At 59.6% G+C, this 446566-nt stretch carries 459 protein-coding genes, 3 tRNA genes, 2 pseudogenes and 2 riboswitches (2 of these 466 only partly in view); of the genes and pseudogenes, 229 read left to right on the top strand and 235 right to left on the bottom strand.

The window, feature by feature from the left end:
- From Q1A52_RS08490 to Q1A52_RS08480, 3 genes are all read right to left on the bottom strand, one after another.
- On the bottom strand, window positions 1-548 hold the 5' end (the start) of the coding sequence (locus Q1A52_RS08490) for an NAD(P)/FAD-dependent oxidoreductase (RefSeq protein ID WP_300013531.1). It extends 799 nt beyond the left edge of the window; only the first 548 of its 1347 coding nucleotides appear in the window; it begins with the start codon at window positions 546-548; its stop codon lies off the left edge, out of view.
- Between the two features lie 53 nt (window positions 549-601).
- The gene (locus tag Q1A52_RS08485; protein WP_300013528.1) at window positions 602-2257 is read right to left on the bottom strand and encodes a pyridoxamine 5'-phosphate oxidase family protein; all 1656 of its coding nucleotides are present in this window, start codon (window positions 2255-2257) and stop codon (window positions 602-604) included.
- Window positions 2258-2344: 87 nt separating this feature from the next.
- Window positions 2345-2965 carry a glutathione S-transferase family protein gene (locus Q1A52_RS08480; RefSeq protein ID WP_300013525.1) on the bottom strand — a complete coding sequence of 207 codons (621 nt, stop codon included), beginning with the start codon at window positions 2963-2965 and terminating at the stop codon, window positions 2345-2347.
- A 163-nt stretch (window positions 2966-3128) separates the two neighbouring features.
- On the opposite strand from Q1A52_RS08480, the gene Q1A52_RS08475 reads away from it, so the two are divergent.
- Complete coding sequence (locus Q1A52_RS08475; RefSeq protein ID WP_300013522.1) at window positions 3129-4016, top strand: LysR family transcriptional regulator; 888 nt, start codon at window positions 3129-3131, stop codon at window positions 4014-4016.
- A gap of 398 nt (window positions 4017-4414) precedes the next feature.
- Here the strand turns inward: Q1A52_RS08475 and Q1A52_RS08470 are convergent, their stop codons facing one another.
- The 6 genes from Q1A52_RS08470 to Q1A52_RS08445 form a co-directional block, all read right to left on the bottom strand.
- The gene (locus Q1A52_RS08470) at window positions 4415-5440 is read right to left on the bottom strand and encodes a tyrosine-type recombinase/integrase (RefSeq protein WP_300013519.1); all 1026 of its coding nucleotides are present in this window, start codon (window positions 5438-5440) and stop codon (window positions 4415-4417) included.
- Window positions 5441-5550: 110 nt separating this feature from the next.
- A complete protein-coding gene (locus Q1A52_RS08465) occupies window positions 5551-5976 on the bottom strand; it encodes a helix-turn-helix domain-containing protein (protein ID WP_300013516.1) in 426 nt (141 codons plus the stop codon).
- The gene (locus tag Q1A52_RS08460) at window positions 5976-6188 is read right to left on the bottom strand and encodes a helix-turn-helix domain-containing protein (RefSeq protein WP_300013513.1); all 213 of its coding nucleotides are present in this window, start codon (window positions 6186-6188) and stop codon (window positions 5976-5978) included. The genes Q1A52_RS08465 and Q1A52_RS08460 overlap by 1 nt, the downstream gene beginning before the upstream one ends.
- 98 nt (window positions 6189-6286) lie before the next feature.
- Window positions 6287-7198, bottom strand: a complete 912-nt coding sequence (locus Q1A52_RS08455) for a hypothetical protein (RefSeq protein WP_300013510.1) — start codon at window positions 7196-7198, stop codon at window positions 6287-6289.
- Between the two features lie 12 nt (window positions 7199-7210).
- Window positions 7211-8431 carry a site-specific integrase gene (locus Q1A52_RS08450; RefSeq protein ID WP_300013507.1) on the bottom strand — a complete coding sequence of 407 codons (1221 nt, stop codon included), beginning with the start codon at window positions 8429-8431 and terminating at the stop codon, window positions 7211-7213.
- A 124-nt stretch (window positions 8432-8555) separates the two neighbouring features.
- Window positions 8556-8645: transfer RNA gene (locus Q1A52_RS08445), tRNA-Ser, on the bottom strand.
- 22 nt (window positions 8646-8667) lie between these two features.
- On the opposite strand from Q1A52_RS08445, the gene Q1A52_RS08440 reads away from it, so the two are divergent.
- From Q1A52_RS08440 to Q1A52_RS08405, 8 genes are all read left to right on the top strand, one after another.
- Window positions 8668-8856 (top strand): hypothetical protein, encoded by a 189-nt coding sequence (locus Q1A52_RS08440; RefSeq protein ID WP_300013504.1) that lies wholly within the window; start codon window positions 8668-8670, stop codon window positions 8854-8856.
- A 28-nt stretch (window positions 8857-8884) separates the two neighbouring features.
- On the top strand, window positions 8885-9730 hold the full coding sequence (locus tag Q1A52_RS08435; RefSeq protein WP_300013501.1) for an SPOR domain-containing protein: 846 nt from the start codon (window positions 8885-8887) through the stop codon (window positions 9728-9730).
- Between the two features lie 21 nt (window positions 9731-9751).
- Window positions 9752-10921, top strand: a complete 1170-nt coding sequence (locus Q1A52_RS08430; RefSeq protein ID WP_299777567.1) for a D-alanyl-D-alanine carboxypeptidase family protein — start codon at window positions 9752-9754, stop codon at window positions 10919-10921.
- On the top strand, window positions 10918-11556 hold the full coding sequence (tmk, locus tag Q1A52_RS08425; RefSeq protein ID WP_300013498.1) for a dTMP kinase: 639 nt from the start codon (window positions 10918-10920) through the stop codon (window positions 11554-11556). The genes Q1A52_RS08430 and tmk overlap by 4 nt, the downstream gene beginning before the upstream one ends.
- Window positions 11553-12659: a DNA polymerase III subunit delta' gene (locus Q1A52_RS08420; protein WP_300013495.1), complete on the top strand. Its 1107-nt coding sequence runs from the start codon at window positions 11553-11555 to the stop codon at window positions 12657-12659. The genes tmk and Q1A52_RS08420 overlap by 4 nt, the downstream gene beginning before the upstream one ends.
- Window positions 12660-12691: 32 nt before the next feature.
- Window positions 12692-13498 (top strand): TatD family hydrolase, encoded by an 807-nt coding sequence (locus tag Q1A52_RS08415; protein ID WP_300013492.1) that lies wholly within the window; start codon window positions 12692-12694, stop codon window positions 13496-13498.
- A complete protein-coding gene (locus Q1A52_RS08410) occupies window positions 13498-14298 on the top strand; it encodes an MBL fold metallo-hydrolase (protein ID WP_300013489.1) in 801 nt (266 codons plus the stop codon). Before Q1A52_RS08415 ends, Q1A52_RS08410 begins: the two co-directional genes overlap by 1 nt.
- A gap of 69 nt (window positions 14299-14367) precedes the next feature.
- Window positions 14368-15303, top strand: a complete 936-nt coding sequence (locus Q1A52_RS08405) for an AEC family transporter (protein WP_300013485.1) — start codon at window positions 14368-14370, stop codon at window positions 15301-15303.
- Here Q1A52_RS08405 and Q1A52_RS08400 read toward each other — a convergent pair.
- Window positions 15300-16754: an aldehyde dehydrogenase family protein gene (locus tag Q1A52_RS08400; RefSeq protein WP_300013482.1), complete on the bottom strand. Its 1455-nt coding sequence runs from the start codon at window positions 16752-16754 to the stop codon at window positions 15300-15302. The two genes, Q1A52_RS08405 and Q1A52_RS08400, sit on opposite strands and share 4 nt — an antisense overlap.
- A 144-nt stretch (window positions 16755-16898) precedes the next feature.
- Between Q1A52_RS08400 and Q1A52_RS08395 the strand changes: the two genes are divergently transcribed.
- Together Q1A52_RS08395 and Q1A52_RS08390 are read left to right on the top strand one after the other, a co-directional pair.
- Window positions 16899-17258: a hypothetical protein gene (locus tag Q1A52_RS08395; protein WP_300013479.1), complete on the top strand. Its 360-nt coding sequence runs from the start codon at window positions 16899-16901 to the stop codon at window positions 17256-17258.
- A gap of 61 nt (window positions 17259-17319) precedes the next feature.
- Entirely contained in the window at window positions 17320-17805 is a 486-nt protein-coding gene (locus Q1A52_RS08390; RefSeq protein ID WP_300013476.1) for a copper chaperone PCu(A)C, read from the top strand.
- 72 nt (window positions 17806-17877) lie between these two features.
- Here the strand turns inward: Q1A52_RS08390 and Q1A52_RS08385 are convergent, their stop codons facing one another.
- The 3 genes from Q1A52_RS08385 to Q1A52_RS08375 form a co-directional block, all read right to left on the bottom strand.
- Window positions 17878-21099, bottom strand: coding sequence for a 2Fe-2S iron-sulfur cluster-binding protein (locus Q1A52_RS08385; RefSeq protein WP_300013473.1), 3222 nt, complete (start codon window positions 21097-21099; stop codon window positions 17878-17880).
- 145 nt (window positions 21100-21244) lie between these two features.
- Window positions 21245-21330, bottom strand: a tRNA-Leu gene (locus Q1A52_RS08380).
- Window positions 21331-21453: 123 nt separating this feature from the next.
- On the bottom strand, window positions 21454-22728 hold the full coding sequence (locus tag Q1A52_RS08375; protein ID WP_300013470.1) for a peptidoglycan-binding domain-containing protein: 1275 nt from the start codon (window positions 22726-22728) through the stop codon (window positions 21454-21456).
- A 156-nt stretch (window positions 22729-22884) separates the two neighbouring features.
- On the opposite strand from Q1A52_RS08375, the gene Q1A52_RS08370 reads away from it, so the two are divergent.
- Window positions 22885-23553, top strand: coding sequence for a DsbA family oxidoreductase (locus tag Q1A52_RS08370; protein WP_300013467.1), 669 nt, complete (start codon window positions 22885-22887; stop codon window positions 23551-23553).
- Between the two features lie 41 nt (window positions 23554-23594).
- Window positions 23595-24293 carry a lipoyl(octanoyl) transferase LipB gene (gene lipB, locus Q1A52_RS08365; protein WP_300013464.1) on the top strand — a complete coding sequence of 233 codons (699 nt, stop codon included), beginning with the start codon at window positions 23595-23597 and terminating at the stop codon, window positions 24291-24293.
- Between the two features lie 35 nt (window positions 24294-24328).
- Here lipB and Q1A52_RS08360 read toward each other — a convergent pair whose 3' ends face one another.
- Both Q1A52_RS08360 and Q1A52_RS08355 read right to left on the bottom strand, forming a co-directional pair.
- The gene (locus Q1A52_RS08360; RefSeq protein ID WP_300013461.1) at window positions 24329-24760 is read right to left on the bottom strand and encodes a response regulator; all 432 of its coding nucleotides are present in this window, start codon (window positions 24758-24760) and stop codon (window positions 24329-24331) included.
- Complete coding sequence (locus tag Q1A52_RS08355; RefSeq protein ID WP_300013456.1) at window positions 24760-26007, bottom strand: PAS domain-containing sensor histidine kinase; 1248 nt, start codon at window positions 26005-26007, stop codon at window positions 24760-24762. Before Q1A52_RS08355 ends, Q1A52_RS08360 begins: the two co-directional genes overlap by 1 nt.
- A gap of 293 nt (window positions 26008-26300) precedes the next feature.
- On the opposite strand from Q1A52_RS08355, the gene ctaD reads away from it, so the two are divergent.
- Window positions 26301-27971, top strand: a complete 1671-nt coding sequence (ctaD, locus tag Q1A52_RS08350; RefSeq protein WP_299777598.1) for a cytochrome c oxidase subunit I — start codon at window positions 26301-26303, stop codon at window positions 27969-27971.
- 158 nt (window positions 27972-28129) lie between these two features.
- Here the strand turns inward: ctaD and Q1A52_RS08345 are convergent, their stop codons facing one another.
- Window positions 28130-28513: a hypothetical protein gene (locus Q1A52_RS08345; RefSeq protein ID WP_300013453.1), complete on the bottom strand. Its 384-nt coding sequence runs from the start codon at window positions 28511-28513 to the stop codon at window positions 28130-28132.
- A 205-nt stretch (window positions 28514-28718) separates the two neighbouring features.
- On the opposite strand from Q1A52_RS08345, the gene Q1A52_RS08340 reads away from it, so the two are divergent.
- The 3 genes from Q1A52_RS08340 to Q1A52_RS08330 all read left to right on the top strand — a co-directional run bounded on the left by Q1A52_RS08340 (window position 28719) and on the right by Q1A52_RS08330 (window position 31360).
- Window positions 28719-29789, top strand: a complete 1071-nt coding sequence (locus tag Q1A52_RS08340) for a hypothetical protein (protein ID WP_300013450.1) — start codon at window positions 28719-28721, stop codon at window positions 29787-29789.
- Window positions 29790-29953: 164 nt separating this feature from the next.
- A complete protein-coding gene (locus tag Q1A52_RS08335) occupies window positions 29954-30556 on the top strand; it encodes a peptidoglycan-binding domain-containing protein (RefSeq protein ID WP_300013447.1) in 603 nt (200 codons plus the stop codon).
- 303 nt (window positions 30557-30859) lie between these two features.
- Window positions 30860-31360 carry a DUF2244 domain-containing protein gene (locus tag Q1A52_RS08330; protein ID WP_299832393.1) on the top strand — a complete coding sequence of 167 codons (501 nt, stop codon included), beginning with the start codon at window positions 30860-30862 and terminating at the stop codon, window positions 31358-31360.
- A 24-nt stretch (window positions 31361-31384) separates the two neighbouring features.
- Here Q1A52_RS08330 and Q1A52_RS08325 read toward each other — a convergent pair whose 3' ends face one another.
- Window positions 31385-31843, bottom strand: a complete 459-nt coding sequence (locus tag Q1A52_RS08325; RefSeq protein WP_299777608.1) for a GatB/YqeY domain-containing protein — start codon at window positions 31841-31843, stop codon at window positions 31385-31387.
- A 224-nt stretch (window positions 31844-32067) separates the two neighbouring features.
- Here Q1A52_RS08325 and carA point away from each other — a divergent pair, with 224 nt between their 5' ends.
- Both carA and Q1A52_RS08315 read left to right on the top strand, forming a co-directional pair.
- Window positions 32068-33228: a glutamine-hydrolyzing carbamoyl-phosphate synthase small subunit gene (gene carA, locus Q1A52_RS08320; protein ID WP_300013443.1), complete on the top strand. Its 1161-nt coding sequence runs from the start codon at window positions 32068-32070 to the stop codon at window positions 33226-33228.
- Between the two features lie 102 nt (window positions 33229-33330).
- Window positions 33331-35226 (top strand): glycosyltransferase family 2 protein, encoded by a 1896-nt coding sequence (locus Q1A52_RS08315; RefSeq protein ID WP_300013440.1) that lies wholly within the window; start codon window positions 33331-33333, stop codon window positions 35224-35226.
- Here Q1A52_RS08315 and Q1A52_RS08310 read toward each other — a convergent pair.
- Window positions 35223-35876, bottom strand: a complete 654-nt coding sequence (locus Q1A52_RS08310; RefSeq protein WP_299832438.1) for a GntR family transcriptional regulator — start codon at window positions 35874-35876, stop codon at window positions 35223-35225. The two genes, Q1A52_RS08315 and Q1A52_RS08310, sit on opposite strands and share 4 nt — an antisense overlap.
- Window positions 35877-35981: 105 nt before the next feature.
- Between Q1A52_RS08310 and Q1A52_RS08305 the strand changes: the two genes are divergently transcribed.
- The 3 genes from Q1A52_RS08305 (at window position 35982) to Q1A52_RS08295 (ending at window position 38236) form a co-directional block, all read left to right on the top strand.
- Complete coding sequence (locus Q1A52_RS08305) at window positions 35982-36626, top strand: pyrimidine 5'-nucleotidase (RefSeq protein ID WP_300013437.1); 645 nt, start codon at window positions 35982-35984, stop codon at window positions 36624-36626.
- An 80-nt stretch (window positions 36627-36706) separates the two neighbouring features.
- Complete coding sequence (locus Q1A52_RS08300; RefSeq protein WP_195822338.1) at window positions 36707-36955, top strand: hypothetical protein; 249 nt, start codon at window positions 36707-36709, stop codon at window positions 36953-36955.
- Window positions 36956-37015: 60 nt separating this feature from the next.
- Window positions 37016-38236, top strand: coding sequence for a UbiH/UbiF family hydroxylase (locus Q1A52_RS08295; RefSeq protein WP_300013434.1), 1221 nt, complete (start codon window positions 37016-37018; stop codon window positions 38234-38236).
- Here Q1A52_RS08295 and Q1A52_RS08290 read toward each other — a convergent pair.
- From Q1A52_RS08290 to Q1A52_RS08280, 3 genes are all read right to left on the bottom strand, one after another.
- Window positions 38224-39351 (bottom strand): aminotransferase class V-fold PLP-dependent enzyme, encoded by a 1128-nt coding sequence (locus tag Q1A52_RS08290; protein WP_300013431.1) that lies wholly within the window; start codon window positions 39349-39351, stop codon window positions 38224-38226. The genes Q1A52_RS08295 and Q1A52_RS08290 overlap by 13 nt on opposite strands.
- A 126-nt stretch (window positions 39352-39477) precedes the next feature.
- Window positions 39478-39936 (bottom strand): Lrp/AsnC family transcriptional regulator, encoded by a 459-nt coding sequence (locus Q1A52_RS08285; protein WP_300013428.1) that lies wholly within the window; start codon window positions 39934-39936, stop codon window positions 39478-39480.
- Window positions 39933-40388, bottom strand: a complete 456-nt coding sequence (locus tag Q1A52_RS08280) for an Lrp/AsnC family transcriptional regulator (protein ID WP_300013425.1) — start codon at window positions 40386-40388, stop codon at window positions 39933-39935. Before Q1A52_RS08280 ends, Q1A52_RS08285 begins: the two co-directional genes overlap by 4 nt.
- Before the next feature lie 136 nt (window positions 40389-40524).
- On the opposite strand from Q1A52_RS08280, the gene ilvC reads away from it, so the two are divergent.
- Both ilvC and Q1A52_RS08270 read left to right on the top strand, forming a co-directional pair.
- Window positions 40525-41547, top strand: a complete 1023-nt coding sequence (gene ilvC, locus Q1A52_RS08275; RefSeq protein WP_299961679.1) for a ketol-acid reductoisomerase — start codon at window positions 40525-40527, stop codon at window positions 41545-41547.
- 91 nt (window positions 41548-41638) lie between these two features.
- A complete protein-coding gene (locus tag Q1A52_RS08270) occupies window positions 41639-42559 on the top strand; it encodes a DMT family transporter (RefSeq protein ID WP_300013420.1) in 921 nt (306 codons plus the stop codon).
- 8 nt (window positions 42560-42567) lie between these two features.
- Here Q1A52_RS08270 and glmM read toward each other — a convergent pair whose 3' ends face one another.
- The 9 genes from glmM to Q1A52_RS08225 form a co-directional block, all read right to left on the bottom strand.
- Complete coding sequence (glmM, locus tag Q1A52_RS08265) at window positions 42568-43914, bottom strand: phosphoglucosamine mutase (RefSeq protein ID WP_300013417.1); 1347 nt, start codon at window positions 43912-43914, stop codon at window positions 42568-42570.
- Window positions 43907-44920, bottom strand: a complete 1014-nt coding sequence (gene folP / locus Q1A52_RS08260; RefSeq protein WP_300013414.1) for a dihydropteroate synthase — start codon at window positions 44918-44920, stop codon at window positions 43907-43909. The genes glmM and folP overlap by 8 nt, the downstream gene beginning before the upstream one ends.
- A 3-nt stretch (window positions 44921-44923) precedes the next feature.
- Window positions 44924-45847 (bottom strand): dihydroneopterin aldolase, encoded by a 924-nt coding sequence (locus Q1A52_RS08255; protein WP_300013411.1) that lies wholly within the window; start codon window positions 45845-45847, stop codon window positions 44924-44926.
- Window positions 45848-45941: 94 nt separating this feature from the next.
- The gene (locus Q1A52_RS08250; protein ID WP_299777633.1) at window positions 45942-46538 is read right to left on the bottom strand and encodes a cell wall hydrolase; all 597 of its coding nucleotides are present in this window, start codon (window positions 46536-46538) and stop codon (window positions 45942-45944) included.
- Window positions 46539-46737: 199 nt separating this feature from the next.
- On the bottom strand, window positions 46738-49302 hold the full coding sequence (locus tag Q1A52_RS08245) for a putative PEP-binding protein (RefSeq protein ID WP_300013408.1): 2565 nt from the start codon (window positions 49300-49302) through the stop codon (window positions 46738-46740).
- 55 nt (window positions 49303-49357) lie between these two features.
- Window positions 49358-51586, bottom strand: coding sequence for a glycine--tRNA ligase subunit beta (gene glyS, locus Q1A52_RS08240; RefSeq protein WP_300013405.1), 2229 nt, complete (start codon window positions 51584-51586; stop codon window positions 49358-49360).
- Window positions 51586-52107 carry a DUF6446 family protein gene (locus Q1A52_RS08235; RefSeq protein WP_300013402.1) on the bottom strand — a complete coding sequence of 174 codons (522 nt, stop codon included), beginning with the start codon at window positions 52105-52107 and terminating at the stop codon, window positions 51586-51588. The genes glyS and Q1A52_RS08235 overlap by 1 nt, the downstream gene beginning before the upstream one ends.
- Window positions 52104-52463, bottom strand: coding sequence for a glyoxalase superfamily protein (locus Q1A52_RS08230; RefSeq protein WP_300013399.1), 360 nt, complete (start codon window positions 52461-52463; stop codon window positions 52104-52106). The genes Q1A52_RS08235 and Q1A52_RS08230 overlap by 4 nt, the downstream gene beginning before the upstream one ends.
- Complete coding sequence (locus Q1A52_RS08225) at window positions 52460-53401, bottom strand: glycine--tRNA ligase subunit alpha (RefSeq protein WP_300013396.1); 942 nt, start codon at window positions 53399-53401, stop codon at window positions 52460-52462. Before Q1A52_RS08225 ends, Q1A52_RS08230 begins: the two co-directional genes overlap by 4 nt.
- Window positions 53402-53566: 165 nt before the next feature.
- Here Q1A52_RS08225 and Q1A52_RS08220 point away from each other — a divergent pair, with 165 nt between their 5' ends.
- Together Q1A52_RS08220 and Q1A52_RS08215 are read left to right on the top strand one after the other, a co-directional pair.
- Window positions 53567-55342: a serine protease gene (locus Q1A52_RS08220; protein WP_367278013.1), complete on the top strand. Its 1776-nt coding sequence runs from the start codon at window positions 53567-53569 to the stop codon at window positions 55340-55342.
- Window positions 55343-55478: 136 nt separating this feature from the next.
- Entirely contained in the window at window positions 55479-55760 is a 282-nt protein-coding gene (locus Q1A52_RS08215; RefSeq protein ID WP_300013390.1) for a hypothetical protein, read from the top strand.
- A gap of 6 nt (window positions 55761-55766) precedes the next feature.
- Here the strand turns inward: Q1A52_RS08215 and Q1A52_RS08210 are convergent, their stop codons facing one another.
- From Q1A52_RS08210 to metZ, 5 genes are all read right to left on the bottom strand, one after another.
- On the bottom strand, window positions 55767-57359 hold the full coding sequence (locus Q1A52_RS08210) for a thiamine pyrophosphate-binding protein (RefSeq protein ID WP_300013387.1): 1593 nt from the start codon (window positions 57357-57359) through the stop codon (window positions 55767-55769).
- Window position 57360: 1 nt separating this feature from the next.
- The gene (locus Q1A52_RS08205; RefSeq protein WP_300013384.1) at window positions 57361-58809 is read right to left on the bottom strand and encodes a TrkH family potassium uptake protein; all 1449 of its coding nucleotides are present in this window, start codon (window positions 58807-58809) and stop codon (window positions 57361-57363) included.
- 60 nt (window positions 58810-58869) lie between these two features.
- Window positions 58870-59109, bottom strand: coding sequence for a hypothetical protein (locus Q1A52_RS08200; RefSeq protein WP_300013381.1), 240 nt, complete (start codon window positions 59107-59109; stop codon window positions 58870-58872).
- 167 nt (window positions 59110-59276) lie between these two features.
- On the bottom strand, window positions 59277-60380 hold the full coding sequence (gene folE2 / locus Q1A52_RS08195; RefSeq protein ID WP_300013378.1) for a GTP cyclohydrolase FolE2: 1104 nt from the start codon (window positions 60378-60380) through the stop codon (window positions 59277-59279).
- A gap of 154 nt (window positions 60381-60534) precedes the next feature.
- Entirely contained in the window at window positions 60535-61716 is a 1182-nt protein-coding gene (metZ, locus tag Q1A52_RS08190) for an O-succinylhomoserine sulfhydrylase (protein WP_300013375.1), read from the bottom strand.
- Between the two features lie 60 nt (window positions 61717-61776).
- Window positions 61777-61853, bottom strand: a riboswitch (SAM riboswitch).
- A gap of 116 nt (window positions 61854-61969) precedes the next feature.
- Here metZ and Q1A52_RS08185 point away from each other — a divergent pair.
- Window positions 61970-62968: an alpha/beta fold hydrolase gene (locus tag Q1A52_RS08185; RefSeq protein WP_300013372.1), complete on the top strand. Its 999-nt coding sequence runs from the start codon at window positions 61970-61972 to the stop codon at window positions 62966-62968.
- Between the two features lie 188 nt (window positions 62969-63156).
- Complete coding sequence (locus Q1A52_RS08180) at window positions 63157-63864, top strand: Crp/Fnr family transcriptional regulator (RefSeq protein WP_300013369.1); 708 nt, start codon at window positions 63157-63159, stop codon at window positions 63862-63864.
- Here the strand turns inward: Q1A52_RS08180 and Q1A52_RS08175 are convergent.
- From Q1A52_RS08175 to Q1A52_RS08160, 4 genes are all read right to left on the bottom strand, one after another.
- A complete protein-coding gene (locus Q1A52_RS08175) occupies window positions 63857-64471 on the bottom strand; it encodes an inner membrane-spanning protein YciB (RefSeq protein WP_300013366.1) in 615 nt (204 codons plus the stop codon). The two genes, Q1A52_RS08180 and Q1A52_RS08175, sit on opposite strands and share 8 nt — an antisense overlap.
- 9 nt (window positions 64472-64480) lie before the next feature.
- Window positions 64481-65383, bottom strand: a complete 903-nt coding sequence (locus tag Q1A52_RS08170; protein WP_300013363.1) for an EamA family transporter — start codon at window positions 65381-65383, stop codon at window positions 64481-64483.
- Between the two features lie 103 nt (window positions 65384-65486).
- Window positions 65487-66827, bottom strand: a complete 1341-nt coding sequence (gene ftsY / locus Q1A52_RS08165; protein WP_300013360.1) for a signal recognition particle-docking protein FtsY — start codon at window positions 66825-66827, stop codon at window positions 65487-65489.
- A 68-nt stretch (window positions 66828-66895) separates the two neighbouring features.
- Complete coding sequence (locus Q1A52_RS08160) at window positions 66896-68596, bottom strand: NAD(P)H-dependent oxidoreductase subunit E (RefSeq protein ID WP_300013357.1); 1701 nt, start codon at window positions 68594-68596, stop codon at window positions 66896-66898.
- A gap of 208 nt (window positions 68597-68804) precedes the next feature.
- On the opposite strand from Q1A52_RS08160, the gene Q1A52_RS08155 reads away from it, so the two are divergent.
- Window positions 68805-69905, top strand: coding sequence for an alkane 1-monooxygenase (locus Q1A52_RS08155; RefSeq protein ID WP_300013354.1), 1101 nt, complete (start codon window positions 68805-68807; stop codon window positions 69903-69905).
- A 4-nt stretch (window positions 69906-69909) separates the two neighbouring features.
- Window positions 69910-70323 (top strand): hypothetical protein, encoded by a 414-nt coding sequence (locus Q1A52_RS08150; RefSeq protein WP_300013351.1) that lies wholly within the window; start codon window positions 69910-69912, stop codon window positions 70321-70323.
- 7 nt (window positions 70324-70330) lie between these two features.
- Here Q1A52_RS08150 and xseA read toward each other — a convergent pair whose 3' ends face one another.
- The gene (gene xseA, locus Q1A52_RS08145) at window positions 70331-71872 is read right to left on the bottom strand and encodes an exodeoxyribonuclease VII large subunit (RefSeq protein ID WP_300013348.1); all 1542 of its coding nucleotides are present in this window, start codon (window positions 71870-71872) and stop codon (window positions 70331-70333) included.
- Between the two features lie 78 nt (window positions 71873-71950).
- Between xseA and purD the strand changes: the two genes are divergently transcribed.
- The gene (purD, locus tag Q1A52_RS08140; RefSeq protein ID WP_300013345.1) at window positions 71951-73222 is read left to right on the top strand and encodes a phosphoribosylamine--glycine ligase; all 1272 of its coding nucleotides are present in this window, start codon (window positions 71951-71953) and stop codon (window positions 73220-73222) included.
- 27 nt (window positions 73223-73249) lie between these two features.
- On the opposite strand, the gene Q1A52_RS08135 is transcribed toward purD, so the two are convergent.
- Complete coding sequence (locus Q1A52_RS08135; RefSeq protein WP_300013333.1) at window positions 73250-74002, bottom strand: VCBS repeat-containing protein; 753 nt, start codon at window positions 74000-74002, stop codon at window positions 73250-73252.
- Window positions 74002-74325 carry a 2Fe-2S iron-sulfur cluster-binding protein gene (locus Q1A52_RS08130; protein WP_195822416.1) on the bottom strand — a complete coding sequence of 108 codons (324 nt, stop codon included), beginning with the start codon at window positions 74323-74325 and terminating at the stop codon, window positions 74002-74004. The genes Q1A52_RS08135 and Q1A52_RS08130 overlap by 1 nt, the downstream gene beginning before the upstream one ends.
- Window positions 74326-74450: 125 nt before the next feature.
- On the opposite strand from Q1A52_RS08130, the gene Q1A52_RS08125 reads away from it, so the two are divergent.
- Window positions 74451-74837, top strand: coding sequence for an OB-fold nucleic acid binding domain-containing protein (locus tag Q1A52_RS08125; protein ID WP_300013330.1), 387 nt, complete (start codon window positions 74451-74453; stop codon window positions 74835-74837).
- 51 nt (window positions 74838-74888) lie between these two features.
- Here Q1A52_RS08125 and Q1A52_RS08120 read toward each other — a convergent pair whose 3' ends face one another.
- The 6 genes from Q1A52_RS08120 to rpiA all read right to left on the bottom strand — a co-directional run bounded on the left by Q1A52_RS08120 (window position 74889) and on the right by rpiA (window position 81234).
- Window positions 74889-76367: a Do family serine endopeptidase gene (locus Q1A52_RS08120; RefSeq protein ID WP_300013327.1), complete on the bottom strand. Its 1479-nt coding sequence runs from the start codon at window positions 76365-76367 to the stop codon at window positions 74889-74891.
- 187 nt (window positions 76368-76554) lie between these two features.
- Window positions 76555-76758 (bottom strand): DUF2065 domain-containing protein, encoded by a 204-nt coding sequence (locus Q1A52_RS08115; protein WP_195822370.1) that lies wholly within the window; start codon window positions 76756-76758, stop codon window positions 76555-76557.
- Window positions 76755-77654: a protease modulator HflC gene (gene hflC, locus Q1A52_RS08110; RefSeq protein ID WP_300013324.1), complete on the bottom strand. Its 900-nt coding sequence runs from the start codon at window positions 77652-77654 to the stop codon at window positions 76755-76757. The genes Q1A52_RS08115 and hflC overlap by 4 nt, the downstream gene beginning before the upstream one ends.
- The gene (gene hflK, locus Q1A52_RS08105) at window positions 77654-78808 is read right to left on the bottom strand and encodes an FtsH protease activity modulator HflK (protein ID WP_300013321.1); all 1155 of its coding nucleotides are present in this window, start codon (window positions 78806-78808) and stop codon (window positions 77654-77656) included. The genes hflC and hflK overlap by 1 nt, the downstream gene beginning before the upstream one ends.
- 75 nt (window positions 78809-78883) lie before the next feature.
- Window positions 78884-80347 (bottom strand): FAD-dependent oxidoreductase, encoded by a 1464-nt coding sequence (locus tag Q1A52_RS08100; protein WP_300013318.1) that lies wholly within the window; start codon window positions 80345-80347, stop codon window positions 78884-78886.
- A gap of 98 nt (window positions 80348-80445) precedes the next feature.
- Complete coding sequence (gene rpiA, locus Q1A52_RS08095) at window positions 80446-81234, bottom strand: ribose-5-phosphate isomerase RpiA (protein WP_299777692.1); 789 nt, start codon at window positions 81232-81234, stop codon at window positions 80446-80448.
- Between the two features lie 380 nt (window positions 81235-81614).
- Here rpiA and rsgA point away from each other — a divergent pair, with 380 nt between their 5' ends.
- From rsgA to Q1A52_RS08055, 8 genes are all read left to right on the top strand, one after another.
- The gene (rsgA, locus tag Q1A52_RS08090; protein ID WP_300013315.1) at window positions 81615-82697 is read left to right on the top strand and encodes a ribosome small subunit-dependent GTPase A; all 1083 of its coding nucleotides are present in this window, start codon (window positions 81615-81617) and stop codon (window positions 82695-82697) included.
- A 168-nt stretch (window positions 82698-82865) separates the two neighbouring features.
- Window positions 82866-83951: a bifunctional transcriptional activator/DNA repair enzyme AdaA gene (locus Q1A52_RS08085; RefSeq protein WP_300013312.1), complete on the top strand. Its 1086-nt coding sequence runs from the start codon at window positions 82866-82868 to the stop codon at window positions 83949-83951.
- Window positions 83938-84696, top strand: a complete 759-nt coding sequence (locus tag Q1A52_RS08080) for an isocitrate lyase/phosphoenolpyruvate mutase family protein (protein ID WP_300013309.1) — start codon at window positions 83938-83940, stop codon at window positions 84694-84696. The genes Q1A52_RS08085 and Q1A52_RS08080 overlap by 14 nt, the downstream gene beginning before the upstream one ends.
- Before the next feature lie 556 nt (window positions 84697-85252).
- On the top strand, window positions 85253-87649 hold the full coding sequence (locus tag Q1A52_RS08075) for a DUF2339 domain-containing protein (RefSeq protein WP_300013306.1): 2397 nt from the start codon (window positions 85253-85255) through the stop codon (window positions 87647-87649).
- A 184-nt stretch (window positions 87650-87833) separates the two neighbouring features.
- Entirely contained in the window at window positions 87834-88589 is a 756-nt protein-coding gene (locus tag Q1A52_RS08070) for an SDR family oxidoreductase (RefSeq protein ID WP_300013298.1), read from the top strand.
- 123 nt (window positions 88590-88712) lie between these two features.
- Window positions 88713-89405, top strand: coding sequence for a glutathione S-transferase family protein (locus tag Q1A52_RS08065; RefSeq protein ID WP_300013295.1), 693 nt, complete (start codon window positions 88713-88715; stop codon window positions 89403-89405).
- Window positions 89406-90779: an L-serine ammonia-lyase gene (locus Q1A52_RS08060; protein ID WP_300013292.1), complete on the top strand. Its 1374-nt coding sequence runs from the start codon at window positions 89406-89408 to the stop codon at window positions 90777-90779.
- Between the two features lie 61 nt (window positions 90780-90840).
- Window positions 90841-91770 (top strand): DMT family transporter, encoded by a 930-nt coding sequence (locus Q1A52_RS08055; protein WP_300013289.1) that lies wholly within the window; start codon window positions 90841-90843, stop codon window positions 91768-91770.
- Here Q1A52_RS08055 and Q1A52_RS08050 read toward each other — a convergent pair.
- Complete coding sequence (locus tag Q1A52_RS08050; RefSeq protein ID WP_300013286.1) at window positions 91676-92395, bottom strand: thiamine diphosphokinase; 720 nt, start codon at window positions 92393-92395, stop codon at window positions 91676-91678. The two genes, Q1A52_RS08055 and Q1A52_RS08050, sit on opposite strands and share 95 nt — an antisense overlap.
- Before the next feature lie 138 nt (window positions 92396-92533).
- On the opposite strand from Q1A52_RS08050, the gene Q1A52_RS08045 reads away from it, so the two are divergent.
- Window positions 92534-94726: a hypothetical protein gene (locus tag Q1A52_RS08045; protein WP_300013284.1), complete on the top strand. Its 2193-nt coding sequence runs from the start codon at window positions 92534-92536 to the stop codon at window positions 94724-94726.
- A 69-nt stretch (window positions 94727-94795) separates the two neighbouring features.
- On the opposite strand, the gene Q1A52_RS08040 is transcribed toward Q1A52_RS08045, so the two are convergent.
- Together Q1A52_RS08040 and Q1A52_RS08035 are read right to left on the bottom strand one after the other, a co-directional pair.
- On the bottom strand, window positions 94796-95020 hold the full coding sequence (locus tag Q1A52_RS08040) for a DUF2842 domain-containing protein (protein WP_300013281.1): 225 nt from the start codon (window positions 95018-95020) through the stop codon (window positions 94796-94798).
- Window positions 95021-95027: 7 nt separating this feature from the next.
- On the bottom strand, window positions 95028-96323 hold the full coding sequence (locus Q1A52_RS08035) for an adenylosuccinate synthase (RefSeq protein ID WP_300013278.1): 1296 nt from the start codon (window positions 96321-96323) through the stop codon (window positions 95028-95030).
- Window positions 96324-96500: 177 nt separating this feature from the next.
- On the opposite strand from Q1A52_RS08035, the gene Q1A52_RS08030 reads away from it, so the two are divergent.
- Together Q1A52_RS08030 and Q1A52_RS08025 are read left to right on the top strand one after the other, a co-directional pair.
- Entirely contained in the window at window positions 96501-96896 is a 396-nt protein-coding gene (locus Q1A52_RS08030) for a DUF6524 family protein (protein WP_300013275.1), read from the top strand.
- Between the two features lie 87 nt (window positions 96897-96983).
- Window positions 96984-97202, top strand: coding sequence for a hypothetical protein (locus Q1A52_RS08025; RefSeq protein WP_300013272.1), 219 nt, complete (start codon window positions 96984-96986; stop codon window positions 97200-97202).
- Window positions 97203-97218: 16 nt separating this feature from the next.
- Here the strand turns inward: Q1A52_RS08025 and Q1A52_RS08020 are convergent, their stop codons facing one another.
- The 3 genes from Q1A52_RS08020 to nthA are packed head-to-tail and all read right to left on the bottom strand — an operon-like array spanning window position 97219 to window position 98845.
- Window positions 97219-97554: a nitrile hydratase accessory protein gene (locus Q1A52_RS08020; RefSeq protein WP_300013269.1), complete on the bottom strand. Its 336-nt coding sequence runs from the start codon at window positions 97552-97554 to the stop codon at window positions 97219-97221.
- Window positions 97551-98222, bottom strand: coding sequence for a nitrile hydratase subunit beta (gene nthB, locus Q1A52_RS08015; RefSeq protein ID WP_300013265.1), 672 nt, complete (start codon window positions 98220-98222; stop codon window positions 97551-97553). Before nthB ends, Q1A52_RS08020 begins: the two co-directional genes overlap by 4 nt.
- Window positions 98219-98845, bottom strand: coding sequence for a nitrile hydratase subunit alpha (gene nthA, locus Q1A52_RS08010; RefSeq protein WP_300013262.1), 627 nt, complete (start codon window positions 98843-98845; stop codon window positions 98219-98221). The genes nthB and nthA overlap by 4 nt, the downstream gene beginning before the upstream one ends.
- A gap of 323 nt (window positions 98846-99168) precedes the next feature.
- On the opposite strand from nthA, the gene secG reads away from it, so the two are divergent.
- Together secG and Q1A52_RS08000 are read left to right on the top strand one after the other, a co-directional pair.
- Window positions 99169-99534 carry a preprotein translocase subunit SecG gene (gene secG / locus Q1A52_RS08005; protein ID WP_300013259.1) on the top strand — a complete coding sequence of 122 codons (366 nt, stop codon included), beginning with the start codon at window positions 99169-99171 and terminating at the stop codon, window positions 99532-99534.
- A 172-nt stretch (window positions 99535-99706) separates the two neighbouring features.
- A complete protein-coding gene (locus Q1A52_RS08000) occupies window positions 99707-101353 on the top strand; it encodes a CTP synthase (protein WP_300013256.1) in 1647 nt (548 codons plus the stop codon).
- A 6-nt stretch (window positions 101354-101359) separates the two neighbouring features.
- Here Q1A52_RS08000 and Q1A52_RS07995 read toward each other — a convergent pair whose 3' ends face one another.
- Window positions 101360-102046, bottom strand: a complete 687-nt coding sequence (locus Q1A52_RS07995; RefSeq protein WP_300013253.1) for a hypothetical protein — start codon at window positions 102044-102046, stop codon at window positions 101360-101362.
- Window positions 102047-102357: 311 nt separating this feature from the next.
- Between Q1A52_RS07995 and rlmJ the strand changes: the two genes are divergently transcribed.
- From rlmJ to Q1A52_RS07925, 14 genes are all read left to right on the top strand, one after another.
- Window positions 102358-103146, top strand: coding sequence for a 23S rRNA (adenine(2030)-N(6))-methyltransferase RlmJ (gene rlmJ, locus Q1A52_RS07990; protein WP_300013252.1), 789 nt, complete (start codon window positions 102358-102360; stop codon window positions 103144-103146).
- A 43-nt stretch (window positions 103147-103189) separates the two neighbouring features.
- Window positions 103190-103840 (top strand): hypothetical protein, encoded by a 651-nt coding sequence (locus tag Q1A52_RS07985; RefSeq protein ID WP_299777732.1) that lies wholly within the window; start codon window positions 103190-103192, stop codon window positions 103838-103840.
- Window positions 103841-103846: 6 nt separating this feature from the next.
- Window positions 103847-104284, top strand: a complete 438-nt coding sequence (locus Q1A52_RS07980; RefSeq protein ID WP_300013250.1) for a TerB family tellurite resistance protein — start codon at window positions 103847-103849, stop codon at window positions 104282-104284.
- A 37-nt stretch (window positions 104285-104321) separates the two neighbouring features.
- A complete protein-coding gene (locus Q1A52_RS07975; RefSeq protein ID WP_300013247.1) occupies window positions 104322-104762 on the top strand; it encodes a TerB family tellurite resistance protein in 441 nt (146 codons plus the stop codon).
- Window positions 104759-105499 carry a PhnD/SsuA/transferrin family substrate-binding protein gene (locus tag Q1A52_RS07970; RefSeq protein WP_300013245.1) on the top strand — a complete coding sequence of 247 codons (741 nt, stop codon included), beginning with the start codon at window positions 104759-104761 and terminating at the stop codon, window positions 105497-105499. The genes Q1A52_RS07975 and Q1A52_RS07970 overlap by 4 nt, the downstream gene beginning before the upstream one ends.
- A gap of 126 nt (window positions 105500-105625) precedes the next feature.
- Window positions 105626-106402 carry an ABC transporter ATP-binding protein gene (locus tag Q1A52_RS07965; protein WP_300013243.1) on the top strand — a complete coding sequence of 259 codons (777 nt, stop codon included), beginning with the start codon at window positions 105626-105628 and terminating at the stop codon, window positions 106400-106402.
- 28 nt (window positions 106403-106430) lie between these two features.
- A complete protein-coding gene (locus Q1A52_RS07960) occupies window positions 106431-107156 on the top strand; it encodes a transporter substrate-binding domain-containing protein (protein WP_299777738.1) in 726 nt (241 codons plus the stop codon).
- A gap of 53 nt (window positions 107157-107209) precedes the next feature.
- Window positions 107210-108094 (top strand): ABC transporter permease, encoded by an 885-nt coding sequence (locus Q1A52_RS07955; protein ID WP_300014941.1) that lies wholly within the window; start codon window positions 107210-107212, stop codon window positions 108092-108094.
- Window positions 108094-108900 (top strand): ABC transporter permease subunit, encoded by an 807-nt coding sequence (locus Q1A52_RS07950; RefSeq protein WP_300013241.1) that lies wholly within the window; start codon window positions 108094-108096, stop codon window positions 108898-108900. Before Q1A52_RS07955 ends, Q1A52_RS07950 begins: the two co-directional genes overlap by 1 nt.
- Before the next feature lie 87 nt (window positions 108901-108987).
- On the top strand, window positions 108988-110322 hold the full coding sequence (locus Q1A52_RS07945; protein WP_300013239.1) for a glutamine synthetase family protein: 1335 nt from the start codon (window positions 108988-108990) through the stop codon (window positions 110320-110322).
- A 7-nt stretch (window positions 110323-110329) separates the two neighbouring features.
- Window positions 110330-111007 (top strand): type 1 glutamine amidotransferase, encoded by a 678-nt coding sequence (locus tag Q1A52_RS07940; RefSeq protein WP_300013237.1) that lies wholly within the window; start codon window positions 110330-110332, stop codon window positions 111005-111007.
- A complete protein-coding gene (locus tag Q1A52_RS07935) occupies window positions 111007-112365 on the top strand; it encodes a glutamine synthetase family protein (protein ID WP_300013235.1) in 1359 nt (452 codons plus the stop codon). The genes Q1A52_RS07940 and Q1A52_RS07935 overlap by 1 nt, the downstream gene beginning before the upstream one ends.
- Before the next feature lie 32 nt (window positions 112366-112397).
- Window positions 112398-113702 (top strand): FAD-binding oxidoreductase, encoded by a 1305-nt coding sequence (locus Q1A52_RS07930; protein WP_300013233.1) that lies wholly within the window; start codon window positions 112398-112400, stop codon window positions 113700-113702.
- Between the two features lie 88 nt (window positions 113703-113790).
- Window positions 113791-114981 (top strand): aminotransferase class I/II-fold pyridoxal phosphate-dependent enzyme, encoded by a 1191-nt coding sequence (locus Q1A52_RS07925; protein WP_300013231.1) that lies wholly within the window; start codon window positions 113791-113793, stop codon window positions 114979-114981.
- Window positions 114982-114988: 7 nt separating this feature from the next.
- On the opposite strand, the gene phaR is transcribed toward Q1A52_RS07925, so the two are convergent.
- The 3 genes from phaR to Q1A52_RS07910 form a co-directional block, all read right to left on the bottom strand.
- Complete coding sequence (gene phaR, locus Q1A52_RS07920) at window positions 114989-115552, bottom strand: polyhydroxyalkanoate synthesis repressor PhaR (protein WP_300013229.1); 564 nt, start codon at window positions 115550-115552, stop codon at window positions 114989-114991.
- A gap of 135 nt (window positions 115553-115687) precedes the next feature.
- A complete protein-coding gene (locus Q1A52_RS07915; RefSeq protein WP_195822407.1) occupies window positions 115688-116134 on the bottom strand; it encodes a phasin family protein in 447 nt (148 codons plus the stop codon).
- A 140-nt stretch (window positions 116135-116274) separates the two neighbouring features.
- The gene (locus tag Q1A52_RS07910; RefSeq protein ID WP_300013227.1) at window positions 116275-118080 is read right to left on the bottom strand and encodes a class I poly(R)-hydroxyalkanoic acid synthase; all 1806 of its coding nucleotides are present in this window, start codon (window positions 118078-118080) and stop codon (window positions 116275-116277) included.
- Between the two features lie 109 nt (window positions 118081-118189).
- Between Q1A52_RS07910 and phaZ the strand changes: the two genes are divergently transcribed.
- Window positions 118190-119467: a polyhydroxyalkanoate depolymerase gene (gene phaZ, locus Q1A52_RS07905; protein ID WP_300013225.1), complete on the top strand. Its 1278-nt coding sequence runs from the start codon at window positions 118190-118192 to the stop codon at window positions 119465-119467.
- Window positions 119468-119479: 12 nt separating this feature from the next.
- On the opposite strand, the gene Q1A52_RS07900 is transcribed toward phaZ, so the two are convergent.
- The 6 genes from Q1A52_RS07900 to Q1A52_RS07875 form a co-directional block, all read right to left on the bottom strand.
- Entirely contained in the window at window positions 119480-120190 is a 711-nt protein-coding gene (locus tag Q1A52_RS07900; protein ID WP_300013223.1) for an alpha/beta fold hydrolase, read from the bottom strand.
- 128 nt (window positions 120191-120318) lie between these two features.
- Window positions 120319-121056, bottom strand: a complete 738-nt coding sequence (locus Q1A52_RS07895) for an ABC transporter substrate-binding protein (RefSeq protein ID WP_300013221.1) — start codon at window positions 121054-121056, stop codon at window positions 120319-120321.
- Window positions 121057-121124: 68 nt separating this feature from the next.
- Window positions 121125-122222 (bottom strand): transporter substrate-binding domain-containing protein, encoded by a 1098-nt coding sequence (locus Q1A52_RS07890; RefSeq protein WP_300013218.1) that lies wholly within the window; start codon window positions 122220-122222, stop codon window positions 121125-121127.
- 114 nt (window positions 122223-122336) lie between these two features.
- Complete coding sequence (locus tag Q1A52_RS07885) at window positions 122337-122951, bottom strand: hypothetical protein (protein WP_300014938.1); 615 nt, start codon at window positions 122949-122951, stop codon at window positions 122337-122339.
- Between the two features lie 17 nt (window positions 122952-122968).
- On the bottom strand, window positions 122969-123403 hold the full coding sequence (locus Q1A52_RS07880) for a VOC family protein (protein WP_300013216.1): 435 nt from the start codon (window positions 123401-123403) through the stop codon (window positions 122969-122971).
- A gap of 9 nt (window positions 123404-123412) precedes the next feature.
- Window positions 123413-124165, bottom strand: coding sequence for an alpha/beta hydrolase (locus Q1A52_RS07875; protein WP_300013214.1), 753 nt, complete (start codon window positions 124163-124165; stop codon window positions 123413-123415).
- Between the two features lie 117 nt (window positions 124166-124282).
- On the opposite strand from Q1A52_RS07875, the gene Q1A52_RS07870 reads away from it, so the two are divergent.
- Together Q1A52_RS07870 and Q1A52_RS07865 are read left to right on the top strand one after the other, a co-directional pair.
- Entirely contained in the window at window positions 124283-125041 is a 759-nt protein-coding gene (locus tag Q1A52_RS07870; RefSeq protein WP_300013211.1) for a helix-turn-helix domain-containing protein, read from the top strand.
- A 3-nt stretch (window positions 125042-125044) separates the two neighbouring features.
- Entirely contained in the window at window positions 125045-125458 is a 414-nt protein-coding gene (locus Q1A52_RS07865; RefSeq protein ID WP_300013208.1) for an MAPEG family protein, read from the top strand.
- Between the two features lie 21 nt (window positions 125459-125479).
- Here Q1A52_RS07865 and Q1A52_RS07860 read toward each other — a convergent pair whose 3' ends face one another.
- Window positions 125480-125725 carry a hypothetical protein gene (locus Q1A52_RS07860; protein WP_300013205.1) on the bottom strand — a complete coding sequence of 82 codons (246 nt, stop codon included), beginning with the start codon at window positions 125723-125725 and terminating at the stop codon, window positions 125480-125482.
- A gap of 193 nt (window positions 125726-125918) precedes the next feature.
- On the opposite strand from Q1A52_RS07860, the gene thrS reads away from it, so the two are divergent.
- The 5 genes from thrS to Q1A52_RS07835 all read left to right on the top strand — a co-directional run bounded on the left by thrS (window position 125919) and on the right by Q1A52_RS07835 (window position 130636).
- Window positions 125919-127877, top strand: coding sequence for a threonine--tRNA ligase (gene thrS, locus Q1A52_RS07855; protein WP_300013202.1), 1959 nt, complete (start codon window positions 125919-125921; stop codon window positions 127875-127877).
- Between the two features lie 206 nt (window positions 127878-128083).
- The gene (locus tag Q1A52_RS07850) at window positions 128084-128386 is read left to right on the top strand and encodes a DUF2282 domain-containing protein (protein ID WP_300013199.1); all 303 of its coding nucleotides are present in this window, start codon (window positions 128084-128086) and stop codon (window positions 128384-128386) included.
- A gap of 94 nt (window positions 128387-128480) precedes the next feature.
- Entirely contained in the window at window positions 128481-129335 is an 855-nt protein-coding gene (locus Q1A52_RS07845; protein ID WP_300013196.1) for a DUF692 domain-containing protein, read from the top strand.
- Window positions 129332-130087, top strand: a complete 756-nt coding sequence (locus Q1A52_RS07840) for a DNA-binding domain-containing protein (protein ID WP_300013193.1) — start codon at window positions 129332-129334, stop codon at window positions 130085-130087. Before Q1A52_RS07845 ends, Q1A52_RS07840 begins: the two co-directional genes overlap by 4 nt.
- Window positions 130088-130636: a DoxX family protein gene (locus Q1A52_RS07835; RefSeq protein WP_300013190.1), complete on the top strand. Its 549-nt coding sequence runs from the start codon at window positions 130088-130090 to the stop codon at window positions 130634-130636.
- A gap of 5 nt (window positions 130637-130641) precedes the next feature.
- Here Q1A52_RS07835 and Q1A52_RS07830 read toward each other — a convergent pair whose 3' ends face one another.
- The gene (locus tag Q1A52_RS07830; RefSeq protein WP_299777777.1) at window positions 130642-130959 is read right to left on the bottom strand and encodes an arsenate reductase family protein; all 318 of its coding nucleotides are present in this window, start codon (window positions 130957-130959) and stop codon (window positions 130642-130644) included.
- 190 nt (window positions 130960-131149) lie between these two features.
- On the opposite strand from Q1A52_RS07830, the gene Q1A52_RS07825 reads away from it, so the two are divergent.
- Together Q1A52_RS07825 and Q1A52_RS07820 are read left to right on the top strand one after the other, a co-directional pair.
- On the top strand, window positions 131150-131356 hold the full coding sequence (locus tag Q1A52_RS07825) for a cold-shock protein (protein WP_195820234.1): 207 nt from the start codon (window positions 131150-131152) through the stop codon (window positions 131354-131356).
- A gap of 117 nt (window positions 131357-131473) precedes the next feature.
- Window positions 131474-131716 (top strand): hypothetical protein, encoded by a 243-nt coding sequence (locus tag Q1A52_RS07820; RefSeq protein ID WP_300013187.1) that lies wholly within the window; start codon window positions 131474-131476, stop codon window positions 131714-131716.
- Here Q1A52_RS07820 and Q1A52_RS07815 read toward each other — a convergent pair.
- The 4 genes from Q1A52_RS07815 to thyX all read right to left on the bottom strand — a co-directional run bounded on the left by Q1A52_RS07815 (window position 131713) and on the right by thyX (window position 135017).
- Entirely contained in the window at window positions 131713-132003 is a 291-nt protein-coding gene (locus tag Q1A52_RS07815; RefSeq protein ID WP_300013184.1) for a hypothetical protein, read from the bottom strand. The two genes, Q1A52_RS07820 and Q1A52_RS07815, sit on opposite strands and share 4 nt — an antisense overlap.
- A gap of 60 nt (window positions 132004-132063) precedes the next feature.
- The gene (locus tag Q1A52_RS07810; RefSeq protein ID WP_300013181.1) at window positions 132064-133242 is read right to left on the bottom strand and encodes a cytochrome P450; all 1179 of its coding nucleotides are present in this window, start codon (window positions 133240-133242) and stop codon (window positions 132064-132066) included.
- Between the two features lie 246 nt (window positions 133243-133488).
- Window positions 133489-134049, bottom strand: a complete 561-nt coding sequence (locus Q1A52_RS07805; RefSeq protein WP_300013178.1) for a hypothetical protein — start codon at window positions 134047-134049, stop codon at window positions 133489-133491.
- Window positions 134050-134102: 53 nt separating this feature from the next.
- Window positions 134103-135017, bottom strand: a complete 915-nt coding sequence (thyX, locus tag Q1A52_RS07800; protein WP_300013175.1) for an FAD-dependent thymidylate synthase — start codon at window positions 135015-135017, stop codon at window positions 134103-134105.
- 183 nt (window positions 135018-135200) lie between these two features.
- On the opposite strand from thyX, the gene Q1A52_RS07795 reads away from it, so the two are divergent.
- The 3 genes from Q1A52_RS07795 to Q1A52_RS07785 are packed head-to-tail and all read left to right on the top strand — an operon-like array spanning window position 135201 to window position 137049.
- On the top strand, window positions 135201-135629 hold the full coding sequence (locus Q1A52_RS07795; protein ID WP_195820228.1) for a VOC family protein: 429 nt from the start codon (window positions 135201-135203) through the stop codon (window positions 135627-135629).
- Entirely contained in the window at window positions 135623-136336 is a 714-nt protein-coding gene (locus tag Q1A52_RS07790) for a DUF1194 domain-containing protein (RefSeq protein WP_300014935.1), read from the top strand. Before Q1A52_RS07795 ends, Q1A52_RS07790 begins: the two co-directional genes overlap by 7 nt.
- A complete protein-coding gene (locus tag Q1A52_RS07785) occupies window positions 136333-137049 on the top strand; it encodes a DUF1194 domain-containing protein (RefSeq protein ID WP_300013172.1) in 717 nt (238 codons plus the stop codon). Before Q1A52_RS07790 ends, Q1A52_RS07785 begins: the two co-directional genes overlap by 4 nt.
- On the opposite strand, the gene Q1A52_RS07780 is transcribed toward Q1A52_RS07785, so the two are convergent.
- From Q1A52_RS07780 to Q1A52_RS07770, 3 genes are all read right to left on the bottom strand, one after another.
- Window positions 137043-137555: a winged helix DNA-binding protein gene (locus Q1A52_RS07780; RefSeq protein ID WP_299777793.1), complete on the bottom strand. Its 513-nt coding sequence runs from the start codon at window positions 137553-137555 to the stop codon at window positions 137043-137045. The two genes, Q1A52_RS07785 and Q1A52_RS07780, sit on opposite strands and share 7 nt — an antisense overlap.
- 94 nt (window positions 137556-137649) lie before the next feature.
- Window positions 137650-137916, bottom strand: a complete 267-nt coding sequence (locus Q1A52_RS07775) for a succinate dehydrogenase assembly factor 2 (RefSeq protein WP_300013169.1) — start codon at window positions 137914-137916, stop codon at window positions 137650-137652.
- Window positions 137900-138307 carry a helix-turn-helix domain-containing protein gene (locus Q1A52_RS07770; protein ID WP_299777797.1) on the bottom strand — a complete coding sequence of 136 codons (408 nt, stop codon included), beginning with the start codon at window positions 138305-138307 and terminating at the stop codon, window positions 137900-137902. Before Q1A52_RS07770 ends, Q1A52_RS07775 begins: the two co-directional genes overlap by 17 nt.
- An 88-nt stretch (window positions 138308-138395) precedes the next feature.
- Between Q1A52_RS07770 and Q1A52_RS07765 the strand changes: the two genes are divergently transcribed.
- The 4 genes from Q1A52_RS07765 (at window position 138396) to Q1A52_RS07750 (ending at window position 144370) form a co-directional block, all read left to right on the top strand.
- Entirely contained in the window at window positions 138396-139598 is a 1203-nt protein-coding gene (locus tag Q1A52_RS07765; RefSeq protein ID WP_300014932.1) for a pyridoxal phosphate-dependent aminotransferase, read from the top strand.
- A gap of 13 nt (window positions 139599-139611) precedes the next feature.
- Window positions 139612-140019 (top strand): hypothetical protein, encoded by a 408-nt coding sequence (locus Q1A52_RS07760; RefSeq protein WP_300013166.1) that lies wholly within the window; start codon window positions 139612-139614, stop codon window positions 140017-140019.
- A 315-nt stretch (window positions 140020-140334) separates the two neighbouring features.
- Window positions 140335-141489, top strand: a complete 1155-nt coding sequence (locus Q1A52_RS07755; protein ID WP_299865118.1) for an ABC transporter substrate-binding protein — start codon at window positions 140335-140337, stop codon at window positions 141487-141489.
- A gap of 94 nt (window positions 141490-141583) precedes the next feature.
- Entirely contained in the window at window positions 141584-144370 is a 2787-nt protein-coding gene (locus tag Q1A52_RS07750; protein ID WP_300013163.1) for a HAMP domain-containing methyl-accepting chemotaxis protein, read from the top strand.
- Between the two features lie 157 nt (window positions 144371-144527).
- On the opposite strand, the gene ychF is transcribed toward Q1A52_RS07750, so the two are convergent.
- Both ychF and Q1A52_RS07740 read right to left on the bottom strand, forming a co-directional pair.
- Window positions 144528-145625, bottom strand: a complete 1098-nt coding sequence (ychF, locus tag Q1A52_RS07745; protein ID WP_300013160.1) for a redox-regulated ATPase YchF — start codon at window positions 145623-145625, stop codon at window positions 144528-144530.
- A gap of 59 nt (window positions 145626-145684) precedes the next feature.
- A complete protein-coding gene (locus Q1A52_RS07740) occupies window positions 145685-145876 on the bottom strand; it encodes a hypothetical protein (protein WP_195820218.1) in 192 nt (63 codons plus the stop codon).
- Between the two features lie 151 nt (window positions 145877-146027).
- Between Q1A52_RS07740 and trpA the strand changes: the two genes are divergently transcribed.
- A complete protein-coding gene (gene trpA, locus Q1A52_RS07735; protein ID WP_300013157.1) occupies window positions 146028-146819 on the top strand; it encodes a tryptophan synthase subunit alpha in 792 nt (263 codons plus the stop codon).
- Here trpA and Q1A52_RS07730 read toward each other — a convergent pair.
- Both Q1A52_RS07730 and Q1A52_RS07725 read right to left on the bottom strand, forming a co-directional pair.
- A complete protein-coding gene (locus Q1A52_RS07730; RefSeq protein WP_299777810.1) occupies window positions 146816-147277 on the bottom strand; it encodes a MarR family transcriptional regulator in 462 nt (153 codons plus the stop codon). The genes trpA and Q1A52_RS07730 overlap by 4 nt on opposite strands.
- Window positions 147270-148376, bottom strand: coding sequence for a twin-arginine translocation pathway signal protein (locus tag Q1A52_RS07725; RefSeq protein WP_300013154.1), 1107 nt, complete (start codon window positions 148374-148376; stop codon window positions 147270-147272). The genes Q1A52_RS07730 and Q1A52_RS07725 overlap by 8 nt, the downstream gene beginning before the upstream one ends.
- A 136-nt stretch (window positions 148377-148512) precedes the next feature.
- Here Q1A52_RS07725 and Q1A52_RS07720 point away from each other — a divergent pair, with 136 nt between their 5' ends.
- Entirely contained in the window at window positions 148513-149682 is a 1170-nt protein-coding gene (locus Q1A52_RS07720; RefSeq protein WP_300013151.1) for an alpha-hydroxy acid oxidase, read from the top strand.
- On the opposite strand, the gene Q1A52_RS07715 is transcribed toward Q1A52_RS07720, so the two are convergent.
- A complete protein-coding gene (locus Q1A52_RS07715; RefSeq protein WP_300013148.1) occupies window positions 149676-150842 on the bottom strand; it encodes an MFS transporter in 1167 nt (388 codons plus the stop codon). The genes Q1A52_RS07720 and Q1A52_RS07715 overlap by 7 nt on opposite strands.
- 149 nt (window positions 150843-150991) lie before the next feature.
- On the opposite strand from Q1A52_RS07715, the gene Q1A52_RS07710 reads away from it, so the two are divergent.
- From Q1A52_RS07710 to Q1A52_RS07690, 5 genes are all read left to right on the top strand, one after another.
- Complete coding sequence (locus tag Q1A52_RS07710) at window positions 150992-151663, top strand: 50S ribosomal protein L25/general stress protein Ctc (RefSeq protein ID WP_195820212.1); 672 nt, start codon at window positions 150992-150994, stop codon at window positions 151661-151663.
- Window positions 151664-151768: 105 nt separating this feature from the next.
- Entirely contained in the window at window positions 151769-152455 is a 687-nt protein-coding gene (gene pth / locus Q1A52_RS07705) for an aminoacyl-tRNA hydrolase (RefSeq protein ID WP_300013144.1), read from the top strand.
- The gene (locus Q1A52_RS07700) at window positions 152452-153501 is read left to right on the top strand and encodes a DUF2332 family protein (RefSeq protein WP_300013141.1); all 1050 of its coding nucleotides are present in this window, start codon (window positions 152452-152454) and stop codon (window positions 153499-153501) included. The genes pth and Q1A52_RS07700 overlap by 4 nt, the downstream gene beginning before the upstream one ends.
- Window positions 153502-153504: 3 nt before the next feature.
- The gene (locus tag Q1A52_RS07695; protein ID WP_300013138.1) at window positions 153505-154668 is read left to right on the top strand and encodes a serine hydrolase; all 1164 of its coding nucleotides are present in this window, start codon (window positions 153505-153507) and stop codon (window positions 154666-154668) included.
- A 10-nt stretch (window positions 154669-154678) separates the two neighbouring features.
- Window positions 154679-155053: a DUF2237 domain-containing protein gene (locus tag Q1A52_RS07690; protein ID WP_300013135.1), complete on the top strand. Its 375-nt coding sequence runs from the start codon at window positions 154679-154681 to the stop codon at window positions 155051-155053.
- Between the two features lie 85 nt (window positions 155054-155138).
- Here the strand turns inward: Q1A52_RS07690 and Q1A52_RS07685 are convergent, their stop codons facing one another.
- The 7 genes from Q1A52_RS07685 to ihfB form a co-directional block, all read right to left on the bottom strand.
- Window positions 155139-155726 (bottom strand): sulfotransferase family 2 domain-containing protein, encoded by a 588-nt coding sequence (locus tag Q1A52_RS07685; RefSeq protein ID WP_300013132.1) that lies wholly within the window; start codon window positions 155724-155726, stop codon window positions 155139-155141.
- A 188-nt stretch (window positions 155727-155914) separates the two neighbouring features.
- Window positions 155915-157144: a tryptophan synthase subunit beta gene (trpB, locus tag Q1A52_RS07680; RefSeq protein WP_300013129.1), complete on the bottom strand. Its 1230-nt coding sequence runs from the start codon at window positions 157142-157144 to the stop codon at window positions 155915-155917.
- 1 nt (window position 157145) lies between these two features.
- The gene (locus Q1A52_RS07675; RefSeq protein WP_300013126.1) at window positions 157146-157388 is read right to left on the bottom strand and encodes a hypothetical protein; all 243 of its coding nucleotides are present in this window, start codon (window positions 157386-157388) and stop codon (window positions 157146-157148) included.
- 51 nt (window positions 157389-157439) lie between these two features.
- Entirely contained in the window at window positions 157440-157889 is a 450-nt protein-coding gene (locus Q1A52_RS07670; protein WP_300013123.1) for a GNAT family N-acetyltransferase, read from the bottom strand.
- A complete protein-coding gene (locus Q1A52_RS07665) occupies window positions 157886-158530 on the bottom strand; it encodes a phosphoribosylanthranilate isomerase (protein ID WP_300013119.1) in 645 nt (214 codons plus the stop codon). Before Q1A52_RS07665 ends, Q1A52_RS07670 begins: the two co-directional genes overlap by 4 nt.
- Window positions 158531-158575: 45 nt before the next feature.
- On the bottom strand, window positions 158576-158926 hold the full coding sequence (locus Q1A52_RS07660) for a LapA family protein (RefSeq protein WP_195820205.1): 351 nt from the start codon (window positions 158924-158926) through the stop codon (window positions 158576-158578).
- On the bottom strand, window positions 158926-159210 hold the full coding sequence (ihfB, locus tag Q1A52_RS07655; protein ID WP_195820204.1) for an integration host factor subunit beta: 285 nt from the start codon (window positions 159208-159210) through the stop codon (window positions 158926-158928). Before ihfB ends, Q1A52_RS07660 begins: the two co-directional genes overlap by 1 nt.
- Before the next feature lie 469 nt (window positions 159211-159679).
- On the opposite strand from ihfB, the gene Q1A52_RS07650 reads away from it, so the two are divergent.
- Window positions 159680-161326 carry an NAD(P)-binding domain-containing protein gene (locus tag Q1A52_RS07650; RefSeq protein WP_300013116.1) on the top strand — a complete coding sequence of 549 codons (1647 nt, stop codon included), beginning with the start codon at window positions 159680-159682 and terminating at the stop codon, window positions 161324-161326.
- A 115-nt stretch (window positions 161327-161441) separates the two neighbouring features.
- On the opposite strand, the gene Q1A52_RS07645 is transcribed toward Q1A52_RS07650, so the two are convergent.
- From Q1A52_RS07645 to trmB, 9 genes are all read right to left on the bottom strand, one after another.
- A complete protein-coding gene (locus Q1A52_RS07645) occupies window positions 161442-161864 on the bottom strand; it encodes a DUF4437 domain-containing protein (protein WP_300013113.1) in 423 nt (140 codons plus the stop codon).
- Between the two features lie 125 nt (window positions 161865-161989).
- Complete coding sequence (locus Q1A52_RS07640) at window positions 161990-162256, bottom strand: hypothetical protein (RefSeq protein WP_300013110.1); 267 nt, start codon at window positions 162254-162256, stop codon at window positions 161990-161992.
- Window positions 162257-162333: 77 nt separating this feature from the next.
- Complete coding sequence (gene rpsA / locus Q1A52_RS07635; RefSeq protein WP_195820200.1) at window positions 162334-164010, bottom strand: 30S ribosomal protein S1; 1677 nt, start codon at window positions 164008-164010, stop codon at window positions 162334-162336.
- Between the two features lie 187 nt (window positions 164011-164197).
- Window positions 164198-164899, bottom strand: coding sequence for a VPLPA-CTERM sorting domain-containing protein (locus tag Q1A52_RS07630; RefSeq protein ID WP_300013107.1), 702 nt, complete (start codon window positions 164897-164899; stop codon window positions 164198-164200).
- Window positions 164896-165591, bottom strand: a complete 696-nt coding sequence (locus tag Q1A52_RS07625) for a VPLPA-CTERM sorting domain-containing protein (RefSeq protein ID WP_300013104.1) — start codon at window positions 165589-165591, stop codon at window positions 164896-164898. Before Q1A52_RS07625 ends, Q1A52_RS07630 begins: the two co-directional genes overlap by 4 nt.
- Before the next feature lie 332 nt (window positions 165592-165923).
- Complete coding sequence (locus Q1A52_RS07620) at window positions 165924-166469, bottom strand: hypothetical protein (protein ID WP_300013101.1); 546 nt, start codon at window positions 166467-166469, stop codon at window positions 165924-165926.
- A gap of 113 nt (window positions 166470-166582) precedes the next feature.
- Window positions 166583-167197, bottom strand: coding sequence for a d(CMP) kinase (locus Q1A52_RS07615; protein ID WP_300013098.1), 615 nt, complete (start codon window positions 167195-167197; stop codon window positions 166583-166585).
- Window positions 167194-168546, bottom strand: a complete 1353-nt coding sequence (aroA, locus tag Q1A52_RS07610) for a 3-phosphoshikimate 1-carboxyvinyltransferase (protein WP_300013095.1) — start codon at window positions 168544-168546, stop codon at window positions 167194-167196. The genes Q1A52_RS07615 and aroA overlap by 4 nt, the downstream gene beginning before the upstream one ends.
- Window positions 168547-168628: 82 nt before the next feature.
- Window positions 168629-169330: a tRNA (guanosine(46)-N7)-methyltransferase TrmB gene (gene trmB / locus Q1A52_RS07605; protein ID WP_300013092.1), complete on the bottom strand. Its 702-nt coding sequence runs from the start codon at window positions 169328-169330 to the stop codon at window positions 168629-168631.
- A 118-nt stretch (window positions 169331-169448) separates the two neighbouring features.
- Here trmB and Q1A52_RS07600 point away from each other — a divergent pair, with 118 nt between their 5' ends.
- Window positions 169449-170342: a PleD family two-component system response regulator gene (locus tag Q1A52_RS07600; protein WP_300013089.1), complete on the top strand. Its 894-nt coding sequence runs from the start codon at window positions 169449-169451 to the stop codon at window positions 170340-170342.
- 93 nt (window positions 170343-170435) lie between these two features.
- Here the strand turns inward: Q1A52_RS07600 and metK are convergent, their stop codons facing one another.
- From metK to miaB, 8 genes are all read right to left on the bottom strand, one after another.
- Window positions 170436-171617: a methionine adenosyltransferase gene (gene metK / locus Q1A52_RS07595; protein ID WP_300013086.1), complete on the bottom strand. Its 1182-nt coding sequence runs from the start codon at window positions 171615-171617 to the stop codon at window positions 170436-170438.
- A 4-nt stretch (window positions 171618-171621) separates the two neighbouring features.
- A riboswitch (SAM-SAH riboswitch) is annotated at window positions 171622-171670 on the bottom strand.
- 39 nt (window positions 171671-171709) lie between these two features.
- Window positions 171710-173245, bottom strand: coding sequence for an apolipoprotein N-acyltransferase (gene lnt, locus Q1A52_RS07590; RefSeq protein WP_300013083.1), 1536 nt, complete (start codon window positions 173243-173245; stop codon window positions 171710-171712).
- Window positions 173245-174141, bottom strand: coding sequence for a hemolysin family protein (locus Q1A52_RS07585; RefSeq protein WP_300013080.1), 897 nt, complete (start codon window positions 174139-174141; stop codon window positions 173245-173247). Before Q1A52_RS07585 ends, lnt begins: the two co-directional genes overlap by 1 nt.
- Window positions 174142-174178: 37 nt before the next feature.
- Window positions 174179-174676, bottom strand: coding sequence for an rRNA maturation RNase YbeY (gene ybeY, locus Q1A52_RS07580; RefSeq protein WP_300014929.1), 498 nt, complete (start codon window positions 174674-174676; stop codon window positions 174179-174181).
- Between the two features lie 55 nt (window positions 174677-174731).
- On the bottom strand, window positions 174732-175748 hold the full coding sequence (locus Q1A52_RS07575) for a PhoH family protein (protein WP_300013077.1): 1017 nt from the start codon (window positions 175746-175748) through the stop codon (window positions 174732-174734).
- A gap of 151 nt (window positions 175749-175899) precedes the next feature.
- Window positions 175900-176208 carry a hypothetical protein gene (locus Q1A52_RS07570; RefSeq protein WP_300013074.1) on the bottom strand — a complete coding sequence of 103 codons (309 nt, stop codon included), beginning with the start codon at window positions 176206-176208 and terminating at the stop codon, window positions 175900-175902.
- A 13-nt stretch (window positions 176209-176221) separates the two neighbouring features.
- Complete coding sequence (locus Q1A52_RS07565; protein WP_299779137.1) at window positions 176222-176713, bottom strand: OmpA family protein; 492 nt, start codon at window positions 176711-176713, stop codon at window positions 176222-176224.
- A 268-nt stretch (window positions 176714-176981) separates the two neighbouring features.
- Window positions 176982-178307, bottom strand: coding sequence for a tRNA (N6-isopentenyl adenosine(37)-C2)-methylthiotransferase MiaB (gene miaB, locus Q1A52_RS07560; protein ID WP_300013071.1), 1326 nt, complete (start codon window positions 178305-178307; stop codon window positions 176982-176984).
- Window positions 178308-178418: 111 nt separating this feature from the next.
- Here miaB and Q1A52_RS07555 point away from each other — a divergent pair, with 111 nt between their 5' ends.
- Window positions 178419-179288 (top strand): hypothetical protein, encoded by an 870-nt coding sequence (locus Q1A52_RS07555; RefSeq protein ID WP_300014926.1) that lies wholly within the window; start codon window positions 178419-178421, stop codon window positions 179286-179288.
- Between the two features lie 23 nt (window positions 179289-179311).
- On the opposite strand, the gene Q1A52_RS07550 is transcribed toward Q1A52_RS07555, so the two are convergent.
- Together Q1A52_RS07550 and irr are read right to left on the bottom strand one after the other, a co-directional pair.
- Window positions 179312-180121, bottom strand: a complete 810-nt coding sequence (locus tag Q1A52_RS07550) for a phytanoyl-CoA dioxygenase family protein (RefSeq protein ID WP_300013068.1) — start codon at window positions 180119-180121, stop codon at window positions 179312-179314.
- Window positions 180122-180169: 48 nt separating this feature from the next.
- Window positions 180170-180589: a Fur family transcriptional regulator Irr gene (gene irr, locus Q1A52_RS07545; protein ID WP_300013065.1), complete on the bottom strand. Its 420-nt coding sequence runs from the start codon at window positions 180587-180589 to the stop codon at window positions 180170-180172.
- A gap of 206 nt (window positions 180590-180795) precedes the next feature.
- Between irr and fabA the strand changes: the two genes are divergently transcribed.
- Genes fabA through Q1A52_RS07525 form a run of 4 tightly spaced genes read left to right on the top strand, consistent with a single transcriptional unit; the run spans window position 180796 to window position 183783 of the window.
- Complete coding sequence (gene fabA / locus Q1A52_RS07540) at window positions 180796-181305, top strand: bifunctional 3-hydroxydecanoyl-ACP dehydratase/trans-2-decenoyl-ACP isomerase (RefSeq protein WP_300013062.1); 510 nt, start codon at window positions 180796-180798, stop codon at window positions 181303-181305.
- Window positions 181306-181343: 38 nt separating this feature from the next.
- Window positions 181344-182573, top strand: a complete 1230-nt coding sequence (gene fabB, locus Q1A52_RS07535) for a beta-ketoacyl-ACP synthase I (protein ID WP_300013059.1) — start codon at window positions 181344-181346, stop codon at window positions 182571-182573.
- A gap of 9 nt (window positions 182574-182582) precedes the next feature.
- Window positions 182583-183374 carry an enoyl-ACP reductase gene (locus Q1A52_RS07530; RefSeq protein WP_300013056.1) on the top strand — a complete coding sequence of 264 codons (792 nt, stop codon included), beginning with the start codon at window positions 182583-182585 and terminating at the stop codon, window positions 183372-183374.
- Between the two features lie 22 nt (window positions 183375-183396).
- A complete protein-coding gene (locus Q1A52_RS07525) occupies window positions 183397-183783 on the top strand; it encodes a hypothetical protein (RefSeq protein ID WP_300013053.1) in 387 nt (128 codons plus the stop codon).
- A gap of 9 nt (window positions 183784-183792) precedes the next feature.
- Here the strand turns inward: Q1A52_RS07525 and Q1A52_RS07520 are convergent, their stop codons facing one another.
- The gene (locus tag Q1A52_RS07520) at window positions 183793-184221 is read right to left on the bottom strand and encodes a peptidylprolyl isomerase (protein WP_300013050.1); all 429 of its coding nucleotides are present in this window, start codon (window positions 184219-184221) and stop codon (window positions 183793-183795) included.
- A gap of 184 nt (window positions 184222-184405) precedes the next feature.
- Here Q1A52_RS07520 and Q1A52_RS07515 point away from each other — a divergent pair, with 184 nt between their 5' ends.
- From Q1A52_RS07515 to Q1A52_RS07480, 8 genes are all read left to right on the top strand, one after another.
- Window positions 184406-185092, top strand: a complete 687-nt coding sequence (locus Q1A52_RS07515; RefSeq protein WP_300013046.1) for a haloacid dehalogenase type II — start codon at window positions 184406-184408, stop codon at window positions 185090-185092.
- Window positions 185092-185916, top strand: a complete 825-nt coding sequence (locus tag Q1A52_RS07510) for an alpha/beta hydrolase (protein ID WP_300013042.1) — start codon at window positions 185092-185094, stop codon at window positions 185914-185916. The genes Q1A52_RS07515 and Q1A52_RS07510 overlap by 1 nt, the downstream gene beginning before the upstream one ends.
- A 10-nt stretch (window positions 185917-185926) precedes the next feature.
- Window positions 185927-186928, top strand: a complete 1002-nt coding sequence (locus Q1A52_RS07505; RefSeq protein WP_300013039.1) for a threonine/serine dehydratase — start codon at window positions 185927-185929, stop codon at window positions 186926-186928.
- Window positions 186925-187713, top strand: a complete 789-nt coding sequence (gene pcaD, locus Q1A52_RS07500) for a 3-oxoadipate enol-lactonase (RefSeq protein ID WP_300013036.1) — start codon at window positions 186925-186927, stop codon at window positions 187711-187713. Before Q1A52_RS07505 ends, pcaD begins: the two co-directional genes overlap by 4 nt.
- A gap of 28 nt (window positions 187714-187741) precedes the next feature.
- On the top strand, window positions 187742-189067 hold the full coding sequence (locus Q1A52_RS07495) for a lyase family protein (protein WP_300013034.1): 1326 nt from the start codon (window positions 187742-187744) through the stop codon (window positions 189065-189067).
- Window positions 189068-189070: 3 nt separating this feature from the next.
- On the top strand, window positions 189071-190288 hold the full coding sequence (locus Q1A52_RS07490) for a TCR/Tet family MFS transporter (protein WP_300013031.1): 1218 nt from the start codon (window positions 189071-189073) through the stop codon (window positions 190286-190288).
- A gap of 106 nt (window positions 190289-190394) precedes the next feature.
- Window positions 190395-191495, top strand: coding sequence for a Zn-dependent alcohol dehydrogenase (locus Q1A52_RS07485; protein WP_300013028.1), 1101 nt, complete (start codon window positions 190395-190397; stop codon window positions 191493-191495).
- A 47-nt stretch (window positions 191496-191542) separates the two neighbouring features.
- Window positions 191543-192775 carry a mandelate racemase/muconate lactonizing enzyme family protein gene (locus tag Q1A52_RS07480; protein ID WP_300013026.1) on the top strand — a complete coding sequence of 411 codons (1233 nt, stop codon included), beginning with the start codon at window positions 191543-191545 and terminating at the stop codon, window positions 192773-192775.
- Here the strand turns inward: Q1A52_RS07480 and Q1A52_RS07475 are convergent.
- The 16 genes from Q1A52_RS07475 to Q1A52_RS07400 form a co-directional block, all read right to left on the bottom strand.
- A complete protein-coding gene (locus Q1A52_RS07475) occupies window positions 192772-193293 on the bottom strand; it encodes a CIA30 family protein (protein WP_367278007.1) in 522 nt (173 codons plus the stop codon). The genes Q1A52_RS07480 and Q1A52_RS07475 overlap by 4 nt on opposite strands.
- Window positions 193290-193982, bottom strand: a complete 693-nt coding sequence (locus Q1A52_RS07470) for an RraA family protein (protein WP_300013024.1) — start codon at window positions 193980-193982, stop codon at window positions 193290-193292. Before Q1A52_RS07470 ends, Q1A52_RS07475 begins: the two co-directional genes overlap by 4 nt.
- A complete protein-coding gene (locus Q1A52_RS07465; protein WP_300013022.1) occupies window positions 193982-195109 on the bottom strand; it encodes a cobalamin-independent methionine synthase II family protein in 1128 nt (375 codons plus the stop codon). The genes Q1A52_RS07470 and Q1A52_RS07465 overlap by 1 nt, the downstream gene beginning before the upstream one ends.
- A gap of 11 nt (window positions 195110-195120) precedes the next feature.
- Window positions 195121-195723: a trans-aconitate 2-methyltransferase gene (locus Q1A52_RS07460; protein WP_195820168.1), complete on the bottom strand. Its 603-nt coding sequence runs from the start codon at window positions 195721-195723 to the stop codon at window positions 195121-195123.
- Window positions 195720-196685, bottom strand: coding sequence for a cupin domain-containing protein (locus Q1A52_RS07455; RefSeq protein ID WP_300013019.1), 966 nt, complete (start codon window positions 196683-196685; stop codon window positions 195720-195722). Before Q1A52_RS07455 ends, Q1A52_RS07460 begins: the two co-directional genes overlap by 4 nt.
- Window positions 196686-197315, bottom strand: a complete 630-nt coding sequence (locus tag Q1A52_RS07450; RefSeq protein WP_300013016.1) for a pyridoxamine 5'-phosphate oxidase family protein — start codon at window positions 197313-197315, stop codon at window positions 196686-196688. It abuts the gene before it with no gap.
- 74 nt (window positions 197316-197389) lie between these two features.
- Window positions 197390-198358, bottom strand: coding sequence for a nuclear transport factor 2 family protein (locus tag Q1A52_RS07445; protein WP_300013013.1), 969 nt, complete (start codon window positions 198356-198358; stop codon window positions 197390-197392).
- On the bottom strand, window positions 198355-199377 hold the full coding sequence (locus Q1A52_RS07440) for a LacI family DNA-binding transcriptional regulator (RefSeq protein WP_300013010.1): 1023 nt from the start codon (window positions 199375-199377) through the stop codon (window positions 198355-198357). The genes Q1A52_RS07445 and Q1A52_RS07440 overlap by 4 nt, the downstream gene beginning before the upstream one ends.
- A gap of 12 nt (window positions 199378-199389) precedes the next feature.
- A complete protein-coding gene (locus Q1A52_RS07435; RefSeq protein WP_300013007.1) occupies window positions 199390-200151 on the bottom strand; it encodes an SDR family oxidoreductase in 762 nt (253 codons plus the stop codon).
- Entirely contained in the window at window positions 200148-201194 is a 1047-nt protein-coding gene (locus Q1A52_RS07430; RefSeq protein WP_300013003.1) for an ester cyclase, read from the bottom strand. Before Q1A52_RS07430 ends, Q1A52_RS07435 begins: the two co-directional genes overlap by 4 nt.
- Window positions 201195-201256: 62 nt before the next feature.
- On the bottom strand, window positions 201257-202585 hold the full coding sequence (hisD, locus tag Q1A52_RS07425) for a histidinol dehydrogenase (RefSeq protein WP_300013000.1): 1329 nt from the start codon (window positions 202583-202585) through the stop codon (window positions 201257-201259).
- A gap of 12 nt (window positions 202586-202597) precedes the next feature.
- Window positions 202598-203128: an ester cyclase gene (locus Q1A52_RS07420; RefSeq protein WP_300012997.1), complete on the bottom strand. Its 531-nt coding sequence runs from the start codon at window positions 203126-203128 to the stop codon at window positions 202598-202600.
- 129 nt (window positions 203129-203257) lie between these two features.
- On the bottom strand, window positions 203258-204415 hold the full coding sequence (locus tag Q1A52_RS07415) for a carbohydrate ABC transporter permease (protein ID WP_300012994.1): 1158 nt from the start codon (window positions 204413-204415) through the stop codon (window positions 203258-203260).
- The gene (locus tag Q1A52_RS07410) at window positions 204415-205440 is read right to left on the bottom strand and encodes a carbohydrate ABC transporter permease (protein WP_299777921.1); all 1026 of its coding nucleotides are present in this window, start codon (window positions 205438-205440) and stop codon (window positions 204415-204417) included. The genes Q1A52_RS07415 and Q1A52_RS07410 overlap by 1 nt, the downstream gene beginning before the upstream one ends.
- Window positions 205441-205566: 126 nt before the next feature.
- On the bottom strand, window positions 205567-206784 hold the full coding sequence (locus Q1A52_RS07405; protein WP_300012991.1) for an ABC transporter substrate-binding protein: 1218 nt from the start codon (window positions 206782-206784) through the stop codon (window positions 205567-205569).
- A gap of 76 nt (window positions 206785-206860) precedes the next feature.
- Window positions 206861-207952 carry an ABC transporter ATP-binding protein gene (locus Q1A52_RS07400; RefSeq protein ID WP_300012988.1) on the bottom strand — a complete coding sequence of 364 codons (1092 nt, stop codon included), beginning with the start codon at window positions 207950-207952 and terminating at the stop codon, window positions 206861-206863.
- 126 nt (window positions 207953-208078) lie between these two features.
- On the opposite strand from Q1A52_RS07400, the gene Q1A52_RS07395 reads away from it, so the two are divergent.
- From Q1A52_RS07395 to Q1A52_RS07385, 3 genes are all read left to right on the top strand, one after another.
- A complete protein-coding gene (locus tag Q1A52_RS07395) occupies window positions 208079-208318 on the top strand; it encodes a hypothetical protein (protein ID WP_300012985.1) in 240 nt (79 codons plus the stop codon).
- A 213-nt stretch (window positions 208319-208531) separates the two neighbouring features.
- A complete protein-coding gene (locus tag Q1A52_RS07390) occupies window positions 208532-208723 on the top strand; it encodes a hypothetical protein (RefSeq protein WP_300012982.1) in 192 nt (63 codons plus the stop codon).
- A 12-nt stretch (window positions 208724-208735) separates the two neighbouring features.
- Window positions 208736-209071 carry an ester cyclase gene (locus Q1A52_RS07385; RefSeq protein WP_300014920.1) on the top strand — a complete coding sequence of 112 codons (336 nt, stop codon included), beginning with the start codon at window positions 208736-208738 and terminating at the stop codon, window positions 209069-209071.
- Here Q1A52_RS07385 and Q1A52_RS07380 read toward each other — a convergent pair.
- On the bottom strand, window positions 209060-211237 hold the full coding sequence (locus Q1A52_RS07380) for a thiamine pyrophosphate-dependent enzyme (protein ID WP_300012979.1): 2178 nt from the start codon (window positions 211235-211237) through the stop codon (window positions 209060-209062). The genes Q1A52_RS07385 and Q1A52_RS07380 overlap by 12 nt on opposite strands.
- Window positions 211238-211365: 128 nt before the next feature.
- Complete coding sequence (locus tag Q1A52_RS07375; protein ID WP_300012976.1) at window positions 211366-212589, bottom strand: acyl-CoA dehydrogenase; 1224 nt, start codon at window positions 212587-212589, stop codon at window positions 211366-211368.
- 108 nt (window positions 212590-212697) lie between these two features.
- Here Q1A52_RS07375 and Q1A52_RS07370 point away from each other — a divergent pair, with 108 nt between their 5' ends.
- Together Q1A52_RS07370 and Q1A52_RS07365 are read left to right on the top strand one after the other, a co-directional pair.
- On the top strand, window positions 212698-213588 hold the full coding sequence (locus Q1A52_RS07370; RefSeq protein WP_300014917.1) for a LysR substrate-binding domain-containing protein: 891 nt from the start codon (window positions 212698-212700) through the stop codon (window positions 213586-213588).
- A 232-nt stretch (window positions 213589-213820) separates the two neighbouring features.
- Complete coding sequence (locus tag Q1A52_RS07365) at window positions 213821-214135, top strand: hypothetical protein (RefSeq protein WP_299777927.1); 315 nt, start codon at window positions 213821-213823, stop codon at window positions 214133-214135.
- Window positions 214136-214163: 28 nt separating this feature from the next.
- Here Q1A52_RS07365 and Q1A52_RS07360 read toward each other — a convergent pair whose 3' ends face one another.
- Window positions 214164-214847, bottom strand: a complete 684-nt coding sequence (locus Q1A52_RS07360) for an SOS response-associated peptidase (protein WP_300012973.1) — start codon at window positions 214845-214847, stop codon at window positions 214164-214166.
- A 108-nt stretch (window positions 214848-214955) separates the two neighbouring features.
- Window positions 214956-216512: a bifunctional UDP-sugar hydrolase/5'-nucleotidase gene (locus tag Q1A52_RS07355; RefSeq protein WP_300012970.1), complete on the bottom strand. Its 1557-nt coding sequence runs from the start codon at window positions 216510-216512 to the stop codon at window positions 214956-214958.
- A 153-nt stretch (window positions 216513-216665) separates the two neighbouring features.
- On the opposite strand from Q1A52_RS07355, the gene Q1A52_RS07350 reads away from it, so the two are divergent.
- Complete coding sequence (locus Q1A52_RS07350) at window positions 216666-217016, top strand: DUF952 domain-containing protein (protein ID WP_300012967.1); 351 nt, start codon at window positions 216666-216668, stop codon at window positions 217014-217016.
- A gap of 13 nt (window positions 217017-217029) precedes the next feature.
- Window positions 217030-218073: a quinone-dependent dihydroorotate dehydrogenase gene (locus Q1A52_RS07345; protein WP_300014913.1), complete on the top strand. Its 1044-nt coding sequence runs from the start codon at window positions 217030-217032 to the stop codon at window positions 218071-218073.
- Here Q1A52_RS07345 and Q1A52_RS07340 read toward each other — a convergent pair whose 3' ends face one another.
- From Q1A52_RS07340 to Q1A52_RS07330, 3 genes are read right to left on the bottom strand one after another with little or no spacing between them, the layout of a single operon-like run.
- Window positions 218074-219408 carry an MATE family efflux transporter gene (locus Q1A52_RS07340; RefSeq protein WP_300012964.1) on the bottom strand — a complete coding sequence of 445 codons (1335 nt, stop codon included), beginning with the start codon at window positions 219406-219408 and terminating at the stop codon, window positions 218074-218076.
- Window positions 219401-219916 (bottom strand): PaaI family thioesterase, encoded by a 516-nt coding sequence (locus Q1A52_RS07335; RefSeq protein WP_195820149.1) that lies wholly within the window; start codon window positions 219914-219916, stop codon window positions 219401-219403. Before Q1A52_RS07335 ends, Q1A52_RS07340 begins: the two co-directional genes overlap by 8 nt.
- Window positions 219913-220335 (bottom strand): PaaI family thioesterase, encoded by a 423-nt coding sequence (locus tag Q1A52_RS07330; RefSeq protein WP_300012961.1) that lies wholly within the window; start codon window positions 220333-220335, stop codon window positions 219913-219915. Before Q1A52_RS07330 ends, Q1A52_RS07335 begins: the two co-directional genes overlap by 4 nt.
- A gap of 132 nt (window positions 220336-220467) precedes the next feature.
- Between Q1A52_RS07330 and Q1A52_RS07325 the strand changes: the two genes are divergently transcribed.
- The 9 genes from Q1A52_RS07325 (at window position 220468) to Q1A52_RS07285 (ending at window position 229808) form a co-directional block, all read left to right on the top strand.
- Entirely contained in the window at window positions 220468-220842 is a 375-nt protein-coding gene (locus tag Q1A52_RS07325; RefSeq protein ID WP_300012958.1) for a MerR family DNA-binding transcriptional regulator, read from the top strand.
- A 228-nt stretch (window positions 220843-221070) separates the two neighbouring features.
- Window positions 221071-221472, top strand: a complete 402-nt coding sequence (locus tag Q1A52_RS07320) for a MerR family DNA-binding transcriptional regulator (protein WP_299777941.1) — start codon at window positions 221071-221073, stop codon at window positions 221470-221472.
- A 38-nt stretch (window positions 221473-221510) separates the two neighbouring features.
- On the top strand, window positions 221511-223292 hold the full coding sequence (locus Q1A52_RS07315; protein WP_300012955.1) for an acyl-CoA dehydrogenase C-terminal domain-containing protein: 1782 nt from the start codon (window positions 221511-221513) through the stop codon (window positions 223290-223292).
- Between the two features lie 56 nt (window positions 223293-223348).
- Window positions 223349-223561 (top strand): hypothetical protein, encoded by a 213-nt coding sequence (locus tag Q1A52_RS07310; protein ID WP_299830132.1) that lies wholly within the window; start codon window positions 223349-223351, stop codon window positions 223559-223561.
- A 22-nt stretch (window positions 223562-223583) separates the two neighbouring features.
- The gene (locus tag Q1A52_RS07305; protein ID WP_300012952.1) at window positions 223584-224741 is read left to right on the top strand and encodes an acyl-CoA dehydrogenase family protein; all 1158 of its coding nucleotides are present in this window, start codon (window positions 223584-223586) and stop codon (window positions 224739-224741) included.
- On the top strand, window positions 224738-225376 hold the full coding sequence (locus Q1A52_RS07300; RefSeq protein ID WP_299958115.1) for a glutathione S-transferase family protein: 639 nt from the start codon (window positions 224738-224740) through the stop codon (window positions 225374-225376). The genes Q1A52_RS07305 and Q1A52_RS07300 overlap by 4 nt, the downstream gene beginning before the upstream one ends.
- Window positions 225377-225444: 68 nt before the next feature.
- The gene (locus Q1A52_RS07295; RefSeq protein ID WP_195820141.1) at window positions 225445-226656 is read left to right on the top strand and encodes an acetyl-CoA C-acetyltransferase; all 1212 of its coding nucleotides are present in this window, start codon (window positions 225445-225447) and stop codon (window positions 226654-226656) included.
- 3 nt (window positions 226657-226659) lie between these two features.
- Window positions 226660-227610 (top strand): hypothetical protein, encoded by a 951-nt coding sequence (locus Q1A52_RS07290; RefSeq protein WP_300012949.1) that lies wholly within the window; start codon window positions 226660-226662, stop codon window positions 227608-227610.
- Window positions 227607-229808, top strand: a complete 2202-nt coding sequence (locus tag Q1A52_RS07285; protein ID WP_300012945.1) for a 3-hydroxyacyl-CoA dehydrogenase NAD-binding domain-containing protein — start codon at window positions 227607-227609, stop codon at window positions 229806-229808. Before Q1A52_RS07290 ends, Q1A52_RS07285 begins: the two co-directional genes overlap by 4 nt.
- 82 nt (window positions 229809-229890) lie before the next feature.
- On the opposite strand, the gene Q1A52_RS07280 is transcribed toward Q1A52_RS07285, so the two are convergent.
- Window positions 229891-230577, bottom strand: a complete 687-nt coding sequence (locus Q1A52_RS07280; RefSeq protein ID WP_300012942.1) for a Hint domain-containing protein — start codon at window positions 230575-230577, stop codon at window positions 229891-229893.
- 243 nt (window positions 230578-230820) lie between these two features.
- Entirely contained in the window at window positions 230821-231477 is a 657-nt protein-coding gene (locus tag Q1A52_RS07275) for a sulfotransferase family 2 domain-containing protein (RefSeq protein WP_300012940.1), read from the bottom strand.
- Window positions 231478-231617: 140 nt separating this feature from the next.
- Here Q1A52_RS07275 and Q1A52_RS07270 point away from each other — a divergent pair, with 140 nt between their 5' ends.
- Together Q1A52_RS07270 and Q1A52_RS07265 are read left to right on the top strand one after the other, a co-directional pair.
- The gene (locus Q1A52_RS07270; protein ID WP_300012938.1) at window positions 231618-233249 is read left to right on the top strand and encodes an AMP-binding protein; all 1632 of its coding nucleotides are present in this window, start codon (window positions 231618-231620) and stop codon (window positions 233247-233249) included.
- A 105-nt stretch (window positions 233250-233354) separates the two neighbouring features.
- Window positions 233355-234368 carry a hypothetical protein gene (locus tag Q1A52_RS07265; protein ID WP_300012936.1) on the top strand — a complete coding sequence of 338 codons (1014 nt, stop codon included), beginning with the start codon at window positions 233355-233357 and terminating at the stop codon, window positions 234366-234368.
- Here Q1A52_RS07265 and Q1A52_RS07260 read toward each other — a convergent pair.
- From Q1A52_RS07260 to Q1A52_RS07235, 6 genes are all read right to left on the bottom strand, one after another.
- Window positions 234365-235006 (bottom strand): hypothetical protein, encoded by a 642-nt coding sequence (locus Q1A52_RS07260; RefSeq protein ID WP_300012934.1) that lies wholly within the window; start codon window positions 235004-235006, stop codon window positions 234365-234367. The genes Q1A52_RS07265 and Q1A52_RS07260 overlap by 4 nt on opposite strands.
- 91 nt (window positions 235007-235097) lie before the next feature.
- On the bottom strand, window positions 235098-235730 hold the full coding sequence (gene upp / locus Q1A52_RS07255; protein WP_300012931.1) for a uracil phosphoribosyltransferase: 633 nt from the start codon (window positions 235728-235730) through the stop codon (window positions 235098-235100).
- Between the two features lie 95 nt (window positions 235731-235825).
- Entirely contained in the window at window positions 235826-237022 is a 1197-nt protein-coding gene (locus Q1A52_RS07250) for a phosphopentomutase (RefSeq protein WP_300012928.1), read from the bottom strand.
- Window positions 237022-238326 (bottom strand): thymidine phosphorylase, encoded by a 1305-nt coding sequence (locus tag Q1A52_RS07245; protein WP_300014910.1) that lies wholly within the window; start codon window positions 238324-238326, stop codon window positions 237022-237024. Before Q1A52_RS07245 ends, Q1A52_RS07250 begins: the two co-directional genes overlap by 1 nt.
- Before the next feature lie 5 nt (window positions 238327-238331).
- Window positions 238332-238721: a cytidine deaminase gene (locus tag Q1A52_RS07240; RefSeq protein WP_300012925.1), complete on the bottom strand. Its 390-nt coding sequence runs from the start codon at window positions 238719-238721 to the stop codon at window positions 238332-238334.
- Window positions 238722-238806: 85 nt separating this feature from the next.
- Entirely contained in the window at window positions 238807-239892 is a 1086-nt protein-coding gene (locus tag Q1A52_RS07235; protein WP_300012922.1) for a cupin domain-containing protein, read from the bottom strand.
- Between the two features lie 196 nt (window positions 239893-240088).
- Here Q1A52_RS07235 and Q1A52_RS07230 point away from each other — a divergent pair, with 196 nt between their 5' ends.
- The 8 genes from Q1A52_RS07230 (at window position 240089) to Q1A52_RS07195 (ending at window position 250299) form a co-directional block, all read left to right on the top strand.
- Window positions 240089-242365 (top strand): NADP-dependent malic enzyme, encoded by a 2277-nt coding sequence (locus Q1A52_RS07230; RefSeq protein ID WP_300012919.1) that lies wholly within the window; start codon window positions 240089-240091, stop codon window positions 242363-242365.
- Window positions 242366-242484: 119 nt separating this feature from the next.
- Window positions 242485-242808, top strand: a complete 324-nt coding sequence (locus Q1A52_RS07225; RefSeq protein ID WP_300012915.1) for a hypothetical protein — start codon at window positions 242485-242487, stop codon at window positions 242806-242808.
- 174 nt (window positions 242809-242982) lie between these two features.
- Entirely contained in the window at window positions 242983-243258 is a 276-nt protein-coding gene (locus tag Q1A52_RS07220) for a hypothetical protein (protein WP_299830166.1), read from the top strand.
- 161 nt (window positions 243259-243419) lie between these two features.
- Window positions 243420-243737, top strand: a complete 318-nt coding sequence (locus tag Q1A52_RS07215; RefSeq protein WP_300012911.1) for a hypothetical protein — start codon at window positions 243420-243422, stop codon at window positions 243735-243737.
- A 74-nt stretch (window positions 243738-243811) separates the two neighbouring features.
- Window positions 243812-245704 carry a propionyl-CoA synthetase gene (locus Q1A52_RS07210; protein ID WP_300012908.1) on the top strand — a complete coding sequence of 631 codons (1893 nt, stop codon included), beginning with the start codon at window positions 243812-243814 and terminating at the stop codon, window positions 245702-245704.
- 60 nt (window positions 245705-245764) lie between these two features.
- A complete protein-coding gene (locus tag Q1A52_RS07205) occupies window positions 245765-247843 on the top strand; it encodes a hydantoinase/oxoprolinase family protein (protein ID WP_300012905.1) in 2079 nt (692 codons plus the stop codon).
- Between the two features lie 4 nt (window positions 247844-247847).
- The gene (locus Q1A52_RS07200; RefSeq protein ID WP_300012902.1) at window positions 247848-249554 is read left to right on the top strand and encodes a hydantoinase B/oxoprolinase family protein; all 1707 of its coding nucleotides are present in this window, start codon (window positions 247848-247850) and stop codon (window positions 249552-249554) included.
- A 37-nt stretch (window positions 249555-249591) separates the two neighbouring features.
- A complete protein-coding gene (locus Q1A52_RS07195; RefSeq protein WP_300012900.1) occupies window positions 249592-250299 on the top strand; it encodes an SDR family oxidoreductase in 708 nt (235 codons plus the stop codon).
- Between the two features lie 69 nt (window positions 250300-250368).
- On the opposite strand, the gene Q1A52_RS07190 is transcribed toward Q1A52_RS07195, so the two are convergent.
- The gene (locus Q1A52_RS07190) at window positions 250369-250578 is read right to left on the bottom strand and encodes a CsbD family protein (RefSeq protein ID WP_300012897.1); all 210 of its coding nucleotides are present in this window, start codon (window positions 250576-250578) and stop codon (window positions 250369-250371) included.
- Between the two features lie 184 nt (window positions 250579-250762).
- Here Q1A52_RS07190 and Q1A52_RS07185 point away from each other — a divergent pair, with 184 nt between their 5' ends.
- The 3 genes from Q1A52_RS07185 to Q1A52_RS07175 are packed head-to-tail and all read left to right on the top strand — an operon-like array spanning window position 250763 to window position 252326.
- Entirely contained in the window at window positions 250763-251206 is a 444-nt protein-coding gene (locus Q1A52_RS07185; RefSeq protein WP_300012894.1) for a hypothetical protein, read from the top strand.
- On the top strand, window positions 251206-251766 hold the full coding sequence (locus tag Q1A52_RS07180) for a hypothetical protein (RefSeq protein ID WP_300012891.1): 561 nt from the start codon (window positions 251206-251208) through the stop codon (window positions 251764-251766). Before Q1A52_RS07185 ends, Q1A52_RS07180 begins: the two co-directional genes overlap by 1 nt.
- Window positions 251766-252326 (top strand): SCO family protein, encoded by a 561-nt coding sequence (locus Q1A52_RS07175; protein ID WP_300012888.1) that lies wholly within the window; start codon window positions 251766-251768, stop codon window positions 252324-252326. Before Q1A52_RS07180 ends, Q1A52_RS07175 begins: the two co-directional genes overlap by 1 nt.
- A gap of 29 nt (window positions 252327-252355) precedes the next feature.
- Here Q1A52_RS07175 and Q1A52_RS07170 read toward each other — a convergent pair whose 3' ends face one another.
- Entirely contained in the window at window positions 252356-253585 is a 1230-nt protein-coding gene (locus Q1A52_RS07170; RefSeq protein WP_300012885.1) for a Coenzyme F420 hydrogenase/dehydrogenase, beta subunit C-terminal domain, read from the bottom strand.
- Window positions 253582-254385 carry an NAD kinase gene (locus tag Q1A52_RS07165; RefSeq protein ID WP_367278005.1) on the bottom strand — a complete coding sequence of 268 codons (804 nt, stop codon included), beginning with the start codon at window positions 254383-254385 and terminating at the stop codon, window positions 253582-253584. Before Q1A52_RS07165 ends, Q1A52_RS07170 begins: the two co-directional genes overlap by 4 nt.
- 177 nt (window positions 254386-254562) lie before the next feature.
- Here Q1A52_RS07165 and glyA point away from each other — a divergent pair, with 177 nt between their 5' ends.
- From glyA to Q1A52_RS07150, 3 genes are all read left to right on the top strand, one after another.
- Window positions 254563-255858: a serine hydroxymethyltransferase gene (glyA, locus tag Q1A52_RS07160; protein WP_300012879.1), complete on the top strand. Its 1296-nt coding sequence runs from the start codon at window positions 254563-254565 to the stop codon at window positions 255856-255858.
- A gap of 133 nt (window positions 255859-255991) precedes the next feature.
- Entirely contained in the window at window positions 255992-256402 is a 411-nt protein-coding gene (locus Q1A52_RS07155; protein WP_300012876.1) for a cupin domain-containing protein, read from the top strand.
- A 65-nt stretch (window positions 256403-256467) separates the two neighbouring features.
- Window positions 256468-257226, top strand: coding sequence for a YHYH protein (locus tag Q1A52_RS07150; RefSeq protein WP_300012873.1), 759 nt, complete (start codon window positions 256468-256470; stop codon window positions 257224-257226).
- Here Q1A52_RS07150 and Q1A52_RS07145 read toward each other — a convergent pair.
- Entirely contained in the window at window positions 257219-257584 is a 366-nt protein-coding gene (locus Q1A52_RS07145) for a hypothetical protein (protein WP_300012870.1), read from the bottom strand. The two genes, Q1A52_RS07150 and Q1A52_RS07145, sit on opposite strands and share 8 nt — an antisense overlap.
- A 78-nt stretch (window positions 257585-257662) precedes the next feature.
- Between Q1A52_RS07145 and Q1A52_RS07140 the strand changes: the two genes are divergently transcribed.
- The 3 genes from Q1A52_RS07140 to carB all read left to right on the top strand — a co-directional run bounded on the left by Q1A52_RS07140 (window position 257663) and on the right by carB (window position 262714).
- Window positions 257663-258421, top strand: a complete 759-nt coding sequence (locus Q1A52_RS07140; protein WP_300012867.1) for an alpha/beta fold hydrolase — start codon at window positions 257663-257665, stop codon at window positions 258419-258421.
- A 188-nt stretch (window positions 258422-258609) separates the two neighbouring features.
- Window positions 258610-259200 carry a VPLPA-CTERM sorting domain-containing protein gene (locus tag Q1A52_RS07135; protein WP_300012864.1) on the top strand — a complete coding sequence of 197 codons (591 nt, stop codon included), beginning with the start codon at window positions 258610-258612 and terminating at the stop codon, window positions 259198-259200.
- 181 nt (window positions 259201-259381) lie between these two features.
- Window positions 259382-262714 carry a carbamoyl-phosphate synthase large subunit gene (gene carB, locus Q1A52_RS07130; protein ID WP_300012861.1) on the top strand — a complete coding sequence of 1111 codons (3333 nt, stop codon included), beginning with the start codon at window positions 259382-259384 and terminating at the stop codon, window positions 262712-262714.
- A gap of 276 nt (window positions 262715-262990) precedes the next feature.
- Here carB and Q1A52_RS07125 read toward each other — a convergent pair whose 3' ends face one another.
- Window positions 262991-263365, bottom strand: coding sequence for a hypothetical protein (locus Q1A52_RS07125; RefSeq protein ID WP_300012859.1), 375 nt, complete (start codon window positions 263363-263365; stop codon window positions 262991-262993).
- 85 nt (window positions 263366-263450) lie between these two features.
- Between Q1A52_RS07125 and Q1A52_RS07120 the strand changes: the two genes are divergently transcribed.
- From Q1A52_RS07120 to Q1A52_RS07110, 3 genes are all read left to right on the top strand, one after another.
- Window positions 263451-264179, top strand: a complete 729-nt coding sequence (locus Q1A52_RS07120; protein WP_299778003.1) for a Crp/Fnr family transcriptional regulator — start codon at window positions 263451-263453, stop codon at window positions 264177-264179.
- Between the two features lie 76 nt (window positions 264180-264255).
- Complete coding sequence (locus Q1A52_RS07115) at window positions 264256-264543, top strand: hypothetical protein (protein WP_299778004.1); 288 nt, start codon at window positions 264256-264258, stop codon at window positions 264541-264543.
- 120 nt (window positions 264544-264663) lie between these two features.
- Entirely contained in the window at window positions 264664-265788 is a 1125-nt protein-coding gene (locus Q1A52_RS07110; RefSeq protein ID WP_300012856.1) for a beta-ketoacyl-ACP synthase III, read from the top strand.
- Window positions 265789-265797: 9 nt separating this feature from the next.
- Here Q1A52_RS07110 and Q1A52_RS07105 read toward each other — a convergent pair whose 3' ends face one another.
- Window positions 265798-266262 carry a hypothetical protein gene (locus tag Q1A52_RS07105; protein ID WP_299778006.1) on the bottom strand — a complete coding sequence of 155 codons (465 nt, stop codon included), beginning with the start codon at window positions 266260-266262 and terminating at the stop codon, window positions 265798-265800.
- Window positions 266263-266548: 286 nt separating this feature from the next.
- Here Q1A52_RS07105 and Q1A52_RS07100 point away from each other — a divergent pair, with 286 nt between their 5' ends.
- Complete coding sequence (locus Q1A52_RS07100) at window positions 266549-267130, top strand: thymidine kinase (RefSeq protein ID WP_300012852.1); 582 nt, start codon at window positions 266549-266551, stop codon at window positions 267128-267130.
- Window positions 267131-267134: 4 nt separating this feature from the next.
- On the opposite strand, the gene Q1A52_RS07095 is transcribed toward Q1A52_RS07100, so the two are convergent.
- The 5 genes from Q1A52_RS07095 to Q1A52_RS07075 form a co-directional block, all read right to left on the bottom strand.
- Complete coding sequence (locus Q1A52_RS07095) at window positions 267135-268088, bottom strand: D-glycerate dehydrogenase (protein WP_300012849.1); 954 nt, start codon at window positions 268086-268088, stop codon at window positions 267135-267137.
- Window positions 268085-268423 (bottom strand): tRNA-binding protein, encoded by a 339-nt coding sequence (locus tag Q1A52_RS07090; protein WP_299778009.1) that lies wholly within the window; start codon window positions 268421-268423, stop codon window positions 268085-268087. The genes Q1A52_RS07095 and Q1A52_RS07090 overlap by 4 nt, the downstream gene beginning before the upstream one ends.
- Window positions 268416-269231, bottom strand: coding sequence for a pyrroline-5-carboxylate reductase (gene proC, locus Q1A52_RS07085; RefSeq protein WP_300012846.1), 816 nt, complete (start codon window positions 269229-269231; stop codon window positions 268416-268418). Before proC ends, Q1A52_RS07090 begins: the two co-directional genes overlap by 8 nt.
- A 38-nt stretch (window positions 269232-269269) precedes the next feature.
- A complete protein-coding gene (locus tag Q1A52_RS07080) occupies window positions 269270-269770 on the bottom strand; it encodes a YbjN domain-containing protein (RefSeq protein WP_195820106.1) in 501 nt (166 codons plus the stop codon).
- Between the two features lie 294 nt (window positions 269771-270064).
- Window positions 270065-270307 carry an accessory factor UbiK family protein gene (locus Q1A52_RS07075; RefSeq protein WP_195820105.1) on the bottom strand — a complete coding sequence of 81 codons (243 nt, stop codon included), beginning with the start codon at window positions 270305-270307 and terminating at the stop codon, window positions 270065-270067.
- A 94-nt stretch (window positions 270308-270401) separates the two neighbouring features.
- On the opposite strand from Q1A52_RS07075, the gene lgt reads away from it, so the two are divergent.
- From lgt to Q1A52_RS07050, 5 genes are all read left to right on the top strand, one after another.
- Complete coding sequence (lgt, locus tag Q1A52_RS07070; protein WP_300012844.1) at window positions 270402-271286, top strand: prolipoprotein diacylglyceryl transferase; 885 nt, start codon at window positions 270402-270404, stop codon at window positions 271284-271286.
- Window positions 271283-272341 (top strand): SAM-dependent methyltransferase, encoded by a 1059-nt coding sequence (locus tag Q1A52_RS07065; protein WP_300012841.1) that lies wholly within the window; start codon window positions 271283-271285, stop codon window positions 272339-272341. Before lgt ends, Q1A52_RS07065 begins: the two co-directional genes overlap by 4 nt.
- Entirely contained in the window at window positions 272338-273093 is a 756-nt protein-coding gene (gene pgeF / locus Q1A52_RS07060) for a peptidoglycan editing factor PgeF (RefSeq protein ID WP_300012837.1), read from the top strand. The genes Q1A52_RS07065 and pgeF overlap by 4 nt, the downstream gene beginning before the upstream one ends.
- Before the next feature lie 296 nt (window positions 273094-273389).
- On the top strand, window positions 273390-273536 hold the full coding sequence (locus Q1A52_RS07055; RefSeq protein ID WP_300012834.1) for a hypothetical protein: 147 nt from the start codon (window positions 273390-273392) through the stop codon (window positions 273534-273536).
- A gap of 295 nt (window positions 273537-273831) precedes the next feature.
- Window positions 273832-274602: a Hint domain-containing protein gene (locus Q1A52_RS07050; protein ID WP_300012831.1), complete on the top strand. Its 771-nt coding sequence runs from the start codon at window positions 273832-273834 to the stop codon at window positions 274600-274602.
- A 9-nt stretch (window positions 274603-274611) separates the two neighbouring features.
- Here Q1A52_RS07050 and Q1A52_RS07045 read toward each other — a convergent pair whose 3' ends face one another.
- Window positions 274612-275112: an Lrp/AsnC family transcriptional regulator gene (locus Q1A52_RS07045; protein ID WP_299778023.1), complete on the bottom strand. Its 501-nt coding sequence runs from the start codon at window positions 275110-275112 to the stop codon at window positions 274612-274614.
- Window positions 275113-275310: 198 nt separating this feature from the next.
- Between Q1A52_RS07045 and trxB the strand changes: the two genes are divergently transcribed.
- The 3 genes from trxB to Q1A52_RS07030 all read left to right on the top strand — a co-directional run bounded on the left by trxB (window position 275311) and on the right by Q1A52_RS07030 (window position 279668).
- Window positions 275311-276312: a thioredoxin-disulfide reductase gene (gene trxB / locus Q1A52_RS07040; RefSeq protein ID WP_300012828.1), complete on the top strand. Its 1002-nt coding sequence runs from the start codon at window positions 275311-275313 to the stop codon at window positions 276310-276312.
- A 159-nt stretch (window positions 276313-276471) separates the two neighbouring features.
- Window positions 276472-277791 (top strand): cytochrome P450, encoded by a 1320-nt coding sequence (locus Q1A52_RS07035; protein WP_300012826.1) that lies wholly within the window; start codon window positions 276472-276474, stop codon window positions 277789-277791.
- 158 nt (window positions 277792-277949) lie between these two features.
- Window positions 277950-279668, top strand: a complete 1719-nt coding sequence (locus Q1A52_RS07030) for a bifunctional sulfate adenylyltransferase/adenylylsulfate kinase (RefSeq protein ID WP_300012823.1) — start codon at window positions 277950-277952, stop codon at window positions 279666-279668.
- 59 nt (window positions 279669-279727) lie between these two features.
- Here the strand turns inward: Q1A52_RS07030 and Q1A52_RS07025 are convergent, their stop codons facing one another.
- The 3 genes from Q1A52_RS07025 to Q1A52_RS07015 all read right to left on the bottom strand — a co-directional run bounded on the left by Q1A52_RS07025 (window position 279728) and on the right by Q1A52_RS07015 (window position 281327).
- Entirely contained in the window at window positions 279728-280609 is an 882-nt protein-coding gene (locus Q1A52_RS07025; RefSeq protein ID WP_300012820.1) for a PhzF family phenazine biosynthesis protein, read from the bottom strand.
- 75 nt (window positions 280610-280684) lie between these two features.
- Window positions 280685-280909: a DUF1150 family protein gene (locus tag Q1A52_RS07020; protein WP_195820094.1), complete on the bottom strand. Its 225-nt coding sequence runs from the start codon at window positions 280907-280909 to the stop codon at window positions 280685-280687.
- Between the two features lie 4 nt (window positions 280910-280913).
- The gene (locus Q1A52_RS07015) at window positions 280914-281327 is read right to left on the bottom strand and encodes an Hsp20 family protein (protein WP_300012817.1); all 414 of its coding nucleotides are present in this window, start codon (window positions 281325-281327) and stop codon (window positions 280914-280916) included.
- Window positions 281328-281493: 166 nt separating this feature from the next.
- On the opposite strand from Q1A52_RS07015, the gene Q1A52_RS07010 reads away from it, so the two are divergent.
- From Q1A52_RS07010 to Q1A52_RS07000, 3 genes are all read left to right on the top strand, one after another.
- On the top strand, window positions 281494-281718 hold the full coding sequence (locus Q1A52_RS07010) for a DUF465 domain-containing protein (RefSeq protein ID WP_299778036.1): 225 nt from the start codon (window positions 281494-281496) through the stop codon (window positions 281716-281718).
- 93 nt (window positions 281719-281811) lie between these two features.
- A complete protein-coding gene (gene purE / locus Q1A52_RS07005; protein WP_300012814.1) occupies window positions 281812-282300 on the top strand; it encodes a 5-(carboxyamino)imidazole ribonucleotide mutase in 489 nt (162 codons plus the stop codon).
- Window positions 282293-283360 carry a 5-(carboxyamino)imidazole ribonucleotide synthase gene (locus Q1A52_RS07000; protein WP_300012811.1) on the top strand — a complete coding sequence of 356 codons (1068 nt, stop codon included), beginning with the start codon at window positions 282293-282295 and terminating at the stop codon, window positions 283358-283360. Before purE ends, Q1A52_RS07000 begins: the two co-directional genes overlap by 8 nt.
- An 8-nt stretch (window positions 283361-283368) precedes the next feature.
- On the opposite strand, the gene Q1A52_RS06995 is transcribed toward Q1A52_RS07000, so the two are convergent.
- Window positions 283369-284514, bottom strand: a complete 1146-nt coding sequence (locus Q1A52_RS06995; RefSeq protein WP_300012808.1) for an alpha-D-ribose 1-methylphosphonate 5-triphosphate diphosphatase — start codon at window positions 284512-284514, stop codon at window positions 283369-283371.
- Complete coding sequence (locus tag Q1A52_RS06990; RefSeq protein ID WP_300012805.1) at window positions 284501-285292, bottom strand: alpha/beta fold hydrolase; 792 nt, start codon at window positions 285290-285292, stop codon at window positions 284501-284503. Before Q1A52_RS06990 ends, Q1A52_RS06995 begins: the two co-directional genes overlap by 14 nt.
- Before the next feature lie 71 nt (window positions 285293-285363).
- Here Q1A52_RS06990 and Q1A52_RS06985 point away from each other — a divergent pair, with 71 nt between their 5' ends.
- A complete protein-coding gene (locus Q1A52_RS06985) occupies window positions 285364-285819 on the top strand; it encodes an NUDIX domain-containing protein (protein WP_300012802.1) in 456 nt (151 codons plus the stop codon).
- On the opposite strand, the gene Q1A52_RS06980 is transcribed toward Q1A52_RS06985, so the two are convergent.
- From Q1A52_RS06980 to Q1A52_RS06970, 3 genes are all read right to left on the bottom strand, one after another.
- Complete coding sequence (locus tag Q1A52_RS06980; protein ID WP_300012799.1) at window positions 285785-286633, bottom strand: DMT family transporter; 849 nt, start codon at window positions 286631-286633, stop codon at window positions 285785-285787. The two genes, Q1A52_RS06985 and Q1A52_RS06980, sit on opposite strands and share 35 nt — an antisense overlap.
- Window positions 286634-287007: 374 nt before the next feature.
- Window positions 287008-287691 (bottom strand): ATP-binding protein, encoded by a 684-nt coding sequence (locus tag Q1A52_RS06975; protein ID WP_300012797.1) that lies wholly within the window; start codon window positions 287689-287691, stop codon window positions 287008-287010.
- A 126-nt stretch (window positions 287692-287817) separates the two neighbouring features.
- The gene (locus Q1A52_RS06970) at window positions 287818-289353 is read right to left on the bottom strand and encodes an extracellular solute-binding protein (protein WP_300012794.1); all 1536 of its coding nucleotides are present in this window, start codon (window positions 289351-289353) and stop codon (window positions 287818-287820) included.
- Window positions 289354-289471: 118 nt separating this feature from the next.
- On the opposite strand from Q1A52_RS06970, the gene Q1A52_RS06965 reads away from it, so the two are divergent.
- On the top strand, window positions 289472-291370 hold the full coding sequence (locus tag Q1A52_RS06965; RefSeq protein WP_300012791.1) for an ATP-binding protein: 1899 nt from the start codon (window positions 289472-289474) through the stop codon (window positions 291368-291370).
- 24 nt (window positions 291371-291394) lie between these two features.
- Window positions 291395-291832: a response regulator gene (locus Q1A52_RS06960; RefSeq protein ID WP_300012788.1), complete on the top strand. Its 438-nt coding sequence runs from the start codon at window positions 291395-291397 to the stop codon at window positions 291830-291832.
- A 161-nt stretch (window positions 291833-291993) separates the two neighbouring features.
- On the opposite strand, the gene groL is transcribed toward Q1A52_RS06960, so the two are convergent.
- From groL to Q1A52_RS06945, 3 genes are all read right to left on the bottom strand, one after another.
- The gene (gene groL / locus Q1A52_RS06955; RefSeq protein ID WP_300012785.1) at window positions 291994-293637 is read right to left on the bottom strand and encodes a chaperonin GroEL; all 1644 of its coding nucleotides are present in this window, start codon (window positions 293635-293637) and stop codon (window positions 291994-291996) included.
- A gap of 67 nt (window positions 293638-293704) precedes the next feature.
- On the bottom strand, window positions 293705-293992 hold the full coding sequence (gene groES, locus Q1A52_RS06950) for a co-chaperone GroES (protein WP_159980541.1): 288 nt from the start codon (window positions 293990-293992) through the stop codon (window positions 293705-293707).
- A gap of 195 nt (window positions 293993-294187) precedes the next feature.
- Window positions 294188-294868: a DUF2161 domain-containing phosphodiesterase gene (locus tag Q1A52_RS06945; RefSeq protein ID WP_300012782.1), complete on the bottom strand. Its 681-nt coding sequence runs from the start codon at window positions 294866-294868 to the stop codon at window positions 294188-294190.
- A gap of 137 nt (window positions 294869-295005) precedes the next feature.
- Here Q1A52_RS06945 and Q1A52_RS06940 point away from each other — a divergent pair, with 137 nt between their 5' ends.
- From Q1A52_RS06940 to Q1A52_RS06915, 6 genes are all read left to right on the top strand, one after another.
- Window positions 295006-295926, top strand: coding sequence for a manganese-dependent inorganic pyrophosphatase (locus tag Q1A52_RS06940; protein ID WP_300012779.1), 921 nt, complete (start codon window positions 295006-295008; stop codon window positions 295924-295926).
- A gap of 76 nt (window positions 295927-296002) precedes the next feature.
- Window positions 296003-296875 carry a TIGR01459 family HAD-type hydrolase gene (locus Q1A52_RS06935; protein WP_300012776.1) on the top strand — a complete coding sequence of 291 codons (873 nt, stop codon included), beginning with the start codon at window positions 296003-296005 and terminating at the stop codon, window positions 296873-296875.
- A 90-nt stretch (window positions 296876-296965) separates the two neighbouring features.
- A complete protein-coding gene (locus tag Q1A52_RS06930; RefSeq protein ID WP_195820077.1) occupies window positions 296966-297409 on the top strand; it encodes a MaoC family dehydratase in 444 nt (147 codons plus the stop codon).
- A 78-nt stretch (window positions 297410-297487) separates the two neighbouring features.
- On the top strand, window positions 297488-298420 hold the full coding sequence (locus tag Q1A52_RS06925) for a bifunctional riboflavin kinase/FAD synthetase (protein WP_300012773.1): 933 nt from the start codon (window positions 297488-297490) through the stop codon (window positions 298418-298420).
- Entirely contained in the window at window positions 298417-298887 is a 471-nt protein-coding gene (locus tag Q1A52_RS06920) for a YcgN family cysteine cluster protein (protein WP_300012770.1), read from the top strand. Before Q1A52_RS06925 ends, Q1A52_RS06920 begins: the two co-directional genes overlap by 4 nt.
- Window positions 298887-299933 carry a low specificity L-threonine aldolase gene (locus tag Q1A52_RS06915; protein WP_300012767.1) on the top strand — a complete coding sequence of 349 codons (1047 nt, stop codon included), beginning with the start codon at window positions 298887-298889 and terminating at the stop codon, window positions 299931-299933. The genes Q1A52_RS06920 and Q1A52_RS06915 overlap by 1 nt, the downstream gene beginning before the upstream one ends.
- On the opposite strand, the gene Q1A52_RS06910 is transcribed toward Q1A52_RS06915, so the two are convergent.
- Window positions 299910-300704 carry an alpha/beta hydrolase gene (locus tag Q1A52_RS06910; RefSeq protein ID WP_300012762.1) on the bottom strand — a complete coding sequence of 265 codons (795 nt, stop codon included), beginning with the start codon at window positions 300702-300704 and terminating at the stop codon, window positions 299910-299912. The two genes, Q1A52_RS06915 and Q1A52_RS06910, sit on opposite strands and share 24 nt — an antisense overlap.
- Window positions 300701-301300: a 2-hydroxychromene-2-carboxylate isomerase gene (locus Q1A52_RS06905; RefSeq protein WP_300012760.1), complete on the bottom strand. Its 600-nt coding sequence runs from the start codon at window positions 301298-301300 to the stop codon at window positions 300701-300703. The genes Q1A52_RS06910 and Q1A52_RS06905 overlap by 4 nt, the downstream gene beginning before the upstream one ends.
- A 116-nt stretch (window positions 301301-301416) precedes the next feature.
- Between Q1A52_RS06905 and Q1A52_RS06900 the strand changes: the two genes are divergently transcribed.
- The 4 genes from Q1A52_RS06900 to Q1A52_RS06885 all read left to right on the top strand — a co-directional run bounded on the left by Q1A52_RS06900 (window position 301417) and on the right by Q1A52_RS06885 (window position 305793).
- Window positions 301417-302436 (top strand): ribose-phosphate pyrophosphokinase, encoded by a 1020-nt coding sequence (locus Q1A52_RS06900; RefSeq protein ID WP_300012757.1) that lies wholly within the window; start codon window positions 301417-301419, stop codon window positions 302434-302436.
- 384 nt (window positions 302437-302820) lie between these two features.
- On the top strand, window positions 302821-303999 hold the full coding sequence (locus Q1A52_RS06895; RefSeq protein ID WP_299830436.1) for a PQQ-dependent sugar dehydrogenase: 1179 nt from the start codon (window positions 302821-302823) through the stop codon (window positions 303997-303999).
- Between the two features lie 17 nt (window positions 304000-304016).
- Window positions 304017-304571 carry a c-type cytochrome gene (locus Q1A52_RS06890; protein WP_300014906.1) on the top strand — a complete coding sequence of 185 codons (555 nt, stop codon included), beginning with the start codon at window positions 304017-304019 and terminating at the stop codon, window positions 304569-304571.
- 304 nt (window positions 304572-304875) lie between these two features.
- The gene (locus Q1A52_RS06885) at window positions 304876-305793 is read left to right on the top strand and encodes a LysR family transcriptional regulator (RefSeq protein WP_300012754.1); all 918 of its coding nucleotides are present in this window, start codon (window positions 304876-304878) and stop codon (window positions 305791-305793) included.
- Between the two features lie 20 nt (window positions 305794-305813).
- Here the strand turns inward: Q1A52_RS06885 and Q1A52_RS06880 are convergent, their stop codons facing one another.
- The 6 genes from Q1A52_RS06880 to Q1A52_RS06855 all read right to left on the bottom strand — a co-directional run bounded on the left by Q1A52_RS06880 (window position 305814) and on the right by Q1A52_RS06855 (window position 311721).
- Window positions 305814-306230 (bottom strand): F0F1 ATP synthase subunit epsilon, encoded by a 417-nt coding sequence (locus Q1A52_RS06880; RefSeq protein ID WP_299778082.1) that lies wholly within the window; start codon window positions 306228-306230, stop codon window positions 305814-305816.
- A gap of 10 nt (window positions 306231-306240) precedes the next feature.
- Complete coding sequence (atpD, locus tag Q1A52_RS06875; RefSeq protein ID WP_300012751.1) at window positions 306241-307665, bottom strand: F0F1 ATP synthase subunit beta; 1425 nt, start codon at window positions 307663-307665, stop codon at window positions 306241-306243.
- A gap of 20 nt (window positions 307666-307685) precedes the next feature.
- Complete coding sequence (locus Q1A52_RS06870; protein WP_300012748.1) at window positions 307686-308561, bottom strand: F0F1 ATP synthase subunit gamma; 876 nt, start codon at window positions 308559-308561, stop codon at window positions 307686-307688.
- A gap of 11 nt (window positions 308562-308572) precedes the next feature.
- On the bottom strand, window positions 308573-310111 hold the full coding sequence (gene atpA / locus Q1A52_RS06865) for a F0F1 ATP synthase subunit alpha (RefSeq protein WP_299830274.1): 1539 nt from the start codon (window positions 310109-310111) through the stop codon (window positions 308573-308575).
- Window positions 310112-310672, bottom strand: a complete 561-nt coding sequence (locus tag Q1A52_RS06860) for a F0F1 ATP synthase subunit delta (RefSeq protein WP_195820063.1) — start codon at window positions 310670-310672, stop codon at window positions 310112-310114. It abuts the gene before it with no gap.
- A 314-nt stretch (window positions 310673-310986) separates the two neighbouring features.
- On the bottom strand, window positions 310987-311721 hold the full coding sequence (locus Q1A52_RS06855; RefSeq protein ID WP_300014903.1) for a hypothetical protein: 735 nt from the start codon (window positions 311719-311721) through the stop codon (window positions 310987-310989).
- A 63-nt stretch (window positions 311722-311784) separates the two neighbouring features.
- Here Q1A52_RS06855 and gloB point away from each other — a divergent pair, with 63 nt between their 5' ends.
- Both gloB and clpA read left to right on the top strand, forming a co-directional pair.
- The gene (gene gloB / locus Q1A52_RS06850; protein WP_300012744.1) at window positions 311785-312552 is read left to right on the top strand and encodes a hydroxyacylglutathione hydrolase; all 768 of its coding nucleotides are present in this window, start codon (window positions 311785-311787) and stop codon (window positions 312550-312552) included.
- A gap of 175 nt (window positions 312553-312727) precedes the next feature.
- On the top strand, window positions 312728-315049 hold the full coding sequence (gene clpA, locus Q1A52_RS06845) for an ATP-dependent Clp protease ATP-binding subunit ClpA (RefSeq protein ID WP_195820061.1): 2322 nt from the start codon (window positions 312728-312730) through the stop codon (window positions 315047-315049).
- 194 nt (window positions 315050-315243) lie between these two features.
- On the opposite strand, the gene Q1A52_RS06840 is transcribed toward clpA, so the two are convergent.
- The 3 genes from Q1A52_RS06840 to Q1A52_RS06830 all read right to left on the bottom strand — a co-directional run bounded on the left by Q1A52_RS06840 (window position 315244) and on the right by Q1A52_RS06830 (window position 318882).
- Window positions 315244-317088: a peptidoglycan -binding protein gene (locus Q1A52_RS06840; protein WP_300012741.1), complete on the bottom strand. Its 1845-nt coding sequence runs from the start codon at window positions 317086-317088 to the stop codon at window positions 315244-315246.
- Between the two features lie 2 nt (window positions 317089-317090).
- Entirely contained in the window at window positions 317091-318275 is a 1185-nt protein-coding gene (locus tag Q1A52_RS06835) for a biopolymer transporter ExbB (RefSeq protein ID WP_300012738.1), read from the bottom strand.
- Window positions 318276-318351: 76 nt separating this feature from the next.
- Window positions 318352-318882 (bottom strand): gamma-glutamylcyclotransferase, encoded by a 531-nt coding sequence (locus Q1A52_RS06830; RefSeq protein ID WP_300012735.1) that lies wholly within the window; start codon window positions 318880-318882, stop codon window positions 318352-318354.
- Window positions 318883-318948: 66 nt separating this feature from the next.
- Here Q1A52_RS06830 and Q1A52_RS06825 point away from each other — a divergent pair, with 66 nt between their 5' ends.
- Window positions 318949-319953: a DUF2125 domain-containing protein gene (locus Q1A52_RS06825; RefSeq protein WP_300012732.1), complete on the top strand. Its 1005-nt coding sequence runs from the start codon at window positions 318949-318951 to the stop codon at window positions 319951-319953.
- Here Q1A52_RS06825 and Q1A52_RS06820 read toward each other — a convergent pair.
- The 4 genes from Q1A52_RS06820 to Q1A52_RS06805 all read right to left on the bottom strand — a co-directional run bounded on the left by Q1A52_RS06820 (window position 319950) and on the right by Q1A52_RS06805 (window position 323720).
- Entirely contained in the window at window positions 319950-320750 is an 801-nt protein-coding gene (locus Q1A52_RS06820; RefSeq protein WP_300012729.1) for an extensin family protein, read from the bottom strand. The genes Q1A52_RS06825 and Q1A52_RS06820 overlap by 4 nt on opposite strands.
- Window positions 320747-321667 carry a prephenate/arogenate dehydrogenase family protein gene (locus Q1A52_RS06815; protein WP_300012726.1) on the bottom strand — a complete coding sequence of 307 codons (921 nt, stop codon included), beginning with the start codon at window positions 321665-321667 and terminating at the stop codon, window positions 320747-320749. Before Q1A52_RS06815 ends, Q1A52_RS06820 begins: the two co-directional genes overlap by 4 nt.
- Window positions 321664-322749, bottom strand: a complete 1086-nt coding sequence (gene hisC, locus Q1A52_RS06810; RefSeq protein ID WP_300012724.1) for a histidinol-phosphate transaminase — start codon at window positions 322747-322749, stop codon at window positions 321664-321666. The genes Q1A52_RS06815 and hisC overlap by 4 nt, the downstream gene beginning before the upstream one ends.
- Before the next feature lie 239 nt (window positions 322750-322988).
- The gene (locus Q1A52_RS06805; protein ID WP_300012721.1) at window positions 322989-323720 is read right to left on the bottom strand and encodes a VPLPA-CTERM sorting domain-containing protein; all 732 of its coding nucleotides are present in this window, start codon (window positions 323718-323720) and stop codon (window positions 322989-322991) included.
- Between the two features lie 221 nt (window positions 323721-323941).
- On the opposite strand from Q1A52_RS06805, the gene Q1A52_RS06800 reads away from it, so the two are divergent.
- Window positions 323942-324562 (top strand): class I SAM-dependent methyltransferase, encoded by a 621-nt coding sequence (locus tag Q1A52_RS06800; protein WP_300012718.1) that lies wholly within the window; start codon window positions 323942-323944, stop codon window positions 324560-324562.
- A 56-nt stretch (window positions 324563-324618) separates the two neighbouring features.
- On the opposite strand, the gene rpsD is transcribed toward Q1A52_RS06800, so the two are convergent.
- Both rpsD and Q1A52_RS06790 read right to left on the bottom strand, forming a co-directional pair.
- On the bottom strand, window positions 324619-325239 hold the full coding sequence (gene rpsD / locus Q1A52_RS06795; RefSeq protein ID WP_195820052.1) for a 30S ribosomal protein S4: 621 nt from the start codon (window positions 325237-325239) through the stop codon (window positions 324619-324621).
- Between the two features lie 131 nt (window positions 325240-325370).
- Complete coding sequence (locus Q1A52_RS06790) at window positions 325371-325949, bottom strand: DNA-3-methyladenine glycosylase I (RefSeq protein WP_300012715.1); 579 nt, start codon at window positions 325947-325949, stop codon at window positions 325371-325373.
- A gap of 133 nt (window positions 325950-326082) precedes the next feature.
- On the opposite strand from Q1A52_RS06790, the gene Q1A52_RS06785 reads away from it, so the two are divergent.
- The 5 genes from Q1A52_RS06785 to Q1A52_RS06765 all read left to right on the top strand — a co-directional run bounded on the left by Q1A52_RS06785 (window position 326083) and on the right by Q1A52_RS06765 (window position 331262).
- Window positions 326083-326925 (top strand): EAL domain-containing protein, encoded by an 843-nt coding sequence (locus tag Q1A52_RS06785; protein ID WP_299779161.1) that lies wholly within the window; start codon window positions 326083-326085, stop codon window positions 326923-326925.
- 165 nt (window positions 326926-327090) lie between these two features.
- Entirely contained in the window at window positions 327091-328266 is a 1176-nt protein-coding gene (locus Q1A52_RS06780; RefSeq protein ID WP_300012712.1) for an acetyl-CoA C-acetyltransferase, read from the top strand.
- Between the two features lie 139 nt (window positions 328267-328405).
- Entirely contained in the window at window positions 328406-329128 is a 723-nt protein-coding gene (gene phbB, locus Q1A52_RS06775; RefSeq protein WP_299778117.1) for an acetoacetyl-CoA reductase, read from the top strand.
- 308 nt (window positions 329129-329436) lie between these two features.
- Entirely contained in the window at window positions 329437-330381 is a 945-nt protein-coding gene (locus tag Q1A52_RS06770) for a transcriptional regulator GcvA (protein ID WP_300012709.1), read from the top strand.
- The gene (locus Q1A52_RS06765) at window positions 330378-331262 is read left to right on the top strand and encodes an EamA family transporter (RefSeq protein WP_300012706.1); all 885 of its coding nucleotides are present in this window, start codon (window positions 330378-330380) and stop codon (window positions 331260-331262) included. The genes Q1A52_RS06770 and Q1A52_RS06765 overlap by 4 nt, the downstream gene beginning before the upstream one ends.
- Here the strand turns inward: Q1A52_RS06765 and Q1A52_RS06760 are convergent.
- From Q1A52_RS06760 to Q1A52_RS06750, 3 genes are all read right to left on the bottom strand, one after another.
- On the bottom strand, window positions 331243-331407 hold the full coding sequence (locus Q1A52_RS06760) for a DUF465 domain-containing protein (protein ID WP_195820045.1): 165 nt from the start codon (window positions 331405-331407) through the stop codon (window positions 331243-331245). The two genes, Q1A52_RS06765 and Q1A52_RS06760, sit on opposite strands and share 20 nt — an antisense overlap.
- A gap of 111 nt (window positions 331408-331518) precedes the next feature.
- Window positions 331519-332259 (bottom strand): methyltransferase, encoded by a 741-nt coding sequence (locus tag Q1A52_RS06755; RefSeq protein WP_300012704.1) that lies wholly within the window; start codon window positions 332257-332259, stop codon window positions 331519-331521.
- Entirely contained in the window at window positions 332256-332471 is a 216-nt protein-coding gene (locus Q1A52_RS06750) for a DUF2007 domain-containing protein (RefSeq protein WP_299778125.1), read from the bottom strand. The genes Q1A52_RS06755 and Q1A52_RS06750 overlap by 4 nt, the downstream gene beginning before the upstream one ends.
- A gap of 55 nt (window positions 332472-332526) precedes the next feature.
- Here Q1A52_RS06750 and Q1A52_RS06745 point away from each other — a divergent pair, with 55 nt between their 5' ends.
- Window positions 332527-333528 carry a polyprenyl synthetase family protein gene (locus tag Q1A52_RS06745; RefSeq protein WP_300012701.1) on the top strand — a complete coding sequence of 334 codons (1002 nt, stop codon included), beginning with the start codon at window positions 332527-332529 and terminating at the stop codon, window positions 333526-333528.
- Here Q1A52_RS06745 and Q1A52_RS06740 read toward each other — a convergent pair.
- From Q1A52_RS06740 to soxR, 4 genes are all read right to left on the bottom strand, one after another.
- The gene (locus tag Q1A52_RS06740) at window positions 333521-334348 is read right to left on the bottom strand and encodes a 4-(cytidine 5'-diphospho)-2-C-methyl-D-erythritol kinase (protein WP_367278003.1); all 828 of its coding nucleotides are present in this window, start codon (window positions 334346-334348) and stop codon (window positions 333521-333523) included. The two genes, Q1A52_RS06745 and Q1A52_RS06740, sit on opposite strands and share 8 nt — an antisense overlap.
- A 76-nt stretch (window positions 334349-334424) precedes the next feature.
- Complete coding sequence (locus Q1A52_RS06735; protein ID WP_300012698.1) at window positions 334425-336119, bottom strand: tetratricopeptide repeat protein; 1695 nt, start codon at window positions 336117-336119, stop codon at window positions 334425-334427.
- A 161-nt stretch (window positions 336120-336280) separates the two neighbouring features.
- A complete protein-coding gene (locus Q1A52_RS06730; protein ID WP_300012693.1) occupies window positions 336281-337930 on the bottom strand; it encodes an electron transfer flavoprotein-ubiquinone oxidoreductase in 1650 nt (549 codons plus the stop codon).
- A gap of 153 nt (window positions 337931-338083) precedes the next feature.
- Window positions 338084-338539, bottom strand: coding sequence for a redox-sensitive transcriptional activator SoxR (soxR, locus tag Q1A52_RS06725; protein ID WP_195820040.1), 456 nt, complete (start codon window positions 338537-338539; stop codon window positions 338084-338086).
- A gap of 76 nt (window positions 338540-338615) precedes the next feature.
- Here soxR and Q1A52_RS06720 point away from each other — a divergent pair, with 76 nt between their 5' ends.
- From Q1A52_RS06720 to Q1A52_RS06710, 3 genes are all read left to right on the top strand, one after another.
- The gene (locus tag Q1A52_RS06720; protein ID WP_300012690.1) at window positions 338616-338996 is read left to right on the top strand and encodes a VOC family protein; all 381 of its coding nucleotides are present in this window, start codon (window positions 338616-338618) and stop codon (window positions 338994-338996) included.
- 126 nt (window positions 338997-339122) lie between these two features.
- Window positions 339123-339593 carry a transcription elongation factor GreA gene (greA, locus tag Q1A52_RS06715; protein WP_300012687.1) on the top strand — a complete coding sequence of 157 codons (471 nt, stop codon included), beginning with the start codon at window positions 339123-339125 and terminating at the stop codon, window positions 339591-339593.
- Window positions 339594-339607: 14 nt separating this feature from the next.
- Window positions 339608-340654: a hypothetical protein gene (locus tag Q1A52_RS06710; protein ID WP_300012684.1), complete on the top strand. Its 1047-nt coding sequence runs from the start codon at window positions 339608-339610 to the stop codon at window positions 340652-340654.
- Between the two features lie 4 nt (window positions 340655-340658).
- Here the strand turns inward: Q1A52_RS06710 and Q1A52_RS06705 are convergent, their stop codons facing one another.
- From Q1A52_RS06705 to fdhD, 5 genes are all read right to left on the bottom strand, one after another.
- The gene (locus Q1A52_RS06705) at window positions 340659-341162 is read right to left on the bottom strand and encodes an aggregation factor core (RefSeq protein ID WP_300012681.1); all 504 of its coding nucleotides are present in this window, start codon (window positions 341160-341162) and stop codon (window positions 340659-340661) included.
- Between the two features lie 77 nt (window positions 341163-341239).
- On the bottom strand, window positions 341240-343288 hold the full coding sequence (gene glp, locus Q1A52_RS06700) for a gephyrin-like molybdotransferase Glp (protein ID WP_300014897.1): 2049 nt from the start codon (window positions 343286-343288) through the stop codon (window positions 341240-341242).
- 20 nt (window positions 343289-343308) lie between these two features.
- On the bottom strand, window positions 343309-343800 hold the full coding sequence (gene mobB / locus Q1A52_RS06695; RefSeq protein ID WP_300012678.1) for a molybdopterin-guanine dinucleotide biosynthesis protein B: 492 nt from the start codon (window positions 343798-343800) through the stop codon (window positions 343309-343311).
- Entirely contained in the window at window positions 343797-344405 is a 609-nt protein-coding gene (mobA, locus tag Q1A52_RS06690) for a molybdenum cofactor guanylyltransferase MobA (protein WP_300012675.1), read from the bottom strand. The genes mobB and mobA overlap by 4 nt, the downstream gene beginning before the upstream one ends.
- The gene (gene fdhD / locus Q1A52_RS06685) at window positions 344402-345289 is read right to left on the bottom strand and encodes a formate dehydrogenase accessory sulfurtransferase FdhD (protein ID WP_300012673.1); all 888 of its coding nucleotides are present in this window, start codon (window positions 345287-345289) and stop codon (window positions 344402-344404) included. The genes mobA and fdhD overlap by 4 nt, the downstream gene beginning before the upstream one ends.
- Before the next feature lie 48 nt (window positions 345290-345337).
- Between fdhD and Q1A52_RS06680 the strand changes: the two genes are divergently transcribed.
- Both Q1A52_RS06680 and Q1A52_RS06675 read left to right on the top strand, forming a co-directional pair.
- On the top strand, window positions 345338-346072 hold the full coding sequence (locus tag Q1A52_RS06680; protein WP_195820032.1) for an AzlC family ABC transporter permease: 735 nt from the start codon (window positions 345338-345340) through the stop codon (window positions 346070-346072).
- Window positions 346065-346394 carry an AzlD domain-containing protein gene (locus Q1A52_RS06675; protein WP_300012669.1) on the top strand — a complete coding sequence of 110 codons (330 nt, stop codon included), beginning with the start codon at window positions 346065-346067 and terminating at the stop codon, window positions 346392-346394. Before Q1A52_RS06680 ends, Q1A52_RS06675 begins: the two co-directional genes overlap by 8 nt.
- Window positions 346395-346401: 7 nt before the next feature.
- Here the strand turns inward: Q1A52_RS06675 and Q1A52_RS06670 are convergent, their stop codons facing one another.
- From Q1A52_RS06670 to Q1A52_RS06650, 5 genes are all read right to left on the bottom strand, one after another.
- Window positions 346402-346998, bottom strand: coding sequence for a hypothetical protein (locus Q1A52_RS06670; RefSeq protein ID WP_300012666.1), 597 nt, complete (start codon window positions 346996-346998; stop codon window positions 346402-346404).
- Between the two features lie 24 nt (window positions 346999-347022).
- Window positions 347023-347157 carry an aa3-type cytochrome c oxidase subunit IV gene (locus Q1A52_RS06665; protein WP_299778151.1) on the bottom strand — a complete coding sequence of 45 codons (135 nt, stop codon included), beginning with the start codon at window positions 347155-347157 and terminating at the stop codon, window positions 347023-347025.
- Between the two features lie 111 nt (window positions 347158-347268).
- Window positions 347269-347730 carry a DUF6173 family protein gene (locus tag Q1A52_RS06660; RefSeq protein WP_300012663.1) on the bottom strand — a complete coding sequence of 154 codons (462 nt, stop codon included), beginning with the start codon at window positions 347728-347730 and terminating at the stop codon, window positions 347269-347271.
- Between the two features lie 3 nt (window positions 347731-347733).
- Entirely contained in the window at window positions 347734-348780 is a 1047-nt protein-coding gene (locus Q1A52_RS06655) for an MBL fold metallo-hydrolase (protein ID WP_300012660.1), read from the bottom strand.
- Window positions 348780-350495, bottom strand: a complete 1716-nt coding sequence (locus Q1A52_RS06650; RefSeq protein ID WP_300012657.1) for an acyl-CoA dehydrogenase — start codon at window positions 350493-350495, stop codon at window positions 348780-348782. The genes Q1A52_RS06655 and Q1A52_RS06650 overlap by 1 nt, the downstream gene beginning before the upstream one ends.
- A gap of 126 nt (window positions 350496-350621) precedes the next feature.
- Between Q1A52_RS06650 and Q1A52_RS06645 the strand changes: the two genes are divergently transcribed.
- Window positions 350622-351596 carry an L-threonylcarbamoyladenylate synthase gene (locus Q1A52_RS06645; protein ID WP_300012654.1) on the top strand — a complete coding sequence of 325 codons (975 nt, stop codon included), beginning with the start codon at window positions 350622-350624 and terminating at the stop codon, window positions 351594-351596.
- Here the strand turns inward: Q1A52_RS06645 and Q1A52_RS06640 are convergent.
- Complete coding sequence (locus tag Q1A52_RS06640; RefSeq protein WP_300012651.1) at window positions 351593-352177, bottom strand: YqgE/AlgH family protein; 585 nt, start codon at window positions 352175-352177, stop codon at window positions 351593-351595. The two genes, Q1A52_RS06645 and Q1A52_RS06640, sit on opposite strands and share 4 nt — an antisense overlap.
- 117 nt (window positions 352178-352294) lie before the next feature.
- Between Q1A52_RS06640 and Q1A52_RS06635 the strand changes: the two genes are divergently transcribed.
- Window positions 352295-353101, top strand: a complete 807-nt coding sequence (locus Q1A52_RS06635) for a protein-disulfide reductase DsbD domain-containing protein (protein WP_300012648.1) — start codon at window positions 352295-352297, stop codon at window positions 353099-353101.
- On the opposite strand, the gene Q1A52_RS06630 is transcribed toward Q1A52_RS06635, so the two are convergent.
- The 5 genes from Q1A52_RS06630 to Q1A52_RS06610 all read right to left on the bottom strand — a co-directional run bounded on the left by Q1A52_RS06630 (window position 353098) and on the right by Q1A52_RS06610 (window position 359981).
- Entirely contained in the window at window positions 353098-356499 is a 3402-nt protein-coding gene (locus Q1A52_RS06630) for an efflux RND transporter permease subunit (protein WP_300012646.1), read from the bottom strand. The two genes, Q1A52_RS06635 and Q1A52_RS06630, sit on opposite strands and share 4 nt — an antisense overlap.
- Window positions 356500-356502: 3 nt before the next feature.
- Window positions 356503-357960 (bottom strand): HlyD family efflux transporter periplasmic adaptor subunit, encoded by a 1458-nt coding sequence (locus Q1A52_RS06625; protein WP_300012643.1) that lies wholly within the window; start codon window positions 357958-357960, stop codon window positions 356503-356505.
- 93 nt (window positions 357961-358053) lie between these two features.
- Window positions 358054-358596, bottom strand: coding sequence for a molybdenum cofactor biosynthesis protein B (moaB, locus tag Q1A52_RS06620; protein WP_300012640.1), 543 nt, complete (start codon window positions 358594-358596; stop codon window positions 358054-358056).
- Between the two features lies 1 nt (window position 358597).
- Window positions 358598-359209 carry a LysE family translocator gene (locus Q1A52_RS06615; protein WP_300012637.1) on the bottom strand — a complete coding sequence of 204 codons (612 nt, stop codon included), beginning with the start codon at window positions 359207-359209 and terminating at the stop codon, window positions 358598-358600.
- Complete coding sequence (locus tag Q1A52_RS06610) at window positions 359202-359981, bottom strand: uracil-DNA glycosylase (RefSeq protein WP_300012634.1); 780 nt, start codon at window positions 359979-359981, stop codon at window positions 359202-359204. The genes Q1A52_RS06615 and Q1A52_RS06610 overlap by 8 nt, the downstream gene beginning before the upstream one ends.
- A 107-nt stretch (window positions 359982-360088) precedes the next feature.
- Between Q1A52_RS06610 and Q1A52_RS06605 the strand changes: the two genes are divergently transcribed.
- The 5 genes from Q1A52_RS06605 to Q1A52_RS22850 all read left to right on the top strand — a co-directional run bounded on the left by Q1A52_RS06605 (window position 360089) and on the right by Q1A52_RS22850 (window position 363920).
- A complete protein-coding gene (locus Q1A52_RS06605; RefSeq protein ID WP_300012631.1) occupies window positions 360089-361036 on the top strand; it encodes an aspartate carbamoyltransferase catalytic subunit in 948 nt (315 codons plus the stop codon).
- Window positions 361033-361578, top strand: a complete 546-nt coding sequence (locus tag Q1A52_RS06600) for a hypothetical protein (protein WP_300012628.1) — start codon at window positions 361033-361035, stop codon at window positions 361576-361578. Before Q1A52_RS06605 ends, Q1A52_RS06600 begins: the two co-directional genes overlap by 4 nt.
- A gap of 173 nt (window positions 361579-361751) precedes the next feature.
- Complete coding sequence (gene pyrC / locus Q1A52_RS06595) at window positions 361752-363035, top strand: dihydroorotase (RefSeq protein WP_300012625.1); 1284 nt, start codon at window positions 361752-361754, stop codon at window positions 363033-363035.
- A complete protein-coding gene (gene plsY, locus Q1A52_RS06590; protein ID WP_300012623.1) occupies window positions 363035-363643 on the top strand; it encodes a glycerol-3-phosphate 1-O-acyltransferase PlsY in 609 nt (202 codons plus the stop codon). Before pyrC ends, plsY begins: the two co-directional genes overlap by 1 nt.
- 88 nt (window positions 363644-363731) lie before the next feature.
- A complete protein-coding gene (locus Q1A52_RS22850; protein WP_367278002.1) occupies window positions 363732-363920 on the top strand; it encodes a hypothetical protein in 189 nt (62 codons plus the stop codon).
- On the opposite strand, the gene Q1A52_RS06580 is transcribed toward Q1A52_RS22850, so the two are convergent.
- Complete coding sequence (locus tag Q1A52_RS06580; RefSeq protein ID WP_300012617.1) at window positions 363905-364291, bottom strand: ectoine synthase; 387 nt, start codon at window positions 364289-364291, stop codon at window positions 363905-363907. The two genes, Q1A52_RS22850 and Q1A52_RS06580, sit on opposite strands and share 16 nt — an antisense overlap.
- Window positions 364292-364364: 73 nt before the next feature.
- Between Q1A52_RS06580 and Q1A52_RS06575 the strand changes: the two genes are divergently transcribed.
- From Q1A52_RS06575 to Q1A52_RS06565, 3 genes are read left to right on the top strand one after another with little or no spacing between them, the layout of a single operon-like run.
- Window positions 364365-365303: an aldo/keto reductase gene (locus Q1A52_RS06575; protein ID WP_300012614.1), complete on the top strand. Its 939-nt coding sequence runs from the start codon at window positions 364365-364367 to the stop codon at window positions 365301-365303.
- Window positions 365300-366370 (top strand): FAD-binding oxidoreductase, encoded by a 1071-nt coding sequence (locus Q1A52_RS06570; protein WP_300012611.1) that lies wholly within the window; start codon window positions 365300-365302, stop codon window positions 366368-366370. Before Q1A52_RS06575 ends, Q1A52_RS06570 begins: the two co-directional genes overlap by 4 nt.
- Window positions 366367-367017 (top strand): DUF938 domain-containing protein, encoded by a 651-nt coding sequence (locus Q1A52_RS06565; protein ID WP_300012608.1) that lies wholly within the window; start codon window positions 366367-366369, stop codon window positions 367015-367017. Before Q1A52_RS06570 ends, Q1A52_RS06565 begins: the two co-directional genes overlap by 4 nt.
- A gap of 3 nt (window positions 367018-367020) precedes the next feature.
- Here the strand turns inward: Q1A52_RS06565 and Q1A52_RS06560 are convergent, their stop codons facing one another.
- The 4 genes from Q1A52_RS06560 to Q1A52_RS06545 form a co-directional block, all read right to left on the bottom strand.
- Window positions 367021-369513 (bottom strand): FAD-dependent oxidoreductase, encoded by a 2493-nt coding sequence (locus Q1A52_RS06560; protein WP_300012605.1) that lies wholly within the window; start codon window positions 369511-369513, stop codon window positions 367021-367023.
- 198 nt (window positions 369514-369711) lie between these two features.
- Window positions 369712-371109 (bottom strand): FAD-linked oxidase C-terminal domain-containing protein, encoded by a 1398-nt coding sequence (locus Q1A52_RS06555; protein WP_300012602.1) that lies wholly within the window; start codon window positions 371107-371109, stop codon window positions 369712-369714.
- A gap of 25 nt (window positions 371110-371134) precedes the next feature.
- Window positions 371135-372913 (bottom strand): gamma-glutamyltransferase, encoded by a 1779-nt coding sequence (ggt, locus tag Q1A52_RS06550; RefSeq protein ID WP_300012599.1) that lies wholly within the window; start codon window positions 372911-372913, stop codon window positions 371135-371137.
- 27 nt (window positions 372914-372940) lie between these two features.
- On the bottom strand, window positions 372941-373927 hold the full coding sequence (locus Q1A52_RS06545; protein ID WP_299778197.1) for a D-glycerate dehydrogenase: 987 nt from the start codon (window positions 373925-373927) through the stop codon (window positions 372941-372943).
- A gap of 169 nt (window positions 373928-374096) precedes the next feature.
- Here Q1A52_RS06545 and Q1A52_RS06540 point away from each other — a divergent pair, with 169 nt between their 5' ends.
- The 3 genes from Q1A52_RS06540 to Q1A52_RS06530 all read left to right on the top strand — a co-directional run bounded on the left by Q1A52_RS06540 (window position 374097) and on the right by Q1A52_RS06530 (window position 375883).
- Window positions 374097-374549: an SH3 domain-containing protein gene (locus Q1A52_RS06540; protein ID WP_300014894.1), complete on the top strand. Its 453-nt coding sequence runs from the start codon at window positions 374097-374099 to the stop codon at window positions 374547-374549.
- A gap of 88 nt (window positions 374550-374637) precedes the next feature.
- Window positions 374638-375630, top strand: coding sequence for an NADPH:quinone reductase (locus tag Q1A52_RS06535; protein WP_300012596.1), 993 nt, complete (start codon window positions 374638-374640; stop codon window positions 375628-375630).
- Window positions 375631-375808: 178 nt separating this feature from the next.
- Window positions 375809-375883: transfer RNA gene (locus tag Q1A52_RS06530), tRNA-Gln, on the top strand.
- A 591-nt stretch (window positions 375884-376474) separates the two neighbouring features.
- On the opposite strand, the gene Q1A52_RS06525 is transcribed toward Q1A52_RS06530, so the two are convergent.
- Together Q1A52_RS06525 and Q1A52_RS06520 are read right to left on the bottom strand one after the other, a co-directional pair.
- Window positions 376475-376972: a hypothetical protein gene (locus tag Q1A52_RS06525; RefSeq protein WP_300012593.1), complete on the bottom strand. Its 498-nt coding sequence runs from the start codon at window positions 376970-376972 to the stop codon at window positions 376475-376477.
- Between the two features lie 789 nt (window positions 376973-377761).
- On the bottom strand, window positions 377762-378748 hold the full coding sequence (locus tag Q1A52_RS06520) for a LacI family DNA-binding transcriptional regulator (RefSeq protein WP_300012590.1): 987 nt from the start codon (window positions 378746-378748) through the stop codon (window positions 377762-377764).
- Between the two features lie 165 nt (window positions 378749-378913).
- On the opposite strand from Q1A52_RS06520, the gene Q1A52_RS06515 reads away from it, so the two are divergent.
- The 8 genes from Q1A52_RS06515 (at window position 378914) to Q1A52_RS06480 (ending at window position 386817) form a co-directional block, all read left to right on the top strand.
- On the top strand, window positions 378914-379993 hold the full coding sequence (locus tag Q1A52_RS06515) for a sugar ABC transporter substrate-binding protein (protein WP_300012587.1): 1080 nt from the start codon (window positions 378914-378916) through the stop codon (window positions 379991-379993).
- A gap of 74 nt (window positions 379994-380067) precedes the next feature.
- Window positions 380068-381597 carry a sugar ABC transporter ATP-binding protein gene (locus Q1A52_RS06510; protein WP_300012584.1) on the top strand — a complete coding sequence of 510 codons (1530 nt, stop codon included), beginning with the start codon at window positions 380068-380070 and terminating at the stop codon, window positions 381595-381597.
- A complete protein-coding gene (locus tag Q1A52_RS06505) occupies window positions 381590-382555 on the top strand; it encodes an ABC transporter permease (protein WP_300012581.1) in 966 nt (321 codons plus the stop codon). The genes Q1A52_RS06510 and Q1A52_RS06505 overlap by 8 nt, the downstream gene beginning before the upstream one ends.
- Complete coding sequence (locus Q1A52_RS06500) at window positions 382552-383505, top strand: ABC transporter permease (protein ID WP_300012578.1); 954 nt, start codon at window positions 382552-382554, stop codon at window positions 383503-383505. The genes Q1A52_RS06505 and Q1A52_RS06500 overlap by 4 nt, the downstream gene beginning before the upstream one ends.
- Before the next feature lies 1 nt (window position 383506).
- Window positions 383507-384448, top strand: coding sequence for an SMP-30/gluconolactonase/LRE family protein (locus Q1A52_RS06495; RefSeq protein WP_300012575.1), 942 nt, complete (start codon window positions 383507-383509; stop codon window positions 384446-384448).
- Window positions 384449-384468: 20 nt separating this feature from the next.
- Window positions 384469-385365: an L-threonate dehydrogenase gene (ltnD, locus tag Q1A52_RS06490; protein ID WP_300012572.1), complete on the top strand. Its 897-nt coding sequence runs from the start codon at window positions 384469-384471 to the stop codon at window positions 385363-385365.
- Entirely contained in the window at window positions 385365-386615 is a 1251-nt protein-coding gene (gene otnK, locus Q1A52_RS06485) for a 3-oxo-tetronate kinase (protein ID WP_300012569.1), read from the top strand. Before ltnD ends, otnK begins: the two co-directional genes overlap by 1 nt.
- A complete protein-coding gene (locus Q1A52_RS06480) occupies window positions 386599-386817 on the top strand; it encodes a hypothetical protein (RefSeq protein ID WP_367278000.1) in 219 nt (72 codons plus the stop codon). The genes otnK and Q1A52_RS06480 overlap by 17 nt, the downstream gene beginning before the upstream one ends.
- A gap of 208 nt (window positions 386818-387025) precedes the next feature.
- Here the strand turns inward: Q1A52_RS06480 and Q1A52_RS06475 are convergent, their stop codons facing one another.
- Together Q1A52_RS06475 and Q1A52_RS06470 are read right to left on the bottom strand one after the other, a co-directional pair.
- Complete coding sequence (locus tag Q1A52_RS06475) at window positions 387026-388537, bottom strand: ABC-F family ATP-binding cassette domain-containing protein (RefSeq protein WP_300012566.1); 1512 nt, start codon at window positions 388535-388537, stop codon at window positions 387026-387028.
- A 458-nt stretch (window positions 388538-388995) separates the two neighbouring features.
- The gene (locus tag Q1A52_RS06470) at window positions 388996-389148 is read right to left on the bottom strand and encodes a hypothetical protein (RefSeq protein ID WP_300012563.1); all 153 of its coding nucleotides are present in this window, start codon (window positions 389146-389148) and stop codon (window positions 388996-388998) included.
- Window positions 389149-389160: 12 nt separating this feature from the next.
- Between Q1A52_RS06470 and Q1A52_RS06465 the strand changes: the two genes are divergently transcribed.
- Both Q1A52_RS06465 and Q1A52_RS06460 read left to right on the top strand, forming a co-directional pair.
- Complete coding sequence (locus Q1A52_RS06465; RefSeq protein WP_300012561.1) at window positions 389161-390141, top strand: LysR family transcriptional regulator; 981 nt, start codon at window positions 389161-389163, stop codon at window positions 390139-390141.
- 286 nt (window positions 390142-390427) lie between these two features.
- Window positions 390428-392635, top strand: coding sequence for a hypothetical protein (locus Q1A52_RS06460; RefSeq protein WP_300012558.1), 2208 nt, complete (start codon window positions 390428-390430; stop codon window positions 392633-392635).
- A gap of 305 nt (window positions 392636-392940) precedes the next feature.
- On the opposite strand, the gene Q1A52_RS06455 is transcribed toward Q1A52_RS06460, so the two are convergent.
- The 7 genes from Q1A52_RS06455 to Q1A52_RS06425 are packed head-to-tail and all read right to left on the bottom strand — an operon-like array spanning window position 392941 to window position 399025.
- Window positions 392941-394203 (bottom strand): ABC transporter substrate-binding protein, encoded by a 1263-nt coding sequence (locus Q1A52_RS06455; protein WP_300012555.1) that lies wholly within the window; start codon window positions 394201-394203, stop codon window positions 392941-392943.
- A gap of 2 nt (window positions 394204-394205) precedes the next feature.
- The gene (locus tag Q1A52_RS06450; RefSeq protein WP_300012552.1) at window positions 394206-395177 is read right to left on the bottom strand and encodes a branched-chain amino acid ABC transporter permease; all 972 of its coding nucleotides are present in this window, start codon (window positions 395175-395177) and stop codon (window positions 394206-394208) included.
- Window positions 395174-396088: a branched-chain amino acid ABC transporter permease gene (locus tag Q1A52_RS06445; RefSeq protein ID WP_300012549.1), complete on the bottom strand. Its 915-nt coding sequence runs from the start codon at window positions 396086-396088 to the stop codon at window positions 395174-395176. The genes Q1A52_RS06450 and Q1A52_RS06445 overlap by 4 nt, the downstream gene beginning before the upstream one ends.
- Window positions 396085-396816, bottom strand: coding sequence for an ABC transporter ATP-binding protein (locus Q1A52_RS06440; protein WP_300012547.1), 732 nt, complete (start codon window positions 396814-396816; stop codon window positions 396085-396087). The genes Q1A52_RS06445 and Q1A52_RS06440 overlap by 4 nt, the downstream gene beginning before the upstream one ends.
- A complete protein-coding gene (locus Q1A52_RS06435; RefSeq protein WP_300012544.1) occupies window positions 396809-397582 on the bottom strand; it encodes an ABC transporter ATP-binding protein in 774 nt (257 codons plus the stop codon). Before Q1A52_RS06435 ends, Q1A52_RS06440 begins: the two co-directional genes overlap by 8 nt.
- A complete protein-coding gene (locus Q1A52_RS06430; RefSeq protein WP_300012541.1) occupies window positions 397575-398651 on the bottom strand; it encodes an aldo/keto reductase in 1077 nt (358 codons plus the stop codon). Before Q1A52_RS06430 ends, Q1A52_RS06435 begins: the two co-directional genes overlap by 8 nt.
- Window positions 398648-399025, bottom strand: coding sequence for a TIGR04076 family protein (locus tag Q1A52_RS06425; protein WP_300012538.1), 378 nt, complete (start codon window positions 399023-399025; stop codon window positions 398648-398650). The genes Q1A52_RS06430 and Q1A52_RS06425 overlap by 4 nt, the downstream gene beginning before the upstream one ends.
- 116 nt (window positions 399026-399141) lie before the next feature.
- On the opposite strand from Q1A52_RS06425, the gene Q1A52_RS06420 reads away from it, so the two are divergent.
- On the top strand, window positions 399142-400632 hold the full coding sequence (locus Q1A52_RS06420) for an aldo/keto reductase (protein WP_300012535.1): 1491 nt from the start codon (window positions 399142-399144) through the stop codon (window positions 400630-400632).
- Window positions 400633-401096: 464 nt separating this feature from the next.
- On the opposite strand, the gene Q1A52_RS06415 is transcribed toward Q1A52_RS06420, so the two are convergent.
- Window positions 401097-401645 carry a hypothetical protein gene (locus Q1A52_RS06415; RefSeq protein ID WP_300012532.1) on the bottom strand — a complete coding sequence of 183 codons (549 nt, stop codon included), beginning with the start codon at window positions 401643-401645 and terminating at the stop codon, window positions 401097-401099.
- A gap of 188 nt (window positions 401646-401833) precedes the next feature.
- On the opposite strand from Q1A52_RS06415, the gene Q1A52_RS06410 reads away from it, so the two are divergent.
- Window positions 401834-402193 (top strand): hypothetical protein, encoded by a 360-nt coding sequence (locus Q1A52_RS06410; protein ID WP_300012529.1) that lies wholly within the window; start codon window positions 401834-401836, stop codon window positions 402191-402193.
- A 111-nt stretch (window positions 402194-402304) separates the two neighbouring features.
- On the opposite strand, the gene Q1A52_RS06405 is transcribed toward Q1A52_RS06410, so the two are convergent.
- The 4 genes from Q1A52_RS06405 to Q1A52_RS06390 all read right to left on the bottom strand — a co-directional run bounded on the left by Q1A52_RS06405 (window position 402305) and on the right by Q1A52_RS06390 (window position 404735).
- Entirely contained in the window at window positions 402305-403057 is a 753-nt protein-coding gene (locus tag Q1A52_RS06405; protein WP_300012526.1) for a dienelactone hydrolase family protein, read from the bottom strand.
- 39 nt (window positions 403058-403096) lie between these two features.
- Entirely contained in the window at window positions 403097-403456 is a 360-nt protein-coding gene (locus tag Q1A52_RS06400; RefSeq protein WP_300012523.1) for a hypothetical protein, read from the bottom strand.
- Window positions 403453-403767, bottom strand: coding sequence for a helix-turn-helix transcriptional regulator (locus tag Q1A52_RS06395; protein ID WP_300012520.1), 315 nt, complete (start codon window positions 403765-403767; stop codon window positions 403453-403455). Before Q1A52_RS06395 ends, Q1A52_RS06400 begins: the two co-directional genes overlap by 4 nt.
- Window positions 403768-404192: 425 nt before the next feature.
- Window positions 404193-404735 (bottom strand): hypothetical protein, encoded by a 543-nt coding sequence (locus tag Q1A52_RS06390; RefSeq protein WP_300012517.1) that lies wholly within the window; start codon window positions 404733-404735, stop codon window positions 404193-404195.
- Window positions 404736-404820: 85 nt separating this feature from the next.
- Between Q1A52_RS06390 and Q1A52_RS06385 the strand changes: the two genes are divergently transcribed.
- On the top strand, window positions 404821-405519 hold the full coding sequence (locus Q1A52_RS06385; protein ID WP_300012514.1) for a hypothetical protein: 699 nt from the start codon (window positions 404821-404823) through the stop codon (window positions 405517-405519).
- A gap of 491 nt (window positions 405520-406010) precedes the next feature.
- On the opposite strand, the gene Q1A52_RS06380 is transcribed toward Q1A52_RS06385, so the two are convergent.
- The gene (locus Q1A52_RS06380) at window positions 406011-406370 is read right to left on the bottom strand and encodes a DUF4112 domain-containing protein (RefSeq protein WP_300012511.1); all 360 of its coding nucleotides are present in this window, start codon (window positions 406368-406370) and stop codon (window positions 406011-406013) included.
- 5 nt (window positions 406371-406375) lie between these two features.
- On the bottom strand, window positions 406376-406534 hold the full coding sequence (locus Q1A52_RS06375; RefSeq protein ID WP_204417449.1) for a YqaE/Pmp3 family membrane protein: 159 nt from the start codon (window positions 406532-406534) through the stop codon (window positions 406376-406378).
- Between the two features lie 87 nt (window positions 406535-406621).
- Between Q1A52_RS06375 and Q1A52_RS06370 the strand changes: the two genes are divergently transcribed.
- Window positions 406622-407422, top strand: coding sequence for a Crp/Fnr family transcriptional regulator (locus Q1A52_RS06370; RefSeq protein WP_300012508.1), 801 nt, complete (start codon window positions 406622-406624; stop codon window positions 407420-407422).
- Window positions 407423-407425: 3 nt separating this feature from the next.
- On the opposite strand, the gene Q1A52_RS06365 is transcribed toward Q1A52_RS06370, so the two are convergent.
- Entirely contained in the window at window positions 407426-407923 is a 498-nt protein-coding gene (locus Q1A52_RS06365; RefSeq protein ID WP_300012505.1) for a ferritin-like domain-containing protein, read from the bottom strand.
- 282 nt (window positions 407924-408205) lie between these two features.
- On the opposite strand from Q1A52_RS06365, the gene Q1A52_RS06360 reads away from it, so the two are divergent.
- From Q1A52_RS06360 to Q1A52_RS06335, 6 genes are all read left to right on the top strand, one after another.
- A complete protein-coding gene (locus Q1A52_RS06360; RefSeq protein ID WP_300012502.1) occupies window positions 408206-408688 on the top strand; it encodes a hypothetical protein in 483 nt (160 codons plus the stop codon).
- The gene (locus Q1A52_RS06355; protein ID WP_300012499.1) at window positions 408685-409086 is read left to right on the top strand and encodes a phage holin family protein; all 402 of its coding nucleotides are present in this window, start codon (window positions 408685-408687) and stop codon (window positions 409084-409086) included. The genes Q1A52_RS06360 and Q1A52_RS06355 overlap by 4 nt, the downstream gene beginning before the upstream one ends.
- Window positions 409076-410194, top strand: a complete 1119-nt coding sequence (locus Q1A52_RS06350; RefSeq protein WP_300012496.1) for a DUF3618 domain-containing protein — start codon at window positions 409076-409078, stop codon at window positions 410192-410194. Before Q1A52_RS06355 ends, Q1A52_RS06350 begins: the two co-directional genes overlap by 11 nt.
- 64 nt (window positions 410195-410258) lie before the next feature.
- On the top strand, window positions 410259-411206 hold the full coding sequence (locus Q1A52_RS06345) for a YihY/virulence factor BrkB family protein (RefSeq protein ID WP_300012492.1): 948 nt from the start codon (window positions 410259-410261) through the stop codon (window positions 411204-411206).
- Between the two features lie 16 nt (window positions 411207-411222).
- On the top strand, window positions 411223-412200 hold the full coding sequence (locus tag Q1A52_RS06340) for an endonuclease/exonuclease/phosphatase family protein (protein ID WP_300012489.1): 978 nt from the start codon (window positions 411223-411225) through the stop codon (window positions 412198-412200).
- Entirely contained in the window at window positions 412190-413323 is a 1134-nt protein-coding gene (locus Q1A52_RS06335; protein WP_300012486.1) for an AI-2E family transporter, read from the top strand. Before Q1A52_RS06340 ends, Q1A52_RS06335 begins: the two co-directional genes overlap by 11 nt.
- A 38-nt stretch (window positions 413324-413361) precedes the next feature.
- Here Q1A52_RS06335 and Q1A52_RS06330 read toward each other — a convergent pair whose 3' ends face one another.
- On the bottom strand, window positions 413362-413616 hold the full coding sequence (locus Q1A52_RS06330) for a GlsB/YeaQ/YmgE family stress response membrane protein (protein ID WP_300012483.1): 255 nt from the start codon (window positions 413614-413616) through the stop codon (window positions 413362-413364).
- Window positions 413617-413786: 170 nt separating this feature from the next.
- Window positions 413787-414860 carry a PRC-barrel domain-containing protein gene (locus Q1A52_RS06325; RefSeq protein WP_300012480.1) on the bottom strand — a complete coding sequence of 358 codons (1074 nt, stop codon included), beginning with the start codon at window positions 414858-414860 and terminating at the stop codon, window positions 413787-413789.
- Between the two features lie 437 nt (window positions 414861-415297).
- Here Q1A52_RS06325 and Q1A52_RS06320 point away from each other — a divergent pair, with 437 nt between their 5' ends.
- From Q1A52_RS06320 to Q1A52_RS06295, 6 genes are all read left to right on the top strand, one after another.
- Window positions 415298-415717, top strand: a complete 420-nt coding sequence (locus Q1A52_RS06320; RefSeq protein WP_300012477.1) for a PRC-barrel domain-containing protein — start codon at window positions 415298-415300, stop codon at window positions 415715-415717.
- Between the two features lie 81 nt (window positions 415718-415798).
- Window positions 415799-416443, top strand: a complete 645-nt coding sequence (locus tag Q1A52_RS06315; RefSeq protein ID WP_367277997.1) for a DUF998 domain-containing protein — start codon at window positions 415799-415801, stop codon at window positions 416441-416443.
- Between the two features lie 252 nt (window positions 416444-416695).
- Window positions 416696-416893: a CsbD family protein gene (locus tag Q1A52_RS06310; RefSeq protein WP_299673325.1), complete on the top strand. Its 198-nt coding sequence runs from the start codon at window positions 416696-416698 to the stop codon at window positions 416891-416893.
- A 78-nt stretch (window positions 416894-416971) separates the two neighbouring features.
- Complete coding sequence (locus Q1A52_RS06305) at window positions 416972-417490, top strand: DUF421 domain-containing protein (RefSeq protein WP_300014888.1); 519 nt, start codon at window positions 416972-416974, stop codon at window positions 417488-417490.
- Between the two features lie 874 nt (window positions 417491-418364).
- Window positions 418365-418811 (top strand): aminoglycoside 6'-N-acetyltransferase, encoded by a 447-nt coding sequence (gene aac(6') / locus Q1A52_RS06300; RefSeq protein WP_300012473.1) that lies wholly within the window; start codon window positions 418365-418367, stop codon window positions 418809-418811.
- Window positions 418812-419196: 385 nt separating this feature from the next.
- Entirely contained in the window at window positions 419197-419610 is a 414-nt protein-coding gene (locus Q1A52_RS06295) for a hypothetical protein (RefSeq protein ID WP_300012471.1), read from the top strand.
- Window positions 419611-419789: 179 nt separating this feature from the next.
- On the opposite strand, the gene Q1A52_RS06290 is transcribed toward Q1A52_RS06295, so the two are convergent.
- Window positions 419790-420842, bottom strand: coding sequence for a hypothetical protein (locus Q1A52_RS06290; protein WP_300012468.1), 1053 nt, complete (start codon window positions 420840-420842; stop codon window positions 419790-419792).
- 148 nt (window positions 420843-420990) lie between these two features.
- On the opposite strand from Q1A52_RS06290, the gene Q1A52_RS06285 reads away from it, so the two are divergent.
- From Q1A52_RS06285 to Q1A52_RS06270, 4 genes are all read left to right on the top strand, one after another.
- Window positions 420991-422646, top strand: coding sequence for a YecA family protein (locus tag Q1A52_RS06285; protein ID WP_300012465.1), 1656 nt, complete (start codon window positions 420991-420993; stop codon window positions 422644-422646).
- Between the two features lie 225 nt (window positions 422647-422871).
- Window positions 422872-424461 (top strand): DUF5677 domain-containing protein, encoded by a 1590-nt coding sequence (locus tag Q1A52_RS06280; RefSeq protein ID WP_300012462.1) that lies wholly within the window; start codon window positions 422872-422874, stop codon window positions 424459-424461.
- A gap of 100 nt (window positions 424462-424561) precedes the next feature.
- Window positions 424562-425953, top strand: a complete 1392-nt coding sequence (locus Q1A52_RS06275) for a HEPN domain-containing protein (protein WP_300012459.1) — start codon at window positions 424562-424564, stop codon at window positions 425951-425953.
- A gap of 236 nt (window positions 425954-426189) precedes the next feature.
- Window positions 426190-426528: a hypothetical protein gene (locus tag Q1A52_RS06270; RefSeq protein WP_300012456.1), complete on the top strand. Its 339-nt coding sequence runs from the start codon at window positions 426190-426192 to the stop codon at window positions 426526-426528.
- Window positions 426529-426755: 227 nt separating this feature from the next.
- Here the strand turns inward: Q1A52_RS06270 and Q1A52_RS06265 are convergent, their stop codons facing one another.
- The 4 genes from Q1A52_RS06265 to Q1A52_RS06250 all read right to left on the bottom strand — a co-directional run bounded on the left by Q1A52_RS06265 (window position 426756) and on the right by Q1A52_RS06250 (window position 430233).
- A complete protein-coding gene (locus Q1A52_RS06265) occupies window positions 426756-427091 on the bottom strand; it encodes a DUF1992 domain-containing protein (RefSeq protein WP_300012453.1) in 336 nt (111 codons plus the stop codon).
- A gap of 184 nt (window positions 427092-427275) precedes the next feature.
- Window positions 427276-429078 carry a hypothetical protein gene (locus Q1A52_RS06260; RefSeq protein WP_300012450.1) on the bottom strand — a complete coding sequence of 601 codons (1803 nt, stop codon included), beginning with the start codon at window positions 429076-429078 and terminating at the stop codon, window positions 427276-427278.
- A 133-nt stretch (window positions 429079-429211) separates the two neighbouring features.
- Window positions 429212-429505 (bottom strand): hypothetical protein, encoded by a 294-nt coding sequence (locus Q1A52_RS06255; RefSeq protein WP_300012447.1) that lies wholly within the window; start codon window positions 429503-429505, stop codon window positions 429212-429214.
- Entirely contained in the window at window positions 429502-430233 is a 732-nt protein-coding gene (locus Q1A52_RS06250; protein ID WP_300012444.1) for a VPLPA-CTERM sorting domain-containing protein, read from the bottom strand. Before Q1A52_RS06250 ends, Q1A52_RS06255 begins: the two co-directional genes overlap by 4 nt.
- A gap of 160 nt (window positions 430234-430393) precedes the next feature.
- On the opposite strand from Q1A52_RS06250, the gene Q1A52_RS06245 reads away from it, so the two are divergent.
- Window positions 430394-430837 (top strand): MarR family transcriptional regulator, encoded by a 444-nt coding sequence (locus tag Q1A52_RS06245; protein WP_300012440.1) that lies wholly within the window; start codon window positions 430394-430396, stop codon window positions 430835-430837.
- Window positions 430838-431334: 497 nt separating this feature from the next.
- Here the strand turns inward: Q1A52_RS06245 and Q1A52_RS06240 are convergent.
- Window positions 431335-431655 (bottom strand): annotated as a pseudogene (locus Q1A52_RS06240) (tyrosine-type recombinase/integrase); the annotation flags it as partial.
- Between the two features lie 62 nt (window positions 431656-431717).
- Here Q1A52_RS06240 and Q1A52_RS06235 point away from each other — a divergent pair.
- The 8 genes and pseudogenes from Q1A52_RS06235 to Q1A52_RS06200 all read left to right on the top strand — a co-directional run bounded on the left by Q1A52_RS06235 (window position 431718) and on the right by Q1A52_RS06200 (window position 442601).
- Window positions 431718-432896: pseudogene (locus tag Q1A52_RS06235) on the top strand (IS3 family transposase).
- 834 nt (window positions 432897-433730) lie between these two features.
- The gene (locus tag Q1A52_RS06230; RefSeq protein ID WP_300012437.1) at window positions 433731-436640 is read left to right on the top strand and encodes a UvrD-helicase domain-containing protein; all 2910 of its coding nucleotides are present in this window, start codon (window positions 433731-433733) and stop codon (window positions 436638-436640) included.
- Between the two features lie 206 nt (window positions 436641-436846).
- Window positions 436847-438196 carry a hypothetical protein gene (locus Q1A52_RS06225; RefSeq protein WP_300012434.1) on the top strand — a complete coding sequence of 450 codons (1350 nt, stop codon included), beginning with the start codon at window positions 436847-436849 and terminating at the stop codon, window positions 438194-438196.
- Between the two features lie 101 nt (window positions 438197-438297).
- On the top strand, window positions 438298-439473 hold the full coding sequence (locus Q1A52_RS06220; RefSeq protein ID WP_300012431.1) for a site-specific integrase: 1176 nt from the start codon (window positions 438298-438300) through the stop codon (window positions 439471-439473).
- Complete coding sequence (locus tag Q1A52_RS06215) at window positions 439433-440038, top strand: hypothetical protein (protein ID WP_300012428.1); 606 nt, start codon at window positions 439433-439435, stop codon at window positions 440036-440038. Before Q1A52_RS06220 ends, Q1A52_RS06215 begins: the two co-directional genes overlap by 41 nt.
- A gap of 47 nt (window positions 440039-440085) precedes the next feature.
- A complete protein-coding gene (locus tag Q1A52_RS06210; protein ID WP_300012423.1) occupies window positions 440086-440334 on the top strand; it encodes an AlpA family transcriptional regulator in 249 nt (82 codons plus the stop codon).
- 327 nt (window positions 440335-440661) lie between these two features.
- A complete protein-coding gene (locus Q1A52_RS06205; protein ID WP_300012419.1) occupies window positions 440662-441621 on the top strand; it encodes a DNA-primase RepB domain-containing protein in 960 nt (319 codons plus the stop codon).
- A complete protein-coding gene (locus tag Q1A52_RS06200; protein WP_300012416.1) occupies window positions 441618-442601 on the top strand; it encodes an AAA family ATPase in 984 nt (327 codons plus the stop codon). Before Q1A52_RS06205 ends, Q1A52_RS06200 begins: the two co-directional genes overlap by 4 nt.
- Window positions 442602-443080: 479 nt before the next feature.
- Here Q1A52_RS06200 and Q1A52_RS06195 read toward each other — a convergent pair whose 3' ends face one another.
- Together Q1A52_RS06195 and Q1A52_RS06190 are read right to left on the bottom strand one after the other, a co-directional pair.
- Window positions 443081-443389 (bottom strand): hypothetical protein, encoded by a 309-nt coding sequence (locus Q1A52_RS06195; RefSeq protein ID WP_300012413.1) that lies wholly within the window; start codon window positions 443387-443389, stop codon window positions 443081-443083.
- A gap of 221 nt (window positions 443390-443610) precedes the next feature.
- Window positions 443611-443991: a hypothetical protein gene (locus tag Q1A52_RS06190; protein ID WP_300012410.1), complete on the bottom strand. Its 381-nt coding sequence runs from the start codon at window positions 443989-443991 to the stop codon at window positions 443611-443613.
- A 311-nt stretch (window positions 443992-444302) separates the two neighbouring features.
- Here Q1A52_RS06190 and Q1A52_RS06185 point away from each other — a divergent pair, with 311 nt between their 5' ends.
- Window positions 444303-444524, top strand: coding sequence for a hypothetical protein (locus Q1A52_RS06185; protein ID WP_300012407.1), 222 nt, complete (start codon window positions 444303-444305; stop codon window positions 444522-444524).
- On the opposite strand, the gene Q1A52_RS06180 is transcribed toward Q1A52_RS06185, so the two are convergent.
- A complete protein-coding gene (locus Q1A52_RS06180; RefSeq protein WP_300012405.1) occupies window positions 444521-445240 on the bottom strand; it encodes a hypothetical protein in 720 nt (239 codons plus the stop codon). The two genes, Q1A52_RS06185 and Q1A52_RS06180, sit on opposite strands and share 4 nt — an antisense overlap.
- 50 nt (window positions 445241-445290) lie before the next feature.
- Window positions 445291-446566 carry the 3' portion of a restriction endonuclease gene (locus tag Q1A52_RS06175; RefSeq protein ID WP_300012402.1) on the bottom strand. The gene runs 1400 nt beyond the window's last position, so only the last 1276 of its 2676 coding nucleotides appear in the window; the start codon falls outside the window, past its right edge — the gene reads right to left on this strand; its stop codon occupies window positions 445291-445293.

Below are 446566 nucleotides of genomic sequence, written 5' to 3'. Positions count from 1 at the left end.
ACATGGCTGAACTCCATCGCGATGACACCGCCGCCGATGAACACGACCTCGCCCGGCAGCGTCGGGTCCGACAGAACCTCGTCCGAGGTGATCATGTGTTCGGCGCCGGGGATCGGTAGCGGCCTGGGTCTTGATCCCGTCGCGATGACGATATCCTTGCCGGTGATGACCTGCCCGTCGACCTCGACGCTGTTAGGGCCGGTGAAACTGGCAAAACCGCGATAAACGTCGCCGCGCTTTTCGGCCAGGCCGAGCATGGCGTCCGGGATGAAGCCGATCAGGTCCTTTTCCCGCTCGATCAGCCGGGCCCAGTCGAGCCTTGGTTCGCCGACGTTAATGCCGTGCACCGGGGCCTGCTCGATCTCATGCAAGGCGTGGGCAGCGGCGACCAGCACTTTCTTAGGGGTGCAGCCGCGGTTGGGACAGGTGCCGCCGAAATCGCGCGCTTCGACAAAGGCGATGGACTTGCCCGCCTCGTGGGCGATGGCCGACACGCCGAACCTGGCATTGCCGCCACCGATAATCACAATATCATATGATTTAGCCATTTTCTTTTTCTCCTGGAGCTATGGCCCCGGCGGTCTTGGTTGATCGGGCGCGATCACCCCGCGGGGCCGAAACTTTCGGTGTGAATGTGTTCCGGGAGTACGCCCCGGCCTTGCAGATCCGCCTGCAATGTGCCCATAAATTTTGTGGGCCCGCAGATGAAGTAATGCGCGTCGACATTGTTGATCAGCCGCGCCAGCAGCGCTCCGTCAATGCGTCCGTGACTGTCATAATCGACCGCGATTTCGTCCTCCAGGCCGGGCTGGCTGTAGGCGACATGCACGGTGATGCCCGAGCGGCTAGACGCCAGGTCACGAACCTCCAGCGCCAGCGGGTGATGCTGTACGTCTCTTGCGCCATGCACGAACCAGACCGGGCGGTTGCCTCGCTCGCCCGCAACCGCCTGCAGGATGCTCATCATCGGCGTGACGCCGACGCCAGCGCTGACCAGAACCAGCGGGCACTTGTTGCAGGTCATTACGAAATCCCCCGCGGGCCGGCGGCTGTTGATGATCGCGCCCGGTTCGAGATGGTCATGCAGAAACCGGGAGGCGATGCCTTTCGGTTCGCGTTTCACGGTGATGCGGTAGCGATGTTCATTCGGCCCGTTGGACAGCGAATAGGTGCGGCTGACCGGTTCGCCGATCCCAGGAATGTCCAACTCGATCGGCAGGTGCTGACCCGGTTCGAACCCGGCCAGGGGTCCGCCGTCCCGCGCCTCGAAGACGAAAGAGGTGACATCGGCACTCTCGGGCGTCTTTTCGACAAGCCGGATTGAGCGGACCGAATCCGCGTCCGTTGCCCATCTGAGGCTGGCTGCCGATCGTGTCTCGACAACCTCGTCGATCTCCAGCGTCACCAGCCGGCGCGCGCCGGGAAACCGGGCGAGCGCACCGCTGTCCCAGTCGATCGAGGCTTTGCCGGTCAGTTGAAGAAAGCTGCCGCTTGCGAAATCGACGAACAGAAGCCCGGCCTTGGGATCAAGGAGAATATTGCCGATCGTGTTGAAATGGTTGTTGCCCGCGTAATCCGGAAACCGCAGCCGCCTGTCATCCGGCACCTCGACGAAACCCCGGTCGCCGCCGCGATGCGAGGCGTCCATCCCGAAGGTCGCGCTTTCACCCTCGCCGCGATAGCCGCTGGCGATGAAAAACGTGTCCGCGGACGCAATCCACCGGGCCTGCTCGGTCGTCAGCCGTCGGCCTCTTGTGGTTTGGCAGCGAACGGCACCTGCTTCACGGCGCCAGTTTCGTTCGCGAATGTATTGCGGGCAATTGCCGAAACTCTGGTCGACACGAAAATCGAACCCGGTGGCGGTGACCCCGGCCGCGCGGCCATTGACGCGGTTGCGGCGCCGGGTGGCCAGTTCGATGCCGAGAATGCCGATATCGCTGCCGGGCAGGATGCTGTCGTGCAACGCGTCACCCGGTCCGGGCAATGCGCCGATCGAAAGCGCCTGATTGTCGGGCGACGTGATAAATCCGTCGGGCCCTTCCAGCAAGGTGACCCAGGGTCGGTCCTGTCCGTCCCGCGCGGCAACGACCAGAAACGGCAAGGCGGTGTGAAACTCGCGGTGCTGTTCGGGCAGGTGATCGCGGACGACCTGTCGTGCCCAGTCTTCGATGCCGCGGACTCCCAGCCGTTCCTGAGCCAGGTGTTCGCCCTGGTGGAACGGGGACATGCTGATGTCGCTCTGAATGGTGTCAGGCATCGGAATTCTCCTTGCGCCGGGATGGCGATCTGGTGACTGCAGGCGGGTTAGACTGCGCCCGGTCATCGGACCGGGCGCATGGATTCCTCAGGCGGCCAGGCCGACCTTGGTGCCTTGCATGGGGACGAAACCCGGCAAGGCTTCGACACGGCTCAGCAACCCGCGGATATTGGGATAGTCGGCAAGCGAGACGTTCCCCTCGGGCGCATGCGCCGTGTAGCTGTAGATCGCGACATCGGCGATTGTCGGTGCGCCACCGACCAGCCAGTCGCGCCCTTCCAGATGCGCTTCGAGACGCGCGAAGGCGGCTTTGGCCACCGCCTTGGGGCGTTCGGCGTCCAGTTGGGCGCCAAAGACGGTGACCAGCCGCGCGGCTGCCGGGCCATGGGCGATATCGCCGGCAGCCAGAGACAGGAACTTCTGGATCTCGGCCTCGCGGATGGGTTCGGCGGGCAGCCAGTTGGGGGCATATTTCCGCGCGAGATAGACCAGTATGGCGTTGGAATCCGCAACGGTCACGTCCCCGTCTTCGATGACGGGAACCTGCCCGGCCGGATTGAGCGACAGAAATGGTTCCTTCTTGTGCTCGCCAGCCATCAGGTCGACATCGACCAGTTCATGATTGATGCCGCCGAGCTTGGCGAAAAGCTCGACCCGGTGCGAGTGGCCGGAAAGTGGATGACGGTGAATGCGGATGGCGTTTGGCATGGGTTTTACCTTTCGGAGGGGTTTCCTTGGCTGAGCACGGGTGAAGTACTCACAGGCAGAAACATGCCATATGGCCAATTCGTTGATAATCGCATATTTTATTCAATAACTATGAACAAATTGGGTATAATACACATCAACAGAACGACGAAGGAGCGTTGCAGTGGACACGATTGATACGATGCGCTCCTTTCTGGCCGTGGCGCAGGAGGGCTCGTTCACCGCCGCGGGCAAACGTCTTGGCCTCTCGACCAAGCTGGTCAGCAAATATGTGGCGCAGCTCGAGGGCAGGCTTTCGACCCAGTTATTCAACCGGACGACAAGAAGCGTCGCCCTCACGGATGTTGGGATCGCTTATCTTGAACGCTGCCGCCCGATCGTCGAACAGATCGACGAACTCGACGACTTGGTACAAGAAAGGCAATCCGCTCTGGCCGGCCCGATCCGCCTGACCGCACCGACCGGGTTCGGCAGCACCAATCTGACCCAGGCCCTCGCACCCTTCATGAAGGCGCATCCGGATGTCGACATCGATCTCAGGCTCTCGGATGCCAGGGTCGCCCTGGTGGAGGAGGGTTTTGACCTGGCCGTCAGGATCGGCGTGCTGCGGGATTCGACCCTGATCGCCAGGAAACTGGCGGATATGCCGCTGATAGTCTGCGCATCACCGGCCTACCTGGCCGCCAACGGCCATCCCGGCGATCCGATGGCGCTTGCCACCCATAGCTGCCTGATCGACGAAAACCCGGCGGATGCCACCGCCTGGTGGTTCCGCACCGGTGCCCGGGATTTTGTGGTCAAGACGGCCGGTGCCTTTCATGCCAACGCGCCGGCCGCGATTGCGAACATGGCGATTGCGGGGCTCGGCATCGCGCGCTGTCCGCAATATGCCATTGCCCGGAGTCTGGCGGACGGATCGCTGGAACAGCTTTTTCCCGAGTATGAGACAGAAATTTTCGGCCTTTACGCGCTTTATCCGCCCAATCGCCATCTGACCGCACGTGTACGAGCGCTAATAGATCATCTGGCAAGCCATTTCAGGTCCTATTGAGGAATAGGCGAAGTCACACCGCTTTGAAATAGGAGGTTTTTTCCACGTCTGCCGATGTTCACTGCAATCTCGTTCCCTGCAGTAAACAGTCATTGGGGTACTGGAGGCGAAAGCTAAATTTTCCCCCCTTATCAAATGTGTAATCCCTCGTAAATGCTGCACTTTGCACGAATGTCTGCAATGCGGAAGCCGCATCGCAGCGATCAATGGATCGGTGAAGGTCTCCTTTGGGCCGTTCTTAAAGCTTTGCAAAGTCCGCTTTCTGCGCATTGCGACCTTCTCGTGAAGCGCCGTGATGATCAGTTCACGCCCACAAGTCTTTGGTCACAAGCGCCGATCACTGGTGGCGACCGGCGTCTAGTTCTGGTGCCTTCACGCAAACATGTTTGCTTTGCCTTTCAATTGCCGTCTCCAAGTCCAAGGATTATCTCGCGCTGGGCGTCTGATGAAACGGGCATGTAGCTGGAAACGGTTGTGACGGCGCTGGAATGGACCATATTCTGCGACCATGCCTTGAAGGTTTCGCGCGTGGGGCAGAGTTTGTCGCCATGCAAGGCCAGCATATGCCGGAAGCTGTGCGGCGTGTAGGCGGGCAGTTGCACCAACGTGAAGGCTTCTTTCACGATTTCATTGAGCGGCCCCGTGCTGGCGAATGGCAGGCGGGAAAGCCCCGACGCCCGAAAACCGTTAGAGCCACACACAATTGCCGTCTTGGGGAAAAAGGCGTCTTCTGGCCCGAACATCAGGTCTTCGATCAGGTGAGTGTTATAATCCGCCAGCGCGGCAACATAGTCTTCACCCATAGGAAAAAACGTGGTGATCATGGTCTTGGCGTGTTTGGTTTCTACTTCGCGCGCGTCCTGAAACACGGTCCTGCGCTCAAGGTCGACATGTTTCACGCGCAAAGACGCGATAGCGCCAATTCGGGCACCTGTAAGAATCAGCAAGGCCATCAGGGCCTTGTCGCGCTTGTTTTGGCTCGTGACGCTGGGCATCGCGTCAAAGGCGCGTCGCACATGACCCACGGCGGGGACAAGGCGCGGCGTCGATGCTTGTGCCGCCCGAGCATCCTTGCGTGACGGTTTCAGATACCGCCAGTCGCTGCGCCCAATCGTACGTTTGTAGCCTTGCTGCGCGCCTGCCCATCGAAAGAACTCACGTACCGCACGCAGGGTCGTGCCGATGGTCGCCCTGGACAAGGGCTTGCCTGTGCGGCTGTTTTTCGCCGTGTCCAGCCAGTCCTTGAACGCTATCGCCTGTTCCTTGTTGAATCGTTTGAAAGACTTACAGCCCGTGCTTTGCTCGAACTGGCGCAATGCGGTCATGGCCTTGTCGATGGTCTTGTGGTCCAAGCCTTCACCGTGGCGCAGAACATCCTGGTATTCGAGCTTCAAACGCTCATTATCAGGGTCAAACTTTTTCATGTGCTCAAGTCCTTTCTTGAAGAGGTTTTTCAGTCCATGCAGCCTTGCGCAAAAGCCCGTCTGTTTGATGGCTCTAAACTGTGCGTTTAAGTGAGGGATGGCGGGTTAGTTTAGGCTTGTTTCCTGCCGTTGCGCGCAACAGGCCCGGAAAGGTCATAGCGGTCCCGCTCAGATGCGCTGCAAAACCGCCCCATCTTGGACGTGCAGACATTGCAAAGCGCGCTCAGACGCCCGGTGGAATTGGTTTGGGAGTGATACTGAATAGAGCCTTCCAAAGGCTTGCTTGGCCCCTTGCAGCGCATGCAGGCGAATTGATCCGGGGCCATCTGCCACCTGCTGCGTGCTTTGCGGCGCGCGAGGTAGTCGATGATATCCGCACCTCGCACCAGATGGGGGCGCTTGTCCTTGATCAGACGCAGCCCGTCCTTTGACCATTTCCTGAACGTCGGCTCAGAAACACCTACCAATCGCGCCGCCATTCTGACCACGTATACGCGATCCTTGCTGATCCCGCGCAGGTGTTTGGGACGCCCCATCACGCCGCCCCCTCTTTGCTGGGATCAACCCGGTTTGCTTCTGCCCATGCGTTGAGATCAGCACCGCGATAGATGATCTTGCGACCCAGCTTGTAGAACGCCGGGCCAATGCCCTTGTGACGCCACTGCGCCAGCTTGTCGCGATCTCCGATCAGTTCGAGTTCGGAATCGCCAAGAACGTAGTTTCGGTGTTGCTCGAATAGGTTTGCCATGTTTCCAATCCTGCTTTGTTAGATTGGTGGCATCTGAACACGTCAGAATTGCTTTGAGAACAAAACAGGAAAGTCGCAAACTCGGCCTTGTGAAGGTGTTAGGGATCAGACCTTTTGGCCAGCATTTCAGCGATCCGCTCCTTAGTCGACTTCGACGCAGAAAGCGGCTTCTGGTCGACACCGAGCCCAAAAAAACCTCCCAAGAGTGCGTTCGTTGGCGGGTTCCAATCGTCTTCGGTCAGTTGCCCAATCGCCCATTCTGCAGGGTTTCTGACTTTGGCCTTGATATTCAGTAACTGAAATACCCGCTCCAATGATCTACCGTAGTCAGTGGACGGGTGGTTGCCTTCGCGGGATGTGCCGAACGTCGGCTTGGACCGCGTCTCCTTTGCGTAGATGCGTGCAAACCGAAGTGCGATGGTTCGGGCATAATAGTTCGGCGGGCGACTACTAACGGTCCAATACTCTTTTTCTTGATCTTTCAACTCGTTAAGTCTCTGATTATAAACACTACTCAGATGAATCATGAAAATTAGTGAATTATAGTACAAACCGGTTTGCATGATGTTTTTCATGACCAGATCGCTTGCAGTCTCGATAGATTCCGGCTGTCCAATTGATTTGGCGAGCCGGTCCATCGCCGTCTGAACGCTGATCGTCATCTTGGAGTGTTCGGGGTCTCCCTTGTGCTGCGATCCGATGAACTGTTCTAGTACCGCCCTGATATTATCGTTTGCCTGTTCAATGGCATTCTTCTCGCGCAGGAATTCCTTTTTCGTATCGTGAAAATTCGGCTTCGAGATATCCAGACGCGGGCCGATAGGTGCCAGCGCATTTCCACTGCTGTATCCGAACAGGTCATCGGTAAAGGAATTCAGGGCATCGACTTGTTCTTGCGCTATAATAAAGGGTAGTATTGCACCCCCCTTAGTGCATTTCAACAATTGGCTTCGATGTTGCTGGATGGCACATGAGATCCAAAAGGTGGCCCGTGACACATCTTTGCGCATTTACTTTCATTGCTAACCACTGATCTGGATCACTTTTCCAGGCATATCCGCCACAAAAACCGACCACCGTTCCATCAAAACCCGTCGCTTCTCCAGCAGGTCAGATCGCGCGTAGGCGCGTTCCACGTCTGATCCGACTTGATGCGCTAAACTCATTTCCGCTACCTCACGAGGCGCGTTTGCCACCTCAGAGGCCCAATCGCGAAAGGTGGACCGGAATCCGTGGACCGTGACACCTTCGACTTGCATCCGGCGCAGGAGCATCAACATCGACATATTGGACAGCGGCTTGTGACGTTTCTGTCCTTCGAACACGTAGTCGGACTGCATCGCGCGAAGAGGCTCGATGATCGACAGCATTTCTTCTGTGAGCGGCACGCGGTGATCCGCGCCCGTTTTCATGCGGTCGGCAGGGCAGGTCCAGACGCGCGTCTCCAGATCGATCTCACCCCACTGCATGCCGAGCACTTCGCCCGTCCGCGACCCCGTCAGGCAGGTGAACATCAGCGCTTTTGCCGCCATAGCATTGCGGGCCTTCAGATCCGCATAGAAGGCGGGCACGTCGCGCCAGTGCATCGCCCTGTGGTGCTTGACCTTGGCCTTGACCTTGGGCAGCGCCTGCGCGTCCTTGATCGCCGTGACAGGGTTTTCGCCCGAACGGAACCCCTTGGACCGCGCCACATCCAGCACCGTCTTGATCCGCTGCGCCAGCCGTTTCGCAGTTTCGTGCTTTTCGGTCCAGATCGGGGCAAGACACATCATCACTTCGGGCTGTTCAACACTATCAATTGGCATGCGTCCAATCTTGGGGAAAGCATAGTCGCGCAATGTGTTGATCCACTGCTGACCATGCTTGGCGTTCTTCCACGTCGGCATCCGGTCGATATGGACCTGCTTGGCGAACTCTTCGAAGGTTGGAATGTCGCGTTTGGCATTGAAACGCGGATTCAGGCCGGTCTTGGCCATGCGCCGATATTCCAGCGCTCGCTCGCGCGCTTGGTTGATCGTGACGATATCAGCGCCACCCAAGCCAAAGTCCGTGCGCAGCGGTCCGCCTTTCTTGTTCTTCTGGCCTTTAACCACCACCCGCACGATCCAACGCCGCGCACCAGACGGATCGACGACAAGATACAACCCATTGCCATCCCCATGCCGACCGGGGCCAAGGTTTTCCACGAGTTTCTTTGTCAGCTTGCCGGATAGGGCCATTGAAAATACCACATTCTCTACCACTCAAGGAAAGAGTATAGGCACCATCGAAAGAAACTCAAGACAATGATGGAACAGCGCAACCTCCTGCCAAACCAAGAAAAAGGCCGCCCAAGGCGACCCAATCATATTTAGGAAAATATGATAGTGGCGGAGGAGGTGGGATTCGAACCCACGGTACGCTTTCACGCACGCCGGTTTTCAAGACCGGTGCATTCGACCACTCTGCCACTCCTCCGGCTGAACCGTCCTAAAGGTCCATGAACGATTCTGAAACCGGTAAAATCCATGTCTATTCTTTGGGGAATATCGCCGATTTGATGCGCAACATCTTCCCAGACCGTGCAAGCCAAGGTACACTCCCGCCAAAGAACCCTATTCAAGGGACAAAAAACGTGCCGGAAACCCGGAAAACAGGCAAGGACTATCATTATGGGCGGCGATATTAACCCCTTTCGAAATCCCGCATTTAAGGTCATGACAGGGCTTTTTGCCTTGAGCATATTGGCCGGTTGTGACGATGCTGGCTCCTTTAGCTTTAAAGATGTTTTTACCCCCAAACCGGAAGCGACCGAAGAGGCCGTGGAAGCTGGTCCGGCGGCAACAGTAATCGAACGCGATGTGGAAGCGCCTGAGGTGTTTTCAGCAACCGAAGCCGGCCTCTGGGACGGTCGCCCATCCTTGGGCGGTGTGTGGGTGGCGCATCCCGATGTGACCGAACCGGAACGCGTGATCATTCGCAATCAGACCAATGGCCAGTTCGTCGTGGGCGCTCTGTTCCGCCGCGAGCGTGACATCCCTGGCCCACGCCTGCAGATGTCTTCTGACGCCGCCGAAGCGCTTGGCGTGCTGGCTGGCGCGCCCGTTGAACTGGACGTGACGGCCCTGCGGAAGGAAGCCGTGGAACAAGCGCCGCCCATTGCGGAAGAACCCATCGCAGAACCAGCTGAAATCAGCGAAACTTCACTAGACCCAATCGCCGCCGCCGGGGCAGCGATTGACGCATCCGAACCGACACCAGTTACTCCCGCGGCAGCGGCTCCAGCCCCATCCGCACCGGTCATCGAATCCAGCCTGCCAAAATCCACATTGAAAAAACCCTTCATTCAGATTGGAATTTTCAGTCAGGAAGCAAATGCAGAACGCGCCGCCAAGCAGATGCGCGGCGCAGGTCTGATCCCCACGGTGAAGCAGCAGGAAGCCGGCGGGAAGCCATTCTGGCGCGTCGTTGTTGGACCAGCGACAACAGCGGCGGAGCAGAAAAAACTTCTGTCGACCATCAAGGGCGAAGGCTTCTCTGACGCCTACGCCGTGACAAACTAACTGATTGAGGAGCTTGTCGCCATGATCCGTCTTGCCGCAGCCCTTCTGGCTCTCAGCCTTTCGGCCACCACCACCGCCGCGTTTGATACGCGGGCCACTTCCGCCTTCGTCGTGGATCAGACAACTGGGACTGTTCTGCTCAACAAGAATGCAGATGACCCGCTGCCACCGGCGTCCATGTCCAAGCTGATGACGCTCTATATGGCGTTCGAAGCAATACGGCGCGGCAAGGCCGATGGCGGTCTGGATCTGAATGAGGAATTGCCGGTGTCCGAGCACGCGCAATCCTACGGCGGTTCCAGCATGTTCCTGCGGTCTGGCGAACGGGTATCCGTCGAAGACCTGATCCGCGGCATCATCGTTCTATCGGGAAATGATGCCTGCGTCGTGATTGCCGAGGCGCTGTCGCCGGACGGCACCGAATATGGCTTTGCCCGCCTGATGACCCAGCGTGCGCAACAGCTGGGTATGACCAATTCCACCTTCAGCAATGCAAGCGGCTGGCCGCAACCGGGTCACCTGATGTCGATGCGCGACCTGGCTCTATTGGCCAATCGTCTGATCACCGATTTTCCGGAATTCTACCCGCTTTTTGCCGAGACGGAATTTGAGTTCGACAACCGCGTGCCCAGCAACAAGCGCAACCGCAACCCTGTTCTGACCATGGGCATCGGTGCCGATGGGCTCAAGACCGGCCACACCGAAGAGGCGGGCTATGGTCTCACCGGGTCTGCGAAACAGGGCGACCGGCGGGTGATTTTCGTGATCTCCGGCCTCGACACGGTGCAGGCGCGCGCGCAGGAATCCCAGGCCATCGTGAACTGGGCCTTCCGCCAGTTTGCCATGCGTCCCCTGGCGACGGCGGGCGAGCAATTTGCCCAGGCCAATGTCTGGATGGGCAGCGAGCCCACGGTGGGCCTTGTTGCGGCTGAAGACATCAGCATCCTGATGCCGGCGCTGGCCGCCAACGAAATCGAGGGCGAAGTGGTTTATACCGGACCGGTGAATGCCCCGATTAAGGCCGGAGACCAACTGGCGGAGCTGGTGTTCACGCTGGAGGGCCTGCCGGAGACACGCTTGCCGCTGGTGGCGGACCGCGACATTGCGGCGGGCGGGTTTGTCAGCCGCGTCAGCACCGCAGCACTGGTGCTTTTCAAAAAGCTCGTTCAGGGACCTGAGGAGGCGACGTGAGCGCAGACACGCGCGCGACGGACAGGTTCATCACCTTCGAAGGCATCGACGGCTCCGGAAAATCCACGCAAATCAAGCGATTGGCCGCCCATCTGACCAAAGCCGGTCATGATGTCGTGGTCACGCGTGAGCCGGGCGGCTCCCCGGGCGCGGAGGAAATCCGCGCGCTGGTGTTGCAGGGCGATCCAGACCGCTGGTCGGCGGAGACGGAAATCCTGTTGTTCACTGCCGCCCGTCGGGACCACATGGAGCGCACCATCCTGCCCGCGCTAAAGGCCGGAAAAATCGTGCTCTGCGACCGGTTTGCAGACAGCACACGCATGTATCAGGGGCTGTCCCGGGGTGATCTGCGCGGCGTCGTGGATCAGCTGCACAGTCTGATGATCAAGCGGGAACCGGACCTGACCCTTCTGATCGACATGGACCCTGCGGTCGGCCTGTCCCGCGCCCTCTCGCGACAAACGGTGGATGAACGGTTCGAAGCCTTTGGCGAAGATCTGCAAACCGCCATGCGGCAGGGGTTTCTCGATCTGTCCAAGGAATTCGCAGACCGTTTCCGGATCATTGACGGCGCCCGCGATGTCGACGCCGTGGCACAAGACATCGCCACGCTGGTGGATGCGGAACTGGCATGAGCAGACCGGATCAGATCGAAGGTGCGCCGCATCCGCGCGACACGCCCACCCTCTTTGCTCAGGACGTGGCAGAGCAGACCTTTCTAGACGCCTTCACGACCGGGCGCTTGCATCACGCCTGGCTGCTGACCGGCCCGCGCGGCATCGGCAAGGCCACGCTGGCCTGGCGCATCGCGCGGTTCCTGCTGGCGACACCGCCGCTTGAGGACGATGGTCTCTTTGGTGCACCGCCGCCGCCGACATCGCTGGCGATTGACCCCGAACACCCTGTCGCCCGCCGCATCGCCGCCGGGGCAGAACCGGGTCTAAAGGCCATCACCCGCACGCCAAACCCGACGACCGACCGCATGCGCGACCAGATCGTCGTGGATGACATCCGCGCGCTGGCCGGGTTTTTCCAACTCTCGGCCACCGACGGCGGACGCCGCGTGGTGATTGTCGATGCGGCAGATGACATGAATACCTCTGCAGCAAACGCACTGCTCAAGATGCTCGAAGAGCCGCCTGAGAGGGCCACGCTTTTATTGATCAGCCACCAGCCTTCCGGCCTTCTGCCAACGATCCGCTCGCGCTGCCGGACTCTGCGGCTCAATACGCTGTCGGCGGAGGACATGGCACGGGCCTTTGATCAGGCCGGTATCGATGTGGGGGATGCCACCGGGGCGCTGGCAGAGCTCTCCGGCGGATCGGTTGGCGCGGCCATCCGGCTGTCCCTGCTTGACGGTCTGAAAACCTATGCCGATCTGGTCGCCCTGATCCAGACCCTGCCGCAATTCGACCGGGCCGCCGCCCTGAAGCTGGCCGAAGCAGCTGCGGCGCGCGGGGCAGACGCCAAACGGGATCTTCTTTTTGAGTTGATCGACCTGCTGCTGTCGCGCTTGGCCCGCACCGGTGCAACCGGCCTGGCACCGGGGATCGAAGCCGCCCCCGGGGAGGCTGCGACCCTTGCCCGGCTCGCCCCGGATCAGGCCGCGGGCCGTGCCTGGGCACAGATTGCTCAGGAGACCGGCGCGCGGGCGCGCCATGGGGTTGCAGTGAACCTTGACCCTGCCGCTCTGGTCCTAGATACCCTCATCAAGATTAGCCAAACCGCCACCGGGTAAGCTTTGCCCGGTCGCCGAACGACCGGACCGGCATGACCGACACGCCTCAGATCACCGACAGCCACTGTCATCTCGATTTCCCCGATTTCGACGGCCAGCATGACCAGATCGTCGTCCGCGCGGCAGAGGCGGGCGTGACCCGCATGGTCACCATCTGCACGAAGCTGAAAAACGAACCGGCTGTGCGCGCGATTGCCGAGGCGCATGCGCCGGTTTTCTATGCCGCAGGCACCCATCCGATGAGTGCCGCGACCGAGCCGATGGCAACGGTCGATCAGCTGATCGTCATGGCCCGGCATCCGAAATTCGTGGGCATCGGCGAGACGGGGCTGGACTACCACTACACGGCGGAAAGCGCTGAGGTGCAGCAAACCTCGCTGCGCGTTCACATCGAGGCCGCGCGTGCCACCGGCCTGCCGCTGATCATCCACGCCCGCGATGCGGACGACGACATGGCCCGCATCCTGAAAAAGGAACATCAGAACGGCGCATTCACCTGCGTGATGCACTGCTTTTCCTCCTCAGCCGCGCTTGCGCACGCCGCACTTGATCTGGGCTTCTACCTGTCGATGTCCGGCATCACCGCTTTTCCGAAATCCGGCGCGTTGCGCGAGATATTCGCCGCCGCGCCGCTGGAGCGCATTCTGGTCGAAACCGACGCGCCCTATCTTGCGCCACCCCCCTTCCGGGGCAAGCGCAATGAACCGGCCTACACCGCGCAAACGGCAAAGCGCGGTGCCGAAACAATGGGCATCAGCTACGGCGCATTCGCGGCCCACACACAGGCCAATTTCGATCGGCTCTTTTCCAAGGCAGCGCAATTCGGGATCCCTGCTTGATGGCTGACATGCGCGTGACCATCCTGGGCTGCGGATCCTCTGGCGGTGTGCCGCGTCTGGGCGGTCACTGGGGCGATTGCGATCCGTCGAACCCGAAAAACCGCCGCCAACGCTGTTCCCTGCTGGTGGAACGTCAGGACGCGGGCGGCACCACCACCGTGTTGATCGACACATCCCCCGATCTGCGCAACCAACTGCTGGCAGCTGAAGTCGGGCGGCTCGACGCCGTCATCTACACCCACGCCCATGCGGATCACGTGCACGGCATCGACGATCTGCGCATGATCGTTTTCAACATGCGCGCCCGGCTGCCGGTCTGGGCGGATGCGCCGACGCGGGATGCGCTGATGCAACGGTTCGATTACGCCTTCGTGCAGCCCGAAGGCTCGACCTATCCGCCCATCCTCGACATGAACCTGATTGACGGGGACGTGACCATCGAGGGCGCCGGCGGGGCCATCACCTTTAGACCGTTCGAAGTGGACCATGGCGGCATGGACGCGCTTGGCTTTCGCATTGGTGATCTGGCCTACCTGCCGGATGTCGCACAGATCCCGGACGCTGTATGGCCGATGCTGGATACGCTTGACTGCTGGATCGTAGACGCCCTGCGCCGGGATCCGCACCCGACGCACGCCCACCTCGCCCAGACGCTGGAATGGATTGATCATGTTCGGCCGAAACGCGCCGTGCTGACCAATATGCACATCGACCTCGACTACGACACGCTGATGGCCGAAACACCCGCTCATATCGAACCGGCCTATGACGGGCTGACCCTCACCTTCCCCGCGCCCTGATCTTCTTCTGGCGACAAATATCCCCGCCGGAGGCTCCCGCACTCTGCCGCCGCGCGCAAAGGCCCGCTCATGCAAACCCTGCTTGACGTCATCATCCCGGTCTTCCTGGTCATCGGCTTTGGGTATGTCGCCGTCTGGCGCAACCTCTTTACGGCGGAGGGTGTCGACGCGCTCATGCGGTTCACCCAGCATTTCGCGATCCCCTGCCTGCTCTTCCAGGCCATCGCCAAGATCGATCTTGGCAGCTCCTTTGACCCGGCCCTTTTGGGCAGTTTCTACGCCGGGGCCAGCATCTGTTTCACCGCAGGTTTCATCGGCGCACGCCTGTTCTTCGGGCGCGACTGGGAGGACTGTGTGGCCATCGGCTTTTGCTGTCTTTTCTCCAATTCCGTCCTGCTGGGCCTGCCCATCACCGAACGCGCCTACGGACCCGAAGCACTGACCGGGAATTTTGCCATCGTCGCGCTGCACTCGCCCTTCTGCTATGGCCTTGGGATCACCGCGATGGAAATCGTACGCAACCGTGGCCAGTCGGTGCTGGTGATGCTGCGCGGTGTGGCCCGGGCGATGTTCCGCAACGCCCTGGTGCTGGCCATCGGGCTGGGCTTCATCGTCAACCTCTCCGGTTTCGCGGTGCCGGATGTCGTCGACGACGCGCTCTCGCTTGTAGCCCGCGCCGCCCTGCCTGCAGCACTCTTCGCACTTGGCGGCGTGTTGGTACAATACCGACCCGAAGGCGACGGTCGCACGATCGCCATGGTCTGCGTGATCGCCCTTGCGCTGCACCCCGCACTGGTCTGGCTCTTTGGCAGTGCGCAGAACCTGCCCACCGACGGGTTCCGCTCCGGCGTGCTCACGGCAGCCATGGCGCCGGGGGTCAATTCGTATATTTTCGCCAATATGTACGGTCGTGCCAAACGGGTTGCGGCCTCTTCGGTGCTCATCGCCACCGGCGCCTCGGTGTTCACTGTCTGGCTCTGGCTCATGGCGCTTGCCACGCTCTAGCCGTGCAGGGCCGCCACTGTTTTGAGGGTGGAAAACCCATATAGCGCCTCGAACCCCTTTTCGCGCCCGTGCCCCGACAGTCCGGTACCGCCAAAGGGCAGCTCAACCCCGCCGCCTGCCCCGTAGTTGTTCAGGAATACCTGCCCTGCCCGCAACGCCTTGGCCAGCCGCATCTGCCGCGCGCCTTCCCGCGTCCAGACCGAGGCCACCAACCCGTAGGCGGTGCCATTCGCGATAGACAGGGCCTCGGCCTCATCGTCAAACGGGATGACGACCTGAACCGGGCCAAAGATTTCCTCCTGCGCCAGCCTGTGATTCTCTGAGGCTCCCGCAAACAGCGTCGGCGGCACATAGGTCCCGTTTTCGGGCAGGTCATCTGGCAAGATTGCGGCTCCCGCAATCTCCAGGTCAGCCCCCTGCGCCAGATACCCCTCGACGATATCTTTCTGCCGGGCAGAGATGAGTGGCCCCACGTCCAGATCGTGCATCGCAGGCCCGACCTGCAAGCCGCGGTAGCGGTCCGCCATCCGGCTCACCACCTGATCATAAACGCCACGCTGGACCAAGATACGCGACGCCGCAGAGCAGGTCTGCCCGGCATTCTGGATGCCCGCGTTGACCAGAAACGGCAGTGCCGCATCGATATCCGCATCCTCGAACACCAGTTGCGGGGATTTTCCACCAAGCTCCAGCGTCACCGGCACCACGTTCTGACCCGCCGCCTGCTGTACCGACCTGCCAACGCCCACAGAGCCTGTGAAGGAGATATGATGCACGCCCGGATGCGCCGCCAGCGCCGCCCCGGCTTCTGTCCCCAACCCCGGCACCACATTCAGAGCGCCATCAGGCAGACCGGCCTGCCGCGCCAGTTCGGCAAAAGCCAGCGCCGTCAGACAGGCCTCTTCCGCGGGTTTCAGCACCGCCGCATTGCCCATGGCCAAGGCCGCGCCCACCGACCGCCCGATGATCTGCATCGGATAGTTCCATGGCACGATATGGCCTGTCACCCCGTGGGCCTGGCGCAGGGTGTAGACCGTGTAGCCGTCCATGTAAGGGATCGTGCTGCCATGCACCTTGTCAGCAGCACCGGCGTAAAACTCCATGTAGCGGGCCAAAGCGATGACATCCACCCGCGCCTGTTTCAAGGGCTTGCCAACGTCACGTGCCTCAAGGGCTGCCAGCGCCTCCATCTGATCCAGCACAAGCTGCCCCAGACGCGCCAGCACCCTGCCACGTTCTACCGCCGTGGATCGCCCCCATTCCCCGTCCAGGGCCATCTGTGCTGCGGCCACGGCGCGATCCATATCCTCCGTCTGCCCCCGTGCGATCTCGCAGAGCGCTTCACCTGTCGACGGATCGGTCAGCGTGAGGGTCTCGCCCCTGGCGGCGGCCTGCCACCTGCCAGCAATGAAACACAAGGATGGATCAAGACCCAAGGGCTGTAGTGTCACGCTCTCTCTCCCTGTTCGTGCGACTGCACTGATCAGCGCATCGCAGGCGTCGCAGGTCAAGTCGCCTCATTGCGTCTTGCGACAGAGCTACGCAGCCGCGTATCCGGTCTGGACCCGCCTTAGCCAAGCCCCTAAGACAGGATCATGGTCCGCCGTCTTCTCTCCCGCGCCGGTTTCGTTGCGCTGCTCCTTGCGAGCCTTGCCATGACGGGCTCTGCCTTTGCGCACCGGGTGGCGAACGCGGACCGCTCGCCCGAATTGCTGAGCTATCTCAGCATGGGGGGCCTGCTGGAGGAGATCTGCGGCGAGAACGATGCCACACATGCGCTGAGTTCCTGCGCCGCCTGCATCATCAGCAGCAACGCCCTGACGCCCCAGCGCGTGGACATCGCAGTCCGCCGGCTGGATGCACAAGCTGCCGTGTTTGAGACCCAGGTACAGAAACCTTTCATCCATCGTGCGCCCGATCGCACCCACCCGACCCGAGCGCCGCCAACCGCGTGATCCCTTCCAAACCTGTCTTTACTCCGCGCTCTGAAGAGCGCAGCCTTCAAAGGATCACACCATGAAAACCCTGATGTTCGCGGCGACCGCCGCATTGCTTTCCCTGTCCACTGCCAGCTTTGCCCATGACTACACGATTGGCGATCTGGTGATCGACCACCCGATGGCCTTCAACACCGCCGCCACGGCCCAAACAGGTGGCGGCTATCTGACCATCACCAACACCGGCGAAAGCGCCGACCGCCTTGTGGGCGTCCGCGCTGACTTTCCGAAGGTCGAACTGCACACCACCGAGGAAAAGGACGGCGTTGCCCGCATGATGCATGTCGAAGGCATCGACGTTCCGCCCGGTGAAACCGTCCTGCTGCAGCCCGGTGGGTTCCACGTAATGTTCATGGGGCTGGGCGGCGATCCTTTCGAGGTGGGTGAAAAAATTCCAGCAACGCTGATTTTTGAAGAGGCCGGCGAGGTTGACGTCATGTTCAGCATCGAAGAACGCGGTGCCGCCGACAAGGTCGATCATTCAGACCACAAGATGTCGAACTAAAGCTGGCGCGGGGTCTGCGAATGGACCCCGCCGACCACCCGATGCCGGGATGATGCACGTCCACAAAGACGGCTAAAGATCGATCTCAATCACGCCGCCCGGTTTGGCAGCCCGGCTCTGGCACAGGATCACGGCGCCTTCCCGCTGTTTCCTGGACAAGACGAAATCCCGGTGCTCGACCTCCCCGGAAAGCAGCCCGCATTTGCAGACCCCGCAAATCCCGTCCGAACATTTCACGTCGATGGGAATGCCATTCTCGGCCAGCACATCGGTCGCGGATTTATCGGCAGGCACCTGCAGTTCTCGTCCGCTGCGCGCCAGCCGGAGCGTGAAATCATGATTTTCGTATTCCGGCAGTTCGGGCACAGAAAAGTACTCCACGTGGCACGCGTCCTCCGCGATGCCCTGCCGCGCGGCAGCATCCATCACGCTGGACATATAGACCTCGGGTCCGCAGGCGTAGACATGCGTGCCTGCCCCCTGCCCGGAGAGCACCGCGTCCAGATCGGCGCGGCTGCCCGCGTCCGAGATATGCACGGTGGCCTTTCCTGCCCAGGGCACGTGCTGCAGCGCGTCCACGAAGGCCGCCGAGGCTTGCGTGGATGCGGAATAGTGCAGCTCGAAATCTAGACCCCTTGCATGGCATTCATGGGCAAATGCCATCATCGGGGTCACCCCGATCCCACCACCCATCAGCATGTGCTTGGTCGCCTCTTCGGCCAGCGGGAAGTGGTTGATCGGCTTTGAGATAAACACCTTGCGGCCTTCGGTGAAAATCTTGTGCATCAGCTTCGAGCCGCCGCGTCCGGTGTCTTCGCGCAGCACCGCCACGCGGTAGCAGGTCCGATCCGCCGGATCCCCGCAAAGCGAAAACTGGCGGAAGAATTCCGGCGCCACCACGATGTCGATATGCGCCCCGGCGCGCCATTCCGGCAACAGACCACCGTCAAGCGCGCGCAGCTCATAAAGGGAGACATCGTCGCTCAACGGGGTGACTGTTGCAACCTCGACGCGTACCACCGGCGCGTCCCCTTCGCCCAGATAGGTGTGCGCCAATCCTTGCGTTTCGCCCCGGTCCAGACGCTCCTGATACTCCTCGGCGGTGATCAGCGCCTGATAGGCTTCGATCCCCTTTTCGCGATCCATCGGAAAGGGAAAAGGATGTGGTGGCGGCGCGAGATTTGCGGGATAGACCGCCAGGGTCTGATCCTCATAGTCGAGCTTCAGATCGGTCTGAAGTTCGCGGTAGTTCTTGGGCTCTTCCACCGGATCGAACCCGCCCCGATCATTGACCTTCAAATCCCACCACCAGCGCTTTTGCGGGTTGATCCGACCATTGCCGACCAGATCATCCGCCCGGGCCAATACCCCGGCCATCGCGGGCACATTCATCGCGATCCAGCGCAGAGGCTTTTCGTGCTGCAAGCCTTCCACGTTCCAGGGGCAGGTCTTCATGCAGCGCCCGCACATCGCCCCGCCCTTTTGCGTCAGCCGGTAGGTCAGGCATTTCTGGCTGTCAGATTTCCAGATTTCATAGCCGTTGAACATCAGCTTGGGTCCGGCGGTGATGGCGCCTGACGGGCATTCGCGGGCGCATTTGTTACAGGCCTCGCAGAACGCCTGCATGCCGAAATCGATGGGCTTGTCATGGGTAAGCGGCATGGTGGTGGTGATGCATCCCGACTTCAGGCGTGGCCCGAGGAAAGGGTTCACGATCACTTCGCCGATGCGACTGACTTCTCCCAATCCGGCCAGCAGCAGCAGTGGCGGCTGCAGCACCTCGCCGTCGAGGTTGGTATGCACGCGCGCCTCGTAGCCCAGATTGCGGATCTGCTTGCCGATCACCCCGCCGAGCAGCGAGAACCGCAGGTAAGCGCGCATGGATTGCGTCACCGCGATCCAGTCATCCCCCGAGGAGCCCTCCGTGGTCTCGAAGCCCTGATCGATGATCAGGCTGATGGCGTTGTCGTGGGTGGGTGTGATCGGCTCCCCCACGGCGTCATGTGAGTACCAAGCCCAGTCCGGGCAGCGCGATATGCCCACCGCATCCGCGCCCATGAAGTAGGCCGCAGCCTTGATCCCTTCCGCATTGCGGGCTGCATCCTCTGCCTGTGGCGCAACCGTCTCTGCCACCGGCCCTTGCTGCAACAGTAAAAGCGCGCCTGAGGGCCTGCGGATCGCATTGCTGATCGGCGCTTTCTGGGCAAAATACCCCCCCGTCGTCGCCTGCTGATTGGCCTTGCCCATGTCGCCGAACTGGGCACGCGCGAACATATCCGTGCGTTTGGGCACCCGCGCCACCCGCGCTTCATCAATGTAGGTTGTTGGGGTCTCTACCCGCTTGAGCGTCTCGAAAGGATGTGGTCCATCGGCGTAGCGGCGTTTGGCGTAAGGATCCAACGTGCGGGCGCTCTTCTGTGATCCCTTGCCCAGCTTCCAGGCCAGCCCCCGTGTCAGCGACCGGGGTTGTTCCGCGAGAGGCCGCAGGGGTTTGTCGGGCGCCATGGCGAAATCCGTGGTCACCGCCGATACCCGAAATCGGTCTTTCACAAAGGGGTTCACGAGTTGCCCGCTCTCGACGCTCGCCAGACCTGCACCGACCGCCAATTTGTTCAGATCAACATCCGTGGACGTGGTCGTATGCGCCTTTGCATCAAACCCAAGAACCCGCAGATACCCGGCGATGATGACAGCCGTCTCCGCCGCCCGCAGGCTGGCGCGCTGCGGATGGGCCTGTGCAATCCAGTCATATCCGGGTTCGTCCGGGGTGGGATCGCGGCTATAGTCATAGAGAAAGACAATCGTATGCGTATGGGCGTCGATGGTGCGCGGCGGTGCCGTCATGCTGTCCCGCAGATCCGCCATGATCGTATCGATCCCGGCAGCCAGCGTCTTGGTCTGTTTGGTCTTGAGGTCTTCCGCAAGACGGTCAATGCCCGGGTTGCGCAGAGGGGTGTTCAGAAGCTGTGAGCGATCAAACTGTCCGACGCCGACCATCGGCGCATCCTGAAAGTACCCAAAGGATTTCACGTGGCGCGCTCGCTCCGCCGGATCGGTTGGGCAGGTCGATGTCTCGCGGTTGATCAACCCGTCGCGGATCGCATCCAGCATGGCCTGATATTCGGCCATCGCGTTGACCAGCGAGGCGGGCATGTCGCCGCAATCAAAGGATACCGGCCGCAGGGGCGGAACAATCGTCAGATCTGGCGCCGTATCGATCCGTGCCAGGCGCTCCAACGGAAAGGGACCCAGATGAAACGGCCGATTTCGGGTCGAGAATATTCGAGCAGTCAAGACGTTTCCCTTTGCGCGCAACGATCACCCACACCTTGCAATGCCCGGCACGCAAGGGGATGTCAAAATGAATGCGGGATTCGAACAATCCGCAGCGCGCAGTTCAACCTGAGCAGCAAACCGGGCGGCGTTGAAGGAAAGGGGATGGTGCGGATGAGAAGACTCGAACTTCCACGGGTGTTACCCCACAGCGACCTCAACGCTGCGCGTCTACCATTCCGCCACATCCGCACGCTTAGGAACGATTGCGTCTTTAGCCTGCCCGCGACGCCTTGTGAAGAGCCATTTTAAGCAAATCGCCCCGGCACGCAAAAGCGGCCGGGGCGTAAAAGTCTGCGCTGTCACGTGCGTACGTTACTCGGTGACGGAAAACACCGGCAAGACACCAGCTTGCGCCGGAGCACCACCAGTCAATTGCAGCGAGGCCTTGCGCAACAAATCGGTGCGCTCAGGCTGACCCGGCACGAATACCGCATCCGCGCCCGCATCCGTCGCAGCAAGGGCCGCCTCGTACCATGTCCCGGCTGCCGCCACATTTTTCTGTGTGCCAAATCCCAATGCCAGGTGGTGACCCATCAGCTCGCCATAGACCGTCTCACCCAGCGCATAGAGAATCAGTGCGGAACCCAACGCTACATTCGTGTTGTCCGTGCGGTATCCCACGCCGAGACAGATCTTGGCTGTGCCGGACAGTTGTTGGGGTGTCGTTCCCGTGGACGCGACAAAACCCGACACCTCCTGCGCCACCACGTCGCGCGGCTTCTGCGACAGGCTGTTGACATAGGGCTGAACCACCGGTCCGAAACCATCGCACTGAGCTGCAACCTGCTGCGGCGTGAAGCCGTTGACCTGGCTGATCAATTCCTCGCTGCGCGCGATCGCATAGGTCCGTGCGAGGCAGAATTGTTCGTTCAGGGCGGCCGTCGGATCCGTCATAGAGGCCGCGGTCGTGTAACCGTTCGTGCTGGTGAGGAGCGACACAGTGTTACAGTGAGATGCCAAAGACGCCTCCGGCGCGCCGCTTTCAAAGAAGTTCGGCAAAGCCGCGTTCAACGTGGGTGCAGCAGTTGCAACCGGTGCGGCGGCAACGACGGACTGCGTCACAGGCGCGGGCTGCGGCGCTGCCACGACAACAGGGGCCTGCGCTTGCGGTACGACCTGACCGGCGAGTTCAGCTCGGTAGGTTTTCAAAAGCCCACGGGTGCCTTCGGGGTTTGCCGCAACCAACTGCGTCGTCTGATAACCACCGGCCTGGGCACGATTGTAGGACGTCACCAGCAGGTCCTGTTCAAATGCACTCAGCTGGCCCGTCGCAGGATAGCCCATGTAGGCCTGATATGACGAAATAGCATTGCGAGACTGACGCCCCAACTGGCCATCGACAGTGCCTGCATTGAACCCGAAGTAGTTCAGTGAAGACTGAATTTGACGACCTTGCTGCGTGGAGGGAATGCCTGACCGGTAGACGCGCTGCTTTTTCTTCTGGTTGTTCTTGGTCACAGCGTGACCCACAACTCCGCCAATCAGGGCGCCCGCAATAAAGTCGCCAGCATCGGCTGCAACACGTGACGCAGGCATAGCCGCAACAGAAGCGGCCAACGCTGCAGCAGTCAAACGTTTGGAAAACATGGAAAATCTCCGACATAAAATACAGATGCCTCTAGGCTATCACAGCTTTCGATTCGACCGAAGCCCCGGTCAAGCGGGCTTTTGCTTATTCCAACCTTGTCTTTTGGGCCGGAGCGTCCAACTTTGGGCACATCTCGTCCAACATGGATTTCTGCTATGGCCGCCTCTGACCTCACGTCCGAAACCGTGCAAATCGATATCGTCTCAGATGTTGTGTGTCCCTGGTGCATTGTCGGATACAGACAGCTTGAACAGGCACTGGAGATGACAGGCGTCACCGCCAAGCTGCGCTGGCATCCGTTTGAGCTCAACCCGTCTATGCCGCCGGACGGCCAAAACCTCATCGAGCATATGGCTGAGAAGTATGGCGCGAGTGCCATACAATCACTGGAAAATCGGGCGCGGTTGCAGCATTTGGGCGCGGATCTTGGAATTGCGTTCAATTTCACCGATCACAGCAAGATCGTGAATACATTTCAGGCTCATCAGCTTTTGGATTGGGCGGAAGAACACGGAAAGCAGCATCCCTTGAAACTGGCCCTGTTCGAAGCCTATTTCGGCGACGGACTCGATGTCTCGGATAGGGGTGTTTTAACCCAGGTTGCGCGCAGCGTCGGTCTTAATGCGGCGGATGCCAGCGAGGTCTTGACCAGCGGGGCGCATGCGCAGTCGGTCCGCGACAAGCAGCAATTCTGGACCAATCGCGGCATTTCCGGCGTGCCTGCAATGGTATTTGGCGAAAAATATCTGCTCACCGGGGCACAGGGCGCGCCAACATACGCGGACATCTTGCGCAAGGTGCAGGCTGAAACCGCCGCGGCCTGAGCAGGCTTTGCTTCGGTCCCGCGCTGGGATAGGGAACGGCCATGGTTGAATGGATTGTAACCGAAGGGCTAACCGACTACCGCACAGCAGAGGCGTGGATGGAAGCCCGTGCCGATGCCATTGCGCGGGGTGAGGCCGCCGAATGCATCTGGCTTGTTGAGCACCCCCCCCTCTATTCCGCCGGCACCAGCGCCAAGCCAGAGGATCTGACCGACCCGGATCGCTTTCCCGTCTATCCCACACGCCGCGGTGGACAATACACGTATCACGGCCCGGGTCAGCGCGTCGCTTACGTGATGCTGGATGTCGGGACGCGCGGACGCGATGTACGCCGCTTTGTTCAGGCTCTTGAAGCATGGGTAATCACCACACTTGAGACCTTCAACGTCACCGGCGTCATCCGAGAAGGGCGTGTTGGTGTGTGGGTAGAGAGACCTGGAAAGCCGCGTCAACCGGACGGAACCATAGCCGAAGACAAGATCGCCGCCATCGGCATCCGTTTGCGGAAATGGATCAGTTTTCACGGCATCTCGATCAATGTCGAGCCGGACTTGAGCCATTTTAACGGGATCGTGCCCTGCGGCATCCGCGCGCACGGGGTGACGAGCCTCGTCGATCTTGGACTTCCCGTGGATTTGCCGGATGTGGATGTGGCGCTGCGCGGCAGCTTTGCGAAGGTTTTCGGGGATAGCCCCGTTGAAGCGCCCGTCACGGAAGCGACCCCTGTCGTCACAACCTGAGGCACCCCTGACAAACGTCGGGTGGCGGTTTTGGGCTATCCTGCCAACCGCTCCTGATGACAGGCATGCACGAAGCCTGCGATGTCATCACTTTTCACCGGCTTGCTGACAAAGGCGTAGACATTCGGGTCCGCCTCCGCGCGATCATGATCAGCTCTGAGATCGGAAGTAGACAGCATGATGATCAAGGTACCGGATTTGCGTATCTGCTCCGGCAGGGCCGCATAGTTTTCCAGAAATTCAAAGCCATCCATCCGGGGCATGTTGATATCCAGCAAGATCAGTTCCGGCAGCGGATCACCGGCAGCGTCTTTTTCCTCAAGATATTCCAGCGCGGCGACGCCGTCCGTGGCCACATCAATCTGTTCAATCAATCCGGTGCGCTTGATCAGGCGCCCATGCATGAGATTGGTGACCTTGTCATCGTCCACCAGCAGAACCTTCTTGAGAGATGTTGCCGCGGGCATCAGGCGGCCCCGCGGTCAGGAAACCGCAGTGTGAAACAGCTGCCGTGTCCAGGTCTGCTGGTCACATCGATCGATCCGCCAACGCGTTCCAGTATGCGACGGATGGAATACAACGACACGCCGGCGCCTTCAGGCGTGCTGTGTGCCCGTTTGAAGAGCCCAAAAACCTTGTCCATGTCCTTGGGCAAATCCAACCCTGTGCCATTATCGCGGATGGAAATCTCTACGCTGCCGGATCGTCGCTCGGACAAAATGTTCACGCGCGGCCGCCGACCGGGTTCATGATACCTGATCGCATTGCCGATCATTGACTGCAGGATGTTCTCCATTTCCCGCGAAACAAACCACACCGTGTCCGCAGCAAAATCCGTCTTGATCACGGCACGCGCCTTACTGATCTGGAAATGCAGATTGACCAGCGCGCTTTCGGTCACCTGTGCCAGATCGACATGTTCAGAATCCGGGATATTGCCGGAATGGGCCTGTGCAACGCAGATCAAGGCGTCCAGCTTTTCGCTCGCCTGATCGCACACATCACGCATCCAGCCCAGCGTTTCCACATGTTCCGGCGGCAAATAGGGTTCAGCCTCGCTCAGCATATGCGTCAGGCTGCTCATGTTGTTGATTGGCCCCTTGAGATCATGGGTCGCCACGTAGGTCAAATCCTTCAGGTCCTGATTGATCTCGTTCAGCTCGGCGGTGCGTTGCGCCATACAGGTGCCCAGCTCTTTATTGAGCACTTCAAGCAGTATTGTGCGGGCCTTGACCCGCTCTTCGAGGTCTTCGTTGACTTCCCTGAGGCGCGCTTCGGCGGCTTTCTGCGTCGTGATGTCCAGCGCAACACCGATATGGCGTACAACATCGCCATCAGCACCTTTCTCAATCACGCTGTCGATGCTGCGCAGCCAGCGGATTTTCCCATCCTTGGCAAGCACGCGGTATTCGTGGCACGCTTCCTCCCCTTCTGACAGGTTGCCAAGCGCCTCCAGATATCCAAACAGCGCAGGCTGATCCTCGTCAACCACGACCGTTGTGAGCAGATTGGTTCCCATTTGAACTACTTCCTGGGGAGAATACCCCAGAAAATCCTGCAAAGACCGGTTCGCATACTCATTCGACATCGTCTTCTGGTTGAAAATATAGATGACGCCAGGCACCAGGTCAGCCATCCTCTCCCAGAACGCAAGGCTACTGGCGTCGGCGGAAACCGGCGTTTTTTCAGCGTGTTGCGGCGAGAACACCTGCATTTTTCTTTTAACTCCCACTCAGACACCCACCGGTCAGGGAAAAACCTGTGCTGATCGTGGATCAGGAGTGTTAAACCGGCGTAAATGAACATGGTGATAGATTAAATTGGCACTAATCTTTTCAACCGGAGCGGGATGATCCGATAAATGCAGGATTGGTGACGAAATTTTCTTAGCCTGCGTCAAATACGGACATTGCTCCCGCGGACAACTCCCTCTAAAACAACCGAGACTCTGTCGCCGGGCTTGGGAACCGTCCGGTAACGGCTAACACCAATGCAGGAGGCAAGAGCATGGCAGACGCAGCCATTCACGGCCACGAACACCATGACGAACGCGGGTTTTTCACCCGCTGGTTCATGTCCACAAATCACAAAGACATCGGCATTCTTTACCTGGTCTTCTCGGCCTTCGCTGGCTTCATCTCGGTCGCCTTCACCGTCTACATGCGGTTGGAACTGATGGATCCGGGCGTTCAATATATGTGCATGGAAGGCGCACGGCTCTTCGCAAACGGCGAAGCCTGTACTCCCAATGGGCATTTGTGGAACGTACTGATCACCGGCCACGGTATCCTGATGATGTTCTTTGTCGTGATCCCAGCGCTCTTCGGCGGATTTGGCAACTATTTCATGCCGTTGCAGATCGGCGCGCCCGATATGGCCTTCCCGCGCATGAACAACCTCAGCTTCTGGCTCTATGTCGCGGGCACCACTCTGGCGGTCTGCTCGGTGCTGGCACCGGGTGGCAACGACCAGTCTGGCTCCGGCGTGGGGTGGGTGCTTTATCCACCGCTCTCCACGCTTGAGGGCGGCTTCTCGATGGACCTCGCGATCTTCGCGGTACACGTCTCAGGGGCCTCCTCGATCCTTGGTGCAATCAACATGATCACCACCTTCCTGAACATGCGCGCCCCGGGAATGACGCTCTTCAAGGTGCCGCTGTTCAGCTGGTCGATCTTTGTCACGTCCTGGCTGATCCTGCTGTCCCTGCCGGTTCTGGCCGGTGCCATCACCATGCTGCTGATGGATCGTAACTTCGGCTTCACCTTCTTTGACCCTGCGGGCGGCGGCGACCCGGTGCTTTATCAGCACATCCTGTGGTTCTTCGGCCACCCCGAGGTCTACATCGTGATCCTGCCGGGCTTCGGCATCATCTCCCACGTGATCGCGACCTTCTCGCGCAAACCGATCTTCGGCTACCTGCCGATGGTCTGGGCGCTGATCGCCATCGGGGCACTGGGCTTCGTGGTCTGGGCGCACCATATGTACACCGTAGGCATGAGCCTCAACCAGCAGGCCTACTTCATGCTCGCCACCATGGTCATCGCGGTGCCCACCGGCGTCAAGATCTTCAGCTGGATCGCCACCATGTGGGGAGGCTCGGTTGAGTTCAAAACACCCATGCTCTGGGCCTTTGGCTTCCTCTTCCTCTTCACCGTGGGCGGCGTGACGGGCATCGTGCTCTCCCAGGCCGCCGTGGACCGTTACTACCACGACACCTATTACGTGGTCGCTCACTTCCACTATGTGATGAGCCTCGGCGCCGTATTTGCCATCTTCGCGGGGATCTACTTCTACTTCCCCAAGATGACCGGCAAGATGTACCCCGAATGGGCTGGCAAAGTGCACTTCTGGGCGTTCTTCATCGGTGCCAACCTGACGTTCTTCCCACAGCACTTCCTGGGCCGTCAGGGCATGCCACGCCGTTACATCGACTATCCGGATGCCTTCGCGTACTGGAACTGGTGGTCGAGCATCGGCGCCTTCATCAGCTTCGCCTCCTTCCTGTTCTTCTTCGGCGTGATGTTCTACGCCCTGCGCAAGGGCAAAGCCGCGACTGAGAGCAACCCGTGGAACGAATATGCGGACACGCTAGAATGGACCCTGCCCAGTCCGCCGCCCGAACACACGTTCGAGCAGCTGCCCAAGCAGGAAGACTGGGACAAGCACCCGGCCCACTAAGGCAAATGTCATCGCAAAAAAGGCCCCGGATCACCGCCGGGGCCTTTTTCGTTGCACGACCCAAACGCGCGCAGGGCTGCATTGATCCAGCGTCGCTGCCACACCCGATTGTCGCGCGTGGCACAACCTGCGCACAAAAAAGGTGGCGGACCCCGACCCTATCTTACGATAAAGAGTATGTCGTCGCCGAACACCTTCACGCGCTCGCGTCCCGGCGTCGTAGCGACGAAGATCAACTCCATCGCGGGCGTATCCCCATTGCATGACCCGCTGCGCCGCACGCCCGGTTTTCCGTATTGCACACGCCCCGTGGTCAGGGCGGCATTCACCCGTTCGGCCGATTTTTTCATCCGGGCCGCTGTCGGAAGCTGTCCGCAGTCTCCCCGATACCCATGCACGACCATTGCCTGGCCTACGTTCAACTTGACGCGCTGTTGGTATTTGATCCGGTTTGACGAATCCGCATAAGCAGCCACCACTGTCGACAGGACGAGCGCACCCGCCACAAGGCCCAATGGCAACTTTGATCTTCTGGTCTTCATTTACCATTCCTCTAATCTGTTCAAAGCATAAGGCGGCGACAGCGCCGCCTGTCCGACCATAGGCAAGCACACGCGCACTGCCCCCCTCAAACTTGATGGGTCACGGGGCGCAAATCGGACCTCGCCTCGCGGATGCGGCAAAAGACAGCCCCGCGTCGGTCTGCTACTCTACAGCAGGAATCAGATTGGATTTTTAACCATTTCATTGCACAGTGACATTGCAAATCTTTACAGCGCGGCCTTTGACGACGCCGCACTGGTCCGGGCGCTCCGGGCGCTCGAAAAGCACACGCATTCCAGCATCATCCACTTCCTCGCCTTCGACATACACACCCGCATGCCCGTTGCCGGTCTGGCCAGCGGCACACCGGAACAGGATTCGGAGTTTCGCAAGACCTGGGCCAGTATGGATGTCCGCATTGAGCGTGGTATGGCGCAGCCGCTGGACCAGACATGGCATCAGGCCGATCTCTATCGCGACAATGAGCGCGAGAGCTGCCCGGTCTATAACGAATGGCTCAAGACGAATGATGCGCAATCGGGATTGGGCGTCATGACGCGGGTCTCCAACAACCTGATCCTGTGCAGCGCGGCATTCCGTCCGGAGAGCCAAGGCCGCTATACCGATTGCGAAGCGGCGCTGTGGTCGGACATTCACCTGCATCTGCTTGGCATCGGACGCCTACGCCACCAGTATTTGGATCAGATATCCCACACTGGTAAGCCCGATGCCTTCACGCTCCATCTCGACGCGGCAGGCACCGTGCTGCACGCCTCGGCAGGTACGCGAAACCTGATCGCGCGCAACGACGGCATGTCTCTGCGGGCAGGCCATCTGACACTGGGCACACCGGCACGGACGCAGGCCTTTCATCGGCGTCTGCGCGCGGTCCTGGACGGAAAACCCGCGCCACCGGTACCGGTGGTCACCGCAGACGGTCGACCGGATCTGGTCCTGCACATCTGCCCCGCGTCCGCTGTTCCCTTCGAGACATTCGGCAAGAAGCCGGCCCGGGCGCTGGTCCTGATCCAGAAGCTGCAAGCTATGACGCCACCCGAACCGCAGATCGTGGCCGATGTCTTCGGGCTCACCCTGACCGAGGCCGAGGTCGCCTGCGCCATTGCCTCCGGTGCCACGGCCACCGACATCGCGCAGGCCCGTGGGCGGGCGCTCAGCACCATCCGGTGGACCATTCGCAATGTGCTGGACAAGATGGACCTCCACCGGCAGTCCGATCTGCGCGCGCTCGTCAGCGCGGCAAGCCCAAACCATTGAGCGCCGCCTGAGATCCGGATTTCAGGATAGCAGATTTCCGCTGGGCGATCAGATCACAGGGAACCTCCATTGCTGGAAAGAGTTGAACGACCAGAGATTCGGGTCTTGTTCGGATCTTTCAAATGCCGTGCCCGAACGCGGCCAGCATGTGAAAGGATGAGGTTATGATCACCAAGAGAACACATTTTGTGACAACGACCGCAGTAGCATTGGTTGCAGCTCTGAGCCTGGTGCCTGCGGGCTCTGCCAAAGCCGATGGCAAAGATTTCATCGCCGGCGCGCTGATCGGCGGTCTGGTCGGCTCTCAGGTCCAGAAAAACGTGGACCGCAACCGGGCTCAGCAACAACAAGTTTACCGGGCCCCTGCGCCACGCCACAGCACCACAACGAAAACACGCTCCTACCGGTCATCGATCCCTGCGACCCAGGAAGGGCGCCAGGTTCAGTCGTCGCTGAACTATTTTGGGTTCAATGCCGGAACCGTGGACGGCCAGCTGGGGCGTCAAAGCCGCAGTGCAATCTCCGACTATCAGAATTACATGGGGTATCAGGCAACCGGTCAATTGACAGGGTTTGAGCAAGAGCTGCTCCTGCGCTCCTACAATCGTGCGCAGGCCGGTGGCGATCAGACCTTTCGTCAAATCGCGGCGCACCCCGATGGCACGCGTGGACTGCTGAAGACTTACCGGTCCGAAATCGCCAATGGCGCATCCCAGACAGGGTATACGGCCAGCAACCAACAACCCATCTATAACGGTGGTTCCTGAGACGACCGGAGGTGCCACCTGCCGCGCTGATCTGCCTTTGGCGCGGCAACTTCGCTTTCAACATCCCGGCTCATTGACCACCGCATATCGACCGACAAAACGCGGCGGGCTTTTCGGTTTGGTAATCCGGCGGTTCGCAAGCACCCCATTTTACCGGCCTAGGTAGCAGCAAACGCATCAGGTACTTGAGGGTACCTCATGCTCCTGAGGCATTCTGCACGAGAAAAATCTGTCGGTATCGAGGTGGTGTGAAAGCCGACCTGTCGCATTGCCTCGGTCCGGATCACTGACTAGGATTTGGTCATGCCCTACCAATGGACATCCGAACCCGGAGAAAGCCCGCAAACGCTCAAGCTCTGGCCTCACAATTCGCTGCCTGTACGCGGCATGGCGGCATTTGTGCTGGCAACCTTCACGTTGATTCTGATCCCGGCTTTCCCACTGCTTGGCTCTCCTATCCTCTGGGGCCTCCTGCCCTTTCTGCTGGCAGCGGTCTGGGCCATCTACCACGCGCTGCAACGCAACTACCGGGCGCGGCAAATCACCGAAGTTCTGACACTGGACGAAGAAGACGCACATCTGCTGCGGCAGGAACCGACGGGTGTGGTGAAGGAATGGGACTGCAACCGCTATTGGACCACCATCACCAAATACGAATCCGACGGTCCCGTGCCGCATTACGTGACCCTCAAAGGCAAAGGCCGCGAGGTAGAGATCGGTGCGTTTCTCAGCGAAGAGGAACGCGTTTCCCTTTATGAGGAATTACAGATCGCCTGGCGGCGAAAGACGCCGCAACAGATATAGTCGCGGCCCTCCGGGCTGGCGCCTTCAGCTCAGGCGCTCTTTGACTTTCGGACCGACCGAGCCGAAGTCCATCTGGCCCGTGTATTTAGATTTCAGCACCGCCATCACCTTGCCCATGTCACGAATGCTGTCAGCACCCACTTCCGCAACAGCGGCAGAGACCGCCTTTTCCGCTTCGGCATCAGAGAGTTGCTGCGGCAGGAATTCTTCGATCACGCCGATCTCCGAACGCTCACGCTCCGCCAGATCGAGCCGTCCACCTTCCTCGTAGGCCCGCGCACTTTCAAGGCGCTGCTTAGACATCTTGCCAAGGATCGCAAGAACCTCTGCCTCGCCCACACCGTCTTCATTGCCCTCCGCCCGCGCGGCGATGTCCTTGTCCTTGATCGCGGCGTTGATCAGACGCAGGGTCGACAGCCGATCCGCCGCCTTGTCCTTCATTGCCTGCTTCAATGCGGCCGAGACTTTTGCGCGCAATTCCATGGCTGTGTATCCTCTACAACTGGCAGCGTGGGCACCGGCCCACGTGGGAACGTGTAAGCCTTGGACCTTATCCAAAGCGCTTCGGCACCGCAACACAATCCGCGACGTCACTTCCAGGTCTCCATCTTCGGCAATTGCACCCCATGATGCCCTTGACCCGCCCCGCGCCCGCGTCTAGATATCGCCAGATTTCAAAGCCGCCTGCCCGCCCGAAAGGATCGCCCATGCAGCCTTCTGCGTCCGACCGCCCAACCGCTTGTCTGGCGCTTGCTGATGGCACCGTCTTTTACGGAACCGGCTTTGGCGCCACCGGCCAGACCGTGGCCGAGCTCTGCTTCAACACGGCCATGACCGGTTATCAGGAAATCATGACCGACCCCTCCTACGCGGGCCAGATCGTGACCTTCACCTTCCCGCATGTCGGCAATGTGGGGGTGAACCCCGAGGATGATGAAACCGGTGATCCGGTGGCCGAGGGCATGATCGTGAAATGGATGCCCACCGACCCCTCCAACTGGCGAGCGGTGCAGGATCTGGACGCCTGGCTATCTTCGCGCGGCCGGATCGCGCTCGGCGGGGTGGATACGCGCCGCCTGACCCGCGCCATCCGCCAATCCGGCGCACCGCACGTGGCCCTCGCCCACGACCCAGAAGGCAATTTCGACGTCGCGGCGCTGGTGGCCGCAGCCCGGGCTTTCACCGGGCTGGAAGGTCTGGACCTCGCCAAGGAAGTGACCTGCGCGCAATCCTACCGCTGGAACGAGATGCGGTGGGCCTGGCCGGAAGGCTACGCGCCGCAGACGGACCCGAAGTACAAGGTTGTGGCAATCGATTATGGCGCAAAACGCAACATCCTGCGCTGCCTGGCCAGCGCGGGTTGCGATGTGACCGTCCTGCCGGCAACCGCGAGCTATGAAGACGTGATGGCGCATCAGCCGGACGGTGTTTTCCTGTCCAATGGTCCCGGCGATCCGGCGGCCACGGGTGCCTACGCGGTCCCGATGATCCAGTCGGTGCTGGACAAGACCGATCTGCCAGTCTTTGGCATCTGCCTCGGCCACCAGATGCTGGCCCTCGCCCTCGGCGCCCAGACCATCAAGATGAACCACGGCCACCACGGTGCGAACCATCCGGTCAAGGATCATGACACTGGCAAGGTTGAAATCACCTCGATGAACCACGGGTTTGCCGTCGATGCCCAAACCTTGCCAGACGGCGTGATCCAAACCCACACGTCGCTTTTTGACGGGTCGAACTGCGGCATTCGCGTGGATGGCCGTCCGGTCTGGTCGGTGCAGCACCACCCCGAGGCCAGCCCCGGTCCGCAGGACAGCTACTACCTCTTTGAACGTTTTGCGAAAGCCATGGCACATCGCGCAGCCTGAGTGGACTCAATACGCGCTTAGGTTGAAAAGTGTTAATTTAACACATCATTAACCCTGTTCTGACAGCTTGCCCTGCGTTGAGTTTATGCAAGGCATTTCAAGATGAACACCCTGCGGCTGGTTGTGTCGGACCCGGTGCCGGACCCGGATCTGTCAGCGCCCGCAATCACATATGAACCGATCGGCCGCATGCTTGTGGACCGGGGCAAGATTGCGCATAGCGATCTCGATCATGCGCTGAAAATCCAGGGCCATATCGATGCGCCGCTGGGTGAGATCATGGTGTCCGAAGGTCTGCTCAGCAAACGCGATGTGCTGGGCGCCTTGGCCGAGCAATGCCACGCGCGCGGGGCCGATCTCGACCTTGAGCCGCCGGACCCCAGGATGGCCAAGACCCTGCCCGCCGAGGTTTGCCTGCGGCACGGGGTCGTGCCGTGGAAGCGGGACGGCTTGCGGATTCTCGTCGCCACCAGCAGCCCCTCGGATTTCTCGGCGCTCTGTCAAACAATGAAGCGGCGCGGGTTGTCGCTGTTCCCGGTGATCGTTGATGAGCTGCAAATCCAGTCACATTTGAGCCGCCTCTACGGCGACGAACTGGCCCAGAAGGCGGAAACCCGGGTCGCCGAAGTCGAAAGCTGCCGCACCTGGGGGACGCAGACGCAACATCGCGCGCTCTGGGCGTCTGCGGTCTGTGGCGTGCTGGCCGCCCTCCTCCTCCTTGCCCCGGCCTGGACGGTCACCATCGGCGTGCTGTGGGCCGTGCTCACGCTGGCCATGACCACGGCGATGAAAGGCGCTGCCTTTTTCGCGCAGCTGACGCAAAAACCCGCCCGGCCCCGCGCCAACTATGATCTGAGTTCAGCAAAGTTCCGTCTGCCGCGCGTTTCCGTTCTTGTGCCCCTGCTCAAGGAAAAGGAAATCGCCGGGCAACTGATTGCGCGGCTCAGCCGTCTGACCTATCCCAAATCACTGCTGAACGTGGTGCTGGTGCTGGAAGAAGGCGACGAGACAACACGCGACACCATTGCCCGGACCGAATTGCCCGATTGGATGAGCGTGATCGAAGTGCCCGGTGCCGGGGGCCTCACCACCAAGCCCCGCGCCCTGAACTACGCGCTGGATTTCTGTCGTGGCAGTATCATCGGCGTCTGGGATGCCGAGGACTGGCCAGAAGCGGATCAGATCGAGCGCGTGGTGACGCGGTTCAGGGAAGCCCCCAAGAATGTCGTCTGCCTGCAGGGCGTTCTGGACTACTACAATTCGCGTACGAACTGGCTGTCGCGCTGTTTCACCATCGAATATGCAACATGGTGGCGGGTGATCCTGCCCGGTATCGCCAAGCTGGGGCTGGTATTGCCCCTGGGCGGCACCACGCTGTTTTTCCGCCGCGAGGCTCTGGAGGAACTGGGCGGCTGGGATGCGCATAACGTCACCGAAGACGCGGACCTGGGCGTGCGTCTCGCCCGGCATGGCTATATCACGGAACTGCTGCCGACGGTCACCCATGAGGAGGCGACCAGCCGCGCCTGGCCCTGGGTGCGGCAGCGCTCACGCTGGCTCAAAGGGTTCATGATCACCTATTTCGTGCACATGCGGCACCCGCGCCAGCTGTTGCGCGACCTCGGCCTCAAACGGTTTCTCGGGCTGCAGACCATCTTCCTCGCAACCTTTTCCCAGTTTGCGGCAGCACCGTTGCTGTGGTCCTTCTGGCTGACCTTTTTCGGCATGACCCACCCGGCCGAACTCACCCTTGGGACACAAGCGCTCTGGACCTTCGCAGGAATATTCATCCTGTCCGAAGTCCTGAGCCTGACGATGAGCGTCTATGCCGTGTCAGGCCGGGCGCATCGGCATCTGATCGGGTTCGTGCCCACCATGATGTTCTATTTCACGCTCGGGGCACTGGCCAGCTACAAGGCCTTGTGGGAAATGGTCCGCGATCCGTTCTTTTGGGACAAAACCCAGCACGGCGTCTCTCACCAGACCGATCCGCGCTAGGCCTCTTCTTCGCGCCGCGCCGCATCCTGCTTCAGCCGCGTCATGAAGGCAACCGAGATGTGTTCCCGCAACGCCTGATCAGCCCCCTCGGCGTCTTTCGTTTCGATCGCGCTGACAATCGCATCGTGTTCTGCCTGCGCAATCGCGCCGCGCCCGTCCACGGCCAGCGACGTGGTGGCCATCAGCGCCATGGTGCGGTGCACAAGGTCAAGCTGTTGCACCAGATAGCGGTTATGAGAGGCTAGGTGAATCTGCTTGTGAAAGCGCCGATTGGCGCGCGCCAGTGCTGCCGGGTTGTTGGTCAGCGCGTTGTCCGCCTCGACCATATCCCGCAGAATGCGCACTTCCTCATCCGTCGCATGCTGAGCGGCAAGCCGTGCAGCCAGCCCTTCCAGCTCACGCCGCACCACGTAAAGCTCGGCCATCTGGTTGTGATCCAGTGAGGCCACGATCAGGCTGCGCCCGTCCCGCGACAGCAGCGATTGTGTCTCCAGCCGTTGCAGGGCCTCGCGGATCGGGGTGCGCGAGACGCCGAACCGTTCCGCCAGCTCGCTTTCCACCAAGCGGTCACCGGGGCGATAGACGCCCAGATCGATGGCATCGAGGATCATTGAATATGCATCGGTCTGCTGTGCTTTCTGCAAGCCCATGTCGGCGGCCTTTTTCAAAGTCATTTCGCTACACTAACGACCCGGCGTAGTCCCGCGCAACCCCGCGCCCTTGTGTGCCGGTGAATGAGGTTCTAGGAAAGCGCCATGCCCAAAGCCGCCTTCACTAACGTTCAGACATGGGTCTTTGACCTCGACCACACGCTCTACCCGCCCTCGGCGCGGCTCTTCGATCTGATCGAAGTGCGCATGACGGCCTATGTGATGGAGGCGCTCAAGGTCGATCACGCCGAGGCGGACCGCCTGCGCAAACACTATTGGGCGACCCATGGCACCACTCTCGCCGGGCTGATGCGGGAACACGACTTGGATCCCGGCCCTTACCTCACGGACGTGCATAACATCCCGATGGACAGCCTGACCCCGGACCCGGTTCTGGCCGGACAGATCAGATCGCTTCCCGGTCGCCGGATCGTCTACACCAACGGCTGTGCCCCCTATGCGGAACGCGTTCTGGAAGCCCGCGGGCTGGACGGTATCTTTGACGCGGTCTACGGGGTCGAGCACGCAGACTTTCAGCCCAAGCCCGATCACGCGGCCTTTGACAAGGTGTTCCGCACGGATGGCCTGGTCCCGGAAAACGCCGCGATGTTCGAAGATGATGCACGCAATCTTAAGGTTCCCCATGCGATGGGTCTGCGCACGGTACACGTCGCAGAAACGCACGAACCAAGCGCGCATATACAGTTTCATACCGATGACCTGAGCGGTTTTCTCGCCCGCCTGATCTGAACGACCTGCGACAATCGGGCCCCTGTGAAAGCTGTCCCTGGCACCTATTTGTCCCCGTAACACCGATCAAGGAGCCTCATATGTCCGCTGCTGCCCACATCCACGCCCTGCCCTTCTGGCAACGGCTGTTTTTCAAAATTCCCGTGCTGGGCTGGGTGGCCCGCGATCTGCTCTTCGGTGACAAGAACAACGTCTGGTTTGCGCTGATTGGTTTTGTCAGCCTCTGGATGAGTTCGGCGCTGACCTTCGGCCTGCCGGGCCTCTACCTGCCAGCGGTCGCCATGGTCCCGGTGATCTTTGTGCTGCTTTTGTTGATCACCAAGGGCTGAACCGGCACTGGCCAATGCGGCCACTTGGACATAGTTTGCCACCGTGGGAGTGCAATACGCATGGCGGACCAACGATGTGACATCTTTATCTCTGGCGGCGGGATCGCCGGGCTGACGGCAGCCGCCGCTTTTGGCACCGCCGGTTTCGACGTCATCTGCATCGACCCGGCCCCCCCCGTGACAGAACGCGCGGCAAAGGGCGCAGACATGCGCACAACCGCGATGCTGCAACCCGCCCGCAGGGTTTTGCAAGCCGCTGGCCTCTGGGAAAAGCTGGAGCCCCATGCCTCCCCCCTTCGAATCATGCGCATCGTCGACGCGGGCGGCGCGGAACCGGAACCGCGGCTGACACGTGACTTCGACGCCGCCGATCTGTCTGACCAACCCTTTGGCTGGAACTTTCCCAACTGGCTGTTGCGGCGGGAGATCATGTCCCGCCTCGACGAGCTCCCGAATGTGCGTTTTCACGCAGGGCTTGGGGCCAAGACGCTGTTTACCCGCGAAAGCGAAGCCCGCGTGGGGCTAAGCGACGGATCACGCCTGCGCACCCGACTGGTGATCGCGGCAGATGGGCGGCATTCACCGATGCGGCAGGCCGCCGGGATCGACGTGCGCACCACCCGCTACGGGCAAAAGGCGCTTGCCTTTGCGGTGACCCACCCAATCCCGCATGAGAATGTCTCTACCGAAATTCACCGGACGGGTGGCCCCTTCACTCTGGTGCCGTTGCCGGATCAGCAGGGTCTGCCCTGCTCTGCCGTGGTCTGGATGGATGACGGGCCGCTGTCACAAGCGCGCCATGGCATGGACGTGGCGACCTTTGAGGCGGAGATGTCTGAACGCAGCTGCCATCTCTTTGGCCCGCTGACGCTGGCCTCGCCGCGCAGCATCTGGCCCATCATCAGCCAGCAGGCCACGCGCCTGTCCGGGGAACGTCTGGCGCTGATTGCGGAGGCCGCCCATGTCGTGCCCCCCATCGGCGCGCAGGGGCTGAACATGAGCCTTGCAGATACCGCAACGCTTCTGTCCCTTGCGCAGGAACGCCCCGAAGGTCTTGGTGACCGCCGGATGCTGGATGCCTATCACAAGGCCCGCTACAGTGACACTACGCTGCGGGTACAGGGGATCGATCTGCTGAACCGTGCCAGCCAGATGCGTGCGCCCCTGCTGCGCGACGCCCGGGCTGCGGGGCTGAACGCGCTTTATTCTCTGGCCCCGGTCCGCAAGACGCTGATGCAGATGGGGCTGGGTATAAAAGCCGCCAGCGCTCAGAGCACCTGATCGATCACACGTTTCAGGCGGCCAAGCGTGCCGTCCACATCATAGAGCTTATCCAACCCGAAGAGCCCGAGGCGGAAGGTTCTGAAATCCGCTGGCTCATCGCATTGCAGCGGCACCCCGGCGGCAATCTGCATGCCTTCGGCGGCGAATTTCTTGCCGTTGTGGATGTCCGGATCGCCGGTGTAGCTGACCACAACACCGGGCGCGCCATAGCCATCAGCAGCCACGGACACGACTCCCTTTTCCGCCAACATTGCACGCACAGAATCCCCCAGCCGCCATTGCGCCTCGCGCAGGCGGTCAAACCCGTATTCCCGGGTCTCCAGCATCGTGTCACGGAAAGCGCGCAATGCATCCGTCGGCATGGTCGCGTGATAGGCGTGGCCACCGTCTTCATAGGCCTTCATGATGCTGTGCCACTTGCCCAGATCAATCGCAAAACTGTCGGACTGGGTGTCGGCCAGACGGGCCTCTGCCCGCGCTGACATCATCACCAGCCCCGCAGAGGGGGACGCCGACCACCCCTTTTGCGGCGCGGAGATCAGCACATCGACACCCAGTTTGCGCATATCTACCCAGGCGCAGCCCGAGGCGATACAATCCAACACCATCAGCGCGCCAACCTCATGCGCGGCGGCGGCCATGGCGGCGATGTAGTCATCCGGCAGGATCACGCCCGCACTTGTCTCCACATGCGGGGCAAAAACCACATCCGGTTTCTGCGCGGCGATGGTTTCCACCACCTCCTCGATCGGGGCAGGCGTGAAAGGCGACGGCGTTGCATTGCCGGTCTGACGGGCTTTCAAAACGGTCGTATTCGCCGTCAGGCCGCCGGTTTCGAAGATCTGGCTCCAGCGGTAGGAGAACCAACCGTTGCGCACGACCACCACTTCGGCGTTGCGGGCAAATTGGCGCGCCACGGCCTCCATGCCATAGGTGCCGCCGCCGGGAATGATCGCAACCGCATCCGCCGCGTAGACCTCTTTCAACATCGACGAGATGTCGTTCATGACCTGCTGGAACGCCGCACTCATGGAGTTCAGCGACCTGTCGGTAAAAACCACCGAGAATTCTTCCAATCCCATCGGATCAACTGTGTCGAGCAGTGCTGCCATGATGATATCTCCCTAATCTGGCGTCAGACCTAGCCTGTCGCAGAGGGCTTGGCAAAGTCTACTTGGGTATACAAGCATGGCCTCCGGGCAGGGCCTGCAGCCAATCGGAAACCTGCGACGCCGACCTTAGGCAATCGGGCCCGCGCGCCGCTCTTCGCTGAGCAGCACATTCGCCTCGACCTCCCCCACGCCCGGCAAGGTCATGATCCGCCGCCGCAGCACCCGTTCGAAATCCGGTAGATCCCGCGCGACCACCCGAAGGCGGTAATCGTAGAGGCCAAGGATATGCTCCACCCGCTGCACTTCGGGAATGGCGCTGACGGCGCGCTCAAAATCCTCAAGGCTCACCCGGCCTTTTGTCGCCAGTTTCACGCCCAAGAACACCGTGACGCCAAACCCAAGCTTTTCTGCGTTCAGCCGAAGCCGCCGCCCGTTCAAGATACCGGCCATCTCCAGCTTTCGGATACGGCGCCAGGTTGCCGGTTGCGACAGGCCTAGCCTGCGCCCCAGCGCACCGGCACTTTGTGTCGCATCCCGCGTCAGGGCGCGCAGCAAGGCCCGGTCCAGATCATCCAGATCGATCATAGCGGCAGCGCCTCTTCATCCTTGATCTGCGCGATCTGCATCAACGCCTCGATATCGGCGATATGCGGCAAGGTCAGAACGCGGCGACGGTAGATGTCCTGATAGTGCGGCATGTCGCGGGCGATGATGTTCAGCCGCACGTCCACCCGGCCCAGGAAGGTCTGGATTTCGGTAACCTCGGGCACCGCGCGCGCGGCTTCGATGAAGTCGTCAAAGGCGCGGGCCTGTGTCTTGTCCAAGGTGATACGCAGCGAAACCTCAACCGCATATCCCAGCGCGGCCCAGTCGATCACAGCGCTGATACCTTCGATCACGCCGATCTCCTGCATCCGGGCCAGACGCCGGGCCGCTTTGCCGGAAGTAATCCCAACCCGCTCGGCCAGTTCGGCGGGACTGAGGCTGGCATCGGACTGCCAGTGGCGCAGGAGCCGTCTGTCAACATCGTCAAGCATGAATTTTACGCAGTTTCATTTTTTAAAGAATGAATTTTCCGAATAATCTGAAAATCATCGCCCCTGAATAGCTGTTTCTCTGCACCTCGGCCAGTACAGTGCCCGGCAGGAGAAATCAACTCAAAGGACCGCCGATATGCGCGTTTATTATGATCGCGATTGCGATGTGAACCTGATCAAGGACATGAAAGTGGCCATTCTGGGCTACGGCAGCCAGGGCCACGCGCATGCGCTGAACCTGCGCGACAGCGGCGCGAAGAACCTCGTCGTCGCCCTGCGCGACGGCTCGCCCTCCGCCGCCAAAGCCGAAGGCGAAGGCCTGAAGGTCATGGGCATCGCCGAAGCCGCCGCCTGGGCCGACCTGATCATGTTCACCATGCCCGACGAACTGCAGGCCGAAACCTACAAGAAATACGTGCACGACAACATCCGCGAAGGCGCAGCGATTGCTTTTGCCCATGGTCTGAACGTGCACTTTGGCCTGATCGAACCCAAAGAAGGCATCGACGTGGTCATGATGGCCCCCAAAGGCCCAGGCCACACCGTGCGCGGCGAATACACCAAAGGCGGCGGCGTGCCTTGCCTGGTTGCCGTGGACAAGGACAGCTCTGGCAAGGCATTGGAAATCGGCCTCTCCTACTGCTCCGCCATCGGCGGCGGTCGCTCCGGTATCATCGAGACCAACTTCCGTGAAGAATGCGAAACCGACCTCTTCGGGGAACAGGCCGTACTCTGCGGTGGTCTGGTCGAGCTGATCCGTATGGGGTTCGAGACACTGGTCGAGGCGGGCTATGCCCCCGAGATGGCCTATTTCGAGTGCCTGCATGAGGTGAAGCTGATCGTCGACCTGATCTACGAAGGCGGCATCGCCAACATGAACTATTCGATCTCGAATACCGCCGAGTACGGCGAATATGTCTCCGGCCCGCGTGTCCTGCCGTATGACGAAACCAAGGCGCGGATGAAAGCGATCCTGACCGACATCCAGACCGGCAAATTCGTGCGGGACTTCATGCAGGAAAACGCTGTGGGTCAGCCCTTCTTCAAAGGCACGCGTCGCATCAACGACGAGCACCAGATCGAAGCCACCGGCGAAACCCTGCGCGGCATGATGCCGTGGATTTCCGCTGGTAAAATGGTCGACAAGGCAAAGAACTGATCCTTCGATCTGGATCGAAACATACTCAGATCCAAATGCGCTGGTTTGAACGGGGCGGAGAATTTCGCCCCGTTTTTTTAGGAATACCCTTATGACCGCGCGCCCCGACATCACACTCAAAAGCTGGCTGATGGTCGGTATCCTGGGGTTCACCTGGGGTGGCACGTTTCTGGTGACCGAGATCGCGCTGGAAGGGGTGACACCCTTCTGGCTCGCAGCGGGGCGTATCGGCTTTGCGGCCCTGCTCATGACCGCCATCTGGGCAACCTTGGGTTTTCGCCTGTTCGACACCCCGGCGACGCGCGGCGATTGGGCGGCGGCAACGGTCATCGGAGGGCTTAGCTCTGCGGTGCCCTTCATGCTGCTGGCCTGGGGCCAGCAATTCGTAACCTCCGGGTTTGCGGGGGTCTCCATGGCTGCGGTCGCCCTGATCGTCCTGCCGCTGGCGCATTTTCTGGTGCCCGGTGAAGCGCTCACCCTGCGCAAGAGTCTGGGCTTCGTCATCGGGTTCGTCGGCGTCTGCGTGCTGATTGGCGCGCAGGCCTTCGAGACTACGGGCGCGTCAATGGAACCGGCAGGCAGGATGGCCTGCATCGGGGCCGCATCCTGTTACGCAGTGTGGTCAATCTTGATGCGTCGTTTGCCGCCGGTGGACACCATCGGGCTGTCAACGGTGCTCTTGTTGATCGGCGCCATGATCGTCTTGCCGATGGCCTGGATCGTGGAGGGGCCACCCCCCTTGCCGGATCGCAAGACGATCATCGTCGTCGTTTTGCTGGGTCTCATCCCGACCGCAGCGGCAAATTTGCTGCGCGTGCTTGTGGTGCGCGGGGCCGGGCCGGTGTTCATGTCGCTGACCAACTACCAAGTGCCCATCTGGTCGGTGGTCCTCGGCGCCCTGATCCTGGGCGAACCACTGCCACCATCGCTGTTGTGGGCCCTTGTGCTGATCCTGGCCGGCGTTGGATTGAGTCAATACGGTGCGCTCAGACGGCTTTTTTCAAAAAAGTAGGCCCTTTGCTAAACAGAGACGGCGTCTGCCACGGCTTCGACCACACGGTCAACGGCGCGTTCCATCAGGTCCGCGTCCTCATGTTCTGCCATGACCCGCACCAGGGGTTCCGTGCCCGATTTCCGGATCAACAAGCGCCCTCGTCCGGCCAAATCGGCCTCGGCCTGGGTGATTGCCGCTTTTACATTCTCAACTTCAAGCGGGGTTTGACCCACAGAAAACCGCACGTTCTTAAGCAATTGCGGGATCGGCTCAAAGTTATCCAGAAGGGCGCTAGCCGGCTGCCCGGAGCGCATCATTTCGCCCAGAAACTGCAAGCCAGCCATCAGGCCATCGCCCGTGGTCGCATAATCCGACATCACGATATGCCCGGATTGCTCGCCGCCGAGGTTGAACCCCCCCGTGCGCATGCGCTCTACCACGTAGCGATCCCCGACCGCCGTGCGTTCCAGCCGCAGCCCCTTGTCGGTCAAAAAATGCTCCAGCCCAAGGTTGGACATGACGGTTGCGACCAAGGCGTCATTGGCCAATCGGCCTTCAGCCGCCCATCGCGACGCCATAAGCGCCATGAATTGATCGCCGTCCCCCACCTTGCCACGCTCATCGAGCAGGATAACCCGATCCGCATCGCCATCGAGGCAAATGCCGACATCCGCGCCATGCGCTACAACCGTTTCCGCAGCCATCTGCGGATGTGTGGAGCCACAGCCATCGTTGATGTTGTGCCCATTGGGCGCCACACCCACTGGAATGACGGTCGCTCCCAACTCCCACAAGGCTTCCGGTGCGACGCGATATGCAGCCCCATTTGCGCAGTCTACAACAACTTTAAGACCGTCCAATAACTGCTGGCGAGGAAACGAAGATTTCACGCGCTCGATATAGCGGAAACGCCCGTCGTCGATCCGCTTCGCACGTCCGATATCGGAGGCTTCAGCGGAATTGACACCTTCGGCAATAATGCCCTCGATCTCCGCCTCCATCTGATCGGACAGCTTGTAGCCGTCCGGACCAAAGAACTTGATCCCGTTGTCGATGGCCGGATTATGGCTCGCCGAGATCATCACCCCAAGATCAGCCCGCATCGAACGTGTCAAAAGACCGACAGCCGGCGTTGGCACCGGTCCCAGGAGCAACACGTTCATACCCGTCGAGGTCAGACCCGCCGTCAGCGCGTTTTCAAACATGTAGCCTGACAGCCGCGTGTCCTTGCCAATCACCACCCGGTGAACGCTCGATCCATCCCGGCTGAAATAGCGCCCGACAGCGGCCCCAATGCGTAGGGCCATCTCCGCCGTCATCGGATACGTGTTGGCGGTGCCGCGCACCCCGTCTGTTCCAAAGAGTTTATCCATGCGCGCAACCTGCCATGCTCGCGCGCCAGAGTGCAATGGCCTGAACGGTCTCCGGCACGTCATGAACGCGCACAATTTGTGTCCCATGTTTCAACGCCGCGAGCGCAACAGCCAGCGATCCCGGCATCCGGTCCCCCGCCGCCTCCGCCTTTCCAATCGTGCCAATGAACCGTTTGCGCGATGCCCCCAGCAAAATCGGCACGCCCAGCCCGTGAAAGAGCGATAGCCGCGCCAGCAAGGTCAGATTGTGATCAAGCGTTTTGCCAAAACCGATGCCCGGGTCCGCGATGATTTGCGACCGCTGGACCCCTGCCCGCACCAGATTTGCAATCTGGTCATCGAGGAAGTCATAGACGTCCAGCAGTACGTTGTCGTACTGCGGGTCTTTCTGCATGGTGGCCGGATCGCCCTGTGCGTGCATCACGCAAACGGGCGCGCCGCGTTCCGCGCAGAGTGGTGCAAGGCCAGCGTCAAAGGTGAAACCGGACACGTCATTGACCACTGTAGCCCCTGCATCCAGCGCGGCGACGGCCACGGCAGCCTTTCGGGTGTCGATTGAAATCACCTGTGACACACCCGCTGCACGGATGGCCTCAATGGCCGGTGTGGTGCGCGCGATCTCTTCCTCTTCGGACACAAAGGCGGCGCCCGGCCGGGTGGATTCGCCACCGACATCAAGAATGTCAGCCTCTGTCATAGACAAAGCCCCGGCGCACGCCGCAGCAACGGAGTTATGCTTGCCACCGTCAGAAAAGCTGTCGGGCGTCGTGTTGAGAATACCCATGACGCGCGGACGATCCATGGTCAGCCCCGCAACAGGACCTCGTGGGGTGATCAGGGCATTAAGGGCATCCGCGTTAATATCGGTTGCGGGCAGTACGCGGGGCCCAGCGATGCGTGACAACACCTCGACGTCGGTAAACCAACCCCAGCCTCCCGCCAGATCAAATGCAGTTGAAGGTCGGGCGATATCTGTCTGAACTATAGGTCGAAAATACTCTTTCATAGCTCAGAGCGTGGCGTGCAGAGCGGAGATGGCGCGCAAGGGCACAGATGCCTCTTGCGGAAGGTCTGCGCCAATCACGATCATCTCGCCTGCGTCAAAAGTCGCCGCAAACCATGCGGCCAGGGCCACCGCGTCGCGCGGCTGTGCAGAGGGTCCGTCCACCGCATCCAGCACGATTTTCGACGGTGCCCAGACGCAGGTTTGTCCATTACGCATCGCCCAATCGAGTTCTGTCCGGGTATCCACAACCACGCAGCGGTCATCCTTGGAGGCCAGCACCCAGGCGTTTTGCTCGATGGCGAGCAGATCAATCCGGCGTTGGGCCATTCTATGCGCGACCTGCGGGGCGGCGGTGTCGGAGGCGCCGACGCAAAAGATCAGGGGTTTTCCACAGGCTTCCAGCTGGTCAATCCAGCCTTTGAGGTGATCCGATGCGATGGCGTCATTGCTGAGATAGACCAGTTCCGGTTGCGGGGCGGGCCCCTCTTCGACACGCGCCGGGGCGGTTTCCTGCCGCGCCCGCACGATTTCGACCCCAAGCGCACCGGAACCTCGGTCCAGTTTTTCGATCCGCACGAACGCCCGCATGGCCTGTGGCTCCAGCAGGATGCGTTCTGCCACCCGCTCGGCCAGCGTTTCCAGCAGGTTGAGCCGCTCATCCGACAACTCAAATGCAATCGCTTCGGTTACCTTGTCATAGCTGAGGATGCGATCCACATCGTCGTCAATGGGCGCATCCAATGGTTGAACCTCGACCACGACATTAAAACAAATGCGCTGCGTAACGCCCCGCTCGGCCTGAAAGGCACCGATTTCAACTTCGACGATGTAGTCACGCAGTGAGATACGGTCGAGCGGGCCGACATCCGCGGTCGCCTCCGACCGTTCGGAAGGATGCGCAAAGGCAAGTCTGATCTCGGAACTCATCGGACGGGCTTTCTGTTACATTCGGGCAGCCGTCACGATAGACGACGCCTGCCCTTTAACAGTCTTCAGAACGGCGCGCCAAGACCCGAAAGCGTCAATTGCTCGCCGTGCGCCACGTATGGCGGTAAAAGACGTGAACGCCGATGGCTGCGGTTTTTGTGTAAACACGGCTCCAGCGCGGGTTCACCGCCGTCGTGTGATAGTGTGTTGCCCCTTCGGTCAGCTCGGGTGCCACGCCGTCCAAAGCAGCGCGTGCCACTTTCGACACACGTTCATAGGCGCGCGGCTCGGAGATGACTTCCTTGTGGCCATCACATGTATAGGTGAACTGGCACTGGTACTTTTTGCCTGTGCCCTGATTGATCACACCACAGGCCGAGCTCGGAAAGCGGTCCGACTGCACCCGGTTGAGGATGACTTCGGCGACGGCAAACTGACCTTTGACAGTCTCGCCCCGTGCCTCGAAGTAAAGCGCCTCCGCCAAGCATTGCAATTCGTCACCGCCCCGCGCCTTGGGTTGTGCATCAACCCAGCTCTTCGAGAACTCCAGCGGATCCGATTTTCGTGTGGTCAAAGTGGTGTCCTGCATCCGGCGTACAGTCACCGCCTGCAAGTCAGCTTCAGATGATTTTTCAGATTGGTCACCCTGACGGGCAAGGCCCGGATCGGCCACAAAAAAGCCCAAAAGCAACCCTAATGACAACGATAAAATCGTTTTGCAGATAACACGCACGACGCGTCCCCCAACGGCATTTCAATGGGCGTGCTCTACAGATAATAAAAGTTGACGTAAAGTTTACGGCCGTAAAGATGGTTAACGTCGGCACGCAACCGCTCAACACGTCATCCTAGAAAACACTATATATTGAATATGTTAGAGGGCAAAAACACTACATATTGCTTGATATCGCAAGCTGTGCGGCAGCTAGTCGCGCCACCGGAACACGGAAGGGAGAACAGGAAACATAATCAAATCCCGCGTCTCGGCAGAATGCAATTGATTCGGGGTTGCCCCCATGCTCCCCGCAGATGGAGAGCGTGACATCAGGCTGTGCCGCCCGCCCTCTTTCTGCCCCAAGTTTGAGCAATTCGCCCACGCCTTCGGTATCCAGCACGTGGAATGGGTCCTCGGGAAAGACACCCTGCTGCACGTAGTCGGACATGAACCGCCCCGCGTCATCGCGCGACAAACCGTAGGCCATCTGGGTCAGGTCGTTTGTGCCAAAACTCAAGAATGCGCAATGCGGCGCAATATCGGCGGTGCGCAGTGCCGCACGCGGTGTTTCGACCATGACCCCAAGACGGTAGTTGAAATCCATGTCCGCTTCATTGCGCACAGCCGCCGCCACCGCGTCGATGAAGGTCTTGACCAGTTCCACCTCCCGCCGTGCCGACACGAGCGGGATCATGATCTCCGGCACCACTGCGGACCCTTCGACGCTGGCGGCAATCGTGGCCTCGAAAATCGCGCGGGCCTGCATTTCGTAGATTTCCGGCACGGTCACGCCGAGCCGTACGCCGCGCAGCCCGAGCATCGGGTTGTACTCCGACATCGCTTCGATGCGCTGCGTCACATGCGACAGGGGCAGGTCGAGCGCTTCGGCCAATTCACGCTGACCGGCGCGATCCGTCGGCAGGAATTCGTGCAGGGGCGGGTCGAACAGCCGGATGCATACCGGTTGCCCCTTCATGATCCGGAAGAGTTGTGTGAAATCGTCCCGCTGCATCGGCAACAAGCGCTCCAGCACCGCGCGGCGATCTTCGGAGGTCTCCGCAAAGATCATCTCGCGCATAACCGTCAGCCGCCCCGGTTCAAAAAACATATGTTCGGTCCGACACAGACCGATGCCTTGGGCGTTGAAGTTTCGTGCCGTCTGCGCGTCGGCAGGCGTGTCTGCATTGGCCCGAATGCCGATGTCACAGAAGGACGATGCCCAATCCATCAGCTTTTGAAAGCTTTCATCAAGCGCTGCCTCGCGCATCTCCGGCGCACCGGCCAGCACCTCGCCGCTGGAGCCGTCGACAGTGATGATCTCACCGGCATTGAACACGCGACCATCCTTGGTGATCAGCTGCTTCTTGCCGCGATTGAACCGCATGTTGGAGGCGCCCACCACGCAGGGCAGCCCAATACCACGCCCGATCACGGCGGCGTGGCTGGTGATCCCACCGCGCTCCGTCAGGACGGCGTGGGCGGCGTGCATCCCGCGAATGTCCTCAGGCGAGGTTTCCCGGCGCACCAGAATGCACGGGTCTCCCCGCGCCGCACTGGCCTGCGCATCTGCGGCGGTAAAGACGATCTGTCCGGTGGCGGCCCCCGGGCTCGCCGCAATGCCCCGCCCGATCACGTCGCGTTTCGCCAGCGGGCTGACCTGCCGGTGCAGCAATTCCGACAGCGTGCGGGGTTGGACCCGCATCAGGGCTTCGGCCTGCGGTATGATCTTGTCTTCGGCCAACTGAACCGCGATCCGCACGGCGGCCTGGCTGGACCGCGCCACGCGCACCCCGTCGAGGATGAAAAGCCGGCCGTTTTCGATCACGAATTCCACCTGCATCTCTTCGCGCAGCTTGTGACGCATCAGGGCCGCATGGGTTTTCAGCGCGGCAAAGGCATCGGGCGCCAGTTCTTCCAGCGACGGCCCCCGCGGATCGCGCCCGAGGTAAAGCGCCGCCGCATCGCCTTCCAGTGCATCGCGCCCCTGGCTCTGGCTCAGGTAGCGACCGGTGATCTGCGGCAACCCCGTCTCGCTATCGACCAGTTGCAGCACACCGGAGCCGCATTCCCCCTGCCCCAGCCCCAGCGCCATTTCCTGCACAACAAGGCCTAACCCGGCATCCACCGGCGCGCCCTTCGCCTGGCGCAACAGGCGCGCCGACGTCCCGTCCCAAGCGCGGGCCATCGATTTCAGAACAGCCGCCAGTTGCTCCGCAGGGTCGTTCGGAAACGGCTCTTCCAACTCCGCTTCATAGGCGCGCAGGGCTTCGGTCAACCCTTCACATCCTTCCCCCTGCACATCCTCGAACACATCCGGGTCCAGGCGCGCGACATCCACCGCGTAATTCTGCACGAACCGCGTGTAAATCGCGCGCGCAGCATCAGCGCCCAGGCGGCCTTTGAGCGCATCCAGCCGGGTTCTATTCATACCGATGTTCAGCACGGCCCCCGGCCCACCCCAGTCAGGGTCCTGAGACGAGGGGCGGACACAGAGCAAGGTACCGTCTGGAAACTGCGAGACAATCGCCGTGATGTCCGGCAACTCGCCCCGCGCGATCCGCTGCACCGCGTCAAAGGAGAGTGCCACGGTGCGCGGCACTGGCAGATCAAGCCGTACCAGCCGCTGCAAACACTTCGCCCGCCCACCATGCGTGGTGTTCGCGATGGGCGCCTTGGCGGTTACAAGCGTGGTGTTCGGATTATTCTGCACTGCAGCACCCTCATTGTTCCGGTGCAGCATAGGCCGTAATGATCGGCTGGCAAGGCTTTCCGCGCGCCGCTGGACGGGCCCGGTCTCAGCCCTCGATGCGCGTCAGATCGGCGACGGATGTGCAGAGCTTGGTGATCCGGCTCAGCAGGTTCAGCCGGTTGCGCCGCACGGTGGCGTTCTCGGTATTGATCATCACCGCCTCGAAAAACGCATCAATCGGGCCGCGCAGTCCTGCGAGTGCGGTCATGGCCGTGGCGAAATCCTGCTGTTGCAGCGCCGGTTCGATCTGTCCTTCGGCCTGATCCAACGCGGCAAAGAGCGCGCGTTCTTCGTCGGTCTCCGCGAACTTGACATCGGCGCCGTAGGAATACTCGACCCCATCCACCTCCTGCGCTTGCGTAAGAATGTTGTTGGCCCGTTTGAACCCCTGGATAAGGTTCTCCCCGTCCTCGGTTTTCAGCACCTCCAACAGCGCCCGCGCGCGCTTCGCGAGAAGCGTCAGATCGTCATTGCCCTCCATCGCGATGCAGGCGTCAATGATGTCATGCCAGATGCCTTGGTCTCGAAGGTAGACTTTGAGGCGGTCGTGTAGAAACGTGCCGAGTGCTTCAGTCTTCTCTTCAGTGAAGTGGAAAGAACGATCAGCAATCTCTTTTACATATTCGTCGGATAGGCTGTCGGTTTCGTCACGGATTCTTTTCACCAGCTCCGGATCGCCAATTAGCTGGGCGGCTGAAACTAGTTCGGCAGCATTGATCGCCTCGCGCTTGCCAACGGATCGACCTAGAAGTGTTGCGTAGGCGCTGAAGAAAACTGGCACGAATTTTAGCTCTTGTTCATTCTCAACGACTATTCGAATTAGCCCTAGCGCGGCTCTACGCAGCGCAAAGGGATCTTTGCTGCCGGTGGGCTTCTCATCAATCGCCCAGAAACCTGTGAGCGTGTCGATCTTGTCAGCCAACGCAACGGCCACCGAAACCGGTGCGGTCGGTACACCATCGGATGGACCAAGCGGCGAGTAGTGTTCTTCTGCCGCAGCGGCAACCGCCGCGCCTTCACCTAAAGCGTCGATGTAGTACCGCCCCATAAGCCCCTGAAGTTCTGGGAATTCATAAACCATCTCTGAGCTCAGATCAGCCTTGGCCAGACGCGCGGCGCGTTCGGTCTGATCTGCATCTGCCCCCACCATCGGGGCCAACTCGCGGGCAAGTGCCGCGATGCGGTCGATCCGCTCGGCCTGGGTGCCGAGCTTGGCGTGGAAGGTCACGTTCTTCAGTTGCTCCAGCCATGGCTCCATGCCCGCTTTGGCCACGCGCAGGTCGTTCTCCCAGAAGAATTTGGCATCCGCCAGCCGCGCCGACAGCACCTTTTCATTGCCCGCCAGGATGGTCGCCCCATTGTCGGCGGTCTCGCGGTTGGCCACGGTGATAAAGCGCTCGATCCGGCCCGTCTTGGGGTTGCGCACGGAAAAGAATTTCTGATGCTCCTTCATCGAGGTTTGCAGCACCTCCGGCGGCAGATCGAGAAAGTCATCCGCGATGCGTCCCATCAGCACGACAGGCCACTCCACAAGGCCCGCCACCTCGGCCAGAAGGCCTGCGTCCTCGACGACCTCCAGACCGTTCGCAAAGGCCATGTTGGTCGCCTCATGCCAGATTGCGTCCGCGCGCTCGGCGGGGTCGAGCACCACGTATGCCCGCTTGAGCTTTGCGGTATAATCCTCGAAGCTCACAACAGAAAATGCATCTGGAGCCATGAAGCGATGCCCCCGCGTCCGGTCGCCCGCCACGAGGCCGTCCACATCAAGCGGCACGACCTGCGCGCCCGCCTCGTCGCTCAGGATGCACAGGATCGACTGCAACGGCCGCACCCAGCGCAGCGACCCGGCGCCCCAGCGCATCGACTTCGGCCAGGGGAAGCCGCGGATGGTCTTGTCCAGCACCTCGCCGATGATCTCGGCAGCAGGACGACCCGGTTTTTCGATCCGCGCAAAGAGGACCGCCCCCTTGGGTGTGTCACGCGCTTCCACCTGGTCGCGAGTCAGCCCTGCACCGCGCAGGAACCCCTCGATGGCCTTCCCCGGCGCGTCCGCGCGCGGGCCCTTACGCTCTTCAACGGTGGCCGGGCTCGCGGCCAGCACCCCCTCGACCGTCAGCGTCAGGCGGCGCGGCGTCGAGAACGCCGCTGCCGAGGCATAGGTCAGCCCGGCCTCGACCAGACCGTCGGTCATCAGCTTTTTCAGATCTTCCCCCGCGCGGCGCTGCATGCGGGCCGGAATTTCCTCGGAAAAGAGTTCGATCAGCAGGTCGGGCATCAGGTGTCATCCAGTCTCGGGCATTCCTCGCCCACAATCGTTCCGTCATAGGCTTTTTCGCCGCAGTCATTCAGCTCGTGCCAGATGTAGCCGCGGCCATCGTCAGTTATCACCACGATCCGATCGACCCCGAAGGCCACGTTTTTCTGTCCCAGAAACGGCAGCGCGGTACCGGCCTGCATCTCTGCCGCGATGGCCGCGGCATCAAAGCAGTCGAACCAGTCGGGCGCGTTGCGCGGCGTGGCGCGCTCCAGTCCTACGTAGGTTTCCGTGAGCATCGCCAGACTAGACGGGGTCTGAAAACAGGCGCGGAACCGGATCGGCGAGCTGTCGGCATCGATGGCTTCGATGGCCTCGGTGCGGATCGGCTCTGGTACGCCCGACGTTAGCGAAACCAGTTGCACCTCCGTCATCTCGGCGGTGACTTCTTCATAGAAACCGTAGACCTGCAGGTAATAGAGCGCTGCCCCCGCAACGACGGCCGAGATCAGGATGACACTGCCCACGATCTTGCCGTTCATCCCGCGTCTTGCCCGAAGCACAGGACATTGCCGTCGGGGTCGGTCACCTCGATCTCGCGCATGCCGTATTCGGTCACCCGAGGCCCCTTGAACGCCTGCCCACGCGCCGTAAGATGCGCGACCAGACCATTGAAATCACGTGGATAAAAGTAGGCGCGCCACTTGTCATAGGCCGCCTCTGGCCCGTCCCAGGACACCAGGAAAACCTGTGCCTCTCCCGCGCGGAAAATGCCGAACCCGACCACCGGCTCGCCCGCCTCTTCCTTCGCCTCAAAGCCCAGCAGGTCGGTGTAGAAGGTTTTGGCGCGCGCATAGTCCGACACGCGGATCACGGGCGTTGCGTTGGAATAGCTCACGCGGCGCCCTCCGGCTGCCAGCCGCCTGCCGCCGTCTGCACGAAGGCATCGGCACACAGCTTGGCCAGCGCGCGTACCCGCCCGATGTAGGCCTGCCGCTCGGTGACCGAGATCACGCCACGCGCGTCCAGCAGGTTGAACAGATGGCTCGCCTTGATGCATTGATCGTAAGCGGGGTGCACCATGACGATGCGCTTGCCGGTCTTAGGGTCGTCGTGCGGCGCATCAAGGATTTCGCGGCAATGGGTCTCTGCCTCGTCGAAATGACGCAGCAAGACATCGGTGTCGGCCATGTCGAAATTCCAGCGCGCATATTCTTCTTCGGTCTGCTTGAAGACGTCGCCATAGGTCAAGGCAATTGGTGTCTGCGGGTCATTGAAGGGCATCGCCATCACGTGATCGACCCCCAGCACATACATCGCCAGCCGTTCGAGCCCGTAGGTCAGCTCGCCCGACACGGGGTGGCAGTCATGCCCGCCCACCTGTTGGAAATAGGTGAACTGGCTCACCTCCATCCCGTCGCACCAGACCTCCCAGCCCAAGCCCCAGGCGCCCAGCGTCGGGCTTTCCCAGTCGTCCTCGACAAAGCGGATGTCGTGCAGCGCCATGTCGATGCCAATGGCCTCCAGCGAGCCGAGATAAAGCTCCTGCAGGTCCGGCGGGCTGGGTTTGATCAGCACCTGATACTGGTAGTAGTGCTGCAGCCGGTTCGGGTTTTCGCCATAGCGCCCGTCGGTCGGTCGGCGCGAGGGTTGCACATAGGCCGCAGCCCAGGGCTGCGTGCCCAAAGACCGCAAGGTGGTCGCCGGGTGAAAGGTCCCTGCACCCACTTCCATGTCATAGGGTTGCAGCACCGCACAGCCCTTGGCCGCCCAGTAATTCTGGAGCCGCAGGATGATTTCCTGAAAGGATTTCGGCGCAGTGGTCGTATCGGACATGGGGGTGGAGCCTCGGGCTGGTCTTGCGCGCCTTTCCTACGTGTGTGTGCCGGGTGCGTCAATCGCGCCACGACTGATATTTCGGGCCTTCATCATATGGTAAACGGCGCGGTTTCCTGATTATCTATGCCGAATTTCCAAAGCCCAGAGGTGAGCGGTCTAATGATGCGGTTTTTGATGGTATGTGTGGCGCTTTTTGCCACGGTCGGACAGGACGCGCGCGCGCAATCCGCAGATGCGGTCGTTTGGGTGCAGATCGAAGCGCAGCCAAACCTGCAGGACGGGCTTGACCGGGCAGAGGACTACGCCCGCAGGCTTGAGGATGTGAACGGCTTTGCCCTGGGCGGCGGCTGGTTCGGCATCGTGCTGGGTCCCTATACTGCCGAAGATGCGCAGCAGGTCTTGCGCGTCTACCGCGCCGAAGGGCTGATCCCACGAGACAGTTACATCGCCTTCAGCACGTCGTTGCGTCAGCAATTCTATCCGCAGAATGCCGATCTGTTGCGGCGCGGCGCGCTGACGACGCCCGCACCGCAGGAAACCCCACAGATCACCCCTGAGGAGCAACCTGCCCCCACCGAAGAAACACCAGAAGTGCCGGAACAGGTCACAGCCCTACCGGATGAGACCCCCGCCGAGGCCCGCCGGAGCGAGCGGACCCTCACCGCAGCTGAACGGCGCGGGCTGCAGATCGCGTTGCAATGGGCCGGGTTTTACAATGGGGCGATTGATGGCGCCTTTGGCCGTGGCACGCGCAATTCGATGGCGGCCTGGCAGGCGGCAAATGGGTTTGAGGACACCGGCATTTTGACAACGGCGCAGCGCGCGGCTTTGATCGGACAGTACAACGCCGTGCTCGAAGGTCTGGACTTGCAGCGTGTGGCAGACAGCAAGACCGGTATCGAACTGTTGCTGCCCACCGCTCTCGTGGCGCTGGACCGTTACGAGCCGCCCTTTGCCCAGTTCAACGCAACGGGTGATGGTGTTGCGCGGGTCCTCCTGATCAGCCAGGAAGGTGACCGAAACACGCTCACCGGCCTCTACCAGATCCTGCAAACGCTGGAGATCGTGCCGCTGGAGGGCGAACGGTCGCTGGATCGCAACAGTTTTTTGATCATCGGGCGCAACGATGAGATCGTGAGCGAAACACGTGCCCGTCTCGAAGATGGCCAGATCAAAGGTTTTACCCTGATCTGGCCTGCGGGCGACGAGGAACGGCGGACGCGCGTTCTTGCCGAGATGCAGGCGAGCTTTACCCGGTTGCCCGGCGTTCTGGACGCGGCAGCAGGCGATGCATCGGGCCAGCAGATCGATCTGATCGCGGGCCTGCAAATCCGCAAACCGCGCCTGTCCCGGTCCGGATTTTACGTGGATGGACGTGGCGCGGTTGCCACCACATCCGATGCGGTGCAAAGTTGCACGAGGATCACGCTGGATGAGGAAATCGAGGCCGAGCTGAGTACGGTGGACGCCGGATTGGGCATAGCCATCCTGAAACCCGCCCAGACGCTTGCCCCGCCGCAGGTCGCGCAGTTCAGCCCGATTCCGCCACGGCTTCAGTCCGATGTTGCCGTTGCCGGCTATTCCTACGAAGGCATCCTCGAATCCCCCAGCATGACCTTCGGCACGCTCGCCGATCTCAAAGGGTTGCGCGGGGAGCAGGACCTGAGCCGTCTCAGCCTGACCAGCCTGCCCGGCGATGCCGGTGGCCCGGTCTTTGATGCGAACGGGAATGTGCTTGGCATGCTGCTGCCCCGGGGCGGCGGTGAACGGCGACTGCCCGAGGAAGTGACTTTTGCCCTCGCCGGGTCAGCCATCGCGCAGGTGATGGAAAAGGCCGGTCTGGTACCAGGGGCCCGTAGCGGCACAGAAGCTCTGGCACCCGAAGATATCACTACCCGCGCCGTAGGCATGACCGTGCTGGTCAGTTGCTGGGAATAAGCACAAAATCGTCTCAAATCTGCCCTAAAGAAAGGGTCCCCTCACCCCCATCATTTGCGATGCGTTAATCCCCGAACGCCATTCTCTGCTCGCGTGGGGGCGCATCGTATTTCGGTACGAGCATGGAGTGAGTGAGATGCTTAAACACTTTATGGCGCTGGCCCTCGGCTCAGCGCTTGCGCTACCAGTTTCCGCTGAAGGAATCTCGGCTGGTTCGACTAAAGCGACGATGGTGAACTACACGTCACCAATGATGCCGCCTGCAAACTACCGCGGGCAATGGTGGACGTCGCCGGACAATTGCCAGTATTCCCGCGCGGGCCGTCCGGGTGAAACCGTATGGTATCTGATCGTGAATACCGCACATGAAGGCTGCGCTCAGCGGCTTGTTCAACGCGCCTATTCCGACTATCAGTAACTGGCGCTACTCGGTCAGTTCCGGCGTGATGTAAATCAGCGTCGGGCCTTGGGCCGCAAAAGCTTCCGTGACGGCGTTCTGAAGAGCTTCAAAGCTCTTCGGAGCCGCCGCGCGGGCGCCAAACGCTTCCGCTAATTTGCAGAAATCCGGGTTTTGCGCGACCACAGCGTTCGGCGCGATTTGCGCACGGATCATGCTGTCCTCGATTTCCTTAAGTTTGCCGTTGTCCCACAGGATGATCGGGATAGGCAGGCCCAGTTCGACCGCCACACCCAACTCCTGCATCGTGTAATGGAACCCATAGTCCCCGATCATCGCCATCGTCGGCTTGCCACGTCGCGCGACAGCCCCACCAATGGCAGCAGGTGCGGCATAGCCCAGCGTGCCGAAGCCATAGGGGTGATGCCAGTGACCGGGACGATCCATGTCCCAGATCTCCTTGGCGACATAGGAAAGTTGGGTCATGTCGGAATAGATCATCGTATCCGCTGGCACGACGTCCCGCAGGGCGTCACAAATTGGCACGATGCCGGGCCGCTCCGCATCGGTTTCAGCCCGCAAGCGGGCGCGGGTGGCGGCGACATCATCGGCGCGCCAGTCGGTCGTTCCCGGCGCCGCCTCCAGCGCAACCGCAAGCGCGGTCAGCCAGCCAAGCGCGTCTGCCTGATGGGCATCATCTGCTGCCCCGGCCCGTACAAGCACCTGCGGATCGAGATTGACGTGAATGGCTGGACACGTGTGGCCAGGTTCCTCGCGCCACAAGTCCACTTCGGCCAGGTCCGTGCCGACAAAGATCACAAGATCGGCCTGGGCGAAGACATCAGCACTGCCCGGGCGCGCCAGGGAAGCACCAAAATGCAGCGGATCGTCGGGCGCGACGATCCCGCGCCCGGCGTAGCTGGTAAAGGATGCAGCTTTCGACCTCTCAAGAACCGCGCGCGCCGGACCGTCTTTGCCACCTGCCCGAACAGCACCACCCCCAAAGACAAAAAGCGGTCGCTGAGCATTGCCGATTTGCTTTGCGGAGGTCGCCACAGCGTCCTGATTGACGCCAGGCAGCCGCATGGCGCGCGGCGCGGGTGGTGCTGGATCGGCATCCGCAACCAGCTGTGCGATGGGTACCTGAATGTGCTTTGGCAGTGGGCTTTGCGTCTGAAATTCCGCAAAAGCGCGCGCCACCAAAGCATAGGCAGCATCAGACGTTTGCGCTTCCTCTGACCAGTCACAAACCGTCTCGGCTGCCGCGCGCTGGTCTTTCATCTGGTGCAGCTGCCCCTTGCGGGCAGCAACCTCGTCGAGGCAGCTGGAAATCACCAGCATCGGCACCGAATCCGAATAGGCCTGTCCCATTGGCGTCATGATGTTGCACAGCCCCGGCCCGGTGATCACATAGGCCACCCCGGGCTTGCCGGTTGCGCGCGCATAACCGTCCGCCATGAAACCCGCGCCCTGTTCGTGCCGCGCCAACACATGGGTGATGCCCGCCTCTTCGATCCCGCGGTACATTTCCTGATTGTGCACACCGGGAATGCCAAAGATCACATCGACGCCACGATCCTTGAGCATATGCGAAATCTGCGCGCCCAGCGGCCTTTGCATATCAGTCTCTCCAGAAGCTAACGGTCAGAATGGCGTAGACGGCCAGAAGTTCGAGGCGTCCCAGCAGCATGGCGAGAGACAACAGCCACTTGGCCGTATCGTTCAGGCCGGCAAAGTTACCGGCTGGTCCGATCCTGTCGCCCAGGCCCGGACCAACGTTCGACAGGGCCGTGGCGGCCCCGGACAGCGATGTGATGAAATCAAGGCCGGTCAGGCTGAGGGCGACGGCAAGAAGCCCCAGCGTCACCACGAAGAACATGAAAAAGGAGATCACCGAACTGAGGACATCCTCGCCCACGGGTCGTTTGTCATAGCGCACGACAAAGACGCCATTGGGCGAGCGGATACGCCGCAGCTGCATCTTGATGGAGGCAAAAAGCAGTTGGTAGCGAAAAACCTTGATCGAACAGGTGGTGGAGCCCGCGCAGCCCCCGATCAGGCCGATGAAAAAGAACATCGCAATCGGCAAGGCGCCCCATGTCATGTAGTTGGCCGATGCATAACCGGTGCCGGTAATGATCGAGGTCACGTTGAACAGCGCCTCGCGGGATGATCTGCCCCATTCCTGCGGAAACGTCTGGAACAGAACGGCCGACATGATGGCCACGATGACCAGCAGTGTCAGGACAAAGACCCGTATCTGGCTGTCCCGCCACAACGGTGCGGCCTGACCGTTGATCAGCTGCACGTAACGCACGAAAGGCAGGGCCGCGAGGATCATGAAAAACGCAGCCGCAATCTCCAGGTTGCCTTTGAAAACGCCAAAAGACGCGTCGTAATTTGCGAACCCACCCGTCGACACCGTGGTCAGCGCATGCACGGTTGCGTCAAAGGCGTTCATGCCAAGAACAAGATAGCTGAGCGCACAAACCATCGTCAGACCAAGGTAGATACTGGAAATCTGGCTGGCGATCTGTCCTGCGCGGGGCAGGATTTTCCCCATGGTATCAAAGGATTCGGATTTGAAAATCTGCATGCCGCCAACACGCAGTTCGGGCAGAAACACCATCGCCACAACGATGATGCCGATCCCGCCGAGCCACTGCAGAATGCCGCGCCAGAGCAGCAGCCCCTTAGGCAGGTCCTGCAGGCCTGAAAACACCGTGGAGCCCGTGGTGGTCAACCCCGACATCGCCTCGAAAAACGCATCCACAAAGCGGGCCTCGGTTGCGCCGAAGACAAAGGGCAAGGCGCCAAAAAGCGGCAGGGCCACCCAAACCCCGGTCGTGAGCAGAAAGGTCTGCTGGATCGTGAGGCCTTCCTTCACGCCATTGGCGCAGGCCAGCGCGATCAACCCGCCCGCCAGCATGGTGATCAGCGCCGACTGGATGAACACCGGCCAATGATCGCGGCCTTCCGCAATATCGACCAGCATCGGCAGCAACATCGCCGCGCCCAGCACGGCAACCAGCAGACCGATCACATATCCAACGGGGCGCAAGTCCAACATGCGCGCAGGGTTGGCTGCGCGCAGCGGCAGTGTCAAGCGGATGCGATAGAGACCCGCGCGTCAGATGTAATAGAGGTCGTGAAAGACGTGATGAACGATGTCGTCACGCTTGATGTTCATCGCCGCCAGCTCTTCATCGGATTTCGCCTGCAGCGCCTGCACCTTGTTGACACGCGCGGTGTAAGAGCTCGACACGATCATCGCTGTGCCGACGGATGACAGGAAACCGCGCACTGCGCCGTAGATACCGTGAAGTGCACGACCGAGACCACTGTCGATATGAGTAGATTGATACGCCATTGGAGATCCTTACTTAGTGTTAAATCTCCTCCCGTTGCGACTAACATAAGGGGTTGCTTCTCAAATGAGAATTGCAACTTCTGCATAGCCGCTATCGGATTATGCCGCGCCGCAGCAAAAAGCCGCACCAGAGAAGGGCGCGGCTTTACCGGTTCTCAAGAATTGCATCAACCGACGTGGAACAGCGTGTTGAAAAGCTTTGGATCAAAGCTTTCGGCAGCGAACGTGTCGCCTTCCACCAGAATGCTGACCGCGTCATGGCTGTGCAGGCTTTCCTGATGGCTGGCGATGATCCTGAAATCACCGACCCGCACGTCGGCCTGCATCTGTTCGCAGAAAAGCCGCGCCGCATCTTCGACAAAGATCGGGTTGGCCGCGTTCAGCTCTGCAAAGGCCTGTTCGTCCTCACGCTTGACCATGACCTGCGTTTCCGTGGGCACGGCGCGGCGGCAGGCTTCGATCAGATCTTCGAACCACAGGCATCCCGCGTTTTCATCGATCTCCACCGACACGCGCGCAACAGAGCGTTGCGAATGTGGCGTGGCAAGCTGCCCGCGGGTGGCGCGCGCGTGCTCAGACAGCTCCAGGGAACAGGGGCAGGTCGACGAATAGACATAGTCGAGGTGCATGATCTTCTTGCGCACGCCGCCCTGCTCCACCAATTCCAGCGCGATATCATAATACTGGTAGCCCGAAAGGCCGGACCGCAAGCTATCAACTTTCATCGGAAAGCTGAACCGCATCTGGATGCGTGCGTCAAAACTCTCCAGGTCGGTGATGTAATCGTCCAGCGCACCCTCGATCACCTCGAAACTGAAGGTCTCTTCGGCGTGCTTGTAGAAGGACCGCATGATCCGGGACATGTTGATGCCCTTCTTGTCGGCCTCAAGACTGACAGAACCGGTTACCGATGTCTCCAACGTCAGATCACCGTTATCCCGGGTATGGAACCGGATGGGCAGCCGAAAATTGGAAATGCCCACATGTTGAATTTGCTGTTTCGCGCCACGAATGAGGCTGGACGGCCCGTTCTGCAAATCAGGCAGCGTGGATTTATAGCCGTCATCGGTTGCGAAGTCTTCGGGGTAGTCCCGTGAAAACGCCGGATAGGCGACCGTATCGCTGCCCGGGATGAGCCGCGCAACCGACGGGTCCAGCTCAAGAATCTCAGTGGTCGTCGCGCCTTTTGCCCAGTTTCGCAGAACGGCGAGCGCTGTTTCTGCTTCCTCGCGATCCGGTGTGGCATCAAGTACGGGTGTGTGGATGTTCATCGCTATGTCCCTCATGACGGCGTCTGGCTTAAAGATAGGGCGCGCAGGCGGCCCGGCCAACTCTCCTCACAAATACGTCAGGATCAAGCAACAAGATCAGTTTTCACACAAAATTCCTGACAAGGGGAAAATCTGGCGCGCGTTGTCAGTTTCGTCAGGCCTTCTCCAGCGCTTGCAGAATGTCAGCCACCAGATCCTCGGGGTCCTCGATGCCAACGCTGATGCGCACCAGACCGTCGGTGATCCCCAAAGCATCCTTCTGATCCTGCGGCAGGCGCTGGTGGGTCGTGGTGGCCGGGTGGGTCATGATGGTTTTCGCATCGCCCAGATTGTTGGAGATCACACCAACCTCGATGGCGTTCAGAAAGCGAAAGGCCGCCTCCTTGCCCGCGTCCAGATCGATCGACAACACCGTGCCGCCCTGCCCCATCTGGCGCTGCACCAGATCACTTTGCGCGTGGCTGCTATGGCCGGGATAGATCACCCGTGAGAGTTTTGCGTGACCCTGCAGCGCCTCCGCGATAGCGGTTGCATTGGTGGTCTGGGCGCGGACCCGTAGATCGAGCGTCTCCAATCCCTTGAGCATCACCCAGGCCGTGAAGGGGCTCATCGATCCGCCCGTGTGCTTCATGTAGGGCTCAACGGTCTTGCGGATGAACTCCTGCGTGCCAAGGATCACGCCCCCCAGCGCGCGACCCTGCCCGTCAATGTGTTTGGTCGCGGAATAGATCACGACGTCTGCTCCCTGCACCACGGCATCTGACCAGACAGGCGTCGCAAAAACGTTATCAACCAGTACCTTGGCCCCTTTAGCGTGGGCAAGTGCGGCGACACCGGCGATGTCCACAACCTGCAGTGTCGGGTTGGAAATGGATTCGAAAAACACCGCTGCGGTGTCGTCCCGAATGGCTGCCTCCCATGCCGAAAGATCGGTGCCATCGACAAAACTCACCTCGACACCAAAGCGGGTCAGCACCTCTTCGAGGACATAGAGACAGGACCCGAACAAGGCGCGGGCGGACACGACATGATCGCCAGCCTTGAGCATCGATGTCAGCGCGCCCGACACCGCCGCCATGCCGGAGGCCGTGGCAAACGCATCTTCCGCCCCCTCCAGCGCGGCAATGCGTTCTTCGAACATCGCAACCGTCGGATTGCCGTAGCGGGCGTAGATAAACTCATCGGGTCCAGCCTCTAGAAACCGCGCTTCGGCGGCCTCGGCCGTGTCGTAGACAAACCCCTGTGTGAGAAAAATGGCCTCGGATACTTCGCCATATTGGCTGCGGCGCGTGCCGCTGTGGACGGCGCGGGAGCGTGGTTTCAAATCACGTGTCATGTCTTCATCTCCAGCCCTCATCGGGCACAAAAAAACCCCAGACGCGGTCAACGCGACGGGGTTCCCTCATCGGTGACCTTTTAGCGGAATGTTTAAAGTGGCCCGCAATCCGGTAACAAATCGCCACGCGGGCACAGCTAGAACAATGGGTGTTGCGCGTCAACACCGTCACGGTGCTGTAACAGTAATTTCATGCCCCTGTCGTATGCATTTGGGATAGCTCAACCACAACATCTTGTAGAAGGGGCAGGCCATGCCGTTGCTCAGGATCAACGCCCGTGCCGGGATGCTGACACTGCACCGTGGGGCGACACCGGTACCTGACGCAGTCCGGGCGACACGCGCGGCACCGGGCCCCGCGATCATCATGATCCACGGGTTTAAATACGCCCCGGAAAGTACAAACCACTGCCCTCACAAGAAAATATTTCGTGACAGCGCACACGGTTGGCCCGCGTCGCTGGGGTACAATACCGGTTTGCAAGAGGAAGGTCTGGGCATTGCCTTTGGCTGGTACGCGCGCGGCCCGCTTGCGCAGGTGCACTGCCGGGCGGCAGATCTCGGGCGGGCCCTTGCACAACTGGTGGAGGCTCTGAAAAGCGCAGCCCCCAAGAGGCCCGTTCACATCATCGCGCATTCCATGGGTGCGGAAATCGCGCTTTCCGCGCTTGGGCACCTGCCGTCGCAGGCCGTTCAGCGCATGGTGCTGCTGACCGGCGCAAGTTTTACCAGCCATGCGGAGACAATGCTGCGCACCCAGGCCGGACGCTCTGCGGAAGTCTTCAATGTCACGAGCCGGGAAAACGATCTTTTTGATCTGGCGTTTGAGCGTATGGTTGCCGCGCCTGCCAGACAAGACCGCGCCATCGGCCTCGGCATCGATCTGCCAAATGTCGTCAACCTGCAACTCGACTGCACGGACACGCTGTCCGGGCTCGCGACCCTGGGGCTGCCCATTGCGGCACCGGAACGACGCGTGTGTCACTGGTCCAGCTACCGGCGCCCGGGCGTTATGGCGCTCTACTCCCGGCTTTTGCGCGATCCGCACCGGCTGCCACAAGCGCAGCTGGCCGCGCTCCTGCCGGACACGCCGGAGCCCCGTTGGTCGCGCCTTGTCAGACCACCCGCACACACCTTGCCCAACGGCCTCGGCGCGGGTGCCTTTGCGGCGGCTGCGCAGGTTCTCCGCACCAGGGTCGGATTGTTTCAGACCACCCCGACGGGCGTCAAACCCAAAGAACCTGCGTACTGAACGCCCGAGCGAGGCGGTAACATCATGGCAAAGTGCGGTCTCAATACCCGCGCGCAATTTGCAACGCCACACCGCAAATTCTGCACTTTGGCGCACAAGGTGATGATTTTCTTTGCTTGAACGCGGGATTTTCGCGCAAACTCGCCAGATGTTTTTGGGGGTTGCCGAAATTGACCGTAAATGAATGGATGTATTCGCCTGGGATACTCGTCTATCTAGCGGGCGCGCTGTACGTGGCGGGGCTCATCACGATCAACCAGATCGTGCTGCGCCTTTTGATCCTGACCGGCACATCGGTTTACATCCTCTACTATGCGACCGTGGCCGCCACACCCTTGTGGGAGGCCATTTATGTCAGCGTAATGATCGGCACCGCAAACCTGATCGGCCTTACAAGCCTGCTGGCGCGCAGGTCCCGGTTGGCGATCCCGCGGGCGCATGCGGATATCTACCGGGACTTTCCGCCCCTGCCGCCGGGAGATTTCCGCAGCCTGATGAAACTGGCAAGCCGCTACAGGGTCGATGATGAACGGCAGGTCACAACGGAAGGGATGGCCGGTTCACGGCTCTACTACGTGATCTCCGGCGCAACGCGGGTGCAGAAGGGTGACAATGAGTTCATTCTGCCGCCCCAGTTCTTTCTGGGCGAGATTGCCTTTCTCATCGGACAACCCAGTTCGGCCTCCACCTGGTTGGAGCCGGGGGCCGAAGTGCTGGAATGGCGCTTCGATGATCTACGTCAGAAGTGCAAGCGCAGCTCACGGTTTCGCCTTGCCCTGGAGGCCGCGATTTCTGTTGATCTGGCTCGCAAGGTCGCGCGCGCCGTTGGTCCAAACTCGGTGCGTCCCCGCCCACCAGTCAAATCAATGGCTCCTGAGGAGTTGATGGTTAACTAGGGTCTTCGCTTTCATCTGTGATCAGATAGCTTTGTAGCGTTGTGAACTGCCACATCAGGAAAGCCATCAACGCCACGGGGAAGCCGAAGGTTTCGATCTTGACCCAGGCATCCGTGGACATCGTGCGCCAGACGATTTCGTTTGCCACCGCCAGTGCAGCAAAAGCCGCACAGAGCCTGCGGGTCAGGATCATCCAGCCCTGGTCCCGCATCGGCATCATTTCGTTCATCACGTAGGCCAGATAAGACTGCCCGCGCAGCAGCCCAATCCCGAGCAGTGCCGCAAACAATCCATAGACAATCGTGGTCTTCATCTTGAAGAAGCGTTCGTCGTTGAACCAGGCAGTCAACCCGCCGAAAAAGATCACCATGATCGCGGTAAAGACCTGCATCCGGCTCAGCTGTCCGGTTAATTTCCACAGAATCGCCATGGCCACCAGGAGGATCGGCACAAAGACCAGGGCAGCAATGATGAAGCCCGTATACTCGGTGCCGCCAATCACGAAGACGTCTTCCTTGATCCGCAGATAGATCAGGAAAAACAGAATCGTAGGCCCCAGTTCGAGCACTTGTTTCACAATCGGGTTCACCGGTTTCGTGTCTGACATCAATTCTTCCTATCCGCCCATCTCAACTATCACAGCGCCCAGCGCAATCAATGCCATCAAGGCAATTCGGCGCGGGCCGACGGTTTCCTTCAGGAACAGCCATCCGATGACGGCCGCAAAAACGGTCGAGGTCTCGCGCAGCACGGCAGCCTCACCGACCTTGTCGAGCCGCGTGGCCATCATCACCGCACCAAAGCTTAGCGGCGCGACCAACCCGCCCACCAAACCGCGCGCCATCAGCGGACCCAACGTCGGTCGGTCAGGCATCCGGAGCCAGCGCAAGGCCGCCACAAAGGGCATGAAAAACCCGTCAATCATGAAAAACCAGGCCAGAAAGGTAAAAGGATTCGCCGTCGCCCGGATACCGTAGGCGTCATAGGTCGTATAGAGCGCCACAAAGAGCCCGGTGAGGGCAGCAAGTCCCAAAGCAGCGTTCAGTGTCTCTCGCTCTGACACCAGGAACACCATGTTGTAGATCGCGAGACCAAAGATACCCGCCAGCAGAACGGCCACACCGATCCATTGGACGCCCGTGAAAGTCTCACCAAAGATGAGATAGGCGCCGATCACGGTAAAGAGCGGCCCGGTGCCACGCACCACCGGGTAGACGACCGTATAGGCCCCCTTGGTATAGGCCCAGGCCTGCAAGAGTTTATAGATCACGTGGATCACCCAGACAGCAGCAAAGATCGGCCACATATGCGGTTCCGGCCACGGCACAACGAAGAGGGCAAAGGGCACTGCCATGGCCATGTAGCAAAAATCAATGGCGCCGCGGGTCAGCCAGGGATCATGCCGACCCTTTTGCAGCGCGCCAAAGACCGCGTGCAGGAAGGCCGCCATCAAGGCAAGACCCAGAGCCACCTGATGACCGGTTTCGGTCCCTTCGATTGAAATCAGCCAGTCTGTCACCCTGCGTCCCTGCCAACCGGTGGCCTGAAGCCCACCTTACCTGCTGGGGTAGAGGGTCGTGACAGGCAGGTAGGGTGGGCTTCAGCCCACCGTTGCTTTGTGATCATGCGCGCTCAAGACCCATCAGGGCATCGGCAAAGTCTTCCGGATCAAAGGCATCCAGATCGTCGATCTGCTCCCCCACCCCGATCGCATGAATGGGCAGACCGAACTTGTCCGCCAGAGCCACCAGAACGCCGCCCTTGGCGGTGCCGTCCAGCTTCGTCATCACCAGGCCCGAAACGTCCGAGATATCGCGGAACACCTTCACCTGATTGAGCGCGTTCTGGCCGGTGGTGGCATCCAGCACCAGAAGCGTGTTGTGTGGCGCGGACTCGTCTTTCTTGCGGATCACCCGCACGATTTTGGCCAGCTCTTCCATCAGATCCGTTCGGTTCTGCAAACGGCCCGCCGTGTCGATCAGCAGCAAATCCGCGCCATCGGCCTGCGCCTGGGTCATTGCGTCAAACGCCAGGCTGGCAGGATCAGAGCCTTCGGGCGCCGTAAGCACAGGCACGCCAGCGCGCTCGCCCCAGACCTGCAACTGTTCGACCGCCGCCGCGCGGAACGTGTCACCCGCGGCGATCACGACCTTCTTGCCTGCTGCGCGGAATTGGCTGGCCAGTTTACCAATCGTTGTGGTTTTGCCGGACCCGTTGACGCCAACAACCAAGACCACCTGCGGTGTTCGGGGATAGAGCGGCAGGGGTTTGGCCACCGGATCCATGATCCGGGCGATCTCCGCCGCCATCAACTGCTTGATTTCCTGAACCGACAGTTTCCGGCCCAAATGCCCCTCTGCCATGTTCGCCACCACCCGCAGCGCCGTATCCACGCCCATGTCGGCGGTGATCAGCAATTCTTCCAATTGCTCCAGCATCGCATCGTCCAGCGTGCGACGTACCACGGTTTTGTCGCTGGACCGGCCCATCAACCGACCGAGAAGGCCGGGCTTTTTACCTGTCTCGGGCGGCGCGGTTTTTGTCAGCGCCTCGGCGACCGGCGCCGGATTGCGCGGCAGAACCGTGGGTTCGGGTTCGGGTTCGGGTTCGGGTTCGGGTTCGGGTTCGGGTTCGGGTTCAAAATCTTCCACAGTAGGGCGTGGGTCAACAGCTTCCTGCACCGCTTCCGATGTGGATTCTGTCAAGGCAGGCTCTGCTTCAGGTGTCGCAGACGACACTTCATCGGATGCAACGGTCTCACTGGCCGCTGTCTCCACTTGCGCGTCGATTGGCTGCGGCGCTTCTGTGGGACGTTCGGGGCCTTCCTGGGCGGGCTGCGTCTCCGGCACGTCGGGTGCGACCGCCTCTTCAACGCCGCCCTCTTCGACAATTGCCTCAAGCCCCTCGTCGATTTTCGACGACGACTTGAACAACCGATCCTTCAGCTTCTTGAAAAACGCCATGCCTGCCCCCGTAGCCTATGCCCTCATCTAAGGGGATTTTCCGCGGAGGGAAAGAGCCGCGCCCGCGCTCAGATTTCGTCCGGGAAATGCTTCATAACCAGCCGGATGGGATTCGGCGCAGCCTGCCCCAGACCACAGATGGAGGCATCCACCATGGCCGTGCTCAATTCCTCCAGCAGATCCTGATCCCAGCTGTCCTGCTGCATCAGTTTCACCGCCTTTTCGCAGCCCACCCGACAGGGGGTGCACTGGCCACAGCTTTCGTCTTCGAAAAATCGCAGCATGTTAAGTGCCGCAGCTCGCGCCGAATCGTGATCAGACAGAACGACAACCGCAGCGGACCCAATAAAGCTCCCCAAAGGCTGCAAGGTGTCGAAATCCAACGGCACGTCATCGATGGAGGCCGGCAACAATCCAGAGGACGGCCCGCCCGGCTGGTACGCCTTGAAAACATGGCCCTCTGCCATGCCGCCCGCGGCCTCAATGATGTCGGTGATCGTCGATCCGGCAGGCAGCAGGTAGACACCAGGCGCGGCAACACGGCCCGAAACGGAATAGCTGCGCAGGCCCTTGCGGCCATTTTTCTCCGTCGCGCTCAGCACCTCCGGCCCTTCTCGGCAGATGCGCGCGACCCAATGCAGGGTTTCCACATTGTGCAGCAGCGTCGGGCAGCCAAAGACACCAACCTGCGCCACAAACGGCGGGCGATGCCGGGGCATGCCGCGCTTGCCTTCGATGCTTTCGATCATCGCGCTCTCTTCGCCGCAGATATAGGCCCCGGCCCCCCGGCGCAGATCGATATAGCCGGGCTCCACGACACCGGCCTCTTCCAAGGCACCGATCTCGCGGCGCAATATCTCCAGCACGGCGGGGTATTCATCCCGCATGTAGATAAAGGCCGTCTCTGCCTCAACCGCCCAAGCGGCGATCAGCATGCCTTCAAGAAAAAGATGAGGAACGCGCTCTAAGTAGTAGCGATCCTTGAATGTTCCAGGCTCACCCTCATCGCCGTTCACGGCCAGATAGCGCGGTCCTTCGTTGGCCCGTACAAAGCCCCACTTCTTGCCGGATGGGAAGCCGGCACCCCCCAATCCGCGCAAGCCAGAGGCCAGAACCTCGTCCTGGACCGTTTCCCAATTGCCTTGCGCCCGCAAGTCTTTGAGCGTGGCATAGCCGCCTTCGGCCATATAGGCGGCATAGTCCTGATAGGCAGGCACATGGGCATGAGTGTCCCCAGCCGCAATCGCCGCCTCAACCTTTTCAGGCGTCGCGTGGTCGATATGGGCATGCCCCAGTTCCAGCACCGGGGCCGTGTCACAGCGCCCCATGCAGGGCGCTCGCAAAACCCGCACCTCAGCCGGATCGAGGCCGTCTTCCAGTGCCGCTTTCAGCGCCTGCGCACCCGCCAGTTCGCAGGACAGGGAATCGCACACGCGGATCGTCAGCGCGGGGGGCGGTACTTCGCCCTCTTTCACCACATCGAAATGGGCGTAGAAAGTGGCCACCTCGTAAACCTCAGCCATCGACATGCGCATTTCTTCCGCCAGAGCGCGCAGATGCGCCGCCGACAGATGGCCATAGTGGTCCTGAATCTTGTGCAGATGTTCGATCAGCAGATCGGCACGGCGCGGCGCATCACCCAACAGCGCCTTGACCTCATCCCACGCCTGATCCTGCAACTGACGGCCCTTGGTGTGACGGCGGCCTTTGCCCTTACCCGATTTCCACACGCCTTTCTTTGGGGATTTATCTGCCGTATCCAGTGCCATAGTTCGTCGTCTCCGTGCCCCGGATGTCCCCGGCGCAATTGCAAAAGCGTCATGTTGCGCGGACTCTATCAGCCCGATTTGCCACAAGATACTGCCAAACCCGCCGCCAGTGAGGGCCAGAAACGACACTCTGTGTCTGATCAGAAACTTCTGCTCTTAACCGGAACTGCGCAGACGCTTGGAGTGGTGGCGATATCAGGGTACATAAATGCCCAAGATGAACGCGCGCTTTTCTTCCCTTGGTTTTGCCTGCGCCAGCCTTGGCCCGGCCAATATTCTGGCGTTGGGCGCCCTTCTGGGGGGTGGCTGGCCCTATGCGGGCCTCTTCTGCATAACCCTGCTTGTGTTGCTCTTGGACCGGACGGAGATCGGCGAGATGGCCAGCGCCGATCAGGCGGAGTGGCTGCCCCGCGCCGTCGGGTTTGCGCATTTTGTTCTGCTGGGCCTTGGCCTCTGGGCTGTTGGCGCAACCGGCCACCTCGATACGAGCCAAAAAATCGCGCTTGTCGCCGGGCTGGGGCTCTACTTCGGACAGGTTTCAAACGCTTGCGCGCATGAGCTCATTCATCGCGGCGACCGCAGCATGCGCGCGCTGGGGACGGCGATCTACTGCTCCTTGCTCAATGGTCAACATGTCTCGGCACATATGCTGGTGCATCACGTGCATGCGGGCACGGCGCGGGATCCGAACTCTGCCCCCCTGGGCCGTGGCTTCTGGCGGTTTTTCGGGCGCGCCGTGGTGGATGAGTTTACCGCGGGGCTACAGGCGGAGAACCAACGCAGAAAGGGTCGCGCGCGGGGTCCCCACCCCTATGTCGTCTATCTCGGCGGGGCGGCGGCATCGCTGCTTGTGGCCTTCCTGCTCGGTGGAGGTCTGGCCGTGGTCGTTCTACTCATCCTGGCCCTGCACGCGCAGATGCAGCTGATGCTGTCGGACTACCTGCAACACTACGGGCTGCGCCGGGCCAGCGACGCTTCAGGGCGGGCAGAGCCGATGCGCGCCCATCACAGCTGGAACGCGCCACGAGGTTTCTCCGCCGCGCTGATGCTGAACGCGCCGCTGCACTCGGACCACCACATGAACCCCTCGCGCCCCTTTTCGGAGCTGAGGTTCGACGCGGAAGCGATGCCCACCCTGCCCCGCTCCGTGCCGGTCATGGGCGCGCTGGCACTGGTCCCGCCGCTCTGGCGCCGCGTCATGGACCCCCGTGTGCACATGTATCAGGCAAAGGCGCAGGAGGCTCACGGCAACGTCATGCCAAAAACGACCCTGCAGGCTGGCTCCCAGGCGTCAGGTCTGTCAGAGTAAAATGATGATCCGTTTGTCAGAAATCGCCGCGCTGACCGGGACGATCCTGTGCCTGCTCGCGGGCCCCAGTCTCGCGCAACCCCCGATGAACGCGCAGGAATTCGATGAATACACGCGCGGAAAAACCCTCTTTTACGGGGAAAACGGCGTGGCCTATGGGGCCGAGGAATACCTCGATAACCGTCGGGTGATCTGGTCCTTCCTGGACGGGGAATGCAAGTCCGGCACCTGGTACGAGCAGGCCGACCAGATTTGTTTTATCTACGAGGACAACCCCAATCCGCAATGCTGGACCTTCCACAAGGAAGAGGGTCGGCTGGTCGCACGCTTCCAGAACGCGCCCGGCATGACAGAGCTCTACGAAGCCGGGGATTTCGACGACGAGATGATCTGTCTGGGCCCCCGGATCGGCGTTTGAGGCACGTCTAGAAGAGCGAGCCTTGTTTCGGTGGTTTTGAGGACGCTCTGCGCGGGGTCGGCTTGCCCCCAACGGTGACCCGGCCATCGGCAAACTGAATTTCCAGTGAGGGCGCGGATTTGGCTGTCTTGCTGTCTGTCACAAGCTCTCCCGCACTGCGCACCACGGCAAACCCGCGTTCCAGCGTCGCCTCGTACCCCAGGGTCTGGCGCAGCCGTTCCACCGCGTCGATCTGGCTGCGCCAGGTTGCGATGTTGCGCTGACCGGCATCCGAGAGGCGTGTGACCAGACAGGTGAAGTCCCGCGCTTTCCTGTCACGGTCCTGTTGCAGCGTTGCCGGGCGGAAACGCCGGGCCTGTGCCGCCAGCTGTTCCTCCTTCACCGCCATGGCGCGGCGCAACGCCGGGGTAAGCCGCCCGGACAGTTCGCGCAGGCGTCTCTGTTCGACTAAAACACCGCGCGACAGGGTTGCGGGCCGCAGGGACCCGCTCATGTCCGCCAGCCGCAGTTTGCGTTTCTGCACGCCGGAGATCAGGGCCGGGCCAAGGCGTCCGCCGATCATATCGAGCCGCTGGCGGGGCGTCTCCAGCAGGCTTTCCGCACGTGGCAGCGCCCGCGCCATATCACGCAGGCGCTGATCGCGACGTGTCAGCCCCTGGCTCAGCGCCTGCCGCATGCGCGCGTCCTGACCATCCAGCCAGGCCATCAATTCATGGCGCACCGGCACCGCCAGTTCCGCCGCCGCCGTCGGGGTCGGCGCGCGTTTGTCGGACACATAGTCAATCAGCGTCGTATCCGTCTCATGCCCCACCGCCGAAATCAGCGGAATGTCGGAGGCCGCCGCGGCCCGCGCCACGCTTTCCTCGTTGAACCCCCAGAGGTCTTCGACAGAGCCGCCCCCCCGCGCCACGATCAGCAAATCGGGCCGGGGCAGCGCGCCGCCCGGTGTCATGGCATTGAACCCTTCAATCGCGCGGGTCACTTCAGGTGCACATTTCTCGCCCTGCACGGCCACCGGCCAGATCAGCACCTTGCGGGGAAACCTGTCGCGCAGACGGTGCAGGATGTCGCGGATCACGGCGCCGGAAGGTGAGGTCACCACGCCGATGACCTCCGGCAGGTAAGGCAAGGCGCGCTTGCGGGCCGGATCAAACAGCCCTTCCGCCTCCAGCATCTTCTTGCGTTTTTCCAGCAAAGCCATCAGCGCGCCCATGCCCGCCGGTTTGATATCTTCGATGACAATCTGATATTTCGACTGCCCGCCAAAGGTGGTCACCCGGCCCGTGGCGACAACCTCCATCCCTTCTTCGGGCTGGGTTTGCAGACGGGCGGAGACCCCTTTCCAGATCACACCGGAAATCACCGCGCGGTCGTCCTTGAGATCAAGGTAGATGTGCCCCGACCGCGGGCGCGACACGCGGCCCACTTCCCCCTTGATGCGCACGTGACCAAACTCGCCCTCAATCACGCGTTTGATCGCGCCAGAGAGCTCGGTAACGGTGAATTCGGGGCTGTTGAGCCCGTCGTCGGGGGCGTCGATCAGATCCATGAAACCTCTGGTGTTGTAACGCGGGTGCGTGCAGCTTAGAACGCCGGGAACCCGAGGCCAAGCAGATCAGGAGCCCCTATGAACATTCTCATCCTTGGCAGCGGCGGGCGCGAACACAGCCTCGCCTGGGCCGTCATGCAGAACCCCAAATGCGACAGGTTGATCGTGGCCCCGGGCAATGCCGGGATCGCGGAGATCGCCGATTGTGCCACACTGGACATCGAAGATGGCGGCGCGGTTGTGGGGTTTGCCGAGGAAAAAGCGATTGATTTCGTGATCGTCGGTCCCGAGGCACCCCTCGCCGCAGGCGTGTCTGATCGTCTGCGCGATGCGGGAATTTCGGTCTTTGGTCCCAGCGGTGCGGCAGCGCGACTGGAGGCCTCCAAGGCCTTTACAAAGCAGATATGCGACGCCGCAGGTGCCCCTACCGCCGCTTATGGTCATTTCACCGATGCCGATGCCGCCAAGGCCTATGTGGCGGCGCAGGGCGCGCCCATCGTGATCAAGGCCGACGGGCTGGCCGCCGGCAAGGGCGTGATCATCGCGGAGACCGAGGTTCAGGCGCTGGCAGCGGTGGATGACATGTTCTCCGGCGCCTTCGGCGAGGCGGGCGCGGAAGTGGTGATCGAAGAGTTCATGACCGGCGAGGAGGCCTCGTTCTTCGTGCTCTGCGACGGCGAAACCGTCCTGCCCATCGGCACGGCGCAGGATCACAAGCGGGTTGGCGAGGGCGACACCGGGCTGAACACCGGCGGCATGGGCGCCTATTCCCCGGCCCCGGTGATGACCGAGGCCGTGACCCGCAAGGCGCTGGACGAGATCGTGCGCCCCACCATGGCAGAGATGGTCCGTCAGGGCACGCCTTACCAGGGCGTTCTGTTTGTCGGCCTGATGATCCAGGACGGACAACCGCGCCTGGTCGAATACAACGTGCGCTTCGGCGACCCCGAGTGCCAGGTGCTGATGATGCGGCTCGGCGCGCAGGTGCTGGATCTGTTGCAGGCCTGTGCCGAGGGCCGTTTGGCCGAGGCGCAGGTTAACTGGGCGGCGGATCACGCCATGACGGTGGTTCTGGCGGCAAACGGGTATCCGGGAAGCTACGAAAAGGGCTCTGTTATCAATGTCCTTGAGAAGGTGCCCGAAGACAGCAGCCATATGGTATTTCATGCCGGGACCGGTCGGGATGCAGGCAAGTTTACAGCCCAGGGCGGGCGCGTTCTGGCCGTAACGGCCCGTGCAGGTACCCTGCAGGACGCCCGTGACACGGCATACAGGATGGTGGATCAGATCGACTGGCCCGAAGGCTTTTGTCGCCGTGATATCGGCTGGCGCGCATTGAAACCCGACTGAGGGCGCGCCTCACGTGCGACCACGAAACTAGGGCGCGCAGGCCATGGCGCGGGCAAACCCCGGCCCACTCGTGTCATCACCAAGTGTTTTCGTGATGAACTCGCCGTTCAGATAGGAGACCGAAACCAGCCGGGACCAGTTTGCCGACGCAACAATCATCTCCGCCACGCCAGCGCAGGTTCGAATGCCGCCTGCGATATCCGGCTCGCCGATGCGGTGGTTGGTGACACCCGGCAAGGCCGCCTGTTCCGACAGCACGCCGTTCTCATAGCGCCAAAGGCGCAGGGTCTTGGCCAGATGCGGGCGGTCAATATAGGCGATCTCCATCACGCCATCCCCATCCAGATCCGCAGCCCCCACTGGCGCCAGCCAGCGGAAACGCGTTCCAATGTGAGGGGTCGACGTGATCCGCCCGTCGGCACCATAAACCGCCAGACGCGCACCTTCCGTCTGGCTGCTCTCAACGGCAATGACTTCCGCCGCACCGTCAAAGTCGAGATCGACCAGCCGCGGCGCGGTGTCCTCAAAGACGAGATCATCAGGTAGAGAGAACCGGCGTTCCGTCCCATCGGCATAGCCCAGGACAAGGGTGGTGTGTTCGATGGCATCGCCAAGAACGGCATGTGCATAACGTGTCGTTGGACCCGCATAGCTGGCTGCGATGATTACCGGCTCAGCCGCAACCGCCTGCCCCCCTACCACCAGGCACAAGGCCAGCCGCGCGCGGCGGACGAAACGGTGCCATCCGCGCTCGGGCAGACGCCGCGCCCTGGCCCGCATCAGATCTGTTTTTCAGGCATCTGCACAACGAGACCGTCCAGCGCATCGGTCACCTTGATCTGACAGGTCAGGCGCGACCGGGCTGGATCAGGCTCATAGGCGAAATCGAGCATGTCTTCTTCCATGTCTTCCTTCGCAGGCAGCTTATCGGTCCAGGCCGGGTCCACATAGACGTGGCAGGTGGAACAGGCACAGGCCCCGCCGCAGTCGGCTTCGATGCCGGGGATGTTATTGTCCCGCGCACCTTCCATCACGGTAAGGCCATTGGCGACCTCCACCACATGTTCGGTGCCGCCGTGTTCGATATAGGTGATCTTGGCCACGTGTGTCGTTCCCTTCCTGATCCGTTTCCGCTTGTCTACCGGGGCGATATAGGGCGCGCCAGCCTCTTTTGCGACCCTGAAGGAACAGGCTTGCGACATCTCCAACTTGTTCTATATTTGTTCTTATGCGTGTGATGACTGCCCTCCCTGCTGACCGGCAACCGCAAACTGCGAAAGGGCACTGGCCACGCCCGCCCGCCTGTCTGGTGGCCGCAGATCTGCATCTGCCGCCGGTCAATGCGCGCATCACGGTGGCCGGGCTGGTGATCCTGCGCCAACGCCCGGGCACCGCCAAGGGCGTGATCTTCATCACCCTCGAAGATGAAACCGGGGTGGTGAACGTGATCATCTGGCGGCATATTTACGAGAAATTCCGCCGCGCCGTGATCGCGGGCCGCCTGCTGCGCGTCACTGGCCGTCTGCAGCGCGCCCATGCGGTCACCCATGTGCTGGCCGAAGATGTGGAGGATATCTCTCCCCTGCTCGACTCATTGGTAAACCCGGAAAGCTGAACAAAAAAAGAGCGCCCCGCAGGACGCTCTCTTGTCATTATTTTCAAGCGATTATTCTGCCAGTGACAGAGCCACGAAGCGCGGATCACCCGCGCGCCGTACCAGCAGCAGAAGCGACTTGCGCCCTGCTTCTTCGGCCGCTGCCACACGCTCTTCAAGCTCGGCAATGCTGGTGACCTTCTGCTGTCCGGCCTCCGTGATGATGTCGCCTGCCCGCAGACCTTTTTCAAAGGCCTCGGAAGTCTCATCAACCGCCGTTACAGCAAGCCCCTGCATGTTGGCTTCGGCGCCAAGCTCTTCACGCAGCTCATCCGTCAGCGTTGTCAGGGTCAGCCCCAGCAGGTCCTTGGTCACCGGATCATCACTCTCCTCAGGACCTGCTGCCACGGCTGGCACGGCACCTTCGGCTTCTTCCCGGCGGCCCAGGGTCACGCGCAGGGTCATCGATTTACCCTCCCGCATCACCGTGACACGCACGGTTTCACCCACCGGGCTGTTGCCCACCTGGCGGACCAGACCACGTGTATCCTCAACGGTTGTTCCAGCAAAACTGATGATCACATCACCCGCTTCCATGCCCGCTTCGCTTGCCGGGCCTTCGGGCACATCCGTGACCAAAGCGCCGGAGGCGGTTTCAAGCCCCATGGCTTCGGCCACGTCCTCAGTCACATCCTGAATGCGCACACCCAGCCAACCGCGGCGGGTTTCGCCAAATTCCTTCAGCTGATCCACCACGCGGGTCACCACGTTTGAGGCCATGGAAAAGCCAATCCCGATGGAGCCCCCGTTGGGCGACAGGATTGCAGTGTTCACACCGATCACTTCACCATCCATGTTGAAAAGCGGACCGCCTGAATTGCCCCGGTTGATCGCCGCATCCGTCTGAATATAGTCATCATAGGTACCGCTCAAAGCGCGATTGCGGGCCGACACGATGCCAGCGCTGACCGAGAAGCCCTGCCCCAGCGGGTTACCCATCGCCACAACCCAGTCGCCGACCCGCGACAGATCGCTGTCGGCGAAACTTACGAAGGGCAGCGGGCCGTCCGCTTCAACTTTCAGCAGGGCAATATCCGTATTCGGATCGGTGCCGACTACCTCGGCCTTGAGCTCACTGCCATTAAAGAATTCGATCAGGATCTCATCCGCGCCCTCGATCACGTGGTTGTTCGTCACCACATACCCGTCTTCCGAGATTACAAACCCGGACCCAAGGGCCGACGATCGGCGCGGCCGGTTGCCATCACCCTCGTTGTTGCGATCCTGAAATTCGCGAAAGAAGTCCTCAAAGGGCGATCCCTCGGGCACGATACCCTGGGGACCTGTACGCCCGGCCACGACCGTCGAGGTCGTGATATTCACCACGGAGGGGCTAATTTTTTCCGCCAACGGGGCCAGACTTTGCTGTTGCGCCAGCGCGCTCAGCGGCTGAACCAGCATGAATGCCAGTGTCAGAACCGCCAAGAGCAACAGGCGCATCTGGACGGGGATGAGGCTGATGTTGGACATGGATACTGCCTTGGGCTGCATGCGTCGTCTCCTGAAATCTCTTGTTTCGGGCTCAAATGCCCTCTTGCTCGTTATCTTTCGTGAATGCTCACAGACTGCATTTAGGGTGACCTTCGTGCAACATCAAAGATGTATCACTCTGTCACAGTTTCAACAGTGCGTTACCAAACTGTGAAGGCAAAGGCCGTTCCCGCCGGATGCGCAACACTTAGCCGATGCTGGCACCAAGCTGCCAGGCGAACCAGACCAGGATCAGCCCGCTGACCACGATCAGCAGCCCCAACTGGCGCACCGCAGCCTCGGGCAAGGCCCGCAGAGCTTCGAGCATCCGTTCAATAAGCGAAGGGGCCAGCGCATAGGCCAGCCCCTCGATAATCATCACGAGCCCGAGAGCCAGCAGCAGCGTGCTCACCGACGCTCGCCTTCATCAGACCGGTATCCCTGATCGGACCGGAGATAGTTGAAGAATTCGCTGTCGGGCGACAGGACCATCGTCGAGTTGCTGCCGCGCAACGACCTCTCGTAGGCTGTCATGGAGCGGTAGAATTCGAAGAACTCCGGGTCTGCACCAAAGGCATTGGCAAAGATCGAGTTACGTTCCGCATCTGCCTGACCGCGAATGATATCCGCTTCGCGGGTCGCATCCGAGGTCAGCTCGACCACCGTCCGGTCGGCAAGGGCGCGCACCCGCTGAGCGGCTTCCTCACCCCGGGCGATCTCGTCCGCGGCCTCACGTTCCCGCTCCGCCCGCATCCGCGCAAAGGTCGCATCAAGGTTCTGCTCGGGCAGGTTGGTCTGTTTCAGACGCACGTCCACCACTTCCAGCCCCAGCGGCAGGGCGCGCAGACGCGCCTGCTCGGTGATCCGCGCCATCAGTTCCGCCCGGTCCGCAGAGAGGATCGTGTTGGATGTCACCCCGTCCGAGCCGAGAACCGCCCGGATCGTCGGGTTCAGGATCCCTTCGAGACGATCCTCCGCTGCACGCATGCCACCGACGCCAACCGCTTGCCGGAACTGGGTCACATCCGCGATCCGGTAACGAGCGAAAGCATCGACAACCAGACGCCGGTCATCCGACGGTGTCACCTCGGTCACTTCGGTATCAAGCGACAGGATCCGGTCGTCATAACGCACGACCTCCTGGATCAGCGGAATTTTGAACGCCAGACCAGGGTCTTCCTTGACAGATTTGATCTGTCCGAACTGCAAAACCAGCGCTTTTTCACGCTCGTCCACAATGAAGACAGAACTCAGAACGCCGATGACGGCGATCACAACGATCGGAATAAGAAAATTGCCAGCGCGCATCAGTTGGTTCCTCCCGCAGCAGCGCCACGGCGCAGTTCATTCAAAGGCAGATAGGGAACGACACCCTGCCCGCCGTTGCCGCCCAGATCACTTTCAAGAATGATCTTGTCAACGTCGCCAAAGACACGCTCCATCGTCTCCAGATAGAGCCGCTTGCGCGTCACTTCCGGGGCCTTGGCATATTCTTCAAGTACGGAGGTGAAACGTGCCGCCTCACCCTGCGCTTCATTGACCTGTTGGGCGCGGTAGGCTTCCGCCTGCTCCAGTTGGCTTGCGGCTTCACCACGCGCGCCCGCTGTCACCCGGTTGGCGTAGGCATCCGCCTGACGCTCCAAACGGTCGCGTTCCTGCTCTGCCGCCTGCACTTCGCGGAAGCTGTCGATCACCTCGCGCGGCGGGTCCGCCTTGTCGAGGTTGAGACGCACGATGTTCACGCCGCTGTCATAGGCATCGAGCGTGCCCTGAATGAGCTGCTCCGCCTCATCCGCAATGACCTGACGGTCCCGGTTGAGGATCGGCGCCAGTTGGTTACGCGCGATGACTTCGCGCATCGCCGATTCAGACACGGCGCTGATGGTTTCGCGCGCCTCGGCAAGGTTAAAGAGATACTTCGCCGGATCATTGATGTTCCAAACCACCTGGAAATCGATGTCGATGATGTTTTCATCGGTGGTCAGCATCAGGCCGCTGTCCACGCGCGACCCGATATCTTCTGTCTGTTCTCGCGTCACCGGCAGGACCTCCGCCGTGACCAGCGGCCATGGGGCAAAGTTCAGACCGGGGTTGCCCGTGGCGTAATACTCACCCAGAAAGAGCTCAACCGACTGCTCTTCCGGTGCCACGGTGTAGAAGCTGGCAAGGCCCCAGGCGACCACTGCGCCGACCACGACCAGACCGATGGTGCCGCGCGTAAATGCGGGACCACCGCCACCGCCCGTGCCCCCATTGCCGGTGCCGCCACCTTTGCCGCCCATCAGGACGCGCAGACGCTCCTGGCCCTTTTTCACCAGCTCGTCGATTTCCGGGATTTGTGGCCCCTCACCGCCCGGTCCACGCGGACCGCCGCCGTTGTTGCCGCGGTTTCCACCGCGCGGCCTGTCATCATCAGAGTTTCCACCGCCGCCCCCCCAGGGGCCGCCATTATTCCCAGCCATTCAGTCTCTTTCCCTCCTAAATCGCGTGCAGATGCGATTAAATTCAAGCCATAGGTACGTAAGAATACGCGGAATTCAAGCCGTCCGCATCGGTGTTCGCATCGTGACAATCTCTTCCGACATCGTGGGGTGTACCGCCACCGTCCTGTCGAAATCTTCTTTGGTCGCACCCATTTTAACGGCGATGCCCGCCAGTTGGATCATTTCACCCGCGCCGGGTGCGACGATGTGGCAACCGAGCACCTTCCGTGTCTCCTTGGAGACGATCAGTTTCATCAGCACCCGGTCAGGCCGCCCGGCGAAAGCCGTCTGCATCGGGCGGAATGATGTGCAGTATACCTCAATTGCCTCCTGATCGCGCGCTTCTTCTTCGCTCAGGCCGACGGTGCCCATTTCAGGCTGCGTGAAAATGGCCGAGGGGATCAACTCGTGATCGACGGGCGTCGGGTTGCCTTTGAACACCGTCTCGACAAAAGCCATGCCTTCGCGAATGGCCACGGGCGTCAGGTTGACCCGGTCTGTCACATCGCCAATGGCATAGATCGACGGCACGGCGGTCTGGCTGTAGGCGTCCACCTCGATCTGGCCGCGACGGCCCAGTTTCACGCCGACCTTTTCAAGTCCCATGTCTTTCGAATTAGGGTCCCGCCCTGTGGCAAAAAGAACCATGTCAAAGACCTTTTCACCACCGTTGGTCGACTTGACCCAGATAGGTCCCTTTGCGTCCTTTGCACTTACCTGCATTTCCTGGCGTTGTTTGACATCCGCCCCCATGGCCGCGTCTGACGCGGTGCCCGCAGCGCTCATCATATGGTCTTCACTTGCGGGCGACATCTCCAGGATGTTTGCCCCGACACGCAGATCAATACCGCGTTCGCGCATGGATTCGGCGACCAGACCGCGCGCTTCTTCGTCGAAGCCACGCAGAATCTGCGCACCGCGATAATACTGCGTCACCTCGACACCAAGCCCGTTCATGATTCCCGCAAATTCACAAGCGATGTATCCACCGCCCACGATCAACAGGGATTTCGGCAGGTTCTCAAGGTGGAAGATGTCATCCGATACGATACCCAGATGCGCATTCGGCGTGTCAGGCCGCACGGGGTGTCCACCGGTGGCAATCAGGATGTGCTTGGCGCTTTTTGTCTCCCCCGTGGAGAGTTTGACCTCATGCGGTCCGGCCACCGAGGCCCGCGCATCGAAGGTATCGACACCTGAGCCCTTGAGCAGATTGCGATAGACCTGCTCCAGCCGGTCCAACTCGCCGTTCAGGCGGCTGCGGAACGATTGCCAGTCAAACGGTCCCTGCTTGAGGTCCCAGCCATAGGAGGCCGCGTCTTCAACCACCCCTGCATATTCACTGGCGAAAACCATGAGCTTCTTGGGCACGCACCCCCGGATCACGCAGGTACCGCCATAGCGGTCATCTTCTGCCAAGGCGACTTTCGCGCCCGCTTCTCCGGCAGCGACACGTGCGGCGCGCACGCCCCCCGAACCGCCACCGATCACAAAGAGATCGTAGTCAAAATCGCTCATCGCGGGGGCCTTTCCGGGTCTTTGGGTCTTGGAGGTCTGTATATATACTCGCGGCGCAGTATTACCACATCACGTCGCGGTTAGTCTGGCCGCAGCCGTCAGTCGGACAGGTCCGCAAAAAGATTGTCGCTCTCCACGAAATCCAGCTTGCCGGTTTCGACCGTGCCTTCATTGATGTCGCGCACCTCAACCTTGCCGTCACCATAGCCGATGATCACCCGGTCACAGATGTCGATGAAGAGGCCATTTTCGACCACGCCCGGCATCTGGTTGAGCACCAAGGCCAGTTGTCGCGCATTGCCGATCCGTTTCACGTGAAGATCAATGATGTGATTGCCTTCGTCGGTTAGAAAAGGCACCTGACCGTTCATACGCAACGTGCTTTCACGGCCCAGCACATCCATCGATACCAGTGTTTCCTCCACCAGCGCCTGGGTGGTCTGCCAGCCGAACGGGATGACTTCGATGGGCAGGGGGAACGCGCCCAGCGTCTCCACTTCCTTGCCCGCATCCGCGATGACCACCATCTGGTCAGAGGCCGTGGCCACGATCTTTTCCTGCAACAGGGCACCGCCCCCGCCCTTGATCAGGTTCAACTGCCCGTCGAATTCATCCGCGCCGTCGATGGTGATGTCCAGCCATTTGGCTTCATCGAGAGAGATCACCTCGATGCCCACATCGCGCGCCAGTTCCGCGGTGCGCGTGGATGTCGGCACCCCCTTGATGCGCAGGCCATCGTCTCGCACCATTTCGCCGAGGCAACGCACCAGCCAGGCGGCGGTTGATCCGGTCCCCAACCCCACGCGCATGCCGGTTTCCACCAATTGCGCGGCGCGCTTTGCCGCAACAAATTTGGCCTTGTCGATGGGAGAGAGGTCTGAAGACATGAGCAGATTCCTTCGCGCTAAGATCTCCGCCTTATAAGAAACAAGCGCGGCGGGCGCGAGACCTGAATCGGCCTCGACAAGGCGGAAGACGCAATCGGTGTGCCCGCATCACCATTTCCTGGGTCGATTATATGCAAATTGCGACTTTGTGCGGATGGATCACGCTTGAAACGGGTCTTGCATCCGCTTATCCTAACGGCGTCGAAACGGAGATTTCATGGCCCGGTAATGTGGGGAGGCAAACGTCCTCCCGATGCAAGATCAGCACTAGAAGCACGATGCTCGTTCTGCACGGGCGCGCCTGTTGACCTGCGATACCCACCCTACCGAAATCCGCGCCCGGGCAAACCCCGTGGCACCGACATGAAAGTCTGAACCCCATGACACGGGACTATTCCGAACTCTTTCCGCCAAACACAAAAAGCGGCACCACGAAACGTCCACTCTCCACCCGCGACAGCCTTGGCTGGCAGCCGTTTTTCGCACAGCAGATCAGTATTGAAGAGCTGACCGAGACACCGCCTGTCCGGGTCATCGAAGTGCACCGCAATGGCCTGCACGTTATGGGCGATGGTGTGGACACGACCCTTCCTCCCCGTCCCGATGTGACGGTGGGCGATTGGCTGCTGTTCGACCAGCAGGCTCCACAGCATAGCCGTCAGCTGGACCGCAAGAGCCTGATCAAGAGGCGCGCACCCGGCACCGACCGGCACATCCAGTTGATCGCTGCCAACATCGACACCGGGTTCATCGTGTCCTCTTGCAATCAGGATTTCAACATCGCACGGCTGGAACGCTATGTCGCCCTGGCCTTCGAGGCAGAAATTGCGCCGGTCATCATCCTGACCAAGGCCGATCTCTGTGACGATACGGGCGCTTATGTCGATGCCGCCCGCGCCATTTCCGAGATGGTGCCCGTTGTAACGTTGGATGCACGTGGCGACGCCCCACGCGAAAAGCTGGCTCCGTGGTGCAAGCAGGGCAAGACAGTCGCCTTTCTCGGGTCCTCCGGTGTCGGGAAATCGACACTCACCAATGCCCTCTCCGGTACACAACTGGCCGACACGAACACCATCCGCGAAGATGATGCAAAGGGTCGGCACACCACGACGCGGCGCCAGCTGCATGTGGTGCCCTCCGGCTGTATCGTGCTGGACACACCCGGGATGCGTGAGCTGCAGTTGACGGATGCCGCGTCCGGGATCAACGACGTCTTTGCGGACCTGCACGAATTGTCCCGACACTGCCGTTTCCGGGATTGCCAGCATGACACCGAACCCGGATGCGCCGTCCTTCAGGCCATTCAGGTGGGTGAGATCGAGGCCGCGCGTCTGACTCGGTGGAAGAAACTGCAAGCCGAAGAGGCGTTCAATTCCTCAACCCTTGCAGAGCGTAAATCGAAAGATAAACAGTTGGGCAAAACCATACGTTCGATCATGAAACACAAGAAGGGCCGGGGCTGACAGGACATCGACCCCAGTCGCATTTGCAAAGCCCTTCACCCGGCTTTGCAAAGTGACCTGTTGACGGAACCTGCGCCGTCACTCCCGAAAAACAATCGGGCGCGCTCAAAGGAAATACGCGCCCGATTTCCGGCGGACGGCGGTTTTGATCGATGCTAGACAAGTCGCATGCTCTTTGATCTGCCAGACCACGACACGCTCTACCGGGCGCTTCTCGACCGGGATGACCGATATGACGGGCAGGCCTATGTCTGCGTCGCCACCACGGGCATCTTCTGTCGTCTGACCTGTCCGGCCCGGAAACCAAAACCGGAGAATTGCGCGTTTCGGGCCACCATCGGCGAATGCATTGAGGCCGGGTTCCGACCCTGCAAGAGATGCCATCCCCTGCAGGCTGCCGCCCTTGCCGACCCCGCGATTGGTACACTGCTTGCCGCCCTGGATGAACGACCGGATATCCGCTGGTCCGAACAGCACATCACGCAGTTGGGGTTTGATCTTTCAACTGTGCGGCGCAGCTTCAAACGCCAGTTTGGCATGACCTTTCTCGAAATGGCGCGGCAACGGCGCCTGCGGGAAGGGTTTGAGACCCTGTCGGGCGGCGGCAAGGTGATCACCGCGCAATACGAGGCGGGGTTCGAGTCCCCCAGCGCGTTTCGCGCGGCCTTTGGGCGGCTTTTGGGCTGCGCGCCGGGCTGCCTGACCCGAGGCGGTTTGCTGCAGGCAAGCTGGATTGGCACGCCGCTTGGCGACATGATCGCGGTCAGCTGCAAAATGCATCTGCACCTGCTGGAATTCGTGGATCGCAAGGCCCTGCCCAATGAGCTCAAAAAACTTCAGAGACATGCAAAAGAACAGATCGGGATTGGCACGCCACCCGCAACGGAGCAGGCGCGCGCGGAACTGGATGCCTTCTTTGCCGGGCGAACAGCAGTGTTCCAAACGCCGCTGGCCTTTCACGGCAGCGCCTTCACGCGAAGGGTCTGGGAAGAACTTTTGACCATTCCTGCAGGTACCACGCGGAGCTATTCTGACATTGCGCGGCGCATTGGCAAACCGACTGCGACACAGGCCGTGGCGCGGGCGAACGGGGCCAATCAGATTGCCCTGATGGTCCCCTGTCACCGGGTCCTTGGCGTCGATGGCGCGCTGACGGGCTACGGGGGCGGGCTTTGGCGCAAACAGCGTCTGATCGAGATCGAACGACACTTCAAATCAAGTAAAAAGGAAACCGAAACACATGTCTCAGGCTGAAAAAGCGCTTCTGTTCAAAGGGTTGCACGTCGCCGGGCAACCGGTTGTTCTTTACAATATCTGGGATGCGGGCGGGGCCCACGCCCTGGACAAGGCCGGGGCAAAAGCCATCGCAACAGGCAGCTGGTCCGTTGCCGCCGCCCATGGATACAAAGACGGCGAAGCCATGCCGCTTGATTTCGCGCTGATGATCGTGGAGCGCATCGCCCAGAGTACTGATCTGCCGCTCACTGTTGATTTCGAAGGCGGCTACGCGGAAGACCCCGACCAGATTGAAAAAAACGTCAGCCGCGTGATTGCAGCAGGGGCTGTCGGGATCAATTTCGAGGACCAGATCGTGAAGGGGTCGGGTCTTTACGCCATTCCCGATCAGGTCGCACGGATCGAGGCGGCAAAGAGGGCCGCCGACACCGCTGGTATTCCGCTGTTTGTAAATGCCCGTACCGATGTGTTCCTCAAGGCGGGACCCGACGGGGTGCACGCCGATCTGATGGATGACGCACTGGCACGGCAGGCAGCCTATACTGCGGCAGGAGCCGACGGGATTTTTGTGCCCGGACTGACGGACGGCAGTCTGATCCGGACGATCTGCGAAGAGGCCAGTTTGCCTGTGAACGTCATGATGCGCGGGGCGCTCAAATCGGTAGAGGACGCCGCCCAGTTCGGCGTCGCGCGCGTCAGCTTTGGGCCCGGTCCATATGCAGCCGCCGTGGAAGATCTCACCGCTCGGTTCAACGCGATCTGAACCAGCAGGGCGGAGGCATCAACTCCGCTCTCATCGAAGCACTTCGGCGAACAGGCGGGCGCAGCGTTTTTCTAGGCTGCGCCTCTGCGACACAGACATGCACTGAGCCGCATGCGCGAAACCGCGGTACGAAACCACCTGCGTGGCCGACACCAAATCTGCGGGTGTCACAAGGTATATCTATGGCGGCGCACTGACTCTTATCGCACTGCCTTGAATTGCCTCAGAGTTCTGATATCGAGGCGTGAAATCACACCATTATCCGGATGGCCCCTTGGAATCCTTGTTTATTCTTGGCCTCTTGCTGGTCATCGCCCTGCCTGCTTCGATCGTTTACCTTCTTGTGTCGAACGCGAAGCTTAAAACCCGCGTATCCGCACTTGAGGCGCGTCTGCCCAGCAACAAAAAGTCAGTATCAGCGGCGCCCGCCCCGCGTACAAAGAGCACTGCGCCAAGCCCTTGGCCTCGCGCAACGCCAGAGACACCTGACACGAAAACGCCAGAAGAAACCCCGACGGACGCAGAGCTGCAGCCGCGCAAAACGGTTGTTCTGAACATGGGAAATTTACAGCGGCTGATCGGATGGATCACACAGAACTGGTTCTACGCCGTCTCTGCAGTATCCCTTGCGCTGGCCGGGATTTTTCTGGTGCTCTACGGTGTCGAACAAGGTCTTTTGCCGCCCTCCGTGCGCGTCATGGGGGCGCTCGTCTTCGGGATCGCCCTTGTTGCCGCCGGTGAATACATCCGTCGGACATACGGCGACTCAGAAAACAGCAGCACGGCCTATCTGCCATCGACCTTCTCTGGCGCCGGGATCGTGACGCTCTTTGGTGCCGTGGCTGCCGCGCGGTTGCTCTATGGGTTCATCGGGTCGGAAATTGCTCTCGCAGGTCTCGCATTGGTGGGCGCGTTGGCAATGATCCTGGGATGGTTTTATGGACCTTTGCTGGCTGCGGTCGGCGTGATCGGGGCCATGGCGGCGCCATTCATCATCGACGGGGCCTCTGACGATCCATCCTGGCTTCTGATCTACTTCGCCATTGTCACCATGGTGGGGCTGGCCATCGATACCCTGCGTCGGTGGGCGTGGGTTTCCGTCATTTCGCTGGCCATGGGCTATGGCGCAGGCCAGTTGTTGACGCTCGGGGCGGGTTGGCGCACGGAGCCATTTTTCGTCCTCTATTGCGCCCTGCTGGTGATAGTAGCCATCGCCATTCCCGCGCGCAGACTGCTGCCCGATCACGCCGGGACACCTTTGAGCCTCGGACTGTTTGCCCCCGACAAGGATCAACCCTGGCCAGAGTTCCCGACCCGGCTCGTAGGAGGCGCTGTGCTTGCGGCGAGCGGTTTGATCCTGTTGACAGTTTTTGGAACCGCCCGCGCAGATCTGTTCTGGACGGCTATCGTAGTCCTGACGGCGCTGGCTGTGGCCCTGTTGACCTGGGCGCGCAATGCCACGGCGCTGACCGAACTTGCGGTCCTTCCCGCCGTAAGCGTTATTGCGCTGGTCGCGGGCGCCCACCGGATTTGGGCCGTGCAGGAACGCGCCGCGACACAACCCGGTGCAAATATGACCCTGATGCCGAGTGCGCTCGTCGCAATCGGTCTGGTACTGTCCATCGTGGCCGCATGGCATTCTTTACGCGGCGGATCGGTTAAACTCCTCGTGGCAGCGGCGGCTGCGCTCTTTGCACCGGCAATGGCCATTGCAATCGAAGCATTCTGGAGCCCTGTTGAAACGCTTGGCCCCTACCCATGGGCCCTGCATGCCATGGCCATCGCAGGTGTCATGGTCGTCATGGCGGAACGTTTCGCCCGCGCGGACGGACCAGACGACAAACGGCGTGTTTCATTCGCGGTTCTTGCCGCACTGGCCTGTGTGGCCTTCGGGGTGACCATCCTTCTGACCTCTGCAGCACTGACCACAGCCTTCGCGGTTACCATCGTCGCAGCGGCATGGCTCGATCGGCAGTTCAATCTGCCGCTTATGGGGTTGTACATTTTGGCGGGCATTGCCACCGTGGGATACCGGTTGGTGGTCGATCCCGGCCTGATCTGGGCCATCGAGGCGCCCCTGCCCGCAATGCTCCTGTCACACGGGGGCGCCGCGCTGAGCTTTGCCCTCTCCTGGTTCATGGCAAGGGCTGCGAACCGACCACGCAGCCCTATCCTGCTGGAAAGTGCCGCGTTTTCCGCAGTTGGCCTTCTGATATCGCTGTTGCTACACCGAGCCATTTTACAATGGAGCAGCGCACCGGACACGTTGAGCCATTGGTCACTGGGCATCGGGGCAACCACATGGATTATCCTCGGGATGGCCCAGGTGGACAGGATGCAAATAGGTGGCCCACTCTCGGTACTGCGGTTAATCCTGAGCGTGGCCTTCCTGTCTTTCGGCGCTGTGCAGCTTGCGCTTGCTGTTTCGCTTTTCAACCCGCTCGTTGAGGTCTTTGGCACCCCAGTTCTGGGCCCCGTCGTTTTCAACACATTGATCCCGGCCTATCTGCTGCCTGCCCTGCTTCTTGCTTTTGGCGCCCTGCGTTTGCGCAATCTGGCGCGAAGCATCCGGATCGGGTTTGCCGTGGCATCTGGGGCACTGGCCAGCCTCTGGCTGGGATTGACAATCCGGCATTTCTGGCGCGACACCGAAAGTATGCATCTGCCAGAGATCGGACAGGCAGAACTCTATAGTTACACCGTCGCGCTTTTGCTGATTGGTGCTGGCATTTTCTACCAGTCATTGGCCCGCCCAAATGCCGCCTTGCGCAAGGCCGGACTGATTGTGATCGGCTTGGCAGTCGCAAAGGTGTTCATGGTGGATATCGGCGGCCTTGGCGGGCTGATCCGCGTATTTTCCCTGCTCTTCCTCGGGCTGGCGCTGGCCGGACTTGCCTGGCTCAACAGATGGGCCGCCGGACGGGATGACGCAGAGCAAGGACAAGGCGACTAAAGAAACGCGTGGCAGCGTCCCGCATCTCCTTCACAAACCCTCTGGACAGGTCACTCCCGTCACCTGTCACCGACCCGCATCCTGCGCATTGAGGCATTGTAGCATTCTAGGCGCAGGAAACGGATCGCTCCCCGTCACACGCAGACTGTATCCGCAGGGCATTCACAAACAGGAGTGCGACGTGATGGAATTACGCGGAAAGACAATCATCGTGACAGGGGCCAGCAGCGGGATAGGAGCCGCCGCAGCTTTGCTCTTTGCATCAGAGGGCGCGAATGTCGTCCTTGGCGCCCGTCGAAAGGAAGAGCTTGAGCATCTGGTTGGTCAGATCGTGCAGAGCAATGGCAAGGCCACCTGTCTGGCCGGGGACGTGACGGATGAGGGATATGCCAAGTCCCTTATGGATTTTGCCCGCGACCAATTCGGGACGGTGGACGGCGCCTTCAACAACGCGGGCACAATGGGGCAGATGGGCCCCGTCGGGCAGATGGAAACGGCCACTTGGGACAGGGTTATCGCGACGAACCTTACCAGCGCCTTTTACGCGGCCAGGGCACAGGTTCCCTTCTTTGCGGAAAAGGGCGGTGGCTCCATCGTATTCACCAGTTCATTCGTGGGCTACAGCAATGGCGGCATGCCCGGCATGGCGGCATATGCGGCGTCCAAAGCGGGCATGATCGGCCTCGCACAGTCGCTTGCGGCAGAACATGCAAGTGACGGCGTGCGGGTCAACGCCATTCTCCCCGGCGGCACGAAAACAGCAATGGCGGGCGACGATCCCGACACACATGACTTTGTCGCCAACCTGCACCCGATCAAGCGGCTGGCAGATCCACGAGAAATTGCACAATCCGCCCTCTACCTGTTGTCCGACCGGGCCAGCTTTGTGACGGGGACACCACTGATTGTGGACGGTGGTATGTCGGTTCGGCTGCTCTAACCCGATGCCGCCGGCTGGCAATCGGTCGGCGGCGTGACCGGGACCACGCTCTTTATGCTTCAAATTTCAAAAATGGGTCGTTTTCTGCCGCTCTGACCGCTGTATTTTGTACTAGCTGGACGTATGACATCGGAACCCTACACCCTGCACTATGCGCCAGATAACGCATCACTTGTCATCCGTCTGGCTTTGGAAGAACTGGACGTGCCCTATCGCACGCATCTGGTGGACCGCAGCATCAAGGCGCAGCGCGCACCAGAGCATCTGGCGCTCCACCCCGGCGGGTTGATCCCGGTACTGGAAACACCACAGGGTCCGATATTCGAAACTGGCGCTATTCTGCTCTGGCTTGCGGATCAGCATGGCAGGTTGGCCCCCGGACCGACCGCCACAGGCCGCGCGGACATGCTCAAATGGCTGTTCTACCTCTCCAATACCCTGCACGCCACGCTGCGGGTATTTTTCTATCCGTCGGCTTACGCAGGCTCGGATCTCCAAGACCAACGCCGTCTACAGGATCGGACGCGCAGCCATATCCTGCGCCATCTTGCAGTGCTTGACACGCATTGGCCAGCGCGCGAAACACCCTCGATCCTCGATCTGTACCTCGCCCCCATGCTGCGCTGGCTGCAGCTTTATCCTCGGGACAGCAACCACGACTGGTTTGACCTTTCCGCCTTCCCTGCCCTACACCGGATGACAACGACGCTGGAGCTGCGCGCAAGTGTGCAAGCAGCTCAAGCCGCAGAAGGTCTCGGCCCGACACCCTTTACCGCGCCACAGGCGCCACACCCTCCGGAAGGAAGCGCCCTTTAGATGTTCTTATCGGTTTTCGACATGTTCAAAGTGGGTATCGGTCCGTCGTCCTCGCATACGATGGGGCCGATGGTGGCTGCTGCACGTTTTCTCGATCTGATGCGCGCCTCTCCCTTTGCCTTTCACGGGCTGCGGGCCTCTTTGCACGGCTCGCTCGCCTTCACGGGCGTGGGGCACGCAACGGACCGCGCCACGATCCTTGGACTGGCCGGGTTCGTGCCGGATACCTATGACCGGGAGAAAGCGGATCTCGCGCTGGCGAAGATCAAGGCCAAGCGCACGATTCACCCGGACGGGCTGGGCACACTGTCCTTTGATCCGGCAACCGATCTGATTTTCGACTTCGACACCATTCTCGAGGGTCACGCCAACGGCATGATACTCATGGCCACGGATGCGCAGGGCGATGTGACCCTGCGCGAAACCTACTATTCCATCGGTGGTGGTTTCGTGATGACCGAAGCGGAACTGGCGGCGGGCAAGGACACCGATGAAGGTGCGCCCGTTCCTTTTCCTTTCAAAACAGCAGCACAAATGCTTGAGATGTCCACAGCTTCAGGCCGCTCAATTGCCGAAATGAAACGATCTAACGAATCTGCGCGGGGCGGTGTGGAGAACCTTAAAACCGGCACCAGGCGGCTTTGGCAAGTCATGAACGATTGCATCGACCGTGGCCTGACCTCCGAAGGCGTCCTGCCCGGTGGCCTGTCCGTCAAGCGACGCGCCAAGGGCATCCATGACAAGCTGATGCAGGAGCGGGGCATGAACCTCACGCCGCCGCACACGATCAATGACTGGATGAGCGTCTACGCCATGGCGGTCAACGAAGAGAACGCTGCCGGTGGGCGGGTCGTCACGGCCCCGACAAATGGCGCCGCAGGTGTGCTGCCCGCGACCCTGCGATACTATCTGGACCACGTGCCCGGCGCGTCCGAGGCCCATGTCGAGGATTTCCTGCTGACCGCCGCCGCCATTGGCGGGTTGGTGAAATACAATGCGTCCATTTCCGGTGCAGAAGCAGGCTGTCAGGCCGAGGTCGGCTCTGCTGCCGCAATGGCTGCTGCCGGTTTGTGCGCGGTGATGGGGGGCACACCGCAGCAGGTGGAGAATGCTGCCGAGATTGCGCTTGAACATCACCTCGGCATGACCTGCGACCCGGTCAAAGGCCTTGTGCAGGTGCCCTGCATTGAGCGTAACGGGCTCGGCGCGATCAAGGCCGTTTCCGCCGCCTCGCTGGCGTTGCGGGGGGACGGCACCCACCTGGTGCCACTGGACGCCTGCATCGAGACAATGCGCCAGACCGGTGCGGACATGTCAGAGAAGTACAAGGAGACATCGCTCGGTGGTTTGGCCGTCAACGTGCCAAACTGCTAAAAGTTGAACGCCCGCCCAAGCATTTCTTGCATTGATTGAGGGGCACATCTAGGTTCGTCCAATGAATCCTGACCGCCCCCTTCTTGGTATCATGCTCATGTTAGGATTTTGCATCCTGGCACCGGTGGGCGATGCCATTGCGAAGATTCTCGGAGAGACCGTGCCCGTCGGTCAGCTCGTTCTCGTGCGGTTCGCGGTTCAGGCCCTTTTGCTCATTCCGCTTGTACTGATCACCGGACGCAAGTGGCGCATGCGGGGACGTATTCTCACCCTCACCTTCGTGCGCACACTCCTGCATATCTTTGGGATTGGCGCGATGGTCACGGCCCTCAAGTATCTGCCCTTGGCCGACGCCGTCGCCATCGCTTTCGTGATGCCGTTCATCATGTTGATCCTCGGCAAGTACTTCCTGAAGGAAGAAGTAGGCTCGCGTCGCCTGATCGCCTGCCTTGTCGGCTTCCTCGGGACCTTGCTGGTTGTGCAGCCCAGCTTCAATGAAGTCGGCTGGCCTGCACTCCTGCCGGTAGTTGTTGCGATCAACTTTGCGTTCTTCATGCTACTGACGCGACAGATCGCCCGCGAAACCGACCCCATCGGCCTGCAGTCGGTCAGCGGCGTTATGGCAGTGGCTGTCATGGTGCCTGTCCTGCTGATGTTTCAGGGCAGTGACATCTGGAATCTGCAATTCATTTCTATCGACACGTACAACTGGACCCTGCTGCTCAGCATCGGATTGCTGGGAACGATCGCACATTTGTTGATGACCTGGTCACTGCGCTATGCGCCCTCGGCCACACTGGCACCCATGCAATATCTTGAAATCCCCTTCGCCACGATCATCGGCTTTATCGTTTTTGGCGATCTGCCCAACAACCTTGCAGCGGTGGGCATCCTGATCACGATTGCAGCGGGTCTCTATGTAGTCCTGCGCGAGCGGGCCACCGCGCGGACGCCGGCTGCGCCGCCAAACTCTCCGCAACCGCTGCCATAAATCGACGCGGCAGAATGCACAGCATCGCCGGTTGATCCATTTCCAGATGCAAATCACCCGTTGCCCGGTTGGACGTGCCGGACATCCCGTCCGGCGCGAAGCTCAATCCGTCAATGGGCCATTCCAACCCGGTGGATCGCCCCATTACAGGCCCCATTGGAAACAATGAGACCCGCGTTCCCGCAGCCATTGGCAGATCAAACCGGCGTGGGCAGACAAAGATGATGTCCTCCGCGCCGAGCATCAGGCAAGGCACATCGGGCCGCATCAGCAGCGTGTGCAACGCAGCCAATTGGTGATCGATGCGCAATCCGGAAAATCCGACGGCAATCACCAGCGGCGCAGAGATATTGCGCAGCGCCTTATCAAAATCCGTGCTCATCTGTTCCGGGATTTTATGCTGAATATCAACAGGAAGCCGGGATTGCGCCGCCGCTGATATGGAATCCATATCTCCAATGACCGCGGTCAGTTCGACGCCAGCGGCCAGCGCTGTATCCGCTCCGCTATCGGCAGCCACACAGGTCGGTGCCAACGCCAACGCCGCTTGCAAATCGCCCTCTCCGACCGCGCCGCCACCGACCAGCGTGACTGGATGCAATTTGTCTACAATTTTATTATTCACTGAAGTTTAATGTCCTTTTTGGAAACAGAACACAATCTCGCCACGAAATGATACGGTAATGAGCACAGATTCGCGCCGGTTTGGACTTTCCCCATATGGTAAACAGTTTGTTGAAATCACGCAGAGGACGAGCATCCGATGATGAATAACAACAAGATTTTGACAGTCTCTTATGGGACGTTTTCCTGCACGCTGGAAGGGTTCGACGACTCCTTCGACACGATGAAAGCCATTGCCGAGTATTTCCGCGACCTTGCGTCTGATGACCGGTATTTTGGCGCAGAGCCCCCACAGCCGGATGCCGAGATGCTCGCTCGGATTGCGGAACGTGAAGTGGCGCGGCGCGTGGAAGCGCGTGAAAACGACGGGCGTATTCTGCTGAAAGCGCATGATGATGAGGTGCAGCCGACCGCAAAGGCCGAGGCTCCCGCAGCTGCGGCTGCCGTCGCTGCTGCGGACCTCGCGGAGCCTCAAGAAGTGGCACCGGAAACGGCCCAGGAGACAGCATCTGAAGCAGAGACCGAGGCTGATGAACCAGAAGCCGTTGCTGAGCCTGTAGAAGAGGCAACTGAGGTCTTTGAGGCTGATGCTGATGCTGATGCTGATGAAGAATCTGCGGCTGAGGGCGAAAATAGTCTTGAAAACGCACTGGTGGAAGAGAGCGACGCAACCCCGGCAGACATCGAGACAACGTCTGACCTAGGGACTGCGGAGATCACAGACCCTGAAGTTGAGCCTGTCGCGGAGCCCATTGAGGCTGTTGAACGTCAAGAAAAATCACCTGAGATGGATTTCGTTGCGGAAGACACCAGCGCACAGCAAGCCTTCGATGAAGAAGTGCTGGAGCAGGATGTCGCTCTGAACGCGGAGGCATTTTTTGCTGACAGCCCGGCACCTTCGGACATCGATCCGGAGATCGAGGCAGAGATGGAGGTTCCATCGGAGTTTACCGCCTTCGAACCGGTGACCTCTTTTGAAGCCCCGGACACCGCCTCCGAAGCGGCTGCCGAAACTATCGCCGCTAAACTGCAACGCATTCGCGAAGTCGTGTCCCAGCAGGACGACGAGGCGTATGACGAGGAAGAGACATCTCCTTCAGATGAACCTGTCGATATCCTCGACATGCCTTTCGACGAGGCTGTTCAATCGCCGGAAGAGCACGCTGCTGAAGATACGACCGAAGAGGTCAACGCGGCATTGAACGAAGCGGCGCAGGATATCGAGGAAGCATTCGAGGTTGACGATCAGATTGCGTCGGAAACCGAAGACGCGCCGGAGGAAGAAGATGATCTTTCTGCCGTGTTGAGCCGTCTCGAGGCGGATCATGACGACGGCGAAGACAGCCTGTTGGGCACCGATGATGAGGAAGTTACGGCGCAAGACGCAGCGGAAAACCTCTTTGGAGATTCCGCTGAGACTGTGGAAGACGCGCAGGGCGAACGGCAGGAAGCTACCGAGGTGAAAGGCCGCGTGCTCAAAGTGGACCGTGCCGATCTGGAAGCTGCCCTTGAGGCCGGTGATCTGGAAGAATTTGACGGCGCGGACGCGGCAACACTTTCCGACGAGGAAGAGGCTGACTTGCAGCGCGAGCTTGATGCCGTGACAGCCGAAACTGACCAGCCGCAGGAAGACAAACCGGCAGCGCGTGACACCCTGCCCGCCATCGATTCCGGTACAGCAGAGGACGTTTCCCGCCTGATGGCCGAGGCCGATCAGCAGATGGAAGAGCCGGAAGGCGCAACGCGTCGCAGCGCGTTTGCCCATCTTCGCGCAGCGGTTGCCGCACGTTTTGCTGATAAAACAATGACCAAGGAAGAAACAGAGGAAGAAAATACCAAAGCGTACCGGAGCGATCTGGCGCAGGTCGTTAAGCCGCGTCGCCCAGTTGCTTCCGGCAATCGGACAGAGCGCCCGGCCGAGCCACGCCCGACGCCACTGAAACTGGTGGCCGAGCAGCGGATAGATGAAAACCTCACCGGTGCGGATCCCGTAACCCCTCGTCGCGTCGCTGCGACGCTGGAAGACGATATGGAGTTTGCCGAAGACACAGGTTTTGCCGAGTTCGCTGAACAGATGGGCGCAACCAAGCTGCCCGAAGTGCTGGAAGCTGCTGCTGCCTACCTCTCCTATGTGGAAGGTCACGATCAGTTCTCGCGCCCGCAGCTGATGACTCGCGTGCGTCAGGCAGATTGCGGTGAGTTCAGCCGTGAAGACGGGCTACGCTCTTTCGGTCAACTCTTGCGTGCAGGCAAGATCGAAAAAATCAAGGGCGGGCGCTTTGCGGCCTCCGATGCCATCGGGTTCAAACCGGATGAGCGCGCCGCAGGTTAAACTTATGAAAACGACACAAAAGGCAGGCCATTTTGGCTTGCCTTTTTGCATCTCGGATTCACATACAACTTAGCTGTCTGGCTTGTCCGGATCGGCTTGGCCGATGCCCTTGAAAATGAACTTGAACGGCAACGCCCAGACGACACCCAGCACGACATAGACCAGTAGTTCCACCAGGATCGACGGGCGATCCATGGAATTGATCACCGAAATAGCCACGACGATGTAGAGCGGCAGCCCCACCAGCAGGATCAGCAGGGACAGGCGGCGACGGGCTTTGTGGCTGATGGGCATGCTTGTCTCAATCGGCAAAAGGGTCCGTGACGAGGATGGTATCTTCGCGTTCCGGTGACGTAGAAAGTAGCGCGACCGGGCAGTTGATCAACTCCTCAACCCGCCGCACATATTTGATCGCGTTTGCGGGTAGCTCCGCCCAGCTGCGCGCGCCTTCCGTGGACTCCGACCAACCGGGCATTTCTTCGTAAATCGGGGTGCAGCGCGCCTGATGATCCGCCGCGGTGGGCAGGTAGTCCATGCGCACGCCGTCCAGGTCATATCCAACGCATATCTTCAACGTCTCGAACCCGTCCAGCACGTCCAGCTTGGTGAACGCGATCCCGTTCACGCCGGAGGTGGCACAGGTTTGACGCACCAGCACCGCGTCAAACCAGCCACAGCGCCGCTTGCGCCCCGTGACGGTGCCGAACTCGCGCCCGCGCTCACCCAACCGCTGACCATCGTCATCGTCCAGTTCCGTCGGGAAAGGACCCTCGCCGACCCGCGTTGTATAGGCTTTCACGATACCAAGCACGTAGTTGATCGACCCAGGGCCGATCCCGACGCCGGTCGCCGCCTGCCCCGCGATCACATTGGAGGATGTCACAAAAGGGTAGGTGCCGAAATCGATATCAAGCAAGGCGCCTTGCGCCCCTTCAAAAAGGATGCGTTTGCCCGCTTTGCGTTTGTCGTTCAGCACCTTCCACACTGGTGCCGCATATTGCAGGATCTCGGGTGCGATCTCGCGCAGCTGCGCCAGCAGCGCGTCGCGGTCCACGGGCTCGATGCCCAGGCCGCGGCGCAACGGGTCATGGTGTTGCAACGCCCGGTCCACACGCGCCTCCAGCGTCGCAGGATCCGCAAGATCCGCCACACGCACGGACCGCCGCCCCACCTTGTCCTCATAGGCCGGGCCGATGCCGCGCCCGGTGGTGCCGATCTTGGTACCTTTGCTTGCCGCCTCCTCGCGGGCGCGGTCGAGCTCACCATGGATGGGCAGGATCAGCGGCGTATTCTCCGCAATCATCAGGGTTTCGGGCGTGATTTCAACACCTTGCCCTTGGATCGTTTCGATCTCTTTCAACAGATGCCAAGGGTCCAGCACCACACCATTGCCAATAACGGACAGTTTGCCACCGCGCACCACACCGGACGGCAACGCATTCAACTTGTAGACCTTGCCGTCGATCACCAGCGTGTGGCCCGCGTTGTGACCGCCCTGGAAACGCGCGATCACATCCGCCCGTTCGGAAAGCCAGTCCACGATCTTGCCTTTTCCCTCATCGCCCCATTGCGCGCCGACAACAACGACATTTGCCATGGCTGGTCCCCTTTGGTGTGTTTCAAACCCGCGCCGGTATAGCGGCAGAGCCCAAGGGGCGAAAGGGCAAAAGAGGCGCCCTCGTGGGCCGCCGAACGCCTGCATTGACCATGGACTTTGCGCCGTGGGCAGGGATAGTTCTGGGCCAAAGACAACAAGACCGAGGACCAGGCGACGATGGGATTTTTCACCCGATGGTTTTTTGCCTTCGCGCTATTGGCGCTGACCTTTAACCCGACGCAATACAACTACATCAATTGGGTCCGCGACTATGGCCATATGAACCTGTCGATCGCGGTGCTGCTCGCGCTCTTACTGGCGATCGGCTACATCATCTACCTGCGCGCCACGCTTCGTTCCATCGGGGCGGCAGGCATGATCCTCGTGCTTGCCGTGGTGAGCGCCTTGGTTTGGGTACTTTACGATCTGGGTATCCTGCGGCTCGACAACTCCAGCCTGAACGTCTGGTTGGGACTTGGGGCGCTCTCGCTGGTGCTGGGCATCGGGCTCAGCTGGAGCCACGTGCGCCGCGCGCTGTCTGGACAGTCGGATGTAGATGACATTGATGACTAGGGCGGCGTGCTCCGCCGACAAAGGCGCCAATGTGATTGGCGCATGTTAGGTCTCAGCGCTAAACTGATCGGCAAAGGAGATCAGCCGATGCCCCGCACACCTGACAAACCCGAAGATTTTCAGAAGTTTTACTATGCCAAAGTCGGCCTCGGCGAAGGCTGCGGGTGCGCGGAACGGGTCATTGACATGCATGAATTTGATCGCCTCGCAGGCAAGCCAAAACTCCACCTGCCGCGATTGCCCCAAAGAGGCGCGTGGCGGCGGTTTCTCAACAAGGCAGGGCTGACCTCGCGGCCCAAAACCTGACACCAAGTCCAGCATCTCACCGCTTTTCGGACATTTCCTGTTCGAGTGTCACCGGCGCGCCATGCGGTGTGCTGAGATAAGCCCGTTCCCAGGCATTTTTTATCTCCGCAACATCCCGGAGATCAGCCAAGTCCTTGCTGGCCAAGAACTGCTCCAGCGTCTCCAGCCATGCTGTGAAGTAATCATCCCCGCCATCGAGTTCCTTGCTCAGCCCATTCTTTTTCAACGTCGCGCCAAAATGGCTTGCCCATTCCGGCCAGTCAAAATGACCCGCTTCGTTCAGATGCACGGTCAGGGCAAAGACCTGCGCATGCCAGGGTTCGGTGAAAACGGGGTCCGGCGCGTCCGTCATGCCGGGGCCAGATAGCTTTGCCATAGATCGAGAACAACCTCGTCACGAGGATGTTCGGGATGCGCCCAAAGCTCTGACGCCGGGAAGGCCACCGCGTAAAGCGGTTCCGCCGCATCTCCCAGCCGGTGCGCGGAGCTGTCCGGCAGGATGTGCGTGCCATGATACCGCACGACGTGTCCCGTGGCCCCTGCGGCATAGCGGGGCAACCGCGTGTGTCCACCATCGACCAGGGCATTGGCGGCAAGGCGGCGGGTGCGCACGGCATCTCCGGGTTGAAACTCTGGCGCAACATCGCTGGGGCGGTCGGCAGGACCACCGGCGGCCAAAACGGCCGGAACGGCAGCAGCCTTGAGCGTTTTATCGGCGCTGGGGCTTGGCGCGGGCGCTTGGCCGGCCAGTTCCTCACGGCTCACCAGCTTGGCCTCAACCAGCAGATCCGCCAGGCCCGCCATCCACTTTTCGTAGTAGGAAAACCGCGTGTAATCCATCGGCGCCAGTCGTTCACGCGCATGTCGTGACACGTCGATGTTCCACGCCCCATGTGCGGCAGACGCCAAGGTGATGGCCAGAGCGCGCTTGTGCCAGTCGGCATGGAATACGGTACCCTCCTCTTCGGGGACCACCGGCCCGTCACCGTAGCGCCCGCCCATGTCGTGCGGGCGGCTCATGGTGCGGACCGCTCAACTGGCAACGCAAGCCCGGTGCCGATCATGCTGTCGCGCGTGACCATATCCATCAGCGCCGCCTCGTCCATGCCATCGCTGTCTGCGGGACGCTCGGGGACCACCAGATACCGTACCTCTGCCGTCGAATCCCAGACCCGAACGGCGGTGTCCTCTGGCAGCGTCACCCCGAAATCGGCCAGTACGGCGCGCGGTTCGCGGACGGCACGCGCGCGATAAGCATCGGATTTATACCACCCCGGCGGAATGCCCAAAAGCGGCCACGGGTAACAGCTGCACAGGGTACAGACGACCATATTGTGCACATTAGCTGTGTTCTCCACCGCCACCATATGTTCGCCCTGACGACCATAGTATCCCAGCTCGGAGACAACCGCCGTCGCATCCTCCAGCAATGCGGCCTTGAACGCAGGATCACGCCACGCGCGGGCCACGACATGGGCGCCATTACGCGGACCGATCTTGTTTTCATAAGTGTCGATGATGACGTCGAGCGCGGCTGGATCAATCAACCCCTTTTGGGTCAAAATCGTCTCCAAAGCCTTGACGCGCAGCGCCGGATCCGGCGGCAACAGGCTATGCGGGTGGTCGGGATCATCATGAGGCATGGCGTGACTTTGGCCCCAGCCTCCGGCCTTGTCCAGCGCTTACCCGCCGGACTTATCCACAGGCCGGATTTTCACGGCGATTTTTCCCGCAAAACGTGTTATGTATTTTTTACGAAGTGAGTCTGCAGCGCCTCAATTCCAGGATAACCCTCTTAAAAGGTGCGCATGTGAGAACAGCTTCAGCGGACCGTCGCCCGGCGGATTGATCAGGCGGCGGTTTCGGCTTGTGGTCTGGACCTGTCCTCCCGGCAATCCTCCCTTGCGGGGGGGGCCAAACTTGCCTAGATACCCCGAAGGCAAAACCGAAACGCATTGAGACATTCATGGAAAACGTCGTTCTGATCGTCCACCTCATTCTGGCGCTTAGCCTGATTGCCGTTGTGCTCATGCAGCGCTCCGAAGGCGGTGGGCTGGGCATGGGCGGCGGTGGCGGCGGTGCCATGTCGGGTCGGGCTGCCGCAACGGCGCTTGGCAAAGTGACTTGGTTGCTGGCGATTGCCTTCATCTGCACCTCGATCACGCTGACGATTTTTGCCGCCGAAAACGCTTCCGGTTCCTCCGTTGTGGATCGCCTCGGCGTGACCCCACCGGCTTTGAACGAACCCGCCTCCCCTGCGGTGCCGGAAGGTGATTTGCTGCTGCCCCCCACGCCGGGCGACAATGCGCCCCTGGTTCCGACTGCCGATTAACGCCTAACTACAACCCCTTGCGGATGCGAGATGTTTTGCAACATCATGTTGCGGCACGTCTTGCCATCTGCGCCCGAATCCTGTTAGCCTTAAGTCCCGTGGACCTGCGACTTTCGCAGCTCGCCTGGATCGGCTTTTTTGACCGTAAAGATGCACGGGAGCATATCAGACCATGGCACGTTATATCTTTATCACCGGTGGTGTGGTGTCCTCCCTCGGCAAGGGGCTCTCCTCGGCGGCTCTGGGGGCCTTATTGCAGGCGCGCGGCTTTTCGGTGCGGCTGCGCAAGCTCGATCCCTATCTGAACGTCGATCCCGGCACGATGTCGCCTTTTGAGCACGGCGAGGTTTTCGTGACCGACGATGGCGCGGAAACCGACCTCGACCTTGGTCACTACGAGCGCTTCACCGGCGTGCCCGCGCGCAATACCGATTCCGTTTCCTCCGGGCGTATCTATTCTACCGTGCTCGAAAAGGAACGGCGCGGCGATTATCTCGGCAAGACCATTCAGGTGGTGCCGCATGTCACAAACGAGATCAAAGCCTTTCTGGACGTGGGCGATGACGAGGTTGATTTCATGCTCTGCGAGATCGGCGGCACCGTGGGCGATATCGAAGGGCTCCCGTTCTTCGAGGCGATCCGCCAATATGCCCATGACAAACCCCGCGGGCAGTGCATCTTCATGCATCTGACGCTACTGCCCTATCTCGCGGCCTCGGGTGAGTTGAAGACTAAGCCGACCCAGCACTCGGTGAAAGAATTGCAATCCATCGGCATTGCCCCGGATATTCTGGTCTGCCGCTCCGAACATCCGATCCCGGAAAAGGAACGTGAGAAGATCGCGCTCTTCTGCAACGTGCGCAAGGAGGCCGTGGTGGCCGCCTATGATCTCAAAACGATCTATGACGCACCGCTGGCCTACCACGAACAAGGGCTGGATCAGGCGGTGCTGGATGCCTTCGACATCTCGCCTGCTCCGCGTCCCGATCTGACCGTCTGGCAGGATGTCTCCGACCGGGTGCATAACCCCGAAGGCGAGGTTAAAGTCGCCATCGTCGGCAAGTACACGCAGCTTGAAGATGCCTACAAATCCATTGCCGAAGCGCTGAGCCACGGCGGCATGGCCAATCGCGTGAAGGTCAAGGTGGAGTGGGTGGACGCGGAAGTCTTCGACCAGGCCGATGACGTCGCACCGCATCTCGAAGGGTTCCACGCGATCCTCGTGCCCGGCGGCTTTGGCGAGCGCGGCACCGAGGGCAAGATCAAGGCGGCGGAATTCGCCCGCACCCGCAAAGTACCTTACCTGGGCATTTGCCTTGGCATGCAGATGGCGGTGATCGAGGCGGCGCGCAACGTGGCCGACATCAAGACGGCGGGCTCAGAGGAATTCGACCACGAATCCGGGAAGAAGCGTTTTGAACCGGTAGTTTACCACCTAAAGGAATGGGTGCAGGGCAACGCCAAGGTCAGCCGCAAGGTCGAGGATGATAAGGGCGGCACCATGCGACTGGGCGCCTATGACGCGGTGCTGACCGATGGGTCAAAGGTGGCCGAGGTTTACGGCACCACCACCATCGACGAAAGGCATCGCCACCGCTACGAGGTGGACATCAAGTATCGGGACAAGCTGGAAAAGGCGGGCCTGTGTTTCTCAGGCATGTCCCCCGATGGCAAGCTGCCCGAAATCGTGGAATGGCCGGACCACCCGTGGTTCATCGGCGTGCAGTTCCATCCCGAGCTGAAGTCGAAACCTTTCGATCCGCACCCATTATTTAAGGATTTTGTGCGGGCGGCCAAGGATATCAGCCGCCTCGTCTGAAATCGGTCAGGCCGCACCCAAAACGCGTCGCCTGACAGCGGCAAAGCCTAAACCGGCAAGCCCCACCAGAAGCAGCCACCCATTGGCCGGGAGCGGAACGGGTGTGATCTCGTTGTTAGTACCGGACGCTGCCCGTACGGAAGATGGCTCTACGACTGTGAAATAGTTGATCGCATCGAAGTAGAACAACGCCACGTCGTCCTTTTCCTGAAGAGAGCCGAATTCGTCCTTTGCGAACGTCAGTTGCACGGTATCGCCGACATTGGTCCCACCTGAAATCGACTGCGTCAGCCCCAGCATGATGGTAAAGGCCGCTTCAGAAAACGTGCCGAAAAATTCGCCCTCAGCGCTCGCGCTGTTACAATCGAAACCGCCAACAGAACAAGATTCGCTCGTTGCCTGTGTTGCGTCACCATCCGGCCCCGATGTTCCTTTGGCTGAAAAATTGATCAGACTGCCGACCTCGAGCCCCCTCAATCCGTTGTCGAAACCCCAGATATTTTCATCATCCGACATGAAGGGCTTATCAAGAAGCACATCACCGGTGTCGTTGTGGAGAACCGTGGCGTCAGAAAAACCGTAGGACTCAAACCGCAATGTCAGGTCGTACTCAAACATCGATGCGGCCTGCGCAGATGTCGAGAAGACGCAAAGAGCAGCAATCAAGGGAAGGCGCATAGGAATAATACTCACATTTACCAGTCGAAAGTCAGAATGGCGCGTCAGGCAAAACGCCGACCGCTCGTTAATTATGGTTAACGAGCGTGGTGCGGATCGCCTAGGCATTCTGAATGGATAGGCGCGTTTCCGACCAAATAGACGGATATGCGCGTAAAGTTGCGCAACAGTTTAAATTTCTACCTGAGATTATTCTTGAAACGCGAACAATAAGTCTGCAGCGCCTTTCGTCAATCGACTCAGGCCGTACTAGACCAAAGGGACGGAATCCTCTTTCCCATGTGATTGGCGTTGCGCGCGCCGGGTCATACGTTACACCGGCCTTCATGCTGAGCTATCAACATATTTATCACGCAGGCAATCTCGCAGATGTTCACAAGCATGGCTTGCTGGCGTGGATATTGAACTATCTGACGGCGAAGGCCAAACCGCTCACCTACATCGAAACCCATGCGGGTCGGGCGCTTTATGATCTGCAGGATGCGGCAGCGATCAAGACTGGCGAGGCGGCGGCGGGCATTGGCAAGGTGGCGTCCTGGTTTGACGATACACATCCGCTGACCGAAGTGCTGACGGCGGCGCGCGCCACCCACGGTCCGCATAGCTATGCAGGTTCGCCATTGATTGCCGCGCATCTGCTGCGACCTGATGACAGGATGCATCTGGCTGAGCTGCACCCAGGTGAACACGCCGCCCTCGACTTCGCGCTCTCCAGCTTCCCGGCAAAATGCTACCAGCAGGACGGTTTTGAACTGGCCCATTCGCTGATCCCCCCGACCCCTCGGCGCGGTTTTATGCTGATCGACCCCAGCTACGAAATCAAAAGGGACTATGAGGATATCCCACGGCATATCGCCGGTTTCGCGCGAGCATGGAATGTCGGAATCATTTGCCTCTGGTATCCGATACTGACCGCCCAAAGCCATTTGCCAATGCTCACCACGCTAGAGAAAGCACACCCGGGGGCGTTCCGGCACGAGGTTCGATTTCCACCTGCCCGCAAAGGTCATGGCATGATCGGTTCGGGCATGTTCGTAATCAACCCGCCCTACGGGCTTGAGACTGAAGCCGCCCGTGTCTCGGACCGCTTCGCAACTCTTACCGTAGATAGATGATTGCCCTCTAGGCAGGCCCGCGATTGCGTGCCAAGATATGCTTATGCGCTTGAGCCTAACGCTGACGTTCCTGACCTTTGGCCATATGGCGGCGGCCTGTGAAACGCCTGTCTGTCTGGTTGATCCGGACGCTCTTGCACTGACCCGCATCATCACCTTTGAAGACACCCAGTCCAGCCGTGGCCCCGGCCATCTGGTAAAGGACCTCCTCGTTTTGGAGGGAGCGACCTTCGGAGAGCGGTTCGCAGGGCAGATCCTGGCACCCGAGGGGGATCATGACCAGTTTACCGGCATCGTCCTGCCGCCGCTGACGGTGGTCGCTGGCGAAGCAGGGCAAAACCTCTCCGTCGTGTTCCTGCAAGGTAACAACGTGCTCAACGGCTACGGCGTGGCCGGTTACCCAAAACGGCACGCGCAGGGCGAAGGTGCCATCGCCTTTCTCTTCGACGATGATCAATCCGCCCTGTCGTTTCAGCTGCGTGGGGGCGAGGCCGGATCGGCCAGTGCCGTCTTCTATCACCGCAGCGGACAGGAAATCATGCGCATGGACCTGCCGCCCGTTGGCGAGAACGCCTTTGGCTTCATACGCGCCACCGGCGACGCCGATATCGCAGGCGTCGTCATCACCAACACCGATCCGCAGGGTCTGGCATTGGACAACATCCGCTTTGGAAAGAACCCGGAACTCAGCTGACCCCATATGTTTGAACGCCTCTTCCCCCGCAGAAAACCCGACCCGAAACCGCTGCCGCAGCCCAATGCACAACTTGCCTTGGGGGCCCTGCTGGTACGCGTTGCAATGGCGGATCATAACTATCAGGCCTCGGAAGTCGGGCAGATTGACAAGATCCTGTCCGCCACCTTCGATCTCAAACCGCTGGAGGCGGCCAAGCTGCGGGCCACCTGCGAGGCCCTTGAGCGACATGCGCCCGGCACACCCGAGTTTGCCCAGATACTGCGAGACGAGGTGGCCTATGACGACCGCAAGGCGCTGGCTGATGCGATGTGGTCCGTCGCACTGGCGGATGGGGAGCGCGATTTGGATGAAGAGGTTCAACTGATGGCCATCGAAACGGCTCTTGGTCTGACCGACGAGGATATCGCCGCGGCCCGCCAAAATGCCCTGACGCCAAAGTGATATTGGCAGTTGGGCGAAACCTGACTATATCGCGCTTATGTTTGGAGAACTCTTAAAGCGCTTGACGCAGCCCGGCGACGACGCGCTCCCCGATGAGGATGCGCGGCTGGCCCTGACCGCCCTGTTGGTCCGTGTTGCACGGTCCGACAATGATTACAGTGCAGGTGAAAAAGACCGGATCGACCAGATCATTGCACAGCGCTACGGGCTTGGCCCCGGGGCCACCTCTGCCCTGCGCTCCGAGGCGGAAGCGCTTGAAGCCGAAGCCCCCGATACCGTGCGCTTCACCCGTGCCATCAAGGACGCGGTGCCCTACGAGGAACGGCGCGCCGTGGTGCAGGCGCTCTGGCAGGTGGTGTTGGCCGATGGGTCCCGCGCGCAGGAAGAAGACGCGCTTGTGCGCATGGTCACCAATTTCCTCGGGATCAGTGATCGCGATTCCGCCCTGGCACGTCAGGCGGTTGACGGCGGCGCATGACCGCCAGCCTGCCCATGTATGATGTAGCCAGCACGCGGGCGGCCAATGACAGGCTCTGGACCGACATCCGCGCCCGCTATGGCGCCGGCCCGTTGACGCTCGACCGTACCACCGACCCGCATAAGACATGGCAAGACCCTGATCTTGTGTTGTCACAGACCTGCGGCCTGCCCTATCGCAGCGAGCTGCACGGGCGCGTCCAGCTGGTCGGCACGCCGGACTATGGCGTGTGCGGCTGCCCGCCGGGGTACTACAACTCCGTCATTGTGGTGCGCAAAGAGGACCCGCGCAATGATCTCGCCGAATTTGAAGGCGCGCGACTGGCGCGCAATGACGTGCGGTCGCAATCCGGCTGGGCCGCAGTTGAGGGGCATCTTGCGGAAAACGATCTTGGGTTCAGTTTCAGCGGCAATGCGCTCGATACCGGCGGCCATGCCCTCTCCGCCGAGGCCGTGGCCGAGGGCCAGGCCGATCTTGCGTCCCTCGACGCTGTCACCTGGGCTTTGATTAAACGCGAAACTTCCCTTGCTCCGCGGCTGCGGGTGTTGCTCACCACGCGACCGACACCGGGGCTGCCGCTGATCACGGCGCGGGAACGCGATCCAGACACGCTTTTCACCTGCGTGCAATCAGCCATCTCAGCACTCAGCACCCATGATCGCGCCCGGCTTTTGCTAAAGGGAATTGTTGCCATTCCGGCAACAGACTACCTGGCCGAACCGCTGCCCCCAGCGTGAAAGCAGGGTGTCCAGCCCAAAAATGTGCATTCTGACCTAGCGGAAACCATTGTTTACCGCTTTCCACGTTGCAAAAGTCGAGATTTTAACCCCTTATACCGCCTTGAATCATCACGAGGCTTCACGTTGACTGCTGCGCAACCGGTTATCGAAATCACCAATCTGCACAAGGCTTATGGTGCGCTGGAAGTGCTCAAGGGTGTTAGCATCACGGCGCAGAAGGGCCACGTGATCTCTCTGATCGGATCGTCTGGGTCCGGCAAGTCCACCTTGCTGCGTTGCTGCAACCTTCTGGAGGACAGCCAGGAGGGTGAGATCAGGTTCAAAGGCGAACCGGTCACCTGGAAAGGATCGGGCCACGGACGCCGCCCGGCAGATGCGGCCCAGGTGCTGCGGATACGCACGAACCTGTCGATGGTGTTCCAGCAGTTCAATCTCTGGGCGCATATGTCGATCCTGCAGAATGTGATGGAAGCGCCGCTGACCGTCCTGCGGCGGGACCGGGACGAGGTGGAAGAGGCCGCGCGTGGTTATCTTGCCAAGGTTGGCATTGGCGACAAATGCGACGTCTACCCCGCACAGCTGTCCGGCGGGCAGCAGCAGCGCGCGGCCATTGCGCGCGGGCTCTGCATGGAGCCCGAGGCGCTGCTCTTTGACGAACCCACCTCTGCGCTTGATCCGGAGCTGGAGCAGGAGGTGGTCCGGGTGATCAAGGATCTGGCCGCCGAAGGCCGCACCATGATCATCGTCACACATGATATGAAACTGGCTGCTGATGTATCGGACCACGTGGTCTTCCTGCATCAGGGGCTGATCGAAGAACAAGGGCCACCAGAGACACTCTTTGGTGCGCCCAAATCCGAACGATTGCGCGGGTTCCTATCGGCAACCCACGCAGCGTAACCCAAATAAAAAACAAGGGAGTAACAAGATGAAAAACCTTATCCTCACGACTGCTGTGCTGGCCCTCTCAGCTGGCATGGTGATGGCCGACGGCCATGGCAAAACCATCCGTCTGGGCACGGAAGGTGCCTACCCTCCGTACAACTTTCTCAATGACGCTGGCGAGGTTGCAGGCTTCGAGCGTGACCTTGGCGATGAGCTGTGCAAACGGGCAGAACTGACCTGCGAATGGGTCACCAACGAATGGGACAGCATCATCCCCAACCTCGTCTCCGGCAACTACGATGTCATCATCGCGGGCATGTCGATCACCGATGAGCGGGATGAAGTGATTGATTTCACACAGAATTACACGCTGCCCGATCCGTCGGCCTACATCGCCACTTCCGAAGATGCTGATCTGAAGGGTGGTGTTCTGGCCGCGCAGACCAATACCATTCAGGCTGCATTCATCGCGGAAAGCGGTGCGACACTGGTTGAGTTCGCAACGCCTGAAGAAACCATCGCCGCAGTCAAGAATGGCGAAGCTGACGCCGTTCTGGCGGACAAGGCCTTCCTCACACCCATTGCAGAGTCAGATGCAGATCTGATCATGCTAGAGCAGGAAGAGCTGCTGGGTGGCGGTATCGGCCTGGGTCTGCGGGAAAGTGACGGCGAGTTGAAAGAGAAATTCAACGCCGCCATCGCGACGATGAAAGAAGACGGATCCCTGAACGAATTGCTCACCAAGTGGGAAATTTCCGGGCAGTTCTGATCTGATACCAGGGGGCGGCAAGGTGCTGCCCCCTGATTTTTCAAGAGGTCATTATTTTCAGTTTTTGTACAGATCCCAGTACATTGCCAGACTGGCAGTGGATGGCGTGCTACCTGACCACGGGCAAGCACATGTCGATCTATACTTCCGTCCTGACCGTGTTGCTGCTGCTGGGGATTACGGCGCCCATCGCGCTGGCATTCGGTTTCGGCGGCGCCACTGCGGCACGGTCCCAGATCACCCCGCTCAGATGGTTCGGGAAGACCTACATCGCCCTTGTCCGCGGCGTGCCAGATATTGCCTTTTTCCTGTTTTTCGTGATCGCGCTGGATCAGGCGGTCGAATATCTGCGCCACAAGGTTCTGTGCCCCGGCTGGGAGGCGCCCATTCGCCAGGGCAACGATTTCGTCGTCTGTCAGGCGGCCAAGATGCCGCTGGGCAACGCGCCACAGTGGGTGCATGAAAGCTATGGGTTTGGCCTCGCCGTCCTGACATTTGCCATCGTGTTCGGCGCGTTTGCCGCCAATGTTCTGTTCGGCGCAATGCGCGCGGTGCCGCGCGCGCAACTGGAGACCGCAGAAGCTTACGGCATGAGCCAGCGCCAGACCTTTTGGCGCGTCCTTGTCCCGCAGATGTGGGTCTATGCCCTCCCCGGCCTCAGCAACCTCTGGATGGTTTTGATCAAAGCAACGCCGCTTCTGTTCCTGCTGGGCGTCGAAGACATCGTCTATTGGGCCCGTGAACTGGGGGGCACGAAAACGCCCCGCTTTACCGACTATCCGCATGGCGACTGGCGCATGTGGTACTTCCTTGCCCTGCTGGTTTTCTACCTGCTCTTCACCCGCGTTTCGGAAATCGTCATGGCGCGGATCATGTCACGCCTGACCCATGGTCAGGCCACGGCAGGCGGCGAAGCCCAACGCAAGGCTGCCGCCTGATGTCTTGTCTGCAAATCATCCAGGACTATAGCCTGCGCGCCGTCGGCATCGGTGAACGGCTGCTGCCGCGCGAGGATTTCACGCTCTGTCACCAGTTCACCCTGATCGGCTCCGGCATGATCTGGAATGTTTATTTCGGTCTGGTGGCCCTTACGCTGGGCTTCTTTCTCGCCACGGCGCTGGCGATGGGCAAGGCATCCTCGCGCACGCTCTTTCGCAAACCCAGCGAGTGGTTCATTTTCCTGTTTCGCGGATCGCCACTCTTTATCCAGTTCTTCTTCGCTTACTTCCTGTTTTTGAACCTGAAATCGGTCCACCCGTTTTTTGAACCCTTCACCGCTGCATGGCTTGGCGCGCTGGTCGTGCTGTTCTTCAATACCGCCGCCTATTCCGCTGAGATTTTCTATGGTGCCCTGCTGTCGATCCCAAAAGGAGACGTCGAGGCCGCCGACGCCTATGGTCTCTCCGGCTGGTCCCGGTTCAGGCGTGTGGTCTGGCCTACGATGCTGCGTCTGGCGTGGCCGGGCTATACGAACGAGGCGATCTTTCTGTTTCAATCCACGGCGCTGGTGTTTTTCTCGGGCTTTCCGGCATGGCAACAACGGGGGGACGCGCTTTATTACGCAAGCTACTTCGCCGACAAGACGTTCAACCCCTTTGTGCCCTACCCCATTCTGGCCTTCTATTTCATCCTGCTGACCCTCGTGGTGATCAGTGTTTTCGGGTTTGTGAACAAACGGCTGAACCGGCATTTGCCGCAAAACACACGACAGAAAATCAGGTTGCGCCCGAACCTGATCCGGTAGTATCCATAATTTGATCAAATTATCTGTGGCGCTGGCCATGGGGTCGGCTTTGCCGCCGCGCTCACCAGCCCACTGCATCGGTGACCTATGAAGAACTGGCTCCGCAAGAACCCGCAAGTCCGCACCATTCGGGTGGCGGCTGCCGACCTCAATGGCCAGGCCCGCGGCAAACGCATTCCCTCGCGCTATGCGGATAAGGCGGTGGAGGGCGGCACGCGGTTTCCCATGTCCGTACTCAACCTCGACATCTGGGGCGAGGACATCGACGACAGCCCGCTGGTGTTTGAAAGCGGCGACAAGGACGGCGTTCTGAAGCCGACCGAGCGGGGTTTCATGCCGATGCCCTGGCTTGAGGCGCCAACCGCCCTGCTGCCGATCTGGATGTTTCACGAGGACGGCAAACCCTACGAGGGGGATCCGCGCCACGCCCTGCGGGCCGTGCTGGACCGTTACACCGCGCGCGGGCTGACGCCCGTCTGTGCCATGGAGCTGGAGTTCTTCCTGATCGACGATTCAGGGCGCAATCTGCAGGTGCCCCCCTCCCCACGGTCGGGCAAGCGCCGGGTCGCCGGCGAAATCCTGTCCCTGCGCGCCCTAGACCAGTTCGACACCTTTTTCACCGATCTCTACGACGCCTGCGAAGAGATGGATATCCCCGCCGACACCGCCATCTCAGAGGCTGGTCTGGGCCAGTTCGAGATCAACCTGATGCATTGCGATGACGCGCTGCGGGCGGCTGATGATGCATGGCTCTTCAAGATGCTGGTCAAAGGGCTGGCGAGGCGTCACGGGTTTGCGGCCAGCTTCATGGCCAAACCTTACGAGGATTATTCCGGTTCTGGCCTGCATGTGCATTTCTCGGTACTGGACGCCGACGGGCATAACATCTTTGACAATGGCGGTCCCGAGGGCACGGATGTCTTGCGCCACGCCGTGGCGGGCTGCCTGGATGCGATGCAAAGCTCAGCGCTTGTCTTTGCACCACACGCCAACAGCTTTGACCGGATGGTGCCGGGCAATCATGCGCCCACCGGTGTCAGCTGGGCCTATGAGAACCGCACTTCGGCCATTCGCATCCCCTCGGGTCCCTCCGCCGCGCGCCGCATCGAACACCGGGTGGCGGGCGGGGACGTGAACCCCTACCTCGTGCTGGCGGCCGTTCTGGGCGCCGCGCTCAACGGGATCGAGGACGCAGAGGACCCGCCCGCCCCCATCACCGGCAATGCCTATGCCGCCGATCTGCCACAGATCCCCGCAGACTGGCGCTCCGCGATTGATGCCTTTGAGGCGAGCCCGCAGATGAAACGCATCTTTGCGCCGGACCTCATTCGCAACTATGTGCTGACCAAGCGGCAGGAGCTGCACTACATGCAGGAACTCTCGCCCGCTGAGCAAGTTACCATTTACCTCGACACGGTATGAGACGGTTATGAAAATCGGAATCCTGATCACCGGCCACCCGCCCGATACAATGATGCAGGGGGGGCTCTACGATCAGTATTTCGCCCGTCTGCTGGACGGGCACAGATTTACCTTTGAGGGCTGGGCGGTTTGCGACGGCACCTTTCCCGACAGCGTGGAGGCGGCTGATGGCTGGCTGGTCACCGGATCGAAACACGGCGCGTATGAGGATCACGACTGGATCCCGCCGCTGGAAGCGTTCATTCGCGCCGCACATGCTGCGCACAAGCCGATGATCGGCGTCTGTTTCGGGCATCAGATCATCGCACAGGCCATGGGGGGCCGCGTCGAGAAATTCGGAGGCGGATGGGCCGTGGGCGCAACCGACTATGAGCTGAACGGCACCACGACGACCATCAATGCCTGGCATCAGGATCAGATTGTCGCAAAGCCGGACAGCGCAGAAGTCTTTGCCAGTAATGCCTTTTGCCAATACGCAGGCCTGCTCTATGGTGACCTGATGTGGACGATCCAGCCGCACCCCGAATATGACGCGGATTTCATCGACGGGCTGATCAAAACCCGAGGCAAGGGGGTAGTGCCGGATGCGCTGCTGAATGAGGCTAGTGCCCGGCTGCAGGCCCCCACCGACCGGATGGATGTGGCCGAGATGATGGCCGCGTTTTTCAAGAAAGAGAGGGCCTGATGGCCGACTGGACGCAAGAACTGCCTGCCGCCGCGCAGATCTATCTGGAAGGGCGCAGGCTGGACGAGGTGGAATGCATCATTTCTGACCTGCCCGGAATTGCCCGAGGCAAGGCGGTGCCCGCCTCGAAATTTGCTCGGCAGGATTACTTCCACTTGCCCGACAGCATCTTCTACCAGACGATCACCGGCGACTGGGGCGAAGCGGCGGGCGAGGACGGATTCATCGAAAAGGACATGATCCTCAAACCCGATATGACCACGGCCACCGCCGCCCCCTGGACCGGCGACTGGACGCTTCAGGTGATCCATGACGCTTATGACCGGGCGAACGTGCCGGTGCCCTTCAGCCCGCGCAACGTGCTCAAACGGGTCTGCCAGCTTTACCGCGACAAGGGGTGGGAGCCGATCGTGGCCCCGGAGATGGAATTCTTTCTGGTCGCGCGCAACATCGACCCGGCCCATGACATCAAGCCGATGATGGGCCGCTCCGGTCGCCCCGCCGCTGCACGGCAGGCCTATTCGATGACGGCCGTGGACGAATTCGGCCCGGTGATCGATGACATCTATGATTTTGCCGAGGCCCAGGGGTTTGAGATCGACGGTATCACACAGGAAGGCGGGGCGGGACAGCTGGAGATCAACCTCCGCCACGGCGATCCGGTCAAGCTCGCCGACGAGGTGTTTTATTTCAAACGCCTGATCCGCGAAGCCGCGCTGCGCCACGATTGCTTTGCCACCTTTATGGCCAAGCCGATTGCGGATGAACCGGGCAGTGCCATGCATATTCACCACTCCGTGCTGGACAGCGAAACCGGGGCCAATGTCTTTTCCGACAAGGACGCGGGCGAGACCGATGCCTTCATGCATTTCATCGCCGGGCTGCAAAACCACATGCCCGCAGCGCTGGCGGTGATTGCACCCTATGTGAACAGCTACCGTCGCTATGTGAAAGACCACGCCGCCCCGATCAATCTCGACTGGGGGCGCGACAACCGCACCACCGGCATTCGCATTCCGCTGTCCGGTCCTGAAGCGCGTCGGGTCGAAAACCGCCTCGCCGGGATGGATTGCAACCCTTACCTCGGGATCGCGGCGAGCCTGGCCTGCGGCTACCTCGGGATGACCCAGGGCAAGATGCCCGCCGCGGAATTCAAGGGGGACGCCTATGACGGCGACGGGGATATTCCGCGCGTCCTGGGGTCTGCACTGGATTTATTCGAGCAGGCGACAGAGTTGCACGAGGTGCTTGGATCGGAGTTTGCACGCGTCTACTCCATCGTGAAACGGGCCGAGTATGACGAGTTCCTGCAGGTCATCTCTCCTTGGGAGCGTGAACACCTGCTGATGAACGTCTGATCGCAGGCGCATTTCAAGGAAAGGGTGGTCCCTTGAACCTGCTTTACGCAAACGACACACTCGGGACCTACCCTGCCAGCTGGTACGCGGCCAGCACCCCGGCGCCCGCGCCCTTTGACAGTCTCAAGGGCGAGGTCAAGGCGGATGTCTGCGTGGCCGGCGCGGGCTACACCGGGCTGTCAGCCGCGCTGCATCTGGCGCAGGCCGGACGGCGGGTCGTGGTGCTGGAAGCACACCGTGTGGGGTTCGGAGCCTCCGGGCGCAACGGTGGGCAATTGGGCAGCGGACAGCGCGTCGATCAGCACGGACTGGAAAGCATGGTGGGCGATACCCAGGCCCGCGCGCTGTGGGACCTAGGCGAAGAGGCCAAGGCGCTGGTCAAATCGCTGATCCGGGACAACGCGATTGACTGTCACCTGAAACCCGGCGTGGCGTGGACAGGCTCGACAAAATCAGACGTTGCGTATTTGCATGACTACGCCGCACTGCTGAATGACAAATATGGATATGACGCGGTCGAAGCGCTGGACGCAGAGGCCTGCCGGGCAATCTGCCCCTCGCCGGACTACAAGGGCGGCCTGTTGGATATGGGGGCAGCACATCTGCATCCGTTGGCCTTTGCATTCGGCCTGGCACATGCGGCGACGGCTGCGGGCGTGACAATTTACGAACGGTCCTGTGTGCACGGGCTGGAGCACGGGGCGCCGGCAACCCTCCGCACGGATGCCGGACGGGTTGTAGCGGATCACGTGATCCTGGCCTGCAATGGATATCTGTCGTCCCTCGCGCCTTCCGTCTCTGCCCGCGTCATGCCGATCAACAACTTCATCGTGGCCACCGAACCGCTGGGAGATCAGGCTCACCGGGTTTTGGCCCGGGATGTGGCTGTCGCCGACAGCCGGTTTGTGGTGAATTACTTCCGGCTCAGCCATGACGGCCGCCTGCTGTTCGGCGGTGGCGAAAGCTACGGGTACAAATTCCCGCGCGACATCGCCGCAACGGTGCGCAAACCGATGGAAACGGTCTTTCCGCATCTCAAGGGCGTCAAGGTGGATTACGCCTGGGGCGGCACGCTGGGGATCACGATGAAACGCTTTCCCTATCTGGCGCGGGTTGCGCCCAACATTCTGTCGGCCTCCGGATATTCCGGCCATGGCGTCGGGACCGCAACGCACGCAGGCAAGCTGATGGCGCAGACCATTGAGGGAGAGACGGACGGGTTTGACACGATGCGCAGTATCCCCACGCCTGCGTTCCCGGGCGGCGGAGCGTTGCGCACACCGCTGCTGGTGCTGGCCATGAGCTGGTACGCCCTTCGCGACCGGCTTGGTTTCTGACGCGGGGCGCGACTTTACAAACTATTTACTTGGCGTGGTGGATTGGTTGTTTTAGAATTTCCAAAAGTCACATTAAGGAAATCCGAATATGACGCTTCCTGACATGCACACTGCTGAACCCATTCCCGAAGCCGCCCGTGCGGAGATCGAGCGTTTGCTGCAAACCGGAGATCTCTTTCGCTACACTGCCGCCTCAGATGCCCCCGTGGCCCTGCTGGAGGCGGAGTTTGCCGCGCTGATGGGCAGCAAATATGCGCTGGCCGTGTCCTCCTGTTCGGCAGCCCTCTTCCTCTCCCTCAAAGCGCTGGATCTGCCTCGGAGCGCGCGGGTACTGATCCCCGGCTTTACCTTCGCCGCGGTGCCGTCTTCGGTCGTTCATGCGGACTGCACACCCGTGCTCTGCGAAGTCGGCGAAAACTATCGCATCGATCTTGCGGATTTCGAAGCAAAGCTGGCGGACGATATCAAGGCCGTCATCATCAGCCACATGCGGGGGCATACCTCGGACATGGACGCGATCATGAGGCTCTGCGCCGCAGCGGATATCCCCGTGATCGAAGACGCCGCGCACTCCCTTGGTACGCTCTGGCGCGGGCAGAAGATCGGCACCATCGGCAAGGTCGGCTGCTTTTCTTTTCAGTCCTACAAGATGGTCAACGCAGGTGAAGGCGGCATTCTGATCACCGATGACGCCGATCTTGTGGCCCGCGCGATCATCATGTCGGGCGCTTACGAACACAACTGGAAGAAACACCCTGTGCTGCTGGAAGCCTTTTCCCGCCATCAAAACAAGCTGCCGCTCTACAATCTGCGTCTGAACAACCTGTCAGCCGCGCTGATCCGCCCGCAACTGGATGCCCTGGCACAGCGGGTGCGAGATGGGCGGCGCAATCACGACTACGTGGCGGACCGGCTGAACCGCTCCCCCTTCATCGACGTGCCTGCGCCGCTGGAGGGCGAAGAGCGCGCGCCCGACAGCATTCAGTTCAACATGGTCGGTCTGGAGGACGCCACCATTGCCGCCTTTGCGCGCAGGGCTGAGGCCGCCGGGGTCAAAGTGCAGGTCTTCGGTCAGAGCGCGGACAATGCGCGGGCTTTCTGGAACTGGCAGTTCATCGAGGATCTGCCCGAGCTGCCGCGCACCCGTGCCATGCTGATGCGGGCCTGCGATGTCCGGTTGCCTGTTCGCTTGTCCCGCGCGGAACTGGATGCTGTCGCAGACGTGCTGCTGAACGCCATTGAGAGCGTTACGGCAGACGCGCAGCCCGCCGTGGCGTGATGATCGGTTACTTCAACTTGGAGAGTTTGTTCTGAAGCTCTGCCAGCTGCTGTTTGATCGCGTCGAGGTCTTCGCCCTTTTCAGGGTCTGATGACGCGGCATCCTCGTCCGGCGCCTTCCAGCCGCTGCCGCCGCCCAATCCCCCGGTCATCGCCTTCATGAAGGCCTGTTGTTGCGCCTGCATCAGTTCGAACCCCGGCATCTTAGCCATCGGGTTCATCGCGCTCATCTTGTCCATCATCTGGCTCTGACCGTCGCGCAGCATCTCAAAGGACGCCTGCAGGAATTGCGGCACAACGCTGGCACCCGGTGTCATGTAACTGCGCACCAGATCATTCAGCACATCCACCGGCAGGACACTTTCCCCGCGGCTTTCATGTTCGGCAATGATTTGAAGCAGGTACTGACGCGTCAGGTCGTCGCCCGACTTCAGATCGACGATCTGCACCTCCCGGCCCGCGCGGATCAGCGTGGCAATATCGTCCAATGTCACATAGTCGCTGGTTTCAGTGTTGTAGAGACGCCGGCTTGCGTATCGCTTGATCAGCAATGGTTTGTCTTTATCCGCCACACGACTTCTCCCTCATCCTGCGCTGCATTGCAGCTTAGGACACAGATTTGTAAAAAGAAAGGGCGGGCTCTTAAAAAGCCCGCCCTCAAAGTTTGCGCCATTCAGGGAGGAAGTTGGCGCTAACTGGGATACTACTTACTTCGCAGTTGCTGCTTTTTTGACCGCAGCTGTTGCCTCTTTGGTGGCTTTTTTCACGGCGGCAGACGCGTCTTCGCTCATGTCTTTGCCGGCAGCCATCATCAGTTCAACTGTTTCCATCTGCGCTTTTTTCGCAACTTCAGCGAACGCGGCCATGTGCTCAGCAGCTGTCTCGGAATATGCGGAAGCGAAATCGGTCATTGCTTTTGCATAGTCAACGGGCTCTGCTTTGGCTTTGGACATCTCTGCCAGTTTGGCCAGGGTGTCTTGGGTCCACTTGCTGGAGATTTCGGTGGATTTCTCTGCAGCTGTCAGGGCCACGCCGGACAGTTTTTCGTTCAGGCTGGCTGTTGTCTTGAACGCGTCTTCCATGGCTGCTGTGTCAACCGGGAATGCGCCCATAACGTCTTTGAGCATCGCTGTCATGTCAGGTGTCTTTGTCATTTCTACAATCCTTTGTCGCTTGCGGGATCATCCCCGCGTTTCTGCGTCTGCAACAGGATATATATGCCGCAACGCAGCATTTCAAGTGTTTTTTCTGCATTGCAGCATTTTAATTGACTTGGCGGAAACCGCTATTGAAATCAGAGAGTTGCCTTCTTGGCCACATAGGTTCCAGGCGCATCGCAGAGTACCGGATGGCTCGAATCTCCTGGTATGCGTGCGGGAATCATCTTGCCCGCGCGCTTTTTCAGCCAGCTTTCCCACCGCGGCCACCAGGACCCTTCGTGGAAATCGGCCCCCGCAAGCCAGTCCGCATAATCCAGCTTCAGATCAGGGTTGGTGTAGTGTCCGTACTTGTTCCGGGTCGGCGGGTTCACAATCCCGGCAATATGGCCCGATTGGGTCATGATGAAGGTCTTATCCTTTGACCCCATCTGTTGAATGCCGCGGTAGCTGTCTTTCCAGGCGGCGATGTGATCCGTCTCGCAGGCGATGGCACAGAGCGGGACATCGACATCGCCTAGGGTGAGCTTGTGCCCGAGCAGATCAAACCCACCCTGCGCCAGTTCATCCCGCTGGCACAACCCGCGCAGATATTGCATCGACATCTTGCCGGGCAGGTTGGCCCCGTCGCCGTTCCAATAGAGCAGATCGAACGCGGGTGGGGTCTCCCCCATCATATAGCTCTTGATCGCGGGGCCATAGATCAGATCATTGGATCGCAAAAAGGAAAACGTCCGCGCCATGATGACCGAGGGCAGCACGCCCTTGTCCTCGATCTCTTCTTCGATCCCGTCAATAAAGTCATTGGTCAGGAAGGGCGCGAATTCGCCCTGATCCGAAAAATCGGTCAGCGCCGTAAAAAAGGTCGCGGATTTGACGGATTTATCGCCGTTCTGCTTCAGCAGCGACAGGGTCAGCGCAAGTGTCGTACCGGCAATGCAATAACCGATGGCATTGACCTGCTTTTCGCCGGTGATGGCTTTGATTTCTGCAATCGCGGTCAAGTAGCCGTCTTCGATGTACTCTTCCATACCGATATCGCGATATGTGGGATCGGGATTGACCCAGGACACGACAAAGACAGTATGACCCTGATCCACCAGCCATTTCACAAGGCTGTTCTGCGCCTTGAGGTCGAGAATGTAGAATTTGTTGATCCAAGGCGGGAAGATCACCAGCGGCGTTTTATGGACCTCCTCGGTGCTGGCCGTGTATTGGATCAATTCCATCATCCGATTGCGGAACACCACCTTGCCCGGCGTCGTGGCAATGTTGCGTCCCAACTCAAAAGCGGTCTCATCCGCAAGCTTGACGACCAGTTCACCCTTGTTCGCCTCAAGATCATGGATCAGGTTTTCAAGACCCTGAACCAGGCTCTGCCCCTCTGTCTCCAACGCCTTTTCCAGCGCGTCCGGGTTCGTCGCCAGAAAATTGGTCGGCGACATCAGATCCACGATCTGTCGGGCGAAGTAGGTCAGCCGGTTTTTCTCCGACGGATCGAGGTCGGTCACGTCCTGTACGGCGGTCGTCAGCGCTTCGGCGTTAATGAGGTACTGTTTCTTGACGTAATTGAAGTAGGGATGCGTTTCCCAGAGCGGATTCGCAAAGCGTCTGTCCTTTGGGCCGGGGTCCTCCGGTGCCGTCAATTTGCCCTTGGCCAGTTCTTGCTGCGCCTGCACAAATTGTTTCATTGTATCGGCCCAATAGGTCATCTGGTGCTCAAAAACCTTCGCGGGATTGTTAACGGCCTCGGCCCAATAAGCCTGTGCCGCACGACCGAATAACTCTTGATTCGGCCCATCTAACGCTGGGTTATGGGTCTGACGGTTGGTTAACACCCGCTGCAATCGTTCCGACAGTTCCTCCACTTTCTGGAGGTTTTCAGTCATCCTCTCAAGTGTTTCACCCGAGGGGATCACGTCGTCGCCGGAATGTGTTGTCATGTTAACCTTTCCCTCGTATGTTTGCAGTTGCAGCATAAAGTCGTTGGCTTCAGGGGGCGAAGCGACTGCGTGTACCCGGTGCGCCCGGATTGTAACAAGGAGACCCCTTATGCGCTATATGGCGACATACGACTTGATGGAGACGATGCGCAACACGAACCAATGGCTCGGCGCGACCGCCCTCGCCATGGCAGCCTACCCTGCTTTCTCCTTGATTCCAAACCCTGCCTTCGCCTGGATGCAGGCCTGGGGCGAAGTCACGGAACGCACCTTTCAGCGCATGATCGTGAAGCCTGACTGGAATATTCCTGCGGTCCCGACCAAAGACGGTCAGGACCACACGGTCAGAACCGAGATCGTCGTAAAGCGCGACTTTGGCGATTTGCTGCATTTTGAAGTCCCGGGGCGGGATACGCCCGAGCGCAAGGTGCTGCTGGTGGCACCGATGTCAGGGCACTATGCCACGCTGCTCCGCTCCACCGTGATCAGTCTGCTGCCGGATGCGGACCTTTACATCACAGACTGGCACAATGCGCGGGACATCCCGGTCAGCGCCGGGAAGTTCGATATCGAAGATTACACGCTCTATCTCGTGGATTTCCTGAAAGAGCTTGGCCCCGACACGCATGTAATCGCCGTGTGCCAGCCCGCCCCGCTGACGCTGGCCGCGACCGCCTATCTGGCCGAGGAAGACCCCAAGGCGCAGCCGCGCAGCCTAACGCTGATCGGCGGGCCCATTGACCCGAATGCGACGCCCACGGATGTCACGGACTTTGGTCATCGCATGACGATGGGCCAGCTTGAAGAGATGATGATCCAGCGTGTGGGCTTCAAGTATCCCGGCGTGGGCCGGATGGTCTACCCGGGCCTTCTGCAGCTTAGCTCCTTCATCTCGATGAACGCCGAGACACATGCGAAGGCCTTCACCGACCAGATCGGGCGCGTGGCGCGCGGCGAAGGGACAGATCACGACAAACACAACAAATTCTACGATGAGTATCTGGCGGTCATGGACATGACGGCGGAATTCTATCTGTCGACCGTGGAACGCATCTTTAAGAATGGCGAGATCGCCAAGAACGAATTCACCGTTGCCGGTAAGCAGGTGGATATTGGCAAGATCACCACGGTTGCCGTCAAGACGGTCGAGGGGTCCAAGGATGATATCTCAGCCCCCGGCCAATGCATTGCGGCGCTCGACCTCTGCACCGGCCTGCCGGACGACAAAAAGGCCAGCCACGTCGAAGACGGCGCGGGCCACTACGGGATTTTCGCGGGCAAAAGCTGGCGCCGGAACATTCGCCCGCTTGTGCTCGACTTCATCGACGCCAACAGTGGCAAGCCTGCCCGCAAGCCGCGCAAGGCGGCCAACAAGAACGCCGCCTGACCCCGGCGGCGCCTAGCGCAGCACCAGCGGTAACCCCATCCAATCCCGCAGCGCCTGCGTGGTCTCGTCCGGCTGTTCCAGCGTGGGCAGATGGCCGGCGTTCGGCAGCACCTTCAGGGTCGCATAAGGGATGAGTTCGGACATGAACTCGTGCCGCTTGACCGGGCAGAGCGCGTCATGGGCACCGCAAAGCACCAATGCCGGCACCTTGCATTTGCGCAACGTGCTCTGCTGATCCCGCCTGCGTTGCAGCGCGCGCGACTGACGGACAAAGACCTCAGGCCCCAACGCGTCGGCCATATCCATCACCAGATCAAGCACCGCCTGCTGATGCGGGCCGGGCGCCAGGTAGTTCGGCTTCATCTCCTCGCGCATCACGTCGAGCATCCGCCCGGTACGCGCGGCCACGATCTGCGGTTCACGCGCTGCGGCGACCTGGGGTGTTTCGGCCAGCGGGTTGGTGTCCATCAAGGCGATGCGCGTCACCCGATCCGGCGCGCGGCGCAGGATTTCCATGGCGACGATGCCGCCCATGCTCAGACCGGCCAGAGCAAACCGTCCGGGCAACTGATCCAGCAGGCCGGAGGCGATCTCTTCCACCCGTTCACCTTGCGTGATCGGACCAACCATCACCGCCGTATCCGACGATAGTGCCGCGATCTGCGGCCCAAAAAGCCGCGCGTCACACATCAGGCCGGGCAGCAGAACCAGAGGTTCAGCCATATCGCCTCCCGATGGCCGCAATGGTGATGGCGGTGGTCATATCCTGCCCCGTTGCCTCATGATTTTCCGGCAGTTTTACCCGCTATGCGCGCAATCACAAGGTCCGTCCTGAGCGACTTCGGAAAATCTCAGCCTTTCAGCTGATCCCAATAAATCGAAAGATGGCGGGAAACGATTTCGGTATACCTGTCTGTCTGTTTCAGCTTCGCCAACCCTGCATTGAAGCGATACAGCAGCGCGGTGCCGCGCCAATGTGTTTTGGAAATCACCACGTGCAGCGACTGGGTGGACACCGGACGGGAAAGCGGCACAACCTCTTCCGTCAGATCCGCTGCAAACATCTGCTGCACCCCCAGGAATTCATTCACCGCGACCGCGTCAACCTCTCCCGACATCAGCAAATCGAAACACTCCCGCGGCGTCGCGGGTTGCCTGAGCGTTATTAGATCGTTGCTGATCCATTTGCGATCCGGACGGTCCAGATCATGCGTGAAGTAACCGGCAGGCCGGCATAAAACCCGACCGGAAACATCCGCATCCTTCTCGAAAGCAAACTCGTTGTCGGCGCGCACAAAGAGGAGGATTACCAGGTCCACAACCGGGTCAGAAAAATGGAAGTCAACGCAACGCGCATCGTCCTGCTGATATGTATCGCAATCGGGCCGGAACCATGGAAAGCCCATGTCCGCGTGCTTTTCCCGGATCAGATCAAGATGCACTGACCAGTCATCCAGCCACTCGATATCATGCGATTCCGACTCCGGGCTGAGCGCCAGCGCCGCTTCAACCAGTTCCGTGACCATACCCTGCTGCGACCACGCCGCATCTGTGAAGGGCGCATAGTCCGAACCGGTCAGCAGTCGCATCTCGGCATCTGCTGGTCCGACATTCGCACATGCCAATGCGGCACATAGTGCAGACAGCTGCGCAAGTCTCACAGGCCGGCCCAGACGCCGCGCAGATGAAGATCAACAATTTCCTGATACCGACCGGAACGGCGCATCGCCCGCAGTCCCGTGTTTATCCTGTCCAGAATGGCTTCGGCGCGCGGATTGTTCCGGGAAACAACAGCATGCAGTGTCACGATGTCGAGCGGGGTGCTGGTCAGCGCGACGATGTGATCGGCACGCCCGATACTTGCGACAACCGAACGGCCAGTGAATTCATTGACCACGACCGCATCGACCTCACCATTCATAAGCAGATCAAAACAAGCCTCGACCGTCGGGGCGCGCAGAAGAGTAACCTGCCCGTCGCGCAGCCAATTTCTGTTCTGAGCGTCCAGCATGAACGTCATGCGCCCCGCAGCACGACAAAGGTGCCGCCCCTCGATGTCCTGTGCACTGTTCAAGGGGACCGGACGTTCCGCATCGACAAAGAGCACCATCAGCATCTCGAACATCGGGTCAGAAAAGACGTAGTTCTGACAAAGCTCTTGTGCAACCCCATCGTTGCAGTCCGGCTTTGGCCAGGGATAGGAGACATCCATCAGGGCCTCGGTCAATAGCGGCGAAAGATGCGATCCCCAGTCATTGATGCGAAAGACCTCGACCGGGGCATCCGAGGCAGATGTTTCAAGGATGGCCGTCATGACCTCGGTCATCATGCCACCGCCCGCCAGCGTTTCATCCGAGAAAGGCGGCTGATCGTTACCGGTGATCACACGAAGCGCCACAGCAGGCTCGGGCGGTCTGTCCGCCGGTGTATCCAAGGCGGCTTGCTGTGTCGTGGCTTGAAGCGGTTCAATCTGGCTGAAAACCGAAGCCGGTCCAGAGAGCCCCTGCGGCAGACCGCCAATGCAGGATAGCGTCAGCTCCGCGCCAACCAGAATCTTATCCGGGTCATCGCCGATTGTCCCTTTGTTGTCAGCATGGATGCGCGTCCAGACGCCAGCGTCTTTGTAGAGCCTGTTGGCAATCAGCGACAAGCTGTCCCCGCGCGCCACCTCGTAACTGCCCCCGCAGATTTCCGCTGCCGATTGTCCTGCGCCAAATGCGCCAATGAATCCTGCGACAAGGCACAACCGCCTCATGGATCATCCCCCCAAAGATGAAACTGGCGACACTTTGCCTAAGTCACTGCTTCGGTCAACAATCAATCAACATATTGTGGCTAAAATCTTAAAATCACACCACATGTTCTATTTTTACGGGAAGTTTATGCCGCGAAAAGGTGGAAAGTCTGCATAGCGGGCCTGCCGTTCGTCCAGCGATTCGCCCGGTTCAGTACCTGAGCGCAGCAACATCCCCCTTGGCGCGATATAGCTGGAGATTGTGCGCAGCGGCACAGGTCGCCACACTAGGTTGAACGCGGCCAGCTTGGGAAAAAACCACAGTTCAGAATAGGGCAGATGATCGTGAATCCACCACGCTAAATCCCGCCAGTCGCGGCCCGCCTCATACCGATCCGTAAACCAAGGAATGGCCATCGACGTGCCCGCCACCGCCTTGTCACCGCGGCCGATATCCCAGATATGGCATTCGATCGGGTTGTCGTTGGCCGCGCAGTTCAGTTTGTGCGCGTTGCCGTATCCATTCAACGTGGGCGAGCGGTATCCCGACCGGATGGCGAGGCGGCCAAAGGTCTCTTCCAGCGGATCCAGCAGTTCGGTGCACAGCATGCGCCCGTTCTCGATGGTCAGCTCCGGGTCGGGTGGCACGTTGGGCACCCCATGCATGTTGCTGATCTCTGAGTAGAGGAAATCGCGCATGTAGAAATGCTTTGACAGACGCACCCGGCCCAGCGTTTCAAGGCTCCACATGGATTTGGGGCTGCGCATCAGCTGTCCCCGTAGCCCAACCACCGAAATGCGCCGTCCTCTCTTAAGGGGGAAAAGGGGTTGTGTGCGATTTCCCAGATGTGGCCCTCGGGGTCGGCGAAATAGCCATGGTGCCCGCCCCAGAACACATCCTGTGCGGGCTTGAGGACCTTAGCGCCCGCAGCCTCTGCCCGCGCCAAAAGCGGGGCGACGTCCTCTTTTTCGGGCAGGTTGTGGGTGAAGGTACTGGCGCCATACCCAAGATCCGTCAGCGGGACACCGATGTCTTCTGCAAGCTTGTCCAACGGGTAGAGCCCAAGGGTCTGGCCAATCAGGTCATAGGCGATCACCCCGTCCGGCGAGGGCGTGCGTTGCCAGCCCAAGGCGTCGTAAAACGCTGCCAGTGCCGCGATGTCGCGCGCGCCAAGCGTGATGAGACTGATCCGCTGGTCCATGTGACCCTCCTACTTCGTTGCATCCAAAATATCGACAATTGCGTCTTCGATCAGCCCCAGGCACGGACCGTCTGAAAACCGGTGGTCTGCATCCTTGACGAGCGTAAGACGCATGTCCGGGCAAGTCGCATGCTCCATCAGGCGGAGGGCGGTTTCCGTGCTGACAGCGGTATCTGCCGTACCCTGCAGGCAGCGCACTGGGAACGGCAGATCAAGCGGCGCGCGCAAAACGAGATTGCGCCGCCCGTCCTCGATCATCCGCCGCGTCACGATGTAGGGTTCCATGTAGTCGGACGGGATCTCCACCTGGCCCTGCGCCATCACCTGCTGCCGTTGGGCCTCGGAAAACCCGGCCCAATAGCTGTCCTCTGTAAAGTCTGGAGCCGCTGCAATGGTGACCAGACCCGCCAGCCGATCCGATATCCGCCGGGCCAGCAAAAGCGCCTGCCAGCCTCCCATGGAGGATCCGACCGGGATGATCGGCCCCTCCGTCAGACCTGCGACGATGGCCGCGGTATCTTCTGCCCAATCCCCGATGGCGCCCTCTTCGAAGGTCCCGGAGGACTGGCCATGCCCGGAGTAGTCGAACCGCAGGAAAGCTCGGCCCTCGCGCCGCGCCCACTCCTCAAGATGCAGCGCCTTGGTGCCTTCCATATCGGATTTGAGCCCGCCCAGAAACACGACCCACGGGCCTGCACCCGGGGTGCGATGATAGGCAAGCCGTCGGCCCTGCGGGCCATCGAAGAAGCTTGGAGAGGTCATTCGGGGTGTCCTTTTTGGCTGCGATCATGTGCGCAAGCCCATTGGCCCGCAATCCATTTTATACTTTTTATAGGTTACTACATTGTCACGTGACTAATAAGTAACCTATAAGAAGCTATGGATTCGATTTTCAAAGCCTTGGCCGACCCCACGCGCCGGACGCTGCTGGACAGCCTGCGTGCCAAACCGGGACAGAGCCTTCTTGATCTGCAAGGCCAGCTCGACATGTCGCGATTTGGCGTGATGAAGCATCTGGGCGTGCTGGAAGAAGCCAAGCTGATCGTGACCCACAAGAAAGGCCGGTTCAAATACCACTACCTCAACGCCCTGCCCCTGGAGGAAGCGATAGACCGCTGGGTGGAGCCCCTGCTCCAGCAACCGGCGGCACGAGCGGTGCTAAATCTTAAAACTCAACTTGAAGGAACACCGAAGATGACCAAACCCGATTTCATGATGCAGACCTATATTCACTGCACCCAGGACGCGCTGTGGCATGCTTTGACGGACGCCGAGGCCAATGCCGCCTACAACTTCGTGGCGGGCAGCTGCGTGCGAGAAGACAACAAGCTGATCCTGAAATTCGAGGACGGCACGCCGATGCTGATCCTGACGGAGACCAAGCTGACCCCCAAAACCCGGATTGAGAGCACATTCGAGCCGCATTGGGCCGGACCGGAGGTGCCGCTGGAGCATTCGCGCTTTGTCTATCTGATTGAACCGCAGGGTGAAAACTGCATGCTCACGCTTGAGCACTATGACATTCCCGCCGGTCAGGAAGGCGTGGCAGATGGCTGGCACCGCACCCTCGCTGGCCTGAAGACATGGCTGGAGACCGGGCAATCGGTGCGCTTTTCGCACGCAGAAGCGGAGGGGTGAGCGATGCAGGCCGGACCACTTCCCACTGAAATGGGCGTGCTGATCATGCTCTGCATTTTCGCAGCATCCCTCTGGATCCCTTACATCATCGGCGTGAATACGGACCCGCATCCGGCGGATAACTTCACCCGCCCAGGCGATCTGACGCAATTGCAGCCCTGGGTGCACCGGGCCTACCGCGCGCATCTGAACCTGCTGGAGCAGTTGCTGCCCTTTGCCATCCTGGTGCTGGTGATTGACCGTCTGGGCGGGTACTCGACGCTGACCTATTGGACAGCCATCGCGTTCTTTTGGCTGCGGGTCGCCCACGCGGTGGGCATGATTTCAGGTCTCGCAAGGCTTCCCCTGCGCCCCATCATCTTCACTGCGGGCTGGATCTGTTGTCTGCTGATGGCATACGCGGCCTACACGGCCTGACTGCAACCGTCTTCGGCGCGGTTACCCGCCAACGTAGGGGGCGGCGCCGGGGCGGTAAAAAATCTTCTGATTGTGAAGACGGCCAAGCAGTTCTTCATTTTCCCGCTGATCTGCTTCGATGACAGTGATCGACTGCAGATCCGCAGGATTTTCTTCCGACAAAGCACGGCGCATCCGGCACAATTCCCGACCACGGGCCCGCAGAGATTCTTCGATCAGATCGACATCATGGATGCTCAATTCGAATGTGCGGTTATAGCGCGGCATGGCGGTCCTTCCGGTCAATTTTACCATTTGGGTACATGTCGGATTTAGCATACGAGATGTCGCAGTCAACGTATTCTTGGGTATACATTGGACTGCGCTCCTTGACACATCTGCCCCCAGGCGTCATCAGCACGCTCACATAACCCGCAACCGGGCGTCTCGTAGGCGCCAAACCGACGAGGAGTGCCAGCAGATGGCTCCCAAAGACAACGCAATCTCTCTCACCTTTCCCGATGGCAATGCGCGCAGCTTCGAGGCAGGCGTCACCGCAGGCGATGTGGCCGCCAGCATCTCCACCTCGCTGCGCAAAAAGGCGATCTCCGCCACCGTGAACGGGGTGCATTACGATCTCGCCTGGCCCATCGAGGAGGACGCCGAGATCGCCATCCATACCATGGCGGACGAAGAGCAGGCCAACGAGCTGGTGCGCCACGATCTGGCGCATATCATGGCCCGCGCCGTGCAGGAAATCTGGCCGGATACCCAGGTCACCATCGGCCCGGTGATCAAGGATGGCTGGTACTATGATTTCGACCGTGCGGAGCCGTTCACACCGGAAGATCTTGGCCTCATCGAGAAGAAGATGAAGGAAATCATCAACAAGCGTGATCCCGTCCGCACCGAGGTCTGGGACCGCGCGCGCGCGATCAAGCATTACGAGGACGCGGGCGAGCCCTATAAGGTGGAGCTGATCGACGCCATTCCGGGCAATGAACCGTTGCGCATGTATTGGCACGGCGACTGGCAGGATCTTTGCCGTGGGCCGCACCTGCAGCACACCGGGCAGGTGCCGGGCGACGCCTTCAAGCTGATGTCGATTGCGGGGGCCTACTGGCGCGGCGACAGCGATCGGGCGATGCTGCAACGCATCTACGGTGTGGCCTTCACCGGCAAGGAAAAGCTGCGCGCGCATCTCAACATGCTCGAAGAGGCCGCCAAGCGGGATCACCGCAAGCTGGGTCGCGAGATGGATCTCTTTCACATGCAGGAAGAAGCACCGGGGCAGGTCTTCTGGCACGCGAATGGCTGGTCGATCTACACCACCTTGCAGGACTACATGCGCCGCAAACAGCGCGCAGCCGGCTATCAGGAGGTCAACACCCCGCAGGTTGTGGACCGCAAGCTCTGGGAAGCCTCCGGCCACTGGGACAAATACCAAGAGCATATGTTCATCGTCGAAGTGGACGAGGAACACGCCCGGGAAAAGGCGATCAACGCGTTGAAGCCGATGAACTGCCCCTGTCACGTGCAGATTTTCAATCAGGGACTGAAATCCTACCGCGACCTGCCGCTGCGCATGGCCGAGTTTGGATCGTGCAACCGCTATGAGCCGTCTGGCGCGCTGCACGGCATCATGCGCGTGCGTGGTTTTACACAGGACGATGGTCATATCTTCTGCCGCGAAGACCAGATCGAGGCGGAATGCGCAGGTTTCATTACCTACCTGTCATCCGTCTACAAGGATCTGGGGTTCGAAAGCTTCGAGATCATGTTCGCCACCCGGCCTGAAAAGCGTGTGGGGTCCGAGGAAAGCTGGGATCACGTCGAGGCCGCGCTGGAAAACGCGATTAAGGCCACTGGTCACCCGTACACGCTGGACGCAGGCGAAGGGGCGTTTTACGGTCCCAAGCTGGACTTCAAACTGACCGACGCCATCGGGCGCGAATGGCAATGCGGCACCTTCCAGGTCGACCCGAACCTGCCCGAGCGCCTGAGCGCCACCTACGTGGGTGAAGACGGCGCGAAGCATCGACCTTATATGCTGCACCGCGCCTGTCTGGGATCGTTCGAGCGCTTTATCGGCATCTTGATTGAGAATTCGGCGGGCAAACTGCCGTTCTGGCTCGCCCCGCGGCAGGTCGTCGTTGCCTCGATCATCTCCGACGCCGATGACTATGTGCATGAGGTCGTGGAGGCCCTGAAAGCCGCTGGCGTCCGCGCCGAAGCCGACGTGCGCAACGAGAAGATCAACTACAAGGTCCGCGAGCATTCTGTGGGCAAGGTGCCGGTTATCCTCGCCGTTGGTGCCCGCGAGGTCGAAGAACGCACCGTGACCCTCCGGCGTCTGGGCGAAAAACGCACAAGCGTCGAAGCGCTGGACAGCCTGACACAAACACTGGCACGCGAAGCAACGCCGCCCGATCTTTTGTAACAATTCCCGTCCCCGCGTGCAGCGCAGCTGCCCGCGGGGACCGATTTTGTAACATTCCGTGAAGATTGGCATGTTTTTGCCGCTGTCTACCCAACGTCTTCTGACGGCTGCGTGAGGCACGGTCTCGTGAGTGGAAAGTCCGTTTCCCAACGTCTAGATTTTGCCCTATCATTGACCGCGATGGTCCTCAAAAAGGGAATGAAACCATGTCCAACACAATGAAAACAGTCGCAATTGCCGGTGCTGTCGCCGCAGCCCTGACAGCTCAAGTGACCACAGCCGAAGCGGCCGCCAAGGAAAAATGCTACGGCGTTTCACTTGCAGGCGCGAATGACTGCGCGGCAGGCCCCGGCACAACCTGTGCCGGCACCTCCACTGTTGACTATCAGGGCAACGCCTGGACCTTGGTTGATGCGGGCACATGTGCCGAAATCGACCTGCCAGCCATGGCGGACGGCACTGCCCGGGAAGGTTCGCTGGAAGAGCTGAGCCGCGACCTGCCTGCATAAGCACGCACACGAAATTGATCCCACCCGGTGATGCGGATCGCCGGGTGGGATTCCCCTGGAAACGCCTCGGGACACATGACGTCGGAGGGCCAAGATGTTAGATAACTCCCCTCGTTTTGAACACCTGCCGCCCGCGCCCGGTGTCGGATACAAACCACAGCATTTTGCGGAATTGCGCGCAGATCCCGGTGCGGTCGAATGGATCGAAATCCACGCGGAAAACTACATGGGCGATGGCGGGCGTCCCCTGGCGCAGTTGCGTGCGCTGTCCGAACAGTTTGCGCTGTCTGTGCATGGCGTCGGCCTCAGCATCGGCGGTGAGGATAAGCTGGACGTAGAGCACCTGGCGCGGCTGAAGACCCTTTTGGGCTGGTCGAAACCAGCGAGTTTCTCGGAGCATCTGGCGTGGTCCACCCACGGCGCGGAGTTCTTGAATGACCTGCTGCCCCTGCCCTACACGAACGACACGCTGACCCGCGTGGCCGATCACATCGATCAGGTGCAATCGACGCTTGGGTGTCAGATGTTGCTGGAGAACCCGTCAAGCTATCTAGCCTTTGCCGAAAGCACCTGGTCGGAGACCGATTTCCTGACCGAATTGGCGCGGCGTACCGGCTGTGGCCTTTTGCTGGACGTCAACAACGTTTTCATCTCCGCCACTAATCTCGGGATGTCAGCATCCGACTACATCGATGCCTTCCCGCTGCAGGCCGTTGGCGAAATACATGTGGGCGGCCATGACGAAGAAATCGACGATCACGGTGCCCCGCTGCTGATCGACAGCCATGGCAAACCGGTAGATGATCCCGTCTGGGCGCTGCTGGACCTGACACTCGCCAAGTCCGGCGCGCGCCCCGTTCTGGTAGAGTGGGACAATGACGTCCCCGACTGGCCGGTGTTGCGCAGCGAAGCGGAACGGGCAGCACGGGCCCTTGCCCTGGTCAAATGACAGTCTCACAAACCACATTTCGAAGCGCCCTGCTTGACGCGGCGCAGGATGTGCCCGACGGCTTGTTGGATGGCCATGCCGCCCCTGCGGGCCGCCGCTTTTCCGTCTATCGAAACAACGTAGTGGTGTCGCTGACGGAGGCGCTCCGCACGGCATTTCCCTTGCTGCACAAGCTGTTGGGGGCCCAGACCTTCGACAGGCTGGCCGCTGTCTATGTCCGGACGCACCCACCGGCCTCTCCACTGATGATGCACTACGGGGAAAAGCTGCCGGCGTTTCTGGAGAGCTTTGCCCCGCTCCAGCACATTGGCTACCTGCCCGACTGCGCGCGGTTGGATCTGGCGCTCAGACGGTCCTATCACGCGGCGGATGCATCCCCCGTACCAGCGGACACTTTCCAGTGTGATCCGCAGGAGCTTGTCCAGATACGGCTGTCAATGGCGCCCGCCGCGCAGATCGTCAGGTCCGCCTGGCCGCTTTACGATATCTGGCGGGTCAACAACGAAGCCGGCGCGCCGAAACCGCGTGCGGTGGCGCAGGACGTGCTGATCACGCGACCGGGATTTGACCCTGCCCCCCATCTGCTTTCAGATGGCGCGGCGGTATGGCTGGAAAACCTGCAGACCGGTCGAACGCTTGGCGATGCGCATGAGGCAGCGCTCGCGGCGCACCCCGCCTTTGACCTTGCCACATCCCTTTCGCAGGCTTTGCAAACCTGCACCCTGATTGAATACAAGACAAAGGACAGCTAGATGATCTCTCTTTATGCTTCGGTGACACACCGTCTGTCGCAGGCGGACTGGCTGCTTGCGACATTGGCGCGGCTGGTCTTTGCGGGCACTTTGCTCATGTATTTCTGGGTGTCCGGGCTCACCAAACTCGGAGAGGGGTTCATGGGCCTCTTTCAACCCTCCGTCGGGGCCTACGCCCAGATTTTTCCCAAGGTGATGGAGGCCGTTACCTATGACACCTCCCAGCTGTCGATCTTTCACTGGGCCGTTGTCGTGGCAGGCACCTGGGCGGAATTCATCCTGCCGGCCCTCATTGTCCTTGGTCTGCTAACGCGTCTCTCCGCTCTTGGGATGATCGGCTTCGTCGTCGTGCAGTCCCTGACCGATCTCTTTGGTCATGGCGGGTTGGAGCACAAGGAGACCTTCGGCGCGTGGTTTGACCGCTTCCCCGACAGCGTGATCCTTGATCAGCGCAGTTTCTGGGTCTTTGTCCTGCTGGTGCTTGTTATCAAAGGAGCAGGCCCGCTGTCCCTGGACAACGCATTACGTAAACGCATACCCGAGGCCTGACGTGATCAGGCGGCCCCTAGCGCCGCCTGTGTGTCCTTGGTCCAGCCCAGATGCATCTTGGCCCCGTCCACGATCAGGGGCCGCTTCATCAGGCTGGGGTGCGCCTTCAACTGTTCCAAGGGTGGTTTATTCCTGTCCGCCTCATCCATCCCGCGCCAGGTTGTCGAGCGCGTGTTGACCAAAGCATCACCAAACTGCGCCAGAGCAGCCGTCAGAACATCCCCCGGCACACCCTCGACCCGCACATCCACAAGCTCTGCCTTTGGCAAGGCTTTCAGCGCTTTACGGCAGGTGTCGCAATTTTTTAGTCCATATAGTCGCATCATTTACTCACAAATCAGATTATTCGGGGGGCAAATCGCCGCGTTTCTTCCCGTTTTGCTTGATTTTTACACGCGAAGAGCAATCTTTTAAAGTGTAGCTGGTCTGATTTTTGCGATCAAACTGGCCGCACGAACAAGCTGCTCCGGAAGCGCTGGGGCAGTCAGGCAATACAAAGGAGGCACGGGACTGATGCCAAACGGCACCGTGAAGTGGTTCAACACCACAAAAGGCTATGGCTTCATCGCTCCAGAAGGCGGTGGATCAGATGTGTTTGTACATATTTCAGCGGTTGAAAGGTCCGGGTTGACCGGCCTGGCCGACGACCAAAAAGTCAGCTTTGAGCTGTCCGAAGGACGCGATGGACGGCAGATGGCGAGTGATCTCAAGCTGCTCTAACGTTCTGACATAAAGCGGCCTTTTCGAGCGGGCGGCCATCGGGTCGGCCGTTAGCAAACGCGCCGTTTACACAATGTTTGCCAAACATGACGTATCTTTGCCCCTGAAGGTGAAGATATGACGGAATTTCTCTCGGTCCTGCTGCTCTACTACGGCTGTGATGCAGTCGCTGAGACACGTGCACTCAACCATGCGGAAGTCATGGAATGCATGGCGCACTACCAACATGTAAAAGAGTATTTCACCGAGCCGGGGGCAAATGGCGCAGAGCGTTCCCAAAGTGCCTATCAGAATTTCAAAGCGTGGGAGCACCGGAACGCCGAAACCGTCGCTGACCTGCGGCGCACAGCGTCGCGTTAAGCGGGATCATGCGGCCTGAACTCCGTCCAGTGTTCGCCCATCGCCACGATACACGACGTCCCGGACGCATAGCGCACAACCATCGTCCAATCGCCGCGCTGGTCCGTCCAGACCTCCATCACCTGCTCGCGCCCGCGCAATCCGCTGGCCTGCCGCTCACTGCCATACTGACGTGTCAGCCTGTCACGTAACTCCTCTGACGGCGCACAGAGAACGTCTCCGATCGGGGAGGCCTGCGCTGCGGATGGGACCATCAGCGCGATGAGAGCAAGAGCGCGAAACAACATGCGCCCAATGTAACCGTTTTACGACGTGCTGTGGATAACAATCTGATCAGAAACGCGCGTCTACACCTGAGCGTGCAGAGACGCGTACCCGCGGAACCGAATACGACCACCCTGCACGCTCCTCGTGATCGCGTAATCCGGAAAACGTCGCAGAAAACGGGCCACAGCTATGCGCCCCTCCATCCGCGCGAGGGTCAGACCGACGCAGACATGCGGCCCGCCAGCGAATGCCAGATGACGGTTTGGCTGGCGTGTGATGTCAAATCTCTGCGGATCATCAAAAACCTCCGGATCACGATTTGCAGCGCCAATGCAAAGGTGCAGGTTGGTCCCCTTCGGGATTTCATGGCCACCAAGCGAAACCTCCTGCGCGGTTTCTCGATTGCCAAACTGGTTCGGGGAGCGGAAGCGGAGAACCTCTTCGATGGCACCGTCGATAAGGGACGGATCAGAGATCAATTTTTCACGCTGGGCCGGATGATCGTGCAACAACGCGAGGCCATTGCCGATCAGATTTGTGGTCGTCTCGTGCCCCGCGTTCAGGATAAAGATACAGTTTTGAATGAGTTCGATTTCTGACAGTTGTCCGCTGTCATCGCCCTGAATGAGACGGGTCAGCACATCGGTCTCCGGGTCACCGGGCGCGGCGCGTCTCCGGTCGATAAGGTCCTGCAAATATGTTTTGAATGCCGTGACCGCCTGATGGCCACGGGAGAGCTGTGCCTCGGTGAGCGTAGGCTCCAAAGCTCCGAGGATGGCCAGGGACCAGTCCCGCAGCGGGCCGCGCTCCGCCATAGGCACGTCGAGCAGATTGCCGATGACCTGAATAGGGATCGAGGCAGCGAAGTCCTCAATCAGGTCAGGGGCTTGCGGGAGCGCTTCGAGCAGGGCATCGACGGTGGCAATCAGTCCCGGTTCCATGCGCCTCAGCGCTTTCGGCGTGAGTGCCGATGTCATGATCCGCCGCACGCGCGTGTGTAGTGGCGGGTCGTTGAAGACGAGCGATGTCGTGTGGTGCTCGAAGAGCGGCGAGCCTACGCCGAACTTCGGGGCAAAGGCGGCTTTCTTATCCGATTTATAGAGCTCTACATCCCGGTAAATAGCACTGAGGTCCGCGTGGCGGGAGAGCAGGAAAGAGCCGTCAGGCTGCGCGCAGACAGGCGCCTCGTGCAGCAGGGCATCATAGTATGGAAAAGGATTTTCCACGAAATCGGCCGGGGGCGCTGCGAGGGTGAGCATGGGGGCAGTCTGCGCACCATAAATGTCTTGTCAATGCGCCGGTTTCGATGGGCTTGGAGCGTCCCGCGCATGAGTTTGACTGGAAAAAGGGAACCTCTCAAACTGGTGATCGTGTAGATGAAGAGCACCGCGCCCGAACCGAGGGGCGGGGAAAAGCGAAGCGCCCGCCCCGTGGGGGCGGTTCGGGCGCTGCCCGCCGATGGCGGGCATGACGAGCTATCCTAGAAAGAGCAGACCACTATTTCGCTACTGCTCAGAATTTCCTATCTTCTCCGGTGAAGGCATCCGCAACTCAACGGATACATCTTCGAGGTACTGCTTACTGTTTTCAAGTGCGTCGAGTATCAAGCTCAAATGACTAACTGCCGCCAAACCTTCTTCAGAAGCTAGGTTATCTCTAATTCTTCCGGTCGAATAGTTCCCATAATTCTGATTGAACACACTGGAAAACTCAAAAACCTTTGACATCGTCTCAGGCGAAAAAATCTGGTGAAAATTACCGGAATTTATAAGTAAATCTATTGTTCTATAAGCAAAACGGGACATGTCCACAGACACCAATTCGGCGCGCGCAGTCCCATCTTCAATCGCCTTGCGCAGTTGTTTTAGCCGTATCTCTAGGCTTCTCAGCTCTCGCCAGTTAATCAGCACCTCTGAGTAAAAAACCCGCCGCGCACGCCTAAAGCTTGACCTAAATGTAAGATAGTTGAGAACCCACTGGATAAGTGCTCCCGCAACGATGCCAACAAACACCCAAAATGCATTCACGAATGCTGTGTTCTCCATAGCGATTTGAAATCTATCCAACGAAACTTCACCTCAAAATTGGCCACTGTTTCCAAAAAGCGTTTCACCCCCGCTTAAGTGGAGTCGCTCAAAACCCCCTGAAACTCCCGCCACTCGCCCTTGCTCATCCCGGAGGTCTCCTGCGTGACCTCCTGTCCGGCGAGCATCTTCTTGATGCACTCCAGCGCGCGGCCGGAAAGGGTGGCACCGCCCAAGCGGTAGTCCTCGAAGGCGCCGTAGGCGGCGGGGACCCAGTCTTTGACCATGGCGCAGATGGCCTCGGCGTAGACGCGGATTTCGTATTGGGCGTGGGCGTCGGCGCGCAGGCGCAGGAAGTGGAAGAGGTTGTGCAAATCCACTTTCCAGTACCATTGGGTGTAGACATTGGCGGGCAGGTTCATGCGGGCAAGCTCGCGCGCGAGGCCCTGTTGGCCGTCCTGTGAGATCATCTCTTCGTAGTGGTCATAGCATTGCATCGCGTCCTGTTGCAGGTAGCGCAGGACGCGTTCGGCCTCTTCGCCCGTCAGGGCCTCACCCCGCCCCTGGTTGTTCACGACCGATTGGGCGGCGAGGTCATCGGGTGCCGGAATGTAGAATTCGCGGTCGAGGATCGAGTAGCGGGCGGAGTATTCGTTCACGTTGGCGGTCCGGTGGCGGATCCACTGGCGGGCGACAAAAACGGGCAGTTTCACGTGCAGCTTGATCTCGCACATCTCGAAGGGGGTGGAGTGCCAGTGGCGCATGAGGTAGCGGATGAGCCCCTCGTCATTCTGCACGGATTTGGTGCCGCGCCCGTAGGAGACGCGGGCGGCCTGGCAGATGGCGGCGTCGTCGCCCATGTAGTCGATGACACGGACAAAGCCATGATCGAGCACGGGCTGCGCAGTGTAGAGGTGCTTTTCCATGCCGGGGGCGGTGGCGCGCAGGGTCGGCGTGGGTTCGGCGCGTTGGGCGTCGATTTCGGCTTGATGCTCGGCGGAAAGCGGCATGGGGACATCCTTTCGAGGGCATGAGTCGTATACGACTATATCTGGGCGCGCACGCGCGCGGAACAGCTATATGGTGTATTTCGGTATTGTTTTGGAACGGTCGTTGATCAGGGGGATGTGACTGGCATCCCGGTGCGAGCGTGCTAGTGTTGCGTCGAACGAGTGAAGTGATGGAGGGGCGCGATGAGCCTGACGTATTTGCACACGATGGTCCGGGTGAAGGATCTGGAGAAATCAATCGCGTTTTACGAGCTGCTGGGGTTGAAGGAAACGCGGCGGATGGACAGCGAGGGCGGGCGCTTCACGCTGGTGTTCATGGCACCTCCCGGACAGGAGGAGTGCCCGGTGGAATTGACCTACAACTGGGATGGGGATGAGGGGTTGCCCGATGACAGTCGCCATTTCGGGCATCTGGCATACCGTGTCGGCAATATCTACGAGGTCTGTCAGCATCTGATGGACAACGGCGTGACGATCAACCGGCCACCGCGCGACGGGCACATGGCCTTCGTCCGCTCGCCCGACAACATCTCCATCGAACTGCTGCAGGAAGGCGACAATCTGGCCCCGGCCGAGCCTTGGGCGAGCATGGAAAACACAGGCCACTGGTGATCCGCGCGGGCCTCTGCGCAGGTCTGTTGCTGGCGGGTCCGGCGGCAGCGGAGTGTCGGCTGGCGCTGGTTCTGGCGCTGGATGTGTCAAGCTCGGTCGATGCCGCGGAGGACAGGTTGCAGCGGGGCGGTCTGGTAGCCGCTCTCACCGCACCCGAAGTGGAGGCGGCCTTTTTCGCGGCGGACAGCCACGTGGCGCTTGCCGCATATGAGTGGTCCGGGCGCTACAATCAGGAAATGCTGCTGGAGTGGACGCTGATCGATAGCCGCGCTGCACTGTTGCACGCAGCGGAGACGATCGCGGCGAGCAGTCGCAGTCATAATGATTTCCCGACTGCGATGGGATATGCGCTGGGATATGGCGCAGGATTGCTCACGCGAGGACCGCGCTGTCTTTACAGGACACTGGACATGGCCGGGGATGGGCAGAACAATGAGGGGTTCGGCCCAACACAGGCCTATGCCGAATTTCCCTTTGACGGAGTTACGGTCAACGGTCTGGTGGTCAATGGTGCAGATTATGAAGCCGAAACCGGGTTGATCGCCTTTTATCAGGCACAAGTCCTGCATGGGCCCGGGGCTTTTCTGGAAATTGCGCAGGGGTTTGAGGACTATGAGCGCGCCATGAGGCGCAAGCTGGAAAGGGAACTGACACCTCCTGTGATCGGAGCGCTGACCTCAGGTTCCGACGTGGAACCGAAGGGATGAGACGGGCCTGGTGCGTGGGTCTGCTCTTGACCATTGGGGTGCCAATCGATGCACATGCCAATTGCCGCCAGGCGCTGGCGCTAGCGCTAGATGTCTCAGGGTCCGTCGACTTGCGGGAGTACCGGTTGCAGCTTGATGGGCTGGTCACGGCATTGAATGACCCGGAGGTCGTCCGCATCTTGCTGGCGGTGCCGACCGCCCCAATCTCCCTGATGGTGTTCGAATGGAGCGGGCCTGCAGATCACACGGTGCTTGTCCCATGGACCACCATGGCCAATCGCGAGACGCTCGCAACCATCAGCACCACGTTGGCGGAGACGGAACGACGGGACACCACGCCCGGCACGGCGCTTGGTGTCGCAATGGAAACCGGTGCTGCCTATCTCGATCAAAAAAAAGGGTGTTGGAAACGCACATTGGACATTTCTGGCGATGGGGAATCCAATTTGGGTCCACGGCCCCGAGATGTGAAGAATGCCATCGGCGCGCGCGGGATCACCATCAATGCGTTGGTGATTGGCGCCGACGCCCCAGCGACAGGCGATCTCCGCCAAAGTGAGATTGGCGAGCTATCGTCCTACTTCCGGGCCGAAGTGATAACAGGGCCGGATGCATTTGTGCAAACGGCCCTGGGCTTTGAGGATTATGCCGCGGCCATGACCGCCAAGCTCAAACGCGAGATTGACGGTCTGACGATCAGCCAGCTTCAGTAGATATAGCGGATCTGGTCTGACCAGTAGCGTTCCATACGTTTCAGGGAGCGTGTGATGTCGTCGATGCCATCCGGTCCCAGAACCCCTTTGGCTTCAAGACCGTCCGCATGGCGAGAGAACAACTCCGACACGACAACCCGGATTTTCTGCCCCTTGTCGGTCAGCTTCACCCGCACCGAACGCCGGTCGATCTCGCAACGCTGGTGATGCATGTAGCCCATATCCACCAGCTTCTTCAGGTTGTAGCTGACATTGCTGCCCTGATAGTAACCGCGGCTTTTCAATTCGCCCGCTGTTACCTCATTGTCGCCGATGTTGAAGAGCAGCAGTGCTTGTACCGCGTTGATCTCTAGGACGCCAACCCGCTCAAATTCGTCTTTGATGACGTCCAGCAGCAGGCGGTGCAGACGCTCCACCAGTGACAGCGCCTCCAAATAGCTGACCATGAAACCTTGTGTTCGGCTCATGGACGCAGGGTCTGACGGAATTTGATCTTGTATGCTCATTTACGCGCTCCGACTCGTTCTAATTTGGTCGGAATTTGCGCGAGAAACGCCAATAATTCGTTAAAAACGCGAAAATGGGTCGTACGGTGCCGCGTCAGGCAGGAGTGCGCGGCAGCTGGTCAACGATCTGATCTATGAGCGCGGCATAGCGGTCTGGCGCCTGTGTCTGCCTGCTAACCCATTGATAAAGATCGTGGTCATTCTCGCTGAGCATATCGTCGTAAAGAGACAGCCCGGCTTCATCCATGGCCTCGAGGTTGGCCTCGGCAAAGGGTTGCAGGATCACATCCATTTCCTTGATCCCGCGCCGCATCGACCGCATTTTCAGACGTTTGATGCGCGTCTCACGCAGCTCTTTCATGCAGATCTTCCTTCAGCGCCGCGCGCAATTTCTTCTCCAGCCGGCCCATCTGCTCAACACGCGCAATCATGTCCGTGCGTAAGTCGCGCAGTTCATTGAGGATTTCATGCGCGGAGGCTGGCAGGCTGGCTTCTTCCATCGGCGCATCAAGGCCTTCGCCTTGCCCGTTGATCAGCCACATCATCGATACGTTCAAAAGCCCCGCCATCATCGACAGGCGATTGGCACGCGGTTCGCTGAGATCGTTTTCCCAAGCCCGGAGCGTGGAGACGCGCACCCCAAGGCGGCGGGCCAGCTGAGCCTGCGTCATGTCGGCCATGTCACGGGCCGCAGCCACGCGGTCGCCAAATGTCGCTGTCTCGGGACCGTACCAGTCTTGAGTATCGTGCATGCTTTGATCTCCTTTGCGATGATCGCGCTTGAACGGCGGCAAGCTGCCCCCTATGAGTTGGCCAATGTCTTATCAAACTGAGGCCAGAATGGAATTCCTGTCTACGACCCTTGCCCGCGTCAAACCGTCTCCCACCATTGCCGTCACCACGAAAGCGGCTGAGTTGAAGGCCGCGGGGCGTGACGTCATTGGCCTTGGCGCAGGTGAACCGGATTTCGACACACCTCAGAACATCAAGGACGCCGCCGTGGCCGCCATCGCCGGTGGAAAGACAAAGTATACCGCCGTGGACGGAATTCCAGAGCTGAAGCGCGCAATCTGCGATAAACTGCACCGTGACAACGATCTGAGCTATGAGCCATCGCAGGTCAGTGTGGGCACAGGTGGTAAACAAATCCTTTACAATGCGCTGATGGCGACGCTGAACGAGGGCGACGAGGTGGTCATTCCGGCGCCCTATTGGGTGAGCTATCCGGATATGGTGCTGCTGGCAGGCGGCACGCCCGTGATCGCAGAGGCGTCGCTACAGACCGGCTTCAAGCTGACCGCCGATCAGCTGGAAGCGGCGATCACGGACAAGACCAAGTGGCTGATCTTCAACTCGCCATCGAATCCAACCGGTGCGGGCTATACCTGGGACGAGCTGAAAGAACTGACCGATGTGCTGATGCGGCACCCCCATGTCTGGGTGATGACCGACGATATGTACGAGCACCTCGTCTACGATGATTTCACATTCTGCACACCTGCGCAGGTGGAGCCGGGCCTCTATGACCGCACGCTGACGGTCAATGGCGTTTCCAAAGCCTACGCAATGACCGGCTGGCGCATCGGCTACGCGGCGGGACCCGAAGAACTGATCAAGGCGATGCGCAAGGTGCAGTCGCAGTCCACGTCCAATCCCTGCTCGATCAGCCAGTGGGCGGCAGTCGAGGCGCTGACCGGCACGCAGGACTTCATCGCGCCAAACAACGAGATGTTTGCGCGCAGGCGGGATCTGGTCGTCGAGATGCTGAACGCGGCGGAGGGCATCCGCTGCCCGGTGCCGGACGGGGCGTTTTATGTCTATCCGTCGATCGCGGGCTGCATCGGCAAGACCTCGGCGGGCGGCACGAAGATCACCGACGACGAGACTTTCGCCACCGCGCTGTTGGAAGAGACCGGCGTGGCGGTCGTTTTCGGTGCGGCTTTCGGGCTTTCACCAAACTTCCGTGTCAGCTACGCTACCTCCGATGCTGCCCTGAAAGAGGCCTGCACCCGCATCCAGACCTTCTGCGCTGGATTGACTTGAAGAAGGACGAGGTATGTCGGGAGAGCTGCCGGAATACTATTTTCGCGTCCGGGAAAACGGGGCCGCAGTGTTTCGTGTAGACACCGAAAACCGGCAGCGGCGCATCGAGATGGATCAGATTGCGGTTGTGAACATCCGCAACGGCGATATCAAGCCGCAAGGCGACCGAACCCTTTCAGATGCCGATTTGACAGTCATTCAGGACTGGATGGCCGAGCGCACCGCACTTCTTGCCAAGCGGGACATCGACGATATCCACCGCGCGGTGGACCACATGAACCTGACCACGCAATGGGCCCAATCGCGTGCAACAGCCGATCAGCTGGAGGCCGTGACCGACGATTTGCTGCTGGCGATGCATGACCTGAGATCGGTGCTGGTGCGCAAGAAGGCAGACCGGCTGATGAAGGGTGACGATTGAGTCGCTGACCCCTCTTGTGCAGGGTCCCGGCGGCATCAGCCTTAGCATAGTCGGCAAATCATTCAATTTCTAACAACCTCGATCATGGCGCAATCAGCACAGACCAATCTCTTGGTTTGAACCGATCCAAAGGTCGCGGGAGCCCTGATCTTAAACGGTTTTCTCAACGGACGCCTATGTCGCCCGCGTGACCTTCAGCATAAATCGGCCTTGGCGCGGCGCTGCAATCCTTACCATTCCCATGACGCATTAAATGTTTGTTGAGTTCTGCGCGCCTTATTGTCGCAGACTGACAACAGCTTTCGGGATATTATCATGTTTCACTTTTCGCGCGCCGCCGCCTTTGCCGCGATGGCACTGGCCGCCGGGCCGCTTGCCGCTGAGCAAGGCGTCACCGACGACAGTATTCAATTTGCCCAAGTCGCCGCCCTCGAAGGCCCGGCTGCCGCCCTCGGGACCGGCATGCGCCAGGGTCTGCTGGCGGCCTTCGAAGAAGCCAACCGCGCAGGCGGGATCAACGGACGCAGCATCAGCCTGACCAGCATGGATGATGGCTACGAGCCTGACCGCTCCGTCACGCAGACCCGCTCGGTCATCGACAGCGGTGACTATCTCGCGCTGGTCGGCCCGGTGGGCACCCCCACAACGAAGGCCACGCAACCCATTGCTACCGAAGCGAATATGCCAATGATTGCACCTTTCACCGGTGCCGGTTTCTTGCGCGACTCCGCGCTTCAGAACGTCGTCAACGTCCGCGCGACCTATGATGCGGAAACGCAGGCGTGGGTGGATTATCTGGTGGATGACCTGGGTCTGACCGACATCGCGATCCTGTTCCAGGATGACGGTTTCGGTCGCGTCGGTCTGGCAGGCGTTGAGAAAGCGCTGGACGCGCGCGGCATGTCGCTGGTGGCGCAAGGCAGCTACACCCGCAACACGGTTGCGGTAAAATCCGCGCTGCTGGATATTCGTAAGGCAAAGCCTCAGGCGATCGTTATGGTTGGTGCCTACAAGCCGCTGGCCGAATTCATCAAACTGTCGCGCAAGATGAAAATGGACCCGACATTTGTCACCATCTCCTTTGTCGGATCAAAAGCACTGGCCGCTGAGTTGGGGCCCGATGGCGACGGCGTGATCGTCAGCCAGGTTGTTCCGCAACCGTGGGACACCAATCTGGCCATCGTGGCAGAGTATCAGGCCGCCCTCAGCGCACTTGACGCAAGCGCCGAGCCCGGTTTCGTTTCGCTGGAAGGCTATGTCGCAGGCCGGTTGGTTGTCGAAGGTCTCCGCAAGGCCGGGGCCGATCTGACGCGCGACAGCTTCATGACGGCGATGAACACTCTCGGCACCATCGATCTGGGTGGCATGACGCTGACGTTCGGCCCGGGCGATAATCAGGGGTCCGACGATGTCTTCCTGACACGTATTCTGTCTGATGGCACTTTTGAGGCCATGCATCCGGGCAGCTGATACAAGATCGGGGCCCGGGTGATTGTCCGGGTCCCTTCCAGCGATGAATACACTGCGGCACCGCCCGCATCGACTGAATGGGAAGGGCACCACTATGGGTTCCATCGTTTCTAACCTCTTTGGATCCGTCCTGATGCGCCTTGCGCTGATTTTTGGCGCGCTGGCCGCGATGACCGCCGCAGCCATCATCATCGGCTGGATGGTGTTTCAGTCGATTGCCACGAACATGGCGGTGCTATCGGATGAACGCCTGCCCGTCCTGCGCAACAGCGCACAGGTTGTGGCCGCCGCTGATCGGGTGCGCGATATCCTCTCCAACATCCTGATCGCCCGCAACGAAGAGGAGTTGAGCAACCTGTCAGGTCGCACGCAACTGGTGATCGCAGACATCAGCGACGCCGTCCAAAACCTCGACCCCGAGCAGGCCAGCGTCCTTACCGATGACATAACGCAGGTGGAAAGCGCCCTGACAGCGCTTAGCAACGCCCGGTCGGAAGCATTCGCCCGCGCCGACAGTCTTGCGGCAGATGTTGAAAACGCGCTGATACTTTCAACCACCGCAAGCGCATTGCTCGATCAGGCCTCTGATGACGCCTATTTCGACCTGGTCATCGGGGCAGACGATACGATTGCAAACATCGATCAAACCCTGGCGCAATTGATCGAAAAGGACTTCGCCGTCTATCAGGCCACGCTACAGGTGCGCGCGGAGATTAACCTGCTATCCGGCATTGCGCTGAGCACTCTGAACACCCGCGATCCAGCCCTGATTTCGATCCTGACAGATCTGTCTGACGCGGCCCAGGATCAATTGAACACGTTGCTGCCGGTGATCGAGGAAGCCGGTGGATCGTCGGACCTCTATGCGCTCGTGCAGAAGGCCGAAGCCGATTTCCAGACCATTTTTTCCTCTGGTCGTACGTCACTCAAACCTGAAGAAATACTGTCGTTGCGCCAGGAGATCGATGCCGCGCTGGCGACGGCACTTGACGACATCTATTTTGAGCTGGTGATCAACAGCGATGACGCAAAGACCACAAACGACGATTCCATTCGTGGTCTGATGGACGACCAAGTAACCCGCATCCGGCGACAGGCTGCGCTTGACGCGGCAACCAAGTCCTTCTTTGCCGCCGCCATGCAAACCGCCCTGGCGCGCGATCCACAGGAACTCGCGCGTCTCCAGGACGCGTTGAATGTGAATGCTGCAAAACTGCGGGACGCCATGGAGAATGCCTCTCAGGAGATCACGCAAAACCTCGAGGCCATTCTTGAAATTGCTGATGCGGAGACGGGAATTGGCGCGACAAGGTCAGCCGCCTTTGATGCGCAGCAAAAGGCCGTCGTTTCCGCGCAGAGTGCCGCCCGTGCCGTTCAGGAGATCGGTTCAGAAATCAGTGCCTTCGCGGGCGCTGCCCAGGACAAGATTGACGCAACCTCGGAGGCGCTGAACCTCGAGGTTGCTCAGGCACGTGGACAGATGCAGCAAATCGCCTGGGCAAGCCTTGCACTGGTGCTGCTGGCCCCCTTGCTGATCTGGAAGATGGTGACGCAACCTTTGAACAAGGTAACGTCTGTGACGGAGCGCCTGGCATCGGGAGATCTGTCAGAGATTGAAGGATTGGGCAGCAAGAAGGGAGAGATCGGACGCCTCGCCCATGCACTCGAGGTCTTCCGGGATGGCGCGCTTGAACGCATTCACCTGCAGGAGGAAGACCAGCGCCGGCAAAAAGAGATGCTGGAGGCCGAGCGTGCAGCCGAGAAAGCCAAGCAGGAGGCAGAACAGCGGGACCGCGACACAGAAGCCAAACGGGAGCGCGAAGAGCGGGAGCGAGAGGCCGCTGAACAAGCGCGAAACGAAGAAGCTCGCGCCGCAGCGGAGGCGGAGCGCCAGGCGCGTGCAGATGAGCAAGAAGCTGTAGTTTCAGAGCTTGCCCGCAGCTTGCAGCGTCTCTCCGCAGGGGACCTCAGCCGCACGATCGACACCGAGTTTCCTGGCGCATACGAGGCCTTGCGTCAGGACTTCAATGATGCGGTGGCAAACCTGGCGGACCTCATCCGCAGAATCGGTGACAGTTCAGGTATGATTGATGCCAGCAGCGCCGAAATCGCTTCTTCGTCGCTTGATCTGTCGCGCAGAACGGAGAATGCAGCCGCGACCCTGGAGGAAACCGCCGCTGCCTTGAGTGAGTTGACAAGCAGCGTTTCGTCGGCTGCACGGGGCGCATCAGACGCAACCACGACCGTCGAGACGGTCAAAAAAGACGCGGAAACCAGTCAGCAGGTGATGCACGACGCGGTAAACGCGATGAGCGAGATCGAGACGTCCTCTTCAAAAATCTCCAAAATCGTCGAGGTCATCGATTCCATTGCCTTTCAGACGAATCTGCTAGCCCTGAACGCGGGCGTCGAGGCTGCCCGCGCGGGAGAAGCCGGACGTGGTTTTGCCGTTGTCGCGTCAGAAGTGCGCATCCTGGCGCATCGTTGTTCGGAAGCCGCTCTGCAAATCAATGGGTTGATCTCGGAATCTGCAGGACATGTTGAAAGCGGCGTCGCCTTAATAGATCAAACCAGCGAGGCGCTTGAGACCATTCTCAAGGGCATTACGAATGTATCGCAGAACGTGTCTGAAATCGCCAACTCTGCCAATGAGCAATCGACCGGCATTACCGAGATCAACACTGCCGTGGAACAACTCGACAGATCGACCCAACAAAACGCCGCGATGTTCGAGACTACGACAGCAGCCAGCCAGGCCCTCACCGGCGAAGCTGGAAAACTTGCGAAACTCGTCGCGGGATTTGTCGTCGATCAGAAGGATGTCACCTCCGATGACGAAGAAACAGGGGCGCTGCAAGAAAAAGAGGTGAAATCTGCCTGAGTCTGCAAGTCAGGATGCGGTGGTGCCTGACAATGTCCCAAAATTCAGTCGCGCGGACAGGCCCCTGCATTGACAACCTGAAAAAGGTGATTGCGGTCCCCGCTAGATCGCGACGTTGGAGGAACCGGTCCGCACAATTCCCGAAACTCAAAATCCTTCAGGTGTTGAAGAGGAAGTGAAGCACATCACCGTCCTTGACGACGTATGATTTGCCCTCCGCGCGCATTTTACCCGCTTCTTTGGCAGGCTGCTCACCGCCCAGCGACACGAAATCATCGTAGCTAATCGTCTCCGCGCGGATGAACCCCTTCTCGAAGTCTCCGTGAATGACCCCGGCGGCTTTCGGTGCGCTGGTACCATGTCGAATGGCCCAGGCGCGGGCTTCCTTGGGGCCAACGGTAAAATACGTCTCAAGGTGCAGCAGCGTGTATCCCGCTTGGATCAAGCGATCCAGACCCGCTTCCGACAGACCCATTTCCTCCAGAAACATCGTCGCCTCGTCGGGCTCCAGCTGGCTGATCTCTTCTTCGATCTGCGCAGAGATCACGACATGGGCATTGCCTTCGGCAGCCGCCATTTCGGCCACTTTGGCCGCATGCGCGTTGCCTTCCGCAGCCTCCGCCTCGCCTACGTTACATACGTAGAGCACAGGCTTGGTCGTCAGAAGCTGCAGCAGCTTCCAAGCGCGCAGATCTTCGGCGTCGACCTCAACCACGCGCGCGGGCTTGCCTTGCTCCAGAGCTTCTAGCGCGGCACGCATCAATCGTTCCTGTTGTACCGCCTCCTTGTCGCCCCCCCGTACTTTGCGGACAATGTTCTGCAAGCGTTTTTCAATGCTCTCGATATCGGCCAGCATCAATTCTGTTTCGATGGTCTCTGCGTCAGCGACCGGATCGACCCGGCCTTCGACGTGGGTGACATCCCCGTCCTCGAAACAGCGCAGCACATGTGCGATGGCATCCACTTCACGGATGTTGGCCAGAAACTGGTTGCCCAACCCCTCGCCTTTTGAGGCCCCTTTCACCAGACCGGCGATATCGACAAAGGTCATGCGGGTAGGAATGATCTGCTTCGACTTCGCAATCTCCGCCAGACGGTCGAGACGCGCGTCCGGCACCGCAACGTCGCCGACATTCGGTTCGATGGTGCAAAATGGAAAATTCGCGGCCTGCGCTGCAGCGGTGCGGGTCAACGCATTGAAAAGAGTGGATTTGCCTACATTCGGCAGCCCCACGATACCCATCTTGAAACCCATATCGACGTCCTTGTTGTGGTGGCGCTTGTCCTAGGGGGTCTGACAGGCCAAGACAAGACCTAGCGGTGACGCCGATCTTCGCGGGCATGGAAGATCAGAAACCACGCCAGAAGGATGAACATCGGATGGGTCAAACCGCCGGAAAAGATGAGTGCGGGGATCCAGATGAGAAATACCAGAATGGCGAGGATCACCCGGCCGGTCAGCAGGATCGACAATGGTGGCAGCAGAATGGCGAGCAAGTAATTCATGGCTGATAGTTAGGCGATCTTTGGAAAATCTAAAGGGGGAAATCCTGATAGGCTGCGCCATTTCCAACAAGTGGCATAGAGTAGCCGTTGATGCATTGATTTTCCGTTTGGTTTTCGGCATTGCGGGGCGATACCACGAAAGGCCAGCCTGATGACCCGAATTGACGCCAAGTTTGCAGAGCTTTCCAAAGCCGGAAAGAAGGCCTTTGTTGCCTATGTCATGGCGGGGGATCCGGATTTTGACACGTCGCTGGAAGTGGTGCGCGGCCTGCCCGCGGCAGGGGTGGATGTGATCGAGCTGGGATTGCCCTTCACCGATCCGATGGCCGATGGCCCCACAATCCAGCTGGCCGGGCAGCGCGCCCTGGAAGGTGGAATGACGTTGCAGCGGACGCTGGATCTGGCGCGCGCCTTTCGGAAAGAGGACCAGACGACACCGATTGTCCTGATGGGCTATTACAATCCCATTTACAGCCGGGGCGTCGACCGGTTTCTCGCCGAGGCTATCGACGCAGGTATCGACGGATTGATCGTTGTGGACCTGCCACCGGAAGAAGACAGCGAATTGTGCCTGCCCGCGCAAGAGGCCGGGCTCAACTTCATCCGTCTGGCGACCCCCACGACGGATGCGAAACGGCTGCCACGGGTGCTGCAGAACACCTCGGGCTTTGTATATTACGTCTCCATCACCGGGATCACTGGCGCTGCCGAAGCGCAAGCCGGGGATGTCGGCCCCGAAGTGGCCCGGATCAAATCGGCCAGTGGCCTGCCCGTCATCGTCGGTTTTGGCGTGAACACACCGGAGAAGTCACGCGCGATTGCCGACGTGGCGGACGGCGTTGTCGTGGGCTCGGCGATTGTCGGCAAGATCGGCGCAGGTGAAACTGTTTCGGACGTTTTGGCCTTCGTGAAAACCCTCTCCGACGGGGCGCATAGCGCCTAGGCTCCGCCCGACGGGTTTCTGTCCTCATCCAGAAAGATACGAAGATCCCGCAGTACCGGCAGGATCGCGTCCAGACGATGCGTGTCAAACCCCGATGCAAGCCGCTCAAAATCCGGGGTCAGATCTGCAATGGCCTGATCCCGGGTGGCGCGACCCTTCTGCGTGATCCAGACCAGTTTCGACCGACCGTCTTCCGGATTGGGGCGCACATCGACAAGCCCCTGCGCCTCCAGGCCCTTGACCGTATGGGTCATTGAGGTCTTGGGCACCTGAAAAGCGCGCGCCATATCGATTGGTGCGCGCCCGTCGCCCAATCGGATCAAGTGGTTCAAAACAGCGAAATGCGGTGCAATCAGACCGTCCGGCAAGCGCGCTTCAAGCAATGTGCGGCTGAGCTGTTCGATGATTCCGATCTCGTTGAAGACATCGAAATAGGTGGCGCGGGCGTCGTCAGGCATTCAGCAGTTTTGTCTCCAGGGGCCAGCGCGGCGTGCGGGGCGTTTGCGGACCGTAGCCCAATCGACCCAGCATTTGAACCGTCTGTCCAGGCGCCGCCAGAAGATCATGCGCCTTGCCAAAGTACGGTGACATTTCGGGGTATTCCTGCAGACACTGGCTCACCGGATGCAGGGCGAGGCCAAGGGCCGTGCATTTGAGGTTCAGTCGGAGCCAGCGCCGCCCGGCCTCAATCTGGTCCCTGCGTGTGTTCCCATCGCTGGTCAGCGCGGCGTAAGCCGGTGTTGCCGCGAGCATTTCGCGGTAAATCTCGACACCCTGCTTGAAACTCGCGCTCTCTGGATCAGACTGTGCATCCCGGCTCAACATGCCGACCAACATCAGGCTCTCCAAAAACGGTCCGCCGAGGTCTATGCCATCGGGGTTCGCATTGATCTCGGCCTTGCCAAAGCGCATCAGATCAACGGATTCCATCATCGTCCGGCGTGTCTGCGCCTCGGTTTCCCACGCATCCCAGGTGAGCGATTTCAGCGCTTGGACCATCGTCTCATCGGTATAGATATCGGCGAAGAGCTCCAATTCATTTGCCTGCACACCATCGACTGGCCGCGCGTCGAATGGCTCCTTGCAGGACCTGCGCGCTAGGATTTGCGTGCTGAGCGGATCAGGCACCCCGCCGGAGGAAAACGTTGCACGCGCAACCGGGCCATCGGCGCCGTCGGGATAGAGGGACAAATGGACTGTGTGTCCCGCAGCGCCCGCGGCCAAAACCATCTGTTCCAGAAAACATCCCAAACCGATGGTAATCTGCCGGTCATAGGGGTCAGTTTCCGGCAAGCGACGGGCCGGGTCCAGATAAATGGACAGGCTGTGCTGCCCTTCAAGTGCGGCCTGCCAAGGCTGCAGATTGTGAGGGTTCGGCGCCAGCAGTGCAAAGCTGAGCGCATTGAGTCGGGGATCATCATAGCTCCCGGCAAAGTCCCACGGTGCCAGAGCGGTGCGTGGGGTTCGGCTGGTGAGAAACCCGGTGGCAGACGCGGATGCAGCCAATACGGTCCCCCCACCGATTAGGGACAAGGCTTTGCGGCGAGACAGGTTCATGGTGTTCTCCATTATAGTACGATATCAAACTATATAAAGTTCGATATCGCACTAATCAAGTCAGCCTACGTACCTTTTTGTCGATTGATCTTTCTGTGGTGAATTGGTAATCAAAACTGACCAATATGAGGGTGCCATGCCAACAATCACCACGATCCAGGATCTCAAGAAGCTTCACCAACGGCGTGTGCCCCGAATGTTCTACGACTACGCGGAATCGGGCAGTTGGACGGAACAGACCTTTCGCGAGAACACCACCGACTTCGAGAAGATCAGGCTGCGCCAGCGCGTGGCCGTGGACATGACGGGCCGCTCGACCGCCAGTCAGATGATCGGCGAGGATGTGGCGATGCCTGTGGCCCTGGCCCCGGTCGGCTCAACCGGCATGCAGCACGCAGATGGTGAGATCCTGGCGGCCAAGGCAGCGGAGGCTTTTGGCGTGCCTTTCACGCTCTCCACCATGTCGATTTGTTCGATCGAAGATGTGGCGGCGAACACCAGCAAACCCTTCTGGTTCCAGCTTTATGCCATGCGCGACAAGACCTTCATCAAGAACATCATCCAACGGGCCAAGGATGCGAAGTGCTCGGCGCTTGTGGTCACACTCGACCTGCAAATCCTCGGGCAGCGCCACAAGGACATCAAGAACGGGCTGTCGGTTCCAATCCGACCGACGGTTGGTAACATCTTCAACCTGGCCACCAAATGGCGCTGGATTGCGGGCATGGCCAAGACCAAACGGCACCAGTTCGGCAATATCGTCGGCCACATCGATGGCATCAGCGATCTGTCCTCCCTCTCCGTCTGGGCGGCCGAAAGCTTCGATCCGCAGTTGAACTGGGACGAGGTCAAGGAAATCAAGAAAATGTGGGGCGGACCGCTGATCCTCAAGGGCATTCTGGATGCGGAAGACGCCAAGATGGCGCTGCAGGTCGGCGCGGATGCGATCATCGTGTCCAACCACGGCGGGCGGCAGCTGGACGGTGCGCTCAGTTCAATCCGGGTCCTGCCCTCCATCATGGACGCGGTCGGCGACAAGGTCGAAGTGCATCTGGACAGCGGCATTCGCTCTGGTCAGGACGTGCTCAAGGCGCTGGCGCTGGGAGCCAAAGGGACCTACATCGGGCGCGCCTTTGTGCATGGTCTGGGCGCAATGGGTCAGGCCGGTGTGACCCGGGCACTGGAAGTGATCCACAAGGAGCTGGACACGACCATGGCGCTCTGTGGCGAGACCAGCGTGGAGGGTCTCGGTCGGCACAACCTGCTCATTCCCGAGGATTTCGAGGGGCGCTGGCTGGATCAGTAGGCCTGCTGCGTGCGGGCCGCGATACGGGCGGCCAGCACCGGCACCAGCGCGGCAATGCAGATCAACAGCAGCGCGGCGACCACCCAGAAACCGGCGCGCAGGCCAAGCGCTTCGGAGGTGAAGCCCATCAGCGGCGGGCTCACAAAAAACGCGGCATAGCCAAGCGCCGAGGCGCGGCTGATGGCGGCAAGGCGTGCCTTAGGCGGAACCAGTCGCCCGATCAGCGCAAGCGCCAGCGGGGCGACCACCGAAATGCCAAGGCCGGTAAGGGCAAAGCCGATATAGGCCATAAAGAGCGTCGGTGCGGCCCCGACCAGGACCAGCCCTCCCGCAGCAACGACAGAGGCGACCGTGATGAACGGCAAGGTCGGCACCCGATCCGACAGGAAGTGCCCCGAGAGCCGCCCGATCCCCATGCTCAGCCCTAACAGCGCGGGGCCCAGTGCGCCTTCGGCCGGACCGCCGCCCAGCGTGCGTTCCAGATGCAGTGCGGACCATCCCTCAGACGCGGCCTCCGTCAGGAAGGCGACCATCACGATCGCCCCGACGCCCCAGACCAGCAGATGCGGCAGCGGCGCATCGCCGGGGGTTTCGTCTGTTGGGATGGGCGGAGCGCGTCTTTCCAGCATGATCCAGCCCGCAAGCGCCGTCAGTCCAATCAGCACGGTGAAGACCTGTGCTGGTGACCACCCCAGCTCGCGCAGGATGCCCGTGGCCAGCGCACAGCCCGCGTAGGTGAAAGAGAACATCGCGTGATTGAGGTTCATCAGGTGGCGTCCGCTACTCTCCTCAATCTCGGAAACCCGCACATTGGCCAGCACATCTGTAATCCCTGCCCCGACCGAGGCACAGGTCATTGCAATCCCAAAGGCCACGATCTCGGCGGACATGCCCGCCCCCAACATGCCGCCCGACATGATCATCGCCCCCAGCGGCAAGGCCCAGCGGCCTGCAATCCGGTGTGCCAGCGGTGCCAGCCACATGGCGGCAAGCGCGCCAAGAGAGGCCAGCAGCATGACCGCGCCATAGACGCCGTCAGAAGCACCGATGGCCGCCTTGATCACCGGCATCTGGGCGAAATAGCTGGACCAGGCCGCGCCAACAATGACGAAGCCAGCAACTGATTTTCGGGACAGCCAGAGATCGCTCACCAAGCGCATGTGTCAGCGGTGACACGGGCGCGCGACGCCTGCAAGAGAGCATCTGTGAAAAACCTCTTTTCACGGACTACAAACCGGTCTATACGCGCGGCTTCACGTGGGTCTACAGCCTTGGAGGAGGCCCGCCCTTAACATATTGGAGATAAAAGATGGCTGGAGCGATTCCGGATCTTGAAGCTCAGGAACGGACGGGGACAGGCAAGGGCGCCGCTCGTCAGGCACGCCGCGATGGCATGGTTCCTGGGATTGTATTTGGTGGCGACGTTGACCCGCTGCCGATCAACATTCCGTTCAACGTGCTGATCAAGAAGCTGCGGGCGGGCCGGTTCAAGTCGACCCTGTTCAACATGAAGGTAGAAGGCCACGACGACGTGCGTGTGATCTGCCGCGATGTGCAGCGTCACGTGGTCAAGGACCTGCCGACACACATCGATTTCATGCGCCTGCGCCGCACTACCAAGATCAACCTCTTCATCGCGGTTGAAGTGGAAGGCGAAGACGTCTCGCCCGGCCTGAAAAAAGGCGGCGTGCTGACGCTAGTGCGTCCCGAGGTTGAGCTGATCGTGACCGCGGGCGATATCCCCGATCACATCACCATCGACGTCTCGGAGATGGAGATCGGCGACAACGTCACGATTTCTTCGGTCACGCTGCCGGAAGGCGCCAAGCCGACCATCGACCGTGACTTCGTGATTGCCCAGCTTTCCGCACCTGCGGGTCTGGCGTCTGCGGACGATGAAGACGAGGATGCCGATGTGGATGCGGATGAAGTGCCCACAACGGAGATGGATGCACCCGACGGCGAGCAAGCCGACGATTGATCCTCCACCTGGTGGGTTGAAACAAGTACGGGGCCCTTTGCGGCCCCGTATTTCGTTTGCGCCCCCGCTTTGCTATGCTGCACTGCAATATGAAGGAGCATTGCCATGAAGCTGATCGTGGGTCTGGGCAATCCAGGTGCAAAGTACAGCAGAAACCGCCACAATATCGGGTTCATGGCCCTGGACCGGATCGCCGCTGATCACGGGTTTCCGGCGTGGAAGGGCAAGCATCAGGGCGCGATCAGCGAGGGGCGCTTTGGCGCCGACCGGGCGGTGCTGCTGAAACCCGAAACCTTCATGAACAACTCCGGCCAGTCGGTTCAGGCCGCGATGCGGTTTTACAAGCTGGAGCCGGAAGATATCGTTGTCCTGCATGACGAGATCGATCTTGCCCCCGGCAAGGTCAAGCATAAGGTCGGCGGCGGTCACGCAGGGCACAATGGCTTGCGCTCGGTGCATGCGCATATCGGGCCGGACTATGCGCGGGTGCGTCTGGGCGTCGGCCATCCCGGACACAAGGACGCTGTGCCAGGGTATGTGCTGCGCGATTTCGCCAAGGCGGATGAGGGTTGGCTGGATGACGTGTTGCGCGGTGTGAGCGACGGTGCGCCCTATCTGGTCAACGGCGATGCGGCGAAATTCATGAATGCAGTCGGGCTGCGCGTGTCGCCCCAGCGATCCAGTACGGGCCAAAAGAAGCCCGAGGCGGCAAAGCCCAAGCCTGCAGAGGCCCCGAAGCCTGAACCGGAGGCTCTGTCACCGCTACAAAAACTGATGGAGCGCTTCAGGTGAGGCTGGCAGAGGCCTTTGCGCATCAGGCCATCAGTTGCGAGCGCATGGGGTCGCCGTTCATGGGGCAACTGCTGCGTATCCTGGCAGAGCACTGGCCGAAAGACAGCGCCCTGGCGCATCGTTTTGCGCAGTTCGACGGGGATGTTGGGCCCGCAGGTGCTTCGCTGCCCCTGCGCACGGCGGGCGGGCTGCATGCGCTGGTCCTCGCCGGGCGCGCGCCGGAGCTGGCCGCCCTCTATCCACCGGCACAGGTGAATGATGATGTATTGCGCGACGGCGTGCTCGAGGCGTTCGAGCGGCATGAAGCCTTCATGCTCGGCTGGGTCGAAAGCCCGCCTCAGACCAACGAAGTGCGCCGCTCCGCTGCGCTGATCGCGGGCGCTGCCGTGGCAGCGGAACGGTTCGACCTGCCCTTTACCGTCTCGGAACTCGGCGCCAGTGCAGGATTGAACCTGATGTGGGACCGCTATGCGCTGTCTTTGACTGGCATGGACATAGCGCCCGCCGACCCCGCTCTTACACTGACGCCCGATTGGGAGGGTCCCCTGCCTCCGCGCATTCGCCCCATCATTGCGGAGCGTGCGGGCGTCGATCTGAACCCGCTCGATCCCAGTGATCCACAGGATCTGTTGCGCCTGACGGCCTACCTCTGGCCTGATCAACCGGAGCGCCTGGCGCTCACCCGCGCCGCTGCTGCAGTGACCGATGCGCCGATCCACCGGGGTGATGCGATAGAGTGGTTGGCAACCCGTCTGGCATCGGCACCCGAAGGTCATCTGCACCTGATCCAACACACGGTTGCCTGGCAGTATTTTCCCGCTGACGTTCAGGCCCGCGGTCAGGAAATGATCGAGGCCGCCGGGGCGACGGCGACACCGACCCGCCCGCTGGCCTGGCTCTCGATGGAAAGCGACGGGGACACAACCGGCGGGATCGGCGCCGCATTGGTGCTCCGGCTCTGGCCCGGCGATATCACCCTGCCCCTGGGACGCGCCGATTTCCATGGTCGCTGGATCCGCTGGGATGGGGCGCGGGGTACGGGCTGAGACATGCGCAAACTGTTGAAATGGGTGCTGCGGCTGACCCTAGCCCTGGCGCTCGCCGCATTGGTGGTCGGTGTCTGGAAGCGGGACGAGATTTCGCGCCTGATGGCGGTCAACAGCCTGTTCCTGCCGGACCGGATCGCCCATAACTTCAGCCACATGGATCAGGCATTCCTGCACAGCCCGATCAGCCGGGGAACAGGTACGATTGTGCCGCTGCCCGCCGGAGCCAGCATCGGGCTGCCGGATGGTTTTGAGCAATTCGTTCGGGATCGGCAGGTGACATCAGTGGTCATTCTGAAGGATGGCAAGCTGGTCCACGAAAGCTATCATCTAGACACCAAGCAAGAGGACCTGCGCGTCAGCTGGTCCATGGCCAAAAGCTATCTCTCCGCGCTGACCGGTATTCTGTTGGACGAAGGCGCCATTGTCTCGCTCGATGATCCGGTCACCAGATATGCGCCTGCGCTGAAGGGCGGCGCCTATGATGGCACCACGATCCGGCATGTCCTCAACATGGCCACCGGCGTGACATTCGACGAGGATTACACCGACAAGAACTCGGACATTAACCGAATGGGCCGTGTCCTGGCGCTGGGTGCACAGATGGATGCCTTTGCCGCCGGGCTGACTGAGACGTTTGCAGCGCCCGGCACCCAATGGCAGTATGTGTCAATCGACACCCATGTGCTGGGCATGGTGCTGCGCGGCGCTACGGGGCGCACGGTCATTGACCTGATGAGCGAGAAGATCATCGCACCGCTGGGCGTGGAACAGGAGCCCTATTATCTGACAGATGGCACCGGCGTGGCCTTTGTGCTGGGCGGGTTCAACGGCACAACCCGTGACTACGCCCGCTTTGGCCAGATGTTCCTGCAGCATGGGCGGTGGCACGGTCGGCAGGTCGTGCCGGAGGCTTGGGTGATCGCCTCGACAACCCCATCGGCACCGACAACCGCGGATCAATACGGCTATGGATATCAGTGGTGGATGCCCCGCGATGCGCGTCCCCGCGAGTACATGGGGCGTGGCATTTACGGCCAATACCTCTACATCAATGAGGAACAGGGTATCGTGATCGCGCTGACCGCAGTCGACCCACAGTTTCGCGACAAGGCCGTGCAACGCAGCAACATCGAATTGTTCCGCGCCATCGCCGACAAAACGTAAGGAGGAGAGGATGGAGAAAGACGACAGCCTCAATGTACTGGGAGGATCGCTGGCCCTCTGCGGGTCAGACCCGGTGACAGGCTTCTTCCGCGACGGTCACTGCAACACTTGTGCCGCAGATCAGGGTAGCCACACGGTCTGTGCGGTGATGACCGATGAATTCCTCGCCTACTCGAAATACGTCGGTAACGACCTCAGCACCCCGCGACCCGAGTTCGGGTTCCAGGGTCTGAAGGCGGGCGACAGCTGGTGCCTCTGCGCGGGGCGTTTTTTGCAGGCCCACGACGAGGGTTGCGCGCCTAAGGTCCACTTGGCCGCCACACACAAACGCGCACTGGAGATCGTACCTCTGCAGGTTCTCGAAGAGCACGCCCTGCAGAATTGATTTTACATTTCGGGCGCTAAAACAGACCCATCAGCCGAGTATTGGTGGCCGACATCAGACATCATCTGTGTGCAATGCTGTTTGACTAGAAGTTATAGTCAAAACGCTCCAAATCCTCGGCAAAGATTTGCTCTGCACGCGACCGGGTCGATTTGTCGAAGTAGCTGCGATAGTCGCGCGGCGGCGTGTTGCGCCGGTGCGGGATAATTTCCGGCTCTTCCATACCAAGTTGCCGATACACATGTCGGCAATCCTTTTCGAAACGCTCGAACCTGCCAATAAAGTCAGCCTCATTCAGGAAATACGTACCGTGCGTCATTTGTATCGCGTGCTGTCGCAACTTACTGACATAGGTTTCTCCTGCGATTGGGATGGTATCGTCTTCGATAACATCCATCACGTCGTGAAGGCCCAGACCTGACCTGATGCTTGCATCCTGTTCAGATTTGACGGGATATGTCTGGAACATTTCCAAGCTCGACACCAGTCGGTCAAAGGGGTTACGCACAAAAGCAAAAACAAAGCGCGACTTCCACTCGGGTGGGAATGAACTGCCGGTGACCGTATGCGCGACGCCGCGCCCCTTAAATATCCCCCGAACGATCGACGTGGAACCTGTCTTCCGGATGCGGATAAAGACTGCCGGCGGCGTGTCAAACACCCAAATCGACATACCGTGAGCTCCATGAAAGTTGTGTCGTCAGCCATGCAAATCCCGGTCGGCCCACACCGTGAGGAAACCCCGTGGACCGCCTTTTCGCAAAGCCGCATTTCCTAAAAAGTACAGGTAGGATCGACAGAGGTCGCGCCGGGATTGTGGGCAGGATCACGATCCCTGTTCCTTTTGACTATCAAACCGCCTCAGGCGAACTCACCCATTTCGAAACCCAGCGCCTTGGCAACGGTGAAGATGTCTTTGTCACCACGGCCACACATGTTCATGCAGATGATATGATCCTTGGGCAGCTCAGGCGCGATCTTCATCACATGGGCGAGCGCATGGGACGGTTCCAGCGCCGGAATAATGCCTTCGAGTTCGCAGCAGAGTTGGAAGGCCTCCAGCGCTTCCTTATCCGTGATCGCGACGTATTCCGCGCGCCCGATCTCGTGCAGCCAGGCGTGCTCAGGACCGATGCCAGGATAGTCGAGCCCTGCGGAGATCGAAAACCCTTCGAGGATTTGCCCGTCATCGTCCTGCAGCAAATACGTGCGGTTGCCGTGCAGCACGCCGGGGCGGCCACCGGTCAGCGAGGCGCAATGCTCCATCTTGGCGTTCACACCCTTGCCACCTGCCTCAACACCAATGATGCCAACCTCCTTGTCATCAAGGAACGGGTAGAAAAGGCCCATTGCGTTCGACCCGCCCCCGATCGCCGCAATCACCGTGTCGGGGAAGCGGCCTTCGGCGGCAGTCATCTGTTCGCGGACCTCCTTACCGATGATCGACTGGAAATCACGGACCATGGCCGGATAGGGGTGCGGGCCAGCGACCGTGCCGATGCAGTAGAAGGTATCGCGCACGTTGGTCACCCAGTCGCGCAGCGCGTCGTTCATCGCATCCTTCAGCGTGCCGCGCCCGGAGGTCACGGGCACCACTTCCGCGCCCAACAGGCGCATGCGGAAGACGTTGGGTGCCTGACGTTCCACATCATGCGCGCCCATGTAGACCACGCATTTCAAACCGAACTTGGCGCAGACGGTGGCTGTGGCCACGCCGTGCTGACCTGCGCCGGTCTCGGCGATGATCCGGGTCTTGCCCATGCGACGGGCGAGGATGATCTGCCCCAGCACGTTGTTGATCTTATGCGCGCCGGTGTGGTTCAGCTCGTCGCGCTTCATGTAGACCTTGGCACCGCCCAGATGCGCGGTCAGGCGTTCCGCCAGATAAAGCGGGCTGGGACGGCCCACATAATGGGTCCAGAGATGGTTCATCTCGGCCCAGAAACTGTCGTCGGTCTTGGCCTTCTCGTATTGTTCTTCCAGTTCCAGGATCAGCGGCATCAGCGTTTCGGAAACGAACCGCCCGCCAAAATCGCCAAACCGCCCGTTTTCATCCGGGCCAGTCATGAAAGAATTGAAAAGATCGTTCATGTTACTCTCCTTTGAACCCAAATTCGCGTTTCAAAACTTGATAAAGTTCGGCTGCCGACTGTTCGTCGAATTGCAACGTTTGGCTAAGCTTGCCAGGAGTATCGCGATCGTCTGATCCATGGGTATTGAGCTGAATTAGACGCTTTCCATTCCGCTCTGAAACTATATAGCGACAAATCAGCTGCGTTGGGTGCAGAGCAGTGATCTCTCGATCATCTCTTTCAATTCGCTTCACAAATGCCACGTTTCCTCCACCCAAAAAACTTGCGCCCACTGCAAAGCGCCTATTCGCACCTCAGATCAGATTGCGTTTATACCCGATGTGCGAAGGGGTAAAGCCAAGGTCGCCGTAGAACCGCGCGCTGTCGGTGCGACTTTTGTTCATGGTGAGCTGGATGAGACTGCATCCAGCCTCCTTGGCACGCTGCACCGCATCCTCGATCATCCGGTGGCCGATCCCCTGCCCGCGCAGATCGCTGGACACCCGCACGCTTTCGATCTGCGCGCGGCGTGCGGCGCGCAGCGAAAGGCCCGAGATGAAGGTCAGCTGATAGGTGGCCACGACCCGAGTGCCGTGGGCACCTACGATAAGCTGGTTGCCGCCCTCGGTCGTCATCCGGTCGAAAGCCGCAAGATAGGTTTCAAGGTCGCTGCCTTCCCGGGCGGCTCCCAGCATATCGTCCTGCAGTAAAGCGACGATGGCCCCGACCTCATGACGCTCCGCAGGCCGGAAGGTGACCGTCATGCCTTGGCCGCGTGCACGAAGCTGCGGACCACATCGTGATCCTTGACCCCGGGTGCACTCTCGACGCCGGACGCCACATCCACCTGTTTCGCGCCGGTCAAGGCAATAGCTTCGGCCACGTTGTCCGGGGTCAGCCCGCCCGCCAGCATCCACGGCACCGGCCACCGGCGCCCCGCGACAAGCCGCCAGTCAAAGGTGAGACCATTCCCGCCCGGCAACTCGGATATCTTGGGCGGCTTCGCGTCGACCAGAACCTGGTCCGCCACCTTCAGATACCGATCAAGCTCTGCAAGATCGTGCGCGTCAGCAATCCCCACTGCCTTCATCACCGGCAATCCGTACCGGGCCTTGACCGCCGCGACACGCTCAGGCGTTTCATGCCCATGCAATTGCAGCGTGTCGAGCGGGACCTGTCGGGTGAGATCATCCAGAAAGGCATCATCTGCATCAACCGTCAGCGCAACCTTGGCAAGGCCCGGCGGTGCCGCTATGGCCAGCGCCCGCGCGTCCTCAAAGCCGATGCTGCGCGGGGATTTGGTGAAGAAGGTAAAGCCACAATAAGACGCGCCCGCCCCGGCCACCGCCGCGACATCTTCGGGCGTGCGCAGACCGCAGATTTTTACAGATACATCGTCAGGCATGGGCGCGTTTGAGCATGGCCAAGGCCCAGATACAAGAGCGCAGGATCAGCTGGCTTCGTCCAGCAGCGCCAGAACTTCATCTTTGCCTGCGTGCTTCTCACCCTTGAGCTTGGCGATCTCGCGTTCCAGCCGGCGCATCTCTCGGGCCTGGCGCGCCGCTTCGGCCCGTTGCCCATGCTCGCGAATCCATTCCCAGACAAAGCCGATCAGCAGGCCCGAGACAATGCCGCCAAAGATGACGAGAAAAAGCGGCAGCTCGATCTGCGGCGTGACCGAGAACCAGCCTGCCACTTCCGAGGGGATCAACTGCAAGGACACCATGCCACGGTTGGCAATGGCCACAGCAATCAAGGCAATCCCAAAGGTCGCGATGCAGGCGTAGCGGATGTATCGCATCAGGATTTCCCGTTCAGACGATCACGCAATAGCTTTCCGGTCTTGAAAAACGGCACGTGTTTTTCTTCCACATGCACGGTTTCGCCGGTGCGCGGGTTGCGCCCCACACGGGAGTCACGTTTCTTGACCGAGAACGCGCCGAAGCCGCGCAGCTCAACCCGGTCTCCCCGCGCCATCGCGCCGGTCACCTCCTCGAAGATGGTGTTGACGATACGCTCCACGTCGCGCTGATACAGATGTGGATTTTCATCGGCGATCTTTTGAATCAGCTCCGAACGGATCATGGCAGCGTCCCCTTGTTGGTTGTTGGCACTTTTGCCGCGCCTATGCCGGAACTATAGAAAGAAACCGGGCTTACGGAAAGTGAGCCTGTGGCCACGTTGTCACTTTTTTAACGCCGAACACGCTGTATTATAGCGCTTTTTCCGATCCCTGCGCGACTGTGCGCGCTTGCAGGCGGATGTATGCCAAATGCCGCAGCGCAGCGTCGCGATATGATTCGGAACCACCGAGAGAGAGTTTGTCCAGCACCCGGACACAAGACTTTTCACGTCGCAAACCATCAAATGCGCATAACCAATGCCCAGCCGTTTGGCACATCATTCCCGAACGCCCCCGCATTGAACGCTTGGCAAGCGCACGCATTGCGCGAAAACCTCGTTTCTGCTTAGCTGGCAACGGGGTTGCCCACAAATTTCCATCGAGAGAAATGGGCCTAGAAACGATAGCACCACGGCGAGGGATAGAACGGGAATGACACAAAGCGATGGACCACGCGATGTCTGCGTGATCGGATCAGGTCCGGCAGGGCTTCAGGCCGGATATTACTTCCAGAAAAAGGGGATGGATTTTGTCATCCTCGAGCGCGGTTCGGAGGTGTGCAGTTTCTTTCGTACGTTTCCCCGACATCGCCAGTTCATTTCGATCAACAAGGTACACACCGGTCTCTCGAACGCTGAGACACGCCTGCGCTACGACTGGAATTCCCTGTTGAACGATGAAGGGACGCTCTTCAAGGACTGGAGCCGGAAATATTTCCCCTCTGCCGAGGATTTCGTGGACTACGCCGAGGCTTTTGCCGCCCAGATGCAGGACCGCATCCTGTGCGACAGCAACGTAGTCGAGATCTCGAAGACCGATGACGTCTTTGCCCTGCGGTGTTCCGATGGAACGACGCATCACGCCCGCAATGTGATCGTCGCCACAGGCGTGTCGCAGCCCTGGGATCCGGGGATCGAGGGGTTCGATCTGGTCGACAACTATTTCGATTTCGACCCGACGCCCGAACAGTTTGAAAACGAACGCGTGCTGATCCTTGGCAAGGGCAATTCCGCCTTCGAGACCGCGGATTCGCTGGTCGAGCATGCGGCCTCGATCCACGTGATGAGCCCGAACCCGGTGCGCTTTGCCTGGCAGACGCATTTTGTCGGGCACCTGCGGGCGGTGAACAACAATTTCCTCGACACCTACCAGCTGAAATCACAAAACGCGGTGATCGATGCCAAAGCGGTGAAGATCGAACGCAAGGATGGGCTCTACACCGTCACGGCGCAGATGCGGGCCGCGGAGGATCACGAGATTACCCTGACCTATGACCGTGTCATCGCCTGCACCGGCTTCCGCTTTGATGCCGATATCTTTGCCGAAGATATCCGGCCCGCGCTGCGTCACTTCGGCAAGTTCCCGGCGATGACGTCGGAGTGGGAAAGCGAGAATGTTGAGGGTTTGTTCTTTGCAGGTACGATCATGCAGTCGCGCGACTATCGCAAGACCATGTCCGGCTTTGTGCACGGCTTTCGGCACAACGTGAAATGCTTGTCTGAATTTGTGGCCGGGCGTGTTCAGGGTACTGTTTACCCGACCACGCAGACCGTGCTTGCCCCCGATGCTTTGACCCGCGCGATCATTAACCGGATCAGCACCTGTGCCGGCGTGTTTCTACAACCAGGATTTCTATGCGACGTGATCCTGCTGGACAAGGAGGACGCAGGGCGCAGCTATCATGATGTGCCCGTGGAATGGGTGCAGGAGGCCGAGGATTTCTCCGGCAGGGAATATCTGATGGTGACCCTCGAGTATGGCGATTTCGGCACGGATACGATGCATGTGAAACGCGAGCACAATGTTTTCGGTGACACGCCTGATGCCTTCATTCATCCCGTCATCCGGCACGTCCGAGACGGCACGAAAATAGCGGAGGTTCACCTCGCGGATCATTTGGACGCTGATTGGCGACCGCGGACGGAACGGGACGCCAATGCCGCAACTGTGCTGCGGATGACCTTCAAGGATGCGGGGGACGCTCTGCCGCCCTCCGAAGTCGCCCATCGTCAGATCAGCAGCTTTTTGGAACAGCAGGTCATTGGCGAGACCAGTTCAAACCGGACGGCGGCGGAATAGCACACCGGGGCGAAACTCGGGGGCTTGCCATGTCAGCGCGACCCTCGCCGCATTGTGCGGCAAGGGTCTTTTCTCAATCTGATCAGCTTTCCGCCTGAGGTGTCGCGGCGGCGGTTTACTGCACCGGCTGGAAATCGAAAGCGCCGTCCTGATACAGATACGCGATGCAGGGCGTCGCCGAAACACATGCAGACACATGTGCAAGACCCCGCGGGATTTCATAGAAAGCGCCCGCACCGATGGGCTGAGCCTTGGCCGGATCGGTACCGTCTGCGTAGTGAATCATCTCGCCTTGCAGCAAGACACCGAACATATTTGCGGATTTGACATGCAGCGGACTGGTGATCCCGGCTGGAAGCCGCACCATCGCCTGATAAGCCTCGACAAAGCGGTCGCCTTGCAGGGGCGCGAATGCGACCCCCTCAGGCGTCGTTTCCCAGTCGAAGCTGTCGGTGTCGGTCAGTGTTATCCCATCCCCGGCTGCAGCGGTTGCAGCCAGAGTAAGGGAGAGAGCAAGTGCTGGTAGCTGTGTTGTCATGATGAACCTCATAATACCTTTTGGTATCTCTTTATATGATACCAAATAGTGTTACGTCAACCTGTCGTTCCAGCTGACTTACGTATCGTCGGGGTCATCTGTTGGCGCACCTGCTGATTGGCAGGCTATGTGCAGACACCGACGAAGGACTGCCCCTTGCGTTTGTGCACCTCGCCCAGTTGCAGTGCCGCAAGCGTTTTGCCCGCTCCTGCGCAGTCACGTTCCAGGGATTTGCGAACCTCGGTTTCGGTCCAGTTTTTCCCGTAGTGGCCGTGCATCTGTAATTGACCTTGCACAACCTTGGTTTTGAAGGAGAAAAAGTTGTCCTTGTTGCCAGCCTGTGCGCTGGTTGCCACCAGGCAGAGACAAAGGCTCATCGCCAGTTTCCGCATTGTCGTTCTCCGAATAAAAAAGCCCCGCAGAATGATTTCTGCGGGGCTTTTGTGGCAATTTAAGGACCGGTTGCGGGTCAGTCGTCGCCCTTGTTGAGCGCGGCACCGAGGATATCGCCCAGCGATGCACCGGAGTCCGAAGATCCGTACTGTTCCACGGCTTCTTTCTCTTCCGCGATCTCGCGCGCCTTGATGGACACGCCCAGGCGGCGGGATTTGTTGTCCACATTGGTGATGCGCACGTCGACCTTGTCCCCGACGGAGAAACGCTCCGGGCGCTGCTCTGCACGGTCACGCGACAGGTCGGAGCGGCGGATGAAGGACTTCATGCCCTCGTACTCCACCTCGACACCACCGTCTTCGATGGCCGTCACGGTCACGGTCACGATGGAGCCGCGCTTCACGCCGCCCACGGCTTCGGCGAACTTATCCCCGCCCACGGCCTTGATCGACAGAGAGATGCGCTCTTTCTCGACGTCCACTTCGGAAACAACGGCCTGCACCATGTCGCCCTTGCGGTAGTCCTGGATCGCCTCTTCGCCGCGCTGGTCCCAGCTGAGGTCGGAGAGGTGCACCATGCCGTCGATGTCGCCGTCGAGGCCCACGAACAGACCGAATTCGGTGATGTTCTTGACTTCGCCTTCGACCTCTGTGCCCTCGGGGTGTGTCTCCGCAAAGACTTCCCACGGGTTGCGCATGGTCTGTTTCAGGCCCAGGGACACGCGGCGCTTGGCACCGTCGATTTCTAGAACCATGACTTCGACTTCCTGGGAGGTCGAGACGATCTTGCCTGGATGCACGTTTTTCTTGGTCCAGGACATCTCGGAGACGTGTACCAGACCTTCAACACCGGCTTCGAGCTCAACAAAGGCACCGTAGTCGGTGATGTTGGTCACGCGGCCAGTGTGCGTGGAATCCAGCGGATACTTTGCGGCCACCAGATCCCATGGATCTTCCTGCAGCTGCTTCATGCCGAGGCTGATGCGGTGTGTCTCTTTGTTGATCTTGATGACCTGCACCTTGATGGTCTCGCCGATCGACAGGATCTCCGACGGGTGGTTGACCCGGCGCCATGCCATATCGGTGACGTGCAGCAGGCCGTCAACACCACCGAGGTCCACGAAGGCCCCGTATTCGGTGATGTTCTTGACCACGCCGTCGACGGTCTGACCTTCGGTCAGGTTGCCGATGACTTCGGCGCGCTGTTCGGCACGGGATTCTTCGAGGATCGCACGACGCGACACAACGATGTTACCCCGGCGACGGTCCATTTTCAGGATCTGGAAGGGTTGCTTCAGACCCATCAGAGGGCCTGCGTCCCGCACAGGACGTACATCAACCTGAGAGCCGGGCAGGAAGGCCACGGCGCCGCCGAGGTCAACGGTGAAGCCACCTTTGACACGACCGAAGATGGCGCCTTCGACGCGCTCTTCATCGGCGTAGGCTTTTTCCAGACGATCCCAGGCTTCTTCGCGGCGGGCCATTTCACGGGAAATGACGGCTTCGCCACGGGAGCTTTCGACCTGGCGCAGGAAGACTTCTACTTCGTCGCCAACTTCGATTTTGGGAGCTTCGCCGGGATCAGCGAATTCTTTGAGCTCGACGCGGCCTTCCATCTTGTAGCCAACGTCGATGATGGCCTGGCCCGCTTCAATCGCGATCACCTTGCCTTTGACGACAGACCCTTCCTCGGGTGTGTCCATTTCGAAGCTTTCTTCTAAGAGTGCTTCAAACTCATCCATCATATTTGCCATGTGGCGTCGTTTTCCTAACTTGGTTTTGTGTCTGGCCGTGCGGTTGTCTCCGCCGGTCTTTGAGGTTTCAATTGGTCAAAGCGAAAAACGAGAAAGGGCCGGAAGAACCGGCCCTGCTCGCCACTGCGGTGTTTTTCCCGCTTTAACGAGGCCGCGTATAGGGGCAAATGGCGTCCATCGCAAGTGATTAAGCGCGCTTGTTGCGGCGTTTCGCCAAACCGAGCATACCAAAAGACGCCAAGACCAACGGAAGGCTCGCGGGCAATGGCACCACCGATGGTGGGATATCACCGGGGGATATGTCGTCGACCACCTCAATACTATTGAAGTCGATTGCAAACCTGATCCCGAATCCCATGCCGTCGACCTCCGTGAAGAGGTCTATGCGACTCGTGTGCATCGCCTGCAGGGTTTGCGTGGTCAGCTGATCCAGCCCACTGCCCGAGAAGATGTTGGTGTCGCCTTCAATGAACAACAATAGCGTGTCGAGCGGCGCTGGTCCGGTCAACGTGTTCGACTGCACGGTGAACAAGTCAATATTTTCAATTGGCGTGTCGATCACGCCCAACGACAGATCGGTCATTGACCAGAGGCCCAGCGACGCTCCGCCTGCACCGAACGCTTCGTAGGTGAAGGACGTAACGGCGCTGCTGTAAGCTGAGATCGATCCGTTTCCGGGCACTTCCTGATAGGTTTCTGGCTGCACCTCCGGGTCGATCTCGATCACCACGTCCAGCGTCGCCGGCTGTTCTGCGAAGGGGCTCGACCCGCCGGGGTAGTTTTCGGCCTCAAACAGACCTGTGAAGCTAATGGTTTTCGCAGCCACGGGAGCTGCGAAGGCCATTAGCAGAGCAGTGGTAATCGCACCAGCTTTCAAAGAACGGATCATGCGCGGTCCTCTGTCTTGCCTGCCCGCACACGACGGACCAACCCGAAAGCACCCAACCCGGCCAACAAGAGCGGTAGGCCCGCGGGAAGCGGCACGGGTGAGGGGCGCGGTTTACTCGGGTCGCCGACCACGATGCTTGCGGGGTCAATTGCCCAGCGACCGCCAAAGACGCCCTCGCCGATCATCATATTGACGTCGATCCAGGTGGTTGTCATCGCTTGCAAGCTGTCTTGTGTCAGCTCATCGAGACTGAGGTCAGACCAACTGTCGGAGCTGCCCTCCAGAAGCAACTGCATCTGGTTGAGAGGTTCCGGGCCGCTGATGTTGGTGGAAAACATCCGCACCGCATCGCCAAGAAAGAAATCAATCATGTCCAGTTGGACATCGAAAGCAGACCACTGCCCGAGCGACTCCTCCGCATCGTTAAACGCTTCATAGGAAAAGGAGGTCACCGCGGTAAAGTAGGAGCCAATCTGGCCAATCCCGCCACCGTTGACCACATCGGGCGCCGCCACGTCGTCGATCTCTATGGAGACCTGGAGCAATGCCGGTGTTTCGGAAAATGGCGATCCCGCCCCTCCGACATTATAGAATTCAAGCACGCCGGTTAGATCGATGGTTTTAGCGGCCACGGGCACGGAAAACGCCATCATGGCCACGGAAAAAAGTGCTGACTTAAGGATATGTTGCATTTTGGAACTCACGCTGATCAACGACAAAAAGCGCGGCGCAGACCCATCTTTGACACCACACCCAGAGTATCCGCTGCAGGCAAAATTGCCGTGCTCGACCAAGAAATTGCAGTAGAAAAACAGGAAAAACTGCAGCCTTGTGTCATGGTATGCCAACTTCAGGTCCCGCCAGGGGGTTTCAGACCTGAGAAGGACTAGAATGTGGTGACTGCGAGAAAATGGGCCTGCGCAGCCTATTCACCCTGCCTTGGTTAACAATTTCTTACCAACAAAAGGCCGGACGTACGGCATAAGCTACCTTAATGAGGAGGAGTACGTCGGATGACCCTGCCTCAGAGCGCTTGCCCTTTACGCAGATCATCCAACAGGTCCTGGTAAATACCATTGCTGTCACCACCGCCAAAAACCTGGGCGCCGCCGGAATAGGTTTGACCGTAGGTGCGCGCCACATTCACGGTCTGCGCCAGAGCGGACAGGAACTGGTCCTGCTCCAGCGGGGACAGCGGATGGATGAAAACCCCCCAAAGCCTGCCCCGCGCCACAGCGTATCTTGCGTCCAGTGCACTGTCGAAATTGGCTTGCATGAGGCGCATCAACTCTTCGGGGTCCAATCCATCAGCCGAGCGGATCGGCACCATGGCCCGCATCCTGTCGGCGCGCGGATCGGCCACGACGATCACCGGGATATCCTGAATGGTGAACTCGATGGCAGAGCCCCGCAGCTTTGCGTCTTCATCGATGTTCAGAATGATGTTGGCCAGCCGCTCCAGCGTCATTGGCGGCTCGGACAGGGGTTCCGGGGCGGGCGTCTCGCCTTGCTGTGCGAGGCCGAGGGTGGCGTAGAATACCAGCGCCAGCGTCAAAAGAAGTCGTGCCATGGAAGTGCCCTTTCGCGATGTCTGTACCTTCAAGGCTAGACCCGGATGGCGTCAAACACCAAGCACCCTTTGGTGATCGTCCTGCAATATTCACCCCGGCAGCGCGCGCAGTATCAGGATCTGCGTGCCTCGATGGCAGCGATTGCCGCGGCAATCGCGTCTTCGATGCTCATGTCGGAGGTGTCGATTTCCACGGCATCCTGCGCCGGGATCAGTGGCGCTGCCGCCCGCTCCCGGTCCCGTGCGTCACGTTCTTTCACATCTGCCAGCACCTGCGCGGGGCTGATGCCAGCGCCTGCAGCGCTCAATTCGGCAAAGCGTCTATCGGCCCGAACCTCGGCGCGCGCCGTGACAAAGAGTTTGGCCTCGGCGTTGGGGCAAATCACCGTACCGATGTCGCGCCCGTCCAGCACCGCCCCACCCGCCCGGCGCGCAAAGCTGCGTTGGAAATCCAAAAGGGCATCGCGCACCTCGCCGATCACCGCGACCTTGCTGGCGGCCTGCGCCACCTCCGGACTGCGCAAATCACTACCCTGAAGGTCTTCTGCCGTGAGTGTCCGCGCCGCAACCATCGGGTCCATGCCCAGTAACAGCTTGGCCCCGACGGCCCGGTAGAGCAGCCCGGTATCCAGATGCGCAAAACCGAAATGCGCGGCCACGGCTTTGGAAATCGTGCCCTTGCCTGCTGCGGCCGGCCCGTCAATTGCTATGGTGAAGGGCGCGCTCATGCATTGTCGCGCACCAGATGCGCGCCCAGCTCGGACATCAACGGCTCGAAAATCGGGAAGGAGGTGGCGATCGGGCCGCCGTCATCCACGCTCACCGGTTTCTGCGCGGCCATGCCGAGGATCAGGAAGGACATCGCGATCCGGTGATCGAGATGGCTGGCGCAGGTGGCCCCACCCGGTACATTGCCGTGGCCAAGCCCCGTCACGGTCCACCAGTCCGGCCCTTCGTCCACGGTGATCCCATTGGCACGCAGCCCCACGGCCATGGCATCAATCCGGTCGCTTTCCTTGACGCGCAGCTCTTTCACGCCGCGCATCACCGTTTCGCCCTGCGCAAAAGCAGCCACCACGGACAGAACCGGGTATTCATCGATCATGCTGGCCGCACGCTCGGGTGGCACCTCGATGCCTTTCATACCCGGAGAGAAGCGCGCGCGCAGGTCGGCGACGGGTTCGCCGCCTTCGGTGCGTTCATTCTCATAGGTCAGATCCGCGCCCATCTCCCGCAGCGTGGTATAGAGACCTGCGCGCGTCGGGTTGAGCCCGATGCCGGGCACCAGCACGTCCGACCCTGGCACGATGAGTGCGGCGCAAACGGGGAATGCGGCAGAGGATGGATCGCGCGGCACGTCGATCTTTTGCGGTTTGAGCTCCGGCTGGCCGGTCAGGGTGATCACCCGGCCTTCATCGGTCTCTTCCACGGTGATCTCGGCGCCGAAACCTTCCAGCATGCGTTCGGTGTGATCCCGTGTGGCTTCCGCTTCGATCACCACGGTCTTGCCCGGCGCATTCAACCCCGCCAGCAGCACCGCCGATTTCACCTGCGCCGAAGGAACCGGCACCGTATAGGTGACAGGCACCGGGTCAGCAGCCCCCTGAATGGTCATCGGCAACCGCCCCCCTGCCCGGCCAAAGGCCTGCGTGCCAAAAAGCGCCAGCGGGTCGGTCACCCGCGCCATCGGCCGTCCGTTCAGGGACGCGTCACCGGTAAAGGTCGCAGCAATCGGCGAGGTGGCCATGGCTCCCATGATCAGCCGCACACCGGTGCCGGAGTTCCCGCAATCAATCACTTGCTCAGGCTCGGCAAAGCCGCCCACGCCGACACCATGAACGCTCCAGTTGCCGCCGCCGTGATCGGTGACTTCAGCACCAAAGGCCCGCATCGCCTTGGCCGTGTCCAGCACGTCCTGCCCTTCGAGCAGGCCGGTGATCTCGGTTTCGCCCACGCAGAGCGCCCCGAGGATCAGCGACCGGTGCGAGATCGACTTGTCACCCGGCACCCGCGCTTCGCCCTTCAGCGGACCACAGGGGCGGGATGTCATGGGAATAGGGGCACCGTGGCTGGACATGGGACTTCTCGTATCGGTCAGAGGTTCCGCGAGGCTTAGCCGCTGTCTCTGTCCGGGTCCAGCCCTTTAGCCGCCCGGACTGTTAGCGCCTGCGGAAAGTCAGGTAGTGCGGCGTACGGCCTTCGCGCAGGGCTTTCTGTTCATAGCGCGTCGACAGCCAATCCCCCCAGGGCTGCTGCCAATCCTGCGGTCTTTCAGCCAGCCAGTCAAAGCCTTGGCGCGGCACCTCTTCCAAGGTCTGGCGCACGTAGTCCTCGATGTCCGTTGCAACGCGGAAAATCGACCCGGGCTTGAGCACCCGCGCCAATGGCTCCAAATGCTCCGGCGTGACGAAACGGCGGCGATGGTGCCGGGTCTTGGGCCAGGGATCGGGATAGAGCAAGAAGGCGCGCTCGATGGACTGATCCGGCAGGACATCGAAAAGGTCGCGCACGTCTCCGGGGTGCACAGCAAGGTTCGACACGCCTGCCCGCCGGATTTTACCCAGGAGCATGGCGACGCCGTTGATGTAGGGCTCCGCGCCGATCAGCCCGACTTGCGGGTTTTGTGCTGCCTGGTGCACCATATGCTCACCCCCGCCAAACCCAATCTCCAGCCAGACCGGCTTGCCGTCAAACAGCTGCTGCAGATCAATCGGCGTCCGATCCGGATTGTCCTCCCAACTCACCGCACCGGGTGACAAGGTGGCGAGATCTTCTTCCAGATAGCCCTTTTGCGACTGCTTCAGGGATTTCCCCTTGAGGCGGCCATAGAAGTTTCTGCGGGGTCTGTTTTCGTGCGTCATGCGCGGCCTCTACCCCGGACCGAGCTCTGCTGCAACGCTCTGACCGGGCACTGATCGGGTTTCATCAAGAATTAAGACAGGTCGCCTACACATCCTCTGCCTAAAAGGAGATGTGCCCGTGGCCGAGATTGGAAGAATTCACGCCAAAGTGCGTCCTGAAACTGCAGAGCTTCCCAAGCTTGCCAGTATTCTGGTGGTAGATGACCAACGATTTGACCGCACCCGGCTCAAACGGCTGATCAACGGGCTGGAGTTCGAAACCCATGTTGTGGAGGCTGACAGGCTGGAGAGCATGGGCACAATGCTCCAGCGAGATAAATTCGACCTGATCCTCATTGACTACAATCTGCCGGACGGGAACGGTCTGATGGCCCTGGATGCCATACGCGTTGATCCAAAAAACAGGCAAGCTGCAACCATCATGGTTGCAGGCGATGGCCAAAGCGAGATTGCGATCGAAGCGCTCAAACGCGGATGCAGCGACTACATCACCAAGGATGATCTGTCGCCTGCGTCTTTCAAGAGAGCCACGATTAACGCACTGCAGAAATCTTCGCTCTCCATCGGCATGGAAACACAAGACGTTAGACGTCAGCAAATAGAGGCGATGCTGGAACGATTTTCGACCGAATGCGCAAATGAAATCAAACCAGTCCTGAGCCGGTTAATGCGTCAGTTGCGTGACCTGCGCGAAGCCCCCAATCTCAGTGAAGATCAAACAAGCGAGCGGTTTGGCCGGATCGAAAACTCCTGTATGCGATTGTGGGAGTTCCTCGACGATCTTGAGCAATATCAGGGCACTGACCTGTCAGGGGCACCTCTGTCTGACTCTGCGACGGCAAGCGCGGCGCAACCTCCTGTGATCGTTAATGAGTTTGCAAATCAGGCGGTGCCGGAGAGCGGCGCGTCAGCGACACAGCCACGACGTATCAAGGCTGCGCAAAAGGCCGGTGTCGCGGCAACCAGCATGACAGGGAGGAAACCCCGTCCAAGCCTGTTTGGGAAGCACTGAGCACCGGAGAAGCGACCCCGGCAAACCGAAGGGATCACAGGCGCCTGCCGCCTGAGGAAGCACGCACGCCTGTTGCCGGTAAAGCTGCGCCCTTTAGACAGCCGCTTTCAGGGCTTCTACCAGATCGGTTTTCTCCCAACTGAACCCACCATCCGGATCCGGCGCACGTCCAAAGTGGCCATAGGCCGCGGTGCGCGCATAGATCGGACGGTTCAACTGCAGATGCTCACGAATACCCCGTGGTGTCAGATCAATAGTCTGGCCGATCGCACTTTCAATCGCCGCGTCATCCACTTGCCCGGTGCCAAAGGTGTCGCAGTAGATCGATAGTGGTTTGCTGACCCCAATCGCATAGCTGAGCTGGATTGTGCATTTTTCTGCCATGCCCGACGCGACAACGTTCTTCGCAAGATAGCGCGCGACATAGGCCGCCGAGCGATCCACCTTGGTCGGGTCCTTCCCGGAGAACGCACCGCCCCCATGCGGCGCTGCGCCGCCATAGGTGTCCACGATGATCTTGCGGCCCGTCAGGCCCGCGTCCCCGTCCGGGCCGCCAATCACGAAGGTGCCAGTGGGGTTCACCCACCATTCGGTTGCGTCGGTGATCCATCCTTGTGGCAGAACCTCACGGATATAGGGTTCAACAATCGCGCGGATATCCTCGGAGGTCTGGCTTTCATCCGCATGCTGCGTGGACAGCACTATAGAGGTCACCCCCACCGGGCGACCGTCTTCATACCGCACTGACAGCTGGCTTTTGGCGTCCGGCCGAAGGGTCGGTTCGGTGCCGTCCTTGCGCACTTCGGCCAGGCGTCGCAGAACGGCGTGGGCGTAGTGGATCGGCGCGGGCATCAATTCCGGCGTCTCATTGGTGGCAAAACCGAACATGATGCCCTGGTCCCCCGCGCCCTCATCCTTGTTGCCGCTGGCATCAACACCCTGTGCAATATGGGCGGATTGCTCGTGCAGCAGATTGGTCACTTCGCAGGTCGCATGGTGAAACTTGTCCTGCTCGTACCCGATATCCTTGATGCAGGCGCGCGCGATCTCCTCGATCCGGCCCATGTAATCTTTCAACGCGTCCTTGTCCGACAACCCGACTTCGCCACCGATCACAACGCGGTTCGTGGTGGCAAATGTCTCGGCGGCAACGCGTGCTTCTGGCTCGGCGGCTAGAAAGGCGTCCAGAACGGCATCGGAAATCCGGTCGCAGACTTTATCGGGGTGACCCTCGGAAACGGATTCCGAAGTGAAAACATAGTTTTTACGGGACATGCAGTGCTCCAATGAAAAATTCACGCCACGTCAGGAAGCCGTTGTGGCATGGGTCGCGCGTGCTTACGTGCCCTGATAGGCACCGTCAATTGCTATTTCGACGCGGCACGACGGATAGCGGCGCCGACGAGTCCAATGAGCAACAGAAGAGTAAGGGGGCCATCGCCCGTGCGACTGTAAACGGTGGGCTCCAGTGATTCAGGAAGTTGCGCATCCAGAAAGCCCGACACGCCCATAGGCAGGCTGGTCAGCACACGACCACGAGGGTCGATCATGGCCGATATCCCGGTATTGGCCGCCCGCATCAGCGGCACGCCCTGTTCAATCGCCCGCATGCGCGCCTGTGCAAGATGCTGTTGCGGTCCGACGTCCCGGCCAAACCATGCGTCATTGGTGATCTGTATGATGAAATCGGGGCGGTCGGGGGTTGCGTTCACGTCATGTGCAAAAACAGCCTCATAGCAGATCAACGGCAGACCGCGCCCGAGCGGGCCAAAGTCCAGTGTCCGCGCACCGGGCCCGCGCGCAAATCCTGTGGCCGAGACCTGCGCCATCCCGGTCAGCCCAAACCGTTCGGCGATACTGGCCAGCGGGATGTATTCACCAAAAGGCACAAGGTGATGCTTGTCATAGATTTGGGCGGCTTGTCCCGCAGTATCCAGAACAACCATGCTGTTGAATAGATCATCGCCCGGCTGCCGCAGCATGCCGAGCGCAACTGGTGTTCCTCGCGCAGCAGCAGAAATCATCTCAAGCGCGCCTCCGGCGTCGGGATAAACCCATGGAATTGCCGTTTCGGGCCAGATTGTGAGATCAGGCTGCGCCGCACCCGTTTCTGGTGGCGCAGCGGTGAGCGCCAGCTGACGGTCAAAAAAACCGCGGGCATGCTCAGGATGCCATTTGAGATGCTGCTCCGCATTGGGCTGCACCAACCGGACCCAATGAGGGGTTAGTGGTGTCTCTGGCGCGGAGGGTGGCAGATAGAACAGGGCTGCAGCGCTTCCCAAAAGTGCGGCCTGCCCCAAACGCATGACGTGGCGGCGACGATAGATGGCGGGAAAGGACAAGGCCCATGCCAGTGACATCAACCAGAGTGTGACTCCATGCGGACCAACCCAGGCCAGACCTTGCCCGGCGGCCCCATTCACCAGGGCCTGCGCCGGGCTGGCCCAGGGAAAACCCGTCAGCACGTAGGCGCGCAACACTTCCGTAGCCGTCCAAGTGAGGATCAGGGGCCATGTGCGATTGGACAAAAGACGGGCCACCCAAAACGCCGCCGCCCAAAAGAGCGCAAGCCCGGTGCTCATGAAGAGCAGGGCAAACGGCGCCATCCATGCATGTTTGTCAGGGTCAATCTGAAAAGGTTGCAGAATCCAGATCAGCGCAACGCTGAAATAACCAATCCCAAAGCACCACCCAACGAGAGCCGCGTCGCGCGCGTGCTTTTGCCGTCGCAACATCAAAAAGGCCAGTGAGAAGACCAGTAGCATGACCAGCGGCTGATCGTATGGGGCCTGCCCCAGCGGCCCCAAAGCCCCGACAAATGCCGCAATCGCGGCGCGGCCCCAGCGTGGCAACCGCGCATACCAGCCCCATGGTTTACTGGCCCGGGAGCCAGCTCTTGCCATCAGTGGCCACGCGTATCTGCGCGCACCCGCAGGCGCTTTATGCGACGCGGATCGGCATCGATCACCTCGAATTCGGGCCCATCGGGGTGGATGACAACCTCGCCCCGCGCGGGAACCCGGCCCGACAACATGAAGACCAGCCCGCCCAATGTGTCGATCTCTTCCTCGTCGACCTCATCGTGATCAGTCAGCGATTGCCCGATCTCCGCCTCGAAATCCTCAAGCGGTGTTTTGGCCAGGGCCAGGTAGCACCCCGGTTTCTCCTTGGTCCAATAGAGCCCTTCGTCCACGTCGTGCTCGTCTTCGATCTCGCCGATCACCTGTTCGATCAGGTCCTCGATGGTGACGAGGCCATCAACCCCGCCATATTCATCGATCACCAGCGCCATATGGCGCCGCTCCGCCTGCATCTTGGTCAGCAGCACGCCGATTGTCATGGAGGGTGGCACAAAGAGCAACGGCCGCAACATGGCGCGCAGGTCGAAATCGTGGCTGTCCCCGTTGAAACCGTGTGTCAGCGCGAGATCCTTGAGGTGCAAAAGACCGATCGGCGTATCCAGCGTGCCTTCGAAAGCGGGCAGACGGGTCAACCCGCTGTCTTTGAAAATCGCCACCACCTCGTCCAGCGTGGCCGTTGTCGGGATCGCGGTGATATCCGCTTTGGGGACGGAAACGTCCTCCACCCGCATGCGCCGCAGGTTCATCATACCGTGGGTTTGCGGGCGCATCTGAAGTGCTGGCGGTATGGGAGCCGCTTCAGCGTTTTCCGCAGGACTCAATGCTTCGATCACGCGGCTTAAAAAGCCGCCTTGCCTGGAAGATTCCGGTTCTGGAGAGGTGTCTGTATCGACATGCGCGCGGTGCGCTGCGTCAGATTGTCCGTCGTTGTCGCCCATTGGGTCCTGTTCTAGAATGGCTCGGCACGTAGACCGATCAACTCCTATATGGGTCATCCAGACCCAGTTTGCCAAGTATTTCGGTTTCCAACCCCTGCATAAGCGTAGCATCCGGGTCACGGATATGGTCATAGCCGAAAAGATGCAAAATTCCGTGAACGAGAAGATGGGTGACGTGATCGTCCAGTGATTTACCGAATTCGCGGGCCTCACGGGCGCAGGTTTCATAGGCAATCGCGACATCGCCAAGCTCCATGGAGCCGTCAAAATCAGGCGTGGGCATCAGCGGGGATTTGCCGGCGACCTCGGCAGCGAGATCCTCGGTGGGCCAGCTCAGTATATTTGTAGGCCCCGGTTTGTCACGGAATGCGCCGTTCAATTCGGCAATGCGCGCATCATTGCAGGCCAAAAGCGAAACGCTCACGGGGTCCGACGGCACGCCTAGGTGGCGGAGTGTTTCCGCCATCGCGCGCTCGGCCAGATCCGCCAGCGGAACCTCCTGCCATTGCGGGTCATCAATCAGAATGTCGATCATCGGATCATCGCCGTTCCGGACCACGCCCCTCGGCTCCCAGCCATCCGCCCGGCCCTCACCCGGGCGGCGTTTCCGCCTCGTAGGCTTCGATGATGGCAGCGACAAGCGGGTGGCGCACCACGTCCTTGGAGGTGAAATAGTTGAAGCTGATCTTGGGAATGGTTTTCAGCAGCCGTTCCGCATCTGCCAGCCCTGACGAGACACCGCGCGGCAGGTCGATCTGCGTCCGGTCACCGGTGATCACCATGCGCGAGCCTTCGCCGAGACGGGTCAGGAACATCTTCATCTGCATCGACGTCGCATTCTGCGCCTCGTCCAGCACGACAAAGGCGTTGCTGAGCGTGCGCCCTCGCATAAAGGCCAGCGGCGCGATCTCGATCTGCTTTTCCTCGATCAGCTTGGCCAACTGCTTGCCCGGCAGAAAATCCCCCAGGGCGTCGTAGAGCGGTTGCATGTAGGGATCGACCTTGTCTTTCATATCACCGGGCAGAAAGCCCAGACGCTCGCCCGCTTCCACGGCCGGACGGGACAGGATGATCTTGTCCACATGGCCGGTGAGGAACATCGACACGCCAACTGCCACCGCCAAATAGGTTTTGCCAGTGCCCGCCGGGCCAATGCCAAAGGCCAGCTCATTGTCAAACAGTGACTGCACATAGGCTTTCTGGGCATCCGTGCGCGGCTCGACACGCTTCTTGCGGGTCTGGATCTCGACACGGCTACCGATGGGCATTTCCATCTGGTCGCCGTCCTGAACGCCGGTTGCCTCTTCAAAGGGGCCCATGCGCAATTCGCGGTCCACATCGCCCGGCTCCACCGCGCGACCACTCTCCAGACGCGCATAGAGCGCGTGCAAAACCCGCATCGCATCGGTTTGGGCGTCCGCATTACCGACGACGGCCAATTGGTTGCCGCGGCGCACGATCTGAACCCCGAGCGCCTTTTCGATCAGCGCCAGATTGGCGTCATAGGCACCACATAGATCGATCAGAAGTCTGTTGTCCGGGAATTCAACCGTGCCACCGGGCGCTGCGGTTGTTGTGTCTGTCGGGCTCTGGTCGCTGACGGCCAATCGCTGTTCCTCAGGATTAAACTATGCCTGACGGTGCCAATTCCGCGCGGCAGGTGCAAGCGCAACTACATGGAATTCACAGGTTTGAAACAAAAAAGAGCATAGGCGGGAAAGTGCCGCCCATGCCCGAAATGTCAAAACCGATCCGGTCTTAGAACGGGTCGCCGATGATCTCGGTGCCACCGCGTTTGAAATCACCCACCGTCTGGGTTGGTGCTGCAACGCCGGAACACACGGGTTTGCCGGTGTTGCGATCAAGCCGGGCAGAGAGATACCCTTCGATCCCGTCGTCGATGATCCAGTGATCACAGCCATTGGGATCGACCCAGATACCTGCCTGCAGATCCAGCAAGTCCTTGGAGTCGGGCCCGCGGTCAAAGGCTTTGTCAGAACCCAACTCACCGCATCCGGCCACCGTAAGCGCGGCCAAGACCAGCAGAGAATTGTTAAATCGTGTCATGTGCCGGCCCTCGTTACTGAATACAGATAATTTCAACGCGACGATTCTGCGCGCGCCCTTCGGCAGTCGCATTCGATGCTGCAGGTTGGCGTTCGCCCAGACCACGTACATCTGAGACAACGGCACCCTGCGCGCGCGCAATACTTGCAACCGCATTGGCCCGATTGATCGACAATTGCATGTTGTAGGCGTCAGAAGCGTTACTGTCCGTGTGACCTGTTATGATGAATGCGCTTGCATTCGAGGTGCGGAAAAACTCTCCTAGGCTCGCGCGACCGGATTGACTGACCCGGAAACTGTCAGTGGCAAAGAATTGGTCCGAGTTCATCACGGCACAGACATCCGCGGCGCGGCAAACCGGAATGCCTTCACGGCTCACATGCGGGGTCATGAACCCTTCCGCGCCGTCATCCATTACCCAGTGTTCACAACCGTCAGGATCAACCCAGATGCTGGGAATGTACTGTCCCCTGTCCAAACCACCCTGAGAGGGGGTCTGTGCCATTGCAACGCTGCCTTGCAGTGCGACAACCGCACCCAAGACCAAACCGGCCAGACCACGCCCGGCTTCCGAAAAAGTGAAATTCACGGTCTCTTCCTTTACTGATCACACACCCAAACCTCGGCTCAAAAAGCGCGAGGAACGAAAACACACTGACAGTTTGTGTAAATTCTAACGGATATTGTGGCAAGACACCGTCGGCATTGTATCCGCTCAAGCAACACCGCGCCTAAAAATGCCACATTCGGGCCAATTCGTGAAAGGTTAACCCTTAATTCTGCCTTATTGCTGCCAAAGAGTTTCGTTTCGCCTCGGTGATTCTAACGGGCACAATGTCTCCGACGGCGGCATCAGAATTCTCAATGTGCACCGCGTGCAGATATTCAGATTTCCCCACCATCTGGCCGTCTTCGCGACCCGGCTTCTCGACCAGGACCCGCGCATGACGGCCGACCATCGCATTCTGGATCTCTTGCTGCTGACGGGTGATCAGGGCCTGAATGCGCTGCAGTCTCTCATCCGCCACCTCCGCGTCCACCTGCGCGCGTTCCGCCGCAGGCGTGCCAGGGCGCGTAGAATACTTGAACGAATAGGCGTAACCGTATTTCACCTCTTCGATCAGATCGAGCGTCGCCTGAAAATCTTCCTCCGTTTCTTCCGGGAAGCCAACGATGAAGTCACCCGACATCAGGATATCCGGACGCGCTGCCCGAATACGTTCGATCACGCGCAGATAGCTTTCCGCAGTGTGGCTGCGGTTCATGCGTTTGAGGATTATGTCCGACCCCGACTGCACTGGCAGATGCAGATAGGGCATCAGCTTCTTGCAAGACCCATGTGCCTCGATCAGATCGTCGGTCATATCATTGGGATGCGAGGTGGTGAACCTTATGCGCTCCAACCCGTCGATATCGTTAAGCGCCCAAATCAGACCGGCCAGGCTTTGCTCTCGTCCATCCGCGCCCATCCCGTGATAGGCATTCACATTCTGCCCGAGCAGGGTGACTTCGCGCACACCGCGCTCCACCAAATCCTGCGCTTCTTCGAGAATGCGGGCCACCGGGCGGCTGGTTTCCGCACCGCGTGTATAAGGCACCACACAGAAAGCGCAGAACTTGTCGCAGCCTTCCTGCACGGTCAAAAACGCAGACGGCGCACGCGCAGCCTTGGGGCGCCGTTTCAGCCGTTCGAACTTATCCTCTTCGGGAAAATCCGTATCGAGCGCTTTGCCGCCCTCCCGCACCCGTGCCTCCATCTGAGGCAGGCGGTGATAGGACTGCGGCCCCACCACCAGATCGACGGCAGGCTGGCGACGCATGATCTCTTCACCTTCGGCCTGCGCCACGCACCCGGTAACGCCGATCTTCAGCTCCGGGTTGATCGCCTTCAAACCCTTCAAGCGCCCAAGCTCGGAATAGACTTTTTCAGCCGCTTTTTCCCGAATATGACAGGTGTTCAGCAGGATCATATCCGCCTCTTCTGCGCTGTCGGTCGGTTGGTATCCCTGTTCGCCCAGCGCCTCGGCCATGCGTTCGCTGTCATAGACATTCATCTGACAGCCGTAAGTCTTAACGAAGAGCTTTTTGGGCGCGGTCATGCGTGGAATCCGGATCACTGTGGGTTGGCGCGCTGCTTACCAGCCACAGCACCGGCTTGCAATGAACGCAGAATTAACTGATTCTGTCTCATGCAGCCATCCGGAGCGACGATGCACTACGAGAGCCTCAAGGATTTTCTGACCGCCCCCCCTGCCGCCCTGCGCAAAGGGCCGGTTGCGATGATATTTGTCGAAGATGATGTGGAAGTTGCGACCACGTTGCGCCATCACGACCAGATGGGGTTTATCTCCGTCATCGCCTTGATGCCTGCTGCATTTGACCTGCCCGGAGACCTGCAGGAAACAGTGCACCGGATTGACTATGACGCAACGGCTGAACGCGCTGTGGAACATGCCGTCAACAGCATCGGCGCAGCAGCCCCCGGCGCCTGGATGTACTACTGTTTCAACGCGGAATACCTGTTTTTTCCCTTCTGCGAAACCCGGACTGTCGGCGAGATGCTGGCGTTTCACACAGAAGAGCGGCGCGACGCGATGTTGACCTATGTCGTCGACCTATACTCGGACGATCTGGCAGAACACCCCGATGCCGTTTCACTGGACCGGGCACACCTGGACCGTTCGGGCTACTACGCGCTGGCACGCAAGGATGCCGCGAGGAATTATCACCCGAAGGAAAGACAGTTGGATTTCTTCGGGGGGCTGCGATGGCGGTTTGAAGAACATGTGCCCTACACGCGGCGCAAAATCGACCGCATTGCCCTTTTCCGGGCGAAACCGGGGCTGGAATTGCGGGAGGATCACACATTCTCAGACGAGGAATACAACACCTATGCCTGCCCGTGGCATCACAACATTACCGCTGCCGTATGCTCTTTCCGCACCGCCAAGGCGTTGAAAAGCAATCCCGGCAGCACCTACGATATTCACACGTTCAAATGGCACAACTCCGCGCCTTTTGAGTGGCATTCACGACAGTTGCTTGATCTGGGGTTGATGGAGCCCGGGCAGTGGTTCTGAACAGCGGCTAAATCTACACTACGTCAGGCAGCTGCATCGCGGTCCAGCAACACCGGGAACCAATCCGCGCGCAACCGCTGGCCCGGCTGCATGTCATGGCCCGGAAAAGGTGGCGAGGTCGGACCGGGACGTGCCACATAACGCGCATCATCTCCGAGAAGACGCAGAGAAAACGCCCGCCGCCGGGTACTTGCATCGTTGCCACGCGCTCCGTGCAGCACGCGGTAGTGAAAGGCGACCGCATCGCCCGGCGCCATCTGGAATTCCCGAATGTCCATACCTTCGGCATCCGGATCCGGAACTGGGATGTAAGCCTCGCTGTCCGGGTAGAAATCTGTCTCGGCCAACCAGCGTGTGGGCAGCACCGGTTTCGGCCAGCGATGTGATCCCGCAACACAACGCAGCGTCGCCTCCGTCACCGGATCAAGCGGTGACCAGAAGCTGATCGTCTGCTCCCCTTCCACAAAGTAATAGGGGGCGTCCTGATGCCAGGGCGTCGGTTTCGAGGTTCCTGGCTCTTTGACAAGCACATGATCGTGGAAAAGCTGCACCCGGCGGCTTTGCATCAGATCGGCGGCGACCTCCGCAACAGCGGAGCTGCGAATGACCTCGCTGAACGCGTCAATCCGGTCCCAATTGCAATAATCGTCGAAAAAGCGACCGCTCTCGTGTTTGTGCAGATTCTCAGCGGCGTAAGGCCCCGGATGCGCCATGTTCTGCGCCACCCCCGCGCGGAGCGCCTCGACATGATCGGCAAAGAGCCCACGGATCAACACCACCCCATCGCGGGCATAGGTATTAATGTCTTCTTTTGTGATCAAAGGATGCGGCACGGCGGGTTTTTTTCTGCGCTGTATCTGGCGAATGATCGCCCGAGTGGATCAGGATTTCCGGCGCAGGCGGATCACGACATCCACCGAAGCGATCTCCGCCCCTTCCGGTGCGTCGGGCAACTGTGCAATCACCAATTGCTCTGAGGGTGCATCAGTCAGCTTGGCCTCGTGTTCCCAGAAAAAATGCGGATGATCATGCGTGTTGGTGTCGAAATAACTCTTGGAGCCATCGACGGTGACTTCCTGCATCAACCCTGCGTCGCAAAAGGCGCGCAGCGTATTGTAGACCGTCGCAAGAGAGACCGCCTCGCCCTGATCCTTGGCTGCATCAAACAGGCTCTCTGCGGTCACGTGGCGGTGCTGGCCGTCGCCGATCAGCAACGTCGCAAGGGCTACCCGCTGGCGAGTAGGCCGCAGCCCAGCTTTGGCCAGCCAGCTCGTCCCAATTGTCTGTTGCGCAGGCGTCATGGCACCCTCTCGTGGCCTCGTTCCCTTCATATAAGGGTCAATGCGAGTCATTTTCAATTGGATTCAATGGATTTGGTCCGTCGTAATTGACGCAGCCCCCGTCAAACCGGACAGATAAGCGGTGTCCTCACCCGCCCTTGCAGAGGCCGCAAACCCGATGCTAGACGGGATTGACGAAAAGAATACCGAGCAGGAGACGCGCCAAAATGGCCCAATACCCGACCAGCTTCACCAAGGACGACCTGCTTAAATGCGCGCGCGGGGAGCTTTTTGGCCCCGGTAACGCACAGCTTCCCGAACCGCCGATGCTGATGATGGACAGGATTACCGACATCTCCGGCGATGCAGGCGAGCACGGCAAGGGACACGTCGTTGCCGAATTCGATATCCAGCCGGATCTGTGGTTTTTCGATTGCCATTTCCCCGGCAATCCGATCATGCCGGGCTGTCTGGGCCTTGACGGGCTGTGGCAGCTGACCGGGTTCAATCTGGGCTGGCGCGGCTGGCAGGGGCGCGGCTATGCGCTGGGGGTCGGTGAGGTCAAATTGACCGGCATGGTCCGCCCTGATCGAAAAATGATCACCTATTACGTAGATTTCACAAAAGCCATTCAGACCAGACGCTTGACAATGGGTGTCGCCAATGGCCGTGTGGAAGCAGATGGGGAAACCATCTATCAGGTCACCGATATGAAAGTCGCGCTGTCAGAAAACTGACCCCGCGAAAGCGATCTGCAAGAGGGAAGGAGAGCGCCATGCGCCGCGTCGTCGTGACAGGGTTGGGGATCGTCTCATCCATCGGAAACAACGCCGAAGAGGTCATGGCCTCGCTGAAATCCGGCACCAGCGGCATCGTTGCCAGTGACGAGATGGCCGAACACGGGTTCCGCAGCCGGGTCGCGGGCACGCTCAAGCTCGACGTGGCGGAACACATCGACAAGCGGACATTGCGATTCATGGGGCCGGGTGCGGCCTATGCCTATATCGCGATGGATCAGGCGATCAAGGATGCAGGTCTCGATGAGGACGTCGTCTCCAATCCACGTACCGGCCTCGTTGCCGGGTCTGGCGGTCCCTCGACCAGCGCCATGCTGACGGCCCACACGGTCGTCAAGGACACAGGCGCCACGAAACGCATCGGTCCCTTCGCCGTGCCGAAATGCATGTCCTCGACCGTCAGTGCCAACTTATCCACAGCCTACAAGATCAAGGGTATCAATTATTCGATCACCTCGGCCTGTTCGACGTCTTTGCACTGCATCGGCAACGCCGCTGAACAGATCATGCTCGGCAAGCAGGATGTGATGTTTGCGGGCGGCGGGGAAGAGCTCGACTGGACGCTGTCCTGCCTATTTGACGCCATGGGCGCGATGAGCAGCAAGTACAATGAAACCCCCGACAAGGCGTCGCGCGCCTTCGATGCGAACCGCGATGGTTTCGTGATCTCTGGCGGTGGTGGCATGGTCGTGCTGGAAGACCTGGAGCACGCATTGGCCCGCGGCGCGCATATCTATGCCGAGGTTACCGGCTACGCCGCCACCTCCGACGGGCACGATATGGTTGCCCCTTCTGGCGAAGGCGGCGGGCGTGCCATGCAACTGGCCCTGGAGACACTTCCCGAAGGGCGCAGCGTGAGCTACATCAACGCCCATGGTACCAGCACCCCTGCCGGGGATCAGCCCGAGATCGAGGCCGTGCGCCGCGCCTTCGAGGGGCGGACCCAACCGCCGGTGAGCTCGACAAAGTCGATGACGGGGCACAGCCAGGGAGCAGCGGGCGCGCAGGAAGCCATTTACTGTCTGCTGATGCTCAAGGATGATTTCATCGCACCTTCGATCAATGTCGAGACACTGGACCCTGAGTTCAAGCCCTCGGAGATCGCCACAGAACTTGTCGAGAATGCCGGACTCGATTCGGTCATGACAAACTCTTTCGGGTTCGGCGGCACAAACGGGTCGATGATCCTGTCCAAATATCGCGGGTAACGTACAATTATGTCTGGTTTATTGAACGGAAAACGCGGCCTGATCATGGGCGTGGCGAATGAACGCTCCATCGCCTGGGGCATTGCAAAAGCAATGTCCGAAGCCGGGGCGGAGCTGGCCTTTACCTATCAGGGAGAGGCTTTTGGGTCGCGCTTGGCGCCGCTGGCCGCCTCTGTCGGGTCCGATTTCATGGTGGACGTTGACGTCACCGACGACGCCTCGCTGGATGCAGCCTTCGAACAACTGGGCGCACGTTGGCCGACAGTGGATTTCGTGGTGCACGCCATCGCCTTTTCCGACAAGACCGAGCTGACGGGCCGGTTCCTCAACACCACCCGCGCCAACTTTAAGCAGACGATGGACATCAGCGCCTACTCCCTGATCGAAGTTGCCCGCCGCGCGCACCCGTTGATGGTCGAAAACGGGGGCACGCTGATGACCCTGACCTATCAGGGCAGCAACACCGTTGTGCCGAATTACAACGTGATGGGTGTTGCCAAGGCCGCACTGGAGAGCGCCACGCGCTATCTGGCAAACGATCTCGGTCCGGAAGGAATTCGCGTGAACGCGATCTCGCCGGGGCCGATGAAAACGCTGGCCGGAGCCGCCATTGGCGGCGCACGCAAGACCTATAAGTTCACCGACCAGAACGCGCCAATGCGCTCGAACGCCACGCTGGAGGCGGTGGGCGGTACGGCTGTTTATCTGGCGTCTGACGCCGGGGCCTGTACCACCGGAGAGATCATCCGGGTTGATGGCGGATATCACGTGCTGGGCATGCCGCAATTCGAAAACATCTAAGCCACCGGCATCCGCGCCGCGATTGAGCCAAACTGATGCCATATTCAACTTCTACGAATGCGGTATGTACAATTATGCCGATTCCCGAACTCTGCGACAGGCGCGCTATATCCGGCGGTCGAGCCGCGCGCGCCTTTATGCATGGCTCTTGATGCCTGTTACTGCAGCTGTGTTTTCCGCTGCTCTGTGGTCGGATCCGGCGCTTCAACCCAAGCTGCAAAGCGGGCTGGATGAAGTCAAACCCTTCATCTCCGCGATGATGGAAGGCGAATTCCCGACGGACGAAGCCCGTGAGTTACAGGCGGCTGCTGTGCAAAAAGCCACTGAACTGAACGCAAAAATCGCCGGTCTGCCGATCGCGCGAACACCGGTGAACCGTCCCGAGCCGGCCACCGGGGAAGAGGGTTGACCCGCCGCCTCAGGAAATCGACATCAACTCGATATCGAACTTGAGGTCCTGACCGGCCAGCGGGTGATTGGCGTCGATCGTCACCGTGGCGTCATCCACCGCGACAACCATCACCTGCATCGCCTGCCCCTCGGGTGTCTGCACATTCAGTTGCGTGCCAATATCGAGCGGAACATCATCCGGAATACCCTCGCGCGGCACCGCCTTCCGCATCTCGGGATTGATCGGGCCATAGGCGTCGACACAGGGGACTTCAACCGTCTTCTTGTCGCCCACGCTCATGCCCGGCAATGCCTCGTCCAGCCCTGGAATGATCTGACCAGACCCCACCTCGAACTCAAGCGGATCACGCCCCTCGGAGCTGTCGAACTTTGTGCCATCCAACAGGGTTCCTGTGTAGTGAATGCCAACCGTGTCGCCCGTTTTCACCTGGGTCATTGATGCTCCGATCATGTCTGGGAAAGAGTGTGGGAGGCCGCGTATCTGCGCGGGTTCTCCTGAGATGATCTCAGCCTGCCTGTCCAATTCAGATGAGTAAAGGCGAAAAACCCTGCATTTGGGCCTTTTCGCATAAGCTGAGCCATGACACTCTGGCGATAAGCATTTGTGAAGGGGTGCGCCCATGTCGATTACGACCTGCGTCTTTGACGCATACGGCACCTTGTTTGATGTTGCCGCGGCAGCACGACAAGCAGCGTCCGAGCCGGATTTCTCGAAACTGGAAAGCACCTGGCCGGAGCTGGCGGAGCATTGGCGCCTGAAACAGCTGCAGTACACCTGGCTGCGAGCGGTCACCGATGACCACTGCGACTTCTGGGAGGTCACGCAGCAGGGGCTTGACTGGGCGCTGGAGAAAACCGGTCTGGCGGGCGATGCCGCCCTGCGTGAACGGCTGCTTGCGCTCTACTGGGAATTGCAAAGCTATCCGGAGGTGCCGGACATGCTGCGTCAGCTCAAGGCCGGGGGCATGGCAACGGCGATTCTGTCGAACGGGTCCCCCGATATGCTGCGCGGGGCGGTCACTTCTGCTGGCATCGATGCCTTGCTGGATGACACGCTGTCGGTCCAAAGTGTCGGGGTCTTCAAGCCCGATGCGCGGGTCTACGACCTGGTCGCCAAGCGGTTCGGGTGTGATAAGAAAGAGGTGCTCTTCGTTTCCTCCAACGGGTGGGACGCGGGCTGCGCCACGGGCTACGGGTTCACGACCGCCTGGGTCAACCGTGCGGGTGATCCGGTGGATCGTCTGCCATGGACACCAACGCACATCCTGTCCGATCTCACCGGCATTCCGGCATTGGCGGGGCTCTGATGGCGTTTTTCAGAACCTCCGACAAGCTATCGCTCTACTACACCGACGAGGGTACGGGCCCGCCGATACTCTGCCTTGCCGGGCTGACCCGGACGACGGCGGATTTCGACTATGTCACCCCCCATCTCAACGGCGTGCGTCTGATCAAGATGGACTACCGGGGCCGTGGACAATCGGATTGGGACAAGACTTGGCAAAACTATTCGCTGCCGGTCGAATGCCGTGACGTGATCGAGCTGCTGGACCATCTGGGGCTGGATAAAGTGGCGATCCTCGGCACCTCGCGCGGCGGCCTCAATGCGATGGGCCTTGCCATGGGGGCAAAGGACCGCCTGACCGGCGTGGCCCTAAATGACATTGGCCCGGTTATTGAGCCGGAAGGGCTCGAGTTCATCTCAACCTATCTCGGGCACCCGCCCGCTGCGAAAACCCTTGCGGACGCGGCCCATGGCATGGGCAGCACCTACACCGGCTTCAAGGATGTGCCGCAATCGCGCTGGATCGAGGAGGCGCACAAGCATTTTCGACAGACGGACAATGGGCTGAGCATCACCTATGATCCACGCCTGCGCGACGCCTTCGACGCAGCGGGCGCACAGGAGGCGCCCGATCTCTGGCCCTGTTTCGATGCGATGGAAGACCTTCCGCTGGCCTGCATTCGCGGCGAAAACTCCGATCTGCTCAGCCATGAGACCTTTGCGGAGATGCAGCGCCGTCGCCCGGATATGATTGGTGTCACGGTGGCGGGCCGCGGCCATATTCCGTTTCTGGATGAGCCTGAATCCGTGGCTGCGCTGCAAACCTGGATCAATGCGCTGAGATGAGGAGCCTGCGATGAACATCGACATGATCAGGGCTGCGGCTGAGCGGCTTGAGGGGCACGCGCGGCGCACGCCGCTTCTGTCCTCGCCCTTTCTGGATGCGATTGCCGGTCGCCGCGTCTGGATCAAGGCGGAGTGCCTGCAACACACGGGCAGCTTCAAGTTTCGCGGGGCCTGGTCTGCGGTTTCCGCCCTTGCGGAGGACACGCGTGCCCGGGGTGTTGTTGCCTTTTCCAGCGGCAACCATGCGCAGGGTGTCGCGCTGGCGGCCCAGGCCCATGGGGTGCAGGCCGTCATTGTCATGCCGCGCGACGCCCCCCGGGTTAAGATCGAAAACACCCGCCGGTTGGGGGCGGAGGTGGTGCTCTATGACCGGGCCGCGGGCGAGGATCGCGATGCGCTGGGGGCCCAGCTGGTGGAGGAGCGGGGCCTGACCCTGATCAAACCCTATGATGAGCCGCAGGTCATCGCAGGCCAGGGCACGACCGGTCTGGAGATCGCCGCGCAGGCGGCCGAGATTGGTGTGACAAAAGCCGACGTCATCGTCTGCTGCGGCGGTGGCGGGTTTTCCTCCGGCATCGCATTGGCGCTTGAGGCGGAGGCGCCGGGGCTGCGGGTCCGCACGGCAGAACCCGAGAATTTCGATGACGTCGCCCGATCGTTGCGGTCCGGCGCGGTCGAGCGCAACGCGGCATTGACCGGCAGCCTCTGCGACGCAATCGTCACGCCGCAGCCCGGCAATCTGACCTTTCCAATTCTGAAACGTCTGGCCGGGCCGGGGTTTGCCGTGACCGAAGACCAGGCGCTCTTGGCCGTTGCCCACGCGTTCAACCGCCTGAAGGTCGTGGCCGAACCCGGTGGTGCCGTGGCCCTGGCCGCGGCATTATATCATGGCGACCGGATTTCCGGTGAGGATGTGATCGTCACGATTTCGGGGGGCAACGTGGATCCGGAGGTCTTCCAGCAAGCGCTCACCCTTGCGGCGGCACAGGACAGACAGGGAGATGCGGCATGAAGATACTCGACCTTGGCGATGTCAGGCTCCACTACCGGGTCGATGGCCCGGTCGAGGGTGCGCCCGTGGTCTTTGCCAATTCACTTGGCACCGATCTGCGCCTCTGGGATCCGATTCTGCCGCACCTGCCGGAGGGTCTGCGGATCATCCGGTTTGACAAACGCGGGCACGGGCTCTCCAGCTGTCCGCCCAGCCCTTATACGATGGGCGCCCTGATCACCGATACGGAACAGTTGCTCGATCACCTGCAGGTGCGCGACTGCGTCTTTGTCGGCCTTTCCATCGGCGGCATGATCGCGCAGGGGCTCGCGGTGAAACGCCTCGATATGATCCGCGCGATGGTCCTTTCCAACACGGGCGCCAAGATCGGCACGCCGGACATGTGGTCAGAGCGCATCGAGAGTGTCCGCCAGGGTGGGATCGAGAGCCTTGCCGATGCGGTGATGGAGCGCTGGTTCTCCGAAGGCTTCCGCGCGACGCCGGAGCTGGAACTGTGGCGCAACATGCTGACACGACAGGAGGACGAGGGTTACATGGGATGCTCCGCCGCTATTTCCGGCACTGATTTCTACACAACTACGGCCAGCCTGCGCCTGCCCACGCTAGGCATTGCGGGGTCTGAGGATGGCGCAACCCCGCCTGATCTGGTGCGCGAAACCACCAATCTGATCCCCGGCAGCCAGTGCCATGTGATCCGCAAGGCGGGCCATCTGCCCTGCGTTGAGCAGCCCGAAGAATATGCAGCACTTCTGACACGGTTCCTCAAAGAGGTGGGTCATGTCTGACGTCCGGGCCGTCGAGGTCTCCTGATCCATGGCGGCAAGCGTTTTCGACAGCCCGCTCTTTGCAGGCCTCTTCCCCACCGGCGAGGCGGGCCGGTTGTTTTCCGACAGCGCCGCCCTGCGGGCCATGCTGCTGGTCGAAGGGGCACTGGCCAAGGCGCAGGGTGCACTAGGCATCATCCCCGAAGTCAGCGCCGCCGCCATTCACCGTGCCACCCTTGAAATCCAGATCGACCCAGGCGCCCTGGCGCAATCAACCGGTGCAAACGGGGTCTGCGTGCCGGGCATGGTCGCCGCCTTCCGGGCAGAGTTGAATGCGCCCGAACATGCGCAATACCTGCACTGGGGGGCCACCTCTCAGGACATCATCGACACCGGGTTGATGCTGCGCCTGCGCCAATCGCTTGCCTTAGCCGAGACGGACCTGCGCCAGATCACGCAGGCCCTGGCGGATCAGGCAAAGCAATATGCAGAGCTTCCAATGGCCGCGCGCACCTATGGCCAACAGGCGACGCCGACAAGCTGGGGCGCGGTGCTGGCCGGGTGGGGCATGCCCTTACTGGACGCGCTGGAGGCCTTGCCTGACCTGCGTGAAAACAGTCTCTGGGTCTCCCTGTCGGGCGCCACTGGCACGGCGTCGGCCTTGGGGGATAAGGCCCCTGCCCTGCGTGCGGCCCTTGCCGAGGGGTTGGCGTTAAAAGACCCGGGCCGCAGCTGGCACACGGATCGTGGCCCGATCCTGCGCATCGCGGGCTGGATGGCGCAGGTCACCGCAACGCTCGCCGCCATGGGGCAAAGCCTGATCGCCCTCGCTACCACGGAACTGCGCGAGGTCACCTTTCGGGACGCCGGGGCTTCTTCGACCATGCCGCAAAAGCAAAACCCGGTTGCCGCTTCGGTGCTCGTCGCTCTCTCGCATCAGATGGGTGGATTGCAGGCCGCACTACAGGCGGCATCCGTGCATCAGCATCAACGTGATGGAGCGGCGTGGTTCACGGAATGGATGGTTATGCCGCAGATCATGCTCAGCGGCGCAAGCGCCTTGCAGCAGACGAAACAGATCATGGAGACCCTGCAACCAAACGTGGGCCAAATGGCCGCCGGGCTGGATCAAGGGTTGGGGCTGATCCATGCCGAAGCGCTGAGTTTCGCGCTGGCCGCCAAGATGCCCCGCCCGGACGCACAAGCGGAAACCAAGGCGCTCTGCCGCGCAGCCACACAAGCCGGCACGTCGCTGGAACACCTTGCCCGCACGCGCCATCCTGATCTGCCCGCCGACCTGTTCCACCCAAGCGCGCAGCTGGGTCAGGCTCCGTCGGACGCACGGGCCTTTGCGGCCCGCGCCCGCGCACTTTAGGCTATGCGCCCAGCGGTTATCTTCATCCTCATCACCGTCATGCTCGACTCCATGGGCATCGGCTTGATTATCCCAGTGATGCCGGACCTCATTCAGGAGGTGCAGGGCACGGGGTTGAGCACCGCCGCTCTTTGGGGCGGGGTCCTGTCCACCACCTTCGCCGTGATGCAATTCCTCTTCGGCCCGGTCATCGGCGGGCTGTCTGATCGCTTTGGCAGACGCCCTGTCCTGCTGCTCTCGCTGGTGGTGATGGCGCTCGACTATCTGGTCATGGCCGTCGCGGGCAGCATTTTCCTGTTGCTGCTGGGGCGCGTCGTCGGCGGGATCACCGCCGCCACACAATCCACCGCCAACGCCTATATGGCCGACATCTCTGGCCCCGATGACCGGGCCGCAAATTTCGGCCTGATCGGCGCAGCCTTTGGGGTGGGATTTGTTCTGGGGCCCCTGCTGGGCGGCGTCCTGGCCGAATACGGCACCCGCGCGCCCTTTTACGCCGCGGCGGGACTGGCCGCCTTGAACGCGGTTTTCGGCTACTTCGTGCTGCGCGAAACCGTGACGGATGACATCCGGCGGCCCTTTCGCTGGGCGCGCGCAAACCCGCTCGGCAGCATCCGCCAGTTGGGCCGCGTGCCCGGTGTAGGCCCCCTGCTGATCGTCTTCTTCCTCTATCAGGTGGCGTTCATGGTGTACCCGGCCATCTGGTCCTACTTCGGCAAGGAGCGTTTCGGGTGGGAGCCCGCGACCATCGGGCTCAGCCTCGCGCTTTTCGGGATCATGATGGCCGTGGTGCAAGGCGGGCTGATCCGCTGGGTCCTGCGCCTGCTCGGGGAACGCGGCACGGTGATCTACGGCCATGTCTTCGACGTTGTCGCTTTCCTATCGCTGGCCTTTGTGACCAGTGGCACGGTGGCGCTGATCCTGACCCCGCTCGCGGCCTTGGCGGCGGTCATCACGCCCGCGCTTCAGGGGATCATGTCCAAATCCGTCAGCGCCGACGCCCAGGGAGAGTTACAAGGCGCGCTGACCTCTGCCACGGCGCTGGCGATGATCCTGTCACCCATGGTGATGACCGGCACCTTCGCCGCCTTCACAGACGCCGATGCCGCGTTTTACCTCCCCGGCGCGCCGTTTTTGCTCTCGGCAGCCCTGATTGTTGTCGGGCTTGTTGTGTTTCTTGCTTTCCCGCCCAAGCGCGCCCTAGCCCCCGACGCGGGATAAGAGCGACCTTTCATGTCGGTTTGCGTCTTGCGTTGGCGTTCAACATCGGGTCACCCTGCCCACCGGGACCCGCGCAAGATCGCGCCTGAGAGGAAGACACCGACAGATGCAAACGATCAAAGCCGCCGTGTGCCACGCCTTTGGCGCCCCCCTCGAAATCGAAGACATTCAGCTGCGCGCCCCGGAGATGGGCGAAGTTGAGGTCACGCTGGACGCGGTGGCGATCTGCCATTCTGACATCTCCTATGCCGACGGGGCCTGGGGCGGCTCGCTTCCTGCTGTCTACGGGCATGAGGCTGCGGGTGTGATCAGTGCCTGTGGGGCCGGTGTGCACGGACTGTCTGTCGGCGACAGCGTGGTTGTCACTCTGATCCGCGCCTGCGGCTCCTGCGGCAACTGCGCGGGCGGTAAGCCGACCTTGTGCGAAACCCCCTATGACGGTGACAAGGGACCAATCACCACCGCCCAAGGTGGCAAACTGCATCAGGCCATGGCCTGCGGTGCCTTTGCCGAGAAAATTGTGGTGGCGCAAAATCAGGTGGTCCGCATCGATGCGGACATCCCCAAGGACGCCGCCAGCCTGATCGCCTGCGGTGTCATCACCGGCGTCGGCGCGGTGGTCAACGCCGCCGGTCTGCGCGCCGGGCAGGATGTCGTGGTGATCGGCGCCGGCGGCGTCGGGCTTAACGCCATCCAAGGCGCGCGCATCGCCGGGGCCCGCCGCATCGTCGCCGTGGACATGAGCGCCGAAAAGCTGGAGATCGCCCGGGAATTCGGGGCAACCGACGGCGTCCTGGCCACATCGGACAAACCTTGGAAAGCCGCGTTCAAGGCGCTTGGCGGGCGTGGTGCCGACGCGGTGATTGTCACGGTCGGCGCAATCCCGGCCTATGATCAGGCCCCGCGTTACCTGGGCTACGGCGGCAAGGTCATCATGGTGGGCATGCCGCATTCCGGTGCGCAATCAACCTATGAACCGGTCATTCTGGCCGCAGTCGGTCAGGGAATGGTGGGGTCGAAAATGGGCGACGTGGTGATCCAGCGGGACATCCCCTGGATGGTCGATCTCTACGCCCAGGGACGGCTGAAACTGGATGAACTGATCTCGGGGCGCTGGCGATTGGACCAGATCAACGAGGCCATCGCAGACACGAAGACCGGTGCTGCACGGCGCAACGTCATCCTCTTCGACCGACAGACACAGTAGGCAGGTAAGGTGGGCTTCAGGCCACCTTTGGGCAAAGGAACGCCGCGATGAAACTACAGGACCTCGACATCATCGTGACCGCACCGCCAGCGCCCGGCTGGGGCGGGCGGTACTGGATCCTCGTCAAGCTCACCACCGACACCGGCATCACAGGCTGGGGCGAATGCTATGCCGCTGCCGTCGGCCCCGAGGCGATGCGCGGTGTGATCGAAGATGTGTTCACACGTCACATGCAGGGGGAAAGCCCCGAAAACATCGAAAAAATGTTTCGCCGCGCCTATTCCTCCGGTTTCACGCAACGCCCCGATCTCACGGTCATGGGGGCGTTTTCCGGCCTCGAAATCGCCTGCTGGGACATCCTCGGCAAAGCGCGCGAACGACCGGTCTGGGCGCTTCTGGGCGGGCGCATGAACGACCGCATCCGCGCCTATACCTACCTCTACCCCCTGCCGCATCACGATCTCACCGCCTTTTGGACCTCCCCTGAGATGGCCGCAGAAAGCGCCGCTGACTGCGTTGCGCGCGGGTACACGGCCGTGAAATTCGACCCGGCAGGGCCCTATACCCTGCGCGGCGGTCACATGCCCGCCATGAGCGACATCTCTCAATCCGTGGCCTTTTGCAAAGCGATCCGGGAGGCTGTCGGCGACAAGGCCGACCTGCTCTTTGGCACCCACGGCCAGTTCACTACTGCAGGCGCGATCCGGCTCGGCCAGGCGCTGGAGCCTTATTCCCCGCTCTGGTTCGAGGAGCCCATTCCGCCAGATGCCGTTGAAGAAATGGCAAAGGTCGCGCGCGCCGTGCGCATCCCCGTGGCCACCGGCGAGCGGTTGACCACCAAGGCCGAATTCGCGCCAGTCCTGCGCGCTGGCGCCGCCACGATCCTGCAGCCCGCGTTGGGACGTGCAGGCGGCATCTGGGAAATGAAGAAAGTCGCGGCCATGGCCGAGGTCTACAATGCGCAAATGGCGCCTCACCTTTACGCCGGCCCCATCGAATGGGCCGCGAACGTCCACTTTGCGGCCTCGATCCCCAATCTGCTGATGGCGGAAACCATTGAGACGCCGTTCCACGACGCGCTCATCACAGGCAGCATCTGTGTGCAGGAGGGATTCATCACCCCGCCGGAAACGCCTGGGCTGGGCATCGAGGTGGACGAAGAGCTTGCCCGTGCGCATCCCTACACCGGTAACGGATTGCATCTGGAAATGCGGGATGAGCCCTGCGATTATGTGAATGGCAACGCGTTTGAAGGTGGCGCGCCAGCACCAAAAAGCTAGCGATAAAGGCGTATCCCGGCGATAGCCAGATCAGCCGAAAACACGCGCCCCACTGCCAGCACGCCAACACGACGCACCTGAGTGGGATCGAACTGCGCATCGATTTTATTGGCTTCAAGCGTCGCGAAAGGCACCTTGATGCTGCGCCAGCTCTCGGGCGCCACAAAGGACGTTCGGAACGATTGCCAGGGTCGCGTCATCTGATCCGTGCGCAGGCGCAGATCATAACGCTCTCCGTTGCCCATCACGTCGATCTCGAGCCCGGTCCAGCCGCTCACATCCATCCGCAGGTCAAAAGCGATTTGGATAAAGCCGCCGTTATTTTCCGTCGACACCTCACCCGTCAGCCGCACCGCATCCCGGCCCTCAACTGCCAAATGCACGGCTTGACCGGTTGAAACACCGCCCATCACACCGTCGGCGACGTACTCCCATTGCGGTGAGAGCTCCATATGTGTCTCCTCTGCGAAGGCCGGTGCCACCCATACGCAGGCCAGCATCACGGCCCGCGCAATCACGTGCGCGCAGCCTCAAAAGCAGCCCACGCCGCCTCAAACTCCTCGAAATCAATCTGCTTGCCTTTGACCGCATCGAAAACGATCTTCTCAGACCGCATCAGTGTTGCGATCGCATCAGAAAGCTGTGGGATCACATCATTTGGAATGACCACCGCCCCATGTCGGTCGGCGTGCACAAGGGCACCGGGTGCAATGGTCATACCGAAAACCTCAACCGATTGGTCAAAGTCGATCACGTGCACAAACCCGTGGCTGGGGCCGACGGAACCCGCGACCACCGGAAACCCCTCGGGCAAGTCGCCCAGATCGCGCATCACGCCATTGGTCAGCGCACCCGAAAGACCAAAGGCCTTGTGAATATTGGTGTTCACCTCACCCCAATAGGCCCCGATGGCCATTTCCCCATCCATGTCCTGCACCACGGCAACGCCGGGGCGCGGGCCTTCGGTCATATACTTGTAGTAAGCCATGCGCCGCGCCTTGATGACCTCGGGCGCCTCCTCGGGGGCGGTCACGGCCCGGATACGCGCGGTGCGGGCATAGCCCACCATCGCCTCACCGGGGGCAGAGCATTGCATCGTGCCGCGGGTGAAGTCGTTGAACCCGCGCTTGCCTTGCGCAACCTCAATCGCATTGCACACGGTCGGCGTATCGACCCTCTGCAACAGCTTGAGAAGGGCTGCATCCATTACCGTCCCTCCGCCAGCTTTACCCCATCGCGCAAGGCTTCAAGCTTTGCATAGGCGATTTCGGGATCAATAGCGCCAAATCCGGCAAATGTTCCAAAACCACAATCTGAACCCGCAACAACGCGATCTGCGCCCACAATTTGTGTGAATTTGTCAAGTCGCTGGGCCACCAGTTCGGGATGTTCAACAAAATTGGTCGTCGTATCGACAACGCCAGGCACCAATATCTTGTCGTCTGGGATGTCCCCTTTGCGATCACGGAAAACCGTCCATTCATGCGCGTGGCGCGGGTTCGAGGTTTCAAAGAGCAGATAGCAGGCCTTGGTCGACATCAGCGTATCAAACACCTTTTCCATCCCGATGTCGCAAACATGCGGACCCTCGTAGTTGCCCCAGCAGATATGCACGCGCACCCGGTCTTGCGGGATGCCGTCGAGCGCATGGTTCAGCGCCTCCACGTGGGCGCCCGCGATCTTGAGGAATTCATCATCGGAGAGATCGTTAAAAAGCATGTGCCGCGACAGCGCGAGGTCGGGGCAGTCGAGTTGCAGATCGAGACCCGCGTCCACGATGGTGCGGTATTCCTCACGCATGGCATCCGCGAGGGCCGCAAGATAGGCGTCGCGTGTCTTGTAGTGATCGTTTTGCAGGAAAAGAGAAATCACCCCCGGTGAGGCCGCATTCATGAACCCGCGCGTCGCCCCATGCTCGGCCATCGCGGTTTTGAGGTTGGCGATGTCCTTTTGCAACTCGCCTTGCCCTTTTGACGTCACCTCGCCGGTACACATGGGGCGCGCATATTTCGGCGTCCCGCCATCCTCCGCCAGGCGCTTGAGAAAGCTTGGAAATTTCTTGAGATCCGCGGGCGCGTTGCGCGGGCTGTCGCCGGAAAACCCGGTGTAGCGGTCCTTGACGTAGGTGGCATAGGAAATCTTGGAGGTCTCGCCGTCGCTCACCACGCCAACGCCCGCAGCCACCTGTCTGGCCACCGTGGCAGAGACGGCTTCGGTCATCGCGGCGTCGAACTCTGCAGGATCATAGGGAGTGCCATGTTCACGGGCAAAGATGAAATCCACCACCTTCTGGGTGCGGGGCAGCGAACCTGCGTGAGTTGTCAGGATAGGCATGACGGGTCTCCTCAGATCTTGCGCGCCATGAGCACGCTGTGTTGGTTGGTCTCCGGGTCCTCAGCAAGATAACCGGTCAGACGCAGATCGTTTTGCTCAAGGCACGTGGCGTATTGGGCGGGAGACAGCGAGGCGTGGTAAACAGGCTGGCCTCCCACGGTGCCGCTGGCCTCCCCCGCGTCGGGCCCCACGGTCATCAGCAGCGAGGCGCCCGGTTCAAGATGGGCGGCCATGCGTATTATGCAGCCGCGCTGCTCCTCGGGCGTCAGGTGGAAAAAGCTGTTCCAGGCGATGATCCCGTCAAAAGTCTCACCCAGATCGAAGCGACGCATGTCCCCCTGCCGCCAGTCGCCCTCCGGCCAGCGGCTGCGGGCGATCTCCAGCATGGCATCGGCGAAATCCACACCCGTCACGCGGAAACCTTCGGCGATGAACCAGCGTGCAATGGGCTCACCTGCGCCGCAACCGAGGTCAAGCACCCGCCCGCCCGGCGGCAGGCAGGCGGCAAAGCGCGCCAGCCAGCGCGCCTCAAAGAGCGCACGCGAGCGCTGCGCATCATAGACCGCGGCCTGGCTCTCGTAGACGTCGCGGATGCCCTTCGGATCTGCGCTCATCCTTGCCACGTGGGGCCAGCGGGATCGTCTGTGCCGACGACATGATAAAGCGCCGCCGCGCCGGTCATTGAGGGTACGGCGCTGTGCATCACATTCTCCGGCACCGACATGGTATCGCCCGGCGCAAGCGTGGTGGCACCGCCTTCCCAGGTGACCCGCCAGTGGCCGGTAACCGGCATCAGCACCGATGGTTTGTCATGACGGTGCATCTCTGCGCTGGCCGAACCGCGGGTGATAAGCGCGACCTCGAAACCCGGCTTGTCACGCAGCATGGCCCCCGCACCGATGACTTTGGCCGGGTGCCGATCCGCCAGCGCCACCATGTCCCAGTAGCGCGCCACATACCCTGGAATCACCTCCGCTGTCGTGGGCTCGGGGAAGGCTTGCAGCTCCTGCTCGGTGAGCAGCGGCATGGGGTTCACACCCTCGGGCAGGGCCTCACCTTTCTTGGTGTCGTAGAGTTTGCCCTCCTCGGACAGTACCAGCCCGTGGTCCGCCGCGTCCTCGATCACCTGCGGCGCCCAGATCACGCCGCCGCCCGCGTCATCGCCGCCGAGGATCGCCATGATCATCCCGTAATCATCACCGATGTTTTCGAAGCCGCGGAAGATGCCGGTGGGGATGTTGAAGATGTCGCCCTCCTCAAGCGTGACCTCGCCCGCGTCACCCCAGCGGCCCCAGAAGAAGCGCCAACGGCCCTTCAGCACAAAGAACACCTCCGCTGTGCGGTGACTGTGCAGCGAGTTGCGGCACTTCGGCGGCTGGCCCGCGGCACCGATATTAAAGCCGTGTGGAATGGAAATATGCACGTGCTGGTCTGGGCTTTCCGAGACACCGCCGCCAATAATGGTGAAGTTCTCCTTCTGGTCAGAGCCGGGCGTGTGGGCATCAATGAAGGCGGTCTTGCACGGGTGGAGGTCGCCATAGCGGACAATGCGGGCTTCCATGTCAGCGGGGGTCATTCAGGTCTCTCTTCTTTCAAGTTGGGCGCGCAGGATGGCTAATTCATTGACCAGGCGCGTATTTTCGGTTTCAAGCCGCTCAATCTCGGGCGCGACAAGGGCGGTGAGTTCGGCGGTGTCAAACCGCGGGGTGATGAACTGCGGGCAGTTCCAGTCAAAAGCGTCGAGGCTGACGGTCACCAACCGTTCGACACGGCCCTGCCCTTCGGCGGCCAATTGCGTGGCGAGCTCGGGGTTCCCGGCGGCGGGCTCGAACCGTGCGCGGCCCTGCAGTTTCATCCGGGCCTTGCGCGGGTAGTCCATCAGGAAGAGCGATACGCGGTCGTCGCCAGCGAGGTTGCCTTCCGAGATATGCTGGCGATTACCGCGATAATCGGCAAAGCCTAGCGTGTGATCGTCGAGCACCTTGAGGAACCCGGCAGGCCCGCCTCGGTGCTGGATGTACGGCCAGCCCGTCTCAGACACCGTAGCCATGTAAAAGGACGTGCGGCTCGTGATAAAGGCCACTTCGTCTTCGGTAAGCGCGTGGGTGCGGGCGCCGTAGCTGCGGGCATAGGTCTCGGCGGTGCCGTCGACCTGTTGGAGCGCCTTGACCGCCGACGTGAACATGATGTCGTCATAACGTTGCATGGTGCGAACCTCTTGGGTGTGTAGGTCCCTCCAAATTGGGGACTGACCAGTTCCAATACAAGGTCATGGTGCCCTCACCCAGTCTGCAACAGGATCTGTTTCCAGACCGTCGTTTCATCAAAGATGACATATTCCCGACGCAGACCCCAGGGGCCGAATTCAGCATGGCTGATGCCCAACACATAGACCTCGGCCCCCGTGGGCGCGCCGAAACGACCCCAGCCAGAGTGTTTCCCGTGTAGTGACCAGCGCAGGGCGGCGCGGGGCGGCATCATCGGATCATCCCGCCCGATCTGGTGGTCGATCTGGAAGGTCGCATCCGGGAAGGACGCGCGCAGCCCCATCCAGAACTGATCCACATCGCCGTGGCTGTGGCCGGTGTGACCCCCGGGGTATTCCAAATGGCACGCCCGATCGTATTCAGCAGGTATCGCCGCCATATCAGCCCCCATGAGGCGGGTGAGGATATCAGCGTATTTCGCGCCCCATTCATTGTCGTTGCCGTTACCCTTGTAGGGTCCCGGCTGATCATTGGAGGGCGTCAGCGGCTGCACGCAGACCTCTGGCCCGCCTTCCCGCGCAATAAGGTCGGCAGCATAAGCCTTCGGCTCCCATCCCAGCTGCCGCACGATGGCCCCTTGATCGCGGATCAGCCATTCATCGTTGATCTGATTGTTGATGGCGTGGCAATCGGCAAGGATGCGGTAGGTGAGCGTCTTGCCCGTTGCCTCTCCGTAGACACCATCGTGCGCATGGGTGGCCCGGCTGAGAATACGGTGAGAGGACAGCATCCCCTCCTCGGGCGTGCCGGACCAGATCACGTCTTCACCAAAGAGCGTGCGATCTGGAAACTCGGCCAGCGTTGCCATCGTCGCACCGATGACATTGGCGTTGCCCAGCACCACCGAGGCAGGCGAGCGCACCACGATGTCGTCGGAGTAATACTGGTGCAGGGTCGCGATACCGCGGTCCTCCCAGATTTCCTTGGTGATGCCGATGATGTAATCGGGGAAATCGCGAAACTTCGGATCGAAGCCTTTCATTTGCTCTGTCCTTTGGGTGTGCGGGCCGAGCCGCGGATAATCAGGGGGCCGTCGAGCGTGATGCGGCGGGGTTCGGAATCTTCTTCGGTGAGCCGCGCCATGAGCGCGTCTACCGTGGCGACAACCATGCGACCGGCAGGCTGTCGCACGGTGGTCAGATCATAGCTGGGCCAATGGGCTAGCGTCACGTCGTCATAGCCCACGACCGAGACATCCTCGGGCACGCGCAGGCCCAGCTCGTAGCGAAGCACGTCCATCACGGCAAAGGCCATATGGTCGTTGGCAACAAAGACCGCATCGGGGCGGTCTTCTGGGCCAAACATTGCGCGGGCGGCGGCCTGTGCCGTCTCGAAATCGAAATTGCCCAGGCCCCGGGCGTAGAGCGTCATACCCGCCGCCTCCAGCCCGGCGATGAAGCCACGTTCGCGGTCGATCTGGGTCGAGGCGCCTTCCCATCCGGCAATATGGGCGATGCGGGTATGACCGCCCGCAATCAGGAACTCAGCCAGCTTACGCCCACCCGCCTCATTGTCGGAGGCAACTGAGGTGAGCCGATCATCGTATTGGTGTCGGTTAAAGAGCACGATGGGAATGCCCAGCCCTTCGCAGCGCTGCGTCAGGTCATTCGAGAGACCCACGGAGGCGGCGATGATGGCATCCACCTGGTAGTCCAGCAGCTCGTCGATAACCGTTTGCGTGGCGGCGTGATCGTTCGAGGCCATGAAGACAAGCACGTGGTAGCCTTCGGCCTGCAGCGCCTTGCTGAGGCGCTCAATGGCTTCGGGGTAGAACTGGTTTTCCAGGTAGGCGACCACCAGCCCTATTATGCGACTACGTCCGGTGATGAGCGAGCGCGCCAGCACGTTGGGCCGGTAACCAAGTGCTGCGGCGGCCTTGCGCACCTTCTCGGCGGTGTCCTTGCTCACCGAAGCGCCAGGTGTGAACACACGGCTGACGGCGGAGCGGCTGACGCCCGCCTTTGCAGCCACTTCGAGGGACGTCACTTTACCCATATTCATCACCCGTGCCCATCATCCTGCGGTCCACCCCCCGTCGATCAGCATCGAGGTGCCGGTGACCATGGCAGAGGCATCGGAGGCGAGGAAGAGCACCGCGCCCATGATGTCCCCGACCTCGCCGACGCGGGGCAGCTTTATCTTCTCCATGATCCAGGCGAGGCGCTCGGGATTGTCGAAAGTCACCTGGCTGAGCGGTGTGCGGATGAAGGTTGGACAGATTGTGTTGATGCGGATACCAGCCTTGCCCCACTCGATAGCCATGGCCTTGACCATGCCTTCGAGCCCGTGCTTCGAGGCGCAGTAAACCGCCCGGTCGACGCCGCCCACATGGCCCATCTGGCTGGAGATATGGATGATAGATCCCGGTTTTCCTCCTGTGATCAATGCCTTGGCCGCTTGAGCTGAGAGGAAGTAGGCCCCGCGCAGGTTGAGGCCCATCACCGCATCATAGTCTTCCGCTGTGGTTTCCGTCGCCGGGCAGTGGCGCGCGAGCCCCGCCGAATTCACGACGATGTCGAAGGGCGCGTCAAAGGCCCCGGCGAGGGCCGTCACATCGCTCTGATCCAGCGGCATCGCGTCCACCGACCAGCCCTGCCCGGCCATCCCATCGACGGCCTCCTGCAGGACCTCGGCCCTCCGCGCGGCACAGACCACATGCGCGCCCGCCTCGGCCAACGCCACCGCACAGCCCAAGCCGATGCCCGAAGAGGCGCCGGTCACCAGCGCGCGCTTGCCCGAAAGATCAAAGCTGGGGGTGCGGGGCAGATCGCTCATAATGCCACTCCGGTTTCGGGATCAAACCCCGCGCGCGCCTTGTTGAATTCACGCATGCGGGCCAGCACATCGACACCAATCTGATCGTACATGTGCAGCAGGTCCACCATCACCCAATTCTCGCGGATAAGCCTCTTCTCGATACGCCAGAAGTCGAGGCTTCGCATCTCGATCTTCTTACCCGTCGGCGCAATGCCGAGCCAGCCGCCATGGGTGATCGACTGGTACATGTCGGGCCAGCCTGTCACGGCCGCGTAGTTGCGATCACCGAAGAAGTGATATTCGATCTCATCCACATATTGCCCACGGTCCGGCATACCGTTGAGAAACGGGATCTGGTGCCACTTGCGGAAGCCCTCGATCCCGCGCCCGGTGCCGATCCCGGACGGCCCGTACCAGGTCATGCGTGGATGCCAGAACCGCTCCATCTCCATCACCTCGGGGCCACCTTGCGACGGGTGGCGCTTAAGGTACTCGAGCATCTCGACGATGTGATCGCGGCTCGCCTGCGCAGCCTCCGCATTATAAGGCCCCTTCACCAACCCGTCACAGGTGGCAGGCCCCGGGATGTGCCACTCCCGCCCCAGCGACGGGCTCATCGGCCAGGCGCCTGCCTGCATCATCACTTCGGGCAAATCCCAAAGCGCCTGCATCTCGGTGATCTTGCCACCCTCGAACCGGTAAAACTCGTGAAACCGCATATGCACCAGATGCCCGGTTGGCGGAATGTCGAGCCAGGGCGCGCGAAACGTACCGGTGTAGAACCCGCCACAGCCGATCCAATCCGCCCCCTCCGGCGTGGGGCCCGCTATCACGATGTGGTCGCGCCGCTCCAGATCCGGCACCGCGCGGCCCAGCGGCCCGTAAACCGCGTACACGTAGGCATCGACGCCCCGGATCGTCTCGAAAGGAAAGGCCATGCGAAAGACTACATCCGTCGCGCAAATGTCATGCAGAACCGCACGCACCGCCCCGAGGTCAAAATCATACATCGCCGCGCGCAACGGCAACAACAGCGCTTTGTGAGAGGAATGTGCGTCCATGTCTTCTTCTGGCCAAAAATATCCCGGGGGTCCGGGGGCAGCGCCCCCGGGCGGCGTAGATCCTACTCGGCAGCCTCCTGCGCAGGCGCGGCCTCGCCGTAAGGCACGTTTACACCACCGTAGCGTCGCACCCGAAGGTTACACTGCTCGGCATGCCCCACAAACCCTTCCAACATGCAGAGCCGCGAGCCATAGGCACCGATCTCCGCCGCCGCCGCATCCGTCGTCACCTTCTGATAACTATGCGTTTTCAGAAACTTGCCGACCCAGAGTCCGCCGGTATAGCGCCCCGCCTTCTTGGTGGGCAGCGTGTGGTTCGTCCCAATGACTTTATCGCCGTTGGCCACATTGGTGCGCGGCCCAAGAAAGAGCGCGCCATAGCAGGTCATATGGTCGAGGAACCAATCGTCGCGGTCCGTCATGACCTGCACGTGCTCGCTGGCCACGTCATCAGCCACCGCGAGCATCTCGTCGTAGCTGTCGCAGAGGATCACCTCGCCATACTCCTGCCAGCTCACCCGCGCGGTCTCCGCCGTCGGCAAAATGGTCAGGATGCGCTCGATCTCGGCCAGCGTCTCCGCCGCCAGTTTGCGCGAATTGGTCAGCAGCATAGCGGGCGAGTTATATCCGTGCTCCGCCTGCCCCAGCAGATCCGTCGCACACATCTCCGCATCGACGGTCTCATCGGCAATCACCATCGTCTCGGTTGGCCCCGCGAACAAATCAATGCCGACGCGGCCAAAGAGCTGGCGCTTGGCCTCCGCCACAAAGGCGTTGCCGGGCCCCACGATCATATGCACCGTGTCAATCGTCTCCGTCCCCAGCGCCATCGCGCCCACCGCCTGAATGCCGCCCATCACATAAATCTCATGCGCCCCGCCCAGATGCATCGCCGCGATCACGCCGGGGTTCGGTTTGCCCTTGAACGGCGGCGTGCAGGCGATGATACGCGGCACCTTCGCGACGCTCGCCGTGGCCACCGACATATGCGCGCTGGCGACCATCGGGAATTTCCCGCCCGGTACGTAACAGCCCACCGATTGCACGGGGATGTTTTTATGCCCCAGGATCACGCCCGGCATGGTTTCGACTTCGATATCCAGCATCGAGTCCCGCTGGGCCTGGGCGAAATTGCGCACCTGTTCCTGCGCGAATTTGATATCCTCCAACTCACGCGGGCTGAGCTGTGCGATCAGGTCGTCGATCTCCTGCTGGCTCAGCCGGAAGGACGCGGGGCTGTAGTTGTCGAACTTCTCGCTGAGCTCCCGCACGGCCACATCACCCCGCGCCTCAATATCCGCCAGCGTGGCCTCGACCGCCGCGCGCGTCTTGGCGTCATCGTCGGCGCGCTCGGCTTCGGGCTTGCCGCGTTTCAGATACTCGATTGCCATCTTACTCTCTCCTCACTGATCGGGGCGCGGCGGGGTTTTCTCGCCCCGATCAAAGGCTTCCCAGCCTTCGCCCCCGAAAACATCAACGCCCAGCTGGGCCAACACATGCGGAAAATCGACCATCACCCAATTGTCGGTGATCCTGCCGTCTTCCACCTTCCAGAAATCCATGTACCGAATGTCCACCCGCTTGCCAGTCGGCGCCACGCCCATGAACACGCCCGAATGGGTTGCCTCCTGCCGCCCGAAGGCCGCCGCCCATTCGCCCATGTAAAGCCGCGCTTCATCCACGCAGACCTTGTTGGAAAACGCCACCTGAAACGGGCGCTGCCAGTTGTCCTGAAACTCCCGCAGGCCCGTCTTGGTGCCGCAGCCCTGGTTGCCCATCCAGCGGAAGCTCTCCGCGAAGAACGCACCGATGTCGTCGATGCGGTGGTCGTTGAGACCATCGACCATGCCTTCGATCACGGCACGGGTGGCCTCTGTCTTGCTCATGTCCGTGTCTTTGGTCAGCACGGCCTGCTCTGGTCTGGATCCCTTCACCGGGTCCTCCTGTCATCATCAATCGTGGAAGGTGCGTGGGTTAAGACGCACCTCCCGTGATGAAATCCCGTGGCATCCGGTTCAGCGCCGGGTGGCGCTGCATGAGACCGGAGCGTGCGCGCTTGCTCATCAGCCCTTCACCGCCCCCGCTGTCAGGCCGCTGACGATCTGGCGTTGGAAGACCATGACCAGCAGGAAGAGCGGCGCGGTGATCGACACCGCGGCGGCGACCGCTTCGACCTGATCGGTGGTCGTCGTTTCACGGTTAAAATAGCCTGCAATGGCCGGGACCATGGTCTGGTTCTGCGCGTCAAGCAGGAGAGCGGTCACGAGGAAGTCGTTGTAGCCCAGCAGGAAGGAGAACAGCCCCGTGGTGATGACGCCCGGCCACATGACGGGCATGATCACCCTGCGGAAGGCCTGGAAGTGGCTGCAGCCATCGACACGGGCGGCCTCGTCCAGCTCGGCGGGGATGTTCTGGAAGAAGCTGCGCAGCATCCAAATGGTGAAGGGTTGGTTGATCGAGACGAGCACGGCGATCACCGCCCAGGGCTGGCCATAGAGCGTGGGCGCGCCCTCGCCAAAGATAGGCGCGAGGATTTCCGAGGAATTGATGAAGACCGGCAGGTAGCCTGCGACGAGCACCGAATGCGGCAGCGCGCGGAAGACCAGCGCTACAATTAGCAGCCAGAAGGCCAGATCAGATCCTGAGCGTGCCAGCCCGTAGCCCGCCAACGTCCCGACGGTGAGCGAGATGGTCACGACGCCCGCAGTCACCAGCATGGAGTTGAGGAAGTTGCGATAGAATTCATTCTCCGCCCAGACGGCGACATAATGCTCGGTTGTCATGCCAAGAACGGGTGTGCCAAGTGGCCCGAGGATGCCGTTGAGCGCGCCAAGGATCATGGGTAGCAGTCCGAGGAAAATCAGCACGAAGGCGATGGCGTAGACCAGCGCCCCGACAAGCCAGCCCAGCGCGATGAGACCGGGCGGGCAGTAGTGCCGGACCCAGCCCGGAAGCCGGGTGAAGGCCCAGCGGATCGCGAAGTAGAGCACGACCAGGCCGAAGATGACGTCAAGCACGGAAAGCCCATCGCCGCCTGCGCGTGTGGCAGGGCCGAGGATTACATCCCACGCGCTGTCGGCGAAGGCATCGACAGGAGATTTGAAGCTCATCACCGCGATCCAGAAGATGGGGAAAGCGGCAAGCAAACACCAAATGGCAAGGAAGGTGCCGGAGGACAGGCGCAGGACAAGGGGTTGCTGCATGGCTTTGGGGGTAGACATCAGTGCGCGCTCCCTTTGTGGTCGCGCCAAGTGCGGCGCAGCGGCAGGATCAGCAGGATGACAATGCCGATCATGGTGAGCATGGAAGAGGCGGAGGCGCGCGACATCGCGCGGTTGCCCGCATCGTCTGGTGTCATAAAGTCGAACGTCAACCACTGCAGCGAAATCACATGCGCTTGGCTGCGGAAGCCGACGATTTCATCGAAGACGCGGTAGCAGTCCATCAGGTGGATCAAGGCGATGAAGATGATCAGCGGCATAAGGTGCGGCACAATCACGTGGCGCAACCGTTCCCAGCGGCTCGCCCCGTCGATCACGGCGGATTCCAGTGTGTCCATGTTCACGGTTTGCAGGCCGGCATAGAAGATCACGAAGGCGAAGGGTGCAACGTGCCACACGCGATAGAAATACATCAGCAATTCAATGGTCCAGGCCTGTGCGAACATCGAGATATTCGTGCCTGTCCAGCGTTCCATCATCGTCGTCAGGATACCGTCACCCACGAAGAGCCAGTAGATCGACAGTGACCCGATCACCGGTGTGATGATGAAGGGCAGAAGCGAGATGAAAATGATGGGGCCGCGGATGGACCGCGTGGCGTTGTTCACAGCCAATGCGATGGCGAGGCCAACGCCAATCACCAGCGGCAGCGTCAGCAGCGTAAAGGAAAGCGTGAAACGCAGTGCCTTCCAGAAGTCGATCTGCATGATCTGGTTCCAACTGCCGTTGCCGACGGCGGCCCAGAATTTGTCCATCTGCAAAACGTTGCGGTAACTTTGCAGCCCCACCCATTGCGTTTCCGTGATCATCTTGCCGTTCTCGTCGAGTATCGGAACTGTCTTGATCTCGGTTGTGCAGGTCTGGGTCAGAAAGCCTGGTGTACAGGTTTCGACTTCGACTTGCTCCAGGATCGGCTGCGTGACCTGAAAACTCTGAATGAAAACACTAACCAGTGGGGCCGCAATGAACAGGAGCATCATGAAGACCGAGGGCCCGACGAAGGCTGCGAATGTCTTGAACTTCATGATCGTCTCCTAGCGACAAATCAGTTTGCAAAGTAGCCGTGAAGAGTTTGCAAAACACACATCTGATGCGCTTGACACACCCTTGGGCCGGCGAGGGCTGGCCGGGCGGACCCGGCCAGCACCAACTTACTTCAGGACGCCCGCTTCCTTGGCGGAGGTGGTGTAGGCTTCCTCGATGGCCGTCAGCGTCGCCGCGGCATCCCGCTCACCAGTCAAAAAGGCGGGTAGTTCGTTGCCGAGGGCGGTGTGCAACAATCCCATCTGTGTCGTGGACGGGTAGGCAGGCGGCGCCGGGTTGGCAGTTGCCGTTGCAATTGCCCCCTCGGCGATGTCCGTCGGTTGGTATCCATCAACCAGCCAGATGGCCGCATCGTTTGCGCCCTGCACCGTCTCGGCATCCAGGCCTTCCATGGCTAGACGAAACGCAGCATCTGCCTCTTCATCCGAGATGTTCTTGGCGATCACGATACCGTCCCACCAGAGCGTCGTGGCCGGTGCGCCACCGGCCACCGCCTTGGGCGCAGCCGCCATCGCGACCTTGCCGACGACCTGGCTTTCAGCCTCATCGTTCATCGCGCCCGCGCGGCTTGCCCAGAGGTTCGCCATGGCAATTTTGCCCTGCTGGAACTGCTGTTGCACGTAGGTAGAATCACTCACCAGCACCTCCGGATCGGTGAATTCCAGCGCCGCCTGCATTGTCTCCAGCGACGCCAGACCTGCGTCCGAGTTGACCGCTGTGGTATTGTCATCGTTGAAGAATTTACCCCCGTGGCCAGGATGCATGTTCACGAATTCCTGGGCGAGGTTCCAGCCGGACTTCATCGTTGCGCCCAGCGGATACTCCATAACACCCGCTTCTTTGATCTTGGCAGCGGCTGCGTAGACTTCGTCCCAGGTGGTCGGCGTCTCGATGCCGAGATCGGCCAACACATCGGAGCGGTACATCAGGTGCTGCGTGTTCACCATCATTGCCACAGCCATGATCTGACCATTGATCCGGATGAGTTGGTTCGGCTTGAGATTGGCGCCGTACTTCTCAACCAGATCGTCCAGCGGACGAATGGTGCCCGCGTTCAAGAGCGGCGTGATGGTGCCGTTCGACACACCGCCGATCTGGTACAGCGAGGGGTTGGCTTCAAAGGCCGCAGGCTGCTTGGTACGGAATTCCTGATCGAGTTCGGCTTGGAAGTTTCCGCATTCGGCCATGGCGTCGGTGACGGCTTTCCACGCCTCGAACCCGGCACTGAGAGACTTGACCGGCACCTCGTTCTGATAGGAGCAGGCCAGTGCCGCGCTCCCCAAGAGCGAGACAGCGCCCGCCAGTGCGATTTTCTTCAAGAACATATGCAAACTCCCTTTTGCAGTTTTGCAGAGTGCATCTTGCAAGGCTGCACTCGTGATTGACCCCTTAGGGCATGTGTTATCCTGCGGCACCGATGTGTGCGCTTGTTTCCGATCCTCTGGTGTCGATGCGCTGCCCGGTGGCCGTATCGAACAGGTGGCAAATCGCCACGGGCACAGCGAAGGAGATCGTATCGCCAATTTCGGCGCGGAACTCCTTGTGGGCCTTCACCGACACCAGCTGCCCCCCTGCGCGGACGGTCAGCATCGTGGCATCACCCAGAAGTTCGATGGTGTAGATCGGCGCGGTGATCTGCCCGTCACTACCTTCGGCCAAGGTCGCGTCCTCGGCCCGAAAGCCCAGCGTGACCGGACCGTCCGGACCTGAGAGGCCCGAGATCGATACACTATCGCCAGTGAAGGTGCCGCCCTGCATCTCGCCGTCCATCAGGTTCATGGCGGGGCTACCGATAAAGCTTGCCACGAAGGTATTGGCGGGGTGGTCGTAGATGTCGGTGGGCGTGCCAACTTGCTGCACCTTGCCCTGTTTCATCACCACGACACGGTCGGCGAGCGTCATCGCCTCGATCTGGTCGTGGGTCACGTAGACGGTGGTCACTTTCAGCTCGTGGCTAAGGTTCTTGATCTGGGCGCGAGTCGAGACGCGCAGTTTCGCATCGAGGTTCGAGAGCGGCTCGTCCATGAGGAACACGTTAGGTTCGCGCACGATGGCGCGGGCAAGGGCCACGCGCTGACGCTGGCCACCCGAGAGCTCTGCCGGTTTGCGGTGCAGAAAATCATCAAGCTCCACCATGGCCGAGGCGCGGCGCACGCGCTCGTCGTGTTCGCTATCGGGCACTTTGCGCACCTTCAGCGGAAAGCGGATGTTCTCATAGACGTTCATGTTCGGGTAGAGACCGTAGGACTGAAACACCATGGCTACGTCGCGGTCTTTGGGGTCGAGGTCATTCACCACGCGTCCGTCGATAATGATCTCGCCGTCGGTGGCGTCTTCAAGCCCGGCAATCATGCGCATCGTCGTGGTCTTGCCGCAGCCCGATGGCCCCAGCAGCACGAGAAACTCCTGATCGGCAATCGTGAGGTCGAAATTATCAACCCCGACAAAGCTGCCCCACCGTTTATTGATGTTCCGCAGTTGAATCTCAGCCATGCCGCCCCCGCTGTCGTGCCCTGCCTTTTGCAGGATGTATTAACGCTAGCCATTCAACTTGGCGCTTGGCAAGAGTTTTTTGCACACGTGTGCAAAGCTTGGTCAAAACCCGCAGGACTTGCCCCCATGCAGAGCACAAAGCTGATAATTCACGATTTTTTAAACGGCCTGCTCCAGCTTGGAGATGCTGCGTTGCAGCGCAGGTGCGATCAAGGTCTGCACCCTGATTGCCACTTTTATATGTCGCGTCCTTGCGGTTCTTTGCAGGGTACTGACGCGATTGCCAAAGGGGTCTTCAAATCGCTTCGCGCCGCGCTGCAGCACGCGCATCGAAGAGACGAAATATTCATCGCCGGGTCTAACTGACGCGCAGAAGGCGATGACTGGATCGCCTCTGTAACGCATTATGTCGGCATTTTTTGCGCCCCTTTTTTGGCATTCGCCCGTCCAAAAGATTGGCTTTTCTGCGCTCGGGCGAGTTTTACAGGGTCGAAAACGGTCGAATAACCCAGGCGCGAATCATCCTCGATCTGCCCGATCTGATGCGACAGGCCGGGCACGATCCATTCGGGGGGGCAATTGGGGCTGGAAACCCTTTTCCCAGGCCCAGCGCCCCATGACGGGGTGTTGCCCAACGGTGATCACGGCGCCCAAAGCCTCGACTTGGTCGAGGCAATGCTGAGCGATCTGCACATCTATGACCCGGCAACCGGTGGCTCCAATAGACAGACAGGCAAGGACGGCTATTGGGCTGAAGACATGATGTGGTAAGGGCCCTGCGGTATCGGATCAAATTACCGCTGGGAAGGGTTCGTCAAAGATCATTGTACGCCGTTCCTGGCAGCATTCCCGGATCGTAAGGGCAGCCATCACTACTGCCGGATCGGGGACGGCAACTACGCCGCCGTGTCAGGCTGGCCGTCGATGACCATGACACACCAAGGCCCCTATCTGGGCGTCGCTCCAATGGGCCGGGCGCTGACGTTGCGGGTGATAGATTTTTATCGCTGCGCGGATGGCAAAATTGCTGAAAACTGGGTGCTGCTCGACTACATGCACCTGATGGGCCAGATGGGCTTGGACCTGATCGCGCACTCCAATGCGATGTCAGGCAACTAGGTTTTTTACAGCAGCAACAATATGATCGCGCGAGGGCAATGTTGCGGCATACGCCGGGCCCGTAGCGATGAAACTGTCCTCCGCTGTCAGCCGCACGCTTTCCATCTCCGTTTCCGCAAACAAGGCCATGAGAGCCTCGGCCTGGCCGCCCGTTCGGCGACATTCATCGACAATGAGAAGTTTGCCACAATTCTCGACGGCCTTCAGCAGAGCAGCTTCGGGCAACGGCGCCAGCCAGCGCAGATCGACGACTCGAGTCGATATACCTTTCTCCGCCAACAAGTGCTGCGCCTGACGCGAGAGATAGTGCCCATTGCCATAGGTCACGATCGCCACATCCGTGCCATCACCGTGGATCCCGACCTGACCCAGCGCGATGCGCGCGTCAGGGTCGGGGTAGCGCGTCATCCACGCGCCATCGCCCGCATCATGCAGGTCCCTCATGGGGTAAAGCGCGATGGGTTCGACAAAAACACAAACCCGCTGCTCTTCTCGCGCGAGACGGTGACACTCGCGCAGCATTTGCGCCGCCTCTGCGCCCGTTGAAGGACAAGCAATTACGATGCCGGGTACATCCCGCAAGACAGCGAGAGAGTTGTCATTGTGGAAATGTCCGCCGAACCCCTTCTGGTACCCTAGCCCCGCAATGCGCAGGACCATCGGGTTGGTCCACTGCCCACAGCTGAAGAAAGGCAGCGTGGCCGCTTCGCCTCTCAATTGATCCTCGGCGTTGTGCAGGTAAGCGAGGAACTGGATTTCGGGCATGGGGACGAACCCGTTGTGCGCCGTACCGATGGCCAGTCCGAGGATCGACTGCTCATCCAGCAGCGTGTCGATCACCCGGTCAGGACCGAACCGCGCCTGCAGCTTTTGGGTGACGCCGTAGACGCCCCCTTTTCGCCCCACATCTTCGCCCATGACCAAGGTTTCGGGATGTGCAAGCATCAGATCGTGCAGCGCCCAGTTGATGATCCGCGACATCGGCTGCGGCGCGTCCATCTGTTGGACATCGCCGCCGAACAGGCGCAGACGCTGCTGCAGATCGGGACCGTTTGTTGGCGCACAGTTTCGCGCGGGCGGGATCAAGCTCGCCATAACGTCTTGTGCGGAGCCAAGATGCGGGCGTTTGACAACCTTCTCCGCTTCCGCCGCCACGGCCTCCAAGGTCTCGCGGTAAATGTCGGAAAGCACCTCCGCCGATGTCCCCTGCGCGGCTATCAGCAGACGCGCCGAATGCAGCAACGGATCATTCGCCTCATCCGCTTCCACCTCGGCGCGCGGCAGATAGCTGGTCGCGACATCAGCCCCGGCGTGACCATAGAGCCGTACCATCCGCACGTGCAGAAAGGCGGGCTGCCGTCTGGTTCGCACGAAATGGGCCGCCTCAGATGCGACCGCAAAGGTGTCAAAGATATCCAGCCCGTCCGCTTCGAAATACCGGATGCCTGGGCGATGCTGAAAGGAGGCTTTGATCCATCCAGCGGGTGTCTTGGTGGAAATCCCGATGCCATTATCTTCGCAAACCATCAAAAGCGGCAGGGGCACGCCCTGCGACGCCGTCCAGCCTGCCGCATTGATGGCCCCCTGAGCCGTAGAATGATTGGCAGAGGCATCGCCAAAGGAAACCATCGCCAAACCGTCCCGCGCAAGACAGCGATGCTCGGGCGCGCAGCGACGTGCGAGGCCAATGCTATAGGCCGCGCCAAGCGCTTTCGGTAGATGGCTGGCAATGGTCGAGGTCTGGGGGGGGATCATCAACGGTCTGCTGCCCAGAACCTTATGCCGCCCGCCACTGATCGGATCCTCCGCGGAACAGGCGAAACTCAGCAGCATGTCCCGCATCATGCCCGATTGGCCAACCTGCTGCGCTCGCGCGATCTGAAACGCGGCATCACGGTAGTGCAAAAAGGCGATATCATCTGAGCGCAAGGCCTGCGCCACAGCCGCCATACCCTCATGCCCGGACGAACCAATGGTGTAGAACCCCTGCCCCATCTTCTGCATCGCCCGGCTCTGGATATCCAGCGCCCGGCTCAGCACCTGCGCCCGGTAAAGCTCCAGCGCCACGGTCGGTTCAAGCGGCCCTGCCGGTGCCGCACCATCCGGAAAATCGCCCGCCGCAAGCCGCCGCACCAGGGCCTCATGCACAATCTTCACGCGGTCCATACCGCCCCCAAACCCATTTCGTCCCGCGTTTTTATGTCACCGTTCACCGGCTGACCAGACGCCCCGCTTCATTGTTCGATCAATATGCTCGGGGGTTCGGGGGCAGACAGCCCCCGGGTTTTCACACCTCAGAAAAATGCCTGGATCCCCGTCTGCGCCCGACCAAGGATCAGCGCGTGAACATCATGCGTGCCCTCGTAAGTGTTCACCGTTTCAAGGTTCATCATGTGCCGGATCACCTGGAATTCACCACTGATCCCATTGCCGCCGTGCATATCGCGCGACATGCGGGCGATATCGAGTGCCTTGCCGCAGTTGTTCCGCTTCACGATGGAGACCATTTCGGGTGCGGCATTGGCCCGGTCCATCAAGCGACCGACGCGCAGCGCACCTTGCAAGCCCAGTGAAATCTCCGTCATCATATCGGCAAGCTTTTTCTGGAACAGTTGCGTGCCCGCCAGAGGCTTGCCGAACTGGTGCCGGTCCAGCCCGTATTGCCGCGCCGCGTGCCAGCAGAATTCAGCCGCCCCCATCGCCCCCCAGCTGATGCCATAGCGCGCCCGGTTCAGACATCCGAACGGGCCTTTCAGACCCTGCACGTTGGGCAGCAGCGCCTCGTCGCCCACTTCGACGCCCTCCATGACAATCTCGCCGGTGACAGAGGCCCTCAGGGACAGTTTGTTGCCCACCTTCGGCGTGCTCAGTCCGGTCATGCCCTTTTCAAGGATAAAACCCCGGATCTTCCCACCATGCTCTTCGGACTTTGCCCAGACCACAAAGACATCCGCAATCGGCGCATTTGAAATCCACATCTTGGATCCGGTCAGCTTGTAGCCGGTCGCCGTCTTTTCCGCCCGGGTTTTCATGCCCGCAGGGTCGGACCCTGCATCCGGTTCGGTCAACCCGAAACATCCGATCCATTCGCCAGCGCAAAGCTTGGGCAGGTACTTCTTGCGTTGCGTCTCGGAGCCATAGGCATAGATCGGATAGATCACCAGGCTGGATTGCACCGACATCATGGAACGGTACCCGGAGTCCACCCGCTCCACTTCGCGCGCGACCACGCCGTAGGAGACGTAGGACCCGCCCAGCCCGCCATATTCTTCCGGGCAGGTCACGCCCAGCAAACCCATCTCTCCCATTTCGCGGAAAATCGCAGGCTCGGTTGTCTCATTTGCGAAGGCGTCAATGATGCGCGGTTGCAGCTTTTCCTGCGCATAGGCGCGGGCGGATTCCTCGATCATCCGCTCGTCCTCTTCAAGCTGGTCAGCAAGGCGAAACGGGTCGGACCAGTCAAACGCACCCAGATCAGGCGCGTCCTTGGCTTTCAGAACGGGGGCTTCAACATTCATGTCATATCCTCGCAGCAATGCGCCCGGGCCGGGCTTTGCCGCATTATTGCAAAAGCACGGGCAAATGACTAACGATGCTTTATCCTGCGATCCATGAGAAAAAATCATATGTCGGTGCCGCGCCGCTATCTACCGTCCATTTCCGCGCTGATCGCTTTTGAAGCTGTGGCACGGCTGGGCAGCGCGACGCAGGCAGCAGCGGAACTGTCGCTGACGCAGAGCGCGATCAGCCGTCAGTTGAAGGCGCTGGAGGACCAGCTGGGCGTTACGTTGCTGGCCCGCGAAGGACGCGGGTTGGTCCTGACCCCCAAAGGACAAGATTATGTGAGGAAGGTGCGCAGTGTCCTGCACCATCTGGCGCAGGCCGCTGTTTCCGCGCAAACGGATGTCGAAAGCGGACCGCTGAACCTCGCCATCCTGCCAGCCTTCGGGATGCATTGGCTGGCGCCGCGCCTGCGCGACTTTGCGCGCAGGCACCCCGAAGTAACAGTAAACCTGTCCACCCGGCTTGCCCCGTTTGATTTTCGCACCTCTTCCTTTGACGCAGCCATTCACTTCGGGCGCGAGGACTGGTCCGGCGTGGACTACCTGCCCTTGCTGTCAGAAACCGTTGTGCCGGTTTGCGCCCCCAGCCTGATTGATTCCGCCCTAACGGACCCGGAAGAAATCCTGCGCTACGATCTATTGCATCTGGACACCCGGCCACGCGGATGGGCGCGGTGGTTGCAGGCGCTCGGGCACGCACAAGAGCCGCCTCCGGGCATGGTTTTCGATCAGTTCTCCACCATGGCGCAAGCAGCAATTCACGGGCTGGGCATTGCCCTTTTGCCCACCTTCTTTGCGGAGCCCTATCTGGCCGATGGTCAGCTGGTTCTCGCCTCGGAACAGACATCGCAGAGTATCGGTAGCTACTATCTTGTTTGGCCGCAGGAGCGCGCGGAGTCGCCCGCGCTTGTATCCTTTCGCGACTGGCTGGCGACCCAAAGGCTAACCCCCTAGACAATATAGACATTTGCGGAAAATAAACACACCCTTAACGAGAAAACACTGATGTTTCAGTGCATTGTACCGAGTTTAGAAACACTCTGTGCGCGGGTCGATTGCCGCTGCGGCGACACTGGTCCGGCCATTTTCAGCCCTAATTCAACTTTAGTTCAAACTCATCTGCCGATTGGGTGGGATCGGTTCGAGGGTGTTTGTTTTGTTGCTCAAATCTGTTTCGTTAGTTGCCTTGTTACTCCTTGGACCGATCCCATTCACCGGGGATCCCGCGCATGCCGAAGAGCGCGTGATCATGATCCTGCAAACCGCCTATTTCCCCAGTCGCACCGCGTTCGAGCCCGGTGACACGCTGCGGTTCGTCAACGTCAGCGGACAGGCCCATACGGTCAGCAGTTCCGAGGGCATCTGGACGACCGGAGCCATCGAGCATGGCGATGAGATCACCTTAAAGGTGGACGCCTCTATGGCCGGACGGTTTCACGGCAAGTCCCAACGTTTGATCGAAGGACGTCTGGACCTGGCGCGGACACCGCTCACGCGCTGAGTCGTAAAAAACATCCGATTTCAAGACATCAGGCGTCGTCGGTACCAGCCAGCGGCGCTGTCAATTCAGCCCCGGCCACCTTGTTTGAGTTCACCGCACGATCCACGCGGTGCCAGCGCAGTGCATCTTCCGGCGCTGCGCACATCAGGCGCGCCGCCCCATGGCCCGCTTCGCCCAGCCAGAGTGGCCAGTCAGAAGGCTGCAGAATCACGGGCATACGGTGGTGGATTTGGGACATGCCGCGATTGGCTGCCGTTGTGACGAGCGCACAGCACCGCCTCCGGTCACCGTTCGGGCTGATCCAATCTTGCCAGACGGCGGCCATAACCAGAACCTCACCTTTGGTCGGTGTGATGTACCAGGGATTGCGTAAACCATCTGGTGATTTCGTCCACTCGTAGAACCCGCTGGCAACAACCAGCGCGCGCCGTTGGCGCGCAGCATCTCGAAATGCAGGTTTGTCAGCGATGGTTTCAGCGCGCGCATTGATCAGCAATGGACCCGCGGTCGGGGTTTTGTACCAATGCGGCAGAAATCCCCAGCGCATGGAAGTCAGCCGCCGCGTCCCACCGCCGGCGCCCTGCACCACGTGGACCTGCGTTGTCGGGCAAACATTATAGTTCGGAACATCCGGCAGGTCGTTGTCCGGCAAGGCCTCAAACAACTGCACCATATCATCGGTCGGAAGGGCTATGACAAAGCGTCCGCACATTGTCGGCAACCTAGTTGTCCTGTTCTGTCAACACCAGCAGGTAAGCGTTGGATACGAAAAACGCGCGCGAAAATCTCCGCGCGCGTTGGCTACACTGCAGAGGCTTGGTTACTTCGCCGTGATGCGGCCATCCGTGTAGGGCGTATAGGGACCGCTCGCCGCCAGGAACTCCGCCGTGACATCCGCAAGGTCAGGCCCGAAGTCATAGGCGTTCTGTGCATCCTTGAACATGGCGTAACCATCCCCGCCGTTGCGCACGTAGTTGTTCGACACGACCGAATACACTTTGTCCGGGTCAATCGGCGCATCACCCACCATCACGTCGCTGATCCGGCTGCCTGCAGGTTGCGCCACATCAAAGGCAAAGCTCATACCCGCCACCTGTGGGAAGCGGCCTGCGCCCTCTTCGTGCTGACTGACACCGTTCTCCAACGCCTCAATGATCTTGGCACCGGTCACGTCGAAGGTGCTCAGCGTGTTCTGGAACGGCAACACGGTCAGCACTTCGCCCATGGTCACCTTGCCCGCATCGATGCTGGCACGGATACCGCCACCGTTCTGGATGGCGATCTCAACCCCCTGATCCTTGACGCGATCCAGCATCGCATCGGCAATCAGGTTGCCCATGGCGCATTCGCGCGCCCGGCAGTCTTCGCGCACACCGATGATCTCGGAGGCCGTTTCCGCCACCACCTTATTGCGGATTTCCTCCAGTGGTTTGGCCGCCTCGGCAATGCGGTCAGCGGTGGCGCTGTCCTTGTTTACGGAGGCATCAATCAGCAGCGGTTCGCCCTTGGCTTCGGTGATGTTACCCGCATCGTCGAAGGTCAGGTTCAGTTCACCCAGGAATTTGCCGTAGGCGTAGGCCTGCACAATGGCGGTCTCGCCCATCATCGTAGGATAGGGCCCATCCGCACGATCAGAGGTGTTCGACAGCAGCGAGTTGGAATGCCCGCCGACAATCACATCGACACCGGTGGTCTCGGCCGCTACACGCTGGTCAACGCCATAGCCAGAGTGGCTGAGCACGATGATCTTGTTCACGCCGTCGGCCGTCAGCCGGTCAACCTCTCCCTGCACGGCAGCCACGGGATCGGAGAAGGTGATGTTATCCCCCGGCGAGGCCAACTCGTCGGTGTCCTCGGGCGTCAGGCCGATCAGGCCCAGCCTTTCGCCGCCCCGCTCAATGACGGTGGATTTGGCCAGCGTGTCCGCCAGTAGCGGTTCGGCTGAAACATCCGCATTGGACATCAGGACCGGGAAATTCACCGCATCCATGAACCCGCGCAGCACCTCGGGGCCATCGTCAAATTCGTGGTTGCCCACGGTCATCGCGTCATAGCCCATCTTGTTCATCATCTCGGCCGCCAGCGCGCCCTTGTAGTAGGTATAGAACAATGTGCCCTGGAACTGATCCCCGCCGTCGACGAGGATGGCGTTGTTCGACCGCGCCCGGGCCTCTTCAATCGCCGTAACCAGTCGCGCGGAACCGCCAAAGCATTTGCCTTCGGCATCATCCTCGGCGGAACAGCCGCTGTCATACTTGCTGATCGGCTCGAAACGGGCGTGGAAATCATTGGTGTGCAGGATGGTCAGGCTGTACTCAGCCGACGCCATGCCGCTTGTCAGGGCAAGCGCGGCGGTCGCTGTCAAGAATCGTTTCATGGTTATCCCCTCGGTTGGAAACTGGTGCAATGGTGGCGGCTGATGCGGCGGGTGTCAAAGATTGTGTGGGCTTTGCGGGACGCTCTGACCCTTGGTCACCAATGGCGTCGGGCACCCTTGACCCTGCATGCCCCGCAAGGCATCACCGCGCGCATGATGATATTTAAAATTTTCCGAAGTGATAAATGGGCAGAATTGCGTGCCAAGGGCACAACTGCCGGAGCGCCAATCGACGTCACTGACGGGTATGTGCATTTCTCAACCGCAGCACAGGCGGCTGAGACAGCTGCCAAGCATTTTGCCGGTATGGATGGCCTGATGCTTCTTGCGGTGGAGACCGACCGGCTGGGCGACGATCTGAAGTGGGAAATTTCGCGGGGCGATCAGCCTTTCCCACATCTCTACCGGGACTTGCGCCTCGAAGATGTGGTCTGGGCGCAGCCCTTGCCGCTTGATGGCGGTGCTCACCAATTCCCCGCAGGTCTGGAAGAAGCCAGCGCGTGACCGGGCATTACCGATGAAACGCGCGCTGGAACAGCTGGGCCTGCGGGCGCTGCGTCAGATCGACCCCGAAAAGGCCCATGGCCTGGCCCTGCGCGCGTTGCGCGGCGGGCTGGCCGCCGCACCGGGCCCGATCACCACGCCACGTCTGGAAACAGAAATCGCCGGGCTGGCTTTGCCGAACCCCGTCGGGCTGGCCGCCGGGTTTGACAAGAACGCAGAAGCGATCACGCCGCTGTCGCACGCAGGTTTCGGGTTTCTGGAAGTGGGCGCGGCAACGCCCCTTCCCCAACCCGGCAATCCCAAACCACGGCTTTTCCGCTTGCGCGAGGATGCGGCGGCCATCAACCGGTTCGGGTTCAACAATGACGGGATGAAGGTGATTGGACAGCGCCTTGCAGCGGCCCATGCATCCATACCGGTAGGCATCAACCTGGGCGCCAATAAGACCAGCCAGGATCGGGCCGCCGATTTTGCCCAAGTCATGGCGCATCTGCGGGGAGATGTGGATTTTGCGACCGTCAACGTCTCCTCGCCCAACACCGAAAAGCTACGCAACTTGCAGGGCCCTGCAGCGTTGGCGGCTCTGCTGGACGGTGTCATGCAGGTACGTGACAGCACGCCTGTTTTCCTGAAAATCGCCCCTGACCTCAACGCGTCCGAGATCGCGGATATCGCTGTCGTTGCAAGCGATGCGAAGGTTGACGCGATCATCGCAACCAACACAACGCTGTCGCGCGACGGGTTGCGGAGCCACCATGCCCAAGAAGCGGGTGGCCTCTCCGGTCAGCCGCTCTTTGATCGCGCCACCCGGGTGCTGGCGCAGCTTTCCCGGCACACCGACATCCCCCTCGTCGGGGTTGGCGGCATCGGCTCTGCCGAACAGGCCTATACCAAAATCTGCGCGGGCGCTTCCGCTGTCCAACTTTATACAGCGCTGGTCTACGGGGGGCTTTCGCTTGTGCAGGACATTGCCCTTGGGCTTGATCGCCTGCTCGAGCGCGATGGTTTTGCCTCCGTGCAGGAGGCTGTTGGTAGCCGCCGGGCCGATTGGCTCTAATCACACCTTCTCGGCAGAGGCTTCCAGTGCAGGATAGCGCAGCCCCAGGGTCACTCCACGTACGATGAAAGAGATCAGCAGCGCCAACCACAACCCGTGATTGCCCAGCACCGGCAGCAGCATCGCAATGGCCGCCCAGTAAACCACAAAGCTGACTGCCATCATGTTGCGCATGTCCTTGCTGCGGGTGGCCCCGATGAAAATCCCGTCGAACATCCAGGCGGCACACCCTACCAGCGGCGCGATGATCATGTAAGGCAGGAAAACCCGCGCGGTCTCCTGCACTTCTGCGTTTTTGGCCATCAGATCAATGATCCATCCCCCCGAGAATGCAAAAGCAGCAGTGGTTACGATGCAAATCACCATACCCCAACAGGATGTGATCAGCGCTGCGCGGCGCACATCGGCTCTGTCGCCGCGTCCAAAGGCCCGCGCGATCAGCGTTTCGGCGGCAAAGGCAAAACCGTCCATCGCGTAGGCGGTGATGTACATGAACTGGATCAGCACCTCGTTTGCGGCCAGCGTCACATCGCCAAACCGCGCGCCAATAAAGACGAAGGAGGAAAAGATGATCATCAGCATGGCCGAGCGTAGCAGGATATCTGTGTTCAGGAGCGCCATGCGGATAAGCTTGGCCCGGTCAAAGATGCGCGGCCAATCCCGCCAGTCAGGCCGCGCAAAGGCAGCGCGACAGAACCACAAGCCAAAGGCGGCGCCGGTCAGTTCTGCGATCACTGTCGCGACGGCCACCCCCTGAACGCCCCAGTCCAGAACCAACACGAAGAGCAGATCGAGCAGGATGTTGACGCCATTCATCACCAGCTGCACCCAGAACACACCGCCGGTGCGCTCCATTGCCACAAGCCACCCGGTCAGCGCATAGACCGCAATCGCCGCGGGCGCGGACCAGATCCGGATGCTGAGGTAGGACCAGGCGAGGCTTTCCACCTCGTCGCTCGCGGGAGCGAGGCTCAGCGCGCCCCAGAAGATCAAAGGCTGCAACACGATCAACGCAAACCCGCCCGCAAGCGCCACCAGCAGCGCACGGGTCAGCCAGGCGGAAACCTCGGCGCTGTCCCCCGCCCCTTCGGCCTGCCCGACGAGACCGACGGTGCCCATGCGCAGAAACCCGAAAATCCAATAGACCGTGGAGAGAATGATTGCTCCCAACGCAACCGCTCCAATAGGGGCCGCCTCCCCCATCTGCCCCACGACGCCCACGTCGACCGCTCCCAGAATGGGCACCGTTGCATTCGATAGAACGATGGGCAGCGCAATCTTCAGAACGCGGCGGTGGGTGACCCCAACCGGTGCGCCCTGAACGGTGTCACTCACGCCGCTGGGGCATCAGGAAATGCCCCGTGGCCTGTGCAAAAAGCCGGTTGCGATTGTCCTGCCACGCCTCCACATGCACAGAAGCGTACCGGCGGCCAGAGCGGTTGATCCGCGCCCGCGCATAGGCATCGCGGGGCAGGCCGGACCGCAGATAGTCCGTTGAAATATCAATTGTTTTCGGCAAGCGCGGCAGGCCACCCGCCTCCAGCGTTGCCGTATCAATTGCCCCCGACTCCACGTCTTCCCAAAGGTACGTCCAACTCAGCGTGATAATCGCCGTGACCTCCAGGAAGGCCGCTGTCACGCCGCCATGAATAGCAGGCAGCATCGGGTTGCCGATCAGCTTCTGGTCAAAGGGCAGAACCCCGGTCAGCTCATCACCCTTACGCTCGAACTGCATGCCCAGATACTGGATGTAGGGCACCCCCTCAACGAGCGCGCGCAGCGTGGCGTCGCGGCGTTGCTTGATCACCTGAACCGGTTCGGGCGGGCGGCGAGGCGCCTTCATCGCGCGGCCTCCACGGTGAAGGCACCTGTCGCGGCCGCGACGGGATTTTCGGTGTCTTCATCCGTCGCCGTCGCGCGCACGAAGGCCACTGTACGGGTCACGTGATAGCAGGTCGCCGTGGCTGTGATCGACTGACCCGGCGTGGCGGCACGCATGTAGTCAATGCGTAAATCGATCGTGGCCGTCCCACCGGGGCTCGCCGGGTGGCTCATCACTGCAGCCCCGCAGCAGGTGTCCATAAGAGCCGAGACAGCGCCGCCGTGCAGCACCCCGGTTTCAGGATCCCCCACGAGCTTTTCATCGTAAGGCATCTCAATGGTCGATGTCCCCTCTCCCATCTCCGTCAAGCGCATGCCAAGTGCCTTGCTGTGCGGAATCGCTTCAATAAACTGTCGCGCGATATCAGTCTTAGTGGCCATGGAAGTCTGCTCCGAGGGGCGGTGCCCGGTTTCGTCTGCCCCTTTATCAACGCATCCAGCTACCAAGAGCAAGAGCGACGGTTGCGCTCGGGCAGCGCCCGGCCTAGCCTGTGCTTCAGGGAGAGAAGTTGCATGGCAGAACACCGCCTGACATTCAAAGAAATGTGCGCCGAATTCGACGTAACCCCGCGCACATTGCGCTACTATGAATACATCGAGTTGCTTGAGCCGGACCGCGAAGGGCGCGCGCGATTCTACGGCCCCCGCGAACGGGCGCGTATGAAGCTCATCTTGCGAGGACGCAAATTCGGCTTCCAGCTCGAAGACATCCGCCAATGGCTGCTGATCTACGAAAACGAGGGCACCTCCGCGCAGATGGAGGCCTGGGTGACACTTGCCGATGGGCAGCTCAAGGAACTGGCGGATCAACGCAGGCAATTGGATGAGGCCATGCAGGAGCTTCAGGACCTGCGCGATTCTGTTGCCAAAGAGATCACGAAACCCTGACCCAAAACCGCGTAAAAGCGCGCCCTGGAGCGGATATACGCAAGTTTCCGCACATCGTCCCGCGTCTTTTGGCTCGGACAGCCTTTGTGACGTGACGTGCCACTGGGCTTCCGTCATGGCAGCTGTCAAAGTGACGTGACGTTCAGGTTACGTAAACGTCATCTTGTGTTGTAGCTGAACACCCAGTTCCTATTTGTGCCGCGTTCCGCTGTTGAAAGAGTGAAGCCGATGACCGACGAAATCATGACCATTCGCCAGATGTGCGATCAGTTCGATGTGACCCCGCGCACGCTGCGGTTCTACGAATCCAAGGAATTGCTGTTTCCGATCCGGGAAGGCCAGAAAAGGCTGTTCACGCGGCGCGACCGCGCTCGGCTCAAGCTGATCCTGCGGGGCAAGAAGTTTGGCTTCAGTCTAGAGGAAATCCGCCAACTGCTCGACCTCTACGACATGGGAGATCAACAGCAGACACAGCTTGCACGCACCTATGAAGTAGCCCGTCAACGCCTGGCCGACCTGGTCAGTCAACGCGACGCGCTGAACGAGGCCATCGCCGAACTGACAGAACAGTTGAAGTGGGGGGAAGAGATGCTGACCTCCATGCGTGCCCCGCGCAGCGCCGCCGAATAACACACCCGACATCACGTTTTCAGGGAGAGAGAGACAAGATGCCCCGCTACACCGCCCCCACCAAAGACCTGCAATTCGTGCTGCATGATGTGCTTGACGTCACCGGCCAGAACATCCCCGGTTATGATGAGCTGGAGGCTGATTTCACCTCCGCCATTCTCGAAGAAGCTGGCAAGCTGACCTCCGAGGTGCTGGCCCCGTTGAATGTGGTAGGTGACACCGAAGGCTGTGTTCTGGAAAACGGCGTGGTGCGCACACCAACGGGCTTCAAGGAGGCCTTTGAACAGGTCAAGGAAGGCGGCTGGCCCGGACTGGACATGCCCGAGGAATACGGCGGGCAGAATATGCCCTATGTGATCGGCACAGCTGTGGGCGAGATGTTCTCTTCGGCCAATATGGCCTTCACCATGTACCAAGGCCTCACCCACGGCGCCGCCTCTGCCATTCTGGCACACGGGACCGACGCACAAAAAGACATGTACCTGCCGAAAATGGTGTCCTGCGACTGGACCGGCACGATGAACCTGACCGAACCGCACTGCGGCACCGATCTCGGCCTCATGCGCACCAAAGCCGAGCCGCAGGATGACGGCAGCTACAAAATCACCGGGCAGAAGATCTTCATCTCCGCCGGTGAGCACGACATGTCCGAAAACATCATCCACCTGGTGCTGGCCAAGATCACCGGCGCGCCGGAGGGGATCAAGGGCGTCTCCCTCTTCATTGTTCCAAAAATATGCGTGAAGGACGATGGCAGCCTGGGCGCACGCAACGGCGTCGCGGTTGGCAAGATCGAAGAGAAGATGGGCATCCACGGCAACTCCACCTGCGTAATGAACTACGACGAGGCGACCGGGTATCTCTTGGGCGACGCACATAAGGGTATGCGCGCAATGTTCACCATGATGAACGAAGCGCGTCTGGGCGTCGGGATGCAGGGCATGTCCCAGGCCGAAGCCGCCTATCAGAACGCACTGGATTACGCCAAGGACCGGCTGCAGGGCCGTGACGTGACCGGCGTGAAAAACCCCGAAGGCCCCGCCGATCCGCTGATCGTGCACCCGGATATCCGCCGCTCGTTGATGGACCAGAAGAGCTTTGCCGAAGGCGCCCGCGCGTTCATCCTCTGGGGTTCCACGCTGATCGATGCCGCCCACCGCGGGCAGGACAAGGACGCCGATGGGCTGGTCTCCCTGCTGACGCCGGTGATCAAGGGCTTCCTGACCGATCAGGGCTATGACATGACCGTCAAAGCCCAGCAGGTTTACGGCGGCCATGGCTACATCGAAGAATGGGGCATGTCGCAATTTGCACGCGATGCCCGAATCGCGATGATCTACGAAGGTGCGAACGGCGTGCAGGCGCTCGATCTGGTGGGCCGCAAGCTTGCGCAGGACGGTGGTAAGCATGTGATGGCCTTCTTCGACCTGGTAAAGAGCTTCATCAAGGAAAACGCAGGCCAGAATGCAGAATTCGACGCGCAGTTCCTTGAGCCGCTGAAGGCTGCCTCCAAGGATCTGCAGGCCGCGGGCATGTACTTCATGCAGAACGGCATGAAAAACCCCAACGACGCGCTCTCCGGTTCCTACGACTTCATGCACATGTTCGGCCACGTCTGCCTTGGCCTGATGTGGGCGAAGATGGGCAAAGCAGCACAGGACGCGCTGGCAAATGGTGCATCCGACGTGGACTTCTACGAAAGCAAGCTGCACACCGGTCGCTATTACATGGCGCGACAACTGCCCGCGACCGCATTGCATCTGACCCGGATCGAAACCGGCGCGGACACCGTCATGGCACTGGATGCGGCCAACTTCTGATCCGGGTCAGGGTGGCCTGAAAGCCCACCCTACCTGCCAACTGAAAGGACCCCGCCATGCCGAAACGGTTTCGCCTGACCCGCCGCTTTCCGGTTGCGATGACCGAAGACGGATACCGCAGGCTGAAAAGGTTTGCTGCCGATGCAGGGTTGGATGAAGGCGAGGCGCTGTCTTTTCTCTTCGAGAACTTCGATAGTGTGATGAACGAGGAGACGTTTGGCCACAGGCTGCGGCTCTTCAATGCGGAGCTGGACGACCGCAAGAAGTGAGCGCTTTTGGGGAGGGTGCGGCATGACAGATGAGACGACAGATGCATCCGGGTGGATGACCGACGAACACCGCATGATCGCGGAGATGACGGCGCAATTCATCACTACCGAGTGGGCGCCGAAGTTCGAGACCTGGCGCAAGCAGGGCCAGATGGACCGTGAGACCTGGACCGAAGCCGGCGCGCTTGGCCTGCTCTGCCCGTCGGTGCCTGAAGAATACGACGGGCCGGGTGGTGACTTCGGCCATGAGGCGGCAATCCTGATCGAAGCCGCGCGCGCCAACCTGGCCAGTTGGGGGCATGGCATCCATTCCGGGATCGTTGCCCATTATGTGCTGGCCTATGGCACCGAAGACCAGAAGAAACGCTGGCTACCGCAAATGATCTCGGGGGACATGGTAGGGGCGCTGGCAATGACCGAACCCTCGACCGGTTCCGACGTGCAGGCGATCAAAACCAGGGCGGTGAAGGACGGCAATGTCTACCGGCTGTCTGGCCAGAAGACGTTCATCACCAACGGGCAGCACGCCAACCTGATCATCGTGGCGGCAAAGACCGACCCCTCCGAGGGATCGAAAGGTGTGTCGTTGGTCATGCTGGAGACCGACGGCGCGCAGGGCTTCAGCCGCGGGCGCAATCTGGAGAAGGTGGGGCTGCATGCGAATGACACCTCGGAGCTCTTCTTCGACGACGTCGCGATCCCGCCGGAGAACATCCTTGGTGGCGAAGAGGGCAAGGGTTTCTACCAGATGATGCAGCAGTTACCACAGGAACGGCTGATCATCGGCTGCGGTGCGGTTGGGGCGATGGAGGGTGCCGTGGAACGCACCATCGCCTATTGCAAGGAGCGTGAGGCCTTTGGCGGGCCGCTGACGCAGTTCCAGAACACGCGCTTCAAGCTTGCGGAATGCAAGACACGCACTGCGGTGGCGCGCGCCTTTCTTGATCAGTGCATCGAGGAGCATCTGCGCGGCGAACTGACCGTCGAGAAGGCGGCCATGGCGAAATACTGGCTGACCGATACGCAATGTGAGGTGCTGGACGACTGTGTGCAACTGCACGGCGGCTACGGATTCATGCAGGAATACGCCGTCGCGGAAATGTGGGCCGATGCGCGCGTGCAGCGCATCTACGGCGGCACGAATGAGATCATGAAAGAACTGATTGCGAGGACCCTATGACCATCCAACTCTACTGTTTCGGGGAAAGCGGAAACGCCTATAAAGCCGCCCTCGCCCTGCAGCTGTCAGGCCTCGATTGGGAGCCTGTGAAGGTCGATTTTTTCGGCGGCGAGGCCCGCACGCCGGAGTACCGCACAAATGTGAACATCATGGGGGAAGTTCCGGTGCTGGTGGACGGTGATCTGCGCCTCACCCAATCGGGAGTGATCCAGGACTATGTCTCAGAAAAATCCGGGAAGTTCGGCGGCAAGGATGCAACCGAACGGCGCGAGATCCTGCGCTGGGTGCTCTGGGACAACCACAAGCTCAGCTCGACAGCCGGTCCCACCCGGTTCCTGATGCATTTTCTGCCCGAAGACAAACGCCCGGCGGAGGTGATTGCTTTCAACCAGGGCCGTCTCAAGGCCGCCTATTCAGTTTTGAACGACCACCTCGCAGATCGTGACTGGATTGTGGGTGACGGGATCACCAATGCCGACATCAGCTGCTGCGGGTACCTGTATTATCCTGAGAAATTTGGATTTGAGCGGGCAGATTGGCCCCACATCGATGCGTGGCTCACGCGTATTTCCGACACACCGGGCTGGAAGGCCCCCTACGATCTGATGCCCGGCAGCCCCGCTGACCGCGCCTGACTGACACGCTGCGCGGCACCGCGCTTGATCAAGATACCGCGCGGAACCCGTGCGAGAAGGAGACATATATGACCGAAGCTTACATCTATGACGCCCTGCGCACACCGCGCGGCAAGGGCCGCAAGGACGGCAGCCTGCACGAGGTGACCTCGCTGCGCCTCTCGGCCCAGACGCTGAACGCCGTGAAAGAGCGCAATAACCTCGAAGGTCATGCCGTCGAGGACGTGATCTGGGGCAATGTCACCCAGGTGATGGAGCAAGGCGGGTGCCTGGCGCGCTCGGCCGTGCTGGCCTCCGATCTGGACGAGCGCATCCCCGGCCTCGCGATCAACCGTTTCTGTGCCAGCGGCATGGAAGCGGTGAACTTGGCGGCCAATCAGGTGAAAGGTGGCGCGGGCGACGGCTATATCGCGGGCGGTGTCGAGATGATGGGACGGGTCGCGATGGGCTCTGACGGCGCGGCGATCGCCGTGGACCCAACGCTGGCCATGGAGAAATACTTTGTCCCGCAGGGGATCAGTGCAGATATCATTGCCACGGAATACGGCTTTACCCGCGACGATGCCGACCAATTGGCGGTAGAATCCCAACGTCGGGCCAAAGCCGCGTGGGATGACAAACGCTTTGCCAAGTCGGTCATTGAAATCAAGGATCAGAACGGCCTGCCCATCCTCGATCATGACGAATACATGCGCCCGCAGACGGACATGCAGTCCCTTGGTGGGCTGAACCCGGCGTTTCAGGCGATGGGCGAGGTCATGCCCGGCTTCGACAAGGTTGCGCTGATGAAATACCCGCATCTGGAGAAGATCAACCACATCCACCACGCCGGCAATTCGTCCGGCATCGTGGATGGGGCCGCTGCGGTCCTGATCGGTTCCAAGGCGTTCGGTGAAAAGCATGGGCTCAAACCCCGCGCCCGCATCCGGGCCACGGCGAAAATCGGCACCGACCCGACAATCATGCTGACTGGGCCCGTTCCCGTGACCGAGAAAATCCTCGCCGACAATGGCATGAACATCAAGGATATTGATCTTTTCGAGGTCAATGAGGCCTTTGCCGCCGTTGTCCTACGCTTCATGCAAGCTTTTGATGTAGAAAGCGAAAAGGTCAACGTCAACGGCGGGTCGATCGCCATGGGCCACCCGCTGGGCGCCACTGGCGCGATGATCATCGGCACCCTGCTGGATGAGATGGAGCGGGCGGATAAGGAAACCGGCCTTGCCACCTTGTGTATTGCGTCGGGAATGGGAGCCGCCACGATCATCGAGCGGGTCTGATTTGTGACCCCCGCTGACGCCATCGCCATCTATCAGGACACGTTGGACAGTATATCCGACGCCGTCATGACGGAAAACGCGGTGACGTTACTGGAACGGGTCAAGCTACCCCACCTGTGGCGCACGCTGAGCCACGAAGTCATCGTGGAGACGCGGGAGGACCTGATCGACGGCATGGTGACTTTCGGTCAGGCCATCAAGGGGCTGGGCGCAACCAATCTGGTGCGCCTGGCCACCGAAGCTGAGTTTCTCAGCGAGAACTACATCACCGGGTATCACGTCACCCATACGCTGCGCGATGCGCTCCCGGTGATCGAAAGCTACGCAAACCGCATGGTTTTGATACGCGAGAACGACGTCTGGAAGATGCTGGAACTGGATAGCATGTTGGATAACCCACATTGGCCCATCTACGTCCCCCGCGTGCAAAAGCACGGGGGTGGGCGACTGGCGCCGCGGTCGCCGGAAAACGACGCGCGCAAGCTGTCGGTTGCGCCGCTCACCATCTACCAGAAGTTCATCAACGAGCTTTCTGACGCGAACAATCAGGACGATTTGGCGCTGTATTGCAGCTATTTGCTCTTTCCCTACACCTCGCACACAGAATCCACCGATACGATCATTTCGACGCCAGAGGAGGTACAGCCCTTCTTTGACATGCTGCGTGACCTGCTGGAAGAGAAATCCTGCGACCGGTTGGTGCGGCGTGCGGAAGACGCGGAGTTCATCTCCAGCGACCTGATCTGCGGCTATCATGCCACTGAATTCTGCGCGGGCGAGACCTGCGTCTTTGGCCCCATCAAATCGCGAATGGTGCTCAAGCGCGAGAACACCAATTGGTACCTGAAGTCGGTGACCAATTCGCTTTCGAACTCCAATTTCCCCTACAATGTCCCCAAGCCGTCGAACGCCTTGGTGACCCTCAGAACCATCCAAGAAAGGACCCGGACATGACCGAGTTTACAACGACAACCGACGGCGACGGAATCGCCACGATCACCTGGGATGTGCCCGGAAAATCCATGAACGTGATGTCCTACGAAGGCCTCTCGCAAGTCGACAAACTCATGGATGAGGCGCTGGGTGATGAGGCCGTGAAGGGCATCATCCTGACCTCCGGCAAGGAGGGTTCTTTTGCCGGTGGGATGGACCTGAACCTGATTGCCAAGATGAAGGCGGATGCGGGCGAGAACCCGGCCAAAGGGCTTTTTGACGGTGTCATGGACATGCACCGCCTGCTGCGCAAGATCGAACTGGCGGGCATGGACCCCAAGACGCAGAAAGGCGGCAAGCCTGTGGCCTGTGTTCTGCCCGGTACGGCGCTTGGCATCGGGCTTGAGCTGCCCTTGTCGTGCCATCGCATCTTTGCCGCCAACAACCCCAAGGCCAAGATCGGCCTGCCCGAGATCATGGTGGGCATCTTTCCGGGTGCCGGCGGCACAACGAGACTGGTGCGGAAGATGGGCGCCATGGCCGCCTCGCCGTTCCTCTTGGAAGGCAAGCTGGTGGACCCGGTCAAGGCCAAGGGCGCGGGTTTGATCGACGAGGTTTCCGACGACCCCATGGCCGCAGCCCGCGACTGGGTGCTGAACGCCAAGGACGCCGATCTGGTGAAACCTTGGGATGCCAAGGGCTACAAAATGCCCGGCGGGGCGCCCTACCACCCGGCGGGTTTCATGACTTTCGTGGGCGCGTCGGCCATGGTCAACGGCAAGACGCAAGGGGTCTATCCGGCCGCCAAGGCGCTGCTTTCGGCGGTCTATGAAGGCGCGCTGGTACCCTTCGATACGGCTCTGAAGATCGAGGCGCGCTGGTTCTCCTCGGTGCTGATGAACCCCTCCTCCGAGGCGATGATCCGCTCGCTCTTCATCAACAAGGAAGCACTGGAGAAAGGCGCTGTGCGCCCGCAGGACGTGGCCGACCAGCGGGTCAAAAAGCTCGGCGTTCTGGGAGCCGGCATGATGGGTGCGGGCATCTCCCTCGTCTCCGCGCAAGCGGGCATCGAGGTCGTGCTGATCGACCAGACGCAGGAAGCCGCCGACAAGGGTAAGGCCTATACGGCGAGCTTCGCGGACAAGGGCATCCAGCGGAAGAAGACCACGCCGGAGAAGAAAGAGCAGCTGCTCTCCCTCATCACCGCAACAACTGATCTCGACGCGCTCAAGGGGTGTGACCTGATCATTGAGGCCGTTTTCGAGGACCCGAAGGTCAAAGCCGAGATGACGCAAAAGGTAGAGGCGGTGATCCCCGAGGACTGCATCTTTGCCTCCAACACCTCCACCCTGCCGATCACCGAACTGGCCAAGGCCAGCAGCCGCCCAGAGCAATTCATCGGCATCCATTTCTTCTCGCCCGTCGAGAAAATGCTGCTGGTGGAAATCATCAAGGGCAAAGGCACCGGCGACCGCGCTGTGGCCAAGGCGCTCGACTACGTGCGCCAGATCCGCAAGACGCCGATTGTGGTGAATGACGCGCGCTTCTTCTACGCCAACCGCTGCATCATCCCCTACATCAATGAAGGCATCCGCATGGTCGCCGAAGGCGTCGAACCCGCGCTCATCGAGAATGCGGCACGTCTGGTGGGGATGCCGCTAGGGCCGCTGCAACTGGTGGATGAGACCTCCATTGATCTCGGCGCCAAGATTGCCCGCGCCACGAAGTCCGCGATGGGCGACGCCTATCCCGACGGCGCCGTGGACGAGGTGATCTTCTGGATGGAGAGCGAAGGCCGGTTGGGACGCAAATCCGCCGCAGGCTTCTATGCCTATGACGACAAGGGTAAACGTCAAGGGCTGTGGGAGGGGCTCGCCGCGAAGTATCCGGCGGCGGAGGATCAGCCGGAGCTGACGGATGTGCAGCACCGCCTGCTCTTTGCACAATCACTCGAAGCGGTGCGCGCACTGGAAGAAGGCGTGCTCATGGACATCCGCGAAGGCGATGTGGGTGCGATCCTCGGCTGGGGCTTTGCGCCATGGTCTGGCGGCCCGCTGAGCTGGCTCGACATGATCGGCGCGCCCTATGCCGCCGAACGCTGCGATCAGCTGACCGCGACCTTTGGCGATCGGTTCAAATGCCCCGACCTGCTGCGCGAGATGGCCGCGAAGGGCCAGAGTTTCTACGGTCGGTTCGGCGCCACAGCCGCTGCTGCTTGACGCTTACAACAAATAAAAAGGGGGGTCTGCCGGCCCCCCTTTTTGCTGCTCGCGTTCTGCTCGACGCCTTGTTTGAGAAACCTCAGGCCACCAGAACCATTTCGGTGGCCCCAAAAACATACCCAGTGCTTTGCACCAGCGCCTCGCGGACTTGATCGCTCTGCGCCAGTATCGCACGCGCTTCTTCAAGCGATGCAACGGAATACAGCGTGTCTGCAGGAGACACCATATCATGCAGCAGCGCCATGTTGCGCGGGCAATGGATCAGTAAACCGCCATCGATGTAGATAACCTCGTCATCCGCGAAATAGAGCGTGATCAAGTCGACCGGGTGCAGCGGCTGCTGCCGATGGATCCCGCACAGTCCCTCCAAAGCCTGTGCGGGCACGATCGCAAAGGGATCGCCCATCGGGTCGGATGCAACGTCGCTCTCCAGCATGACACCTTGATCCGGCAACAGCATGACTTCGTTCAAATTCGCAAGAGCCTCCGCCGGGATGGTTACCGGCCAGCAGCCAGGCATCATCTTTTGAGGGTCCAACCAGAGCGTGGTGCGTTGCATCTCAACAATGCGCTGAACCCCATTGTCAAACGTCAGGACCTTGTCCCCTACCGTCAACGCTTCCACCGGGCGCCAGCCGAAATTGGAAGCAACCCGCGTGCCCGCGATCAAACCGTGGCTTGCAGGCACCGGCTCGGAATGCGGGGTGGAAAATGCCTCATGCGGCCTATACGGCTTTGCCGTTACATTCACACTCCATCCGTACATGTCGTTTCAATCCCCAGTGGCGTTCCGTAGTTCAAATCCGGCAGGAACATGGTCCTTACCCAGCCAGACGACGACCAAAGCGTGACAGCGCTTTGCTGCGAATGCGGCGCATCTAAGGCATTGTTTCCACTAAAACGTGAAATATTTCTATATCGGGATGGATTGACCCCGAAAAAGAAACAAAAATCCGCCGATGAATGTGGAATACACCAAATACGTTAACCAATTCCCTCTTGCCGAGAATCACTCATCCGGATCGAAGCGATACCCAAATCGCGCGATATCCTCCGCACAGAGCGTTGCCACGATCTGGCGTGTCCGCGCGTCATAGCAGGCCCGGTAGTTCACAACCCGCCGTGACGGGTTCAGGTGAGGCAAGGACAGCTGGAACCCAAGGTGATCCATCAGGGGGGCCGAATCTTTCTCGAAAGCCTCAAGCCTAATGTAGAGAGAACAGTGCTCTGCGCCCGTCGCATCGCGCATGTAACTGCTGGCAGGTGAGTGCTGCAGACTGTCCTGAATCAATGGTGCCGCCAGGAATTCTTCGAAGGGTAAGGATTTGGACAGCATCACCGCCGGGTGGTCGAACTCCTGATCCTGCAGCCAGTGATAGTAGCTGACCACGCGGTCCCATGGATTGCGCACCAAGGTGAACGCAAACATCTGGCCAATTTCCTCGGGGGTCAGCAGCCCATCAATGTCCGTGAGGGTCGCATGTTTCCAAAGACGCCCCCGTGTCTGCAAACCCTTCAGGCGAGATTTGCGCTTACGGGCTTTGGGTGTGTCACCAATCAGCAGGTCATCTTTCATCGCGCGCGCTTCGAGAGCCGCTGCGAGCGAAGTTCCCCCGGTTTTTGGGATATGCACAAACACATAGGACCGACCCCGGGAAATGATCATGCGGCGCCTCCCACCATATCAGCTGTTTCGCAATCGGAATCCCAAATGTAAGACAATTGACTTTCCAAATGCCGCAAAAACAATATCGTAATAGCCGCGCCGTGCATAAACTACCAACGGCAAACGGGAGGACAACGAAAATGGGCTGGATGAGTGACGAAACAGGGCTGGACAAATGTGCCGCCAATTACGTGCCGCTAACCCCCCTCTCGCATCTCAAACGGGCCGCACATGTCTTTGCCGGGCACCCGGCGGTTCACTATGGCACCCACCATGTCACCTACGCGGAATACCACGAACGTTGCTCCCGCCTGGCTGGCGCACTGGCGGCGCGCGGTGTGACACCGGGCGATGTGGTGGCCACCCTTTTGCCCAACATCCCGGCGCAGGCAGAAGCGCATTTTGGCGTCCCTGCCTGTGGCGCAGTCCTGAATACGATCAACACGCGCCTCGATGTGGATACGGTCAGCTACATCTTTGATCACGGCGCAACAAAGATTGTACTGGTGGACAGCCAATTCCTGTCGCTGGCCGAAGCCGCTTGTCTCGAGATGGGCCGCGATGCGCCCACCCTGATCGAAGTCCCCGACGCGGCGGCTGGGCATCCCGCATCTGGTCGGTATGAAACCTATGAAGATATGCTCGCCAGCGCCGACCCTGCCTTTGAATGGGTCATGCCGACGGATGAGTGGGAAAGCCTCGCGCTCAACTACACCTCCGGGACCACCGGGCGCCCAAAGGGGGTCGTCTACCATCACAGGGGGGCCTACCTGATGACGATGGGCACTGTGGTCAGCTGGCGCATGGTGCTGCACCCCGTTTACCTGACCATTGTACCCCTGTTTCATTGCAATGGCTGGAACCATACATGGATGATGCCACTGATCGGCGGCACGATCATTTGCTGTCGTGACGTCACTGCGCCTGCCATTTTTGGTGCAATTGCAGATGATGGTGTTACCCATCTTGGGGGCGCACCCATCGTGTTGAACATGCTGGTAAACGCTCCTGAAGAGGAGCGGCGCGACTTCGATCACGAGGTGGAGGTCTTCACCGCAGGGGCACCGCCCGCGCCTGCCACGCTCAGTAAGATTGAAAAGCTCGGATTCAATGTCACGCAGGTTTACGGGCTCACGGAAACTTATGGCCATGTGACCGAATGCCTCTGGCGTGGCGCCGATTGGGACGGGTTGGCAGAGCCGGAGCGCGCGGCGGTGAAAGCGCGGCAGGGTGTGGCCTTTCCGATGATGGAAGACATCACCGTGCTGGACGAGGACATGCTGCAGATTCCGATGGATGGTACAGCCCAGGGCGAAATCATGATCCGCGGCAACTCGGTGATGAAGGGCTATTACAAAAACGCGCAAGCCACCGAAGAAGCTTTTGCAGGTGGCTATTTCCATTCCGGGGATATCGCGGTGCAGCATGACGACGGCTACATGAAGATCGCGGACCGGGCAAAGGACATCATCATTTCGGGGGGGGAAAACATTTCTTCCGTCGAGGTCGAGGGTGTGTTGATGGGGCATGAGGATGTGATGCTGGCCGCCGTGGTGGCCAAGCCGGATGAGAAATGGGGCGAAGTCCCTTGCGCCTTTGTCGAGCTCAAACCCGGGGCAGTCACCGATGCGGCAGGCTTGATTGCCTTTGCACGGGAAACGCTGGCAGGGTTCAAGACACCCAAGCATGTGGTTTTCGACGAGCTGCCCAAGACCTCCACCGGCAAGATCCAGAAATTCGAACTGCGCAAACGCGCCCGGGATATGTCCTGATCGGGATGTAGAAGGTGGCCTGAAGCCCACCCTACCTGCCCCTTTGCCCCGCGTCAGCCAGATGGTAAGCTGCGGCAAAGCACTAACGAGCAGCAGATCACCGCGATGACGGCCCTCAAGAAATATGCCCGGCTGGAAGCCAGCGGTCTCTGGCGCGCGTCGCCGGACGATCAGCGGCGCGAGGTGATTGTCTCCATCGGCGACGCCACTCTGATGATCTCTGATCTGCAGGATCGGGCGATCACGCACTGGTCTCTGGCCGCCGTGCAGCGGGCTAATCCGAGCAAGCGACCCGCGCTCTACCATCCCGATGGGGACACCGGCGAAACGTTGGAATTGGCTGAAGACGAACACCAGATGATCGATGCCATCGAGAAACTGCGCCGGGCGGTGGAACGCACCCGTCCACGTCCCGGCAGGCTGCGGTGGCTGGGTATGTCGCTCTCAATTGCGGCGGTTGTCGCCGCGGGGGTATTCTGGGTGCCGAAGGCGCTGATCGACCACACGTTGGCGGTTGTACCAGAGGTCAAGCGTGTTGAGATCGGCGATGCGCTGTTGCAGCGGATCGAACGGATGACGGGCCCCGCCTGTGCAGAACCTTCCGGCCAGCGCGCTCTGGCGACGTTCCGGGCGCGTCTCGGTTCAGACAGGATCAGTATCATGCCCGGCGCTGTTCAAACCAGCCTGCATCTGCCAGGTCGGCATATTCTGCTGAACCGCGGGCTGGTGGAAGATTTTGAAGAACCGGATGTGGCAGCCGGATTTGCCCTGGTCGAACAAAGCCTGTCCCGCGCCCGCGATCCCTTGCACGATCTTCTGGAGACCAGCGGAACCTGGGCAAGTTTTCAATTGCTCACCACGGGGCAGTTAAAAAGCGAAGTTCTGGACAGTTATGCTGAAATCCTGCTGACCCAGGACAGACCAAAACCTGCGCCTGAAAGCCTGTTGCCTGTCTTTGCTGCCGCACAATTGCGCAGTGCGCCCTACGCCTATGCCCGCGACATCACGGGAGAAACTGTCCTGCCTCTGATAGAAGCAGACCCGATGGCAGGCACAGAACCTAAAGTGCTGCTCAGCGACGCAGACTGGCTGCGTCTGCAAAACATCTGTGGCGGTTAGTCGATCAGCCGCCGAGGCACCGTTTTTGTCCAGACCTGATGCATGGCGGCGTGTCCAGTCAGTGTCTGTTCAGCCCGTCGCGGGTTCAAACGATCATCTTCCCAGACAGTGCGATAGCCCTTCGGCACTTTGACGTTGAGCGTATTCCGGCGCGCTTCGTAGACATGGCGCGGCATCACGCGCATGGTCGGAGTGACACCCTTGGCCGCTGCATTTGCGGGCGTAACCACCGTGCCGACAAGGTTCGGTTCAGCGCGACGCTCCGAGGTGCCACGTGCCGTCGATGTGCGTTTTGGCACGCCCGGTCGCGCAACGGCCGGGGCCGGTGCGGGACTAAGGACAAGCACCTCTTGCGAACCGGCTGCCGGCGCCTGTGGTGCCGGTTCGCGCACGGTAAAGGTGGGTTTCAAACCACAGATCAACCGCCGATCCCGGGTAACACGGGGCACCCATTGAACCGCATCATCGACACCGGCACGGATGAAAGCACAGCCCGCACTGTCCACGTACTGCCGACCCCTATAGTTGACCGGGGGAAATTCCTTGGGCGCAACAGTTGTTTGCGCCCGAACGTCCACCCCTGCGACAGTCAGAGACGCGGCTGCCGCAAGAATCGCGATAATTCTGGTAAATTTCATCATTGCCCCCACAAGATATGGGGCGACGATGCCCGAAGAGCCGAAGCAAAGCAAGGCTCGCTACAGTTATTTCCGCAGGTTCGGCGGCATTTTACTTGGTGCCGAACATCCGGTCACCGGCGTCACCCAAGCCAGGCACAATATAGCCGATGTCATTCAGCTTTTCATCCACCGCAGCGGTCACGATGGGGACGTCCGGATGCGCGTCCTTCATGCGGGCAATCCCTTCAGGTGCGGCCAGCAGGCAGAGGAAACGGATGTTGGTCGCTCCGGCCTTTTTCAGCAGATCGACTGCGGCCACGGATGAATTGCCGGTAGCCAGCATCGGATCGACAGCGATGACCAGACGATCATCCAGGCCTTCGGGCACCTTGAAGTAGTATTGCACCGGCTGCAGCGTTTCTTCATCGCGGTACAGCCCGACAAAGCCGACGCGCGCCGAGGGGATCAGCTCCAGCACCCCATCAAGCAGCCCGTTGCCCGCGCGCAGGATCGAAATCAACGCGAGCTTTTTGCCATCCAGCGTCGGTGCATCCATCACCTGCATCGGCGTCTCAATCTGCTTGGTCGTCATCGGTAGGCCGCGGGTCACCTCATAGGCCAGAAGCTGGCTGATCTCGCGCAAGAGCTGGCGGAAGACGGCCGTCGGCGTGCCCTTGTCCCTCATGATCGTCAGCTTGTGTTGCACCAACGGGTGATCAACAAGGGTCAGATGGTCGGTCATGGGGCACCTCTTTTTAAACCTGCCTCCGTTTAGACCCGAAGGCGACCAAGCTGCAAGCAGGCGACAGCAAATTGCCGGGCCAAAGCCACAACGGATCAGGCGGCCGGCACCGGCACATGCAGATGCTGCGCAACAAGTGTTGCCACATCACTGAACCCAATGTGTCCAAGGGCCTCGGTCCCCATACCCGCGATCAGCACCGGCACCCGTTCGCGGGTGTGATCCGTGCCGACCCAAGTGGGATCGTTTCCGTGATCGGCGGTGAAGATCATGATGTCTCCATCCCGCAATTGACCGATGAGCTTGCCGATTTCAGCATCGAACCACTCCAGCGCCCGCGCATAGCCGGAGACATCGCGCCGATGTCCGTACAGACTGTCAAACTCGACGAAATTGGCGAAGGTCAGGCTGCCTTCCTCGGCTGTGGCCACCAGAACCGCTAGATGCTGCATCAGGACTTTGTCCGGGCCCTTGCGCACGCGGTCGATGCCCTGCATCGAAAAGATATCACCGATCTTACCGACGCCGTAGACCTTGCGCCCGGCATCCTGCACCCAATTGGTCAGCACGGGTTTCGGGGGCGCAATTGCAAAATCACGCCGGTTTGCCGTGCGCCGGAACCCGCTCTTTGGACCGCCAATAAACGGGCGCGCAATCACGCGACCCACGCGCATCTCGTGCAGCGTCGGTGCGAGCTCTTCACAGAGAGTCAGCAGCTTTTCCAACCCGAACGCCTCTTCGTGGGCAGCGATCTGAAACACGGAATCCGCAGAGGTGTAGCAAATCGGTCGACCCGTTTCCATGTGCTCTGCGCCGCATGCCTCGATGATGGCTGTACCCGATGCATGGCAATTGCCCAAAATACCATCTGTCCCGGCCAGCGCGGCGGTCTTTTCGACCAGATCCGCCGGGAATGCAGGGTCCTCATTCGGGAAATAGTGCCAGTCCCACGGCACCGGCACACCGGCCAGTTCCCAATGACCGGACGGTGTATCCTTACCCTTTGATATCTCCGTTGCGACCCCCCAGGTTCCCATGGGTTCCTGCCCAAGGCCCAAAGCAATCTGCCCACTGGCCAGTTGTACGGCCCGCCCCAGGCCTAGGGCATCCAGATTAGGCATACGCAAAGGGCCAAGGCGTCCCTCTGCCGCGCCGCCCTGTGCACAGGCGCGCGCGATGTGCGCAAGTGTGTTTGCCCCCTCATCCGGGACGGCTCCGTTATGGTAGAGTGCCGCGTCGGGTGCCCCACCGATCCCAACGGAATCCATCACAACCAGAAATGCGCGTGCCATCAGCCTACTCTCTCCTTGATCAGAGGCAGTGACTCGGGAGCGGATGGGCCAATCGTGATCGCCGCCCGCACCGCCACCGCCGCCCTGTCCGCCGCATCAGGCCGTGCCGCGTGAACAACCGCTAAGGGCTGGCCCTGCGCAATCTTGTCGCCCAGACGCACCACCTGCCCCAAACCGACAGCAGGGTCAATCGTATCGCTTTCCACCACGCGTCCGCCGCCCAGATCGACCACAACCATGCCCAAGGCTTCGCCGTCTATGGCCGTGACATAGCCCGACGCAGGGGCTTTGACCTCGCGGACCACCGTCGCTTCGGGCAGGAAACGCGCCCAGTTCTCGACAAATCGGACAGGCCCGCCCACGGCCGCAATCATCCGGCCGAAATGCTCTGCCGCGCGCCCGTCCTGCAACGCCGCCGTGATGGCATCCGTGCCTGCCTGCACGTCTTTCGCCAGCCCGGCATTGGCCAGCAAGACGCCGCCAAGCGCTGCGGAAATCTCAACGAGGGGCCCGCTTGGGTCGGCGGTCAGAACCCGCATCACCTCCGCCACTTCCAGCGCGTTACCAAGGCTCGCAGCCAGCGGTTGGTTCATATCACTGATGACAGCTGTGGTCTTGCATCCGGCGGCATTGGCGGTCTCCACCAGTGCCTTTGCAAGCGCCCGCGCCGCGTTCATATCCTTCATGAAAGCCCCACTGCCGGTTTTTACATCCAGCACTAGACCTTCCAACCCGCCCGCGAGTTTTTTGGAGAGGATGGACGCGGTGATCAGATCGAGGCTGTCCACGGTCGACGTGACGTCGCGCACTGCGTAAAGCCGTTTGTCTGCAGGCGCGATATCGGCACTGGCCCCGACGATCGCACAGCCGGCCTCTGCGACCACATCCCGAAAGCGCGGCTCCTCCAACTGCGTCGTAACGCCGGGGATCGCGTCGAGCTTGTCGAGCGTCCCGCCCGTGTGACCCAGCCCTCGTCCAGAGATCATCGGCACAAAGGCGCCACAAGCGGCCAGTGCAGGCGCCAGAACCAAGGAGACACAGTCTCCAACCCCGCCGGTGGAGTGTTTGTCGACCACCGGCCCATCAAGGTTCCATTCCAGCACGCGCCCACTGTCCCGCATGGCCAGTGTCAGGGCGACCCGCGCCTCGTCATCAAGCCCGCGCACGCAGATGCCCATGGCAAAGGCCCCGGCCTGCGCATCACTCACCGATCCGTCTGCCAGCCCGGCGGCCAGCCAGGCCAGATGTTCCTTTTGCAAGGCCTCGCCATGCCGCAATCGGGCCAGAATGCTGCGGGCGGTCAACAGGCTCATGTCTCCATATGCGCCGCGTTGAACACGCCGGGCAAAAGCTCTGCAACCGTTGTGACCTGCTCCACACCGCCGGTGGTTGCCATGGTAACGCGGGCGGCGCCTTCGGCGAATTCGGCCAGCTTTTGACGGCAACCGCCGCAAGGTGTCACCGGCATCGGTGATCCCGCAATCACATAGGCCTCTGTCAGCGCCGTCTCGCCCGCCGCCACCATTGCCGCGATGGCCCCTGCCTCGGCGCAGGTCCCCTCGGGATAGGCGACATTCTCGACGTTGCAGCCAACGTAGACAGCGCCCGACTCGCCCCGGATCGCGGCACCGACCTTGAAGTTCGAATAGGGCGCATGCGCGTTCTCGCGCACCGCGGCTGCGGCCTCCTTGAGGGACATCGGCAAAGCTCTCCACACCATCGTTCGGCCTGCAGGGTGTCCCCAGTTGCACAGCTTTGCAAGGGTATCAACGCGGTTTTCTGCGCTATCCCTGCGTCGTCCGAAACACGCCCGGCAGGGAGACTTCGAGCAATTCAATATCGTCGGAGGGGTCCGCATAACGTGTTTTCATCCCCGGCGGGATCACGAAGGCATCGCCTGCTTCCAGCGCGTGCGGCGCGCGGCCTTCGCCCTCCAGCACCATGCGCCCGTCCATGACAAAGGTGAAAAGGATGTCACTGTCATGCTGTGTCCAGGCGCTTTCCCCGCTCTCTTTCCGCACCACATGTACCCCGGCGACGTTTTCCGTGTGCTCGGCGATGGTCGTATCCCGGCTCTGGAATCCCGGCACGCGGAACGGCTGCCACCGGGCTTCCTCTGCCTTGTGGTGCACAAACCGCTGGCCCTTAAACACCCGGTCGGGATTGGCAGGACCGTTCGGAAGCTCCATCTCGTGGTCGATGGTTGTGACATGTTCGGCTGGCACCCCGATCTCGATCACTTCGATGTTGTCAGAAGCATAAAGGACCCGGTGCCGGATTTCCGGTGGCTGGATCACGCAGTTGCCCGCATGCAGGCGGAAGGGCGCGCCCTGATCTTCATAAACCAGATCGACCCAGCCTCGGTAACAGAAGATCAGCTGGAACCCGACCGTGTGATAATGCACCATGTCCGGCACCGGGCCGCCATCCGGAATGCGGATGTGGCTGGCGATAATAGACCCGCCGAGCCGGTCAGGGATCAGATCGCGGTAGTGCATGCCCGCGCGCCCGATTACCCAGGGCGCCTGATCCGCCAATCGGCGCACAACAAAGCTGTGCACGGTGTCCGGCATCACCAGCGGTTCTTTCAGCGGGCGGATTTCGATGCGCGTACCATTCGGTGCCGCCAGGTTTGTCCGACCGTCGGCAAAGCTCTCCGGATCATCCGCCAGAATGCGCAATACCCCGGGCGAGACGTCAGCACCCTTTTGCACCCGGATGCGCACCCCGTGGCCTGCGAAGACGGCGACCGTGGGATCATCTGCCGGATAGATCATCTCCATGCGCATCCCCAACACCTTGGTAAAAAAAGGAATATCCTCGCGCAATTCCTGCGTCGGCAGCAGTATTTCAGCCCTGATTTCGTCCATTTACACCCCCTCTCACGCCGTATCCTGCGCCGTGATCACCCGATTGACAAGCCGCCGCCCGCTTCTTCTGGCCATAAATATCCCGGGGGAGTTTGAGGGGCAGCGCCCCTCATCCAGTCCCAAGCAAAACAGCACCTTGGCCGCCGCCGCCACTTGGTTTAACACTAAACTATTCTCTGGGAGGAGCGTCCATTTCATGACCGATACCAAGAACCTGCGCCAGGCGGCACTGGACTATCACGAATTTCCAAAACCGGGAAAACTCGAAATCCGCGCCACCAAGCCGCTGGCGAACGGTCGCGATCTGGCCCGCGCCTATTCCCCCGGGGTGGCCGAAGCCTGTCTTGAGATCAAGGCCGACCCGTCAACCGCCGCCCGCTACACCGCGCGCGGCAATTTGGTGGCCGTGGTCAGCAATGGTACCGCGGTGCTGGGGCTCGGCAATATCGGCGCGCTCGCCTCCAAGCCGGTGATGGAGGGCAAGGCGGTGCTCTTCAAGAAATTCGCTTCCATTGATTGCTTTGATATCGAAGTCGATGAAACAGACCCGGAAAAACTCGCCGATATCGTCTGCGCGCTGGAGCCCTCCTTTGGGGCCATCAACCTCGAAGACATCAAGGCACCCGACTGTTTCACGGTAGAACGCATCTGCCGTGAACGCATGAACATTCCCGTCTTCCATGACGACCAGCACGGCACCGCCATCGTGGTGGGTGCGGCTGTGAAAAATGCCCTGCATGTGTCGGGCAAATCATTTGAGGACATCAAGATCGTCTCGACCGGTGGCGGGGCGGCGGGCATCGCCTGTCTGAACATGCTGCTCAAGCTCGGCGTGAAGCGCGAAAACGTCTGGCTCTGCGACATTCACGGCCTCGTCTATGAGGGGCGTGAGGTTGATATGAACCCCTCCAAGTCGGAATTTGCGCAAAGCTCCGATCTGCGCACTCTGGAGGATGTCATCCCCGGCGCCGATCTCTTTTTGGGCCTGTCCGGGCCCGGCGTGCTGACGCCTGATATGGTCAAACGGATGACCGACCGTCCAATCATCTTTGCCCTTGCCAACCCGACCCCGGAAATCCTGCCGGATCTTGCCCGCGAGGTCGCCCCCGATGCGATCATCGCCACAGGCCGCAGCGATTTTCCCAATCAGGTCAATAACGTGCTGTGTTTTCCCTTCATCTTCCGGGGCGCGCTCGACGTCGGCGCCACCACGATCAACGACGAAATGGAACTGGCCTGTATCGACGGGATTGCCGAGCTTGCGCGCGCCACGACCTCCGCCGAGGCGGCGGCTGCCTACCAGGGTGAGCAACTGACATTCGGGGCCGACTACCTGATCCCCAAGCCCTTCGATCCGCGATTGGTCAGTGTTGTCTCCTCTGCCGTGGCACAGGCCGCGATGGAAACCGGGGTGGCCACGCGGCCCATTGAAGACCTGGATGCCTACCGACAGAAACTCGACGGTTCGGTGTTCAAATCCGCTTTGCTGATGCGCCCGGTGTTTCAGGCCGCCCGCACAACCCCGCGCCGCATCGTCTTTGCCGAAGGTGAGGATGAACGCGTGCTGCGCTGCGCCCAGGCGATGCTGGAGGAAACCACCGAACGCCCCATTCTCATCGGGCGCCCGGAGGTCATCGAGACGCGACTGGACCGCGCCGGCCTGACCATCCGGCTGGGCAAGGACGTCGATCTGGTAAACCCCGAAAACGACCCACGCTACCGGGACTACTGGGAGACCTACCACGAGCTGATGGCGCGGCGCGGCGGCACGCCCGACATCGCCCGCGCGATCATGCGCACAAACACCACCGCCATTGGCGCGGTGATGGTGCACCGCGAAGAGGCCGACAGCCTGATCTGCGGCACCTTCGGCGAGTTCAGCTGGCACCTTAACTACCTGACCCAGATCCTTGGCCGGAACGATCTGCGCCCGGTCGGAGCCCTGTCGATGATGATCCTCGAAGACGGCCCGCTTTTTGTCGCCGACACCCAGGTCCACCTGCACCCCGACCCCGAGCAGATCGCCGAAATCGCCATCGGGGCCGCGCGCCATGTGCGCCGCTTCGGGATCGAGCCGCGGATCGCCTTCTGTTCGCAATCGCAATTCGGCAACCGTGGCGACGGCACCGGCGGGCGCCTGCGCGCGGCCATCAGACTGCTGGATTCTCAGGGTCATGATTTCTGCTACGAAGGCGAGATGAACATCGACACCGCCCTCGATCCGGAGCTGCGCGCGCGTATCCTGCCCGGCAACCGGATGCCTGACGGTGCGGCCAATGTGTTGGTCTTTGCCCACGCCGATGCGGCCTCGGGCGTGCGTAACATCCTGAAAATGAAAGGTGGCGGGCTCGAGGTTGGACCGATCCTGATGGGCATGGGCAACCGGGCCCACATCGTCTCGCCGTCGATCACCGCAAGAGGACTACTGAACATGTCCGCCATCGCGGGCACACCCGTGGCCCAGTACGGTTGAGACCTTTCAGAACATATTAACAAAGTCTTCAGGACCCTGATCACGACGATCCGTAGTGAGCGCGGCAGCACACGTGCATTTGCACGTTTTGCCAAACTCATTTCGAAACGGATCAGGATATGAAACGAAAGAAACACATTTTATTTGTCGGCGCGCTTTGCCTGCTCGGCGCGTGCGCCACACTGGTTGAAGAGATGCGAGGCCAGGTAGTTGTCGATGGGGTCGTCTATGAAACCCGGACCCGGACCTACGCCCGCGCCGATGGCAGCGGATTTTCAAGCACCAAGGTGATTTTTCACGGGCAAACCTACTATTGTAGCACGACGGGCGGCCACACCTGCGCCGACACCGTGCGCGATCTCATCAATGGCAACCACCTCAACCACCCGGGACGGCGGTCAGTGACACCACCGGGCGGAGGCGGCTACACGCCCCCAATTTAACCCCACCGTCGGCGTGCTCCCCCATGCAGAGGGCACGCCGTCGTAAGCTCATCACGGCAAAACACGCTTTTGTAAGGACCACATCCACGGGTTGATTTCCAATCGTACGATCACATCTCCTTTTCATATCGGCGTAGAACGCGCCGGTGTTTTTGTTCAGAAGGAAATTATCCAGTGTTCCGCAAATCGCGTTTTTTCCCCGCCCTCACCGTACTCGCCCTGGGGGCCTGTGCTACGGTCGCTGAAGAACAGCTCAGCACCATTATTGTCGATGACGAGAGTTACGTTCTGCGCACCCGGACAATCGAAGGCCCAAACGGACCTTTCGAGACCACAAGCGCCCGTGTCCGCGGCAAGTATTTCATTTGCAAAATCGACAGCCCCGGTGATTGTGAAGCCGCCGTGCGTCGCGGCAGGGAAGCCAATATCTTTGATCGGGATTCAATCTGATCCCAAACGACGGGCCAACCCGCCACGCGTCTGTCACGCGCGATCACTAGCATTCCAGATCCTGCAACATTCCGAGCGGCGGCCCGTCCCTCTTCCTAAGTCGAAACTGCAAGTCCCGGCGTCCTCCACAGGCCGGGGCCTCATCGATACAGGAGCTTCCTATGAAAATCGTCCCCTTACCTGCCTTCATCCTCAGTGCAGCGACAGCACTCGGCGCAACAACAGCCTTCGCCGCCACACAATCCGGCACAGTAACCGTTCACGGTCGCGACTATGAAACCATCATTCGCGAATTCCAGCAGCGCGGCGGCACCGTGCTGACCGGCGAGGTGCGCGTCTATAATCGCAGCTGGGGGTGCAATCCGCTCGCGCCCGGCGATTGTGAAGATGTGGTGCAGCGCGTCCTCAACGCTGACTCGATCAGCACCAATGGCGGGGTCAACGCCAGTCCGATCCGTGAAATAATCGGAAAGCGTTAGCCCTCACATACTTGCCCTTCCCCTCACCTTGGGCGTAACCATGGCGCCGATACGGTTCAGGGGGAGACAAATCGATGACATACCGCGCCACCTATGACGCCAGCATGGCGGATCCCGAAGGTTTCTGGATGCAGGCGGCGGATGCCATTGATTGGACGAAACCTCCCAGCCAAGCCTTGTTTGATCGTGGAGAACACCTCTACGAATGGTTTGCCGACGGGTTGACCAATGGCTGCTACAACGCGGTGGACCGCCACGTCGAAAACGGGCGTGGCGATCAACCGGCAATCATTCACGACAGCCCGATCACCGGCACCAAATCTTCCATCACTTACGCGGAGTTGCAGACGCGGGTCGCCTCGCTGGCGGGCGCGCTGGTCGCTCAAGGGGTGGCCAAGGGAGATCGCGTCATCATCTATATGCCGATGGTGCCGGAAGCATTGGAAGCGATGCTGGCCTGTGCGCGCATCGGCGCGGTGCATTCGGTGGTTTTTGGCGGGTTTGCCGCAAACGAACTGGCCGTGCGGATCGACGATTGCCAGCCCAAGGCCATCCTCGCAGCCTCCTGCGGGTTGGAGCCGGGGCGTGTGATCCACTACAAACCCCTGCTGGATGGCGCGATCGACATCGCCGCGCACAAGCCCGACGTCTGCCTCATCCTGCAGCGGGAGCAGGAGCGCGCCACGCTGATTGACGGGCGTGATCTTGACTGGCACGCCGCACAGGAGGGCGTTGCCCCCGCCGCTTGCGTTCCTGTCGAAGGCAATCACCCCGCCTATATCCTCTACACTTCCGGCACGACCGGCGCGCCCAAGGGCGTGGTGCGGGCCACCGGCGGGCACCTCGTGGCACTGCACTGGACGATGAAGAACATCTACAACGTCGATCCGGGCGATGTGTTCTGGGCCGCCTCCGATGTGGGCTGGGTCGTGGGCCATAGCTACATCTGTTACGGGCCGCTGATCCACGGCAACACCACCATTGTTTTCGAGGGCAAGCCCGTGGGCACCCCGGATGCGGGCACCTTCTGGCGGGTGATCGAAGAGCACAACGTGCGCAGCTTTTTCACTGCCCCCACGGCCATTCGCGCCGTGAAACGCGAAGACCCCAAGGGCGAGTACAAGGCGAAATACGACCTCTCCGGCCTGCGTGCCTTGTATTTGGCGGGGGAACGCGCAGATCCCGATACCATCGAATGGGCGCAGGACCTGCTGGGTGTTCCGGTCTACGATCACTGGTGGCAGACGGAAACCGGCTACACCATCGCGGGCAACCCCGCAGGGCTGGAGGCATTGCCTGTCAAGGTGGGTTCCCCCACAGTCGCGATGCCGGGCTATGACGTGCAAATCCTTGACGAGGCCGGACATCCGCAAGAACCGGGCGAGCTTGGCGCCATCGCGATCAAGCTGCCGCTGCCCCCCGGCACGCTGCCCACGCTCTGGAACGCGACGGACCGCTTCCGCAAGAGCTACCTGACCACCTTCCCCGGCTATTATGAAACCGGCGACGCGGGCTTGATGGACGCGGATGGCTATCTCTACATCATGGCGCGCACCGATGACGTGATCAATGTCGCAGGCCACCGGCTCAGCACTGGCGCGATGGAAGAGGTCCTCGCGGGGCACCCGGATGTGGCGGAATGCGCCGTGGTCGGCGTCTCCGATCCTCTCAAGGGGCAATCACCCTTGGGTCTGTTGTGCCTGACCAACGGCGTGAACCGCCCGCATGGTGAGATCACGGGCGAATGCGTCAAACTGGTGCGTGAAAAGATCGGCCCGGTGGCTGCTTTCAAGAACGCCCTGGTCGTGGACCGCCTGCCCAAGACACGGTCCGGCAAGATCCTGCGGGCCACGGTTGTGAAAATCGCGGACAATCAAGAGTTCAAGATGCCCGCGACAATCGATGATCCGGCCATTCTGGATGAAATCCGCACGGCCCTGCAGACCATCGGATATGCCAAGGGATAAGGCCGACGCGAGCAGGCCCGCTGGCCGAGGACACAGATCAATCGTGAAAAGGACCCCCACATGTCAAAGACCTCCGTCAGGCTGGGCGTCGATATCGGCGGCACGTTTACGGATGTGGTGCTGGAGGTGGCAGATCAGTCCTTTTCCACCAAGGTCCTGACAACTTATGCCGCCCCCGAAAACGCGATCATCGAGGGCATGCATCAGGTCTGTGCCAAGGCGGGCATCTCCCCCGACCAGATCGATCAGATCATTCATGGCACCACGCTGGCCACCAATGCGCTGATCGAAAGGCGCGGGGCAAAAACGGCGTTGATCACGACCGAAGGCTTTCGTGATGTCATTGAAATGCGCACCGAATCCCGGTTCGAACAATATGATCTGAACCTCACGCTGCCTGAACCGCTGCTGCCACGCCAGCGCCGCTATACGCTGTCGGAACGGGTGGATGCGCGCGGCGAGGTGCTGATCCCGCTGGACCGGTCCGAGGTGGAATCCCTAGCGGACCAGATCAGCGAGGCGGGCTATGACAGCGTCGCGGTGGGCCTGATCCATTCCTATCTCAACGACACCCACGAACGTATGGTGCACGAGGTTCTGGCAGAAAGGCTGCCACATGTCATGGTGTCGCTCTCCTGCGAGGTCAGCCCGCAGATGCGGGAGTACGAGCGTTTCAACACCACCGTCGCCAATGCCTATATCAAGCCGCTGATGAAATCCTACCTTGGCCGTCTCAAAGGCCGCCTGCGCGATGAAGGCGCAGATTGTGACGTCTTCCCGATGCATTCCGGCGGGGGCATTATCTCGCTGGAAAGTGCGGCTGAATTCCCGGTGCGGCTGGTGGAGTCCGGTCCGGCGGGTGGCGCTGTCTTTGCCGCCCATGTCGCCGCGCGCTACGGGCTTGAGAAGGTGCTGAGCTTTGACATGGGCGGGACAACGGCCAAGATTTGCCTGATCAAGAACCAGACCCCGAAAACCTCGCGCGTCTTTGAGGTGGCCCGCTCCTACCGGTTCAAGAAAGGCTCCGGCATGCCAATTTCCATTCCGGTGATCGACATGGTGGAAATCGGCGCGGGCGGTGGTTCCCTTGCGCATGTGGATGCGCTGCGGCAAATCCGTGTCGGCCCCGAAAGCGCGGGGTCGGAACCGGGCCCGGCCTGTTACGGGCGCGACGGTGAGAAACCCGCGGTGACCGATGCCGATCTGGTGCTGGGCAGGCTCGACCCGGACACATTCGCCGGGGGCGTGATCCAGCTACACACCGACCGCGCCGAAGCGGCCTTGCGCACCCATCTTGGCGCGGCCCTTGAAATGGATGCTCACACAGCCGCCTTCGGGCTGGCCGAAGTGGTCGACGAAAACATGGCCAACGCCGCCCGCGTGCACGCGGTGGAAAACGGCGAGGATCTGAGCGATTACACCATGATCGCCTTTGGCGGCGCGGCCCCTTTGCACGCAGGCAGGCTTTGCGAAAAGCTGGGCGTAGACCGGTTGCTGGTCCCGCCCGGGGCAGGTGTCGGCTCCGCCATCGGCTTCCTGCGCGCGCCCTTCAGCTTCGAGGCGAACCGCTCCGTCTATATGAAGCTCTCGGATTTCGACGCTGACAAAATCAAGGGGCTACTGTCTGACCTCAAAGCTGAGTCCGAAGGGTTTGTGCGCAGCTGCGATGCCCAGAGCGACATTCTTTGTGAGTTCAAGGTCTACATGCGCTACACCGGCCAAGGCTGGGAAATCCCCATCGTGCTCAGCGCAGCGCAGGCCATGGCCCCGGACGCGGAAACCTTCAAGCACCTGTTTGAGCAGGACTATACCAAGCTATTCGGCCGCACCGTCGCAGGCCTCGACATCGAAATCACCGTCTGGTCGGTGAATGCCACAACGCCGCCCGACCCCGTTTTACGCGGAGAGACCACATCCGGCACCCTGCAAGCGCCTGTCGTTGCGAAGCGCCAGATGTTTGACCCCGCACAGGCTGCCTTCCTGACCACGTCGGTGGTTCAGCGTGCCGCAATGACCTTAGGCGCAGAGGTTGCAGGCCCTGCCGCCATTACCGAGGATGAGACCACCATCATCGTGCCCGAAAGCCGGCGCGCGATCCGCCAGCCGGACGGCTGCATTGACGTGATCCGGAAAGGATGAACGGATGACACAGCCTTCGAATGTCGCCTATCAGGTCATGTGGAACCGGTTGATTTCGGTGGTGGAGGAGCAAGCGCAGGCTTTGGTACGCACCGCCTTTTCCACTTCCGTGCGCGAGGCCGGTGATCTCTCTGCCGGGGTCTACGACACGCAGGGCCGGATGCTGGCGCAGGCCGTCACTGGCACCCCCGGCCATGTGAACGCCATGGCCGATGCGGTGGCGCATTTCATCCGGCGCATCGGGCGGCAGAACATTTTCCAAGGCGATGTCTATATCACCAACGACCCCTGGGAGGGCACCGGGCACCTGCATGACATCACCATGGTCACCCCCTCCTTTCACAACGACCTGCTGGTGGGGTTCTTTGCCTGCACCGCCCATGTGGTGGATATTGGCGGACGCGGCTTTGGCGCCGATGCCAACAGCGTCTACGAGGAAGGTCTCTACCTGCCAATCATGAAGTTCGCGGAACGGGGCACCGTGGACGAAACCATGATCCGCATCATTCGCGGCAATGTGCGCGAGCCCGATCAGCTGGTTGGTGACATCTACGCGTTGGGCAGTTGTAATGAGATTGGGCACCGCCGCCTCACGGCGATGATGGCGGAGTTTGGCCTCGACAATCTGGATGGCATCGCCGGGTACATTCTGGAGAACTCCCGCCGCGCGACACTGGAACGCATCAACGCCCTGCCCCATGCCGAGGCCAGCGGCGAGATGACGGTGGACGGGTTTGACACGCCGATCACACTGCGCGTTCGGCTGAGCATCGAGAAAGACCGCATCCTGTCGGATTTCGACGGCACCACGGGCCTCGACAAGAAAGGCATCAACTGCCCGCTGGTCTACACCAAGGCCTATGCCTGCTACGCGCTGAAATGTGCCATCGCGCCGGAAATTCCCAACAATGCAGCCTCGCTTGCGCCTTTTGAGGTCACCGCACCGGAAAACAGCATCGTGCATGCGTTACACCCCGCGCCCGTCGCCCTGCGCCATATCGTGGGGCATTTCGTGCCGGATGTGGTCTATGCAGCACTTGACCAGATCCTGCCCGGCGTGGTGCCCGCCGAAGGGGCCGGGTGCCTGTGCAACTTTCAGGTCTCCCTGCGCCCGCGCAGCGATGCGCCTGCCCCGGCGGATGCCGTCCGCTCCGAGGTGCTGACATTCAATTCAGGCGGGTCCGGTGCGCGGCCAGCACATGACGGGTTGAACGCGACCGCCTTTCCCTCGGGCGTGATGACCATGCCTATTGAAGCGACGGAGCACGCAGGGCCGGTGATCATCTGGCGCAAGGAGTTGCGCCCTGATTCAGGTGGCCTTGGCACCTATCGCGGCGGGCTTGGTCAGGTGATGGAGGTCGGCGCACGCGACGGGCATGAGTTCGATATCTCCGCCATGTTCGACCGCGTGGATCATCCCGCGCGTGGCAGGCGTGGCGGGGCTGCAGGTGCGGCGACAACAATTGCACAGGACGACGGCACACCCATGCGCGGAAAGGGCAAGCAATTCATACCCCACGGCCGCCGGGTGCAAATGGCATTTCCGGGCGGCGCGGGCTATGGCGACCCGCAAGAGCGTGACAAATTGCTGGTCCGCCAGGATCTGCTGCGCGGCTATATCTCGCCTGAAACGGCCCGCGACGCCTACGGCATGAGCGAGGCCGAGATCGCCAAGATCGACGCCGCGTGCAAGATCGGCGAAGAGAAATAGCGCCCGCAAAGCGCGTCAATCGGAGAGGAAAGAAACCATGGCAGAAACAAAAGTGGCTCTGGTGACGGCAGGGGGCAGCGGCATGGGGGCAGATTGCGCCCGGGCGCTCGCCGCAGATGGGTTCAAGCTTGGCATCCTGTCCTCTTCTGGCAAAGGCGAGGCGCTGGCGAAAGAACTGGGCGGCGTCGGCATCACCGGCACAAATAAATCGCGAGATGATCTGCAAAAGCTGGTGGACGCGGCGATGAACCATTGGGGTCGGATCGACGTTTTGGTCAACTCGGCGGGCCACGGGCCCCGCGCCCCGGTGTTGGAATTGACAGACGAGGATTGGCACGAAGGCATGGAGGTTTACTTTCTCAACGCCGTGCGTCCGACGCGTCTGGTCACGCCGATCATGCAAGCGCAGGGTGGCGGCGCGATCATCAACATCTCCACCTTTGCAGCATTCGAGCCCAACGCCGTGTTTCCCACCTCCGGCGTGATGCGCGCCGGTCTGGCTGCCTTCAGTAAACTTTTCGCGGATAAATACGCGGGTGAGAACATTCGCATGAACAACGTGTTGCCCGGCTTTATCGACAGCCTTCCCGAGAAGGACGAGTTCCGGGCGATGATCCCCATGGGACGCTACGGCAAGTCGTTGAATGAAATCGCCAGCGTGGTGGCCTTCCTGGCCTCAGAGGGCGGGGCTTACATCACCGGACAGAACGTCCGGGTCGATGGCGGCATCACACGCTCTGTCTGAGTCCAGATGTGAAAAAGGCGACCCCCGCATGGGAGCCGCCCTTTAAAAAATCAGACGCGACGAGGTAAATTACGCGGCTGACTTATGCTCTGCGATGAAGGCGTCGATCTGACGCTCGGCCTCATCTTTGGCCACGCCGTAACGCTCCTGGATGAGCCCGGCAAGGCGCTCGCGGTCGCCCTCGGCCTGATCGATCTCATCGTCGGTCAGCTCGCCCCACTTGGACTGAACCTGACCCTTCATCTGTTTCCAGTTGCCTTTGATAATGTCCCAGTTCATTGGTCTCTCCTTTATCTGTCGAAATCGTTGAACCAAGCACATGCGCATCACATGCTCTTGCCAAGCCAACACGTGTCCGTGCAATTGGTTCCGCAAAAAAGTGATCGACTTGGTGGATTTCCGCCGTTGATCGAAAAAGGGGCTGCTCGTAGGCTTCCGGCACCAGAACCGGAGGAATTGCCGCATGCGCCTGATGTTATCCCTGCTCTTATCCAGCCTCGCGCTGCCCGGCTGGGCCGCGGAGGGCACCCGCATTCAGGTGACCGGAGAGATCATCGACACCTGGTGCTATTACTCCGGTGTCATGGGCGGGCCTGACGCGGTTGTGGGGTCGGCGCATCATACCTGCGCACTGTGGTGTTCGGCGGGCGGCATCCCGGTCGGGCTGCTGGCCGAGGATGGCACTGTCTATACCGTGCTGAAGATCGCGCAGGACGCGAGTTCGGCCAGTGGTGACACACAGCTCAGCCTCGCGGCCCACACCGTGACAGCCGACGGGATGCTCTATGAGCGCGACGGGTTGAAGTATCTCGTCGTCAGCGAGGTGGTCAGCGATATGGATATCGTGAACCCGACCCACGAAGATTACGGCACCGTGCCGCCCTTCTCATTCCCGGAGCCGAAGTGATGCGCAACCTGATTTTCATTTTCACCCTGATCGCCAGCCCGCTGACGGCGCAGGATTTCTCCGAAGGATCGGAGGCCAAGACCTGGAACCTCTATGCCGAAGTGCCCGCCCGGTTCGAGGCCAAGGTGGTGGATGTGCTCTGTGAATTGACCGGCGATTGCGCGGATGACTGCGGTGCGGGGGCGCGCCAGTTGGGGCTTGTGCGGTCGGTCGACAATGTCATGGTTCTGCCCATGAAGAACTCCCAGCCCGCGTTTACAGGTGCCGCTGAAGAGCTGGCCCCGTTCTGCAATCAGGTGATCGAGGTCGATGGCCTGATGATCGAGGATGAGGATCTGGGCGCCAGCAACATCTATCTGGTGCAGCGCATCAAAGCCGGGGATGCCGATTGGATCAAGGCCAACACCTGGACCAAGAAATGGGCTCAGAAGTATCCTGAAGCCAAGGGCAAGGGCCCCTGGTTCCGCCGCGATCCTCGGGTGAAGGATGTGATCTCGACCGAGGGGTATCTGGGCCTGGGTCTTGAGGCGGATGAAACATACGCCGAAGAAAACTTCTGATGCGCGCGGCGTTTTGGGTCACGACCTGCCTGGCCACCGGCGCCATGGCAGAGGCCCCGCCGCTGCCGTTTGACCTCGGCGGGCCATTTGCGCTGACCAACCAATTTGGCGAGACCCGGACGCAGGCCGACCCGGACGGACGCGCGCAGCTGTTGTTTTTCGGATATGCCAATTGCCTGAACATCTGCTCCGCGGCACTGCCGTTGATGGCCGACGTGGTGGACGCACTGGCCGATGAAGGGCTTGCCGTCACACCGGTGATGATCACTGTCGCCCCGGATCAGGATCAGGTGGACACGATGGGTGCGCCATTGGCGGAAATACACGAGGATTTCATCGGGCTGACCGGCGACGATCTGGCGTTGCAGACAGCTTATGAGGCATTTTCCGTTGAGGTCGAGCCGCTGTTTCAGGACCCCGAATACGGTTGGATCTATTCCCACGGCAGTTTCGTGCATTTGCTGGACCAATCCGGAGAGGTGTTGACCCTTTTGCCGCCCATTCTGGATGCCACGCGTACCACTGACATCGTACGCGGGTACCTTTCTCCCCGCGGGTAAGGGGGCCAGCCCCCGCCTGAGCCTTTGGCTCAGTCTCCCCCGGGATATTTCTTGCCAGAAGAAGCCGGTGTTTCCTCTGGCCCTGGCTGCAAGCCGTAGGGCGCGGCGATGTCCCAGACATGTTCGGGTACCATGTTTTTCATCTTGGCGGGTGCTTCGCGGCGCAGGTGCAGGATGGTTTCCGCCGCTTTCATCTCCACCCGCGCGCGGGCAAACTCGAGCCCTCTGGGTCCGATGCGTGGTTGCAGCCAGCTGACGATGGGGCGTAGCCAGTCGGGCATCCGCCGCAGTGGCAGACCGCCAGCGGCACGTTCGGTGTTGGCGACAAATCCCTTTACCGCGCTTGCTCTTTTCCCTGCGCTGCCCGGGGTGCTGAGGCGGATCTGATCGCCAAGACTGTCGAGCATTTCCGCGCCACGGGCGTTGCGCACGAGCAGCCATTGCGCGCCCTGCCCGCCCATGTAGCCCACGGTGATGTCGGCAAGACTGTTGGTGTAGTCCACGCAGGTGCGGCAGGTCAGCGGAAAGAAATCCGCCGGCAGATCCGAGATGGGCAGGGAGAGGAACGGGATCAGGCGCTGGCGTCCGTCGGCATAGCGCAGTTCCACTTTGAAATCAGCGCGGAACTCCAGATAGGTGATGCTGGCGGGATCTTCATCCAGCAAGCTGAGAAAATGGTGAAAATTCTCGGTGGTTGTGTTGTCGGAGCAGGGCGTGCCGATAACGTAAAGCCGCTCCAGCTCCAATTCCGCCTCCAGGCAGCGGAGCGCGTAGATCTGACAGGGGATGCCGATCACCGCCAACCGCTTGAACCCCAGGTCCTGCGCGGTTTCCAGCAAGGCCAGCAAAGGCGCGTATCCCATGCGCATGCCCCGCGCCTCAGCCATATCCTGCGGGTCCGTGATCAGGGCAGGTTTCGGACGCCAGACATCCTCCGGGTCCGGCACCATCGTCAGCACCGCCCGCACCTGGTCGCGCTCCAGCAAAGCGGCGGCCAGTGACGTGGTGATCCCCGTCCATTGTGCCCCTGCCTTTGGCGTTGCCATCTCCGCGCGGTACATCGCCTGGAACGGGCCAAAGAAGTGTTCATCCCCGTCTTGCCGGGTGCGCCCGTGCACCTGCCGTTCCAGCCCGGGGTAGTCCGGCGCGATGAACTGGCAGGCCCGCCCGCAGGCCTTGTCATTCTGCATGCGGGAAACGCCGCAATCGGTACAGAGCCCGCGGGGGGCCGCCGGACCGATCTGCGGCGTCAGCGTCACGTGAACTGCTCGTTGATCAGTCGTTCTTCCAGCCCGTGGCCGGGATCAAAGAGGATGCGGTGCACGACGCTTGGTTCAGAGCGGATTTCAACGCTCACCACACCCATGACGGAATTGGCATCGGCCTCTGCCATCACCGGGCGTTTTTCGGGTTCAAGCACGTCAATCTGGACCACCGCCTTTTTCGGCAAAAGCGCCCCGCGCCAGCGCCGGGGGCGAAAGGCGCTCATTGCGGTCAGGGCCAAGACCTCGGAGCCGATGGGGATGATCGGTCCGTGGGCGGAGTAGTTATAGGCGGTGGACCCGGCGGGCGTGCTGACCAGCGCGCCGTCACAGACCAATTCCGCCATGCGCAGCCGCCCGTCGACGGTGATCTTCAACTTGGCCGCCTGGGGTCCGGCCCGCAGGAGAGACACTTCATTGATGGCCAGCGCTTTTGCGGTGCTGCCGTCGGCCTTGGTCGCCGTCATGCTCAGCGGGTTCAGGTCTGCCTCCTCAGCCGCGGCCAGCCGATCCTGCAGGTCGATCTCCGAATAGGCATTCATCAGAAACCCGATGGTGCCGCGATTCATACCGTACACGGGGGCCGCGAGATGTTGCATGTCGTGCAGGGTCTGCAGCATGAACCCATCCCCGCCCAGTGCCACGATCACGTCCGCCTCCTCCGGTTTGGCATTGCCATACCGTGTGATCAGCGCCGCCCGCGCGGTTTGCGCAACCTCGGCGCGGCTGGCCGTAAAGGCGATTTTTTGGGACATCTTGTTTCCGATCCGGGACTTTATGATCCGAAACAAGCACATATCCGCCGCGGAGGCCAGTATTGCGCCGAGATGCCACGGTAACCCGGATTGCGTGAACGTAACGCAGCCCGTATGAACGCCGCACAGAGCCTGACAAAGGTCGCTTTACACTCTTTTCCACCCCGCGTGTTTCCGATAGGAAACTGCATCTTTGCTCATTTATCAGGGAAACCGCTCATGAACGCTCCGCACCGCGCCCCCGGATTTTTCACCAAGTCGCTGGCCGACAGCGACCCGGAAATCTTTGAGTCGATCACCGATGAGCTGGGCCGCCAGCGCGACGAGATCGAGTTGATCGCATCAGAGAATATCGTTTCTGCCGCCGTGCTCGAAGCACAGGGCAGCATCATGACCAACAAATACGCCGAAGGCTATCCGGGCCGACGCTATTACGGCGGCTGCCAATTCGTCGACGTGGCCGAAGAACTGGCGATCGAGAGAGCCTGCAAACTCTTTGACTGCGGGTTTGCCAATGTCCAACCCAACTCCGGCTCGCAGGCCAACCAAGGGGTGTTTCAGGCACTGCTGCAGCCGGGCGATACCATCCTCGGCATGTCGCTGGACGCGGGTGGTCACCTGACCCACGGCGCGAAACCCAACCAGTCCGGCAAGTGGTTCAACGCGGTGCAATACGGCGTGCGCAAGGAAGACAACTTGCTGGACTATGAGCAGGTCGAGGCGCTGGCCAAAGAACACCAGCCCAAGATGATCATCGCCGGTGGATCGGCCATTCCGCGTCAGATCGACTTTGCCCGCATGCGCGAGATTGCCGATATGGTTGGGGCCTATCTACACGTGGACATGGCTCACTTTGCAGGTCTGGTGGCGGCAGGCGAACACCCTTCGCCGTTTCCGCACGCGCACGTGGCCACCACGACAACGCACAAGACCTTGCGCGGTCCTCGGGGTGGCATGATCCTGACCAATGACGAAGCGCTGGCTAAGAAATTCAACTCCGCGATTTTCCCAGGCATCCAGGGCGGTCCGCTCATGCACGTGATTGCGGGCAAGGCGGTGGCATTCGGTGAAGCGCTGCGCCCCGAATTCAAAGAGTACATCAAACAGGTGGTCGCAAACGCTCAGGCGCTGTCGGATCAGCTGATCAAAGGTGGGCTCGACACGGTGACCCATGGCACCGACACGCATGTTCTGCTGGTGGATTTGCGCCCAAAAGGCGTGAAGGGCAATGCGACCGAGAAGGCCCTTGGCCGCGCGCATATCACCTGCAACAAGAACGGCGTGCCCTTCGATCCGGAAAAACCAACGGTGACATCGGGCATTCGCCTCGGCTCCCCTGCGGGCACGACGCGCGGCTTTGGCGAGCCGGAGTTCCGCCAGATCGCGGATTGGATCATCGAAGTGGTTGATGGGCTTGCCGCCAACGGCGAAGAGGGCAATGCCGCAGTAGAGGAAAAGGTGAAGGCGGAGGTCGCCGAGCTTTGCGCACGCTTCCCGCTCTACCCGAACCTCTAAGTGTAAATGCCAAGGTGGCCTGAAGCCCACCTTACCTGCTTTCAGCACCGGTCGCTTTTGAGAGCAATCTTTGTATCAGACAGGTAGGGTGGGCTTCAGGCCACCTTACCCGGGCGCTGTAAGGAAAAAGCAGATGCGCATTACCAGAGCAGGAAGCCAAGCCTCAGGCAAAGGCGCCGCGGAATACTTCACCGGTGCCGTACGCATCGATCCGGTGATTGCAACCGATCCGCCTGCCCGGCTGACAGGCAACCATGTCACTTTCGAACCCGGTGCACGCACGGCATGGCACACGCATCCGCTTGGTCAGACACTGGTGATTACGTCAGGCCTGGGACGTGCGCAGATCCAGGGGGGTCCGATACAGACCTTGCGCCCTGGCGACGTGGTCTGGTTTTCACCTGACGAGAAACACTGGCATGGTGCGGCGCCCGAAACAGCCATGACACATCTGGCATTTCAGGAAGCTCTGGACGGGAAAGCCGTTGTCTGGCTCGAACAGGTCAGCGACGAAGACTACGCTCAGCCCCCTGCCGAGCGCTGAAAAACCCGCGACGGAAATTGGCACGCTCTCCGTATCACTCCTGTCCAACAGATAGGAAAACCCTCATGCGCTCCCCATGGCCAGCCCCTCTTGCCCTGACAGCGGCGATTGTCTTTCTGGGCATCCTGGCCTCCACCACGTCCGCGCGGGTGGAGATAGAAACGTCGGAAGACAAACGCTGTGTTCAAACCGACAGCCTGCCGGACCATGCCACAGGGACCTTTCCCAACAGCGGCAATCCCAACCAAATCAAGGCCCAGTCGATCAGCTTCTGCGTGACCACCAAGCCCGAGCGTGGCACACGCGCCCAACCCGTGCGCGTCACGGGCATTGCCGAAAACGGTGTGATCATTCGGCCGGGCACCGCAGATTATTACGATGCCAGCAGCCCGCGGGGCCATTCCCGGGACCGCAGCTCCGGGTGGAACCTCGACGGGATGGGCGCGCGAGACCTGTTGGGGCTGGATGACCAGAACGGCCATGTGGGTCCGCGCGGAACCTACCACTATCACGGCGTCGCCCCTGCCCTCGCCAGCGCCAGCGAAGACACACGGATCGGCTGGGCCGCGGATGGGTTTGAAATCCACTACCTCGGAGATCAGGGACGCTCCAGCTATCTGCTGCTGCCCGGCGCACGCGAGACGGCGCCCGGTGGCGTTCATGATGGCACCTATAACGAGGACTGGACCTACATCGCCGGCGCGGGCAACCTTGATGAATGCAACGGCGGGATGATGGACGGCCGCTACGTCTACGTTGCCACAGACACCTACCCCTTCTTTCCCCGGTGCCTCTACGGGACGGACATCACCCGGATCAGATAGCGCCGCGCAGGCGCCCAATGACCACAAGAGCCGTGAACAACAGGATCAGGTTGAAGGCAATCGCCGCCAAAACCGACAGGATGCGACCGCGGCGGGCGTCCGCCCGGTCGATGCCCGCCAAATGCTCCAAGACCTCTGAATAGGCCTGCGCGACCTGTTCATCGCCCATTTGCCGCAACAGCCGCGGATTGCCCCGCACAGCGTCGGCCTCCGCCACCAGTTGCGCCTGCGCCCGGATGCGGCGCGGCAGCCTGCGCCCCGCGCGCTTTACCTGCTGCGCCAAGGACCTGCCCTTCACGCCCAGGCGCCGCTCCAGCGCACTGCTCAATGCCTCGGATTTTGCCTCGATATCGACCATGATCGGACCCTAATCAGCTGCGGGCACGCGGCGCAATAGCACTGGCACCACATCCGCAAATCCGCTAGCCCTTGCCTCATGCTCAACTATTCCGAATTCGGTGCCGCTCATGCACCTGCTACCCTCATCGTGCATGGTCTCTACGGTTCTGGCCGCAACTGGGGTGTCATCGCCAAGCGCCTCAGCAACGATCTGCGCGTCATCACCGTGGACCTGCGCAATCACGGTCACAGCGACTGGACGGAAACGCACAGCTACCCGGACATGGCGCAGGATCTTGCCGAATTGATCAGGCACATCGGGGGCCCCTGCCATGTTGTCGGGCATTCCATGGGGGGCAAGGCGTCCATGGTCCTGGCGCTTGAAAACCCCGAGCTGGTTGATCGCCTGATCATCGCCGACATCGCGCCGGTCGCCTATACACACAGCCAGATACAGTTCATCGAAGCGATGCGCCGGGTCGACCTGAGCACCGTGTCCCGCCGTTCGGAAGCAGAGGCGCAATTGGCTGACTTGGGTGTCGAGCCTGCATTGCAGAGCTTTTTTACCCAATCCCTTGATCTGACAGAAAAACGCTGGCGGTTGAACCTCGATGTACTGGCACGGGAAATGGATAAAATCATGGACTTTCCTGACCTTAATGGGGCTTTTGACGGTCGGACATTGTTTCTCTCAGGCGCGGCCTCTGACTATGTCACGCCAGATCACCGCCCCAAGATCAAATCGCTCTTTCCCAAAGCACGTTTTGCAAAACTGCCGGGTGCTGGTCACTGGCTGCATGCGGACAAGCCACGAGAGTTCGAAGCCTCCGTGCATGCGTTCCTGCATCATCCGTAAAGGGAGCCGCCGTGTTGCCCATCCCACAACAATGTGCCTTCTGCGTAACGATTGTCCCGAAACACCCGCTACAGGAACACTTTTTAAGCGCAAAACCACCGTATTCCTTGCGTTTTCCGCCACTTTTTGCATTACTACTCGTCGGTTGAATCGGTATGGCTTCAGTCCGTAGGTAAAGGTACGTAACCATGAGAAACATTTTCACGTTTTTTCTGTCAGCTGGACTTGGCTTGACGGCTGCCGTGGGCGCTACATCCCTCAACAATTCAAGCTTCTCTGCTTCTGAAGGCGCCAACAGCGCGCGGGTCGCAGGAGTTCAATTTGACGCGCAAAGCGGGCCCTTTTCGGCGGGCGGCGGCGCGATAGAGAATGGTGTTCAGCCAACCTCTGATTCGACTATTTCCTTTTTCAGAACCCAATCGCTCGACACGCCCGTTGAGATTGCGGCTCTGAATCTAGACACTGATTCCTTCGAACCCGATCTTCTGGAAGAAACTGCGGAAGAACCGCAGATTGTCCAAGAGCTTCTGGAAGTCGTTGAGAAAAAGGATGCGTACACGCCAGCGAGTTTCTCAGGAAGCCCGTTCAATTTGTTGCGCACAGGGTCGGGAGGATCAGGTTCAACGGGCTCAGGTGGCGGTAGCGGCACACCCGCAAGCACATCGCCCAGTACTCTTGAGCGAGAGTCGGTAGCGGTTGTGCCCTTGCCAGCATCTGCGCTTCTTTTTGGGTCCGCTTTCCTCGGGTTTGGGATTATTCGGCGCAGAAAAAAAGCTTGAAGCAGGTCTAGGTAATCACGTCAAAGGCGACCTCCCGGGGCCGCCTTTTTTGTGTCTGAGGGCATGCTCTCCCAATTCCTAACGCTTGGCGGCAATCGCCCCTTGCGCACGGCCCCTTGATGCCTATAACGCAGGACAATTTGGGCACATCGGCGTGCCCATCTGCCCCGGGGATCGCACCATGCCAAAAAGAACCGATATCAAATCGATCATGATCATTGGGGCGGGGCCCATTGTGATCGGTCAGGCGTGCGAATTCGACTACTCGGGCGCGCAAGCCTGCAAGGCGTTAAAGGAGGAAGGCTACCGGGTCATCCTTGTGAATTCAAACCCCGCGACGATCATGACCGACCCCGGGCTGGCGGACGCTACTTACATTGAGCCCATTACGCCCGAGATGGTCGCCAAGATCATTGAGAAGGAACGCCCCGACGCGTTGCTGCCCACCATGGGCGGGCAAACCGGGCTCAACACTTCCCTGGCCCTCGAAGAGATGGGTGTGCTCGACGAATTCAACGTTGAGATGATCGGGGCCAAGCGGGACGCCATCGAGATGGCCGAAGACCGCAAGCTCTTTCGCGAGGCGATGGATCGGTTGGGCATTGAAAATCCCAAGGCGGCGATTGTCACCGCGCCCAAGGACGCGAACGGCAAGAAGGACCTCGCCGAGGGTGTGCGCCTGGCTCTGGACACGCTGGAAGAGGTCGGCCTGCCCGCAATCATCCGCCCCGCCTTCACCATGGGCGGTACGGGGGGCGGTGTGGCCTACAACCGCGATGACTATGAGGCGATCTGTCGCTCCGGCATGGATGCGAGCCCTGTGGGCCAGATCCTCGTCGACGAGTCCCTGCTCGGCTGGAAAGAGTTCGAGATGGAGGTGGTGCGCGACACCGCCGACAACGCCATCATCGTCTGTTCCATTGAAAACGTCGACCCGATGGGCGTGCATACGGGCGACTCGATCACCGTGGCGCCTGCGCTCACGCTGACCGACAAGGAATACCAGATCATGCGCAACCACTCCATCGCGGTGCTGCGCGAGATCGGGGTGGAGACGGGCGGCTCCAACGTGCAATGGGCGGTGAACCCTGACGATGGTCGCATGGTGGTGATCGAGATGAACCCGCGCGTATCGCGGTCCTCGGCGCTGGCCTCCAAGGCCACGGGCTTTCCCATTGCCAAGATCGCCGCCAAGCTCGCCGTGGGCTTCACCCTTGATGAGCTCGACAATGACATCACAAAGGTCACGCCCGCGAGCTTCGAGCCGACCATCGACTATGTGGTCACCAAGATCCCCAAATTCGCCTTCGAGAAATTCCCCGGCTCCACGCCTGACCTGACCACCGCGATGAAGTCGGTGGGTGAGGCCATGTCCATCGGACGCACCATCCACGAGTCCATGCAGAAGGCACTGGCCAGCATGGAAGAGGGTCTGACCGGCTTCAACGAGATCGACATCCCCGGCGCGCCGGACAACGCCGCCATCGTCAAAGCGATAAGCCAGCAAACGCCTGACCGGCTGCGCACCATCGCGCAGGCTATGCGCCATGGCATGAGCGACGAGGACATCCACGCGGTGACCATGTTCGACCCGTGGTTCCTCGCCCGTATCCGCGAGATCATTCAGGCCGAAGCCGAAGTGCATATGAACGGCCTGCCCCGCGACGCCACCGGTCTGCGGCATCTCAAGATGATGGGCTTCACCGACGCCCGCCTTGCCGAGCTGACCGGCCAGCGGGAAGCCGACGTCCGCCGTGCCCGCCATGCGGAAGGCGTCACGGCGGTCTTCAAACGCATCGATACCTGTGCGGCGGAATTCGAAGCGCAGACGCCCTACATGTATTCAACCTATGAAAGCCCTGTCTTCGGCGAGGTGGAATGCGAGGCCCGCCCCTCGGACCGCAAGAAGGTCGTGATCCTCGGCGGGGGCCCCAACCGCATCGGGCAAGGCATCGAGTTCGATTATTGCTGCTGTCACGCCTGCTATGCGCTCACCGATGCAGGCTATGAAACCATCATGGTCAACTGCAACCCCGAGACGGTCAGCACGGACTACGACACCTCCGACCGACTCTATTTCGAGCCGCTCACCTTCGAGCACGTGATGGAAATCCTGCGCGTCGAGCAGGACAACGGCACCCTGCACGGCGTGATCGTGCAGTTCGGCGGCCAGACGCCCCTGAAGATCGCGCAGGCGCTGGCCAACGAAGGCATCCCGATCCTCGGCACCACGCCCGACGCCATCGATTTGGCCGAAGACCGCGAACGCTTCCAGCAGCTCGTGCAATCCCTCGGCCTCAAGCAACCAAAAAACGGCATCGCCCATTCCGACGCAGAAGCCCTAGAAATCGCCTCCGATATCGGCTTTCCGCTGGTCATCCGCCCCTCCTACGTGCTCGGTGGCCGCGCCATGGAGATCGTGCGCGATCAGGCCAGCCTCGAACGCTACATCACCTCTGCCGTGGTTGTTTCCGGCGACAGCCCCGTGCTGCTCGACAGCTACCTCGCGGGCGCGGTGGAGCTGGACGTAGACGCACTCTGCGACGGCACCGACGTGCATGTGGCAGGCATCATGCAGCACATCGAAGAGGCGGGCGTGCATTCCGGCGACAGCGCCTGCTCCCTGCCGCCCTATTCCCTGCCCCGAGAGATCATCGCCGAGATCGAAACCCAGACCCACGCACTCGCAAAGGCCCTCAACGTGGTCGGCCTGATGAACATCCAGTTCGCGATCAAGGACGGTGAGATCTACCTTATCGAGGTCAACCCCCGCGCCTCGCGCACCGTGCCCTTTGTGGCCAAAGCGACCGACTCAGCGATCGCCTCTATTGCCGCGCGCATCATGGCGGGCGAGCCGCTCAGCACCTTCCCGCAGCGACCGCCCTATGACGCCGACGCCGCCTATGACGACGTGCTCCCCCTGGGCGATCCGATGACGCTGGCCGATCCCAACATGCCGTGGTTCTCGGTCAAGGAGGCTGTGCTGCCCTTCGCGCGCTTCCCAGGGGTCGATACGCTCCTGGGCCCCGAAATGCGCTCCACCGGTGAGGTCATGGGCTGGGACCGCGACTTCCCCCGCGCTTTCCTGAAGGCACAGATGGGAGCGGGTACGATCCTGCCATCCGAGGGTTGCGCCTTCTTGTCTATCAAGGACATGGACAAAACCGACGACATGCTGGAAGCCGCTCGCATCCTGCTGGACCAGGGCTTTACCCTGGTCGCCACGCGTGGCACCGCCAAATGGCTCGCCGATCACGATCTGGTCTGTGGCGTGGTCAACAAGGTCTATGAGGGCCGCCCCGACGTGACCGATATGATGAAGGATGAGGCCATCCATCTTGTCATGAACACCACCGAAGGCACACAGGCAGTGGAGGACAGCAAATCCATTCGCTCCATCGCCCTCTACGACAAAATCCCCTATTTTACCACTGCGGCGGGCAGCTATGCCGCGGCACTCGCGATCCGTGCGCAGGCCGACGGGGATGTAGGCGTCAAGGCTTTGCAGGCGTGAGACATCGGGCAAACGCAATTTGACGAGCCAGTTGGCGGATGAGTTGAAGCCAATCGGTGCCTATTTCGTCTGGCGATGTTTTCATTCCAATGGCATGCGCAAGAGCTGCAAAGTATACGATACAGGTTGCATCGTTCATGCTCTGACAGTGCAAACAGGATGAAATTCAAGGGTGTCGTTGTCAGGCTACCGGCAGCTTGAGACGATCCGCCGTTCAACCACGCTGACACGGCGCGGACTTACCAGAGCTGGCAGGCGGCATCCCTGCAAGTCTGCCTATTCCGCGTCGACCCGTTCCACGTCGCCTGCAGACATTAAACAATGCGCGGCCTGAATGACCTGAGCTTGCGTAAATGGGCGGTTCAAATGCTGCCAGTGCGGAAAATATGAGGTTTCAGCCAAATCCAAAGTGATAACTGCTCGCTGTTCAACCCACGAAAGGTCTTCGTTGTCCAAGTCGAGGACGCCACCACGCGCTGCAACAAACACCAACGCGGGATCGAACGTTCCATCCGGCACCTCACGTGCTTGCCGCACCGTCTCGAAAGTTCTGCAGACACATCCTGCCTGCCAGAACGCGAAAATCCCCGCGACATCCTGAGATATGAGTGGATCGGATACGACGATCGCGACGAAAAGCGTTTGTTCCAAAGAGATATTCTCCGATTTCGGCCACTATTATGGAACCCTTTCGGCATCGTCGCATTAAACTATGACATAGTAAGGAGCATTACCTATGGTCACCCACTGCGCATCATGTCCGCTGCAAAAGCATTCCTTCTTTCAGGACATGACACAGGATGAAGTGGACAAGACGCAGCGGTTCAAATCCGGTGAGCTGTCGGTGGACCCTGGAACGCCCATTCTGATGGAAGGCAGCAATGCGCCACAGCTTTACACGGCCCTGCGGGGCATGGGGTTGCGGTACAAGACACTTCCCGACGGCAACCGGCAGGTCATAAATCTGATCTTCCCGGGCGATTTCATCGGCCTGCAAGCGGGCGTGCTGGGAGAAATGGGCCATTCGGTGGAAGCCACGACACATATGACGTTCTGTGTCTTCGACCGGGGCGATTTTTTCGACTTTTTCCGGAACTCCACTGCGCGGGCGTTTGACATCACCTGGCTTGCCGCGACAGAAGAGCACTTTCTGGGGGACACGCTGACAACGCTTGGACAACGCGACGCCATCTCGGCAATTGCCTGGGCTTTCGTTCGAATTTTTCAACGAGCCGATGCCTTGGGCATGGTGCAGAATGGTACGATGCCCTTTCCCTACAAACAGCAGGACATAGCGGATGCCATGGGTTTGTCGCTGGTCCACACCAACAAGACCCTCGCCCGGTTGCGCGAACGCCAGCTCGCTGTCTGGGATGACGGGCAGTTAAAAATCCACGACGTGGCGGAATTGGCCGCAGTTGCCGAGATGGAACTTGAACCGGTCAAATCTCGCCCGCTGATCTGATGCCCTGGCGTGTCGGTCGCCAATCAGATCGGGACATGCAATGATGCAGAAACCATACCCATCCGGAGGTTTTCAAATGCGTTTCCTTCTTCTGACATCCGCGCTGGTCCTGTCGGCCTGTGCCCCCGCGCCGGAACCTGTCACCGGTTCCCTGCCCTTCTTCGGCGACGGTTACCGTTTCAAGGGCGATATCTGCCGCCGCGTAGGCGAGGATGATTTCACCAACCAGTTTCTCGACGACGCCGCCGATCTCGTGGGCTGTCCCGAGGACGCGGAGAACCTTGGCGTGTTCGTGATCGACACCGGGGCTGTCGAAGTGGCGCGGCGGGATGGCTACGTGCTTTATTCCGTGCCTGTGCGCTGACTGCGGCGGCACCGCTCAACGCCTTGCGCACACACCATGCACGGCTGTAACGCCACGTCCGCCACCTTGACCTTAGCGGGAGAAATGGGCCACATTGGTTGATCGTTTGGAGAGCCCGTTATGAATACCCCCGCCATCACCGGTACCGGTGTTTTCACCCCGTCCGAGATCATCACGAACGCGGAACTCGTTGCCGCTTTCAACGCCTATGTCGATCTCTTCAACGCTGAAAACGCCGATAAGATCGCGGCGGGCGCGGTGGCGGCAAAGGAATACTCCTCCGAGGAGTTTATCGTCAAAGCCTCCGGGATTCAGCAGCGCTATGTGATCGACAAGACGGGCGTTCTCGACCCGAAGGTCATGCATCCGCTGCTCCGCCAGCGCGGCGACGATGAACCCTCGCTGATGGCCGAGATGGGCGTGAAGGCCGCGCAGGACGCTCTGGCACAGGCCGGGAAATCGGCAAAGGATGTAGACCTGGTGATTTGTGCGGCCTCCAACATGGAACGCGCCTACCCCGCTGTCGCCATCGAAATCCAGCAACAGCTTGGGATCAACGGGTTTGCCTTTGACATGAACGTTGCCTGCTCGTCAGCCACTTTTGGCATTCAGGCGGCAGCAGACATGGTGCGATCCGGCAGCATTGGCGGCGCACTGGTGATCAACCCGGAGATCTGTTCCGCCCATCTGGAATGGCGCGACCGGGATTGCCATTTCATTTTCGGGGACGTGGCAACCGCAACGTTGATCGAAACAGCCCAAGCCGCCACCGGCCCCTATTTCGAGATCAAATCCACGCGCTGTGCCACGGAATTCTCGAACAACATCCGCAACAACAACGGGTATCTGAGGCGGTCACGCCCCGCCGGGATGGTTGACCGTCGCGACATGCAGTTCATGCAAAACGGCCGCAAGGTCTTCAAGGAAGTGCTGCCGATGGTCAGCGATCACATCGCCGCGCATATGGCCGACGGGGGTGTGCAGGCCGCCGACCTGAAGCGCCTTTGGCTGCATCAGGCCAACAAGACCATGAATGATTTCATCGGCAAGAAAGTCCTTGGCCGTACGCCGGAGCCGTCGGAGCAGCCCAACACCCTGCAGGACTATGCCAATACCTCCTCCGCCGGGTCGATCATCGCCTTTTCCAAATACTCCGGTGATCTGGAAGACGGGGACAAAGGGTTGATCTGTTCTTTCGGCGCGGGATATTCCGTGGGGTCCGTTCTGGTTGAACGCCACGCTTAGGCCGGTGTGTCAGGCGGCACCGTGATCGTTTTCCAGATGCAACTTCATGTCGATCAGCACCTGTTGCAGTAATCCGGTTTCGCGCAATAACCGTTTGGCTTCGTTCACGGTGATCTTTCCGTCTTCCATGGATTGCTGATACTCGCCCATTAACATGGCAAAACGTTGGCTGAGCGCGATCACATCCGCATTCACACCCCCCGGTCGTTCTGCGTTCGGGCGACGCTCATCGTATTGCAAGGAGGTGCCGGACAGCTCAGCCAATGCACCCGTGACATGCGGATACTTGGCCGCCTGTTCCAACAGGGCCACGGATTCGATTGGCATAAACCGGTCAGCATGCTCATCATGGTCGGAATAATACCGCCCCAACGTGGCCTTTGATTTGCCCGTCAATTTGCAAGCCTGTTCAACGCCCACGTCTTTTACCAGCGCTTCTGTGTGTTTTTTCAGATACCTGCCAATCGCCGTCATAATCGTCCTTCTCACTCAAAACGTGCCGCTTTTCCTTCAAGGGGGAAAACCGTCTTGGCTTTTCCATTAATCGGATGTCAGGGAAATGTCATTTATAAAAGCACTCCCATTGTTCGGGAGTCTAGTGAGTGGCCGGCAGTCCCAGCGCCGGTTTCGGTTAGGAGCCCTATTGCGTTCTGCCGATTTTGGGACCGGCAGGTTGGCGTGCGCGCCAGCAGTCACGCAAGGGCTCTGACAATGGGCCCTACCGCTTGCAGCCCCTTCATGTGCAGCCTATCAAGCGGCCATGGCCAAGCTCTACTTTCACTATTCGACCATGAATGCCGGTAAATCGACGGCACTCCTCCAGGCGGCACATAACTACCGTGAACGCGGCATGGTGCCCTATCTGCTGACCGCGCAGTTCGACAATCGCGCCGGTGACGGGCGGATCGCATCGCGCATCGGGATCGGCGAAGAGGCCGACACTTTTGGCGGAAAGGACGATCTTTTTGCCCGCATCGCCGACCGTCAGGAAAAAGAACCGATCGCCTGTGTGTTCGTGGACGAAGCCCAGTTTCTGACACCCGCGCAGGTCTGGCAGCTGGCAAGGGCCGTCGACGACCTGCACGTTCCGGTTATGTGTTTTGGGCTGCGCGTGGATTTTCGCGGTCAGCTCTTTCCCGGTTCGGCCACGCTCTTGGCGCTGGCTGACGAGATGCGGGAGGTGCGCACCATCTGCCATTGTGGCAAGAAGGCCACGATGGTGGTTCGACAAGACAGTGAAGGTCGCGCGCTGCTGGATGGCGCGCAGGTTCAGATCGGTGGCAATAAAGCCTATGTCTCGCTCTGCCGCAGGCATTGGCGCGAAGCTGTGGGAGACAGCTGAGCCGTCACACCAGATTTGGCGGCGTCTCCCCGGCGAAGAAAGCTTCGAGATTTGCCACCGTCATCAGCCCCATATCCTCGCGGACTTCCAGCGCCGCCGTGCCGATATGCGGCAGCAACACCACGTTCTCCATGCGCTTCAACGCATCGGGCACCGCGGGCTCGAATTCGTAGACATCCAGTCCAGCGCCGCCGATCTGCCCGTCCTCAAGTGCCCGGATCAGGGCGTTTTCCTCGACCACATTGCCACGCGCGATGTTGATCAGATGCGCGTGGCTTTGCATGGCCTGCAACACTTCCGCGTTGATCAAGTGATGGGTTTCATCGCCACCGGGCACCGCAATCACCAATACGTCCGCGGAAGCGGCCAGGGCCAGTAGGCTCTCTTTCGGCAGGGCCGGGAAGTCCAGATCCTTGGGGGAACGGCTGTGATAGGCCACCTGCATGCCAAACCCAAAGTGACAGCGCCAGGCAATCGCCTGCCCGATGCGTCCCATGCCGACGATACCCACGGTCTTGCCGCCCAGATGCATGCCCAAGAGCTGCGTCGGATGCCAGCCGTCCCACTGCCCGGCGCGCACCATGCGCTCGCCTTCTCCGGCGCGGCGCGCGCTCATCAGCATGAGTGTCATGGCTGTATCCGCCGTGGCGTCCGTCACGGCCCCCGGCGTGTTGGTCACGGTGATCCCGGCCGCTTTCGCGGCGGCGACGTCGATGTGATTATAGCCAACCCCGAAGTTCGCCAGAATACGGCAGCGCCAATTGTCCTGCGCCTTGAAAATTTCCTCCGAGAAGAGATCGCCAAGCGTCGGAACAACCGCGTCGTACTCACTGAGCGCTGTACGCATTTCCTCCACCGTCAGGGGCGAGGTCATCGGGCGGACCGTGACATCGAAAAGCGCCTCAGCCGCGGCTTGCACCTTTTCTGGCAGGGGCCGTGTCATCCATAGTTTAGTCAATGCATCCGTCCTCCCTGAGGCACCTCGATATCCGGTGTGATCAGCACGATCTCTCCGGTCTCATCGGGCAGACCCAGCACCAACACCTCGGACATGAACGGCCCGATCTGTCGGGGCGGGAAATTCACAACGGCAAGCACCTGTTTGCCCACCAGCGCTTCGGGTTCGTAATGCGCTGTGACCTGTGCCGAGGTTTTGCGCTCGCCGATCTCATCGCCGAAATCGATCCACATCTTGATGGCCGGTTTACGCGCTTCAGGAAAGACTTCGGCCCGCAGCACCGTGCCACAGCGGATGTCGACCTTCAGAAAATCGTCGAAACTGATGTTATCCATTGGCCAACTCCCGCGATCTGTCTGTGGCCGCCTTCACCGCGCGGCTGAGCAAAGCTGGAAAGCCATTTGCCTCATCCATGAGAACCTCCAGCGCGGCCTGTGTCGTGCCATTGGGCGAGGTCACATTAATGCGCAGCTGGCTCGGGTCTTCCTCTGCCGCACAGGCCAGCGCCCCGGCCCCCGCCACGGTGGCCTTGGCAAGCTGCAGGGCCAGATCGGCAGGCAGGCCCTGCTCCACCCCTGCGGCGGCCATGGTTTCGATCATATGGAACACATAGGCCGGCCCCGACCCGCTGACCCCGGTGACCGCATCGATCTGCGCCTCCGCCGACAGCCGGACCACCTCACCAACGGCCTTGAGCAAGGTTTCCGCTTCGTCCAGCGCATCGGCGCTGGCGTGGGCATTGCCGACAATGGCGGTGATTCCCTGCGAGATCGCGGCGGGCGTGTTCGGCATGGCCCGAATGATCGGGGTCCGGTCCCCGAGTATCTCTTCGAAGCGTGCGATGGTTATTCCGGCGGCCACGCTGACAAAAACGGTTTCGCCGTTGCCCATGGCCGCCAGTGTGGGCAACGCATCGGCCATCATCTGGGGTTTCACGGCCACCAGCACAATTGCCGGTGTTTCGGGCAGGTCCGTGTTCAGGTGCACCCCCGTGGTGCGCAGCCAGTCGGAGGGATGCGGATCAACAACCCAGACAGCGGTAGGCGGCAGCCCTTTTGCCAGCCATCCGGCCAGCATCGCCGATCCCATCTTGCCGCAGCCCAGCAGAACCAGCCCGTGGCGCGCGATGCGACTGTCTTGCATGTGAATGCCCCCGAAACGATGATCTCAGGGGCGTAGGTTTACGCGCGACCGTAAGCCTCTGCAATGGCGACCTGCAGCGCCTGTGTCGGGGTCTGGTTGCCCCAGGCCATCAGTTGCATCGCGGGGTAGTAGCGCTCCGCGCTCATGACAGCCGCGCCGATCATCGTATCAATCTGATCCGCGCTGGCCACATGGCCTCCGGCCAGGACAAGGCCGTAGCGATAGACCATCAGCTTTTGTTCTGCCCAGTAGGTGAAGGCCCCGGCCCAGCATTGATCGTTCACGTGGTTCAACAGCTCATAAAGCTCGGGCAGCTTTTCCTCGGGCGGGTCCATGTCAAAGGTGCAGATCATGCGCAGCGTTTCGTCAAAGGCCGACCATGCCAGCGTCAGCGAGTAGGTGCGCCACTGACCTTCCACGGCCATCGCGATCTGCTCGTCTGAAATACGGTCGAAATCCCACTCGTGGTGGGCTGCAAGATGCTCAACGATGTCGATGGGGTGAATGTCGTCTTCCAGATACTGCTCGGACAGGGCCATGGTGCCACCTCTTTTTATCGCGCTAGCGCTTAGGGCCCGGGAGGGCCCCCAACACTAGGTGCCTGCTCTACAGACCGGGGCGAGCCCCCGTGTCTATACCAGATATGGTGCGGCGTGAAGTGCGCTCTGGCAACCCCTATTCTTGTGGGCAACCGCAATAAGTTGTGGATGAGAGGAGATACGCCGCAAAATGTCACCAATCGTAACGATTGGTGATCGTGATTAACCAGATGTTAATAAAAAACGAGCGCGCAATCGACGTTGCGCGCCCGAAAATCAGGGGAATTCAGGATATCAGTCTTTCGACTCAAGCGCGTCCAGCCGTGCCTTGAGCGCTTCGTTCTCTTCCCGGGCCTTTTGTGCCATGGCACGGACCGCGTCGAATTCTTCACGGGTGACGAAATCACGATCGGCCAGCCATCGGTCCATCATGCCTTTCATCGCGGTCTCGGCTTCATCGCGCGCACCCTGGGCCACGCCCATCGCGTTGGTCATCAGTTGCGAGATATCGTCGAAAATCTTGTTGCGCGTTTGCATCTGTCGCCTCCGGCTGTTCACAAAGAGTATATGGTGCCAAAGAGGGCAACCTGCAAGGTTGACTTCCCCTGCCCGCCCAAGGAAAGGATGCGCCATGCCTGCGATGCTACCTTTCCCCGACATCTCGCCCGAGATCTTTTCGATCTCTGTTTTCGGCTTTGAATTTGCACTGCGCTGGTACGCGCTGGCCTATATCGTCGGTATCCTGCTCGGCTGGCAGCTGGTGGTGCGCGCCGTGCAGACACCGCGGCTCTGGCGCCATGAGACGCCGGTCATGACCAAGGCACAGATCGAAGACCTGCTCACCTGGGTGATCATCGGCGTTATCCTCGGCGGGCGGCTTGGCTATGTGGCTTTCTACCAGCCCGCCTACTATCTGCAGCACCCCGCCGAGATTCTCGCCGTCTGGCAGGGCGGCATGGCGTTTCACGGCGGGCTGCTGGGGGTCATCGTCGCAGGGCTCATCTACACGTGGCGGCACAGTATCGCGCGGCTCAGCGCGGCGGACATCATGGCGCTGGGGGTGCCGCCGGGTCTCTTGCTCGGGCGTCTGGCAAATTTCATCAACGCCGAGCTTTGGGGCCGACCGACCGACCTGCCCTGGGGCGTGGCCTTTCCAACCGAGGCGGCGCAAAACTGCCCCGATGTCATCGACATTTGCGCGCGACACCCGTCACAGCTTTATGAAGCGGGGCTTGAGGGCCTGCTGCTGGGGGCGGTCCTGATCTGGCTGGTCTGGCGATCTGGCGCGTTGAAAACGCCGGGCCTTGTGGCAGGTGTCTTTTTCGCGGGCTATGGTCTGGCGCGTTTTCTGGTTGAATTCGTCCGCCAACCGGATGCGCAGTTCATCTCTGACGGAAATCCGCTGGGTCTGGCCTGGCACATCGGGGGGTGGGGTCTGACGATGGGACAGATCCTGTCGCTGCCGATGATCGCGCTGGGGCTCTGGCTTGCCGCACGAGCGCGCCGCGCTGCATGAGCCTGCGCGCCCTGATCCGTGCACGCGTTGCGCAAAACGGGCCGATCTCGCTCGCTGACTACATGGCCGAATGCCTGCTGCACCCGGAACACGGATACTACACAACACGCGTCCCCTTTGGTGCAGCCGGCGATTTCATCACCGCCCCTGAGATCAGCCAGATGTTTGGCGAACTGGTCGGATTGTGCCTCGCCCAGGCATGGATGGATCAGGGCGCGCCCAAACCCTTTACCCTGGCAGAACTCGGCCCCGGACGCGGCACATTGATGGCAGATGTCCTGCGCGCCACGCGCGGGGTTCCGGCGTTCCACGAGGCGGCCACCGTGACACTGGTGGAAGCCTCCTCTCAGCTGGCACAGCAGCAACGGGAACTATTGGCCGGTTTCGACATCACCCACGTCGCAAGCGCGGACGAGATGGCCGACCAGCCGCTGTTCCTGATTGCCAATGAATTTTTCGACGCCCTGCCCATCAGGCAGTTCATCCGGGCAGGTCAGCAGTGGCGGGAGACCCAGGTTGGCCTGTCAGGGGAGGATCTGGTGCTGGGGCAAGGACCCGCACTGCCGCAACCCGCTCTGAAGGATCGCCTGCAAGACACCAGGGACGGCGATGTGGTTGAGTATGCCCCGGCAGTGGCGCCTGTTGTCGATGTTGTTGGAGGGCGGATCGCCCGTCACGGCGGGATTGGGCTGATCATTGACTATGGCGACTGGCGCAGCCTTGGAGACACGTTTCAGGCGCTCAAGGATCATCAGCCGGTGGATCCACTTGCCGATCCGGGCGCAGCCGACCTGACCGCGCATGTGGATTTCGAAGCGCTGGCCACCGCGGCACCCTGTGAGATTACCCGCCTGACACCTCAGGGCGTTTTCCTCGAACGGCTCGGGATCACCCAACGTGCACAATCGCTCGCCACCGGGCTTCGCGGATCAGCGCTTGAAGCACACATCGCGGCACATCGGCGCTTGACGCACCCCGACGAAATGGGAAACCTGTTCAAGGTGATGGGTCTGTTTCCAGCCGGGTGCAGTCCGCCGCCGGGGTTGGATCAATGACGCTCGAAATATTGACTTCAGACAGCCTTGCCCCGGTGCATCACGGGTTTTTCACACGGCGCGGCGGCGCCTCCTCCGGTGTTTTTGCCGGGTTGAACTGCGGCCAGGGCAGCTCGGACCAGTCGGAAATCGTCGCCATCAACCGGGCGCGTGTGGCGGATGCGATGGGCGTGGCGCCCGCGCACCTGATCAGCGTGCATCAGGTGCATTCCGCCGAGGCCGTAACGGTTGACGGCCCGTTCCAAGACAAGCCGCGTGCCGATGCGCTGGTGACGGACAAGCCCGGCCTGGCCCTGTCTGTGCTGACGGCGGATTGCCAGCCTGTGCTTTTCGCGGATGCAGAGGCCGGGGTCATCGGTGCCGCACATGCCGGATGGCGCGGGGCGTTGGACGGGGTGCTGGAGGCCACTGTGGAGGCGATGTGCGCCCTCGGCGCAAACCGCGGCGCCATCCACGCGGCCATTGGACCCTCTATTTCACAGCGCGCCTACGAGGTCGGGCCAGAGTTTTTCGAAACCTTCCTTGCCGAAGACCCTGACAACGCCCGGTTTTTCGCCAATGGTCACGGCGACCGGATGCTTTTTGACCTGCCGGGCTTCGGGTTACACCGGCTGCGCATGGCCGGTGTAGGCGACGCTGAATGGACAAGACACTGCACCTACGCCGACCCTGAGCGTTTTTACTCCTATCGCCGCGCAACGCATGCAAAGGAAGCCGACTACGGTCGCCTCATTGCCGCCATCGCTTTGTGACGGCGTGCATATATGGGCGAAACATTGGCAGCTTCTGCCCCATGGATGCCGCATTATCCGTGAACAATCTGCCCACAGGGCGAGGATTGACCTCGAATTCGAGCAATTTGCATATTGCCTCCACCATAAAAGCAAGGGGCTTGGCTAATTGCGGCAAAATCTGCGCATTTGGCTGAAATAGGGCAGGAACTTTTTTAAAAAACTTCTGGAATCGCCCTAAAGCGGCCCGAAAGGACCGCCACATTCATGGTTAACAAGAGGCAAGAGCCCGAACCTTAACCGAGCAGGAAACAACCATGAAAACCAACATGCGCTTTATCAAATCAATCACGGAGGCCGCAGCTCAGTCGGACACCGTTCTGCCGTGGACACGCGGCAGACGCCGAACGGAATTTATCGCCAGACGCGCCGAAGCGTTGAAGAGCGCTCGCAAGGCCGGCTAAAAACATCAGCCCAGCGCACTGTATTGTTCCCTCCAAAGAACATGACCCCCGAATGACGATTCGTTCGGGGGTTTTTTGCTTTCAGATTGTGGCACCCAGCGCCTAAACCGGGAAACAAATCACGCATCTTGCAGCATTTATCCGCAACACAGGACCAATGGCGCGCTGGTTTTGACATCGTCCAGCGGCGGAAGGCATTTTGGTATCTCAAAAGCACGAAAGTACATCTGATGTCCTTTCCGTGTTCGTCGGTGGGGGCCGACACGGGATGCGACCAACCTGAAAAGGTATTTGCATGACCACCTCGCCTTCTGGCGTCGCCCTGACCGACTATGCCAATCGCTCTGTTCAGGCGCATGCCCATCCACAAAAAACCGCCGCGATGGGGGCACTCAGTGTCAGAACCGTTGATGTTGCGGCATTACGGAGTGACGGCAGCATTGTCATTGGTCAACGCAAAATCCCGACACTTCCGGTTTTCGACAATGCCTTCTCGGCATTCGCGCGCGGAACACCTTTGCAGACACACGAAGGTTTCGTCGCTGTTGAAGACCTGCAGCCGGGTGATCGCGTCCTGACGGCAGATGGCAGCGCCGGTCGGGTGACTTGGATTGGCTCGGCCAGTTTCGCGCCCTCGGACTCGCCACGCCGCAGCGTGCTAACGCGCCTGATGGCCGATAGCTTCGGGGTAAATCGGCCAGATAGTTTTCTCAGCCTTGGACCTGCGGCGCGCCTGCTGCAAACGCCGCCGCATCTTCGCGCTGAAACTGGTGAGAAGCGCATCATGACACTGGCCAGTGCTTTCGTAGACGGCGTGAACGTCATCGAGGTCGCACCACCGACACCGGTTCAGATGTTCCATCTCAGCCTCGATCGCCATACCGCTGTGATCGCAGGAGGGTTGGAAGTCGAGACGTATCATCCGGGCGCCAATCCGATGCGCCTGCTCTCTCACACGTTGCGGTCCGTTTTCCTGTCAATCTTTCCACATCTGACGCATATCAGCGATTTCGGTCCGATGGCCTATGACCGGGCGCCAGAAGAGGATGATTTGACAGCGGCCTGAGCCATTCCCTCAGGCCGTAGTGCTCAACCGCTCTTCCAACACGTCAAATGGGACACCGGGCTCATCCTTGGCACCCCGGATGACCAGCGATGTTTTCACACTCGCCACGTTCGGGGTTGTAAGGAGTTCTCCCGTCAGGAACTGCTGGAAACTGGACAGATCAGGTGCGGCACATTTAAGGATGAAATCCACCTCGCCGTTCAGCATGTGGCATTCCCGGACGAGTGGCCAGGCCCGGCAGCGATTCTCGAAGGCCGTCAGATCTGCTTCCGCCTGACTGGCCAGCCCGACCATCGCGAAAACCTGCACCTCAAACCCCAGCGCGCGCGCGTCCACTTCTGCGTGGTAGCCTTTGATGTAGCCAGCTTCCTCAAGCGTGCGTACCCGGCGCAAACAGGGCGGCGCGGAAATACCCACCCGCTTGGCCAATTCCACATTGGTCATACGGCCATCTGCCTGCAATTCGGCAAGAATCTTTCGGTCAATCGGATCCAGTCGTGTTACAGCCATATCGCCCCCGGATTTTTCGGTTGTTATACCACCGCGTCCAGCACGCGCAATAATATTTCGTAATTGCGCAAGATTCTTTCCGCCACCCCCAAAACCTGCAACCCGGACTTGCAGCCACGGCAAGCACGGCGGGGGTTTAAGAGCGGCCCCGCCCGCTATATATCCGGAGGGCTGCTATGACATCGATTGGGGATTCCTATGGCTGAGACAAGACAAACACGCGTGCTGATCATCGGATCGGGACCTGCCGGGTATACCGCAGGTGTCTATGCGAGCCGCGCGATGCTGAACCCCATTCTGGTGCAGGGGATCGAACCCGGCGGCCAGCTGACCACCACCACCGAGGTTGAGAACTGGCCCGGTGACAGCGAAGTGCAGGGCCCGGATCTGATGATCCGGATGCAGGAGCACGCCAAGGCGATGGGCACCGAGATCATCGGCGATATCATCACCGATCTCGATCTGTCCCAACGCCCGTTTGTGGCCAAAGGCGACAGCGGCACCACCTACATCGCCGAGGCGGTCATTCTGGCAACCGGCGCGCGGGCGAAGTGGCTGGGGCTGCCGTCCGAGGAGAAATTCAAGGGCTTTGGCGTTTCTGCCTGCGCCACCTGCGACGGTTTCTTCTACCGCGGGCAGGAAATTGTTGTGATCGGTGGTGGCAATACCGCCGTAGAAGAGGCGCTGTTCCTGACCAACTTTGCCTCCAAGGTGACGCTTGTGCACCGCCGCGATGAGCTGCGGGCCGAGAAAATCCTGATCGACCGGCTGATGAAGAACCCCAAGATCGAACCGCTGTGGTTCCATGAACTGGAAGAAGTGGTCGGCACGGAAAATCCGCTGGGGGTTGAGGCTGTGCGCGTCAAGCACACCAAGACCGGTGCAGTTACAGAGATCCCGGCCAAAGGCGTTTTTGTCGCCATCGGCCATGCGCCCGCCAATGAATTGGTCAAGGACGTTCTGGACACCCACATGGGCGGCTACGTGGTCACGAAGCCCGACAGCACGGAAACCTCCATTCCGGGCGTTTTTGCCGCAGGCGATCTGACCGATCACAAATACCGCCAGGCGGTGACATCGGCTGGCATGGGCTGCATGGCGGCGCTTGAGGCGGAGCGGTTCCTCGCTGAAAATGAAGGGGTCGAGACCTCGTTGCCACTGGGCTACGGCGCCGAAGTGGCCGAAAGCGCCGCAGAGTAACTGGATCTTTCTGAGACAGCCGCGCATGCAGACATCCCAGGTGCGCAGGGGTGTTGCGTGCGCGCGGTGGGTTAAGAGCCCTCACATCTCCTGACGGGATAAGTTGGTCTGTGCTCCCTGTGGTGCATCCCGATTTTCCTGCTCAGCGAGGTTCCCCCAATGCCCACCAAAGCCGCCCTTGCGCATATTCCAGGTCCGCCTGCCCTGCCGCTCATCGGTCACACGCTGACCATCGTGAAGGACAGCTATGGCACGCAGCAGGACTACATCCGCCGCTACGGCCCGGTGTATAAAACCAACATGCTGGGCGTCTGGCGCGTGAACCTCTGCGGCGCGGACGCCATGGAGATGGTGCTACTCGACCGCAACGAGCTGTTCTCCTCCGAAGGCGGCTGGGATGCGCTCAAACGGATTTACCCCGGTGGATTGCTGCTGCAGGACTTTGACCATCACCGGGCAAACCGCCGGATCATGCAGGCGGCGTTCCGGGCCTCGGCCATTCGTGACTATCGGCTGCGGATGACCGGTGCGATGTCCGACCTGCTGGAAAGCTGGCCGAATGGAGAGGCATTTTGCTTCTACAAGGCGGTCAAGGATTTGACCCTGCGGTTGGGTGGCGCCGTTTTCATGGGCCTGCCGCTGGATGGCCCGCTGGCCCGTCAGGTCAACCGAGCCATTCAGGATGAAATCCGCGCCTCTCTGGCAGTCATCCGCCACCCCATCCCCTTAACGCCAATGTGGCGCGGCGTGCGCGGGCGGCATTTCCTGCGCGAAACTTTCCGCAAGCTGATCCCCGAACGCCGGGCGCAAGGGGGCGATGATTTCTTCTCCCAGATGTGCCTTGCACGGGATGAAGACGGGCGCGGATGGGATGAGGACCAGATCCTAGATCAGTTCAACCTGCTGATCATGGCCGCCCATGACACCACCGCCACCGCCCTGACCGTGATGATCGAAGCACTGGCGTCTCACCCGGACTGGCAGGACCGGTTGGCCGACGAAGTCGCGGGGCTTGGGGACGGCCCCCTGGACGAAGACGCGCTGGCCAAGATGACCCAGACGAACAATGTCTTCCGCGAGGCACTGCGTCTGGTGCCGCCCGTGCCCTTCATCCCCCGGCAAGCCACACGCGATTTTCACTGGCGCGGGTTCGACATTCCGGCAGGGACATCGCTGGCGCTGAACCCAGGTGTGACGATGCTATCGACTGAGCACTTCACCAACCCGACCACCTTTGACCCAGATCGATTTACCCCTGACCGCGCAGAAGATCAGAGCCATAAATTCGCCTGGACGCCTTTCGGCGGGGGCGCGCACAAATGCATCGGCATGCATTTTTCCACGCTGCAGGTGAAGCTCTTTGTGGCAACCCTGCTGCGCAAACGACGTGTTCAACTGGCCGCCGCTGCACCTGAATGGCAGCGCATGCCGATCCCGAAACCGAAAGGTGGGTTGCCCATCCTTCTTTCCCCTGCCTGATCGAAACCCGTCGCGATCCCGCGATATGCATGCGCCGGATAGGGGAATTGCGCTGCGCCAACCCATTCTTTGCTTGAAAACACCTCGCTTGACGCGCTAAGGGCCAGCGGAAGGCATTTTGGGGGGAAATGCCACTGAATTTGTAAGCGAGTGAATTGATGATGACAGCGACCCTCTCCCCGATTTCCGAACTCTACGTGTCCTATGAGTCTGCCCAGAAGCTGAAAGCTGAGGCGGGCGACCTGCTGAGCTGGGATCTGACGCCCCGGCAGATCTGTGACCTAGAATTGCTGATGAACGGCGGTTTCAATCCGCTGAAAGGGTTCCTGTCCGAAGCAGATTACGATGGCGTGGTCGACAAGATGCGCCTGGCCGATGGCACACTGTGGCCGATGCCGATCACGTTGGACGTGAATGACGCTTTTGCCGACCAGCTTGAGGTGGGTCAGGACATCGCCTTGCGCGATCAGGAGGGCGTGATTCTTGCCACCATGACCGTTACGGACCGCTGGACACCGAACAAGGCGCTTGAAGCTGAAAAGGTGTTTGGTGCCGATGATGATGCGCACCCCGCCGTGAACTACCTGCACAATCAGGCGGGTAAGATTTATCTCGGTGGGCCGGTGACCGGCATTCAACAACCGGTGCACTATGATTTCCGGGCGCGCCGCGACACGCCAAACGAAATGCGGGCGTTTTTCCGCAAGGTGGGATGGAAACGCGTTGTGGCCTTCCAGACTCGCAACCCGCTGCACCGGGCGCATCAGGAACTGACCTTCCGCGCCGCCCGTGAGGCACAGGCGAACCTGCTGATCCATCCCGTCGTGGGTATGACCAAACCGGGTGACGTGGACCACTTTACCCGCGTGCGCTGCTACGAAGCGGTTCTGGACAAATACCCGGCGGCGACGACATCCATGTCCCTGCTCAACCTTGCCATGCGCATGGCGGGCCCGCGTGAAGCGGTCTGGCACGGGCTGATCCGCAAGAACCACGGCTGCACGCATTTCATTGTGGGCCGCGACCACGCAGGCCCCGGCAAGAATTCGGCAGGCGAAGACTTTTACGGGCCTTACGATGCGCAAGACCTCTTCCGCGAGCATCAGGAAGAGATGGGCATCGAGATGGTGGACTTCAAACACATGGTTTGGGTCCAGGAACGCGCGCAATACGAGCCTGCGGACGAGATCAAGGATAAGGACAAGGTCACGATCCTGAACATCTCAGGCACCGAGCTACGCCGCCGTCTTGCCGAAGGGCTGGAAATTCCGGAATGGTTCTCTTTCCCCGAGGTCGTCACCGAATTGCGCCGCACGCGCCCACCGCGGAGCCAGCAAGGCTTCACCGTTTTCTTCACCGGCTTCTCAGGATCCGGCAAATCCACCATCGCAAATGCTCTGATGGTCAAGCTGATGGAAATGGGCGGGCGTCCTGTGACCCTGCTTGACGGTGATATCGTCCGCAAGAACCTCAGCTCCGAACTGGGCTTCTCCAAGGAACACCGCGACCTCAACATCCGGCGTATCGGCTATGTGGCCTCCGAGATCACCAAGAACGGCGGTATTGCGATCTGTGCGCCCATCGCGCCCTATGCAACCACCCGCCGGGCCGTACGGGAGGATGTGGAATCCTTCGGGGCCTTCGTGGAAGTGCATGTCGCTACCTCGATCGAGGAATGCGAACGCCGCGACCGCAAAGGGCTCTACAAGCTGGCACGCGAAGGAAAAATCAAGGAGTTCACAGGGATTTCAGATCCCTATGACGTGCCTGCCGATCCCGAGCTCAGCGTGGAGACAGAGAATGTGGATGTGGACAGCTGCGCCCATCAGGTCCTATTGAAACTGGAAAGCATGGGACTGATCACCGGTCGCAGCTGATCTGTTTTGAATTCTGAAGTAATCGCCGCTGTCTCGGATCGGGGCAGCGGTTTTTTTATCTAAAGACGTTGAGGCAGGTTGACTTTACCGGACATGACAATGGCCCCGTGACCTGAAACTTCCACGCCCGTGATGCCGTCCCTTGGTCCGAGAACACGCACCTGGGCGCTGCCGGGACGGCCCATGCCATGGCCCTGTTCGGCGGTAAAATCAGGTTGGTCGATCAACCCACGCGCCCAAAGATATGACGCCATGGCCCCAGTGGCCGAGCCGGTAAACGCATCTTCTGCCGGGCTCGGTGGTGCCAGCAGAAGCCTGCTGAAGGTATCGCCCGAGGGCGTGGCCCCGGACAAGGTGACCCAGAACGGCTCCATCATATTGTCATCCTGTTGCCCAAGATGCGCGCAGAGCGCCCGCAGGGCCGTGGCATCGAACTGCAGGTTTCCGAGCGTTGTACGATCCTTAAGAACGGTCACGCAGAACGGCAATCCGGTGGAAACGACCTGAGGCGGCGCGATGATGTCCTCTGCCCTGATCCCACCCACGGCCGCAACCAGCCCGACCGGAACCTCAGGGCCAAATTCAGGAGCGATCTGTGTCATTTTCACTTGCGCTCCAGACACTTCAACCGGAATGATCCCAGCCTGTGTTTCCAGCGTCAGCGGCCCGTCCTGAACACTCCCCCTCGCGCGCAGGGCGGCGACGGTAGCAATGGTCGGATGTCCGGCAAAAGGTATCTCTCGGCTGGCCAAGAAATATCGCACCCGGATATCGGCCACCTCGGACGGGCCGGTGAAGGTGCATTCCACGAGAGATGTTTCGCGCACATAGGCCATGCAGACGTCGTCCGAAATGTCTGCACCTTCATGGACAACAGCGCAGCCATTCCCGCCAAACACGGATTCCGAAAACGCATCCACCCAATCAAAGTCAAACTGCATCGGCGCCCCCTTGAAACAGAAAAGGCCGCAGCATTCTGCGGCCTTGTTGATCATGTTCACGCCATTGATGGGACGTCAATGCACCGCGACAGCCTCATAATCGTTCTGACGTGCCAACTTGAAGGCCAGCTTGCGGTCGGCGACCAAGGCCAGTTGCTGGCCATCGCTGTCATGGACCGCGTAGAGCTGATCCAGATCGCCTGCCTGATCGCGCACCTCGCTTGGCAAATCGGTCACATCGACAGCTTTCACATAGACGATGCGATTCTCAACGGGCGCTGTTTCGAATGGTTCTTGCATGTCGTCACCCTTTCTTGATGTCAATTGTCTGCACAACGGTCTGTGGCTTGGCGCGGGTCAGGTCCACGTGCAGCAGACCATTCTCCATTATCGCTTCGCCGACATCGACGCCATCGGCGAGCACGAAGCTCCGCTGGAACTGCCGCGCGGCGATGCCACGATGCAGGAAAACCCGGTTGTCTGTGCCCTCGCTCTGTCGTCCCCGGATGACCAGTTGGCGGTCCTCAACGGTGATCGAAAGATCGTCTTCAGCAAAGCCCGCCACAGCAAGCGTGATGCGGTAGGAATAGTCCGATGTCTGTTCAATATTGAACGGCGGGTAGCCTTCATTGCCGGATTTGGCCGTACGTTCCAGCAGTCTTTCAAGTTGCTCGAACCCCAACATATGGGGGTAGGAAGCCAGGGTCATTTTCGTCATGCGACACGTCCTTATCAGTCAAGCGACAGTCAGTTTCGGGTCCCGTTTCGGCGGCCCGTAGACTAAATATGGGGAGCAATCTGCCTTGACGCAAGGGCTATGCGGAGAGTTGGTGAATGCGTATGATAAAGCCTACTTATTGTTTATTGTACGGAATCACCGATCTATGAACGCCCCCACGGACCTGTCGATGAAAACGGATGAAGTGTTGCGCGTGGAGCTTGCCGTGTTCCAGCGTGAGCACCGTGATCTGGATGAAGCCATTCAGGCGCTTTCCGAGAAGGGCATGGGGGATCAGCTGACCCTGCAGCGGCTCAAGAAACGCAAACTCCGGCTGAAAGATCTGATCGCCCAGATCGAAGATCGCCTGACACCCGACATCATCGCCTGAGCGGCCCCAAAAACACCGGTGACTGCGCATTGCCTCCGCTTTTTCTTTGGCTATAGTGCCGCTTCCTGAACTTGGGCCGAGGGAGGCTTTCACATGACCGGACCCGCTGTGGGCATCATCATGGGCAGCCAGTCGGATTGGCCCACGATGCGCGGCGCCGCCGACCTGCTCGACACGTTGGGCATCGCCTATGAAAAACGCATCGTCTCGGCGCACCGCACCCCTGATCGGCTGTGGGAGTATGGACGCACGGCCGTTGAACGCGGGGTGCAGGTGATTATTGCAGGCGCCGGTGGGGCAGCCCACCTGCCCGGCATGATGGCGTCGAAAACACGTGTGCCGGTGATCGGCGTGCCCGTACAGACCAAGGCGCTGTCGGGCGTGGATTCGCTCTACTCCATCCTGCAGATGCCCCGCGGCTACCCGGTCGCCACGATGGCCATCGGCGCGGCAGGTGCTGCAAACGCCGGGCTCATGGCTGCGGGTATTCTCGCTCTGCAGGATGCAGCATTGGCGGATCGGCTGGATGCATGGCGCGCCGCACTTTCCGCCTCTATCCCCGAGGTTCCGACTGATGACTGATCCGCTGCCCACGGGCGCAACAATCGGCATCCTGGGCGGTGGCCAGTTGGGCCGTATGCTGTCGGTGGCCGCGGCACGGCTTGGGTTTCGCACGCATGTCTTTGAACCCGGTGCGGAACCACCTGCCGGACATGTCTGCCACCAGCTGACGACGGCTGCGTATGATGACACGGCGGCACTGCAACGCTTTGCGCGTGGCGTCGATGTGGTGACCTACGAGTTTGAGAACATTCCCACCGCTGCGCTGGACATCCTCGAAGCGCTCAAACCGATCAGGCCTGGGCGCGAGGCCCTGCGCATCAGCCAAGACAGGCTGACGGAAAAAACGTTTTTGCAAGATCTCGGGCTGAATGTGGCCCCTTTTGCAGATGTCGCTGATGCGGAAGCCCTGCGAGCGGCTGTTTCGAAAATCGGGGCGCCATCGATCCTCAAAACCAGGCGCTTTGGCTATGATGGCAAGGGGCAAGCCCGCCTGAAGGCTGCCGAAGACATGGAGACGGCTTGGGCGGATATGGCGGATCAACCGGCCATTCTGGAAGGGTTCGTCGACTTCACCCACGAGGTTTCAGTGATTGCGGCGCGCAGCCCACAGGGCGACGTCGCCTGCTATGACCCCGGCGAGAACGTGCACCGTGACGGTATTCTGCACACCACAACCGTGCCCGCGCGCCTGAGCGCGTCGCATCGAACCGATGCCGTGCTGATCGCCGCTAAAATCCTGAACGCGCTCGACTACGTTGGGGTTCTTGGCGTCGAACTTTTCGTCACGGGCCAAGGTCTGATCGTAAATGAAATCGCACCGCGCGTGCACAACTCCGGCCATTGGACGCAGAACGGATGTGTCGTTGATCAGTTCGAGCAGCACATCCGCGCCATCGCAGGTTGGCCCCTCGGGGACGGTACGCGATATGCAGATGTGGTCATGGAAAACCTGATCGGCGATGATATGGATCGCGTGGCCGAATATTCCCGGCAGGCGGATACGGCGCTGCATCTTTACGGCAAGGCCGAAACAAAGCCGGGACGCAAGATGGGCCACGTGAACCGCGTTGTGAAGTAAAGCAGCACTCAGGCGGCAAAAAAGCGATCGACAATCTCACCTGACAGATGACTGAATCGGCCTGCGACAAGTGTCGCGGCAACGCGGTGCGTTGCGGCATCAAGGATCACGATATCCGCGCGCTTGCCTGGTGTCAGTGTTCCCCGGTCGGTCAGGCCAAGCACCTGTGCAGGCCCCTCCGAAATCAATCGCCAACTCTCGGCAAGGCTGGCGACCCCCGATTTCTGCAACATCAGCGCCGCGCGGCGCGGGCTGGGATAGTGGTAATCAGAGGCGAGCGCGTCACAAAGCCCCATGCTGATCAGCTCCAGCGCAGAAACATTGCCGTTATGCGATCCGCCACGCACCACGTTGGGCGCACCCAGCACCATGGGATCACCCGACGCTTTTGCCGCCTCCGCCGCCTCCAGCGTTTCGGGAAACTCGGCAATCAGCACGCCCCGGTCATGCCAGATTTCGCGCTGCTCCCGGCTCGCGTCGTCATGGCTGCCCATCCGCTTTCCCTGCTCGCGCAGTTGCGCGCAGAGCGCATCCAGCGCCTCCGGAACCATGTCCGTCTGCGCATGCAGCTTTTGCATCATCGCGAAATGATCATCCGGATTGCGCCCGGCCTTGAGCGCCTGGCCCACCATACGCGGCGGTTTACGCCCCTTGGAGAGACGCTGATGTGGCAAGTGATCGTTGAAAACCACGTAGTCCACACCCCACGCATCCATGCGGGACGGTAGGCTTTCATAAAGGTCAAGCAAGTGGGTTTCGAACCGCAACTGCGCCCGCAGGTCCGTCACCAACGACGGGCGGACATCACGAATCGCGCCAAAAACCTGATCGGCAAACGTGAGACCGCGCAACCCGCCTTCCCAGCTGACAAACTGTGCCAGCACGGCGGTGGTGATGCCATTCGCTGCCAGTTCCGCCTCGGCAGCGACAAGACCTTCGGCCATTTGCTTCATGGCGCCTCGGCGCGGCGCGAGGTGGCGTTCAAACCCATCACCGTGCAGATCGACAATGCCCGGCAGCACCAGATAGCCGTCGAGGTTTACCGATCTTCCAACCGCACCCTCGACAATGACACCATCCGAAAGGGACACATCATCCGGGCTTAACCCGTCCGTCCGCAAGACCTGTCCGCCCTGAAGATTAAGGTCGGCCAATCATTTCCCCCACGCTGGGCACGCAATTGCCATTCGGACAGCCAAGCTGAGACAGGACCGCATCGAACCACGTCAGCGAGCGGTCAAAACGACCGGTGTTCAGAAAGGCCACCGTCTGCGCAATCACCCGCGGGTTGTTCATCATGAAAGTATGGGTCACCGGCAGGACGATGTGATCGTTCATGCCTGCCACGCGGGTTGACGCGACCGAGACCTTGCCGTCGTCACGCCCCGGCAAGAGGGAAGAAAAATAAGGGTTCAGCGATTGATCGCCCGCGATCACGCCAAGATCGAATGTGACCGCCGGCAAGCGGCGCGGTAGATCCTCTGGCCCTGTGCCCAGCTGCGCGCCCGCTGGACCGCTGATCCAGTCAAAGGCTTCAATATCGTCAAGCGCATCCACGACTTCGCTGCCCTGGTTGGGCGGGGCCAGCATCACAACGCGACCGATCCGACCGGGATTTGCACTCACCACCCAATGCCGCAACAGGATACCGCCCATCGAGTGGGTCACAAAGTCGACCTTGCCGCGCGGTCCGCAGTTTGCCATCGCATCCGGCAGCGTCTGCGCAACGAGTTCTGCAACGGGCGCTTCGGTTGACGGGTAGCCCGGGCGCACAACCGTATAGCCTTCCGCATTCAACGCCGCTTCCATCACAGCAAAAGAAAGCTCGGTACGCGCAAGTCCATGCAGCAAGACGACACATCTCGCTTGCGCCGTCGTTGCCGCGACGACGAAAGCACAGGCGGTCAGCAGAATTCTTGCAGCTCTGGTCATGGCTAATGAGATAATGCGAATGTGGTCCCAACAACAGTGTAACGTCACGCCTATTTGACGAAAGAGGGATTATGTCATCAAAAGCGGTGCGTTTGGCAGCACGGGCAGTGATTGTTCACGAGGATCGCCTGCTTTTGGTAAATGCCTGGGCGAATGAGCGCAGCACCTTGCTCTGTGCCCCCGGCGGCGGTGTCGAAGTGGGGGCATCACTGACGGATAACCTGGCGCGTGAAGTGGAGGAAGAAACGGGGCTTACTGTTGAGGTGGGCGCGCCTTGTCTGGTCAATGAGTTTCACGATCCGGGCATCGGCTTTCATCAGGTCGAGATATTCTTTCGATGCAGTATCCAAGGCAGCCCGGTCATCCCCCAGGCTTGGCAGGATCCGGAAAGGATTGTCGACCGGCATGTATGGGCCGAGGAAACCGAAGCCTCTGGGCTGCATATCAAACCCGATAGTCTGGTTGGCGTCGCTTTTGCGCGCACCCCACAGATCAGCTACGACCCCCTTGAACGGATCGTGATGTGATGGCCAGTGCAATGCCGCAGATCACCATCACAGCGGCGATGGCAACGATCATGGTGACAGGCTCGCCTAACAGAACTGCCCCGCCAATCAGCGCTATGACCGGGACGCTCAGTTGCACCACAGGTGCTAGGTTCTGCGGCAGTTGAGGTAGCACGCTGTACCACAGCGCATAGCCCAGGCCCGATGTGACACCGCCGCAAAGGATTCCCAACCCCCAGCCAATAGCGGTGGTCTGGGTTGCAAGACCAACCAAGACAATCGTGACAACGGGCAGGCAGAGAATAAAGTTGGCCGTTGTTGCCGCGAGAGGATTAGCCGCCCCCCGGCCAGAGATGGTGTAGACCGCCCAACCCAATCCGGCGATGACCATGAAAGCAGCGCCGATGGCATCCGACTGGCCACCAGGCCCTGGCCACAACGCAAGCAGCAGCCCCAGAAAGGCAATTCCTGCCCCGAGAAGCTGCCGACCATTCGGGTGCGCACCCGTCGCTGCCGCATGGGCAAACATTGAAATCTGAACAACACCGAAGAGGATCAAGGCGCCAAGACCTGCATCAAGGGTCAAATAGGCCAGAGAAAACCCAGCCATATAGGCCGCAAGGCTGACGGCTCCAGCCGCCCGATCACGTTGAAAAAGCTCAATTTTGCCGACCTTTACGGTCATGATCATGCTAAGCACCACAACGCCCGAAAGAACGCGAATAATGGCAAAGCTGCTTGGATCAATGTACCCACCATCCACGGCCAATCGGGTAAGGATGGAATTGGCCGCAAAAGCGATCATCGTGAGGCAGGTTAGAGAAAACAAACGCATGGCACGGCAATAGCTTTTCCATCATCGGCCGCCAACCCGTTCCCACTGCCCGGTTTCGCAAAGGTTGCTGTTATCAGCAGCTTTCTCAATTTTTTGAACCTTTGTAGTCTGCCTCCCAAGAGTTCCCCCAAAACGCGAGCGTGTTTGCCATTTGCATCAGGGGTCGGTGGGTAGCATCAATGAAAACTCTCGTGCCGACGCAAGATCTACATGTCTTGGCGGTCACAACAGCTTTGCCAGGGCGGCGGCACTCTGTTTCGGCAGGTTTCCATACAAAGGCAATCTTCAGAGCTGGAACCTGCTTGGCAAGGTGCGCTCGTCTGCAAGGATGAGGTACTTCTGACCCCGTTCGATCACCATGTCCGACTACGTTTCTAGGCCGTAAGGCGCACTTCGATGGTGGTCCCGCGACCTTCAGAATTTTCAATGAGTTTGACGTCGCCGTTGTAGTGCTGTGCAATCTTGCGTGTGACAGCCAACCCCATCCCGCTGCCTTCCACTTCATCCCGTGGACGCAGAGTTGTCATCGCGCAAAAAACCTTCTCATGATAGCCGACAGGGATACCGGGGCCGTTGTCGCGCACGGACAAAACGACATGGCCTGCATCGCGATAACAAGAGACAATGACTTTTCCGACGGTGCGGTCGTGATGTTTGATCGCGTTTGAGATAAGCGCTGTCAGCAAGGTCAGAATATCTCTGTCCCCTATTTCGATCTGATGGCAATCCAGCGCGTGCACGACAGTGAAGCCAGACGGAATGCGCATTTCTTCGAGCACTTCGTTCAGCGCGATGTTAAGATCGATCTCTTCAACCGACTGCATTCTTCCAACCCGCGAAAATGTCAGCAGATCGACAAGCATACGGTCAAGTCGACCTGTATGTCGGTTCATCAACTCGATGCTCTCTGCAACGGAGCCATCCACTTTCACGCCCGCGTCCGTCAAGTCTTCGGCGATCCACTGAGGGAGTTCGATGAGCGCGCGTACGGAATTGCGCACATCATGACTGATAAGATAAATGAAATCTTCGAAATCATTCGATGAGAGTGATGTCATCCCTGGCGCCGGTCCTGTAGTCGCGCCATACGAAGAAACATGTTGTGTCATGAGAAAGGCCCTGAGAGTTCTTGTCGCAGACAGCATAGGAAAAAGCGCTGAATACACTGTTAACGCGGTTGGATTTCAGGCCTCGTTCTTATCCCGCAGATGACGCGAAACCGCTCTCGGATACTGTTTTCGCAACTGTCGCCACCTTTCGATTTGCCCGGCGCGCCCGGCGCGACTGGTGATCATTTCCCAAAGTTGCGACGCTCTCTCCAGCGCTCTTTGCGGCGTGACATCCCCATTGAGTGCGTCAGCGAGCGCTTCGTTCAGAACGCGAAAATACTCTGCTTGCCCCACAAGATAGAGGTCGGGTATCGCTTGCCGCAAACTTGCCTTGTGCACATCCAAAAACGGTTTGGAGTAGACCTCCTGAATGACGGGATCATCGTAGTGCTCCGGTCTATTCGGGTCGAAAAAGCCCCCACTTTCACGCACCGCTCGCGTTGACATTTCCGGGCTCGACGCAAACAGCGAAAACAGATACCCAATCCGAGGCCGTGCCGAGGCGCGACTAATCACATAGCTCCAACCCCAGTTGAAATACGGGATCGGCACAACTGCGCCGCCGGGTCCGATTGCCCCGCCCGGTGTTGGGCCATAACTTAACCGGTCTTTCACGGCGGAACCTGCTTGGTTGTAGTATTTCTGTGCCCCTCCCCACCCGATATTGCAATATGACCGGCCTTCAGCGAACCGCTGCCATGTTTCGGAAAACTTTGAACTTGTGGCACTTGGGTGGAGAAACTCAGCCGACCTGATCATGTCTTCCAGAGCGGCACAGCCCTCGGCAGAGTTGATCTGCGATACCATTTCTTCCGAGAACGGCCATACACCATACGCATGGAAACGGACCCACCATTCCCAACCAAGATACTCAGGCGATCTCAGGAGCACTCCACCCCACTGATTGTCATCCGGACGGTGAAACCACTCCATCTGACGATCCAATTCCGCCCAACTGCGGGGAACCTCCAAAGCGGTACCAAAGCGATCCTCATACCTTGCCCTCTCGTCTGGGTCTTCGAGCATATCCTTGTGATAGAACATGAGATAGGCATCGCCATCCGCCTGAAAGCCATAGATCTTTTGATCAAAACTATCCCCGATACTATAAAGCGTACCTTCGCGAAATGCCCGTGGTTCATACTCGAAAACGAAGGCGTCCAGGGGCAGAAGAACATCCGATGCCACCAAATCGGCAACGCCAAAAGTTGCTGGCAGTGCAACATCAAACTGGCTCTCGCCTGCCATCACTTCCAGCGCAATCTGGGTGTTCAAGCTCTCTGATGCGATAATTCGCAGGTGAATTGCCACGCCCGTCATCTCAGTGAACATCCGCGCAATGGGTTCCAGGTTCTTCTGGGACCCGTCTGGACATAGAACAGACAGCGCGCCAGGGGTTGAGCCAACCGCATCCTTTACCGCCTCCGCGACGTGCAGATGCAGCGGCGCCCTTGGTTGTCCGATTGCACCAACGGGCAAAATGCTCGAAAGACCAATTGCCGCGCCGGATTGAATAAGAGAGCGGCGCGACAACGATGCCCCGGACGCTCTTTTTCTGCTAAACATACGCGCATTCCTCCCCGGCGATATCGGGAGATTAGTTTTGTGCACTTAAGATAAGTTTAAGCCATCCTGTTATACGTACCCGGCTGTGGAATCGCCAACGCCCCCCCTGCCCGCGAAGCGCGGCCTGTTCTCTGGAATTGTCGCCCGTTTGAGGTTGCTTCTCTTGGCGGTTGGCCTGGTCACGGTAGCGGCCTGCCTTGCAGGGTTTACGCAGCTAAGAGATATTTCTTCGGCCCACAGAGAGTTGACCCGTGGCGCGCTGCCGTTTCTGACCAAAACGCAAGCGGTAGAACGCAATCTGAACAATATGTTCATGTCGCTCGAACGTGCGAATTTTGCTGAAGACATCAATCAGTTGAATGACGCGAAAAATGTACTTCTTCAAAAGATACAGAGTTTTCGCGATCAGGTGCTTGGCGTCATCGAAGCCCATGGCCGCTCGGATTTGACGGATCGCCTAATCACCCGGTTGAAACAGCTGGAAAACTCCGCCGAGGAATTGTTCGATCAGAAAGAGATTCTTTTCACGACCGAAACCACAATTGGTGAACTCAAAAGCGATTTAGACCGCATCGGGGCCGAGGCGCGCAGGGCGCTGCAGAACCTAACTTATGAGACCACAATCGAGATTGAAAACTTGCTGAGCAAGGCACGTTCGGGGAGTACGCCGCCCGTAGATGTCATTGATCAACTGTTCTCAGATCTATTTCTGGCCTCTCTCAACCTCACCAGCCTGTCCATGGATATCGAAACTGTTATTGACCTCGCGCGGTTTGATCCCGGCGCCGAGACCTCTGGCTCGTTTCGACAGTTGCGCATGACACTGGATCGCAAACTACGGCGTGTGGCCGCCATCCTGTCGCAAGTCGTCCCCAGCCCGCAGCGCAAAGAATTGGCAGGGCTGACAATCAAGCTGAACTCAGTGCTGCTCGGGGACCAAGGTTTGATCGCCATTGGTGAGGCACGGCTGGCTCACCAAGAGAAACTGGTCGCCCTTCGAGAAGCGCGAGTGGCGCTTGGCGGAGAGATCTCGCAATTCGTGGACGTCTTGGCGGAACAATCGGCTGCCTCTGTTGCCGAAAAATCTCAACACTTAAGCACCGCGACACAGCTTTTGTCTCTTGTCCTGGCAATATCCCTGTTTTTGGCGGCCATGACCACATTGGTGGGCAATTCGATCATTATTGAAAAGCAAATCAACCGCCGAATGGGGCGCCTGGATTACGCGGTACGAGCAATTGCAGGAGGCAATCTCAATCATCCCATCGACGTGGAAGGTCAGGATGAATTGGGTGACATTGCACGCGCCCTCTCCATTTTTAAGCAAAACGCTGAGGAACTCCGGCGCTCGAATATCGATCTTGAACGTTTTGCCTATGTGGCCGCCCATGATCTGCGTTCACCACTCCGAGCTGTGTATGACCTGGCGGAGTGGACGTTGGAAGATGAGGAAAACGCGCTGTCTACAGATAGCCGGGCGTACCTCGAAATGATGCAAGTGAGAGCGAAACGGCTGGACCGCTTGCTCACCGACTTGTTGGATTACGCACGCGCCGGACAAGAAGAGGAAGGTCTCGCCAATTTGGATATGGAGAAGCTGGTCGGACAGATTTCCACTTTGCTGAACCCGCAGGAAGGGTTCAGTATCAGATACAGCGGAGACGTTAGAACAATCCGCACCCATGCCACACCGTTGACGCAAATCCTGATCAACCTGATTTCAAACGCAATAAAGCATCACGACCGGACCAGTGGGCGCATCACCGTTTCCACGGCATTTGACGGTGAACATCTTGTTGTTGAAGTCGCAGATGATGGCCCTGGCATTCCGCAGGAGTATCAGCAGCGCATTTATCAATTGTTCCAGACGCTGCGCCCGCGTGATGAAGTGGAAGGCAGCGGTTTGGGTCTCGCAATCATTCGTAAACTACTGGACCGCTACAAGACAGATATTGTGCTGGAATCGAATCCGGACAAAGAGCGCGGCGCGCGCTTCCGTTTCAGTTTCCCAGCCGAGGAATGTGTTGAACAGTCAGATCCAGCCCAAGCGAACGCGGCCTGAGAACAATTTGTACGAGGTTAGATGATGCAGGACACAACAAAAGAGGCAACGTTTCTTCTGGTCGATGACGACGTCATCAGCATTATGGCAATGAAACGCGCCTTGAAGAAACTCAAAATCGTCAACAAAACGCTGGTGGCAAAAGACGGGCAGGAAGCTCTGGATATCCTGCGCGCTGCCGCAGATGAGGGACCGGGCGGGTTGCCCCCGTTTATCGTGACACTGGATCTGAACATGCCCAGGATGAATGGATTGGAGTTTCTGGAATCTGTCCGTGCAGACCCCGCTTTGCAACGAACTGTCGTATTTGTTTTTACCACATCGGATATGCCCCGCGACATCCAATCGGCCTACAGCAAAAATGTCGCGGGTTATCTTGTAAAGGAAAACCCAAGCGAGACATTTTCGGAAGCGCTCGAGATGTTGGGGAGCTATTCCCGGATTGTCGAACTACCGACCTAAGGATCGACAGGTGTCGGTTCATGTGCGCGCAGGCGTGCCTCTCAAGACGTCCCCGCCGGTATTTTAACCGTGGGCTCCTAAAAAACCGGATACAATAGATGTGACATTAAAAAAGGCCCGCCACTACGGCGAGCCTTCTTTCTTTTGCCTGCTGGCGTAGCTTACATCATGCCGCCCATGCCGCCCATGTCGGGCATGCCGCCTGCAGGTGACGCGCCTTCTTTGGCGGGCTTGTCTGCAACCATGGCTTCTGTCGTGATAAGAAGGCCGGCGATGGACGCCGCATCCTGCAGAGCATGACGTACAACCTTCGCAGGGTCGATCACACCGAAGGCAAACAGGTCGCCATATTCTTCGGTTTGCGCGTTGAAGCCAAACTTCGCGTCGCTGCTTTCGCGGATTTTGCCCGCGACAACCGACCCGTCGACACCGGAGTTCTCAGCGATCTGACGCAGCGGTGCTTCGAGCGCCTTGCGCACGATCGTGATGCCCACGTTCTGATCGTTGTTGTCACCTGAGAGGCCTTCGAGTGTTTTACCGGCCTGAACCAGTGCCACACCGCCACCGACAACGATACCTTCCTGAACAGCGGCACGTGTCGCGTTCAGCGCATCGTCCACACGGTCTTTGCGCTCTTTCACTTCCACTTCGGTCATGCCGCCAACACGGATAACAGCAACACCGCCCGCCAGTTTGGCAACTCGTTCTTGCAGCTTCTCACGGTCATAGTCGGACGTGGTTTCTTCGATCTGCGTACGGATCTGAGCAACACGTGCTTCGATCTCTGCTTTCTCACCCGCACCATCAACGATGGTTGTTTCATCCTTGGTGATCTGAACTTTCTTGGCAGAGCCCAGCATGTCCATGGTTACGGATTCCAGCTTCATGCCCAGATCTTCTGAGATCACCTGACCGCCTGTGAGGATCGCGAGGTCCTGCAGCATCGCTTTGCGGCGATCACCGAAACCAGGTGCCTTGACGGCTGCGATTTTCAGACCCCCGCGCAGTTTGTTCACGACCAGAGTTGCTAGCGCTTCTCCTTCGACGTCTTCTGCAACGATCAGAAGCGGTTTTTGCGACTGGATCACTTGCTCCAGCAGCGGAACCATTGGCTGCAGCGAGGACAGTTTCTTCTCGTGTAGCAGCACGATGCAGTCTTCCAACTCGGTGGTCATCTTGTCTGCGTTTGTGACAAAGTATGGCGACAGATAGCCGCGGTCGAACTGCATGCCTTCGACGACGTCGGTTTCTGTTTCCAGGCCTTTGTTTTCCTCGACGGTGATCACACCCTCGTTGCCGACTTTCTGCATCGCATCCGCGATTTGCTGACCAATCTCGGATTCGCCGTTGGCAGAGATTGTACCAACCTGCGCGACTTCATCGCTGTCGGAAACAGGGCGAGACGCCGCTTTGATCGCTTCAACAACTTTCGATGTCGCCAGATCGATGCCGCGCTTGAGGTCCATCGGGTTCATACCGGCGGCGACCGATTTCATGCCTTCTTTCACGATGGCCTGAGCCAGAACAGTCGCGGTGGTCGTCCCGTCGCCTGCTTCGTCATTGGTGCGCGATGCAACTTCCTTGACCATCTGCGCGCCCATGTTTTCGAACTTGTCTTCCAGTTCGATCTCTTTGGCAACGGAAACACCGTCCTTGGTGATGCGCGGTGCGCCGAAGGATTTGTCGAGAACCACGTTGCGGCCTTTTGGACCCAGCGTGACTTTGACCGCGTCTGCAAGGATGTTCACACCCTTGAGCATACGGTTACGGGCATCGGTGTCGAATTTGACGTCCTTAGCAGCCATGTTGTTTTCTCCTCTTGAGAATATCTATTTCGAGTTCAGCGATTGAAAATCAGAGCAGCGCGGCGGCTTACTCGATGATCCCCATGATGTCGCTTTCCTTCATCATCAGCAGTTCTTCACCGTCGAGCGTGACTTCTGTGCCGGACCATTTGCCGAACAGGATCTTGTCACCGGCTTTGACGGCCATCTCGATCAGTTCGCCGCTGTCTTTGCGTGCACCGGCACCCACGGCGACAACTTCGCCCTCGGATGGTTTCTCTTTTGCACTATCGGGGATGATCAGCCCGCCAGCAGTTTTCTCTTCGCTTTCCGTGCGGCGTACCAGCACGCGGTCATGAAGCGGTTTCAATGCCATCTTTGCAGCTCCTTAAGGCTCAAAGTTTCTCCCAATTGACCCGAACGACATTGCCTTGCACCCGGGTCGTTAGCACTCAACTCATCTGAGTGCTAACGGCGCATAGCTAGGCATGTGCTGCGAGCCTGTCAACCAATCGGTTTGTGAAAATTTGCGTCTTTTGCAGGTTTCTGCCCACTGCGTCGCGGCAATCGATTATTCCGCGCCAAGCACCTTTGCGCTCTCGGCAACGGCTGCGGCGCCCGTAGGTGTCAGACCGTAAATCCCGGTCTCTACCCGTTCAAACCAGCCATAGTGATCATCGGCCATCATACGGGTGGCGCGTGGAACATCAGTCTCGCGCGCCACATCAGCCCCCTTGCTGGCCCCGACCTCATACAAGTAGAGGGCGATCTTCAAAGCATCCTGACGGTATGCAGTAACAAGGCCAGTTCGGGTCTGCCCCCCATCATTGGGATCGCCCCGCCGCCGCGCAAACTCGAGCAGCAAAGCACCTTCGCGCTTTTTGGATTTACGAGGCTGGTAAGGACCCGGATCGCAATGCACCTGAACCAATCCGTCCGACAGACGCACGGTGATCATCCCGAGCCCCAAGCGGCGCGCAAGTTTCAGATTGTCCTTGATGGCCTTGGCAAATCGCTTTCCGGTCTGGCGGGGCACCGCCAGATAGACGTCCTCCGTCAGTGATTGGCGGGCCACACATTGATGGAACAGCGACAGTGAAAACCCCAGCTTCAGCTCGACCACCAAGGGGGCCTCCCCACCGCGCACCGCCACGACATCCGCGGCCCCCACCTCGGATTTGACCACATATCCCTGTTCTTCCAAAAAGGATTTGATCGGCGGATAGAGATCGGTTTCGCGGGGCTTCGACATGCGAAAGACCTAACATCAATCGAAATCGCAGGCCAAGCGGCAAGCCACGTTAAGACCGATGCCGGCAGGGCGTGACATCACTGTCTGCGCCTCCTATAAGGCGCGCAAAATGACCCTTGAAATGCTAGGAATCTCTGATGAGCACGCTTGTTTTTGGCCATAAATCTCCAGACACGGACAGCACCGGATCCCCCATCATCTGGGCGTGGTACCTCAACCAGATCAAAGGTGTCGCCGCCAAGCCTGTGCTGCTGGGTGAGCCGAATACCGAAGCGCTTTTTATGCTGGATCGCTGGTCGCTGGACAAGCCGGAGATCATCAAGGAACTGGCGGCGGACACGCCCGTCGTGATCGTTGACACCAATAATCCGGCCGAGCTGCCCGACAACATCAACGACGCGGATATTCAGGGCATCATTGACCACCACAAGCTGGTTGGCGGGCTGGAGACAAAGGGCCCGATCGATATCCGCATTGAGCCGCTGGCCTGCACCGCGACCATCATGTGGAAGATGATCGGCAAGGACCTGGCGCAGATGCCAACGGAGATCAAAGGGGCGATGTTGTCGTGCATCCTCAGCGATACGCTTGAGTTCCGCAGCCCGACAACGACCAACGAAGACAAAGCCATCGCCTGGGAACTGGCCGAGGACCTCGGCGTCGATATCAAGGCCTACGCGGCCGAGATGTTCGCCGCGAAATCCGATGTGTCCGCCTTCTCCGAGGCGGAATTGCTGCGGATGGACAGCAAGGAATATGAAGTGGACGGCAAACAGTTCCGCGTCTCCGTGCTGGAAACCACCTCGCCGCAGATGGTGCTGGACCGCAAAGACGCGCTGATGGCCGCGATGCCCGGTGTGGCCGAAGAAGATGGCGCCGATCAGGTACTGTTGTTCGTGGTCGATATTCTGGAAGAAGAGGCGACCCTGCTGGTGCCCAACGATCTGGTGAAAACCGTGGCGGAGAAGAGCTTTGACGCTACGGTTTCCGGTGACACGGTCGTTCTGCCCGGCATCATGAGCCGCAAGAAGCAGATCATTCCCAACCTCAAGGTATAACCTCAGCGCCCGGCGTCCCCGCGCCGGGCCTTGCCGGGCCGCTGCGCCTGTCTCACACCATAGGAGCAGACCGTCCATGAACCGAATTGTCACTCACCTGAGCGAGATCTCCGCGCAATATGATGCGCTTTTCGTGGACCTCTGGGGTTGCGTGCACAACGGTGTTAACGCCCTGCCCGAGGCCGTAAGCGCCCTGCAAAGCTACCGCGCGCGGGGGGGCAAGGTCGTGCTGGTCACCAACTCGCCCCGCCCACGGGCAGGTGTGGAAAAGCAACTGATCACCTTTGGGGTGCCGGATGACAGTTGGGACACGATTGCCACGTCGGGGGACAGCGCCCGCTCTGCCATGTACCGCGGCATTGTCGGCGAGAAGGTCTGGCACATCGGCTATCCGGGCGAAGAGAAGTTTTTTGAGCCCATTGGGGTGGTCGAGGACCCGGTGGACATTCGCATGGTACCGCTGGAAGAGGCGGAGGGCATTGTTTGTACCGGTCCGCGTGATCCACTGGCCGACCCGTCGGTGATGCGCCCGGAGTTCCTCATGGCCAAGCAACGCAGGCTCAAACTGCTCTGCGCCAACCCGGATATTGTCGTCGACCGGGGCGAACAACGCGAGTGGTGTGCGGGTGCACTGGCGCAACTCTACACCGAAATGGGCGGTGAAAGCCTGTACTTCGGAAAACCGCATCCGCCGATCTACGATCTGGCGCGGCGCAGGCTTTCCGCGCTTGGCACGGATATCCCCGACAGCCGCATTCTGGCCATCGGCGACGGCGTTCTGACGGACATCGCAGGTGCCATGGGCGAAGATATCGATTCGCTCTTCATCTCTGGCGGTCTTGCAGCCACTGAGACCAAAACGGAAACCCAACCGGACCCGGAAGCGCTAACCGCTTATCTACAAAAAGAAATGTCCAATCCGACCTACACAATAGGGTATCTTCGCTGACCTATTTTTCGCTTGCTTTTCTGCAATTGCGAAGTAATTAAGTTTCAACAATTACGACGTAATGATTAGAAAATTACCGGAAGGGTCATCATGTTGGACAATTTGCCCCGCGGCACGATCTGCATCGAAGACATCGAAATGGGCATGTCGCGCTACCTGCAGAAGGTTGTGACCGACGAAGACATTGAGATGTTCGCGCAGATCTCGACAGACCGGAACCCGGTGCATCTGGATGATGACTACGCCCGCGACACGATCTTTCAGGGTCGGATCGCCCACGGGATGCTGACCGCCGGGTTGATCTCGGCGGTAATTGGCGAACAGCTCCCCGGGCACGGCACCGTCTACATGGGGCAGTCTTTGAAGTTTCTCGCGCCCGTGCGCCCCGGTGATCTCGTACATGCCGAGGTTAAGGTGATCGACATCGAGGTGTCGAAGCGCCGCGTGAAGCTGGAATGCCATTGCGAAGTGGACGGCAAGAAGGTCCTGATCGGCGAAGCCACGGTCATGGCACCCTCCCGCAAATTCGACTGATTTCTTTGCACCCGTCTGACCCGCTCGGATCGTAAGCGCGAGCTTGCGTGTCCTGCGCGTGACGGCTAGGCAAGACGGATGAAGATCATCCGAGATTACCAGTTTGTCGCTCCCGAAAACCGTGGGGCCAGTGCCGCGATTGGCAACTTTGACGGCGTGCATCTGGGGCACCAGTCGGTGATTGATCTGGCACGCAGTGCGGAGCCCGCTGCACCGTTGGGCATCGTCACTTTTGAGCCGCATCCGCGCAGTTTCTTTGCACCCGACGCGCCGCCCTTCCGGCTCATGGGCCCCGAAGCGCGCGCAAGCCGATTGGAAAAGCTCGGCGTGGAACGGCTCTATGAACTGAATTTCAACGCCGCCCTCGCGGCTCTCTCGCCGGAAGAATTCGCGCGCAAGGTCATTTCCGATGGGTTTGGTCTACGCCATGTGATCGTGGGCGCCGATTTCTGCTTTGGCAAAGGGCGTGCCGGGACGGCTGAGCATCTGCAAGCGTTTGGACAGGAAATGGGGTTCGGCGTCACCATCGCTCCCCTGATTGCGCATTCAGATCATACGGTTTCCTCCACCGCGATCCGAACGGCGCTGAGCGATGGCAATCCTCGGCTGGCGGCAAAGATGCTGGGGCACTGGCACCGGATCGAGGGGCCGGTGATCGGCGGCGAGCAGCGCGGACGGGAATTGGGATATCCGACCGCCAACATGTCGATCGACGGGCTTCACCCGCCTGCCTTCGGCGTCTATGCGGTGCTTGTGGACGTGCTCGAAGGACCGCATCAGGGCAGCTACCACGGCGTCGCCTCCATGGGCGTGCGGCCGATGTTCGGCGAAAATCGACCCAATCTGGAGACCTTCATCTTCGACTTCAAGGGGGATCTTTACGGCACCCCCCTCTCCGTCGGTCTGGTCGAGCATCTGCGCCCTGAAGAGAAGTTTGACGGTCTGGAAGCATTGATCGCCCAGATGGACGCCGACAGCGCGAAAGCGCGCAGCATATTGAGCACGCTGTGAGCGACCCGATTGACCGCAGCGGGTTGAAGGACCGGTTCTGGGAACGCAAACCAATTGCAAAGATGACCCAGAAGGAGTGGGAATCGCTTTGCGACGGCTGCGGGAAATGCTGTCTGAACAAGCTTGAGGATGAGGACAGCGGCGCGGTTGCCCTGACCCGCATTGCTTGCCGTCTGCTGGACGATTCCACCTGTCGCTGCGCCCACTATGACAACCGGCACCAGTTCGTGCCGGATTGCATCGTGCTCAAGCCCGACAATCTGGACACACATGCCTATTGGATGCCCGAAACCTGTGCCTACCGTCTGCTGTGGCAGGGTGATCCCCTGCCCGACTGGCACCCGCTGATCAGTGGCACCGCGCAATCGGTGCATGATGCGGGCGTGTCGGTTCAAGGGTGGACGTTGAGCGAGTTCGATATCCCCGAAGACGAATGGGAAGAGCATATCATAGAGGAACCTGTCTGATGTTTTTCGCTTCTGACAACGCAGGCCCCGGCCATCCGAAGGTGATGCAACGCGTCCTTGCGGCCAATGAAGGCTACGCAATGCCTTATGGGGCAGATGCGCTCATGGATGACGTGCGCACCGGTATTCGTGCAATTTTTGAGGCACCGGAGGCAGCCGTCTATCTGGTCGCAACCGGAACAGCGGCAAACGCGCTGGCATTGGCCTGCTACAGCCAGCCCTGGCAGACGGTTTTCTGCACAGACGTCGCGCATATTCAGGAAGACGAGTGCAACGCGCCCGAATTTTACAGCGGGGGCGCCAAGCTGAGCCTTGTGCCGGGCGGCGACAGGATGACCCCCGAAGCCCTGCAAGCGCGTATTGCGGCGGAAGAGGTTCGCGGCGTGCACGGACCGCAACGTGGTCCCGTCTCGATCACCCAGGTGACGGAACGCGGCAGCGTGTACACATTGGACGAATTGCGCGCCCTGACAGCCGTGGCGAAATCCTTTGATCTGCCGGTACATCTGGACGGCGCACGCTTTGCCAATGCGTTGGTTGCTCTGGGCTGTTCAGCGGCTGACATGACGTGGAAAGCCGGTGTCGATGTGGTCAGTTTCGGCGGCACCAAGAACGGCTGTCTCGGCGTGGAAGCCGTTGTCTTTTTCGAGCCGTCCAAGGCCTGGGAATTCGAGTTGAGACGCAAACGCGGCGCGCATCTTTTCTCCAAGCACCGGTATCTCTCGGCGCAGATGGTGGGCTATCTGGAAGAAGACACCTGGCTAACGGCCGCCCGGGCCGCCAATGAAAACGCCACGCGTCTGGCGCAGGGCCTCCGCGACAGGGGGGCAGAATTCCTGCACGAGCCGCAAGCCAACATGATCTTTGCCCGGTTCCCGCGGCGCATCCATCAACGGCTGCATGACGCGGGAGCGCACTACTACATCTGGGAAGGGTCGCTGGCGGGAGACGACCCGGAGGAAATGCTGGCCGCACGTCTGGTCTGCGATTGGTCGATCAGCGCAGAACAGATCGACCTTTTCCTAAGCCATTTCGACCAGCTTTAGGATTTCACCTGCCACCGCCTGCGGATGAGTAATGGGCGCCATGTGCCCGGCACCCGTGATCCAGGCCCGTCTGGCATTTGGCATCCTCGCCGCCAGACTTTTGTTGACCGCATCGATGATGTCAGCCGTCTGATCTCCCTGGATCAGCAGGGTTGGCATCGCGGCCTTAGCCAGAGCACCGGGCGCCATGATCCGGGCATTGTCCTCTATAATGGCATCGGCCTGCCTTGGCACGATGTGCATCCGGTCCGCCATATAGCGGCGCGTCCCGTCAGGAATATCGTCCCATTTCGTGCCGTCACCCCAGAACCGGTTGAAAAGCCGCGCTGCCCTCGTGGTGTCCCCCTGCGCCAGCGCGGAAAAATAGGGCGCCGCCTCGACTTCATGCGCAGCCATCGCCTCGGGTGCATCCGCCTTGGCAGTCGCAAAAAATACCGGCTCGATCAAAGTCAGACTGCGCACCAGATGCGGGTATTCAACCGCAACTCTCAACGCGACCGTTGCCCCGAAAGAATGGCCGATGACATCCACAGGATCCGAAAGATGCGCCAGTGCAGCATCTCTGCATTGCGCGTGCAAATCGCGTTGCGGGTCACAGTCGTCGCTCTTGCCATGACTGGGCAGATCAATCGCGGTGAGCGTACAATGGTCTTCCAATGCCGCACCCAAAGCACGCCAGGCGCCTGAATGCGCAAGCGTGCAATGGATCGCCAGAGCCGCTCTGCTCCCATGCCCGAACGTCCGGGCATGGGTCCTGGGCGCTGGGGTCATATCCTACCGGCGAGATGCGCGTCCAGGTCATCGATCCGGTCCTGCCCCCAGAACCGCTGACCGCTGTCCGTGATATAGAAAGGTGATCCGAAGACGCCGCGCTCAACAGCTTCTTCCAGATTGGCCGCATAGGTTTCCGCGCCCTCCAGCAACCCGCTGTCGGCAAGCGTCGGATCAAAGCCAGCCTCCTCCAGACAGGCGCGCACGACCGCGTCTTCGGCGATATCCTTGTCTTCCGCCCAGACAGCCCGGCAGATCGCGAACATCAGCTTGCCCAGATCGCCCCCTCCGGCGTTTTGCGCCGCGATGAAAGCATAGGACGACGGCGCACCGTTGGTCGGCCAATGCGCAGGCTTCAGGTTGAACGGCATGTTCAGCTTCTTGGCCTGACGCACCAGTTCCTGTGCCCGGTACTCCACACGGCTGAAATGCCGGTCCTTGGGCGACGTCCCCCCTGTCCGCGGGAACAACGCCATGATGTCAAAGGGTTTATAGGTCAGTGTTGCCCCGTGCTTTGCGACAACTTCCTCGGCCCTATTCCCGGCCAGGTAGGCATAGGGGGAGAGCGTAGAGAAAAAGAGGTTGATATGCGCCATTTTGAGGCTCCTGACAGGTGTGAGGTTCTTTGCCGATTGGTAAGGCCGTGTTAGGTGAAGTCAACATCACGAATCTGTCACAAACTTCCCCCGCTGCTCTTCAGGAAATGTTCAATATGCCCCAAGTCCAAGAACCAAAACTGATCGCTGGCAATGCCAATATGCCCTTGGCCAACGCCATCGCGCGGCGCATGTCGATGCATCGAGGCAAGCAGGTTGGATTGGTGGACGCGCGGGTCGAGCGCTTCAACGACGGCGAGATTTTCGTGGAGGTCTTCGAGAACGTGCGCGGTGAGGATATGTTCATCCTGCAGTCAACCTCGAACCCGGCCAATGACAATCTGATGGAACTGCTGATCATGGCCGATGCGCTGCGCCGGTCTTCAGCAGCGCGGGTCACCGCGGTGTTACCCTATTTCGGCTACGCCCGGCAGGACCGACGCACCAAGGCGCGCACCCCGATTACCGCCAAGCTGGTCGCCAACATGCTGGTGGGCACGGGCATTGAGCGGGTGCTGACGATGGACCTGCATGCCGCTCAGATTCAAGGATTTTTCGACATTCCAGTGGACAACCTCTATGCCTCGCCGATTTTTGCGCTGGATATCCGAACGACGTTCAAAAAGCGCATGAACGAGCTGATGATCGTCTCACCCGATGTCGGCGGTGTCGCGCGTGCGCGCGAGTTGGCAAAGCGGATCAACTCCCCCCTCGCGATTGTGGATAAACGCCGTGAGAAACCCGGAGAGGTTGCGGAAATGACAGTCATAGGTAACGTGAAGGGGAAAACCTGCCTGATCGTGGATGATATGTGTGACACGGCTGGCACGCTCTGTAAGGCGGCCGAAGTTCTGATCGAAAACGGGGCCAAGGAAGTGCACTCCTACATCACACACGGCATCATGTCCGGCCCGGCGGTGGAGCGGGTGACCAACTCAGTGATGAAATCGCTGGTCATCACGGATTCCATTGCCCCCACCGAGGCCATCCAGAAGGCTCCGAACATCCGCGTCGTGCCCACCGCGCCGGTGTTTGCCCAGGCGATCCTGAACATCTGGAGCGGCACCTCCGTCTCCTCGCTCTTCGAGGCGGAGACGCTCAGCCCGATCTACGACGGAACCTACGCGGCGGAGTAATCCGGCTGCCTTGGCACCCTCGCAGACAGTGCTATTTCAAATAATCGACACGGAATCTACTCGGGGTGCGGTGCCGGTTTCCGGCGCCTTGTAAATCCTTGTCGAAGGACTGCGCATAAATGGGCACCGATCCCCACCCTTCCTGTCCATCTGAAAGGGATCGAAGTCATCAGCTTTCCGGCCCCAAACACCTGCACGCGGCGGTTGTTGACAGAATTTGTCTTTGTTGATGTTATGGCCGGACGGCAGTCGAAAGAGGATTAAACCTACTGAGAGAGGCATCTGAAACATAAAATCTGGGAGGAATTCATGACATTGATTAATGTGGCCTTAGGTGCCGCGCTCGGCGCGGTAATCGCCGGTAACGCCGCTGCCCAGGATAACATGGACAAGTTATCCAACATGCAGCGCACCGATGCGACCTTCACAATGATCGATCAATCCGGAGATCGAGCAGAAGCACTCAGTAACATCATCCCCCATATCAACGTGCCAGATGGGTTCGAGGTGAGCCTCTATGCGGTTGTGCCGGACGCGCGTTCGATGGCGGTGGCGCCGCAAGGCACGGTGACCTTCGTGGGCACCCGCAAGGACAAGGTCTGGTCCGTAGTGGACCGTGACCGCAACCGCGTGGCGGATGAGGTCAAGGACTTCGCACCATCGATCACTTTCGACATTCCGAATGGGCCGTGCTTTTCAAAGGATGGCTTCCTCTTCATTGCCGAGCGCAACAGGGTGTTGAATTTCCCGGCAGCGGAATTCTTCTTTGAAGGGCCCGACCCTGCGGTCGCCGTTGTGGTCGCGCAGGGCGACCTGGTGCCGACAGAGGAAGAGAGCTTCAACCACACCGCGCGGGTCTGTGACGTGGGCCCGGACGGCAAGCTCTATATCTCACTGGGCCAGCCCCACAATGTGCAGCCCGCGGAGAAGGTCGAGATGTACGACAAGATCGGCATCGGCGGCATTATCCGCATCAACACTGACGGCACGGGCCGCGAGGTCTATACGCGTGGCGTGCGCAACTCCGTGGGCCAGGACTTCCACCCCGAGACGGGCGAGCTGTGGTGGACCGACAACCAGGTCGATGGCATGGGCGATGACATTCCGCCCGGTGAGTTGAACCGGCAGACCGAAGCGGGCCAGCACTTTGGCTTTCCCTGGACCAATTCGCGCGTCGAGATCATGTCCGAGAGTGAGCATCCACGTCCCGAAGGCGTCACTTTCATTGAACCGCAGCTGGAGCTGACCGCGCATGCGGCGGATCTGGGCATGAAGTTCTACGAGGGCAACAGCTTCCCCGACGCCTACCAGGGTGGTATTTTCTGGGCGCAGCACGGGTCGTGGAACCGTACCACGCCGGTGGGTGCGCGGGTGATGTTCACGGCGCTTGATCCCGAAACCGGCGATGCCGTCGAAGCGCAGGTCTTTGCGGATGGCTGGCTGAACGAGGAGACTGGAGAGTATCGCGGGCGGCCCATGGACATCGCCTTCCTGAAAGACGGCTCGATGCTGGTTTCGGACGATTTCGCGGGTGCGATCTGGCGCATCGCCTACACCCGGTGAAGCTGTTTCACATGATCATGTCCGGCGCGCTTTTGTGCGCCGGACCCTTGGCCGCCGAGATCGTGGGGGACCGCGATGCGGGCCGCAAGATCTCGGGCCAATGTCGCACCTGTCACGGCGCGGATGGGTTCGCCACGATCCCGATTGCGCCGCATATCGGCGGTGAGCCCGAGAGCTATCTGCGGGACCAACTCACCGCCTTTCGCGACGGCACGCGTGAACACGAGATGATGACCATCGTCGCCGCCAACCTCAGCGACCAGCAGATCGCCGACCTGGCGGCCTGGTACGGCGGGCACGCAGCACGGGCCGAGCTGACTGCGGACCCGGCAAATGCCCCGGCGCTTTGCGTGGCCTGTCACGGGGCGGATGGCATGCATCTGGCGGATGATGTGCCAAACCTCGCGGGCGAGACCAACATCTACATCGACACGCAGCTCAAGGCGTTTCGTGCCGGGCAGCGCACCCATGAGATCATGAGCGAGATCGCGGCCGATCTGACCAACGAGGAGATCCGCACCTACGCGGATTGGTATGCGGCGGTAAAACTTTACATCGACACGGTCGAATAGCGCCTCACCGCCACGCCCGCCACAGTCAAACCACTCAGGGTTCAGCGCCGGCCGCGCCCGTCTGAACGTGCCCACCGCCCTGTTCTATGGCCCGCTCGGCGCTCCATCTCGGCCATCAAACCGTTGACCTCCGGATAGTCGCGGCGGCTATTCCAGGTCCGCTGCAGGGTTGCAATTTTTATCGTATCTGAAAGTATGGTGAACATGTTGTTCTCCTCGTATATCTGCGTAGGTCAATGATACATACGTAATGAGATGCAAAGCAAAGCAATATGGTTTTAAATATGTAAGCTGAACTATCATTTTGGATTGGCATGATATCCCTTCGCTCGCAGCGTTGCGGGCCTTTGAAGCGGCCGCCCGGCATGAGAGCCTGAGTGCCGCCGCGCGTGAGCTGAACGTCACGCATGCGGCGGTGGCCCAGCATGTGCGCGCGCTGGAACAGGATTTCGCCGAAGACTTGCTCATACGGCAAGGGCGCGGCGTCGCGGCCACAGCGGCCGGGCGGGCGTTAGCAGAGCAGCTTGGCGACGGCTTCCAGACCATTGCCGAAGCCGTCGCGGATTTGCGGGATCGCAACGCGGACCGACCTGTGAATATCACCGTGACGCCCGGTTTTGCCGGCAGCTGGCTGATGCCACGCATCGGAGAATTCTGGTCCAAGCACCCGGAGATCCAGGTGAACATCAACCCCAGCTGCTCGGTGGTGGACCTGCGGCAGGAGGGCTTTGATCTGGGTGTGCGTTATGGTGCAGGGTCCTGGCCGAAGCTGGACGCGGAACTGCTCACGGAAGCGGCCTATTGGGCTGTGGCCCATCCTGATCTGGTGGCAGGACGTGCAGTGCGTAGCCTGCACGATCTGACCGACCTGCCTTGGGTGATGGACAGCTACGAACGTGAGCAGCACCGGGTGGTGGAAGGTGAAGGAATCGATCTGGCGGTACTGGATGTAACCTTGCTGAACACCAATGAGCTGGCGTTGTCAGCGGCGCTTGCCGGACTGGGAGTAACCGTGCAACCCCGGTCGATTGTAGAGCGTGACATCCGCTCCGGGCAGCTTGTGAAGCTTATGGCGCTGCGCGACAACGGCTTGGGCTATCACATGGTAACCGTGCCTGGGCGGAGCTCGCCCAATCTGCGGATCTTTATGGCGTGGCTGCGCAGGACAGCACGAGAGGACAGGGAGAACGAAAAAGCCCCCGGCGGGGCGGGGGCTTCTTGACGGTTGGAATGAGACGCTAATCAGATGCGTATATGATCGCCGACAGCCACCATATCGGCGAGCAGCTTGGCCGCGTCGTCGACAGGGCCAGGCTCGTTGACAAAGGTCTCTTTGGCATGTGCCAGCGCCTCTTCGGCCTCTTTAATCAACGCTGCCATGTCGTCCGCCGTCACCTCGGCCTTCGGCATGGCGCGTTCCGCAAGCACCGTGACACCAGCTGCCGTGATCTCGGCAAAACCGCCGGTGACCACGTATTCAGAGGTGCCATCCGGACCTTCAGTGCTCAGCACACCGGGGCGCAGGGTGGTGATCGTGGGCGCGTGGCCCGCCATCGCCGTCATGTCGCCGTCAGCGCCTGGAATCTGCACCGCAGTGACGGCGGCGGATGCCAACCGCCGCTCGGGTGAGACCAGATCGAATTGTGTCGTGTCTGCCATTCAGACCTCCTTAGGCGGCGTCAGCCGCCATTTTTTCGGCTTTGGCTTTCACTTCTTCGATGCCGCCCACCATGTAGAAGGCACCCTCGGGCAGATGGTCGTATTCACCGGCCACAACCGCCTTGAAGCTCTCGATGGTCTCGGTCAGGGGGACCTGCACACCGTCGGAACCGGTGAAGACCTTGGCCACGTCGAAGGGCTGGCTGAGGAAACGCTGGATCTTGCGGGCACGGGCCACGGTCAACTTGTCCTCTTCGCTCAGCTCGTCCATGCCGAGGATCGCGATGATGTCCTGCAACGACTTGTAACGTTGCAGGATACCCTGAACGTCACGCGCCACTTGGTAGTGCTCGTCGCCCACAACAGCCGGGTCCATCAGACGCGATGTGGAATCGAGCGGGTCCACGGCAGGGTAGATGCCCAGCTCGGAGATCGCACGGCTGAGAACCGTTGTCGCATCGAGGTGCGCGAAGGAGGTCGCGGGCGCGGGGTCGGTGAGGTCGTCCGCAGGCACGTAAACCGCTTGCACGGAAGTGATAGACCCTGCTTTGGTCGAGGTGATCCGTTCCTGCATTTGCCCCATGTCGGTCGCGAGTGTTGGCTGGTAGCCCACAGCGGAAGGGATCCGGCCCAGAAGGGCGGACACTTCGGACCCGGCTTGGGTAAAGCGGAAGATGTTGTCCACAAAGAACAGAACGTCGGTACCGGACTGGTCGCGGAACTGCTCGGCCAAGGTCAGGCCGGTCAGGGCAACACGCATCCGCGCTCCGGGTGGTTCGTTCATCTGACCGTAGACCAGAGCCACCTGGGAGTTCTCAAGGTTCTCGGGGTCGATCACGTTGGATTCGATCATCTCGTGGTAGAGGTCGTTACCCTCGCGGGTCCGTTCCCCAACGCCCGCGAACACGGAGTAGCCCGAGTGCACCTTGGCAATGTTGTTGATCAACTCCATGATCAGAACGGTCTTGCCCACGCCCGCACCGCCGAAGAGGCCGATCTTGCCGCCCTTGGCGTAAGGAGCGAGCAGGTCGATCACCTTGATGCCGGTTTCCAGCACTTCGGAGGTTGTCGACTGTTCGGCAAATTCAGGCGCGTCCTGGTGGATGGAGCGTTTTTCGTCCGCGTTCACCGGGCCTTGCTCGTCCACGGGCTCGCCGACAACGTTCATGATCCGGCCCAGTGTGGCGTTGCCCACGGGGATCGAGATTGGACCGTCGGTGTCGGTCACGGTTTGACCGCGTACGAGACCCTCTGTCGCGTCCATCGCGATGGCGCGCACGGTGTTCTCACCAAGGTGCTGTGCGACTTCGAGCACGAGGCGGTTGCCGTTGTTGTCTGTTTCCAGCGCGTTGAGAATCTCCGGCAGGTGATCCTCGAATTGGACGTCGACGACCGCGCCGATGACCTGGGTTACTTTTCCGACTGCATTTGCCATGTCGTTTCTCCGGTTTGTTCTTACAGCGCTTCCGCGCCGGAAATGATTTCGATCAGCTCATTGGTGATGACGGCCTGACGCGAGCGGTTGAATTCGATGGTCAGCTTGTCGATCATCTCGCCCGCGTTACGGGTCGCGTTGTCCATCGCGGACATCCGCGCGCCTTGCTCGGACGCACCGTTCTCCAAGAGCCCTGCAAAGATTTGCGTGGCCACTCCGCGCGGCAGCAGGTCGGCCAGAATGGCCTCTTCCGACGGTTCATAATCGAACAAGGTGGAAGGCTCGGCACCTTCCTCTTCCTCGAATGTGGCCGGGATGATCTGCTGGGCGGTCGGGATCTGGCTGACAACGTTCACGAACTTCGAATAGAAGAGCGTCGCCACGTCAAATTCACCCGCATCGAAACGTGCCAGCACATCCTTGGCGATGGCCTGCGCATCCACATATCCCACGCGTTTGACCTCGGTGAGGTCCACGTGGTCGATGAAGAGCGATCCGAAGTCGCGCTTGAGCTGGTCGCGGCCTTTCTTGCCGACGGTCAGGATTTTGACGTCCTTGCCTTCGGCTTGCAGTTTTTGCGCGTGGCTGCGGGCCAGTTTGGCGATGTTCGAGTTGAAACCGCCACACAGGCCGCGCTCGGAGGTCATGACGATCAGCAGCTGCACCTTGTCGCTGCCGGTGCCCGACAGCAATTTGGGTGCGGAATCCGACCCGCCCACCGATGCCGCCAACCCCGCCATCACGGCGTTGAACCGTTCCGTGTAGGGGCGCGACTGTTCGGCAGCCTCCTGCGCGCGGCGCAGCTTTGCAGCTGCCACCATTTGCATCGCCTTGGTGATCTTGCGGGTCGATTTGACCGACTCGATCCTGTTTTTAAGGTCCTTAAGACTGGGCATGGGCCTACCTCTTAAGCGAAATCAGCGGCGAATTCGTCGAGAGCCGATTTGATGCTGTCTGCCAGATCGTCTTTCACCTTACGGTCGTTGTTGGTGATGTCATCAAGCAGGTCTTGATGCTTGGCCCGCAGATGCGCCAGCATGCCCGCCTCGAAACGACCCACCTCTTTCACGTCGACCTTGTCGAGGTAGCCGTTGGTGCCTGCGAAGATCACGCAGACAATCTCGGCGTTGGTCAGCGGCGAATACTGCGGCTGTTTCATCAGCTCGGTCAGGCGCGCGCCACGGGCCAGCAGCTGCTGAGTGGAGGCGTCGAGGTCGGAGCCGAACTGGGCGAAGGCCGCCATTTCGCGGTATTGCGCGAGGGACAGTTTCACCGGGCCAGCCACCGAAGACATCGCCTTGGTCTGGGCCGAGGAGCCCACGCGGGAGACCGACAGGCCGGTGTTCACGGCCGGGCGGATGCCCTGGTAGAAGAGCTCGGTTTCGAGGAAGATCTGGCCGTCGGTGATCGAAATCACGTTGGTCGGAATAAAGGCCGACACGTCGCCGCCTTGCGTCTCGATGATCGGCAGAGCCGTCAGCGAGCCGTTGCCCGCGTCATCGCCCAGCTTCGCGGAGCGTTCCAGAAGGCGGGAGTGGAGATAGAAAACGTCACCCGGGTAAGCTTCACGACCGGGCGGACGGCGCAGCAGCAGGGACATCTGGCGGTAGGACACGGCCTGCTTGGAGAGGTCATCATAGATGATCAGCGCGTGGCGGCCATTGTCGCGGAAGTGCTCGGCCATGGCGGTCGCGGCATAAGGTGCGAGGAACTGCATCGGTGCAGGCTCGGAGGCTGTTGCGGCCACAACGATGGAATAGTCGATCGCGCCGGTTTCTTCGAGCTTTTTCACCAGCTGCGCCACGGTGGAGCGTTTCTGACCCACAGCAACGTAGACGCAGTAGAGCTTCTTGCTCTCATCGTCGCCCGCACCGTCGTTGTAGGATTTCTGGTTCAGGATCGCATCGAGTGCCACGGCGGTCTTGCCGGTCTGACGGTCCCCGATGATCAGCTCTCGCTGACCACGGCCAATTGGGATCATCGAGTCGACCGCTTTAAGGCCAGTCGCCATCGGTTCGTGGACCGATTTACGCGGGATGATGCCCGGCGCTTTCACGTCCGCCACGGAGGAGGTCTTGGCGTTGATCGGGCCTTTGCCGTCAATCGGATTGCCCAAACCGTCCACAACGCGGCCCAGCAGTTCGTCCCCTGTCGGTACGGACACGATGGAGTTGGTGCGCTTGACGGTGTCACCCTCTTTAATGTCGCGGTCGGAGCCGAAGATCACGACGCCGACGTTGTCGGATTCGAGGTTCAGCGCCATGCCCTGAATACCGCCGGGGAATTCGACCATCTCACCGGCTTGAACATTGTCCAGACCGTATACGCGCGCGATACCGTCACCGACGGAAAGCACACGGCCGACTTCGGCCACTTCGGCTTCCTGACCGAAGTTCTTGATCTGGTCCTTCAGGATCGCAGAAATCTCTGCTGCTTGGATACCCATTTATCCGACCTCTTTCATTGCATTCTGGAGGGAATTCAGCTTCGCGCGGATCGAGGTATCAACCATGCGCGAACCAACTTTAACAATAAGACCGCCGATGAGGCTTTCATCCACGGTCGCATTGAGTGTTACGGTTTTGCCTGTGGAGGCTTTCAGTGTCTTGGCCAGCTTTTCAGCCTGCGTTTTCGTCAGCGCCTTGGCGGACACCACCTCGGCGGTCACTTCGCCCTTCTCGGCGGCAATGATGTCCCGCAGGGTTTTGACCAGTTGCGGCAGCACGAAGAGACGGCGCTTCTGCGCCATCAGCGCCAGCGTATTGGCCAGCGTATCCGAAAGATCCATCTTCTTCGCGATGGCGGCAATCGCAGTGCCCTGCTCGTCGCGCGAATAGATCGGCGAATGGATCAAGGCACGGAAATCATCGCTGTCTGCTAGGGCAGACTGCAGCGCATCAAGATCAGTTTCGAGAGATTTTAGAGCTTTGCCGTCCTTGGCAATCTCGTAGACTGCCGTGGCATAGCGCTCGGCAATACTTGTGGAAATCGAAGCTGGTTCTGACACGTCCACCCTTCCGATGTTCTGGCCCCGGATATGCGAAAAAATCGCGTCACCGAGAGTGTTGGCGCGGCTTGAATTAACTCAAGACGTCGAAATCAGCGGTGATGTAGCAGAGAGGCTCACACCCCGCAACATGAGATAGTGTAGAGCGTTTTTGGCTCTTTTCCCATGATTTCAGACGTTTGGCCCGGGTGCGACCGTTTGGCCTCTCAGAAAGTTTGCGAAATGGCGCAATTATTGCGGCGTTTTGCGATTCCCACGCCCCGAATTTGGGCAAACGGCCTCATAGATGGCGGACGGCGTGGATCGTTTAATCACTAAACCGGCTTGGCCGTTGGTTCCAGCACACCGGGCGCACGTAATTTCCGCGCAGGTTCCACTTTTCCCTTCGGCGGGTAGACCAGTTTCGTGGCTTCGACCATGAAGGCGCCCCCCGCCATCATCGTCGGCAGCCTGCGCCCCATCTTCTCGAATGCGGGGCCGGATTTCATCCACCACCGTTTGGTCGAGGGCACCTGATAGAGCGCGCCCAGATGACGCTCAGGCAGGAACTGATGTTTGCGCAACTGAGTTTCCAGTTGTCCCGGCGAATAGGGCCGCCCGAAGCCAAAGGGCGTACGGTCCCGTCTGGCCCAGAGGCCGGCGCGGTTGGGCACGATGAAGAGGGCCCTGCCCCCCGGCCCCAGCACCCGCCAGCATTCTTCCAGCAGATCAAAGGCGCGCTCGGAGGTCTCCAACCCGTGCAGAACCACCAGCTTGTCCACATGACCGGTTTCCAGCGGCCAGCAGGTTTCTTCGGTCAGCACCGAAACATTCGGCATATTGGCAGGCCAGGGCATCACCCCCTGCGGCCCCGGCATCAGCGCCATGACCCGTCGCGCCTCCTTTAGGTAAGGGCGCAACAGGGGTGCTGCAAACCCGTATCCCACCACGGTCTGCCCCTTGGCCTCTGGCCAAAGCTCGAGCATGCGCCTGCGCAGGCTTGCCTGCGCCGCACGGCCAAGCGCGGAGCGGTAGTAGAAATTACGCAGGTCTTGCACGTCCAGATGCATTGCAGCCGGTCTCTTCATCGGTCACTGTTGCAGACAGTGTCGCAAACCTGTCGGAGAATGGCCATGGCTCTTGAAATCGCAACCATCCCCTGCCTGTCGGATAATTACGCATTTTTGCTGCACGACAGCGAGACCGGCGAAACCGCCCTTATTGATGTGCCGGAATCCGCCCCGATCCTGCGGACAGCACAAGATCGGGGTTGGGTGATCAGCGAGGTCTGGATCACCCATCACCACGATGATCATATTCAGGGGCTTGGCGACATCCTGAACGCGCACAAGGCCACCGTGCGCGGGGCAGCCGCAGACAAGCATCGCCTGCCGCCCCTCGATGTGGCCCACGACGGGGAGGACCAATTCGAATTCGCGGGGCACAAGGTGCAGATCCTCGATGTTCCCGGCCACACAATCGGTCACATCGCGTATTACGTGGCGGCCGCAGGCGCGGTTTTCACGGCAGACAGCCTGATGGCGCTCGGGTGCGGGCGGCTCTTCGAAGGCTCGCCAGAACAGATGTGGGGATCGCTGAGCCGCCTGATGGCGCTGCCGGCGGACACAATCGTGTGTTCCGGCCATGAATACACCGCATCCAATGCTAAGTTCGCCTTAACTATTGATCCTCATAATCCCGAGCTTATATCTCGGAGCGACGCAATTGCTGCAGCTCGTGCTGCTGACAAGGCGACAGTTCCTTCAACCCTGGCGTTTGAGATGGCAACAAACCCGTTTCTGCGCGCCTCTGACCCTGATATTCGCGCCCGCCTGGGCATGACAGACGCACGTGATGTCGAGGTCTTCGCCGAAATACGCGCCCGCAAGGACGCCTTCTAACGCCGAAATCGCAGTCTTTCATGTCCGGTTCACACAATTTGTGACCGCAAAAGTGAAGAAAAAACTTGAAGCGGCGCTGCGATCAACCAAACTCTAATACTATGAGGCCATGGTCGGCTTACGGATCGGCATCAATCAGATCCTCAACCGACCCCGATCAGAAGGAGCACAGCCCGTGCCTTCATTTTCGACCACACTGGAACAGGCAATACATTCCGCGCTGGCGCTGGCCAATGCCCGGCGCCATGAATTCGCCACGCTTGAGCACCTTTTGCTGGCCCTGATCGACGAACCGGACGCGACCCGCGTCATGAAGGCCTGCAGCGTCGATATCGACGATTTGCGCGCCACGCTGGTGGAATTCGTTGACGAGGACCTCAGCAACCTTGTGACGGATGTCGATGGTTCCGAAGCCGTGCCCACCGCCGCTTTCCAGCGGGTCATTCAACGCGCCGCCATTCACGTGCAGTCCTCCGGGCGCACGGAGGTTACCGGCGCTAACGTTCTGGTCGCGATCTTTGCCGAGCGCGAGAGCAATGCGGCCTACTTCCTGCAGGAGCAGGATATGACGCGCTATGACGCGGTGAATTTCATTGCCCACGGAGTCGCGAAGGACCCCGCCTACGGCGAACAGCGCCCGGTTTCCGGCGCACCGGAGCATGAGGAAGAGGCGCAGGGCGTCACCGAGGGCGAAAAGAAAGAAAGCGCGCTTGAGAAATACTGCGTGGATTTGAATGCCAAGTCCCGCGAAGGCGATATTGATCCGCTGATTGGCCGCGATGCCGAGGTGGAACGTTGCATTCAGGTGCTTTGCCGCCGCCGCAAGAACAACCCGCTGCTGGTGGGTGATCCCGGCGTCGGTAAGACCGCGATTGCGGAAGGTTTGGCGCGCAAGATCGTTGCTGGAGAGACGCCGGAAGTGTTGGAGAACACCACCATATATTCTCTCGACATGGGTGCATTGCTGGCCGGAACCCGTTATCGTGGCGATTTCGAAGAGCGGCTGAAGGCTGTTGTGGCAGAGCTGGAGCAGCATGAGGATGCGGTGCTCTTCATCGACGAAATTCATACGGTGATCGGCGCAGGCGCCACCTCGGGCGGTGCGATGGATGCGTCGAACCTGCTGAAACCCGCGCTCGCGGGTGGGAAGCTGCGCACCATGGGCTCGACCACCTACAAGGAGTTCCGCCAGCATTTCGAGAAGGACCGCGCGCTGAGCCGCCGGTTCCAGAAGATCGACGTGAATGAGCCGTCGGTCGAAGATGCGGTGAAGATCCTGCGCGGATTGAAACCCTATTTCGAGGATCACCATTCGGTGAAATACACCGCCGACGCGATAAAGACGTCGGTGGAGTTGGCATCGCGCTATATCAATGATCGCAAGCTGCCAGATTCGGCCATCGATGTGATCGATGAGGCGGGTGCCGCTCAGCACCTGGTTGTGGCAGCCAAGCGGCGCAAGACCATCGGCACCAAGGAGATCGAGAATGTTGTGGCGAAAATCGCCCGCATTCCACCCAAGAATGTCTCCAAGGACGATGCAGAAGTGCTGAAGGATCTTGAAGCCTCGCTAAAACGCGTCGTTTTCGGGCAGGACAATGCCATCGAGGCGCTCTCCTCTGCGATCAAGCTGGCGCGTGCGGGTCTGCGCGAGCCGGAGAAACCCATCGGCAACTATCTCTTTGCGGGCCCGACCGGCGTTGGCAAGACGGAAGTGGCAAAGCAACTTGCGGATACGCTTGGCGTGGAATTGTTGCGCTTCGATATGTCTGAGTACATGGAGAAACACGCCGTGTCCCGCCTGATCGGAGCGCCTCCGGGGTACGTCGGCTTTGACCAGGGCGGCATGCTGACGGATGGCGTGGACCAGCACCCGCATTGCGTGCTGCTGCTTGACGAGATGGAGAAGGCACACCCGGATGTTTACAACATCCTGCTGCAGGTGATGGATCACGGCAAGCTGACAGATCACAACGGGCGCACGGTGGATTTCCGTAACGTGGTGCTGATCATGACCTCGAACGCCGGCGCAGCTGAGCAGGCCAAGGAGGCCATCGGCTTTGGGCGTGATCGCCGCGAGGGCGAGGATACGGCAGCCATTGAGCGGACTTTCACACCGGAATTCCGCAACCGATTGGATGCCGTCATCAGCTTCGCACCGCTGCCAAAAGAGGTTATCCTGCGGGTTGTCGAAAAGTTCGTGTTGCAACTGGAAGCCCAGCTAATGGATCGCAATGTGACCATCGAGCTCACCAAACCAGCTGCAGAATGGCTGGCAGATAAGGGCTATGACAGCAAGATGGGCGCGCGCCCACTGGGTCGGGTCATTCAGGAGCACATCAAGAAGCCACTGGCGGAGGACCTGCTCTTTGGCAAGCTCGCCAAAGGCGGCATCGTGAAGGTTGGCATAAAGGCTGGCGAGATCGATCTGAAGATCGAAGGCCCGGACAAGCCCCGCCTCTCCGGAAACAAGCCGCCGCTGCTGACCGCAGAATAAATTTGACCGATAAGATTTACGCCACCGCCGGATCAACCGGCGGTGGCGTTTTCGTTTCGATCAGAAGAACAATGTATTACGCCGTTCTGGCAGCACCCTAACAGGGCCAAGACCGAAACTGCCACCCGTTGATCCACCATGTGAAATCCCAAGGCGCGCCAACAACCCTCGGGGTTTCGCGCGGGGCACGCCAGTCAACGTTCGGTGAATTTCAACTCGATCCGTCGGTTCTGGGTGCGGGCCGCCTCGCTGCTCCCCGAAGCCACCGGCTGATACTGCCCAAAACCATTGGCGGCAAGGCGCTCGGGAGGAATGCCCAAAGCCTCCACCATGTATTTCACCACCGACAGCGCCCGCCCCTGGCTGAGCTCCCAGTTGTCCGCATAGCGCCCAGTGCCCAGTAATGGGACGTCGTCTGTATGCCCATCGACCCTCAGGACCCAGTTGATCTCCGGCGGGATGTCGTCTGCCACGCTGGAGATAATCTCCGCGACTTTGGCCACCTCTTCACGTCCTTCCGGCGACAAGGTCGCGCTGGCAGGCGCAAAAAGCACCTCTGACGAAAATACAAAGCGGTCGCCCTCGATCCGCACCCCTTCCTGGCGGCCGAGCACATCGCGCAAACGGCCAAAGAACTCGGATCGGTACTGCTCCAGATCCTTTGTCTCTGCTGCCAGACGCGCGGCTTCTTCAGCCAGCCGCTTACGCTCCGCCTCCTCCAGTTCGGCACGGCGACGCTCCTCGGCAGCCACGCGGGCAAGGGCGGTGTTCAAATCCGATCCCAGCGACTGCAAGCGGACCTGAGACGCAGCATCCCGTGCCACGGCATCGTCCAGCAAGGCCTGCAAATCGCCAAGCTGCGCGCGCAGCGCCGCGACCTGCTGATTGAGCAACTCGGTCTGTCGCTGCGCTTCGGCGCTGACGTCCTCCTCTTGCGCAAGCGCCTGACGCGCCTGTGCCAAAAGCGCCGCGCGACGTTCGGCATCCGTACTGTTGTCTGCGGCCAAGGTTTCCGCGGCCAGTTTTGCAGCGAGCGCTTCGGCCAGACGCGCCCGCAGATCTTCGCGCTCCGCTCCGGACCGCTCCGCGGCAGCGTCCAGTTCCGCCTGCAGCACGCGTTCTGCGGCACGGAGGCTATCGATTTCCTCACCTGTCGCATCCACCGTCTGCTCCAACCCTTCAATCTGAAGCAGCGCCGCCGCCAATTGCGTGTCGAGATCGCGCTCCGCTGCCCGCGCGGCGGCCAATAGTGTCAGCGTATCCTCCGCGTCCTTGCGCTGCGCTTCGAGCGCGAGCGTCATTGCTGTCAACTCCGCGTCAGCATTCCGCAGCCGATCCCGAAGTGCCTCGGCGGCCGCGGCTTCGGCAAGGCGCGCCGCCTCCTCGGCGCTCAGCGCCTCGCGCGTGTCGTCCAGTTCCGCACCTAACGTATCAACCTGCCCCTGCGCCTCCGCGTTGCGGGCACGCAGATCGGCAACTAAAGCGTTCAAAGCATCCCGTCGCGCAGCCGCCAGCCGGGCGGCCTCCTCCTGCGCATCAATCTCACTGCGCGCGGACGACAGGGCCAAGTTGAGCGCTTCCTGCGTACTCAAAAGCTCGGCTTGCTCTGCTTCCAGGGCACTGACTTCGCCCAACGCCGTGTCACGCTGCGCAATCAATGCAGCCACCTGCGCCTCGAAACCCGTGATCCGTGCGGTGGCCTCATCAAGGGCTGCGGCCTGAGCGTCGCGCGTCGCGGTCAGGGTCGCGATCCGCGCCTCCGCGTCCGTCAAAGAGGTGCGCAACTCTCCCACACGATCTTCCAGATCAGCCGAGGTCTGTCGCTCCAGACCCAGCGCCTGCGCCAGGGCGGCGACTTCACCTGCAAGTTGGTCGAGTTCGGTTTCCTGACCCGTAATCCGCTCTGTCAGGACGAATTGCACCACCATGAAGATGGTCAAAACGAACATCAGCACCAGCAACAGACCGGTCATCGCATCGACAAAACCCGGCCAGATGGACGCCTGAAAACGTGTGCCAGTGCGACGCGACAGCGCCATGGTTACCCATCCCCTGCGAGGGTCGTATTACCGCTGCGGGGCCGTTTCCCACGCATCGCCTCCGTCAACCGGGAGATGTCCATGCGCAACTCGGCCATGCTTTCCTGACGCCCGGCAGAGATTTCTTCCAGAATGCGCAGCATCTGAACGTCGATGGACCGCAGGCGCATCCGGCTCTCTGAATCAATCCCGTCGCCCTGCCCCTGATTTTCAAGCGCGGAAATCAGCCGTTCCTGCCCTGCAGCGACCCGTTCAAGGGCCGCACTGGCCGGATCCATGCCGTCCATCTTCTGAGTCATGCGCTCAATGGAACCGGCCAGCGTGCCGAGGTTTTCGTTGATCTCGGACCGGCTGACATCGGAATGCTGGAACATCTCCTGAAGACGCTCCATCTGTTCCACCATGTGCTCGACCACACTGGCCAGCACACCCTGATCCCCCGCCGCCTCGTCGCCCGAGGTAAAGCCGACGCGGGTGATGGAACTCAGCCACTCTTCCAGTTCGCGGTAAAACCGGTTTTGGCCATGCCCGGCAAAGAGCTCCAGCAGGCCCACGATCAGAGACCCGGCAAGACCAAGGAGCGAGGAGGCAAAGGCAACGCCCATCCCGCCAAGCTGCGCCTCAAGCCCGGTCATCAGACGGTTGAAGACCTGCACCCCGCCTTCACCATCCTGCGGTGCGAGGCTGCGGATGGTGTCCACCACCGCCGGAACCGTCGTTGCAAGGCCGTAGAAGGTTCCCAAAAGGCCAAGGAAAATCAACATATTGACGATGTATCGCGTGATCTCGCGCGCTTCGTCTATCCGGGTTGCCACTGAATCGAGGATCGACCGGGTCGAGGTTGCGCTGACCTGCATGCGCACGCCGCGAGACCGCAGCAGCGAGGCAAGCGGCGCCAGAAGCTGCGGTGCCTGAATGCTTGTGTCCTGGGTGTCGGAGGCAAATCGTTCGATCCAGCGCACAGAGCCGATCAGTTGAAACACCTGATAGAAGCAGGCCAGCACCCCGATGAAAAAGACGAAAATGATGAAGCCGTTCAGATAGGGGTTCGCCTCGAAAACCGGCAGCACGCGCGGCAAGGCCAGAAAACCGCCAAAGCCGGAAAGGGCCAGCACGATCAGCATCAGCGAGATTTGCCGCACCGGTTGCGAAAAGACCGGTTTCGCCTCTTGATTGGGCCACGCCATGCGCAATTGCTCCCCGCGCTTTATTCTTCTGCTCTGGCGGCAGCTTACACTGAAAACCAGCTCAAGCGCCAAGGATTTATGCGCTCAGATGGCGCACCCGCTGGCTCAGCCATTCGAGGTCGGGATCATGCAGGCCGATCTCTGTCAGGTGCTGTGCCGTGTTGTAGAGATATTCGGTGTTTGGCCCCATGCCACCGGTCGCACGGGCGATAATCTGCGCCTGCTCTTCCAAGGGCATGCCGCCGCAATACTGACGGTGCTCGCGGTTGATGATGTAGGCCAACGCCTGCACCCGGCGTCCGTCCGTCAGATCAATATCAAGTTGACGCTCAAGGTAGGCCGAAGAGATCAACTCGCGCTCACGCAGGTAGGTCAATGTAGCCTCTTCGGCGCCAGCCCGTACGGCAAGCGCAACTCCTTCGCAGGCATGCGCGGGTTCTTCATCCAGCGCCAGCACGAGCCCCGGATCGTCTTCGGTGCCACGATGGTGAATGGACCACATGCAAAAGGATCGCGAATAGCCGGGCAGCTTGGCCACCACCTGCTCGGCGACATCAAATCCGGGGTTCCACAACAGGCTGCCATAGCCGAATACCCACATCGTCATCTTACTGGTTCTCCTTGGCTGCATTGCGTAAACCTCAATTCAACGGAAAACGCAAAGAGGTCTGCGATGCGTCGGGTGATTTGGGCGGCCCTGGTTTTGGCACTGATCTGGGGTGGCTGGTGGATCTGGGCGGCGCAGGCCGCGCGGCAGGCAACACAGCAGTGGTTCGCAGATCGCCGCGCGGAAGGCTGGCAGGCCGATTTCGCCGCTTTGGATGTCTCCGGCTTTCCGCTGCGGTTCGACGCCATGATGACGCTGCCGGCACTGGCGGACCCCGAGACCGGCGTGGCGGTGACCACCAGCGGCGTCGCTTTTTCCGCCCCCGCATGGTGGCCCGGTGACGTCACGGTGCGCTTGCCACAGGACCCGATTACCTTCGCCAGCCCGGAGGGCCGCGCCACCCTGGACATGGATCAGGCCGTGGCACACTTGCGCCTGAAACCCGGCAGCGCATTGGACCTCGAAACGGCGCAGGTCACCTCTGGTACATGGTCGCTGAGTGCGCCCATGGGGGATGTTCTTTCCGCTGCCGATCTGAACGTCGCCGTGCAGCAGGTCGCGGCGGGTCAAGCCAGCTATACCGTTGCGCTGAGCGCCGCCGGTCTGCAGCCCGGCACGGTGCCGCGTGCAGCTCTGCGCGTTCCGGCAAACTGGCCACTGACATTCGACAAGTTTGCGCTGGACATGCAGGTTGCCTTCGACCGGGTCTGGGATCGTCGCGCCATCGAGGTCGCGCGCCCGCAACCCCGCAGCCTCCGGATCGACCGGGCCGAGGCCGCGTGGGGGGATCTGCAGCTGCGTGCCGCCGCGGATCTGACCATTGATGCACAGGGCACACCGGAGGGCACCCTGTCCCTGCAGGCCCGCAACTGGCGGGAGATGCTCACCCTCGCTGAAACCGCCGGAGTGCTGCCGTCTGCCGTGCGACCACAAGCAGAGAGCATGTTGTCCGCCCTCGCCCAAGCCACTGGCGACCCGCGATCTATTGATGTGGGCCTGACACTCAGGAACGGTTTGATTATATTGGGATTTGTACCGCTGGGCCAGGCGCCGCAACTGGTTTTGCGTTAGCGGCAGTACATGCCGCTGCGATATCGAGCCGTGTCGAAATGGAAGTGATCGCGGTGGAAACTATCCGCATTCGGCCCCAGAACCGTCCCGAACGGGCCGCAGGCATCGCGGTGCATCCTGCGCAGGGCCTGACTGGTGTCCCGCGCGGTCCAGCCCTTGAGCACAGAAATAGTGGTACCATCCCGCAGCCGGAACCCCGAGATATCGATGGCGCGTCCCTTGCCGTGCTCGGAAATCCGCGCGCCTTTCTTGTTGTTCCGTGTCCGGCAGGCGTAATGCGCCGCCACGCGTATCCCCGTGACCCCACCACCGGATTTGCGAAGCGTGGGTTTCACCGACCCTTCGATCCACGTTTTCAACGCCTGCGCCGTGCCACAATCCATGATCGCGCGCTGGCTGAGCGTCACATCCGACACCGATTTCACCCGCACGGCCTGTGCCACGCCACAGCCGGAAATCCTGCCCGGCACGCGACCGATAACGTCGCCCTGAATGTCGGGATCGCCACATACTGCACCTTTTGCCCGCAGTTTTTGCTGCTGACGTATGAGTCTACGGACAGCACGAGTGCGTTTCTGGGGCCTGAGCGACGTTCTGGGCGCGTCACCCCGCACCACTACTGCTTGCGCCTCTGCAGAGCGAACCGGGGCAGCGATAGCACCGGATACGTCCAAAGTGACGGGCAACGCCCCGCCCGCAGTTGACCCTGGGCGGCCCACAGGCCGTTTGGAGGTATCGGGCACCTCAGCAAGCGCAACACCGGCTATGACCATGAACAGAAGCGCCCAGGCTCTCACGAGGATTTCTTTGCCCGTCCGAAATCGGGCGCGTCCGTGTCCTGCCCCGCCTCGATGATGCCCCTGCGGATCGCACGTGTGCGGGTAAAGTAATCGTGCAGATGATCGCCATCGCCGGTGCGAATGGCGCGCTGCAGCGCGAATAACTCCTCCGTAAAGCGCCCCAGAATTTCCAGCGTAGCATCCTTGTTGGTCAGGAATACATCGCGCCACATGGTCGGGTCACTGGCGGCGATGCGGGTAAAGTCGCGAAATCCAGCGGCGGAATACTGGATGACCTCGCTATCGGTCACGCGGCGCAGGTCGTCCGCCACGCCCACCATCGTGTAGGCAATCAAGTGGGGCGCGTGACTGGTCACGGCAAGCACCAGATCGTGGTGCTCCGCCTCCATCTCTTCGACGTTGCTGCCCAAGCCTTCCCAGAGCGCGCGCAATCGCGCAACGGCCGCCGGGTCTGAGCCCGGCACCGGCACCAGCAAGCACCAGCGGTTGTCAAAAAGCTCCGCGAAACCGGATTCCGGACCCGAATGCTCGGTTCCGGCAAGCGGATGGCCGGGGATGAAATGAACGGTGTCCGGCAGGTGTGGCGCGACATTTTCGATCACATCCCGCTTGACGGAACCGACATCCGTCACGGTCGCGCCGGGTTTCAGACTACCCGCGATCTCCGCTGCAATCGCACCCATGACACCGACTGGCACACAAAGAATAACGAGATCGGCGCCCTCCACAGCCTCGGCGGCACTGTCACACACGCGGTCACACAATCCGATACGGCGAGCGGTGTCGCGGGTCTCAACGCTGCGGGCATATCCCGTCACCTCACCTGCAAGGCCGCCGCGTTTCATTGCCCAGAACATCGACGAGGCAATCAACCCCAGCCCGATAAGGGCCACCCGATCATAAATCACGCTCATGCCGCCCCCTTGAAGCTGGCCAGCGCGTCGAGCACACGCGTTACGTCTTCGGCCCGGCCCACGGTGATCCGCAGCGCCTCGGGAAAGCCGTAACCTTTCACAAGGCGCACGAGAATGCCTGCCGATTTCAGGTGTGCATCCGCGGCGAGCGCTTCGGCCTCATCGGCAAAGCGTGCCATCACGAAGTTGGCCTGACTGTCATCGCAAGCGATACCAAGCTGGCGCAACCCGCCGATTAACCGGGCGCGCTGTTCCGCGTTCTCTTGCAGGCAGGTCGCCACGAATTGCCGGTCGTTTACCGCCGCCTCCGCCCCGGATAGCGCGACGCTCGACATGTTGAAGGGCCCGCGGATACGGTTGAGCACATCGATGATGTCCCGAGATGCATAGCCCCAACCGACGCGCAGCCCCCCGAGCCCATAGAGCTTGGAGAACGTGCGGGTCATCACCACATTGTCGCGTGCTGTGACCAGAGAGGCGCCCCCATCATAGCCGTTGAAGAATTCCGCGTAGGCACCATCCAGAACCAGCAGGCAGCTATCAGGCACCGCGTCTGCCAGTCGGGTGAGCTCTGCCATATCCAGCGCCGTACCCGTGGGATTTGCCGGGTTCGCTATGTAGATCAGGCGTGTCGCTTGTGTGATCTTCGCAATCAGCGCATCCACATCGACGCAGCGGTCTGTTTCGGGGGCCACAACGGGCGTTGCCCCGGCCGAAAGCGCAAAGATGCGATAGAGCGAAAACCCATGCTCCGTATAAAGCACCTCGTCGCCCGGCCCGGCAAAGGCCATGGCGAGCAGCGTCAGGATTTCATCCGAGCCCACGCCACAGATGATCCGATCTGCCGACAACCCATGTACCCTGCCAATCGCTTCGCGTAGCGGCTTGTGATCAGTTGAAGGATAGCGATGCAGACCCATCGCCGCTTCAGTCACTGCGGCCATGGCTTTGGGACTGGCACCAAACGGGTTCTCATTCGAGCTCAACTTGAGCGGACTGGCCTGACCTTCGATCTTGGATGCGCCGCCCTGGTAAAGGGCAATATCCATGATACCGGGTTGCGGCCGAATTGCTGTCGTCATCGGGTCTTCTCCTGTCCGGCGGACCTTAGCGAGGTGCCGCGCAGACTGCCACCACCAACTCACGCTGCGAACACGCTACTAGCCGGTTTTGGATATCAGGAACGGGGGCCCAACACCTCAATGCGTGGGAGCGCGGGAACTTGCGGCCATGGTCCCAACACAAAAAGAAACCGCCCGACGGTGTCGGGCGGTTGTCGCTTGATCCAAAGGCAGCTGAAGGCGCCAAATGATGTGTCTGATCAGGCTTTGCGCGATGTCTTGCGACGACCTGCCCAGCCGAGGCCGCCCATGGCAGCACCGAGCAGCAGAACAGAGGCTGGCAACGGAACAGCAGCCACGTCAATGCCATCGATAGAGAAGCCGTCATTCAACTTGAAGCGTTCACCGCCGGAAGTGGTGTAGTTGCCGAGAATGATTTCAGCAGTCGATACGTTCTGCCCAAAATCGATCACAACCGTGCGCGCGTTTCCATTTGGAAGTTTCCCGCCGGTCCGCAGCTCTTTGGAGTCGCCGCCCGCGGTAATACGCAGGAACGCACCTTGGTCACTGCCATCGTTGAGCACGAAGGAAAGCTTGTCGAACAGACCGCCAATATCGACAGTCCATTTCATGCCCCATGTGTCGTTGCTGTCCAGAAACCATGTGCCGCCCTGTGGCACGGTGTTCGTCCGACCATAAACGCTGCCATCCCGCAGCGCCAACTCTGTCCCGTCGCCAATTACAGACCCGCCGGACCCTTCGCCACCGAGGCTTTCAAAGGTGCCGACTGCAGTGGAGAGCGAAGCTCCAACTTCACCTTCACTCATTGTGTTGCCGAGGGTTTCGAAATCCTCACCCACGTTACCCCCCGCGCCGAAAGAACTGTTGTAGCTACCGGCGTCGAATGTGGAAACTGTGATTGTGGCGGCATGGGCACCAGCTGTGCAGGCCAAAGTCGCGGCAACCGCGCAGGTTGTCTTCAAAAAGCTCATTACTCACTCCAAACCAATTTTACCCAACTTTTCTAAAATTTGGATATGATTCACGTCACGCCAAGTCAAGCGGATTTCCGCCGAACAAACTGTTTCCAACGCTACGTTGTTTGCCGAGTGTTTTGGCAAAATCCGGGTTTAAAATCGCTCTGGGTACTTTAAGAAATCCAAAGCAATGTGGCGTGCTTGCGGGACCGCACACCCTGTGCAAGCATCGCGGCATGTCTCATACTCGTTCTGACCTGGAAGACCGCTACCAAACGGCTGCGCCCAAGTGGTCCGACAAGATGCGTGTTCTCGGCTATTATGACGGGTACCTTGGTTTTTTATCCGATCAGAAGCCGGATATGTCCTCCAGTATTGAAGTTATCGATATTGGCACAGGGACCGGTGCCATGGCAGAGGCCTGGACGGTTATTTACGGCACGCCTGACCGTCTGGTGCTGCTTGATCCTTCTCTGGCAATGCTGGACGTCGCAAAAGACGCTCTGATGCGCCGTGGCGTCAGAGCGGAAATCTGTGATGCAGGTCTGGAAGAAGGCGGGTTGGGTCCGTTCGATGTATTGCTGGCCGCTCATGTAATTGAACATTTTGACGACCCGCTCGCCGCGCTGAAAGCGATGCGGAGCATGGCACGTCCCGGCGCGCACTTATGGATGTCCGTGTCCAAGCCGCATTGGTGCAATGCAATCATCTGGCTGCAGTGGCGCCATCGGACCTTTCGCCCTCAGGAGATGGCAGAGCTTCTGCAGAAGGCAGGCTTCTCGGTGGAAGCACAATATACCTTCCCATCCGGCCCGCCCTCGAGGACGAGTTTCGGCATTGTGGCGCGGGCGATCTGAAACGAAAAAGCCGCGCCGAAAACACGACGCGGCATTCCGTAATCTTCTGACAAACTTTAGTTTTTCGCGTAGAATTCGACGACGAGGTTCGGTTCCATCATCACCGGGTAAGGCACATCGCCCAAGGCTGGTGTGCGCACGAATTTCGCGGTCATCTTGGAGTGGTCGGCCTCAATGTAGTCCGGCACGTCACGCTCGGGCAATTGTGTCGCTTCGAGCACGACGGCGATTTGCTTGGAGCGGTCACGCACTTCGATCACGTCACCTTCCTGCACGCGGTAGGACGGGATGTTGACCTTCTTGCCATTCACTTTCACGTGGCCGTGGTTCACGAACTGGCGCGCTGCGAAAACAGTTGCAACGAACTTGGAACGGTAGACAACGGCGTCCAGACGACGCTCCAGCAGACCGATCAGGTTTTCACCAGTGTCGCCTTTGACACGCTCGGCTTCGGCGTAGATGCGACGGAACTGCTTTTCGGTCAGGTCGCCGTAGTAGCCCTTGAGCTTCTGCTTGGCGCGCAGCTGGATGCCGAAGTCGCTGAGTTTGCCCTTGCGGCGCTGACCGTGCTGGCCGGGGCCATATTCGCGGCGATTCACCGGGGATTTCGGACGACCCCAGATGTTTTCGCCCATGCGGCGGTCGATTTTGTACTTGGCAGACGTGCGTTTTGTCACGGCTGATCTCCTTCTATGTGGCCCTTGCGGACGTGAAGGGCGTTGTCCTCTGGCTTTCGCCTGACAGGCTGTCCCTTGCGGGGGCCGCCAACACCAATGAAGCCGCGCTTATACTGCGCAAAAGGACAGAGTCAACGCCCCTTTGCTGCCATATCCGCAACAGACCTGTGACGCGGGCAGGTCACCAGATGATCATTGACCATACCGACCGCCTGCATGAAGGCGTAAACGATTGTCGGCCCGCAGAATCGAAAGCCCGCCTTCTTGAGGTCCTTGGAGATTTGCGTGGAAAGCGGCGTGAAGGCCGGGACCTCGTCCAGTGTCCGCCACTGGTTCTGCAGCGGCGCGCCATCCACATATTTCCATAAAAATCTGTCGAACCCCTCGCACGCTTCGATCTCCTGCCAGACACGGGCATTGCTGATCGTGGCCTCGATCTTGCCCCGATGGCGGATAATGCCCGGATCCACGAGTAGCTTTTCGATCTCGGCCTCCCCCCAATCGGCAATCACATCGGGTTTGAACCCCGCAAATGCGGTGCGAAAATTTTCCCGCTTTTTCAGAATGGTAAGCCAGCTCAATCCGGCTTGAAATCCATCCAGAACCAGTTTTTCCCACAGCGCCCGGCTGTCATATTCGGGCACACCCCAGTCCGTATCATGGTATCCGAGATAGATTTCATCTGGCCCCGCCCAGCCACATCGCTCCATGCAGTTTTCCCTTTGTTTATGTTAGTTTTCAGTCGATTAAAGCATGAATCAAATTAGAACAAAATAAGAATATTTACCCGATTTTAGCATCTAGGACTGCAAGGTGGCTAAAGCTGCTCAGCGCGAGGACACAATGGCAGGCCCCAGAAAGAAACGATTTGCGGATGTTCCGCCCGGTGCGGAAAACCCACTGCAGTTCGCCCTTTCACAGCGCGACAAAAGCACTGTGGATATGGTCGCTGAAGCAATCAAGCACAAACAGGTACTGCTGGCCTTCCAACCCGTGATGCAGTCACGGGCCCCTGACAAGGTGGCTTTCTACGAAGGGTTGATCCGCGTTTTGGATTCAACGGGTCGTGTTATTCCTGCCAGTGACTTCATGGAAACGATCGAGAATACAGAACTTGGTCGCCAACTCGACACCCTGGCTTTGGGGTTGGGGCTGCGCGCCCTAAACGACAACCCGGGATTGAGACTATCAGTCAATATGTCTGCGCGCTCCATCGGGTATCGCCAATGGAACCGCACGCTGGATCGATGGTTAACCCGCAATACAATGATCGCCGAGCGATTGATTCTAGAGATCACGGAAAGCTCCGCTATGCTGGTCCCTGAATTGGTTGTTGATTTCATGGACCGTTTGCAGATCGAAGGGATCAGCTTTGCGATGGATGACTTTGGCGCAGGCTACACTGCGCTGCGCTACTTCAAGGATTTCTACTTCGACATTTTGAAAATTGACGGTCAATTCGTTCAGGGGATTGCATCAGACCCCGATAATCAGGCCCTTACGGCTGCCCTTGTATCCATCGCGCGTCATTTTGACATGCTGACAGTGGCTGAATTCGTGGAAAACAAGGAAGACGCAGAAACGCTCATTCATCTCGGCGTGGACTGCCTGCAAGGCTATTACTTTGCAGCCGCGTCAACACGTCCACATTGGCTGCGCGGCATAGAAAAACAAAAAGCAATCTAAGGCAAACGCCCTATAGACGGTAAGCCGGTTGCAACATGCCATTTGGTTGCTGCCCTGACGTGAATAGGCTATGGACCAAACCATTGAAGGTGAGGGGTCAGGGCCCTTGAAACCAGCGCCCGGCGAGAACGCCCCTTTTCCAGAACTGGCAAAGGACCAATCCATATGACGAATGTCGTTATCGCATCCGCAGCACGCACCGCCGTTGGCAGTTTTGGCGGATCTTTCGCAACCACGCCCGCCCATGATCTTGGTGCCGCAGTTTTGAAAGAAGTCGTGGCACGAGCAGGCGTCGATGCTTCCGAAGTTTCCGAAACCATTCTGGGGCAGGTGCTGACCGCGGCTCAGGGCCAGAACCCGGCGCGACAAGCGCATATCAATGCCGGCCTACCGCAGGAAAGTGCGGCTTGGACCATCAACCAGGTCTGTGGCTCGGGTCTGCGCGCCGTTGCCCTGGCAGCACAGCACATCCAGTTGGGTGATGCGTCGATCGTCGCCGCGGGCGGTCAGGAAAACATGACATTGTCGCCCCACGCCGCCTCGCTGCGCGCTGGCCACAAAATGGGTGATATGAAGTACATCGACACGATGATCCGCGATGGTCTCTGGGATGCTTTCAACGGCTACCACATGGGGCAAACTGCTGAAAACGTTGCTGAAAAATGGCAAATAGGACGCGAGCAGCAAGATGAATTCGCCGTTGCATCGCAGAACAAAGCCGAAGCAGCACAAAAAGCCGGCAAGTTTGCAGATGAGATCATGGCCTTCACGGTCAAGGGCCGCAAGGGCGATACCGTGGTCGATCAGGACGAATACATCCGCCACGGCGCAACGGTGGAAGCCATGCAAAAACTGCGCCCCGCGTTCACCAAGGACGGCTCGGTCACGGCGGCAAATGCCTCTGGCCTGAACGATGGCGCGGCGGCCGCGTTGATGATGACGGCGGACGAAGCCGAAAAACGCGGCATCAAGCCGCTGGCGCGCATTGCGAGCTATGCAACCGTTGGTCTTGACCCGGCGATCATGGGCGCGGGCCCGATCTTCGCCAGCCGGAAAGCGCTGGAAAAAGCGGGCTGGAAGGCCGAAGACCTTGATCTGGTCGAAGCCAACGAAGCCTTCGCCGCGCAGGCCTGCGCCGTTAACAAGGACATGGGCTGGAACCCCGACGTGGTGAACGTCAATGGCGGCGCAATAGCCATCGGCCACCCGATCGGCGCGTCCGGCGCGCGCATCCTGAACACACTGCTGTTCGAAATGAAACGCCGTGATGCCAAGAAAGGCCTCGCGACCCTGTGCATTGGTGGCGGCATGGGCGTTGCCATGTGCCTCGAACGTCCCTGATCCATATCAAGGCGGCGCAGCATAGCGCCGCCTAAACATCCCAAAGACATCTGTTTGCTGGCTTTAGTTGCGCAATATTGTTGCGCAGACTGAAATCAATCCGTAACAAGATTATCAGAAACATTAAGGAGAATCCCACATGTCCCGCGTCGCACTTGTCACTGGAGGCAGCCGAGGCATCGGTGCTTCTATTTCCAATGCCCTGAAAGATGCCGGTTACACGGTTGCTGCCACCTATGCGGGCAATGACGAGGCAGCCGCCAAGTTCACCGATGAAACAGGCATCAAAACCTACAAGTGGAACGTGGCCGACTATGACGCGTGCAAGGACGGCATCGCGGGCGTCGAAGCCGACCTGGGGCCCATCGATGTCGTCGTGGCAAATGCCGGGATCACCCGGGACGCGCCATTCCACAAGATGACGCCGCAGCAGTGGCAGGAGGTCATCGACACCAACCTGACGGGCGTGTTCAACACAGTGCACCCGATCTGGCCCGGCATGCGCGAGCGCAAGTTCGGCCGCGTAATCGTAATCAGCTCCATCAATGGTCAGAAGGGCCAGTTCGCGCAAGTGAACTATGCCGCGACCAAAGCCGGTGATCTGGGCATCGTGAAGTCGCTGGCCCAAGAGGGAGCGCGCGCAGGCATCACCGCCAATGCGATCTGCCCGGGCTACATTGCGACAGAAATGGTCATGGCCGTACCGGAAAAAGTGCGCGAGTCCATCATCGGGCAAATTCCCGCCGGACGGCTGGGCGAGCCTGAAGAAATTGCGCGCTGCGTTGTTTTTCTTGCCTCGGACGATGCGGGTTTCATCAATGGCTCGACCATTTCCGCAAATGGCGCACAGTTCTTCGTTTAAGCGATGCACATCAAGTAATAAGAAAAGGGCCGGTGATGATCACCGGCCCTTTTCACATCCCGTAAGATCGCTGCAGTCGATCAGCGGGAAGAGTGAAACAGCCAGTTCCAGGCATCCTTCATTGCTTGTGCCCGCTCCTCATGAGCGCGCTGCATAGCGTTGCGGGTATCACTGTTTGTGGTAGCTTCGAACATGGTATCGCTCCTTGCGTGCATAAGTTCAACTGATCTGAGTTAGATATGGCATGCGCTAACGGAGACGACAAACGAGACTTTCCATCTCCTCACTTAAGCTGTACTTAACTGATCATGATGGATCGCCTCCCACCCCTGACCGCTTTGCGTGCCTTTGACGCAGCCGCTCGGCATATGTCCTTTGCCAAGGCGGCGGAGGAACTCTCTGTGACGCCGGCTGCGCTGAGCTTTCAGATCAAGTCGCTTGAAGAGCACCTCGGTGCCCCTCTTTTTCGACGGCTGAATCGCGCAGTAGAACTCACAGAGGCAGGCGTGGCCCTTGCCCCTGGAGCCGAGGACGGGTTTCAGACACTTGCCAATGCCTGGCGCGCTGCACAACGTCTACAGGACAACCAATCCCTCACGGTGACTGCGGGACCTGCATTCACCGCGAAGTGGCTGGCCCCAAGGCTCTATGAGTTTGCCCAAGCACATCCTGAGATCGAATTGCGCTTTTCGGCGTCGCTCAAGATCATGGACTTCGGACGCGATGCCATTGACGTGGCCATCCGCTTTGGACGTGACACCGATGAAGATCTCTATAGCCTGCCCCTGGCTGAAGAATGGGTGGCACCCGTCATGACGCCCGCCCTCGCCGAACGGTTCCCGGACGCACAAAGCCTCGTGGAGGCGCCGCTGATCTTCGACGATTCGATCAATTTTTTGTACCCGCGATGCGACTGGAAGGCGTGGTTTGCCGCAATGGGCGTCGACTTCGATCCGACACACGGGCCGCATTTCAGCCAGGCAGATCACGCCGTGGATGCCGCCCTCGCCGGGGTCGGTGTGGTATTGGGGCGGCGCGCTCTGGTGGTCAAAGACATTGATGAAGGCCGCTTGGTTACCCCATATGGCACGGCGTTATCTACCGGTGCCCGATTCCGTTTTCTATGCCCCAAGAGCAGCGAAGATCGCCCGCAAGTCAAAGCGTTCCGCGAATGGATGCTGCGCGAAATCAGCAAGACGACCTACATCACCGACAGCTTGCGCGTCGTGACCACGGAAGGCAGCTCTCAATGACAAAAATGCGCGCAACGCTCATCGGGTTTGCAGCGGTCATCCTTTGGGCTCTGCTCGCGCTGCTGACCGTTGGGTCCGCCCCGACGCCGCCCTTGCTGCTCAACACCATATGTTTCACCATCGGTGGCACCTGCGGGGTAATCTGGACGCATCAATCCGGCGGGTTTGCGATGTTGCGATCCGTACCTCTACGCGTCTACATCTTTGGAACGTTGGGGCTTTTTGGCTACCACGCGCTCTACTTCTCCGCCCTGCGTCTCGCGCCCGCCGCGGAGGCCGGATTGATCGCCTACCTGTGGCCTCTGCTAATCGTGATCCTGTCCGGCCTGCTGCCCGGCGAAAAAGTCCGCAGAGGGCATCTTATCGGGGCTATTGTCGGCTTTGCAGGCGCCGCTCTGATCATTTCAGGCGGTGGCAGCGGTTTCCGCATGGACTATCTGCCCGGCTATGGGCTGGCCCTGATCTGCGCGCTCACCTGGTCGAGTTACTCAGTGCTCTCCCGCCTGGTCGGAGACGCGCCAACGCAATCGGTCACCGTGTTTTGCATTGGGGCCGCCGCCCTGTCGTTGCCTCTGCATCTGATGTTCGAAGACACGGTCTTGCCACAGTCCGCAATGGGCTGGGGCTCGATCCTCCTGCTTGGCCTGGGTCCGGTGGGGCTGGCGTTCTTTGTCTGGGATATCGGTGTCAAGCAGGGCGACATACAGTTGCTGGGCGCCGCCTCTTACGCGGCCCCATTGCTCTCTACCGTGGTCCTTGTCATGGCTGGCGTTGCCCCGCTGTCAGCGACCTTGGGCATCGCCGCGATTCTTGTGACTGGCGGCGCAATGATCGCGGCGCGCGCCAGTCTGCGTAAAAATCCTAGCTCGACAGGCGCGTGATTTCTTCTTTGAGACGGAGTTTTTGCTTTTTCAGGTCTGCGATTGCAAGATCATCGATGCCGGGGGCGCGCTGGGCTTCTTCTACGGCTTCGCTCAGGGACTGATGCTTCTTTTTCAGCTGATCGACATGTGCAGTAACGCTCATTCATTCCTCCTGTGTGCAACGGTATGGCGTTGAGTTGACCACACCTTGTGATTCAAGTCACGCCGCATAAGCAGCATGCGCATGATACCCGTTAAGATTGTATTAATGGGCTCAGAATTCAAGTGCGGCGCCATCCCGCAATACCGATTTGATCGTTGGGACGTAGCTGTCTGCGTCGCTTTCGTGATGCGTCCCTTCATGCAGAATCACCGAAGGGTGTAGTTTGAATGCCCCGCGTCCGTTCTTGCGCGCCCGGACAATGACCAGTTCTGCAAGACGACCGACGCGCGGGCTCAGCGGCAGCACCTCGATGCTACCCATCCCATTTGGCAAGGCCTGCAGGATGTCCGGCAGCCGTTCTGCGCGATGGATAATATGCACGTACCCTTTTGGTTTCAGCCGCTTGGCTGAGGCCCTTACCCAGTCCGTCAAAGGGGCCGTTTCGCCGAGCGCTGTCTCGCGGCCTGCGTTGTGCGCACTGCGGCTGGCGCGCCGATTGAAGTAAGGAGGATTCGTGATCACGTGATCGAATTGTCGCTGCCGCAGCTCCAGGGGCAATGCAGTGATGTCAGCAACAATCACTTCCAGTGCATCCCCGCCATTTCGCCGCGCCAATGCGGCGTACTCCGATTGCATTTCCACGCCGGTCAGCTTCAGGCCAGGCACCCGCGCGGCGAGGCATAAAGCCGCAGCCCCCACACCACAGCCCAAATCGAGCACTGTTTGGCCTGATTGAGCCGGCACACTGGCCGCAAGCAACACCGGATCCACCCCGGCGCGATACCCGGAGCGAGGCTGGTGTAAGTGCAGCCGCCCACCCAGAAATGCGTCCCGGGTCAAGTCGGAGGTCATTTGCCCAGAGGGATGTCGTTGTCGTGCATGACCCGTATCGCGACGTCATGATCTTCGGTGCGCACCATGAGCCTGCGCGGGAAGATTCCGATGCCGCCTTCGAGCACGCTCATATTTACGTCCAACTCAAAGCAGTCTATATCCTCGCCTTGGAGAAGGGCCGTGGCAAAGGCGATGATCGTCGGGTCTGTGCTGCGCAAAAGTTCCTTCATATCAGGGATGTAAGGGCAAGCTGGCGGTGATGTCGAGCCTGCAGTTGGGAAGTTGATGCCGAAGACCGAGAATTCGCAGAAACCGCACGACCGAATGGCCACCTTTCTGGCTGCTGACCTCGATGCGGTGAACGCACTGATCCGCGCCAGAATGGCTTCCGAACACGCGCCACGCATTCCGGAAGTCACCGCGCATCTGGTTGAAGCGGGCGGCAAACGGTTGCGCCCCATGCTCACCCTGGCGGCGGCTCATCTTTGCGACTACGACGGGCAGTTTCACATCAATCTGGCCGCGACGGTGGAATTCATCCACACCGCCACCCTTTTGCACGACGACGTGGTTGATGAGAGCGGCCAGCGGCGCGGACGGCCGACCGCCAACCTGCTGTGGGACAATAAATCATCCGTGCTGGTGGGCGACTACCTCTTCTCGCGTAGCTTTCAGTTGATGGTGGAAACAGGATCGCTGCGCGTGCTGGATATTCTTTCCAATGCTTCTGCGACCATCGCGGAAGGCGAAGTGCTGCAACTGACTGCCAGTCAGGATCTTGCCACCACCGAAGCGGTTTATCTTCAGGTGGTGCGGGGCAAGACGGCTGCCCTGTTTGCCGCAGCGACGGAAGTCGGCGGCGTGATTGCAGATGCCCCGGAGGTTCAGGTGCGCGCGCTTCACGAGTACGGTGATGCCTTGGGCGTGGCCTTCCAGATTGTCGACGATCTGCTTGATTTTCAAGGGGACGCGGGTGCAATCGGCAAGAACATCGGAGACGATTTCCGCGAGCGCAAGCTGACCATGCCGCTGATCAAGGCGGTGGCGAAAGCGGATGACGAGGAGCGCGCCTTCTGGGAGCGCACGATCGAAAAGGGCAAACAGACGGAGGGCGATCTGGAAAGGGCGCGGGCCTTGCTAGACAAGCATGCCGCGCTCACCGAGACGGCACATGCAGCGCGCAGTTGGGCATTGAAGGCAAAGTCAGCTCTTGCTCCCCTGCCGGATCATGACATCAAGGAGATGCTCAGCGATCTGGCGGATTACGTGGTCGAGCGCATCAACTAGGCCGGGGCTGTGCACGCTCGGTTTGCGTGCCCAGCTCTGTCGGTTTGACCCACCAATCCGGATAACTGCGTGAGATGGCTGCCGCCGCGTTCTGTGCTGCCGAGATCGTTGGAAACAAGCCGAAACAAGTCGCGCCCGAGCCCGACATCCGCGACAGCAGGCAATCTGGTTGCGTGGAGATAGCCGTTTTCACGATACCAATCATCGGCACCAGTTGTGAAGCCGCCGGTTCCAGATCGTTTCGTTGCCCACGTAGCCAAGTGGTCAGATCACCGGCGTCGCGGAACGTGGGAAGATTTTGGGGCATAGGCATATTTTGTCGCGTCGTCATCGCTTTGAATACGGTGGGCGTAGAGATTTCCAGGCGCGGGTTCACCAGCAGAGCAGGCAGGGCAGGCAAGCTCTCCATAGGCGTGATCTGCTCGCCAATACCCCCAACGCGCGCAGCCGCGCTGGTCAGACACATCGGGACATCCGCGCCCAGTTTCAGTAGTGTTTCAGACGCAGGGATTTGAATGCCCGCTTCTCCGGCAACCACAGAAAGGGCACGATACGTGGCGGCAGCGTCCGCCGACCCGCCACCGATTCCGGATGACACTGGCAAGTTCTTTATCAGATGGAAAAACGCTCCCGGCAGCTGATCAAAGAGGTTTGCGACCTGCAAGATCAGATTCGATGCATCTTTCGGCACTGTCGCCGCTTCTGGACCCTGCATTTCCAAGGAAAAACCACCGCCCAACTGCGCGCGCAACTGGTCACCCACTGTCGCAAACGCCACAAGACTATCCAGCAAATGGTAACCGTCAGATCGTTGACCCACAACATGCAATGTCAGGTTGATCTTGGCGGGCGCAAAAACTTCCACATTCCGCGGGGCCCGCGCCTGACGCGCGCCCTCAGTCCCTGGCAACTTGCAGCGGCTCCGCGCCCTCTTCGGCCAGCACAGCATCCAGACCGACTTCGAGCTTGCGCCGGATACGCTCGGGCTTGGCTTCGCTCATCGGATCGTCCTCATCGACAAAGGACAGGGCGCGCGCCCACTGGAACTCCGCCTCCCGTTTGCGTCCAACCGCCCAATAAACATCGCCCAGGTGATCGTTCACGACCGGGTCCACCGCCATCAACTCCACTGCCCGCTCCATATGCGGCACGGCTTCTTCGTAGCGTCCCAGACGGTAGAGCGCCCAGCCGAGTGAATCGATGATGTATCCGCTGTCCGGGCTCGCTGCGACAGCGCGTTCAATCATCTCCAGCGCTTCAACCAGTTTGACCTGTTTTTCGACCAGCGAATAGCCAAGGTAGTTGAGCACTTGCGGCTGGCCCGGATTTATCTCCAGAGCCGCCCGAAAATCCGCTTCCGCGGCCTCCCAGTTGTCCAATCGTTCATGGCAAATCGCGCGCGTGTAGTAGAGAAACCAGCTTGGCCCGCCTATATTCTCGACCAGGGCTGCCGCCCTGTCATAGGCAACAACCGCGTCGGCAAAACGGTCCTGCTGACGCAGCGCGTCGCCCAGCGCCGAATGCACGGTTGCCAGATGCCCATGGCTGCGCGCGAGCTGTTCTAACACTTCGATCGAGGCTTCGGGTCTGTCCGATCGGCGCAATGCCTCGGACCGGCCGAGTTCGGCAGCATGATAGGCCGGATCGTTTGCCGGAACCCGCTTGTAGACCGCGATGGCCTGTGCGTATTGCTCAAGCGTTTCAAAGAGATCCGCAGTCAGAAGCAACCCATCCACGTGATCTGGTCGCAAGGTCAGCGCGACCTGAGCATAGAGGATCGTATATTCCGGCCCTGCCTCGCTACGCAAGGCCGCCGCCACCGAATAGAAAACCTCTGCAAAGCCATCACGCACGGAGGTAATGTGTCGGAACGGTACGGGTGTATCCCCGTTCAACGCCTCGATCACCTGTTCGATCTCGGGATCGGTGGCACCGTTGAACATTCGTTGCAGCAATTCCAGCGCCTCGGCATCCCTGTCCAGCTGCGAGAGGATTTCGGCACGCGCCAAAACTCCACGGCGTGTCTGCACCACGGCGCCCGTGGTATCGGCGCCGAAAATTTCTTCGGCGCCTTCGAAATCCCCAACGGATGCCAACGCCATCGCCTTGTGATAAAGCGCAAAGCCCTGCAGTCCCGGCTCTTCCGACACGCTGTCAAAGGCCGCCAGCGCGTCATTTGCGCGACCCGCACCCATAAGTGCCCAGGCCTTGATCAATCCGTCCACAAGAGGGCCGACGCCGTCGCCCTCGGGCGTGGCGATCAACAGACCCTCATAGTCCTCTTCAAGGATCGTGTTAGCCGTTAGCACCAGTTGTGCGACCTGGCTGGGTTGCCCGAGGCTCAGCAAGGATTCGGCCACGGGCAAGGCACGGTCTACACGCCCGAGCGCCAATTGCGACACGACAACGCTTTCCATCAGGGCATTGTTGCGCGGGTCGCGCGACAGTGCCTGCGTGAAGTAGGAGGCGGCTTGCTCGAAATCGCTCTGCATGGCGGCAGATCGCGCCGCCAGATAGGCGCCGGCATTGGATTGAGCAGCGACGGGTGCCGCCATCGTCAACGACAATGCGAGGACTGCAGCGGAGGTCATTAGTCTGTGAAGCACGGTTGCTCTCTCATGAAACGCGGGTTGGGCGGCAGGCTATCAGGTTCAGGCCCAAGCGCAATCCTGCGACCCTGCCGGGCGGCGTAAAATCACCATAGAGCATCAGTGTTAATCACCGCCTAGCAATAGCAATACCCCGGCTCGCATCACATGTTGGGATAGTTCGGCCCATCCCCGCCCTGTGGCGTCGTCCAGACGATGTTCTGCGCCGGGTCCTTAATGTCGCAGGTTTTGCAGTGCACGCAGTTCTGGAAGTTGATGACAAACCGGGTGTCCTTGCCGGCCTCCTCGACAAACTCGTATACACCTGCCGGGCAGTAACGCGCCGACGGGCCTGCGAACTTCGGCAGGTTGCTGTTCACCGGGACATCCGCATCCTTGAGCGTCAGGTGCGCAGGCTGGCTTTCCTCGTGATTTGTGAAAGAAAACGCGACGTTGGTCAGGCGATCAAAGGACAGTTTGCCATCGGGCTTCGGGTAATCGATGGTCTGATGCTTGGAGGCTTCTTCGGTTGCCTCGGCATCCGATTTGCCGTGTTCCAGCGTGCCCAGCAGCGAAAAACCCAAGGTGTTGGTCCACATGTCGACCCCGCCCATCACGAGGCTCGCCGTCAACCCGTATTTTGACCACAGCGGTTTGACGTTGCGCACCTTGCGCAGGTCCTGCCCGATTTTGCCATTGCGCACTTCGGCCTCGTAGTCGGATAGCTCGTCACCGCTGCGACCGTCTGCGATCGCGGCCATGGCGGCCTCTGCCGCGGCTTTGCCCGACAGCATCGCGTTGTGGTTCCCCTTGATGCGCGGCACGTTGACCATGCCTACGGAGCAGCCCAGCAGCGCGACACCGGGCGCGACCATCTTGGGCATGGATTGGAACCCGCCCTCCGAGATCGCCCGCGCACCGTAGGCGACCCTTTTGCCGCCCTTCAGCAGATCCGCGACCATCGGGTGATGCTTGAACCGCTGGAACTCCATGTAGGGGAAAAGATGCGGGTTCTTGTAGTTCAGGTGCACCACGAAACCCACGTAAACTTGATTGTTCTCAAGGTGGTAGATAAAGGAACCGCCACCTGCGTTGCCCCCCAGGGGCCAGCCCATGGTGTGGGTGACGGATCCTTCACGGTGCTTGGCCGGGTCGATCTCCCAGATTTCCTTCATGCCAAGGCCATATTTCTGCGGCTCATGCCCGTCCGAGAGATTGTATTTGGCAATCACCTGCTTGGAGAGCGATCCCCGAACGCCTTCGCTCAGGAAGACATATTTGCCATGCAGCTCCATGCCAGGCTCGTAGCCGTCGCCCTTGCTGCCATCTGGATTCTTGCCAAATTCACCCGCAACGACTCCTTTTACCCCACCGTTTTCATCGAAAACCAGCTCAGAACACGACATGCCGGGGAAGATTTCCACACCTAGCTCTTCCGCCTGCTCCGCCATCCAGCGACACACATTGCCCATGGAGACGATGTAGTTGCCGTGGTTGTTCATCAGCGGTGGCATCGGGAAATTGGGGATGCGCAGCTTGCCCGCCTCGCCCAGCATGAAAAAATTGTCGTCTTTCACCGGTACATTGAGCGGGGCACCCCTCTCTTTCCAGTCCGGGATCAGTTCGTCCAGACCGACCGGATCCAGCACCGCGCCCGACAGAATATGCGCGCCCACTTCGGAGCCTTTCTCCAGCACAACGACATTGCAGTCGGCATCCAGCTGTTTCAAACGGATCGCCGCGGACAGGCCCGCTGGACCTGCGCCCACGATGACCACATCGTATTCCATTGCTTCGCGTTCCGTCTCCGACATGTCCCGGCTCCCTTACAATCCAACGGGGCGCGACCTCTGCCGCGCAACAATCTTTCGCGATTGGCTAAACCACGTCACCCCCCAATGCAATCGCAACTGGGCGTCATAAGTGGCACCAATCGTCGATTTCCTAACCAGGACGGATGATTTTGATCACATCTCCGGCAGATCGCCCATCAGGAATCGCGGACCCGGTCCTTTTTCTGCGATCCGGTCCGTCGGATTGTACAGCGCACAGTTCGGCAGGCTGAGACAGCCACAGCCGATACATCCATCCAAACTGTCCCTCAGCCGCGTCAATGTCTCGATCTTCTCGTCCAGCCGGGCGCGGAAGCCCGCGCTGATCCGTGCCCAATCGGCCTTGGTCGGCGTACGCCCGCCTGGGAGCCGGTCGAGCTCCGCCCGAATCTGCGGCAAGGTGAACCCGAACTGCTGCGCGATCATCACGAAACTGAGCCTGCGCAGATCAGAACGCTCAAACCGGCGCTGCCCGCCGGCGTTGCGCCACGGCCGGATCAGGCCCTGCGCCTCGTAATACCGGATCGCCGAGACGGCGAGCCCGGTGCGCGCCGCCAATGCCCCGATCGAAAGCCCGTCACTGACTGCCATAAAATTCTCCTTGACCTAAAGTTAGGTTTAGAAATTACGGTGAGTGTCATCAAGGCAAATCTCAAGGAGAAGATCGATGACCGTACGGCTTGAACACGCGAACTACACCGTTTCCGATGGCGAGGCGACCGCAGCCTGGATGCAAGAGCTTTTTGGCTGGCACATTCGTTGGAAAGGCGATGCCACCAGTGGCGGCCAATCCATCCATGTGGGTTCGGACACCCAGTATCTGGCGCTTTATACACCAGCCCAGAACACCAGCGAAAAGGCAGACAGCTACACCACCCGCGGTGGTCTCAACCACATCGCCGTAGTGGTAGACGATATCGACGCGATGGAGGAGGCTGTGAAAAAAGTGGGCTTCACCACCGGCAATCACGCAGATTATGAACCGGGTCGGCGGTTTTACTTCCACGATCACGACAACATTGAATACGAAGTGGTGCAATACGACTGACCCCGGGCGGGGTAATCTAAGCCAGACCTCTTGCAATTTCCTTCGCCTTTAGGTCAGGTAGTTGCCAACTCTCACCAGCGGCCCCCGGATAGCCCGGCGGGCCGCGTCATTTCGTGGACGCTACTGATGGATAAAATTCCCATGACCCGCAAGGGCCACGCTGATCTGGAAGCGGAACTCAAACTGCTGAAGTCAGTGGAGCGCCCTGCCATCATCAAAGCCATTGCCGAAGCACGCGAACATGGCGATCTGTCCGAAAATGCGGAATACCATTCCGCGCGCGAAAAACAGTCCTTCATCGAAGGCCGGATCAAGGAGCTGGAGGGCGTGTTGGGGCTGGCCGAGGTGATCGACCCGGCCAAGATGTCCGGCACGATCAAGTTCGGCGCCACCGTGACGCTGGTCGATGAAGACACGGATGAAGAAAAGACGTGGCAGATCGTGGGTGAACATGAGGCCAGTATCGAAAAGGGCCTGCTGAACATAAAATCGCCGATTGCGCGCGCCTTGATTGGCAAGGATGAAGGGGACAGCGTAGAAGTGCGCACGCCGGGCGGCGAGAAGTCCTACGAGGTGCTCAAGATCGTCTACGCCTGACAGGAATTGCGACGATGGCTGACACGACTCAAACTTCAGAAAACACCGAAGCGCGGGCCCGCCCTACGCCTCTCGGTATTTACGACCGGCCCGGCACCGAGGGTATCAGCAGTATAGAAATCGCGGCTCTTGTCCTGTCGGGGATTTGGCTTCTGGCCTCGGCGCTCTTTTTTCTGTTCATGCCCAGCAACAACGTCGCGGGTGAAAGCTCGGGCGGACTGCGATTTATCATGATCATGCTCGCCATTTTCATGCCGGTTGGCATGATCTGGGTTGCCGCGACGGCGGCACGGTCCAGCCGGATCATGCGAGAGGAAAGCCAGCGCCTGCAGGCGGCTATCGATGCTATTCGCCACGCCTACATCGCGCAGAACCAAAGCGGTATCGCAGGCCCGGAGCCTGCTTCCGTGGCCCGAAAGCTTGATGAAATTGCGGAAGCGGCCCGGAAAACGGAATCTGCATTGGCGACCTTTACGTCACGCCGTGAACAGGAAAGACCAGCGGCCAACAATCCATCACCCGCCACGGAGCCTTCGCCTGAAGACCAACCCGCGCTTGCTCTTGGGACGCAAGCAACCGACATGGCCCCGCCGCTGGCGGTGGAGGATTTCATCCGTGCATTGAACTTCCCTGAAACGGCGGAAGATGAGGCCGGGTTTGCCGCCCTGCGGCGCGCGCTCAAGGACCGCTCGGCCGCTCAGTTGATTCAGGCGGCACAGGACGTGCTGACACTGCTCAGCCAGGATGGCATTTACATGGATGATCTGCTGCCGGACCGTGCCCGCCCCGAGGTTTGGCGACAGTTCGGCCAGGGCGCGCGCGGCAGGCCCATTGCGGCATTGGGCGGCGTGCGGGACCGCTCATCCCTTGCACTAACGGCAGGCCGCATGAAACAGGATCCGATTTTTCGCGATGCGGCGCACCACTTCCTGCGCCGCTTTGACAAGACCTTTGCCGAGTTCGAAACATCGGCGACAGACGGTGAGATTTCCGCCCTTGCGGAAACCCGGACGGCACGCGCCTTTATGTTGCTGGGCCGTGTGGCGGGCACCTTCGACTAGCGCGTCACGTACATACCTTGGCGCGATTGTCAGCGTCAAAGACAGCTTCCAGTTCGGAACCATCCGCCAGGCTGAAGAGGACCCGCGCACCCGAGAGCTCGCCACCCGTCACTCTGATTTGTCCCAGATCGGATTGCGCTTGCTGATCGTCCACGTCGATTGTGAACCCGGTCCGCTGACCGGCAGACAATTCTGTCAAACGGATATCCAGGCGCTGCGCACCATCGGCGACATCGACGCCCTGCATGCCGTCACCCGGTTCAAAGGGCTGAAAGACCTGTGTGCCTGAGCCCCCTTCGGCAGTGTCAAAAACCAAGGCCCCCTGCGAGCCGCGCAAATCAATCGACACGCCGGTCACGAAAACGCCCGTCGCGGTGTGAATGATATCAAAGCGGTCTCGCGGCGCACTTTCGGCGAATTTCACGGTCAGGGCCTGCAAGCACTCAGCCTGCGCCGATACCGCAAGAACAGCCATAACTCCGGCGGTCAAAAACGTGAATCTGAACATCGATTTCCCCCAACGGTTTGCACGATCATCTAACCTGTATCGAGACATAGCGCTGGGAGCGATCAGGACAAAATCTCTCAGAGACCAAAGCTGGCAAAGGGAATGTACCGCACTATTGTCCCCGGTACGATCTCCGCCGCGTCATGCGGCAATTCTACCAGCCCGTCAGCCCAGCTCAGACCGGAAATGCGCCCGGATCCTTCGGAAGCAAAAACCTCCGCCTGCCCGTCCCTGATCCGCGCACGCAGATATTCCGTCCGCCCGTGTTTTTTGTTTTTGGTAAAGGCCGCCGGCACCTCGAAACCTTGCGGCTCTTCCCATGCGCTCCCGGCCAGCCGTGCCATCGCTGGACGGCCAAAGATCAAGGCACAGGTCATCGCGGCGACTGGGTTGCCGGGCAAGCCAAACACCGGCACGCCCGACCACATTCCCAGGGCCAGCGGTCGGCCCGGTTTCACCGCGATGCGCCAAAGCGTCATCGCTCCAGCTTCGGTCAATAGGGCCGATACGTGGTCTTCGTCGCCAGCCGAGGCGCCGCCGCTGGTCAGGATCAGGTCAGCGGCCTTGGACGCGGCCTCCAATCGCGCCGCCAGCGCGTCGCGATCATCGGGCACCCGTCCCATATCAACCGGTTCGTGTCCAAAGCGACGCACCATCTCCAAGAGCATCGGACGGTTTGCGTCGAAAATCTGCCCCAAGGCCGCAGTATTGCCCGCCTCCACAAGCTCTGCGCCAGTGGAGAGGACCGCCACACGCAGAGGTTTGCGCACTGACACGTCGCCGACGCCGGAGGCGGCCAGCAGGGCCGCCTGCGCCGGCCCGATTCGTGCGCCTTGTGTCAAAGCGACGTCGCCTTGCACCACATCCTCGCCCGCGCGACGGGTGTTTGCGCCTGCCTTGATTGGCCCGTGAAAAGCTATCTGGCCGTCGCTGACGGTAACGTCTTCCTGCAGGACCACCGTATCGACCCCGTCCGGCAAGGCCGCCCCGGTCAGGATGCGCACCGCAGACCCCAATGGTACAAGCCCGGGGCGATCCCCGGCGGCGGCGCGTCCTTCCACCAGTGGCATGCGGTGAACGCCCGCGGCCTTGCCGCCGAAAAAACCATAGCCATCGACCGCCGTGTTTGGTAGCGGCGGATTGGATCGGGCCGCAACCACATCTTCCGCCAGAATCCGTCCAGTGGCTGCCGCCACAGGCATCGTTTCACTTCCTGTCACCGGAGTCAGACGATCCTGCAAAAGCACAAGCGCCTCGCGTACAGGGGTCCAATGCACCCCCGGCGGCAGCGCAAAACAGTCGTTGGTCAAACGCGGGGGCTGGGCGCTGGCCTGCCTTAAACGGTCTTCGTGACCGAGACCGAATATCCACCCCTCTTCCGGAGCATCCACGGCCAGCATCTCGGCCAAAGCGTCAGGCTCCAGCGTCGAGACGGTGCGCGCAACCTCACGGACTTGCCATGCATCCTTGATCTGGCCCGCCGGTGCGGCGCCCAGCGTCAAGGACGGCCAGATTTCCACGATGGCAATTGATTTGTCCAGCGGTTCGAACGGCCAGACGGCGGCCTCAAACCGCCGCCGCAACCGCGCGAGCACCGGCAGGCCCATCAAAACCTGAGAGCCAACGGCCCCCGCCCCGCCCAACTGCCAGCAGGAAAAGGCCCCTTTGGCCCGTTTTTCCGCCAGACGTCTTTCCGAGAACGAGTTTTCATAATCGGTTTTCTTGCGCGGCAACCCGTCGACATCGCGCTTCAGCCCGTTGAACCAGAACGGGCCGCGCCCTCCGAACTGCCGGTTGATCTCGCCCGCCAGATCAAAGCGGTTGTTGCTCTGCGGGCTGTCCTCGATGCGGTTTTCCAGCCAGTTCCAGAGCGCGAAAGGGTCGCTTTTGCCAGTCAGTGCCGCCGCGTACCCCTTCGGATAGCCGAAAGGGAAATCGAACCCTGCCAACACGCGTCGTCCCGCCGCGATTTCAGCCTCGAACAGCTGGGTCAGCCAGTCTTCGGCCACCTTGCGGTTGCGCAGGTATTGTGGCGCCTCAGCCCGGCCCAAGCGGGCGACACAGGCCCAGATCGCGTCTTGCCGTGGGGATTTTCCGGTGTCGTTTCCGCCCGACCAGTCCACCATCACAACGGTATCGAAATCGGTCACAACCCAACCTCGGAGAGGATGAAGTCGGCAATTGCGCCTGTGTCGTTCAGATCAAAAACCGGGCGATCCAGGGTAAGGGCGGTATCGCTGGCCACGGCGTGAATTGTCGGATCGTCCGGGGCGATGAGCGGGTTGCCCGTCTCGGCCCGATGCGCCTCGACCTTGGGGTGCGCGTCGCGCTTGTAACCTTCGATCAGCACCAGATCGACCGGGCTGAGCTTGCCCAGCAGGTCATCCAATATCGGCTCGGGCGTGTCGCGCAATTCATGCATCAGCGCAAAACGCTTGCGCGAGGCGAGTAGCACTTCCGTCGCTCCCGCCTGCCGGTGCCGGTAGCTGTCCTTGCCGGGCTGATCCACGTCAAAAACATGATGGGCATGCTTGACTGTGGACACGCTGAAGCCGCGCCCCGAGATCTCCGTGACGAGACGTTCCATCAGGCCGGTTTTACCTGCGTTTTTCCACCCGACAACACCGTACAACTTCATAAAAGCGCCTCTGCCCGGGCCAGATCCTCGGGCGTGTTCACATTGAAAAACGGATCGAACGTCGTGACGGGAAAGAGGGCCTCGCGACCCTCATGCGCATCGGTCCACACCACCACTTTGCGCAACCCGTCTTGCAATGCCCCGCGCAGGTCGTCACGCAATGACACCGGCCAGAGGCCAAAGGTGGGGTGCCGCACCCGCCCCCGCGCGGGATCAGGTGTCGCAGACAGGACCAGCGGATGCTCCATCCCCTCGCTGGCCAGCAGCAGCTGCGGCACCAGATCGGCCGGGAAGAAGGGCGTATCCGCCGCTGCGGTGACGATGGTTTCCGCGCCCTGCTTTGCCGCCCAATCCAGACCGGCCAACACACCAGCCAGCGGCCCCGCAAACCCTTCGATGCTATCGGGCAGAACCGGCAGGCGATAGCGCTCAAAACGGGCCGGATCGCCATTGGCATTCAGCGCCAGCCCCGCCACCTGCGGCTCCAACCTGTCGATCACCCGGGTCAGCAGGCTTTGACCGCCGAGGTGCAACAGCCCCTTGTCGCCGCCGCCCATGCGCGTGGCCTGCCCGCCCGCAAGAATAACGCCCAGGGGTTGCTTCATTCCGCGCTCTTTCGTCCGGCGCGGCGCGGCTCCAACAGCACGGTTGCGGGGTCGGTGTCGCGGATCAGGCGCGCCTCGCCCGACAGGCAGACGAACCGCTGCCCTTTCATACGACCGATGAGTGTCAGACCCACCTGCTGCGCGATCTCCACCCCCCAAGCGGTGAAACCGGACCGCGATGCCAAGACCGGAATACCCATCATCGCGGTCTTGATCACCATCTCTGAGGTCAGCCGCCCGGTGGTGTAGAGGATCTTGTCATCAGCACTGACACCCTCCGACAACATCCAGCCGGCGATCTTGTCCACCGCGTTGTGACGCCCGACATCTTCCATATAAACCAAAGGCTTATCTTCATGACACAGCACCGTGCCATGTATTGCCCCCGCCTCCAGATACAGCGACGGCGTCCGATTGATACGCGCGCTGAGCGCATAGAGCCATGAGGTCCGCACTGCTGTTTCCGGCAGGCTGACGTCCTCCAACCCCGCCATCATGTCGCCAAACACCGTACCCACGGCACAGCCGCTGGTGCGGGTCTTCTTGCGCATCTTCTCCTCGTAGTCGGTCTTGCGCGCCGTCCGCACAACCACCGTTTCCAATTCTTCGTCGTAGTCCACGCCGGTGATCTCGTCAGACGCTTGCAACATGCCCTGATTGCGTAAAAACCCCAGCGCCAAATAGTCAGGGTAGTCTCCGATGGTCATCGCCGTCACGATCTCCTGCCCATTTAGGAAGATCGTGAGCGGGCGCTCCTCCACTACAGTAGCGACAACAGCAGCCCCCTCATGATCCGTCCCGGCAACGGCGCGGGTCAGACGCACCGCCTTGGGATCGGGCGCGATCAGGTAATCGCTGGTGTCGTCCAATTTGGCCAATTGCATCCTCCGCAGGGCTGAGCTACGCCTTGGCCGTAACTTTAGAAGCATCTTATGCCCTCCACCACTCCCAAAACGCGCACACGTGCCTCTGCCTATTGGAAGGGCTTTGCAGACGGTGCCCCCTTCCTGCTGGTCGTGATCCCTTTCGCGATGCTCTTTGGCGTATTGGCGACGGAAGCGGGCCTCAACGTGCTCGAAACGCTGTCCTTTTCCGCCGTGGTCTTTGCAGGGGCTGCCCAATTCACCGCCCTGCAGCTGATGCAGGAAAACGCGCCGACGGTGATCGTGCTGGCCTCAGCCCTTGCCGTGAACCTGCGCGTGGCGATGTATTCCGCCTCCCTGACCCCATGGATCGGTGCCGCCCCCCTTTGGCAGCGCGCGATCGCCGCCTATTTCACCGTCGATCAGTCCTATGCCTGTTCCGTCGTGCAATTCGAGAACGAGCCCCAGATGACCGTGCCGCAGCGCATGGCCTATTTCACCGGTGTGCTCAGCCCGATTGTGCCGTTCTGGTACGCCAGCAGCATTCTCGGCGCCCTCGTTGGCACGCAGGTGCCCGACAGCTGGGCGCTGGATTTCGCGCTGCCCATCACCTTTCTGGCGCTGGTGGCCCCGATGCTGCGCACCGCCGCCCATGTGATTGCCGCCCTTGTGGCCATCATCACCAGCCTGCTGACCGCCGCAGTACCTTATTCGCTGGGCCTGATGATCGCGGGCACCTTGGGCATGATGGCCGGTGCGCAGGCCGAAGTGCTGCTGGAACGCAGAAAGCTGCGCCATGATTGACACCGGCACCCTCTGGATCGTGATTATCGGGCTTGGCATCGGCAGCTACGCGCTGCGGTTTGCCTTCCTGGGGATTGTGGGCGACAGACCGATGCCTGCCTGGCTCCTGCGCCATCTGCGCTACACGGCAGTGGCGATGTTGCCCGCGCTGGTCGCGCCACAGGTCGTATGGCCTGCCGCAACGGATGGTCAGGCGGATCTACCGCGCATGGCTGCAGCTGCTGTCACTCTTGTGGTCGGATTGCTTACAAAAAACGTGCTGGCGGCTATTTTTTCGGGCGCTGCCACGCTGTTTGGCATGCTCTGGCTTTTCGCGCTCTGATCCGGGATCAGCTCTGTGCCGCTTCGATCCCGTCGCGGACATCGCCCGCATCGTTTTCGAAATACCGATCAGTGACCACATCGGGTCGCGCTTCGATCTGGTTCATGAATTTAATCGGGTAGAAGGTGACTTGGATATCTTCGAACCCCGGCACCTGTTGCAGGATGGATGACGTGGAATTCGTGCAGAAGGCCCCTGCAACAGCCCCATTTTGACGCACCAGTTGCAATGCCCTCTCGGCCTGCTCCGGCGTCACAACGATTTCCTGACTTACCACGTGATGTGTGCTACGCGCATGGGCACTCTTGTAGGCCTGCACCCAAGCTGGCGAAATCCCGTAGAGCACATCGCCACGCTCGGCAACCAATTCATGCTGAAACGACCCTGCGGGATCAAAAATGACCTGTTGCGAGCCCGAGACCATCAAGGCAGTGTGGCCGCCGTGGCCGGTCTCATTGTTCACCATTGTGAAAATGGTCAGCTTGGGGGGGCCATTCGGCACATAGACCTTTGCCGCGATCTCTTCCGGGGACGCTTCAAATGCTGACGAAACCGCGCAACCGGTCAGGGTCACCAGAACGGCCAGTAACATCAATACACGCATGAAAAGCTCCTGCGGGAGGTCAGCTCAGGTAATGAAAATCGCCATCCAGACAATCAGCACGATGATCGCGATGACGATCCGCGTGGTCCAACGCATGAAGCCATCGAATGTCTTTTCCTGGGTGGTGATTTCCATTTCACCGTGATTGTGATCTGCCATTGCCGCAGCCCTTCTTTGAATAATTGGCATCAGCCCTAATGGATTCGTCACGCGATGTCACCCATCCGCGCGTCCAATGCGCGCATTGCGGTGGCGGATTTACCGCAGGGCTCAACTGTCTGCCGCAATGTCCTGCGCCAGGCGAAACCCGATCCGGCGCGCCTCTGTCTTCTCGGCGGGTTTTGGCAGGGCGCGCAGCATGACGTTCAACTGGCTGACATGCTGCACCATTTGCGTTCGGGCCCCTGCCCCGTCGGTGCCGTAAAAGGTCACGATATCGGGGTCGAAGTACCCCATGCCTTCGATCCTCAGCACGCCCGCGTCGCCGCCGGTGAACCCCATGGCGACTTCCTGGGTGCTGTCCAGCTGTTCCTCGAAATTCTTGAGATAGATGATGATCCGTTCATAGGCCCATTGCGCGGGCGATTTCTGGCCGGTGGGCTTGTTGGCGATGGCCTCGGGCACATCCGCCTTTGTTGGTGCCGGAGTTTCCGGATCACAATGCACGTCGTGGCGGCGCGGCAGTGCCGCGGCTTCGGCCGCCTCTGCCGAGGTTTCGATGTTCTCACCCATGCTTCACCCTTTACGCTGGTAGACCCATGCATCATCCGCGCCCCGGCTGCGCGTGGCAAGCCCATCCTGATAGAGATGGCTGAGATGCGCGACCGCCTCGACCAGCGCCAGGCCGTATTCAGCCGACCCGATCTTGCGTTTGAACAGCGGGGCAAAGCATTCCCCGGCGGACTTGGGCGTATCGAGATACTCCAGCAGGCGCTTCAGGGCCCCGTGGTGGTTGTCGATCAACTGCCGCATGCGCATCGGCAGGCCGGTAAAGGGCAGCTTGTGCCCCCCGAGCACCAAATGATCCGCGCGGGCAAGCCCGGCCAGACGTTCGCAGGCTTCGAGCCAGTCAGCAATCGGATCGGCCATCGGTTCTGTTGCATAGACGCCGATGTTCGGGCTGATCGAAGGCAATATCTGATCGCCCGCCAGCACAAGATTATCGTCGCGACTCCAGAAGGTTGCGTGCTCTGGCGCGTGCCCGTTGCCGATGTGGATGTCCCACGTGCGCCCGCCCATCCTGATCGTGTCACCCTGCTGGATGCGGGTGTACCCGAGGGGCAGCGGCGCCACGATATCAGCAAAGTTGAAGGGCCGTTCGGAGGCGCGCTCAGCCATAATATCCGGCGCCATACCCGCGTCGCGGTAAAATGTCAGCGTTTCAGGCGACGGCACGGGCTGTTCGTCCAGGGTAAGCATGCGCGCCATCAACCACGCGGTGCGCGTAGTGACCAACTCCGCGCCATGGTCCGCCTGCAACCATCCGGCCAAGCCAATGTGATCAGGGTGGTGATGGGTCACCACCACGCGGGCAATCGGTTTGCCGCCCAGCGGGCCTGCCATCAGCCCCTCCCAGATCGCCTTGCTGCGTTTCGAGGCGAACCCGGCGTCGATCACCGTCCAACTGTCGCCGTCATCCAGCGCATAGACGTTCACATGATCAAGCTTCATCGGCAGCGGCAGGCGCATCCACAACACGCCTGCGGCAACTTCTATTGCGTCACCTTCGGCCGGTGGCGTGTCCCATGGATAGCGCAAGCCCTCTGGCGGTTGATCTTTCATCAGGCGGCCAGCTCATCCGGGCTCAGACTATAAAGCCCATCCGCCCCGGCTTGCGCATGTGCCAGCAGGCCAACATGTTCGGGCAGCAATCGTTTGATGTAGAACCGCGCCAGCGCTTCGCGGGCACCGCCCTGATCGGCCAGCGCGGCTTTGAGGTGCAGATACCCGCCCAACACGCGCGCAAAGGCGCGCAGATAGGGTACAGCACCGGCAAAACGGGTTGTCATATCCTGTTGCGCCACCAGCCATTCGGTCACCTCGCGCAGGCTTTCCGACGCCTGCCAGACAGGTTCCGCCAGATCCGACAAATGGCTGCGCGCCTCTTCCGCGCACGCCTCGATCTCGTCGAGCAACCGCGCTGCGGCCTCACCACCATCCATCATCTTGCGTGCCACCAGATCCATGGCCTGAATGCCGTTGGTGCCTTCGTAAATAGCTGTCACACGTACATCGCGGCTGAACTGCGCGGCACCTGTTTCCTCGATGAAGCCCATGCCGCCATGCACCTGCACGCCGGTCTCGGCCACATCCATGCCCGTCTCCGTTCCAAAAGCCTTGGCAATGGGCGTCAGGAAAGCGGCGCGCGCCTCCCACTCCGCGGCGCCCGTGGCATGGGCCATGTCGATGGCCATGGCACAGCTGAGCGCAATCGCCCGGGCAGCGAAGATATCGGCCTTCATTGTCATCAGCATGCGCCGCACATCGGCGTGATCGAGGATCGTCCCGGTCCCGCCCTCCACCGCCGTCTTGCCCTGCTTGCGCTCCTGCGCATAGGCCAGCGCGTGTTGATAGGCACCTTCGGCCACACCAATGCCCTGCCCGCCGACACCAAGCCGCGCGTTGTTCATCATCGTGAACATCGCCGCCATGCCGCCCTGTTCGGGCCCGACCAGCCAGCCGGTGGCCCCGTCGTATTGCATCACAGCGGTGGGCGATCCGTGCAGACCGATCTTATGCTCAAGGCTTACGACGCTCACACCATTGCGCTGACCGGGGTTGCCCTCTGCATCGGGAATGAACTTTGGCACCAGAAAGAGGCTGATCCCCTTGGTTCCCGCAGGCGCATCCGGCAACCGGGCCAGCACCAGATGGCAGACGTTTTCTGCCACGTCATGATCGCCCCAGCTGATATAGATTTTCTGCCCGGTGATCGCATAGGTCCCGTCCCCTTGGTTCTCTGCCTTGGTCGACAGCGCCCCGACATCCGACCCGGCCTGCGGTTCGGTCAGGTTCATTGTTCCAGTCCACTGCCCGGCAATCAGCTTAGGCAGGTAAAGTGCCTTGATCTCATCGCTTGCGTGATGCTCCAGCGCTTCGATCTGGCCCTGGCTCATCAGGGGGGCAAGCTGCAGGGACAGGCAGGCACTGCTCATCATCTCGTTCACGGCAGAAGTCAGCGTCATCGGCAGGCCCATCCCGCCAAATTCGGGATCTGCCGCGATGCCGACCCAGCCACCTTCAGCAATCGCCTTCCACCCGTCGGCATAACCCGGCGATGTCCGCACCACACCGTTCTCCAACCATGCCGGATGCAGATCACCGGGGCGTTGCAGCGGCGCAAGTACCTCGTCGCTGAGCTTGCCCGCTTCGGTCAGGATCGCCTGCGCGACGTCCGATGTCGCCTCGCTGAACCGTTCCGTGGCCTGAACCTGCGCAAAATCTACCACGTGATCAAAGAGAAAGGAAAAATCATCGACCGGGGCGTGATAGGGCATTTTTTCGTCTCCATGCGGGCAGGTACCCGTCTTGGCAACGGGCATACTACCCTATAAGGGTCTTTGCCATCAAAGATGAGCCGCATCGCCGCGCCCGGCAACCGAAACGCGGCGTCACGGAGCGCAATGACAACATCTCCCTCCCCCACGTTATACCCCGATGCAGAGGGCATTGCACAGGCAGCAGCCTTTTTGCGCGCGGGACAGCTGGTCGCCTTCCCGACGGAGACGGTCTACGGGCTGGGTGCAGACGCCTGCAACGGTGAAGCCGTGGCCGCCATCTATGCCGCCAAGGGACGCCCGAGCTTCAACCCCCTGATTGTGCATCTTCCTTCCGTGCAGGCCGCACAACGCTACGTGATCTGGACCGATGACGCGGACCGGCTTGCGCAGGCCTTTTGGCCCGGCCCCCTGACGCTGGTTTTACCGCTGCGCGAGGGGCATGATCTGTCCAGCCTCGTGACGGCAGGGCTGTCGACGCTGGCCCTGCGCGTGCCGGAAAAGGCCTCTGCGCAGGCTTTGCTGGAGGCGTTTGGGGGGCCGGTCGCAGCCCCGTCCGCAAACCCATCCGGCAAGATCAGCCCCACGACTGCACAACATGTTCTGGACGGTCTGGGGAACAAGATCGCTGCCGTGCTGGACGATGGGCCCTGTTCAGTGGGCGTTGAAAGCACCATCGTCGGTCTGGATGGTACGCCCGCGCTGCTGCGCGCCGGTGGGTTGCCTTTGGAGGCACTGGAAGCAGCACTTGGCACGCCCCTGGAACGCACATCCACGCCGGAAAGCCACACGGGCATTACAGCGCCGGGGCAGCTGCAATCGCACTACGCTCCCAAAGCCCCGCTGAGAATGAATGCCGACAACCCGCGATCGGGCGAGGTGTTTCTGGGGTTTGGCCCGATGGCCTGTGACGAGAACCTGTCAGAAAGCGGTGATCTGCATGAGGCTGCGGCGCGGCTCTTCGAGCTATTGCACAAGCTGGATGCAAGAGGACAGCCGATTGCCGTAGCGCCAGTGCCCACACACGGGTTGGGGTTTGCGATCAATGATCGACTGGCGCGCGCTGCTGCCCCACGCCCGGAAAATCGCCAACCGACCTAGGCGCGCCCAGCCGTGGAGGACAGGCCAAGCGGGTCGATCCCCAGACTTTCCACAGTCTTTGACCATTTCTCGGCAGCGGGCGTGTTAAAAATCAGCAGCGGGCTTGCATCAGCTGTCAGCCAGCCGTTGCGCGTGATTTCAGCTTCCAGCTGCCCGGGGCCCCACCCGGCATATCCAAGCATCATCAAGGCGTTGTCCGGGCCACGATCACGGGCGATCTCTTCGAGGATATCCAACGTTGCGGTCATACCGAACCCACCCCTGACATGCAGGGTATGCAGGCTCGATTGGTAGTCATCCGAATGCAGCACGAACCCGCGCCCGGTTTCCACCGGCCCGCCAAAATGCACCGGCATCGCCGCCGCACGTGGCGACGGATCAATGTCCAATTGATCCAATACATCACTCATGCCGACATCGGTACTGGGCTTGTTAATGATCAGCCCCATGGCCCCCTTGTCGGAATAGGCGCAGAGCAAAATCACCGCCCGTTCAAAACGCGCATCCCCCATGGACGGCATCGCCACCAGCAGTGAACCCGTCAGATCAAGCGTTTCAGTCTGAGTATCCGGTGCTCCCATGCACCAAGAATGACCCGCGCCCCGGTCCGGTGCAAGGACAATAGATCAGCGGGTGGCGAAACATGGCTAACCGGATCGTGACTTGGCATTTCAGCGCGGCTCGACCATATCGAAGGCATGAAAACATCAATGATTGCCCTGACCCTGGCGGGCCTGACCGCCTTGCCCCTATCCGCACAGGAACGTTTTGCCATGCCCGTCACCGCGCAGGTTCTGCCCGGATGGGTGCAATCCGATGGTACCCGCGTGGCAGCAGTGCATCTATCCCTGGAACCGGGCTGGAAAACCTATTGGCGCGCGCCGGGGGATGCAGGCATTCCGCCCAGCTTTGACTGGTCTGGATCAAACAATCTGAAATCTGCGTCTGTCTCCTGGCCGACGCCGAAGGTGTTTGAAGAAAACGGTATGCGGTCCATCGGTTATGCCGATGAGCTGGTCATCCCTGTGACTCTGGCGCCCAAGCGCACCGGTGACCCTGTCCGCGTGCGTCTGACGATGGATATCGGGATCTGCTCCGATATCTGCATTCCGCACCAGCTGACCTTTGACGAAACAATCAGCAGCACAGAGACGCGCCCGACACCCGCGATTGCGGCGGCATTGGCGCAGAGCCCCTATTCGGAACGCGAGGCGGGTGTGACAGCGGCCAAGTGCCGGATAGAGCCCACGCCCGACGGATTGCGGATCGAGGCGCGTGTGCGCGTCCCTTCCGCAGGCGGGCCGGAGGTGATGGTGATCGAGCCCGGTCTGGGCGATGTCTGGGTGAGCGAAACAGATACACACCGGTCCGGCGGCGAGGTGATTGCTGTATCCGAAATGATCCACGTGAACGGCGGGCCTATTGCGCTGGACCGGTCCAACATTCGAATGACCGTTTTGGGCAGCAACCATGCCGTGGACGTAAAAGGCTGTACGCCGGGCTAAATCGCATTCTTGCGCCTGTTCAACAGGATGGTCACAGCGGCAAACACGTAAGCGAGCAGAGCAAGCGTTGCAACGCCGACAATAAAGAGTGACAAAGCCGCAAACGTCACTGGCCAGTTCGCGATCATGGGCAGCGATGCCAACAAAAGCGGCGGCAAAACGCCATAGAAAATCGCCCAGCCAAGCGTTAGCCCGCCCCAGAGAAGGACAACTGCCCAGAGCGCCGCAAACCCGTAGCGCACCGTGGAAACGGGTGCGGTCAGCCCCCGGCGCATCGCGTTGATCTGGCGGGAGATATCATGCTGAACAGCCACCAGCGCGGGCACCAGCAACAGCACAATCACCATGCCAAAGCCCAACCCATAGACCAGCGTGACCACGGTGGGCTTGAGAAATTGTGCCTGCCTGCTGGTCTCATAGAGCAGCGGCGACATGCCCAGCACCGTCGTCATCGTGGTCAGCATCACAGGGCGCAACCGATCCGCCGCCCCGTCGATGATGGAGGGGATCAACCCGCGCTCCTCCGCATAGCTGTCGATAGTTGTGATCAACACAATTGAATCGTTGATGATGATTCCCGTCATCCCCAACAGGCCAACAACCGTGAAGATGCTCAGCGGAATGTCCCAGGCCATATGTCCATAAATGGCGCCAACCAGTCCGAAAGGCGCGATGGACATGACCAGCAAGGGTCGCGTCCAACTGCCAAAGACCCAGGCCAACACCAGGTAGATGCCCAAGAGGCAAAGGACGAGACCGTTTCCCGCCTCGTCCAGAAACCGGCTTTCCTGTTCAGCGAGCCCGGACAATTGCCAGTCGACCTGATGCTCGCTTGCAATTGACGGCAGAATTTCGTCCTCCAGCGCCCTTTGTATCTCAACAGCGCGTTCAGGATCATCTTCCGAAATGTCGCCGGTCACGGAAATGACACGCACGCCATTGACCCGATTTACGGTGCTGAACCCGATCCGGCTTTGCACAGTAACAATGTCTGAAAGCGGTACGTAAACCCCTTCGGGCGTGCGCATCTGGGTGCGGTCGAGAAAATCGGCCGTCAATTCCCCTTCGGGCAGGCGGACCATGACAGTGGCACTGCGCGGGCCATCAGGGAATTTGGCCGCCTCAATCCCGCCTAATCGGTCCCGCAACACTCGGCCCAGCTGGTCGATGGTAAAGCCCAAGGCCTGACCACGCGCCGTCAGATCCAGGATCAACTCTTCCTTGTCATAGGCCAGATTATCCTGCATCGCGAGCACTTGGGGATAGCGCATCAGGGCCGTCTGCAGATCGAGGCTGGCGGCCTTTAAGGTATCCGTGCTTTGCCCAGAGAACTCCACGCTGATTGCGTCACCGCCTTGCCCGCTACGCCATCCACGAAAGGAGACAACTTCGGTCAACGGATGGTTCACCACGCTGTCCCGCAACTCGCCGGCGAAGGCAAAGCTTGAATAGGGTCTGTCGTCCGAGCCAATCAGTGAAATCGAAATCGCGCCCAGAAGATCTTTGTCCTTAGTCTCAACACCGGACAGGCCGCGACCTGCAGTCCCGCCGATCTCTGCGAGAGCATAGTTGACCGGATTCACCCCGTATTGTTCTTCGTATTCACGTGCCAGGGCGTCTGTGGCGCGCTGTAATTCACGCATCATGGCCCGCGTGTCTTCCCGCGTGGCGCCTTCGACCATGGCGAAATTTGCGGTGACCGAACTGCGCTCCGGTGCGTTGAAAAAGCGCCATTTGACATCACCCCGCAGGAAATGTGCAGCCTGAACCGCAAGGATCAGTATCAGCCCCGCCAGTACCGCGTAGCGCGCGGTGATCACGCCTGCCATCATCGGTCGAAACAGGTTCTCGCGTACCCAGGAAAAGCCGCGATTGACCTGACGGCTGGGCCAGTCGTACCAACGCTCCTTTGCGCGCGCCGCGAGTGCGTGTGCCATGTGGTTGGGCAGGATCAGGAAACACTCAATCAACGAGGCAATCAGCACCGCGATCACGGTCATCGGGATATCCTTGACGACAGTGCCAAACCACCCGCCCAGCAGCAGCAATCCGGTGAATGCAATCACGGTAGTGATCGTGGCGGCAAACACCGGCAAGGCCATACGCCCGGCAGCCCGTTCAGCCGCGACGAATGGGGCTTCGCCGAAATGTCGCGCGCGGTGGTCGGCATGTTCGGCAACAACAATCGCGTCGTCCACGACAATGCCCAGCGTGATGATCAACCCGAAGAGTGAGATCATGTTCAGGGTCAGGCCACCCGCGTACATGAGACCGATCGCTGCCATCATCGCGGCCGGGATGCCCGCTGCCACCCAGAAAGCGGTGCGGGCGTTGAGAAACATGAAGAGGAGGCACACAACCAGCCCGAGGCCAGTCAAACCGTTGTTGATCAGGGAGTCCAGACGCGACGTGATCGCCTCAGCCCGTGTCCGGATCAATTGGATCGTCATGCCTTCTTGCAGCGTGGCCTTCATCTCCGCCGCGACCTCCTCCACCGTTTGCTGAACGGCAATGGAATCGCCACCATCGGAACGGTCCACGCGGATCGAGATCGCCGGGTGATCACCAACAAAATAGGCGCGATCCCGATCTGCCCCCTCTTGCATCACCTGCGCGATATCCCCAACACGAAGTTTGGAGCCGTCAGCGTTGGAGCGCAGCACAATCTGGGCAATTTGGTCCGGCACGCGCTTTTCAGTACCCGTGCGCACGCGCGCATTCGCGCCGGTGACACTGCCCGCCGGGTCGGTATCAACCTCGGCTGCAATCGCCTCCGAAATCTGGGCCATGGTCAGATCATTCGCAATCAACTGCAGTGACGGCACTTCGATAGTGATCTGAGGGGCTGCAAAGCCACGGAAAGTCGTGCGTGTCACACCGGCCGCAAAAAGGCGCTTGACCAGCTCATCACCATAGACCCCCAACTGCTCGGGGGAGACGGGTCCGGCAATAATAACGTCTGTGACGCGGTCACGACGTATCGCGCGGCGCACACTGGATTCCTCTACGTCTTCCGGCAATTCCGTGATCCCGTCCACGGCATCCTGCACATCGGTGACTGCGCGGGACATGTCCCATTCGGGTTCAAATTCGAGCGTGACAGTACCTCGGCCCGCGCGCGCGGTCGCGCGGGACTTCATCACACCTTCCACACGCATCAAAGCCGGTTCAAGCACCTGGATAATTGCACTGTCCACATCATCAGCGCTGGCCTGATCCCATTCGGTGACCACGGTCACGTTTTCAAGACTGACATCCGGGAAAAACTGCGCACGCATGTTGGGCAGAGCAAACAGCCCCGCCACCATCATCAGGACAAACAACAGATTGGCAATGGTCCGGTGGCGCGTGAAATAGGAAAGCACGCCGCCCGCAGCCGGAGGTATCTGCCGCACCACGCGCTACCCTCCCATGCGGCTTTCGATGCGCGCCACCATCCGTGCCGACACCTGGCGCTCAGCCAACTGCGCTAACAGGCGCTCCTTGGTCTCCTGTGGCATCCGATCATTGCTCTGCACAAAGGCCACGAGCCGCGCACGGCGTTCTTCGCTGAGCTCCAACATATCGGGCAAAAGGACGGACAAATCGGCGTTCTGTTGCAGCGGACGGACCGCGACGCCCGGACCCAGCAAGGGCGTGCGCGCCTTCACCACGTCGCGCCCTTCCAGGCCCTCGCCGCGCACCAACACATCGTCGCCTTGACGACGCACGAGCGTCACCGGGAGCGTCACAAGACGGTTTTCGCCTTCCAGAACAAGCACTTCACCGCTGGCGTCCAAGGCAGACGCAGGCAGGCGTACAACGTTGTCCAATGGCTTTTCCTGAATTCGGACGGTGACGAAATCCCCCGGACGAAACCCCGGCGCACGCTCCAGCCGCGCAAAAACTTGACGCCCGGATTGGCCTTCGCCTGCCGCGGCGCTGACACGGCTGAGCACACCGGTGGCCTGCATATCGACACCAGTGACATCAAGCGTCGCCGACACTGCCGTAGAAATCAACGACCCATCCGCTTCCAGCAAACGCACGTATTGTGCCGTGGAAACGCGGAATGCCACTTCAAGGTCCTGCGGATCGATCAGGTCAGCGAGTTTTTCATTGGTCGCGACAAGGCGCCCCTCGACAACCGTCGTATCACTGAGCGTTCCGGTAAAGGGTGCCTCCAGCACCGTATCCGCCAGATTGCGCTGCGCCTCCGCCAGCGCAATCCTCTCGCGCGACAGGCGTGTCGCGGCCTGATCGATGCGTGCTTCGGCCTGCGCCACCACTTGGCGGCGCGCCAGAACGGTGGCGCGCGCGGCGGCAGCGGCCAGCTCAGCGGTTTCAATCGCCGCCGCCGTACCAACACCACGTTCCGCCAGATCAAACTGCCGTTGATAGGCTTTCTGGCGCAGGACCACCTGCTCTTCGGCAGCCACCTGTTCGGCGCGGGCCAGATCCAGCCCCCGTGCGGCATCGCGCGCCTCGGCTTCGGCATCGGCAAGATCGGCGGTCAACCGGTCCACGGCGGACTGCATGTTCGCAGGGTCGATGCGCACCAGCACATCGCCGCGCCGCACGTTGCCCGCATCCTCAAAATTCTCGTGCAGCACCGTCACCCGTCCAGCCACAGCGGCGCGCAATTCAAGTGTCCGGCGCGACGACACCTCGCCAAAGGTCTCCAGCACCGGCGTAATGGTTTCGCTCTGCGCGCGCTGCAGGTTCACGGCAAACACCCGTTCGCGCGCGGGTGGCACCACGGCCTCTGCGTTCAGGCGATCCTGCACGGCGACACTGACCACATGGCCCGCATAGACCAGCAGCCCAAGGCTCACCGCCGCCAGAAAAAGGCCGATCATGCTTTGCCGCAAAAACCGCATTTCGTCGTGATCCTAATACCTTAACTCAATGACCTTATACCTCAGACTGGCCGAGAAGAATACCAACCAACAATAGTGTTACGTACCACCAGATTACTTCCGTCGGTGATGTTCGTCCAACCGCGGGAAAATTTCGACAAAATTGCAAGGTCGGTGCCGATAATCCAGCTGCAACGCCAGAATTTCATCCCATGCGTCCTTGCAAGCGCCGGGGCTGCCAGGCAGCGCGAAAAGATAGGTTCCATTGGCCACGCCGCCGGTCGCACGGCTCTGCACAGCACTAGTGCCGATCTTTTTCATCGATACGATGGTAAAAACGGTGCCAAAGGCGTCGATTTCTTTTTCATAGACATCCCTATGCGCCTCGACGGTTACATCACGCCCGGTCAGGCCGGTACCGCCGGTCGAAATCACCACGTCCACACCGCTGTCCTTACACCAGGCGCGCAACTGACCTGCGATCTGATCACGCTCGTCGGGCAGGATGCGCCGGTCCGCCAGTTCGTGCCCGGCCTCCGTGAGCCGCTGCACGAGCACGTCCCCAGAGCGGTCCTCGGAGAGCCCGCGCGTGTCTGAAACCGTCAGGACGGCGATCCGCACCGGCACAAACTCCTTGGATTCATCGATTTTGCTCATCTCAGGTTTTCTCCAAAAGGGCGAGACGCCCGGCAAGGGCGGTGAAAATACCGGCGGTCAGCCAGTCCAGCACCCTGCTGCCCCGCGCGAGACGCTGTCCGACCGAGCCCGCGAAAACACCGACGAGCCCGTTCACGACGAAACCGCCCACGCCGATGATCGCGCCGAAAACGATAAACTGCAACAGGACCGGCCCGGCGGAGGGCACAACGAATTGCGGCACGAACGCCAATACAAACAGAATGACCTTGGGGTTTGTCAGGTTGACCAGCAGACCGGACAGAAAGGCCTGCCCGCGCCGCGTGACCACGCTATGATCCGCGTCGGGTCTGCGACGCAAGGCCTGCACCGCAAGCCAGATTAGATAACCAACGCCAATCCAGCGGATCACGTCAAAAGCATAGGGCACCGAAGCCACCAGCGCACTCAATCCGAGCCCTGCCAAAGCCACGTGGATCATACCGCCTGTCGCAATGCCCGCGCTGGCCAGCCATGCCGCGCGCGTGCCGCCCCGCGCGCCCTGCCCCAGACAAAACATCATGTCGGCCCCGGGCGTGAGGTTCAGCGCCAGTGCCGCCGGCACGAAAGCAGCAAGGACAATCGGATCAACCATTGTCAAGCCGCGCCTTGAGGCTGAGCAAGTCGGCCCAGGCCTCGCGTTTGGCGGCAGGCTGACGCAGCAGATAGGCGGGGTGGAACATCGGCAGGGCTGGCAACCCAAAACACTCTGTCCAGTTGCCGCGCAGCCGGGTGATCCCGCGCTTGCCCAGCAGAGCCTGCGCACTGATATTCCCCATGATCACAAGCGCTTGCGGTTTGGCCAGCGCGATATGACGTTCCAGAAACGGGCGCATCATCGCAATCTCATCGGGCTGCGGGTCCCGGTTTTGCGGCGGCCGCCAGGGCAGGACATTGGTGATGTAGACAGGCGCGTTTTCATCCCCCCGCCCGCGACCGATGGCTGCCAGCATTTTGTCGAGCAGTTGTCCGGCCCGCCCGACAAAGGGGCGCCCTTCGCGGTCTTCATCGCGCCCCGGTGCTTCGCCGATAATCATCACCGGCGCACCCGCGATACCATCAGAAAAGACCAGACTGCGCGCACCGCGCTTCAGCGCGCAATGCTCGAAACCGGCCAGCGCGTCCCGGAGCGCATCAAGATCCTGCGCTGCGGCGGCTGCACGTTTGGCTTCGGCCACCGGGTCAACCTCGGCGGCGGCTTTCGGTGCCTGCGAGACGGCCAGCGGGCCGGTCGCCGCCTTCGGTTTCGCCAGCGTATCGGGCAATTCATAGCAATTAACGGGCGCGTCACAGATCGCCTCGGTTGCGCCAAGCTCAACCTGCCAATCCAAAAGCGCCAGCGCGTGATGAAACTGAGATGATTCCATACGGCTACTCTACGGGGTCACGGCATCGAACTGAACAGGCATAAGCGTCGCTTGCCCGTCCCGCACACCCTCCCTATAAGGTGTGAAATCACGATAGGCTGCCGCACATGACATTCCCGCACCGCCACCTTCTTGGTATCGAAGCTCTGCGTCCGGAAGAGATCACAACACTGCTTGATCTGGCAGATAGCTATGCCACCCTGAACCGCCAGCCCGACAAACACGCCGATGCCCTGGCAGGTCTGACGCAAATCAACATGTTCTTTGAGAACTCGACACGCACGCAGGCGAGTTTCGAGATCGCAGGCAAGCGCCTTGGTGCGGATGTGATGAACATGGCGATGCAGGCCAGTTCGGTGAAAAAGGGCGAAACGCTGATCGACACCGCCCTGACGCTGAACGCGATGCACCCCGATCTGCTGGTGGTGCGCCATCCGCATTCCGGCGCGGTGGATCTGTTGGCGCAAAAGGTGAATTGCGCGGTGCTGAACGCAGGCGACGGGCGGCACGAACATCCGACGCAGGCGCTGCTCGACGCGCTGACCATCCGTCGCGCCAAAGGGCGCCTGCACCGCCTGTCGATTGCCATCTGCGGGGACATCGCCCATTCCCGCGTGGCCCGGTCGAACATCATGTTGCTTGGCAAGATGGAGAACCGCCTGCGCCTGATCGGGCCGCCGACGCTGATGCCCTCAGGCATCGCGGAATTCGGTGTCGAGGTCTTCTCGGACATGGCGGAGGGGCTGCGCGATGTGGACGTGGTGATGATGCTGCGCTTGCAGAAAGAGCGCATGGATGGCGGGTTTATCCCCAGCGAGCGCGAGTATTACCACAGGTTTGGCCTGGATGCGGAGAAGTTGTCCCATGCCAAGCCGGATGCGATTGTCATGCATCCCGGCCCGATGAACCGCGGGGTGGAAATCGACGGCACGCTGGCTGATGACATCAACCGCAGCGTTATTCAGGATCAAGTGGAGATGGGCGTGGCCGTCCGCATGGCCGCGATGGATCTGCTTGCCCAAAACCTTATACTGACACGGGCGGAGACGGCATGAACACACCCATCGAGATCCAGAAAAACGAGCGTGGCGCAATTCGTGTCTTTGCCATCAACCTCGCACCCGCAGAAGTCACCGAGACACTCAAAACGCTCCCCAAGCCGGATTTTGCGCGGCAGCTGCTGGGCAATCCACATCTGAACACCGCCAGCGCCGAGATTTTCCCGGTCTCCGATCTGACCGGCATGGGGTTGAGCGCTTACCTCAGCGAGGGGTACGCGGTCGGGGAGGCGGAAATCGGCGCCGACAAAAGCAGGCTCGATGCGCTGGAAGGTTATGTGCTGCTGCTCTTTTCCGACAGTTTTGAAGGGCTTGAGATAACGCTGACACCCGGTGCCGAGCTCACGCTCATCGGGACATATGCGGAATATGCCCCCTCCGGCACCGCACTGCCGATCACAACGGAGAGCGCCCGGCCTTACAGCGGCACACCCGGTATGACCCCGCCCACGCCACCAAGAGGACCCGCAGGCAGCGCGCTCATCGTGATTGCCCTGGCCGTGCTTTTGGGCCTCGCCCTCTGGTGGCTTTTTAAGTGAGACAGGAGGCGCGGAAGACGTGAAGGAACCCAAAGACCCCAAGATGTCCGGGCGCATTGCGATGATGGCCCTGCTGGTCGCTTTCGGTATTGTCGGGCTGATGTTCTGGGTGGGGACATGAACCTCCACCATCAGAGGACCGTCCCCGAGACGCCTGTGCAAAGGATGCCCGGATGACCAAGCTGACCTTCCTGAATGCGCGCCTCGTCGATCCCGAGAAAGACGAGATCATCACCGGCGGCCTTGTGGTCGAAGACGGGCGCATCACCGGGCATTTGCCCAGGGATGCGCCGCGCCTGACATCTGGTCGCGTCATTGACTGTGATCTGAAATACCTCGCCCCCGGCATCGTCGATCTGGGCGTGAAGGTCTGCGAACCGGGAGACCGGCACAAAGAAAGCTACCGCTCCGCCGGGCTGGCGGCAGCGGCTGGCGGCGTGACCACGATGATCACCCGCCCCGATACCGATCCGGCCATAGACAGCCCGGAAACGCTGGAGTTTGTCACGCGGCGCGCCAATGAGGCCTCTCCGGTGAACGTCCTGCCGATGGCCGCGCTGACCAAGGGGCGCGACGGGCGCGAGATGACGGAGATCGGTTTCCTGATGGATGCCGGGGCGGTGGCCTTCACCGACTGCGACCGGGTTGTCACCGACACCAAGGTGTTTTCCCGCGCGCTCACCTATGCCAGCGGCCTCGGTGCGCTGGTCGTCGCGCACCCGCAGGACCCGGGGTTGAGCAACGGCGCCGCTGCCACCTCCGGCAAGTTTGCCTCATTGCGCGGCCTGCCTGCCGTCTCTCCGATGGCAGAGCGCATGGGGCTGGATCGCGACATCGCGCTGATCGAAATGACGGGTGCCCGGTACCACGCGGACCAGATCACCTGCGCCCGTGCCTTGCCCGCACTGGAACGCGCCAAGGCCAACGGCCTCGACATCACGGCGGGCACGTCGATCCACCACCTGACGCTGAACGCCTTGGATGTCGCTGACTACCGAACCTTTTTCAAACTGAAACCGCCCTTGCGGGACGAGCAGGACCGGCTGGCCGTGGCCGAGGCGGTGAAATCAGGGCTGATTGACGTGATCTCCTCCATGCACACACCGCAGGATGAGGAAAGCAAGCGCCTGCCCTTCGAGGAGGCGGCCTCTGGCGCCGTGGCGATTGAAACGCTGTTACCGGCGGCGATGCGGCTATACCATGCGGGACTGATCGATTTGCCCACCCTTTGGCGCGCGATGTCGCTGAACCCTGCAAAGCGTCTGGGCCTGGACAGCGGTCGGCTCGCCATTGGCGCTCCGGCGGATCTTGTCCTCTTCGATCCCAACGCCCCGTTCCTGATGGACCGTGCCACGCTGCGCTCGAAATCCCGCAACACGCCGTTTGACGGCGCGCGGATGCAGGGTAAGGTCCTCTCCACCTATGTGGCTGGCACCTGCGTGTACGAGAGGACCTGATGCCCATTATCGAACATTCCGCCGCAGTTCTCCTGCTCTGGGGGCTCATTGGGTATCTGATGGGCTCAATCCCCTTTGGCATGGTCCTGACCCGCCTGATGGGTCTGGGCAATCTGCGCAACATCGGGTCCGGCAACATCGGTGCCACCAACGTGCTGCGCACCGGGAACAAGACCGCTGCGGCCCTGACGGTGCTGCTCGATGGAGGCAAGGGGCTGGCCGCCGTTCTGCTGGCCCGCGCCTTCGGCGGCGAGGATACCGCACAGATCGCGGGGGTGATGGCGATGATCGGGCATTGCTACCCGGTCTGGCTCCGCTTTGCCGGTGGCAAGGGTGTTGCCACTTTCCTGGGCATTCTGCTGGCGCTGAACTGGCCGGTTGGTATCGGCTGCTGTCTTGCGTGGCTTGCAGGTGCCTTACTGTCGCGCATTTCTTCGATGGGCGCGCTTTTTGCCGCAGCGGCCAGCACACCCTTGATGATTTTTACCGGCTTGCCGGATGGTCTCTTTCTGGGCATTGCGCTGACGCTGATCATCTTCTGGCGACACCGGGCAAACATCTCCCGCATTCGCGCAGGAACCGAGCCGACCATTGGCCAGAAAACCTGAGCAACACTCTCCCGACGCCTTTGAGACAGCCCTTGAGAGACTGCCAAGCGGCACCTTCACGGGACGGTCTCAACACCGCCGATACATCGTGACAAAAACCACATTCTGCGGCGGAAAGTCTGTTAAACTGGTCGCGGAAGAACTGGGCGGCACCGACTACATCAGCCTGAATTTTTATCGTCTGCAAGGCGGCGCTCGCCTGTTCCCCTGCGAGATGAGCATGCGCAAGGTTTTCGACTTTGTGATGACGCTCCGTCCGGATCAGGACGCGGCGTAGCTGCCGTCCGGGCCATGCACTTCATCGCCTTGCAGCCCGGGCGAGAAAACGCAGATCAGATGCAAGGGCGCAGGCCCATCCACCCGCACCTCGTGACGCTCGTGTGCGTTGGGTGCGTAGAGAACGCCCGGTGTGAGGGGATGCTTCTCGCCGGTCTCGAGCTCCGTCACGGTGCCCGCACCGCCAACGCAATAGCAGGCCTCGATATGGTTTTTATACTGCAACGTGAGAACGGCCCCCGGCAGGACCTTCGTGTCCGTCATCGAAAACCCCATTCCATCGGATTTCACCAAAAGCCGCAGGCTGTTCCACCCCGGACCGGAGGCATCCCGCATCGTCCCGATGAGATGCGATTTTTCCGTGACGATCATTTCGGAAACTCCTGCGTATGTTCTACCGGATTGATTATTGCACGGCGTCACCGGTCGTGCCACTTCTGATGCCATGACAAAACACCTCACCAGCCCCGACGGCACCCCCGCCAGCCGCCTTGCTTTTGGCACCATGCAATTCGGAGGCCGCGCAGACGCCGCCGCCTCCCGCGCGCTGTTCGATGCCTCTATTGCTGCGGGCATCACCCATTTCGACACAGCCTATGTCTACAACGACGGTGCCTCGGAAAAGTTGTTGGGGGCCATGCTGGGCGCGCAACGCGACCGCCTGATCATTGCGACCAAGGCCGCCTATACCGGGGGCGGGTCGAAACAGAACATTCAGGACAGTTTTGGCATTTCGCGCCAGCGCCTGAACATGGATATGGTCGATATTCTGTACATGCATCGGTTCGACCCCGACACGGATCTGCATGAAAGCATGGAGGCCATGGCCGAGCTGAAATCGCAGGGGTTGATCCGCTATGTCGGTGTGTCGAACTTTACGGCCTGGCAAGTGGTCAAGGCGATTGGGATTGCCGCGAAATTCGATCTGACCATCGATATCTTGCAGCCGATGTATAATCTGGTGAAGCGTCAGGCGGAGGTGGAAATCCTGCCGATGTGCGCCGATCAGGGTGTGGCCTGCGCGCCTTATTCGCCTTTGGGAGGCGGGTTGCTGACCGGCAAATACGGCGCAGGCGGTGCCGGACGATTGACCGAAGACGACCGCTACGCCGCGCGTTATGGGCTGGACTGGATGCATCAGGCCGCCGTCGGCCTAAGTGAGGTTGCCGCCGATGTGGGCGTCGATGCCGCGACCCTCGCCGTTGCCTGGGCGGCGGCGCATCCGATGGGGCCAACACCAATCATATCCGCCCGGTCCGCCGAACAGCTACACCCATCGCTGGCCGCCATGACCTATGAGATGAGCCCTGAGCTCTATGCCCGGCTGGCCGCATTGAGCCCGACGCCACCCCCGGCAACGGACCGCATCGAAGAGCAGGAATGACCGATATCCTGGTGATCGGCGGTGGGGTGGCCGGTCTGAGTGCCGCCGCCGCCCTGTCCGGGGCGGCCCGTGTCACCGTGTTGGAAGCAGAGGCCTCCATTGGCTATCACGCCTCTGGCCGGTCGGCAGCACTGATCGAGCAGAACTACGGCGCGCCCAGCGTTCAGGCGCTTAATCGGGCCAGTGTGGAAGCGCTGGCACAGGGCGGGTACCTCAGCCCGCGCGGCTTGATGATCATCGCCCAGGCGCATGAACGCGACGCTTACGAGAGCGATGTCGCAACGCTGGGCACCACGCCCATCAGCCTCGCCGAGGCCCGTGACTTTGTGCCCGTTCTCGACCCGGAAAAACTCGCCTTCGCCGCCTATCACGCGGACGCGCAGGACATCGACACCGACCGCATGCTGCAGGACTTCGCCCGCACCGTGCGTCAGAATGGGGGGACGGTTGAAACCGGCTGCCGCGTGGACAGCATTCGTTTCGATCAAGGGATGTGGACCGCACGTTGTGGCGACAGGGATTTTCATGCGGCGACGCTGGTCAATGCGGCAGGTGCCTGGGCGGATCAGGTGGCCGGGATGGCCGGAATCGTGCCATTGGGGATCATACCACACCGAAGGTCCATGGCACGCATCCCCGCACCCGGCGGGCATGAGGTGCGCAACTGGCCCATGTTCTTTGGCGTCGGAGAAAGCTGGTACGCAAAGCCGGACGCGGGCTTTCTGCTGGTTTCGCCCGCCGATGAGGACCCGGTCGAGCCCCATGATGCCTGGGCTGAAGACATGACACTGGCACAGGGTCTGGCACTTTATGAAGAGATGGTGACCGAACCGGTGACCCATCTGCAATCCAGTTGGGCAGGGCTGCGCAGCTTCGCGCCGGATCGCACGCTGGTGTTGGGGCGCGACACGGCGCAGCCGGAATTTGTCTGGTGTGCGGGTCAGGGCGGATATGGGTTCCAGACGGCACCTGCCGCCGCGCACCTGTTAGCAGACACGGTTTTGGGGAGAACATCGGCATTGCCCCCGGATATCGTTGCCGCACTCTCTCCCCGGCGTTTCCAATGACCAAAGACCTGCCAAAAAACGCCAGTGTCGCGACCGCGATGGAAGGCGCAAAGCTACACGCGCCGTCAGCCGCCCGGAATACCGATTTTCTCTGTGATCTGCTGAAAGAACACGCCCCGTCTTCAGGTCAGGCGCTGGAGATTGCCAGCGGCACCGGTCAGCATATCGTGGCCTTTGCCAAGACATTACCGGGCGTGACGTGGCAGCCCACCGAAGTGGAGGAGGCGCGGCGGGCCAGTATCGACGCATACCGGGCAGAGGCGAACCTTCCCAACCTGCGCCCAGCCCGTCTACTGGATGCAACACGGCCCGACTGGCAGAGGGCTGAAGCACCGATTGATCTGATCGTGCTGGTCAATCTACTGCACCTGATCAGCGGTACGGCTACACGGACGCTCTTGCACGAAGCCTTGGCAGCGTTGCGCGTGGGCGGACGGTTTATCCTCTATGGCCCGTTCAAACGCGCTGGCTTTTTGACCAGCCCCGGAGATATTCGTTTCGATGCGGACCTGCGCGCGGCTGATCCAACCATCGGCTACAAGGATGATCTCGACATAGTACAGCGACTCACGACCGCTGGTGCCGCCTCTGTGCAACGGATCGACATGCCCGCCAACAACCTCGCTTTCGTTGCCACTAAGGGCTAGCGCCTACCCGTCGACGCGAATGCGCTCGTTTCTGGGGTCATAGGGGCTGTCTTCCACCACTTCAGCGGTCCACAGTTGGTTCAGCATTTTCACCTGCAATCTGGTGCCCGGAACCGCAAGATCAGGTGTGACATACCCCATGCCGATGCTCTTACCGAACGCCACCGAATAGCCGCCCGAGGTCAACCGCCCCACGCGTGTCTCGCCATGGTAGAGCACCTCGCGCCCCCAGGGGTCGGCGTCCTCGGGCCCGTCAATCAACAGGGTCACGCATTTGGAGCGCACGCCGATCTCTTCCAGTTTTGCCTTGCCGTGAAATTCCTTTGACAGGTCAACAAAGCGCGGCAGATCCGCTTCGAGCGGCGTTGCGTCCCGCCCCAGTTCAGTGCCAAAAGCGCGATAGGATTTCTCCTGCCGCAACCAGTTCTGCGCCCGCGCGCCAACCAGTTTCATCCCGTGTTTTTCGCCGGCCTTTTCCAGTTGATCAAACAGATAGTTCTGCATCTCGATGGGGTGATGCAGCTCCCAGCCCAGCTCCCCGGTATAGGCCACGCGGATCGCCCGCACCGGGCACATGCCCAGCTCGATATTGCGCATCGACAGCCAAGGGAAGCGCTTGTTCGACAGCACTGTCTCCGGGTCCGCGTCCTTGACCAACGCGTTCAGCACATCGCGCGATTTCGGCCCCGCAATGGCAAAGACACCCCATTGTGTGGTCACGTCCTGTTCGTTGATGCGCCCGAACTCGGCTTCCTTCTCCATGATCGCCTTGTAGAGGTAATCCTGATCATAGGCGTGCCAGGCGCCCGCCGAGACGAGGTAATAATCGTCCTCGGCCAGCCGCACGATAGTGTACTCCGTGCGCGTGGTTCCTGCAGCTGTCAGGGCATAGGTCAGGTTGATCCGCCCCACCTTCGGCAGTTTGTTGGTGGTGAACCACTCCAGAAACGCCGTGGCGCCAGGCCCGCTGATGCGGTGCTTGGTGAAGGCCGTGGCGTCGATCAGCCCAACGCCTTCGCGGATCGCCTTGGCCTCTTCGACTGCATATTGCCACCAGCCGCCGCGCCGGAAGGACCGCGCGTCGTGATCATCAAAGCCCTCTGGTGCGAAGTAGTTCGGGCGCTCCCAGCCGTTGACCTGCCCGAATTGCGCCCCACGCGCCGCCTGACGGTCATAGGCGGGGGACGTACGCAGGGGCCGACAGGCCGGGCGTTCCTCGTCCGGGTGATGCAGGATGTAGACGTGTTCGTAGCATTCCTCGTTCTTGCGCGCGGCATATTCGGTCGTCATCCAATCGCCGTAGCGCTTGGGATCCAGCGAGGCCATGTCGATTTCGGCCTCGCCCTCGACCATCATCTGCGCCAGGTAGTATCCGGTACCCCCAGCCGCCGTGATGCCGAAAGAGAACCCTTCCGCGAGCCACATGTTATCGAGCCCGGGCGCGGGGCCGACCAGTGGATTGCCATCTGGCGTGTAACAAATCGGACCGTTGAAATCATCCTTCAAACCGCTGTCCTCGCAGGACGGGATGCGGTGGATCATGGCGAGGTACTGCTCTTCGATCCGCTCCAGATCAAGCTGGAAGAGGTCGGCCCGGAAACTGTCCGGCACGCCGTATTCAAAGCAGGCAGGGGCGTTTTTCTCATAAACTCCGAGAATCCAGCCGCCCCGTTCTTCGCGCACATAGGATTGCGCATCGGCATCGCGCACCACGGGGTGCTCCACATTGCCCTCGGCACGGAATTTGACTAGATCCGGGTCCTGATCCATGACGATGAACTGATGCTCCACCGGGATTGCGGGGATCTTGATGCCCAGCATCTTGGCTGTGCGTTGCGCGTGGTTGCCCGAGGCGGTCACAACATGCTCAGCCGTGATCACGATCTGCTCGTCAGAGGGGACAAGATTGCCACCCTTCTCGACCATTTTCGTGGCCGTCACCTCCCAATGGGTGCCGTTCCAATGGAACGCATCCGCCTGCCATTTGCGTTCGATCATCACGCCACGCTGACGGGCACCCTTGGCCATCGCCATGGTCACATCGGCGGGGTTAATATAGCCATCAGTGTGATGATATAGAGCGCCCTTGAGGTCTTCCGTCCGGATCAGCGGCCATTTCGCACTGATCTCGTCGGGTGTCATCCACTGGTACGGCACACCGCAGGTTTCCGCGGTAGAAGCATAAAGCATGTATTCATCCATACGCTCCTGCGTTTGCGCCATACGCAGGTTGCCCACCACCGCAAAGCCCGCGTTCAGCCCGGTCTCTTCCTCCAGCGTCTTATAGAACCGGATGGAATAGTCGTGGATATGAGTCGTCGCGTAGGACATGTTGAAGTAGGGCAGCAAACCCGCCGCGTGCCAGGTGGAGCCCGACGTGAGCTCGTCGCGTTCCAGCAGCATCACGTCTTCCCACCCCGCGCGGGCAAGGTGGTAGGCAATCGACGTCCCGACGGCGCCGCCGCCAACAACAAGGGCTTTGACTTGGGTTTTCATGGCTCGCGCTCCGTGACACTGCTGTTGCGATAGCATTAGCGCGTGAGGCGCAATGGAACAAACTGCGCCCGACCGGTCATGGCGGGAAAGCGACATCGTGGCACAGGTGGCCTGAAAGCCCACCCTACCTGCCGGATACAACCTGGGTGGCAAGCAGGTAAGGTGGGCTTTCAGGCCACCGTTTTCGCCAGCACTGCGCTAGAGGATTTTGCCGGGGTTCATGAGGTTGAGAGGGTCCAGCGCCTGTTTGATCGCGCCCATCACCTCAGTGGCTTCTCCGAGTTCCTTCACAAGGTAGGGACGTTTGCCCTGACCGATGCCATGTTCACCGGTACAGGTGCCGTCCATCGAAATCGCCAGATCGTTAAGCCAGCTGACGAAGCCTGCGGCCTTTTCCAGCTCATCGGCATCCGACATATCCACCAGCAAGGAAACGTGAAAGTTTCCATCCCCTGCGTGTCCCAGGATCGGTGCCACCAGGCCAAGATCCGACACACGGCGCTGTGCCTTGCCCACGCAATCGGCCAGGCGCGAAATCGGCACGCAGACATCCGTGGCGATGCCCTGTGCGCCTGGTCTGTATTGCAGCATTGCCCAATAGGCGTCGTGACGCGCCTGCCAGAGCCTGTTGCGTTCTTCTGTCGTGGTGGTGGCCTGATAGCCGACGCCGCCATGCTCCTCTGCCAGCGCGCCGAATATCTCCGCCTGCTCAACAACACTTGCCTCTGTCCCGTGAAATTCCAGCAGCAACAGCGGCGTTTTGGGCAAATCGAGTTTCGAATAGGCGTTCACCGCCTTGACCGTCGTGTCATCCAGCAATTCGATCCGCGCAACAGGCAAGCCATATTGGATCACCGACATCACGGTCTGGCAGGCGGCATCGACGGTTGGAAAGGAGCAGCTTGCGGAGCTGATCGCCTCTGGAATGCCCTGCAATTGCAGCGTGATCTCGGTGATCAGGCACAGGGTTCCTTCTGACCCCACCAGCAACCGCGTCAGGTCATAGCCGGCAGAGGACTTGCGCGCGCGCGTACCCGTCCGAATGATCCGACCGTCTGCCATGACCGCCTCGACCGCGAGCACATTGTCTTTCATGGTGCCGTAGCGCACCGCATTGGTCCCGGAAGCATTGGTGGCGGCCATCCCGCCCAACGACGCATTGGCCCCCGGGTCGATTGGAAAGAACAGTCCCTGATCGCGCAGATGCGTGTTCAGCGCTTCGCGCGTGACACCGGGCTGCACCCGGCAGTCCAGATCACCGGAATTGACCTCCAGCACGCGGTCCATCTGGCTGACGTCGATGCATATGCCTCCCGCCGGTGCGTTCACATGCCCCTCCAGCGAGGTGCCGGTGCCATAGGGGATCACCGGCACGCGGTGCTGCGCACAGGTTTTGACGATCTCCGACACCTCTTGTGTCGAAGCGGGGAAGACAACCGCATCGGGGGGCTGGTTCTCGATCCATGTCGTGGTGTGACCGTGCTGCTCCCGGATCGCGGCACCGGTTTGAAACCGCTCGCCGAATTGCTGCTTGAGCACACCCAATGCGGTCTCAATCCCGGTTTCATTGCGCGGCAAACTCGCGTGTTTGACCATGATCAGCCTCCCCTCTCCGCCCGGGTCACTGCCCGAGCGCGATCCCTTCGCGGCGCGGGTCTGCCCCGCCTTGCAACCTGTCACCAATCGCAATCGCATGTAGGCCGGAGGTCAGTGCCCGGCTGCCGACTTCGTATCCCAAGGCGGTCAAAGGTTCGGTCAAAGCCTCTGCCGAGGTGCCTTCTTCCACGTCATATTTACCAAATCGGTTCACCGCATGCGGCACTGCAAGGGCCTGCTGCACGTCCAACCCCCAATCCAGATAGGCGATGATGCTCTGCGCGACATAGCCGATGATCCGGCTGCCACCGGGGCTGCCAATCGCCAAGACCGGCACACCGTCCTTCATCACGATGGTCGGTGCCATGGAAGACCGCGGGCGCTTGCCCGGCTCCACCCGGTTGGCCACGGGCACGCCATCCACATGGCTGCGGAAGGAGAAATCCGTCAGCTCGTTATTCAACAGAAAGCCGCGCACCATCAGACGGCTGCCAAAACCGTTCTCAATCGTCGTGGTCATGGAAGCCACGTTCCCCGCCGCGTCCACGATCACGAAATGCGAGGTCGAGGGCAGTTCGATGGAGGCGTCGTCCGCCCAGTTCAATGCATGATCAAACTCCGGCGTACCGGGGGCCACTTCCGGCAGGGCATCATCGCCCGCCAGCAAGGCAGCGCGTCCGGCAAGATAGGTCTGATCCACGAGACCCTCTGTCGGCACCGGCACAAAATCGCTGTCGGCCATGTAGCGCCCGCGATCCGCAAAGGCGAGCCGCGCGGCATCGCCCATGAGACGACGCACTTCCGCATCATCGGGCCCGGCGGAGAGGTCATAATTGTCCAACATGCCAAGAATTTGGCCAACGGTAAGGGCGCCCGAAGAGGGCGGTCCCATACCGCAGACATCATGCGCACGGTAGCTCACACAGACGGGTGCGCGTTCTTTGACCGTGTAAATGCCCAGATCAACTGTGGACAGAACCCCCGGGTTGCCTTCGGCCTGCTGTACGGTCGCCACGATATCGGCAGCGATATCACCGGTATAAAAGGCGCGCGCGCCGTTGTCCGCCATGGCCTGAAGCGTTTCGGCATAGGCAGGGTTTTTCAGCAGGTCGCCTGCGGCCAGAGGTGTTCCACCCGGCAGGAAGTAGTCGGCTGTCGTGCCAAACCGCCCCAGCCGTTCCACATCCCCTTCGATCAACCCGGCAAGGCGCGGTGAGACGTCGAACCCTTCTTCGGCGCGTTCAATGGCCGGCGCCAAAAGGTCCGCCCATTCCAGCGCGCCCCATCGCACGTGCACTTCTTCCAACAAGGCAGGCGTTCCGGGGGTGCCGACGGAAAGCCCGCCGACAACGGCATCAAAAAAGCCAAGCGGCTCCCCTTCTCCATCCTGAAACAGGCGGGGTGTCGCCGCCAATGGGGCCGTTTCGCGACCATCAAGGGTCGTCAATGTCCCGGTTGCGGCGTCGAAATAGACCAGAAAGGCACCGCCCCCCAGGCCGGAGGATTGCGGCTCTACCAGCCCGAGCATCGCCTGCACGGCAACCAGCGCGTCCGCCGCCGTACCACCCTTGGCCAGCACATCGGCCCCGGCCTTCACGGCCCATGGATTGGCCGCAGCCACCATCCAGTTGTCAGCCTCAACAGGCTGTCCTGCAAATTTCGCCTCCAGCGCCGCGGCAACTTCAGGCGAGATCGCCTGAAAAGCCCCCTGTGTGGCGGCTTCGGGCTGAACCGCGTCCGCAGCCTGCTGGGCGTGCGCCGCCGTGGCGGCGAGAAAGGCAAGTCCTGTCAGTAAGTATCGCATGGTCTCTCCAATCTGGTGGCTAAGATATCAAAGCATTGACGGAATGACCTGGTCCGGTGGCCGGTGACCATCGTCGAAGGTCTTGATATTGATGATGACTTTCTCGCCCATCTCGATCCGCCCTTCGCGCGTGGCGGACCCCATATGCGGCAACAGCACCACATTGCCCAACTGGCGCAGACGGGGGTTCACATGGGTGCCGCGTTCATAGACGTCAAGACCGGCACCGGCGATCTCGCCCGCGCGTAACATACGGGTCAGCGCGCTTTCGTCGATCACCTCACCGCGCGAGGTATTCACAATCACAGCCTCTGGTTTCATCAGTTTCAACCGCCGCGCGTTCATCAGATGGAAGGTGGAAGGCGTTGCCGGGCAATTGATGGACACCACATCCATGCGCGCCACCATCTGGTCAAGACTGTCCCAATAGGTGGCCTCCAGTTCCTGCTCTACCTCCGGACGCAGACGGCGGCGATTATGGTAGTGCACCTGCATCCCGAAGGCGGCAGCCCGGCGCGCCACAGCCTGCCCAATGCGCCCCATGCCAAGAATGCCCAGCCGGCGGCCTGCGACCCGCCCACCCAAAAAGGCGGTAGGGGCCCAGCCGTCCCAGTCGCCCGACTGCATCACGCTCAACCCTTCCGGCATCCGGCGCAACACCGCCAGCATCAGCGCCATGGTCATATCCGCCGTGTCATCGGTCAGGACACCCGGCGTGTTGGACACCAGCACACCGCGCTGGCGGGCCGTTGCCACGTCGATATGGTCCACCCCTGCCCCGTAATTCGCAATCAGCTTCAGACGGTCGCCTGCCTGGGTGATCAGGGCGGAATCGATCTCATCCGTCACCGTGGGCACCAACACGTCCGCCGCCTTCATCGCCTTGGCGAGATCCGCCCGGCTCATCGGGGCATCATCATCGCGCAGGGTGACATCGAAAAGCTCTGACAGGCGGGTTTCCACCACCTCCGGCAACCGTCGCGTAACGACAACACTCAGCTTTGGCTTTGACATTTTGAGCCTCCCCGGACTTGGCGCATCAGCCTGTTTTGTGCCATGGTGGCCGAGATGGCGACGGGGCACAAGAACCTCGCGTCAGCAAACGGGCAATTTACGAATAACAGGCAGTGTCATGATCAAATACCTCCTTGCAGCCCTCGTCGGGGCCTTGTCCCTTGCCTGCATGGGCACGCCCGGCATTGCGCGCGACACAGGGCCCGTGACCAACCTGCCGCTGCCGCGATTTGTCTCGATGAAAGCCTCCGAAGGGAATGCGCGCCGCGGTCCGTCCCTGACCCACCGGATCGACTGGGTGTTCAAGCATCGCGATATGCCCTTGCAGATCACCGCAGAGCACGGCCATTGGCGGCGGGTCGAGGATCGCGAAGGTCAAGGCGGGTGGATTCACTATTCACTGCTTTCGGGGGTACGGACGGTAGTCGTGGAGAAAGACATGCTACCGCTGCATATGCGCCCGGATGCGGAAACGCCCGTCACTGTCGCTCTCGAAGCCGGTGTCATCGCCCGACTGGGCAAATGCGGCCCGGAATGGTGCCAACTCAAATCAGGTGGCTATCGTGGTTGGGCACCCAAATCGCGCCTCTGGGGCGTCAAGCCGGATGAAATTCGGGACTAATGGCGTGATCTGATTTTACATCGTATGGCTTGTACCTAACGCGCGCAAAGCTAGGGTGGCGAAAACCGGACTGTTTGGAGCCCGAGCGATGCGTATGATCAGCTATGAGAATTTTGGCAAGGCATCCGACGTCTTGCACCTGTCGGACCAGGATCTGCCAGCACCACAGGCGGGCGAGGTGTGCGTAGAGCTGGCCTATTCGGGGGTGAACCCCTCAGACGTGAAGGCCCGCGCTGGTTCCCGCCCCGGCGTAACCAAACCGCCGTTTCCGCAGATTGTGCCACACAGCGACGGCGCAGGCGTCATCTCCGCCGTGGGCCCGGGCGTGGATACCGCTCGGATCGGCGAACGGGTGTGGATATGGAACGGGCAATGGCAACGTGCCTTTGGCACTGCCGCCAGCCACATTGTGCTGCCCGACGAACAGGCTGTGGCCTTACCGGACAGTGTCAGTTTAGAGACCGGCGCAATCCTTGGCATTCCAGGCCTGACGGCGGCACACACCGTGTTTGGCGGCGGTGAGATTACCGGGCAGACCGTCGTCATTCACGGCGGAGCGGGCACTGTTGGATACCTCGCCATCCAGCTCGCAAAGTGGGGCGGCGCCAAGGTCATAACCACCGCCCACGGTGCCGGAATGGCGCGCTGTGCATCCGCCGGGGCAGATGTTGTTCTGGACTACAAAGCAGACGATCTAGCCGATCAGATATTGGCGGCCAACAATGGGGACCTGGTGACGCGGATCATCGAAGTGGAGTTCGGCCAGAATATTGCAACGGACACCGCGATCATTGCGCCAAATGGGACCATCGCCGCTTATGGGTCAGCGCTGAACATGACCCCGAGCCTTCCGTTCTATCCTCTTCTGTTCAAAGCCGTAACGATTGACATCGTGCTGATCTATCTGCTTCGTAAGGCCGAACGGATACGCGCGATCGACAAGCTGCACAGCGCCCTTGCTGACGGCGCTTTGGATTGCCCAGTGCAGAAAGTCTTTGGCCTCAAGGACGCTGCTTTGGCACATGAAGCCGTTGAATCAGGTGGGCGCGCCGGTGCAGTTCTGATCAACGTCACAGGGTGATACCGTGCGAAGTCAGCTATCAGCGCGCCGCATAGTATGGTCCAGACGCGGTTGTGATCACCCTCAAGATCAATGCACGAACGCGGTTCGGCAAAAGCTTGAGGGTAACAGAAGCGGTTTTTTTCTCGAAATCAGGTCTTGCGCGTCTGGCCAGAGAGGCTTAATTACCGGCGCACGTTGGGATGTAGCCAAGTGGTAAGGCAACTGTTTTTGGTACAGTGTACCGTAGGTTCGAATCCTACCATCCCAGCCAATTTTTTCATAGGTGTTTGATTTTAAAGGATTTTTTTGGAGAAGATTCGAATCTGTTGACCTGAGCCAAACTAATCCATCAACATTTGCATCAACAAATGCATCAACATGTCAGATTCACGTTCACTGGTGAATAGCGAAATAATCCGGGCTTATGCCTGACGAAAACTTTGCGGAAAGGTCCAAACGCCACCCCGCAAAAACTCCAGTCAAAACATATTGGAAATAGAAAATTCTCGAAGGCGCACCAGATTCTTTGTTGGGTGCTTGTCGCCGGTAGCGTGAGTGCACTCAAAGCGGCGCTAGACCATCTAGTCATTGAATCGTAGCGTTGGGTGATGCTACCTTGACGCGCGGAACTTGAGATGAGTGGAGTCGAGGCACATGCCCCGACCCCTGCCGCCCTATCGGCGACTGCTCACCTAGCGGAGTGTAGTGTACCCCACTAGGTCAGGGTGGTCGTCATATGGGTTTCATATCTTCTGACCTTTTCTTGCTTGCGTGAACATTTGTTCGCAACCCCAATCCAGCGCACATCTCAATCGCACTCTGGTTCTGGTGTTTCCCTAGGCATCACCCGAAATCCAGAAATTCAGCCGTTGCTGCTGAGGTCTTCCGGCGAAACTCTCCAGCGCCTCGTATCGTCATTGTAAAATAGCCGACCCTCAGCTTTATATCTCGCGAGATAGCTACGGAATGTGTTGTAATTTATTGGCTCTCGAGAATTGGAAAGTGGCGTACCAACGTCGCGATCAATTCCATCCTCCAATCGACCGGGATCACTGTTGAACCACTCCCGCCTTTTTCCCTCTACTTTAGTTTTTTCGACCACCGCATGGTAGATTTCTTTGGTGCTAGCGCCACCGTACACCAATGGGTCAGCTTCACTCAGATAGTCGGCGACTTTCGCAAGCAACTCAAACTTCACTGAAGTCCGCTGAGAGAACTTGTCGCCCTCCTTTATCAGATGCGGCCACTTGCTGAACCCATGCTGTGTCTTTCGAAGCATGGACCGCTCAACTTCGAGCGCGGTGAGCTCCTGTTCAATCTCCCTCAAACGTTTAGCGATATGTTTCAACTGTTGCGTCATTTGCATATAGCATCACATATAAGGATATTTCTCGCAACCTCTCAAAGGGCTATACTTTTTTGAATTAAAATCAGTGAGTTACCACTCTTGACATAACTTTTAATAATGATAATCTCTAAAGAGATTATCATTATTAATCTTTATTTTGATTTTTTCAGCGATTTTGGCATTTTTATGAGTCTTTTGTAAGCTAACGACCGATTTTTTTCGAATCGGGCACTCTGAATCAGCTACCGAAGCGAGCTTCTCAAAATACCTGTTGCGGGGTTGGATTTACGCATCAATATATGTGAGCAAAAAAGAACTTGAAATTGAGAATTGATACTTCAGACTGTGGGTTAGACGGGCGGAGCACACTCTACCGCGCATCAACAAATGCATCAACAAATGCATCAACATCAAAAATTTTACGGCTGTAAAAAATCATTATAACCATCTGTTTTAAAATATTAAAATTACCCTCTAGCGCTGGGGTTGGAGTTCTACCATCCCAGCCACCCACTTCTTAACGTGTCATCCCGCGTGAATAGCAACCGTCCGGCGAGAAAGGCAGCTTATGTCAGGTAAGAGCGCAGTTTTGCGCACTTGCTTCGGTTTTTTTGGCCTTTTGAGTAGTGTAGGGTGGCTGTTCGCGAGCTTCCGATAAATGCTCCGAGCGAAAGCTTACTGATGGACCGCATTTTCGCAGAAATTTTGCTACGACTTGATAGGAACTCGGCCTATCTGACCATGCCCCTAGCCGACGACCGCAGCCTTTCAGTCGGCACGGCCTTTGAAAGACATCAGTCACTAGCACGTTTGTCCCGCGATGAGATTAAACCCCAAATCGACTACTCTTCCGGCGTCTTCCGCAAGATCAGTCTCTGGCATGGACAAAAATTTCCCCGCTTGTTTCCCCATCTCGTAGCGAGGAGTTTCAACGGTCGTCAGGCCTACGGGTAAAGCCTCAAGAAATGGCAAACCGTTAAAGCCTGCGAGTGCAATATCCTCCGGCATCCGGATGCCGTTTGACAGGCAATGCATGATGCCGCCGGTCGCTAAATCATCGTTCGAATAGTAGATCGCGTCTGGTCTGTCGGGGCGCGACAAGATTTCTGCGGTCATCCGGCGCCCTTCCATCATTGAGGAAGGTTTTGGACTGATATTCTCGGACAGCAAAGTTGCGCCTGCGTCGCGGAGCGTTCGTCGGAAACCTTCGAGTCGCTTGCCAGCCCTCAGATCGCGACCACTATGGCTGCCTGCGTAGGCAAATCTGCGGTGCCCCTGCGCCAACATGTGCTTTGCGGTGGCATGACCCGCAGCAATCTGAGACATGCCGAAAGCCAGTGAAATCGGTGTGCCATCGATATCCATGATCTCGGCGACCCGGACACCTGCTGCTGCAATCGCAGCCCGCGTGACATCAGAATGCTCCAATCCGGTCAGCACGATCCCAGAGGGGCGCCAGGACAACAGGTCACGGACGAGTTCGTCTTCCTTCGCTTCAGAATACTCGGTGACGCCAAAGACGGGTCTGTACCCCGCCTGTGTCAGAGCATCCGTAATACCGCTAAGCACATCGTTGAAAACAGAGTTCCCAAGCGTTGGCAGGACAACAGCAACAAGTGGCGTTTTCTCGGACCTGAGCCCGCGTGCCAGACGATTTTGCACATAGCCAATTTCCGCCGCCGCCGACCTGACGCGGCTTCGGACTTCTTCGGAGATGTAGCCTTTGCCATTCATCACCCGAGACACAGTCATCTGACTCACGCCAGCCTTCTCGGCAACGTCATCCATGGTTGGGCGAGTATTCCTAGTTTTCATTCAGTTTCCTGCCTATTGCGCGGCGGCGTCTGACCGGGATGAGAGAAAGGCTTGACACATGTTTACGTAAACATATTAATGATAGCCAGTATGTTTACGTAAACATATAAGTATTTCGACGAATTGGGAGGATATCAAATGAACAAATTTCTTTTGGGTACGGCGTTGGCGGCGGTCACTGCGACTTCAGGCTTTGCAGACACCTACCGGCCAGAGTGCTTTGTCCCGGCACCTGGGACAAGCACGATTCAGGGCGAGGCCAAGGACGGACCTTACAAAATTGCTTTCGTGAACGGTTTTGCCGGTAACGACTGGCGCATCGCCGCCATTCAAGCGTCAAAAGCCTGGGCCGCGCGGCCGGAAAATGCCGCAAATATCGAAGAGTTTACGGTCGTTTCCGTCGGCAACGATAGCGCTGCGCAAATCGCGGCAATCGATAACTTTATTGCAGCGGGTTATGACGCCATTACCTTTATTGCGGTCAACCCAAGTGCCTTTGAACCAGTGATCCGCCGCGCAGATCGTGCAGGCACGGTGCTGGTACCGTTCGACAACGTTCTGGATACTGACAAGGTGGTCCAGATCAACGAAAGCCAGCTGGAGCTTGGCCGCCTGAAGGCACAAACGGTCATTGATGAGCTAGGGGGAAACGCTAGCAAAATTCTGATGGTCAACGGCTTGCCGGGCAATTCCACCGATCGTGACCGTCGTCTGGGCATGATGAGCGTTCTGGAAAAAGTGGAGGGTCTTGAGATTGTCGAAGTGGTCGGCAACTGGGACACTGGCACAAGTCAAAAGGTTGTGGCCGACGCCCTTGCCACCCACGGCGAATTTGATGCGGTCGTATCGCAGCACGGGGCCGCTGGCACAATCAACGCGATGCAAGCGGCGGGGCACCCGATTGTCCCGATGGGCGTTGACGGGGAAAACGGTGTACGCATCCTGATGGATGAACTGGACATCCCCGGCATCTCAGCGTCACAGGCCCCGGCCATGTCCGCTATCGCGCTCGAAGCTGCCGTCGCCCTGTTGCAGGGGAACCAACTGCCGCAAACCGTGTTCCTGCCGATCCCGCAGGTTCTGGCAAGCGATCTGGAGGCTGGCGTGAATTACTTCCCCGATCTGCCCAAGTCGTTCAACACAGGCACCGGTTTTCCGGATTGCATTGCGCCCTTCACCCCCGAAGAGCTGATCGGTCAAAGCGCTGACGACACCTAAGGGCCTGGCACCTTGTCCCGGCGGCATCCAATGTCGCCGGGTTCACGATCCAGTTTTACAATCGGATGGTTCAAATGCCGCGATCAGAGACCGCTATTGTGCACCTGTCTGGCGTCTCCAAAATCTATGGCGCAACCAGGGCGTTGTCAGACGTAGACTTTGCCTGTTTCGCGGGCGAGATCCACGCCATTCTGGGCGAAAACGGCGCTGGCAAATCAACACTGATGAAACTGGTATCCGGGGTTATCCGACCCACCTCCGGACATATCGATGTGGACGGTGCCAGGACCGATCTGTCCTCACCGGCTGATGCGATGGCGCGGGGCCTGATCTGCATGTTTCAGGAACTCTCACTGGTCCCGGATTTGACGGTTCGCGAAAATCTGATGCTGGGCGCGCCGGGACGCGGTTTGGGACGGCTGGATACCGCAGTGGTTGAGCGCGCAAAGAGCATCCTGTCGCAAATTGACGGCGAGGCCATCCGGATGAAGGCGCGTGTTGCTGATCTGACATTGGCCGAGCGTCAGCAGGTCGAAATTGCAAAGGCGCTTTCGCGCAATCCAAGGCTTTTGATCCTGGACGAAGCAACCTCCGCCCTGAACGCATCCGTGGTGGAAAAAGTATTCCGGCTGATACGGGCCAGACGCGACGCGGGCGTCGGCGTCTTGTTTATTTCGCACAGGTTTCACGAAATCGAAGCGCTTGCAGATCGCATCTCGATTTTCCGCAACGGGTCTCATGTCGAGACCTTTGACAACGGGGCCTATGATTACGGCGCGATCATCAGCAAGATGGTAGGCCAGCGCATTGACGACCTGTTCCCGGCAAAGCCCGACCCGGTTGCGGACGCTGAAGAGGTTATCAGCCTAAATGGTTTCGGTTGGGGCGACACGTTGGATGACGTTTCAATTGTTTTGCGAAAGGGCTGCATCACGGGTCTTGGCGGCTTGGATGGGCAGGGCCAGGGCGCGGTTTTGCAAGGTCTGTTCGGGCTGCTCAAGGGCACCCGAGGGGATTGCGTGATGGACGGGCGGAAAATCACGGTAAACCATCCCAAAACCGCCAAGTCCCCGAAGCTTGGCATCGCTCTGGTCCCGGAAGACCGGAAAACCGAAGGTCTGGTGCTGCAGCAAAGCATTGCGCACAATATGGAACTCGCCGCCTTGGGCGTTGAGGGCATCGATGCGGGCGACCCCGCGATCTACCAACCCTTCCTCGACGCGCTGGAACTCAAATGCGACAGTCTGGATCAGACGGTCTCCGAACTCTCAGGGGGAAACCAGCAAAAGGTGGCGCTCACCAAGTGGCTATCCTTGGGTCCGCGATGCATGTTGCTCGCCGACCCGACCCGTGGAATTGACGTCAAAACCAAAACCCAAATCTACGCCCTGCTCAGACGGTTGGCAGACAGCGGCGTCGCCATCCTGCTGCTGTCCACAGACTACGAAGAACTGATCCACCTGTGCGACGACGCGCATATTTTCTACAACGGACGCGTTGTGCGCAGGCTTTCCGGGGCCGATATCACAGCAGAAAACATCATCGCCGCTTCGTTGAACATGCATGAGACGCCAGCCGCCGCCGAGGGGACTGCTCATGCGTGATCTTCTGCGCGCGAACCAGCGCGAAACAATCGCCTTTTCGGTTCTGGTGGCGTTGCTGGTGTCTTACCTTGCAACACACCCCGCAGGCCCGACCACCTATGTCATGACAATCTGGGCGAACCAGTGTCTCATCCTCGCGTTGGCCGCTATTGCGCAGTTCTTTGCAGTCATCGTGCGTGGCATTGATTTGTCGGTTGGGGCGATCATGGCGCTGACCAACTGTATCGCCTCCTATCTGGTCATAGGAACCGGTGCCGAAATGACGTTTGGCATCATCATCGTTCTGGCCGCCGGGGTCGGTTGCGGGGTGTTGAACGGTCTGCTGGTCGTCTATGGCCGTATCCAGCCCATCGTCGTAACGCTCGCGACGGCCTCCGTATTTGTTGGCCTTGCATTGCTGTTGCGACCCACGCCCGGGGGGCAGATCGACTATGACCTTGCCGATGCGCTGACCTTGGATGTGCTTGGCGTGCCAACGGCGCTGATTGTCACGGTGGCGGTCATTGGGTTGATTTGGGTGCCCCTGCGTCGGACAGGCTTGGGATTGGGCCTATACGCGGTTGGCTCGTCCGAACAGGCGGCCTTTCAGTCCGGTATGCCGATTGCCAGAATTCGACTGGCGTCCTTTGCTTTGGGCGGTCTTTTTGCGGGGCTTGCCGGGCTTTATTTCAGTCTGGTCACAACGACAGGCGACGCCGGGATCGGGCCAAATTTCACGTTGAATTCAATCGCGGCCGTTGTTTTGGGCGGGGTGGCGCTGCGGGGCGGTGTCGGCACGTTGACCGGGGCAATCGCCGGGGCGTTCATCCTCAAGACAATCGGAGCGCTGATGTTTTTCTCAGGGCTTCCGCCACTGGCACAACCCTTCGTCGAAGGTCTGATCCTGGCCGCGGCAATCGCGATCGGCGGGGCGGATGTCCTGCGCGTGAAGAACAAGCTGGAGGTGTTCGGAAGATGAGTGGTTTGATGCAACGTCTGCCCAGTATGGATAGCCTGGTGCCCTATATCGGGACCATTCTGCTCATCTTGGGGGGCAGCGTTTTTTACCCTCAGATCCTCGGATTTGAGTATCTCACGCAGCAGCTACAGATCTCGGCGTTTCTTGGATTGCTTGCGCTGGGGGCAACCCTTGTCATCCTGTTGGGCCATATTGATTTGTCCGTTCCCTGGATCCTGGGCGGCGCTGCAATCCTCTCGACCTCCCTTGCGGGAACGGGCGACGCGGTTTTGACCGCGCTGGCAATCCCGGCCGCGCTCCTCTTCGGGGGCCTGATCGGGATTGTGAACGGGGTTGGGGTCGCGATCCTGCGCATTCCGTCAATGGTCTGGACGCTGGCGGTCAATTCGATGTTGCTGGGCGTCGCGGTCCTGAACACCGGGGGGTTCAACCCCAAGGGTGAAGCAAGTGACACGATGATATGGCTTGCCACAGGGCAGTTGGCCGGGATACCGGCGGCCTTTCTCGTCTGGATGCTCGTTGCTGGGATGATGGCTCTCGTGCTCACCCGCTCAGGTTTTGGTCGCTACCTGTCGGCTATTGGTTACAATGAAAAGGCGACATTCCTGTCGGGCGTTTCAACGCCGTCGGTTATCTTTGCGGCTTTTGCGATTGCAGGGGTATGCTCGGCGCTGGGTGGTGTCTTGTTGGCGGGCTATGCAAACCAGGCCTATCAGTCGATGGGCGATCCGTTCCTGTTGCCAACGATTGCAGCCGTCGTCATCGGTGGCACATCGATTCTGGGCGGGCGCGGCAGCCTTGTGGGTACGATCGGCGGCGTTTTGTTCATTACCTTGCTGACGTCGATCCTGTCGGTGATGCAAATCTCGGATGCCTGGCGCAATATAACTTTTGGCATGATTATCATTGTGATGCTTTTGCTTCAGACACTGCGCAAAAAGGGGTCTTGATATGGGGGCGTACTTTGAAACCTTTGACCGTTCATTTGCGGATATGGTCGACACCAACCACCCGCCAGAACTGATCGCCCAGGGCTATACATGGACAGAAGGGCCCGTCTGGATCCACGACACGCTCTACTTCAATGATATTCCCGCCAAGCGCATGATGAAGTGGCAAGACGGGCAAGGCACAAGTATCGCGCTGCAAAACAGTGAATTTGCAAATGGGAATACCCGTGACGCGCAAGGGCGCATGGTTTCATGCGAACATGGCGGACGGCGTGTCATTCGGCGGCTTGATCCCGAAGACGCGCAAGCGGTCGAAGTGATCGCAGATCGCTATCAGGGCAAGCGCCTGAATTCACCCAATGATGTCATCGTCAAATCGGACGGATCTGTGTGGTTCACGGACCCTCCCTATGGCATCAACTCCGATGTCGAAGGCTACCCGGCCGAAAGCGAGCTTGATGGGTGCTACGTCTTTTGCGCAGCACCTGATGGCGCCCTCACGGCCGTTGTCACCGATTTTGACAAACCAAACGGGCTCGCGTTTTCACCGGATGAAACAAAGCTCTACATCGCCGATTCAGGGGCCATTCGCGGCGCCAGCTTTCCGGGGATAGACCACAGCCTGCCGCACCATATTCGCGTGTTTGAGGTAGACGGCACAACGCTGTCAGGCGGGCAGGTCTTTGCTGAAATTACGCCGGGGGTGCCAGATGGGTTTCGCGTCGATCACGAGGGCCTCATCTGGACCAGCGCTCTGGACGGCATCCATTGCCTGGACCTAGCAGGCAAATGTCTGGGCAAAATTCGCCTTCCGTCACAAACCTCCAATATTTGCTTTGGGGGGAGCAGCGGAACGGAGATGTTTATCACCTCTTCGGCTTCGGTCTGGCGGGTTCGTTCCAACCGACGCGACGCAGCACATAGCCGCGAAACACAAACCTGATATCGGTAGAGGTATTCCAGATGCAAAGTAAGATCGCCGTTATTGGTTTGGGCTCCATGGGGTACGGCATGGCGCAATCATTGCTGCGCGCGGGGCATGCGACCTATGGGTATGATATTAACCCACAGACGGCAGAGCGATTTCAAGCCGAGGGCGGAGAGACCGAAACCCTTGCTGGGATTGCCGGGACCTTGGATGTCGTGGTCGTCGTGGTGCTGAATGCAGAGCAGACACAAAGCGTTCTCTTTGGCCCAGAAGGTGTCGTGGCGCGGCTGAAGCCGGGCGCGGCGGTTATGGCCTGCGCGACCGTCGCACCTGAGTTTGCGCGCCAGATGGCGGCGCAATGTGCCGAGGCGGGCGTTCTTTACCTTGATGCGCCGATTTCTGGCGGATCCAAAAAAGCGGGCGAAGGGGCCCTCAGCATCATGGCCTCCGGGTCTGCCGAAGCCTTCGCCGCCGCGCGGCCTGTGCTCGATGCAACGGCAAGCACGGTCTTTGAACTGGGTGACAGCGCGGGTGCGGGGTCTGCAATGAAGGCGGTCAATCAGTTGCTTGCCGGTGTGCACATCGCGGCAATGGCCGAGGCGATGACCTTTGGGATGACCCAGGGCGTGGCACCCGACACCTTTGTTGAGGTGATCAGCCAATGCGCGGGCACCTCATGGATGCTGGAAAATCGCGCGCCGCATATCGTGGCGGGCGATTACACTCCGCATTCTTCGGTTGATATCTGGCCAAAAGACCTTGGCATTGTCCTCGATGCAGCGAAGTCCGCCAAATTCGCGGCGCCGCTTACCGCCGCTGCCTTGCAACAGTTTTTAGCCGCCTCAGGGTCCGGCTTGGGGCATGAAGACGACGCGGCTGTCGCCAAGGTCTATGCCCGCAATGCGGGTCTGACGCTGCCGGGGGACGCATGATGCTGTTGGGATGTATCGGGGATGATTTCACCGGCTCGTCAGACTTGGCGAACACTCTGTCCAAACAAGGGATGCGGTGCGTGCAATACACCGGTGTCCCATCCACACCTGCGCAAAGCGACGTTGAGGCGGGGGTCATTGCCCTCAAGTCACGGTCCATCCAGCGTGAGGATGCAGTGAGCCAATCCTTGGAGGCGTTAAACTGGCTTCTGGCACAAGGGTGCGAGCAGATCTTTTTCAAATACTGCTCAACCTTTGACTCTACACCCGAGGGGAACATCGGCCCGGTCGCCGATGCTTTGGCAGATGCCCTGAGCGCGCAACAGGTCATCGTCTGCCCCGCGTTTCCCGGCACAGGCCGTTCCATCTACAAGGGGCATCTTTTCGTCCATGATCGGTTGCTCAACGAAAGCGGCTTGCAGGATCATCCGCTGACACCCATGACAGACCCCGACATTCGCCGTTGGCTGACGCCGCAAACCAAATACTCTGTTGGTCACGTCGATGCAGAGGCGGTTCTGTCCGGTGAAAAGGCCATCAAGGACGCGCTTCAGGCAGAACGAGATGCCGGCCACAGGTTGATCGTTGTGGATGCGTTGCGAGATGCAGATTTGATGGAAATAGGCGCTGCCGCAGACGGTTTGCCACTGATCACGGGAGGGTCCGGTGTAGCACTTGGCCTGCCGCGCAATTTCGAAAAGCGCGGCCAGATGACATCTGACAAAACGAAGTGGCGCGGCGAGAACGGGAAATGTGTCGCGTTGTCAGGGTCCTGCTCGAATGCAACGCGTGGTCAGGTCGCGTTGCACAGCAAGACGAACCCAACCTATGAAATCGATGCGACGATGGTGATGACGGGCCAGTTGAGCCCTGCGACTGTAACCCAATGGCTGATCGATTCAGATGACGTTCCACTGGCCTATAGTTCCGCTGATCATGCGGTTGTGGCTGACATTCAAAGGCAATTCGGACGGGATAACAGCGCTGCGGCGCTTGAATCGTTTTTCGCAGAGGTCGCCCGCCAATTGGTTGAGGCAGGTATTCGCAAAATCCTCACCGCTGGCGGCGAAACATCGGGTGCCGTTGTTGAAGGCTTAGACTTGAAAACGCTCGAAATTGGACCGGAGATTGATCCTGGCGTGCCCGCCTTACGGGCAAGTGCCACGCTTGTCATCGCACTCAAGTCCGGCAATTTTGGAACACCGGACTATTTTGAAAAGGCAGCTGCCATTCTTGGAATGGATCGGTGACAAAATCGCCCAGCGCGAACTGATCTGCGCCCTTTCAAAATCGACGTTTGAACGCGAATTGACGGGCGGCTCTGCGGGCAACTTAACAGCCCGAACAGATGATGGGGATTTACCCGTTTGGGCCCATAGGCATCAGTTTTGGACGACCTGGCCCGGCACGGTTGTCGCGCTCTGGACGGCGCGCGTGAAGTCAAGCAACTGACGTAGAACCACAACCAATTCCGGGCTGTGCCGAAACTTCAAATGCTACTGCGGGGCTTGCACAAAAAAATTGAGATGTGACAGCGCGCGGGTTTAAACCCGTTCCACCGACAGTCCTCTATGACCTCTCCGACATTCACGCTATCAGCACCAATGCGCGTTTCGACGCAAAGCGAAATGCCTCTATCGAGAAGCGATTGAACAATTGCCTATTTGACATCCATTTGGATGTTCAGGAACTGATCCGGCGCGTCGACTTCTTCTAGCTTCCGACCCTTGATCCACCAGAAGCGGTTGCCAACGTTCCTTAAAAATCTGCGGTCATGGCTGACAAGCAGACAAGACGCGCCATGGTCGATCAATTCCGCCTCCAAAGCCTCCTGACCTTCAATGTCCAGATGGTTCGTCGGTTCATCAAGCAAGTAGAAATTGGGGTTCCTCAAGCGCAGGATCAGCATCGCCAATCGCGCTTTTTGCCCGCCAGACAAGGCGTTGACCCTCGTTTCCTGCATTTGCATGGTGATGCCTGCGCCTGCCAGAACTGCGCGCGCCCGCTGGTCGCCGATATCAAATTGCCCGGCCACCGCATCCATTGGCGTTTTATGCTCGGCAAGTTGACTCAGATGCTGATCTGAATAGGCAGGCACAATAGAAGGCGCACATTTGATCGCCGAACCCGCACTACTCAACGCTTTTTGGATCATTTTGACCAATCGTGTTTTACCGGTGCCGTTTGTGCCCAGCACAACGACACGGTCGCCTCTGGTAATCCATTTCCGACCGGTCTTGTAGAGCAGTCGCCCATCAGGTGTCTCAACAGAAACATCGTCCAGAGTGATCAGCGCCTTGGCATGAGTCCCACTGTTTGCCAGCCTGATGTCGCCCGCAGATTGGTCGCGGTGGGCGGGCTTGGCAGCAGCCTCCATCTTTTCGGCCCGGTCGGTGAGTTGCCGGGTTTTGGTCAGCAAAAGATCAGAACCGGAATTAATCCCGACGTTCTTGAGCTTTGCCGCCTGGCGGCGCAGCTGCTGCGCCTTATTCAAGTCATTCGTGAATCTTCGTTCATCAGCCGCGTCAGCCTCGTCCAAAGCGGCGCGCGCGGCCGTAAAAGGGAGTTGGAATACTCGGGAGCGTTCCCGACGCAGAAACATCGTACGATTGGTCGTGTTGTCAAGAAACTCCCGGTCATGAGAGATGATGACGACCGATACGGTGTTGGGTAACGACGCCAGCCACCCTTCCAGTAACGCGATGCGAGAGAGGTCAAGGTGATTGGTTGGCTCGTCCAGCAACAGAACATCCGGTTTCGTGATCCAGACAGCGGCCAACATTGCAGTGCGTTGCCAACCACCGCTCAGCGCTGCCAGAGGTTGGTGCTGGATGTCGTAGGGCACCTTTAGATCATCTAGTAGCACATCGACACGCCAGCTTTCATAGTCGGCTTGGTCGGTCGGAAGTGCGCCCAAGACCAATTGGTAAAGGGACAGGTTTTTGGTCTCAACAGGCAGGTTTTGCTTCACATATCCAACCCGGACGCCACGCGCGTAGGTGATCTCGCCGCTGGTTTGGTCAAATTCACCAGCAATACAGCTGAGCAGTGTGGATTTGCCACGCCCGTTTGCAGCAACCACGCCCATTCTGTCGGCTTTGGAAATGGTCAGGGTCAGATCTGCGAATAGCGGCACGCCAAGCGTTACGCTCAAGGCGTTGATATTGATCATGTTCATAAGAGTCTCGGTTTAAGAAATGGGGGCCGCAGCGCGGCTTTGAGCAGACCAAGAGTGAAAGTGTTTCAAGGTCAGCCCTGCAAACGAATTTACAGGGCGAAGCGGGGGCCATGCTGAAGTCGGCGGATGATACGCATGCTCAGCTGGTGCCCTCCCGTTGTTGCTTGTTACCGATGGCACGATGGTAAAAAACAATACCGTATTTGGCAACGGTCTTGGTGTCATCTATCGTGCATGCGGTTTTCTCTAACTGAGGGTCTCGTCTCCGCATGATGGCGCCGCGCGGATCAATGGCTTTGATCCAGAATGTAACATCACCCAAAGTGGGTCACTCAGACCTTAGCTGCGCTGTAAATGGATGCAGGGACTATGCGTTACTTGCTCTGAAGAAAGTTGCGACGCCCGGATGCAATACCCAGTTACGTGAGGAGACAGGTTGCATGACCGCTCTCCTACTTTTCCCGCTCCCGCAGCAGAGTCCGGAGGTCGTCGCGCGTCAGCCCGATATCGTTCAGCCACCGATCGTCCTTACGTAGCAGCATCCACCCCATGGAGTCCCGCTGTTTACGCAATGCCCGCCAGCGCTTCCAAAGTCTCCAGATCATATCTCGCCCGCCTTGTTACTCTTCAAGACTGACATCGGTGATTTGTTGACATCAATCAAACGCATAGTAATTATAGATGGTATTCAATTTTCTGATGGATATCGTACAATGCTGCCACCACTCGACAGTGATCTCATGCGAAGCTTTCTGGCTGTCGCGGATTCCGGTTCGGTTACCCGTGCGGCAGATTATCTAGGCCGCACCCAATCGGCCGTTTCCATGCAGATCCGCAAATTGGAAGACAGTCTGGGGCAAAGCATTTTTATTCGCCAGCCGCGTGGCGTCAGCCTGACGGAAAGAGGTAAACAGCTCATGCCTTATGCCCGACGCGTTGTCGGGCTGCTGGATGAGGCAGCAACCGCGCTGCGGGAAAAACCGCTTTCCGGCCCGGTGCGCGTCGGTATTCCCGATGAATATGTGCAAAGTATTTTACCGTCTGCCCTCGCCTCATTCTCACAACGTCATCCGGACACGCAGGTGACAGTGCGCTGCGATTTCAGCGCGCCGCAACTTGCCGCTTTGAGTGCTGACAAGATTGATCTGGCGGTGATCTATGAAGGCTACAGTGAAGACGAAGCCGAAATTCTTGCTGTTGACCCCACTGTCTGGGTCACGTCCATCTCGCATTCGCAGCATTTGCGCCGACCGTTGCCGATATCCATTTACTTTAGTTCAGACTGGTGCCGCGACTATGCTCTCCATTCGCTGGAACAAATTGGGGTGGATCACTACTTTGCCTTCGAGTGCGACACATCCGCGAGTATGCGAACCGCGGTCGTAAACGGTATTGCGGTAGCACCGTTGTCCCGCAGCTCCATTCCACTTGGGTGCAGAGAGTTGACGGCTGAGGATGGGTTTACGATTGTTGATAATGCGCGTGTTGTATTGCGCCGCAATCCTGCAGGCACATCAGCGGCGATCGATGCGATGGTTGTCACACTCCGCGATGCGTTTTGCCCGCTGACCGACGGAAACACTGGCAAGCATTCATAGTGCTGTACTGAGCCGCTCTGCCTGCAAACTTTTTCCAATGTGCAAGGGAGCCCTTGCCCAAACGTGCCAGGGATCGCTGGATTACGGGATGTACGGACGGCTCAGGGGTACCACTCGGCCGTCTTTTTCCCGACGCTTTGTCCGCCCTGACACAGACGGTCGCAGAATATCCAGCATTTGCGGCAAGACAACGATGGCGGGTGCAATACTGTTAGGGGTCCATTGACTCTAGTCTGCCGTCAGTCGGACACTGAAGACCTGTTGCGCATCGCCTGCGCCATGATCGTTGCACCGCGCACCATCAGAAAAATTCTACCGAGCGCTCAGGTTTTCTGATACTTTGGGATCATATTTTAGGTTCTTTGAAAGCATCATTTTGAACAAGCATCTCGTTATCGTCGTGCACGGCATTGGAGAACAGGTTGCGGGAGAAACTGTTGATGAATTGTCTACAGCCGCGATCACGCGACATGCCGCTATCGATCCGAAGCACGGTAAAATCTCCTCGTCCGAAATTTCGCTGGCCGAAACGGACCACAGCGAAGAAAACCGCAACCTGAAGCTCTTTCCCTGCCACATCCGCCGGGTGGATTCGAGACCTGCAGACAGCACTCAGGACATCGACGAAACCGTATTTGCCGAAGTCTATTGGGCGGATCTCTCCCCCGCTCCGAAGGGGCCTATCTGGACCTTTATCGATTTGCTCAGGTTGATCCTCGGCCTCGGGTATCTTGCGCTCGACAACGTCCACAACAACCCGGCCAAGGCCGGCAGGTTCGGCAAGTTCACCGTTCATGCCTTCACGTGGTTGTTCTACGTGTTGATTGCGCCGCTGAATGCGCTCTTGCTGATCGGCGCCGGTTTCCTCCTTGTTGATATCGTCCAGCCATTGAGCGCGACAGGCAAGATGACACCGCGAAACCTGCTGGTTCTCATGGGGGCTTTCACTTTCCTGGCGGGAATAGTGATGCAATCGACGGCCTATTGCAGCACATATCTTCTGCGGCTCTTCTGGCGGGGTCTCGCCTTTCTCGGGGTACTGACAATCATCGCCGCGTTGCTGTCGAACTCTGCGCTCGGGACCAGCGTTTGCGGTGGGACACCTGCGGGCACCAGTGATCTCTTCTATGTCTCTTGCTTTATCTCTGTCACTGTTCGGGGATTGGGCGCAGTCTGGATCACGACTATTGCGCTTTCCTTTCTGATGATTGTCGGTGTTCTGATCGGATTTGTCCGGCGCTTCATCAACTGGCTGTTGATCAAGATCCGCCAGCGTGACCACAGCGCAGTCAATGCGGTAGCAAAGGATCGTGCCACCGGCGCCAATCTGCGACAGCTGATCTATCCCGGTGTCAGCGCGGCAATGCTTGTCTTGTGGATGATCTTCAGTTCCGCCTTCTGGGTTGGTTTGCAAAAACTTGTCGAACAATCCACAAAAACGGTTATGGCATTCCAGGCCCGGGACATGGAGACCGCGGGACCGCCAAGACCGTTTCTTCTGGAAAGAATCTTTAATGATCATCTCGATCAGGCGCTTGGCACGCTCGGTTTCGCGGCAATCGCTTTGGTGGTGATCCTAGGGACGATCGGCCTTGTGGTCTTTTTCCGGCGGATACTTAGAAACACCACCGGTTCATTTCTGAGAAAGCTATTCGTAGAACGGTTGATCCTGAACCTGCTCCTCGACATTGCTTTCATTGCTTCGAGCCTGCTTCTGATGTTGGGTGTGCTGATCCTGCTGTTTGGTGGCGCAGGTGATCCCGCGCAATGCAGTCTAGGTTCGTATCTTTGTGATGTCGCCATTCCTTGGACCCAGGTTCTGGACACATACTACGGCACCATTCTCATGGGCGTTCTCGGTGTGGCGGCTCTAATCTATTACTTCAGCGAGTTTGTCGGCTCGGCTCTTGGCATTGCCCGGGATATCATTGCCTACTCGATACGCGATCGGTGCAATTTCACCGACACCCTGCAGAACAACTATCCCCAGCGCGCACGGATTGAGGCGCGTTTCTCACGGGTGGTCAGCTACATGCTGGAGACCGAAAACCCCCAACACCTGACCATCTTTGCACATTCGCAGGGCACCGTTGTCGCAACCCGCAATCTCCGCAAGGACCAGGCCGCGAAAACCGGACTGATGAAGAAGATCAAAAAAATTACCGGCGAAAAACACCTCATCACAATGGGTGCACCGGTTACACATATTTATCTCCAATATTTTTCGGCCAGCTTCGGGATCACGCGCGCGGACATCCTGCCAGACTTCAAGTGGCACAACATCTACCGCAAAGACGACTTTGTCGGCACGACAATCGATTTTCTGCACGATCCAGCCCTGCCCGACCAGAACGACAACGACCCTGAAACCGGTGTGGATAATCAGCCGGTAGGGTTCGGTGGTCATACGGGATATTTCACGGACCGTCTTGTCTGGCGGCAATTGTTGCTCAAGAACCGCTTCCGTCTGTTTAGAAAGAGCCACGTGCCTTGAATTCCGAACAGCCTCCTGCTTTCCGCTCACTGCAAGGTTCTTGACCTAGGTACGTAGGAACTGGCGGGGCATGATAGAAACTAACGCACTCGTGGACTGCCTGCGTGTTGCAAGCAATGGCGAAAGGAGCATTCCTGTTCGCCTGAAACTGGCCCACGCACTGCTCCCGCAGGTTGCCGATACACCTGCCATTGATGCACTTGCTGCCGACGAACTCTACAAGGACAGGCACCCAAAAAAGAGGCCGCCCATACCGGGCGGCCATCGGACTATATCAAGGCGTATACAGCCTGTCGTGACGCAAGCTATTTGAGTGACGCAATGAAAGCGTCAACGTCGCTCAGCGGAATGTACTCGATCTCCTCCGTGCCGCTTTCGGAGAAGGACCAGATAACCGCCGGAGCGGAGACGTCGCCGTTCTCATCAAATCGTACATCACCGGTGGCCCCTTGGAACATCACCGTGCCACCACCAGCAAGCACCTCCTTTGCCGCTACGAACCCAGCCGTGTCAGCGCTCACCGGCGTCCCGGCGGGGTCCGTCACGCGGGACATGGCGGCTGCCACATCCGCGCCGGATGCGTCCTTGCCAGCCGCCTCCATCGCCAGCAGCGCCAGCATGGCCGCATCATAGCTGTTGGCAAGACCGGGGCCGTTGGGTTCTGCCTCAAAGCGCTCCTGGTAAGCGGCGCGGAATGCATCGGCACTTTCCGAACGCGGCGAGGCAGTGTCCGTGCCAAGCGCTGAGCCGAGATACTGTAGGCCGACATTGTCCCGGAACTCATCCGATTTCAGGGAGTTGGCGAGGATCATGTTTTGCGTTCCGCCAAGCGACAGCCATTCACGCACCGCCGCCGTCCCCTCTGCGGGATAGAGCGCGAGATAGAGCGCTTCGGGCTGGCCTGACAGCGCATCGGTCACCTCGGCGCGATAGTTGGGCTGTGCATCGTTGATCGCAACAGAGGCCGTGACCTCTACCCCAACGGCGGCAAAGTCCGCCGCGATCAGGCGGGCCATGTCCTGACCCCAGTCGTCGTTCTTGTAGAGGATGGCGATGGATTTATAGCCCTTGTCCGCGGCGACTTTCGCACCGACCGCGGATTGCACACCCGTGGTGGCAAAGGTGCGGTACCACAGCCCGTTCGTTTTGCCCTCTTCCGACAGGCCGGTGAAGGCCGTCGAAGACGAACAGCACGACATCTGCATCACGCCGCTTGGAACGGTCACGGAGGTCAGGATCGGCATGGACACACCCGACGAGACAGCCCCCAAGAGCACCTTCACACCTTCCAGATCCACGAGAGCCTTCGCGGCATCGACCCCGACTTTCGGATCAACCTGAGTGTCGCGCAGGACCATTTCGATCTGACAGCCCGCAGCACCGCCTGCTGCATTGACCTGATCGACGGCAAACTGTGCGGTCTCAGCAATCGGGCGGCCCCAGTCGACCGAGGTGGGCAGCACGGCGCCAATCTTGGTGGTGCAGTCCTGCGCATAGGCCGCACCCGATACGGCGCTAAGACCGAGTGCGAGGCCAATCGAGGCTCTTGAAACTCTGATAATGGACATATTCAATACTCTCCGTGTTGTTTTCTTTTGGTTTTTCCCTTGTGTGATACGACAAGACGCTCTGGCAGAAACCCTTGGGGCCGCCACATCAGCATGCCAACGATCACCGATCCGATCAGTATGAATTGAACGGAGCCAGTGTAAAGCTGTACCTCGACGGGCGCAAAGCGTGACAACGCCCAGCCCGATGCCGTCCACGCGCCCCATATCAGAAACGCGCCAAAGATCGCGCCGCGGTTGTTGCCAGCGCCGCCAACGATCAGCATCGCCCAAATCTGGAATGTGAGCGTCGGCAGAACGTCTTGTGGGCTGACAAAGGCGTAGAAGGTGCCGTAAAGGCCCCCCGCAAGTCCCAGGATGACGGACCCGGTGATGAAGGCAATGAGACGAATGCGTGCAGGGTTCTTGCCAAGCGACTGTGCGGCCTCTTCATCCTCGCGGATCGCACGCAACAGGCGCCCGAAGGGCGAGACGACGAGACGCTGCAGGAACAGATAGGTGAGGATCAAGATCAGCAGCACGACGACAAAAAAGACCAGGTTGTAGATGAACCCGTCCCCAAGTGCCGTGCGCAGTGGCCGCTCGAAACCGCGCACGCCCTTTGCACCCCCCGCCAACCATTCGGCATTGCGCATCAGGTTCTCGAAGGCGACGGCAACGCCAAAGGTCGCAATCGCGAGATAGTCGTGCCGCAGCCGCAGCGTCAGCAGCCCCACGATCCACGCCATCAGACCCGCCGCCACCATGCCGCCCAAAAGCGCCAGCGGATAGAAGATACCATAGCCACCCAGATGGCCCGCCTGCGCTGCTCCGCCCAGGATCAGTGTCGCATAAGCCCCTGCGCCAAAGAAGGCGACGACCCCGCCATTAAAGAGCCCCGTATTGCCCCATTGCAGGTTCAGCCCCAGAACCGCAATCGCCAGGATCGAGGCGGTGGTGGCGAAGAACACGAGGTATGAGATGACACCGATCACGCGCGGGCCTCGCCGAACAGCCCATGCGGTCGGATCATCAAGACCGCAAGGATCATCAGGAACGGCACCGAGGGCGTGTAGCCCGACGGTAGTATGAGCAGCGCCAGATTGCCCGCGATGCCGACGATGAACCCGCCGAGCACCGCACCATAAACGCTACCGATGCCGCCCACGATCGTGGCCGCAAAGATCGGCAGCACCAGATCGCGGCCCATAACCGGGATCAGCTGGTGGCTGATGCCGTAAAACACCCCCGCGACAGCGGCCAGCCCGCCGCCAATCAGCCAGACCGCCATGATGGTCCGCTGCAGGTTCACCCCGTTGACCTGTGCAAGCGAAGGGTTTTCGGCCACAGCCCGCAGGGCGTAGCCAAAGGTCGTGCGCGACAGGACCAGGTGCAGCGCAAACATCAGCAGCAGCGCTGCACCCAGCACAAAGACCTGATCAGGCTTGATCAGGATCAGCGGATCGCGGCTGAGGACCGTGGCAAAGGCGATGTCACGGGAATAAAGCTCGGGGCTAAGCCCAAAGATCAAACCTATGACGTTGCGCATGATCAGCGCCATGCCGAAACTGGCAAAGACCATCGAGAGCTCCTGCCCTTTTTCACGCACGCGCTTGAACACCAGCCGATCAATCAGCAGGGCCGAGAGCCCGGTCAGGACCATTGAAACAAGGATCGCCAGGATCAGCGATCCGGTCAGAGACAGCGGCGCCAGCTTCACTGCAAGGAAGGGGGCCAGCCCTGAGACCAGCGCATCGCAGACTAGCGCGGCGTAAGCCCCAAGCGACAAAAGCTCGGCATGTGAGAAATTCGCAAACCGCAGGATATGCATCACCAGCGTCAAGCCAATTGCGCCGAGCGACAGATAAGATCCGGTCAGGATGCCGTCGAGCAGGTGCTGGATCATGCGAACCCTACCCGTCGATTGCCAAGATAGATCTCGCCAACAACCTTGTTGCCTCGCAGGCTTTCCGCCGGTCCGTCCAACTGGTTGCGCCCTTCGGCCAAAATGAAGCAGTGATCCGCGAGGCGCAGCGCCTGGTTGACGTTCTGCTCGACCAGCAGGATCGACACACCTTGGGTTGTCAGCGTGCGGGCATGCTCCAGCACCTCTTGCGTGGCCTTTGGGGACAGGCCCGCCGAGGGCTCGTCCATCAGGATCAGTTTCGGCGCGGTGGCCAGCGCCATCGCAATCGCCAGAAACTGGCGCTGGCCGCCCGACAAGGTTCCAGCCTTGTCGCCCTGCTTGGCTGCAAGTGCAGGGAATTGTTCAAAAAGCTGCGCCAACCGGGTCGGGACCTGACCGCCGGCCCGCCGCAAGGCGAGGTCAAGGTTCTGCCGGATCGTCAGGCTGCGAAAGATGTTATCCGTCTGTGGTACGTAAGCGATGCCTTGCGCCGAGAGCTGGTCTGTGCGGATGCCGGTGATGTCGCTGCCGTCGAAACGGATCTGGCCACTGCTGACGGGCAGCAGCCCTGAAATCGCCTTGATGAGCGTCGATTTGCCCGCCCCGTTTGGCCCGATGATCAGCGTGATTTCTGCGGGCCGCACGGTCAGGGACACATCGCGCAAAATGGGCAGGTCGGGCACATAACCGGCGGTCACCGCTTTGGCCTGCAGGATCGGCTCAACCATCTGCCGTTGCCCCCAGATAGGCATCCAGCAGAACCGGATTGGCCAGGGCATCGTCGCTGGAGCCTTCAAAGATCACGCGACCTTCGGCCAGCGCAATGACCGGGTCGCAATGGCGCATGACAAAATCCATATCGTGCTCGATGATGACAAAGGTCTTGCCCTGCCGGTTCAGCTCTTCGATCTTGCCAATCAGCGTCTCGGTCAGCACCGGGTTCACCCCCGCCGCCGGTTCATCAAGCAGTATCAGTTTCGGGTCGCCCATCAGTACGCGGGCCAGTTCCAACAGCTTCATCTGCCCGCCGGAAATCTTGCCCGCAGGATGGTCGGCCAAAGGGCCCAGTGTCACGAAATCCAGCACGTCCAGCGCCTTGTCGCGAATAAGACGTTCCTGCGCCCGCATCCGCCCTCGAAACAGGAAGGGCCCGGCGATGCGCTCGCCAATCTGACCCATCGGGGCCAGCATTACGTTTTCCAGCACGCTCATCCGCGCAAAAGGCCGCGCGATCTGAAAGGTCCGGCCCAGCCCAAGCGCAAAGAGCCGATCAGGGGACATGCCCGTGATATCCTGCTCTTCAAGCCGCACCGCCCCGGTATCCGGCTTTAATGCCCCGGTCAGCAGATTAAAGAGCGTTGATTTACCGGCTCCATTTGGTCCAATCAGCCCGGTGATTGTACCGCGCCGCACCTTGAGCGACACTGTGTCCACCGCTTTCACAGTGCCAAAGCTGAGGCTCAGGTCCTCGGTCGCGAGGATCAACTCATCCACTCCCCAGAACCTTGTCGTCAGGGCGCGTGTTGAGGTTGTATTTCATGATCCGCCCGTGCCGCCCGCCCCGGTCACGTTCCAGACCGAACACCGGACCTTGTGGCCCGGGGGCGTCCCGCAGCACCGTATCAATTGCTGTTTGATCATCGGCATCCAGCGCAAAGTCGAAAACCTCCAACGTCTGCGGCAGGTGCCGTGCATAACGCGCGCCGACGATGGCAGCGGCCACTTGCGACTGGTCCAGCACCCAACGTGTTGCGACGGTTGACAGTGACACGCCGTGCTTGTCTCCAACCGACTTCAGCACTGTAAGCAGCTGTTGAAACGCCTCCCACGGGCCAAATTCATCGATGATCAAACGGTACTTGATCAGGCTCCGGTTCTCGAAGGCAAAGCCGGGATCGGTCGCGCCCAGCCAACGCTCTGTCAGGAACCCGCCCGCCAAGGTGCCGTAGCACAAAAGCTGCATGTCATGCGCGCTGGCCCAAGCTGTGAGGCCGCTCTCGGGCCGCCGGTCCAAGATCGAATACTGCACCTGCGTCGAGACAATGTCGAAGCCCGCGTCGAGGAACGGCTGCGTCTCGACGATGTCCCAATTTGTCACGCCCAGATGGGCCAGTTTGCCCTTCTCCTGACAGCGTTTCAACACCTCCAGCCCGACCAGCGGATCGCCCATGGTCAAATCCCACCAGTAGAATTGCACCAAATCAAGCTGCTCCACCTGCAGGCGTTTCAGCGAACGATCTATGATCGCCTCGACCTGATCAGGCTCGATGTTCTCCAGCAGGCCCAAGTCCGGCACCAGTTTCGTGTGCACCTTGACCGAATTCGCAACATCGGCGCCGCGCCGACGTCGCAGATCACCGATGAAATCGCCGATCATTTCTTCGACGCCCACATAGATGTCGGCGCAATCAAAGGTCGTGATGCCCGCGTCCAGAAAGGCTTCCATATCGCGGACAGCCTCGGCCCGGTCCACCGGACCATGATCGCCCGCCAGTTGCCAACCGCCTTTGATCACACGCGAGATGGCATAGCCCGGGCGCAGATCTGCTGTTTCCGCAGTCACGCGTTGTCCTCCTCCCAATAGGGTGTTCCCCGGGCATCGGGCTGCCCGGTCGTTCCGGCATGTGTAAACCAGCGCTTTTCAAGGCGTGTGATCCGAAAACGACCGCCGCAATGCGGATCGGGGCAGGCCACCTCGGCATCCGTGCTGATCCAGTCGTTGGGATCGGTCATGCGCTGTTTGGCGGGCAAAAGCGGCATCAACGCAGTCAGGGCGTACATCGATATCCGGGTGCCGGGATCGAAGACCAACGTCTCTCCCTCGACCTGAAAACTCTCGCCTTCGATATGACGACAGACCGGTGTGCGACCGTCAAGGACGGTCTCCACCTTCAGGTCATAGAGCCAGAACCCCGCACCCTCCTTGTCCTCTTCCATCCCCGTCCTTTCCGCTGGACTGCCGCCAACGCTTGGTCTTATCTGGCCAAGGTTATCGGATATGGCGCAGTGCTCAAGTGCCATTCGTCCGAGGCCGCCGAGAGACGGGAGCCTTCATGACAGATCACCGACACCCAGACCGCTTTCAACTGTCGGAGAATTTGAACATCTCACGTGTCGTGACCGGCCTCTGGCAGGTGGCGGACATCGAAAAGGACGGCGAGACAATCGACCCCCAAACGGGTGGGGACTGGCTGGCGGTCTATGCCCGTCACGGCTTTGACACCTTCGACATGGCAGATCACTACGGCAGTGCCGAAATCATCGCTGGAAACCTGTTGGCACGCGGTGTGGCCCCCCGCGCGCTGGCCTTCACCAAATGGTGCCCCCCTCCCGGTCCGATGACAGCGGATGTGGTGCGTGCAGGCGTCGAAGAACGCCTGCGCCGGCTGGGTGTTGATCGCGTGGATCTGCTGCAGATTCACTGGTGGAGTTTTCAGCACCCCGCATGGCTAGAGGCCTTGCATGAACTCGCCCGCTTGCGCGAGGAGGGGCTGATCGCAGAGATCGGCGTCACCAACTTCGATGCCGCGCATCTCCAAGTTGCCCTGTCCGACGGCGTGCCGCTCATGACCAATCAGGTCTCATTCTCGCTTGTGGACCGCCGAGCCGCCCATCAACTGTCCGACCTCTGCGCTCGCACCAACGTCCGGCTTCTGGCCTATGGGACGCTGTGCGGCGGGTTCCTGTCCGAACGCTGGCTGGGCCAAGCTGAGCCGTCCGAGATTACCGACTGGTCCAAGATGAAGTACAAGCGTTTCATTGATGTGACCGGTGGGTGGGCCGGCTTTCAAAGCATCCTGTCTGCCGCCGGTGCAATCGCAAAGAAGCATGATGTCTCGATCCCCAACGTCGCGACGCGCTGGGTGCTGGACCATCCCACCGTTGCAGGCGTAATTGTTGGCGCGCGCCTGGGCGAACGGGTTCACACCGATGACAACCTGCGCCTGTTCTCATTCGCACTGGATGCCGACGATCAGGCCCGGTTGGCAGAAGCCTTTGACAACGCGACGGGCGTACCAGGCGATTGCGGCGATGAATACCGCCGCCCGCCCTTCCTGACCGCGTCAGGCGATCTGACCCACCACCTTGAGACGATACCCCTGCCACACACCGCCACGCAGAGCCCGCACCGCACAGACGGCAAACAGGTGTTGAGCGGATCAAAGTGGGAAGAGATCGCTGGTTATGCGCGCGCCCAGCAGATTGGGAACCGCATCCTCGTCTCCGGGACGACCGCCACCGCAGGCGCAGACCGCATCGTCGCAAGCGCGGACGCAGAGGCGCAAACAACCTACGTGCTCGACAAAATCCTGGCGGCTCTCGCGGCTTTGGGCGCTACCGCCGAAGATGTGGTACGGACGCGCATCTATATTGTGGACGAAGCCGACGTCGAAGCGGTCTCCCTGGCGCATGGGCGCGTCTTTGGCGCGATCAAGCCTGCAAACACCCTGATTGTCGTCGCCAGCCTGATAGGTGGGTACCGTGTTGAGATAGAAGCCGAAGCGAGTCTGAAACGCGACAGCGGCCAGGACAAAGGCCTTTGATGATCGACCAAGCGCTCTGACCGCGCCCCTGGCGGGAGCGGTCAGCGTAGTCTTGGCGCCTCGGAAGGGTGTGTCGCCTTCATCTCTTCTCGCCACTGCAAACGAGGATGAAGCTGATCTGGGCAATACCGCTTATGACAACGCCACGAAGTTGCTGAAACTTGGCGCACTTGTCTGACGTCAGCGCCCAGCCCTTATGAACCCGGCGATTGTTGGTGTGTTGGGATTGAATGGGTAAAAGGCTCCAAGAGCTATCGCGAAGCAAGAAGTATTCTGGCGCCCGACATTCTGAGCTCGAAGCCGACATTCACGGCAAGCCAAACTGACCGCTCCTATTATTGGTTGGGTCTCCTATTATTGGTTGGTTCGAATTCCGGTATGCGGGACATAGTTGTCGTCCACTACAATCCTTCGATCGGCGGCTGTCGAGCTACCGTAAGGCAGGCCCGAGATAATTTTCCTACTCAAAGGGTGAGTTCATCGGCTGCAACGCGCCATTTACCGCTACGCGCAACCATCCCAATTTTCTGTTCCACAAGTTGCTTGCCGTTTTGCCTCAGTTTTTGATCGATAGCAGACACCACCGAACGCGAGTCGGAATCTAGGAACGTCGTATTGAGATGGTGGTCTGAGTCTTCGGTTGAAAACCGAAGTTTCCGGTACCCGTAAAACACGCCACCATCACCAACTCCTTCAATTTCGCCCCAGAAGAGGGTCATTGGGGTTAGCTTTGGTTCCTTGAACAAATACCAGTCGCTTCCATCTGGAAGCAACCACAAGCCCCGGTCTGTAACGCGCAAACGGACACGGGGAGAACGGCCGAAGCGAAACGCGGAATATCCCACACTCACTAAAAGCAGTCCGCAGCCGAGCAACAACACGGCCCAAAGATGAGCGTTAGTGACAACAGCCAAAAAAGCGAAAAACAAGGTGGGCAACGCCACCAGAAACAATACCCCACCAAGGAATCTGCGGAGCACAAAGCTCTCGCTCACCTCTAGGTTTTCCTCCATGCAAGCTCCATGGGCAAATGGCAAAGCACTCTAATCAGAGGCTACCCCTTCCATACTAGAGGAAAGTCAGAATGAACCGAAGCCGTCATTCGCTGCATCACGACAAATGTCCAGGTTGGGCGGGCTTATGTATCAAACGCACCAACAATCTAGCTGAACATCCGGCCCGCGTGAATCCATAATGGAGTATGGAACACACGATATTCGGACTGATCAAAAAGCGCGGCGAAATAGCGGGCCAGCATAAGGTCGCGCAGAAAGCAGCAGACGCCCTCAAGACCGATCTGGACGCCATAGACCGCGCGCTGGTTCTTTGTAGCTATGAGGACGACCCAAAGGCTATCACGCCGCGCGGCAAGTACAAACAGCTATTCGGGCGCAACGAGTTGAAGCTGACAATCTTCAACACCCTACGGCAAGCGCCTGCGGACGATGAAGCGATAGCGGCGGGTATCATGGAGGCTATCTACGCCACTCGCATGGATGGTGAAATCAAGGGCTACACCGTTACTGAAATTCACGACAGCTTTGAGCGCGACGACGAATAGCTTGGTGCGTTTGATACATAAGGCCGCGAAAGTCTGCTTTCCTCCGCCATTCTAGATGGGCATACTTGTGATGCAGCCCTTCCGGGACACAAGGAAAGTTGGCGCTAACACCTAAAAGGTTTCGCCAAATAGATCGAGCACCGCCCGCCATGCATGTATCGTAGCCTTTGGATCATAGCTGACACCGGGCACGGTGGTCATGCTGTGAGCGGTTCCCTCTGCAAGCGATCCATCCGGCTTTCTCGGTTGCGCCCAGAAGGCGTGCTCGGCTCCCCCGTATATTTCGACACGCCAGTCGATCCCGGCCTCCTGAAGCGCGCGACCGAAAGTCAGTATCTGCTCGGGGGTGCAGACGGGGTCTTCGGAGCCCGTGCATAGCAGGAAGGTACCGGCAACGTTGGACCATTCTTCAACCTTGTCGTCCGGGAAGGCGGAATGCACGACCGCGATAGCCTTGAATGGGACACCGGCCCGCGCGAGCTCGAGCACGATCTTACCGCCAGCGCCATAGCCCAGAGCGGCAATGCGATCAGGGTCGACACCTGGTTGCGCCAGCAGAACATCGAACGCGGCACGACCGATAGACTGAAGCCGTTCGACATCGGCCAACAAAGGCATGATGCGGGACAGCATCGCATCGGGTCGATCGAAGAACACCTCGCCGCCGTGATACTCCATGGCCAACGCCAGGTCGCCATGCGCGGCCAAATCGTCGGCCCGTTGCCGTTGGTATTCCTCAAGGCCAACTCCATCATGGCCTATCAGCACTGCTGGCCATGGCCCGGGGCCATTCGGCTGCGCCAGATAACCGATCATACTCAGGCCATCCACGTCATAGGTGACTTCACGCGTTGCAACCATCATTGCACCTTCTTTCAAGCGAGCCGGATGAGCCTCGCCATTTCAGGCGGCGAGCATGATGGGCGAGCGGTTGTTGTTGACAGCAGTCCCCGCCGTTTGGTCGAACCTCGCGTCCGTAAGCTCGTGGACGATCCGAAGGCACGTTCCGCCAGTCGCATTCGGGGTGATTGTGAATGTGACGGTGCTTTCCAGGAAAGGCGGGCTATCCTCGCGCAGCCTGTAGCGGACTTCCTGGCCGGGGGTGACGGTGATCGCATCGGGGTCGGCCAACACCTCCTCAGGCAACCACCTTTCCCGAAATTCGGGGATGTTGATAGCGCGCCAGACCTTTTGCGGCGGATCGTCCAAGTCAAATTCCAACTCGATGCCGCAATCCTGTTCCCTGGTCTGTTCTTCGTTCATTGATCTATTTCCTTCAGCAAAACTTTGAGATCTGCGATGCGGGTCGGCCAAAAAGTGCGATACTTCGCCAGCCAATGAACGATGAGGGTCAGGCCCTCTGGATCGACTTCGTAGTTCACGAAACGCCCCTGGCGTTCTTGTCTCACGAGTTTCGCGTCCCGCAGGACGGAAAGGTGTTGCGACATTGCCGGTTGACTTATTTCCATGCCCCTGCGCAAGGCGCTGGCATTCATGCTCCCTGCCGCCAGCTTCTCAAAGATCGCGCGGCGGGTCGGGTCTGCCAAAGCTCGGAAAATATCGTTCTCAGCCATATCAATACATAAGCATAGACTTATTCAACCTGCAAGTGTGTTTTGGGGCAGCTTCCTGTCGTCGCAGATATGTGCGCCCTGTCGAAACGACCGAGAAGAACGGATCGGCTGTTGTAATAGCCTCTGTACCGGCTTTCAGAACGCGCCAGCGACAGGGTCTAAGCCCGTATAGAACACGATGCTAAATCCGCAAAGCGATCCACCTAAGCCGACCGTCGTGCGCTCCGCAGCATCCGTCAAACTGGGGCGCGAAGCTAACCTTTGGCTCAGGACAGCTTTGCCCCTACTATTTGCGTCGGTTGACGTCCACCGTGCGGGACGAAGTTAGCTTTCGCTGCGGCTGTGCCAATGTCCGCTTGCGATGAAGGCGCCCCGCCAAAAACGGTAGTTTCCGCCGGTGACAGAAACGGTTGAGTTTTGGCAGATCAGAGCGGGTTCTTTGCCTGCTTTAAGAGAGTGTCATACCTTGTCTGAAGGTCGTGCAAGTGCTCTTCAATGAGTCTGTTGATTTCATTTGGCCAAGGTTGGCCGACCCAGATCGGGTCATTTTGTGAGCCTGAAGACCTCAATGCCAGGTATATGTCGATATGATGCAAGAGCTTTATCAGCTCCGCTTCTAGCCCTTTGTCACCTCCAAAGTGGTGAAAGTTGCTCTGAATGATCTCTCGGGTCTCGTGATGGTTCTGAATGATCACCTCTTGATCGAATGCTGAAACGAACTTCTGTTTATCTTTATCGCTGCTTCTGAAATTTTCGGACTCCCAAGCTATCGCGCCCCTCTTCAAGCGGCAATGAAGAGGCCAGAAGAACTGAGATAGCTTTTGCTCCAAGTTCGCCACTTCTAGACGCCAACTCTCAAGACGAACGGCGTCCTTGTGCTTGGAGTATCTCTCCAACAAGAATTTCGAGACAAACCCCAGAACTGCAAAGCCAAGGTAAACCAACAGATCGACAGGTTCCGCTCTCAAGATGATCCTCCACGCGCTTAGTATTAAAAGCTAGCTTTCCGCGAAGACTTAGGTTCGTCAATGGGCTGCCCAAGGAAGGTTGCTTATGGACAATAACCCCCTGTCAAAAGGTTTGCGCCAAAAACGGTCGTTTTTGTCATTGACGACGGCGAGCCTGGAAACATTGAAAAATATTGTGTCACAAACCCTTGGCAAAACTCTGTTTGATTTTGTCACGTTTTTGGCTGCATCCCGAGAAGCGGACATCCGTGCGCAGTGCAGCAATTGTCAAAATGGGCTCGAAGCCGACCTCGGATGCGGTGCAGCATTGCGCGATATGTTGGTGGAAGCGGCGGCCGGGAGGGCCCGGACCGGACCTTCGCTCCATGATCTCAATGCTGCGGTGCAGCCCGACAAACCGGCTGTTCGCCGCAGATGCAAAATAGAGGTAAGTTCGAACTTACAGTTCGCAGGAAATGGCGGACATGTAGCCCGAGCGAAAGACCGGCCGCTTACCACCGGGTCTCAAAGTCCGGAAATCTTTCCCGAGACGTTTTTCTCCGTCGGGGAGATCCAGCCAAGGCTCGCCGTCAACGGGACCTCTGCCGCATCCATGCCGACGCCGATCCGCACGATCTGCGACGCCTCCGCCATGCCAGCACACTTCGCCAGCGTCTACGCCCCGCATGCCGACTCCCAGGATTTTCATCCGGTCGCCGAGGTATACTTGGACGGCACTTGGCAGGTGATCGACACCACAGGTATAGCGGAGGCGGGGGCGATGAGCACATGCGCAAAGTCCTGACAGACGCCCTGCGGTTGAACGAAGGTATCGATGGCGGTCGTCTGCGCCGTGCTAGACCCCGGACATATTTGAAGCGCCGAAAGATCCGGCCCCGTATCCAGAGATGCGCTGCCCGCCGTGCAAGTGACCGGACTCGGCGACGACGAAGCTCCGGAATTCATCCGAGGGGCATTAGTGTGCCGGCATAAGGTACAGGACGACGTTCCCCGGAAGAAGATGCGGCGGCACCTTGTCCAGCGCAGCAATATCCGGAGACGGCCGGTCAATTTCGACCTTTGCGGAGGAGACGCACTTAAAACCCTAAGACGTTCGCAGCGGCGTTCTGTCGCCAAGTCCGGTGTCAGCGGCGGTCTCTGCGACATGGCCAGGCGCGCCGATATCGAAAGTCTCCGACAGGACCTGCTGGTCCGCAAAGCGCGGGGCGCGTACCTGCAGGGTCAGATTGACTGGTTGGGCGATGTCCTAGGGAAGCCGCACGTCGATATCGACAATCATGAGCTATCCTTCGCAGTCTCTGAAGCGTCTGCCAATTCCTTGCGCAGCAGCGCGACGTTTCGATTGTTCGCCTTGAACACGAGATCGAACGCGTCTCCGAGAAGAGGCACCGCGCCGACGACAAGGTCCAGCCCGGCGTTTGCCGCCATACGAACAATCGTGCGCTTGCGTGCGCCAAGCCTGTAGCCTTGATAGATGAGATAGGCGGATGGCCCGAGCGATGCGAGGTCACCTGCACCCGGAATGAGCCCGAGAAGAGAGTCCCATCCAAACCGAATGGGTGTTCCCGGTATCCGGAACCGGCTGTCCAGCAGCGTGGAGAGGCGGTCGAGCTTCTCGATCTCGGAACCAGGCACGCCGCTCACTTGCGCGCGACGATGTAGACCGCATGCACAAGCCCAGGGATATACCCAAGCAGTGTCAGCAGGATGTTGAGCCAGAAGTGTTTCCCAAACCCGACCTGCAAGAAGACGCCGAGCGGCGGAATGATGACGGAGAGGATGATGCGGATAAGGTCCATGAGCGCTCTTTTCTGAGATTTTTTTCGGGGAGTCCCGCAGCGTATCGCAAGTTGCACCGAAATTAGCGAGGTCAGGCGTCTTAATCTGTGTTAACTTCTGGTATGTCCGAAGAATATCAAAGCTGTCTTGTCAGTCGACTGTCCCGTTTCGTGTCCCTCACCGATCACGAATGTGCATTCATTGCAGAGATGGAAAAGGATGAACACCCGCGCAAGAAAGGCCGGTCGGTTGTCAGCGTCGGGGATCGAACCGAGGGGATCATGGTCCTCAAGACAGGGTGGGCGGTGGTAAAAGCGGACAGCTCAGACGGGCGCAGTCAAATTCTGCGCGTGTATTTGCCGGGCGAGGTCATGGGACTGGCCGAAATCGGATCGTCACGCGCCAATCATCGCATCACGATGCAGACGGACGGTGTGATCTGCCCATTCCCTAGGAGCGGTTTGGCACCGCTCTACAGCGAATATCCTCGTCTCGGTGCCTTGCTGACGGCGGTTGGTAGTCTTGATCAGATCGCGCTGCGTCATCACGCCAGCAGTCTTGGGTCGATGGATGCGTCCGGCAAGCTGAAGTTCTGGTTGCTGCAACTCCGGTCGCGGTTGGAGGTGGCCAATGTCGGTCTTGGCAACCGGTTTCAGGTGCCCTTCAGCCAGGTCGAGATCGGACAGGCGGTCGGGCTGACGTCGATCTATGTCAACAAACTGCTGCGCCGGTTTGTCGAAAACGGAGACATTGAGATCGAGCGCCCCTACGTCCGCCTGCTCAAGCGGGACGAATGGGAAAAGGATTGCGAATTCGTCAACGCCTTCGTTGACATGGACACGTCCTGGTTCCCACCTGCAATCGAGACGGAGACGACCGGCTCGGCCGAACTGGTCAAGCCGGCCTGAGGGTCATGCAGCCGCATCCTTGTTGATCCCGCCTGTCGCAAGCTCGGTCATCGTACGGTCGCCATCATAGGATGCATCAAGGCATTTCTTGAGCGCTGCCACATCCTCATCCAGCTCCAGCCGGTCAGCGAAGGCGGCAAGACAGCCGTATCCTGCAATGGCGTAGTGGACCAGTCGCTGGTATTGCGTGATGATCATCGCGTCTTTGGTCGCGTCCTCGCCGAATGTTTCTTCGATCGCATGGGCTCGTGATTCTTTCACGAGGCCTTCCATGCCTTTGCAGTGCGCGCCGCTCGGATTTTCGTCGTGACCTTCGAAAATTTTGTTGAGGGCGGTGATGCCGTCCTGAACACCGTCCGCTCCGGCGTTGAGAGCGTCGGACAGGTCCTTGTCGCTTGCCGCCTGCGCCATCTCCTTGGTGACATCCAGCGCCTGTACGTTGGCGCTGTGGATATCCTTGAGTTGTTCAAGATAGAGGTCTTCCAGAGTGTCGATGCTCATGTTCGATCCTTTCGAGGTGAGCTTTCACGCTAACTGGAATCGGCCACCGCAACAGAGACGATCTGGCTGGAGCGTCCTTCGAATGGGCAAATGCTAAACCAGATTAGCGTCTGCGCCCCGCATCACAAACCTCAACCGCCTAAGCTGCTCACAGCGGGGCTGACCACAGTCACGCCCCATCAGAGGAGCCTCTAATGCATAACGTCTTTTACCTCATCGGACTGATCGTCGTCGTTTTGGCTGTCATCAGTTTTCTGTTCTGAACCTGAAGTGGAGAGATTCATGTCGACACAAAAAACTCCGGACCAAACGTCTGCCCATTCCGACGCATCGCAGGCCAAGCAGAAAGCGGGCGAAATGACGGAGAACGCGAAATCCGCCGCCCGTGACGTCGCGAAAGATGCCGCCTCCGCTGCAAAGGATCATGCGGAGACCGCCAAGTCATCGGTCGCCGACGAGATGTCGGGTGTTGCGTCAGCGCTTCGCACCGCAGCCGAAGAGATGCGCAGCGGCTCTCCGCAAGAACGCACCTTCGGTCAAATCGCCGAAGGTCTGGCCGATGCTTCCGAGGCGATGCGCAACAAGGATCTGAGTGAGCTGGTGCAGGATGTCAGCGCCTTCGCCCGCAAGAACCCATTGGTGTTTCTCGGTGGCGCTGCCCTGATCGGCTTTGCGGCCACTAGGTTCGCCAAAGCGTCCAACACCCGTGATCCGCAGGCAATCCTCACCGCGCGTGGAACCACACCGCACGGAGAGGTCTCATGAGCGACAACACGACAAACAAGAGCGCAGGTCATCTTCTGTCTGATGTAATGAGCAACGTCGGTGGCCTGGTGCGCAATGAGGTCGACCTCGCCCGCGCCGAAATCAGCGAGAACGTCACCAAGGCTGGTATCGCCCTTGGCCTGATCGCCGGTGCAGCCATCATCGCCCTGGTCGCTCTGAATGTTCTGGCCGCCGCACTCGTGGCGGCGCTCACCGATATTGGTCTGGAAGCCGGTTGGTCATCGCTGATCGTTGGCACCGCACTTGGCATCATTGCCTTTGCTTTGATCAGCAAGGGCGTCAACGACCTCAAACTCTCAAGCCTCGCACCGACGCGGACCGTGAAGAACGTCCAGCGCGATGCCGCAGCCGTGAAGGACGCCTACGATGACAAATGAGACCCGCAGCCCGAAAGAAATCGAACGCGAGATCGAAGATCAGCGGTCCGACCTGACCTCCAATCTGGAGGACCTGCAGAACAAGTTTTCACTCGACACCATCGTTCGCCAGATCAGCGATCAGTTTCGCGAACACGGTGGCGACATGGGCCGCTCAATCTCCAATCAGGTCAAAGCCAACCCGATCCCGCTGGCGCTCACCGGCATCGGTCTGGCCTGGCTGATATTTGGAGATTCCCAGCAGCCGCAGCCACGTCACCGCGCTTCCGATGATTTCGACGATGACCGCTACAGTTCGGCAGAAGGCGAGTTTCACCGCAATCGTGCCGAGCGCGGAATGCCTTACACGCCGCCGACAACGCTTAGTACGCGATCCCCTTCGGAGCCCTCCTGGGCGCGGGATCACGATGACGAAGACAGCCCTTCGGTGGCAAACCGTCTGTCCAGCAGTGCCGAAGCCGTGAAGGACAAGGCGGCGGATGGCGCACAATCGGTGAAGGGCGGCCTAGCAAGCGCTGGCTCGGCGCTCGGCGATGCCGCGTCTTCCGCAAAATCGACGGCGGGAACTGCGACGCAATCCGTAAAGCAGGGTCTGGCCACGGCGAGACACCGTATCGCGGAGGGCACCGAGACGCTCACCGAAGAAGGTCGCAAGCGTGTGATCGCCGCACGTCAGAAAGCCGTGGAAATGCGCCGCTCCGCCGCGCGGTCGATGCACCAGGGAACGGATGCGGCGGTTGACTTTTATGATCAACAGCCGTTGGTCGTTGGTGCGCTCGCACTCGCCGTCGGTGCCGCGTTGGGCGGGGCTTTGCCGCGCACAAAGGCCGAAGACGATCTGATGGGCGCGCAGAGTGACAGCCTCTATGACGAAGCCGAGCGCATCTTCGAGGAGGAAAAAGCGAAGGCGCTGTCCATTGCGGGCTCAGTGAAAGATGAAGTCAAGGACATCGCAGCGGAGACCAAGGCCGACATGGACAGTGGCGCGCCCGGCGACAAATCCGCTGTCGAGGCGATTGGTGACAAGGCCAAAAACGCGGCAGAACGGGTTGCGAAGACGGCCAAATCCGAAGCGCAGGACAAGAATCTGGGCAAGCCCAAGTCCTGATAAATCCGGGAGAGGCCATTCGGCCCTTTCCTGCCTTCTCATCTCCCAAACCTGAGGTTCTGTCATGCCACGCGGCCGCTCTGCCGAGACCCCGACCGACATCCCGGCCCGCGGCTGGAAGGATATTGCCTTTCGCCTCAAGGACGAGATTTCCGCCGACCGGGTCGGGCTGATTGCGGCCGGAATTGCCTTTTACGGGTTATTGGCCCTTTTCCCCGCCATAACCGCGCTTATTGCCATCAGCGGGTTGATGGTCGAACCGAGCCAGATCGTCGATCAGCTAGAACGCCTGTCAGGCCTCATGCCGGAAGACGTGATCGCAATTGTCACGGGGCAGGCCACCGCCGTGGCCGGGTCCCGCGAAGGCGGCCTCGGCCTTGCGGCACTCGCCGGCGTTCTGATCGCGCTTTATTCAGCGTCGAAAGGTATGGCGAGCCTCATCGAAGGCATCAACGTCGCTTACGACGAGGATGAAGATCGCGGGTTCATAAAGCTCAAACTTGTCACATTTGCCTTGACGCTTTTTCTGATGGTCGGCCTGCTGGTCGCCTTGATGGCAACCCTTGGCTTGCCCGCGGTTCTGGCACTTCTGGAATTTGGTCCGATGTTCGAGGTCTTCATGACGGTCGGCCTTTGGATCGGGCTATTCTGTCTGACCGTCTTTGGCCTTTCCGTGCTCTACCGCTATGCGCCGTCTCGCGATGAACCGGAATGGAAATGGGCCTCGCCCGGCGCAATCGTCGCCTGCCTCATCTGGGTCATCGCCTCGGCCGGCTTTGCGTTCTATGTTGGGAATTTCGGGTCCTACAACGAAAGCTTCGGGACGCTGGCCGGGGTGGTCGTTCTGCTGATGTGGTTCTGGATATCCGCCTTCATTATCCTGCTGGGCGCGGAGCTGAATGCCGAGATGGAGGCGCAGACGCGCGCTGACACGACACAAGGCCCCGATGAACCGATGGGATCGCGCGAGGCAGTGAAGGCCGATACTTTGGGCGAGGCCACAAAGTCATGATGCCGCAATCCGCCGCATGCTGAACTGGGTTTTCTGGGGCCTCGCTCTTATCATTATCATCACCACGCTCCTGCCGCTGACCAGCAGCGCGACCTGGTGGGTCCGCATGTGGGATTTTCCACGCCTGCACATCGCCGGAGTGGCACTGCTAACCCTGCTCGCTTGCCTGCCCTTCGCGATGTCCCAGAAGCCTCTTCTGGCAGCCGCTTTGATTGCTGTGATGGTCTATCAGGGGATGCAGATCTTCCCCTACACACCACTGGCGCGTACGGAAGTCGACATCGCAGGTGCACCGTCTCCGGCAGAGGAGATGTCACTCCTGTCGGTGAACGTACTGATGGAAAACACCCGGCATCATGATCTGATCGCAATTCTCGAACGCGAAGACCCGGATGTCTTACTTCTGATGGAAACCGATGACACGTGGCACGCAGCCTTGTCACAGACGCTCGCCCGCTACCCAACCATCAAGTCACACATCGCCGATGACCACTATGGGCTGATCTTTGCCACGCGGCTGGAAACCTCCGGCGTCGATCTGCTGTGGCCCTTGGCCGATGATACGCCCGCCGTCAGGGCGGTGATGACGTCCCCAAGCGGTGCCGCATTCAACTTCATCGGTCTGCATCCGCGGCCCCCCGTGCCCGACAACACGACGGCCGTGCGCGACAGGCAGATCAACGAGGCCGCCTTGATGACCAAATCGTCCGAACGGCCGACTGTCGTGATGGGGGATTTCAACGATGTTGCCTGGTCCTGGACCACGAAGCGGTTCAAACGATACGGCGATTTTCTGGAGCCACGCGTGGGACGCGGCATGATGTCCAGCTTCCACGCGGAGTATCCGTTCATGCGCCTACCGATCGATCAGATGTTCATGACAAAGGACGTCGGGCTGGTGTCGTTCCGCAGGCTAGAGCCTTTCGGGTCCGATCACTTCCCGATGGCGGCCACCGCTTTCATCCTCAATCAAAGGCCGAACGATGGACAGTAAGCCGGCCAAGCCGTCGGCCAAGGCACAGCCACGGCGTCGGCCTGCTGCGTTGCGGAACCGCTTGGAGGTCCCGCTCATCGGCATTTTCGGTTTACTGCTGTTGCAGGCTCTGGTCTGGGCCAGCGATTTTCTGATACCGGTTACTGCCGCATGTCTTGGCTATTTCGTCCTGAACCGACCCCGTCGTATTCTGTCCAAGCTCGGGATCGCGCCGATTGTCTCGGCCGCTTTGTTCACTGCCTTTCTGACAGCCCTCATCGTACTCTTGCTTGTGCAGCTCAGCGCACCGGCGGCGCAGTTCATTGAGGACCTGCCGTCACTTATGGATGAAATCAAGCAAAAGCTCTCCGCAGCGGGTGGCACCTTGGAAGCCATCAATGACGCGACCGTTGCGGCCGAGGAGATCATCGAAGATCAAAACGCCGAAACAGTGGAGGTCGAGGTAGTGTCCAACACAGGCATCGCCACGACCCTCTTCAGCATGGCGCCCGGTTTCCTCAGCCGGATTCTCTTCGCGCTGATCCTGTTGTTCTTCCTGATTGCATCGGGGGACATGTTCCTGACCAAGACCGTGCAAAGCTTCGAGCGGTTTGCCGACAAGCGGCGCGCCGTGGAGGTGGTGCATTCGATCGAGGATCGTCTGGGATACTATCTGGGCGGCATTGCGTTCATCAACGCGGGCCTTGGGGTGGCGGTGGCCATTGCGACGCATTTCTGGGGTCTGCCGAACGCGATCATCTTCGGCTTCATGGCCTTCGGGCTCAATTTCGTACCGTTCCTGGGCGGGCTGATGGGCGCGGCCATCGCGGCCGCCGTCGCCTTCGTCACTCTTGAAGGGACGTTGGCCGCAGCAGGTGTATTTGCGACTTATATCGCGCTAACTTCCATCGAAGGTCAGTTCATCACACCGCTTATAATTTCGCGCAGAATGCGGTTGAACACCCCGGTCGTTTTCCTGTTTGTCGCCTTCTTCGCTTGGATCTGGTCGATCATTGGAATGATCGTCGCTCTGCCCATCTTGATCGTGCTCAAGATCGTTTGCGATGAGACCAAATCACTGCAGACCCTCGCCCGGTTTCTAGGGGATCTGGACGACACCTCGGGGAGCGGCGCCCGGGACTAGATGGCTGCCGGCGGCCCGCACCGCCAGCTGATCTCCGCTCAGGTCTTCCTGCGAACAAGGCGCGCCACGAATATCAGCATACAGGCACCAGCAGCGGCAACGATCAACTGACCGATCCACCCGCCAAGCGTCGTGCCGATGATCGCGATCAGCAGCCAGTTCAAGACCAGCGCACCGACGATACCGAGCACAACATTCATAAGCAGGCTTTGGTCCGATTTCATGATCTTCTCCGCGATCCAGCCCGCGAGCGCGCCGATGATCAGTGATCCGATCCATCCTATTCCAGTCATTCTTTAGGTCCTTCTTCGAGAGTTGAGGGGAGGTGTTATGCGAGCGGCATCTCGGCGCTCACGCTGTACTCATTTACAAAAAAAATGCCGCCGCCGGAGGGACACCGGCGGCAGCGAACTCGTTACCTACACCATCAAGATACGTTCCGGTGCCCGCATCAATCTGACGCTCAGTCGAGACCGAGTTGCTCGGCCAGGCGCAGACCGGGGTCGAGCACGCGCACTTCTGTCTCGCTATACTCAGGCATGTTCTCCAGCTTGGACTGCGTGAACTCGGGCAGGATCAGCTCGTCTTTGCGCAGGATCAGTTTCTCGACCGGCACTGCGACTTCATTTTCGCCCATGCCAAGGAAACCGCCAACGCCGATGACGGCCACTAGCGTTTGACCGCGTATACCGATGAAATCGACCTCGCCCACGTCTTCACCGGTTTCAGTGGCAACGCTCCGCCCGATCAAGTCTTCGGCCTTGCGGTTAAAGATCGGCAGTACCTTTACCGTCTCCTGATAGCGGGCGCGGTCCTCGTCAGCCATGTTCCCGGCCGCATCCGCTTTAAAATCCTCCATGACAACGCGCGCCTGCATCTGTTCAACCTCGACATTCGCTACGCCGCCATCGACGACGTTGACCTCTGGCTCCTCGCTGGTGACGGACACATTGGCGCTCTCGCCTTGCTCCAGATTCACTTGCGCGTCGGCCTGCGTCACGTCGATCCGGGCCTCCTGCGCATCAGAGATATTGACCTGCGCCTCGCCTTGCTGGAATTCCACGCGCGGCTGCGCTTCCTGGATGGTGATCTTCGGCTCCGGGCGAATGAATCGTACGACAGGTTCGGGCTGATCAAGGTCAATGATTGGCTCGCCCGTCTCAACATCCACTTCAGGCTTGGGCACCATCACGGTGACAACAGGCTCGGGGATCACGACCGTGATCTGCGGCTGGGCCTGCTCAACGGTGATGATCGGGGCCTGTTGGCGAACCTTCACGGTGGGTTCCGGCACCACCACGGTGATCTCGGGTTGCGGTTGCTCGACCGTGACCACGGGCTGGCCTTGTGTCACTTCAACGTTGGGGTCTGGCACGGTCACATTGACGGTTGCATCTTCCTGCTCGACGACCACCTGTCCGACTTCAGCGGGAACGACGGTCGCGTCGGTTTCGGTCGTCGACTGGGCGAGAGTGCCCGTTGCGGCCAACGCGCCGATGGCGGCAGTGCCGAGGAGTGTTTTCAGTGTCGGGCTCATATAGTTTCCTTCGCATGACCGGGATCGAGCACTGCCCGGAGGCGTGCGCTCAAATCGTGTGACCTCGGACAAAGTTGATTTCCGGATTGGCTCGAGCGCCCCATTTACGACGCGCCTTTGTCTTACCGCCGGATGCCTGAACCGACAGAGATGCCAGCCCTTGAAGCTGTCATGGAATTAGCAGTTTTTGCCGTGATGAGGTGGCCCGAGGCACTAATCCCTGACAAGTTTTCCGACTTTCATGCCCCCGATCAGACGTCGGTGCCTGTTGATCAAGGCAGCCCGAAGCGGCCGGTTGAACAGAAACCACCGAAGCGGGCATTTTAAATACTGTTCCAGTTTAATGCTTGGGCATTTCGCCCTGCGCGAAGGATGGCCACGGAGCGCCTGAGAGCCCAATTGTCTGGATACACGAAGAAAATATTGGAGACGTCAGAATGAAAAAACTTTCCGTAACCGCCCTGATCGCCGTGATCGCCACAGGCCCGGCTCTTGCCGAAGCCCACATGGACACCGCGAACATGATCCGGACGCGCGACATCACCGGCGGCGACATCTACACGCTCAATGGCCCGATGGATCAAGATACCTGGGGCAACTGGGAAGCTGAAGGCGTCGGTCCCGACTGGAATGATATCGGGGAAATCGAAGACGTCATTCTCGACCGCGACGGCCAGATGATTGGCATTGTCGCTGAAGTCGGCGGCTTTCTCGACATCGGTGACAAGCACGTGTTCGTCCCCGTGGATGACATCCGCCTTACGCCGGTGGACGACAAAACCTATGTGATCGTCACCCGAAAGACCGAAGAGCAACTCGAAGAGATGGACTCGGTCGACGAAGCATGGTGGAACTGACCTAAAGGTCTGTAACCCAAGCGAAGTGGCCCGCCGGGCCACTTCCGTCTCACCCATCCGCGGATACCATGGTCAAACGTTGTGCCTGACGAGACGTCCACACCAAAAGTCAGTGACCAACCACTGCTCATGGTCGCATTGGGCTGGGCCGCCATTCTCGGCTGTGCCGTTTTCAGCATATCGATCCTCATTGCCGATTTTGTCGTTCCAGACCACGATTGGATCGCCGACACGATCAGCGACCTTGGCGCGGGCCGGTACGAGTTCATCGTGGACATCGGCATCTACGCGTTTTCCGGATCGCTGATTTGCACCGCCTTGCTGTCTGCTCATGTGCATATGGGCGGGTGGAAGTGGAGCATCGGCATCGTGGGCCTGGCCCTGCTCGGCTTGCTGGTGTTCCTGATCGGCGCCCGCAACGAATATGGTGATCGTGACTCGGACGGTGTCGTGATCCACATCTATCTGGTCTATGGCCTTGGCGCGATCATGGCGGCGGTGCCATGGCTGATGTCCCAGGGGGCCCGTCGAGCGGGCAGGCGCTACGGGGCGATCCTTGTCGCAATATCGCTGATTTGGGTTGTATCGGCCCCGGTCTTCTTCCTTCTGCCGGATTCTGTGGATGGTCTCTATGAACGCTATCTCGGTGTGATCGCCTTTGCCTTGGTGATCACGCTTGCTCGGCTGTTCATCAAGCGTGGACAGATGCTTCATGGGGCGCGTTAGGCGAATGTCTGGCCCCGCGCATTGACCCGCGCCCGTTGTCCCTGCCAGCCATGGGCTCGGGCCGAAAGGCCGACACCAGCGTCGACTTGCCGCTTAAATCCTGTCCTAGTTTAGGTCTCCGGCTTTTTCCCCGGCACGCAGGGTGGGCAAACCCGGTCATTTGCGTGAAGCCTTTAGATCTAAGGCCACAACACGCTCCGGATTATCGATCCGAGCTTGCCGTTGTGGCGCAAAAACCAGCTGGAGATAGATATGAATTGGGATCAGATTCAAGGTAAATGGAACCAAATGACCGGCAACATCAAGGCACAGTGGGGCGAGCTGACGGATGACGAGATCGCCGAAGTCAATGGCGAGCGGGAAGCGCTCGAAGGCAAGATCCAGGCGAAATACGGAAAATCCAAAGAAGAAGCCAAGCAGGAAGTCGATGCGTTTCTGAGCAAACACTGACGAGTTCGGCGAGACGCCAAAACCAGTGGTGTCTCGCCAAACCTGCAATCACCGACCATTGAAAAGAAAGTGACCGAAATGCTCTTCGAGCCAGACGTTCTAGATGTGGTCGCCCGAGGAACGATCCTTGCAATATTGGCGCTCCTTTGGGTGATCGTCGCGGTCAGGATAACCGGGCTGCGCGCTTTCTCCAAGATGACGGCCTTCGACTTTGTGGGCACCGTCGCAATCGGCTCATTGCTGGCTGGCGCGAGCCAGGCAACCGAGTGGGCCGCATTCTTCCAGGCCCTATTTTCGATTGCAGCGCTTCTCGCCGTTCAGGTTGTTGTCGCCAAGCTCAGGCAGTCATCGTCGACATTCATGGCGGCCATTCAAAACTGTCCCTTGCTTCTGATGCGAGAAGGCGAAATCATTCAAGCCGCGCTGCACGCAAGTCGCGTGTCAGAGCAAGACCTGCTGGCCAAGCTCCGAGAGGCCAACGTTCTCGATTTTTCCGAGGTGCGCGCCGTGGTCCTGGAGACAACTGGCGACATTTCGGTCTTGCACGGTCCGGCGGTTGAGAAACGGCTCCTTCGCGATGTGACTGGCGTTGGCTGATGGCCTCAGTTTCGCTGGACCGACCCAGATTGGGCGGCGCCTCTAAAGGAGACACTGGACCGCTGCGTGCCATCGGTCACATTGCATTCGTAGCGGACATGTGGCGGTGCAACGCGCTGAGCCTAGGGGCTACCAAGGCTAAGAGGTCTGCTAAGCGGACAAACCCGACTTTGGTTTTCGCGCCTTGCTGACGCAGCATCCTCTCGCGCCTGCGGCACGTCTCTTGTTGCAACGCAGCGCATGTCGCTAGACCGGACGTTGACAGACGCCGCTTTCTCGCGAACCGACACCATGCCTTCGCCGTTGCTCAATCCGACCATCCAAACGCGGACAAAGCGGTCGTCGAAAGTGGGATCTCCAATGTCTGCATATGGGTTTGCATCTTGATAATCTGTTGTGCTCCCAATGTTTTCAGGCAAAAGAGAGCATCACTCTTGGCGTCAAATAACGTCTTGGCGGAGCGACTTGAAATGTACAGCCTTGTAAAAGCACTAACTTGGTCTGTCCGCATTGCCGACCGGCTTGTGTTTGGCGAGAAGAATCTGACTAGGTCTCAGATAGAACTGCGAACACTAGCTTGTTTTATCGCGTATATAGTTGCTTTTTTATGCGGCATAGGTGTTGTCGGGTTCATGGACTCAATTCTGGCTGAATTTATGGTTTGCTTGTTGGTAACCGCTCCTTTGGGGTGCGTTTTTATCGCGCGTCACCAAAGAGCGAACCGATAAGTTCCAACTAGCCGTGTTGTGAAAGCGGACATTCGTAGATTCCGCAGCATCGGTCAAAATCGGCTCTGAGCTGTCATCTGACTGTTTTGGTCAGTTGTCGGCAGGAGCCCCGTTGCAGACGCTCTAAAAGTGAGCAGAGTCGAAGCATGCCGATACGGACCGCTTCTTCTTCGGATATCCAAGTTTGGGCTGATCTACGCGCGCAGCTTTGGGATGACACGTCTCTCGGACAGCATCGGGATGAGGCTGCGGCGATGCTCGCCAAATGTCCTCATGACGGCATCGTCTTTTTGGATGTTGTTGATGGGGCGACCATTCGTGCATTCGCCGAGGCAACCTTGCGCCGCGATCATGTCAACAGATGCGAGACTTCGCCAGTTGCCTTCCTTGAGGGCATCTTTGTCCGCCCTGAGGACCGAGGCTCAGGCGTCGGACGGCTATTGTTGAAGTCGGTCCAATCGTGGGCAAATGAGCGAGGCTGTTCAGAGTTCGCCTCTGACGCACATATCGACAATGCGGCAAGTCATGCGTTTCACTTGTCTTTGGGCTTCGAAGAGACTGAACGCGTCGTCTATTTTCGCAAGGAGCTTTAGGGCGATTGGCCGGAGCAGCCCTAAGCAGACTCGATGTGACCTGCCAATTTTGACAGAACGGCATCCACATGCACGGCGGGAAGCGGACCTTGCTGCCGTTGACATCAAGCGATGCAATCAATGTTCGGTCCCGAAGTAGACCTTGAGTTCTTTGCAATCGGCTGAAAAGTAACTAACAGCCCAAACCGGACATTGATCTGACATGTTTGTTGTCGGGTCAGCGGGAAAGCCTGCCGTTTGTATCTTGACCGTGATAGGTTGGTTGAGGAACCAACTTGATTTCCGTTGCTGCAGTCCTGAAGAGAAGGTCGAAATGAGGCACCTTTTATGCGCCATAGGTATACAACTTATCTTTGGAGCCCCATGTTTTGCCGACAAGCCGACCTTGTTTGAACGTCTTGTTGACGGCTCCGGCGGCTCGCTCGAAGAGATCTTTCCAGAAGCCGATATGGTATGCGTTGTTGGTCAGTACCGCAATTCTCGTCGGACGTTGGCACCTTACAATGTAGATGTTGCATTCTGGGACAACACTGCGGTCTTTGAGAATGAGGTTCTCATAGTTCTTGTCAGAGGTTTGGAGGTGGTCTCCGAACAAAAACGAGAGACTCTCCCCAAGAGCAATGATGGTGAAGCCTTCTCTTTACTACCCGAAAACGTCTGTCATCATGATTTGGAAGCTAAGGTCCAAGTCACCACAAGACTGACCAAACCCATCTATGAGGTCATTGATGGAGAGAGAAGAATTGGCTTCCCCAGTGCTCAATACACTGATGTTAAGATAACTAAGTCGCGCGAGTAGAGGCAACGGCCAGACACAGCCCAAAGCGGACACGATCCTACCGCATCCTGAGACCCATGGTTCCCTCAGGGCGGGCGGAAAGGAGACGTTCGCTGCAAATGCACCTGTGTTTTCTTACTAGCGTCGAAGCGGACATTGGCCAGGATTGGAGCTTCGCATGAAACACTCTAGATAGGTGCTCACTCTTCCTCCTTCGTGGCCCTGGTGAATATCCAACTGACCGGCAACTGGTGTTCGTGACCGCATCGGCTGCAGACCAACATTTCGGTCAGAAAAAACTTCGCCGCTGTGGATTTCCTGAGTCGAATTTGTTCGCCGCAAAGCGGGCACTCCATGAATTCACGGAATTCTTGATTGAAGAATTTGACCATCCGCGAGGGTCCGTTACCAAAGATAGCCTCAAAACCGCCTACTGAGACGCGCGTAAGGTGGTCGAGATAGTTAGCCTTCGGGAAACCCATACGGCTGAGAAGTTCAATCTGCAGCAAATGTACAAATAGGAGAACGTAAGCAATCTGACGGTAGCAGGAATCGTAAATGTCGTTGTCGCGGGGATTCTTGAAAATGAAGTTGATGTTGTAGTCTTCAGTGGCGTTCTTTGATCGGCGTGTGAATAAGTGCGTTGCTTTGTCGAACAGCCCTGCCAAACCGCCATCATTGTCATAGTCGAAGAGGATCGAAAAAAGCGCGTCCGGTTGCGCAAATTCCATCCCATCGCATATATCGATTGCCGCAGCGATTATCTCCTTTTTTGCAGGAGCGTTGAATTCTTGCCCGTCGAAGTACCTTCGGGGATCGGACTTGAGTTTCTGGAAAAATTCTCCTTCGTCGGCACTCATTAGCGCCAAGATGGGCAAGCCTTCCTTGAACGGCTTTCGAAACAAGGAAAGCGCCATAGTGAATTTTCGTTTTTCAAGCGCGATCAAACCACCATGTATAAAGTTCAACATGTCAGGGAATAGCGCGCGGCATACGTGATTTACCATCAACCGCCGCTCTTCCTCGGTACGGCCCGTTGCTATCAGAAACTCAACAGGGTCCTCCGACGTCCTTAGTGCCTCCAGATCCGCTTCGTCCCGAAGCTGAATTCTTAGTTCGCCCGCGCCAATTTCTTCCGCAACGCGGGTCAGATGGGCGATCAGGTCGTGGATGTAGAAGCAGAATTCATGGGCGGCCCAATGACGCTTGGGAATCTCCGAAAGACGCTCCAAGTCAATTATACCAACCTGCATCGGTGCAACTCCCCTTTTTCGACCAAGGGCAACGTCACGCGCGCACTTGCCCTCAGAAAAAATGTTCCCATAATGTTCTTGCGAGAATTATCATTTCACTCGGTAGGTTTCAAACTGTCTTACAGGAAACACAACTAAGGCCCCTACGTTGGCGAAAATCGGGCGCAACCAACCCTGCCCTTGCGGCAGCGGCAAGAAGTTCAAGCATTGCCACGGGCAACTCGCAGGCAATGCTTTCTTTCCCGGTGCCGATGATGCTTTCGAAGCGAAACTACAGGAGGTTGAGGCCGAAAATGCCCAACGCCAAAAACAACAAGGGCTCGGCAAGCCAATCATCTCAACCGAGTTTCATGGACAACGCATCGTTGCCGTGGGGAACCGTGTCTACTACTCGCCCAACTGGAAGACCTTTCACGACTTCCTACGTGAGTACATCTTTATGGTGCTCGGGAGAGACTGGACCGAAAAGCAGCGAAAAAGGCCGCCTGAAGAGCGCCATCAGATTGTGCGTTGGTTTGATCAGGCCATGAGCGATGCACGAAAGATGGCCGTCGAGAAGAATGGGTTGTTTTCTGGCCCCATAACCGGGGCGCAACGGGCATTCCTGAACCTTGCGTATAACCTGTATCTCATTGCGCATCATTCGGAGCCGGGGAAGGCCGAAGCGATCCTTCAGAGCTTTGTCCACCGTCTCAAGAGCGCAAGAACCGACGACTTCATCGGAAAGCTCTTTGAAACGTATGCCTCGGCGGCAGTTCTCAAGGCTGGGTTTGAGATTGAGTACGAGAACGAAAAGGATGGAAGCGATAGCCATGTGGAGTTCATTGCAACGCATCCACAAACCAGGCGTCAGTTTGCAGTTGAAGTGAAGGCCCGCAATAGAACTATTGGCATGGACGGGCCGATCGATGATGCCAAGCGCCTGCGTGTCGGGCAAAAGCTGGCGAAGGCTCTTCGTAAGCGCGCAGGCCATGAGCGAGTTGTCTTTATCGAGGTCAACATTCCTGATGTCGTCGGAGAAGACTATTCGGGAACGTGGGTCGAGTCCGCACTTGATCAGGTCAGAGAAGCAGAGGATTTCCTTGATAGTGGAGGGAAGCACTATCCCCCAGCGTATGTCGTAGTGACTAATCATGCGTATCACAACAATCTGGAAGCGGCTGACATTGGCTTGCAGGCGGTAGCAGAAGGTTACCGCATCGCCGATTTCGGCCCGCGCGCTCAGATTAGCCGTTTCAAAGAATACCTAGAAAATCTTGAGCGCCACAAAGAAATCCTTGTCTTGTTCGATTCACTGAAAGAGCACAGCCATATCCCAATTACATTTGACGGGGAGATTCCCGAATTCGCATTTGGTGAAGACTATGAGCACCCAAGACTGCGGGTTGGGAACCAGTATATGGTACCAGATGAAGCGGGTAAATTGGTTTCCGGCGTGTTGGAACAGGCCATTGTCGTGGAAGCATGGGGAAAAGCTCAGGGCGTGTATCGCCTTGAAGATGGACGGCGCGTAATGGTTTCACATGAACTTACCGAACGCGAATGGGCGGCATGGCGACGGCATCCTGAAACGTTCTTCGGTAGACTTGAAGAAAAGCGTTCGGAACCACAGAACTGGTTAGAGTTGGCGGAGTTCTTTTACCAGTCTTACAAAGAAACGGACAAAGAACGGCTTCTGGGTTTCATGACCGGGGCAGAAGACTTTGAGGAACTTGCGAGGATGCCACAGGATGAACTGGCAATCGTTTATTGCGAACGAACCGCGTGGTCTGCGTGGCGTCAAACTCGTACAACCGTCGAATGATCATTACAGATCCTCAAAGAGCTGCGTTTTACCACTATGAGGGGTCACAAAGAACCCACCATTCGTATGATGAGTGCAGTACATTTGTAGGCTAGAGCTCTAGGTTCGAGAAATTGTCTTCTCCAATTGAAATCCTACAACCGCAGGGCGGCTTGAACGGGTTGTTAATCTTCGCGAAAATTGTGGACAACTAGACAGAGCCGGTGAGTTTAGAAGGCAAATCGAGTGACCAAGAAAAGCAAAAATTCACCTGTATTGGGCAATCATGTTCGTAAGAGAAGAAGGCTCGTTCCACCTTTTCTCGCGGCGATGGGCGATACATACCGCCCATTCATTTGGGCGCGAGATATCAGTCCGGAAGCCATATGGATCAGTCTTTTAGTTGACAGATATGGGCTAAAGGCGGGCGCAAGCCTGGTAGTGTCGTTGTGCAATTTGGCGGAGGAAGCAGTTCCCGAAGACGCCACCCCGTCGTTCTGTCGGTTTTCGGCCTTTCTTGAGCTCACGACTAACCAGAAAGAAAGCGTCGTTGCAAAGCTACGCTTTTCGGAGGCTAGCAAGATAAAGAGAGCCCTCTATCCCCTTCACAAAGTTTGTCCGGGCCACCCTCTGGAGTTCTTGTACAAACCGGACGATTTGCCTCCTCTTGAGAAAGAGATCCACCCGAATATCAATGGTCACTTGAGCGCCCTATATGACCGCTTTAGCAGAGAGGCTGTACTTAGTGCAGCGGTGGCGACATATGCTGCGATCTCGCAAGGCAGGCTTAGAATGCCGAGAGAGCTATTGGACAAAACAATTTCTGATCTGGAAGCAATAGAGAGCTACCCTGACACTGAGGCGTCAAAGTCAGCGGCGGGAAGCTTCAGAGCAGGCGCTCCTGCAAACTTTGGCCAATTTGGATATGACGGACCACCCCCGACTCATGATGAATGGCTTAAAAAGTTTTGGAGGGAAATTGGAATGGTTGGAAGATGCGAGAACCGATACGAGCTTGAGTATGAGGATGTCTCTGACGACCCGTTAGACAAGTTAGTGACTGGTCTAAGGAACAAAGCAAAACGAGAGTTGTCAGACCGAATGGACGCTTGGAAGCCAGACTTGGCTGACATTGAACCCTATGAAGTTATCGGTGCGTTGTTGGCAAGGCAGGTGACCATAACCCTGGAAATTGCCAATGCGCCCGCCATTTGGACACCAAACACTGCGCCTACGATCTTGCGGAGTATGGGAGACGTTTTCATAACGCTCGCATGGATTTGTGGAGATGCGTCTAGCCGCTCCAAACTGTTCATTGAGCATGGCCTTGGAGCAATGAAGTTAGAAATTGCACATCGCGAAAGGGCTATCGAAAAAGAACCCGATAAGCACGATGCCGATGAATTGGCAGAGATGGTCGAGATGCAAAAGGCCTGGCTAGGCGCACAAAGAATGGATCAGTTCATCGAGGTGAATTTGGGTAACTGGGCTGGCCTAAACACCCGTAGGATGGCAGAGGAAGCTGACTGCATCGACTTTTACAACTACGTTTATCAACCATTTAGCAATGCTGTTCATTCAAGCTGGGCGCATGTTGGTCAATTCAATGCGACGTTCTGCAGCAACCCAAGCCATCGCCAGCATTGGATCGGGGCGGTTGTGGAATTTGAACCTGATCCTCATTGGCTCTATCTTGCCACTAAGTACCTGAACAAAACATTTCGCGAATTTGACAAGTTTTCAGGTGTGACTGCGACCGCGGACAGTGCCTTGGATCATGTTATTGAAACTTTGAATTCCCTGTATTCTCATGAAGCACCTGAGACAAAGACATAGAGTATATTAGGTTAAACACGCGTAGTTCTGGCAAGAATTTTGCACGCGCACTTGACCATAATAGGGTTTGGGCCGGGTCATCTTCACCATTTTCAGTTAAATGAGCCTGATGACATACACTTTGGATACATGGTGCGACAGTTTGGGACCAGCACTGAGCCAACTCGCAAAGGTTCAAGCACCCTTTCTTGAGGAATATTGGCAGGCGAACTCTTACCCGACACGAGTGTCATTCAACGGAGTGGATGAAACACCCTTTCCAAAAGATGACGTGGCCCATCTCTATGATCTCGCGCGCATGGCCTCACGATCCGCTGAGAAGAAATACTACAAGCCGCTTCGCGAAGTGCTTGACCAGGTAAGAGGTATCCTGAGGTCACACCCATCACTCGCTAGGGCACTTGGAACGCGTATTGGTAATGACGAGTTTTACGTCAAAGTACTGAACGGGACGTCGCTCACTTGGCTGACACAGATCGTGGCTGGTCTTCTGGAACGCGCACATGACCATGGAGATGGCGGATATAGGAAAGCCGCGAACGAACTTGGATCGATCCTTGATCTGAGTTTGACGACCTTAGAAGTTGATGTCCCAAACGGGCTCGATTTGGGCTACGACTTACTGCTTTTCCATGGTCCCGAAATTGGCAACGAATTTGAGATTCAGGAGGGTTTAGTCGTCAAACCCGCTGCCGCCCTCTCAGATTATCTGGATCGCGAACGGATCTGGGATTTTGTGCCAGAGGAGATGGATCGGCGTGATTGGCGGCAGATTGGCGCTGTGGTGCGACCGTTCAATTGGCGACCTACGTTCCGGAGGAAGACTGACTATCGGGAGGAGCGTCCCAGCTGGCCAACCAGATTTGAGGATGACGCTCTCACGTTTTTGGAGATCCTGTCCATCGCGAACCAAACGCCGATCTTACCTTTCATGTTGATGCACGGATGCTTGCATCGATCCGCACATGGCTTGTTGGGGTTGGCTCACAGTCAAGGTGGCTACCAACCGATCCGACAAGTTGGACGTCGGCATGATCCTTTTCGAACCCCTCCACAACTCCAGAACAGCTCGATCGATTTGGCCAAACAAGCCTATAGCAAACGAAGCGATGAGGAATTTGAACGCCTTGCGCCAGTCATTCATCGCCTTTCAGAAGCTTTGGCCCGCTTAGGTCGTTTTGGTGCCAACGACCGAATTCTGGATGTTTCGCAATCGTTAGAATTGATGTTTAGGCCGAAAGGCGGTGGGATAAGTCGAACACTCCAGGACGGCATGGCCGAACTGCTGGGTGCCGATGAAGCCCATAAGGACGATATACGCGCTGCAATAAAACGGTTCTATGACGTCCGCTCCGCAATTGTTCATGGCGCAACCGACGCAAGGCGCAAACGCAATTTGGAAGACCGCCGAAGTGCATTTATTAGCGGCTTCAATTTGACCCAACAGGCGCTCTTCAAGATTCTGCTGAGTGATGCTGGGACCTGCAACTAACTCTGCGCAGCTACGATTGTCCGCAGACCGTGAGTTCGAATATCTCCAGATCGCGCAACTGCAGAGAATGCCGGCTATGCGGGCTGCGGGCGCTTTAACCCGAAGGTTCAGCCAACGTCCGGTAAGGGTCGAACGATGATTGAGAACATCACCTAAATTTAGGGAGGTTGCGGTATGCCTGCGCTCCATTAACGTTGGTCCTGCAAAATCCAGTTTCAAAAAAAGCGAGTTTGGAGATGAACTGCGAACTTACCAAGCTGCACTTCGATGCTCTCCGAAAGCTACGCGAAGAATGCGATTACGAAGACTCTCGAAGCGGCGGGGAATTGATTTTTGTGCTTCGCAACAAGTTATCGCCCGGTATTGGTGATAAAACGCTTTCGGATCTTGAAGGTTGGAGGATGATTGAGGCTGGTATCAACAAATGGTTCGGAACTCTTGGCTATCGGATCACCGAACTAGGCCGGCGAGAGATAGAGGCCAACCGGCCGAAAGAGCCTAAACCAAAGACCAAGCACAAGCTGCGATCCCTTCCTCCTCGCCTGGGAAAACCAAAAGGGCGGTTTGATAGATAGCTGTCAGACATGTACTGGGCTCAATGTCTGGCTACGAATTAACGGCAGGATTGAGGTAGCTGCGTTGCAGCGATTGACCAAGTACTGGAAGTCCGCAATGGGCCGTTTCAAATAGTATTGCGTGGTTCTAGCGTGGATAAAATCTCATCTCGGAACCCGACGTCGGATGCTCTGCAAATACCTCCCAAAATGGCGACTTGAGTTCCACACTAGGAATGCGCTGCCAGCTAGTGTCTCATAAATTTTTGACGTGCTTCGCGGGCAATGTTGTAGCGAAGATCCAGTCGAGAGATCTTAGTCGTAATTGCTTTTCGCTCTTCTTCGATGTCAGTCGTCTGAAGGCTTTTGTAAAGTGAGTCGATCTCTTTTTTTAACTCGATTTCCTGCGGCAGCACACCTGCCTGAGCCATGATACGGAAACCTGCGGCTTCTGCGGCGTCTGTTTGCGTTTCCGCTGTTCTGTCAGGCAAGGGTTTTCCCTCGCCTTCAAGGTTGTCCAATTGGCCCTGCAATCGCGCTTTTTGGATTTGCCGTTCGATCAGGCTTCGGAAACTTCGGGTCATGGAACGGGCCCTTTCGTTAGGTGTTAGTGGTGACTGGGATGGGGTGGGGTAAAAACAAGCAAACTCTTTACGCCATGAAACCATTTGAATTGGCAGCCCGAGATGGCGGGCCGTTCGCTATCTCTAAGCTTTGTTTCTGATCGTGGGACGGCGATGAGGGTTTCGAGCTACTTCCCGCGGACCTCTAAAAAAAGAAGTTTTCTTCCGACAAAACATTAATGCCCTCGATTGTGACCGACCCCTCGGCAAAGCTCATGACCAGATCAGCACCGACCTGCGCGATGTCGTCGTCGGCGGCAGTGACAAACCCATCACCATTTGTATCGAAATCATCAAACGAATCGTATAGGCCGCCCGAACCGACCCGATGTACGTCGATAAACAAAAGATCATCCGCGTACTTCTCGTTCGTGCTCAACGTGATGTCGATGATGTTGTCATCACCGAAGGCACCTTTGTTGCCGTTGAAGACAAAGATGTCGGCACCCGCTCCACCTGAGAGTAAATCATCGCCACCTTCGCCCTCGATACGATCAACTTTGTTGCTGCCAAAAATCTCGTCATTGCCATCGCCAGCTCGGATACTGATCCCGTAGTCTGATTGCGAATTACCGATGAATGTATCGTCATGATCGGTTCCGTGTACCGCGAGAGCATCATTGACATAGACGGTATCCGTACTGCGATAGAGGTCTTCCGCATCGTCAACAAACCAGACCATATATCCAGAACTGTCACCTTCCAGAAAAACTTCTGCGTCCTGGACATAAATCAGTTCGTCCATCGTTCCCGACTTGGAGATATGAACCTTATCATGCCCCGCACCGCCGTAAATTTCCCCGGAAGTGTTGGAGACGTGAAACTCGTCTTGTCCATTCCCGCCATAGAACTTGCCGCTGGCGTTATGCAGGCTGACGGTATCGTTACCGTCATCGCCGCTCAGAACAAGGTTCTGACCCGATGCTATGAGTGTGTCGTCTCCGCCTTTGGCATAAACGGTCAAGTCATTCTTGTAAGGAATTCTGAAGGTTTCGGCGGACTCAGAGCCGAGGAAGACCTCGAAGTTCTTGAATTCCAAGAGTACCTTTTCGCCGTTGTACCCTTTGCCTTCCTTTAATTCGTACCGGTCAATTTTGACCCCGTTCTTGAACAGATTAAGCGTGTCTTTGCCACGCCCGCCATTGATCACATCGTTGAATCCGGCCGTGATCATGTCATCACCGCGTTCAAGATTGATTATCTGCCGGACGTGGTCCGAGCTATCCACAATGTCGTCGCCATGCGTCAGATCAAACCGCTCGATGCCCTGGAACCGGTTGAACCCGATGTCCAGATCTCCACCGCGGGATTGAAGTGTGCCCTTGGTCACATCGAGCCAGGCACCTTTGCCATCGGCCGGATCATAGTAGTCGAGCATAAGTTTGTCGAACCCCGCTCCACCGCTGTAAAAATCATTTCCCGCACCTTCGATGAAGGTGTCATGCCCTTCGCCACCATAGGCTTTGTCATTGCCGCCACGCAGTTGGATATGATCATTGCCGCCGCCACCATAGACAACATTCGCCGAAGAGTTGCCGTAGACGACGTCCTTGTATTTCGAACCGATAACGTTTTCGATGTAGTTGATCGTGTTGTTGCCGATATTGGCGCGATCACCAATGGTCGAGCGGACATATCCGGCATTCAGATCTGCCGTCACGCTATCTTCGGCATAGGCAAGGGACACGAAATCTGACCCCGTGCCGCCGTGCAAGTAATCATCGCCCGCGGACAAAACGAGGTTATCGTCTCCGCCGCCGCCGTAGACGGTATCATCACCTGTACCGGTGTAGATAACGTCATTCCCGTAATATCCGTAGATCAGATCGCCGTAATTGCTCCCGACAATCTCATCGTTGCCGGACCCGGCGTGAATGTAATGACTTCCTGGCAACCAGGCACGCAGAAAATCGTGTCCTGATGTTCCTCTGAGTGTGTAGTCTTTCATATCTAAGTCTTTCACTTGTTAATGAGGGTTGCTCTGGCAACCCCTAGGTTGGTAGTGTTTCGGCAAGAGTTTCCTCTGCCACGACCGGGAATTCATTTCCCGGATCAAATGCGCAGGACGTCAAGTGACGCCGTCAGCAGGGAATGCGATGCGTTGTAGGGGTCTGCTCCCGGGAGCAGGGAGCGAAATGTGCAAACCCACCCATTCCGGCACGCCGAAAGCTCTCGTTGACCAGATTGTTGTAATCGCTGCCCGGCATCTGCCGATCCGCTTGTGGTGAAAGCGGTCGGGTATCAAAACCAGCGCGTTCAAAGCTGTCTACAATCAGGTTGAGTTCATCCGAGCCCAACTCGGCGTCTTGAGCTTCCGAAATAGCCGCTGCGCAGATGAGCAGAAAAAGTGCCCCATTGATAACGAGGGTTTTCATGCTGCTTTCCAGTCCTGCGAAGTGTGGATAGTCGGATTGAATGACACACGTGCTTTGAATCTCCGAACAACGCCCAGGCTGCCCAGACCGGCGAGCAATAATGGCAAACCCGCGGGGAGCGGTACAACCGAAGGGTCCGAGGCGGCGTAGACAGCTGTGCTGAAGTCGAGCAAATAGTCCCCTTCGTCGTTCAAATGGACATCGCCATTTTCGTCGCCAATGAAGCTCAGAATTCTGATCGTCGGGTCTGCAAGTATTCCGTCGTCGTTGTCGAAAATTTCATTCCGCCCAGTGGCGGCGTCAGCGGCTGTTTCAAAGGCCCCGGTATTGTTGTCACCAACACCGACAAAGTAAGTGCCTGCCAACAGATCCAACGAGAGACACGAGTCACCAACCGTCAGGTTTGTGTAGTTGTCGCAACTGCTTTCAATATCATCGTCTCCCGCCAGTCCCTGACCACGGTCATTGAACCAAAGAAGGTTGGCATCAAACGCTGTCGACAACACACGAACCGTCAGCCGGGTCGCTTCACGCAGCCGGAAACTATAAAGGTCGACATCCGAGATTGATGTGTTGATGAGGCTTCCACTTACCGCAGTGGTGCCATCGGTAACGTCGAACGCGGTCGCCATGGACCGGCCAGCATCAGTAATTTCGGTAATGGTACTTGCCGAAGCGGCGCTCGAGGAAGCAGCAATAAATGCTGCTGCAATCGCACAAAAATTCATGGTCTACTCTCTTTTTTGTTTTCTGAGTATTCATTTCAAATACGTCAATTGAGTTGACAATTAGGTGATTCCCCATTGAATGTCAACTGAGTTGACTGGATGTGCTTGCGTTACCCCTGAACAACCTGCAACCTGCGAAAAATTGGTAAGGACGTTCACAGTGACCAAACAGACATCACAAGAGAAACTTTATGCGGGAATACAGATGACCCGCCCCTTGCTGAGATACATCACGGCGCGCGTGGAAGCAGATTTGAAAGGTACGGGTATTAGCGTGGGGCAGCGCGCAATTTTGGAAGTGTTGTTCGGCGTTGGGAAAGCCACCGCACCGGAGATCACTCGGTATCTGGACGTGAAACGTCAATTTGTTGGTCGCGAATTAAAGGAAATGGAAAACCTGGGCCTCGTTGATAGTGAACCGAACCCAAGTCACAAAAGCTCAAAGTATTACAAACTGACACAGAGAAGTCGTCCGATTATTGAAAGCATCCGTGCTCGTGAGGTCGCTCAGATATGCGCCTTTGCCGAACGTTTTACAAACGCTGAAATCGCCGCGTTCCACAAAGTTCAATCCGCATTGCTCGCCGAATTTTCGTCTCATTGAGTTTTGAGATTTGCACACTCCAAGCACCCAAAGCTTACGCTTATCGCATGAGGCGGGGCTTTGGTGAGCTTCGCTTTTGCGCAGATAAGACTGTCACAAGCAGTCATTAGCGCATGTGCGATTAAAGTTTGCTTTGTCTAAGATTTTTTTATGCGGGCCAGGTGGTTAGGTTGGTCTTGGCGGGATGGCCCGCGTTGACAAATCTGACAAGGTGGAAGCCGCGGGGTGCTTGCGCTGTTCTATGGGGAAAGCACGAGCATCTGCCGTTGATTTTGGCTTGAGTTTCGCTGAGCCTGGCAAATCTGGTCGATAAGCTGGACGACCTTTGGCGTACCGGTTGGGGATTTGGCGTGTTTTGCGCCGTTGGTTCTCATCTGCTCATGCTCCGTGCATGGTTTCGAGCCAAAGGTCATCTCTGCCCGACATCATGAGCGTCGGATCGGAGGACAGGCAGGAGATGGGCGTTTCGTCATGCGGCCTGATTTCTGGGAGGTGTTCGGTTTGCCAGGAAACAACCACCCGTCAGGCCGCGCCTCGCGCCAATAGTCGCGCAGAAGGTCCAGCAATCCGGGTGACAGCATCACCTTGCGGTCCTTGCCACCCTTTCCATGTTCAACATGGATCAGCATCCGGTCGCTGTCGATATCGCTGACCTTGAGGTTGCAGACCTCAGACGCTCGGAGCCCCGTGCAGTACGAGATGCTGAGTGCCGCCCGGTACTTCAGCCCCGGCCCTGGCGCGACCTTCAACAGCTCGAACACCTCTTCGGCGCTGAACACCGCGGGCAGCTTGCGCGGCTCCGTGCGGAAATGCAAGTGACCCAGCCCCCTGAAATCAGGCCACTGAGGTGCTAGTAATCTGTCCAAGCAAAGGATGGACTATGAAACGCAGATTTAGTGATGAGCAGATCATTGGGATGATCAAAGAGTACGAGGCTGGTGTGAATGCGCAGGAACTGTGCCGGAAGTACGGGATCAGCGACGCGACATTTTACAAGTACAAGGCCAAGTTTGGCGGGATGAATGTGTCTGACGCAAAGAAGCTGCGGGTGCTTGAGGACGAGAACAATCGTCTGAAGCGGATGCTTGCAGATGCGATGCTGGACAACGCCGCGCTTAAGGATCTCGCCACAAAAAATTACTGACGCCTGATGTGAAGCGCAGGGTTGTGTCGGACGTGATGGATCGGCATGGCTCTCAGTGAGCGTCGGGCGTGCGAATTGGCTGATCTGCACAGGTCTGTCTTTCAGTATCAAAAGCAGGATCGGGGCGATGATGCTCTGCGTAAGCGGCTGCGCGAATTGGCGAATGAACGACGCCGGTTCGGGTATCGTCGTTTGGGCATCTTGCTTGCCAGAGAGGGGTTTGAAGTGAACCACAAGAAATTGTTCCGGCTTTACCGCGAAGACAGGTTGGCAGTGCGCCGAAGACGGTCGCGAAAGCGGGCTTTAGGCACACGCAGGCCCATTCTTGTGCCGGATCGCGCCAACCAACGCTGGTCACTGGACTTCGTGTCGGACGCCTTTGAGTATGGTCAGCGGTTCCGTGTTCTATGCATCGTGGATGATTGCACACGCGAAGCCTTGGCAACTGTCGTGGATCGTTCGTTGTCAGGAGCGCGGATGACCCGCGAACTGGATGATCTGATCCACAGACGCGGCCAGCCCGATATGATCGTCTCAGATAACGGGACGGAAATGACATCTCACGCAGTGCTGAGGTGGTGCCAGGAAACCGGCGTTGGTTGGCATTACATCGCGCCTGGCAAGCCAATGCAAAACGCATTTGTGGAAAGCTTCAATGGCCGATTGCGAGATGAATGCTTGAACAAACACATCTTTGGCAATCTCGCTGAAGCACGGAAGATCATCGAAAACTGGAGGATCGATTACAACACGCAAAGACCACATACATCGCTTGGCGGGCTGGCTCCGACTGTCTACGCCAACCTCAACCGCAGCACCCGGCCTGCCTCGCTTGAGCTCCGCAAGGGCTCCGATCAGCAGGCCTTGACCACAACCCAATCAACAGAAAGAAACAGGAACGGATTCTACACCTAGACGGCCCGGATCAAGGGGCTGGGTCACAAGCATTCCTTCATCTCGGGGCGCTTGCAGGTCGTCTCGAAGAAGAACCGCAGTCCGACAAGCCGCACGTTGTAGGTCGACGGGGTGACGTTCGTGTTCACCATGTGAAGCTGATAGCTGCGCTGAGTATCAACGTCTGCTTCGGGGAAGCTGCTTTGCAGCACCCGTGGTCATGATGAAGGTCCGGTTCGGGCCGGACTAGATTGGGAAACCGTCCCAACTTTGCAATTTTGCAGTGTCCGGTTTACTGCGCTCTGCTGCCGTTCGTGACCGGCGCAGCGAAGATCAGAAGCCGTCGAATCTTGGGCGATGTAACTATCTCGGATTGTTTCATTGATCAGTCCGGGGCCCATACTCCCAGCGCGCATCGAAAAATTTTGAGAGAGCATGCAAAGGGGTCGAGGTGGTCGAAAAGGTGGATAAAATACAAAATAAACACAATTTAACAAATAAAAACAAGAATTTATATTTATTTTGTGGTGCCCGGGGGCGGAATCGAACCACCGACACGAGGATTTTCAATTTTCCTGGGTTTCTATTCAAACTCTCGCAACTTGCTGCGAGCCGACGCAAAAAGTCTTTGGCTTCAATACTGTGTGATCTCCAATCAATCGCAGGGCAAACCAATCCATTTCAGTCCAGCCCACCACTCTCGGCACCCACTGAGCACCCAGCGGCCACACTTACCGGCCATAACGCTCCAGAAAGCCTGCCTGTAGCTTCCTCATTTCGGGTTTTAGGCAAGCGGAATGGTCGATATCCTAGATCTTAGTTCGCATGTCCTATCGATTTGAAAGTTCCTGAATATTGAACCGCTTACAACAAAAGCCGCTGATAGGGTTTTTCCTCAACCCATTTGGAAAACATGCCAAGTACATAGAGTACGATGGGAACGAGATTGTCATACATGCCAAGCCTTTAGTCTCCGGCGCGTTGCGGGCGCTTGCTTCTGCTCCAACAGTTGAGCATGGATTTTGGGGGGCCTCTCTGACGTTCCAATTCGATGATCAACCTGTTCACTTGCTCAAAGGCGCTCGGCACAAAGACGCGGTCAATTTCTCGAACGCCATTCGCGTGGACTGGGAAGCGACCGTCCAAGCCGATTTTGAACAAAGCCGTGCAATCATTGATGCATTGGTGTTGGAAATTGGAGGGCTTTCTAACCCAGCGACCTATCCGGCAGCGTGCGTGGTGTCTCCAATACTGGAGCGCGCTCGTGGCCTCGATCAGCGTCTTCTTTCCAAGCTACCACAAGAGGCCCTAGAGGATGCGCATCGGGATCAAATCCATACGATTCAGGGGTTTATGAAAAGCGCCCCACAAGTAAGGCAGCAGGCAATTTCGACTTTTGAGGAACGTCAGTTGATCGAGTGGGCCGACTTCTTCGAAACATTTGAAAGCAATCCACTGACGCCAGAACAACGGCAATCAATCGTTTCTGATGAAGATGCAACTCTGGTCTTGGCTGGCGCTGGTTCGGGCAAAACCAGCGTCATTACTGCCAAAGCGGGCTACTTATTGAAGTCTGGCGCGCGCAGACCAGAAGAAGTGCTGCTTCTGGCGTTTGCCAAAGACGCTGCCAAAGAAATGAGTGAGCGGATCGAGGCCAAGTGTGGGGAGCCCTTGGAAGCCCGTACATTCCATTCGCTGGCCTATGACATCATAGGGTCCGTTGAAGGAAGCAAGCCAGCATTGGCTGCTCATGCCACGGACGACAAGGCTTACCTTGCCTTGATCCGAGAAATCCTGAGGGCTTTGGTCCGAACGGCATCAGAAGTGTCAAAGTCAATCGTGGGCTGGTTCTCCCACACGCGTTTGGAAGAAAAAAGCGAGTGGGATTTCAAGAAAAAGCACAGCTACTACACTTACATTGAAAAGCTTGATCTTCGCACCCTTCAAGGGGAGCAGGTTAAAAGCTTTGAAGAGTTGATGATTGCCAACTGGCTGTATGAGAACGGCATCGAGTATGAGTATGAACCCGACTACGAGCATAAGGTTTCCGAAGGTGGCTTTCGTGACTACTGTCCAGATTTTCGCTTAACAAAAAGCGGCATCTACATTGAGCACTTTGGTGTTCGACGTACGAAATCGGTAGACGGAACCTATCGGCTGTCAACTGCGCCATTCGTAGATCGCGAAGAATATCTCGCTGGAATGGATTGGAAGCGTGGTGTCCACGCTGAACATGAAACGACTCTGATCGAGACATTCAGTTATGAGCGTGAAGACGGTCGGTTGCTGGAAGCACTTGCTGAAAAAATTGCGCCCTTTGAGACCGTCAATCCAAGGTCACCAGAAACGCTCTTCGACAGGATTGTGGAGCTAAACCAAGCCGACAGTTTTGTGCAGCTGCTTGGAACCTTCTTGAAGCACTACAAAGGGGGTGGATACCACCTCGACGAATGCGCGGAGAAAGGACGTATCTTGAAGCTTGGCAAACGTGCCAAGGCGTTTCTGTCCATTTTCGAGCCAGTCTACCTAGAGTACCAAAAACAGTTAAACGGGCGGATTGATTTTGAAGATATGATCCTTCGGGCAACCAAGTATGCCGAGACGGGAGAGTATGCCAGCCCGTTCAAACACATCTTGGTGGATGAGTTTCAAGACATATCGCGCAGCCGGGGGTGCTTGGTCAAAGCTCTAATAGCCCAACACAGTGATGCACGCATTTTCGCAGTTGGTGATGACTGGCAGTCGATCTACCGATTTGCCGGATCAGATATCAATCTCATGCGAAACTTTGGCGATGAGTTTGGGGGGCAATTTGATGGGCAATCTGGTGTTCACCGAACTGTAGATTTGGGAAGGACTTTCCGTTCAGTCGATCAGATTGCACATGCTGCGAAGAGATTTGTGCTACAAAACCCGGCTCAGTTGAACAAGACAGTGATACCAGCTGGCACGTCAGATATGCCTGCGTTGAAAGTTGTCTCGACAATCAAAGCCGACGAGCAAAACAAGCTGGAGCAAGTGCTTCACTCGTTGCAAGGTACGGTTCAACGAAAGCAGCCAGTCTCGGTTTTGTTGCTTGGCCGTTATCGACACTTAGCCCCATCCAATCTCGCGCAACTGCGTCGCAAGTTCTCCGATTTGGACATCTCGTTTCGCACGATCCATGCATCCAAAGGGCTTGAGGCCGATCACGTGGTGATCCTGAACATGTTTCGTGGCCGTACGGGCTTTCCATCAGAAATCGTTGATGACCCACTCCTAAGTCTTGTCTCACCGGAGGCCGAGCCATTTGAGAATGCTGAAGAACGCCGAGTTATGTACGTCGCGCTCACCCGTGCCCGAAAATCCGTGACACTTATGGGGTCAGCTTCAAAACAATCGGCTTTCGTTTCCGAGTTGTTGGATGATCCTGAGTACGGAACAACCGGCGCGGACGGCCAAGTAGAATTCAACCATACCTGCGGCGAATGTGGTGGGCATCTGGTTCCTGTCCCGACCAGAGATGGCCGAACATGGTACAGGTGCGAACATGCCACTCTCTGCGGGCATTCTTTGAACGCTTGTGCGTCCTGTGGCATTGGACTGCCAGTTCGGAACAAAAGCATCGGTTTGAGCAAGTGTTCTTGCGGTGCTGAATATCCGAGCTGTCCCAGTTGTGAAGATGGGTGGCTGGTCGAAAGAAGGGGGCGATATGGGTCGTTTCTAGGATGTGTCAGCTACCCACGCTGTAAGGGAAAGACAAAGATTGCGAAGTCTAAAAGCTGATCGAGCGATTGCAGGCATTCACAAACCTTCAAGCCATTTCATCCAAACCTGATACTCACTATGTCCATTGAAGTCCAAAGCAACTACGCTCTGGAACACCCCCACGGCACCCAAGTCCCCGTTCCGAGCCTTGAGAAATTTGTTCGTGACTGTTTGATTGAGGTTTGTGGCCTTGAGGCTACCCCGAGCAACTAAGATTCTCATTTATGGCATTGAAAGACCTCGACGCAGAAATCGTCAGAATCAGAGACCACAGGTCTAGAACTTACTACAACGAAGCGTTGCGGGCCTATCGCTCTGGAGCGTATCGCGCAGCGATATCCGCAGCGTGGGTAGCGTTGGTATTCGATATTTTGCTAAAGTACCGTGAACTTTCTGCAGCAGGTGATGCAGAAGCCACTGCATTCATTGGCGATTGGGACAAAGCTATTGCGGCGAACGATGTCGCGAAGCTGCTTGAGCATGAGCGCAGTTTGCTAGAGCACGCAAAGACAAAGATGGGCCTGATGAACTTGCAGGAGCATCGCCTCCTACAGAGGCTATACGAGGATCGGCACCTGTGCGCTCACCCGGCGTTTGCGGTTGAAGATAAGCTGTTTGAACCGACTGATGAGTTGGTGCGAACGCATATCGTGGGCATTGTCGACATCGTTCTGAGTCAGCGTCCCGTACAAGGGCGAAAGATCTTTGAGTCCTTCAGTACCGACGTCCAATCGCCCGGCTTCCCAAGTGACGAAGGAAAGGCAATCGAATTCGTTGAAGACAAGTATCTTTCTGGTATGCGTGGCGAGGTTCTTAAGAATTTTGGAATAATACTGGCAAAGTCTCTCATCAAGAACGTGCCTCCCGAGTGGGACAATCATCGCATTCGTATTGTTGACGCGCTTAATGCCCTGCGGCTCCGCCGATCAGAAAGCTGGCAAGAGGTTCTTACTGCTGTCGCAAAGCTCATTAATGATGACGATCCCGAGTTTCGACCGCGCGCGCTAGCCATGCTCGCAGACTTCTCTGAAGTTCTGCCAAGGGTTCAGGAAGCCCCTTTGGCTGCTTTGCAGGAAGTTGCTGCCTCCGATGCACAGCTCGCAGACTACCCAGAAGCATTTGCAGCTGTTGAGCTTGAACCGTTTGAAGAGGTGCTCATTACAAGGTTTGCAGACCTTTCGCGCACTGAGGCAGCTGAAGTATTGAACGCAGTCGCTGCCAAAAAATTCTGGCCAAACGCACTTGAAAGGTTCGGCAATTCAGGCAGTTACCGGAATGCTGAGGCAAACTTTGACAGATTCATACGGCCATTCGCCGAAGGCATAACGGAACAAATGCTGGATCAGGTTCTAGAGGCAACCCGAGAGAATGGGCAAATCTGGAATGCGGGCGGAGTACCGGACCGTCTTCTAGAGTTGTTAAAAGCCAAGCAACCGACATGCCCCAGTTCCGGTTCGGTCGACGAGTTCTTTCTGAGCCTTTCAAGACGCTCAAAAACTCGCTTCGATGACGTTTGGGAACACCTTCGCTCTCTGGGTTGGGAAGAACCCGAACAACCGGCAGATGAAGATTAGTCCCGCAATAGGGGCAATCCTAAGCATATGGATGCGATCCGGCACAGAACCTCCCAAACCATACCCTGACACGGGGATTCTGGGTGTCTTACGATGTCTGCATGAAACAGATGCTGACAACCAAATCACTCGACGCGATGCCCCCGGCGACTGCAAAACGGTACGAGGTGCGCGACCAGAAAGTAAACGGCCTGCATGTACGTGTGTCGACCACAGGTGCCAAGGTGTTCTACACGTTGGTCCGCCCGGACGGTTCACGCAGGCGCGTCAAAATCGGCCCATATCCTGTGGTCTCCCTTGCCGACGCCAGACGTCGCGCGATGGAAATCGCACGTGATGTCGAGTTGGGCGAATTCGAGAAAGCGCCTGAGGTTTTGGAGGCATCGGCCCCCACGCTGGGCAACACAATCCCCAAGTTCATTGAGCTTCACGCCAAGCCCAACACCAAGGACTGGAAGCGGACCGAAAGCGTTCTACACAAGTTCGATGGTTTGAAGGATCGGCCAATCGACCAGATCAAACGGCAGGATGTCAGTAGGGTGCTGGACGGCATCATCGCCAAGGGGACACCGACACGCGCAAATCGGGCGCTCTCAGCGATCAAAAAGCTCATGAACTGGTGTGTGATGCGTGGTGACATCGAAACATCGCCTGTGGCTCTCCTCAGACCACCTACGCGCGAAATCCCTCGTGATCGAGTGTTGAGCGATGCTGAAATTCGAACGATTTGGCATCATAGTGACGTCGAGGGATACCCGTTCGGCCCATTCCTCAAGCTGCTGATGATGACGGGGCAGCGACGGGCTGAAGTGTCTGACATGCGTTGGTCTGAACTCAATATTGATGAGGGAATTTGGGAACTTCCAGCGAGTCGCGTGAAGAACGCACGTTTGCATGTTGTGCCTCTGCCTCCACAGGCCGTGGACATACTGCGATCCCTGCACAGGTTCCTCGACAGCGACTTTGTTTTCACGACGACTGGGCGTTCAGCGATATCTGGGTTCGGACGCCTCAAGGAACGTATTGAGGCGACACTGCCGGAAAACACACCTGATTGGCGTTTCCATGATTTCAGACGCACGGCCTCCACGGGAATGGCGAAGATCGGCGTAGCCCCTCATGTGATCGATGCAGTGACCAACCATAAATCAGGAGTCGTGTCCGGTGTCGGCGCGACCTACAATCGCTACACGTATTTCAACGAAAAGCGTGATGCGCTGGAACGGTGGGCAAAATATGTCGAAGAAATCATTACTTCCCCGTCTTCCGAGGGCTGAGCAAAAGCTGCTATCTCATGATCGCCTAGTAAATATTTTACTAGCTGCAATTATCAAAGCCAATCCACACCACGACCCAACTGTAAAAGACGAAACGCGCCTTGCGCGAGCGCGAGACGCGCTACTTGGGGAGCCAAATTCGCGCGGCCGGAAATCCATCAAGGATGACCTGATGCTTTTCCCTCTCTACGAGGCTGCATTGCGGATTGAGAAAGATCGCATGAAACGCGCTCTGCTCTCGGTTCAAGATCAAGAGACCCAAGGCGAATGGACGAGCCAGCTAGAACAAGATGTCGCCTCTGAAACTGGAATCGCAAAAAGATTTGCACCTGAATTCCTAAGAGAAATGACTGAGCAGAAAAGCATCGAAGATTGGTTGCGAAAAATCATTGGGACATTGTCTTTGACTTCGGCTGACATGGCTGACCTTGAAAGTTTAGTTTCTGGCGACTCTCCAAAAGCCGAACGTTTGCAACGTATTCTCGACGATTTGGAGGCTGTTGGAATACATTCAAAATCACCGTTTAGGACCGAAATAGACGATTTGAATCCCGATACTGGTTGAGTTTTTCAGTATAAATGGAAGGCCTCTTTGAGACTTAGGAGGCCGAAATGGCAGAACATAACACCACCGTAGAAACACACCCTCAACCGCTAGTGCTACTTTCACGAAGCGATCTCAAAAACCTTGGGATCACGCTCTCAAACTCGTCGCTATTGAGAGCCGAGGCACGAGGTGCGTTTCCCCGCAGATTGCGCCCGAGCCCAGCAACCGTCTGCTGGGATCGCGCCGAGGTCGCAGAATGGCTGGAACGTCGCAAAGCCGAACGTGCCGATTGGCACTACGCAGATGCGAGGTAAGACAGCCATGAAAAGCAAGAAAACGCGGACTTACTGTCCGAAATGCCTCGAAAAACTGGGCGTCATAAACGACTTTGATCATCTTCAAGAGCTTGAAGATCTGGGACGGTTTCCGCGCAGGAGTGGTCCAAAGACATGGGACGCAGACCAGTTCGACAAATGGTACATGCTGGTGACGGGCGTTCGACCACCAAAGGTCAAATGCAAATGCCGATCACGGCGCAGGTAGGGCGTTAAGCGCCCTACTACCCCCCCAGCAAATTCGCAATCGAAACTGCCGCGCCAACAGCGTGAACGGTGAAGTTGCGCCTACCGAAAGGACATATGATGACACCCGAAATTGATGACTTCTTGACTCCCTCACTTTTTCAAGATGGCTGGCCAGATCGTACGACAGTCAAAGAGCAGGACGAGTTTCTGTTCGCGATCTGGGGACCACAAGTACGAGACAGAGTGAAGATCTATGCCTCGCTTTGCTTTCGCAAAAAAGGCTCGTCGAGAATGGTACAGGAGTTCGTGCAGATCGATGATGACATGTGTGTTGTTGATGTCTTGCGCTCTTACAATCGCCACGAATGGGATCAATACTTCAGCCCGAATGTCTACACCCGGAAAAACCGAAAGCTCAGCAGTGTTTTCCAGTATTGCTGGTTTGGCTGGTGCGATGTGGACGCAGCTGACCCATTTGCTTTCAATCCTCAACCGTCAATCGTGTGGCAGACCTCGCCGGGACGCGCCCAAGCGCTATGGTGCTGGGGTTGCCCTCATACGCCTCAAACGGCGTCGGCATATTCCAAAGCCCTCGCCTATCGGTTCGGAGGCGACAAAGGGGGTAGCGCAGCAAACAAGCTCCTGAGGATACCGGGATCATACAATCACAAGCCGGAATACGGGAAGCCGTTCATCCCACTTTTGAAGTTCGACCCCACGTGTATGGATGAAAGGCCAAAGCTGTTACTCAGCCAGCGAGGTTCGTACACGGTCAATCTTCGTGGTCAGGATTTGGACCCACATGCGCATTCTAAATGGGATGTGTGGAAAAGATACCGACACAAGCTGGACGCTTCGACTAGCTCGCTTATCAGGCACAACACAGCGCGCGCCCACGATAGGTCAAACCGAATTTTCGCAATGGTGGCCGGGCTTCACGAGGCCGGTGCCTCGTTGGACGAAATCGCAAGCGTCATCTGGGCCAGCCCCTATTTTCGGGACAAGCACGGGGACAACTTGAGCCGTCTTGGGCGCGAAATCCACGCGATCATCGCGAAGGTGGGGGACACTCAATGACCTCAAAGAAAAAGGAACTGTTCGTCGGCTTGGATACAATCGACCCCAAGGCAGTCGAGTGGCTGTGGGAGCCGTTCATCCCGTTCAGCATGATCACGATCATGGAGGGCGACCCCGGCGTCGGCAAATCTTTCCTCGCGATGCAACTGGCCGTACAGGTCAGCATTGGTGGGGAATTACCAGATGGTCAAAAGGTGGGGCGCGGTCGCGTCCTTTACCTCAGCGCCGAGGATGATGCTGCGTATACGATCAGGCCGCGCATCGATGCGATGGGGGGCGATCCGTCACGCATTCGGGTTCAGGGTGACTTCCTGTCGCTGGACGAGAAAGGTCTGCAGGCGCTCATGCGCGAAGTGAAGCGACAGCCACCAGACCTTCTCATCTTTGACCCGTTGTTCGCCTATATCCCGGCTGGGCAAGATATCTACAAGCCCAATGTAATCCGGCAGCTTTTGTCCTTCCTGAAAGACATCGCCGAAGCTGGCGAGACTGCTGTGGTGATCATCCGGCACCTGACCAAGGCCAAGCACGACAAGGCCATCTACAGAGGTGGTGGGTCTATGGATGTGATCGGCGCTGCTAGGTCAGCGTTTTTGGTCTGCGAACATCCAAACGACAGTTCGACCAAGCTGGTTGTTCACATCAAACACAACATCGCCACGAGGGGGCAAACCCAAAGCTACGAGATTGCTGGCGAGGAAGGAGGTATGGCGACCCTGAATTGGCTTGGGCCGTCAGACATCACGATTGATGATCTGATTTCTTCCGATGGCCCACCCCGAATGTCGGCACTGGACGAGGCGACCCAATTCCTGCGCGTATTTCTCAAGAACGGCCCTGAGGCGTCCACTAGGGTTGAGAAAGAGGCTGCTGCACGCGACATCGCCCCCAAAACATTGGAACGCGCAAGGCGTGCTCTGGGCGTCAGGTCGAAGAAGAAGGGGAAAGGCTGGTTCCTGTCGTTGCCAGACGAAGAATGACCACAGGTAGGATATGAAGTGCGCCAAGAACGCCAACATCGCCATTAATGATTTTGGCGTACTTCACCCCTCAAGTTCGCCATGATGATGCGTGACGCCCTTGGCGATCTTGACGTTCTTGAAATCGGCTAGGGGCCGAAAATCTCGGAAGTATGCATGACCACTTGTCCGTCCACAGAGCGCGCGTCGAGAAAAAAACACCTTCCCCCATCCCCCTGTGGTCTTCTACTGCCAGCGCCTCAGAAGGTTCGTTCAGATGTGCCCGAGAACGACACGCGGACTATTGATCAGGCTGTTGGAGGCAAGGCGGACCCAAATAGCCGAGTCTTTTCAATCGCTCCGCATTCGGGTTTATCTGAGTAGCTACTTTCGGGTGCCGCATGGGTGGCTTTACTCATTGGCTGGAATGTCTGCAGTGTCATTTTTTGCCCAGCCATTTCTTGAGTAGCGAGACAAGACAAGACGGCGATAACAACACATCAGTCGCGTCGTTTCCGAAGTTCGATTTCGCGGCGCACCCTGCGCCATTTGCCCTGGTCCGTGAGTTCAGACCGATACCAGGCTTCGTATTCTCGGTTGGCAGCAACTTCCACTGCCCGGTCACTGTATTCATCGATCAGTTCACCTGCCAGCGCGATGATTTCGGATTTCGGGATCAGCGTCGGCAGCACCCAGCCCTCCCACATGACCCACACAAAGGCGATCACCGCAGGAGCCAGAACGACTGTTGCGAAGATGATGATCTCTATTGGCTCCAGCGCGATGCCTCCTATTGCTTGCGCGAGCACGCTAAGAAATAGGCAGGTGTCCGTCAGGGAAAATCCTGATCAATGCAGGAGAATTGGGTCGGACGCGAAAATGGCATCACCAAGCACCTGAGCGCCTGCCTGAGCGCGCCAGCAGTGTATTTGACGGGATCACCTCACCTCGGGCGCTCTTCGGGGTCTCTGGCTCATTGCAACGCTGCCACGCGCGCGTCTAACTCTGCCTGCCGGGGATTTGTTGCAGGTCATTCCGAGTTGCACACCGGCAAGCCTCTATGCGCCTCCACATGCTCCCAGATCAGTCGCCGTTCGGCATAGGCGATGTAGGGATGCAAGATTTCCGGCTTGAGATCGATGCCGTTTGGCAGGTGCACGGAAACGAACAGGCCAGTCGTGTCGCCGTCGAACAAGCCGTGGAACGTGACGCCACCCGCGTGCCCCTTTTGCCCGGTGAGGGCAGATCGATTGAACTGCCGTATCCTGCCCCTGATGCCTTTCGTGCCCCACGTCCGACCGATGTAGACAGTGTTGCTCGGATCACCCTTTGCGATCACGTAAATGCCTGCTTGCTGCGGCAGCCCTGTCCGTTCTTCCCAGTATACTGGTTCGGATAGATGTAACCCCATAGCGCCCCGATCTGCGAGCGCCCTCGCGGTTGACTGGTGATCGGGGTGTTAGCAATCCGCGCGTACACGGACCCTGTGCCTTTAGCCGGAGCCTGTTGTATAACACAGGCACCCCGACCATAGGGTCAAAGGTTGAGCCGACGCATCGGCCTAGTACGCGAGGGGTTGCTACGCCCCAACGTGACCGCGTCTGCCACGTCCAGACCAGTGGTAGCAGCAATCGGAGAAAAGCTAAAGACTGGCTGGGGTTATCCCTGACACCTCAACGATCCGTGTCTTATCGATCTGCATCAGAAACTTAGGAGATCGACATGGCCGATATCGTTACACTGAAAGCTCTTTGCGAAGAATTGAAACTCGACCCACGTGAAGCTCGTGAACGCCTGCGCGCTGCCGCCAGCGACGCCAAGGCGAACCCCGAACTGGCGAAAGCTCGTAAGCCGCGTACGCCGTGGCAGTGGGTGAAAGGATCAGCAGCCGAGAAAGAAGCACGAGGCGTGGTGTCCGACGCGAAACCATCTAAGAAAAATTAGTCACCAACAGGAATCCAATGCCTCGTCTTGCGTTCGAGCGCTAGCCTTGCCTCCAAGCTTGGGTGCTTGTGTTCGATGCTCTCGTTATAAATGTAGGTTGTGTCATCCCAAAACTGCGCGACGGCTTCAGTGAAGTGGCGCAAGTGATCAAGGGAAATATCCAAAAGACTGACCGAGGGTGGTTCACTACTTGCAACCCCGAAACCGTCTGGCATTGATGGGATTGGCTTCCACAGATTGGGGCTATGCTGATAAAGCAACGTGGCCGACTTTCCGTCGCCATGTCGGCATGCATTTCCGAGGTGTTGAAGTTCGTCTAGCAAGGCGAAACTTGGGAACCCATCTAGTCCAAGGCCGCGAAGGTCACGAAAAATCTTTTGCAATGCGTCCCAATTTGCCTTTTCTACTTTGGTTTTAAGGTTCTCATCGGGTCGAAGCTCTTTTGCGCAACCGGCTAAGTACGCTCTCAGTTGGCGCTCCCAAATCGACTGGATGGACAACGCAAATGCCAATTTTGCTTCTTGCAAAACATCTAATGTATCCGATTGGGTAAAATGGTCTAATGGATCGCTGCTCTTTTTCAACTCACCGATACGCTGTTCTAAGGTGTCTATTGAAGGCGCGATTACATCAGAAAAGTACGCCCGTATCGTCTTGTCGTGCATAGATGTCTGGACATCGGCATAGCAATTCGTCCAACTAAAGGGAGTCATCATTTTAACCTCACTCGAAGCCTACGCGTGCTCTTCAAACGCGACAAAGCGTTCTAGAACTCGGACATCCAAGAAATCCAACGTTTGAACGATGATCCATGGCGCTTGCACGAGCCAGGAGACCAATTTAGATGGAAAAAATCTGCTATATAGCTACCGATTTCGTCGGCGGAGAGATCGTTCTGTGCCATATTGGGTAGGCAGTTCTTGAATGGCTCTATCGCTGCTGTCGCTGAGCGCACCAGTTCGGTCGTAGAAGAACTTCGTTGCGACCTCTCGGTCAGGGCTAGTTCTCCATTTTGACTGCTTATTAGACCAAGTGTGCTGGCTGCAAAGACGGCATTTCGCAGTCCCTTCGCCTCTGCCTCCGATTTGCTGTGTAGGGAGCCCGACTTCAATGCATCGATAAGCTCAATCACACGTTCCGGTGGGGCAGCTGCACGAAACAACTCAACTTCCGAAATTCTCGTAATTCTCTCGGAGCTCCTCAAGATATCTTCAATTGGATCGCCCAGATAGAAAAAATTACCGGATTTTCTCAAGACCCCAAAATGGAGAGCGTAGATCAAGATCTTCCGGTTGTAAGTATCCAAGGTTTTGTCATCTATCGCAATATACGCGTAGTCTTCCTTTGACGCCGCGCATATTTCGGCAAACGTAGCTTGACGCTGCGCCGAGACTATCTCAATCGCTCGCACAATGACTGCATGGCTCGTTAGGAACTCCCGAATTTTTGTAGTCGCCTCCACCGAGTTGCCGAAGTCTGCCTCAATGATTTGGTCAACTCTGTTAGCGCGCACCAAGCCCATGTTGACCAAATCGCGCACGGTGTTATCGGCAGTAGGCAGGCTGACGTTTAGCCTTTCTGATAACTGCTTATATGTCAGAGTAGGGTTCTCTAACAGAAGCTTAATGATTCCACCAATTCGCCGTGCCGACATTGTAAGTGCATATGTGTTAGGCAGGTGGGGCAACTCCTCAAAGAGGATGTACTCCCTAAAGATATCCCAATACAGGTTTAGCTGGCCACCCGTGTTGATCACTAACCTTCGGCCAATTAGTGCATCAATAGTCTGTGCGCCAAACCGTTCTGCGGTTGAGCCGAAATCAACTGGTGAGTTCTGTGCAATGAATTTTATAGCCCTCCTCTCTGGGTCCGACACCTCTTGGAGGTCATTCAAAAACAGGCTTTCCAACGAGAATAGGCTTCCTACCGCCTTGGCCCCACCTTGGGCTCCGTCATCCGAGAGGTAATGTTTAACAAGCTTTTTGAGTAGCCACGGGAAACCTGCATAATTTTCGAGAATAAACCTAGTCAGCGTCCTATTA

Origin of the sequence: uncultured Roseobacter sp. (genome assembly GCF_947488185.1) — a bacterium.
In the GTDB taxonomy this organism is placed as follows: Bacteria; Pseudomonadota; Alphaproteobacteria; order Rhodobacterales; family Rhodobacteraceae; genus Roseobacter.
The sequence above is the reverse complement of the archived record's forward strand: the minus strand, read 5'-3'. Positions and strand labels throughout refer to the sequence as shown.

What these genes read in the sequence shown, in the direction of transcription:
- Q1A52_RS08485 (WP_300013528.1), bottom strand. Translation starts at nt 2,257, where the DNA reads ATGCCTGACACCATTCAGAGCGACATCAGCATGTCCCCGTTCCACCAG.
- Q1A52_RS08480 (WP_300013525.1), bottom strand. Translation starts at nt 2,965, where the DNA reads ATGCCAAACGCCATCCGCATTCACCGTCATCCACTTTCCGGCCACTCG.
- Q1A52_RS08470 (WP_300013519.1), bottom strand. Translation starts at nt 5,440, where the DNA reads ATGAAAAAGTTTGACCCTGATAATGAGCGTTTGAAGCTCGAATACCAG.
- Q1A52_RS08465 (WP_300013516.1), bottom strand. Translation starts at nt 5,976, where the DNA reads ATGGGGCGTCCCAAACACCTGCGCGGGATCAGCAAGGATCGCGTATAC.
- Q1A52_RS08460 (WP_300013513.1), bottom strand. Translation starts at nt 6,188, where the DNA reads ATGGCAAACCTATTCGAGCAACACCGAAACTACGTTCTTGGCGATTCC.
- Q1A52_RS08455 (WP_300013510.1), bottom strand. Translation starts at nt 7,198, where the DNA reads ATGCGCAAAGATGTGTCACGGGCCACCTTTTGGATCTCATGTGCCATC.
- Q1A52_RS08440 (WP_300013504.1), top strand. Translation starts at nt 8,668, where the DNA reads ATGAACGATTCTGAAACCGGTAAAATCCATGTCTATTCTTTGGGGAAT.
- Q1A52_RS08435 (WP_300013501.1), top strand. Translation starts at nt 8,885, where the DNA reads ATGACAGGGCTTTTTGCCTTGAGCATATTGGCCGGTTGTGACGATGCT.
- Q1A52_RS08430 (WP_299777567.1), top strand. Translation starts at nt 9,752, where the DNA reads ATGATCCGTCTTGCCGCAGCCCTTCTGGCTCTCAGCCTTTCGGCCACC.
- Q1A52_RS08420 (WP_300013495.1), top strand. Translation starts at nt 11,553, where the DNA reads ATGAGCAGACCGGATCAGATCGAAGGTGCGCCGCATCCGCGCGACACG.
- Q1A52_RS08415 (WP_300013492.1), top strand. Translation starts at nt 12,692, where the DNA reads ATGACCGACACGCCTCAGATCACCGACAGCCACTGTCATCTCGATTTC.
- Q1A52_RS08410 (WP_300013489.1), top strand. Translation starts at nt 13,498, where the DNA reads ATGGCTGACATGCGCGTGACCATCCTGGGCTGCGGATCCTCTGGCGGT.
- Q1A52_RS08405 (WP_300013485.1), top strand. Translation starts at nt 14,368, where the DNA reads ATGCAAACCCTGCTTGACGTCATCATCCCGGTCTTCCTGGTCATCGGC.
- Q1A52_RS08395 (WP_300013479.1), top strand. Translation starts at nt 16,899, where the DNA reads ATGGTCCGCCGTCTTCTCTCCCGCGCCGGTTTCGTTGCGCTGCTCCTT.
- Q1A52_RS08390 (WP_300013476.1), top strand. Translation starts at nt 17,320, where the DNA reads ATGAAAACCCTGATGTTCGCGGCGACCGCCGCATTGCTTTCCCTGTCC.
- Q1A52_RS08375 (WP_300013470.1), bottom strand. Translation starts at nt 22,728, where the DNA reads ATGTTTTCCAAACGTTTGACTGCTGCAGCGTTGGCCGCTTCTGTTGCG.
- Q1A52_RS08370 (WP_300013467.1), top strand. Translation starts at nt 22,885, where the DNA reads ATGGCCGCCTCTGACCTCACGTCCGAAACCGTGCAAATCGATATCGTC.
- lipB (WP_300013464.1), top strand. Translation starts at nt 23,595, where the DNA reads ATGGTTGAATGGATTGTAACCGAAGGGCTAACCGACTACCGCACAGCA.
- Q1A52_RS08360 (WP_300013461.1), bottom strand. Translation starts at nt 24,760, where the DNA reads ATGCCCGCGGCAACATCTCTCAAGAAGGTTCTGCTGGTGGACGATGAC.
- Q1A52_RS08355 (WP_300013456.1), bottom strand. Translation starts at nt 26,007, where the DNA reads ATGCAGGTGTTCTCGCCGCAACACGCTGAAAAAACGCCGGTTTCCGCC.
- ctaD (WP_299777598.1), top strand. Translation starts at nt 26,301, where the DNA reads ATGGCAGACGCAGCCATTCACGGCCACGAACACCATGACGAACGCGGG.
- Q1A52_RS08345 (WP_300013453.1), bottom strand. Translation starts at nt 28,513, where the DNA reads ATGAAGACCAGAAGATCAAAGTTGCCATTGGGCCTTGTGGCGGGTGCG.
- Q1A52_RS08335 (WP_300013447.1), top strand. Translation starts at nt 29,954, where the DNA reads ATGATCACCAAGAGAACACATTTTGTGACAACGACCGCAGTAGCATTG.
- Q1A52_RS08330 (WP_299832393.1), top strand. Translation starts at nt 30,860, where the DNA reads ATGCCCTACCAATGGACATCCGAACCCGGAGAAAGCCCGCAAACGCTC.
- Q1A52_RS08325 (WP_299777608.1), bottom strand. Translation starts at nt 31,843, where the DNA reads ATGGAATTGCGCGCAAAAGTCTCGGCCGCATTGAAGCAGGCAATGAAG.
- carA (WP_300013443.1), top strand. Translation starts at nt 32,068, where the DNA reads ATGCAGCCTTCTGCGTCCGACCGCCCAACCGCTTGTCTGGCGCTTGCT.
- Q1A52_RS08315 (WP_300013440.1), top strand. Translation starts at nt 33,331, where the DNA reads ATGAACACCCTGCGGCTGGTTGTGTCGGACCCGGTGCCGGACCCGGAT.
- Q1A52_RS08310 (WP_299832438.1), bottom strand. Translation starts at nt 35,876, where the DNA reads ATGGGCTTGCAGAAAGCACAGCAGACCGATGCATATTCAATGATCCTC.
- Q1A52_RS08305 (WP_300013437.1), top strand. Translation starts at nt 35,982, where the DNA reads ATGCCCAAAGCCGCCTTCACTAACGTTCAGACATGGGTCTTTGACCTC.
- Q1A52_RS08300 (WP_195822338.1), top strand. Translation starts at nt 36,707, where the DNA reads ATGTCCGCTGCTGCCCACATCCACGCCCTGCCCTTCTGGCAACGGCTG.
- Q1A52_RS08295 (WP_300013434.1), top strand. Translation starts at nt 37,016, where the DNA reads ATGGCGGACCAACGATGTGACATCTTTATCTCTGGCGGCGGGATCGCC.
- Q1A52_RS08290 (WP_300013431.1), bottom strand. Translation starts at nt 39,351, where the DNA reads ATGGCAGCACTGCTCGACACAGTTGATCCGATGGGATTGGAAGAATTC.
- Q1A52_RS08285 (WP_300013428.1), bottom strand. Translation starts at nt 39,936, where the DNA reads ATGATCGATCTGGATGATCTGGACCGGGCCTTGCTGCGCGCCCTGACG.
- Q1A52_RS08280 (WP_300013425.1), bottom strand. Translation starts at nt 40,388, where the DNA reads ATGCTTGACGATGTTGACAGACGGCTCCTGCGCCACTGGCAGTCCGAT.
- ilvC (WP_299961679.1), top strand. Translation starts at nt 40,525, where the DNA reads ATGCGCGTTTATTATGATCGCGATTGCGATGTGAACCTGATCAAGGAC.
- Q1A52_RS08270 (WP_300013420.1), top strand. Translation starts at nt 41,639, where the DNA reads ATGACCGCGCGCCCCGACATCACACTCAAAAGCTGGCTGATGGTCGGT.
- glmM (WP_300013417.1), bottom strand. Translation starts at nt 43,914, where the DNA reads ATGGATAAACTCTTTGGAACAGACGGGGTGCGCGGCACCGCCAACACG.
- folP (WP_300013414.1), bottom strand. Translation starts at nt 44,920, where the DNA reads ATGAAAGAGTATTTTCGACCTATAGTTCAGACAGATATCGCCCGACCT.
- Q1A52_RS08255 (WP_300013411.1), bottom strand. Translation starts at nt 45,847, where the DNA reads ATGAGTTCCGAGATCAGACTTGCCTTTGCGCATCCTTCCGAACGGTCG.
- Q1A52_RS08245 (WP_300013408.1), bottom strand. Translation starts at nt 49,302, where the DNA reads ATGCTGCACCGGAACAATGAGGGTGCTGCAGTGCAGAATAATCCGAAC.
- glyS (WP_300013405.1), bottom strand. Translation starts at nt 51,586, where the DNA reads ATGCCCGACCTGCTGATCGAACTCTTTTCCGAGGAAATTCCGGCCCGC.
- Q1A52_RS08235 (WP_300013402.1), bottom strand. Translation starts at nt 52,107, where the DNA reads ATGAACGGCAAGATCGTGGGCAGTGTCATCCTGATCTCGGCCGTCGTT.
- Q1A52_RS08225 (WP_300013396.1), bottom strand. Translation starts at nt 53,401, where the DNA reads ATGTCCGATACGACCACTGCGCCGAAATCCTTTCAGGAAATCATCCTG.
- Q1A52_RS08220 (WP_367278013.1), top strand. Translation starts at nt 53,567, where the DNA reads ATGCGGTTTTTGATGGTATGTGTGGCGCTTTTTGCCACGGTCGGACAG.
- Q1A52_RS08215 (WP_300013390.1), top strand. Translation starts at nt 55,479, where the DNA reads ATGCTTAAACACTTTATGGCGCTGGCCCTCGGCTCAGCGCTTGCGCTA.
- Q1A52_RS08210 (WP_300013387.1), bottom strand. Translation starts at nt 57,359, where the DNA reads ATGCAAAGGCCGCTGGGCGCGCAGATTTCGCATATGCTCAAGGATCGT.
- Q1A52_RS08205 (WP_300013384.1), bottom strand. Translation starts at nt 58,809, where the DNA reads ATGTTGGACTTGCGCCCCGTTGGATATGTGATCGGTCTGCTGGTTGCC.
- Q1A52_RS08200 (WP_300013381.1), bottom strand. Translation starts at nt 59,109, where the DNA reads ATGGCGTATCAATCTACTCATATCGACAGTGGTCTCGGTCGTGCACTT.
- folE2 (WP_300013378.1), bottom strand. Translation starts at nt 60,380, where the DNA reads ATGAACATCCACACACCCGTACTTGATGCCACACCGGATCGCGAGGAA.
- metZ (WP_300013375.1), bottom strand. Translation starts at nt 61,716, where the DNA reads ATGACACGTGATTTGAAACCACGCTCCCGCGCCGTCCACAGCGGCACG.
- Q1A52_RS08185 (WP_300013372.1), top strand. Translation starts at nt 61,970, where the DNA reads ATGCCGTTGCTCAGGATCAACGCCCGTGCCGGGATGCTGACACTGCAC.
- Q1A52_RS08180 (WP_300013369.1), top strand. Translation starts at nt 63,157, where the DNA reads ATGTATTCGCCTGGGATACTCGTCTATCTAGCGGGCGCGCTGTACGTG.
- Q1A52_RS08175 (WP_300013366.1), bottom strand. Translation starts at nt 64,471, where the DNA reads ATGTCAGACACGAAACCGGTGAACCCGATTGTGAAACAAGTGCTCGAA.
- ftsY (WP_300013360.1), bottom strand. Translation starts at nt 66,827, where the DNA reads ATGGCGTTTTTCAAGAAGCTGAAGGATCGGTTGTTCAAGTCGTCGTCG.
- Q1A52_RS08160 (WP_300013357.1), bottom strand. Translation starts at nt 68,596, where the DNA reads ATGGCACTGGATACGGCAGATAAATCCCCAAAGAAAGGCGTGTGGAAA.
- Q1A52_RS08155 (WP_300013354.1), top strand. Translation starts at nt 68,805, where the DNA reads ATGCCCAAGATGAACGCGCGCTTTTCTTCCCTTGGTTTTGCCTGCGCC.
- Q1A52_RS08150 (WP_300013351.1), top strand. Translation starts at nt 69,910, where the DNA reads ATGATCCGTTTGTCAGAAATCGCCGCGCTGACCGGGACGATCCTGTGC.
- xseA (WP_300013348.1), bottom strand. Translation starts at nt 71,872, where the DNA reads ATGGATCTGATCGACGCCCCCGACGACGGGCTCAACAGCCCCGAATTC.
- purD (WP_300013345.1), top strand. Translation starts at nt 71,951, where the DNA reads ATGAACATTCTCATCCTTGGCAGCGGCGGGCGCGAACACAGCCTCGCC.
- Q1A52_RS08135 (WP_300013333.1), bottom strand. Translation starts at nt 74,002, where the DNA reads ATGCGGGCCAGGGCGCGGCGTCTGCCCGAGCGCGGATGGCACCGTTTC.
- Q1A52_RS08125 (WP_300013330.1), top strand. Translation starts at nt 74,451, where the DNA reads ATGCGTGTGATGACTGCCCTCCCTGCTGACCGGCAACCGCAAACTGCG.
- Q1A52_RS08120 (WP_300013327.1), bottom strand. Translation starts at nt 76,367, where the DNA reads ATGCAGCCCAAGGCAGTATCCATGTCCAACATCAGCCTCATCCCCGTC.
- hflC (WP_300013324.1), bottom strand. Translation starts at nt 77,654, where the DNA reads ATGCGCGCTGGCAATTTTCTTATTCCGATCGTTGTGATCGCCGTCATC.
- hflK (WP_300013321.1), bottom strand. Translation starts at nt 78,808, where the DNA reads ATGGCTGGGAATAATGGCGGCCCCTGGGGGGGCGGCGGTGGAAACTCT.
- Q1A52_RS08100 (WP_300013318.1), bottom strand. Translation starts at nt 80,347, where the DNA reads ATGAGCGATTTTGACTACGATCTCTTTGTGATCGGTGGCGGTTCGGGG.
- rpiA (WP_299777692.1), bottom strand. Translation starts at nt 81,234, where the DNA reads ATGTCTTCAGACCTCTCTCCCATCGACAAGGCCAAATTTGTTGCGGCA.
- rsgA (WP_300013315.1), top strand. Translation starts at nt 81,615, where the DNA reads ATGACACGGGACTATTCCGAACTCTTTCCGCCAAACACAAAAAGCGGC.
- Q1A52_RS08085 (WP_300013312.1), top strand. Translation starts at nt 82,866, where the DNA reads ATGCTCTTTGATCTGCCAGACCACGACACGCTCTACCGGGCGCTTCTC.
- Q1A52_RS08080 (WP_300013309.1), top strand. Translation starts at nt 83,938, where the DNA reads ATGTCTCAGGCTGAAAAAGCGCTTCTGTTCAAAGGGTTGCACGTCGCC.
- Q1A52_RS08075 (WP_300013306.1), top strand. Translation starts at nt 85,253, where the DNA reads ATGGGAAATTTACAGCGGCTGATCGGATGGATCACACAGAACTGGTTC.
- Q1A52_RS08070 (WP_300013298.1), top strand. Translation starts at nt 87,834, where the DNA reads ATGGAATTACGCGGAAAGACAATCATCGTGACAGGGGCCAGCAGCGGG.
- Q1A52_RS08065 (WP_300013295.1), top strand. Translation starts at nt 88,713, where the DNA reads ATGACATCGGAACCCTACACCCTGCACTATGCGCCAGATAACGCATCA.
- Q1A52_RS08060 (WP_300013292.1), top strand. Translation starts at nt 89,406, where the DNA reads ATGTTCTTATCGGTTTTCGACATGTTCAAAGTGGGTATCGGTCCGTCG.
- Q1A52_RS08055 (WP_300013289.1), top strand. Translation starts at nt 90,841, where the DNA reads ATGAATCCTGACCGCCCCCTTCTTGGTATCATGCTCATGTTAGGATTT.
- Q1A52_RS08045 (WP_300013284.1), top strand. Translation starts at nt 92,534, where the DNA reads ATGATGAATAACAACAAGATTTTGACAGTCTCTTATGGGACGTTTTCC.
- Q1A52_RS08040 (WP_300013281.1), bottom strand. Translation starts at nt 95,020, where the DNA reads ATGCCCATCAGCCACAAAGCCCGTCGCCGCCTGTCCCTGCTGATCCTG.
- Q1A52_RS08035 (WP_300013278.1), bottom strand. Translation starts at nt 96,323, where the DNA reads ATGGCAAATGTCGTTGTTGTCGGCGCGCAATGGGGCGATGAGGGAAAA.
- Q1A52_RS08030 (WP_300013275.1), top strand. Translation starts at nt 96,501, where the DNA reads ATGGGATTTTTCACCCGATGGTTTTTTGCCTTCGCGCTATTGGCGCTG.
- Q1A52_RS08025 (WP_300013272.1), top strand. Translation starts at nt 96,984, where the DNA reads ATGCCCCGCACACCTGACAAACCCGAAGATTTTCAGAAGTTTTACTAT.
- Q1A52_RS08020 (WP_300013269.1), bottom strand. Translation starts at nt 97,554, where the DNA reads ATGACGGACGCGCCGGACCCCGTTTTCACCGAACCCTGGCATGCGCAG.
- nthB (WP_300013265.1), bottom strand. Translation starts at nt 98,222, where the DNA reads ATGAGCCGCCCGCACGACATGGGCGGGCGCTACGGTGACGGGCCGGTG.
- nthA (WP_300013262.1), bottom strand. Translation starts at nt 98,845, where the DNA reads ATGCCTCATGATGATCCCGACCACCCGCATAGCCTGTTGCCGCCGGAT.
- secG (WP_300013259.1), top strand. Translation starts at nt 99,169, where the DNA reads ATGGAAAACGTCGTTCTGATCGTCCACCTCATTCTGGCGCTTAGCCTG.
- Q1A52_RS08000 (WP_300013256.1), top strand. Translation starts at nt 99,707, where the DNA reads ATGGCACGTTATATCTTTATCACCGGTGGTGTGGTGTCCTCCCTCGGC.
- rlmJ (WP_300013252.1), top strand. Translation starts at nt 102,358, where the DNA reads ATGCTGAGCTATCAACATATTTATCACGCAGGCAATCTCGCAGATGTT.
- Q1A52_RS07985 (WP_299777732.1), top strand. Translation starts at nt 103,190, where the DNA reads ATGCGCTTGAGCCTAACGCTGACGTTCCTGACCTTTGGCCATATGGCG.
- Q1A52_RS07980 (WP_300013250.1), top strand. Translation starts at nt 103,847, where the DNA reads ATGTTTGAACGCCTCTTCCCCCGCAGAAAACCCGACCCGAAACCGCTG.
- Q1A52_RS07975 (WP_300013247.1), top strand. Translation starts at nt 104,322, where the DNA reads ATGTTTGGAGAACTCTTAAAGCGCTTGACGCAGCCCGGCGACGACGCG.
- Q1A52_RS07970 (WP_300013245.1), top strand. Translation starts at nt 104,759, where the DNA reads ATGACCGCCAGCCTGCCCATGTATGATGTAGCCAGCACGCGGGCGGCC.
- Q1A52_RS07960 (WP_299777738.1), top strand. Translation starts at nt 106,431, where the DNA reads ATGAAAAACCTTATCCTCACGACTGCTGTGCTGGCCCTCTCAGCTGGC.
- Q1A52_RS07950 (WP_300013241.1), top strand. Translation starts at nt 108,094, where the DNA reads ATGTCTTGTCTGCAAATCATCCAGGACTATAGCCTGCGCGCCGTCGGC.
- Q1A52_RS07945 (WP_300013239.1), top strand. Translation starts at nt 108,988, where the DNA reads ATGAAGAACTGGCTCCGCAAGAACCCGCAAGTCCGCACCATTCGGGTG.
- Q1A52_RS07940 (WP_300013237.1), top strand. Translation starts at nt 110,330, where the DNA reads ATGAAAATCGGAATCCTGATCACCGGCCACCCGCCCGATACAATGATG.
- Q1A52_RS07935 (WP_300013235.1), top strand. Translation starts at nt 111,007, where the DNA reads ATGGCCGACTGGACGCAAGAACTGCCTGCCGCCGCGCAGATCTATCTG.
- Q1A52_RS07925 (WP_300013231.1), top strand. Translation starts at nt 113,791, where the DNA reads ATGACGCTTCCTGACATGCACACTGCTGAACCCATTCCCGAAGCCGCC.
- Q1A52_RS07915 (WP_195822407.1), bottom strand. Translation starts at nt 116,134, where the DNA reads ATGACAAAGACACCTGACATGACAGCGATGCTCAAAGACGTTATGGGC.
- Q1A52_RS07910 (WP_300013227.1), bottom strand. Translation starts at nt 118,080, where the DNA reads ATGACAACACATTCCGGCGACGACGTGATCCCCTCGGGTGAAACACTT.
- phaZ (WP_300013225.1), top strand. Translation starts at nt 118,190, where the DNA reads ATGCGCTATATGGCGACATACGACTTGATGGAGACGATGCGCAACACG.
- Q1A52_RS07900 (WP_300013223.1), bottom strand. Translation starts at nt 120,190, where the DNA reads ATGGCTGAACCTCTGGTTCTGCTGCCCGGCCTGATGTGTGACGCGCGG.
- Q1A52_RS07895 (WP_300013221.1), bottom strand. Translation starts at nt 121,056, where the DNA reads ATGCGACTGCTGACCGGTTCGGACTATGCGCCCTTCACAGATGCGGCG.
- Q1A52_RS07890 (WP_300013218.1), bottom strand. Translation starts at nt 122,222, where the DNA reads ATGAGGCGGTTGTGCCTTGTCGCAGGATTCATTGGCGCATTTGGCGCA.
- Q1A52_RS07885 (WP_300014938.1), bottom strand. Translation starts at nt 122,951, where the DNA reads ATGTGGAGCCTTGAAACGCTGGGCCGGGTGCGTCTGTCAAAGCATTTC.
- Q1A52_RS07880 (WP_300013216.1), bottom strand. Translation starts at nt 123,403, where the DNA reads ATGGACCAGCGGATCAGTCTCATCACGCTTGGCGCGCGCGACATCGCG.
- Q1A52_RS07875 (WP_300013214.1), bottom strand. Translation starts at nt 124,165, where the DNA reads ATGACCTCTCCAAGCTTCTTCGATGGCCCGCAGGGCCGACGGCTTGCC.
- Q1A52_RS07870 (WP_300013211.1), top strand. Translation starts at nt 124,283, where the DNA reads ATGGATTCGATTTTCAAAGCCTTGGCCGACCCCACGCGCCGGACGCTG.
- Q1A52_RS07865 (WP_300013208.1), top strand. Translation starts at nt 125,045, where the DNA reads ATGCAGGCCGGACCACTTCCCACTGAAATGGGCGTGCTGATCATGCTC.
- Q1A52_RS07860 (WP_300013205.1), bottom strand. Translation starts at nt 125,725, where the DNA reads ATGCCGCGCTATAACCGCACATTCGAATTGAGCATCCATGATGTCGAT.
- thrS (WP_300013202.1), top strand. Translation starts at nt 125,919, where the DNA reads ATGGCTCCCAAAGACAACGCAATCTCTCTCACCTTTCCCGATGGCAAT.
- Q1A52_RS07850 (WP_300013199.1), top strand. Translation starts at nt 128,084, where the DNA reads ATGTCCAACACAATGAAAACAGTCGCAATTGCCGGTGCTGTCGCCGCA.
- Q1A52_RS07845 (WP_300013196.1), top strand. Translation starts at nt 128,481, where the DNA reads ATGTTAGATAACTCCCCTCGTTTTGAACACCTGCCGCCCGCGCCCGGT.
- Q1A52_RS07840 (WP_300013193.1), top strand. Translation starts at nt 129,332, where the DNA reads ATGACAGTCTCACAAACCACATTTCGAAGCGCCCTGCTTGACGCGGCG.
- Q1A52_RS07835 (WP_300013190.1), top strand. Translation starts at nt 130,088, where the DNA reads ATGATCTCTCTTTATGCTTCGGTGACACACCGTCTGTCGCAGGCGGAC.
- Q1A52_RS07830 (WP_299777777.1), bottom strand. Translation starts at nt 130,959, where the DNA reads ATGCGACTATATGGACTAAAAAATTGCGACACCTGCCGTAAAGCGCTG.
- Q1A52_RS07825 (WP_195820234.1), top strand. Translation starts at nt 131,150, where the DNA reads ATGCCAAACGGCACCGTGAAGTGGTTCAACACCACAAAAGGCTATGGC.
- Q1A52_RS07820 (WP_300013187.1), top strand. Translation starts at nt 131,474, where the DNA reads ATGACGGAATTTCTCTCGGTCCTGCTGCTCTACTACGGCTGTGATGCA.
- Q1A52_RS07815 (WP_300013184.1), bottom strand. Translation starts at nt 132,003, where the DNA reads ATGTTGTTTCGCGCTCTTGCTCTCATCGCGCTGATGGTCCCATCCGCA.
- Q1A52_RS07810 (WP_300013181.1), bottom strand. Translation starts at nt 133,242, where the DNA reads ATGCTCACCCTCGCAGCGCCCCCGGCCGATTTCGTGGAAAATCCTTTT.
- thyX (WP_300013175.1), bottom strand. Translation starts at nt 135,017, where the DNA reads ATGCCGCTTTCCGCCGAGCATCAAGCCGAAATCGACGCCCAACGCGCC.
- Q1A52_RS07795 (WP_195820228.1), top strand. Translation starts at nt 135,201, where the DNA reads ATGAGCCTGACGTATTTGCACACGATGGTCCGGGTGAAGGATCTGGAG.
- Q1A52_RS07785 (WP_300013172.1), top strand. Translation starts at nt 136,333, where the DNA reads ATGAGACGGGCCTGGTGCGTGGGTCTGCTCTTGACCATTGGGGTGCCA.
- Q1A52_RS07780 (WP_299777793.1), bottom strand. Translation starts at nt 137,555, where the DNA reads ATGAGCATACAAGATCAAATTCCGTCAGACCCTGCGTCCATGAGCCGA.
- Q1A52_RS07775 (WP_300013169.1), bottom strand. Translation starts at nt 137,916, where the DNA reads ATGAAAGAGCTGCGTGAGACGCGCATCAAACGTCTGAAAATGCGGTCG.
- Q1A52_RS07770 (WP_299777797.1), bottom strand. Translation starts at nt 138,307, where the DNA reads ATGCACGATACTCAAGACTGGTACGGTCCCGAGACAGCGACATTTGGC.
- Q1A52_RS07765 (WP_300014932.1), top strand. Translation starts at nt 138,396, where the DNA reads ATGGAATTCCTGTCTACGACCCTTGCCCGCGTCAAACCGTCTCCCACC.
- Q1A52_RS07760 (WP_300013166.1), top strand. Translation starts at nt 139,612, where the DNA reads ATGTCGGGAGAGCTGCCGGAATACTATTTTCGCGTCCGGGAAAACGGG.
- Q1A52_RS07755 (WP_299865118.1), top strand. Translation starts at nt 140,335, where the DNA reads ATGTTTCACTTTTCGCGCGCCGCCGCCTTTGCCGCGATGGCACTGGCC.
- Q1A52_RS07750 (WP_300013163.1), top strand. Translation starts at nt 141,584, where the DNA reads ATGGGTTCCATCGTTTCTAACCTCTTTGGATCCGTCCTGATGCGCCTT.
- ychF (WP_300013160.1), bottom strand. Translation starts at nt 145,625, where the DNA reads ATGGGTTTCAAGATGGGTATCGTGGGGCTGCCGAATGTAGGCAAATCC.
- Q1A52_RS07740 (WP_195820218.1), bottom strand. Translation starts at nt 145,876, where the DNA reads ATGAATTACTTGCTCGCCATTCTGCTGCCACCATTGTCGATCCTGCTG.
- trpA (WP_300013157.1), top strand. Translation starts at nt 146,028, where the DNA reads ATGACCCGAATTGACGCCAAGTTTGCAGAGCTTTCCAAAGCCGGAAAG.
- Q1A52_RS07730 (WP_299777810.1), bottom strand. Translation starts at nt 147,277, where the DNA reads ATGCCTGACGACGCCCGCGCCACCTATTTCGATGTCTTCAACGAGATC.
- Q1A52_RS07725 (WP_300013154.1), bottom strand. Translation starts at nt 148,376, where the DNA reads ATGAACCTGTCTCGCCGCAAAGCCTTGTCCCTAATCGGTGGGGGGACC.
- Q1A52_RS07720 (WP_300013151.1), top strand. Translation starts at nt 148,513, where the DNA reads ATGCCAACAATCACCACGATCCAGGATCTCAAGAAGCTTCACCAACGG.
- Q1A52_RS07715 (WP_300013148.1), bottom strand. Translation starts at nt 150,842, where the DNA reads ATGCGCTTGGTGAGCGATCTCTGGCTGTCCCGAAAATCAGTTGCTGGC.
- Q1A52_RS07710 (WP_195820212.1), top strand. Translation starts at nt 150,992, where the DNA reads ATGGCTGGAGCGATTCCGGATCTTGAAGCTCAGGAACGGACGGGGACA.
- pth (WP_300013144.1), top strand. Translation starts at nt 151,769, where the DNA reads ATGAAGCTGATCGTGGGTCTGGGCAATCCAGGTGCAAAGTACAGCAGA.
- Q1A52_RS07695 (WP_300013138.1), top strand. Translation starts at nt 153,505, where the DNA reads ATGCGCAAACTGTTGAAATGGGTGCTGCGGCTGACCCTAGCCCTGGCG.
- Q1A52_RS07690 (WP_300013135.1), top strand. Translation starts at nt 154,679, where the DNA reads ATGGAGAAAGACGACAGCCTCAATGTACTGGGAGGATCGCTGGCCCTC.
- Q1A52_RS07685 (WP_300013132.1), bottom strand. Translation starts at nt 155,726, where the DNA reads ATGTCGATTTGGGTGTTTGACACGCCGCCGGCAGTCTTTATCCGCATC.
- trpB (WP_300013129.1), bottom strand. Translation starts at nt 157,144, where the DNA reads ATGAACGATCTTTTCAATTCTTTCATGACTGGCCCGGATGAAAACGGG.
- Q1A52_RS07670 (WP_300013123.1), bottom strand. Translation starts at nt 157,889, where the DNA reads ATGACGGTCACCTTCCGGCCTGCGGAGCGTCATGAGGTCGGGGCCATC.
- Q1A52_RS07665 (WP_300013119.1), bottom strand. Translation starts at nt 158,530, where the DNA reads ATGCCTGACGATGTATCTGTAAAAATCTGCGGTCTGCGCACGCCCGAA.
- Q1A52_RS07660 (WP_195820205.1), bottom strand. Translation starts at nt 158,926, where the DNA reads ATGCGATACATCCGCTACGCCTGCATCGCGACCTTTGGGATTGCCTTG.
- ihfB (WP_195820204.1), bottom strand. Translation starts at nt 159,210, where the DNA reads ATGATCCGTTCGGAGCTGATTCAAAAGATCGCCGATGAAAATCCACAT.
- Q1A52_RS07650 (WP_300013116.1), top strand. Translation starts at nt 159,680, where the DNA reads ATGACACAAAGCGATGGACCACGCGATGTCTGCGTGATCGGATCAGGT.
- Q1A52_RS07645 (WP_300013113.1), bottom strand. Translation starts at nt 161,864, where the DNA reads ATGACAACACAGCTACCAGCACTTGCTCTCTCCCTTACTCTGGCTGCA.
- Q1A52_RS07640 (WP_300013110.1), bottom strand. Translation starts at nt 162,256, where the DNA reads ATGCGGAAACTGGCGATGAGCCTTTGTCTCTGCCTGGTGGCAACCAGC.
- rpsA (WP_195820200.1), bottom strand. Translation starts at nt 164,010, where the DNA reads ATGGCAAATATGATGGATGAGTTTGAAGCACTCTTAGAAGAAAGCTTC.
- Q1A52_RS07630 (WP_300013107.1), bottom strand. Translation starts at nt 164,899, where the DNA reads ATGATCCGTTCTTTGAAAGCTGGTGCGATTACCACTGCTCTGCTAATG.
- Q1A52_RS07625 (WP_300013104.1), bottom strand. Translation starts at nt 165,591, where the DNA reads ATGCAACATATCCTTAAGTCAGCACTTTTTTCCGTGGCCATGATGGCG.
- Q1A52_RS07620 (WP_300013101.1), bottom strand. Translation starts at nt 166,469, where the DNA reads ATGGCACGACTTCTTTTGACGCTGGCGCTGGTATTCTACGCCACCCTC.
- Q1A52_RS07615 (WP_300013098.1), bottom strand. Translation starts at nt 167,197, where the DNA reads ATGAGCGCGCCCTTCACCATAGCAATTGACGGGCCGGCCGCAGCAGGC.
- aroA (WP_300013095.1), bottom strand. Translation starts at nt 168,546, where the DNA reads ATGTCCAGCCACGGTGCCCCTATTCCCATGACATCCCGCCCCTGTGGT.
- trmB (WP_300013092.1), bottom strand. Translation starts at nt 169,330, where the DNA reads ATGACGCACGAAAACAGACCCCGCAGAAACTTCTATGGCCGCCTCAAG.
- metK (WP_300013086.1), bottom strand. Translation starts at nt 171,617, where the DNA reads ATGTCCCGTAAAAACTATGTTTTCACTTCGGAATCCGTTTCCGAGGGT.
- lnt (WP_300013083.1), bottom strand. Translation starts at nt 173,245, where the DNA reads ATGGCAAGAGCTGGCTCCCGGGCCAGTAAACCATGGGGCTGGTATGCG.
- Q1A52_RS07585 (WP_300013080.1), bottom strand. Translation starts at nt 174,141, where the DNA reads ATGGGCGACAACGACGGACAATCTGACGCAGCGCACCGCGCGCATGTC.
- ybeY (WP_300014929.1), bottom strand. Translation starts at nt 174,676, where the DNA reads ATGATCGACATTCTGATTGATGACCCGCAATGGCAGGAGGTTCCGCTG.
- Q1A52_RS07570 (WP_300013074.1), bottom strand. Translation starts at nt 176,208, where the DNA reads ATGACACGATTTAACAATTCTCTGCTGGTCTTGGCCGCGCTTACGGTG.
- Q1A52_RS07565 (WP_299779137.1), bottom strand. Translation starts at nt 176,713, where the DNA reads ATGGCACAGACCCCCTCTCAGGGTGGTTTGGACAGGGGACAGTACATT.
- miaB (WP_300013071.1), bottom strand. Translation starts at nt 178,307, where the DNA reads ATGACCGCGCCCAAAAAGCTCTTCGTTAAGACTTACGGCTGTCAGATG.
- Q1A52_RS07555 (WP_300014926.1), top strand. Translation starts at nt 178,419, where the DNA reads ATGCACTACGAGAGCCTCAAGGATTTTCTGACCGCCCCCCCTGCCGCC.
- irr (WP_300013065.1), bottom strand. Translation starts at nt 180,589, where the DNA reads ATGACGCCTGCGCAACAGACAATTGGGACGAGCTGGCTGGCCAAAGCT.
- fabA (WP_300013062.1), top strand. Translation starts at nt 180,796, where the DNA reads ATGGCCCAATACCCGACCAGCTTCACCAAGGACGACCTGCTTAAATGC.
- fabB (WP_300013059.1), top strand. Translation starts at nt 181,344, where the DNA reads ATGCGCCGCGTCGTCGTGACAGGGTTGGGGATCGTCTCATCCATCGGA.
- Q1A52_RS07530 (WP_300013056.1), top strand. Translation starts at nt 182,583, where the DNA reads ATGTCTGGTTTATTGAACGGAAAACGCGGCCTGATCATGGGCGTGGCG.
- Q1A52_RS07520 (WP_300013050.1), bottom strand. Translation starts at nt 184,221, where the DNA reads ATGACCCAGGTGAAAACGGGCGACACGGTTGGCATTCACTACACAGGA.
- Q1A52_RS07515 (WP_300013046.1), top strand. Translation starts at nt 184,406, where the DNA reads ATGTCGATTACGACCTGCGTCTTTGACGCATACGGCACCTTGTTTGAT.
- Q1A52_RS07510 (WP_300013042.1), top strand. Translation starts at nt 185,092, where the DNA reads ATGGCGTTTTTCAGAACCTCCGACAAGCTATCGCTCTACTACACCGAC.
- Q1A52_RS07505 (WP_300013039.1), top strand. Translation starts at nt 185,927, where the DNA reads ATGAACATCGACATGATCAGGGCTGCGGCTGAGCGGCTTGAGGGGCAC.
- pcaD (WP_300013036.1), top strand. Translation starts at nt 186,925, where the DNA reads ATGAAGATACTCGACCTTGGCGATGTCAGGCTCCACTACCGGGTCGAT.
- Q1A52_RS07495 (WP_300013034.1), top strand. Translation starts at nt 187,742, where the DNA reads ATGGCGGCAAGCGTTTTCGACAGCCCGCTCTTTGCAGGCCTCTTCCCC.
- Q1A52_RS07490 (WP_300013031.1), top strand. Translation starts at nt 189,071, where the DNA reads ATGCGCCCAGCGGTTATCTTCATCCTCATCACCGTCATGCTCGACTCC.
- Q1A52_RS07485 (WP_300013028.1), top strand. Translation starts at nt 190,395, where the DNA reads ATGCAAACGATCAAAGCCGCCGTGTGCCACGCCTTTGGCGCCCCCCTC.
- Q1A52_RS07480 (WP_300013026.1), top strand. Translation starts at nt 191,543, where the DNA reads ATGAAACTACAGGACCTCGACATCATCGTGACCGCACCGCCAGCGCCC.
- Q1A52_RS07470 (WP_300013024.1), bottom strand. Translation starts at nt 193,982, where the DNA reads ATGGATGCAGCCCTTCTCAAGCTGTTGCAGAGGGTCGATACGCCGACC.
- Q1A52_RS07465 (WP_300013022.1), bottom strand. Translation starts at nt 195,109, where the DNA reads ATGCCTATCCTGACAACTCACGCAGGTTCGCTGCCCCGCACCCAGAAG.
- Q1A52_RS07460 (WP_195820168.1), bottom strand. Translation starts at nt 195,723, where the DNA reads ATGAGCGCAGATCCGAAGGGCATCCGCGACGTCTACGAGAGCCAGGCC.
- Q1A52_RS07455 (WP_300013019.1), bottom strand. Translation starts at nt 196,685, where the DNA reads ATGACCCCCGCTGACATGGAAGCCCGCATTGTCCGCTATGGCGACCTC.
- Q1A52_RS07450 (WP_300013016.1), bottom strand. Translation starts at nt 197,315, where the DNA reads ATGCAACGTTATGACGACATCATGTTCACGTCGGCGGTCAAGGCGCTC.
- Q1A52_RS07445 (WP_300013013.1), bottom strand. Translation starts at nt 198,358, where the DNA reads ATGAAAGGCTTCGATCCGAAGTTTCGCGATTTCCCCGATTACATCATC.
- Q1A52_RS07440 (WP_300013010.1), bottom strand. Translation starts at nt 199,377, where the DNA reads ATGAATATGGGTAAAGTGACGTCCCTCGAAGTGGCTGCAAAGGCGGGC.
- Q1A52_RS07435 (WP_300013007.1), bottom strand. Translation starts at nt 200,151, where the DNA reads ATGAGCGATCTGCCCCGCACCCCCAGCTTTGATCTTTCGGGCAAGCGC.
- Q1A52_RS07430 (WP_300013003.1), bottom strand. Translation starts at nt 201,194, where the DNA reads ATGGACGCACATTCCTCTCACAAAGCGCTGTTGTTGCCGTTGCGCGCG.
- hisD (WP_300013000.1), bottom strand. Translation starts at nt 202,585, where the DNA reads ATGGCAATCGAGTATCTGAAACGCGGCAAGCCCGAAGCCGAGCGCGCC.
- Q1A52_RS07415 (WP_300012994.1), bottom strand. Translation starts at nt 204,415, where the DNA reads ATGTCTACCCCCAAAGCCATGCAGCAACCCCTTGTCCTGCGCCTGTCC.
- Q1A52_RS07410 (WP_299777921.1), bottom strand. Translation starts at nt 205,440, where the DNA reads ATGAAGTTCAAGACATTCGCAGCCTTCGTCGGGCCCTCGGTCTTCATG.
- Q1A52_RS07405 (WP_300012991.1), bottom strand. Translation starts at nt 206,784, where the DNA reads ATGTTCTTGAAGAAAATCGCACTGGCGGGCGCTGTCTCGCTCTTGGGG.
- Q1A52_RS07400 (WP_300012988.1), bottom strand. Translation starts at nt 207,952, where the DNA reads ATGGCTGAGATTCAACTGCGGAACATCAATAAACGGTGGGGCAGCTTT.
- Q1A52_RS07395 (WP_300012985.1), top strand. Translation starts at nt 208,079, where the DNA reads ATGCAGAGCACAAAGCTGATAATTCACGATTTTTTAAACGGCCTGCTC.
- Q1A52_RS07380 (WP_300012979.1), bottom strand. Translation starts at nt 211,237, where the DNA reads ATGGACCGCGTGAAGATTGTGCATGAGGCCCTGGTGCGGCGGCTTGCG.
- Q1A52_RS07375 (WP_300012976.1), bottom strand. Translation starts at nt 212,589, where the DNA reads ATGAATGTTGAAGCCCCCGTTCTGAAAGCCAAGGACGCGCCTGATCTG.
- Q1A52_RS07370 (WP_300014917.1), top strand. Translation starts at nt 212,698, where the DNA reads ATGTCGGTGCCGCGCCGCTATCTACCGTCCATTTCCGCGCTGATCGCT.
- Q1A52_RS07360 (WP_300012973.1), bottom strand. Translation starts at nt 214,847, where the DNA reads ATGTGCGGACGCTTTGTCATAGCCCTTCCGACCGATGATATGGTGCAG.
- Q1A52_RS07355 (WP_300012970.1), bottom strand. Translation starts at nt 216,512, where the DNA reads ATGAAACGATTCTTGACAGCGACCGCCGCGCTTGCCCTGACAAGCGGC.
- Q1A52_RS07350 (WP_300012967.1), top strand. Translation starts at nt 216,666, where the DNA reads ATGATGATATTTAAAATTTTCCGAAGTGATAAATGGGCAGAATTGCGT.
- Q1A52_RS07345 (WP_300014913.1), top strand. Translation starts at nt 217,030, where the DNA reads ATGAAACGCGCGCTGGAACAGCTGGGCCTGCGGGCGCTGCGTCAGATC.
- Q1A52_RS07335 (WP_195820149.1), bottom strand. Translation starts at nt 219,916, where the DNA reads ATGAAGGCGCCTCGCCGCCCGCCCGAACCGGTTCAGGTGATCAAGCAA.
- Q1A52_RS07330 (WP_300012961.1), bottom strand. Translation starts at nt 220,335, where the DNA reads ATGGCCACTAAGACTGATATCGCGCGACAGTTTATTGAAGCGATTCCG.
- Q1A52_RS07325 (WP_300012958.1), top strand. Translation starts at nt 220,468, where the DNA reads ATGGCAGAACACCGCCTGACATTCAAAGAAATGTGCGCCGAATTCGAC.
- Q1A52_RS07320 (WP_299777941.1), top strand. Translation starts at nt 221,071, where the DNA reads ATGACCGACGAAATCATGACCATTCGCCAGATGTGCGATCAGTTCGAT.
- Q1A52_RS07315 (WP_300012955.1), top strand. Translation starts at nt 221,511, where the DNA reads ATGCCCCGCTACACCGCCCCCACCAAAGACCTGCAATTCGTGCTGCAT.
- Q1A52_RS07310 (WP_299830132.1), top strand. Translation starts at nt 223,349, where the DNA reads ATGCCGAAACGGTTTCGCCTGACCCGCCGCTTTCCGGTTGCGATGACC.
- Q1A52_RS07305 (WP_300012952.1), top strand. Translation starts at nt 223,584, where the DNA reads ATGACAGATGAGACGACAGATGCATCCGGGTGGATGACCGACGAACAC.
- Q1A52_RS07300 (WP_299958115.1), top strand. Translation starts at nt 224,738, where the DNA reads ATGACCATCCAACTCTACTGTTTCGGGGAAAGCGGAAACGCCTATAAA.
- Q1A52_RS07295 (WP_195820141.1), top strand. Translation starts at nt 225,445, where the DNA reads ATGACCGAAGCTTACATCTATGACGCCCTGCGCACACCGCGCGGCAAG.
- Q1A52_RS07285 (WP_300012945.1), top strand. Translation starts at nt 227,607, where the DNA reads ATGACCGAGTTTACAACGACAACCGACGGCGACGGAATCGCCACGATC.
- Q1A52_RS07280 (WP_300012942.1), bottom strand. Translation starts at nt 230,577, where the DNA reads ATGTACGGATGGAGTGTGAATGTAACGGCAAAGCCGTATAGGCCGCAT.
- Q1A52_RS07275 (WP_300012940.1), bottom strand. Translation starts at nt 231,477, where the DNA reads ATGATCATTTCCCGGGGTCGGTCCTATGTGTTTGTGCATATCCCAAAA.
- Q1A52_RS07270 (WP_300012938.1), top strand. Translation starts at nt 231,618, where the DNA reads ATGGGCTGGATGAGTGACGAAACAGGGCTGGACAAATGTGCCGCCAAT.
- Q1A52_RS07265 (WP_300012936.1), top strand. Translation starts at nt 233,355, where the DNA reads ATGACGGCCCTCAAGAAATATGCCCGGCTGGAAGCCAGCGGTCTCTGG.
- Q1A52_RS07260 (WP_300012934.1), bottom strand. Translation starts at nt 235,006, where the DNA reads ATGAAATTTACCAGAATTATCGCGATTCTTGCGGCAGCCGCGTCTCTG.
- upp (WP_300012931.1), bottom strand. Translation starts at nt 235,730, where the DNA reads ATGACCGACCATCTGACCCTTGTTGATCACCCGTTGGTGCAACACAAG.
- Q1A52_RS07250 (WP_300012928.1), bottom strand. Translation starts at nt 237,022, where the DNA reads ATGGCACGCGCATTTCTGGTTGTGATGGATTCCGTTGGGATCGGTGGG.
- Q1A52_RS07240 (WP_300012925.1), bottom strand. Translation starts at nt 238,721, where the DNA reads ATGTCCCTCAAGGAGGCCGCAGCCGCGGTGCGCGAGAACGCGCATGCG.
- Q1A52_RS07235 (WP_300012922.1), bottom strand. Translation starts at nt 239,892, where the DNA reads ATGGACGAAATCAGGGCTGAAATACTGCTGCCGACGCAGGAATTGCGC.
- Q1A52_RS07230 (WP_300012919.1), top strand. Translation starts at nt 240,089, where the DNA reads ATGACCGATACCAAGAACCTGCGCCAGGCGGCACTGGACTATCACGAA.
- Q1A52_RS07225 (WP_300012915.1), top strand. Translation starts at nt 242,485, where the DNA reads ATGAAACGAAAGAAACACATTTTATTTGTCGGCGCGCTTTGCCTGCTC.
- Q1A52_RS07215 (WP_300012911.1), top strand. Translation starts at nt 243,420, where the DNA reads ATGAAAATCGTCCCCTTACCTGCCTTCATCCTCAGTGCAGCGACAGCA.
- Q1A52_RS07210 (WP_300012908.1), top strand. Translation starts at nt 243,812, where the DNA reads ATGACATACCGCGCCACCTATGACGCCAGCATGGCGGATCCCGAAGGT.
- Q1A52_RS07205 (WP_300012905.1), top strand. Translation starts at nt 245,765, where the DNA reads ATGTCAAAGACCTCCGTCAGGCTGGGCGTCGATATCGGCGGCACGTTT.
- Q1A52_RS07200 (WP_300012902.1), top strand. Translation starts at nt 247,848, where the DNA reads ATGACACAGCCTTCGAATGTCGCCTATCAGGTCATGTGGAACCGGTTG.
- Q1A52_RS07195 (WP_300012900.1), top strand. Translation starts at nt 249,592, where the DNA reads ATGGCAGAAACAAAAGTGGCTCTGGTGACGGCAGGGGGCAGCGGCATG.
- Q1A52_RS07190 (WP_300012897.1), bottom strand. Translation starts at nt 250,578, where the DNA reads ATGAACTGGGACATTATCAAAGGCAACTGGAAACAGATGAAGGGTCAG.
- Q1A52_RS07185 (WP_300012894.1), top strand. Translation starts at nt 250,763, where the DNA reads ATGCGCCTGATGTTATCCCTGCTCTTATCCAGCCTCGCGCTGCCCGGC.
- Q1A52_RS07180 (WP_300012891.1), top strand. Translation starts at nt 251,206, where the DNA reads ATGCGCAACCTGATTTTCATTTTCACCCTGATCGCCAGCCCGCTGACG.
- Q1A52_RS07175 (WP_300012888.1), top strand. Translation starts at nt 251,766, where the DNA reads ATGCGCGCGGCGTTTTGGGTCACGACCTGCCTGGCCACCGGCGCCATG.
- Q1A52_RS07165 (WP_367278005.1), bottom strand. Translation starts at nt 254,385, where the DNA reads ATGTGCTTGTTTCGGATCATAAAGTCCCGGATCGGAAACAAGATGTCC.
- glyA (WP_300012879.1), top strand. Translation starts at nt 254,563, where the DNA reads ATGAACGCTCCGCACCGCGCCCCCGGATTTTTCACCAAGTCGCTGGCC.
- Q1A52_RS07155 (WP_300012876.1), top strand. Translation starts at nt 255,992, where the DNA reads ATGCGCATTACCAGAGCAGGAAGCCAAGCCTCAGGCAAAGGCGCCGCG.
- Q1A52_RS07150 (WP_300012873.1), top strand. Translation starts at nt 256,468, where the DNA reads ATGCGCTCCCCATGGCCAGCCCCTCTTGCCCTGACAGCGGCGATTGTC.
- Q1A52_RS07145 (WP_300012870.1), bottom strand. Translation starts at nt 257,584, where the DNA reads ATGGTCGATATCGAGGCAAAATCCGAGGCATTGAGCAGTGCGCTGGAG.
- Q1A52_RS07140 (WP_300012867.1), top strand. Translation starts at nt 257,663, where the DNA reads ATGCTCAACTATTCCGAATTCGGTGCCGCTCATGCACCTGCTACCCTC.
- Q1A52_RS07135 (WP_300012864.1), top strand. Translation starts at nt 258,610, where the DNA reads ATGAGAAACATTTTCACGTTTTTTCTGTCAGCTGGACTTGGCTTGACG.
- carB (WP_300012861.1), top strand. Translation starts at nt 259,382, where the DNA reads ATGCCAAAAAGAACCGATATCAAATCGATCATGATCATTGGGGCGGGG.
- Q1A52_RS07120 (WP_299778003.1), top strand. Translation starts at nt 263,451, where the DNA reads ATGGTCACCCACTGCGCATCATGTCCGCTGCAAAAGCATTCCTTCTTT.
- Q1A52_RS07115 (WP_299778004.1), top strand. Translation starts at nt 264,256, where the DNA reads ATGCGTTTCCTTCTTCTGACATCCGCGCTGGTCCTGTCGGCCTGTGCC.
- Q1A52_RS07110 (WP_300012856.1), top strand. Translation starts at nt 264,664, where the DNA reads ATGAATACCCCCGCCATCACCGGTACCGGTGTTTTCACCCCGTCCGAG.
- Q1A52_RS07105 (WP_299778006.1), bottom strand. Translation starts at nt 266,262, where the DNA reads ATGACGGCGATTGGCAGGTATCTGAAAAAACACACAGAAGCGCTGGTA.
- Q1A52_RS07100 (WP_300012852.1), top strand. Translation starts at nt 266,549, where the DNA reads ATGGCCAAGCTCTACTTTCACTATTCGACCATGAATGCCGGTAAATCG.
- Q1A52_RS07090 (WP_299778009.1), bottom strand. Translation starts at nt 268,423, where the DNA reads ATGGATAACATCAGTTTCGACGATTTTCTGAAGGTCGACATCCGCTGT.
- proC (WP_300012846.1), bottom strand. Translation starts at nt 269,231, where the DNA reads ATGCAAGACAGTCGCATCGCGCGCCACGGGCTGGTTCTGCTGGGCTGC.
- Q1A52_RS07080 (WP_195820106.1), bottom strand. Translation starts at nt 269,770, where the DNA reads ATGGCCCTGTCCGAGCAGTATCTGGAAGACGACATTCACCCCATCGAC.
- Q1A52_RS07075 (WP_195820105.1), bottom strand. Translation starts at nt 270,307, where the DNA reads ATGCAAACGCGCAACAAGATTTTCGACGATATCTCGCAACTGATGACC.
- lgt (WP_300012844.1), top strand. Translation starts at nt 270,402, where the DNA reads ATGCCTGCGATGCTACCTTTCCCCGACATCTCGCCCGAGATCTTTTCG.
- Q1A52_RS07065 (WP_300012841.1), top strand. Translation starts at nt 271,283, where the DNA reads ATGAGCCTGCGCGCCCTGATCCGTGCACGCGTTGCGCAAAACGGGCCG.
- pgeF (WP_300012837.1), top strand. Translation starts at nt 272,338, where the DNA reads ATGACGCTCGAAATATTGACTTCAGACAGCCTTGCCCCGGTGCATCAC.
- Q1A52_RS07055 (WP_300012834.1), top strand. Translation starts at nt 273,390, where the DNA reads ATGAAAACCAACATGCGCTTTATCAAATCAATCACGGAGGCCGCAGCT.
- Q1A52_RS07050 (WP_300012831.1), top strand. Translation starts at nt 273,832, where the DNA reads ATGACCACCTCGCCTTCTGGCGTCGCCCTGACCGACTATGCCAATCGC.
- Q1A52_RS07045 (WP_299778023.1), bottom strand. Translation starts at nt 275,112, where the DNA reads ATGGCTGTAACACGACTGGATCCGATTGACCGAAAGATTCTTGCCGAA.
- trxB (WP_300012828.1), top strand. Translation starts at nt 275,311, where the DNA reads ATGGCTGAGACAAGACAAACACGCGTGCTGATCATCGGATCGGGACCT.
- Q1A52_RS07035 (WP_300012826.1), top strand. Translation starts at nt 276,472, where the DNA reads ATGCCCACCAAAGCCGCCCTTGCGCATATTCCAGGTCCGCCTGCCCTG.
- Q1A52_RS07030 (WP_300012823.1), top strand. Translation starts at nt 277,950, where the DNA reads ATGATGACAGCGACCCTCTCCCCGATTTCCGAACTCTACGTGTCCTAT.
- Q1A52_RS07025 (WP_300012820.1), bottom strand. Translation starts at nt 280,609, where the DNA reads ATGCAGTTTGACTTTGATTGGGTGGATGCGTTTTCGGAATCCGTGTTT.
- Q1A52_RS07020 (WP_195820094.1), bottom strand. Translation starts at nt 280,909, where the DNA reads ATGCAAGAACCATTCGAAACAGCGCCCGTTGAGAATCGCATCGTCTAT.
- Q1A52_RS07015 (WP_300012817.1), bottom strand. Translation starts at nt 281,327, where the DNA reads ATGACGAAAATGACCCTGGCTTCCTACCCCCATATGTTGGGGTTCGAG.
- Q1A52_RS07010 (WP_299778036.1), top strand. Translation starts at nt 281,494, where the DNA reads ATGAACGCCCCCACGGACCTGTCGATGAAAACGGATGAAGTGTTGCGC.
- purE (WP_300012814.1), top strand. Translation starts at nt 281,812, where the DNA reads ATGACCGGACCCGCTGTGGGCATCATCATGGGCAGCCAGTCGGATTGG.
- Q1A52_RS07000 (WP_300012811.1), top strand. Translation starts at nt 282,293, where the DNA reads ATGACTGATCCGCTGCCCACGGGCGCAACAATCGGCATCCTGGGCGGT.
- Q1A52_RS06990 (WP_300012805.1), bottom strand. Translation starts at nt 285,292, where the DNA reads ATGACCAGAGCTGCAAGAATTCTGCTGACCGCCTGTGCTTTCGTCGTC.
- Q1A52_RS06985 (WP_300012802.1), top strand. Translation starts at nt 285,364, where the DNA reads ATGTCATCAAAAGCGGTGCGTTTGGCAGCACGGGCAGTGATTGTTCAC.
- Q1A52_RS06980 (WP_300012799.1), bottom strand. Translation starts at nt 286,633, where the DNA reads ATGCGTTTGTTTTCTCTAACCTGCCTCACGATGATCGCTTTTGCGGCC.
- Q1A52_RS06975 (WP_300012797.1), bottom strand. Translation starts at nt 287,691, where the DNA reads ATGACATCACTCTCATCGAATGATTTCGAAGATTTCATTTATCTTATC.
- Q1A52_RS06960 (WP_300012788.1), top strand. Translation starts at nt 291,395, where the DNA reads ATGCAGGACACAACAAAAGAGGCAACGTTTCTTCTGGTCGATGACGAC.
- groL (WP_300012785.1), bottom strand. Translation starts at nt 293,637, where the DNA reads ATGGCTGCTAAGGACGTCAAATTCGACACCGATGCCCGTAACCGTATG.
- groES (WP_159980541.1), bottom strand. Translation starts at nt 293,992, where the DNA reads ATGGCATTGAAACCGCTTCATGACCGCGTGCTGGTACGCCGCACGGAA.
- Q1A52_RS06945 (WP_300012782.1), bottom strand. Translation starts at nt 294,868, where the DNA reads ATGTCGAAGCCCCGCGAAACCGATCTCTATCCGCCGATCAAATCCTTT.
- Q1A52_RS06940 (WP_300012779.1), top strand. Translation starts at nt 295,006, where the DNA reads ATGAGCACGCTTGTTTTTGGCCATAAATCTCCAGACACGGACAGCACC.
- Q1A52_RS06935 (WP_300012776.1), top strand. Translation starts at nt 296,003, where the DNA reads ATGAACCGAATTGTCACTCACCTGAGCGAGATCTCCGCGCAATATGAT.
- Q1A52_RS06930 (WP_195820077.1), top strand. Translation starts at nt 296,966, where the DNA reads ATGTTGGACAATTTGCCCCGCGGCACGATCTGCATCGAAGACATCGAA.
- Q1A52_RS06925 (WP_300012773.1), top strand. Translation starts at nt 297,488, where the DNA reads ATGAAGATCATCCGAGATTACCAGTTTGTCGCTCCCGAAAACCGTGGG.
- Q1A52_RS06915 (WP_300012767.1), top strand. Translation starts at nt 298,887, where the DNA reads ATGTTTTTCGCTTCTGACAACGCAGGCCCCGGCCATCCGAAGGTGATG.
- Q1A52_RS06910 (WP_300012762.1), bottom strand. Translation starts at nt 300,704, where the DNA reads ATGACCCCAGCGCCCAGGACCCATGCCCGGACGTTCGGGCATGGGAGC.
- Q1A52_RS06905 (WP_300012760.1), bottom strand. Translation starts at nt 301,300, where the DNA reads ATGGCGCATATCAACCTCTTTTTCTCTACGCTCTCCCCCTATGCCTAC.
- Q1A52_RS06900 (WP_300012757.1), top strand. Translation starts at nt 301,417, where the DNA reads ATGCCCCAAGTCCAAGAACCAAAACTGATCGCTGGCAATGCCAATATG.
- Q1A52_RS06895 (WP_299830436.1), top strand. Translation starts at nt 302,821, where the DNA reads ATGGACAAGTTATCCAACATGCAGCGCACCGATGCGACCTTCACAATG.
- Q1A52_RS06890 (WP_300014906.1), top strand. Translation starts at nt 304,017, where the DNA reads ATGTCCGGCGCGCTTTTGTGCGCCGGACCCTTGGCCGCCGAGATCGTG.
- Q1A52_RS06880 (WP_299778082.1), bottom strand. Translation starts at nt 306,230, where the DNA reads ATGGCAGACACGACACAATTCGATCTGGTCTCACCCGAGCGGCGGTTG.
- atpD (WP_300012751.1), bottom strand. Translation starts at nt 307,665, where the DNA reads ATGGCAAATGCAGTCGGAAAAGTAACCCAGGTCATCGGCGCGGTCGTC.
- Q1A52_RS06870 (WP_300012748.1), bottom strand. Translation starts at nt 308,561, where the DNA reads ATGCCCAGTCTTAAGGACCTTAAAAACAGGATCGAGTCGGTCAAATCG.
- atpA (WP_299830274.1), bottom strand. Translation starts at nt 310,111, where the DNA reads ATGGGTATCCAAGCAGCAGAGATTTCTGCGATCCTGAAGGACCAGATC.
- Q1A52_RS06855 (WP_300014903.1), bottom strand. Translation starts at nt 311,721, where the DNA reads ATGCATCTGGACGTGCAAGACCTGCGTAATTTCTACTACCGCTCCGCG.
- gloB (WP_300012744.1), top strand. Translation starts at nt 311,785, where the DNA reads ATGGCTCTTGAAATCGCAACCATCCCCTGCCTGTCGGATAATTACGCA.
- Q1A52_RS06840 (WP_300012741.1), bottom strand. Translation starts at nt 317,088, where the DNA reads ATGGCGCTGTCGCGTCGCACTGGCACACGTTTTCAGGCGTCCATCTGG.
- Q1A52_RS06835 (WP_300012738.1), bottom strand. Translation starts at nt 318,275, where the DNA reads ATGGCGTGGCCCAATCAAGAGGCGAAACCGGTCTTTTCGCAACCGGTG.
- Q1A52_RS06830 (WP_300012735.1), bottom strand. Translation starts at nt 318,882, where the DNA reads ATGACGATGTGGGTATTCGGCTATGGCAGCCTGTTGTGGAACCCCGGA.
- Q1A52_RS06825 (WP_300012732.1), top strand. Translation starts at nt 318,949, where the DNA reads ATGCGTCGGGTGATTTGGGCGGCCCTGGTTTTGGCACTGATCTGGGGT.
- Q1A52_RS06815 (WP_300012726.1), bottom strand. Translation starts at nt 321,667, where the DNA reads ATGAGCGTGATTTATGATCGGGTGGCCCTTATCGGGCTGGGGTTGATT.
- hisC (WP_300012724.1), bottom strand. Translation starts at nt 322,749, where the DNA reads ATGACGACAGCAATTCGGCCGCAACCCGGTATCATGGATATTGCCCTT.
- Q1A52_RS06805 (WP_300012721.1), bottom strand. Translation starts at nt 323,720, where the DNA reads ATGAGCTTTTTGAAGACAACCTGCGCGGTTGCCGCGACTTTGGCCTGC.
- Q1A52_RS06800 (WP_300012718.1), top strand. Translation starts at nt 323,942, where the DNA reads ATGTCTCATACTCGTTCTGACCTGGAAGACCGCTACCAAACGGCTGCG.
- Q1A52_RS06790 (WP_300012715.1), bottom strand. Translation starts at nt 325,949, where the DNA reads ATGGAGCGATGTGGCTGGGCGGGGCCAGATGAAATCTATCTCGGATAC.
- Q1A52_RS06785 (WP_299779161.1), top strand. Translation starts at nt 326,083, where the DNA reads ATGGCAGGCCCCAGAAAGAAACGATTTGCGGATGTTCCGCCCGGTGCG.
- Q1A52_RS06780 (WP_300012712.1), top strand. Translation starts at nt 327,091, where the DNA reads ATGACGAATGTCGTTATCGCATCCGCAGCACGCACCGCCGTTGGCAGT.
- phbB (WP_299778117.1), top strand. Translation starts at nt 328,406, where the DNA reads ATGTCCCGCGTCGCACTTGTCACTGGAGGCAGCCGAGGCATCGGTGCT.
- Q1A52_RS06770 (WP_300012709.1), top strand. Translation starts at nt 329,437, where the DNA reads ATGATGGATCGCCTCCCACCCCTGACCGCTTTGCGTGCCTTTGACGCA.
- Q1A52_RS06765 (WP_300012706.1), top strand. Translation starts at nt 330,378, where the DNA reads ATGACAAAAATGCGCGCAACGCTCATCGGGTTTGCAGCGGTCATCCTT.
- Q1A52_RS06760 (WP_195820045.1), bottom strand. Translation starts at nt 331,407, where the DNA reads ATGAGCGTTACTGCACATGTCGATCAGCTGAAAAAGAAGCATCAGTCC.
- Q1A52_RS06755 (WP_300012704.1), bottom strand. Translation starts at nt 332,259, where the DNA reads ATGACCTCCGACTTGACCCGGGACGCATTTCTGGGTGGGCGGCTGCAC.
- Q1A52_RS06750 (WP_299778125.1), bottom strand. Translation starts at nt 332,471, where the DNA reads ATGAAGGAACTTTTGCGCAGCACAGACCCGACGATCATCGCCTTTGCC.
- Q1A52_RS06745 (WP_300012701.1), top strand. Translation starts at nt 332,527, where the DNA reads ATGCCGAAGACCGAGAATTCGCAGAAACCGCACGACCGAATGGCCACC.
- Q1A52_RS06735 (WP_300012698.1), bottom strand. Translation starts at nt 336,119, where the DNA reads ATGACCTCCGCTGCAGTCCTCGCATTGTCGTTGACGATGGCGGCACCC.
- Q1A52_RS06730 (WP_300012693.1), bottom strand. Translation starts at nt 337,930, where the DNA reads ATGTCGGAGACGGAACGCGAAGCAATGGAATACGATGTGGTCATCGTG.
- soxR (WP_195820040.1), bottom strand. Translation starts at nt 338,539, where the DNA reads ATGGCAGTCAGTGACGGGCTTTCGATCGGGGCATTGGCGGCGCGCACC.
- Q1A52_RS06720 (WP_300012690.1), top strand. Translation starts at nt 338,616, where the DNA reads ATGACCGTACGGCTTGAACACGCGAACTACACCGTTTCCGATGGCGAG.
- greA (WP_300012687.1), top strand. Translation starts at nt 339,123, where the DNA reads ATGGATAAAATTCCCATGACCCGCAAGGGCCACGCTGATCTGGAAGCG.
- Q1A52_RS06710 (WP_300012684.1), top strand. Translation starts at nt 339,608, where the DNA reads ATGGCTGACACGACTCAAACTTCAGAAAACACCGAAGCGCGGGCCCGC.
- Q1A52_RS06705 (WP_300012681.1), bottom strand. Translation starts at nt 341,162, where the DNA reads ATGTTCAGATTCACGTTTTTGACCGCCGGAGTTATGGCTGTTCTTGCG.
- glp (WP_300014897.1), bottom strand. Translation starts at nt 343,288, where the DNA reads ATGGTGGACTGGTCGGGCGGAAACGACACCGGAAAATCCCCACGGCAA.
- mobB (WP_300012678.1), bottom strand. Translation starts at nt 343,800, where the DNA reads ATGAAGTTGTACGGTGTTGTCGGGTGGAAAAACGCAGGTAAAACCGGC.
- mobA (WP_300012675.1), bottom strand. Translation starts at nt 344,405, where the DNA reads ATGAAGCAACCCCTGGGCGTTATTCTTGCGGGCGGGCAGGCCACGCGC.
- fdhD (WP_300012673.1), bottom strand. Translation starts at nt 345,289, where the DNA reads ATGCAATTGGCCAAATTGGACGACACCAGCGATTACCTGATCGCGCCC.
- Q1A52_RS06680 (WP_195820032.1), top strand. Translation starts at nt 345,338, where the DNA reads ATGCCCTCCACCACTCCCAAAACGCGCACACGTGCCTCTGCCTATTGG.
- Q1A52_RS06675 (WP_300012669.1), top strand. Translation starts at nt 346,065, where the DNA reads ATGATTGACACCGGCACCCTCTGGATCGTGATTATCGGGCTTGGCATC.
- Q1A52_RS06670 (WP_300012666.1), bottom strand. Translation starts at nt 346,998, where the DNA reads ATGCGTGTATTGATGTTACTGGCCGTTCTGGTGACCCTGACCGGTTGC.
- Q1A52_RS06665 (WP_299778151.1), bottom strand. Translation starts at nt 347,157, where the DNA reads ATGGCAGATCACAATCACGGTGAAATGGAAATCACCACCCAGGAAAAG.
- Q1A52_RS06660 (WP_300012663.1), bottom strand. Translation starts at nt 347,730, where the DNA reads ATGGGTGAGAACATCGAAACCTCGGCAGAGGCGGCCGAAGCCGCGGCA.
- Q1A52_RS06655 (WP_300012660.1), bottom strand. Translation starts at nt 348,780, where the DNA reads ATGAAAGATCAACCGCCAGAGGGCTTGCGCTATCCATGGGACACGCCA.
- Q1A52_RS06650 (WP_300012657.1), bottom strand. Translation starts at nt 350,495, where the DNA reads ATGCCCTATCACGCCCCGGTCGATGATTTTTCCTTTCTCTTTGATCAC.
- Q1A52_RS06645 (WP_300012654.1), top strand. Translation starts at nt 350,622, where the DNA reads ATGACAACATCTCCCTCCCCCACGTTATACCCCGATGCAGAGGGCATT.
- Q1A52_RS06640 (WP_300012651.1), bottom strand. Translation starts at nt 352,177, where the DNA reads ATGGGAGCACCGGATACTCAGACTGAAACGCTTGATCTGACGGGTTCA.
- Q1A52_RS06635 (WP_300012648.1), top strand. Translation starts at nt 352,295, where the DNA reads ATGAAAACATCAATGATTGCCCTGACCCTGGCGGGCCTGACCGCCTTG.
- Q1A52_RS06625 (WP_300012643.1), bottom strand. Translation starts at nt 357,960, where the DNA reads ATGCGGTTTTTGCGGCAAAGCATGATCGGCCTTTTTCTGGCGGCGGTG.
- moaB (WP_300012640.1), bottom strand. Translation starts at nt 358,596, where the DNA reads ATGAGCAAAATCGATGAATCCAAGGAGTTTGTGCCGGTGCGGATCGCC.
- Q1A52_RS06615 (WP_300012637.1), bottom strand. Translation starts at nt 359,209, where the DNA reads ATGGTTGATCCGATTGTCCTTGCTGCTTTCGTGCCGGCGGCACTGGCG.
- Q1A52_RS06610 (WP_300012634.1), bottom strand. Translation starts at nt 359,981, where the DNA reads ATGGAATCATCTCAGTTTCATCACGCGCTGGCGCTTTTGGATTGGCAG.
- Q1A52_RS06605 (WP_300012631.1), top strand. Translation starts at nt 360,089, where the DNA reads ATGACATTCCCGCACCGCCACCTTCTTGGTATCGAAGCTCTGCGTCCG.
- Q1A52_RS06600 (WP_300012628.1), top strand. Translation starts at nt 361,033, where the DNA reads ATGAACACACCCATCGAGATCCAGAAAAACGAGCGTGGCGCAATTCGT.
- pyrC (WP_300012625.1), top strand. Translation starts at nt 361,752, where the DNA reads ATGACCAAGCTGACCTTCCTGAATGCGCGCCTCGTCGATCCCGAGAAA.
- plsY (WP_300012623.1), top strand. Translation starts at nt 363,035, where the DNA reads ATGCCCATTATCGAACATTCCGCCGCAGTTCTCCTGCTCTGGGGGCTC.
- Q1A52_RS06580 (WP_300012617.1), bottom strand. Translation starts at nt 364,291, where the DNA reads ATGATCGTCACGGAAAAATCGCATCTCATCGGGACGATGCGGGATGCC.
- Q1A52_RS06575 (WP_300012614.1), top strand. Translation starts at nt 364,365, where the DNA reads ATGACAAAACACCTCACCAGCCCCGACGGCACCCCCGCCAGCCGCCTT.
- Q1A52_RS06570 (WP_300012611.1), top strand. Translation starts at nt 365,300, where the DNA reads ATGACCGATATCCTGGTGATCGGCGGTGGGGTGGCCGGTCTGAGTGCC.
- Q1A52_RS06565 (WP_300012608.1), top strand. Translation starts at nt 366,367, where the DNA reads ATGACCAAAGACCTGCCAAAAAACGCCAGTGTCGCGACCGCGATGGAA.
- Q1A52_RS06560 (WP_300012605.1), bottom strand. Translation starts at nt 369,513, where the DNA reads ATGAAAACCCAAGTCAAAGCCCTTGTTGTTGGCGGCGGCGCCGTCGGG.
- Q1A52_RS06555 (WP_300012602.1), bottom strand. Translation starts at nt 371,109, where the DNA reads ATGGTCAAACACGCGAGTTTGCCGCGCAATGAAACCGGGATTGAGACC.
- ggt (WP_300012599.1), bottom strand. Translation starts at nt 372,913, where the DNA reads ATGCGATACTTACTGACAGGACTTGCCTTTCTCGCCGCCACGGCGGCG.
- Q1A52_RS06545 (WP_299778197.1), bottom strand. Translation starts at nt 373,927, where the DNA reads ATGTCAAAGCCAAAGCTGAGTGTTGTCGTTACGCGACGGTTGCCGGAG.
- Q1A52_RS06540 (WP_300014894.1), top strand. Translation starts at nt 374,097, where the DNA reads ATGGGCACGCCCGGCATTGCGCGCGACACAGGGCCCGTGACCAACCTG.
- Q1A52_RS06535 (WP_300012596.1), top strand. Translation starts at nt 374,638, where the DNA reads ATGCGTATGATCAGCTATGAGAATTTTGGCAAGGCATCCGACGTCTTG.
- Q1A52_RS06525 (WP_300012593.1), bottom strand. Translation starts at nt 376,972, where the DNA reads ATGACGCAACAGTTGAAACATATCGCTAAACGTTTGAGGGAGATTGAA.
- Q1A52_RS06520 (WP_300012590.1), bottom strand. Translation starts at nt 378,748, where the DNA reads ATGGATGACGTTGCCGAGAAGGCTGGCGTGAGTCAGATGACTGTGTCT.
- Q1A52_RS06515 (WP_300012587.1), top strand. Translation starts at nt 378,914, where the DNA reads ATGAACAAATTTCTTTTGGGTACGGCGTTGGCGGCGGTCACTGCGACT.
- Q1A52_RS06510 (WP_300012584.1), top strand. Translation starts at nt 380,068, where the DNA reads ATGCCGCGATCAGAGACCGCTATTGTGCACCTGTCTGGCGTCTCCAAA.
- Q1A52_RS06505 (WP_300012581.1), top strand. Translation starts at nt 381,590, where the DNA reads ATGCGTGATCTTCTGCGCGCGAACCAGCGCGAAACAATCGCCTTTTCG.
- Q1A52_RS06500 (WP_300012578.1), top strand. Translation starts at nt 382,552, where the DNA reads ATGAGTGGTTTGATGCAACGTCTGCCCAGTATGGATAGCCTGGTGCCC.
- Q1A52_RS06495 (WP_300012575.1), top strand. Translation starts at nt 383,507, where the DNA reads ATGGGGGCGTACTTTGAAACCTTTGACCGTTCATTTGCGGATATGGTC.
- ltnD (WP_300012572.1), top strand. Translation starts at nt 384,469, where the DNA reads ATGCAAAGTAAGATCGCCGTTATTGGTTTGGGCTCCATGGGGTACGGC.
- otnK (WP_300012569.1), top strand. Translation starts at nt 385,365, where the DNA reads ATGCTGTTGGGATGTATCGGGGATGATTTCACCGGCTCGTCAGACTTG.
- Q1A52_RS06475 (WP_300012566.1), bottom strand. Translation starts at nt 388,537, where the DNA reads ATGATCAATATCAACGCCTTGAGCGTAACGCTTGGCGTGCCGCTATTC.
- Q1A52_RS06470 (WP_300012563.1), bottom strand. Translation starts at nt 389,148, where the DNA reads ATGATCTGGAGACTTTGGAAGCGCTGGCGGGCATTGCGTAAACAGCGG.
- Q1A52_RS06455 (WP_300012555.1), bottom strand. Translation starts at nt 394,203, where the DNA reads ATGTCCATTATCAGAGTTTCAAGAGCCTCGATTGGCCTCGCACTCGGT.
- Q1A52_RS06445 (WP_300012549.1), bottom strand. Translation starts at nt 396,088, where the DNA reads ATGATCCAGCACCTGCTCGACGGCATCCTGACCGGATCTTATCTGTCG.
- Q1A52_RS06440 (WP_300012547.1), bottom strand. Translation starts at nt 396,816, where the DNA reads ATGGTTGAGCCGATCCTGCAGGCCAAAGCGGTGACCGCCGGTTATGTG.
- Q1A52_RS06425 (WP_300012538.1), bottom strand. Translation starts at nt 399,025, where the DNA reads ATGGAAGAGGACAAGGAGGGTGCGGGGTTCTGGCTCTATGACCTGAAG.
- Q1A52_RS06420 (WP_300012535.1), top strand. Translation starts at nt 399,142, where the DNA reads ATGACAGATCACCGACACCCAGACCGCTTTCAACTGTCGGAGAATTTG.
- Q1A52_RS06415 (WP_300012532.1), bottom strand. Translation starts at nt 401,645, where the DNA reads ATGGAGGAAAACCTAGAGGTGAGCGAGAGCTTTGTGCTCCGCAGATTC.
- Q1A52_RS06410 (WP_300012529.1), top strand. Translation starts at nt 401,834, where the DNA reads ATGGAACACACGATATTCGGACTGATCAAAAAGCGCGGCGAAATAGCG.
- Q1A52_RS06405 (WP_300012526.1), bottom strand. Translation starts at nt 403,057, where the DNA reads ATGATGGTTGCAACGCGTGAAGTCACCTATGACGTGGATGGCCTGAGT.
- Q1A52_RS06400 (WP_300012523.1), bottom strand. Translation starts at nt 403,456, where the DNA reads ATGAACGAAGAACAGACCAGGGAACAGGATTGCGGCATCGAGTTGGAA.
- Q1A52_RS06395 (WP_300012520.1), bottom strand. Translation starts at nt 403,767, where the DNA reads ATGGCTGAGAACGATATTTTCCGAGCTTTGGCAGACCCGACCCGCCGC.
- Q1A52_RS06385 (WP_300012514.1), top strand. Translation starts at nt 404,821, where the DNA reads ATGGACAATAACCCCCTGTCAAAAGGTTTGCGCCAAAAACGGTCGTTT.
- Q1A52_RS06375 (WP_204417449.1), bottom strand. Translation starts at nt 406,534, where the DNA reads ATGGACCTTATCCGCATCATCCTCTCCGTCATCATTCCGCCGCTCGGC.
- Q1A52_RS06365 (WP_300012505.1), bottom strand. Translation starts at nt 407,923, where the DNA reads ATGAGCATCGACACTCTGGAAGACCTCTATCTTGAACAACTCAAGGAT.
- Q1A52_RS06360 (WP_300012502.1), top strand. Translation starts at nt 408,206, where the DNA reads ATGTCGACACAAAAAACTCCGGACCAAACGTCTGCCCATTCCGACGCA.
- Q1A52_RS06355 (WP_300012499.1), top strand. Translation starts at nt 408,685, where the DNA reads ATGAGCGACAACACGACAAACAAGAGCGCAGGTCATCTTCTGTCTGAT.
- Q1A52_RS06350 (WP_300012496.1), top strand. Translation starts at nt 409,076, where the DNA reads ATGACAAATGAGACCCGCAGCCCGAAAGAAATCGAACGCGAGATCGAA.
- Q1A52_RS06345 (WP_300012492.1), top strand. Translation starts at nt 410,259, where the DNA reads ATGCCACGCGGCCGCTCTGCCGAGACCCCGACCGACATCCCGGCCCGC.
- Q1A52_RS06340 (WP_300012489.1), top strand. Translation starts at nt 411,223, where the DNA reads ATGCTGAACTGGGTTTTCTGGGGCCTCGCTCTTATCATTATCATCACC.
- Q1A52_RS06335 (WP_300012486.1), top strand. Translation starts at nt 412,190, where the DNA reads ATGGACAGTAAGCCGGCCAAGCCGTCGGCCAAGGCACAGCCACGGCGT.
- Q1A52_RS06330 (WP_300012483.1), bottom strand. Translation starts at nt 413,616, where the DNA reads ATGACTGGAATAGGATGGATCGGATCACTGATCATCGGCGCGCTCGCG.
- Q1A52_RS06325 (WP_300012480.1), bottom strand. Translation starts at nt 414,860, where the DNA reads ATGAGCCCGACACTGAAAACACTCCTCGGCACTGCCGCCATCGGCGCG.
- Q1A52_RS06320 (WP_300012477.1), top strand. Translation starts at nt 415,298, where the DNA reads ATGAAAAAACTTTCCGTAACCGCCCTGATCGCCGTGATCGCCACAGGC.
- Q1A52_RS06310 (WP_299673325.1), top strand. Translation starts at nt 416,696, where the DNA reads ATGAATTGGGATCAGATTCAAGGTAAATGGAACCAAATGACCGGCAAC.
- Q1A52_RS06305 (WP_300014888.1), top strand. Translation starts at nt 416,972, where the DNA reads ATGCTCTTCGAGCCAGACGTTCTAGATGTGGTCGCCCGAGGAACGATC.
- Q1A52_RS06290 (WP_300012468.1), bottom strand. Translation starts at nt 420,842, where the DNA reads ATGCAGGTTGGTATAATTGACTTGGAGCGTCTTTCGGAGATTCCCAAG.
- Q1A52_RS06275 (WP_300012459.1), top strand. Translation starts at nt 424,562, where the DNA reads ATGAGCCTGATGACATACACTTTGGATACATGGTGCGACAGTTTGGGA.
- Q1A52_RS06270 (WP_300012456.1), top strand. Translation starts at nt 426,190, where the DNA reads ATGAACTGCGAACTTACCAAGCTGCACTTCGATGCTCTCCGAAAGCTA.
- Q1A52_RS06265 (WP_300012453.1), bottom strand. Translation starts at nt 427,091, where the DNA reads ATGACCCGAAGTTTCCGAAGCCTGATCGAACGGCAAATCCAAAAAGCG.
- Q1A52_RS06260 (WP_300012450.1), bottom strand. Translation starts at nt 429,078, where the DNA reads ATGAAAGACTACACACTCAGAGGAACATCAGGACACGATTTTCTGCGT.
- Q1A52_RS06255 (WP_300012447.1), bottom strand. Translation starts at nt 429,505, where the DNA reads ATGAAAACCCTCGTTATCAATGGGGCACTTTTTCTGCTCATCTGCGCA.
- Q1A52_RS06250 (WP_300012444.1), bottom strand. Translation starts at nt 430,233, where the DNA reads ATGAATTTTTGTGCGATTGCAGCAGCATTTATTGCTGCTTCCTCGAGC.
- Q1A52_RS06225 (WP_300012434.1), top strand. Translation starts at nt 436,847, where the DNA reads ATGGCATTGAAAGACCTCGACGCAGAAATCGTCAGAATCAGAGACCAC.
- Q1A52_RS06220 (WP_300012431.1), top strand. Translation starts at nt 438,298, where the DNA reads ATGAAACAGATGCTGACAACCAAATCACTCGACGCGATGCCCCCGGCG.
- Q1A52_RS06215 (WP_300012428.1), top strand. Translation starts at nt 439,433, where the DNA reads ATGTCGAAGAAATCATTACTTCCCCGTCTTCCGAGGGCTGAGCAAAAG.
- Q1A52_RS06210 (WP_300012423.1), top strand. Translation starts at nt 440,086, where the DNA reads ATGGCAGAACATAACACCACCGTAGAAACACACCCTCAACCGCTAGTG.
- Q1A52_RS06205 (WP_300012419.1), top strand. Translation starts at nt 440,662, where the DNA reads ATGACACCCGAAATTGATGACTTCTTGACTCCCTCACTTTTTCAAGAT.
- Q1A52_RS06200 (WP_300012416.1), top strand. Translation starts at nt 441,618, where the DNA reads ATGACCTCAAAGAAAAAGGAACTGTTCGTCGGCTTGGATACAATCGAC.
- Q1A52_RS06190 (WP_300012410.1), bottom strand. Translation starts at nt 443,991, where the DNA reads ATGGGGTTACATCTATCCGAACCAGTATACTGGGAAGAACGGACAGGG.
- Q1A52_RS06185 (WP_300012407.1), top strand. Translation starts at nt 444,303, where the DNA reads ATGGCCGATATCGTTACACTGAAAGCTCTTTGCGAAGAATTGAAACTC.
- Q1A52_RS06180 (WP_300012405.1), bottom strand. Translation starts at nt 445,240, where the DNA reads ATGATGACTCCCTTTAGTTGGACGAATTGCTATGCCGATGTCCAGACA.